Below are 461373 nucleotides of genomic sequence, written 5' to 3' on the forward strand. Positions count from 1 at the left end.
TGCCGATTTCTTTGCTGGTGAGGCGGAAAAGGCTGGTCTTACCGTGATCCGTGTGGGCAGCCAGGCGCCCGCGGATCTGTACGCCGACACTATCCGGCTACATCAGGACCGGGTGGAATTTGTCCTTCAGCCGCTGTGCGAGACGGTGACAGTGCCGCTGCCCGGCGCCCATCAGGTCAGCAATGCCTTGCTGGCCTGCGCGGCTGTGCGCGCCCTGGGCGTAAACCTGGGCGAGGTGCTGCCGCGCCTGGCGCAACTCAAGCCGGTGCCAGGCCGCATGAATCTGCATGCGGTGGGTGATGGCGTGCTGGTGGATGACACCTACAACGCCAATCCGGGTTCCGTGCGTGTCGCCATCGACTGGCTGGCCGTGCAGCCCGCTCCGCAGATGCTGGTGCTGGGCGCCATGGGCGAGCTGGGTCCGCAGGCGCAGCAGCTGATCGAAGAGCTGGGTGGCTATGCCCGCCAGGCGGGGATCAGCGATCTGGTAGTGATGACCGGCGCCAGTGCGGCCGCCGAGGGCTTTGGTGAAGGTGCCAGGACGGCAGAGAACGATCAGCAGGCGGCAACCTGGAGTGCCCCGGTTCTGCAACAGGGTGGAACCGTGTTGGTGAAAGGTTCGCGCAGCGCCGGTATGGAAGCGGTGGTGCAGCGACTGATCCTGGGCGCAGGCCCTCACAAATCGAAACAGGGGGCACTCTGATGTTGCTATGGCTGGCTGAGCTTCTGGCAGAATTTCACAGCGGTTTCCTGGTGGTGCAGTACATCACCCTGCGCGGCATTCTCAGCGTGCTGACGGCCCTTTTTATCGCCTTCTGGGTGGGCCCGATCATGATCCGCAAACTGCAGGAAAAGCAGGTGGGCCAGGCCATTCGTGACGATGGCCCCAAGAGTCACCTGAGCAAGGCCGGCACCCCCACCATGGGTGGGGCGCTGATCCTGATTGCCATCGTCATTTCCACCCTGCTGTGGGCAGACCTCAGTAACCGCTTTATCTGGATCACCCTGGGTGTGCTGTTCGTGTTCGGCGCCGTGGGCTGGGTGGATGACTGGCGCAAGGTGGTGGAAAAAAATCCCCGCGGCCTGCCGGCCCGCTGGAAATACCTGTGGTTGTCCATCGGTGCTCTCGGCGCGGCCTTTGCCCTGTTCTTTACCGCCCAGAGCCCGGTGGAAACCCAGCTGATCGTGCCCTTCTTCAAGAATGTGGTCATCAACATGGGCTGGTTCTACATCGTGCTGACCTATTTCGTGATCAATGGAACCAGCAATGCAGTGAACCTGACCGATGGCCTGGATGGCCTGGCGATCATGCCGGCGGTATTGGTGGGCGGCGCCCTGGGTATCTTTGCCTATGCCGGTGGCCATGCGGAATTTGCCCCGTACCTGCAGATTCCCTATGTGGCCGGGGCTGGCGAGCTGGTGATTATTTCGGCTGCCCTGTGTGGCGCCGGCCTCGGCTTCCTGTGGTTCAACGCTTACCCGGCACAAGTGTTCATGGGCGATGTGGGCGCGTTGGGCCTGGGCGCGGTGCTGGGTGTGATGGCGGTGATCGTCCGCCAGGAGATTGTGCTGTTCATCATGGGCGGCGTGTTCGTGATGGAAACCGTTTCGGTGATGCTGCAGGTGGGTTCGTTCAAGCTCACCGGCCGCCGTGTGTTTCGCATGGCGCCGATTCATCACCACTTTGAACTGAAAGGATGGCCGGAGCCGAAGATCATCGTGCGCTTCTGGATCATCACCGTAATTCTGGTCCTGGTGGGTCTGGCGACCCTGAAAATCCGATAGGGGATTGAGTTAACTTTATGGCGAAAGACGGGTTTGATCTGGTAATTGGCCTGGGAGTATCCGGGCGTTCCGTGATCCGTTATCTGACGGACCAGGGGATGCCTGTGCGCGCCCTGGACACCCGTGCCGAACCCGCCGGCCTGGAAGCGCTGCGCGTCGAATTCCCCAACGTGAAAATCCATACCGGCGGTTTCAAGTCCGGTTGGATGAACAACGCCCGTCGCCTGATCGTCAGCCCCGGCGTGGCTGTAGCGACTCCGGCCATCGCCGAGCAAGTCGTCGCCGGCAAGGAAGTGATCGGTGATGTGGAGCTGTTCGCCCGCGCCGCCAGTGAGCCGCTGGTGGCAATTACCGGTTCCAACGCCAAGAGCACGGTGACCACACTGCTGGGGCAGGTGGCTGAAGCCTGCGGCATGAACCCGGGGATCGGCGGCAATTTGGGCGTGCCCGCTCTGGAGCTGCTGGACGATCAGGCCCGCCTGTACGCCCTGGAGCTTTCCAGTTTCCAGCTGGAAACCACCTACAGCCTGAGTGCGGAAGTGGCGACCATTCTCAATGTGTCCCAGGACCATCTTGATCGTTACGCCAGCTTTGCCGATTACGTGGCCGCCAAGCAGCGCATCTATGATGGCTGCCAGGTAGCGGTGTGGAACCGGGATGACCTGGCGACCCGCCCCCACGCCGGGGTGCCGCGTCAGATCAGTTTCGGTGCTCATCCGGAGGCGGATTACCGTTTGGACACGGAGAACGCCCAGTTACTGTGCCGTGGCGAGCGGCTGCTGGCCCTGTCCGAATTGGCGCTCACCGGTCATCACAACGCCATGAACATCCTTTCCGTGCTGGCCATCAGTGATGCCTTGTCCCTGAACCGTGACAAGGCGCTGGCCACGGTGAAAGCCTTTACCGGCCTGCCGCACCGCTGCCAACTGGTGGCTGAAGCGGGTGGCGTGCGTTGGTTCAATGATTCCAAGGCCACCAATGTGGGTGCCACCCTGGCGGCCCTGACCGGTATCGGAGAAACCATCGACGGCAAGGTGATCCTGATTGCCGGTGGCCAGGGCAAGGGCCAGGATTTCTCGCCGCTGACGGAGCCGGCGCGTCAGTATCTGCGTGCCGGCCTGCTGATGGGTGAAGATCGCAGCACCCTGGCTGAGGGTATGTCCGCAGCGCCCTGCGAACTGGTAGCGGACATGGAAGCGGCTGTGGCCCGGGCCCATGCACTGGCACAACCCGGTGATGCGGTCTTGCTGTCGCCGGCCTGTGCGTCTTTCGATATGTATTCCAGCTTTGTTGCCCGTGGTGATGACTTCTCCGCCCGGGCCAGGGAGGTGTGCCATGACTGAGCGCATGATCCTCAAGCTGGATAACCGGGGCCTGGACAAGACGCTGATGTGGACAGCGATTCTGTTGGCTCTGGCCGGCCTGGTGATGGTCTCGTCTGCGAGCCTGCAGATTGCCGAAACCCGGCTGGGCGACCCCTTCTATTATGCCCTGCGCCACGGCATCTATCTGTCGCTGGGGCTGGCTGCCGGGGCCTTTGTGTATTTCGCAGTGCCTTTGGCGTTGCTGGAGCGGTTGCGCTTCTTGATGTTGCCGGTGGCGTTGGTGGTACTGGTGATGGTGTTCATCCCCGGTCTGGGGCGCACGGTGAACGGCTCCACTCGCTGGATTGCGCTGCCCGGCCTGACCATTCAGGCCTCGGAAATCGTCAAACTCTGTTTCGTCCTTTACCTGGCAGGGTATATCGCCGAGCGCAAGGCAGCCCTGGAAACCGAGTGGAAGGCCTTTCTGCTGCCCCTGGCGTTGCTTGGCGTGCTGACCATCTTGCTGCTGCTGGAGCCGGATTTCGGTGCCGTGGTGGTACTGGGCATCACCGCCATGGGCATGTTGTTCCTGTCCGGTGTACCGACCCTGCGTTTCTTGCTGATTGGTCTGGCGGCGGTGGCACTGGGGGCCCTGGTGGCCTTTGCCGAACCCTATCGGGTGGCGCGGCTGATGACCTTTACCGATCCCTGGGCTGATCAGTTCGGCTCCGGCTATCAGTTGACCCAGAGCCTGATCGCTTTCGGCCGTGGCCACTGGGATGGCGTAGGCCTGGGCAACAGCGTGCAGAAGCTGTTCTACCTGCCGGAAGCTCATACCGATTTTGTTTACGCGGTGATGGCCGAAGAGCTGGGCCTGCTGGGGAATCTGGCGTTGATCAGCGGCTTTGTGCTGCTGGGCTGGCGCATCTTCCGCCTGGGTCACAGCCTGGAAACCCGCGGTCTGCTGTATCACGCCTATCTGGTTTATGGCTGCGCCTTCGTCTTGTGCTCCCAGGTCTTTATCAACCTGGGTGTAAACATGGGCCTGTTGCCCACCAAGGGGCTGACCTTGCCGTTTATCAGCTATGGCGGCTCTTCACTGCTGATCTTCTCCGCCATGGTGGGGCTGATCCTGCGCGCCGGCGCTGAAGCCGAGCAGCTGAAAGCGAGAGGGAGGGCGGCACGATGAGTGGCACCATCCTGATCATGGCAGGCGGTACCGGCGGGCATGTGTTCCCGGCACTGGCAGTGGCGGATCAATTGCGTGAGCGCGGTTTCCGGATCCTCTGGCTGGGCGCGGAAAACGGGATGGAAGGCAAGCTGGTGCGTCAGTACGGCTACGAGATTGCCGAACTGGCTGTATCCCGGCTGCGTGGTGGCGGACTCAAGCGCAAGCTCACCGCCCCATTCAATCTGCTGCGTGCGGTATTGCAGGCGCGCAGCCTGATCAGCCAGCGCCAGCCGCTGCTGGCGGTGGGCTTTGGCGGTTTTGCCAGTGGCCCCGGTGGCCTGGCCGCGCGGCTTTGCAAGGTACCGGTGGTGGTCCACGAACAGAACGCGGTGCCGGGGCTGACCAACCGGTTGTTGTCCAGCATGGCTACCGTGACCCTGGAAGGTTTTCAGGGCGCTTTCGGCAAGCAGGATGCCTGCTGGGTGGGCAATCCGGTACGCGCCGAGATTGCCAGCCTGGAAGAGCCGGCCCGACGTTATGCCCAGCACCAGGGCAGTCTGCGTGTGTTGGTACTGGGCGGCAGCCAGGGTGCGCTGATATTGAATCAGGATCTGCCGGAACTGCTGCTGGCGGTACTGGGCCAGGATATCCAGGTGCGTCACCAGTGTGGTGCCGGCCGTACCGGCGAAGCGGCGCCGATTTACCAGGCGCTGGGGCTGGACGCCCAGGTCAGTGAATTTATCGACGACATGGCGGAAGCCTACGGCTGGGCAGATCTGGTGATCTGTCGGGCCGGGGCCCTGACCGTGGCGGAAGTGGCTGCCGCTGGCGTGGCGGCCCTGTTCGTGCCGCTGCCTAGCGCGGTGGACGATCACCAGACATTGAATGCCCGCTGGCTGTCAGACCGGGGCGCGGCCCTGTTGCTGCCCCAGCGGGAGATGAGTGCCGCCAGCCTGGCGGGCACATTGAAACCGGTTGCAGAACGCGGGCTGCTGGCGCAAATGGCGCAGCGTGCCCGTGAGCAGGCCGTGGCCGACAGCGCCGAGCGCGCGGCCACGCTGTGTGAGGAGGTGGCCAATGGCCGATAACGACAACATCCATATCGTGCCCGAGATGCGGCGTATCAGCGGTATCCACTTTGTGGGTATCGGTGGCGTGGGCATGTGTGGCATCGCCGAGGTGCTGGCCAACCAGGGCTATGCCATCAGCGGTAGCGACATCAAGGAATCGGCGGTGGTAGAACGCCTGCGCGGCCTGGGTGTGCGGGTGGAAATCGGCCATCGGGCGGACAATATCGACGGCGCCGACGTGGTGGTGACCTCCACGGCGGTGACCACTGAGAACGAGGAAGTGGCGGAAGCCCATGCCCGCCGGATTCCGGTGGTACCGCGGGCCCAGATGCTGGCCGAGCTGATGCGCTTCCGTCACGGCATTGCGGTGGCCGGCACCCATGGCAAGACCACTACCACCTCCATGACGGCGGCGATCATGGCGGAAGCGGGCCTGGATCCCACCTTCGTGATTGGCGGGCGGCTGAACAGTGCCGGCACCAATGCACGCCTGGGGCAGAGCCGTTATCTGGTGGCGGAAGCGGATGAGTCCGATGCCAGCTTCCTGCACCTGCAGCCGATGAGTGCCATCGTGACCAATATCGAAGCGGACCACATGCACACCTATGGCGGGGATTTTGCCCAGCTGGAGAACACCTTTATCGAATTCCTGCACAACCTGCCGTTTTACGGTGTAGCAGTGATGTGCGTGGACGACCCGGTGGTGCGCAAGCTGCTGCCACGGGTCAATCGTCAGGTGATCCGTTACGGCTTCAGCGAGGATGCGGACCTGCGCGCCGAGGACGTGCAGCAGCAGGGTATGACGACATCCTTCCGGGTAATCCGCAAGGAAGGCGAGCCGCTGGATGTGGTGTTGCACATGCCGGGCAAGCACAACGTACTCAATGCCCTGGCGGCCATTGCCGTGGCCGCCGATGAAGGCGCCAGCGATGAGGCCATTATTCGCGGCCTGAACCACTTTACCGGAGTGGGCCGGCGCTTTGATGTACAGGGCGAATATCACTTTGAAGGCGGTAGCGCGACCCTGGTGGACGATTACGGTCACCATCCCAGCGAAGTGGCCGTCACCATCGATGCGATCCGTGCCGGTTGGCCGGGCCGTCGTCTGGCCATGCTGTTCCAGCCCCACCGCTATACCCGTACCCAGGACCTCTACGAGGACTTCGTGGACGTGCTGTCCGGGGTGGATGTGCTGTTGATGCTGGAGGTCTACGGCGCCGGTGAAGACCCGATTCCCGGTGCGGATGCCCGCGCCCTGTGCCGCAGCATTCGCAAGCGTGGCCGGGTGGAACCGGTATTCGTGGATGATCCGGCCAAGCTGGCAGAGATTCTGGCTACCCAGTTGCAGGACGGCGATCTCCTGGTAACTCAGGGCGCCGGGAATGTGGGTGCTATCGCCAAAGAACTGGCTGAGCAGGGAGGCGCCAAGCGTGGATAAGGTGCTGCTGAAGAAGCAACTGGCCAGCGTGGGCCGGGTAGCGGTACTGGCCGGCGGCAAATCCGCCGAGCGTCCCGTGTCACTGAAAAGTGGTGCGGCGGTTCATCAGGCCCTGCGCAATCTGGGGCTGATCGCCGAGCTGGTAGATCCGGCTTACAAGAGCGTGGATACCCTCAAGGGTTTCGATGTGGCCTTTATCGCCCTGCATGGCCGGGGCGGCGAAGACGGTGTGATTCAGGGGGTCCTGGAGCACCTGGGCATTCCTTATACCGGCTCCGGAGTGATGGCCTCGGCTATCGGCATGGACAAGGTGCGTACCAAACAACTTTGGAAAGGCGCCGGCTTGCCGACGCCGGCGTTTTATGTGGCCGGCCGCAATGATACCGACCTGGGCTTCCCGTTGATGATCAAGCCGGCCCATGAAGGCTCCTCAATCGGCATGGCCAAGGCGGATAACGCCGAGCAACTGGCCCAGGCGCTGAAAGAAGCGGAAAAATTCGATTCCGATGTGCTGGTGGAAGCCTGGGTCAACGGCCCGGAATACACCGTGGCCATCCTTGGCGACGAGCCGTTGCCGGCGATCCGCCTGAAGACACCGAATGCGTTTTATGACTTTGAAGCCAAGTACCAGTCCAACAGCACCGAGTACCTGTGCCCGGCCGGACTGGACGAGTCTGATGAGCAGGCCCTGCGCCAACTGGCCCTGACCGCTTTCCGGGTAGCTGGCTGCCACGGCTGGGGCCGGGTGGACGTGATGCGTGACGAGCAGGGCAACTGGCAGTTGCTGGAAGTGAACACGGTACCGGGAATGACCGATCACTCCCTGGTGCCCATGGCGGCCAAGGCCGCCGGGCGGGATTTCGACACCCTGGTGGGCGAAATCCTGCTGGATGCGCTGGAAAGAGGTGATGGCTAAGCAGGCCGCGACCCCGCGCGGGGCCCGCCGCAAGCCGGTGAAAAAAGCCGGCGTACCGCTCAATGAGCGGTTGGCAGCAGCGGTGCCCTGGATGCTGGTCGGCACCGTGGCGGCGGTGTTGCTGGTCGGTGTGATCTATCTGCCGGCAGCACTGGACGGCTATCCGGTGCGCAAGGTGGGTGTGGACGGTGTCACCGATGTGCGCCGTCAACAGCAGATCCAGACCGCCCTGGCGGCGCTGGTTCGCGACGAAAATTATTTTTCCGTGCCGCTGGAAGACATCTACCAGCAGGCACAGGGCCTGAGCTGGGTGGAGCGGGTTTCCGTTCGCCGGCAGTGGCCCGACACCGTGGTGTTGACCGTGGAAGAGCGGCGCCCGGTGGCGGTGTGGAATGACACCGTGCTGATTTCAGACAGCGGTGAGCCCTTCAAGGCGCTCAAGCAGTATGACCTGAGCGGCCTGCCGCGGCTGAGTGGACCGCAACAGCGGCTGGAAGAAGTGATGGGGTTCTATCACAGCATGGGCAAGATGCTGGCAGATGTGGACCTGGGGATTCGCAGTATGGAGGTCAACGCACGACTGACCGCGCGACTGACCCTGAACAACGATATGCAGCTGGTGGTAGACCGTGAAGCGTACACCAGCAAACTGCGCCGCTTTGTGCGGCTCTATCGCGGTGTGCTGAGCACGGACAGCCGCCGGGTAACCCGGGTCGACCTGCGCTATGCCGATGGCATGGCGGTGACCTGGGGCGAGCAAAGCTAGTTTTAGGAGAATGGATGACATGGCAAACGCATCAGAAAACATGATTGTCGGACTCGACATTGGCACCTCCAAGGTGGTGGCCATCGTCGGTCAGTCATCCGCCGATGGCACCATGGAAATTGTCGGCATTGGCTCCCAGCCGTCCCGGGGGATGAAGAAGGGCGTGGTAGTGGATATCGAAGCCACTGTGCGCTCCATCCAGCGGGCAGTGGAAGAGGCCGAGCTGATGGCCGGTTGCCACATTCATACGGTGTATGCGGGCATCGCCGGTTCCCATGTGCGTAGCCTCAATTCCCACGGCATCGTCGCCATTCGCGACCGGGAAGTGGCCCAGGCGGATATCGACCGGGTGATCGACGCGGCCCAGGCAGTGGCGATCCCGGCAGATCAGAAAACCCTGCACGTGCTGCCCCAGGAATATGTGGTGGACAACCAGGAGGGTGTGCGTGAGCCCATCGGCATGAGCGGTGTGCGTCTGGAAGCCAAGGTGCATCTGGTGACCTGTGCCGTGAACGCCGCCCAGAACATCGAAAAATGTGTGCGCCGCTGCAACCTGGAGGTCGATGACATCATCCTTGAGCAGTTAGCGAGTGCTCACGCCGTGTTGACCGAGGACGAGCGCGAACTGGGTGTCTGCATCGTCGATATCGGTGGCGGTACCACGGATATCGCCATTTTCACCGAAGGCGCCATTCGTCACACCGCCAACATCCCCATTGCCGGGGACCAGGTGACCAACGATATCGCCATGGCTCTGCGGACCCCCAAGCAGCACGCAGACGAGATCAAGATCAAGTACGCCTGCGCGCTGACCCAGCTGGCCGGCGCGGACGAAACCATCAAGGTTCCCAGCGTGGGCGACCGGCCGCCACGTACCCTCAGCCGCCAGAATCTGGCCGAGGTGGTGGAGCCGCGTTACGACGAGCTGTTCACCCTGATCCAGGCCGAGCTTCGTCGCTCCGGCTTCGAGGACCTGATCCCCGGTGGCATCGTGCTCACCGGTGGCTCCTCCAAGATCGAGGGCGCGGTGGATCTGGCCGAAGAAATCTTTCACATGCCGGTGCGTCTGGGGTCCCCGCAGGGTATCTCCGGGCTCATTGATGTGGTCAAGAACCCGATCTATTCCACGGCGGTGGGCCTGCTGTTGTATGGCCAGCGCATGGAAAAGGACGGCACCAGTGCCCGCGCCCTTGCCGGTGGCGGGGAAGTGAACTGGGTAGAGCGTTTCAAAAACTGGTTCAAGGGCAACTTCTAGTTTCCTGAGCCGGTTAACAGTTTTTGCGGAAGCGGCAGTTCCGGGCCGCAGCAACATCACCGGGACAATTCGACGTTAAATGACGTTCAAAGTAGTAACAGGGAAGCAATAACGGGAGATCAACCATGCAATTCAAACTGGAAGACAGCGTACCGCATGGCGCGGTCATTAAAGTGGTAGGTGTCGGTGGTGGCGGCGGTAACGCCGTGGATCACATGGTGCGTTCCGGTGTGGAAGGGGTGGATTTTATCTGCGCCAACACCGACGCCCAGGCACTGCGAAATGCCTCCTCCAAAACCGTGATTCAGCTGGGCAGCCAGGTGACCAAGGGGTTGGGTGCAGGCGCAAACCCGGAAATCGGTCGTCAATCCGCTCAGGAAGACCGTGACCGCATCGCCGAGCTGCTGGACGGCGCTGATATGGTGTTCGTTACCGCCGGTATGGGCGGCGGCACCGGCACCGGCGCCGCCCCTGTGGTGGCTGAAATCGCCAAGGAACTGGGTATCCTGACCGTGGCGGTGGTGACCAAGCCGTTCCCCTTCGAGGGCAAGAAGCGCATGCGCTCCGCCCAGGAAGGTATCGAGGAGCTGAAGGAGCACGTTCACTCCCTGATCACTATCCCCAACGAGAAGCTGCAAGCGGTTCTCGGTGGTTCCACCAGCCTGCTGGACGCCTTCAAGGCGGCCAACGAAGTGCTGCAGGGTGCCGTAAAAGGGATTGCCGACCTGATCGTTCGCCCGGGCATGATCAACGTGGATTTCGCTGACGTGCGCACGGTGATGAGTGAAATGGGTACGGCCATGATGGGTACCGGTACTGCCAGCGGTGAAAACCGGGCGGCAGAGGCGGCCCAGGCAGCCATTTCCAGCCCGCTGCTGGAGGATGTGGACCTGCGCGGCGCCCGCGGTATCCTGATCAACATCACCGCCAACGAGTCCATCGCTCTGGACGAGTTCTCCGAAGTGGGTGACATCGTCAGCGAACTGGCCAGCGATGACGCCAACGTGATCATCGGCACCGCCATCGACCCGGACATGGGCGACAGCATCAGCGTCACCGTTGTTGCTACCGGCCTGGGCGCCGCCGCCCAGCAGGAACTAAAAGTGGTACGTGGTCGTCAGACCCCCGTCACCGCGGATGGTCGGGTGGACTACAGCGACCTGGATCGCCCGGCAGTGGAGCGCAAACGCGCGGCCCAGCAGGCGGCCAGCGGCCGTGGTCAGCAGGCGGTGAGCACCGCGGAAGATCTGGATTTCATTGATATCCCGACCTTCCTTCGTCGCCAGGCCGACTAACGGTCTGGCGCCAAGGGTGCAAAATCAGGGCATTGCAGTATAATTACGCCCTAATTTTGTGTTGAGGAAAGCGGTATCCTGCAGGATACCCGCAGCTGTGTGACAGACTGATGATCAGACAACGAACGCTGAAAAACGTGATCCGCGCCACCGGCGTGGGACTTCACACCGGCGAAAAGGTCTACATGACCGTACGCCCGGCACCGGTGGATACCGGTATCGTGTTCCGGCGTGTGGACCTGGATCCGGTGGTGGAGATCAAGGCGTCTGCCGATGCCGTCCGCGAGACCACTTTGTCGTCGACCCTGGTTCAGGATGGCGTGAAGGTGGGCACGGTGGAGCATTTCCTGTCTGCCATGGCAGGGCTGGGCATCGATAACGCCTTCGTGGAGCTGTCCGCGCCGGAAATGCCGATCATGGACGGCAGTGCCGGTCCTTTTGTGTTCCTGCTGCAGTCTGCTGGCATCAAGGAGCAGGAAGCGGCCAAGAAGTTCATCCGCATCAAGAAAGAAGTCACGGTGCGTGAGGGCGACAAGTCAGCGACTTTCGTTCCCTTTGATGGCTTCAAGGTGACCTTCTCCATCGAATTCGACCACCCGGTGTTTGAAGAGCGTAACCAGGTGTCCAGCATCGACTTCTCCACGACCTCGTTTGTGAAGGAAGTGGCGCGGGCGCGGACGTTCGGCTTCATGCGCGATATCGAGTTCCTGCGCAGCCAGAATCTGGCGCTGGGCGGCAGTGTCGATAACGCCATCGTGGTGGATGAGTATCGCATCCTCAACGAGGACGGGCTGCGTTACGAGGACGAATTCGTCAAGCACAAGATGCTGGATGCCATCGGCGACCTGTATCTGCTGGGTCACAGCCTGATCGGCGAGTTCATCGGTCACAAATCCGGCCATGCCCTCAACAATGCCCTGCTGCGCGAGATTCTCCGTCAGGAGGATTCCTACGAGGTGGTGACCTTCGAAGATGCCACCGATGCGCCAGTGTCGTACATGCGACCCGTGCTCGCGGCGGCCGAGTAATACCCGGCTGCACGCTGTAAACGTCGAAACCCTGTTGCCACCCGGCGGTTCTCCCGCCGCCGGGTGGTTTTTCGTTTCAGGGAAGACAAGATTTTTTTGTAGGAGCCATGCTCGCATGGAGAACCTCGCGCAGCGAGGAAATCGCCCGCAGGGCGATCAGGAATATCCGGGCTCGACAGGTCTCACTGGATAGATCGGGAGCAACCCGCACCGCCTTGTCCTCGCTGAGCCATGCGAGCATGGGTTATTCGCTGTGCCCACCCCTACGGGGCCGCCCTGTGGGCGTTACTTCGCTACGCTACGTTCCTACATACGCGAATTATTCTGATTCACCGCGGCTGGCCAGCCGCTGCAAGGATGCCTTGAGGCCTTTGTCCTCAATGGTGTCAGCCAGATCGGCAATTTGTCTGGCGCTTTCTCTGGCCAATCTGGGCTTGTCCTGTTGGTTGACACGGACGTTGCTTTTCTGCATCTGGCGTTTGCCGCCCACCACGATCTTGATCTGCTGGCCGGGCAGGGCCTGCTGCAGTTTGGGCAGATGAAAACGCAATAGCTGCGCAGTGGCGCTGGTTTCGGCAATGGCCAGCCAGCGCATGCTGTCTTCCACCAGGGTGACCCGCTCGCGCAGTGCCGGCGGCAGGCAGTCAAGCGGGTCGGGGGCTGCTGCGGTGTCCGGCTCCTGGCGAGCGGTCTTTTTGGCCTCCCTGGTTAGACCAGAGAGAGTAGGATGACCACTTAGCAGTGCGAGCAGGGCTTTGGGCGAAGTTGTCTTGCTCATAGGTTTTACTTAGACTAGCCTGCAAATTGTAAAAAACAATCAAGAAAACCAGTGCAACTATTTGAATTTCTTAATTTTTGGCCGGTGCGTTACACGAATTTATGAATATCTTAGTCATTAACAGCAAGCGTGGCCATTCGCGCACACTTCCGGTTCCGCGACACTGGCCCTGGTTACTGGCTGCCGTGCTGGTGGTTGTGCCGGTGCTGATGGGTGTTGGCGGCTACCTACTGGTGTCGCAACTCAGCGATCAGCCCGAGTATACGCCGGTAATGACCGAACGTTTCTCCACCCATCTGGAAGAGCAGCAAAAAGCCCTGGAATCCCTGGATCGACTCAGCCAGGAGCAGTTCCGGGCACTGACCCTGAAATTGGCCCAGGCCCAGGCTCGTCTGGTTCGGCTGGATGCGCTGGGTGAGCGGCTGGTGGAAGTGGCCGATATTGACGGCGAAGAGTTTGATTTCAGCACTGTCCCTGGCTTGGGTGGACCGGAAGGCTCGGAGGAGGGTGCCAGCTACGAATTGCCTTCCTTTATGGAAGCGGTGAACCAGATGGCGCAAACTCTGGAACGCCGCGAGCGTCAGCTGGAGATTCTGGAAAACCTGCTGGCCGGCAAGCAGATCCAAGACCAAACCTACCTGTCCGGCCGGCCGTTGGCCAAGGGTTGGATGTCCAGCCGCTTCGGGCGTCGTTCTGATCCGTTCACCGGCCGTGTGGCCTGGCATAAAGGGGTGGATTTTGCCGGCAAGGAAGGCACACCGATTATTGCCACCGGCGCCGGTGTCGTGACCTATTCCGGTGACCGCTCCGGCTATGGCCTGATGGTGGAAATCAACCACGGCAATGGTATTGCCACCCGCTATGGGCATGCCCTGGAATTACTGGTGGAGCCGGGTGAGATTGTTCGCACCGGGGACGTTATCGGCAAAGTAGGCAATTCCGGTCGCTCCACCGGCCCGCACATTCATTATGAAGTGCTTAAAAATGGCGCTCAGGTGAACCCTCAGCCCTATATTTACCGCGCCCGACGTTGAATAACAGGCGAAAAACGGCCCCTACAAGGGGCCGTTTTTGGTTAAGCACCCTTGATAACCGGGAATACCACCTTATCTCTTGATCTTATTGTGTTTAGAATGGCTCACCTTGCGGCCAGCACTTTGCCGCCAACGGGCTATTTGTCCTGACTTTTTACCGAACCGGAAGTTGTATGCTGGGTACCATCGTAAAAAAAATCATCGGCACCAAGAATGATCGTGAGCTGAAACGCATGGCCAAGTTGGTCGAAACGATCAACAGCCACGGGGAAGCGCTGGCACAGCTCAGCGAAGCGGACCTGCAGCTCAAGACCCGTGAATTCCGTCAGGCGTTCCAGGACGGCAAGACCCTGGATGAATTGCTGCCGGAAGCCTTTGCGGTGGTGCGCGAAGCCTCCACCCGGGTGATGGGTATGCGTCATTTCGACGTGCAGATGATGGGCGGTATCGCTCTGCATGAGGGTCGTATTTCCGAAATGCGCACCGGTGAGGGTAAAACCCTGACCGCGACCCTGGCGGCGTATCTGAATGCGCTGTCCGGCGAAGGCGTGCACGTGGTCACAGTGAATGACTATCTGGCCGAGCGGGACGCTAACTGGATGCGGCCCCTTTACGAATTTCTGGGCCTCAGTGTTGGTGTGATTCTTTCCCAGCAGCCCACCGATGAGAAGCGGGCGGCCTACGCGTCTGATATTACCTACGGTACCAACAACGAGTACGGGTTCGACTACCTGCGCGACAACATGGCCTTTCGCCTGGAAGACCGGGTTCAGCGTGGTCTTAACTACGCGATTGTGGATGAGGTGGATTCCATCCTCATCGACGAATCCCGCACTCCGCTTATCATTTCCGGGCCGTCAGCCGATTCCTCCGAGCTGTATGCGGCCGTCAATAAACTGATGCCAAGACTCACTGCCGAGACGGAAGAGCAGGAAGGCGATTTCTTTGTTGATGAAAAGCAGCGTCAGGTCGAGTTGACGGAAACCGGACATCAGAAGATTGAGGCGCTGCTGGTCAGTAATAGCCTGCTGGAGCAGGGCGAAAGCCTTTACGCAGCTCATAACCTGGCGCTGCTTCATCATGTTCATGCGGCGCTGAAGGCCCACGCTTTATTCCATGTGGACCGGGACTATATTGTTCAGAACAACCAGATCGTCATCGTTGACGAGCACACCGGCCGTACCATGCCCGGACGTCGCTGGTCCGAGGGCATTCACCAGGCGATCGAAGCCAAAGAAGGGGTGAATATCCAGCAGGAAAACCAGACCCTGGCATCTACCACCTTCCAGAACTATTTCCGTCTCTACAACAAGCTGGCGGGTATGACCGGTACAGCTGATACCGAGGCCCTGGAATTCCGTCAGATTTATGGCATGGACGTGGTGGTGGTGCCGACCAATCGGCCCATGGTTCGTGTGGATGCCAATGATCTGGTGTATCTGACACTGGAAGAAAAATTCGACGCCATCGCCAAGGAAATCAGCGAAGCGGTGGCCAAGGGCGCCCCGGTGCTGGTGGGTACCGCGACCATTGAATCGTCCGAGTATCTGTCCCAGCGTCTGAAAAAAGACAAGATTGCTCACGAAGTATTGAACGCCAAGTTCCACCAGCGTGAAGCACAGATTATTGCCCAGGCGGGTCGTCCCGGTGCGGTAACGATCGCCACCAACATGGCGGGTCGCGGTACCGATATCGTGCTGGGGGGCAACCCGGAAGAGCAGATCAAGCACATGGATACCCCCTCGGACAAGGAAGCGGAAAAAATTCGCTCCGAGTGGCAGGGTAACCATGACACCGTGATGGAAGCTGGCGGCCTGCATATCATCGGCACAGAGCGTCACGAGTCTCGCCGTATCGATAACCAGCTCCGCGGTCGTGCCGGTCGTCAGGGTGATCCGGGCTACACCCGCTTCTTCCTGTCAATGGAAGATGACCTGATGCGGATTTTCGCCTCGGACCGCATTCGCAACATGATGCGCTCCCTGGGGCTGGAGAACGGCGAGGCCATTGAGCACCGCTGGGTGACCCGTGCCATCGAGAATGCCCAGCGCAAGGTAGAAGGGCGTAACTTCGATATCCGCAAGAACCTGCTGGAATACGATGACGTGGCCAATGACCAGCGTCGCGTGATCTACACCCAGCGCGACCAGATTCTGGAAACCGACGACCTGCGCACCTCCGTGCAGGGCATTCGTTATGATGTGGTGACCGAGCTGGTGCACAGTTACCTGCCGCCGGGCTCCGTGGAAGACCAGTGGGATGTGCCGGGCCTGGAGAAAACCCTGGAGGCAGAATTCCAGTGCAATGCACCGGTGGGCCAGTGGCTCAACGAAGACAACCAGATGCACATCGACGGTGTCATCGAGAAGCTGGTAGAAGCCCTGGAGCAGGACTATCTGCGCAAGGAAGGGGAGATCGGCGTCGAAGACCTGCGCAAGATCGAGAAACACCTGATGCTGCAGATCCTCGACCGTCACTGGAAAGAGCACCTGGCCAGCATGGACCACCTGCGCCAGGGTATTCATCTGCGCGGCTATGCGCAGAAAAACCCCAAGCAGGAATACAAGAAAGAGTCTTTTGAGTTGTTCCAGGGGCTGCTCAACCAGATCCAGCATGAGCTGATTCGAGTGCTGCACAGCTTCCAGGTTCGACGTGACGACGAAGTGGAGCGCCTCGAGAAGCAGCGCCAGGAAGAAGCCCTTCGCCAGGCAGAAAAGATGAAGATGCAGGCGGCTCCGGAACCGGGCACTGATGGTACGGCCGGCGAGAACAATCAGGCTGATGGTACCAAGACCGTGGTTCGCGAAGGTCGAAAGGTGGGTCGTAATGAACCTTGCCCCTGTGGCTCGGGCAAGAAATACAAGCAGTGCCACGGCAAGATTGAATAACAGCAGCCTCAAGCTACAAGCTGCAAGGAAAACCAGAGCACCGGCAACGCCGGTGCTTTCTTTGTTTGGGCTTGTGGCTTGAAGCTTGTCGCTGAACGCTAAAGGATTGGTTATGACACAGACAGAATGGTTGCCCGTCCCCGGTATCCGTCTTGCCGCTGTTGAAGCTGGCATCAAGAAGGCCAACCGCAAGGATCTGGTGGTGCTGGAGCTGAGCGAAGATTCCCGTGTCAGCGGAATTTTCACCTTGAACCGTTTTTGCGCCGCGCCGGTGCAGGTGGCAAAAAGCCGTCTTGCCACAGGGGCACCCAGATACCTGATGATCAATACCGGCTATGCCAACGCGGGCACCGGCAAGAAGGGCATGGAAAACTGTCTGGCCAGCTGTCGCCTGTTGGCCGATGCGGCTGGTTGCGCCGAGGATCAGATCCTGCCGTATTCCACCGGGGTAATCGGTGAGCAGTTCCCGTTGCCGGCGTTTGCGACGGGCTTGCCCAAGGCATTGGCGGAACTGGATGAGCATCACTGGGGCCGTGCGTCAGAAGGCATCATGACCACCGATACCTACCCCAAGCTTACCAGCCGGCGGGTGGAGATTGACGGCGTGCCGATTACCGTCACCGGCATGGCCAAGGGCTCGGGCATGATCAAGCCGAACATGGCCACCATGCTGGGCTTTATCGCCACCGATGCGCCTATCGCCAAACCCCTGCTGGATCAGTGGGTGAAGGCCCTGGCGGACAAGTCCTTCAACCGGGTCACAGTGGACGGCGACACCTCCACCAACGATGCCTGCATGCTGATCAGCACCGCTGCGGCGGAGATGCCGGAGATTCAGGCGCTGGATGACCATAGCCAGGTACTGTATCAGGCTCTGGAAAGCGTGTTCGTCGAGCTGGCTCAGGCTCTGGTGCGCGATGGTGAAGGCGCCACCAAATTTGTGTCGATTACCGTGGCCGGGGCGGCCAGTGAATCCGACGCCCGTATTGTGGCGGAAACCATTGCCCATTCCCCCCTGGTGAAGACTGCGCTGTTTGCTTCCGACCCCAACTGGGGCCGTATTCTGGCTGCCATCGGCAGAGCCCCCATTGCGTCCCTGGACGTGGACAAGGTCAATGTCTGGCTGGATGACCTGTTGTTGGTGGAGCAGGGCGGTGTGGCGGATAGCTACGAAGAGGCGAAAGGTGCAGCGGTGATGGCCCAGCCGGAAATCAGCATCAGTGCGGATCTGGCCAGCGGCGATGCCGAGTGCACCGTCTGGACCTGTGATTTCAGCTACGACTACGTGAAGATCAACGCGGAATATCGCACATAATCTGAACGCCCGACGCCCGACGCCCGACGTAAAAAACCGCTGTAGGAGCTATGCTTGCATGGCGAACATACTTGCGACAGCTCATTCGCTGTTGCGCCTGCGGGCATGGCTCTCCCGACGCTCCTGAAGGAACGTTTTTATGACCGTAGCTACCCCCGCCATCACCGTCGTTGCCGCCATCATCCGCGGCAACGACGGCCGCATCTGCCTGAGCCGACGCCCGGACCACAAGCATCAAGGGGGCCGCTGGGAGTTTCCTGGCGGCAAAGTGGAGCCGGGTGAGCCCCTGTCGGCGGCCCTGGCCAGGGAGCTGGAGGAGGAGCTGGGCATGCAGGCGGCCATTTCCTCTCCGTTCATGACTATCGCCCACCAGTACCAGGATCTGCATGTCACCCTGCATTTTCGCGATGTCACCGCCTGGCAGGGCGAGCCTTCGGGTTGTGAAGGGCAGCAGGTGAACTGGTTTGAGATTCCGGAATTGCCGGCGCTGGAGTTTCCGGCGGCGAACCGGCCGGTGGTCACCGCGATCACGCTTCCCGATTATCTTGCCATCGCGCCGGATAATCTGGATCTGGAAGCCCTCAAAGCGGGTATCGGCCGTCTGGATGCTGCCCGTATTGGGCTGTATCTGCGCCAGTGGAGCGAGCATGCTGCACTGCCTGAGATTCTGGCCCTGTGCCGGGAAAAAGGCGTCAAGGTATGGTTGCGGGCCTCATCGGCAGCATGGGCGGAACAGTTGTCCTTACAGGGAGTCTTTGCGCTGCATATGCCGGGCTCGGTATTGATGGATTGTCAGGGGCGACCAGATTTTGCGGGGCTGGTTTCAGCGGCTTGTCACAGCCGTGAGGCCCTGGAAAAGGCGGCAGACCTGGGGCTGGATATGGCGCTGGTCTCCCCGGTAGAGGTCACTGCCAGTCATCCGGATCGTCCCCCCTGGGGTGGCAACAGGCGGGGGAATGGATTACCGGGTTGCCGCTGGCCTGTTATGGGCTAGGTGGTGTCTCGCCAGCGGATCTGGAAACCGCCCGCCAGTATGGCGCCATCGGCGTGGCAGGCATTCGCGCATTCTGGCCGGGCTCTGCCCCTGTACCTGTGTAGGGTGCCACTGAGTCTAAGGCGAACTCACCATCCAGCCACCGAATCGGTGCAGTTCGCCTTAGGCTCAGTGGCACCCTACGGTAGGTGTTGGTACCGCTAGCACTCGGGTGTTGTGCCCCTGTTAGAGAAAGAGGCACGGGGTTTATTCTCGCTGATGCACGAGCAGCCCAATCCGCAGCTTATCCCGTCAGACGATCAAAACTCTTCAAAATCCCCGGGGGCATTGTCATCACCGGGAATCGCATGGCGTTCCGCCGCCCAATCGCCCAGATCAATCAACTTGCAGCGCTCGGAGCAGAAAGGCCGCCAGGGATTGTTGGTCCAGCGAGTGAGGGATTTACACTGGGGGCAGGGATAGGTTTGGGTGGTGTTATTGGTATCAGACATGTTCAGAGTACGTTAGCCATTTCCAGATAGCGTTGATGCAGGCTCGCCAGTTGCTCGTGAAGTACCTGCAGCGAGCCGTGATTCTCAACCACATCGTCGGCCTGGTCCAGGCGTTTGGTTCTCTCCATCTGAACCTTGATGATAGCGGCAACCTGCTCTTCGGGAACATGGTCCCGTTCCATTGCCCGTTTTACCTGCAATTCTGCCGGCGCATCGATGACCAGAATACGGTCCACCAGCGCTTTCTGGCTGGTTTCCAGCAGCAGTGGCGATACCAGAACGGTATAGGTGGACTCACTGGCAGCAATTTGCCGTTTCAGCTCCTCGCCGATGGCGGGGTGAGTAATGCCTTCAAGCACCTTGAGGGCGTCCGCATCCGCAAACACGATCTCGCGCAAAGCGCGGCGGTCCAGGGCGCCATCCGCAGTGAGTACATGCTCACCAAAATGGTCGGCGATATGCTGGAGCGCAGGCTGGCCCGGTTCCACCACTACCCGGGACGCCAGATCTGCGTCCACAATAGTGATGCCCTGCTGGGCGAGGAAATCCGTGGCAGCGGTCTTTCCGCTGCCAATACCACCAGTCAGGCCGACTACGAACATGGGGGGCTCCTGGGCAGAATTGAACCCGTTGGAGCCTTGCTCGCAAGGCGAAAGCGTTCAAGTAATGCAGAGCCTTCGCTTTGCAAGCAAAGCTTCAACGAGACTTTTAGGGCATGTGTTCAGCGTGGATTAACTGATCTTAAACATCCCGAGATACGAGCTGACGATGGTATCGCCCCATAGCAATGCAATCCAGCCAGCGGCCGCTAGATAGGGGCCGAAAGGGATCTGGGTGCGCTTTTCGCCACCGAAGAGAGTGGCGATCAGGGTGAACACCAGGCCCACCACGGAAGACAGCAGAATAATCAGCGGCAGATACTGCCAACCCGTCCAGGCGCCCAGAGCAGCGAGAAGCTTGAAGTCACCATAGCCCATGCCTTCCTTGCCGGTGAGCAGCTTGAACAGCCAGTACACGCTCCACAGGGACAGGTAACCGGCCATGGCACCCACCACCGCATCCGGCAGAGATACCGGTGAAACGCCAAGCAGCGCCGCCAGCAGGCCGGCCCACAGTAGAGGGTAAGTCATGCTGTCCGGCAGCAGGGTGGTATCCGCATCAATCATGGCTGCCGCCAGCAGGGTCCAGGTGGCAAACAGGGTAAAGGCTAGCCAGGGTCCATAACCGAAGTGCCAGGCGCACAGGCCGGCAAGAACGCCACTTGTCAGCTCAATGACCGGGTAGCGTTTACTGATCGGCGTTGCGCAACCCTTGCATTTACCTTTCAGTGCCAGCCAGCTCACCACCGGGATGTTTTCATACCAGGCAATGCCGTGGTCGCACTTCGGGCAGCGGGAGCGTGGTGTCACCAGATTGAATATCTCGCCATCATCCTTTGCGGGTAACTCCAGAATTTCGCGGGCTTCCTGCTGCCAGCTACGTTCCATCATCACCGGTAAGCGGTAGATGACGACGTTGAGAAAGCTGCCGATCAGCAGCCCCAGAAAAACACAGAGCCCAACCAGCAGGGTTGGGCTCGCGGAAAGAACATCGAAAAGATTGTCTATCATTAATTAGCCTACAACTTGACCCAATTGGAAAATCGGCAGGTACATGGCGATGATCAAGCCGCCGATAAGAACGCCAAGTACCGACATAATGAGAGGCTCCATCATGCTGGTGAGGCCATCCACGGCATTGTCGACTTCATCCTCATAATAGATGGCGACTTTTTCCAGCATGGCATCCAGTGCCCCGGATTCTTCGCCGATAGCGGTCATTTGTAGAGCCATGGCGGGGAAGACACCTGTTGCTCGCATTGCAAATTGCAATTGCTGACCAGTTGAAACGTCTTCTTTCACTTTGTAAACGGCTTTGCGATACACCACGTTACCCGTCGCCCCGGCACAAGCATCAAGGGCCTCGATTAAGGGGACGCCAGCGGCGAAGGTGGTTGAGAGTGTTCGTGCGTACCTTGCGATGGTCGATTTAAAAGCCAGGTCACCGACAATGGGTAGTTTTAATACCAGCCTGTCCAGGGCGTCCCGGAAGGGTTCTGATTTTTTCTTGAGCGTGGAAAATCCAATTACAAATGCGACTATACAGGCGAGAATAAGCAGAAAGTTTTTTTGAAGTCCATCTGACAGATTGATAACAAAGACGGTAAAAGCCGGGAGTTCAGCACCGAAACCGGCGAAAAGATCCTGAAATACCGGGACTACTTTCAGCAAAAGAATTGCAGTTACAATGGCAGCCGCAACAACAACCGTTGCCGGGTACTTCATGGCTTTCTTGATTTTTTGTTTGAGGAGTTCGCTTTTTTCTTTATAAAGCGCGACTCGATCGAGCATTGTTTCAAGCGCGCCTGATTGCTCGCCGGCCTCAATCAAGCTGCAGTACAAATCGTCGAATTGATCTGGATGCTTTGACAGGGCCGTTGCAAAATTACTGCCTGATTCAACTTCTGTTTTCAGGCTCAGCACCAGTTGTCTCATGGTGGGGTGTTCCAGGCCGTCAGCAACGATTTCAAATGCTTGAACAAGAGGGACGCCCGCTTTCATCATGGTTGCCATCTGACGAGTAAAAATGGCGATATCCATGGGTTTGATTTTTTTCTTTCCACCAAAGCTAACTTCGCGTTTCTTGATGACTTTTTTGGCGTTAATGCCTTGTTTGCGAAGTTCTGCACGAACCAGAGCTGGACCTTTGCCAGAAGCCTCGCCTTTTACTTTCTTTCCTTGCCTGTCAACACCTTCATAAACGAAAGTGGCGTTTTTTTGTTCTGCTGATTTTGTTGCCATAATTAATGTCCGCTTGTTACACGGTTAACTTCTTCCAGGCTGGTCACGCCGTGCATGACTTTTACGAGGCCGGAGCGATGTAAGTCATTGAATCCTTCTTTGCGACACTGATCTGCAATTTGGATGGAGTTCCCTTCTTCCATAATAATCCGGGCAATACCGTCAGTGATTTTGACGACTTCATAAATCCCTACCCGACCTTTATAGCCGTTAGTGCATTTGTCGCACCCTTGTGGGCCATAAACAGTAAACCCGGTACCAATATCTTCTTCCGTGAAGCCCATCTCAAGTAGGGACTGTTGCGGTACGTCCACTACGTTTTTGCAGTGCTCGCAAAGTCGGCGTGCTAATCGCTGGGCAATAATCAGGACTACCGAGGTGGCAATATTGAAGGAGGGTACGCCCATGTTGCGTAGGCGAGTCAATGTTTCTGGTGCGCTGTTGGTGTGCAAGGTAGAAAGCACCATATGACCCGTCTGTGCCGCCTTCACGGCAATGTTGGCGGTTTCCAGATCCCGGATTTCACCAACCAGAATGACATCCGGATCTTGCCGAAGAAAGGCTCGCAGGGCCGCCGAAAAGTCCATGCCCTGTTTGGGGTTAACATTAACCTGATTGATGCCTTCCAGGTTGATTTCTACCGGGTCTTCAGCAGTAGAAATGTTGCGCTCAGGGGTGTTGAGGATATTGACGCCAGTATAGAGGGAGACCGTTTTCCCGGAACCGGTGGGGCCAGTCACCAGAATCATGCCCTGAGGCTTGTGAAGAGCATCCAGATACATCTGTTTTTGATCTTCATCATAGCCCAGCGCCTCAATACCCATTTTTGCAGATTCCGGGTCCAGAATCCGTAACACGATTTTTTCCCCGAACAACGTGGGGCAGGTGTTTACCCGGAAATCGATGGCACGGGTTTTGGAAATTTTCAGCTTGATCCGGCCATCCTGCGGGACCCGGCGTTCAGAAATGTCCAGTCGTGACATCACCTTAAGGCGAGCTGACAATTTGCTGGCAATGTTGATCGGTGGCTTGGAGACGGTTTTCAGAATGCCGTCCTGACGGAACCGCACCCGGTATGTCTTTTCATAAGGTTCAAAGTGTAAATCCGAGGCCCCCCCTTTAATCGCATCCAGCAGCAGCTTGTTCACGAAGCGTACAATGGGGGCGTCATCGGTGCCGGACTGGGTTTCGTCCTTTTTCTCTTCGGCAGGTCCAACATCAAGATCACCCATATCATCATCCAGATCATCAAAAGCGCTGCCTTCGGCTTCTGATTCCAGGTGATCAATCCAGTGAGTGAGCTTGTCCTCCTCAACGATGATGGTTTCTACATTGAGGCCGGTGTTGAAACGGATTTCTTCAAGTGCGGGCAAATTGGTCGGGTCTGACACTGCCACAAAAAGCCGGCTACCCCTGCGAAACAGGGGCAGCACATGGTGCTTGGTGATCAGTTTTGGATCGACTAGATCCTTGATCAGGCTGTCACGCTGAAAGGCGCTCAGATCCAGGATGGGGTCGCCAAACTCTTCGGCCACTGCATTTGCGACAACTCGCGCCGAGAGCTTGCCGGAGCTTACCAGCTGGTGAACGAGACTCACCCGCTCCTGGCGAGCCTGTTGTTGCGCTTGCTGTGCGTCTTCGGCGGTCAGCAATTCCTGCTTGATGAGCCTTTGCGGTAAACCGCTGAAGGAAAGGGTCTGGCTAGTCATGGCAACCTGCTTGTTTATGCTTAGTATGGTCGGTATGCCCAACACTTTCTTCGTAACATACCGGTTGTCACCGGCACAGGGAAGAGTGGATGTCGCAAAATCAGTACCTTGTCGGACCTTTCTAAAGGTATTCCCAGCTTTACGGTAGGGTTCCCTACCTCTAGCGTCGAGGGGCAGAGTTGCCCTGAGAGGCTGTTATTTATTCCCTTGTCTTGGTTAAAGTCGGATCCAGCCTCTATTGCCCACCCTATCATGGCCCTCTATGAAGCTGGGGACTCGTTTCAAGGAATGAAGGGAGGGGCGAGGTAAGTGATGGTGGCGGTCATCCGGGTGACGTTTTTTGTCGTTATTTTGCTGGCGAGTGACAAATAGTGTCGGTTATGACTGCTGACGGTAATTCCAGGAGAAACTCAATAGTCATCTCTGCAGTTGTGCGCAGTGCGATTCGGCGTTGAATTCACAGGTTTCTAATGATTTTTCCTAATAAGCAAAAAGTTGGCCCGCTCTATGCATTAGATCAACGCAGAGGCTCGCCAAGAGTGAGCTCAACAATAAGGCTTGCAAATTTTACGTTGGAGAGACGACATGAAGAAGCAAATTCAGCAGGGTTTCACCCTTATCGAACTGATGATCGTGGTTGCCATTATCGGCATTCTGGCCGCGGTCGCTATCCCGGCTTACCAGGATTATGTGGAGCAGAGCCGTATTGATTCCTGCCTGGCAGAGCTGAAAGGCCAAACTAACAACTGGCTGATCGAGTACTCTCAGGATCCGGCAGCTTTGTCTGCTCCTGTCGCTGGTGCTTGCGCCAGTGTTAACGCCGGTGCTGCTCCTGCCGGTGCTCCTGCAGCTGGTGCTAACTGGACGCAGGCAACGGCCAAAGATTCAGCTAGCACTGTTGTGACCTGTGATGGCTCTGGTACTTGCTCCAAGCCGTAACAATAAGCAGGCATTAGCCTGACTTATTTACAAAGGCCCGGTGGTTAATACCCCCGGGCCTTTGTGCTTTTTAGTGACTTCAATTAAATGGCAAGACGCTAGTTCTACCGTTTTCCCTTTTGCACTGATCCAGGGTTTTGGCAGCTGAAACCGATTACTGGGAGTAACTATCTGAATCTGTGCGGTTAGAGGCGCCATCCCATACTTGGTGTTTTATTCGTTTGAAACTTTGATAATCTACTAAATTCAAAGTGACCTTTATTGTTGGTTTCTGCCAAAAAGTATTGTGATTTCCTGTCTTTATTAGGCCTTTGTCTGCAGCCCCGCCCCGTTTTCCGAAGGATTTCTCATTTAAAAAATCTGGTCTGGTTTATGCATTGTTTTGATCAGGGGAAAGTCACGGGATCACAATAATGAGGGAGGGGCTGTGAATTATCAAAAGGGGTTTACATTGATTGAGCTGATGATCGTGGTGGCGATCATTGGCATCCTGGCGGCGGTCGCCATTCCGGCGTACAACGATTACATAAGACAGTCGGCGGATAATGCCTGCCTTGCTGAGGCAGCGGCCCATGTTCGAGTGGGGGTGACCCATGTCACCGTGACGGGGACCAGCTTTCCGGCAAATGCGGCGCCGAGTCGCTGCACTGCGTTGCCGTTAATCAGTTACCCCATTTCTGCCGGCGACACGCTCACTCTTACGCCGGTAGCACCCGGCACAGGAACGGTAACCTGTGATCTGGCGGGCGGTTTCTGTCGCCTCTGACAAAAGCCACCGGGCAAAATGCTTTTGCCGTTTGAATCTTGTCTGCAGTATATCTGGAGTCCCGCAAACAATCCGGTTTCCATTCGCTGGAACTGGCACTCAGCATCGTTACGTTATATTCCCGCGGCAGTGACAATGGCCATCATTGTAATCGCAGGGATAAATCGATTGCTTGTACATGCTTGGTCAGTGCCCCCGAGGACAGAAACCATTCGCGTCCTTTGGGCAGAGTCTTGGCATTGTTTACAGTTAAGTTGCCGGAGACTTCCAGTGCGCATTCGGTGGCGAGTGAGGCGGCCTCTGTCAGCATCTGGGAATTGAAATTATCCAGCATAATCTGATCCGGTCTCATTGCTGCGGCTTCTTTCAACTCCGCCAGTGTTTCCACTTCCACAATAATCTTCTTCTCCGGTGCCAGAGCCCGCGCGCGTTGAATGGCTGCAGTAATCCCTCCGCAGGCGGCTACATGGTTTTCCTTGATCAGAAACGCATCGTACAGCCCGATCCGGTGGTTTTGACAGCCTCCACACAGAACAGCGTATTTCTGGCCAGCGCGAACTCCAGGGAGTGTTTTGCGCGTATCCAGAATCGTCACGGTGGTTCCTTGCACAGCATCAGCATACTGGCGCGCTGTGGTGGCAGTGCCCATAAGGGTCTGCAGGAAGTTCAACGCGGTGCGTTCGCCAGTGAGAATTTGCCGGGTATTGCCGCGAAGTGTGCACAGGGTTGTCTCTGCGGGCAGTCGCTGACCGTCATGAACATGCCACTCAATCTGTACATCGCCCAGTTGCCGAAACACTTCCTCAGCCCAGGGAGTGCCGCACATGACCGCCTCTTCGCGAGTGATGATGGTGGCCGTGCTTTCGCTATCGGCATCAATGAGCTGTGCCGTGATGTCACCGTTGCGTATATCTTCTTCCAGGGCGAAGCTTACGTTGCGTTGAATATCGTCGCGCACGTAGTCGGGGAGGGCTGTGGTCATGCTGAGGTGAGTCCTACAGGTGTGTTAACGCTGTAGGAGCTTGCTTGCAAGCAAGCTCCTACCAATATTCATTCCGGGTGGCGGCCGTCAAAGAACTCTCGACTCAACCGCACCACCACGGGTGACAATAATAGCAGAGCTATCAGGTTGGGTATCGCCATCAGGATATTCATGATGTCGGCCAGCGCCCAGACCAGGTTCAGGCTGACAACGGCGCCAAACGGTACGGCCAGTACCCAGATCACGCGGAAGGGGAGGACGGCCCGGTCGCCAAACAGGAATTGGGTGCATCGTTCGCTGTACAGGCTCCAGCCCAGCAGGGTGGTGAAGGCAAAAATCGCCAGGCCGCCGGCCACAATCACATTGCCGAAGTCACCGAAAGTAGATGAGAAGGCCAGGGCGGACAGGGGGGCACCTTCGGCGCCGCTGGTCCAGGCACCGGAGGCGATAATGGCCAGACCGGTGATGGAGCAGACGATAATGGTGTCGATAAAGGTGCCCAGCATGGCGATGGAGCCCTGTCTGGCCGGGTGATCGGTATTGGCGGACGCATGGGCGATGGGTGCGCTGCCCAGTCCGGCCTCGTTTGAGAATATGCCCCGGGCAATGCCGAAACGGATTGCTTCCTTGACCAGGGCGCCGGCAAAACCGCCAGCCGCCGCGGTGCCGGTGAAAGCACTTTCGAAGCATAGGGCCAGGGCGGCGGGCAGGGCGTCAGCATGGTCTACCAGCACCACCAAACCGGCCAGCAGGTAGGCCAGCGCCATAAAGGGGACGATATAAGTCGCCACGGTGGCAATTCGCTTCATGCCGCCCAGCACCACCAGGCCCACGAGGACGGCCAGGGTGACCCCTGTTACCCATGCAGGAAGCCCGAAGCTGTCCTGCAGGCCGTGAGCGACAGAGTTGGCCTGGACGCTATTGCCAATGCCGAAGCCGGCCAACATGCCGAAGATGGCAAAAGCGATGGCCAGCCAGCGCCAATTTGGGCCGAGACCGTTCTGGATGTAGTACATGGGGCCGCCCACATACTGGCCAGCCGCATCTTTTTGCCGATATTGCACGGCCAGCACGGCTTCCGCGTATTTGGTAGCCATACCCACCAATGCGATCAGCCACATCCATACCAGCGCACCCGGCCCCCCGGAGTGGATCGCGGTGGCTACCCCAACGATGTTACCGGTGCCGATAGTGGCAGATAGCGACGTGGCCAGAGCGGCGCCAGCACCGATGGTGCCAACCCCCACCTGCGGGCCGAACATCTGCTTGAAGCCGAATCCCAACTGGCGCAGCGGCAGGAACCGCAGGATCAGGGTTAGATAGATACCGGTGCCAGCAATCAGGATCAGTGCCGGCCATCCCCATAAAAAACCACTGATCTGTTTAAGAATGGTAACCGCTTGCTCCATGGCTCTCGTCCATTGCCCCAAAAGGCCTTAGGCTATGGGAATTTAGCGGGCAGGGAAAGCTGGCGACGTGTTTGTAGTTGCTTACACACAAAGTCTCACATGCCAACTAGTTCAAAATTCGTAGACCGGCGGTGTGGTAGCTTAGTAAAGTATTAAAACTACAGTCCCACTATCATAACGGGTGAAACGTAACTCCCGGGGGTGTCATGGCCAAGGTTACCCAGCTCAAACCGGTCGCCGGCAAAGCAGCCGCTAATAGTCTGCCCAGACCGATCGAAAAAGTGCGTGACCGCTATCTGTCACTGGCGTCTTCCTATCTGGAAGATATGCTCGATGGCGCTGACGACACCCTCTACGACCTGGCAGAGAAGGAAACCGATAGCGAGCGCGAGCGTTACTTTGATGCCATGCGCCAGCTTCGCGTGCAGCGTGCCGGGTTGGTTGCCAGCCTGAAGCAGGCCATGCAGCACAAGTTTGCCACGCTCGGTCACTCTGACGAACAGGCCGCGTCGCTTGAAAATGCCAAGTTTGACCTGGACTCCCTGACCCTGGTGAATGAAGAAGATCTGGAAACGTCGGTGGCGTTGGACAACATGGCCCGTCGTGCCCGCAATGGCTGTGTCGATCAGTTGAAGGTGCTGTGCCACCGTCTGGAATACCTGTTTGAAAGCAAGGCAGAAATCACTGAACGGAATAACCCGCTGGAACCCCGTGAGCTGGTAGACGCCTTCAACGAGGGCCTGGAAAAGCTCTCTCTGGACATCAAGGCTCGCCTGATCATCCTCAAGCTGTTTGAGCGTGAAGTGATGGCGGAAACCGGTTACATGGTGTCTGAAGCCAACAAGGTGCTGGTGGACGCCGGTGTCTTGCCGGACATGAAATCTGCCCCCATTGCCCCTGCCCGCAAGCCGGGTAATCGTTCGTTGGCATCCAGCCAGACGTCCTCCTCTGGTTCAGGTACGGGCAATAACGATCAGATGTTCGGGTTGTTGCAGGAATTGCTGGTCACCATGCGCGGTATGCAGGGTGGGGCGGCGCCAGCAGGTGGCGCCGCCCTGGGTGGTGGTGATATTAATGCTGCCATGGCAGTCATGCAGAACGGTGTGCCTTATCTCAATGGCGCCCCGGTGGCCAACGCGGCTTCCGTCCACCAAGTCAGCTCTGATGACCTGATGGGCGTGCTCAATCGTTTGCAGCGTGTGGAACGCAGCCTCAGCGAAACAGATGGTGAAAAGGCCAACCTGAAGGAAGACCTGTCAGAATTGCTCGACAGTGAGCATGGCGAAGCCATTCATGCGCTGGATCAGGCCGATGACGATGTGATCAACCTGGTGTCGCTGCTGTTTGATTTCATTCTGGATGACGAGGGCCTGCCCTCCGAGATCAAGGCGCTGATAGGGCGCCTGCAGATCCCCTTGCTGAAAGTAGCAATCACCGACAAGACCTTCTTCAGTAACGACAACCACGAAGCTCGACTACTGCTGAACATGCTCGCCCGGGCCGGCAATCAGTGGGACCCGCAACAGGGCATCCAGGACGATCTGTACCAGCGTATCAACCACGCGGTACATCGCATCATTGATGACTTTGAAGACGATGCCAGTTTGTTCGCCACCCTGCTGGATGAGTTTCAGCGCTTTTTCGACAGCCAGAGCTCACGCTCCGAGCGTGTTGAGCAACGGGTGCGTGAAGCGGAGGAAGGCAAGGCTCGTGCCGAGTTGGCCCGTCAGGAAGTGGTGGCGGTGCTCGACAAGCGCATGGCCGGCCGTCAACTGCCGGATGTGGTGGTGCGGTTACTGCGCCAGGGTTGGCAGCAGGTGCTTTACCTGACCTGGTTGCGCGAAGGCGCCGATAGCGCTGCCTGGCAACAGCAGGTCAAGGTGGTTGATGGGGTGGTCTGGAGTGTCCTGCCGCACCGCGATCAGGCGGCTCTGGAAAAGCTCAAGGCGCTCAGCCCCAAACTCCTGAAGACTCTGCATAGCGGGCTTGGCCAGATCAGTTACGATGAGGCAGAAGCCAAGCAGTTACTGATCAAGTTCCAGGATGTGCACCAGCAATTGCTCAAAGGCCTGGAAACTGAGCGAGTGCCTGTGGAGCCGGAAATGCCGGTACCGCAACCGCAAGCCCAGGAAGAAGCCGTATTGCCGGAAAACCATTTCCTGGTGAAAAAAGCCGGTCAGCTTGCTCCGGGTCAGTGGATTGAGATCATGGACGGTGACGAGCCGCGTCGCGCAAAGCTGGCTGCCAATATCCGCGCAGGGGTGAAGATGGTGTTTACCAACCGGCGCGGGATCAAGGTGGAAGAGTTCTCTGCTTACACTCTGGCCGTTGCCCTGCATGAGGGGACTGTTAAACTCATTGAAGAGGGAGCCCTGTTCGACCGGGCTCTGGAAGCGGTTATTGGCGACCTGCGCCGCATGCAGGCCAACGCACAGCACTAGTCGTTGGTTTGTCCGCGCGGGCATAGAACCTGTTCATGATCCTATACGCAGCCGCGTTGCCGCTAAAAATGGTGCCAGGCAAGGCGCGGACCGCAGGGCCTGACGGGTCAAGTTCAAGGTCCGCAACACAGCATGGCGCCATTTTTAGCGGTAACCCGAAGGGCCGGGCCCCTTTTTCCGCCAGCCCGCGATTGCTCTTATTGATGTAGAATGATTACACGACACAATCGCAATCACGACCTGGCGAAAAAATTGACTCCGGCGCGGTTGCGTATAGATCATGAACAGGTTCTAAGGAGCTTGCGCGGGTGCTCACTCTCAACGAACACCGGGTCGATCAGGCACAGTGGTGTCCATCCCCCAATTTCAATCCCCGCCCCGATCCCGATGATATTTCCCTGTTGGTGATTCATAACATCAGCCTGCCGCCGGAGCAGTTCGGCGGCGATTATATCCAGGCCCTGTTCCAGAACTGCCTGAACCCGGACGACCATCCCTATTTCCGCGAAATCCACCAGCTCACCGTGTCCTCGCATTTTCTCATTCGGCGTGACGGCAGCCTGTTGCAGTTTGTTCCCTGCGATCGGCGGGCCTGGCATGCCGGCGTTTCCTGCTTTGCCGGGCGGGAAAACTGTAATGATTTTTCCATCGGCATCGAGCTGGAAGGCGCAGATACTGTTCCCTATGAAGACGTGCAGTACGCGACCCTGACGGAACTCACAGCGCTACTGCAAGTGCCACTATCCGGCGATCGACGATACCCGCATCACCGGCCACGAACATATCGCCCCGGGCCGCAAGACCGACCCGGGCCCCGCTTTCGACTGGACGACCTATAGGGCTCGCCTGGCTGGATTTAAGAGCCTATCTTGAATCTATCCGCAGCCGCGTTGCCGCTAAAAATGGCCCCAGGCAAGGCATGAACCGTAGGGCCTGACGGGTCAAGTTCAAGGTTCATAACACAGCATGGGGCTATTTTTAGCGGTAACCCGAAGGGCCGGGCCCCTTTTGCCACCAGCCCGCGATTGCGCTTGCTTATGTAGAATGACTACACAGCACAATCGCAATCACGATCTGGCGACCCTATTTACAGGGTAAGAAAGGACTCCGGCGCGGCTGCGGATAGATTCTAAATAGGCTCTCAGGAGGAAATGGCATGAAGTTTCTGGTGCTGATACTGGTCCTCGGCCTGCGCCGTCTGGATACCAGCTGGCCATTATGGCTCACCAACCCGCAACGCCATCAGGGCTGGTTGCAGCAATGGGGCAACCGCCTGGGGCAGGGACAGCGAGTCTGGTGGCTGGCCGTGCTGTTGCCGGCACTATTGATTTACGCCCTGACTTGCTGGCTGGACGGCTTCTGGGGGCAGTTGTTAGTGCTGGTTCTGGGCATGGTATTGATCTTGTGGCTGGTTGGCGGACAAAGCGAGTTCCGTCATGTGGATGAATTACTGGTGCGCGGTCGAATGAACGACCCGGAAGGCTTTGCTGCCCTGGCCACGGATGAATTCGATGTGACCGGAACACCTGGTGATCCTGCCTACCAGAGTGCCCTGACGGAAAAGATTCTGGCGCGGGAGCAGCAGCTCTTTATCGCGATCTTCTGGCTGGTGGTGCTGGGTTTCGGAGCGGCGTTTCTGGTCGTACTCAATCGAGCCTGGGTAACCCGGGCTGGCGACGAGCAGGCCAATCACTGGCAAGCTCGCCTGGATGGCTGGCTAAGCTGGCCGGCCAACAGACTGCTGGTGCTGAGCATGGCGCTGGCCGGTGATTTCACCGCGGTTATGGAAAAAATGCGTGGCCATTGGTGGCGTCAGGAACACAGTGGCCAGCCGCTGCAGCAAGTGGCTAATGTGGCCCTGGAGGACTCCCAGGCTAGCGGTGACGGCTCCCTGTCCGCGGCCCTGGATCATCTGGAATCCCTGCAAGGGGCTGTTACTGCGCTGCGTTGCCATCTGGCTGATCCTGGCGGCGCTGTGGATTATTGTGATCTAAACAATAAGCCGGCTGGGGGCGTTGGAGCTTTGCTCGCAAAGCGAAGATCTCTGAGCCAGGCCTGGGAAAACGTCAACCCTTCGCTTTGCAAGCAAAGCTCCAACGGCATTCTTGAGTGTCGAACGTCTCGGGCTCGACGTTGGTCGGGTTTTTTCACTGGGCCGCCGGTGACATGTTGTGGATAGCGAACGTCCAGTCCTTCAGTGACAGGCCAGTGGTGATTATCGTCATTTGACCGGCCAGTCATTGCGGCTAGTATGGAAAGAGCTTGTACCGGAGGTCTGGAACCTCTCGCCCAACACCCTCGGGCGCTTATTCCCGCAGCCCTGCAGGTGATCCTGCAGGGCTGCCTGGCTACGCGAAAAAGGACGCATGCCCATGCACAAAAGAAGTTTCTTTGATGATATGGACCCGGCAGAAACCCGGGAGTGGCTCGAAGCCCTGGAATCCGTGGTCGAGCGCGAAGGCCCGGAACGGGCCGCCTGGCTGCTGGACACCATCACCAATGAGGCCCAGGAACAGGGCATTCGCCGTACTGACCTCAACACCCCGTACCTCAATACCATCCCTGCCAAAGACGAAGTGCCGATTCCCAGCGATATCTTCATGGAACGCCGGGTGCGTTCCCTGGTGCGCTGGAATGCACTGGCCATGGTGATGCGGGCGAACATGGATAACGATGACGAGCTGGGTGGCCACATTGCCTCCTTTGCGTCATCCGCCACGCTTTACGATGTGGGTTTCAATCATTTCTTCCGGGCTCCCAGCGATAAAAACGAAGGGGACCTGGTGTTCTTCCAGGGCCATTCGGCCCCGGGTGTTTATGCCCGCGCTTACCTGGAAGGGCGTATCAGCGAAGAGCAGCTAGACAACTTTCGCCGGGAAGTGGATGGCAAGGGCTTGTCCTCCTATCCGCATCCCTGGCTGATGCCGGATTTCTGGCAATTTCCCACCGTGTCCATGGGGCTGGGGCCGATTCAGGCCATCTACCAGGCTCATGTGATGAAGTACCTGCAAAACCGTGAGCTGATCCAGAAGGATGACCGCAAGGTGTGGGCCTTCCTGGGCGACGGGGAAATGGACGAGCCGGAATCCCAGGGCGCCCTGGCCCTGGCCGGTCGCGAGAAACTGGATAATCTGATCTTCGTGGTTAACTGCAACCTGCAACGGCTGGATGGTCCGGTGCGTGGTAACGGCAAGATCATCCAGGAACTGGAGGGTGTGTTTCGCGGTGCCGGCTGGAATGTGATCAAGGTGGTCTGGGGGAGTCTCTGGGACCCACTGCTGGAACGGGACAGCCAGGGCCTGCTGCGCCGCCGTATGGAAGAGTGCGTGGATGGCGAATACCAGGCCTACAAGAAAAACGGAGGCGCCTACACCCGTGAGCATTTCTTCGGTGAGTACCCGGAACTGAAGAAGCTGGTGGAGCATATGTCCGACGATGAGGTGTACCGCCTCAACCGCGGTGGCCACGATCCCTTCAAGGTCTACGCGGCCTACCATGCGGCGGTTAACCATACCGGTCGGCCCACGGTGATTCTGGCCAAGACCGTAAAGGGTTACGCCACCGGCGCCGGCGAAGCGGTCAACAAGGCCCACCAGATGAAGAAGCTGGACCTGGAAAGCCTGAAGGATTTCCGCGATCGCTTCGATATGCCATTCACTGATGAACAGCTCAAGGATGTGCCTTACTACCGGCCGGATGCGAACTCCCCGGAAATGCGCTTCATGAAAGAGCAGCGCGACGAGCTGGGCGGTTATATGCCAGTGCGTCGTCAGCAGGCCAGCCAGACGCTGACCCTGCCCGGGCTGGATATCTTTGCCAACTTCCTGGAAGGCAGTGGTGACCGGGAAATTTCCACCACCATGGCCTTTGTGCGCATGATGAGCGCGCTGATCAAGGACAAGCAGATCGGCGAAAGGGTGGTGCCGATTGTGCCGGATGAAGCGCGCACCTTCGGTATGGAAGGCCTGTTTCGGCAGCTGGGCATTTACTCTTCCGGTGGCCAGAAATACGAGCCCGAGGATGCCGGTCAGGTCATGTACTACCGGGAAGACAAGAAGGGTCGCATCCTGGAGGAGGGCATCAACGAAGCAGGTGCCATGTCCGGCTGGTTGGCGGCAGCCACCAGCTACAGCGTGCACGATTTCACCCTGATTCCGTTTTATATCTATTACTCCATGTTCGGCTTTCAGCGCGTGGGCGACCTTTGCTGGGCCGCCGGCGACAGCCAGGCCCGCGGTTTCCTGCTGGGGGCCACCGCCGGTCGTACCACCCTGAACGGGGAAGGGTTGCAGCATCAGGACGGCCACAGTCATCTGCTGGCCAGCACCGTGCCCAACTGTGTCAGCTATGACCCCACCTACAGCTACGAGCTGGCGGTGATTCTCCATGATGGCCTCAAGCGCATGTACGAAGACAACGAAAAAGTCTTCTACTACCTGACGCTGATGAACGAAAACTACGTGCACGGTGCCATGCCGGAAGGGGCCGAAGAAGGCATTCGCCGGGGCATGTACTTGCTGCGCGAAGGCAAGGGCAAAACCAAGAAATCCCCCCGCGTACAGTTGCTGGGCAGCGGCACCATTCTGCGTGAAGTGGAAGCGGCGGCGGAGCTGTTGCGCGATGACTTCGGTGTGGCGGCGGATGTGTGGAGTGTCACCAGTTTTAACGAACTGCGCCGGGAAGGTCTGCGTCTGGACCGGGACGAAATTCTCCACCCGGATCAGGAACGCGAACGCAACTGGGTAGAGAGATGCCTGGATGGCCGGGACGGCCCGGTGATTGCGTCCACCGATTACATGCGTGCCTTCGCCGACCAGATCCGGCCCTGGGTGCATGCATGCTATACGGTACTGGGCACCGACGGTTTCGGCCGCAGCGATTCCCGCCAGAAACTGCGCCACTTCTTTGAAGTGGACCGCTATTTCGTCGTGCTGGCGGCACTCAGTGCCCTGCGCAAGGATGGCAAGGTGGAGGCGGCTGCCGTGAAAAAAGCCATCGAAAAATACGGCATCGACACGGATAAACCCTATCCGGTGATGCATTGATCGCACCCCTGCGTGATCTCACAAAAGGAGACTGGTGTGAGTAAGAGCATGATTCGTGTTCCCGATGTGGGCAGCAGTGATCCTGTTGACGTCATCGAGATCAGCGTGAAAGTCGGCGACACCATCGCTGCAGAAGACACCATTATTGTTTTGGAGTCGGACAAGGCCACCGTGGAAGTCCCTGCGCCCCAGGGTGGCAAGATTACTGCCATTGGCGTCAAGGTCGGCGACCGGGTCAAGGAAGGCGATGAGCTGATGGAAGTGGAGGCCGAAGGCGAGTCGGAAGAGGAATCTTCCGCGGAATCCGGGGCCGCCAGTGATGCGCCTGAAGCCTCTGAGGAAAAACCGGATACAGCCTCAAAGCCGCAGGAAGAGGATGAGTCCGGCGCGCCACAAGAGCAGCAAAGCGGTGGCAGTGAAACCGTTACCGTTCCTGACCTGGGCGATATTGATTCCGCCGAAATCATCGAAGTGAATGTGGCCGCTGGCGACAGTCTGGAGGCCGAGCAGGTCATCGTGGTGCTGGAATCGGACAAGGCGTCCCTGGAAATCCCCGCTCCCTCCGCCGGCAAGGTGGAATCGGTAGCCGTGAAGGTTGGAGATAAGGTGGGCACCGGTGATGCCCTGCTGACCCTTGCGGTGTCCGAGGGCAAGCCGGCAGCGTACAAGAACGCCGAGGCAGAAGAAAAGCCAGAAGCGAAACCGGCGACCTCGTCGGCATCGGGCCAGCCCGCACAACAGCAAAAACCGGCTCCAGCGACCTCTCCGCCGCCAGCGGCAGATTCCGGCTCTCCCTCCAAATCCGTGCACGCCGGCCCGGCGGTGCGCAAGTTGGCCCGTGAAATGGGCGTGGATCTGGCCCAGGTCAGCGGCACCGGACCCAAGGATCGTATCCTCAAGGAAGATGTACATGCCTGGGTAAAACAGAGGCTGGACGGTGCGTCTGCGGCTTCCGGTGGAGGCCTGGCGGTGGAGTTGCCTGAGATCGATTTCAGTCAGTTCGGTGAGATTGAGCGGCTGGAGCTCAACAAGCTGCGCAAGGTGTCTGCCCAGAACCTGATCCGCTCCTGGTTGACCATTCCCCATGTTACCCAGCATGAGATGGCGGATATCACTGACCTGGAAGCCTTCCGCAAACACCAGAACAAGGCCCTGGAGAAAGACGGCGTCAAACTCACCATGCTGGCGTTTCTGGTTAGCGCCTGCGCCCGGGCACTGCAGGAGTTTCCTCGCTTCAACAGCTCGCTGGAAAACAGCGGTGAGGCCCTGATCCAGAAGCACTACATCAATATCGGCATTGCCGTGGATACTCCCAATGGTCTGGTGGTACCGGTGATCAAGGAGGCGGACAAGAAGGGTCTGAAAGCCATTGCTCTGGAAATGGGTGAGCTGGCGGAAAAGGCCCGCAACCGCAAACTGACACCGGCTGACATGAAGGGGGTACTTTCAGTATTTCCTCGCTGGGGGGAATTGGTGGCACTGCCTTTACCCCCATCGTGAACTGGCCTGAGGTTGCCATTCTGGGTGTAAGCCGTTCAGACATGCAGCCGGTCTGGGACGGTGAGCAGTTTCAGCCCCGGTTGATGTTGCCGCTGAGCCTGTCCTACGATCACCGGGTGATTGATGGCGCGGATGCGGCTCGTTTCACTACCTATCTGAGTCAGTTGTTGACGGATATGCGGCGCGCCTTGTTGTAGTGGTAGCGATAAAAAAGCCGGCTTCTGCCGGCTTTTTTATCAAGGCAAGAGTGCGGGGGTTATTCGACATCACGCCCCTTTTTGTCTTTTCGGTTTTCTTTTTTCTCTGCCCTGCGCTCCATGCGCTTTTCTTTCATCTCGGCCAGTTTTTCCTGCTGTTCCTGGGTCAGTACCTTGTTCATCTTGTCCTGGGTTTCTTCGTGCAAGGCTTTCATCTTCTCGCCCTGCTCCTGAAAGATAGCTTTGAGCTGGGTACTTTGCTCCTCGCTCAGTGCCAGTTTCTTTTCCAGACGCTCCACCATGTGCTCCCCGCCTTTATGACCGGGGCCATAGGCAAAAGCGGAAGTGGTAAAGATAGCCAGTGCAACAATAGCCAATTTCTTCATGGTGATCTCCTTGTGACTCAGTGAGTCCCTGTGAATGTGTGGGATCAGTATGGGCGGGAAGCGTGCAAGGAATATGCAGGAATTGTGGAAAAGCTGGTTCGATGGCATCGGTATGGAATCAGGCTGTAGGAGCCTCTCTTGAGGGGCGAACCGGAACTGGCTGGCGAGTAGCTATCCGGAAACTGTCAAATGGTGAAATGCCTGATCGCCCTTCGGTCGACTCCGTGCTTCGCACGGTTCGCGGCTCATACCCGCGGGGCACAGAGAGCGCCGCTCCTACTGCGGCTTTGGAGGAGGAGTGTTGCCGCTACGGCTGTTCCAGCCGATACCCGACCCCATAAACACTGCCGATCCAGTCATGGGAGGCGTCATCCCCGTCGCTGAGCTTGCGGCGCAGTTTGCGGATGTGGCTGTCGATGGTGCGATCAGAGACCACCCGGTGGTCCTGGTAGATTTCATCCATCAACTGGTCTCGGGACCAGATGCGGCCAGGGTGGCGTGACAGGGTGGCGAGCAGGGCGAATTCGATGGCAGTGAGGGCGACCCGCTGTGTGCCCATGACCGCCTCATAGCGTTCGTCGTCCAGGGTCAGGGTGGGGCCGGCACTGTCCGGTTGCGGATTGGCCCGGCGCAGTACCGCCTTGACCCGGGCCACCACTTCCCGGGGGCTGAAGGGCTTGCAGATATAGTCGTCGGCGCCCAGTTCCAGACCCAGCAGGCGATCCACTTCATCCACTCGGGCAGTGACCATCAGGATCGGCACCTGGCTGTGGCGGCGGATGGCTTTGCACACTTCCATGCCGTCACCGTCCGGCAGCATCAGGTCCAGCAGGATGGCCTGGAAACGTTCCTCTTTTGCCAGTGCCATGGCGGTCCGGGCGCTGTCGGTCTGTTCGGTGTGGAAGTGGGCATGCTGGAGGTAGTCTGCCATCAGTTGTGACAAACGCGGCTCATCTTCCACAATCAGGATGCGGCTCATGAGGTCTCTCCCGGCAGGGTGATACGGATGCGCACGCCGCCCAGAGGGCTGTGCTCCGCGCCGATAGTGCCGCCATGGGCTTCAACGATACGCTGGCAAATGGCCAACCCCAGGCCGGCGCCGCCGGTGCGGCGGTTGCGGGAGCTTTCTACCCGGTACAGATGGTCGAACAAGCGGGGCAGGGCCTCGTCGGGCACGCCCGGGGCACTGTCTTCCAGCAGTAGTTCCCAGTTGTCGCCAGTGTGTGTCAGCGAGAGACTCAAGGTACCGCCGCTGGCGGTGTACTTGAGAGAGTTCTGCAGCAGGTTGTCCAGCAGCTGGCGAATGCGCACCGGATCCATATCAATAACGGCAAGGTCGGGAATACGGGTTTCCAGGCTGATGCTCTGCTGGCTAAAGCTGTTGCGATAGCTGTCGACCACCTCGCCGAGCAGGTCCGCCAGATCCTCCCGGTGGAACCGATAACGCAGATTGCCGCCATCCGCCAGTGCCAGGTCGTGCAGGTCGTTGATCAGGTGAGTGAGCTGGGCCACTTCTCCTTCCAGAGACTTGATGAACTCCGGGCTCAAGGGGCGAATGCCATCGCTGATGGCTTCCAGCTCACCCTGCAGGATTGCCACCGGGGTACGCAGCTCATGGGCAATATCCGAGAACCAGCGTTGGCGGGCCTGCTGGCCCTGATCCAGCCGCTGCGCCAGCTGATTGACCTGTTCGGTGAGGGTGCCGAGTTCGTCCCGGCGGCGGGTTTCCAGGCGGGCGCTGTAGTGGCCTTCCTGCAGGTCGCGGGTGTGGTTGGACAGGGCAAGAATGGGTGCCACCAGATGACGGGCCAGCAGCCAGGACACCAGCAGCGAGAGAACCACGCCCACAAACAGCATCCAGCCCATGAAGCGAAGTTGGCGGCCCATGAAGCGCTGGTCCAGTTTGTCGCGGATGGCTTCCTGGTCCGGGTAAGTCAGGTAGCCCACCGTCGTGTTGCCGCTGCGAACCGGAATTTCCGAGCGGAATTTTCGCGGCGCTGTTGGGCCGAACAGCCGTTGTTTTTGTGCATCCAGCAGTTGCAGGTGACGGTGATCGCCGCGGCTGTCCCGGTCGTCATCCCGGTCACCGGCCAGCCGGTAGAGGCGTTTCAGTTGACGGGGATCGTCCATCAGGAACTGCCAACCGCCGCGCTGCTGATAGAGCAACCCCAGGTGATCCGCCAGTCGTTCTACCTGCGCTTGCTGACGTTCATCCAGATAGGTTTCCAGACTGCGCAGGAACGACAGGTAATAAAAACCGCTGGCCGCCAGGGTCAGCACCAGGAAGGTAGACAGGAAAATGACAAAGAGTTTGTTGCGGATGCCCATGGCGTGAAATCGTCGGTCCGGGACCCCAGTGTAGCCCGGTCCCGCGCCGTTGCGGCAGGGTTGCACAATGTTTTCACAATGGCGGTGCCGGAGGCCTGACGCTCAAGGTTGGACGAGCCCACTTCTTCACGCTGCAAGCATCGCTTCCCGCAAAAACACCTTACTGGCCTTGAAAACCGGCACAGACTAACGGATGACGTAGGGTGCACTGAGCCTAAGCGAACTGCACCAATTTAGCGGTTGGCTGGTACGGTTACCCCTACGATTGTTGCACCGCTACGTTGCTGAAGAGGGGGGCTCCTCAATGAACTCTGTGCTCTCTGTGGTAAAAAATAGGATTTCCAAACAGCGAGATCAGCCCCTCTTTGCCTTCGGTTGCCAAAGTACTTCCGGCGATTCCTGGCGCAAGTTGATCACCCGGGCCATCACGAACAACAGGTCCGAAAGCCGGTTGACCAGGGCCAGGCTGACCGGGTTGACGGCGTCCTCGTCGGCCTCCTGCAGGGCCACGAAGTGGCGTTCCGTGCGCCGGGCCACAGTGCGGCAGTGGTGGCACCAGGCGGCGTCCGGGTGGCCGCCGGGGAGCACAAACTCTTTCAATGGCGGCAGTTCGGCGTTGAAGGTATCCGCCCGGGATTCCAGCTCCACCAGATCGTGGTCGTCGATCACGCGATGACCGGGTATGGCCAGCTCGCCGCCGATATCGAACAGCAACTGCTGGGCCAGGCCGAGCACGGTATCCAGATCTGCGTCCAGTGACCGGGCGCGCAGTACGCCCATGCCGCTGTTCAGTTCGTCCAGTTCGCCCAGTACCTGAATGCGCGGGTGCCACTTGCTGACCCGGCTGCCATCGGCCAGCCCGGTATCACCGCGGTCGCCGGTGCGGGTGATCACCCGGTTGATGCGGGTCTTGTCGTTGTCGCTCATGCTGGCTCCTGATGAAGTGGTTTTAACCGCAGCGGACTCGGAGGGAAAACGAGTCGTTGTTCTCCGGGGTGTCCGAGTCGGTCGTAGGGTGCACTGAGCCTAAGCGAACTGCACCATCAAAACGTTAGGCCGGTGCAGTTCGCCTTAGGCTCAGTACACCCTACAAAGGTTCCTAGAACTCCACGCCAAACGCGGCCCGGTAATGACGCTCCGGTAATGGATACAGCGTGGCCGTGTTGGTGGTGTTGCTGAAGTTGCCGTAGTCCACCACCTGGTGGTCTTCCAGATTGTAGACGCCTGCCTTGAGATAAAACGCCTGATAGCGGGCGGTCAATTGCAGGTCCGTGGTGCGGTAGTGGTCCAGTTTGCGGAAGCGGTTGTCCAGGTCGCCGTCGTAGCGGCGATCCCCCACGTAGCGATGGCTGATCTGGGTGGACAGCCAGGACAGGGCCTGCCAGTCGGCGATCAGTTGCAGGGTATGTTCCGGCACCAGGGGCACGTCGTTGCGGTCGAAGGGGCCGCCGTCGAAACGGACCTGCTGGGCGCTGGCGTTGATGGTCAGCATCAGGTCCTTGTCCAGCCGCCAGCGGGAATTGATGCTGACGCCCTTGTGCACGGTGCGGTCTTCCAAATTGCGATTGGTAAAGCTGACCGGATCAAAGAGGATCTCATTGTCGATCTCGGCTCGCCAGAAGGTCAGGGTGGAATGCTGGCGGCCCTGGGACCAGCTGGCTCCGGCGGTGTAGCCCTTACCGGTTTGCGGATCAATGGGGGGATTAAAGGGGCTCAGTTCATCCACGTTGGCAATGCGCACGCTGCGCTGGGCGCCAGCGAACAGGGCCAGGTTACCCGTGAAGGTATAGCGGATTCCGCCCTCATACATTTCTCCATCCTGCTCCTTGTCCGCCCCCTCGCCACTGAGAGTGCTTTCCAGTTTGCGGGCGCCGGCGCTGAGAGACAGTTTCGGTGTGAGGCTGACCAGATTGTGCAGATACCAGGCCCGCTGGCTTTGCTCCAGCTCCCGGTTACCGAAACTGGTTCGGCTGTCGTAATCGTATTCGTGAAGATCCAGGCCCAGGGTCCAGTTGTGAACGGCACTGCCGGTAGTGTGCTGGCCTTCCAGTTTGGGCGTGACGCTGTAGCTCTCCACCACGGTTTCACCGAAGCTGCCGCTGGAGACAAACGCAAAGGTCTGTTCTTGACGGCGCTTGCTGGCTTCCAAAGTCAGTGCGGTGTTGCCGCGCAGGGCAATGCGTAGGCCCGGCATCAGCCAGTAATTGTCCTGTTCGGCATCGTCGAAGGGGGTGTCGGTACCCTGCGGATTGTTGCGAAATTGCGCTTCGCTACGACCGCCGGGCAGTCCAAGTTCTTGTTTTTCGCCGTTGGCAGTGAAGTAGGCCTCAATGCCGTCCTGTTGATAACGTACATCGGCAAAAGCGCTGTGGTTACGCACCTCGTTATTATCCCGGTAGCCGTCGCTGTCCAGGGTGCTCATGGCCACAGCGCCGCTCAGGCTGCCCTGATGGCCGGTGGCGTAGCCGCTGCCGCCCAGGGAGCCATAGCTACCACCGTTCACTTCCAGACCGGCGCTGTTGTCATAGCGGCGGCGGGTGACGATATTGATCACTCCGCCCACGGCACCATTGCCGTACAAGGCCGCACCCGCGCCGGGAAGAATCTCGATACGTTCAATGGCGGCCAGCGGAATACCGCTGAGAAAGGGGCTGGCCAGATCGATATTCGAGAGGCGGCGACCATTGAGCAGGATCAGGGTGTTCTGGTTGGCGCCGGCACCGAAGCCCAATAGATCCAGGCTCGCCTCACTGCCGTTAGTGCCATAGAGCTGGCTGGCTTGCAGCCCCCCCACGGTATCCAGCACTTCCGTCAGGTTGCTGGCGGGCATGCTGGCCAGGGTCTCCCGACCCAGGGTCAGGGTGCCAGTGGGTAGTTCCCCGGCCAGGCTAGGGTGGCTGGCGCCACTGACTTTCACTGCCTTGATTTCGTTATTGGCCAGGGTCAGGCCACTGGTGGCGATCAGCCCAACGGCCAGAAAAATGCGACTGTGCATGGAGGTTCCACGAATCCGGATTAGTGCCCGCTACGATGGCGAAAAACGGCATTTAATTCCAGTGCTGGTGCGTCAAAACCTTTCCCGGCAATGTAGGAGCTTGCTGGCAAGCGAACCGGGTTGGGAGATCAGCGCCGATGTTCGCTTGCCAGCAAGCTCCTACATAGTCAGGGAACGCCGCATGGCCGTGACCACCTTCCTGTTGGCGGGGACGGCCAGCCCCAGCCGGTCCGCCTGCTGCACCAGCCAGCCATTGATGGCATCGATTTCCGTCTGTGCCCCCCGTTGCCAGTCCGCACGCATGGAAGAGGTATTGCCGGCGGTGGCCCGGGCCACGGTGAGTACATTGTCCAGGGAGTGGCCGGGCCACGCCGGGTCCAGTTGTCGCAGCACCTGATCCGCTTCTTCGCAAAGCTGTGTGGCCTGTTCGCGCAAGGCCGGGTCGGCGCTAATACGGCCATTGGGCACATCGTAAAGAGCGGTCAGCGGATTGATCACTGCATTCGCCACCAGTTTGTGCCACTGGCGTGGGCGGATGTCGTCTTCCCAGTGCAGATCCGGCCAGTGTTCGGTCAGTGCGGCAAACCAGGCAGGTGGGGCAGTGCTGCCTCCGAGCCAGGTGGCATTTTCTGCCACTACCGTGTGGTCCGGGTGCTGACCTTTGACGGCGCTGGTGGTGACAGCTTCCAACGCGGAAAACCCCGCCGGCAACAGGCCATCCAGGGCGCCCAGTCCATTCTGAAAACGCAGTACCAGAGAGTCGGTGTCAAGACGATCGGTTAGCGGCGCCATCGCCTGGTGGGTATAGGGGGTTTTGACTGCCACCAGTAAATGGTCGATGTGATCGGGTAAGGTCGCAGGGTCCAGCACCGGTAACGACAACATCTGCTGACGTCCGTCCGGCAGCCTCAGCGTCTTTTCCAGTGGCGCCGGGGAGTCATGGCGAATCACGGTAACGCCATGTCCTGCCCGGGTCAGATACCAGGCCGCCAGGGTGCCCATATTGCCGGCACCCAATAAAAACCAGTGGGGGAAAGTGTGGGGCATAAGATCGCAGGCCAAAGAACTGATTTTTACCACAGAGGATACAGAGAACACAGAGTTAACGGGGTATTCTTGTGGGCGCGTAGCAATGATCGACGGTGTCAGGGGCGAGTTGCTAGAAGCGAGTTTCGAAAAACAAAACCGGTAGGTTGGGGGAGTAAGCTTTTGCTTCTCGCGCGGCCAGCGACGAATCTGCCGAGCGCACGCTTTTCCTCAGTGAACTCTGTGTCCTCTGTGGTGAAAAATGTTTTTGTCCGCGTCACTTACACATTGGCAGTGGCCGATACGATGCGTCGCTCGCTAAAGGACTGATCCAGCTCGGCCAGGGCCTGTTCGAACATCTGCTCCGCATGGCTAGTGCCTTCAGAGGCGGCGATTGCCATGCTTACCTGCAGGCTCAGGAAGCCGGCGGCGGTCTGGTAGGCCCGGTGGTTGAGGCCTTCATAAAGGCGCCGGAAACCGGTGGGGTCGCAGTGGTCTATATGGGGTTGCCAGGTGATCAGGGCAAACTGGTCGGTTTGCAACCGGCACAGATGATCCATGGGGCGCACCGACTGGCGCAGGCGCCGGCTGAACGCCAGCACCCCTTGCTGCATCACCTTGTCGCCGCGCTGGGCACGTAGTGCCTCGAAGTCTTCCAGGCGCAACATCAACAGGCAGGCGGCGCCGCCCCGTTTTTCCGCTTGCTTCAGGGTATTCTGCAACGCACGTAGGGCATCCTGGCGATTGCCGAAACCGGTCAGTGGATCAATCAGGGCGTGGCGTTTGAGCTGACGATTCACGGTCAGCATGCGCTGATAGTCGGTCTGTACCCGGTTGTGGCGCTGGATAATCCGATCTGCGGCCATGACCCGGTGGTGAAGTTGCTCGGTCATGGAGGACTTGGAGACAAAATCGTCCACGCCCTGATCAAACGCCTGTTGCAGGGCATCGACTCCCTCGCGGGCAGTGAGAAGCAGCACGTAGGTATAGCGATTGCAGGCTTCGTCGCTTTGACGAATGCGACGGGTCAGCTCCAGGCCATCCATGCCGGGCATCAACCAGTCTGCCACCACCAGATCGGCGGGTTGCTCGGTCAGTTGACCAAGGGCGTCCTGGGCGCTGTGGGCGTGGCGAATGCGGGTGTAGCCGGCAGAGGCGAGGGTGCGATTGACCACCGCCGCCGAGAAGCGGGCATCATCCACGACCAGAATATCGAGTTCCGAGTGACTCATCCGTGTGTTCTTATTGTTGTTTTTTGTAAGTTCCCACTATAGCCGGTTTGTGAATTGATTGAAAAGTATACGGGGAGCCTGTTTCGGCGAATGAGCGGGGCTCAGTGCCGAAAGGCCTCGTGGCGCTGGATCAGATAGATCAGCCCCAACACCGGTACGCCCATCAAGCTGGCCAACAGGAAAAATCCAGGGTAGCCCAGGTTATCCACCATGCTGCCCGAGTAGCCACCAATGGTCTTGGGTAGCAGGGTCATCAGTGAGCTGAAGATGGCGTACTGGACGGCAGTGAAGGAGACATTGGTGAGCTGCGAGAGGAAGGCCACAAAGGCGGCGCTGGCGAGCCCGGCGGTCAGGTTATCGGCCGATATCACTGCATAGAGGATGCGGATGTCGTGGCCCGCATAGGCCAGCCACAGGAACAGCAGGTTGGTCGCCACGGTGAGGAAGGCGCCTAGATACAGCACCCGGATCACGCCGTGACGCATGGCCAGCAGCCCACCCAGAAAACCGCCGGCAATGGTCATGAACAGGCCGAAGGTTTTGACCACCCCGGCAATCTCGTTCTTGGTGAAGCCGATGTCCTCAAAGAAGACGTTGGAAATGACGCCAAGCACAATATCCGAGATGCGGTAAAAACCCACGAAAACCAGAAGCAGCAAGGCGAGGCGGCTACCGTAGCGCTGGAAAAAGTCCTTCACCGGGTCCAGATAACTTTCCCGAACCAGCTGTTTGTTATACAGCGGGGTTAATGAGAGCGCCTTGATCAACGCAGCAACAATGGCAATTGCCAGCGCTAGCCGCAGGCTTTCCACTACCAGGCCGGACAGGGCGCTGTTCTCAACAATTTCCGTGAGCGTTTGCCGGAGCGTGCCTGCCGAATCGGCGGTCAGGACATACACCGTCACGAAGGCAGTGATGCCTGCCACGAAGATCGCCAGAAACTTCAGATACTGCCCGCTGGTGTACTGATGGGCGGAGGGGCGAGGGTTGTCCGGTTCGCGAATGATCAGGGTGGTAATGGCGCCAACCAGCATGGTGAGCGCCATGAGCGCATAGGTGGTTTGCCAGGCGGGGTAGCTGTAGGCGTCGCTGGTGGAGCCCAGCCAGCTTGCCAATACCAGCGAGCCCGCCCCGGAGGAGAGCATGCCTATCCGGTAACCGGCAATGTAGGAAGAGGACATTAATGCCTGTAATTCGACACCCGCAGATTCAATTCGGTAGGCATCAATGACGATATCCTGAGTGGCGGCGGTAAAGCCGAGCATGACCACCGCAAAGGCCATCAGGTTCAGCGCTCCAGGCTCGCTCGGGTCGACCAGGGAAATGCTGAAAATGGAGGCGGCCACAGTGAGCTGCGCCACCAGCAGCCAGGCCCGGCGCCTGCCCAGCCAGCGTGTCAGGGCGGGAATTGGCAAGCGATCAATCAGCGGCGCCCAGAGAAACTTGAACGAATAGGCTAGTGCCGCCCAGCTGAAGTAGGTGACCGTGGAACGCTCCACTCCGGCCTCTCGTAACCATAGAGACAGCGAGGAGAAGATCAGCAGTAGCGGGATGCCTGCAGAAAACCCGTAGAAGAACATGGTCACTACACGGGGATGCAGGAAGGCTTTCAGGGATTGCTGCCAGTTGGTCGATTGTGGGGGCATAGGTCTCTTAGCGGGTATTGCCGAATGGCGAAAGGCTCATCATAGACACTTTGTCCGCAGCGAGCGATGCGGGTTCACCGCGCGCGGGGTGTGATTCAGCGAAGAGGCGTTACCATTGCTGGAAATGCTGTCTGGGCACCCGGTCACCCAGCACGGTGACGTTTTCGTCGAGTAGCCGCTGGATCTGTTGCTCCCCGGCTGGCGTGCCCGCCAGGGCAATGCGGCCGTCGCCGCGCAACACCCGATGCCAGGGCAGACGGGTATCTTTCGGTAACTGGCTCATCAGCCGGCCCACAAAACGGGCATGGCGCGGAAACCCGGCCTGCCGTGCTACGGCACCATAGCTGCTCACCGCCCCGGTCGGAATGGCGGCAACGATCTGGTAGACGGCGTCTCGGAAAGAAGGATCCATTGAAGGCAGCTTCGAGCTACTAGCTTTGAGCTGCAAGGAAAAACGAAAAAATGAGAAGGGGCAACCCTTTGGTTGCCCCTTCTCATCAGCAGAACACACTGTTAGCTAGAAGCTAGAAGCTAGAAGCTAGAAGCTAGAAGCTAGAAGCTAGAAGCTAGAAGCTAGAAGCTAGAAGCTTTTACCGCAGGCCGCCATCCATATCGATACAGCGACCGGTGAAGTAATCGGTCTCGAAGATGAAGGCCACGGAACGGGCGATGTGCTCTGCTTCGCCCAGGCGACGCAGCGGCACGGCCTGGATCAGGCGCTCGCGGGCTTCCGGCTTCATGGCGGCGAGCATGTCGGTGTTGATGGTGCCGGGAGCCACCGCGCCAGTGCGGATGTTGTAGCGAGCCAGCTCTTTGGCCCACACCTCGGCCAGGGCAACCACCCCGGTCTTGGCGGCGGCGTAGTTGCTCTGGCCGAAGCTGCCCTGGCGGGCCAGGGAAGAAATGTTGACGATCACCCCTTCCTCGACTCCCAGTTCCAACATTTTCGAAGCTGCTTCGCGGCCACACAAAAACACGCCGGTCAGGTTCACGTCGATCACCGCCTGCCATTGTTGCAGGCTCATCTTGCTGACTACCTCGCCGTCCTTGTACTTCACCAGCAGGCCATCGCGGGTGATGCCGGCGTTATTGACCAGGCCGTGCAGGCTGCCGAAGTCCGCCACCACGTCACTGAACAGCTTTTCCACTTCCTCTTCTTTGGCCACGTTGGCCAGATAGGCGCGCGCTTCACCGCCGGCCGCCTCACAGGCGGCCACGGTGGCGTTCAGGTCTTCCTGGCTCAGGTCCACGCAGGCCAGGCGGGCGCCCTTGCCGGCAAAGTAGGTGGCAATACCCCGGCCCAGGCCACGGCCGGCGCCGGTAACAACAACCACTTTCTGGTTCAGATCCATGGTGATTCCTTGCGATGTCGGTTCACGATGGCACGGATTATGGTGGGCTGACCCTGCCTGGCCAATGACCGGATTGCTCAGTGACTCGCAAAAACGGCAAACGACACGCCCGGGTTGCCCCACCCGGCAAAGGATTTTTCTTCTCACCCCCTTGAAACCTGACGCTGAGGCCCCACTCCTGTGTTCTGCAGGCGGTCGCGGGACAGGCGCTTTCAAAGGTCACTTTCCCTATTGACTGCACTGGCATCATTACTATGATTAGCACTCGACTCGTTAGAGTGCTAATTCGGACTGCCGAGCTTCGCTTCCGCGAGCTTGGATGTCATCAGAACTAAAACTGGGAGTTTAAGGAAAAATGAGCATCCGTCCTTTGCATGATCGCGTGCTGGTTCGCCGTGAAGAGGAAGAAACCAAGACCGCCGGCGGTATTGTGCTGCCCGGTTCCGCTGCCGAGAAGCCGTCCCGCGGCGAAGTGATCGCGGTGGGTAACGGCAAGATCACCGATAGCGGTGATGTCCGTCCGCTGGACGTGAAAGCCGGTGACAAGGTGATCTTCGGTCAGTACGCCGGTAACACCGTGAAGGTGGACGGCGAAGAATTGCTGATCATGAGCGAAGCCGAAATTCTGGCCGTCGTCGAAGGCTAAGTGCCGCAGGCCAAGAGCAAGAACATGAACGCCCGCAAGGGCATTCACCCCATTCCGGGGTAAAGATTTGCAGAGGTAAAGAACCATGGCGAAAGAAATTCTGTTCCGTGACGAAGCCCGTCAACGTATGGCCAAAGGCGTTAACATCTTGGCCGACGCCGTCAAGGTAACCCTGGGCCCGAAAGGCCGTAACGTGGTGCTGGAGAAATCCTTCGGTGCACCGTCCATCACCAAGGATGGCGTGTCCGTGGCTCGTGAAATCGAACTGGAAGACAAGTTCGAGAACATGGGTGCCCAGATGGTGAAAGAAGTGGCCTCCAAGGCCAACGACGAAGCTGGTGACGGCACCACCACCGCCACCGTGCTGGCTCAGGCATTCGTTAACGAAGGCCTCAAGTCTGTCACCGCCGGCATGAACCCCATGGACCTGAAGCGCGGCATCGACCAGGCCGTGGCGGCAGTAGTGGAAGAGCTGAAGAAGCTGTCCACGCCGTGCGACAACACCAAGAGCATCGAGCAGGTGGGTACCATCTCCGCCAACGCCGACAAATCCGTGGGTGAAATCATCGCCCAGGCCATGGAAAAAGTGGGCCAGGAAGGCGTTATCACCGTTGAAGAAGGCCAGTCCCTGCAGAACGAGCTGGACGTGGTTGAGGGCATGCAGTTTGACCGCGGTTACCTGAGCCCCTACTTCATCAACAACCAGGAGAAGATGCAGGTCGAGCTGGAAGACCCCTACATCCTGCTGGTGGACAAGAAGATCTCCAACATCCGCGAGCTGCTGCCGGCCCTGGAAAATGTGGCCAAAGCAGGCAAGCCGCTGTTGATCATCGCCGAAGATATCGAAGGCGAAGCGCTGGCTACCCTGGTAGTGAACAACATGCGCGGCATCATCAAGTGCGCCGCCGTGAAAGCGCCGGGCTTCGGTGACCGTCGCAAGGCCATGCTGCAGGACATCGCCATCCTCACCGGCGGTACCGTGATCAGCGAAGAAGTGGGCCTGAGCCTGGAAAATGCGTCCCTGGAAGATCTGGGTACCGCCAAGAAAGTGAACATCGACAAGGAAAACACCACCATTGTTGATGGCGCTGGTCAGCAGGTCGATATCGATTCCCGCGTGGAGCAGATCCGCAAGGAAATCGAGAACTCTTCCTCTGATTACGACAAGGAAAAACTGCAAGAGCGCGTGGCCAAGCTGGCCGGCGGTGTTGCGGTGATCAAGATCGGTGCTGCCACCGAGATTGAAATGAAAGAGAAGAAAGCCCGTGTGGACGATGCCCTGCATGCGACCCGCGCTGCCGTGGAAGAAGGCGTGGTTCCCGGTGGTGGTGTGGCACTGGTGCGTGCTCTGGCTAACGTGGGTGTCATCAAGGGTGACAACGACGAGCAGAACGCCGGTATTGCCCTGACTTTCCGCGCGCTGGAAATGCCCCTGCGTCAGATCGCCTACAACGCCGGTGCTGAAGCGTCCGTGATCGTGCAGGAAGTACGCAACGGTTCCGGTAACTACGGTTACAACGCGGCCACCGGTGAATACGGTGACATGCTGGAAATGGGTATCCTGGACCCTGCCAAGGTAACCCGTTCCGCGCTGCAGGCTGCGGCTTCCATCGCCGGCCTGATGATCACCACCGAAGCCATGGTGGCGGACAAGCCGGAAGAAAACGCCGGTGGCGGCGCCCCGGATATGGGCGGCATGGGTGGAATGGGCGGTATGGGCGGCATGATGTAAATCATGAGCTCGTAACACGCTCCAAAGAGAACCCCGCCTTGTGCGGGGTTTTCTTTTTTAAGGGCAGCTACAAGCTGCAACGCGACTTGCTGTCCTTGCCAAACTGCTAACGCGTGCGCCGCGCCGCTGACTTGGGAGCGCGGGCACTGTCTGCCAGTATCGGTACAATCCATTCCGCGCCTTGTGGCTTGCAGCTTGCAGCTTGTGGCTTAATACCCCTTCAATGTCAGCCGGTACCTCCATGCAACCCAGAGACAAAAAACTGCGCCCGCACTTTGCCCTGGTGGTAGTCACCATGGTCGTGCTGGGTCTCGCTCACTCCTGGGTGAACCCCTGGCTGGGATTTGATCGTGGGGCGATCGAACAGGGTCAGCTCTGGCGGTTGCTGACCTGCCATTTGGTGCATCTCAATCACTGGCACATGCTGCTCAATCTGGCCGGCCTGGTGCTATGCGGCTATTTCTTCACGGACCTGCTGGATCGGGTGCGCTTCTGGAGCTGGTTGCTGTTTTGTGGGGCGGTCACCGGACTGGCTTTGTATTTTCTGGATACCGGTTTGCAGCACTATGTGGGGCTGTCCGGTATCCTCCATGGCTTGCTGGTCTATTGCCTGCTGCAAGGCTGGCGGGGGAATCCCTGGCTGCATTCACTGGTGTTGCTGGTGATCGCCGGGCGAATTGCCAGTGAGCAGCAGGCAGGCTATGACGTGGAATATCTCCGTAGCTGGATCGACGGGCGGGTCTATGTGAATGCCCACCTGTACGGTGCCCTGGCCGGAGTGTTGTTGTTTGGGGGAATCACGGGTGTCGAATACGGCAGAAAACACAGAACAGGAAACACAGAAAGACGATAAAGCAGCAGGGTGCATGACCATCCTGTTTCCAGGGGTTTTCCTGGTGGCAGGCCTGGCGGTGATGTTCTTTGTGGGGCTCAAGCCCGCCTTTCAATACTGGCAGTCCGGGAGCTGGGACAGGGTGCCGGCCACCGTGCTTAGCAGTACTCTCAATCGCAGTTATTCCGACGGCTCCACCACCTACAGTGTCAGCGCCAGCTACCGTTATGACTATAACGGGCGCAGCTATTCCAGCCATACGGTGAGTCAGTACGGCGGCAGCGATAACTTTGACGATTACTGGCAGCGTCTGGCCAGCCGACTGGAGTCCGCACGCTCCCGGGGGCGCACCGTCCTGGCCTGGGTCAACCCGGCGAATCCGTCCGAGGCTTTTCTGGATCGCACTCTGCGTTGGGGCTCATTGGTGTTTGGCCTGGCCTTCGGCGGCGTCTTTGCATTGGTGGGCGGAGGCCTGATGTTTATGTTCAACCGGGGCAGCAAGGGTAAGGCCGAGCTGGCAGAAGGCGGCCAGTACCACAGCAAGGAAAAATCCGGGCACTGGTTCCTGGTGGGCTTCGGCGCCATCTTCATCCTGCTGCCGTCGCCGGCCTATCTGGCAGTCTGGGACAAGGTCAGCCGGGGGGATTATGCGATTCTGATGGTGCTGTTGTTTCCCGCTGTGGGCGCTGGCATTGCCTGGGCGGGCTGGAAAATGCGCAGCAATTATCGGTTTTTCGGTCCCTCTCCGTTGGAACTGGATCCGGAGCCGGGCCATGCCGGTGGTCAGGTAGGCGGCTCCATTCACCTGGGCAAGGCGCTATCCCGGGAGACGGACATGGACGTGTGGCTAAGTTGTATCCGTGGCCGGGAGAGCGGTAGCGGCAAGAACCGCAAGACTGTGGAAGATATCCTCTGGCAAACCGACCAGCGCGCCCTGTGCCAGCCCACCCAGCAGGGCAGCGACATCCTGTTCTGTTTCGATGTGCCTGCGGAGCAGCCGCCGTCCTCCGGTAGTGGTCGCAATTACATCTGCTGGCGAGTCGAGCTGGAGGGCATGGTGGAAGGCCGCAAGCTGAAACGGAGCTGGGATATTCCGGTGGTGGCGGGGGAGGGCGAGAGTCGTTTTCGTCTGCCGGAGTCCCATGTCATGGCCGACCAGCGCGAGCGTCAGGTGGAGGCGCTGGAATCCGCCAATGAACAGATCCGGGTGGAGCAGACCGGCCAGGGCCTGCATTTGCAAAGCCGTCCCGGTCGCCATCTGGGCATGAAGCTCGCGCTATTGGTGTTTGGTGGCATCTTTGCTGCCGTGGGAACGGGGTTGTTTATCGCCGCCGCCAGTGAAGGCTTTATGTTGTACTTCATGGGCAGCATTTTTGGGTTGATCGGTTATGCCATTGTCGGCAGTACCCTGTTCACTCTGGGACGTGGGCTGGATGTGTGGGTGCGTGGCGGTGAAGTGCGTAGCCTGCGTCGCTGGCTGGGAGTCCCGTTGTTCACCCGCAAGTGCCAACTGCTGCGGGCAGACCAAGTGGTGCTGAAGACCGGCATGAGCAGCACCAGCAATGGCCGCCAGACCGAGTACATGACGCTGATCGCCGAGGTGGACGGCAAAAAGATCCGGCTGGCCGAGGGTATCGCCGGGCGAGAGGCCGGTGAGGCCCTGCGTGAAGCCGTGCTGCGTACCCTGCGACTGGTGTAAACTGTTCGCAAACCTGAACCCGTGATGTAGGAGCGTGCTTGCACGCGAACCTTCGCCCAGACCTGGTTCGCGTGCAAGCACGCTCCTACAGTGAAAGGGGCGAGCTTGGCCCCCGGAAATTTGTGAGAGACCCCGATGAGCAAAGAGCGCCTGATTATTTTCGATACCACCCTGCGTGATGGTGAGCAGAGCCCGGGTGCCACCATGGACCAGGACGAGAAGCTGCGCATCGCCAAGGCGCTGGAACGCATGAAGGTGGACGTGATCGAGGCCGGTTTTGCTATCGCCAGCCAGGGGGATTTCCTGTCGGTGAAGGCCATTGCCGATACCGTGCGCGAATCCACCATCTGCTCTCTGGCCCGTGCCAAGGCGTCGGATATCGACCGGGCAGCGGAAGCGCTGGCCGGGGCTGAATCCGGCCGAATTCACACCTTCCTCGCCACCAGCCCGATTCATATGCAGCACAAGCTGCGGTTAGAGCCGGATCAGGTGGTCGAGCATGCAGTGGCGGCGGTGAAGCATGCCCGCAATCACATGGGTGATGTGGAATTTTCCTGCGAGGATGCCGGCCGTTCCGAGCTGGATTTTCTCTGCCGTATTATCGAGGCGGTGATCGACGCCGGTGCCACCACCATCAATATCCCCGACACCGTGGGCTATGCCATTCCGGAACAATATGGCCATACCATTGGCCAGCTGCTGGCTCGTATCCCGAATGCCGACAAGGCCGTGTTCTCGGTGCACTGCCATAACGACCTGGGGCTGGCGGTGGCCAACTCCCTGGCTGCGGTCCAGGCCGGTGCCCGGCAAGTGGAATGCACCATCAACGGCCTGGGCGAACGAGCCGGCAATGCGTCCCTGGAAGAGATTGTCATGGCGGTACGCACTCGCCAGGATCTGTTCAACGTGGACACCGGTATCAATGCCAAAGAGATCGTCCCCACCTCGAAAATGGTGTCGCAGATCACCGGCTTCCCGGTGCAACCCAACAAGGCCATCGTTGGTGCCAATGCCTTTGCCCACGAGTCAGGCATTCACCAGGACGGGGTACTCAAACACCGCGAGACCTACGAGATCATGTCCGCCGAGGATGTGGGCTGGCACACCAACCGCATGGTGCTGGGCAAGCACTCGGGTCGTGCCGCCTTCCGTGCCCGCCTGGACGAGCTGGGCATCACCTTTGCCTCGGAAGCAGCCATGAACGAGGCCTTCCAGCGCTTCAAGGATCTGGCTGACAAGAAGCACGAAGTGTTCGATGAGGACCTGCAGGCCCTGGTCAGTGACACCAAGAAAGCGGCCGAGGAAGAACGTTTCAAACTGGTGTTGCTGGAAGCCACCGCGCGCACCGGTGAAACGCCGGAAGCCCGCATCGTGCTGGCTATCGATGGTCAGGAACGGGAGGCGACCTCCACGGGTGCCGGGCCTGTGGATGCGGCCTTCAAGGCCATCGAGATGCTGGCGGAAAGCCACAGCATCCTGCAGCTGTACTCGGTGAATGCCATCACCGCCGGTACTGATAGCCAGGGTGAAGTCACGGTACGACTGGAAAAAGGCGGCCGGATCGTCAACGGCCACGGCGCCGATGTGGATATCATCACCGCCTCCGCCAAGGCCTACCTGAATGCCCTGAATCACTTCGCGGCGGGCCTGGAAAGGGCTCACCCGCAAGCGGCGGATGTATGAGTAACGCTGACACGCTAGACGCTTCACGCAACATGCAGCTGAAAGGCACAACGTGCCTGCGTGCTGGCCCGGTGCGTGCTAGCAGGTGCGGAGCGCTCCATGAATGAAGCCCAGCGACAACACTATCTGAAAGCCCTGGGGCTGACGCCCTGGGTGGCTAGGGCGCCGTTGCCCGGTGCCGCGTCCTCGCCGCTGCTGGACTGGGAGGACGAGGAAGAGCAGCAGGCAGCACCGACATCACCAGCGCCTGCCCAGGAAGCGCCCGCCCCGGCGCCGCCGCAGACAGCGGCCCCGATTGTCAGTGAGGCGCCGGTTCAGGAGGCTCCACAGAGTTCGCCGCCGGCCAAAGCCACCACCGATACTCCGGAACCCGTGCCAACCGCACCGGCAGTCGCCAGAGGCAAGGGGCTGACCTTTACCCTGGAAGCACATCTGGGTGGCGATACCTGGTTGCTATGCGCCCAGGAAGACAGCCAGGCGCCGGGGCTGGGACGTTTTGAAGCGCCGCTGATGGCCAACCTTCTGGCCCTGTTCCAGGCACGCCCCCAGCGGCCGCGACGTTTCTTTTGTCCACTGACCGAACAGCCCATGCCCGCAGAGGAAGCGGCGCAGGCGCTTTCGGCCTTTATTGCCGGCCTGTGTGAACAGGCGGGTGGCGAGCGCGTCCTGCTGTGCCTGCCGGAGCCACTTTGTAAGGCGCTGTTTGATCAGCCCCGCTATCAACCCTTCGAACTGGGGGGCGTCCGGCGCTGGTGGTCAGCAGCCTGGCAGAAATGCTGGCGGAGCCGGCGCAGCACAAGAAGGCCAGCTGGCACGCCATGCAGGCAAATGGCTTCCATGGCGAGTGAGCGGACCCGCGTGGCAGCCATCCGTGCCATGGAGCTGGAAGACGTGGACGCGGTGATGGCCATCGAAACCGCCGCCCAGCTGACTCCCTGGAACAGCGCCCACTTTCACGATTGCCTGGGCAACACCAATTATCTGTGCCAGGTGGCCACCGTGGATGATGTCCCGGCGGCTTTTCTGGTCCTGTCGCGAATCCTCGACGAAACCCATGTCCTCAACATCGCGGTGGCCCCAGCCTGGCAGCGCCATGGTATCGCCCGGCGACTACTGCAACAGGCTCTCGAGGCGGCCCGCGCCGATGCCATGACCGTGGTCTATCTGGAAGTACGGGAAAGCAATCAAAGTGCCCAGGGACTCTACCGCCAGCTGGGCTTTGAGGTCTGTGGGGTGCGCAAGAATTATTACCGCAAGGGGGACGGGCACGAGAATGCGGTATTGATGCAGTGCCTGCTTTCTGGCGGGCATAAATAATCCGCTGCCATTGCTACAAAGCCCCTGTAGGAACGGAGCGTAGCGGAGTAACGCACGTAGTTCCGTGCGGCCCGAAGGGTGAGCGAAGCGAATAACACCTCTTGAGGCGCGAACCGCGCTTGCGCGGAAATCGTCCGCAGGGCGATCAGGAATCCCAAGGCTCGACAGGTTCCAGAAAGAATGGTGGTCAGACCTTGAGCTTTGTCGCCTCGCTACGCTCGGTTCGCGGCTCGAGAGCCGCTCCTACAGCAGGCAAGGTGCGATTCGAACAGCTTCCCGTTACTCCTGAATGGGCATCCAGCCGTTCTCAGAATCCCGGAAGGTAATCACCCGCTGGCGCTGGAAGGTATCACCCTTCTTGAAGTTGCCGTGCTCCATGCGCAGGGCGCTGAGGGTCATGATCATGGCGAAGCGATCCATGCCGGACAGATCTTCATTGCCCTTGATCTTGTCGGTGTAACCACCCAGATCTTCTCTGGCTTTCAGCTGGTAATCCACTTCCAGCGTGTAGCGGCCGTCTCCGTCGTCGTAGCCATTACGCTTTTCCACATCGGTGACTGCCAACAGGCCGGACAGGTGCGCGTTGTCCAGTTCTGCTTCCAGCGCTTTACGGGCATCGCCGGCATCCGGGGTACGGCTGCAGGCCGCCAGCAGGGTGGCGAGGAAGAGGGCAGCGAAAGCGCGGAGATAAACAGGCATGGTCTGGCATCCTTGTTGTTCTGGAACCGACACTCTAGCACTGCTTTTGGTTCGCCCTGAAGTGTTAGGGAGCCTCTGAATCACTCCTTGCATGATCAGCCTGTCAGGATGACCCGCAGAGCGCGGCCTGAAGAGCACAACAGCTGCACCCTTCCGGCCACGATGAGTACGCAAGGAGTGATTCAGAGGCTGCCTTGGTGGACACGCCAGAGTAAATCCTCAAGGATACGGTGATTACGGATGACCTATTGCGAGGACTTGGCCTGTGTCAGAGAACCTGTTTCGTCGACTGTTATTGCTGGTAGCCCTGAGCTTTTGTGTGGTGTTTGCGGTGCTGATCATCCCGCCGCTGCTCGAGAACCCGGATATCCTGGCTGCCGCCGCCGGAGGCTTCGTGAATCCCTTTGCGGCCGGGTATTCCACGGATGTGATTTTGTGCTGGGTGGTACTTGCCATCTGGGTGATCTTCGAGCGTCAGCGTTACCAGGTCCGCGGCGGTTGGTTGGCGCTGCTGCTGGGGCTGGTCCCTGGTGTCGCGGTGGGATTTGCCCTCTATCTGCTAATGCGTCAGCGTCAGCTGAAAGGCTCCGGCATCGTCTGACAGGGTGGCGCTGAGAGCCTGATAAGGGCACGCAAGGCTGTTATACTCGCGCCCTCGAAAATCCTGTCAGAGTCGGAAGCCCCATGAGCCTGCAAGACCAGGTGGCCAAGCGCCGCACCTTCGCGATTATTTCGCACCCGAATGCGGGCCTGAAAGACAGCTAACGACAAGGGGCGACAAAAACCGCCCCTATTCCCTGCAATTCCTCGCTTTCCCCTTCCCAAGCTGCGACACCTCGCGCCATACTCTACCAGCCCAAGACGGAAATAGTTTGTACACAGCGGTGTACAAAATTCCGGATTCTGGAGCGGTTTTGAAATTTGTACACACGGGGGAGAGTGTGGCGTTATCTGATACCTGGCTGAAGGCCAATAGCGGCAAGCTTCGTGAGAAAACCGAAGAGCGGGCCGACCGGGATGGCCTGAGCGTGCGGCTATCGCCAAAGGGAAAGGTGACCTGGCAGATCCGGTACCGTTATGGGGGCAAGCCTCAGCGGCTGGACCTGGGTACCTATCCGCTGCTGGGGCTGAAGGATGCCCGGGAAGAAAGCCACAGGCTGCGCGCCAAGCTGGAACAGGGGTATGACCCCCGGGTGGTTCGGCAGGTGGAGCGGCAGGCCATCATCACGGCGGATTCCCTGGAGCAGCTCTTCCGGCAGTGGTACCAGGCCTACTGCGTCAAGAATAAAAAGGGGCACAGGGAGGTGCTGCGCTCGTTCGAGCTTTATGTGCTGCCTGCCATCGGTGCGCTACCTGCCAGGGATGTGACGCTGCATCAGTGGCTGGACCTCCTCGAGCAACGTGCCCAGTCCTCTCCCTCCATTGCTGAGCGGCTGCTCACCAACGCCAAGCAGATGTACAAATGGGCATTGCGCCGGCGGCTGGTGGAGCAGAGCCCCCTTTCTGATATCCAGGCTTCCCATGACCTCCAGATCAAGAAAGCGACGGGCAGCCGGACCCTGGCCCCGGAAGAGATCCGGATGATGTGGATGGCGGCGGATCAGTCGCGGATGGCGCCTAAGAACAAACTGTTTCTGAAATTGTGCCTGGTCTATGGGTGCCGGAACGGTGAGCTCCGGTTAAGTGAGAAGGCTCATTTTGATTTCGATAACAAGATCTGGACGGTGCCTCAGGAGAATCACAAGCTGGGCAAGATGACGGGCAAGCCGCTGGTGCGGCCGATTGTTCCTGATGTTGAGCCATTGCTGCGTGAGGCGTTTCAGCTGAGCGGGAGGGGAAAGTATCTGTTCAACAATGCCGGTACCAGCCAGCCCATGGGCAAGAGCTCGCCGCTGGCATTGCCGTATAACGTGATGCAGTGGCTGCGCCGACACAAAGGCTATGAGATGGCGCACTGGTCGGTGCACGATTTGCGGCGGACGGCCAGAACCAACTTCTCGGAATTAACAGAGCCCCATGTGGCGGAAATCATGCTGGGGCACAAGCTGCCTGGGCATTGGCAGGTGTACGATCACTACGACTATCTGAAGGAGCAGGGCGCGGCCTACCGCAAATGGTGGGCCAGGCTGGCGCAGATCGTCGGGCAGGATTAAGCGGCCGTTCTGGCCGCTTCCTGCTCTTCCCAGGCATCCACATCTTCAATCGCCCAGAGGTTATGGCTGCCGGACGGGCGGAGCCGTGGCTGTGGGAAGGGGTTGGCATCCTTGTTCATCCAGCGGAACAGGGTGCGGCTGGAGCAAGAGAAGCGCTCTGTGAGCTGCTTGGTGGTGTAGTAGCCCTTCGTCATGACGCACCCGCCTGGCAGCCTTCCGCCGTTGTGTTGATGGCTTCAATGCGGCTTTGGTGCTCATCCAGCGTATCCGGTACCGGGTTTGCTCGGCAGGGCGCGGCCAAGGGGCAGCAGCTGCAGCCGGCAATAGGGCCGTGCGATCGGAATTGGTGCTCGCAGATAGCTTTTGCTCTCTCGCTGAGGGTAGCCATGCCCAGCTGCTGCAGGCGTTGCTCATCGGTGACCATGGTGGCTCCTGTGTTCATGCTGCTGCCTCCATTGATTGAACCATATTTGCCTCCACCAGTGCCCGGGAGGGGTAGGGTGAGACGCTGTTGCCGCACATCTTCACCTGGTCGGCCTTGGTGAGGCGGGTGCCGTCGAAGGTGTGGGTGTGGATGTAGTCGGCTGGGAAGCCCTGGGCGGCGAACAGCTCGTGGGGCTGCAGCATGCGCATGCCGATATCAACGATCTGGTAGGGCTCGCCTTTCACCATGACCAGGCCGAGCCGGTCTTTGGTGGGGATGGTGTGCAGTGGCTCCTTCAGGGCCTGCCACTGGCCGCCCTCGCTGTAATACTTCATCAGGAAGGCCCGGACTTCCCCGTGGTGGGTGCCCTGGGCGCTGATGGTGTGCAGGGGCTCCCGGGCGTCGTGGCCGACGTTGCTGCCCCGCAGCTTCACCATGTGGCTGGTCACCAGGCTGTGGTGGTCCACGGTGGTGACGGTGCCCAGGGGGTTGCGCAGGTCGGTACCGACTACGCCGGTGTAGTGCTTGGCGAGGAAGGCCTGAACCAGTGCAAAGTGGCCGCCCTTTGGCCAGGCAGTGATCGTGCGGAGCGGTTCCCGGATGTCATGCACGGTGTCCCTGCCGTTGAAATTGGCGATAGGCACGATGAACGGGTCCGCTGATTCGACCACAAAACGCCGGATACCCTCGGCGATCCGTCGGCAGGTGGCGTCGGCCAGAGGGCGCTTGCGTTCGAAGATGCTGGGGCAGGGCTGGCTCCAGTCGATGATGTCCGCTGCGGTGCGGTAGGGCTTGAGGCCGGGGCCGTGGGTTGGCTTCGGCCAGGCAATGGGTTGGCCGTCGCAGCGGGCGACCAGAAACAGGCGCTTGCGGATGGTGGGGGCGCCGTAGTCGTGGGCGCTGAGTTCTTTCCACTCTACCTGGTACCCGTGGCTTCTGAGGGCATTCACGAAGCTGCGGAAGGTGTGCCCCTTGCGCTTCGGGCAGGGCATGAAGGCGGGCCCTTCTGGGGTATTAATCTTGACCACGGGGCCCCAGGTGACGAACTCTTCCACGTTCTCGAGCATGATCACCCGGGGTTTCACGGTACCCACCCAGCGCATCACTACCCAGGCCAGGCCGCGGACCTGTGGGGAAATCGGCTTGCTGCCCTTCGCCTTGCTGAAGTGGCGGCAGTCTGGGCTGAACCAGGCGAGGCCTACCGGCCGGCCCTGGGTAACCTTGCGCGGATCCACATCCCACACGGATTCGCAGTAGTGCTTGGTGTGGGGGTGGTTGGTCTCGTGCATGGCCAGTGCCACCGGGTTGTGGTTGATGGCGATATCAACGGGCCGGCCAATGGCCTGCTCGATGCCAGTGCTGGCACCACCGCCGCCGGCGAAGTTGTCCACGACCAGTTCATCGAAGTTGAAGCCGGCTTGGGGGCGTGTGCGGAAGTGGTTCACTGGTGCCTCTCCTCATTGGCCAGCGGGAAATGCTCAATGGCGCAAGTGGTGGTTGTGGTAATGGTCTCCGTGGCATCCTTACTTGAAATGAACAGGGGGGCTTTTCGATGGAGTGGCACTGGTGCGGATTGGATGGAGATTGCTTGGCGTCTTGGTTTTGGAGTAGCGCTACTGCAGCCTGGATTCAGGCTGTGGTGGCCATTGCAGCGATAATTTTTGCTAACAGCAGAGCAAAACAGTCCTTTAAAGCTGCTATTGAGCAGGAAGAGAAAAGAGCAGAGCTTGCCCAGCAAGAAGAGAGGAAGCGCGAACACCTCAATCACGGCAAGAACCTTGCTCGAGTCAAGGTTGTTATAAGCAACATCGTAACTTCTATGGAAATCGTCCTGAGGATAAAAGCTCAAAACGGGGGGAGTTCATAACCGCCCAGCTTCAAGGTGCCATATCCGAAATATTGGAAGGAAAGGACCAGCTCAGAGTGCTGATAATGGATGATTTTCCCCATCCGTATTTGCTGGCTTACATCAACGCTTCTGCCACTCTTACCGCGGACTTTGCCGCTTTTTGTCGCCATCAATTGGAAGGCGGAGTCCCGGCTGCAAGCACGGAAAGAGGTATCCGTGAGTTCATTAAAGATATGACGCATTACCACGACACGATTCAGGAGTTCCACGACCGGTTTGCAACAGACCCAGAAGCTGAGTTCAGGCCGCATAGTCTTCGGGAGGCGAAAAAAGGCGACAACTAGCAGCTTCACGCGTCACCTCCCGGGAACTGGTCCCAGGTGCGGCCGTCCAGCAGGCGACCGGCGGCTTTCTTGCCAAGGCGCTGCATGAAGGCTTCAGATCCTGTTCCTCCGCCGTTTTCCAGTAGGCGCCCATCCTGTCCGGAGAAGGTCAGTCGGATGCAGGGCCACTTCAGGCATTCCGGGTCAAGATCAGAGCATGAATTTCCATCAGCGAAGGTGTGGTAGCAGCTGCTGCGCGGCACCCACTCACCCCACTGTTTGAAGAGAAGCGGAACACCAGCGGCAATGCACTGATCGCGCAAATCAAGAGCCCACTCAGGGTGCATTGGCCGGGCGTCGGCACCGGACTCGCCCCCGACGATTACCCAATCAACCGCCGGCCTTACCCAGCCGGTACCATCTGCCTCAGAGGCAGACAGCATTGCTGCAGCCATCGGGTCCATTTCGGCAAGGCCATGGTCACCACGATGTACCCATTCGGAAATATTCACTGGGCCCAGCAAAGGCTCCATGCTTAGCCAGCGCAGCCGAGCAGGCGTGTCCAGCAACTTGGGAATATCTCTGTCCGCCTCCTGCTGGTTAACCACGGTGGCGCCCAGCCACACATTCGCGGGAGGTCTGCCATTCCGCCAGCGGTGAGCCATAAGGTGGCCGCTATGACTCCCCTGTCGTGGTATTTCGGCTACTTCAGTAACCATGCGAACCACATTGCCAATGCGCTTGGTCAGTAGCAGCCAATCCAGATGCGGGGTTTCGCTGATCAGCTTGAACAGATCGGCCCGCCACTCAGTCGGCACCTCGTTATCGAATACGTCTGCCAGGCTGGCGCAGAACACCCGGTACCGGACGCCTTTCTCAGCTGCCTGGGTGTTCCAGCGGCGGGGCTTGGCCCAGTTGGCCGGCGAAGTCCGGCGCCGTGGTGCACCAGGGCCCCAGTTGCCGCCATGGAATCGCTTGTTGCGGGTCTCCGCGTAGCAGTGATCGCAGCCGGGACCGATCTTGGTGCAGCCTTCCCACGGATTGAAAGTGTGGTGCGCCCACTCGATATTGGTGTTCTCTCCCACGGTTCTCTCCCTACCTCAACAAAAACACCTGAAACCCGGCATCGGTGACGGTCATGTCCAGCTCGGTGAGCATGTCGTCGATGCACTGGGTGGCGGTGTCGAGCACGTCCACCAGGTTGCAGGGGTTTTGGTTGCGGATTTCGTCTGTGCTGCGGTCGGGCCCGTTTCCCGCGTGGATCTTGATCAACCATTTCCGGCTCCCAAGGCGGCGGGCCTTGGGGCTGATCCATGGTTGTTCGTCGTGCACGGAGAAACGGGCGACCAGCATGGTTGGCTCCTGTTAGGCGCTGAAATTGCCGATGGTGACGGGCAGTTGATCACCAAACTGCTGCTGCAGCAGGGTGGCGAACTCCTCGGCCATTTCTTCTTCGTGTTGCTCCGGGCGGATGATCCGCAGGGCCAGCAGGGGCTTTTCTTCATCGAAGCGCAGGCTCAGGCGCAGGATGAAAGTGCGTTCCGTCAGGCCGGTGTAGGGTTCGCAGCTGAACAGAATGAAGCTGGGCAACGGTTCGCTGTTGCTGCTGGCTTCCACTTGCTCCATGGCAGACCGGGTGGAGCTCAGCTGGCCTTCGGTGTGGTCGCTGGAGCTGTTCGCCTTGATGGTGAGGCCCCGAATGTTGTCGCGCCAGTCTTCCAGCCACTCAGCCAGCTGCTGCTGGGTGCGAGTTTTGCCGTCCATGCTCTTAATGGCATCGAAGGCGGCGGTGGTTTTCAGCTTGATGGTGGCGGTGTTGTCCGCATGGCCGGGTTCATTCAGGTCGCCGAGGTTCAGCACGGCCTTAGCGGTCATGTCATCGGGCCAGACAAAACATTCCGCCCCGCTATCGGCTTTGCCCACGGTGTAGCTGACAAAGTCATCAATGCGACGGGTGAGGAAGTCACCCCGGAACCGGCTGCGCAGTGGTCTGAATTTCTCCAGTTCCAGCACCCGTGTGTCATCAGGGAGGGCGGCCACGTCCAGGTCGTCGCTGATTGCTGCTTTGTTGAATTCCAGGCGGACGGTGTTGTCCTGGATATATTCCAGCAGGGTCGCGGTTTTGATTGCTTCCATGAGCTTATTGCTCCTCTGTTGCGTGGGTTTTCAGGAAATCCATCTGGGCATCGGGGGCGATGGTCATCTTGCCGCCCTTGCCCACATACATCGGGGTGGTGGTGGTGTCCTCTTCGGTGGCCTTGCCCCGGAGGGTGGGGCGGGACACCTTGAGGGTGTGGCTGATTTGGACCTGGTGGGACTCGCCGATTTGCTGGATATCCAGCTCCAGAACGAGCTTCCCTTTCTTTCTGCCTTTGCCGTGGTCGATGGTGCCGGTGGCAACATCGGAGAGGGCCTGGCCGAGCTTTTTGACGAAGACGCCGCCGTCCAGCTCACTGATAAAGTCTTCTACGTTGGTACGCATGGTTCTCTCTCCCGTAAGGGTGGTTGGTGGTTAAAACTCAGGTGAGCGCCAGAGTCAGATAAAGTCCGAGGCCTGCGAGGCAGAGCACGGTGATCATTACGCGCTCGCCGCGGTGTGGTTGCCGCTCTGTCGGCAGAGGAAGCTGCACAAGCCGCTCACGGCGGCGTGTGCCAAACAGGCGGATTTTGCTGCGTCCGCTGTCGGGTAGCAGCCGATGCACTGGTGAACCGATGCCCGCCAGTTCAGCTTTTGGTAAGGCGGTTTGGGTGGCCAGGCGGTGAATACCTGGGTTTCCTCGGTGTAGCTGAGGCTGACCCGGTAGCTGCCGTTCTTCAGGCTGTATTTGCTGACGGTTTCCCATGCCATATGTCTCCCTCATTGCCTTACGCGGCGCGTCTGATGCGGGCCCAGAGCTCTGCCAGGCCGGCTTCGGTAATGTCGATGCGTGTCCGCCATTTCCAGCCCACTACGGGGTGGTGGTATTGGCGGTGGTCTTCTTTGAGCCAGCCCTCGCGCACCCAGGCCGGGTGGGCCCGTTCGTCTTCGGTGATGGCGCCCATGGCTCGCAGCTGCTCGCGGAGCTGGCCGGGCTTGGTGCCAAGGCGCTGCGCTGCTTGCTTGATGCGGTAGGTGGGCTGGCTCATGGTTAACCTCCGAATGGCTCCCTGCCGATCAGCCGGCCCGGTTTGGCCGTGTGCCACCATTCCCGGGGCTGATCAGATTGGTAAATCCGGTATTCGTAGTGGGGCCAGTGCAGGCCAAGGGCATGCAGAAACCCCCATTTATGCTTCCAGCCGGTGTGGATGAAGAGCGTCCAGGTCTCCGGCTTTACGCCTGCGATGCGGTGCAGGGTTGCCCGGGTGATGTGGTTGAACCAGCGGACTGGGCGCGTCTCCACGGTGGCCACTACCAGGTCCGGCTCAATCCACCGGGCGAAGGGCGCGTGGTGTTCGCGGTAATGGCCGGTGAGCACCAGGCTGATGGCGTGGTTCCACGGGTGGTTGTGCAGGCTGCGTTCGTGATCGTCTCGGACGAACCGGTGCAGGTAGACCGTGAGGCCCAGCAGCTGGCAGATGAAGTACCGCTCCATGTAAGGCTTGCCTTCGATCTTGATCAGCCGAGTTGGGCGGTTGGCAGTGAGCCGGTATAGGAGGCGGGCTAGCAGGTTCATGCTGTACCTCCAGCCCATTGACTTGCTGGGGCAAGCTGGAAGATGGTTATCCCTTTGATATTGGGAGGGAAACCATGTTTTGTGATTCTTGGGAATGTGTTGGTGCATGGTTTGGCAGCGGGGGTGGCGCTGCTTGGATGCAGGCTTTGCTTACCTTGTTGGTCTTCAGGTATTCCGTGCGGGAATCCAAAAGGACCTTTAAAGAGGATCAGAAAAGAACTAGAGCAATATTCCAGCATGAACGTGAGCTGGAGAGGGCGCGACAGGATAAAGAGGCTGAGCTTAGAGAGCGGGTCTCCAGAAGAATTGAGTATGGCAATCTGGTGAAAGCTAAGGCTGTATGCTTGAGGTTGAGCACAAAGCTTGGTGCTGTTAACGATACGCTCAAGCATCACGGTATGTTGGGCGAAGTTTCGAAGGTAAATGCTGTAACGGAACTGGCTCAAGACCTGGAGTACTTGAGAAGAATAATGTTTGAGGATCTCCCCGATGAAGATTGCCTTCGGAAGTTGAACATGGAGGCTGCCAATATCGCAGGAATAATAGGTATTTTTTCTTTTGAGGGAGATGGTGGGGACGATGTGACTGGTGGTGCACTTGAAGATGCTTTCCAAAAGAGCAACGAATGCTACAAATGGGTGGTATCCAAGTGCTTTGTTGTTGAAAGTCAAATCAGGAAGTAGAAGCTTCATCATGCTGCACCCTGATACTTGGCAGGGCCCGCGCAGGCCTTGGCGAAGATCCATGCCCTGGCGATCGCGCAGACGGTTTTGCTCACATCTTCCTCGGTACCGTTGTTCAGCAGGTACTGATCGCCCTGAGCAAAAGTGATTGGCTGATTGGTGCTGTGCTGGCTGTCACTTGTGCCTTCCGGGCGGCTGACGTGGATCACCAGGCCCTTCATGGCGCGAACCCAGTACGCTTCGTCTTCGGTTCGCAAGTCAGTGATGACGGCCAGTTCAGGGGTGTCTTGGCTGTCTTCCAGTTCGCGCAGGGTGTCCACCATGCGCACGATCAAGTAATCCGGTCGGATGGTCTTGCGGACCACGTCGCCCAGCTGCTCAAGCAGGGCGCGAGCGGCCTTATCACCCTGTTGTTTGAGCTGGTTGACCTCTTCCGGGGTGATGCCCAGGGCAACGGCTGCCATCTCATACAGGGGCGCGGCAAAAGCCACTTCGCTGGTCTGCCAGCGGGTGCTCAATGCCTCTGCGGCGTTGTTCTTGCCGGCGCCGCCGGGGCCGGTGAAGGCGATGATTTTCATACGATGGCTCTCTCTATGGCATCGGCGGCGGTGGCGTACACCACGGCGCCAACGCGGCTACTGAAGTTGCAGATGGATACCTGGTCGGGCCCGGTCGGGCGGACCATGCAGTTGATGTCCTTCTGGAAGCGGTAAACCGTCACGTCCAGATCCGCACCGTGCACGGTGATGCGTGTCGTCACCGGGGTGCGGCTGTGCTGGCCTGCCTTGATGGCGGAGCGCAGGCGGCGCTCTTGTTCGGTGGTGAGGTTCACGCTGCCTTCCTCCCGGCCTTGTACCGCTCGCACTTCTTCAGGTACTCATTGGCCATCTGGTTGATCTGGGCGCGTACCCGAAGGGTGGTGTTGCTGACGGGCACTTCGCTCAGGTAGTGGTCCAGAAGGCGGCCTGAATTGAGCATGGCTTTGTCCATGTCGTGGGTGATGATCAGGCGCCCAAAGGCGCGTTTGGCGTTGTGGATCAGGGCCGGGATGTTGATCTGGTTCATGGGTGCGCTTCCTTGTGCTGATTTACGCTGCAGAGGGGCCGTCGCCATCCGGTGTCGCCCAGGAACCGGGCATCGGTGTGCGGATAGTGCGGGCTGCAGGGCGAACGTGGTGATTGCTGAAACGGCTATGAGAGACCAGCTGGGCGGTTTTGCCCGTGACTACAGCCACAAGGCCGGTGTGGGCTTGCAGGGCTTTGATGCAGGCCCTGGAAGTGGCGGTGGGGTGGATGTGGATGGTCATCGCTCAGCTCCGTAATGTACTGAAAGTACATTTAAGTTACTGAACCAAAAGTACAAGGTCAAGACATAAAATGAACTAAATGTTCAATTTTGGCTTAAGGAGGGGGTGGGCTCACAGTTCTATTTAAACTGTGAGGTTTTGCTTGTTCTTGGGTGGGGTTTAATTGAAGTTGGAGATTAGCTTGTACTTGATGCGCTGATTGCTTGCCTCAAGGATCTCTAATGTGGCGCCTTTGTAGGTGATCTCTTTAGATTCACTCAAATCATAAACCGATTCAGTTTCCATTATAGGCTGGGCGTATCCCCCGGAAAATTCGCGGTATTGGAATTTCGCTTTATCGCCATTTATACCTAAGAAAATCAGTGTTTGATTTTCAGACCTGGCGGTCATGGCTCTGCCGGTCGTCCTGGTGTAATTTGCCGGAATATCTGAGCACCAGTTGGTAAGTACTGTCCCTAGATTTTGAACTGCGCAGGCCCTGCCGGTCTTTTTATCTATTCTCAGCTTTAGGTGGCCAGTATATGCGGAGTCAAGTGAGATTATCTTCCCTTGGCGGGCTTCGGTTTGAGCTCCAGAGTATGGGGCCGCATAAAACTCGTTATGTGCTTCTGCAACTATTTGATACTGGCCTGGAATGGCTTCAAATTGGCCTTTGATGGCCAGCTTGTTAGATAGGTCTATTGCTTGAAATGTCTCGTGGGTGCCTGTCGATATTACTGTGTCGCCGATGGAGGCAGATGCGATTCCGCCTGTGGCGGGCTTAGAAAAAGGTTCGACTTTTGATTCAGGCCTAGTTAGTGGATTGGCGCAAGCTGATAGAAGAAGGGCGGATATGCCGATAGTCAAAGCTTTTTTCATAATCCTTCCATGGTTGGTGGGGGCTGGCTTTAGATTAAAATTTAAGCTTGGCCTCTTTAACAACGCCAACGATCCTGCAGTTCCCGTTGATGGGTATTGTTTTATAGTCCCTATTTAAAGGCTTTAGGTACTTATGGCCGGCGTCAATTACGAGTTGTTTGAATGTGACCTCTTGGGTTTCGTCTAATTTTGCTACAACTAAGCTGCCATTGTCTGCCTGCATGTCTGGGTCTACTAGTATCAAGTGACCCTCTGGCACGCTGAGGCCGGATTGGGCAGTCATAGAATCACCGACCACTCTCAACCAAAATACGTTTGGGCCGGAAGTTGAAGGAACCGGTTCGAAATCCTCCCCGAAGCCTGGGGTGTGTAGGTCAATTGCTTCGCACCATTCCCCCGCTTGAACCCAGCTGATAACAGGTGCTACTCGGGAGCTTATCTCCTCGCCAGCGTATTGGACATTGCCTTGCTGATAAGTGGCTGTTTCCTCGTTTATGCGGAAATTATCCGGTTCGCCATATTGCAGCCACTGCTGGGAAACGCCTAGTTTTCGGGCGATGACCAGAAGCTTGTCTGGGCGCGGAATGGATTCCCCTCCAAGCCACTTGCTTGCAGCTTTGGGGGTGGTGCCTGTGATTTTCGCGAGGAAGGTTCCAAGGCCTCGTGCTTCATGCCCGGCTTCTTTTGCCGCCGCTTTCAGTCTCCGGGCGAACTCTTCCTTTGCGTTTTCTTCTGTATGAACCATCGGTTCATTATCGCGGGAGTTGATTGTACTTTCAGTTCCATTATAAGATGTACCAAAAGTACACTTCAGAGGCATGACTATGTCCTTCTTCAGATCATTTATTGGCGATATCGGCGGGGTTAAAGCTGCAAGTGAGATTTGCCGTGTATCGCCGCGGGCCCTATACAAATGGCTCGATGCTGACGCTCTGCCTCGTACCGATTACACGGGAGAGACTTGCTATGCGGAACTGCTTGCAGAGGCATCTGAAGGGCGTTTCTCTGCAGAGTATTTGCTAGAGGCTTTGCGGCCAGGTCGCGACAGCAAGGCCGCCTGATAATTCCAGAATAGGGGCGGCAGCGCCGCCTGTTGAGAGAAACCCGGGAGAGTGTTTCATCATGAATATCAAACGTATGGGCCGCGAAGCGCTGGCCGAATGCACCTTGCCAGACCTGAAAACCGCCCTTGCCATGACAGCAAAGCGGCAGGGCATCAAGAAGCTCTGCGCTACCTACGACCTGCACCCTCAGCAGCTGTACAACAACCTGAACCTGAACGACCGGGACCGAAACCCGACCCTGCAGCAGTTTGAGCTGATTACCGAGTATGCCCGTGACCATGGTGACGTGGAGCAGATTCTGGACGCGATTTCGTTGATTACCGGGTGTGTCTGGCTGCCGATGCCACAGCCTGGGGATTCTTCCCAGTCTGAGCTTTTCAGCGGCTTGGCCGATCTGGTGGGCCGGGTGGGCAAGATGACCACCGATGTGCGGGATGCGCTTGCTGATGGCGTGGTGGACCAGGATGAATTGGCTGTGCTGGAGAAGAGCCTGTATCGGCTGGTGCAGTCCGGGTTCAGCCTGGTGGAAGCGGCGAAGCAGTTTGAAGGGGGTGCGTAATGGCCCCCTTCTTTGAATCTGAAAATGCGTTGGCATTTTTGAATGAGTTAGGGGTGTCCAATCTAGAGGGCCGATTGTGGTTTGAGGTTGTAGATGGGCAGCTGGAGCTTCGTTTGGCCCATGATCGTGTCGATTCGTCAGTGGTTGTTGTGGCCTTGGCGATTGGTTTCATCGTGTTTTCCCCTATTGGCAGGGTTACGGGCCGATCAGTGTACCGAGCCACTGGAGTATTCCAGGAGCGCGCTCAACTCCCTCATTCACGATTTGTTGAGTTAACTGCTTCATCGCTTCGTTTGGCAGGTCCTTCAGGCCCTCAAGAAGGCGGTTTTTCTCATGAGTAGGCAAGTCGGAGCTCTCGATCTTTTGGCCCATGAGCGCCCGGATGGTGTTGGCTTCCAGGCGAACGGTGACTACCTCAAGGATGGCAGTAAGCCCGCCATCATCAGCAAGAAAGTCAAGCCCTTTGGCTGTGATTTTGGCGTCTGTCAGGTACATCCTTCCAGCGAGTTCTTGGCTGAAGCGCGTTTTAACAAGCCCGTGTTCCGAGAGATAGTGGGCGTTAGCGAGAACGACCTGCGGGTCCTCGTTGGTGAATTGAAGATCGGGACCGGGGACGCTTTTGGGGTAGGCCTTGGCAAGAATTGTCAGAAGCTGTTTTTGGTAGTCCCTGTCGATCTTCATGTCGTTTTCCTGCTTTATTATATTTGTGAGTTTGTAAGCCGTGGGGAGAGCTCGTTATGCGACAAGCCGAAAAAACCAGTTGAAAGGGTTTTCTTGGCATCTATGTTTCTTCACTTGTTCAGTGCTGTAGCCCATTTCTGTAAGTACGTCGTTATGGGCAACTGCGCGGAGCGATTCGAGGTCCGTAGTTGCTCCTTCGGCTCTAAGTCGGGCAATTTCATCGTCTATCTCTTCTCCTGTAAGGCGCCGGGCCTGTCTGGAAAGACTGAGATAGCTATTTCGTATCGCTGTAGCGGTTGCCGCTTTTTCGCTGGGACGAATGGTTATATCCAGTGTGGTGGCTGTTGCAATTACGAGCCCGGCCCAGCCAGCGAATTCTGGATGTTGTGTCGTGTAAGCAGTGAAGGCACTGATTGTTCCGCCGATTTGTACGAAGTAAACCAAACCGTGGATGCGCCGATAGAGCCGAGCATAGCGCTCATTAAAACGGCGCCCAAAGTTGATAAGAAACTTTTGGGTTGGGCTTGGGGTTGTTTCTTCGGTCATATCTTTATCCTTGATCTGGTGGCTCGACGGGTGGTGCTTTTGGTGGCACCTGTGTGTTGGGTTGAGGATCTCTGTTTTGATGGTTCATGGTGGCTTCCTCTTGTGTCTGTTTTTGGTGTTGGTCGCAGACCCAATGGTAGCACGGTGGAAGCCGCCGCCAATTCTCTGGAGGTGCGGCATGCCTGATCCGCTTCCACTCCAAGAGGCCGGGCAGGCCTTGCTGTATGTCGATCCCAACTGTGACCGTGATACCTGGTTTTCAATCGCTGGTGCGCTGAAAAGCGAATACGGCGATACGGGTTGGGATCTGTTCGAAAGCTGGAGCCAGCAGGGCCACAACTATGACAAGGGTGCCTGCAAGACGACCTGGCGCAGTGCCAAGCCGGGCCATTATTCCATCGGTACGCTGATCAAGCTGGCGAAGGATGGTGGTTGGGAGCGCCCGCATCGGCAGTTAACCGCTGAAGAGAAGCGGCAGCTGCAGGATGAACAGCAGGCGCGCAGAAAGGCCCGCCAAGCGGCCATAGAGGCTGACGAAGCCCGTTTGCTGGTGATGCATGAGGCGGTTGCAGGGGCCTGCCAGACGATATGGGATGACCATACCCAAGCCATGGGCAAAAGCGCTTACCTGGGCAAGAAAGGGGTAGGGGCGCATGGTGTGCGGTTTTTTCGTAATGCGGTGCTGCTGGTGATTGATGACCAGGCGCAGACCTGCGAGATCAAGCTGAAGAACGAGATCCGGGATTGGTTTGGCGCGCTGCCGAGCCCCCGGCCGGAGCATATTTCCTTTTTGATGTTGAAGAGTGGTGCCATCGCGGTGCCGATGCGTGACTGTGCCGGCTATGTTTGGGCTATTCAGACGGTGAACGAGCAAGGGACGAAGCTGTTCCCGAAGTATGCGCGCAAGAAAGGCTTGTTCCATGTGCTGGGTGAGCTGGATGGTGCGGAGCTGGTCGGCTTTGCCGAGGGTTATGCCACGGCGGCAACGGCGTATGAGCTGGGTGCCGGTTGGCCGGTGGTGACTTGCTTTGATTCCGGCAACATGTACGCGGTGGCCGCTGAAATGCAGGGTGCCGGTTTGCTGGAGGGCAAGACGCCGGTGTGGCTGGCCGATAACGACCCGCCGAATAAGCAGACCGGTAAGCGGGCGGGGCAAGAGGCGGCGAACAAGTGCCAGCAAGCCTTCGGTGGCGTGATATTGACTCCGAATTTCCCGAAGAAGGAAGCGGCCTGATGCATGGTGATTGGAATGACCTTGCGCAGGAGCATGGCAAGCGTGAGGCGAAGAAGCAGCTGCAGGCTGGCCTGCAAGAGGCGTTGGCGGCGAATGATGCCGTAGAAGAGTCCTCTCCCACGCCCACTCCTGAAGAGCGCGGTCACGCGCAAGGGGGGGTGGGGGATGGTACTCGTTGGACCAAGACGGCGCTGATCGAGCATTGCATGCTGGTTTATGGCACCGACATGGTATGGGACTCGAGGAACCGGATTTATATGCGGCTTTCGCACCTTCGGCATGCGATCGGGCGTGAGCTTTTCAAGACCTGGGAGGATAGCCCCAGCCGGAAGATTGTTTATGGGTTGAAGTTTGAGCCAGGGCAGAATCTCGGGAAGAAGTGGGTGAACCTGTGGGAAGGGTTTGGTGTGACGCCGGACCCGCGAGGGCAGGAAGGGTGCCAGCGTATTCTGGACCACTTCTACCGGCTTTGTCGGTTTCGGCAGGCCGAGTTCAATTGGCTAATGCGGTGGGTCGCGCTTCCTGTTCAGCAGCCCGGGGCCAAGATGGATAGCAGTGTTGTTATGTTTGGTGCCGAGGGCCCCGGTAAGAGTGCAGTGTGGGAAAACGTGGTGATGCCGATTTATGGTGAGGCGGCTACCACGATTGGCCAGGCGCAGCTGGAAAGCCAGTTTACTGGATGGCAGGCGGGTAAGTGCTTTGCGTTGGCGGAAGAGGTGGTAAGCCGTGCCGAAAAGAGCCACTACAAGGGCCAGCTGAAGCACCTGGTGACGGGTAAGTCAGTGCGGATCAATGAGAAGCATGCGCCCGAGCGGGTGGAAACGAACCATTTGAATGTGGTGTTTCTGTCGAACGAGACGGTGCCGCTGTTGCTGGACCAGGGTGACCGGCGTTACCTGGTGCTTTATGCCGATGATGTGCCTGATCAGGATTATTTCCACGAGCTTTTTGCTGAGATCAATAACGGTGGTGTTGAGTGCTTCATGCATTACCTGCTGAATTTGCCGCTCGGCGATTTTGGCAGCTGGACCCGACCGCCTCTGAATGAGGAGAAGGAGGGGCTTGTTGAAATGGGTATGAGCACGGCGCTGTACTTTCACAAGCAATGGCAGGATGGCGATCTGGAATTGCCGTATGGCGCTGTGGCGTCAGCGGATTTGTGGGCGGTGTTCTGCCGGTGGTGTGAACGAAACAATGAGTACAAGCGCCGGCAGCGGGACCTGGCGGCAGACCTGAAGCGGGTTATGAAGTCCGACAGGCGTGATATGCAGTTCCCCAAGGAATTGGGTACCAAAAAGACGATAAGGCTGTGGGTGCCGTCTGAGTTGTTTAAGCGGCGTGATATGCCGGGTTACCTGGATGAGGTCGGGCAGCAAGCCAGAGCGTTCCATATGGCGGCTCAAGGTAGTTGGGTGCGGCCTGATGGAGAGGGGCAATGATGATTTTCCGACACCTAGACACCTGCGCCGACACCTGCGCCGACAGCTGTAGGGCGCGTGATTACTGGGCTAGACGCCTAGACGCCTAAAACAGGCCTTCGTGCGCCTGTGTGCGCCTGCGCGTATGCGTACACCCATATTTATGTGTCTAGGTGTCTAGGTGTCGGAAAATAGTAATAGTTAAAGATAAATCAATAAGTTACGGCTAGACACATAAACCGACACCTGAAATTCAGGTGTCGGTTGCCCAAAACGATACGTTCCACGTTCAACAAATGAGAAATGGTCAGGGGAGAGTTATGCATCCGATCCGATTGCTGGGAAAGATGACGGCGAAGGGGCTGCTGATTGATGGCGCTGGTTTTGGCAGTGGCCCGGTAGCGATCCGGCCTGTTGATGTTGCTGCGGCGCTTGGCATGGGCCGGCTGCCGCTGGAGGCGGCGTTGGTGGGGCGGGCGAAGTTCTGTGACGACAACCAGGCGCAGCTGGATCTGGCTGTGTGGGTTCGCGATGAATTTCGTCGGCGCTGCCTGAAACAGGGCTGGAAGACGGATTATTGCGAAGGCCTGGCCCAGCTGTGTGTGTTTGAGCTTGTGCACCCCATGCGCTGTAGCGAATGTGTTGGCCGTGGGTCGCTGTGGCAGCAATGGCCGGTGAGGCAGGGCAGCGGAACCCTGCGGGCTGTGGAATCAAGCTGGGAGGAGTGTGGACGGTGCAAGGGTACCGGGCAGGCCAAGCTGACGGTGCGAAGCCGGGCGGCGGTAGCAGGTATCGGCAAAAGCCAGTTCTCTGATGTTTGGCAGGATAGGGCGGATAATATGATGCAGACCTTGTGGTCACTTGAGGAAAAGGTTTTACGGCACCTGCATCGCCAGTTCTCAGATGAGGCCGCATGAAAGAATTTTAAATTTTCTGCACTTGACCTCTTGACGAACCGGACAAAAACCACCACCATTTTCCCATCGTGCATAAGCCCGCCCTGAGAAATCTCGGCGGGTTTTTTTGTGCCCGATACTCTCCCCGGGCCCGCCTTTTGGCGGGCTTTTTTATTTCCGAGAAGAGTTCGAGGGCCGTTGATGACGCCAAAGACTGACAGCGTGGTTTCTGCTGGCAGCTACGCCGGTGCCGGCGTTTCAGTCCTGGCCGGGCTAACCCTGACAGAGTGGGGCGTCATCGTCGGTATCTTCACTGCGTTGCTTACCTTGCTGATCAATGCGATTTACCAGTTCCGCAAGGATCGCCGTGAGCAGCGGTTGTTCAAGCTGAAGATGGATCAGCTTCAAGAGATTGATAGCGATGGCCAGTAAAGCGCGTTTGGCAGGGATCATTGGTGCTGGTGTGCTGGCTATCGCAGGTTCTGTGATTGCGCCTTACGAGGGGCGCAGTCTGGTTGCCTACCTTGACCCGGTGGGCGTTCCCACGATCTGCGAGGGCATCACTGCTGATGTGCAGATCGGTGACGCGGCCACTGATGCTGAATGTGATGCAGCGTTGCAGCGTGAAATGCGTAAGCATCTGGCTGGTGTTGAGGCATGCATAGATGGGTACCTGACCCCAAACCAGTGGGCAGCTGTACTCAGCTGGACTTACAACGTGGGAGTTGGTGCGGCCTGCAGCAGCACGCTGGTGGCCAAGATTAACCGTGGTGAGTCATTCCGGGCCTGGTGCCCTGAGTTGAAGCGTTGGGTGTATGCCGGTGGCGAGCGGTTGGGTGGACTCGTAAAGCGCCGTGATGCCGAGTATGCCCTGTGCATGGGTGATGCATGAGCCCGGCTGTGGCCCGTGGCCTGGGTCTTCTGATTGTTATCTCGGCGATATTCTCTGCTGGCTTCCTGTTCGGCTGGAAGTGGCAGGCTGTTGAGTATGCAGAGTTCCGGGAGGACCAGGTTGCGGATGCACTGGTTGATATGGCGCATGCTCAGGTTCAGCGAGACAAACTGCAAAAACGGTTCGAGGCACTAGATGCCCGGCATACGGAGGCAAAGCGGAATGCTGAAGAGCGTGAAGAGCAGCTGCTGTCTGATATTGGCGCTGGTCGCATCAGGTTGTCAGTGCTTGCCTCAGAGTGTGGAGCCAGTGCAGAACCCGGCGCCGGCGGCCTGGATGATGGAAGAGTTCGAGCCGACCTTGACCCCGCGCATGGTGAAAGAGTTATCCGTATCACCCGAGAAGGAGACCGAGCAATCCGAGCGCTGAGTGCGCTGCAAGATTATGTTCGGCGTGTGTGTCTTGCTGATGGCTTGTGAGGGTTGCCGCCGGCGGCGTGAGTGGATCAGGAAGATGGGTAGGTTGGCTTATGAGCGAGCAAGAGGAATCGTTAATCCAGCAGCTGATCAAGAGCCAGCAACAGTTGACTCATCAGCTGGCGCAGATGGTGGAAGCCAACCAACAACTGGTGGCGGTGAATCAGGATCTGCTCGCAGCCGTGCTGGATGATGAGGAAGACGAGGATCTTGATGGACCCCGTGGTGTTGACCTGGCCGGCCGCCCGATCTGATGGCTACCCGGCCATCACGATGGTGCGGTAAGTGCCGCAAGGTGCATGCCGGTGGCTGTCCCAACCGTGTTGCCTGGCAGAAACCGGTGAAGGCCAAGTCTGGCCGTGGTGGTAGGCCGTGGCGGCGTAAGAGAGAACAGATATTCGAGCGTGATGGTTTCCTCTGCCAGGAGTGTTTGCGGCAAGGAATCGTCACGATTGTCACGTTACACGGTGCGAAAGCGGGGATTTGTGATCACATTGTCCCCATTGCAGAAGGCGGCAGTGATGCCGACACCAATTTGCAGACCCTTTGCCAGCCCTGTAGCGATGCCAAAACCCAGCTGGAATCACAGAAAGGGAGGGGTGGGGCGAAACCTTAGGCCGTCCCTCACGGACACCGCCCCCCCAATCAATTTTTTATGCGTTTGGAATTGAAAGGAGTTTCACCATTGGGCTTTTGACTGGTGGTGATGATTCGCTATGGCAGGTCGATATCCGGAATCCGCGATCACTAAGCACCCGGCATTCGAGCAAGGCCAAGCTGCGTCCGCTGAAAATGAAAAGCTGCACCAGGCGCGCGCGAAGGAACTGAAACCCCGCGGCCTGACCCGCGCTGAAAAGAAAGTGTGGGACCGAATCGCGCCCGAGCTGAGCAGGCTCGGCCGTTTGCGTCCGCACTTTGTGGACTTCATCGAGCAGTACTGCGTGGTCAAGGTCCGCATGGATGAACTCCGCTGCTTTCTGGACGGTGAAGATTGGAGCTATGTCACGTCAGGCCGCCATGGCATACAGCACAAGGCACGCCCGCAAGTTGCCCAGCTGAATGATGACTGGCGAAAGTGGAATTCCCTGGTAGCGCAGCTGGGCATTTCTCCGGCTACAGAGCTCCGATTCAACGACAAGCAGGGCAGCCTGTTTGAAGATGATGAGTTTGGGAAGTTGTGATCCCGGTTAGTGACAACCATCTGGCAGATGTAAACGCCTACTGCCAAGCGGTTATCAGTGGAGAGCGGCCAGCCTGCAAGTGGGAAAAGTTGGCAGTGCAACGTTTCCTGAATGACTTGCAGCGGCAGAACACGGATGGCTTCCCCTACCTCTTCGATGAGGCGAAAGCCTGCAAGATCATCAACTTTGGCCAGCTCTTCCCGCATGTGAAAGGGAAGTGGGCCCGGGCCAGTGGCAAGGCAAACCGGATCCGGTTTGAGGCTTGGCAGAAATTCGGGTTGGCCAACATCTTTGGCTGGGTGCATGTTGATTCCGGCCTGCGGCGGTTCCGGATCGTTTACGACTGTGAGCCCCGCAAGAATGGCAAGTCCATCAAGGCGGCGGTGATCGCGAATTACATGCTGGCCGAAGATGGCGAATACGGTGCCGAGGTCTACTGCGGTGCCACCAGCGAAAAGCAGGCGTGGGAAGTGTTCCGGCCCGCCAAGAAAATGGCGGAAAAACAGCCAGCTTTCCGCCGCTCGTATGGAGTGACCACCCACGCAAAGCGGTTGGAGCTGGACCAGGTAGGCACAAAGCCTCACCCGGATGGCTCCAAGCGATTTCCGGATGGTAGCCGGTTTGAGCCGGTGATCGGAAAGCCGGGTGATGGTGCGTCCCCTAGCTGCGCCATTCTGGATGAGGTGCACGAGCACCCGGATGACACCCTGTACGACACGATGCTCACCGGTATGGGTGCCCGTGACCAGCCGCTGCTGCTAATGATCACCACCGCTGGTTCGAACATCGCTGGGCCCTGCTATGCACAGCAAAAGGAGCTGGAGGCGGTGCTGCAGGGCAGCATTGTGAATGAAGAGCTCTTCGGTGTGATCTACACCGTGGATGACCCGGAACACGAATGGCGCACGGAAGAAGGCCTGATTAAAGCCAACCCCAATATGGGGATTTCCGTGAGCCGGGAGTTCTTGGAAGCCCGGGTGCGCGATGCAGAACAGAGCCCTCGCAAACGTAGCGTTGTGCTCACCAAGCATTTCAATGTGTGGGTCACCGGTAAGAACGCCTGGCTGAACATGCTGGACTGGAACCGGCAAGGCAACCCGGATCTGCATGTCAGCCAGTTCGAAGGCGAGCCCGCCAAACTGGGCATCGATCTTTCTGAAACCGATGACCTCACCGCCGCGGTGAAATGCTTCACCCGCCTGATTGACGGTGAGCAGCACTATTACTTCTTCGGGCGGTACTACGCCACCGAAGCCAAGGTGCAGGAAAACGACCACTACGATGAATGGGTGCAAAGCGGCCATCTGATCCAGTGCGATGGAGAGACCATCGACTATGACGATGTGGAAGAGCACATCATTCAGGATGCCGAAGTTTTCGACATGGGCCAGACCTTCTACGACCCCCACGGTGCGGCCCACCTGGCGCAGCGCCTTGAAAAGCATCACGGCCTCGAAGCGGTGAAAGTGGGACAGACCTACACCAACTTTTCCGCCCCGATGAGGGACTTCGAGCGCCTGCTGAAAGCTGGCCGGATCCACCACGATGGCAACCCGTGCCTGAGCTGGATGTTCAGCAACGTCGTCGCGAAGGAAACGGAAGACGGGAAAATGATGAGGCCCGTCAAAGACAACCGTGAAAGCAAGATTGATGGCGCCGTGGCAGCGCTGATGGCCTTCATCGCGGCCCATGAGCCAGACGATGAAGACGATATCAACGACTTCCTGATGGACCCGATACTCTGATGAAACTCAGCAACGCAGAAAAGCCTGGGCGCTTCAAAGCGGCGCTGCTGGGATGGCTGGGTGTGGATTGGCGCACGCTGGATTCTACCGTGGCGGCCAGTGTCGACACCGCCGGGCAAAACATTAACCCCAACAGCGTGTTGACGCTTTCGGCAGCATGGGCCTGCACGCGGATTATCGCGGAATCTATTGGCACCTTGCCGTTGCAGCTCTACGAACGCACCAGCTCTGGGCGCCGGCTGGCGACTGAGCACCCGTTGTATCGGATCCTGCATTCCAGTCCGAATGCTGATGCCACGGCCAGCACCTACTGGGAAGCGAAAACCGCTGCTCTGCTGAACCAGGGTAACGGTTTATCCGAGAAACAGTTTTTCAACGGTCGGCTGGTTGGGCTCAGGTTCCTGGCCCCGAACCGCTTGACGCGCCGGCGATTGGCAAGCGGTGAATTTCAGTTCTGGTACACGGAAGACACCGGTAAGCAGCGGCCTGTACTGAACAGCAACCTGTTCCATGTGCCTGGCTTTTCCCTGGATGGCCGGTGGGGTATCTCGGCGATCAGCCAAGGGGCTCGGGTGTTTGGCTCAGCGCTGGCCGCTGCACAGGCTGCCAACAGTACGTTCGAGAAAGGCTTGCAGCCTGCGGTCTATTTCAAGATGGACCGAGTGGTTAAGAAGGAGCAGCGCGAAGAGTTCAGGGAAAACCTGAAAAAGATTCGAGGCTCCATGCAGGCAGGTGAGGCTCCCTTGCTGGAAGCCGGTATGGACGCTGAAGCCATCGGCATCAACCCGAAAGATGCCCAGCTGCTGGAAAGCCGGTCTTTCTCAGTGGAAGAGGTGTGTCGCTGGTACCTGGTCGACCCCAGCATGGTTGGCCACGGCGGCAAAGACAGCAACTGGGGTACCGGGCTTGAGCAGAAAATGATCCGGTTTATCACCTTCACGCTGCGCCCCTGGCTCACCCGTATTGAACAGGCCATCAACAAAAACCTGCTGCCGCCACAGGATCAAGGCCGCTACTACGCTGAATTCAGCATCGAGGGGCTGCTGCGTGGTGATGCGGCAGCACGCGCTGCGCTGTACTCCGTCATGGTGAACAACGGCATCTGGAGCCGTGACGAAGTGCGCGTGAAAGAGAATATGCCGGCCCGTGGCGGCAATGCCGACGTGCTTACGGTGCAAAGCGCCATGGTTCCGCTGGATCTGATCGGCACCCAAAACGATGGTGATGCCGCAAGAGCGGCCCTTAAAGCCTGGCTCGATGAAGCCGACGATGCCGCAACCAAAGAGGAATCCCGGCCATGAACTTTTCTACCCGTTTCCCGCAGCTCCACGCGGGCGCCAACGTCCGTTTCGACATCTCGCCCAAGGCCCTCCAGCAGTGGAACCCGGGTGTACGGGCGGCAGCTGCCGATGACAACAACGACATCGGTATTTTTGATGTCATCGGCGAAGATTTCTGGACCGGTGAGGGTGTTACCAGCAAGCGGGTAGCTGCAGCCCTGCGGAACATTGGTCCCGAGAATGACGTCACGGTCAACATCAACTCGCCCGGGGGCGACCTGTTTGAAGGCCTGGCCATCTACAGCCTGCTCAAGGAACACAAAGGTAAGGTGACCGTGAAGGTGCTGTCGCTGGCAGCCAGTGCGGCCAGCATCATTGCCATGGCAGGCGATGAAATCCAGATCGCCCGGGCGGGCTTTTTCATGATCCATAACGCCTGGACCCTGGCTATCGGCAATCGCCATGACTTGCGTGATCTCGCCGACTTCCTGGAACCGCTTGATCGCAGCATGGCAGACGTCTACAGCGTCCGAACCGAAGAGCCCATCGAAACCATGCAGGCCATGATGGATGCCGAGTCCTGGATTGGTGGCAGCGATGCGGTCAGCGAAGGCTTTGCCGATAGCCTGCTGGCTTCTGACCAGATCGATGCAGAAGCCAATGTGTCGGGTACCAAGGTGGCCGCCAAGAAACTGGATATTGCTTTGGCGAAGGCTGGCTTGTCACGGGCCGACCGTCGCCAGCTCCTGAATGAATACAAGTCCGGCATGCGAAACGCTGCTGGCCCCGGCATGCATAACGCTGCCGATGACGACACGCATCCCGCTGTCGCGTTCGACCTGGAACCCCTGATCAAACTCCAATCCCCATTTTGAGGAAAACGCTATGAAAAGCTTTCAGCTCACGGCCACCTTTATGCTGGCCGTCATCGCCATTGCGGCGTCCATTCCCCTGGCTTTCGGTGTCACCCCGGAAACCGTTATTGCTTCCGCCGGTATCGTCTTCGCCTCTGCCTTCCTGGTAGAGCCCGGCCAGATCCAGTACCACAGTGGCCTGCGTGCTCAGCTTGGTAAGGTGGGCTCAGAAGAAGATATCGAGGCCCAGTACAAACAAACCCAGGCCGATCTGAAAACGATTGGTGATCAGCTCAAGGCCCATGCCGAACAGTCTGAAAAAGACATCAAGGCACACCGGGAAATGAGTGACGAAACCAAGGCCAAGGTGGACCAACTACTGACCGCCCAGGGTGAACTCAAGGCGCGGCAGGAAGCTGCCGAGCAGGCTCTTGCCGGCATCAAAGATACCGGTGGCGGTGGGGGCGCGGTTGACCAGACCGCTGGCCAGCTTCTCGCTGCTCATCTGGAGGAGGACGCCGACGCTCAGGCTTTCATGGCTAACCCCGTACAGGGGCAGACCATGCGAGTGGCGGTGCCGCGTAATGCCTTCCAGGCAGCGCTGACTGACACCACGGGTGGTGGCTCTTCCCTGACCTATCCGGCAGACAATCGCGGCATGGTTCAGCCCTTGCAGCGACGCCTGACCATCCGCGACCTGTTGATGCCTGGTCGTACTGACAAGCCGGCCATCTTCTTCCCGCGGGAATCTGGCTTTACCAATAACGCTGGCATTCAGTCCAGCCAAGGTGCCCTGAAAGCCAAGTCCAGCATCTCGTTTGATGATGTGACTCGTGCGGTGGCCACCATTGCGCACACTCTGGATGTCTCGACTCAGATGCTCTCAGATGTGCCGTTCCTTGCAGAGCTACCTGGATGGCCGGATGATGCACGGCCTGAAGCTCAAGGAAGAGCTCCAGCTGTTGCTGGGCTCTGGTACCGGTAACAACCTGGAAGGCCTGTACACCGCTGCTTCTGCCTACTCGCAGCCAGCGGGCGCTGTTGTTGATGGCGAAACCATGTTGGACCGCCTGCGCCTCATGCTGCTGCAGGTGGAACTGGCGGAAGCCTTCGCCACCGGCATCGTCATGAACCCGGTGAACTGGGCCAACGCGGAAATGCTGAAGGATGCCAACAAGCAGTATCTGTTCAGCAACCCGCAGGCCACCACCACCGGCCGTATCTGGGGCCGTGATGTCGTGGCCACCCAGTCCATGCCGCAAGGCGAAACCCTGGTGGGCGACTTCGCCACCCATGCCCAGCTGCTGGATCGTGAAGACGCCAGCGTGGCAATTTCCTTCGAGAACAAGGACAACTTTGAACGCAACCTGGCCACCCTGCGCGTGGAAGAGCGCGCAGTGCTGGCCATCTACCGCCCCGAAGCCTTTGTGAAAGGCTCGCTGATCGTCGGTAGCTGATCACGGTAGCGGTTGGGGCCTTCGGGCCCCTTTTTTAATTTCGGGAGTCAACCATGCCTGAAGTGGTAGCCCTGACCTATTTCGATAACCGGGTGCGCGGTGAGCGGTTCCATTGCTCGGCGTATCTGGCGGGCGAGCTTGGCCGCAAGGGCCTGGCTCGGGAGATTGAGGCGCACCCCAAGAAGGCCGCTGGCACGAAGTCGTCTGCATTGCCAGTGGCCCCAGCCTCACAGAAGCAGACGTTGAACAAGTCAAAGCCTGGAAGGAAGCCTCGCCGGAAACGCGGGGCGTCATCGTCACGAACACCACCTTCCGCATAGCGCCCTGGGCCGACATCCTCTACGCGATGGATCTGGCTTGGTGGCGTAAGCATTACGATGACACCCATGGTTTTGCTGGCGAAAAGCTCAGCATCGCCAAGGGGGCGCGGGGGGCGGCGATTGTTGATCTGCCTTACTCCGGTAATTCCGGGGCAGGCGCATTGATACTGGCGCACCACTACGGAGCCAGCCGGATCATCATGCTCGGCTACGACTGCAAATATGCACCGGACGGCAAGAGACACTGGCACGGCGACCACCCAAGAGGGTTGGGCAACGCCGTCTCGGTGAATAACTGGCCGGGTGAATTCCAGAAGGCCGCCGGTTTTCTGCATGGCGCCGAGATCCTGAATGCCAGCCGTGAAACCGCTATTCAGCTCTGGCCGCGAATTTCCCTGGAGGCAGCACTGCGTGAATAGCCGACCGTTGTTTATTACTGGGGCTTCCCGCTCTGGCACCAGCATGACGGCAGGATTGTTTGCGGCTCACGGTTTGTGGTTTGGCCCCTGCGTGGAGGCCAGCACAATTAACCCGAAAGGGTTCTTTGAATCCAGCTTTCTGAAGCTGGATTGGCATGGTGCTTCATTGCTGGCCCTGCAAGTCGGTTGGCGTGGCTGGCTTGAGGGCCATGGGGCACCCTCAAATTGGGCCGTAAAGGCTGGGCCTGAATGGTGGCCAGTATTTGAGATATTTAACCCTGTGGTGGTTTGCTGCTACCGCGACATGGCTGCCATACGCGCAAGCCGCGAGCGTGCAGGGTTTGATTTAAGCGACAGGCACACCGAGCGTGCGTGGGAGCTCATGGGGAAGATCCCTGGCGCCCATAGCGTTCGGCCTGATGAATTCGCCCAAGGGAACTTCTCTGGCCTTCAGCCGGCGCTGGATGCCCTGGGTATTGAATATTCCGCTGAGGCGGCCCTGAACTGGGTAGACCCAACGCTATGGACAAAGTAACCCGCGTCTGTGTGCTCAAGTCGGGCGGTGATTTCACGCCTCGCCATGTCCAGTGGCTGGCTCGGCAGGTGCCGGGGCTGGTTTGCCTGACTGATATGGCAGTGCCCGGCGTGCCTGTGGTTCAGATGCAAAACGCCTGGCCTGGCTGGTGGAGCAAGATGAACCTTTTTTCCAGGGCCATCCCGGGCGATCTGCTCTATCTGGATCTGGATACCCTAGTTATCGGCGATCTCACGCCCTTGGAGGGGGTAGGGGAGACCACCCTGCTGGAGGACTTCTACAAGCCGGGCTTGCTGGCCTCCGGCCTCATGTACATCCGAGAGGAAGATAAGGGCCACGTCTGGGATGCCTGGATGGCAGATCCAGATGGCCATCGCGAGCGGTGCCAGACCAGAGAGCGCTGGGGTGACCAGGGTTTCCTGCAGGACGTACTCCAGGCGCAAACCTGGCAGCAGGCGCTGCCGGGTGCCGTGGTCTCCTACAAGGTCCACTGCCAGAAACAGATTCCCCACGGGGCAAGAGTGGTGTGCTTCCACGGTAACCCGCGCCCCTGGGCAGCCAAACAATCATGGGTATTGCCGTTATGACCATCACGCTCGAGGAGGCCAAAGACTATCTGGATGTCATCCACGATGCGGATGACAGCAAGCTCCAGATGCTGCTGGATGCCGCCCATGATGAAGCCCTGCAATTCATGAACCGGGATGATTTTGGCGAACTTTGCGATTGCGACAGCTCCAGTAGCAGCAGTGAGCCTGTCATGCCAGCCAGTGTGCGGCTGGGTGTGCTGGTCTTGCTGCAAGCGGCCTACCAAGCCGGCCCGGATGATGCGGAGCAGCTGCGGCATGTGGCCGAAGTAAAGCTGATGCCTTACCGCTGTGGGCTGGGGGTCTAATGCTCGCCTATCGCCTGCGCCATCGCATTGAAATTCAGGAAACGGTGGAAATCCGCAACCCTGAAACCGGCGGCGTGAAAACCAGTTGGCAGACCCTGTTGGTAGCGGGCAAGCCGATGAATCAGGTGCCTGCGGAAGTGCTTACCGGCCCCGGCAGTGAGCGACAGGCCGCCGGGGCTGTGCAAGCGGAAACCGATGCCCGCATCAATTTTCGCTGGTTCCCGGGGCTGACCCAGAAAATGCGCATTCTCTGGGATGGCCGCGTTTATAACATCGATGGCCTGGCCGCTGATCGCACTGGCCGGCAGGAATGGCGCACCACCTGCAAAGAGGGCGTGAACGATGGCTGATGACATTCAATTCAGCCTCACTGGCCTTGATTCCCTGCTGGGCAAACTGGATGCCATCAAGCAGGAAACGAAGCGCAAAACCGGCAGAGCCGCATTGCGTAAGGCTGCCAATGTGGTGCGCGATGCCGCCAAAGCCAACGCCGAACGGATTGATGACGCGGCTACTGGTCGCTCAATTGCTGAGAACGTGGCAGTTCAGTGGAACGGTAAGCGTTTCAAGCGCACAGGTGATCTGGCGTTTCGCGTGGGTGTCCGCCATGGGTCAAAAGTAGAGAAGAAGGGTAACCCGGATGAGGGGGCCTCAGGGCCTACGCCGCATTGGCGCTTTAAAGAATTCGGCACAGAGAAAATGGCGGCGGAACCTTTCATGCGGCCGGCGCTGGAAAACAACATCAACCCGGCCACGGATACCTTCATCCGTGAATACGAAAAGGGCATTGACCGTGCCATCAAGCGTGCCCTGAAAAAAGGAACGGTTGCCTAATGTATCCGCCAGTCTTCCCCATTCTCAATGGTAATGCTGCTGTGGTGGCATTGCTGGGCTCGCCCGTTCGCGTGTATCCATTCGGGCAGGCACCGCAGGACGTCACTGGGCCTTATGCGGCTTGGCAGCTGATCACCGGTAGCCCGGAAAACTATCTGAAAGACCGGCCCGATGCCGATAACTTTGATATCCAGATGGATATCTACGCCGCCGATGAGGATGACAGCCTGGCCGTGGGTAAAGCCATTCGCAATGCCCTGGAGCCCTTTGCCTACATCACCCGCTGGGGCGGTCAGGGCATGGACCCAGACACCAAGCGGTGGCGGGTCAGTTTCGACGTGTCCTTTATTGTCCGGAGGGTTTGAGCGTGGATATTTATGAAGAAACCGATCAGCTGAAGAATGCAATCCAGAGCCTGATTGATGATTACAAGGCGCGTGTCGGTCCTTCGGTCATTCTTGATGTTGTTGTGATAAATCACGACGCATCGGTGTTTGGTGATGCTAGACCCAAGTTCGTAGCTTCAGTGAATGTAGACGCATCTATTCCTTCAGTTCGCTAAGCCGCTGCAGTCCATCGCCGTGAGGCGAGGGGCTGTGGCGCACTATTTCTGCAAAAGCACCGCTGTGAAGCGGGGCCAATCCCAACGATGGAGAGATCATCATGAGTATTTTGACTCAAGGCAGTCAGGTGTTTTTCGTTGACACGGCTGGCAGCTCCCCGAGCATCATGGAGGTGCAGTGTGCCACGGCGATTAACCCGGGGAGCGCTCCTGCCGATCAGATCGAAGATAACTGCCTGAAGCACCGCGAGCGCAGCTACAAGCCTGGAATGAGAACGCCGGGCCAAGGCACCCTTACGCTCAATGCGGACCCCCAGTACGACAGCCATGTCCGTATGCACCAGCTTTACGAAGAAGACCCGCAGCCCAGCGTGATCTGGGTTATTGGCTGGTCCGATGGCCCTCTGGATAGTCAGGGTGAGCCTAACTCGCTGCCGACGCTGGATAGCAGCGGTGAGCTTCAGCTGCCAAATGATCGTACCTGGTATGTATTCCGCGGCTATGTGGCTGACTTCCCCTTCGAATTCCAGGGCAATTCCCTGGTTGCGACTCAGGTTTCAATTCAACGAACCCGGAGCCTTCCGGGTGATGGATGGCGCCGTAAGGCGGCCTGAACAAACCCCTAAGGAACCATTATGGACCTGAAAGAGCTGCAATCGCTCGGCGGCATTGTGCCTGTCGAGCCCGTGCTGTGTGACATCGAATGGGATGACCGCATTAAGGTCGTCGATGCCAAGGGAAACCTGCCGACCATTAAACAGCTGGATGGTGACGGTAACCCTGTCTCTGTGGACAACCCCAAGTGGGAGCCCACCTACAAAGGTGAAGTGCGTAGCTTCAAGGCGTGGGTGAAGCAATTGTGCTTCGGTGATGTGGATCGCATTCGCTCCCAGCCGGTGGACCCTGACGATCCCGATCGCAGTGCTCAGGCCTTGATGATTTCTGAATCCATCCGCTTGGGTAAAAAGGGCGAAGAACAGCTCAGCTATGAAGATGCCTATCAGCTGAAGCCGTCACTGGCGGGTGCCTTCCTGAAGGCCATTGGGGACGCTGTCTCGGTAAAGAAATAACGCCCGCCGACGAGTTCTGGCACGAACTCGTGCTGGCCGGTGTGGGTGGGCGCACCATCGCTGAGGCCAAGCAGGCGCTCAGCTACCGGGAAGTGCAGCAGTGGCTGGCCTACACCCGCAAGCGCGGTCCGCTGGCCATGCATCGCCGGCTGGAGTGGCCTATAGCGCTTATCGCCATGCAGCTGAACAGGCTGGGTGGTGGCCAAGCGGAAATGGCCGATTTCATGCCCTATTCAAACCCTGACGAACGCGAATTGAGCCTCGATGAGGCCATGGAAAGGTGGCAATAAATGGCAAGCCGTAGCCTGGGTGTCCTGACGCTGGATCTGATCGCTCGAGTGGGCGGTTTTGAAAAGGGCATGGACAGCGCCGCTCGCCTGTCGAAAAAGCGGATGGGGGAGATCCGCAAAGAAATCAAGATGGCGGGCACCGTCATTGCGGGCTTTGCGGCTGGGGCCGGCGCCAGTCTGGTTTTGCTGACACAGGATACCCTGCAGCTATCCAATGAAGTGGTCCGTTTAAGCCAGGTGTCCAATACCGGCTACAAGGATTTTCAGCGTTATGCCGCCGGTGCGAAGTTCCTGGGTGTTGAGCAAGATAAGCTGGCCGATATCTTCAAGGACACTGGCGACAAGGTTGGGGACTTTCTGGAAACTGGCGGCGGGCCGCTTGTTGACTTCTTCGACAATATCGCGCCTAAGGCTGGTATTACGGCAAAGCAATTCCGGGATCTTTCCGGGCCCCAGGCGCTTGAGCTTTATGTAAAAGGGCTTGAGGCGGCAAACCTCAGCCAGAGCCAGATGACCTTCTACATGGAGGCCATCGCCAGTGATGCGACTCAGTTGCTACCTTTGCTGCGTAACAATGCGGAAGGGTTCAGGCTCTTTGGTGATCAGGCTGAGAAGGCCGGGGCCATCCTTAGTGACGATACGCTTCAGGCCGCCCAGGAGCTTGAGGCTACGCTGTATTTGCTTGAGCAATCCAGCCAGGGCTTTAAGAACCAGGTCTCGCAGGCCACTTTGCCTGTCCTGCAGTCGCTCGCTGAAGAGTTCAGTAATGTAACTGAAACCGGTCTGCTTGCTGAGCAAGTCGGCTCTACTCTTGCGGGTGTAATGAAAGGCCTGGCTGCAACAGCGGTGGGTGCGTTTGCAGCGGTTCAATTGCTTGGTAAGGGTATTGCGACACTTGCGGCAGCGGGTAATACAGCATTTGAAGATGCTGCGTGGTATGAAAAAGTCATCCCTGTTCTTGCTGCTAAGCGTATTTCTGACCGTTTTTCTGAGGTTAAAGGCACCTTCGATATGGGTGCCGAAGACCTGCGGGGCGATTTGGAGGAGTACGCCCGGCTGCTTGATGGTATCTGGAGTGGTGGATCTGGTGGCTCAGGAAGCAACGAGCGCATAGAAGAAATCAAGCGGTTTCTGGAACAGCGTGATGCTTTGCTAAGTGGTGCCGGCAGTGTCGCAGGCGGCGAAGGTTCAGCGGGCGCTGCGGCGGCGCTAGAAGAGCAGCAAAAGGCCCTGGACAAGCTTATCGATAGTGCCTCGGCTTATACCAAGCAATGGCGATCCGCACGTGATGCTGACTCAGCAGCGTTGGATCAGGTAGCTAAATCGCTGATGACTGAAGAGGAGTTAATCCTCTCCAGCTATGAAAAAAGAAAAGATGAGATTCTTGCAAAAACGGAAGAGACATCCTTTGAAAGAAGGGAGCTTCTTGCGCGGCTTGAGCAGCAAACCAACGATCAGCTTGCCGAGATTAACCAGGGCTTTTGGGCAAACTGGTTGGATGCGGCAGAGGAATCCTTAACGAGCCTGAATGACTTGGCTGATTCCACCATCAGCACCTTCTCACAGGGTGTCGGTAGCGCCTTCGAAAGCATGATTTTCGATGCACAAACTGCCCGTGAAGCATTCCAGCAATTGGGTGAAGGTATGGCCCGCTCTATTGTTCGGGCTTTGGGTGAGATGGCGGCTCAGTGGTTGGCTTATCAGGCGGTGCAGCTTCTGGTTGGTAAGACTACTGCAGCAGCTGGTGCGGCGGCGATGATTGGCCAAGCTCAAGCTTCAAGTGCTTTGGCGGCCATTAATTCTTTTGCGAGCACTGCTGCTATACCCGTTGTCGGTCCTGCTGCTGCGCCTGCCGCGGCGGCAGCGGCAACAGCCGCTACGGCGCCATTTGTTGCGACAGTGGCGGCCGCTTCCTTTGCGGGTATGTTTGATGAGGGTGGTGTCATTCCTGCTGGTAAGTGGGGTATTGCGGGTGAGATCGGCCCGGAGATTGTACGGGGCCCTGCTCACGTCACCAGCCGTGCAGACACCGCCAAGATGCTCGGTGGGAATGGGGTTACCGTCAACGTAAATAACGCGCCGCCTGGCACTTCGGTTCAGCGGCGGCAGATGGGTGGCCGAGAAGTTGTTGATGTAATGGTGGCCGATGTCAACAGTGACGGGCCCTTCTTCAGGGCTTTGCAGTCGAAAAGCAATGTGCGAAGGGTGGGTAGCTGATGGCGACTGATATCGATTTTCCGGCAGATCTGCCTTGTGGTCAGCGTGAGGGTTATTCCCTTGAGCTGGTGCAGCCTTTTGCGCGGACGCAGATGGCCGGAGGACGTGCTAAGCAGCGGCAGACGTTCGACAATGTCCCCGAGCTTGCGACCGTATCATGGATTTTCACGCCGCAAGAGGCGATGTTTTTTGAGGCCTGGTTCCGATACAAGATTCGCAACGGAACGGACTGGTTCAATGTTGACCTTCGCACGCCGCTAGATGGCCGCTCAAACCCCGGCGTAAGCTCTTATGAGTGCCGCTTCACAGAAGTTTATAGCAAGGCAATGGAAGGCGCGCACGACTGGCGTTTTACCGGGTCGCTTGAATTGCTTGAGCGGCAGACGCTGGCGGAATCCTGGCTTGAATTTCCTGAGTTTGTCTTGCAGGCCGAGATTATTGACCTTGCCGCGAATGTGGAGTGGCCTAGCTGATGCCGACCCTGCTGAACAAGGTTTACGCCAGTGCGCCAACGGACGCAGTGCTAATCCAGACTCTGGACATACGTGTCACTGGTGAAGCCCCTGTGCTGCTATGCAACGGCTTCAATGAAGTGACGGCAACGCTAGAAACGGAAGAACAAGTCACCTTCGAGCCGGGCAACCTTGTTGTGAGCCTGCCCGACAAGAACGACACCGGGCAGCAGTCGCTCAATTTTGGCATCTGGAATGCAACCGGAAGGGCGCAGCAGGTTGTGGCCGCCGCCCTTAATTCCGGCGAGCAGGTTCCTGTCGTCTATCGGGAATACTTGAGCAATGACCTTTCTGCGCCTCAATCCTCTCCTTTGCCTTTCATCATGGTTGGCGGTGAATTTCGCGGGATTGAGCTTCAAATAGAGGCCAGCTATTACGACATCCTGAATAGCCGGTGGCCGCGCCAGATTTACGACAGCAACAACGCCCCTGGTCTCAAGTACCTATGATAGAGAGATACCAGGCCGTGCCGTATGTATCTGGTGGGCGCACCATGTGTGGCCTTGATTGCTGGGGCCTAACCAGGCTAGTGCGCGAGGAAATGACTGGGCAGCTCCTGCCTGAGTTTGGGGGTGTGGTTGACCGGCGGCGTATGACAAAGCTCGCGCCTGACGTGAAGGACGGTCTTTCTCCCAGCGAGCCAAAAGATGGCGCCATTGCTTTCGCGTATCGCGGTCGGCTGTGCATCCATGTCGGCATAATCGTGAAGGCGGACGGCAGGCTGTGGGTTCTGGAGACTGACGAAAAGACCGGCGTTACGATTTCCAGTATTCGCCGCTTTGAATCGCGCTTTGTGAGAGTGGAATTTTATGATTAGGGTTTTCGCCAGCATCACAGACAAAGACCCGTCAGAAGTCCACGAATGGACAGGAAGTGTGCGGGGCTGGCTTTGCGCGAACATTGATGAATTTGACCAGCATGCCGTGGCGCCCTTTGCTGTCCAGGTTAACGGCGCAATCCTGCCTCGCGAACATTGGGGCCGTGATATTGAGCCTGATGACGTAGTTGATATTACGGTTCAGCCGCAGGGCGTTAGCCTTCTTGTTGCCGCTGTCACGTTGCGCGAGACGTTGCGGCCTGTAATTAACGCCATCATTCCAGACGTGCCGAATAGGGCTACAGGTGGCGGCGCAGCGGGGCGGGGTGTTGATCTTTCTGAGGTTAAGGCAAACACCGCACGCCTTGGCGGAACAGTGCCTGAGATATTCGGGGAGTTTAGACGCTTTCCTGATTACCTGGTTCCGCCACATCGGTTCTTTTCAGACAAAAAGAAACTGTCTCAGCGTTTTTTCCTTTGCGTAGGAGCTGGAGAATACAACGTGCCACTGGCGGGCCGAAAGATTGGCGAAAGCCAAATGACGGCCCTGCCAGGCGTGTCTCACACAGTCTATGACCCTGACGAAGATGTCTCTGCGGACGTTAATGCGGAATGGTGGCACAGCAGCACCGAAGTCGGCGCGACGTCTGCCGGCAATTCTGGCATCCCCCTGACACGTATCAGCGGCATTGACGACTCTCCCGACGCCTCCATTTTTACCGTAGATGGCACCGATATTACCATCCCGGATGGCGCCGGGACTTTTCCCGCAGCATGGAATAGCACGCTGAATGTCAGGATCGAAAGCTATCAGGACTACGAAATAATAACTGGCGGTACACGCGACATTATCAGAGGCCCTGTTGACCAGCTCGGGCCGTTCGTAGGCATGAAAATTGAAGTAGCCGGCGACAATGCTGGACTGTATGAGATTAACAGCTACACGGCGGGCGCTGTTGTAGATGCCGGATCTGTTTCCAGCTACACCGGAAGTGCCGCCCCAAGCACCCTTGATTTTGCTTCTTCCGTTGCTGTTTTTGGCATTGACCAGCTGGTTAACGCTGCATTTTTCGGCGGCAATATCACCATCGATGAGGCTTTTGCTAACTTGGCCGGTTTGATTGATTTCATTAACGGCAAGTTTGCTGAAAAAAACCTGCCGTTTACAGCGCAAGACAATGGCAGCGGGTATGTGGAAATACTTGGCGCTGGGCCGCCTTACCCTGGAACGGCGCTCAATGTGTCTGGGTCCCCGGCAGAACTTGAGCAAATATTTGGAGCTTCGCCTGTTTCTGTAACCGGCGATGAGACAGAAGTTACTGATGGCGAAATAACGCTATCGTACCCTGATGGCGACCCTGTATTTGGCCTCACTGAGAACGCGGCCCGCATGGCTATCGGCTATGAGAACATGGATTACAGCATTGACTCAGCTTCCACTAGCTCTATCACCGTATCCAGGCTGACAGACACAGGGGCGGTAGACGGGTCATGGCCTGGGTTTGATTTCCTCACAAGCAGCTCGGTGGTTATTTATATCTCCAGCACTGATGCGGCCATCGGATGGGCGGGACCGTTTACGGCTTGCCCTGCTGGTGAAGTCACAGAAAAAATTGAATACGATTTATTTTTCCCTAATGGGCTTTGGGAGACTTTCGGGCAAGGCGGGTCTTTCCCTGAAAGCCAGACTATAGAAATCCAGTGGCGCGAGGCGGGATCTTCCGATGCATGGGAGTCCGAGGTCAAGACAGTAAAAACAAGGTCCAGAGATCAAATAGGCTACACGTTTAGCATTGACCTTGCGTCTGCTATGCGCCCTGAAGTGCGCATGAGGCGTGCCGGGGCTGCAAGCACGGCTTTTAAATTCAGAGACGTGGAGTGGTATGGCCTGAGGGCCAAGCTTGATGCGCCATCCTCTTATCCGTGGACGACTATTTCTGTCGAGGTAGAGGATGCAGAGGAAATTGCCGGGGCGTCAGAGAACCAGATCAACGTCATAGCAAAACGGAAAATCCCCGTATTGTCTGGTGGCGAATGGACAGCGGGCAATGTAGAGACGGCTGACATTATCCCGGCCTTGCGTTACATGGCAGAGTCTATATCTATGCCATACGATGATGACGCCATGGTATCACTTGATAGTTTATATAAATCAAGAGGGGACACATTCAACTATGTGTTTCAAGAGTCCACCCTCCGCGAGGCAATGAAGACAGCACTAGGTGCCGGTATGGCAGAACTTACCCTGGATGACGGAGCTATCAAGCCAATAAGAGACGGGGTAAGAACAACCTTTGAGCAAGCATTCAGCCCTCAAAACATGACCGGTGACGGCCTTTCCAGGTCGTTCACTAGCGTCCGCCCAGATGAGCCGGATGGCGTTGATGTTGAGTATACGGACAGCCAGACATGGGCGCAGCAGACTGTAGAGTGTCGATTGCCTGGGGATTTTGGGGACAAGGTAGAAACCCTAAAGCTGTCTGGCGTTACAAACAGAACACAGGCGTGGCGCATCGGGATGCGATACCGGCGCCAGCAGAAATATAGGCGCTGGGACTACAGTTTTAATACCGAGCTTGAGGGTTTGAACGCAGGCTACATGAGCTATGTGCCGCTTCTGGATGACATTCCAGGCTATGGCCAGTCAAGCATTATGCGCAACATTGCCGCTATCGGTGACGATGCCAGGATCACCGTTACGGAAGATATGGACTGGTCAGGCACAGGCCATGTGGTGGCATTCCGTAACGAATACGGGGAGCTTGTTGGCCCTTATTCTGCCTCAATGGGCAACAACAATCGGGAGATAGTCGCCGATATACCCGTTGATGTTTGGCCCGACCTGACAGAAAGACAAGAGCCGCCGCATGTCTACTTCGGCACCAGCGACAAATGGACCTTCCCTGCCCTTATCCAATCCATAGAGCCATCCGGGGGCCTGCAGGTTGGCATCCGGGCCGTTAATTACGACGAGCGGGTTTACGCAGATGACGACAACGCGCCGCCAGAGTGAGGCTAGAGCATGACGACATACAACACCGGCAACCCCGTACCATCCGCAGACGCACGCGATCTTTACGATAATGCAGAGAATCTGGACGCGGCGGTAAACTCTTCCAATGCCGAGTGGGAAGACCGAACTGGCACTGTTCGGCCAACTCTCAAGAAGCTAGAGGAAGATTACCCCAATGCTGCCGCTGATGCCGACCGAGCCGAAGCTGCGGAAGCTGCTGCAGCTGGCCATGAATCGGCAGCTGAAGGTTATGCATCCGATGCACAGGGTTACGCCAATACCGCCGCTACCAACGCTGACATCTATGATGATACAGCTGCCGGTCTTGCGGGCACTGCAGAGGGCGAACAGTTTCAAGTGGAATCAGCAGACGGCCTAGAGTTTATCCGCTATCTGCACGACACTGGCGGGGTGGCTACGGAGGTGGGGCGCTTCCCGAGTAGCGAAGGCGTTGCTGATGCGAGAAATACCGCGAACACTGCCCTTGACCGAGTGTGGAAGCTGGAGAAGCGCCTTGATGGCGACTGGTGGACGAAGATTGCCACTCCTCCGCTGGCTTTGTACGACCTCAGCTACGGCGCCGGAGAGGGTTACACAGTATCCGGTTCCGATGTGACCGCAATCCGCGACCTTTCCGGCAATGGCGATGATCTTGTCAGCGAGATTACTAACAGGCCTGTTGGCTCTGTTGGGGGGCATCCTGGGATCACGTTTGATGGCAGTGAGCCTTACTCGGGCGAAAATGATGCTATCTCGGCCCTTATTTCTACGCCGCTTGATAGCTTCTCCCTGCATGAGGTGTCAAAGATCACGGATGTATCTCAGAGCCAAACGGTTCTAGGGATGCAGACGGCGGCTGATCCCGACAGCTTAGACCCTTCAATCAGGCTAAACCATAATTCAAGTGGCACGCATTCCGCGTCAGTTTTTCAGGGCGGCAGCGCTATTTTAGATATGGGTAGTGGCCCAGTTTACACTTACTCCGACAACGACGTACTCATCAGAACCAGCTACTACAGCGGGGCCGATCAAGTTTCGTACTGTTTTTTAAACGGCTGGATAAACAATTACAGGGAGGGCGCGGCTCCAGAGACTTACACAGATTTTAATCTTGGTCATGTGACGGTGGGCAATTACCGGCAGGGGCAAGGCGCTGGTGGTTTGCTGGGGGATTTTGGGGCAGCGGCGGCATTTTCAGGCCCAGCGCACACAGTAGAAGAGGCGGCAGCAGCGCACAAGGCAATGATGGAGCGATGGGCGCCAAGCGAGATGCAGGATACGTTTGCAGTGCATGGTTATGGTCAGTCAAACCTGGGAGCGGCATACACAAACGCGAGCCCTGTGACTTTCGCGGACGGCGAGGCTTATCAGCATTCAATCTCTAACGATGAGCTGACCCGTGGAGCCATTACACAAGGCACTGACAATCAAAGCCCTGTTTGGTGGTTTGCTAAAGAAATCTCGAATATAACCGGCAAAGTCCCCGTGATTATGGTGCGCGCCGCTGGTGGCATTGGGCTTGTGGGCGGCGGCTACAATGGGGACTCTGCATACCTGGAGCCGGAAACAGAGGCGGCGATTAATGCTGGAGCCCCCGGCAGCGGCTACACAAGCAATATTGATCTTTATAAAAGATGGGCCAAGCTCAACGACCTTACTCCTCGATTCAGAACGCAAGATTACAGGATATTGTTTTGGGTTGGCTGTGAGACTGATGTATCCAATATCAACAGTCTCAAGGTTGGCGGCGTGGTTCCCGAAGAGGTGCTGCTGGATCAGCAGCAGCAAGTGGCCGCTGCCCTTGATAACCTCATCACCCGGTGCAAGATAGACCTTGGCTACACGCATTTCGCACTATGCCTTACGGGCCGGAGAGGTGAGACTCTCGCCGCTGTTGAGGAAAATATGCCTGCTGTGAATGCAGTGAATGCGGCTTACAGGCAGGTGGCAGCATCACGGGACGATGTGCATATCGTTTACGAGCACACAACGAACTACGACCCTGATAATTTCTCTCAAGATGACCTTGTTGTTGATGGTGACGGGGCGTGGGTTTCTGGCCACGGCACAAGGGATGGCACGCATTACACCGAGGCTGCATTCAAGGCCATTGGCGTTACAGGTGCACGCAACTTCTTGCGACAGATCGGCGAGTACAACTGATGCCCGCCGCGTAACGCTGACACGATAGTCGCTGGCCTTGAATGGAGATCAATGGCCGGCGGCGGGCAGGGTCAGAATGGCAAATGCCAGGGAGGGCGTCTGTAGGCGATGGCTGAAGGTGGTGTGAGTCATTTTGGTATCGCCCGGTAGTATTTAAAATGCCTCAGATCGCGTACCCTTTGCGCTTTAATGTGCCCGTCAGCCAAAGGGTTTGGTTGTTTCAGTAATGGGTACAAAGCTGTGTACAAAATCTGAATTCGAGAAAATGACTAACTCCACTATAGCCGATCAAGTAAAGCGGCGGCGCACTTTTGCTATTATTTCGCACCCGGACGCCGGTAAAACCACCATTACCGAAAAACTGTTGTTGTACGGCAACCTGATCCAGAGCGCAGGTACCGTGAAAGGCAAGAAGTCCGGCAAGCACGCCACCTCTGACTGGATGGAGATGGAGAAGGAGCGGGGCATTTCGGTGACCACCTCGGTGATGCAGTTCCCCTACAAGGATGCCACCGTCAACCTGCTGGATACCCCCGGCCACGCCGACTTCTCTGAAGACACCTACCGCACCCTCACTGCGGTGGATTCGGCGCTGATGGTGATCGATGCCGCCAAGGGTGTGGAGCAGCGGACCGTCAAGCTGATGGAAGTGTGTCGCTTGCGCGACACGCCGATCCTTACCTTTATCAACAAGCTGGACCGGGACGTCCGTGACGGCATCGACGTGCTGGATGAAATCGAGGACGTGCTCAATATCGAGTGCGCGCCGATTACCTGGCCCATCGGTATGGGCAAGAGCTTCAAGGGTGTCTACAACCTGCTCACCGACACCACCGTGCTGTACAAGACCGGCCAGGGCCACACTGTGCAGGACGTGCGCGAAGTGAAAGGGCTCGATAATCCGGAGCTGGATCAGGCGGTGGGAGCCGACTACGCCGAGGAGTTGCGCGAGACTCTGGAACTGGTTCAGGGCGCCAGCCACGAATTCGATCTGGAACGCTTCCTGGCCGGCAAGTTGACCCCGGTGTTCTTCGGTACCGCCTTGGGCAACTTCGGCGTCGATCACATGCTCGATGGCCTGGTGAAGTGGGCTCCGCCGCCCCAGCCCCGCGATGCCACCGCGCGTACCGTAGTCGCCGACGAGCCCAAGATGACCGGCTTCGTGTTCAAGATTCAGGCGAACATGGACCCCCGCCACCGGGACCGCATCGCCTTCATGCGCATCTGTTCCGGCAAATACCACAAGGGTATCAAGCTCAAGCAGGTGCGTACCGGCAAGGACGTGCGTATTCCTGATGCGTTGACCTTCCTGGCCGGTGAGCGTGACAACGTGGAAGAGGCTTTTTCCGGCGATATCATTGGCCTGCACAACCACGGCACCATCCAGATCGGTGACACCTTCACTGAAGGGGAAGAGTTGGCCTTCACCGGCATTCCCCACTTCGCCCCGGAATTGTTCCAGCGTGTGGTGCTCAACGACCCGCTGAAGAGCAAGCAGCTGCACAAGGGGCTGACTCAGCTGGCGGAAGAGGGCGCCACCCAGGTGTTCTTCCCGTTGCGCAACAATGACGTGATTCTGGGCGCCGTGGGCACCCTGCAGTTCGATGTGGTGGCCGCTCGCCTGAAAGGGGAATACGGCGTGGATTGCCGCTATGAACCGGTCAGTGTGGCCACGGCGCGCTGGATTGAAGCCGGCAGTGACAAAGAGCTGACGGCCTTTGAGCGTAAAGCCCACGATAACCTGTCCCGCGACGGCGCTGGTCACCTGACCTATCTGGCTCCGACCCGTGTGAACCTGCAACTGGCACAGGAGCGTCACCCGGAGATCCGCTTCCGCGAAACCCGCGAAATTTCATAGCAACGTAACAGGCGCACGCAACAATGTGGGTAGGACGAGCCCCGCGTTGTTGTGTCGAGCGTTGCCGCATTGTTTCCCGTCAGCGGTTTTCGTGCATGCTGGTTATCAGCTAAACCGTCCTCAGCGGTCGCGATCCTTTTCACAAGCGGGTAAACTTCCTGACTTGTTTCGGCCCCGCCTCACAAGGGTACTGTCGAGACACAAGACCCCGGCTATCCGCCGGGGTTTTTTATTGGGCGCGAAAATGCCAGCCCGCTCCGTCGGCGTGTACCAGCAATCACTTCCTCATATCCGCTGTGTGCCGGCTTCTCCTCGCTGGTAGTCCCTTTGCTGCGGCGGGTATCATGAGGTCGCTGAGGCCGTCGACCCAATCGGCCAATGTCTGCATAGCGGGTCAATAAGGGATGCCTTGATCATGGATGCCAAAGCCGCGCAAGCGTACCTGTTGAGCAAGCCGGAAGCGCGAGAGGATTTCCCCTTCGGCCCGGATGTGGCAGTGATGAAAGTGCGGGACAAGATGTTCGCGACACTGGGGGAAGAGCAGGGCGAAGGGCGCATGAATCTCAAGTGCGACCCGGACCAGGCGCTGGCACTGCGGGATATCTTCGAAGCTGTGATTCCCGGCTACCACATGAACAAGAAACACTGGAATACCGTCAAGCTGGACGGCTCCATCCCGGTGGGGGAAATCCAGCGCATGATTGACCATTCCTATGCGCTGGTAGTGGGTGGTTTGCCGAAAAAAATCCGCGAAGGCATGGCGGTCCGGCACGGCCGTGAGGCACTCTACGGACAACAGCAACAGGAGCGTTAACGGTGGCAGTGATTATTGGTGGTCTGATTGTTATCTGGCTTGGCCTTGGCATGGGCGGTGCCGCTCTGCGCTGGTTGGGCATTGAGCTGCATTACCCGGCTCGATTGGCGGCGCCCATGTTGCTGGCGGTGCTGGAAACCGTGCTGTTCCTGGTGTTTGTTCCCGGTACCGAGCTGCTGCCGGAAACTTGGGGCTGGCCCATGGCCGGCGGCCTGGTCGCCGCCGCCTGGTTGATCAACGGCGCGGTCAGTGGTCTGGATTGGTATCGCAACCGGTTGGTGAAAGAACCCCCGGTGACGGAATAACCCCCGGGGATTCATGGGCCCGTAGGAGCGTGCTTGCACGCGAATTGCTTGCGGCAAGTCACGGGTTCGCGTGCAAGCACGCTCCTACAGGGGCCTTTGCGCTTACAAAGGACGCGTGTTGTTTTTACTCAGTGGCCTCTGTGCCCTCTGTGGTAAAAAAATCGCCTTTATCCTAAAAACTGCTCCACCCGGTAAATTCCATTACCCGATACACCCAGTACTTCCAGGTCGCTTCATCCGCGTAGACCCCGTAATCGGTACTGTGTTTCTCCCCGTCACGATTGTCCCAGCGTCTGGCAAAGGCGGATCGGGCATCGACCATAAGGGCGTGATCCGTTTTTGCCAGCACTCGCACGCTGCTTTCCAGGTTCAGGTTGTCCAGATTGCGGCGGGTGAAGTTAGCGGAGCCGATAATCACTTCCGAGCGTTCTGCTCCCCGTCGCAGCAGCATCTTGGTATGGCATTGCTCACCCTGGGTATTACACCAGCGCACCTCAATGCCCGCGGTCCGCAGCTCCGCCCCCACCTGGCGATTGGGGATGCCGTTTTTCTGGCGGCCGAAGGCATCCTTGTTGGGGTCCAGCAGCACGCGCACGGTTACGCCCCGCTCATGGGCCGCCAACAGCGCCTTCACCAGGGGGCGGTGGGACAGGTAGAACACAGAGATATCCAGTGCCTCTCCGCTGCGGCTGCGCTCAACGGCGGCCAGCAGGGCATCGCGGATGGCGCCTTCGGTGAGTACCTGAAGCTGGGCCGGGGCCGTGTCGGCAGGGGTCCCGGTCGAGAGTGTCGGCAGATCGGGCAGGCTGACGCCCGCCATTCGCGCCACGGCCAACTCGCTCTCCAGCATGTCCGCCACGGCCGGGCCCTGGAACGTGAGGCCCAGATTGCTGTGGGCGCTGCTGGCATCGTGGGGATTGGCCGTGGTGACCAGCGCGGTCCACCGGTCGCCTTCATCCACCACCAGGGTCTTGCGGTGGTTGGCCTTGAAGTTGAGCAGGGTCAGGTAGCTGCGCAGGGTGACCTTGCCAGGCCCCATGGGGTTGGGCAGCCAGCCACCCTCGTTGCTGTTGCCCAGCCACTGACAGCAGATCCGCCAGATCCCTGACCAGCTCGGGTTGGAGTCACGCAGGCGTGTCAGCGGGGTGGTGATCACCACCACCCCCGCGTCTTCCAGGCGCTCCAGGTGCTTGCTGTGTAGGCCACCGTAGAGGGTGTTGATAGGGTCACTGATCAGAATCACCGGCAAGTCAGGCTGCTGCTGTTTTTTGTCCAGCAGTGCTTGGGTCAACTGCGCTGACAAGGGGCGGTAGCTGGCATCGTCGGTGCCCTGAAAGGCATTGAACAGAAACATGTCCACCACCACCAGTTGCCGGGCCTGGCCGATCAGGCGCAGGGTCTCGTCGAAAATGCGCTGGCGCATCGCGCGCTTGCCATCGGTGGTTTCCCAGGTGTCATCCACCAGCAGGGTCAGGCCCTGGGCAGGCAGTAACGGCGACTCATGGGCCAGGCCGTCCGGCAGCGGTTTGTATCGATGCCAGAGGGCGATGCAGGCGATCAGCGCCAGTAGCATGAGCAGGGCAAGTTTCAGTCGGATCATGGGCAGTCCATCCAGTGATTGCGGCTACCTTAACAGGGTGGGTCGTGAGCCTGAACCAAGTTGAATAATGGGTGGTACATACGTGCAACATTCTGCAAAGAATGTCGCCTCCCGGTAACTATCCTGCTACCGCACATCAACAGTAAGTCGGCACGCTGTCCATGAGAATGGGTTAACACTGATGTTAACAACAATAAGCCGGCCAGCGCGCCGGCCTGGAGTGTCCCATGAAAGCCCTTTCTCGTTTGCTGGCTACCGGCCTGGTAGCCCTGCTGGCCGCCTGTGGTGGTGGCGGTTCTTCATCGTCGCCGGCTGCCAGTAATCCGGTCCCGAACACTCCCGATCCGGATATTCCCGATGCCCCGCGGGCCGGGGAAGGAAGCATCAGCGTGCTGTCCAACCGTGCGGACCTGATCAGTGGTGGTGATGCGCTGGTGGAAATTACCGCTGACGATAGCGCCTTGTTGAATGGTGCAACAGTGATGCTGGGGGATCGGGAGGTGACCCAGCAACTGACTGCCACCAGCGATGGGGGCCTCAAAGGGCTGTTGCAGGGTATGGGCCTGGGTGCCAATACCCTGACCGTAGTGTTGGCGGATGAGTCGGTGCTGGAGCAACAGATCATCAACCATCCCAACGGCGGCCCGGTGTTTTCCGGCCCCCAGTTGCAGCCCTGGCAGTGCACCAATGCTCAGGCGGTAGATGCCCAGTGCAATCAGCCAGCGGAGTACCGCTTTCAATATGTGCCGGCCAACAAACTGGAAAGCCTGCTGACCGGTTTCGACCCGGAAAACCCCGGATTGCCGGAAGCCTTCCAGCCTTATGATCCGGCGAATCCGCCTGCGGACGACAGTATTGCCCGAATAACCACTGATAAAGGGGTAGAACTGCCCTTTATCGTGCGCATGGAGGAAGGGGTTCAGAATCGTGACCGTTACCTGATCATGACCCTCTATCAGCCGGATCAGCCCTGGACCGCCCTGGCACCGCAACCGCAATGGAACGGCAAGCTGCTGATTCATCATGGCGGTAACGTGGGAGTCAGTTATGGCATGGGTGAAGTGCCCCGCGGCGATATCGCCGGCACCGCGCCGGCGGGCGCCGAGCTGTTACTGGGTGACAGCATTACCACCGCTCTGGCGCGGGGGTTCATGACCCTGTCTACCGCCCAGGCCAACCTGGGCCATAACGCCAATCTGGTGACGGCGGCGGAATCGCTGATGATGGGGAAAGAGCGCATCATCGAGCAGTACGGGGAAATCCGTTACACCATCGGCACCGGTTGCTCCGGTGGCTCCATCACTCAGCACCACGTGGCCAATGCCTATCCGGGCATTTATCAGGGGTTGATCGTGCAATGTTCCTACCCGGATGTCTGGACCACCGCCACCCAGTTCGCGGACTACAACCTGCTCAGCAACTACTTCGGCAACCAGCTGCCCACGGACCCTCAGGGTTTTCAGGAGGTGGTCACCTCGCTACTGACTTCCGGGGTGATTCCGGCCGCGCAGTGGTCCGCCTTCTATGGCCACTTGCCATTGAACCCGGTGTTCTCCGACCTGGCCTTCTTCCCGGCTGCCTACCCGAACCAGGAAGATTGCCCCGGTCTGCAGGAAGGGGTGGAAGTCTATGACGCCGAGTCGCAGCCGGACGGACTGCGTTGTGGATTGCTGGATTACATGATCAATCAGTTCGGCCCCCGAGACCCGTCGGTATGGTCCAGCAACGAGCAGTTGCTCGGTCGCGGTTTTGGCGGTATTCCGCTGGATAATGTGGGTGTCCAGTATGGTTTGAAAGCATTGCAAAACGGGGTAATCAGCGGCGAGCAGTTTCTCAAGGTAAATCGCGAAATCGGTGGGTTGAGCGTGGATATCGACTACCAGGCCGAGCGCACCGTGGCCGACCCGCAAGCCCTGCGTAATGCCTATCGCACCGGCGCCATCAACACCGCCGAGCATCTGGCCAAGGTGCCGATCATTGATCTGCGTGGGCCGGACCCGGGCATTGCCCACGATGCCTACCATTCCTGGCAGATGCGTGCGCGACTGGAGCAGAGCCAGGGCCATGCTGACAACCATGTGATCTGGTATGGACCGGCGCCGCTGTTTGGCGATACGGTTTTCACCACGGAAGCCCTGTTGGTCATGGACCTTTGGTTATCGGGCATCGAGCAGGACGACACTGCCACGCCGGTGGCCGAGAAAGTGGTGGCCAACAAGCCGGTCTATGCCCGTGACCGTTGTCTGTCGGTGTCGTCCCTGTTCGGCCCGGAGGGGCCCATCGTACCGTTGACCGGCAACCTGCTGTACCCGGAGCCGATCCTGCCGGGGCTGGATCTGTCCTTGTTGCCGCCGGCGCCGGCGGAAGCCGGGGTGGTGGTGGATGCGCTGACCGGCCAGGTATGTGGCCTGGATATCAGCGAGCTACCGGTAGTGGCCGAGCTGCCGGTGCTGGGGGACTTGCTGGGTACGCTGGGTGATTTGCTGGCGCCGCTTACCGATCCGATTCTGAACCTGCAACAGACCGTGGTGCAGACCCGTTTCGGCACCCCACGCACCGTGGCCGGTGACAGCATTGAAACCCTGACCAACAAGTGCCAGCTGAAACCGGTGGACCCGGCCGATTATCCTCTGGCCCTGGACCCGGACGCTTTTGCGGCTCAGGTAGCGGAAATTTTCCCGCAGGGCGTCTGCGATTACAGCAAGCCTGGCGAGGGGGTAATGCCCACGCAGACCTGGCTGCAGTACGGTGATTCACAGCAGGTGATTTACGGTGGTGAGCCGTTAGCCAGCGATGGGCAGAGCGCTCCCCGGGGCTGGGCGTCGCCGGCCTTCCAGGTGGAGATTCGCTGAACCCGGAAACCCGGATGTTAGAGTCCTGCTTGCAAGGCGAAGGGTGGGGACGACCTTCGCTTTGCAAGCAAAGCTCCAACGGCATTCTTGAGTGCCAGTAGTGGCTTGCAAGGGATCTCTAGCGATCCAGTTGGTAAGCCGTCAGCTCGCTGTCGTCATCAAAGCCCATGACGGTGCCGCCATTGAGCTGCACGGCTTTCCCGCTCAAGGTAACCGCTTCATCCCCCAGCACCCCGTCGTTAAACCGATATACCGGTTTGGGCGCCTCGTTCAGGCAGTGGTCGCGGAAACGGGCCTTGGCCTGCAGCACACTGTCCCGGGCGGTTTGCCAATGAGTGATGGCCTTCTCTCCATGGCGCTGCTGCAACATGGCTTCGGTGACTGTGGCTGACAGGGCCACGGCGGTGGCATTGTTGCCGCCAAAGCCTTTCGAATTGATCAGGCTGGCCTGCAAATCATCACGCTGCACATGCTCCATGGCGAAATCCAGATGCTGGCGGTGCACATCGCCGGCGATATGGTCGATGGTGCGGATGCCCGGCAAGACGCCCTGGGCAAAGCTGCCCAGGGCCGCCGCCAGCTGATCGCCCCCGGCGCTGCCCAGCGAGTGTCCCACATAGGCCTTGATAGCAGTGACCGGCCAATGGCGGATGCCGAAGGCGTCTGCCACCCGGTCCAGAATTACCGATTCGGTGACCCGGTTCTGGGGCGTGCCGGTGCCGTGGGCATGGACAAAGCTGTGCTCGCGCAGGCCCTTTTCGCCGATCAGCTGGCGGGTCAGGGCGGCGGCCTTGCCCACGGTCAGGTAGTTGCCGACCCCGGGAGCAGAAATGGATTTCTTGGCGCCGTCGGCGTGGATAAACACGTCCGGTACCGCACCAAGAATGTCGGCACCCAGCTCCAGTGCCAGGGCATCATCCATCAGCACGGTAAACTGGGCAGACTCGGCCATAGTGAAGCCGCAGTTGTCGGAAAACGGTCGGCAGGCACGACGCACATCGGCCTGAGTCGCCCCATCCAGTGCCGCCAGATCCTGGTCTTCCGCCAGCGCGCCCATGGCCCGGTAACCTTCCATGATTTCTGGCATCAGCGGTGCCTCGCTGGTGCCGACGATGGCCACCCGGACCTTGCCACTGCGAATGGCCTGCACCCCTTTTTCCAGGTTGTAGAGGAAGGTGGCGCAGGCGCCGAGCATGCCGCCGGTAGTCCCCACCGAGTGCAGCACATAGGCGTTGAGGAAATCCGCGGTCATTTCGCCCAGCCCCAACGGTACCTGTTTTGAGGTGATGCGCTGGCCGTTGGGGGAAGCGCATGACGCCGCCCAGGCCGTTGTCGTCCATCTGTGACATGGCGTTGCTGGCGTAAACCGCCACCTGGTCCGGGCGTACCTTGCCGGCCACGGTGGCCCAGTCGATACCCAGATCCCCCAGCGCATCGCTGATGCCGAAGATCGCCATCTGCAGGGCGCGGGGGTGATTGCGCGAGGCATACAGAGCGCCGGGGTCGAAGCCGTCCGGCAGTTGCCCGGCGGCGCTGACGCGGCGCGGGGCGTCATGGGGCACACGCAGGTCCAGCCCCGCAGGCAGGGTGACCCGGCTGCGGCGCTTGTCGATAGGAGAGACCTGCCAGCCAGCGGGTAGCGGGTCAGGCAGGTCCATGTTGCGCATTTCCAGGGTAACGGGAATGTCGCTGGTGCCGCTGATGGCGGCGTGGAGACGGTGTGAGTCGGGCAGGGCACGGATCAGCGTGGCCGCCAGCTGATCGTCCGGGGCGCGGCCGGTCAATTGGCCCAGCGAACGCAGAGTGTCCTGGCGGGTGATATCCGGCAGGGCATCAAAAATCAATCGCTGAAAGCCGAAATGCAAGGCGCTACGGCCGGCTGCATTGATGCCGCCCATGGCGGTGATCACAGGTAATGCTGTCATGGTGCTCCCGGGCTCATGCCCAACCGAAAACGGTGACTAGCCGGTCAGGGTACAGGTGAAATCCGGTTTTGCGTATACGACGGAGGGCGAATCCGGTCAGGAAAGTGCAACAGAGTTTGAAAGTGAAAGCGGATGTTTCGGAAATGAATTGTTGGAGGGGTGGCTTTGTCATCTCTACGAAGCCGCTGTAGGAGCGGCGCTCGAGCCGCGAACCGCGCTTGCGCGGGAATCGCCCGCAGGGGGATCAGGCATTCCAGGGCCTGACAGGTCTTTCTAAATGATCACTCCCTATCGCCTCGCTCCGCCTGATTCGCACCTCAAGAGGTGCTCCTACAGAGGGCAGGGAATGAGGACGCCGCCAACAAAAAACGGGGCCCGAAGGCCCCGTCTGGTCTGGCATTAAGCGTTGAGCGTATTACAGCAGCTCGATGGCTACCGCCGTCGCTTCACCACCGCCGATGCACAGGCTGGCCACACCGCGCTTGCCGCCGGTGCGCTTGAGCGCGTGGATCAGGGTGAGAATGATGCGTGAGCCAGTGGAGCCCACCGGGTGACCCAGGGCACAGGCGCCGCCGTGGATGTTCACCTTCTCGTGAGGAATGCCCAGGTCGATCATCGGCATCATCGCCACCATGGCGAAGGCTTCGTTGATCTCGAACAGATCCACGTCGTCCACGGTCCAGCCGGCTTTCTTCATCACCGCTTCGGTGGCACCGATGGGGGCAATGGTGAACTCGCTGGGGTGTTTGCTGTTGGTCGCGTGAGCCAGGATACGGGCCAGCGGCTTGAGGCCACGCTCATTGGCCAAGGATTCGCGGGCCAGTACCAGCGCAGAGCCGCCATCGGAGATGGAGCTGGCGTTGGCGGCGGTGACGGTGCCGTCTTTGGCGAAGGCCGGACGCAGGGTGGGTATCTTGTCGATGTTGGCGTTGCCGGGTTGCTCGTCGGTGTCGACAACCACTTCACCCTTACGGGTCTTCACGGTCACCGGCACGATTTCGTCCTTGAACCAGCCGTTGTCGATGGCGGCATTGGCGCGGTTCAGGGATTCGATGGCGTAGTTGTCCATGTCTTCGCGGGTAATGGAGCGTTTGTCAGCCACTTCCTGGGCGAAGGAGCCCATCAGGCGGCCGGTTTCCGCATCTTCCAGGCCATCCAGGAACATGTGGTCAAACACCTGGCCGTGGCCCATGCGCATGCCGCTGCGTGCCTTGTCCAGCACATAGGGAGCATTGGTCATGGATTCCATACCACCGGAAACGACGATGTCGTTGGTGCCGGCCTTGATGGAATCATAGGCGAACATAGTGGCCTTCATGCCGGAGCCGCACAGCTTGTTGATGGTGGTGGCACCGGTGTTGTCCGGCAGGCCGGCCAGACGCATGGCCTGGCGGGCCGGGCCCTGCTTGAGGCCGGCGGGCAGTACACAGCCCATGATGACTTCCTGCACGTCTTCCGGCTTCAGGCCGGCACGAGACACGGCTTCACGGATAGAGGCGGCGCCCAGTTCGGGAGCGGAAACCGCAGACAGGGAACCCTGGAAGCCACCCATGGCGGTACGGGCACCATTTACAATTACTACAGCATCATCAGACATCGTTTTCTCCTGCCAGCAAAATAGTACCTGAATCCGTGACTTCATCGCGGCGCCTGACGCAAGCCTTTGCAGCCACAGAAAATTTGTCTTCAGTCGATCGTATTCCCTGATACGACGCTTCTTCAGAAAATCCCCCGTGACAACAAATTCTTACGCCATGCATCCACGCTGAAGTCACGGATTCAGGTAGCAGTTATCAAAATTTGGGGCGCATTGTACTTGAAACAAGGGGGATACACCCCATCTCACAGGGACCTGCCGGTCACGGACCAGGCATTGGCGATAGGATTCGTCTATTGCAGCCAAAGGCAATCATGGTAAACCCCCGGTCCGTGGTGGAGATTGCCGCCGGTAGCTTGTTATTATCATTCAGCCGCTGAGGGCAGGCATGCCCTCAGCGGGGAATTTCTTTCTGTTGCCGAGCCGCAACAGAACAACATGATGTCAGGGGAAATGACTATGGCTTTTGAATTACCGCCGCTTCCGTTCGAGAAAAATGCACTGGAACCGCATATTTCTGCAGAAACTCTCGAGTATCATCACGGCAAGCACCACAATGCCTACGTGACCAAGCTGAACGACATGGTTGCCGGCACCGACAACGAAGGCAAATCCCTGGAAGAGATCATCAAGAGCGCCCAAGGCGGTCTGTTCAACCAGGCCGCCCAGGTCTGGAACCACACCTTCTACTGGAACAGCCTGAGCCCCAACGGCGGTGGCGCTCCCACCGGTGATCTGGCTGCGGCCATCGACACCGCTTTCGGCTCCTTCGACGAGTTCAAGTCCCAGTTCAATGCCAAAGCGACCGGCAACTTCGGTTCTGGCTGGACCTGGCTGGTGAAGAACACCGATGGCAGCCTGGAAATCGTCAATACCGATGATGCGGATACCCCGATCGCCCACGACAAGGGCCAGACGCCGCTGTTCACCGTGGACGTGTGGGAACACGCCTACTACGTGGATTACCGCAATGCCCGTCCCAAGTATCTGGAATCCATCTGGAACCTGATCAACTGGGACTTTGCCGCCAGCAACTTTGCCGGTTAAGACGGCATATCCCATATAGGGGTACCGTTCAGGTAGTGAAAAAGGCCGCTTTTGCGGCCTTTTTCGTGTCTGTCTGGCGGTGGTGGGGGAAGTTTGCTAGCGTCCGTCCCGGGATATTGTCGGGGTTTGTGTGGTCCAACCCGCAGGTTCATGAAAATAACAGGTGTGATATGCGTTTTTTGGGAATCTTTTTTCTTGTGATGGGGTTGTCAGCCACCGCTGCCATGGCAGAAGGGCCGACGCCAGCCTCCGCCGAGCAAAAACAGAAAAGCCCCGAGCAGCAGGCCATGGATCAGTTGGCAGAAGCCGGCCTGCGCCAGGCACTGAAGGCCATCCAGAGCTCCGGTGGACTCTATCCTTTCGGCATGATTCAGTCCGGAGATACGGTGAGGGCGGTTGGCTATTCCGGCGACAGGGCCGACGCTCCAAGTGCAGAAGAGTGGGCCCAAGGCCTGTTTCGGCAGCTGCGTAAGATCGGCATGGAGCAACCGGATATCGAGCTGATGGCTCTGTTTCGCCTACACGAAGTCACCGCCGAAAATGGTGAAAAAGTCACGGGGGTATGGGCCCAGGTAGATCACCGCGATGTTCGCCCCTGGGTGATTTTCCTGCCGTTGCTCAAGAACGAAGAAGGCAAGCACGAGCTGGGCGATATGGTCTACTACGCCACCGAACAGCCGTTGTTCGAGAAAAGCGGCGAATAAATTTTTCAGATACAGGCAGGACTAAATGGGCGCTGTTCGGCAGCGCCGCAGTGCCCCCTGTGGCACTATCTGTCAATCGGCCCATGAACCGGACTATCCGGTATGCAGGACACAGGAATGACGCGAGATCGTGAAGTAAATCTGGGTAATCTGAATGATGTCACCGTGGATGATCATGGTGATGCCGGTCGCCGACCTTCTTCTGCCGGCAGCAACAAGCCCACGGAGAAGGGGGCGGGCAAGCCTCCCAAGGCCCCGAAAAAGCCGGTGCCGCCCTCCAGTGGTGGTGGCGGCGGTGGCTGGATGATTGCCTGTCTGGTGCTGGTGGTGCTGATCGCCGTGATGGGGGTCTGGTTCCAGAAACAGATGACCGTGCTGCAGTCACAGATGGACGAGCGCATTTCGGAATCCAGCCAGAAGCTGGGCAACCTCCAGTCCCGGTTATCTGCCACCGACGAGAGCCTGAACCAGTCGTCCGGGCAATTGCAGGATACGGTCCGCGCTCACGGCAAGAGGCTGGAAGAAAACAACACCGAAATCCGCAAGCTCTGGGATCTGAGCAACAAGCGTAACCGAGCGGATATCGCCGAGCAGAGCAAGAAATTGACCGCCTTGTCTGCCACCCTCAATGAGGTAAAAAAGGCCCAGGCCGGAGTGGATGGCAAACTGCAGGGGATCAGCAAGGACACCGCTGCCCTGAAAAAGCAGGTGGACAGCGCGGTGGCTGCTGTCAACAAGAGCAGTGAACAGTGGCAGACCCGCATCAGTCAGATGCAGACCCAGGTGGATGTGCTGGCGGAAAATATCAATCAACTGGAAAGCCAGCAGCAAAATCTGAAAAGCGGTCTGGCCAAGGTGGAAAAAAACCAGGCCGGGCTGGCAGCGTTGAAAGATCGGCTGGATGAGACAGAGGCGGCGATCGCGGCTTTTGATTCTTACCGGCTGCTGGTCAATAGTCGTTTGGACAAACTGGAAGGGCGCTGATCGGCCACGGGGGGTGGTGATCAGCTAAAAACAACAAGTAAAAGAGCGTCTTGCCATGGCCAAGTTGCCGGAAAGTAAAGAGCGGCGTTTACAGGGGTTGAATCAGGATGTACTGGCGGTAGCTACCCCGGTACCTGGGCCGGATCTGGAACCGATCAATCTGCGCACGCCCAAAAAAACCAAACCCATCTCGGTCAGCGAGGGTGGCCACTCCGGCTTGTTGTGGTTGTCCCTGGTGCTGGCGGTGATCGCCGTGCTGTTGGCCGCCAGCCAGTGGCTGGCCCACGCTGAAACCAGTCGTGAACTCAGTGAATTGCGAGAGCAGTACTATCAGCTGGCATCGCAGCGTCAGGGTGAGGCAAGAGAAGGCGCGCGCAGTCCGGCAAAAGCGCCTGCCACTTCTGACGTGTCTCCTGGTGATGTGGTGGTCAACAGCCTGCGTGACGATTTTCGCGAACTGAATGCGAAGGTACGCGGGATCACCGTTACCATGGCAAAACAGCGTAACAGCAACAACGAAAGCGCCGAGCTGGCCACGCGCCTGAACGAGATGGACAGCAAGTTGAATGGCCTGTCCTCACGGATCAGTCGTCTGGCCGAGCGTCCGAAAGCGGCGGCGATCCCGGTGGCACAACAGGCTCCGGACAACAGCGCCCAGCTATCCGCCCTGGCGGGCAAGGTGACCAAGATCGATAAAGACCTGCAGGCGCTTTACCGGATTCTTCAGGGGGGCTGATCCTGCTGGTAATTAACGATTAGCCTGCTAGAATACCCGCCCATTGCGCCAGTGGTGGAATTGGTAGACACGCCAGATTTAGGTTCTGGTGCCGAGAGGTGTGGGGGTTCAACTCCCTCCTGGCGCACCATCTCAAAGAAAGGCCGTAACAGCATTGCTGTTACGGCCTTTTGTTTTTTGGGCAAGCTTAAGCCGGTTCAGTTGCGCCTACTGTAAAGATAGTTGCTCGCCCCTGAGATCGTCGGTCTGTAAAGGCCTCGAGGAAACGGCCCCGGGTTCTCCATAAACATTACCGGTTGGTTTATCCAGGTTTGGCAATAGGTTGCCCAGGTTTCTTATACCGCCACACTCTGGCCAGGGTCACTATCAAGTTAATTTCATTTGCCGCTAGTTTTTACCTTCTTTTCATACCGTTCAACTCTCATAGCCCTAACATGCGCCCTGTCGAATCCGCGAATCGGGGAAGGGTATGCGGTATTACCTCAGCAAGATAAAGGCCGACGAAGATACCTGGGAAATTCACACGGTGAATTGCCGGCATCTGCCAAATGGCAACGACCAGCGCATTTATCTGGGTGATTTCACCCACTGTATCCACGCCTTGCCAGTGGCCAAGCTCTACTTCCGCACCTTGCGGTTTTGCCCGGAATGCTCTCTGATCGCCTAGGTAGCTACTTGCGAGTTTGTCTCGCCCCGCGTAAAACAAAAGGGGAGGTGTCATTATGCGAGTACATACGCAAGGCAGAGAGCAAAAGACCGAACACTTTCCGCCGGGTAAAAAGCTTGAGGGGGATCGTGTGCGCCTTCTGGCGTTGGTCGCGTTGGCGGTGGGGGCGATGGTGTTAGGCGGGTTAATCTATGCAGAAGGCCAGGCCGCACACAGTTCATTGCATGGTATCAAGGCATCGCTGATGGAGGCGGTGGACTCACTCTAGACCATTTGGGGAAGCCGCCCGGCGAACCTCCCCGTGTTACCAGCCTAAAACGCGTTCTGTACGGTAACGGCCGTAGTCATTAGTGCCGTGTCCAGCACCTGGCGCCGCCGTGTCGGGTCCATCATGTTGAAACCAAAAGCCTGCAGGTCGTCTGCGTTGGGCTCCAAACGAATTACCCGCTTGCCCGCTTTTTCCAGTTTACTCACCTCCTGATCCACGATACCGGTCATGTAGCGGCGTACCCGACGCTCGATGGCGGCCAGGGGTGAGCGAGGCTTGTCCGGCTGCCGTGAGGCCATGGGCGCGAGAATGATTACCTCGTCTACGGCGCTGTCCACCAGTAGGTCCGCCGAGGTGGGAGAGGCGACACCGCCGTCAATGTAGCTGCGGTTGCCCAGGCTGACCGGTGGGCACCAGAAGGGGACCCCATAGGACGCGCAGACCGCATCGGCAATGGAGGCCTGCGGGGTGCCACCTTTGCCGAAGGGCACCCGTTTGCCGGTGGTGGTATCCACGGCCATGATCCAAGTGGCGGGGTGGGCTACCCAGTCTGCCCCTGCGGTAGCGTCGTTGATCAGTCGCCGGAAGGGCGCCATGTTGAACTGGCCCCGCGGCAGCAGGCCGCAGAAGGCAGTCAGCGGCGAGACTTCACCACGCAAGCCTTTCAGTACCAGCCGGGCACCGGTAAGGCTGGCGCCGGGCAGGGGGGGCAGGGCGCCGCCAGTGTCATGGTCATGATCCCAGCGGCACTGTTGGCTGGTGCCCTGCTGGCAGGCCAGCAACTGGGCCACGCTGACGCCGCTGCCCAGCAGGGTGGCCAGTACCGCGCCTGCTGAGGTGCCGATGAGAATATCGGCGTCGCGGGCATCCCAGTTCAGTTGCTGTTCCAGATGATGCAGGGCGGCGATGCTCCAGGCGCCGCCGGCGACGCCGCCGCAGCCCAGAACCAGGGCGCGACGTGGGGGCGTTTGGGTCGTGTTTGTCATAATCAGGACCTGTTCATATTAAAAGACGGGTTGGCTGGCAGGAGTCAGTGAGTAGCTGCCGGCATCAAAGTCCTTGAGCAGACGCTGCATTTCCAGCGTGCTCCAGGGGAAACCCACGCTGTTGAAACCGTTCTTGTCCAGGTAGTAGCTGGAGCAGCCGCCGGTGTTCCAGACCGTACCCTGCAGGTCTTTCTGCACCTTGCGGTTATAGGCTCTCTGGCTGTCGGCTTTCACTTCTACTCGGCTCAGTTGCTGCTCGCGCATGGTGTGCAGGGTGCTGAGGATATAGTTGATCTGCGCCTCGATGACGATAAAGGCGGAGTTGTGGCCGATGCCCAGGTTGGGCCCCAGCACCATGAAGGCGTTCGGCAAGCCGGCGATGGTGGTGCCGCGATAGGCCTGCATGCCGTCTTGCCACATGTCACTGAGTGACTCACCGGTATCGTTGAAGATGTGATCAGCAATGGGCGGTTCGGTGACGAAGAAACCGGTACCCAGAATGATCGTGTCCACCTCGCACTCGCTGCCGTCCTGACCCACCAGGGTGTTGCCGCGAACTTCCTGCAGGCCGGTAGCGAACACATCCACATTGCCCTGATTGAGCGCCGGGTAATACTGGTTGCTCATCAGTACCCGTTTGCAGCCCAAGGTGTAATCCGGGGTGAGCTTGTCACGCAGGGCCGGGTCCTTGATGGCCAGCCGGATATGCGCCTCGCCCAGTTTCTGGATCTGCCGAAGCAGGGCGGGTTTGCGAAAGCCGATGCCGAAGGTTTCAAAGCCACCGTAGAGGGTCTTGCGCCAGGCGTTCAGGGTGAACGGCAGGCGGAAGAAGTTTTCCTCGAGTTTGGGGATGGGGTGGTCTGGCTTGGGCAGCACCCATTGCGGGGTGCGCTGGAACAGGGTCAGGTGCTTTACCTTCGGCTGGATTTCCGGCACAAACTGGATCGCCGAGGCGCCGGTGCCGATTACCGCTACCCGTTCGCCGCCCAGGTCGTGGTCATGGTCCCAGCGGGAGGAATGAAACAGCTTGCCCTGAAAATCCTTCAGGCCGGGAATGTTGGGAATGATTGGTTCGTGCAGGTAGCCGGAGCAGGCCACGATAGTGCGGGCCAGGTAGAGCCGATCGCCGGTCTGCACTTCCCAGAGGTTTTTGCTTTCCCGCCATTGGGCTCGTTCCACCGCCTGATTGAAGCGGATGTAATCGGGAATGGTGTGGCGCTGGGCGGTGTCGCGCACATAGTCGAGGATTTCCGCCTGCCCGGCGAAGGCCCGGCTCCAGTCCGGTTTTTGGGCGAAGGAATAGGAATACAACGCCGAGGGCACATCGCAGGCGCAGCCCGGGTAGGTATTGTCCCGCCAGGTGCCGCCCAGATCTGCGGCCTTTTCCAGGATCACAAAGTTACCGAAGCCGGCTTCCCTGAGGCGAATGCCCAGGCCAATGCCGCTGATGCCGGCGCCCACGATCAGGACGTCATAAATCGGAGTATTGGCTTGCTGTGTCATGGCTTGTCCGGGGTCACTGGTTGGGTTGCGGGCTGAAGAAATCCATGGCCCGGTTAGTCAGATTCAGGTTGGCTACCTGCTTGGCGAGGGCGTAGATATCCGGATAGATCACCCGGGCTCCGCCCTTGCCGAAGGTGCGGTAAATGCGTTCGGCCAGTACCTCCGGTTTGCCGGTGGGGATATAACGTGACACCGGACCTTTTTTCACCTGGCTGCGCGCATGACTTTCCAGGCCGGAATGGATCGGTCCCGGATAGACGGTGATCACATTGACGCCCTGTTTTTTCAGGTCCAGCCGGGCAATTTCCGAGGCCAGGCCGATGCCGGCCTTGGCGCCGCCGTAGTAACTGCAGCCACGGATCGGCACGCGCCCGGCCATGCTGGCCACATTGATCACGCATCCGTTCCGGGCCTCCATCATGGCCGGCAGCGCCAGGTCCATGAGTCGCATGGGGGCGGTGAAGTTGATATCCAGCAGGCGCTTGCCTTGTTCCCAGCCGGTGCCGGTGATGCTGATGATGTCCATGATGCCGGCACAGTTGATCAGCACATCCACTGGCCCGCGGCGGTCCACCAGCGATTGCCACCAGGCGGGTAGAGCATCAATAGCGGTCAGGTCGCAGACTTCGGCCTGGGCATCATGGGTATTGGCGGCATGCTCGAGCGCCTCCGTATTCAGATCCACCAGGGTGATGCGGGCGTCAGGATGATGTCGGCGAAACTGCCCGGCGAGCTGGCCGCCGATGGCGCCGGCGCCGCCGGTAATCAGGATATGCGTTGGGGTCATGATTATTTGCTCTTGTTGTCGTGATTGGCGATGGCGAGCCAGCAGGCATCCCTGGCCCGTTTCAGGTCGTCGTCATCCAGGGTCAGGTAGCCCAGCCGTTCCGCCTTGAACACGCCCACAAAGGCCCCCCAGAACAGGGCGATGGCCAGGTCCGGTTTCATGATGTCGTTGAGCAATCCGGTGCGCTGACCGATCACGACCATGATGCCCAGGGGAATCAGCAGGCCCTGTTCCTGATGACGGCTTTCCGCGTCCAGGTAGTTGTGGTGATCCTGCATTTCCAGAAAACGAAAGGCATCCGGCTCCTCGCGGGCAAAGGCGGTGAGCCGGGCCCACAAGTTGTCGAACAGGCTGCGTGACGGGTGCATCAGATCCAGGTCGCTCAGCAACCGTTCCTGAAGACGACGTTTGCTGTCGCGGAACACGGCATTGATCAATGCTTCCTTGCTATCGAAATAGCGATACAAGGTGCCGACACCGACACCGGCTTCAGCGGCAATCGGTGGTACCGGTGTGCCGTGCAGGCCGTGCTCGGCAAACACCCGTAGAGCGGCACGAATGATCTGTTCGTGCTTGCGAGCTTCCTTGTTGTCGACCGGGGTCGTCCGGGCAGGGGTGGCCATGGCAGGTCTCACTCGACAGATGAATGAATGTTCATTCCGGAACTGTGCCATTGATTGATGTTTTTGTGGAAGGGTCATTTGGGGACAAATGAGAGAGGCAAGCCGTATGAGCGGCGATAGCCCAACAAAATCAAAAGCCTTTTCACCACAGACCACACAGAGCACACAGAGCAAAAGCCGCCTTTTGCTCAGTGATTTCTGTGCCTTCTGTGGTAAATCAGTCTTTTCAGAGGTTCGGCTACCGCGCCGCCAGCGACGCTCCTAGGGATGGGGGTAGGGGTCAGATCAACCCCTTCTCCCGGGCGGCAAGCTCGGTGAGTTCGGCGGCGAGGGTGACCGGGCGAGCGTAGGAGCGGTCATAGTGGGCCCGGGCCAGGGCGTGGCATTCGGCACTGATCTGATCGTAGAGTTCTCGCGGCAACAGCCCCCGGGATGGGGGCAGGGCGCGCAGGCCGAAGCGGTCATAGGGGATCTGTTGTTTGCCGGCGGCCTTGAGCAGCTCCGGTACCCAGCCCTGGGGGGAAAGCTGGGTCTGGTAGCGCAGGTTCTGAAAGTCCATCTCTGCCGCCAGCCGGGCCGCATCGGTGACCACGAAATAGTTGTCCACCACCTGGCAGAGCAGCAGATTCAGCCGTTTCCAGACGATTTGCTTCTCTTCGTTAGTGTAACCATTCCAGTGCACCACCTCGTGACTGAAGCGGCAACAGCCACGACAGACCGTATCACCGAAGACGGTGGAACAGACGCCGATACAGGGGGTGTGGATACGATTAACTGCCATGGCGGAAGATTAGCAGAAAAGGCGGGGCAGGGTAGAGGAGGGACGAATCACTTGGCGGGAATTTGAGCACCTACCTTCATCTTGAGCAATACTCGCAAATCGGCCATAGTTAGCACCTTCATAAGCATTATCTTGCGCGGAATAATAAACAGGGTCGCCCCTGATCAACGGGAAGCGGCATCACTGGAGAATAATAATGCGATTGGCTGTGTTGCTGGCAGCTTGCCTGTGGACGCTTTCGGGATGCTCCAGCCTCGGTGTGGGAGTCCCCTCGACCCCCGGTGCCTTCATCCATGCCCCCCAGGGCAAGACCTTTAAACCCATGGATACGCTGGACCCGCGTAATGCCATGGTCTACATCTATCGTCCGATTACCCGTTGGGGCTATGAAGAGGTTCAGGCGCCGGTGTTTTTCCTGGACGCTTCCCAGCTGTTCGGTCTCAAGGCCGGGGCCTATAGCTGGCTGGAATTGCCCGCCGGCACCCATGACTTCTACGCTCGCCGCCCGCTCAGTGTGCTCTATCTGAAAATGGTGTTCGAGATGCCTCTGGAAGTGGAGGGCGGCAAGGACTACTACTTCCGCTACTCGGAAACCCGCCCGCTGGATATGGAAGAGCTGGTTGCCAATCCCCAGGATTACCAGCAAGCCGGGCCGTTACAGCAGGTACCCCGTGCCGTGGCCCTGCGCGAAATCGCTGACCTACGTCTGGATGAGCCGGGCGTCTACTATGCCGGCAAGGACAGTCAGGTGCCGCGCTGGGCGCCGTTCTATACGTATACGGCGGAAAAATGATAGCTACGAGTGGCTAGCCACTCGCTTCCAGCAAGAACAAAAAAGCCCCGGCATGCCGGGGCTTTTTGTTTTCTGGAGAGGAATAACCTTTCTACGAAGCCGCTGTAGGAGCGGCGCTTGAGCCGCGAACCTCGCGTAGCGAGGAAATCGACCGCAGAGCCTGCCCCGGACTTGATCCGGGGGCGATCAGGCATTTGCCGAACTCAACAGGTCTATACGTGTTCGCGATCTTCCGGGGCCGCGGTTCGCGGCTCAAGCGCCGCTCCTACAGCAGATTTTTCTGTTAGCTCGTAGCTCGTAGCTCGTAGCTACTAGCAGCTAGTCACTCTCCGTCAGCCGCCGTTTGGTCTGCAACAACCGCTTCCACTGTTCCACATACTCCGGCAGGGCCGGGGAGGTCTGGTTGAAGCCGGTGATTTCCTGCAGGGTCTGGGGGCTGATGGATTTGCCGCCATAAACGTTGGCCACCCGCAGCAGGGCATGGGTGTGTAGTTTGCGCTGGGACTCGAAGCGCTGATCGTAGTACACGTATTTGTCGTCCCAGCCGAGAATGCGGGTGTGGACCTGGAACTGCTGGTAGGGGCGCAGTTCGCGGATATAGGAAATCTCGGTATTGGCCACCACGCCATTACAGCGCGCCTCGATCATGCGGTTGAGCAACCCGGTGACCACCGCATGTTCCAGTCGGCAGCGATCCATGAACTTCAGGTATTTGGCATTGTTCAGATGCATGTTCAGGTCAATATCCAGCAACCCCACCCGGTATTCCTGGGTGACAACATCAAACAGCTGGTGTGTGGGCGGCCGTTTACGACGGCGAGCCGCGCTGATCAGTTCGAGCATCCGATCTCCCTATGCCACGGTAGCCCGTGACCCCTTTTATTCTTTCGAAGACTGAATCGGCAAAAAAACGGGGTTCAGTATAACGGTACCAGTGCCAGTTCACACTATTCACTGATGTCAAAGTGGTCAGTTTTACAGTCTTTGCAGTCTTGGCCAACGTATGGCGTGCATTGCGGGTCGCTATGGACTGTGATTCAGAGGTAAGAGGTAGTGCTGATGGTCAGGCACAGGCCAGATGCAGACTGAACAGGCTGTCACTATCAGTCCAACAGGCGGAGGGTGTGAAACCGGCGGCGACCAGTTCGGCGGAAAATCCTTCGACGGTGAATTTGTAGGAATTTTCCGTATGAATACGGGTGCCGGCGGAGAGTGTCAGGCTATTTTTGCCGAGCTGGATGTGCTGGTCCTGCAGGCATTCCAGGTGCATTTCGATACGATTCTGCGTGCTGTTGTAGAACGCCAGATGGCGCATGGTGTCGGTATCGAAACCACAATCCAGTTCCCGGTTCAGATGATGCAGTGCATTCAGATTGAAGGCAGCAGTGAGTCCCCCGGCATCATTGTAGGCGGCATGGAGTTGTTCGCAGGGTTTCTGCAGATCCGCTCCGATCAGCAGGGAACCGCCGGGGCCGGCCAGTTCGCGCAGGCCGCGCAGGAAAGCCGCTCGCTGTGTCGGTTCAAAATTGCCGATGGTGGAGCCAGGAAAAAAAACCAGACGCCCCGGCTGTTGTAACCCCTCCGGCATGGCCATGGCCTGGCAATAATCCGCGCAAACGGCGCTGATATGTATCCGGGGGAAGTCGTCGGCCAGGCGCCGTGACGCGCCAAGCAGGCATTCCCGGGAAATTTCCAGTGGCATGTAGTGAGTCGGTTGCCAGGCATCGAGTAATACCCGCACCTTTTCACAACTGCCGGCACCGGGTTCGGCGATGGTGTGGATGCCGTCCAGCCGTGAATGAATCTCCCCGGCGTAGCGATGCAGCAAACTCGCTTCGGTGCGGGTGGGGTAGTACTCCGGGGTGCGGGTAATCCGGTCGAACAGGCTGGAGCCGGTTTCGTCATAGAAAAACTTGGGATGCAGCGTCGGTGTCGGTGCCCGCAGGGATTCACTGACTTCGGCCAGCATGTCGGTGGTGGGTGGCTGCAGGTCGAAGAAAGTCAGGTTGGGGCCGAGCTGTTGCTGGTTCACGACGGGTCTCCCGCAAGCCGGATGCCACTGAACTGCCAGCGGTGATGAGGGTAGAAAAAATTACGATAGCTGGCCCGCAAATGCTCCCGACTGCTGGCGCAGGAGCCGCCGCGCAGCACCATCTGGTTGCACATGAACTTGCCGTTGTATTCCCCCACGGCCCCCACCGCTGCTTGAAATCCCGGGTAGGGCAGGTAGGCACTGGCGGTCCATTCCCAGACATCACCGAACAGGTGAACCATGGCGGTATCGCGGGCCTGACCGGGTTGGTAGCTACCGTTTTCCACAAAATGTCCTTGCAGGGGTTGCGCTGCCGCCGCGTGCTCCCATTCCTGTTCCGTGGGCAGCCGCTTGCCGGCCCAGCGGGCATAGGCATCTGCTTCGTAGTAATTCACATGGGCAATAATCTGCCCAGCGTGTAGCGGTTGTAGTCCTGCCAGAGTGAAGTGCCGGTCAAGATCCTCGTGCCAGTAAAGCGGCCGCTGGCTATGTTGCGCCTGTACCCAGGCCCAGCCGTCAGACAGCCATAACTCCGGTCGTCGATAACCGCCATCCTCGATAAATGCGCGAAATTCGCCGTTACTGACCGGACGGTTTGCCAGCGTAAAAGGCTCCAGCCAGACCCGGTGGCGGGGTGTTTCGTTATCGAAAGCAAACCCCTGGCCGCTGGCACCGATTTCCACCAAACCGCCACTGAAAGATTGAAAACTCAGCGGTGCAGGGCTGTCTGCTTTGGCAAGAGGCTGGCCGAGAGTTGGCGCCAGCGGGTTGAAGGAGAGGCTGTATTTCAAATCTGTCAGCAGCAACTCCTGATGTTGCTGCTCATGATTGAGTCCCAGTGTCACAAGACCCGTCAGGCCCGGTTGTTGTTCGATAAGGCGGACCATGGCGTCGTCTACCTGCTGTCGCCAGGCATAGACGTCTTTATCGGTGGGGCGTGACAACAGATGGCGTTGAGGGCGGGCGAACTGTTCGCCAATGCCGTTGTAGTAGCTGTTGAACAGGTACTCGAATTGCGGGTGGAATACCCGGTAGCCGGCGAGGTGGGGCTTGAGAAGGAAGGTCTCGAAAAACCAGGTGGTGTGGGCCAGATGCCAGCGGGGCGGGCTCACGTCGGCGCAGGCCTGCAGCCCCATGTCCTCGGTGAGCAAAGGGTCACAGAACTGTTCGCTGAAGGCCCGGATACGCTGGTAGCGCGCCATCAGTGTGGCGCTGGCGTCTTGTCTGGCGGTATCTGGCAAGGTTTTCCCTCCCAATCCGGTTGTCAAAGAGTGGCATCCACTTTGAGCGAAAGCAACAATGTGACGCGTGAACGGGGTGGGTATACTGCGGGGCAGCATTTGTAATGGGTTGCTGCTGTTGGCGCAGCAACAGCCCATGCCCTTTCACCACAAGGAGAGCATATGAATATTACCGATAAAGTTGCCGTGATCACCGGCGCCGCGTCCGGTCTGGGCCAGGCCACTGCTGAAGCGATTATTGCCAAGGGCGGCAAGGTCATGATTCTGGACCGTGACGACAAGCGTGGCCCGGAAGTGGCGGTGGAGCTGGGTGCCAATGCAGCGTTTGTGCAGACCGATGTGACCGACGAGGAATCCGTGAAGGCGGCCATCGACGCCACCGTGGAAAAATTCGGTGCCATCCATGTGTGTGTGAACTGTGCCGGTGTGGGTTCCGCCATGAAGACCGTGGGTCGTGAGAACAAGCCCCATGATCTGGGCGTGTTCAACATGGTGGTAAAGATCAACCTGATCGGTACCTTCAACGTGGCCCGTCTGGCCGCTGCTGCCATGGCCGAGAACGAGCCGGGTGAAGATAACGAGCGTGGCTTGATCGTGAACACCGCTTCCGTGGCGGCCTTTGATGGTCAGGTTGGCCAGGTGGCTTACGCGGCTACCAAAGGTGGTGTGGTCGGCATGACCCTGCCCATCGCTCGCGACCTGGCGCCGCTGGGCATCCGCTGCAACACAATCGCCCCAGGCATCTTCAACACCCCGCTGATGAACGCTGCCCCGGACAAGGTGAAGCAGCCGCTGATCGAAATGACCCAGTTCCCCAAGCGTCTGGGTAACCCGGCGGAATACGCTCAGCTGGTCTGCCACATGATCGAGAACAGCTTCCTCAACGGCGAGACCATCCGTATTGATGGCGGTATCCGTATGCAGCCTCGGTAAGGCAGCTGCGAGCGACTAGCTGCTAGCTACGAGTGAAAAGAAAAAGCCCCGGATGTCCGGGGCTTTTTTCGTTCTACGAAGCTGCTACAGGATGGGGTCACCCCTCCAACGCATAACACGGCACGTAATGACTTCCCGGCAGCTTCATGCGGTGTTGCTCCACAAAGGCCTGCAGCAACTCATCAAGGTGCTGCATTAGCTCGCCCGGGGCGTGAAGGCGGTAGGGGCCGTGTTGTTCGATGGCGTGGATGCCCTGTTCCTTCACGTTGCCGGCGACGATACCGGAGAAGGCACGGCGCAGGTTGGCGGCCAGCAGGTGGACCGGCTGGTTGGGACTGAGATCCAGGCTGGCCATGGCCTCGTGGGTGGGCTCGAACGGTTGCTGGAATTCCAGGGGGATTTTCAGCCGCCAGTTGAAGTAGAAGGCGTCGTCGTTATCCCGGCGGAACAGGGTGAGGCGATCAATGCCTGCACACATGGCCAGGGCCACGGCTTCCGGATCATCAATGATGATCTGGTAGCGCTCGGCAGCTTTCTCTCCCAGGGTGTAGCGGATAAAGGCATCCACCTGGCGAAAATACTCCGCGCTGCTGGCTGGTCCGGTCAGCACCATGGGCAGCGGCATATCGGCGTTGTCCGGATGCAGTAGCACGCCGAGCAGATAAAGAATTTCCTCGGTGGTGCCTACCCCGCCAGGGAAGACAATAATGCCGTGACCCACCCGCAGAAACGCCTCCAGTCGTTTCTCGATATCCGGCATGATCACCAGTTCGTTGACGATAGGGTTGGGGGCCTCGGCGGCGATAATGCCTGGCTCGGAGATTCCCAGGTAGCGTCCGCCTTCAAAGCGTTGTTTGGCATGGGCCACGTGGGCGCCCTTCATGGGGCCTTTCATAGCGCCGGGACCGCAGCCGGTGCAGATGTCCTTGTGGCGCAGGCCAAGCTGGTAGCCCACGCTCTTGCTGTAGTCATATTCGACCCGGGAAATACTGTGGCCCCCCCAGCACACCACCATATTGGGCGAGGCCCCGGCTCGAAGCGCCCCGGCATTGCGAAGGATATGGAACACCGCATTGGTGATGCCCTGGCTGCTGCTCAGGTTGAAGCTGTCGTTATTCTGGATTTCGTTGGCCACATAGACCAGATCGCGCAGCACCGCTGACAGGTGCTCGCGAATCCCGCGAATCATGCGTCCGTCCACGAAGGCACCAGCAGGGGCATTGTCCACTTTGAGCCGCAGCCCGCGATCTTCCTGGATCACCTCAATATCAAAATCCTTGTAGGTCTCCAGCACCTGGCGGCTGTCATCGGTGGGCGTGCCGCAGTTCAGTACCGCCAGGGCGCAACGGCGCAGTAACTCATGCAGGCCGCTGCCGGAGGTGTCCCGCAGGCGTTCGACTTCGTGCTGGCTAAGCACTTCCAGGCTGCCTTCCGGGGCAACAATAGTGGATACCGTTTCGGTCATAGGGTCGGGTCCGTCGCAAAATAAACGTTATTCAGGGGCTGCCTGGCAACACCTGCGGCTATAGAAGCCGCTGTAGGAGCGCCGCTTGAGGCGCGAACCTTGCTCTAGCAAGGAAACCGCCCGACAGCAGGGCAAACCGTCAAAGCAGCTACAATCCCCAAGAGTACCTCAGATGACAATCCCTGTGAGTGAAGAGTTGCAAGCTCCTGATCCTTAGGGTGACGACAGACTCTTTTACAATTCACCGGGAACGCCAAGCCGGCGCAGGCGTCGGAATCTTTATCAAGTCTGGCACACTGACTGCATGGTTGATCTGTGTCATCTGGCTGTCTTCAAGGGGCGCCATACTTGGTCGATTGGGAACCGGCAGAAAGCCGGCCCGTTAATGAGGTTATATCTGGAGCAAAGCATGTTGCTCAAATATCTGAATCAGCTGGAACAGGCGGTGAAGGCCGCGGCCGAACACCCGGATACGGATTCCATGAACCGCTGCGCCGATTGTGTGGCCACCCTGGATGCCTATCTGGATGCCCAGATGGAACCGGTACAGCGCCGGGGCCGGGAATTGATGGACGGGCTAATCCCTTCGGATTTGCAGAGTCGCGTTTGTCAGCGGGTACATTGAACCCTCCACGCTTCCCGTAGGAACGTCGCTGGCGGCGCGATTGCAAGGCCACGTCAAAAGCACTTTCGCCACAGAGGGCACAGAGCACACAGAGAAAAAATCTCTTTCTTCAGTGCTCTCTGTGTCCTCTGTGGTAAATATCGTTTCTCAGGTTTTGGGATGCACTTCGATAACCCTTCGGGCGCCCTGCGGGCGTTGTTCCGCTATGCGCCTGCAATGGTGCTAGAGCCGATTACGCTGATGCCGCAGCGCTTTTTCCCTTTCTTCCGGAAACAGGTCCGGCTGCTGCGGGGCTTTCAGGTCGCGCAGGCGAGCGCCGATACCGATCAGGCGGGCAGGGCCCTGGCGCCGTTCCCATAGCTGTCGAAGAAGCGCCTCGAAATGGGCCGGGTCCAGATCGTCACCCACCTTGTCGCAGCTCAGGCTGACAAAATCCTGGTATTTCACCTTGGCGGTCAGCCCACTGATCAGGTAATGCTGGTCCAGTTTGGCGAAGCGGGCCTTGAGCTTTTCCAGCAGGCCGTCCAGTTCTCGCAGCCACGCATTCAGATCCACCTGGTCCTTGTCGTAGGTGCGCTCCACGGACACGGACTTGCGCCGCCGCCCGGTTTGCACGGGCCGATTATCTTCGCCACGACACAGGTGATAAAGCCGCTCACCGAAACTGCCGAAGTGCTGTGACAGTTCCAGCCGACTCATGCTCTGCAGGTCGCCGCAGGTATGCAGGTTGAGCCCGGCCATGCGCTCGCCGGTCACCCGACCCACCCCGGAAATTTTTTTGACCGGCAGGGCAGCCACAAAGGCGTCTACCTGAGCGGGGGGAATCACAAAGAGCCCGTCCGGCTTGCGCCAGTCACTGGCCACCTTGGCAAGGAACTTGTTGGGGGCCACGCCGGCGGACACGGTAATGCCCAGTTCCCGACGAATGTCCTGCCTTAACGCCTCGGCAATGCGGGTTGCGCTATTATCGAACTGGTCGCTGGCGCTCACGTCCAGAAACGCCTCGTCCAGCGACAAGGGCTCGATCAGGCTGGTGTAACGGCGGAAGATGTCATGGATCTGTGTAGAGACCTTGCGATACTTGTCGAAGTTGGGGGGTACAATCACCAGTTCCGGGCAGAGTCGCAGAGCCTGGGACGAGGCCATGGCAGAATGCACCCCGAAATGGCGGGCCGGGTAATTGCACGTGGCGATAACACCGCGCCGGTGAGGGTCGCCCCCTACGGCCACGGGCCGATGACGCAAGGTCGGGTCATCACGCATTTCCACAGCGGCATAGAAGCAGTCGCAGTCAACGTGGATAATCTTGCGTGAGGCCTGTGCCATGAATGAACTCTGGGATGTGGCAGGATTGAAAATCGGGTGGCCTGTGTCGCATGGGCTGCCCTGAGGAGAGTGTAACATCGGCATTACCGGTAACCGCACACCACAGGTCCTGATTGTTGGCGCTGGCCCCACTGGCCTGGCGTTGGGGATCGGCCTGCGTCGACACGGCATTGATTGCTGCATTATTGATCGGCTCGTTGAGCCGTCACCCTGGTCCCGGGCGCTGGGGCTGCATGCCCGCACCCTGGAAATTTTTGCAGCCCTGGAAGTGTTGGCACCGATTCACAAGGCCTCGCGCACCATGCGCGCAGTGTCTGTCTATGGTGACAAGGGCTTCCTGTTCGAGCTGGATCTGACCAGCCTGGATGCCCCGTACCCCTGGGTGCTGAGTTGCCCCCAGTCCGATGTGGAAAAAGCCCTGACTGAACGCTATCGGAGTCTTGGCGGCGAGCTGGTCCGTGGTACAGAGCTGCTCGATTTTACTCAGGATGGTGCAGGCGTCCGCGCCCGGATACGGCAGGGTACCGAGGTGGAAACGGTCGCCTGTGATCTGCTTGTAGGGGCAGATGGTGTCGGTTCCACCGTGCGTCAGCAGTTGGGGATCGGCTTCAATGGCGTCGATTACGCGGAACATTTCCTGCTCGCCGATGTGGACTGGCAGGGCCCCTGGCGCAGTGATAGCTCCCATGGCTTCCTGCAAGAGGACGGTCTACTTATCGCCTTGCCGTTACCAAAAGGCTGGCGGTTGATCATGGCCCGGGATGAAGCCTGGGAAGGTGACCTGAGCCTGCAGCCCTTTACTGACCGGCTGACTTCCATGCTTGGCGAAACGCCAGATCTGGGGGAGCCTCGCTGGATCAGCCGCTTTTCCGTGCAGCGGCGGCTGGCGCATCATTACCGGCGCAACCGGGTGTTCCTGGCCGGCGATGCTGCCCATGTACAGAGTCCGCTGGGTGCCCAGGGTATGAACACCGGCTTGGCCGATGCCTTCAATCTGAGCTGGAAACTGGCGTTCTACCTTAAGGGTTATGGCAACGGAGCCTTGCTCGATAGTTACGAGCAGGAACGCAAACCGGTGGCAGATAAAATGCTGCACGGGGTGGACATGTTATCGCGGGCCTCGTTGGTGAAGCTGCCCATGCTGCGACGCACCCGCGACTCCCTGTTGAAAATGGCGGGAGGGCGGACCGGTCTGTCCAGGCGCTTGCTACGCAGGGCCAGCCAGCTGGATGTGCATTATCGCTCCTCGCCGCTGGTGGGCTGTGGCCCGGAAGCAGAGCTGGGCTGGCGCAACCGGGGGCCGTTGCCCGGTGACCGGCTTCCCGATGCGGCGCTTCGCTCTGTGCGCACTGGCCACCTTCACCAGCTCCATGATCTGTTGCGAAAACCGGTTCATCACCTGTTGCTGCAACTGGGCGAGAACCCCGAGCACAATGAACGGCTGGTGCTGTATGCACTGAGCGATCGTCTTGGCCAGGAATATCGTGAGCGTGTTCACCTGACGGTTATCGTGGCCCCTAATACTCCGAGTGAAGAGATCCCCCGGGAGGGCACCACCCGTATTTGGCAGGATCATCAAGGAGAGTTTGGCAAGGCCTTCGGCGAGGGCCCGAGAATGTGGCTGATGCGCCCTGACGGGCACCTGGCCTACCGGGCGCCAGTGAGCAATGCTAACCATCTTCTGGAGTATCTGGATACGGTGTTGGGGCGAAAGGGCCAGTAGCGCGTAGCGTCGCCGTGAGTCTGGGCGAGCCGTGCCAGTTGAAAAGCAATTGATAATTGAGAATGGATAATTGATAGCTCGCGTGAAAGAGCATCAAGTCCTGAAACGCAAGAGGCCGCGCCTAAACCCATGGGTGCGGCCTCTTGCATTCAAAGACAACGGCAACACCAATTCGCGCCTTTATCAATTATCAATTAAATCCGCCGCCACCGTTGAATCACAAAGTGCGCATTCATGGCTTTACCGGCGAGCTTGCCGATACCGGCTTTGGCCTCGGGTTTGGCGCGCCAGTGGTGTGGGGTCATGGCCAGCAGGTTCTGTAATTCCTGTTCGTCGTCGGGAATCCATTCCAGGTGGATATCCTGGCTATCGATCTGCGTAAATCGCGCATCCAGAAACTTGCCCGCATCGAAACCCGATTGGCGAACCTCTTCATAGAGGGCCTCACGCAGGGGTAGCAGATGCTGCTCGCCGGTCCCAACCACAATCAGTTCGCCGCCGGGTTTCAGCACCCGGGCAATATCATCGGTGAATAGCCGGGTGAACAGCACAAATATCCGTTGCTGACTGTCATTAAACAACGGTAGCCGGGCGCCACTGGCCACCAACCAGGTCAGTGCCCTGTCCCGTTTCGCCGCTGCATCCACCGCAAACTTGGAAATATCCACGCCGACCCCGTTATCGCTCCCCAGCCGCTGGGCGAACTGGCAGGTATACCAGCCTTCGCCGCAACCGATATCCAGCCAGGGCTGATCATCGTCGCCCAGCCCGGCCAGCAAGGCATCCGCCAGCGGCTGATAACGGCCCAGTTCCAGAAATGCCGTACGCGCCTGCACCATGGCCTTGTCATCACCGGGCGCGCGCGAGCGGCGGTGCTGGGCCAACAGCAGATTGGTGTAACCACGCTTGGCACGGTCGAAGCGGTGACCGTTGTCGCAGTGCCAGCTATTGCCGGTGAGTTGCAGGGGATGGTCGCAGCTGGGGCATTTGAGGTTGGGCATAGGAAAAGGCTGAGTATTGGCGAAGAAGGGCAGTGAAGCATAAGCGGCGGTGTGCGGATAGTGTAGGTCGTCGCTGATTTTGTGACTTATGGCGAATGCATTTTTTCGCCAATCAAGGCGCTTTTCTGCAGGCATAGTGGGCCTAAGTCAAAGAAAAGCAACACAGAGTGTTGGAAAAAGGGGCCGTCATAAGTTGCAATATTAGTGGCGGCCTAGACTAGGGTTGGTATGTTGCCTGGCGTTCAGCATGCTGCAATTTGGCTTCTGCGGCCAGATTTCTCAATTCTCTGTAATAGGCCCGGTAACTGCTTTCCAGTACGGCTTTAACTGCCTGGTTGCTGCTTTTCAACTGTGCCATGGCTTGCTGATGCAGTTGCTGTATCTCGGCGTTGAGATTATCGACCATGGCCGGCAATTGCTGGCGAGTGCGATCAATGAAAGCGATCTGGTTGTCCATGCGAATGGTCTGGTTACGAAGCTGGCCAAGCTGCCGGCGAATCCGTACCTGATCATCATCCAGATTGTTCGGAATCAATTGTGATTCCAGTGAGCGTTGCTGTGCGGCAATACTGTCCAACTGGTTCTGTAAACTCTGCCGCTGGCGTTGATAGTCCTGCAGCTGGCTTTGCAGTAATTCAAGTTTTTGCCCCAGGGTTTGCCGCTGCTTTTGCAGGTATAGCAGGCTGCTTACCGCTTCCTGCAGGCGGCTGGATTCGCTTAGCAGATCCTCATCCGGGTTGTGAAGGCAGCGCAGCAAGAAGGCCTGGCGGACCTGCTCATCCAGCTTCGAGGGAAAAATAACGGCAAGCGGGTCAATAAACTGGCTGCTTTTCAGTTGCTGTAATTGCGCCAGGGCAAAGTCCGCCTGCTCCCCCGCTTTATTGTAAAGAGCCAGTGCCAGGCCAGTTTGATCGACAGGCTGGTCATTGGCGGCGCTGATCAATCCTGAAAGAGTCTGGGTGCGGTAGGGATAATGATGGGCTGTGCGTAAAAACCAGTCCTTGGCCTGCTCGGGTTGCTGTTCCAGGCGGTAGCTTTCCGCGATCAGCAGGCTGGCCTGTACGGCAGAAGGGCTGTCGGTTTCCACCTGCGTAAGTAATTGCCGACTTTGGGAGTAATCTTTTGCCGCCAGTTTTTGTGCGCCTTGGCGAAGTAATAGATGGTTACTCAGCACAAAACGGGCAGCGGGCTCCAGCTTATTGGCATCACGCAACGCGGTATTGTAGTTCGGCGTTTTGCTTGGCGTTTCTTCCGTCAGCGGAGCCATGGCCCTTTCCAGGCTTGCCTGTACTGGCTTTGTCAATAAAAGGAACAAAAGTACCAGAAAAACAACAGCTTCCTGCTGTATAAGGGATGTGATCCGGTTCACGTTAGTGTTTTCTCCAGGCGCCATTAACAGACATAAAAGTGTAGAATCCCGCTTTCTTTTTAACCAGCGCAGCACATTACACAAATAAACGGTGGCGATGAAGCCGCACTGTTTTGCTGGATGGATGATCGGCAAGGAAAGCCATGTTAGGGGAACGTTTCGTTTTACGCTGTGGCGCTATGGTGCTGGGCTTGGTGGCGAGTGCTGCCTGGGCGGCACCGGATGCACAGCAGCGCATGTTCGATCGCCTGCAGGAGCAGGAACGCGAGCGTCAGCAGCAACAACTGGAAGAGATGCAGTTACCCGGTGACCAGCCCGGGTTGCGCTTGCCCGTGCCTGACACCTCCACACCTTCGGTCCGTTGTTTCCAGATCGACACTATTGCTCTGAAAACCCTCAATGATGCGCCTGTCCTTTTTGGCCGCTGGTTCCAAAAACCGGTGCGCGAGGCGGAAGGTACCTGCCTGGATATGACAGGCATCAAGGCCTTGCAGGCACAGCTCTCCAATCGATTGATCGACAAAGGCTATGTGACCAGCCGGGTGCTGATTCCCGAGCAGGATGTGTCCTCCGGCAAGCTTCTTCTGCTGGTGGTTGCCGGGCAGGTGGAAGGCTTCGAGGCTGTTGGCATGCCGCTGCGCGTGCTGGAATGGGCCGTGCCGGCGCAGCCCGGTGATCTGGTCAACCTGCGCGATCTGGAGCACGCGGTGGAAACCCTGGCCCGGCTACCCCACCTGGATGCCAAGATGGATCTGGCACCGGGAGAAGAGCAGGGCGGCACCGTCGTGCTCGGCCAGGCCGACTGGCCGCGCCGTTATCGTGGCACTCTGGTGGTGGATCAGGAGCATTACGGAGATACCAACCACGGTACGGCCCAGGCGGGGCTGGACTGGGGCAGCCCTTTCGGGCTCACAGACCGGCTGTCCCTGTCGCTCAACAGCGATCTGGATACCGAGTTCACCGACCGTGCCTGGGGGGCGGGGCTGAGCTATGACATCAGCCTGGGGTACTGGAATCTGGCCCTGAGTTACAACCGCCAGGAATATGAAAACGAAATTCAGGGCATCTTCCAGACATTCGACTCTACTGGCGCCACGGATACCTCCCGGCTGGAGCTGACGCGCACCCTCTACCGTAGCAATCGCTCCCGGCTATCCTTGTCCCTTCTGGGCACCTATACGGATGCAGAAAATTTACTGGAAGACGCGGTTATCCGGGTCAGTTCCTACCACTTGCACACCCTGGGCGGGCGCCTCAATGCCAAGCACCTGTGGGGGCGTACTCAGCTGGCCGGCACGCTCACCATCGAGGAAGGCCATGGCGCCGGCCCGGCCACCAACCTCCCTGGCGGACAGTCAATTGCAGACATCACGCACACGCGCTATCAGACATTTCTTACAGCCAACCGTTTCATAAAACCGTTATATGGCACTCTCGCGCTGCGTATTAATGCCCAGTACGCCGATGAGACCCTGTTTCCGTCCGAGAGATTCTCTCTGGCATCCCGGTCTGTGGTGCGGGGGTATCAGGATATTTCCGTCAGCGGTAACACCGCGGCGGCAGGCAGCTTGCAGTTTGATTTCTTTCCACCGATTCCCAGTCCGGTATCGGTGACGCCCTTTGCGGCCTATGACATGGGGGTGATCCCCGGTAACAGCAATGAGCCCCATTTTACCCGGCTGGATTCCGCCACGGCAGGCGTACGGCTGGGTTACCGCTCACTGCGTTTCACCACCGAGATTTCCTGGCCCTTTGAACAACATTCAACGGAACTGACTGACAGCGAGTACACCGTTCATGCCTCACTTTATGCCGAATTCTGAACCGTCATCTGGCCCGGTGTCGCGGGTGAAAAGTGGCCTGGTTTACGGCCTGTCGCTGCTGCTGATCTGGCAGCCCATGCTGTTGTCCGCCCAGCCCATCACGCCAATCCATGGCACCAATGGTCGGCCCACCCTGGATCAGGCGGCCAATGGCGTGCCGGTGGTCAATATCAAAAACCCCAACGGCAAGGGCGTCTCGCAGAATTTCTACAACGACCTCAACGTCAGCGATAAAGGCCTGGTCCTCAACAACAGCCAGAAGCTCACCCAGACCCAGCTGGGCGGTTACATCGAAGGTAACCCCAACCTGAAAAACGGCTCCGCCAGCCTGATCCTCAACGAAGTGATCGGTCAGAACCCCTCCAACCTGGCCGGTTATATCGAAGTTGGCGGTGCCCGCGCCGATGTGGTGGTGGCCAACCCTAACGGCATCAGCTGTAACGGTTGTGGCTTTATCAATACCAACCACGCCACCCTGACCACCGGGCAATCCATCATGGAAGACGGGGAATTGCGCGGCTTTGATGTGCAGGGCGGTGCCGTGTCCATTCTCGGTAATGGTCTGAATGCTTCCAACACCGAACGCTTTGATGTGATCGCTCGCTCCGTGACCCTGGCGGGTGAACTGCATGCGGACCGCCTTAACATCGTCACCGGCCAGCAACAGGTAGACCGGGATACTCTGATCACCAGCAACGCCACCACCGATGGCGACAAACCCGAGTTCGCCATCGACTCCTCGGCCCTGGGCGGCATGTACGCAGGCCGCATCCGCCTGATTGCTAACGAAGACGGTGTTGGGGTGAAGCTGGATGCGCCGGTGGCGGCGCAGAATGGGGATTTGCAGTTGTCGGCCAATGGCGACCTCAGATTTAGCAATGCCAGTGCGCAAGGGGATATTCAACTGGCATCTGCAGGGGATGTGATTTCGACAGGCAATGTGGCGGCTGGTGGTGCGTTGGCAATCACGGCCGATAGTGTGGCGTTTAAGGGGCAGCAAGCGGGAGCGAAATTCGTAACGATTACTGCCGACCACACCCGTGTGGGTCAGGATGCTGCCGTATTGGGCACCGATAGCGTGCAGGTGACCGGGGATAGTTTGCGCAACGAGGGCGAACTGGCCGGTAAGCAGGTTGAGATTGCCCTGGATCAGGGTGTGGTTAACGATGGCCAGATCCTGGCCGGTGAGGCGATCCACCTGACCTCCTCGACACTGAACAACAATGGCACCGTACAGGCGGTCGATGATGTGTCTGTAGAAGCGGTAACTGGCGTGACCAATGAGGGCACTATGGTTGCGGGTAATGCCATATCCGTGCAATCGGACGGGGATGTGGGCAATACGGGCACGATTCTGGGCGGGGATTCCCTGGAGGTTTCGGCACGGGGCCTCAACAACCACGGCCAGCTCCATAGTGGTAACAAGGCTGCCCTGAAGGCTGATGAGTTGTCCAACACGGGCAGTATTGTGGTGGCGGAAACGCTGCAGGCTACAGCTCGAGTGATTGATAACCAGGCAGAGTCTGCGCCTGAAGCCGGCGAAGAGGGCAGCGAAGAAAGTGGCAGTGAAGACGGCGGTCTGATCCAGAGTGGTGGTGTGCTGTCACTGAAGGCTGACAATACACTGACCAACCATGCCCGCATTGTCAGTGGTGGCGATGCCACCCTTGAAGCCGGAGAGCAATTAGACAATCACGGTGAGATAACCAGTCAGCGCAATATGACGCTGTCCGCCTCACAAAAGCTCCATAACACCGGTGATGTCTTGGCGCTGGGGTCGTTGATCGCGCAGAGCGAAACCGTGCTGGAAAATCACGGCACCCTGCAAGCCATGGAGCACCTGTCGGTGAGTGGCGATGCCTTGACCAATGACGGCGCGATCCGGGCCAACGGCATTGTGACCCTGTCTGCCGTCGCGGGGGAGTTGCTCAATCGTAGTGAGGTGACTGCAGGCCAGCATGTGGTTATCGAGGCAAACCGCTTCACTAATCAGAGTGCGGGTAAGGTAAAAGCTGAAGGGCAACTGGCGGTAACGGCGGATCAGGCTGTCATCAATCAGGGCGTGCTGCGAGCCGAGAGCGCCCTTTCCCTCGCCGGTGACACCCTGACAAACCACGGCGAAATCAGCAGTGGTGGTGGTTTGAGCATCGGCCAGCAGGACGATCCGGCAAGCACCTTGCTGAACATGGGCCTGATAGCCAGTGATGGGCCAGCATTGCTAAGCGTGGAGAAGGTGGAGAATGCGCAGGGCGCCGCGCTGCAGTCTCAGGGCGACATGACGTTGATCAACGCGGATTCTCTGGTGAACCAGGGCAAGGTTATCGGCCATGGTGTCTTGAGTCTGGAAGCGCATACGTTGCTCAATGAGCGACTGGCGGATGCGCCGGCAGGAAGCCACGATGGCACCTTGGGTGGTGGCGAAGCTCTGTTTGTTCAGGGGAATGAACTGGTTAACCGCGGTGGGGCATTACTGGGGTCGGCCGGTGATATGACCCTTCTCATTCGCGACAGAGTGGAAAATAACCGCTCGGATATCGTGGCGCACCGGAATCTTTTTATCGGCGCCCAATTACCGCAAGCGCCACAAGAGGGCGAGGAACTTACGGAACAAGAAGCCCTGGATGCGCTGAAAACCGGCGAAGTGATCAACCATTCCGGTCAAATCATTACCAATACGGGTGAAATCACCATTTTTACCCGGCATCTGGATAACAGCCGGCAGGTGGAATTGGGCAAGGAATACGGTATTACCGGGGCCGACCTGAAGGAGGCTGTGTTGGCTGCCCTGCGGGAAGATCCTGACAATGCCTTGCTTAAATTGATTGCTGATAACGGGGAGGTTAACGAAGAAGACTGGGCGTTCATCATGGACCCGGGGGTGTATACCTTGCGGCTTTATACCGCCGCCAGCAGTAGCCGCTACGACTGGGTCAATCACTGGGTGGATGTCTATAGCGCTTACCTGAACCGCCAGGTGTCAGGCACGCTAAGCCACAATGATATTGAAGCGATCCGTTCTCGTTTACTGAAGGAAGCGGGTGCTATCAATGTACAGGGAGCGAGAAATCCACTGGCTGAGAACTTTTATCTGTTTGCCAGAGTGTCACAGCTGATCAAGCAGCGCTCTCCGGAAAAATATGACCGCTTGCTTGCGCGCATGGAATCCAAGCTGGAAAACAAGGATGGTGTCCTGAATGTATGGCAAGTGGCCTGTGGTGGGGGGCGAGCGGACTGGATTGGTAGTAGCAGCAAGTCCTGCGACAATGGCTATGTGCGTTACTACCAGTTTGGTAAGGAGCGCTACGATGATGTAATCGATCCGGACTCTGAAGCGGTGGCCTCGGTCATTTCTTCTGCTGGGGACATGCGAATTCATGCGGATGCGCTGGATAACCGTTTCAGTACGCTGTCCTCTGGCGGCAACATGCACCTGAGCGGCGACACGCTTACCAACGAAGCGCTGGAGCTCAAACGCCACTACGAAGCGCGTTGGGGGGCGATTACCTGGCACAATTTAAAACATGAGCCGGACCCCGGCTGGCGCCCCTGGAATTACACCCATAAAAAAGTCGTTCATGCGCCCCTGCTGGATGAAAACGGTAATCGGCAAGTGGTCTCCAGTGTGATTGCAGCCGGTGGTGACCAGGGTGTCGTGCTGGATTTCAGTGATGAGGTGGGGAATTACACCAAAGAGCGTGCTGATCAGACTGTCGAGTTTGATACCCGCGAGTACGAAGAAACCCCCGCTGACGATGGTGGAGAGGGAGAGCTCCCAGGCGAAGACCCCAGCTACACCGATTGGGGCGGCAGTGATGTGGCCCGCGCGATTGACACCATCAACGCGCGCACTCTGGCCTTGCTGGATCGCCATGGCAGCCTGTTTACCGTTAACCAGGATGCCAACCACCCCTACCTGATTGAAACCAATCCTCTGTTCAACACCCTGGATGGTTTCCTGGGCTCGGAATACCTGATTGACCGGCTCGGCCTGAACCCCAACGGCGTCAGCCGACGTCTGGGAGACAGCTATTATGAAACCCAGCTGATCCGCGATGCCATCCTTGCTGCCACCGGCACCCGCTTCCTGGACCCGGATTTCAACAGCGACAAGGATCAGTTCCAGTGGCTGATGGACAACGCCCTGGTGGCGGCGGAATCCATGGAACTGGCCGTGGGCGTCAGTCTGAGCCCAGAGCAGATCAACGCCCTGCAGGAAGATATGGTGTGGATGGAAGAGCAAACCGTGGCCGGGCACCAGGTGCTGGTGCCGGTACTCTATCTGGCCCCCGGCAGCCAGCATCTCACCAATGAAGGCGCGGTTATTGCCGGTAATCAGGTTCACATCACCACCGATGGCCTGGGTAACAGCGGCATGATTGCGTCGAATCAGGGCATGGTGGTCAACGCCGGCGATAAGGGCGTGGTCAACCTGGAAGGCACCCTGCAATCCGGAGGCCAACTGCTGGTGGACAGCCTTGGTGATATCAAGAACCAGAGCGGCACCCTGCGAGGCAATGGGGTGGTGCTGCAAAGCCAGGGCGACATCATCCACGAGGCCTGGTCGGAGAGAGTGGAAGAGCAATGGCACAACGGCAACCACTGGCGTATCGACCATCGCGATGCCGGGGTGATCGACTCCACCGGCGACGTGGTCATGAATGCCGGCGAGCATATCCGGATCACGGGTAGCCGTGTCAGCGGCGAGACCGTGGGCATGCAGGCCGGCGGTAACATCGAGATTGGCAGTCTGACCACGGGTAGCGGCTTCAAGGGAGAGGCCAACGGTGGCAACTACCAGTACCGGCAAGTGCGCCAACTGGGCAGTGAAATCGAAGCCACCCTGAATGTGCTGGCCACGGCGGGCAATAGCATCGGCATCACCGCGTCCACCCTCAATGCCGGTGGCAATATCGGCTTGACCGCGATGCAAGGGGATATCCTCATCCAGGCAGCGGCGAACGAAGACTATGATCACTACCACGCCAAAAGCAGTGATGAGGAGCGCACCCGCACCAACCACACTGTGCGCCAACAACAAAGCGCCCTGAATGCCGGGGGGGCCTGAGCCTGGACGCGGGCAACAACCTGATCGCCATTGCCGCCAAGCTGCAAAGCGGTGGCGACATGCACCTGAAAGCCGGCAATGACATTGCGCTGCTGGCCGCACAAAACAGCGATTACCACTTCGCGGAAACCGACAAGGACGGCGACTACGGCGCCAAAAGCCACCGCAAGGATGAAGTCCAGAAAATCACCAACCTCACCACCGAGCTGAACGCAGGTGGCAATTTGATCATCGACAGTGAAGGCGATCAGCACTACCAGGCGGCCCGACTGGAAAGCGGCGGTGACATCACCCTCAAAAGCGGTGGTCACATCACCTTCGAAGCCGTGAAAGACCTGGTGCGAGAGACACACGAAAAGAGCCAGGGAGATTTGGCCTGGCAAAAGATGGAAGGCGAGGGCTTTACCGACGAAACCCTGCTGCAAACGGCCATCGTGGCCCAGGGCAACCTGGCCATTGATGCCGCTGAAGGGCTCTCCATCGACGTGAAACAGATCGACCAGGCGTCGGTAAGTAGCATGATCGACGGCATGGTAGCCAACAACCCGGACCTGGCCTGGCTGAAAGAAGCTGAAGCCCGCGGTGATGTGAACTGGAAACAAGTCAAGGAAATCCATGATAGCTGGGACTACGAGAGCCAGAGCATGGGCGCGGCCAGTGCCTTGGTGGTGGCGATTGTGGTGACGGTGATGACGGCGGGGGCTGGTGGTGCCATCGCCGGCACCGTTGGTGCCGGAACTACGGGCGTTACAGCTACTGTAGCGGGCGCGGTGGCCACCAGCGCGGCCACCACCGGTGCCTCCGCCCTGATCAACAACCAGGGTGATTTGGGCGCCACACTGGACAGCCTTGACCACTCCGAAACCTATCAGGGTCTGGCCGTATCCGGTATCACAGCGGGTCTGATGTATGGCCTGGACGGCATGTTCAGCCAGTGGGACTACGGCAAGGTCGAGACAAACAGCATCAACAACATCACCAAGGGCTTTGACCTCGGCAGCGCCAAGGGTATTGCCGGGTTCACCCTGCACAACACTGCCCAGGCAGGCATTCAGGCGGGTGTAAGCAGCAGTATTTATGGCACCAGCTTCAATGATGCATTCAAAACCAGCCTGGAAAGCCAGGGAAACAATGTGTTGTCGGCGGTGGTGTTTAATCAGGTGGGTAATCTGGGTGATTACCTGGCTGATAGTTCTGGCCAAAACGGCAACACTGCCGGGTTTAATCTTTTTGTAGAAGGGGGGCTGGGCCGTACTACTCTACATGCCTTGGCGGGTGGTGCGGTCACTGAGATCACCAGCGGCGATTTCGCAAGCGGGGCGGCGGGCGCGGGATTGAACCAACTCCTGTCAGATTCGCTGGGAAGTGTTGCCGACGGCTTGGGTAACGGAGACCCGAGCAAAGCCAATGCCTGGCGCGTGGCTGGTTCGCAGCTTGCAGGCTTGGCCGGGGCAGCAGCGGTTGATGGTGATGTCAATGAGGGTGCCTGGATCGCCAAGCAGGCAGATACCTATAACCGGCAGCTTCACAAGCAGGAGCTGAAACTGATTGCCGATAATTACAAGGAATATGCGGAAGAGCAGCGAGCTCTGGGGCGTGAGCTGACGGATGGTCAGGCGTTGAAAGAGCTTTTATATCAAGCGCATTCTCAAGTCGATGCTGCCTATGCAAACGATGAAGACCAAAAAACGTGGGCTTTCCTCTCTAATGTGGATGAGCAGGCAGCAGGTGACTTTCTGGGAAAAATCTCTGAAGGAACGGCAGTCACACATGATGATGGTGTGACAACAACCGCTTTTAAGGCCACGGATGATCAAAGAAACAATAGTTTTATTAATCACACACACTTGCTAGATACAGAAAGTGGCTCATATGGTGAGCTGTTGTTCGGTTACCGGCGTCCAATTTTGACCAATATGAGTATGGATATTGGGGCTGGGAATTACCAAGAAGTGTTGGCATTTGCGAATACGAATGCGGCGGATCAGCAGCGTGAAGTTAACCTTATTATCCCGAAAGCAATAGCTGGTGGGCCAGTGCTTAGGATTCTTGAGACCGGTTCCAAGCTATTTATGCTGGGTGGTGCTGCTTCGGCGGCGGCGGGTTACTACAATGATGGCGCTAATGGAGCATTGACGGCAACATCAGGATACATGCAGATGGTAGGGGGTAGTACTTATTGTGCATCATCTCCGGTTTCATGTTGGGCAACTGCACCTGTGGCTTTTGATGGCGCTAATAATATTTACAAGGGTGTCTGGGCCACTGCTAGCATGAACGATAGTCGTAGTAGCTTATATGCATGGGGTTCGGATGAAATTTTTGGTACGCCGAAACCAGGAATGGTAATTGATTACACTACGGATTTTATGTCTCTGATGAATGCTCCTCGCCATCTCGTGAACCCGGATAACCTGGATAGCTTTTCGGATAGCATTTTTATGATTAACAGCTCAACTGGAGTTTGGGGGCAGTTAAATAATGGGGGTTTGAGTATTTCAAGGGAGATAGATAATGACTGATAAAAAAGTGACTGCTTTGACGGGGGCGCGTGAACTGGTTAGCCAGTTTCGTTGGTGGGAGTTGATGTTGGCGGTTTCTGTTTTTTTACTCTTGTTTTTCCGGTCATTGGCTAATGTTCCATCCTTAGAAGATGAAGGTGTGTATTCTGCGGATGATATTGTTGTTTCTTGGTATTGCACTGGTGGTGGAAAAAATGAGTTCCAGAATATGGTTGGTGCATCGGGGAGAAATTACAGGATGGGCGGGGCTCGAGACACTTGCTCTAAATCTCAAGGGGAAGAGTTCTATGTTGGACGCAGGCTTGTTGCCTACTATAAAGATGGTAGAGAGTCTCCGATCCAAATCGACTTTGAGGGTGGTGGCGGATATAAAGCGGGCATACAAGGGGCCGATATCTTTGCGGCTTTAGCAATTTATGGGTTCCCAATTTTTATGTTGCTTCTTATCGTCGCCAAGAAAAGGCGAGGAGACTATGAAAAGAATCGGTAATGGATGAAAAATAGGACACACAGCTGTTAGTTCAGTTGACATACCGGACAATCATCGTATCCACAATTGGGGTCACGAACAATGGGGGTCAGGGTCACGCAATGGGGGTCACTCCGCACTCCGCAATGGGGGTCACACTCCGAACTCCGCACTCCGCAATGCTCCGCACGCAATGGGGGTCAGGTCTCCCATTTCCCACGAAAGGCTTTAACCGCCCGGTTTACGGTTGATCGTCCGCACCCGAAGTGCTCTCCAATTTGGGATAGCGAGTAATGCCCATCAAGCCAAGCGCGAGCCATGGCTTGGTTCCGATTTTTGTATGTTTCCTGTTGGGCTCAAGGTGGCGCTGTGCCGTTTCAATAAACTGGTCTGAGCCAAGATAAATTTGGTTGCGCAGTTTCTCCCAGAGAGATGGCTGGTTGCTGCCTTCGGCAACAAACTGCCTGTAGCCTGTGCGAGAGCTCTTCAGAGTGTCGCTGAAAGCTTGCAATATCCATTCGGTTGTCAGGCAGGGAGGGGTTTCAGCCAACCCTGCAGTAGGGCGATAGCTGCTCCAGGGCCACTCAGCAGCAGAGTGAAGCATGCGTGCGCGTACGGGATTCAAGACAATATAACGCGCCAGTTCGAGCAGGTAACTTTCCTTCTCTACCAAAATTGCCTTGAATCGACCTCGTAGCAGATGACCTACACGCCTATGGCGTTTGTTGAAATATTGAGCATAGACACCGTTTAAATGTCGCATTCCTTTTGACAAAGTGGTATCGCCGGTTTCGATAAGAAGATGGTAGTGGTTACTCATCAGGCAATAGGCATGACATTGCCAGTGATAGGTTTTGGTGCAGTAGGAAAGGATGTCGAGAAAATCACGTCGATCCTTGTCATCGATATAAATGTCCTGTCTCGCATTGCCGCGGGCGGTTACATGATATAAAGCACTAGAGAATTCGAGACGTACCGGCCGAGCCATTCCTATCTCCCAAGGTTTTTAGGTGATAGTGCGGTCTAGTCAGGATAAGGAATATCAGCCAATGTTGACTATTGCTTGGAGATATCTCGGATAACCTGTGTGGGAAATGGGAGACCTGACCCCCATGTGCTTTTGTTGTCGTGGCGGTTACCGCGCCGACTCGTACTCCCCTCCAGGTCATGCGCCTTCAGAAACGAGTCCCAGTCGTGGCTGGTGTATTGGCTGCCTTGGTCGGAGTGAACAACCACCTTACCCTCAGGCTTGCGACGCCAGACCGCCATCAGCAGCGCATCCAGCGCCAGTTCCTTGGTTGTCGTGGATTGCATTGACCAACCGATTACCCGTCTTGAGAACAGATCCAGAACAACCGCCAGATACAACCAGCCTTCATATGTGCGGATATAGGTAATATCCGTTTCCCAGCTCTCGTTTGGTGCTTGCGGATTGAACTGCCGCTGCAGGATATTCGGTGCTTAAGTTTGTGCGTGTCCCCTTTTGTGCTCGCCCTTTTGTGCTCCGTCGCTCCATTTTTTTCCGCTATCTCCCGCCCCTTTGTAAGCAATCTCTTGTGGTGCTGTAGTCTATTTCTTAAATTTTCACTGTAACCAACTTTCATGAATCGAATCACTATATTTCCACCTTTTCATCAGTACCCTCCCGCGGTTGCCTGCCATAAAGAACGGCAGTGTAGTGATCTATCTGAAGATTAAAAATCAACTGATGGTGGTATATGAAACAGGATTTCAAATATTTTCTGGTTACTTGTATGGGAGCACTTCTTGTTTCTTGTGGCGGTGGAGGAGGTAGCGATAATCCGCCAGCCTCACCAGGTGGAGGCAGTAACGGCGGGTCAGAAGGAGGGCCAGGTACCGCGCTGACTGAAACCGTAACGATCTCTCCATCGCTGGGCAGGATCTCTGATGCGACGGTCAAGATTTACGATGCCAACTATGAGGAGGTTATTGGCGAAGGAAGCCTCGACGAAACCGGAAAGGCGCAGATTTCGGTAACCTACAGCAAGCTAGAACCTGCGATTGTTGAAGTCACTGCCGGAGCCAATAGCAGTTATTTCGATGAATCGGCCGGTGAGGTGGCTCTTCCCGAGGGCACCAAATTACATGCTATAACGGAGGACCCAGCTTCCACAGCGGTGACGCCGCTAACCGAACTGGCCTGGCAGTTGGCGCTCAATCAGGGATCGTTCCCGCTCGATGCCGAGCGTGTCGAGATGATGAATGATGCAGTGGCCAAATTATTTAGTGGAGGCTTGCGTTCAATCACCTATGCACCAGAAGTTCTTTCTGAAATGCCGGCACCCAACAGTCAGACTATTGCGTTTGATGACCTCTATGCGGCTCTTCTGGGCGCATTTGCAATGGTGGGAAGTGCGGAAGCCAGCCCTGCGCTGGCAGTTCTTGATGACCTTTCTCAGGATATTACCGATGGCTTTCTCAATAACACATTTTTTACCCCGGAAGACGTCAATTATGTTTACGGCGATTTTGGTGCAGAGTTGCGCACTAAACTAGAAAGCTGGGTTGCTACTTACGGCAATGACGCTGCTCAGCAGGCAATCTTCGCCATGCCGCTACCAGACATGACTATCGATTACCGCGCTAGTATTCCGGTTCGGGACCGCATTCTTGCCATGGAATATGGCGTTAGTTCGGAGATTGCTTATTCCAGGGATGGTGGATCGGAATGGACCTTGTTCCCTACAGGCTAGGTTGTGAGTTATCACCGTGAAGGTACGGTTATCGGTATTGCCGCGGGAGATACCGGTGCTGACCCGGATTCCGGCGTCTTTATTGATGGTTGGTCGGTAGACATGGCAATAGCCAATTATGACGTCGGGCTTGATGATCCAAGCATTAATGGCGTTCGTGTTGAGATTCCGACGGGGGATCCGCTGATTAAGCGGCAGATAGTTTTTGTTACCCGTGATGGTCTGGATATGGATGACATCATCCTGATAGAGAAAAACCTGTCAGGGCCAGACAAGCTGGCGCATGTACTGGCTTATGAAACTCTGGACTTTATGGAGCCCGGGGTTAAAGACTTTTTCAACGATGTTCAGATCATGGCTGATAACGGAGATAGTCTGACGGTGGTGATGAGTGATGTGGCCAGCCGGGTATGTTCTGAGGCATTGATCGGTACCAATAATGCGAACCGTTACCCCAAGGTTGTGGGGGTGATTCATGACGATGATAGCGATACCGAGTCTCTTGAGCCGCAAAGAATGCGTTATGCAGAGGCCGGTGTGCAACGGGAAATCCTGTTCGAAAACGATACCTTGTTTCGTATCAATGATAATACCGACCGGATCGACTATATCTCGATCTCAAACGGCGGCGCTATCACCCAGTGGGCAACCAATGACAGCGATCTGATCGCTGAATATTGTCCATAGTTTCGAATATCGATTGATTAGCCTCGTTTCTGTCAGGAATGCTGTTCCCTTAAGTGGCTTGATTCTGACTCAACCCTTTCTGGCTGGACCCCTCTCCTGCAAGGGGAGAGGGGTTTAAAATTTGAGCCAGCGCTGAACTGTATTGAGACTATTGCTGGGCTTTCTTTTTTTCGTCTCCACCAAGCGGATTCCCAAACCGCTCGAGATATACCTTCCCGATTTCAATCGCCCCCACATTGTTCAGGTGACTTTCATCCCGATACAGCGGAATGCCATTGAGTACGGTCTGGCAGCGTTGGGCGTCGCAGAGCACCTTGCGCGGGTTGATCCATTTCACGTCCGGGAAGCGCTGTTTTGCGGCAGCTCTGAAGCGATAGAAATTCTCAAGGTTCTGTTCCGCCTTTGTAGCACTGATGGAGCAGTCGTCCATGTTTTTCAGCAGGCATTCGGCAAAGTCCGAAGAAGGCAGTTCTGGGACATCTTCAAGGATGATGACGGTGTGGCCCTGGTCCTTCAGCCAGCCGATGGTATCCAGGAAATATCCCTGGAAGGCGTTATTCTTCAGATAGGCGCTCCACCAGGCACCCATGAAAACGGTCATAGGGCGTTGGCCGAGATAGTCGCTGAGCGCCTGATTGCGGGCCACCTGGGTAGGGTCCGCAGCCTGAACCTTTACGGCGATATGTGTTGGGAGAAACGGGGTTGAGGCCCGGGTGACCATCAGCAGGGAATGGTCGGTGCCCTTGATCAGCTGTTCAACAAAGCCGATCTGGGCAATAGCGTGGGAATCGCCAATGAGCATGCTATTGGGCTGACCGTTTTCCGATTCGGCACCAAACAGGCAGGCCTTGCCCTGGTTGAATTCCACCGGGTCGCCCTTGAAGCAGCGCTTGTACAAATCTGCCGGGTTGTTGTTGGCAATGACTTGGTAAAGCGCGCGGCGTTCTTCCGGGATGCGGAAGCTCAGGTCATCGGCGATCCGGATGGTGGATTGGATCGCCCAGATGATCAGCAAAGGCACGAAGATGAACACCATGAAGGATTTTTTGAAGCTCCAGGGGCGGTTCCGGTAGTGGTTTTCCACGAATCGATAGCTCAGCCACGACAGCACTACGACGCCGACCATCAGCAGGAGGCGATTGGTCCAGGTCAGTTCGATCAGTTGGTAGTGCAGAAGCGCCACCGGTGGCCAGTGCCACAGGTACAGGGAGTAGGAAATTCCGCCCAGAAACACCATCACCGGCAGACTGAGCAGGCGGGCGGTGAGTGTGCCGGTCTGGTGCAGGCCGGCATAGATCACCATGGCAGTGCCCAGGGTGGGCCACAGGGCGTTATAGCCGGGGAAGTGGTCGTGTTTGGTCAGCAGCAGGCCGGTGGCGATGATCATGGCCAGGCCCAGAGCTGCGAGAATTTCTGCACAGGGCCGGTTCAGGGCAGGAAGCTGACGGCTGAACAGGGCCACGCCGGTGCCCAGCATGAACTCGAACAGACGGGCGGGCAGCAGGTAATAGGCGGCAGAGGGATAGGCACCGGCCAGGTATACCGATAGCGCAAAGGTAGCTACAAGGGTGATCCGGAAAGGCCAGTGGCCGTCACGCCCCTTGCCGAAACGATAGGCCAGGTACAGGGCCAGGGGCCAGATCAGGTAGAACTGTTCTTCTACCGCCAGCGACCAGGTGTGCAGCAGCGACAGGGAGCGGGTTTCCGGGGCGAAGTACTGGGCCAACTCCTGGAAATAATAGATGTTGCTCAGGCCGACCAGGGAGGAAAGCCAGCTCTTGGCGAAGATGTAGTAGGCATCGCCGATATAGAAGGGCGAGATCATCAGGAAGGTGACGGTGGACACCAGCAGGAACAGAGGGACCAGTCGGCGGATACGACGGGCGTAGAAATCGCGGAACTGGAAAGTGCCTTTTTCGAACGCCCGCTGCAGAAGCTGGGTGATCACGAACCCGGAAATGACGAAGAACACATCGACGCCGATGAAGCCGCCGGTGATGCCTGGGACGTCGTAGTGGTAGAGAATCACCAGCACAACGGCCAGCGCGCGCAGCCCTTCGATATCGGCACGGTAGCTCGGTGTGGTCTTCAAGGTGTTCTCCCTAGAATGATCAGCAAAGCGGGGAGAATATAGGGCGGTGGCAGGGCAAACAAGACTGGGCTGGTTTGCCGTCGCAGGGATAACGCTCTTAACGCGTTTGTCGGTTGGGCATTAACCAGAATGCCCCGAACGTGATTCAGAGTGGCGTTGATGCATGGTAATGTGAGCGCCGAGCCAATCCCTCCGGCTGTCATCAAGGAGCATTCTGTGACGACATCCCTGCCGTTTTCCCTGCTGGAACTGGCCTCGGTCCGTGAAGGCGACACCATCGGCCAGACCCTGGCCAATAGCGTGGCCTACGCCCGCCATGCGGAGTCCCTCGGCTTCAGCCGGTTCTGGCTGGCCGAGCATCACAACATGGAGGGCATCAGCAGTGCCGCCACCTCGGTGCTGATTGGTCACATCGCCAATGCCACGGAGACCATCCGGGTCGGCTCGGGTGGGGTGATGTTGCCGAACCATCCGCCCCTGGTGATCGCCGAGCAGTTCGGCACTCTGGAAATCCTGCATCCTGGTCGCATTGATCTGGGGCTGGGCCGGGCCCCGGGCACCGACCCGATGACCAGCCGCGCCCTGCGCCGCGAAGGCCTGGGCGCCGAGCAGTTCCCCCATGACGTGGCCGAATTGCAGAGGCTGCTGGGTCCGCTGGATCGTTCCCGCCCGGTCAACGCCATTCCCGGCGCCGATACAAACGTGCCGATCTGGTTGCTGGGCTCCAGCCTGTACAGTGCGCAGCTGGCGGCCCAGCAGGGGTTGCCCTATGCCTTTGCCGGGCATTTTGCGCCGCGTCTGTATCGCGAAGCGCTGCGTCTCTACCGGGAGCAGTTTCAGCCGTCGGCTAAGCTGGACAAGCCCTACGCCATGCTGGCGGTACCGGCGGTGGCAGCGGATACCGATGAGGAAGCCCGCTTTCTCACCACCACCAGCTATCGGCGGATTCTGTCCCTGTTCCGGGGCCAGCCGCTGTGGATGCGCCCGCCGGTGGAAAGTATGGACGGGTACTGGAATCCGGAAGAAGAGGCTGGAGTCAGAGGGTTTCTTGCCCTGCAGTTGCTAGGGACCGCCAACACTGTCCAGGGGCAACTGGATCAGTTGCTCGATAGCGTGGAAATTGATGAATTGATGGTGACTGTCGATCTTTACGACCCGGAAAAGCGTCGCCACGCCCTGGATATTCTGGCGTCGCTGCCGCAGTTTCGTCGTTAGCGACTAGCACCAGACCCCGTTGGAGCCTTGTTCACAAGGCGAAGGGCCATTCGCTTTGCGAGCAAAGCTCCAACGGGATAAAGAGGGGCTAGCGGAGCTGTGCTTTTGCGGGAAAGCCGCGCAATACCAGCAGTAATCCGGCCAGCAGGGTGACGATGGTGGGTGCTCCACCGCCTCCGCTGCTGCCTCCTCCGACAGGGGGCGGGGAGGGATAGCGCAGGGTCAGCATGGCGTTATCGTTGTTATCGTTTGGCAGATCGCCATTACTGGAGAAACTGGTAAAGGTAATAGCTTGGTTTGCCCCGGTATCCGAGGCGAAAGTGAGATTCAACGTCTGGCTGGTGGTGGCAGGCACATTGCCCACCGGGCAGCGTAGCGGATTGGACAGGGTACAGCCCAGTTCGTCGGCGTTTGCCAGGGTGGTATTGAGTGGCAGGGAAAAACGGATTTCCCCATTGGTAGCGTCATTGATCGTGGATCGATTGCTGAGCGTTACCGCTACCCTGGCTTCATTGGTGTTGCCGCTCTTCTGGACGGCGGACAGAGTCAGATCCGGCTGGTCGGAGAACACTACTTTCTGCGCAATGCGGTTATTGCGGCGTCGGTAATCATCCTGGTTGGCGGTGGCGGAGATGGCTACAGTGACCACCTGATCGGCGCCGCCATTGCCATCAATCACCAGATCCTGGGGAACACTGCCGCTGGCTGCGAGGCTGCCAGCGGGCCGACAGCGGTTGCCGGAAAGCAGACCGCTACACCCGGACCAGCGGCCGCTGGCGAAGGTGTTGCCAGTGAGACTAAAGGTCAGAATCGGATTGGTGACGGTGTTTTCCTTGCTGTCGTTTTTCAGGGCCAGGCTCAGCGTTTGGCTGCCGCCCGGGGGCTGGTAGTAATACTGCGGTGGGGGTGTAGGCCATTGGGGGAGTAGGTCGACCAGAGGAATACCGCCGGAAGCGGTCAATACCTCCAGTTCCCGAGTTTCCGCAGACAGATGCGTATAGCCGGATGGAGCCCCGGTGGCGCAGTTGCGCAGGCCGAAGCTGGTCAGGCCGACCAGCCAGGGTTGTCGGTCCCGGTCCAGGAAAAGGGGGCCGCCGCTATCCCCAAAGCAGGAGTCTTGCTGGACACTGTTGACCGGGTTCAGCTCCGCAGCGCACACCGCAAAGTTGGTGATGGTAAGGCTGGATAACTGCCGACAGCGTTGCTGGGGGATGTAGTCCAGCTGCACTTCACGCAACACATTGCTGAGGTTGCCATTACCGGTATTACCCCAGCCCAGGGCGGTGACTGATTCATCCAGCGCTGTGGTACTACGACCTTCTAAATCATTAAAGCTACTTTCGCTGATGATGTTGGGCCAGAGGGTATTGCTACGGGTGTCGATACGCAGCATGGCCAGATCCCGGTTCAGGTTTTGATACTGGCGGTGCAAGAGTATTTGCCTGACGGGGATGCCGTTTTGGGGAACATTGTTGCGATCATCGTCGCCGATAAAGACGAAGGTCTGGTCGGCTTGAGCGGGTGAGCCGTCCAGATATTCCATGCAATGGGCAGCGGTAACCAGCCATTCCGGGCTGAGGTGGCTGGCACCACAAAGCAAATAACCGCTCACGCTGGGATCATCCACGGCCACTTGGGCCATCCACGGCCAGCGATCAACCGGTGCTGGCTCGCCACCCACAATGCGGCCGGTGGCGGTGTCTGCGAGGGTGCTGGATAAGGGGAGTGTGGCTAACCCTGCCAGCAGAGCGATACGACGGAACATGGCAACTGCCTTACACATTTTTCACTATTTTACCGGTTTTCATGGCAAGACAGTGTGAGCTTATGTAGCTGAAAAAAATGCACCAAATCGAGGCAGTCTCTCAGTTTATCGGCGGGGCGTGTGCCAGCCAGTGGTCGTTGTCGTTCCGGGTGCGGGCCATGGAGCTCTGCAGGTGGGCCAACGCCTGTTCCAGAGCCGCATCGCCATCACTCAAGGTCATGATCGCAGCACGCAGGCCGGGGTGGCGGTCGCGCAGATCGTTAAGCAGTTGTTCGGCGGCGGCGGTGGCTGTGCAGGGCAGCAGCAAGGCCAGATGTTGTTTGTCATAGCGTGCCGCCACATCGCTGCGGCGGATGCGGTGGGCCACCCGGTTGGCCAACTGGGGTAACTCATCGTGATGCACCAGCGCCAGGGTCATGGGTGATGAAATGCGGTCGTGCAGCGGCACCAGCCAGCCGGCGGTACTGATCAGTGCCTCGCGGCTGATGAAATCCGTATCCGGGTCCCGCCAGGTGGCTTCCAGGGCCGCCCGGGCCAGGGCCTGGTTGCGCCAGATCATCAGCCCGAAATAGAGCATGCAGGCACTCAGGGCGATGACCAGAAACAGGCTCGCCGAGGCAGACGGCGTTGTCACATAGCTCAGCCGGATCGGCAGCACAAAGGCCAGCACGATTTCCGCGCCAGCCAGCATGATCAGAAAGCGTTTGATGCCGTGGAGCAGGCCGTTGCTGAGCACGGCGATAAACAACAGCGCCATGGTGGGCGGCGGGTTGCCCGGGTCCAGTAGCAGCACGATGCCCAGGGTCAGCAAATCCAGACCGGAAGCAAACGCATCGCCATTGGCCGGGCGCCAGAACAACAGCAATAATTGCAGCCCCACATAAGCGGCAAACAATAGCCAGGGTGTCGCTTTGGGCAGAGCAAAGAAGAAACTGTCTGCATGATGGAAATAGATCACGGCCAGGGCGGCGAACAGGGCCCGGGCCAGGTACTGCATGATCACCACACCCTGATCCGAGGTGATACGGCTGGAAGTCGTCATGATTCATCGATCCCCGGTGACTTATGGAGCCTCTGAATAACCCCTTGCGTGCTCAGTCTTTCAGGCTGGCTCGCAATCTAGGCGCGATTTTGAAGGTGTATGTCCATCCATCGAAAAAGCGCAACAACGAGTGCGAGTCAGCCTGGAAGACCCGGAGGGCGCGGCCTGAAGGGCCCATCTGCTGCGCTTTGTCGCTAGGAAAGGGAACCACCCTGTCCGTCGCGACAAAACACAACAGCTACACCCTTCAGGCCACGCTGAGCACGCAAGGAGTTATCCAGAGGCTCCCAAGCCGCCTATGTTGCGTCAGGGCCCTCCGGGAATAAAGATGTGATGCACGCTAATCTTGTTAAAAATGCGTTTTTTTGCGGTTGTCATGGCCAACGCGAATGTGCTCAGGCATAAAAGGCGATACCGTTCGGCAGTTATGAAGGAGCCACAGTGGATAACAGTGTCAATACGCCCCTGAGAGATGATGTGCGTTTACTGGGGGACTTGCTGGGCCAGTGTCTGCGTCAGCAAGCCGGTGACGATCTCTATCAGACCATCGAAACCATCCGCAAAGCCTCGGTGGCTACCCGCGGCGAGCAGGGAACTGCATTGTCTTCCCTGCGTGATCTGCTCTCGCCTCTGGATGACGCCACCCTGCTGGAAGTGGCGCGGGCCTTCAGCCAGTTTCTCAATTTGAGCAACATTGCCGAACAGCATCACCGTGAACGTCTGCACCGTCAGCATCAGCGTTACCCCGGAGATCCCGGTGGTGATCAGGGTATCGCCAATGTGCTGCAGCGCCTGCAGGAGGAGCAGATCAGCGCTGACGTGATCGACGGCACTCTGCAAGACCTGTCCGTGGAGCTGGTGCTCACTGCCCACCCCACCGAAGTGACCCGCCGCACCCTGATCCGCAAATACGACCAGATGGCGGACCTGCTCGGCGAACTGGACCGGCCGGATCTGACCGATGACGAACTGGCCTTTCGTCGCGAGAAGCTCTACCGCCTGATCCTGGCCGCGTGGAGCACCGATGAGATTCGCCGCGAACGGCCCACCCCGGTAGACGAAGCCAAGTGGGGCTTCGCCACCATCGAGCAGTCCCTGTGGCAGGCGGTACCGGAAATGGTGCGGCAACTGGAGCGGGAGCTGGCCGAGCAGGGCCTGCCCCAGCCGCCGGCGGACTGGGCGCCGGTGAAGCTGGCCTCCTGGATGGGCGGCGACCGGGACGGCAACCCCAATGTGACCGCGCCGGTGACCCGGGAAGTGTTGCTGCTGGCCCGCTGGATGGCCGCGGACCTGTACCTGCGTGACGTGGAAAACCTGCTGGCGGACCTGTCCATGGAAGCGGCCAGTGAGGAATTGCTGGCGGCAACCGGCCCCAGCCATGAGCCTTACCGGGTGATTCTCCGCCAGGTGCGCCAGAGACTGAAGCTCACCCGACGGCAGATGGAAGCTCAGGTAGAAAATCAGCCGGTGCCTGAAGGCGAGGGGTTCCTGCGCCGTGAGCAATTACTGGCGCCCCTGCAACTGATCGACCGCTCCCTGCGCGATGTCGGCCTGGGCGATATCGCCGATGGCGACCTGAAAAACACCCTGCGCCGCCTCAATTGCTTCGGCATTACCCTGTTGCGGCTGGATATCCGCCAGGAATCCACTCGCCATCGCGATGCCGTGGATGCGGTCACCCGTTATCTGGAACTGGGCAGCTATGCGGACTGGCCGGAGGCGCGCAAGCAGGCGTTTCTGGTGGAGGAGCTCCAGGCTCGCCGTCCACTGATTGATGACAGCTTCCACGCCAGTGAGGCATGCAGCGACGAGGTGGCAGAAGTGCTGGCCACCTGCCGAGTGATTGCCGAGCAGGGCAGTGAAGGGCTGGGCGCCTATGTGATCTCCATGGCCCGTGCCCCCTCGGATGTGCTGGCAGTGATGCTGCTGCAGAAGATCGCCGGGGTCAGCGAGCCCATGCGTGTGGTGCCGTTGTTTGAAACCCTGGATGACCTGGACAACGCCGAGGACACCATGTCGGCCCTGCTGGCGGTGCCGTTTTACCGGCAGCGGGTGGCCGGGGGCCAGGAAGTGATGATTGGCTATTCCGACTCCGCCAAGGATGCCGGTTTTCTTGGTGCCGCCTGGGCCCAGTATCGGTCCCAGGAAAAGCTCACCGCCCTGTTTGCCGAACATGACATTCCGCTGACTCTGTTCCATGGCCGTGGTGGTTCTATCTCCCGGGGTGGCTCGCCCACCCGCATGGCGCTGCTGTCCCAGCCACCGGGCTCCGTGGCCGGGCGCATTCGCGTCACTGAACAGGGCGAGGTGATCCGCTTCAAGTACGGCCGCCCGGCGGTGGCCGTGTTCAACCTGGCGCAATATGTGGCTGCCACCCTGGAAGCGACCCTGTTGCCACCCCGGGCGGCCAAGCCGCAATGGCGGGAACAGATGCAGACCCTGACGGATGTCTCCGTGGCCGGGTATCGCAGCGTGGTCCAGGAAGAACCGGAACTGGTGCGCTACCTGCGCACGGTGACCCCGGAAACCGAGCTGTCCCGGCTGTCCCTGGGCAGTCGCCCGGCCCGCCGCAAGCAGGATGCCGGCATCAGCTCCCTGCGGGCCATCCCCTGGGTGTTCGCCTGGACCCAGATTCGGCTGATGCTTCCTGCCTGGCTGGGTACGGGTGCTGCACTGGAGGCTGCCCAAGCGGACCCGGCGCAAAACGGCACCGTGCAGGAAATGGTGGGCGAGTGGCCGTTCTTTCAGGGCGTGGTGGATATGCTCGAGATGGTGTTAGCCAAGGCGGACCTGCGCGTGGCGGCCTGGTACGAGCAACGGCTGGCCGGGGATGACGTTGATCTGGCCCGGTTGGGTGAAGTGTTACGCGAGCGGCTCACTGGCACGGTGAATGCCCTGTCTGCCCTCACCGGACGTGAAGACCTGCTGGATAACAATCCGGTGATGCGCTGGTCCATCCGGGTCCGCGACCCTTACACGGATCCCCTGCACCTTCTCCAGGCGGAGCTGATGGCGCGCCTGCGCCAGCAGGACGGCGATAAAGTCCTGGAGAGTGCCTTGATGGTGACCATCGCCGGTATTGCAGCGGGGCTTCGCAACACGGGGTAAACGCCTGGCTACGAAGCCGCCGTAGGAGCGGCGCTCTCTGTGCCCTGCGGGTATGAGCCGCGAAACCGAGCCTGGGCGAGGAAAAGGGCTTGCGTATTGCTCCGGTCTCTCTAGAGAGATCTGTCGAGCGTGGAAATGCCTGATCGCCCTTCGGCCGATTTCCTCGCTACGCGAGGTTCGCGGCTCATACCCGCAGGGCACAGAGAGCGCCGCTCCTACGGGAGCTTTCCCTCTTTCACTTGCACATGGCTGCCATCACAAACCGGCCCCTTGCCGCTGTGTTTGCAGCCGCAGAAGAACACGATCTTGTCCCGTGGGGCGGTGTAGGCCACCGGGGTGATGTCGGTGCCTTTGTGGCTGCCATCACAGTAAGGCTGGTTTTTGCTGCGGCCGCAGGCACACCAGAACACCTTTTCCCCTTTCTTGACCGGCAGAGGGTAGGGCTGCCGGGAAACAGTGACAGGCTTGTCCATAGGGCCTCTCCTTTTCACAAACGGCCGGAGTGTTGGGCGGTGGCGACGTGCTACCTGCATTGCTGCGCAATCGCCTCTCTATATTCAACTCGGAATTTCACTCCTCACTTTTGCTCGTGGCTTCTTGCGTTTCAGCAACCACAGCGCCACTTCCGCGCAACTATTAACTATTAACTGCTTTTACCCCTTGTCGCACAACTGTCACTCAAGCGTCACTACTGTGCCACGTCCACTGGCGAAACTGCCCGAAACTGCCAGTGGAGTACACTATGCTTGCGCAAGCCGCAGGAAAGATCAAAGCCCTTAGCCCCCACCTAAGAGGGGCCCTGGCCAAGCCGTTTACGGCCACTGCCGATATTCTCCGTTTCCCGCGGGACATGGCGGCGGATGTGGAAAGTGCCGGGCGCTTCAGTGCCTACTTCACCCGTTCCCGGCGGGAAATCATCAAGGTCCAGCGTCTACGCTACCGTATTTTCTCCCAGGAATACGGCGCCAGTTTCAGCGCTCCCTTCGGGCTGGATCGGGACCGCTTTGATAAGCACTGTCTGCACCTGGTGGTGCGCGATAACCAGAGCGGCGAGATCGTCGGGTACACCCGGGTGTTGCCCGGCGAACGTCTGCATCGCACCGGCGGTTTCTACTCCAGCGGCGAATTCGATCTGTCCATGCTGCGCCATCTGGATGGCCGGGTGGCAGAGATCGGCCGCACCTGCATTCATCCCGCCCACCGCAGCGGTGCCGTGATCACCGTGCTGTGGGCGCGGTTGGCCCAATACATGCTCGAAAACGATGTGCGCTACCTGCTGGGCTGCGCCAGCATTGCCCTGAGCGAGGGCTACAACGTGGCCGCTATTCAGCAGCGCATCAACCAGCGTCACCTGAGCGAGCCGGCAATGCGGGTGCAGCCGCATCTGCGTCTGGAGCGCCTGCCGGGCCAGGCCGCCGACGACAACGTGAAAATGCCGCCGCTGCTCAAGGCCTACCTGCGCATGGGGGCCCGGGTGTGTGGCGAGCCCTGCTGGGACCCGGATTTCAACTGCCTGGATTTCTTCGTGCTGATGGCGGTGGATGACCTGCCGGCCCGCTATGTGCAGCACTTCCTGCAGCCGGCCCAGGCGGTTTAGGAACGGGGAACGGTGGGTGGCTCGAGGAGCGGCGCTTGAGCCGCGAAGATGGCAGGTGTGTCGCAAGTACATTCGCGGCTCATACCCGCAGGGCACAGAGAGCGCCGCTCCTACGGGGTCTATACGATTCGGCCCAGGCTCTGAACTATGAGTGAAATGAATGATAGCGTCAGCGTCAGTCCTGATATGCAAAGCGGCCTCTGGCCGCAATTGCGCCGGATATTGAGGGTTGCCCGCATCGTGCTCTATCTGCTGTGGGGCTTTGTGCTGGCATTTCTGCTGGGGGCGTTCTGGTCACCGTATCGGCCCGTGGTGCTGGCGGCCAAGCAGCGCTGGTGCCGGCACTTTCTGCGTATCCTCGGGGTGGAGCTGACAGTCACGGGTACTGCGGTCGAGACTCCGGTGTTTCTGGTCAGCAACCATGTTTCCTGGCTGGATATCCCGTTGATCGCCAGCCAACGCCACCTGTATTTCTTGTCCAAGGCGGAAGTGGGTGATTGGCCGTTAATCGGCACCCTGGCCCGGGCCATGGGTACCCTGTTCATCAAGCGAGGCAGCGGCGAGTCCAGTCGCAAGGCCCGGGAAATTGGTGATCGACTGAAGCAGGGTCACACGGTGCTGGTGTTCCCGGAGGGCACCACCACCGACGGCACCGGCCTGCGCCGTTTCTTTCCGCAGCTGTTCGATGCGCCGCTGATGGCCAATGTGCCAGTACAACCCCTGGCGGTGCGCTACCTGGACGACAGAGGCGCCCCGGATGCCGCCATGGCCTTTATCGGCGACGACGAATTCCACCACCACCTGTGGGCCATGCTACTGCGCAACCGCATCCGCGTGCGACTGCATTTCTGCGAACCGGTATCGGCACAAGGTACGGATCGGAAGGGGCTGTGTGAGGGGGCGTGGGGGAAGGTGGCGGAGCAGTTGACAGTTGATAGTGGACAGTTGACAGCTCGCGGTTGATTCTTGTCCTTGTTTGCAATGCTTGAGGCCGCGCTCAGTATTTAGGTGCGGCCTCCTGGCTTTTCAAGCTGGGGAAGGTTTTCGCGTTTTTCGCTATCAACTATCAACTGTCCACTGTCAACTGTATTCCTCCTCCCTGTTATCTGGCGCCAGACCTTTAAGCTCGGATACCATGTCCTTTTACTCACAAGGACCTCCCCCAGCCATGACCCGCGCCAGCGATCTGAAAAAATCCGATGTTATCGAAGCCAACGGTACTCTTTACGCGATCCGTCAGATCGAGGTGCAGTCCCCCTCGGCCCGGGGGGCGGCGACGCTGTATCGGGTGAAGGCCAGTGCGGTAGGGGGTGGGCCCAAGTTCGAGGAGCGTTACAAGGGGGATGACGACGTGACCACGGTGGAGTTGCTGCGCCGGCCGGTGCAGTTCTCTTACCTGGATGGTGACGATTACATCTTCATGGATAACGAGGATTTCTCCCAGTACCTGCTCAAGGCCGTGGACATTGCTGACGAGCTGGCCTTTATCACTGAGGACACCGAAGGGTTGCTGGCGTTGCGGGTGGACGATGCCGTGATCGGCCTGGAGCTGCCTGCATCCGTGGTGCTGGAAGTCACCGAAACCGCCCCGGCCATGAAAGCCGCCTCTGCCTCCGCACGCACCAAGCCGGCCACCCTGAATACCGGGCTGGTGGTGCAGGTGCCGGAATATATCGTGGAAGGCGAAAAAGTGCGGGTGAACACCGCCGAACGTAAATTCATGTCGCGGGCCTGATCCCTGATCATGATGTTATTGCGGGTTGTCACGCTGGCAGGCATGACGCTGCTTGCCGGCTGCCAGTTGGGCTACTACAGCCAGGCTGCCAAGGGCCACCTGTCGCTGATGGGGCAGCGTGAACCGCTGGAGGCGGTGCTGGCGGACCCGCAGATACCGCCGCAGATTGCCGATTCCCTGCAGTTCAGCCAGCAGGTCGTCCGCTTTGCCGGTGACGCACTGGCGCTGCCTGCCGAGGATGTCTATCACCAGTATGTGGCGCTGGAGCAGGACGCAGTGGTGTGGAATGTGCTGGCGGCCCCGGCCTGGTCACTCACCCCGAAAACCTGGTGTTACCCACTGATAGGCTGCGTCAGCTACCGGGGGTATTTTCAGCGACCGGCGGCGGAAAAGGCTGCCGCCAAATTGGCTGAGCAGGGCCTGGATACCTATGTGGGCGGCGCCATTGCCTATTCTACTCTTGGCTGGTTTGCCGATCCGCTGACTACGCCCATGCTGCAACGCTCCGAGCCGGCACTGGCGGAACTGTTGATCCACGAGCTGGCTCACCGGCGTCTGTATATCAAGAATGACACCCGCTTCAATGAATCTCTGGCCACCCTGGTGGGTCGCGAAGGCGCGGAGGATTTCTTTGCCGCCAGTGGCGAGCCGTTGCCGACGGATTTCTGGCAGCGCCGTGAGCAGGTCCGACAGGCCTTTATGGCCATCGTCACCGATACCCGTGAGGCCCTGAAACAGCTCTATGCCGCTGAGCAGGATGAGGCGCTGCTGGCCCGGGAAAAAGCCCGCATCCAGCAGCAGGCTCGGGAGCGCTTCGCCCGGGAGCAACAAACCCTGCCGGCCCTGGCCGGTTACCGGGGCTTCTTTGACGGGCCGTTGAACAATGCTCAGTTAAACGGTGTCAGTGACTACAATGATCATGTGCCGGCCTTTGCCCGCCTGCTGGAACAATGCCGGCGGCACTGGGGCTGTTTCTGGCAGCAGGTGGAAAACCTGGCCGAGCTGGATACCCTGCAACGTACCGAGGCCCTGAAGGAGCTCTCATGGAACTGATCCGCACCCCGCAACCGGAACTGGCCGAACTGTTTGAGCATACCCTCAAGCGCAATGGCTTTGCGGTGGCACGCCGTGAGGAGGGCAATGAACAGATCATCGATCTGCAGGACCCGGCGCAGTACAAACATGCCAAGGCCCTGCTGGAAGAGCTGATCACCGATCTCAAACACCAGCAGGGTCGCCAGCCGGTGGAGCCCCTCACCGGGCGGCCCCAGCCACTGATGTCCGGGGGATGGTTCGCCAGCCTCGGCTGGGTGACCCGCATCGTGTTGATTGTCAGCGTGCTGGTGTATCTGACGCCGTATCTGATGGGCGATGGCGTCTACCGGGCGCTGCTGTTCCCGGCAGCGCTGGACGGGCTGGCCAGCCAGCCCTGGCGGCTTGTGACCCCCATGCTGCTGCACTTTTCCCTGCTGCACCTGCTGTTCAACCTGCTCTGGTGGTCGGACCTGGGTCGCCTGATCGAGCGGTTCCAGTCCAGCGGGCAGCTGGTGCTGGTCACTCTGGTCACCGGCATTACCGCCAATGTGGCCCAGTTCTTCCATACCGGGCCCATGTTCGGTGGTCTGTCCGGGGTGGTCTACGGGCTGCTCGGTTACCTGTGGATCTATGGCAAGGTGAATCCCCAATCCGGTTACCCCCTGCGCCGAGAGATTGTCATCTTCATGCTGGCCTGGATGGTGATCTGCTTTGTGGGGCTGTCCAGTGTGGTGGCCAACGCTGCGCATCTGGCGGGGCTGGTCAGCGGCTGTCTGCTGGGGGCCGGTTTCGGGCTCTGGCGCCGGGCACAGGGGGCCGGCGCCGTTTGAGTTAGCCCGGTCGTACTGCTATAAAGACTCCCAAACAAATGGTCACAATAATGAAAGGATACCGGCGACCTATGCAGTGGCGCTTCCTACCCGGGTTTGTCCCCTCTCTCCTCGTTGCAGCGGTGGTTTCCTTGCAGGGCTGTTCCCTGGCCAGCATCGACGACAACCTGCCCTATGGCGTACTCAACAACAATGACCTTGAGCTGGTGGCTGAGGGCCTGCCCACCTATCTGTTGATGGTGGACGGCCTGATCGAAAACTGGCCTGACAGCGCTTCCATGCTGGCCAGCGGGGCGGATCTATACGGCGCCTACGCGGGACTGTTTGTGGAAGACCCGAAACGGGCCCGCAAGCTCAGCGACAAGGCCCTGGGCTATGCCTTCCGCTCCGCCTGTGCCCACGATAGCGATTACTGCAATCTGCGTGACCTGTCGGTTCCCGAGTTCGAGGAACTGCTGGAAGATGCGGACGAGGGCGATGTGCCCATGCTGTTCACCCTGGGCAGCGCCTGGGCCGGTTATATTCAGCAGAACACCAGCGACTGGAATGCGGTGGCCGAACTGGGCCGTGTGGAAGCAACCATGGAGCGTGTGGTGGTTCTGGATGAAGGTTATCAGTATGGCCAAGCGCATATGTACCTGGGTGTGCTGAGCAGCATCCTGCCCGCGTCCCTGGGTGGCAAGCCGGATCAGGCGAAGGCCCATTTCGAGCAGGCGATGACCCTGTCAGAGGGCAAGAACCTGTTGGCGCCGGTGCTTTATGCGGAAAAATATGCCCGTTTGGTGTTTGACCGTGAACTGCATGATAGCCTGCTGGAAGATGTCCTTACCGCTGATCCGCAGGTGCACGGTCTGACCCTGCAGAATACCTATGCGCAGGAGCAGGCTGAAGCCCTGCTCGCCGACGCTGACGATTATTTCTAGGAGTTCTTATGCTGCGTCTTGCCACGATTCTGGTCGCACTGTTGCCGGTCTGGGCTTCGGCCGCCAACACCCTGAAAATTTCCACCCTGTATCCGGATGGCACCACCATCGTCACCGGCCTGAAAGAGGCGGGTAAGGAGATTGCCGAAAAGACCGAAGGGCGAGTCAAGCTCAAGGTGTACCCCGGCGGGGTGATGGGCGATGACCGGGCGGTACAGCGCAAGATCCGCATCGGTCAGCTCCACGGTCAGGTGGCCCAGGGTGGTGCTTTTGCTTCTGCCTACAAGGACAGCCAGATTCTCAACGTGCCGTTGGCGTTCAACAATTATGACGAAGTGGATGCGGTGCGCGCCGAGCTGGATCCGGTGATTCAGCAGGGCCTGGAAGAAGGCGGCTGGGTTAGCTTTGGTCTGATTGATGGTGGCTTCGCCTACGTGATGTCAGAAAACCCGGTGAAAAGCATCACCGATCTACGCAACCAGAAGCTGTGGCTGCCGGCCAATGATGAAGGCTCCGCCAAGGCGGCCAAGGCATTTGAGTTGTCGCCCATACTGCTCAATATCGGCTCGGTGCTGACCTCCCTGCAGACTGGCGCGGTCAATGCCTTTGCGGCTCCGCCGGTGGCGGCCCTGACGCTGGCAGTGGTACTCGCGGGTGAACTACCTCACCGATATGCCGCTGCTGTATACCTTCGGCACCCTGGGTATCCATGAGAAATTCTTCAAGCGACTTAGCGCCGAGGATCAGCAGGTAGTGCGTCAGGTGCTGGAAAGCACCTTTGCCAAGCTGGATGCGGAAAGCCGCCAGGAAAACCTGAGTGCTTTCCAGGCGGTGAAACAGCAGGGCCTGGAAGTGGTTGAGCCCTCCCCGGAGCAGCTGGCCGAATGGCGCGACTATGCCAAGCGGGCCACCGCAGAGCTGGTGGAAGAGGGTGAAATTTCCCAGGAGATGCTGGACCGGCTTAACGCCATTCTGGCCCAGCAGCGCGAAGGGCAGTGATGGCAGCCTTGTTACACAGGCTCCACCGTACCCTTCACCAAATCGAGGACGGCCTGATCGTGGCCGTCCTTTTGTTTATGGTGCTGCTGGCGGTGGCGCAGATCGTATTGCGTAACTTCTTCGGCACCAGCCTGGTATGGATCGAGCCGCTGCTGCAGAACGCGGTGCTGTGGATCGGCCTGCTCGGCGCCATGATCGCTTCGCGCAATGATGAACATATCCGTATCGATGTGGCCTCGTCACTGCTGCCGGAAAAATACCACCCTTTCCTGACCACCGTTGTGGACTTGTTCACCGCCTTTATCTGTGTGCTGGTCGCCTGGTACAGCGTGGGCTTCGTCATCGAGGAATATGAATACGCCGGCACTGCTTTTTCCAAGGTGCCGAGCTGGGTGCTGCAGAGCATTATTCCGGTGGGTTTCTCGGTGATGGCAGTGCGTTACGTGGTGTTGTTTGTGTTGGGGTTGCTGGGTAAGCGGCCGAAGATGCAGGAGCCGGTGCCATGATACCCATTGCCATTGTCCTGCTGGTATTGCTGGCGCTGATGGGCGCCCCCCTGTTTGCGATTATTCTCGGCGCCGCGGCACTGGGCTTTTATACCCTTGGCATCGAAATGTCGGTGCTGCATATCGACATTTATCAGCTCAGCAATTCCGTGGTGCTGATGGCGCTGCCGCTATTTACCTTTGCCGGTTTCCTGCTCAGCGAATCGAAAACTGCCGACCGCATGCTGCGCCTCAGCCAGGCGGCCTTTGGCTGGATGCCAGGCGGCATGGCCTTTGTGTCGCTGATTGCCTGTGCGTTTTTTACGGCTCTTACCGGTGGTTCCGGTGTCACCATTGTGGCGCTGGGCGCGCTGTTGTTGCCGGCGCTGGTAAAAGGCAATTATCCGGAAAAATTCAGCCTGGGTCTGGTGACGTCATCCGGTAGCCTGGGGCTGCTGCTGGTGCCCTCCGTGCCGCTGCTGATCTACGGCATTATTGCCCAGCAGATGTCACAGCAGCTGGACATGCCGTCGGTGGAAATCGTCGATTTGTATCTGGCCGGTCTGGTACCGGCGCTGCTGATGGTCGTGCTGATGTACGGCTATTGTGTGTGGGCGACGCGCGGCACCGAGGTGCCACGTCAGAGTTTCGATTTCCGTGAACTGGTGGATGCGCTCTGGGAAGCTCGCTGGGAGCTACCGCTGCCGCTGGTGGTGCTGGGCGGGATCTTCTCCGGCTTCCTGGTGATCAGTGAAGCGGCAGCAGTGACCGCGCTTTATGTGCTGGTGGCGGAAGTGTTCCTGTACCGGGAAATTTCCCTGCGCAGATTGCCCGGTATCATGCGTGACTCCATGATCATGGTGGGGGGCATTCTGCTGATTCTGGCGGTGGCGCTGGCCTTTACTGATTACCTGGTTTACGCCGGAGTGCCGGAGAAGTTGTTTACCCTGATTCAGACCCACGTGGAGAGCAAGATCACCTTCCTGATTCTGCTCAACATCCTGCTGCTGTTGCTGGGGGCGGTGCTGGATATCTTTGCGGCGCTGGTGATCATGGTGCCGCTGATTCTGCCGGTGGCACTGCGCTACGGCATCGATCCGGTGCACCTGGGTATTATCTTCGTGGCCAACATGCAGATCGGCTATATCACTCCGCCGGTGGGTATGAACCTGTTCATCGCCAGCTATCGTTTCAAGAAGAAAGTTACCGAGCTGTTCGCGGCCACGCTTCCCTTCATGATGGTGCTGATCATCGCCTTGCTGATGATTACCTATATCCCGCAGCTCAGCCTCTGGCTGGTGCGCTAGCCTATCGACGAAGCCGCTGTAGGAGCGCCTCTTGAGGCGCGAAGCGGCTTTCCGTTAACCAAAGAGAGCACAGTGCGTAGGGTGCACTGAGCCTAAGCGAACTGCACCGTTTCGGCGTTTGATGGTGCAGTTCGCCTGAGGCTCAGTGCACCCTACGGTAGGTGTAGCCAGCGTGGGTGTCTCCGTGAAGGGAGCTGCTATCACTTCCGTAGCGTTTTTACCTGAATGCTTTTGCCTTGCCCTTTCTGGATCTGGAACCACTTGGGGTAGGCGCGGATCATGTCGCTGAGTTTCTTGTGGCCGAACAGGCGGGTATCAAAATCGGGTTTGCGCTTGCTCAGGTGCTGGCCCACGGTGCCCAGGTTGGCCCAGTCGTCTTCGTCGGAAATATCATCAATCACATTGGCAATCAGCTGCAGCGGTGGCGGTTCCTTGCTGACCGGTTCGCTGGGAGCAGGCTCATCGGCTTTGCCGGTGGTGTCTTGCGGGGTGTGGTCCGAGCGCAGTACTTCGGTATAGATGAACTTGTCACAGGCAGCCACAAAGGGCCCCGGAGTCTTGCGTTCCCCGAAACCGTAAACGGTCTGCCCTTCCTCGCGCAATCTGGCCGCCAGACGGGTGAAATCGCTGTCGCTGGATACCAGGCAGAACCCGGACAGTTGTTTCGTATACAGCAGATCCATGGCATCGATGATCATGCTGCAGTCCGTGGCGTTCTTGCCCTGGGTGTAGGCGAATTGCTGGATCGGTTGTACGGAGTGCTTCAGCAGCACGTTTTTCCAGCCGCCCAGATTGGGCTTGGTCCAGTCGCCGTAGATACGCTTGACGCTGGCTGTGCCGAATTTGGCAATTTCCTCGAACAGACCATCGACGATTTTCGGCGGGGTATTGTCCGCATCAATAAGCACCGCCAGCGATGTGCTGCTGACCGGTGAAGCGTCGTTGCCAATATTGCTGCCTGCCATGATGCATTCCTTTTGCGTGGGATACCGCCAACATAACGGATTCGGCGGGGAGTGGACAGGCGCGGATGGGGCGGCTGTAGGAGCTATGCTTGCATGGCGAACCGAGCGTCGCGAGGCGGCAGAGATGTCTGCGTCTCGTGACCTTTCTGGATAGATGGGACTTGAACTGAATCGCCTGATCGCCCGCTGGGCGATTCCTCCCCTTGAAGGGGAGGTTCGCGGCTCAAGCGCCGCTCTTACAGCGGCTTCGTAGATTATCTTTCCATTTCTTTTATCGATTGCTTGTACACAAAATTCGCCATGGCGCGCAGGGGCATGATGCGAATCCAGATGCTTTGCAGGGTCACGGAGAGGCCGGGCAGGGCGTAGCGCTTGCCCTTGTTGAGGGCCTGGTAGCCAGCTTTTGCCACCGCTTCCGGGGTGGCGATTTGTGCGGAGACGAATTCTCTGATGCCGCTGGACGATTTATGGTTGCTCTCGGCGGTATCCAGAAAGGCGGTTTTGGTAGTGCTGGGGCAGAAGCAGGTGACCTGCACGCCATAGGGTTTCAGCTCTTCGTGCAGGGAGGCGCTGAAGTTGATCACGAAGGCCTTGCTGGCGCTGTAGGCGGCGAAGAAGGGCATAGGGCAGAAGCCGGCCAGGGAACCGATGTTCATGATCTTGCCTTCACCGCGGGCTTTCATGCGCGCGCCCACCAACATGCATAATTTGCTGAGCAGGATGTTGTTGAGGGTGAGCATGCGCTCCAGCGTCTGGCTGTCCTGTTCTACATGTTCGCCCATCATGCCGAAGCCCACGTTATTGACCAGTACGTCCACGTCCAGCTGTTGCTGGTCCAGCCACTGCATGATCGCTTCGGCGGCACCGGGTTGGGACAGGTCCATCTGAACGGCATGGTATTCCACATCAGGGCGTTGCGCCTTCAGATCGTTGCCAAGCGCGTCCAGTTCCTCCTGCAGCAGGCTGAACACAATGATGCGATAGTCATCTGCGTTGAACAGCTTGCAGAACTCCCTACCAATGCCGCCGGCGCCGCCGGTGATCAGAACGGTTTTTGTCATTGAGGTTCTCCTGTCAGGCATTACCGGGTTTGTCATCAGGCCCAAGCTGGAACGGGCGGATGATCATGCTGCCGGAGTGCTCGCGGTGGTATTGCTCGCGGGCCTTCCAGGCCTTGCCGTAGCGATAGAAAGGAATGGTGGGGTAGAGGTGATGGATCAGGTGATAGTTCTGATACATCAGTACCGGGGTCAGCAGCCACTCCTTGCCCATGCGCATCAGCGCGGTGGTATTCGGGTCCACGTCCTGGCGGCCGGTGTGTGGATAGTGGGGCAATACCATGAACACCAGGCACATCAGGTAGAAGGAGAAATAGGAGGGGATCAGCCACAGCATCAGGGCTTCATAGGGGCGCCAGAGAAACAGGGCGGTGAGTGCCACGCCGGCCACGGCCAGTTCTCGCCAGATCTCCGCGGGTTTCACATTGGGCAGCACATCAGGGTTGCGCAGAAAATTGATCAGATAAAGGAACGGCCAGAAGCCCCACAGGGGCATGGTCCACAGGCTGCTGGCCATCCAGTGATCCGGGTCTTTCTGCGGATCGTTGGCAAAGCGGTGATGGCGCATGTGCATCAGCCGGAACATCTTGCCCTTGCCGAAGGGTACCGCCACAAAGGTGGCAATGGCGAGGATCAGGTCGTTGTGCTCCGGTTTGCGGGCGGCGCAGCGGTGGATGGCTTCATGGGCTGGCGTGAACATCGCGTAGCCGGCGATGCTGTTGATGATCAGGCCTACCCAGGCGGGCCAGAGTCCGCTGAGCACCATCACCCAGCTGAGAATATTGGCGCCGTGGGAGACGATCATGATGGCAGCGGTAGGCCAGGCAAGGGTGGGGGATACCTTTAGCCGGGCCAGGGTTTTAAGTTCGTCTTGATGCGCGGCGGTTGTCGTTGTCATGGGCGCTCTCCTGCAAGGTCCAAACAGAGTGTTTACCTTTTGTGGGAAGAAGATAAGCGCGGAAACTGCCAATAGAGGGATAAAAAGTGACAATCAGACTGTCTGCCAGTCTCAGGGCTGTTTGACTAGTTATTCCCTTGCCGGAAGCGGCCTGGGCTGGTGCCAAACCAGCGCTGGAAGGCCCGGCGGAAGCTGGCTACGTCGGTGTAGCCCAACTCCTCGGCCACCATGCTGACAGTGTAGTGAGGCAGGCTGAGTAACTGAGTGGCCCGCCGGCTGAGGGTCTGGTCCCGTAATTGCTGGAAACGGGTGTCCTCCCGTTTCAGTTTGCGAATCAGGGTGCGAGGGCTCAGGTGTAGACGCTCAGCCATGGTTTCCAGGCTCGACTGGCCGCGGCATTGGTGTAGCAGAGCAAGCACCTGATCGCTGACGGTGCCTTGTCGTCGGAGGCTTTCCTGGCGGGCCTCACATTGCTGAACGGCCATCCACATCAGATCACGGTCGTGCCCGGGCAGTGGCTCATCGCCATAACGAGAGGGCAGGCAGAGGGCCACGGTGGGCGCTTCAAAGACGATGCGGGTGCCCTTGAAGGTTTGTCGGTAAGCATCGGCGTGGGGCGGTGGCGGGTAATTAAAGTGGGCTTCCCCCTCCTCAATCGGCTTGCCACGCAATACCAGATGACAAGCGTAGGCGGATGCCATGGCGGATTCGGTGAGAAAGCGCACCACTTCATCCTGCGGGTAGGCGAATGACAGCACCAGTTTGAGGCGGTCATCGGATTCCTGCATCTCGGTATTGAACACTCTGGTGCGGGTGTTGTTGAAGCGGGCAAACAGCTGCATGGCATCACGCAGGGTGGGGCTGGCCATGGCGGCAATACCCATGGGCCCGTGCATGGCGGGCAGGGCGCGCAGGCCGGTTTGCAGGGCGATATCCGGGTGCTCGGTGAGCTGCAGGGCGTTACGGATCAACTGACGGGCACCGGGCCAGTCGATAAAGCCGTCGCTGTGCTGCAGGGTATCCACATCCACCCCGGTGCCCGCTACCAGTGTCTGCAGCCCGACCTGATCCAGCCCCAGGGTCTGGGCGATCATGCGGCAGTAGGTCATTGCCAGGTCCGGAGTCATGGTCGAGCGGGTCCTGTGCGGCGGTGGCGATGCGGAACGGAGGAGAAATAGATAGTCGCACCTGGGTTTCGGGCAGGCAATGACAGAACCGCGCGGCTCATTGAGCGGCAGATCAAGGCAGACAAAAAAACGGCCGTCAGGGGTGACGGCCTAAGGGGGGAAGCATGAACCCTCACGGGTTCCGGGTATCACAGAATCAACGCATGGATGTATATCTGGAGGCGGAGACAGTGGTTCTGCCGCCATCCGATGAGTAAAGAATAGCGACAGCCCCGAGGGGAACCCAGAAGGCTGGGTTGAGGGGTGTTATCAGATTTTTCGATCAATCCCGCATGATGCGGTTGGGTTCAGATCAGCGATTTTCGCATGGCGTGGCGGGTAAGCGGGATGCCATCCCGTTCCGCCTGTTCCTGGCCTTCGCTGGTATAGCCCATGTAGGCAAAGAAATCGTGGGCAGTAAGGCTGGCGTGGGTGGTCAGCTCAGTGAGGCCTTCGATGCGAGCGCCGTCTTCCAGATGCTGGTAAAGCAGGGTGGCAATACCGACCCGGGAGGCCTCAGGGTGGACAAAGACCATATTGATGTAATCCCGAATCCGGTGGGCAAAGCCCACCAGCTTGTCGTCCCATTCCGCCACTACCGTGTCGCCTTCGCTGAGCACAGAGATCAGGCTGTCGTAGCTCTGTCCCCGGCTCCAGGCATCCCGTTGTTGCTGATCGTAGTCCGCCGCCGCACTGATCTGGATGGCCTCACGAAACACGCCGAGGAGCTCTGACATATCGCCGCTGTGCAAGGGGCGAATCTGGAAGGGCATCAGCGCGGCAATCGGGTCTGCCTCTGAAACGGGGGCGGGCGTGCTGACGGTTTCAGGCTTCTGCCGGGGTTCCGGTTTATGGGGGGCCGGCTTCGAGGGTGTCCGGCGGTGGAAGAGCTGGCGTAACCATTGCAGCATCACTGATCTGCCCGGGCAGTGTTATCTGCCTCTTCTGAGAGTTTTTTGAGTGCCTGGATTTCTTGCTGTAGCGCGTCCAGGTACTGGTCCTGTTGGCGGAGAAGTTGTTGCGCTGTGTCCTGTCGATCCTGCAATTCTGCCGCCCGCTCTGACAATTCCTGCTGCTCACGCAGGCGAGCGTCGCGCTCCTCTTCCGTGAGCAGACGGGCGTTGCTGTCCTGTTGGGCAAGCAAAGTGCCGGACAGGATCAGCGCGGTAGCAGCAAACAGGTAACGCACGGACTTCCCCCAAACTGGCCGTGAAGGGAATCAGCATAGCAAAAACGGGGCGCCAAGGGGGAGGGCTAGCTACGCTCGGCTGGATAGGGAAAGGGTGGAGGGTTGCCCGGATCCCGTCATTTCTACGAAGCCGCTGTAGAAACGGAGCGTAGCGGAGTAACGCACGCAGTTCCGTGCGGCCCGGAGGGTGAGCGTAGCGAATAACCTATGCTTGTCCCCCAGGGGATCTGCGACATGCGAACCGCGCTTGCGCGGAAATCGACCGCAGGGCGATCAGGAATCTCAGCGCTCGACAGGTTCCAGAAAGAACGGCGGACAGACCTTTGCCTCTGTCGCCTCGCGACGCTCGGTTCGCACCTCAAGCGGTGCTCCTACGGGGCGGGTTAGAGCGGTGCAGTTCGCCTGAGGCTCAGTGCACCCTACGGTGGCGTCCCAAATGCAGGAGGCCGCGCCCGATGTTCGGGCGCGGCCTCCTGGGTCAGAGCAAGCAACACGGCTTCCCGCGTTACTGCCCGTAGCTAGCAGCTCGAAGCTGGTAGCGTCTCCTACATCATCTGCCGCAGCACATAGTGCAGGATGCCGCCGTTTTTGTAGTATTCCACTTCGGCAGCGGTATCCAGCCGTGACAGGGCCTCGACTTTCTGTTCCTTGCCGTCCTTGCGGAATACCACGGTGACGGTGTCACTGGGCTTCAGGCCATTGGTCAGGTCCGGAATATCCACTTCCTCGCTGCCGTCCAGGTTCAACGTCTTGCGGTCGGTGCCTTCCGGGAACTGCAGTGGCAGTACGCCCATGCCGATCAGGTTGGAGCGGTGAATGCGCTCGTAGCTTTCGGCGATTACCGCTTTCACACCCAGCAGGTTGGTGCCCTTGGCGGCCCAGTCGCGGCTGGAGCCGGTGCCGTATTCCTTGCCGGCCACAACTACCGTGGGCACGCCATCCTTCTGGTAGCGCATGGCGGCGCCGTAGATGGAAATCTCCTCGCCACCGGGCAGGTGCCGGGTGAAGCCACCCTCGATATCCGGCGTCATCTCGTTGCGGATGCGGATATTGGCGAAGGTGCCGCGCATCATCACTTCGTGGTTACCCCGGCGTGAGCCGTAGGAGTTGAAGTCGAGGGGCTCCACGTCATGCCCCTGCAGGTAATGGCCGGCGGGGGAGTCCGCCTTGATGGCCCCGGCGGGGGAGATGTGGTCGGTGGTGATGGAGTCGCCCAGCAGTGCCAGGATGCGGGCATCCTTCACTGGCTGCACATCGTCCACCTCCTTGGTCAGCCCGTCGAAGAAGGGCGGGTTCTGGATGTAGGTGGAGCTGCTGTCCCAGTCATAGGTTTCGGAGTCCGGGATTGGCAGGCTCTGCCAGACCTCGTCGCCTTCAAAGACACTGGCGTACTGGGTGCGGAACATGCTGTTGTTGATCTTCACCAGCTCATTCTGGATTTCCTCGGAGCTGGGCCAGAGATCTTTCAGGTAGACCGGCTTGCCGTCCTTGTCCTTGCCGAGGGGATCCTTGTCCAGATCGATCTTAACCGTGCCGGCCAGGGCATAGGCCACTACCAGTGGCGGAGAGGCCAGCCAGTTGGTGCGCACGCTCTGATGTACCCGGCCTTCGAAGTTACGGTTACCGGAGAGCACCGAGGCCACCACCAGATCGCCTTCGGCAATCGCCTTGTCGATTTCCTCGGGCAGCGGGCCGGAGTTGCCGATACAGGTGGTGCAGCCATAGCCCACCAGATCGAAACCGATATCGTTGAGCGGTTTCTGCAGGCCGGTCACGTCCAGGTAATCGGTAACCACCTTGGAGCCCGGCGCCAGCGAGGTTTTTACCCAGGGCTTGCGGTTCATGCCTTTCTCGGCAGCCTTTTTCGCCACCAGGCCGGCGGCCAGCATCACGCTGGGGTTGGAGGTGTTGGTACAGGAGGTGATGGCAGCGATCACCACGTCACCGTGGCTCATGAAGTGTTTCTGGCCGTCGATCACCACCGGTACCTGGCCGCCACTGGGTTCATGGTTGCCCACGGCGGTCTGGCCGCCTTCGCCTTCCAGCTTGCTGATTTCGTCGTCGTTGAGTTTGAGGGTCTCGGTGACCACATCAATGAAGGTGCGTTTCACCGCGGTGAGTGGCACCCGGTCCTGGGGCCGTTTGGGGCCGGCCAGGCTGGGCACCACATCGCCCAGATCCAGTTCCAGCACGTCGGTGAATTCCGGGTCCGGATCCGCACTGGAGCGCCACAGGCCCTGGGCCTTGCAGTAGGCCTCGACCAGGGCAATGGTGTCCGCGTCGCGACCGGACAGCTCCATATACTCGGTGGTGCGCTCATCGATGGGGAAGAAGCCACAGGTGGCGCCGTATTCCGGCGCCATGTTGGCGATGGTGGCCCGGTCGGCCAGGGTCAGGTCGGCCAGACCGTCGCCGAAGAATTCCACGAACTTGCCCACCACACCGCGGCGACGCAGCATCTCGGTGACGGTGAGTACCAGGTCGGTGGCGGTAATACCTTCACGCAGCTTGCCGCTGATCTTGAAGCCGATCACCTCGGGAATCAGCATGGCGATGGGCTGGCCAAGCATGGCGGCCTCAGCCTCGATACCGCCCACACCCCAGCCGAGTACGCCCAGGCCGTTGATCATGGTGGTATGGGAGTCGGTGCCTACCAGTGTATCCGGGTAGGCGTAGGTGTTGCCGTCGTCACTCTCGGAGGACCACACACCCTTGGCCAGGTATTCCAGATTCACCTGGTGGCAGATGCCGGTGCCCGGTGGGACTACCCGGAAGTTGTTGAACGCTTTCTGGCCCCAGCGAAGGAACTGGTAACGCTCCCGGTTGCGCTGGTATTCGATGTCCACGTTCTCGGAGAACGCCTGGGGATTACCAAACTTGTCCACCATTACCGAGTGGTCGATCACCAGATCCACCGGCGTTAGCGGGTTAATGCGGGAGGGATCGCCACCGGCCTTCTTGATGGCATCGCGCATGGCGGCCAGGTCGACCACGCCGGGAACACCGGTGAAATCCTGCATCAGTACCCGGGCCGGGCGATAGTTGATCTCTTTGTCAGAGCGCTTGTTTTCCAGCCAGCGCACCACGGCTTCCACGTCAGCGCCGGTGACGCTGTCGCCGTCTTCAAAACGGAGCAGGTTTTCTAGAAGGACTTTGAGGGAGAAAGGGAGCTTGCTGAGATCACCCCAGCCCTTGTCGGCGACCGTATTGATATCGAAGTAATGATAGGTCTTGCCGTTGGCTTCCAGCGTTTTCTTGCTGTTCAGGGTGTCCTGGCCAATCCGTGTCACTACACACCTCCTGGGCTCTGATTGGAGTCCCGCGCAGGCGGATAGAGCGGCCGCCAGCGGGAACACTGGCGCAGGATCAGTACAGCATTGCCACAAACCGAGGCACTGATGACCCTGCGTTATGACGTTAAGTCATTTCATACTACGCCCTTATGGCGGAGACATGAAACTGGCCGGCATGCTCTCTGGCAATATGAGTGGCCGGAAATGTAAGTGATTGTTGAATAGAGAGGTTTTGATGTTATGTGGCTGTTGGCCGGGCCCGGATAAGGGATGGGAAAGGGAACCTGCAGATGCTGATAAGAGCAGGGTTGTCAGCCGCTTGTGGTGTCCTGCCAGAGTAGCCAGAGCCGGGTATCCAGCTCCAGCTGGTGGTAGTCCGGCGCCATATGCGAGCAGAGCTGATAAAACGCCTTGTTGTGGTCGGTTTCTTTGAAGTGGGCCAGTTCGTGGACCACGATCATGCGCAGAAAGGCCTCTGGCGCCGCCTTGAACTGGCTGGCGATGCGCAGGCTGTTATGGCTGCGCAGTTTGCTGCCGTGAATACGGGTTTGCCGGGTGTGCATACCCAATGCCTGGCTGAGTGTTTTCAGCTTGGCGTCGTAATGGGCCTTGCTCAGCGGTGGCGCCTTGCGCAGGTATTGCTGTTTCAGGCTGTTGGCGTACTGGAACAGGGCCTTGTCGCCCTGAATATCATGCTTGTCGGGGTAGCGCTGTTGCAGATAATCACCCAGCTGCCCCCGGTCCACCAGGGTTTGAGCTTGCTGCTGGATCTGGGTGGGGTAGCCGGTCAGGTAATGCAGGGGATTCATGGGCCGGTTATCGCTTCCTGGATGCGTTGGGCGTTAGTGCCAATGTGATCATTGGGCCGCGTGGGTATGATCGCCGCTCTCTTTGCAATGGACAATCCCATGTCGTCACCCCAGGACTCTGATTATCCCCGTCGCGGCAATGCCTTTTCCCGGTGGCTGGCCAGTGGTTTTTTGCGCCTGGCAGGCTGGCGGGTGACCAATCCTATGCCGGCAGTGCCCAAGGCAGTCATCATCGGCGGGCCGCATACGTCCAACTGGGATGGTATCTATACCCTGGCGGCGATGATGCAGCTGGGGCTGGATGCTCATGTGATGATCAAGGATAGCGCCTTCAAGGGGCCGTTTGGGGCAATGCTGCGCTGGATGGGAGCGTTGCCCATTGCCCGCCACAAGGCGGGTGGGGTCGTCGAGCAGACCGTGGCGCAGTTCAACAGCCGCGACAAGCTGGTCATGGTGGTGGCGCCGGAAGGCACCCGGGGTGGGGCCACACAATGGAAAACCGGCTTTTACCGTATCGCCGAGCAGGCCGGTGTGCCCATTGTGTTGGCCACAGCGGACTACCGGAAAAAAGAAATTACCTTTGCCCGGGTGATTGAACCCTGTGGCGATATGGAAAAGGATCTGGCTGAAATTTTTGAATGCTATGCGTCCATTCACCCGCGTCATCCGGATAAATTGTCGGCACCATTGAAAGCCCTCCGCGAGCGTCGTTAATAGCTGTCAGAGCATGAGGGGCAGATCTGCCCCCATTGTTCGGCTCTGCCCCTCATCGCTCTTATGCAACTTCGATCTAGAAACCGCCTTCCGGTACCGGAAAGGGTTGGGTTGCGCAGCTGAAGAAGTAAGGGAGCTCATCGACGGCGGCCAGGATAAATTTTGTCTGTGGTCCAACAACGGTCTCTTTCGTTTCCGGGTGCTGCCAGCAACCGCTCGGAAAATAGACGTCGCGTCCGTCAGTGTTTGCGGATACCACTGGTGCCACGAGTACATTCGGCCCCAGCATGAACTGCTGGTCCTGACGGCCGGCCTCAGGGTCGTTCGGGTATTCAAGCCAAAGTGGCCGGGTTATCGGAATGCCGGTGGCCAGGGCCTCCTGCCAGAGACGATAAATGAGCGGTTGCGCAGCGATGTGCCTGTTCATCGCTGCGCGGTAGTGCTCGACAACCTCGGGATCGTCGAATCGCCAGGGCATGGGAGTGCCATTGACAGGGCCTCCATGTTGGCGGAATACGGGCATCAGGGACGCATGATTGGCCCAGCGAATCAATAACTCCGAATCGATGGAACCGAAGATATCAATGTAGCCGCCAATCTCGGTGACAAAGCCATAGGCTCCGCCAACACTGCGATTCAGCATGTCAGGAATGACCGAGCCAAGGCCCGAGGCACGGCTCCAGTCGGCGGTGTTGTCGCCAGGCCAGCTCGCGGATTCGTAGTGTGCTGAGCCTCTACGCCCGGAGTTGCCAAAACGCACGAAGAACCACGGTTCCCTGTCCGGATTATCGGCAACAAATTCATCAAAGGCCTCCCGGGTTGCCTGATGGAATAGTGCAGCATTGCGGTTGTGCATGGCGATCCCTGAGCTGCCGTCATGAAAAACCATATCAACCTGAACCTGCTCGCCGAAGTCTTGCATAAAGCCTTCGCTGCCTTCTTCGAGGCCTTTCTTGATCCGCTCTTTCCACCACTCGACTGCTTGCGGATTTGTGAAATCAATCAGAGCGGCGATGCCCCCCATCAGTGGAGAGCCAAAAATGTAAGGCACTCCTGATGCCCGCTTTGTGACATACCCACGGGATACTGCCTCTTGATATACCTCCGGTTCTTCAAGCTCGTCCTCTGTCTGCCCCACAAAGCCCCGATAATAGGTCACAGGCTTGATGTTTTGTGCGCGCAGCCGCTGGATAATCTCATCGAAGGCGCCTGTTTTTTTGGTGCCGACCCACCCTTCAAAAGCAAATGCGGTGACAGGGAGTTCCAGTGCTTCGATTTGATCCAATGACTCCTTCACTTTTTCGGTGTAATTCTCTGGAGAATCGGTGAACTCCTGAATGGTTTCAGACAGCATTGGGCCCAGTGACCAGCGTGGTGGCACCCGATGCCGACCGTTTATGCCGGAGAGACGGCTCACGACTTGCTTTTGATTGCCGGGGACGACAAGGAAATCCAGTTCGCCGCCTGCTACTTCGACACGCCAGGCATCGTTACGGTCTGATGCCATTCGCCAATGAGAAAGCTCATCGCGATCCAGCATAAAACCGTAACCTTGATCTGAAATGAACAGTGACTGGATGTAATAAGCCCCCTGGGGGCCGGTGGGGAACTGGTACTGTTCGCCGAACGTATCGCCAATCAGAGGCTCAAGTTGCTCAGGGGTTTGTGAAAACTCTTCCGCCCAATTCAAGAACGCTTCATGGCGTTGATCGATTTTGTTGCGTCTGCCGCCAAACCCCCTGAACGCCTCACTGGACGTTGAATCGAAACTGGCTGAGATAAGCGGGACTTCCCGGAGGACGTGATTCACCTTGACGGAGACATGGAAGCTGCTGTTTTCATCGGCCTTGACGGTGACCCGTGCCTCCCGCCCGCTGGGGTCGGAGGTGTCTACCCGCAATAACAGCTGATTGCCGTCAACAGAAACGTCTTTCACATTGGTCAGACGAAACTCGATACCGGTGGATGCCGAGGCCAGCATATTTCCAACCCAGAAGGTTGCCGGGAATTGAAGGTTTATCTGGTCGCCAACAACAAATGAGAAGGGCGCATACAGGGCGGGTGCTTCCGGCATGATCTCGGTCCAGCCACCCAAAAGCCGGCTTGGTAACGGTGTTCTTAACAGCAGCGGGACCGGCGGTTGCTGCCTGTCGCTGCTCAATACCTTGTTGCCATTCTCGTCGTAAAAGCTCATGGATAATGGCGCGCGTTTTATTTCCACGTGCCCATAGTCTGTTCTCAATGTAATGAGCTCAGGACCATCTTCTATCTGGATATTGTCAGGTGGCGTTGTGGCGGGTGTTTCATTTTTTGCTTGCGGGGGTGCGCCTGGTTCAGAGGCCGTGATGTCGGGAGACAGGGTAGAGGGTGACGGTGGGGGTGACATTGACGTTGAAGAAGACGAGTCGTCTCCACTGCCGCATCCCCACAATAGACCAGAGAGAAGAAGGATGAATTGGATATTTTTAGTCATGTTAAGGGCTCCATTCAAGAAACATAGCCCTGCCCTGGTGCTCTGAGAGCTGCTGTTCGGATAGTTAGAAAATAAAAACCCTCCCCTTGCGGGGAGGGGCCAAACGCTCCTCCCGGAGACAGGTGGGAGGAGGGAGGGGGAACAGTGCAGCGCTAGTTGCAGGCGCTGCCGTTGGTGTAGCTGCTATCCACCACCTGATTGATCCACTGATCCAGCAGGGTGGTGGCTTCATCGTGGGCCACGCTGCGGGCGATGGGGGGCATCATCCGTTGCGGGTCGTTTTCCGCGGCCAGGCGGCAGGAGACGATGGAGTTGTTAGCGCTTCCCGGGACTACCACATGCTGGCGACCGCAGGAGCCGCCGCCGGTGGCGGTGGGTTTCTTGCAGATGCCGTAGCTGGCGTCCACTTCACGGAAATGATCCAGGTAGTAACCCGTGTTGGAGGCGGCGCCCTTGTCGTTGTGACAGTGCTGGCAGTTCACTTCCAGGTAGGCCTTTACCCGACTTTCAATATCCGCATCGGAGTTGGCAGTGTTGCCGCTGTCACCGGGCACGTTCCAGTGCGGCAGGCGCTCGATGTTGCTGGCAACGCCGTTGCTGATCTGCAGCTCCGGGGTGCCGCTGAGGATGCCTACGTCAGTCCAGTACTGCAGCTGGTTGAGGCGTGGGAAGCCCGCCTGGCCGGTGTTGCCCATAAAGGCAGATTCCGGTTTGTAGGCACGGTTCAGGTTGCGTGGCTTGGGACCGATAGGGGCGCTGCCGCCGGCCTGGTCGTCGTTGCCATGACAGGTGATGCACTGGTTGGCGTTGGGCACCGAGTAGCTGTCGGTGCTGCCGGTGAGCAGTGCACCTGAGTCGCTGTCGCGGTAATGCCAGCTGGCGGGTGTGCTGCCGCCGCCCATGCTCAGACGGGCCACCGGTTTGCCATCCTGTTCGCCCCAGATATAGGGCAGGCCTTCCCAGAAAGGTTTGCCGCTACTGCTGGTGCGTTTGATCAGCAGGCGCGTCTCCACCAGCGTTTCATTGCTGTTGGCTTCATCGGTGAAGGCGAAGGTCTTGGCCAGTACGGTACCGGTGGGGAAGTGAATCCCTCCATTGGGGTTGCTGCCGTCCTGTCCGTCCCGGTATACCGCCTTGGTGCCGGGAGGAACGAAGGCTACCCGGTATTTAGTGGCGTAGTCGGAGAACAGTTTGGTGTTCAGCACATAGGGCACGCCGCCTTCGTTGGGCAAGCTGCGTGGGTCGCTGGCATCGGCAAACAGGTTGTACTGTTCCAGGCGTGGGCAGTTTACTGCCAGCGCGTCGCGATTGATTTCACCGCTGGCCACTTCGGTGTTGCAGAGTGCTTCTACCACTTCCGGTGACGGCGCAGGATCGAAATCACCGCTGGGTTCGAAGGGAGGAATTTCTACTCTTGGCAGCGAGGGCAGCAGTTTGCCGAAACGGGCCTGACAGTCGTGGTCGGACAGGTTGGTATCCGAAGGCATGTTGAGCAGGCCTTCCAGTGCATCAAGCAGACCACCGGGCGAGAGGATTGAGAAATCCTGTTCTGCCAGAGCCAGCACCAACTCAAGCCCATCGGTACCGTGGAAGTTCAGGTAGGGTTCGCTGTCCTCGGAAAAGTCGTTGTCGTGGAAACAGGAGCCCCAGGTGGGCTGGATACGTTCGTTGTTTTCATCGAACTTGTAGGCGTTGTAGTGACAGGCCGGGTTGGGGTGCTCATTGGTGTGTAGCGGCTTGCCGTTGCTGTCCATGGGCACCGGCTCGCCATTGCTATCCACCGGGTAGGGGCACTCCGCATCCAGGTCATCACGGAGGCCGTCCCAGACAATGTGGGCGCCTTTACCCAGGTTGAGGATGTTGTCCAGGCTGCCCAGTAGTTGGGTGGGATCATTGATGATGGGCAGGTTCTTCAGGCCGATCAGGGTGGGCAGCACGCTTTCCACTTCACCGTTGGCCAGTTTTTCCAGGTCGGGTGGTGGCAGGTCGTAACCGGAGTTTTTCATCACGTTGTTGTGGATGTGCAGCCCTTCGGTATAGGGGTCCAGTTTTTTGTCTGCGGTCTTGTCTTTGCCATCAATCAGTTCATAGCTGGTATAGATGACGGCGGCGGTGCTGTGGTCTTCAAATGTGTTGTTGAAGACCTCGATGTTGTCGTAGCCCAGGGTGATAAAACCGGTGCCGCGCGGCACCGCAGAGACCAGCCCGCTCTGGGCGAAGTTGTAGGTGTTGTTGTTGCGGGCCAGGTTGTTGAGCATCACCGAGGTATCGCCGTACTGGGTGATATTTTCCAGATCGTAGATCAGGAAGCCGCCGGTATTACACTCGGCCACGTTGTTGTCGTATTCGCCGCCTTGCACATTTTCGATTTCGAAACCCATGACGTTATAGATGGCACGGCTGTCACGAATAATGGCGGTGTTGGTCTGGCCCACGTAGATGCCGGCATCGGAGGCGCCCACGGATTCACTGCCTTCCACCAGGATGTTTTCCGATTCCACCGGGTAGATGCCGTAGCGGCCGCTGGTGGCACTGGGTACGTAATCGGGGGTAGGGTCACCTTCGTTGAAGGGCGGCTTGGTACAGGCCACATGCAGCCGGTCGCCGTAGTTGTCGGCGGTGATCGGCTCACCGCCACCAGACCACATGGCGCGCACATTGCGCAGGGTGCCCCATTTGACGCCCTTGAGTTTGAAGGCGTCGCCGGGGGAATCCAGGATGGTCAGGTCTTCCACGGTAATGCCGCGAATGTTGAGCGCTTCCAGGCCGGTGACGTTGGCGCTGTCTTTGAACGACAACACCGTTTCGTCCTTGCCGCAGCCTTTGATCAGCACGTCCTCGGTGGCCTGGATCAGCAGCCCCTGATCCAGATCGAAGTAGCCGCAGTCGAACTGCAGCGTGTCGCCAGGGCGCAGCTGAATCATGGCGTTGACCATGTCTTCGGTGGCGTTGTCGCCGGGGGAAATCATAAAGGTGCGGCCTTCCCCGGTGGGCGGGGTAACCGGATCGTCACCGTCACCACCGCCATCACTACTCCCTCCGCCATCATCGCCGCTATTGGCGGTGGGGGTGTTGGCCGGGTCGCTGCTACCCCCGCCACCACAGCCGGTGACGATGAAGGCGGTGAGTAACAGCAGAAACAGAGAACGGGCTGTTAGTGTTTTCATGGTATTCCCCAAAGGTTTCTAGTTTTTGGCTCTCTTCTCTCTTGGTGAGAGAAGAGTTGGAGGAAGCTGGGGTATTACGCCAGATCATCAAGCAAGTCTTGGCGCCTCTCACCCTCTCCCTGTCCCTCTCCCCTCAAGGGAGAGGGGACCTTTCTGGAAATGCTCTGGAATAGGTGCTTCCTTGATAGTTAATCATTGCGCCGCCTGTTCAAGCCGTTCCCACATGCGCAGGTAGGCTTCCGCCGAGGTGAATAACTGGTTGATGGCATCGTCAATTTGTTCCGGCGGGCGATCGCTATGGGCAATCATGTCGGCGATCTGGTCCGGGTAGAGGCCGTAGTGGGCTACACCCCGACCTTCGTACAGGCTGAAGGCGTGGTCACCGGTGACCTGCTTGTCGAACACCACGCGACCATCCACGGAAGTAAACGGATAGAGGCTGTCTTCCTGATCCGGCGTCCCAGGGTTGCCGGCCAGGGCGGCGATACCATTCACATCGGAGGCAAAGGGAGCACCGCCGAAGGGGCCTACCTTGTAGCTGTCGGGGCGCGGGCGGTTGCCATCGCGGGTGAGCTGGTCGACCCAGTCGTCACGGACACTGCCGAAGGAGGCGCTTATGCCGCCCTGAGCAGCGACACGGTCACGCAGGGTCTCGGTGCCGCCCCAGTTGCCGTGGCTGTTGATGATCGGGTAGCCACGCGGGGCGGTCAGATCGAGAATCTGGTCGGCGGCCTTGCGGCTGATGTGGTCGGTTTCAATCATCATGCCGCGTTTGGCCAGTTCTTCGATCAGGAAGAAGCCAAGGTCGGTGAGACCGCGGGTGTTGCAAAGGTGGTCGGTGCCCCGGCGCGGGTCGAGTTCGGCCAGCTCTTCCGGGCTGGCCGGGAAGCGCTCGCCCACGTAATCCAGCTGGAACAGCAACTGCTCGAAGATGCCATAGGGTTGTAGTGGGTCGGCCAGTGGGCTGTCATTCACCGCGTGGTCGTGATCCGGGCACTCTTCAAATTCCACGGTGTGACCGGTTTCCAGCAGGTTGCCGCCATACAGCACGGCACCAATGCCGATACCGTCGGAGAGATCCGGCAGGTGGCCACCAAAGGCGTTATCGAATTTATGCACCGGGAACAGGCTGCGCACATCCATGGCGTAAAGACGGTCTAGCCGTTCGACGATTACTTCGCGGCTGCATTCGGCTACGCCCAGAAATTCCCCACAGTTGAGGGCCTTGGAGGCTTCCACGCCGAGGATGACAGCCATCTTGCCTTCACCGATCACCTGGCGGGCCTGACTGGGACTGGTGACGATACGGAACCAGCCTTCGCCGGGGCCACCGTTCTGTGCATCCACGTAATCCTCCATGCGGTGCATCAGTTCTGCCTGCTGTTCGATGGCGGCCACGGTGTCGCAGTCGTTCTGCTTCTGTGGATTGATCTGGCAGAGGATTTCGTTATGCACCAGGTGGTTGACCAGAATCTTCAGGCCGGACAGGTGGGCCCGTTCGATCCATTTGTAATAGCTCTGGTGGTGTTGCAGTGAATCGTTGCGCGGCCAGAAGGGAAAGTCAGGCCAGCCGCGGGTCTCGTGGGGTCCCGGGTTGCTGGTGACTTGTTCCACCAGGCCAGTCAGGCCCTGGGGACCATGGTTTTCCGCGCAATCGTGGAGAGCGTGGTCGACGCCGAATTTGTGAAAGGGATCGCCATAATTGACCCGGCCGCCGATGAATTCGTAGGCAGAGATATGACTGTGGGCATCCACGTAGCCGAACACATCGTCGTTATCGATGCCGGGGGTGCCACGGAAGCGATCGACCTCTTGCAGGTAAATGGCCGGGCCGCTGTCGACCACGGTGGCGTTCAGCTCGGCTTCAGGGTAACCGTTGCAGCCTTCAGCATCGGTGAGGACAAAACGGGTGTCGGCATTCTCCAGGCTGGGCGAGGTCAGAGTCAGCCCGTCATCGCCGGCGGTGAGTAGCAGGCCGGTGACCTGGGAGGCCAGGGTGAAGCTGTCGCCCTCGCTGGGGTTGAGATTCCATACCGCCAGATCATTGGCATCGGCGACCATGGCCAGAGACGGGCGCAGGGTGGTGTCGCCCAGGTTGTTACCGATGCCTTCCAGATTTTCTCCCAGCTCCCGCAGCAGGCCGCCCAGGGGGGCCACCGGATCCAGTACCAGGTTGAGGGTGTCGCCCAGGCCTGCCACCAGATAACTGAGTTCCCCGACGAAATTACCGCCCTGATCCAGCAGCTCCCCGGCAGGGTCGCTGATGCCCAACAGTTGTTTCTGACCGATGCTGCCGGTGGTGCGCTGGTAATCAGACACCAGCAGATAGCGGCCCAGATCGGTGGGTTTCAGGGTAAAGGTGGTGGCCTGGGAGGCGTCCGCGGTCAGGCCATAGGCGCTGCTGGCGGTGTTCGCCTGCAGGAAGCGTCCGTCGCTATTCAGGGTGTAGCAGCCATTGGCGAACTGGAAGCGATTGAGCGGTTGTGGCTCTGGCGCCGGTTCCGGGCCGGGTTCCGGCGTCGGGGCCGGGTTCTCGGTATCGGGCTGGCGCGGCTGCTCGCCGGCAGGGCTGGCGGAGGAGCCGCCACTACCACCGCCACAGCCGGCCAGAAGGCTGACGGCCAGTAGCAGCGAGCAGGGCAATACAGAAGTGTTCAGGGCCGGAGCCCGGGTCAGTTGTAGCATGGCTAACCCCTTAAGGGAGTCCTCGCGATGCGGGGCGCCCGTTGTTGTTATGGGTACGTACGTTCTTATTGGTACGTTTGTACAACTAAAGGACTGGGAGAGGCTGTAGCGTTATTGTCAAAAAGGGGGAGGGGTTTGTTACAGGGGGGCATCAAGCGAGGCCGGGTGATAACTGTGTAGGGTGCACTGAGCCTAAGGCGAACTGCACCGATCCGCCGCCGGGGTGGTGCAGTTCGCCTTAGGCTCAGTGCACCCTACGAAGAGGAGGGAGTTGGGAGAGCGGTCGAGCCAACCGGACATGGCAAACGACCGCTCAACAGAACACGGAAAAGGCAGTTTACGCCACCAGCCGGTTATCCAGCGGGCGGGTCAGGTACCCCAGCACCAGGGCGGCGATATCCACCTTGGGTTGGTAATGCAGGAAGAACCCGCCCAGGGTGCCGAACACCCGCGCGAGCATGATGAAGTCGCCGGGCATTTTTTCCACCGGGTCATGCTCCAGGTGATCCAGCAGATGGCTGACCTGTTGCATCATTTCCTCGGCGCTGGGCCAGCCCTTGTCCGGGTCAGGATAAATAATGGCGTTGCGTACCTGATCCAGAATGGCAGCGACGAACGCCAGCAGGGTGTCTGGATTACCGCTGCGGGTGCTGAAGCCCATGGCAGTAAGGGTGTCGGCAATGACTTTCTGATCGTTCACCACGCAGGCCTGCAAGACCCGGAAATAGCCGTGCCGTGCCGCATCGCTGAGGCTCTGGGCACAACCGAAATCCAGCAGTACCAGGGTGTCGTGGTCAGTGATCATGATGTTGCCCGGGTGCGGGTCGGCATGGAATACGCCGCCGTGCAGCACCTGGGAGAACCAGGCATCCAGCAGCCGATGCAGGACCACACCCAGGCGCTCCGGGTCGGTGTGGTGCAGTTCATCCAGCACGGTGGTGAGTTTGCGGCCATGCACGAATTCGGTGGTCAGCACGTGGCGGCTGCTATGTTCTGCCACCAGGGCCGGGGTGGTGATGCCGTTGACGCCTGCCAGTTGCGCGCCGATCTGCGTCATCACCCGGGCTTCGCGCTCATAGTCCAGTTCTTCGCGCACGGTGCGCTGGATTTCACTGACGATGGTATCCATGTCCATGGGTGGCAGGGCGGATTTCACCGCATCCATGAACACCTTTAGCAGGGTCATATCCAGCTCCACCACTTCGTCCAGGCCCGGGCGTTGTACCTTGACGGCGACCTCGCGACCATTGTGCAGCCGTGCCCGGTGTACCTGCCCGATGCTGGCAGCGGCCAGCGGTTCCGGGTCGAAATCGGCAAACAGTTCGTTCAGGGGCTGACCGAACTCCTGTTCCAGCACCACGGCAATGTCCTCGAAGGGCACCGGGGTAGCCTGATCCTGCAGAATGGTCAGCTCATCGACCCAGGCCTGGGGGAGCAGGTCCGGGCGGCTGGACAGCAGCTGACCGATCTTCAGGAAGGCGCCGCCCTGTTCCAGGGAGGTATCGCGGAAGCGGCGGGCATTGCGCTGGTGCAGGTTGGCCAGGGCGGCTTCGCGCATGCTGGTTGGCAGAAAGGCGGAGCGGGTACCCCACAGGCGGTAGCTTGCCACCACCTTGGTCAGCATCCAGCCGGTTTTGCTCAGGCGCTTGAGGCGGGTTGGCCAGCGGCGCGCCTCGTCGGCCAGGATCTGCATTTCCTCGTTCACGGCGTTGGCGCCACGGCCCACCGCTTTACAGGCCTTGATGGCCTGGTCGGCAATCTCGCGACCCTGCCAGGCGGTCTTCTCAATGGCTCTGATACAGCCTTCCACCACGGCCAGCCAGGCCTTCAGGCCGCTGTCTTTCTGTTTGCGCTCGGCAAAGTCGTTGAGCGGCTGCCAGTTGGGCTCTGCCGGGGTGTTCGGAGTCTGATTCAATGACGTGTCACGCATTAGGCACGCCTCCACTTTGTGAATAGGTGTTCACAAAATAGGGGTGAAGAGAGGATTTGGCAAGCAAAAGGGTTTACGACTGTTCACTTTGTAGGGCAATTCATGCCGGGGCGCTGATGGAATGGGGGGGCTGCGCGTGGGGAAATGATGGCTTGGTGCTACCACGGGTAACCTTTCTTTGGTTCTTTCGTACTAAATTCAAAGGGTTACGTGCTCTGGTGTGATGGGCGGTAGTGCCGTGTGGATAACCGGCACTGCAGGCGACGTTTCCCTCACCCACAGTGGACAGACTCCGATACCGTTTGGGAACGGCGGGTCGGTGCCTTTAACAATAATAACAACGTAATCAGAGGAACCTGATGACAACCACTACCAGGATGTTGGTACCAGCCGTGTTGTTGCTGGCGCCGGTGGTCCAGGCGCAATCTCCTGCGTCGCTGGAAGACATGGAGCGGCGTCTTGAGCAACTGGAAATGCAGCAATACGAAAAGCAGAACAACTGGAGCGATCGCCTCTCCGTTAACGGCTTCATGACCTATGGCGTTACCCGTCACGATGTTCATGTTCGCGCCAATAATGGTGACCCGATCGATTACATCGATCGTACTACCGACGAGATTTCCCACCGGGAGCTGTCACGTGCGGGGATCCAGTTCAATGCAACCATCAGCGATGAGACCAGTGCTACGGTACAGGTGCTGGCCCGGGGGCGGGATGATTACGATGCACAAGTGCAGTGGGCTTACCTGAGCCATGATCTGTCGCCGTCGGTGACGGTTCGGGCCGGCCGTATGGTGTTGCCGTTTTTCATGCACACCCAGTACAACAATGTGGGTTACACCTACCACTGGGCGACCTTGCCCGGTGAAGCCTACGACGTGGTGCCGTTTGACACCATGGAAGGGGTGGACCTGAGCTGGAATCTGAACACTGGTCCGGTCTCCCATCGTCTCAATGTATATGGCGGTGCCACCGATGTGCCCAGTTTTTCGCTGCCCGCACCGGTGGTGTATGAAGTCAGCGAGTTGACCGGCATCAATCTCACCAGCCAATGGCGGGACTGGACCAGCTGGCTCAGTTACAGCCATGCGGAAGTGACCCTGGATCTGACCGACCTTGCCGGCCCTACCGGTCTGCCGGTGGCGGCACTGGAAGCGCCCGTCAGCCTGGACGAGGCCCAGACCTATATCAGCAGTGTGGGCCTGCAGTATGACAACGGCGCCATGGTGCTGATGGCAGAGCGTACCCAGCTGGGTATCGAAGGCTGGTTCCCCACCAAGTGGGGCGGTTATGTCAGCGCAGGGTATCGTTTCGGGCCATGGATGCCGCATGTGACCTGGGGTGCTGCCAATGCCCACGGCGTCAGTGAAGCACAGAGCGAAGGACCGGTCGCCGCCAACTTCTCTGCAGCCAATCAGGTGCGCAGTAAAAGCTGGACGCTGGGTTTGCGTTACGAGCTGGAAGTGGGCGTTGCCGTGAAACTGGAAGCACAGCGCTTTTATGACATGAGCAACGACAAGATCATGACCAACGGTCTGTTCACTCCCCAGGGGTCGGCACCTTCCATCGAAGAGGAAGAACCGACGGTATTCCGGCTCACCGTAGATGCGGCCTTTTAAGGGAGAATGATCATGTTGAAGAAAGTGTGTGCTGTCTTCCTTGTCCTGTGCTGCCCCGCGTTATCATCCGCCGGCATGCTGGTGATAGTGGCGGAGTCTTCGCCATTGGCGCAGATGGATCGTCATGAAGTCCGTCAGCTTTACATGGATAATGCGTCCCGCTTTGGCGGTTATACCGTGACCGTGTTGGATATGCCGGAGGGCAGCCAGCAGCGCGAACGCTTCTATGAGGGCGCCACGGGCAAGTCCGCGTCGCAATTGAAAAGCTACTGGGCCAGAATGATTTTCACCGGCCAGGGTATGCCGCCACGGCAGGTGAAGAATGCCCGGGACATGGTTCAGCAGGTAAAACAAAACCCGGGTGCCGTGGGTTATGTGCAGGAGTCGGATCTGCAGGAGGGATTACGGGTGTTGTTGCGTTTGCCATGATGGTCAGTGGCAAGTTGCAACGCGCGACCAGTGTGCCAATCGATAACCACGACCGCCGCGTTCCAGCGGCGGTTTTTTAATGATGTGATAACTCGCGCTGAAGCGCGGTCACTGTCGGTGCTGCATCGACTATAGCTATCGCGCGTTGCAACTTTCTACTTGTAACTTGCTACTGCCTTACCCTCCCAGCAAGCGGTTTTCCGCAGCTTCCACTGCTTCCAGCGGACCGTAAAGAATCACCGTATCTCCCGGCTCGAGAACCAGCTCTGGGTCAGGGCTTTCCAGTGTCTGGTCATCCCGTTTTACCGCCCGGATTTCCACATCCCGTAATGCACAGCGTGCAATGCTCCGGCCGATGCCCCGGGCCTTGTCGGATAATGTCACCGCATGCAACAGGCGGTACGGGTTGCCGGCACTGTCGGTAGTGGGCAGGGTGTCGCCGTGATAATAGCCCTGCAACATGCGGTAGCGTTCCCGGCGGGTCTTGCGCAGCGTGGCCATGACCCGGTCGAAGGGCACATCCAGCATCATCAGGGCATGGGCAACCAGCATCAGCGAAGCTTCCAGTACTTCGGGGACCACTTCTTCCGCACCGGCATCGATCAGCGCATCAAGGTAAGTGTCGTCCCGGGTACGTACCAGGATACGGATATTGGGATTGAGCTCCCGAGCGGTATGCAGGATGCGCTCTGCCAGACGTGGGTCGTCAAAGGTCACCACCAGCAGGCGAGCGTGCTGAATACCGGCATTGACCAGGATTTCCTTGCGGCTGGAATCACCAAACAGGATGTGTTCACCGGCGGCGCTGGCTTCCTGTAGTCGTACCAGATCCCGGTCCACCGCCACGGCTTTCATGTGGAAGCTGTTCAGGTAGCGCATCAGGTTCTGACCCACCCGGCCATAGCCGCAGAGGATCACGTGGTTGCGGGTTTCATCGGAGATCGGGGTGTCTTCAGGAATTCTTTGCCAGCGTTGTAGCAGCCGGCGGGTAAGACGACCGCTGTTATCCAGCAATGCGGGCGTGAACACCATGGTCAGCACCACGATGGAGACCAGCAAGCCAGCCTTGTCCGGCGTAATCAGCTGATGAGAGACCCCCAGTGCAACCAGCACAAAACCGAACTCCCCCGCCTGGGAGAGAATCAGCCCGCTTCGCATTGCGGTATCGCTGCGCTCTTTCAACAAGCGCAGCAGCGTAAATATCAGCAGCCCCTTGAACAGCATCAATGCCGCAGCGGCGAGTATGATCCAGTGCCACTGATCGGCGAACAGGTTCGGATCCACCAGCATGCCGACACTGATAAAGAAAAGCCCCAGTAGCAGATCCCGGAAGGGGCGCAGGTCGGCTTCGATCTGATGGCGGAAGTGGCTCTCGCCCAGCATCATGCCGGCCAGAAAAGCGCCCAGGGCCATGGACAGGCCCAGCCAGTGAGTTACCCAGGCCGCCAGCAATGCCAGTAGCAGGGCGGTCATGACAAAGACCTCATCGGAACGGGCGCGGCCGGTTTCTTCCAGCATGCGTGGCAGCACCCAACGGCCGATCACATAGATACCGGCAAACAACAGCAGGGATTTGCCCAGCGTCAGTGACGCCACGGACCACATGGGGCCGCTGTTTTCCTGAGTGAGGATCGGCAACATCACCAGCATGATCACGGCGGCCAGATCCTGGAACAGCAGTATGCCAGTGGAGGTTCTGCCGTAGCCGGTATTGACCGATCCCCGGGATATCAGATCGCGGATCACAATGGCGGTTGAGGAGAGGGAGAGAGCACAGGCGGTAATCAGAGAGGGTGTGTAGTCAAACCCGAGCAACCGCATGATAGCGAACACTGCCAGGCCGGTGAGGGCGACTTGCAGCGGGCCGGCGCCGAAGACGATACGGCGCAGGGTCATCAACCGTGGGATGGAAAATTCCAGGCCCAGCGTAAACAACAGAAAAACGATGCCAAACTCGGCCAGGTGTTGAATGCCGTCGGTATTGCTGACCCAGCCAAAGCCGAAGGGTCCGGCAGCAAGGCCGCAGAGCAGGTAGGCCAGAATGGGTGGCATACCAAGCCGCCGAAACAGCACCACGGCAGCCACGGCGGTGCCGAGCAGAACAACAATGAGTGTGAGGGCATCATGCATAGAAAAACCGGGTTCCTGAAGAGCCAGGTTCCCAGTGTAGCAGCCCGCCCATGACAGGACAGACCAGGATGTTGATCCTGATCAATGGGGCCGGAAATGGCTTAGAAGCAACTGAAGCGGAAGCTGTCGTCCAGCGCCAGGGGAAGGGTCATTGAGCGGAAGCCCAGAATCTCCATATGTTCGCAGTGGAAGGTTCTCTCCCCTGCATCCTGGCTGAACCGATAGTCAATATGCAGTACCGGTTTGCCGGCATCGATGAAGGGTTGCAGCAGGTGACACTCGCGCCATTCATGGCAGGATTCGTTGATGGCAAAATCCGCATAATCCACCAGTTCCCTGACCTGTTGCAGGTCATTTTTCAGGGATACGGCGAGGCTGTACTGATGGGCGGTGCGAAACAGAAAACGGTTATAAGAGAGCTGCTGCCTGCTATTCAGAGGGAAGCCGGTTTCATTGGTATAGCCATCCACATTGTCCGGATCGACCCCATCGCAGCCTTTTTGCGCGGCCAGTTCAATACGATCTGCCATGCGCTTGCGAACATTGAGGGAGCGGATATCCAGCCAGCGCTCGCCCGGCCAGTTACCCAGGCGTCGGCCCTTGTCAGTGGGCAGGAAACGGTAGCGGTCCGGGCGCCAGTTTTCGTAGGTCCCGGCGGAAAAATAGCAGATCACCTTTTTGCCAGCGGCCTGCAGGTCCTGAATAACACTCTCTTCGGTATCGAACAGATCCACCACATAGAGATCTACGTCATAGCCGATGTTGACCTCACCCTGTAGCTGGATCTGCCACTGCACGTCCACGTGCGGCTGGTACCACTCGGGCGCCAGGTTGCCGCCATCGGTGGGTAGAGGCAGTAATAGTGCGGCAAGCAGGTTTAACGGAAGATCCATTGGGCACCGAAAAATGGCAGGTGTTAGTTAACCGATTTTTCATTGATGTGTGACAGATTACTGTTCAATTCCACGGTAAAAATGTAGATGTAGCGTGTCCACAATGACATTCTGTTACCTGACAGGGCGGCATGTTCGGCGGGGTGCTGCAGTCTGCCGGAGAGTGGAGGTGATGCTGTCGCCCGAACGTTCCGGCCAGTGGACGCCGGCAAATCTGATTCACGGGCAGGGGCAAGAATGATGGCTAAGGATAATGAACCGGCTATTACGGTAACGTCTCATGGGGCGGCAGGAGAGGTGACCGGCTCTTGTCACCGGCTAACCGTGCAGGGCAAGTCCGTGTTGCTAGACTGCGGTATGCATCAGGGTGGTGATGTGGTGAAACGTCTGCAGGAGGAGCGTTTCGACTTCAATCCCCGGGATATTGATGCGGTGGTGCTGTCCCATGCTCACCTGGACCATAGTGGTCTGTTGCCCCTGCTGGTGGCAGAAGGCTTTGGCGGGCCGATTTACTGCACCCATGCCACCCGAAACCTGCTGGCGATTATGCTCGAGGACGCTGCCAGTATTTACCAGCGTGATCTGGACAATGGTAACTTGCGTCGCCGTCGTGCCGGCCGCCGCCAGTTGAGTCCCCGTTATACCCTCGATCATGTGCGCCAGGTGCTGGAACAGTGCCAGCCACTGAGTTATCGCCAGGATGAAACGATTCTGTCTGGCCTGGATTTGAGCCTGCTGGATGCCGGGCACATTCTCGGCTCCGCGGTGGTTGTGTTGACCGTGGCCGGGGAGCTTCCTCGGACGCTGGTCTTTTCCGGTGACCTGGGGGCCAGCCAGCGCGTGCTGATGCGGCCACCTGAAGTGCCCGAACGTGCAGACCTGGTGTTGATGGAAAGTACCTACGGCGACCGTGATCACCGTAGCCAGGAAGACACCATGACAGAGCTGGAACAGATCATCGCCGAGGCGCGCAATGATGGTGTGATCATGATGCCGGCCTTTGCGGTTGGTCGAACTCAGGAATTACTGTTCCACTTGGGCTGTCTGTATCACCGGGGTCTGCTGTCCGGTTGGCAGGTGTTTCTGGACAGCCCCATGGCGCTGGAAGTCACACGACTCTATGACCAGTGGCTGGATGCCATGGATAAAGATGATCAGCGAGTGATGGCCCATTTCGGGGCCCGTTCACTGCAAGAGTTTTTGCCGGTGCTCTCTCCCACTCCCGACGTGGAGCAGTCCATGCGCATCAACCGCATTGAGCGTGGCGCCATTATCATTGCTGGCAGTGGCATGTGTAACGGAGGCCGTATCCGTCATCACCTCAAGCACCGTCTGTGGCAGGAACGTAATCATCTGGTGTTCACTGGCTACCAGGCACGCGGCACTCTGGGGCGGCAGATAGTGGATGGGGCCAGCCATATCCGCATGTTCGGGCAGCGTTTTGTGGTGCGTGCCCAGTGCCATACGCTGGGCGGTTTCTCTGCCCATGCCGGTCGTAATGAGCTGTTGGCCTGGGCAAAGGGCATTGGTGGAGAGCCCCGGTTTCGTCTGGTCCATGGCGAGCCGGAGGCGCTGGAAAGTCTGGCCGGTGCCTTGAGTGAGATGGGGATTCCGGTGTCTGTGGCCGAGCCCCAGGTAGCGTTCTCGCCAGATTTTTCCTGAGGCCCACAATGGATGCTTCCGCGCACCCGCAATGGCATAACGACAGCGGGGTTGCCGCTCTCGATGCCCTGGAGAGTCAGGCTGAGGGGCTAACCAGTGAGCAGGTGGCTGCTCGTCGTGGCCGCTTCGGCGAAAACCGTTTGCTGGAGCAGAAGCCTCGCAGTGTCTGGCGGCGCCTGGCCAGCCAGTTTCATAACGTACTGCTGTATATCCTGCTGGCTGCGGCGCTGTTGGCGTTGCTGCTGGGCTATTACAGTGATGCCACGGTAATCCTGCTGGTGGTGGTGATCAATGCCCTGGTGGGCTTCGTTCAGGAAGGCAAGGCTGAGGCCGCCCTGCGCTCGATCCAATGCATGCTGGTTTCCCATTGCCAAGTACTTCGTGATGGTCGGCCGCATACCCTGGAAGCCAGTGAGCTGGTGCCGGGGGATGTGGTGATACTGGCCGCCGGGGACCGGGTGCCGGCAGATCTGCGCCTGCTGCAGGTGCGTGAGCTTCACTGTGACGAAGCCATGCTCACCGGCGAATCGGTACCGGTTGCCAAACAGCAGGATTCGTTACCCGGCGATTTTCCCCTGGCGGAAAGGCGCAATATGGCCTGGATGGGGTCCCTGGTGACCACAGGCAGCGCCCAGGGCGTCGTGGTGGCCACCGGCATGGCAACCCAGCTGGGGCACATCGGGAACCTGGTGGCCACGGTCAGTGCGCCGGTGACCCCGTTGACCCGGGCGCTGACTCGTTTCGGTCACCAACTGGCGTTGCTGATCATTGTGGTGAGCGGTATAGGGCTGGCCTGGGGGGCCGGCATCATGGGGCTGGCGCCCGGCGAATTGTTACGGGTTGCCGTGGGGGTGGTGGTAGCGGCGATTCCGGAAGGGTTGCCGGCGGTGGTCACCATTACCCTGGCCATAGGCGTGCAACGGATGGCCAGGAACCATGCGGTGATTCGCAAGTTGCCGGCGGTGGAAGTGCTCGGTTCGGTGACGGTGATCTGCTCCGACAAGACCGGCACCCTGACCCGCAATGAAATGACCACCCGCACTTTTGTCACCGCTGCTGGTCAGGTGCAGTTGTCCGGCGAGGGGTATGCGCCGCAAGGCCTGGTTGAGAGCAACAGCCCGGCGGCATTGGAGATTTTTGCCCGCGCCGCCCAGGTGGCCATGCTGTGCAACGACTCCCACCTGAACCAGCGTGATGGGCAATGGGTGATGCAGGGTGATCCCACCGAGGGGGCCTTGTATGTGCTGGCGCGCAAGGCTGGACTGACGGAAGCGTTTCGCCAGCAGTGTCCGCGCAGGGATGAATTGCCCTTTGCCGCCGAGCGGCTCTACATGGCCACTCTCAACGAAGTGGCGGGTCAGCCCATGCTGATGGTCAAGGGCGCGCCGGAGCGCTTGCTGGCGCTGTGCGATCAGCAACAGAGCGGCGACGGCGCCGAACCATTGAATAGCGACTATTGGCAACAGCAATTGGAGAGGTTGGCCGGGGAGGGCATGCGGGTGCTGGGACTGGCCTGCAAGGTCATGCCCTCGATGGACCGTCCTATTGGCCATCCGGATCTGGAGCAGGGGCTGGTGTTCCTCGGCTTGACCGGCACCACGGATCCGCCCCGTCAGGAAGCGGTCACTGCGGTGGCGCAGTGCCAGCAGGCCGGTATTCGCGTCAAGATGATTACCGGTGATAACCCCCGTACCGCATCGGTCATCGCCGCCCAGTTGGGGCTGCGCGGCCAGCGTGTAATCACCGGCCAGGAATTGTCTGCACTGGATGACGGACAACTGGATCAGGTGCTGGCCGAGGTAGATGTGTTTGCCCGCACCTCGCCGGCGGACAAGCTGCGTCTGGTGGAGCGGTTGCAGGCCGGGGGGCAGGTAGTGGCGATGACCGGAGATGGTGTCAATGATGCGCCGGCGCTGCAGCGCGCCGACATCGGCGTCGCCATGGGCGGCAAAGGCACCGATGCGGCCCGTGATGCGTCGGCCATGGTGCTCACCGATGACAATTTTGCCACCATTGCGGCGGCGGTGCGCGAAGGGCGCACGGTCTACGACAACATCGTCAAGGCACTGCTGTTTCTGTTGCCTACTGGTCTTATCGAGGCGTCGGTATTACTGGTGGCGGTGGTGCTCGGTACGCCGCTGCCGATTACCCCGGTGCAGATACTCTGGGTAAACATGATCACGGCAGTCACCCTGGCGTTGGCGTTAGGGTTTGAACACGGCGAACCGGATCTGATGCGCCGCCCCCCACGGCCACCCAGCCAGGGATTGGTATCGCCATTGTTGCTGGGGCGCCTGCTGTGGGTGGGTGCCCTGGGCACCGCGCTGGTGTTCTGGCAATTCAGCCGTTTCGCCGAGACGGATCTGGATCTGGCGCGAAATATGGCGGTGCTCACCCTGGTATGGATTGAGATTACCTACCTGTTTGCCTGCCGCCGGCTACTGGCCCCTGCCTGGTCCGATCTGTCGCTGACGAGACTGTTGCCAACCCTGATGGCGGTGCTGGCCGTGTTGCTGCTGCAGTGGCTGTTTTTCGTGGTGCCCTTCATGCAAACCCTGTTCGCTTCCCGCCCCCTGTCCCCGGCTTTCTGGGGGCAGGCAGCGGCGGTGGCGCTGTTATTGTTGCTGGCAGTGGAAATGGAAAAATGGCTGATCCGCCGCCTGCGTTCTCGCCGCCATCAGCGAAGGGCATCCGGGTCGCCGAGCCCCTGAGCCGCGGCATTTTCATCAGTGGTCAGCCAGGGCGTGGCCGGCTGGCCCAGTAGCTCCGCTACCTGCTGCAAGACATGGGCCCAGGTGCTGTGGTTGGCGTAGAGCATGCCGAAGGTGTCCAGTGTACCGCCGCGATTGCGATAGCCCAGGAAGCGGCTGCGTTCACCGGTATCCAGCGGGCGCATCACACCGCTGAACACTTCCGGGTGACCGTGGACCAGGAATACCCGTTCCGCCACGGTTGGCAACAGCTGTGTCATGGCGGAGAGGGAATGCAGGCTTTGCGCTTCCTCGGAATCGCGCGGGAGCCGAAAACGTCCGGGCTCCTGTATCACCGACAGGCAATGGGGCATGCCATGCTCTTTCAGGCGCTGGCTGGCCCGTTGCATTTCCACCAGCTGGTAGGCGCCGATGGCTACCAGCTGTACCCGGGGCGACGGGTCCTGATGCAGGCACAGGGCGCCCTGGTCCGTCAGTTCCCGGGCCTGCTCTTCACTGAGTTGCGCGGGCTGGGGATTTTTCGGCACCACCAGAACGGCGACCTGCCCCCGGCTGCGGTAGATTTTCAGGAGTGCCTGCACTGCGCTGCGCGCGTCCACCGGAAACAGCACCGGCGCCACATCCTGCATTTCCGCCAGCCAGGCTTCGCACAGGGTTGGGTCCTGGTGGGATTGCTCATTCTTGCCGTTTTCCCAGGTGTGAGAACTCAGCAGAATCGGCACGCTGATCCAGTGGGGGCCTCGGTCGGCATGGCGGCGCTGTCTCGAGAAGAGAATTTCCTGGCGCATGGCGCCGAGCATTTTCACCGCAAAGGCCTCGTAGCTGGCAACCAGATTGAGTCCCTGCTTGTTGGCCAGGGCGGCACATACCACCGCTTCTTCATTGAGGGCGGTGATCACCGAACCATGCAGGGATTCGGCAATGCCTTGCTCCGGATCGGTGACCCGATGCTGCAACAGGTCCAGGCTTTCATTGAGACGGTTGCTGCGCATCTCGTCCGGGTTGCCAACCCGCACCCGTAATGCCGGGTTCGCTTTCACCAGTGCCACAAAGGCCTGGTCGATGGCCGCCATGGGAGCGGCGGGTAGTGTTAGGCCTGCCAGGTCGGGGAACTGTAATGGGGAAACCGGCGCCGGTTCTGCCAGGGGATGGTCCCGCTCCAGTGGGCGCTGGCTGTAACCATGATTGTTCAGTAATGCGACTGCTGCCTGCAGTTCTTCCGGCGGCACAAAAAGCGCGCCGGCGCCGTCGTTGAATCGCTGGCGGGTTTTCGCATCACTGGCCGGGTTATCAACCAGTGGCAGGTTGTGCGCAGCATTGGTGCCGGCACCGGGAAAGCCGAACCCCTTTGTCGTCTCGGCGATGATGTAGGGCAGCGGGGCTGGGTAATCAGCTTGCCGACGCAGGTTGCCCAGACGTTGTTCCGCTTCCAGCAAGGCCCAGGCAAAGGCTGCCGGATCGCGCCCGTCGATGGTGATCGGATCAAAGCCGTTGAGGGTCAGGTGGCCGGCGAACCAGCTGCTGCCACCGGACTGGCTGAGACTGGTACGCTGGTCAATACGGCGGCCGTTGGCAATCATCACCGGCAACAGGTCGCCGCAGTCCTGGCCCCGCCACCAGCGAGGCGTCCAGTCACTGCCACGTTGTTCTTCGAAGGCGCCATCACTGAGAAATGCCACCAGTGATTGGTCGGGTAATGGCATGTGGGCGTACTGCAGTTCTGCAAATCCCAGGTAGCCTCCCTCCATGATGCCGCCGGCAGTGTAGGCGTTGACGTGGCTGCCCAGTGGCGATTGCGGATAACCGTCTGCCTTGACGCCGTAATGATAAAAATCTGCCACAAAACGGGCGAGCCCGGCCTCGTCGAGACGGTAACGTTGCGCATGGGCCGGAGACAGATTGCCGGTGAGCAGATTCACCGCATCAATGGCCGCCACGCAATGCCCTTGTCCCATGAGCCAGCTGCGGGTCTTGCCGCTCAGACTGTTGGCGAGCAGATAGCCGACATAGGCCGGCACCATGTTGAGGGCACCGCCAGTATGACCTTCCGGTGTCTGCTTGAAATCGTCGGCAGTCAGCGGTTGGCCATCCAGCCGCGGGCGCTGCACGTAGGTCATGTTGGCTACCAGCCACATACCCATACAGGTGAGGCGATCCGCTGCTGCCAGCAGTGCCAGCCAGCGTCCGCGGGTGACCGGGTCGCCGGCCTTATCCAGCAGCGTCTTCAGGCGCGACAGGGTAGAGTCATTGTGTTGAATAACACCATAACCGGCAGACCAGGGTTGCATGTCATCGGGCAGGGAAGGGGCGTCTTGCATGATCATTGCTCTCCGTGTCTGTCTGATCGTCGTGGTTCATCATGGCTGAAGCGATAGTGATGACGCCAGGGAGTGAAACGCAGATAGTATGACAGCAGTCCGTCACTGATTTGTTGACAAGGAGCAGAGACGTAGCAATGGAGTATGTAACAACGGTACTGGGTGGTGTGGGCCTTTTTCTGCTGGGCATGTGGTTGATCACCGAAGGGCTGAAAGTGGCTGCCGGTGCGTCACTGGAAAAGCTGCTGGCCAGTTGGACTCGCAATCGCCTGCGTGGTCTGTTGTCCGGCACCTTGTTGACGGCGCTGGTGCAGTCATCCAGCGCCATAACGGTGGCGGCACTGGGTTTCGTCAATACCGGCCTGTTGCGATTCGAACGGGCGGTGTGGGTGATCTTTGGCAGCAATCTGGGTACCACGCTGACGGCCTGGGTGGTGGCGCTGGTAGGGGTCAAGTTTCAGATCAATGCCATCGCCCTGCCATTGGTGGGTATCGGTGCCCTGATGCGGGTGTTTGCGCCGGCGGACCGTTATCGCAATCTGGGTATGGCGCTGGCGGGGTTTGGCGTGTTGTTTCTGGGCATCGAGGTACTGTCCAGCGGGTTCCAGCACATGGGAGAGAGTTTCCCGTTACCCGATGCCGGCACACCGTTGGTGTGGCTGATTCTGGTGGGTATTATTCTGACCACCCTGATGCAGTCCTCCAGTGCCGCTGTAGCGTTGGTGCTCACGGCTCTGGCTGGCGGGTTGTTGGGTTTTCGCGAGGCGGCGGCAGTGGTGATCGGCGCGAATGTGGGCACTACCTCCACAGCGTTGTTGGCTACGCTTGGGGCGACGGCCAATGCGCGACGTCTGGCGGTGGCCCATGTTCTGTTCAATATTCTCACTGGTGTGATGGCGCTGTTATTACTGAGCCCCTTGTTGGACCTGGTGGGCTACCTGGCCGGGCTGTGGCAGCTGGATGGTGATCCCGCAGCGCAACTGGCGCTGTTCCATACCTGCTTCAACCTGTTGGGCATTGCACTGATGTGGCCGCTGGAACCGCCTCTGAGCCGCTTCCTCTTGCGCCGTTTTGGTGAGCGTCAGAAGAGCACCGTACAGCTACAATTTCTCGACAGAAACCTGGTGACATTACCGGATGCGGCGAGAGTGGCGCTGAGTCAGGAAATGCAGCGTTTGCTGGCGCAGTATCCGCAGGCGCTGGCCACCTTACCGGCACCTGATTCTGATCGTCTGGAGCAAATCGCGGATCGAACCCGGTTGCATGCCGGTGTGGGGGATTTCCTTGCCGATGTGGCTCGACAACAACTGGTGGATGAGCAGGTGGCAGCCTTTCAGATGGGGTGGCGGCTGCAGGGAAACCTGGTGAACATGGATGAAACCCTGCAACGGCTCAATGGTTTCGGCCTGGCCATGCAGCGCCACTCTGACTGGCCTGTTATTCAGGCGTTACTGTCACACTGGTTTGCCAATGCCAGCAGAGTGATGGAACAGGACTGGCAGCGTGGCGGTGAACGGGGAGCGGATGCGTCTCTGCTTGGGCAATATGAAAGTACCAAGAGTGCACTGCTGGCGAATGCCATGGCTGGCAAACTGTCCCGCCAATCCCTGGATCTGGCGTTGCAAAGTCTGAGTCAGGGACGCTGGTTTCTGGAGCAATGGCAGCGGGCGCTGGAATATCATCATCAATTGTCTGCTCGTGACCCTGTCGATGGCTCATTGGTTCCAGCAGCAGAAATGGTATCGATTGGGGAACAGGGAAAAGCAACAGTTTCACGCGAGCGCGATACAGAAAACGCTTATTGAGTGACCGTTACTACCGCAATGGCCGAGGAACAACCATTGCCTGTTTTTGCCAAGCGCTCAATAACATCAGGGCCTTTGCCGTCAGGAGGAGACGGGTTTCTTGTGTCGGCCTAAAACGTAACTTCAACCGTGACGGTATCGGAGTAACTGCCCGCCTCGGCGGTGGGGTTGGCGAAAACGCGCCCGTAAACTGTGAGGTTTATTGCTGAGCCAGTGCCCAGCCCGATACCCGTCTGGAGGGTGCCTGGCGTGTTACCCCAGTCTACGGAGCGGGCCGCATCCTGATAAAGCTCGTAGGCCACCTGATCGGTGCCATTGGTCATCTCCCGAGTACCGGTAAGCCCTCCGTTGAGGCCGACCTCGAAGTCGGTACTGTTTGTACAGCGCACGGTCACGGTGGAGGTGCTATCCACTTGAGCGAGGGGAGTATTACGGGTACCAAAATCCAGATCGGTGGCTGCCACCTGGCATTGATCCGGGATGGTTACCTGGGCGGTCAGGGTGTAGTTGTCGGTAATGGCGCCGGCCCCTGCACTGCAGCTCTGGTTGAAGCCGCCCGTGCGCACGCGTACCTGGGAGCCGGTCATCAGTGCTTGATGAAACTCTGCTCGAGTGGTGCCCGGCAGCGGGCCAGGAAGCAACCCATATAGGGTAACGGTACCGCTGTCATTGAAGGTGAAGAACGGCATGTTCACATTGACGGGTATGCCGGAGTTTGTAGCTCCGCCCGGTTGCCCGACTACCTCTACTCTGGCTGCAGAGGTATAGACATTAAAGGGGATAGACGGGGGCTGATTGCTATTGGCTACCAGTCGTCTCGGTAGCATGCCTCCGCTGTTGTCATTGGCGACGTGGACGCACATGGTGTTCTGGTTCGAATCAAAGAAACCACGGGTACAAGACCAGTTCACCGTAACCTGTGTTAGTACATTACCGCCGGTAAAGGGATCCACGTTGCCGAAGTCTAGGGTTGGACTGCCCTGTAAGCTGCAATTTACAGCACCCCATGCACAGGGCGTTAGAAAGAGTACGGCACCGCCCAGCAGCACGTTTCCCCTTTTCATTTTTCCTCCTCAACGGGCAACGTCAGGCTCTTGCCGTTGGCGGTAAAGGTCACAGCAACAGGCTGGCCGCTAAAGTCATCGGTGTCCAGCCTCAGCTCGCTACCGGGAAGCGCGTAACCTGCCAGGCCTTTGTGAATAATGTGGCGTTGTTGTTGATTATCCAGCCAATAGGCGTCGACAAGACGGGCATGGCCATTGCCACCGTTATGAATGACAAAGCGACCCTGTTGTCGCGTGACTGACAGCGCATGGGTCTGGCTCTTGTCTCCGACAAATACCGGTACTGAAAGCCTGAGTAGTACTTTCAGTTGGGCGCCGCGTTCCGATTCGGTGTCCGGGACTTCGCTGATGATCAGGCGATAGCTTTTTTCCTTTTCAGAGTCCGTAGGCCGTTGCCTCACTACTCGTACTATCTGATCGCTGTTGCCTGGGATCATGGTCACCGGGGGGGTGATTACCAGATCCTGTTGTCTTTTGAGCTGAGTTTCACCGCCTTCCTGTTCCCAGGCAAAAAGCTGTAGCTGGTAGAAGCCATCTTCATTGGAGCCATTGGTAAGGGTGAAGGTGGCGTTGGGCTGCGTCGGGCTCATGGTGAGCCGGATGGGAGCCACGGTTAGCTGTCCGGCCATTAATGAGGGTGCCAGGGTTAGCAGCACGGGGACGATGAGGACAGCAAAGCGTTTGATCATGATGCACATTACTCTTTATGGATTGCTGGTTTCAGACGTTGGATGACAAGTATAGGGACCAATCCGTGGCAAGGTTCCTGGCGCGGGTGTGAAATTGAAATCGGCGGTACACCGTTTGCCATTGTCAATAATATCCAGCGTATTCTCGCCCGCCTCCAGGCCCTGAATAAATACTTCTCCATCGTAGCCCACTACAGTGACATCGTCGTCACTGAAGAGTGCTCGGCTTCCGGCAGGGAGCGGTTTGCCTTGGGGATCATGTATCACAACAACCGCACTGTGTATTTGTTCCACCGAGAAGCGTGCGGTGATGCCGGTAAGGTCTGCGGGTTTGATCAGTAATTCCGTGTCACCGATCCGGGCATCCACCGGCAGATCGTTGACATCAATGTTCAGCTTGTTTTCCGTGAAAGGAATCATGTCGGGCAACAACAATGTACCGTTGCGATTGGTATGGCCGATTACCCGGTTAGCACGGCGAACCGGGACATTGGTGAAGTCACCGGCGTCGACAATGGCAAAGCTGTCGTTCATGGTGTTGGCGGCAAACACGTCTTCGTAATTGGTCACCAGGGAACCGCTCAGGTTGGCAAAGGTATTGGTGCTATCCTGCTGACGGAACACGCCGGCTTGCACATCCAGATAAGGCGTCCACCAGCGACCGCTGGCCCGCCGGATGCCGTCTGAATCTGGGCTATAGGCCAGATCCCAGCCCAGGTCCCAGAACTGTTCCACCTGGCGCTGCAGGGTCAGAACGGTGCTGGTATCGTCGGTTTTTTCATCATGGCTGATACGCGCGCCTGCTTGCACAGGGCGATCCTGGGAGCGATCGAGATAGTAATTGAACGAGGCCAGCCAGGTGCGATCCTCACTATCATCCAGGTTCTGGTTAACACTCAGGGTCAGCGATAGTTGCCGCCAAAGTGTACGGTTGTGGCCAATCACCAGAAAGCGGTTTTCATCGCCATTAAATAGCTTTGTGTCCAGATAGCTGGCATTGAGGCTGCCCTGGCGGCGGCCCAGGTTCAGGCTGCCATTGATCTGCAGGCTGCTTTCGATGGCCGGGCGAATATCCAGGCTGTTGCCCAGATCTCTGTACCCCTCGGTGCGGCGTGTGTATTGACCGCTGAGACCAAAACGGCGGGTGCGGAATTCATGCCCGGCCGCCCACTGCGTCCCCTGGCTGATGTCATCCTCGCCGTGCGCCAGAGACACATTGCTGACCCCCAGTAATCCGGGGCGGAACACTACGCCGGCGCCGGCATTGGTGAGGGATTCACTGGCATTTGCGGTGGCTTCCAGAGTGACGCCGTCGTTGAGGCCATAACGTGCTACCCCGGTGGCGACCGGGTCGTTGTCGTAATCATTGGAGCGCACGCTATAGAAGCGCCGGGGGGCGCCCACCGTGGCGGAATAGTCCCAATAACCCTCTCGCAGCAATTGTGGGCTGACATAAAAGGGAACGGTCTGGCTGACTTGCCGCCCCAGGGTGTCAGTGGTGACGACCTGGACTTCCCCTAGCCCGGTAAGGCGGGGTGAGGTTTCCAGCAGGAAAGGACCCGGCTGAACATCCTGTTCTGTGAGCCGCAAGTCGTTGACGAAGACTTCCAGAGCAGACGGAAGTGTTGCGGAGCCACTGATTTCAGGAAGCGGGAAGGTAATCAGATCCGGGCGAGAGGCAAAATTGCGTGACACCTGGACACCGGCGAGCCGTACCGTCGGGGTCCAGCTCAATGCCCCATTCAGTGTGTCGCCAACCACATAGGTGCGCATTTGGTCCGGGTTGGTATAGCGCCAGAAACTGTCCAGCCGCACATAGTCCCCGGAGGTCTCCGGGTCCGAATCGTTCCAACGCACCACCCCACTGCTGCTGAAAGCGCCCCAGTCTCCGAAAAAGCGGGCCTCATGACTGGCAGAGGTGGTTTGGTCACCGTTTTCCTGTCGAGTGCTGAACGCATCATAATTCAGCAGTGCACCCTGGCCCCGCTGCACCGGAGTGTTGCTCTGGAAGGTACCAGCCGTGAACGACTGGTTAGGCAGCCACTCTGCAGGTACAACCAGATTGATCTGTTGGGCATTGTTATCGTACCGACCGGCAATGCCCATCTCATCAAGGCTCTGCCATTGGGCCTGTGGCGGTGTCGGAAATTTAACGCCGATTTTTTGTAATTCCCGGGTTTCTACGGCCAGCTCTTGGCCATAGACCTGAGTGGGCAGCATGTGAGCAGTAGCTGCGCCGTTGAGGATAAGTTGCGGATACGCAATATAGGCAGCGTTACTGTTGCCACGGGCCTGGGCGCGAAGGCGGGCAACATCTGACTGCGAGAAGGTTTGATTCAGAGATACCTGGCTCTGCTGTGCCTCACCGGCATCTGCAAGCCGTGAATCTTGCCCCCAGGCAGGTCCGGACCAGCACAAAAACGCCGCGAGCAGGCAGGCAGGGGCGGCGAGCACCTGACTCTCTGGCAAGCGGCGAATTGACGTGGGTAATATTTTCACGCAAATGCATCCCCGAATGTGTCCGCCCCACAGTGGGGGCGGTAAACGTCGGCTATGCGGATCAGAATGTGACGGTCACGGTGACGGTATCACTCAGGTCGATACCGGTGTCGCCATCGATGTTGTCAGCAGCATCAATGGTCGCTGTCTGGGCGGGAATCAGGCCGTATACGGTGAAATCCTGCTGGGCACTGTTACCCGTGTCGGAGACCACGCTGGTATTGTCCCAGTCGGTGCTGTTACCGGCATCTTGGTACAACTCATACGCTACCGATGATCCTGCAGCGGTGGTCATGGCGCGGCTGCCATTGGTGCCACTCAGGCCGATATCGTAGGCCGTGCCAGTAGAGCAGGTAACACCGACGGTGCTGGTGGAGGTGACGCCCCCGGCGTTCACATCGGCTTCGGTCTGTGTGCCGAAATCCAGATCCGTGGCCTGATCAATAGTGCATGAGGCAAGCAGAGTGAGCAGTACCTCGAAGGTGTCGGTTTCAGTGGCTGCCTGGCTAGCCAGGGGGGCACAGAGTAGGGCCGCAGTCAGTGCAGAAGCCGTATAGAGTTTCTTCATTGGGTTCTCCTGGCCGGTCTCAGACCGGATGTTGGTATGAAAATATGTGAAGTAAGTCACACTTCTGGTGTGACGCAAATATGCCTAGGACAATTTTCTTAGTAAACAAGAAACCTGTAATAGGACGTAAAATGCGGATGGATGGTAGTAATTGGAGTGCTATTGGTAGCAAATAAACGGTGAGCGCTTGGTGAAGCAGCCATGTGTCTAATGCAGGGCAGTTCCAGGGGCCTGGTTTTTTTGGCTAATTATTCAACGTGATCGAGAAACGGGCCCGCTACCTTGCGATAACGGGCCCGTACTCCCTGGTCCAGAGGAAGGTAACTGATCAGGACTGCGGGGTGCGGATCACCAGCAGTCGTTCTTCTGTCATGTCGTTGATGGCCCAGCGAATGCCTTCTCGGCCCAGGCCGGAATCCTTCACGCCGCCGTAGGGCATGTTGTCTACCCGCCAGCTGGGTACGTCGCCGATCACCACGCCGCCCACTTCCAGTTCGTCCCAGGCTTTGTGGGCCTTGTACAGGTCGCGGGTGAAGATGCCGGCCTGCAGGCCGAACTTGGATTCGTTGACGGTGTTCAACGCGTCGTCGAAATCGCTGAAACGGCTGACCACCGCCACCGGGCCGAAGGCTTCCTCTTCCACGATGTTGGTGCCCTTGGGGGCATTTTCCAGCAGTGTGGCTTGCAGCATGGCGCCATCGCGCTTGCCGCCCACCAGCAGGGTGGCGCCGGCATCCACCGCTTCATTGATCCAGTTTTCCAGACGTTTCGCTTCGCCTTCGGAAATCACCGGGCCGATAAAGGTGTCTTCGTCTTTCGGGTCGCCCATTTTCAGGGCGGCGGTTTTTTCCACCAGTTTGGCTTTCAGTTCGTCGTAGATGGCATCGTGGATCAGGATGCGCTGTACGCCGATGCAGCTCTGGCCAGACTGGTAAAAGGCGCCGAAGACGATACGTTCCATGGCATCGTTCAGGTCCGCATCTTCATCGACGATCACGGCTGCATTGCCGCCCAGCTCCAGGATCACCGGTTTTTTGCCGGCGCGGGCTTTCAGGTCCCAGCCCACATCCGGGCTGCCGGTAAAGCTGAGCAGTTTGAAGCGCTCGTCGGTGGTGAACAGGTCGGCGCCTTCGCGATGACAGGGCAAAATGGAAAACGCGCCTTTGGGCAGATCGGTCTCCGCCAGCACTTCACCGATGATGATGGCGCCGATGGGCGTACGGCTGGCCGGCTTGAGCACAAAGGGGCAACCGGCAGCGATGGCCGGCGCCACTTTGTGGGCGGCCAGGTTCAACGGGAAGTTGAACGGGGAAATAAATGAGCAGGGGCCGATGGGCACGCGCTTGACCATGCCGCGATAGCCTTTGGCGCGGGCGGAGATTTCCAGGTTGGGCATTTCGCCATCAATGCGCACGGCTTCTTCGGCAGCTACCCGGAAGGTGTCGATCAGGCGGCCCACTTCGCCACGGGCATCCTTGATGGGTTTGCCGGCTTCAATGCACAGGGCCAGGGCCAGTTCGTCGTAGCGCTCTTCAAAGCGTTTCACGCAATGGTAGAGAATCGCTTGGCGTTCGTAGGGGGCCAGTTTGGCCATGGCGCCAGCGGCCTTGTCGGCGGCGTCGATGGCTTTATCAATGGTGGCCGCATCGGCCATGGCCACCCGGGTGGCCACTTCACCGCTGTATTTGTCGGTGACATCCAGGTCCTGGTTGGCGAAGACGGCTTCGTTGGCGAGGTAGTAGGGGTAGGCGTCTTTTAGCATGTCGGTTCCTTAATGGAAGAGGTTGTCGCTGGCTAAGCACTCTCAGAGAGTCGCGGATTGGTGCCCCGACCCTTCGCGATGCAAGCATCGCTTCCCACAGGGTTCTGTCTTTGTGGGAAGTCATGCTTGCATGAGGAAGGGCGAGGCACTGGCCGTCACAACTTGCTGCTCAACTCGCGAATTTCCCGGTTGAGGATGCGACTGTTGTCGCCGTAAGCCACCATGCAGTCGATCACATGCACCCCGCCGGTCTGGTAGCACTCTTCCACCAGGGGGCCCAGGCCGGCGGTGGATTCCACCCGGTGGCCATAGGCGCCATAGGAACGGGCATAGTCGACGAAATCCGGGTTACCGAAATCCAGACCGAAGTCCTGGAAATCCATGTCGTTCTGTTTCCACTTGATCATGCCGTAGCCGTCATCGCGCAAAATCAGTACCACGATGTCGAGCTTCAGGCGCACTGCGGTTTCCAGTTCCTGGCTGTTCATCATGAAGCCGCCGTCGCCGACGATGGCCATCACGCGCCGGTCCGGGTGCACCATCTTGGCGGCCATGCCGGAGGGCAGGCCGGCACCCATGGTGGCCAGGGCGTTATCCAGCAACACGGTGTTGGGCTTGGTGGCCGGGTAGTTACGGGCAAACCAGATCTTGTACATGCCGTTATCCAGGGTGAGGATGCCATCCTCGGGCATGATCTTGCGGATCTCGTCCACCAGCCGTTGCGGGCGGATCGGGAAGCTGTCGTCCACGATGCCTTCACGGATGTGTTTCTGCAGCGCATCGCGGATACGGTGAAAGTCGGAGAAACCCCAATGCTCCTGTGGCTCCAGGCGTTCCTTGAGCTGCCAGAGGCTGTTGGCGATGTCGCCCACCACTTCGATCTGCGGGAAGTACACCGGGTCCACCTGGGCGGAGTTGAAGTTGATGTGGACCACTTCGGCACCACCGGGGCGCATGAAGAACGGCGGCTTTTCCACCACGTCGTGGCCCACGTTGATGATCAGGTCGGCCTGGTCGATGGCGCGGTGTACGAAGTCGCCGTCGGACAGGGCGGTGTTGCCCAGGAAGTGCGGACCGGTTTCGTCAACGACCCCTTTACCCATCTGGGTGGTGATCACCGGGATCCCCAATTTTTCCACGAACTGGCGCAGCATCTTGCTGGTCAGCTTGCGGTTGGCGCCGGCACCGGCCAGCAACAACGGCTTGCGGGCGCCCTGGATGGCCTCGATGGCCCTGCAGATGGCCTTGTCTTCGGCAATCGGGCGGCGGGTTGAGCTGGGCTCGGTCACCGGCATGGTGGAATGTTCGCGGGCGATATCTTCCGGCAATTCCAGGTGGGTGGCGCCGGGGCGCTCTTCCTGGGCCAGGCGAAAGGCCTCGCGGATGCGGGTGGGAATGCTGTCACCGCTGACCACCTGCTTGGTGAATTTGGTGAGCGGGCGCATCATGTCGACCACATCAATGATCTGGAACTGGCCCTGCTTGCTGGTCTTGATCGGCTTCTGGCCGGTGATCATCACCATGGGCATGGCGCCCAGCTGGGCATAGGCGGCGGCGGTCACGAAGTTGGTGGCGCCGGGGCCCAGGGTGGACATGCAGACACCGGCTTTGCCGGTGAGTCGACCATAGGTGGACGCCATAAAGCCGGCGGCCTGCTCGTGGCGGGTAATCACCAGTTTGATTTTCGAGCCGCGCAGGGACTCCAACAGGTCCAGGTTTTCTTCCCCGGGGATGGCGAAGACGTGTTCAACCCCTTCGGCTTCCAGGGCGCGAACGAACAAATCTGATGCTTTCATGGTGCGTTGTCTCCAGTTGATCCCGCTATCGGTTTTGCCTGTCAGCGGGAGTCCACGATGCGTGGCTGTCAAAATTCACCGCGGTTAATGCAAGGATGGTGCCGCATTTTCCTCATGCTGGTGCAGGAAAGTTGCTTTAAGTTGGTGCGCCACCTGCACGTCGGGCTTCACTATAGCGCGCCGGGGCCGGGAACAGGTATGGGGTAATCTGATCTGTTTCATTAACAAATGTGATATTGCCGCTTGAGGCCGCAGGCGGGTCACGGCAGAGTCAGCGCTAGCACGCTGCCAAGGAGCGATCACTATGAAAAAAGTCTGGTTTATCGGGGCCGTATCGCTACTGGCGTTGCTGGCGGCGGGCGTGGCCGGAGTGCACCGCTGGTTTAATCCGCCACCTCCCCCTGTGCAGCTGTTTACCAACGGTACCATTCTGACCATGGATCCGGGCAATCCCCAGGTGGATGCCATGCTGGTCAAGCGCGGCGAGATCGTGGCGCTGGGTGACAGCGATGCATTGCGTGATCAGGTGAGTCGCGATGTGCGGGTGGTGGATCTGCAGGGCGGGGTGTTGATGCCCGGCTTTATCGAGGCCCATGGCCATTTCCCCGGTGAGGGACTGTCGGCGGTGGCGGTGGATGCCAACAGTCCGCCGATTGGTGACCTGGACAGTATTGATACCCTGCTCGAGCGGTTGCGTACCCTGGCTCAGCGGCGCCCGGACGGGGCGCTGATGGCCTACGGGTTCGACGACACCACCGTGAGTGACCAGCGTTATCCTACCCGGGCGGAGCTGGATGCAGTCAGTGAAACCAGACCGATCATGGTGTTGCACATCTCTGGCCATCTGGGGGTGGTGAATTCGGCGGCCCTGAAGGCCATGTCCATCAACGAGAACGCGCCGGATCCGCCTGGTGGTTATTATGGTCGCGATGACGACGGCCGTCTCAATGGCTTGCTGGCAGAGACCGCGTTCAACCCGGTGCGTGCCAACCTGTTGAAACTGTCGGCCATGGATGGCTACCGTGTCATGCGCCGGGCCTCACGGTTGTACCTGTCACGGGGTATTACCTTCGCCCAGAACGGCCTGGCCGATACCACCACCATCAAGGCGTTGGTGCCGGCGTTGCGGTTCGGACTGATCCCGCTGCGGTTCAGTATCTGGCCGGATGCGGCGGCCGAGCAGGCGCGGCAGGATGGCCAGTGGACCCTGCCAGAGGGTGAGCGAGTTCACCTGGGGTCGGTGAAGCTGGTCAGTGATGGTTCCTTGCAAGGCTATACCGGTTTTCTCAACGACCCTTATTTTGCCGTCCCCGAGGATCACCCGCCGGAATATCTGGGCTTTCCCAACCAGTCGCCGCAGCAGCTCTCCGAGCAGGTGGTGGAATTCCACTGTGCTGGTCGGCAGACCGCGATCCATGCCAATGGCGATGCGGCCATCACCATGAGCCTGGATGCGGTGGCCGCGGCTCGGCAGCAGTGCCCGGACGTGACCGTACAACCGGTACTGATCCATGCCCAGATGGCCACCGGTGAGCAACTGACGCGGATGCAGGGGCTGGATGTGATTCCCTCTTTCTTCAACAACCATGTGTACTACTGGGGTGATCGCCACCGGGATATTTTCCTGGGCCCGGAACGGGCTGCACGCATCAGCCCGCTGGCGGAAGCGGCTGATGCCGGGCTGCGCTTCACCCTGCATGCGGATTCACCGGTGGTGCCGTTTCAGCCGTTGCAACTGGCATGGAATGCGGTCCAGCGCCGTACCGCATCTGGCGCCATGCTGGGGCCGGAGCAGGCGATCCCGTTGGAGCGGGCCCTGCAGGCAGTGACCGTGGATGCTGCAAGGCAGCTGGGCGTAGCAGATCGGGTAGGGCAGTTGCGTATCGGCATGCGCGCGGATCTGGTCTGGCTGGATCGCGATCCGCGGGAATTTATCGGTGACTGGTCGTCTATCCAGGTGCGAGGGACCTGGGTCGATGGGGTACGCCGTTATCCGGAACGGATCGCGGAGTAAGTTAAAATGGGTCCGTCCATGCGGACCCTGTCAGGTCAGGCGAAGGGGCCTGAAGCGATCAGTGCCAGGTGCCTTCCAGGTTCTCGCACTGCTCCAGGAATTCCTCGGCGCTCATTTCAACCGTGTACGGGTCAAGGTGTGAGGCCACCTGTTCCTTTAGCTGCCCGACTACTTTGGACATGACTGTCAGGGTTTCTTCTACCTGCTCAATCGTTTCCAACAGGTCTTCGGCTTCTTGCTGGTAATCATCTCTGTCGTCGTAATCGCTCATGGGAAGCCTCCTGCGGTAGGGATGAGCCCTGTAGTATTGGGCCCAGCTCAATGTTGCCAACGATGGCGACGTAAAACAAACGGGAAATCCTCGTTCTGATGAAACTTTCACCAGTCAAGACAAACGGTTGTAGCTGCTTGTTGTGCGGACTGGTGTTGCAGAGTGTTCGGTGTGGCTGCTGATAAAAACCATCCAGGCCTGGCTGGAGTATGGTTTGGAGGAGCGCCCAGAGTCAGAGAGATTGCCTGAATGCCTCCGGCGTGACATTAAACCAGCCTTTGAAAGCACGCCGAAAGTTGGAGCTGTCGTGGTAGTTCAAGAGGGCGGCAATAGCGTCGACGGTAAGTTTGCTGTCACGCAGATAGTTGGCAGCTTGCTGCGAGAGGATATCTTTCTGAATATGTCGAAATCCTGTGTTCTCGGTTTTTAGTTTACGCGCAAGGGTTCGCTTGCTCATGAATAATGCGGCGGCGGTTTCCTCTTCTGTTAACGTTCCTGGTGGAAATGACAGCATCATTTTTTCTACTCGGTAGCGAAAGCTATGAGTACTGGATCGCAGTTGAGAAAGCATGGTTTCGCATTGCTGCAGCGCTAACTGGTAGTTTTCATGGTTGGCCGAAATATTGGGATAGAAGCACAGGGCTTTAGGTATTTTCGCCATTAACTGTGCTGCAGAGAATCCGTAGGGGCCGGGTATATGCTTGTTGTATAAAGCGGCATGTGGTGGGGCGGAATGATTAAAGAAGGTCTCCACTTCGTGGGGCTCTCGCCCCAGAATAGACCCCGCTATCTCGAAAAACATCATGATAAAGGCTTCAGATAAACACCGCCGCATTTTATCCGTTAACGCTACATCGAAATGCACATAGCACTCCAACCATTCTCCCCGATCAAATAATTCTACACGCACAAAACTCATTCGTGTTGGTGCGTAGAGATGTATGGCTTGCAGTGCCTCAAATAAATTCGCGCTGCTTAGTGCCAGAAATCCCATGGCGCCGTGGGTCGCTGGAGTCAGGCGTTGTCCCAAACGAAAACCAAAGGCTGGGTCGTTACTGATATCAAGTGCATTGCTAAGCAATTGGATCTGCTGGTGGGCGCTGAGCAGGGTATCTTCGTCAAGCAGCTGTTCAACCTTGAGCCCTGTATTGGGTAACAGTCGACCCAGGTCGGGCGCCTGAAGGCCGAGCTCGCGAGCAATGAGGCGTGCGTAATGTGACGGGTTAGAGGCCAGGCTGTTGGCTGAGACGGTTGGCATTGTCATGGATTGCTCTACGCAATAGATCAGCCTGATTGTCTTTAAATGACCCCCTGTTGTCAAAAAATGACCTGCTGTTGCGTTTTGCCTTGGCGCACTGTTGTGGGTAACACAATAACAAAGTGAGGCAATGTGATGGCCAGTGTGACCATTATTGAGTTTGGTGGTACCGAGCATGAGGTAGAGATTGAACCAGGCAAATCCCTGATGCAGATCGCCGTGGATAACAGTATTCCCGGTATTGATGCAGACTGTGGTGGTGCTTGCGCCTGTGGCACCTGTCACGTGATTGTGGCTGATGCATGGTTTGCCAAAACCGGACAGACCAGCGATGAAGAAACCATGATGCTGGGGATGACGCCGGAGCGCGCAGAGACGTCGAGACTGGCATGTCAGATTGAAACCAGCGATGCGCTCGACGGCATGGTGGTGCAATTGCCCGAATTCCAGATGTAAATCTGGTCACGACAATGCAGGTCCCAGGGAGTAAAAAATCATGTCCATGAAATCCACAGCAATGAATTTGACCTCGACAGTGGTGCCTCCACACTGGCAAATTCGTGCGGTACATCGTTTTGTGAAGATGAAGAACCGTATTTTCAAAGGGCCCTTCATCCCCACCTTTGTTGAAACCCCAATTCCTGATGTGAATACCCTTCCTCTGGAAGAGATTGATGTCAGTAACCCGTTCCTGTTCCGCCAGAACAAGTGGCAATCCTACTTCAAGCGATTGCGTGATGAATGTCCGGTGCATTATCAGAAGAACAGCCCTTTTGGTCCGTTTTGGTCGATTACCCGCTATGACGATATCGTCTTCGTGGATAAGCACCATGACCTGTTTTCTGCCGAGCCAATCATCACGTTGGGGCGCACTCCGGAAGGCCTGGAAATTGAAACCTTCATCGCTATGGACCCGCCGAAGCATGATGAGCAGCGTAAAGCGGTACAGAATGTGGTGGCCCCTAAAAACCTGAAAGAGATGGAAGGGCTGATCCGTCAGCGTACCCGGGAAGTGCTGGATGGCTTGCCGCTAGATCAACCTTTTGACTGGGTGAAAACGGTATCCATTGAGCTGACGGCGCGGATGCTGGCAACGTTGCTGGATTTTCCCTACGAGCAGCGCCAAAAGCTGGTGTACTGGTCCGATGTGTCCACGGCAAGCCCGGAAACCAGTGGCGGCACGGTCGACTCAGATGAGATTTTTGCGGCGGCCGCGGATGCAGGTAAGCACTTCGTCAAGCTCTGGCACGAAAAAGCCGCGCAAAAAGCGGCGGGGCATGAACCCGGCTTTGATCTCATTAGCCTGATGCAGGCGAATGAAGAAACCAAGGATATGGTGAAGCGGCCCATGGAGTTTATGGGTAATCTGATCCTGCTCATCGTTGGCGGGAACGATACAACCCGGAACTCCATGACAGGTGGTGTATTTGCGTTGAATCAATTTCCGGATGAGTTTGAAAAACTCAAGGCGAATCCCTCACTGATTCCAAATATGGTTTCCGAAATTATTCGCTGGCAAACGCCGCTGGCCTACATGCGCCGCATTGCCAAACAGGATGTTGAGCTAAACGGAAAAGTCATCAAGAAAGGCGACAAGGTGGTGATGTGGTATGCCTCCGGAAATCGTGACGAACGCAATATCGATCAGCCCGATACCTTCATGATTGATCGCAAGGGAGCGCGTAACCATCTTTCTTTCGGATTCGGGGTGCACCGCTGCATGGGAAACCGCCTTGCGGAATTACAGTTGCGCATTCTTTGGGAAGAGTTGCTGGAACGGTTTGATAATATTGAAGTGCTCAGTGAGCCTGAATGCGTGCAATCCAATTTTGTTCGCGGTTATAGCAAGATGATGGTGCAGCTGTCAGCAAAATAATAGCAGGTTTTCTTGGTGCCTTTTGTTTAGGCTGTGGCGGATTGTTTGCTGCGTTGAGTGGAAAATCACAAGGGCGCCGAAGCGCCCTTTTTGTGCTGTTGTGAGTTGCCATTAGAGGCATCACTCCACCTCTAGTAAAAACAATTACTTAGCGATTTCTTGCCATGGGTAAATCGCAGTTCTTGCCATAATAAAAAGCACAGATCGCGCAACTAATTGAATTAGATGGCATAATTAAGAACTTTCAAAACGCTGAATAGCTGCGCAATAGCACGCTTTGCTGGCGTATAAATATATAATTTTCAGTATATTTATGGACTATACCGCGCTTATCTGAGCCTATGGAAGAGTCGAAAAGTGTATTCAGAAATGGGCCCTAGTGAGTAAATTGGGAAATGCTCTGGCCTTGGATAAAGTGTAGCCTTGATCCAGAATTAGGTTGGTGGCTTGCTGCTTGCACTTAGAGGCAAAGGCTAGTACCCCGCTTGGGGTGGTAAATTTACCGCCTACGTTGGTGTGCAGATTCATTCGACCAGTACACATGGCTTTGGCCAGCTTCTCGTTCACCCAGGCAATCTCCTTGTCCAGGAATTTTATCATCGCCGCATGGGTGCGTTGGGCAACCTTGGAGGCTTTATGCTGGCGATTGAGCTCTTGCGTGCGCGCCTCATTGAGTTGCCGTTTTCTGGCCAGTAACTCTTTGAAAGCCCTTATGTTCTTACTGGTTAGAGGACGAACCTCTGGCTTCATGGTGACGGCAAACTCGGCAATCACCTGGGCATCGATCTTGTCCGTTTTCGCGATGACGCCTTTGATTTTGGCGAAGTTTCGGATTCTCATGGGTTGGACAACAACGACGGGCAGGCCTCGCTCGGCACAGGCTTCAACAAGATCCCGTTCATAGCCGCCAGTGGCTTCAACGCCAATGCGGGCCAGCTTAAAACGAGAGAGCTTGCTGGCGAGAGTCCAGATATCGGTAGGATTGTTCCCGGTATCCCAATGCTCATTCCGTTCGTGAATGCAGATATCGAGCTGCAATTTGCCGACATCGACACCGATGTTCTTACCTTCGGGATCACTGTAGACTTGGTACATTGTGCTCATAACTCACCCTTGCTACATTCGAGCTCGAGGCTCATTCGACTGTTCGAGTTAAACCAACGAATTCAGTGTGGCGCCCTTGCTTGTTAACGGACTCACGCAAGTGGCACCAGAGCTGCACCGGGCTGCCACATTGAAAGCCTGCGGCTACAGGCTTGAGCCTCAGCTTATTACTATCGGAAAGGCAGGGGGAATAGAGTCTTTTCGATCATACAAGAAGCACCAGCCGACCGCTGACGCGCCGGCTGAGCATGGCGTTATTACTTAATAACCGCGTATTCTGTCCGGTTTCCAAAAAAAAGGAATTCACATGTCTTTAGATATAGTTGTAGGTAGATCGAAAAAAATTGAGTCATTACTGGTTCGCGCAGGTGCAGAGGGAAGAGGCTTACACGAAAAAGTTACAAGCATTGAGAGTAAATTAGAAATCCAAGAGGTCAAAAGAATTCGTTTCATTGCATCTATTCGCAATAAATCGCTACATGATGATAGCTTCGAGCTGACAAAGGATATTCTTAGTAATTTCATAAGTGCTTGCGATGCTGCTGACTTATATCTTTCTGGTATTGTTGAACCTAGTTCAAGTGGCTCAAATTCGGATGAAGGCCGCTTTGAAAAATTTAGCAACGCCAGCACCTTAGGAAAGGTGGCGGGGATAGTGGCAAGTCTTGGCGTTATAGCCTTTTTAAATCGCTAAGGACGGGTCGGGTTCTACCCCGTTTCCACGGACGGTTTTAAAAAGACGGTAAACTTGCGATCTTGAGCTGCAACCTTACGCCGCCTTCTTGGGTTGTGGAACCGCTCGATGTAATTAAATACGTCAGCCCTTGCCTCATTCAGGGTTCGATAATCACGGTGATTTGTCCGCTCCCGCTTCATCATGCCGAAGAACCCTTCGCAGGCTGCATTATCGGCGCAGTGGCCAACCGCACTCATACTGCACACCAGACCCTGCTTTTTTAAATATCGCTGGTAATCACCGCTTGTGAACTGGCTGCCTCGATCCGAGTGGAGAATGATCTTCCCCTCTCCCTCGCGTTGCCATACCGCCATCTCAACAGCTCGAAGCACCATGTGCCGATCCTGGCGATGGTGCATCGACCAGCCCGCAATGATGTTGCTGTACAGATCCATCACTACACAGAGGAATAGCTTGCCTTCCTTGGTCTTGATCTCCGTGATGTCGGTCACCCACTTGGTATCCGGCTCGAGTGCAGAAAAATCCCGCCTTAGATGGTTCTTCACCCCATCCGGACGAACTGACGGGGCCTTGCGGCCCCGACCCTTACGGCGAGGCCAACCCTGCAACCCAGATGTCGCCATCAAGCGCGCCACACGATTGAGGCTGGCTGTTTCTCCTTCCTCCACCAGATCATCATGCATGCGAGGCGCCCCGATGGCGCCATCACTGTCTGCGTGTATCTCGTGGATTCGCTTGAGGAGCCGCTCATTATCCTGTGCCCGGCTCGAAGGCACCCGGCCAGACCAAGAGTAGTAGCCGCTGGGTGAAACCTTAAGGCAGCGACACATGAGCAGAACAGGGAGGTCTTGGCGGCAACGCTCAATCGCCTGATATCTCAGGACGATTCCTTTGCGAAGAACGTCGCCGCTTCGCGCAAAAAATCCCGTTCCTTCTTCACTCGCGCCAGCTCTCGCTTCAGTCGGGCCATCTCCGCGTCACGGGGGGAGCCTGAGCCCTGGAAGCTAGGGGTTGAGGCATCATCCGCCTCTCTGCGCCAACGAGAGAGAAGGTTGGCATTAATGCCCAGCTCAAGCGCCACCTGGCGGCAACTCACACCGGGGTGGCGAGTCTGCTCTACCGCTTCACGCTTGAATTCGGGGCTGTACTTCTTTCGCTTGCTCATAAACACTCCTTGGGCACAGTGTGCCTCTTTTTAGAAGTGTCCGCAGTAACGGGGTAGAACCCTACTAATCTCAGTTACTGTATAAAACGTTAGTTCAAGATTGGAGGGCTGCTCTATTGTTTTCGATCAGTATTCTAACTTTTTCCAGCAACGGAATTTTTTGTGCATCAATCGTTTCAGGGTTAACCTTGCTGGAAAGCTGATCTCGCGGTTTTTCACCCAGGAAGTACTTTATTCTTTCTGCATTTGCACCTGAGGCATGGGGCAGTCCAAAGAGCACTTTGTCCTCCCCGAGAACTCCCTCGGATATTAGCTTCTCGAAAACCGCCACTACAGATTTCCCAAGAGGCACCCATAGTGCTTCTGGCAAAGTGGCGATTTCCTCCTGGAGGCCCTGTTTAGCCTGATTCCAAAGGTATGGGTTGGAAACCATCTGTTTGTCGCCACTATAGTTGGCTTTATCCTTGAAAACCGGATACCTCAGCGCCGATGTGTAGTGCACCAGATCCTGCCGGTCTGTAAATAGCTGCCCGCAGCTGTTGATATCGAGAAGCTCATTAAGCCTGATATGATCCAGCATCTTCGAAATGTTGTTGCGCATTGCTCCTGCGAAACTACCTGTGTTTTTGGCCATTTTAAGTGAGGCGTCGAGATCCATACCCATATCTCTGGCTGAAATTGCAGCTGAAAGAGCCTTGTTAGCCTGTTGCAAGCCAGGAGTAATCCCGCAGATTACGAGCTTTGCTTCTTTGTTGATCCAGTCGAAGGGGGCATAGAACGTTTCAAGCCCGCTATTACCCGAGGAGATGCGAAGACTCTCAGGTAATAAATCCTTGGGGGTGAAACCGGATACTGCTTCCAAGTAACTAATGATCTTGTGATTGTCCATACTGATTCCTGTATCCATGCTTTAATCTTCTTTGATCAAACATTCGCCACGAATGGCCTTTAATGTAGCTGCAACGGTGACGCCCTTGACCGCTCCAGAATCATGATCAACACCAAACACGGCATGACCCGGTTTGATCGACTTCTTCAGCTTTCTCAGTTCTTTCCTTGATCGTCGTACTTTGTGGATCTCGCTGTCTAAGTGGTTCATTGCCTCACAGCTGGCCTCACCAAGACCTACACGTGCTTGTCTTTTTTGTCGGGTGAGCATTTTTTCTCTGTGCAAGAGCTCATCTTCCTCAGAGGCAAGTTTCGTGAATGCTTCCTGGGCCTGGTTTTGGGTAAGGCGGAGTACATAGCTTCGTCCTTTCTGCTCTATGTAGTCCGCGTAACGCAGCAGAATCTCTAAGTAGCGTTCACGAAACCCTCTATTGGCCATTCTGCGTTGGTAATGCAGGCTCATTTCCATATCGCATACCTCAGAAGTGTTCACTGGCAATTTTCAGGAATTGATCGATTGCCGGTTTGGTTCTTAGCAATTGTGAAGGTTTAAACTTCCGGCGACCCTCAAGCCATTTGCTGGCGTTTGTTGTGCTGATGAGTGTCAATTTGCGATCAGGGTTGAATTTTGCACCGAGTTCTTTTGCTGCTAAGTTCCGAACGCTCTTTTCTTTCATGCCTGCTAGTAGGGCTACCTCAGCAATTGATAGGTAGTCTTCTTTTCCGCTATAGGCTGCCCAATCAAGCTTCATGCGTGCTGCAAATTGGTTGAGAACTACCAGCATTGATATTGCTGGCCTGCCTCCCCATGATTCTTGAAGGCAATCAAACAACGCGTTGTAAGAGAGGAAGGCATTCAAATCCAGGCCGAAGTCGAAAAACTCGAGCTCTTCTGCATTAAGCTCTCTCAGATCCCCATTCTCTGAGCGCATCAGAAAGCGAGGGATTCCCTCGATTGCATATAGGTAGAACATCTCTGCCGTATATGTATCGAGTTGGAGGTCAGCCATAACGGCTTTGCCGCTCCTGCGGTCAACCAGCTTTAATACGAAAGGAATGGCTTCCATAAAATCAGACGAGGCATCTTTTATGTCGTCCAAGTAGGTATCAGGGGCTAAATTGCCAACGAAGCCCTCATACTCTTCTCGTATATCTGCTGAAACAGTGTGGTAAGTGTGTCCTGATTCTTTATGATAGTCCATAAATATTCCACCAATCATTCTTTTTGATGTCCGATTTGTGGTTATTATGAGGGCTCGGTTATTTCTGTCAATGAATATTCTATAAAAATGGACAAAAAAGGCAAAAAGCTCATTCTGGCGCCAAAATATGCCTTCAAGGTGCTATCAAGAGGCATAAATGGGCATCCTGTGAGACTGGTTGTTTGGCGGCAATTCGCGGCATTCTTCCTGCAAACTGCTCTCATCATGTATGTGCCGAGTTTGCTCCTGCCAAATCGGTGACCCCAAGAGTTGTCATCGCTAACTCTAGGCAATCTAGGTGTTGATTGGTCTGTATGAATCGCCTCCATTTCTCTAGACGCCTTCCGGGTCAGCAAAATTCCAACGGTAACCTGCGTTGTGATGTGGTTGTTCGCCCTCTAAAGTATGTTTGGTTGAGAAAAAGTCTTAAATCGCCCTAAGTCGCGCCTACTTAGTATTGGTGCGAGGGGCTAAACTTTGATCATAACTGTTTGGGGTTGAGCTGGGGCAGTAACGAGATGAGCCTTTGGAAGTGTCCGCAGAAATTGAGTAGAGCCCCAAGGAAAGGAAGATGATGGCAGTAAGTAATCAGGATGAGTACGCTCCGTTGAGAGAGGTAATGGAACGAGTGGTGGGTGAATATGAATACATCCACAATGAGTGCTGGTTCATGTTGGAGCCTTTTTGTGTTTACTTGGTCAATGCGATGCTGGCGGACGGCATCCCCAGAGATCAGTTGCCCGACCCCCTTTCTGTTTTTCAGCTCTTTTATTCCCTTCACGATGAGCAAAGCAAAATCATTGGTCGAACTACACAAGTAATCCAGGATGTGGTTGATATCCCGGATAGCGAGTACACCGAAACCTTGCAGGATATTTTTCCCTACCAGGTTCAGACCTACGTTCATTGCACTTCCTTTACTTTTCTGGGGGGCGATTGGATTTGGCGAATAGCAGAGGAATTTCTCCCTAGCCTGCATGAGAAGGCGAACGAAGATCTGGCCACTGCTGAGTTCAAGCCTGGTATTGCTTACGGCCGGTGGGCCAAAGACCTCCCCTTAACGAGAAGGTTGATTGAGGGGTACTTTGAAATGATCTCCCACTTTATGCGCTATATTGAGGGCCGTGCTGTTGCTGAAAAGGGGTATGGCAATGCAGAAATGCTGATTGCTACTTGGGGCGGAGAGAATGGGCGGGAGCTGGTAAATCGTGGCGCCGCGGTGAATGCATCAATCGACAAAGCCCAAAATGCTTTCAAGAAAGGCTTTTATATCGAGTGCACGGTGCTTTGTGAGTGCATCATTACCCGGATCATCAATGAAATAATTGTTTCAGTAGGAGGAAAGCCCAAGAGTAAGCTCTACAAGCTGGTTAAAATGTTTGGTCAGAACTTTGCTGGAAACGATGAGGAAAAGAAAGTTGTTCTGGAGACTGACTTTTGGAGAGCGAGGCGGAATCAGGCTGTCCACAACTATGTTACCAGTCAGATCAGCTCGGGGCCGGAGAGCGTTTCAGAGCTGGACAAAGAAACCCGGATGACAGCTGAAAAGGGGCTGGAACTTGCCCTGTGGTATGTGAAGTGGCGTGGTCAGTGGGCTCTAAAGCACATTCTGCCTATTATTTAATGCTCATGTCAGACTGTGTGTGACACCATCGGAGGTAGCCGCATTGATTGCGGGGCCTTGTAATTGACTATTGAACCCCGTTCTATATTGTTCATGCTAAGAACAATGAGACACCCGCAATGGGTGCAAATGGAACGGAGGGGGCATGGCTAGGAAGCCGAGTGGCCTGAGGGCGGCTATTAAAGTCGCCAAGGCTATAGATAGACCATCAAAGAATGCCGAGAGAGACCGGCAAAGACGCATCAAAGCCCGCGAACGTGAGGAACGGGCTGCCATCCTCAGGGCCGAACAGGCCGAACGAGCCAGAATCCGAGGCGTGAAGCAAGCTATCAAAGACGAGGTAGGGTACGCCAAAGAACTCTACCGGGATCGCATGGAAGAGCGCCGGATCACCAAAGAAGAAATTATCGACGAATATATGAGGTAGCACATGACCATCGAGATCATGGGTGTGCTCGCGAGCGTCTATCTAGCATCTATCCTCGTTACCTTTTTTGTGACCAAGAAGTCAGGCGACAGCCAAATCAAGCAATTCAACTCCCTTGGGGCTGCTGTTAAGGCTGCGAATGGGAGATCCAGGCAGGCAGAGTCCGATATCGAGGACATAAGCACCAAGGTTCAGGCTTCGCAGGCCCAATTCAATAGATTCAGCATTTCTGTGATTGGTGCGGTTGGGTCAGTCTCTCGGCTGTAGGAATTTTAACGTATTGATTTTATGGGTTTTTATGGTTTTCGTAGGTGCGAAAAAATTGCTGAGGCATTGGCTGTAGGCGATGCCAGAAAGGGTTTTTTAATAAAAATATGCATCAGGTGCATATTTGAAGTTGACATATCCGGATCGATTGCTGATATTAGTGTCCACATCAATACAAACGGCTGTGCTTACTGGTGGAAGGTGAAAATATGAATCTGGAGCAGATGCGTGAAGAGGCCGGGATTTCTCAAGTTGATATGGCTAAGCAGCTTGGTGTCTCACAAAGCCAGGTTTCACGATACGAAAAAAATCCTGATGATATGCCTCTTCGTGTCTATAAGGAGTGGTGTTCTTACTGTGGTGATATAAGTACCAAAAAACCTCTGGATGTTGGCTCCCCGATGAAAGAGATCACGTCTAGAGTCGCTTTGATCAAAAGCTACATTGATACATCTCCTTCTGTGCCTGAATCTATTTCGGGAGATGAGTTAAAAAAGGCTGGCGCCATCTCCTCTCTTGATGCCTTGGTGGCGTCTTTTGAACGGGTCGCACGAAAGCCTAGAGTGGGCTTGTTTGGTCGTTTTGATATGGGCAAGTCTAGACTTGCTAATACTCTGATGGGTAGCGATAGCCTCCCTTCAAGTTATCAGCCAGCCACTAGTGTCGCTTGCTTGATTCGCCATGTTGACGATAAGCCCCATTGGCAGACCGAAAATGTATGGGTTATGGATCCGGGGTTTGATCTTGATCAGCCAAACAATGAAGAGCATTGCAAGAAGCACAAGTTGATTGGCGGTGGATATGAGACCTTGAGGGAGCATGGAACTCATTCAATGAGTATCAAGAAAAATGCACTTGATGGGGCTTCATCAGCTATTGTTTATGTTGATTCAGACTTTTTGAAGGGCTGTGACCTCATTGATTTGCCTGGTTATGGCCATGGAAAGGGCGATGATCAGCGTGCTGAAATGGCAAAAAATATCGTTGATGTCGTGATCTATGCATCAAATGTGACTAACTTCATGAACGAGTCTGATTGTGCATATCTGGGGCAGCTTATCGAGCATCTACCTATAAATGTAGATCGAGAGGATTCGGAGGGGGGGCTCAGTAACCTATTTATCGTTGCTACTCGTGCCGACACCGCCAATGGGGAGTATGAGTCAATTTTGGATATTGCAGCTCATCGAGCTTACGACAGCATTGGCCCTCGTCTAGAGAGTAGGGGTAAGGATGCTGGAGGGCTTGTGGGTGAGAACGAATTCAGATCCCGCTTTTTCACTTATTCAGTTGAAGATCAGGGGTTGAGAAAAAATTTCGAGAAAAGCCTTTCGGGCCTTCTTTGTTCAGTTGAGCCCAAGAGGCAGCTTCTTCGGGTTGAGCGGGTGATTAAAAATGCGAAATCTTCCAATGTGAGTGGCTGTGAGAAGCTGATCAACAGTATCGAGGTGGCACTAAAAGACCGAAAGCTTGCTCAAAAAGAGGTTGGCAAGGTTCTTGAGAAAGAAAGTGAACGAATTGAGAAAAAGAACAGTCATGTGAATAAAATTCGCTCATTGATATCGGAACTTGAAAAAGAATCTTTGGATGAGGCTGCTAACGTTGTTTCTAGGTGGTCTGATGTTGACCGGCTTGAGACGGTGATAAAAAACCGTTACATGGATAAAAAATCGGGAAAAAAACTAGCGCCATCTTTTGTGGCTGAGTCAATGAAAATTGATATTAATGATGTTCTCCAGGCTAAAAGCCAAACCCTATCTGATGAAGTTGATGCTTGGCTGGAAAGCTATGACGTTAATGTGGAGGCGAGTTCTTCATTGAGTGATCAGTGGTCATTTAATGCAAGGGGGGCTTTTATTGGATCTCTAGCCAGTCTCGGCACTTTTGGTGCGCTGGCTGTGTGGGCCAGTGCTGCTGCTGCAGGGAGCAATCTTGGTGCATATATCCTGATTGGCCAGATCGTTTCTGCGCTTTCTTCTATTGGTATATCCCTTGGGGGAACTGGTGCTGTTTTCTCGGTCATCGCCGCTCTCGGTGGCCCCATTACTGTTGGGTTGGGCCTGGCGGTTGCAGTGGGGGTTATTGCCGCAGCTTTGTTGGGTGATTCTTGGCAGCGATCACTCGCCAAGCAGATAAGAAAGGGGATGACCAAGAATAATGCGCAAGGTGAAGTGCGGACTGCATTGAGCAATTTTTGGTTTGATACTCTCAGAGGCTTTAACTACGCAGTGATTGAGACCGAGAATGACTACTTGGAAAAGCTTGACTCTCTGAGAACGATTGCATTCTCAACTGACGCTCTTGAGCTTGAAAGTAAACTTCAATACTTAAAGGAACTACGTGATTTTTTCGCCGGAATTCCCTGGAAAGCGATAAGTTGAGGCTGTAGTCTCACTCATCAGGCTCTATGAGAAGCTCTAAGAAGCCCTTCACGGGGTGAGATTGGGGTCTGTGAAATCGCAGGAAGATTAAAATTCAATATGGAGAACTTTATGACACAGGTTCGTGTAGAAGAAAAATCAAAATCCAGTGAAATGGATAAAATCTTTATCGCTGAAAGTCGTCCTCGTTTTGAGGAGGCCCTAGCAAGAATGTCTAAGGCAGATAATGCAAAAATAGATAAAGGTGAAATTGATGATTCTGTTATGCAAGACAGTTTTGGCTCATGGTACGAGTGGGACTGATTCTGGCTTTTTCCTTTGATAATGGAAATCTAAAATAATGACTAAAAATGGTGTTGGTGAAGTTGTTGAAATGGCTTGTGAAGAGCATCCAAGGGGGTTCCGACTAAAGCAGGCTTATCTTCTGCTGACTAGGCAGTGCAACCTCTCGTGTAGCCACTGTATTCGATCATCAACACCATTTAACACTGAATTCATGGATTACCAGCTTGCGCTACATGTTATTCGTGAGCTGGTTACCATTAGTGAGGACTCCGTGCTGTTGATTAGTGGCGGGGAACCAACTTTGCATAGGGATTTTCAGTCAATAGTTTCTTTTGCTTCTGAAAAATTCAAACAGGTGGTAATCAACAGCAATGGATTGCGATTACGCCCATTGCGCGAAGTTGCAATTTTTCCCACTGTTAGTGTGCAAATATCGATCGATGGTGGAAAGGCTGAGCACGATGCTATACGCGGAGAGGGGACGTTTGAGCGTACGATTCGAAATATTAACGAGCTCGCAGAAAGTGGGCTGAGCGTTACTGTAGCTACAACAGTGACCAACTCGAATATTGAGTCTATTCATGATCTTGATTCCGTGCTTGAAAATATTGCGTTCGAACGCTGGAATATCAAGCGAGTTGTTGGGTCGGGTCGAGCCAATGATGCGGACGATATTAGCACAGGTAAGTGGAACGAATTTGTCGGGTGTATAAAGGTTAGCAGCAAGAATAAGAAGCGGTTAAGAGTTTCTTATATGTTCTCAGATGAGAGCATACGTTCTGCCGGCAGTGTTGAAGAAAGTACTCCCAGTTACTCTTCAAACTGCGGAACAGGTAGATCCAAGTTCTACATCAATCCAAATGGTACTGTATATCCTTGTGCGTGTATGGAAGATCGAATTGTCGCCAGTTTCAAAGAACAAAATATTAGAGAGATTGTAGGGGTGTTATCCCAGCAGGAGATTGAGCCTCATAAATCATCTGTTTGCCGCGTATGTCCGGCATGGCAAGCTTGTCGTGGGGGGTGTCCTGGTGCAGCCATGCGTACCTTTTCTCCATCACTTGGCGATCCCCGCTGCCCATTGGCAAGTGCTGGTCGTGAAGATGCAGGATTGCTAAATGTTACTTGAAGATTTTTTTCGAGAGAGCAATGTTGCTGACTTCTTTTCTGAATCCTGGGGGAGAAAACCATTGCTTCTCCCAGCTCCAAAATTGAATGTCTCCAATCCCGAAGGGTTGCTTGAACGTTTGCTAAATCTTCGTCGGCTTAGATATCCGCAAGTTCGTGTTCTTAACGGAGGTGGGGCGCTCAATCCTTTGCTTTATACCGCGTCGACTAGATATGGCTTTAATGAGGATATTATTGGTGAAAAAGTGTCATCGCTCGCTGTTGCACCAAACACTATTAAGATAGAAGACTTGGAAAGTCTCGATGAAGAGTTTGGCGAATGGGGAAAGGCATTGAGAGAAGTGTTTAATTCAAAAATTACGCTGAATGGATACTTTTCTTTTGGCCCTAGTGAAGGTATTCCTGTTCACTATGACCCGCATCATATATTCGCCGTGCAACTCTTTGGAGCTAAAGATTGGATGCTTGGGAAAGAGCAGGCAGAGCAGTATCCTCATCAAGCATTCACAATGGAGGGCGGGGAGGTAATTCCTCCTAGCATTCCGATCAAACTTGGGGAGGGAAAAATGCTCTATCTACCACCCGGGAGAATGCATTCTGTCCGCACCAATGATGTTTCTGTTCATGTCGCAATCGGCGTTCATACTCCTCGGTGTTTTCAAGGTGTTTCTTCATTGTTAGAAAAAGCAACTGCTCTTCATCCTGAGTTGCGCTCAGAAATGCCATTCGTTGTTAGCCAGAGCGGTCTTCAGTTTAAAGATCTAAGAAGGGAGGAGTTAGAGGCTATTTTCGAGATTGTAAAGTCTGGTTTGAATGAATAGTTCAAGTTTACCTGACATAGAGGGTTTTCCCCCAAGTCTGATAAGCTCTCTCAGAAGCCTTTGGTTTTCTGTCGATTCTCCGTTGGCTCTGTATCTAAGAGGTAGCGCAATTGATCCTGGTGAAACTAATCCTTGGGATGTTGATTTTGTTCTCATTGTTGGGGGGGATAAAGAGAGAGCATGTAAGGTGGCTGATTTTACGTCGCTAACTATCATGGAGCGTTTTCCTGATTTTCCTCCCGTTGATATTAGTGTCTTGTGCGAGAGTGAAGGCAGTGACAGTTTTATTTCTGGTATTTTGCTTTTGTCTCATAGTAGTAAACTTATTTTTGGAAAGGATTTTCGTAGATCGATTAATGATTTCTGTAACTTAAAGGATAGGGTTGTTAATTATGCGCTTTTATCAGCCTCAATTAGGCTGGAGTCATTTGATGATTGCAAAGACCAGGTAGAGAAGAATAAAAGAGCTCCGCACTTGGCTAAATCAGTTCTTAGGTTGGGAGGGGTGATGAGAATTGATGAGGCTCTATTCTCAAGGTTCCCTGTTGAGTGTTCAGAGTGGCTCCTTGCCAGGCACCCCAATTTGATTAATGACGTTTCTGTTCTTATGGAATCTGTTGAAAAGAAAAAAGAAATCACGGGGATGGGGCGCTCCTGCCTGTCAATTATAAAATCTGTTTCTGAAGCCATATAAATGAATGATAAAGGTGTTGAGGTTTTCGGCGGTGAGCGGTGCGGGAGAGTCGCCACTGTTTTGATTTCTAAAGGCTTCCGGCCGTGGGTTTTTTCAATATGCTCAGATTCGAGGCTCCAGCAAGGTTTGGAGTCCCGTTTGTTAAGTCTTCACCGGGACGATGCTCCTCGCCAGATTGTTATACTTGGTGATTTTAGGACTCTTCCTCCTGAAAAATGTCCCGCCTCATTCGAGGCAATAAGACTAATTGCTAAGGCTTGCGGTTACTTCGGTTGGGTTGAAGTTTGCTGGGTTAATGGCGAGAGTATTGATCCTGAAAATAATTTTGCGATGGATCTCGATTGGCATAGATATAATTTCGATAATTTCATGGAGCCCGCCGTTAATCCAATTGATTTTAATGTCTTATTTCCAGAGGAGCGATCGGTTATAGAAGAAATCGTTTCATTGGTGGGGGCGTATCCCGCATTAAAAGTAACGGAAGGTGGTCGAGTTCGATTGCTGGATTTCTCGGACGGAAAAGAATACCGTCGTAGCTTGATCTATGCTCTAGATCGCTGCAAATTGAAGATTTTAGGTTCTCTGCTTCTAAAATTTAAATTTCTAGACTCTTTAAGGTTTGGCTTTTCTGGTTTAAAAGATTTGTCGTTTTTGTCGGGTTTAAGAGGCCTGAAGTTCCTTGATGTAAGAGGGAATCCAAAAATAGACATGTCGTCTATCTTGGAAATGCAGTGTTTGGAGAAGCTTAACGCGGCTGCCTGCGAAATTGAATTGGTTCCTGATTTTATTGAGAAAATGTCTTCCCTTAAGACGCTGTTGTTACACAAAAACTTCATTGGTGACGTTTCAAATATTAGCTTTCCTCCTGGTCTTGAGAGGCTTTCTTTATACAGAAATAGTGTTAAATCTGAATCGCTTGATTTGTCTCGCTGCATGAATATTGAAGAAGTCAATATTGGAGCTAATCCATATCGGCGAATGGCGATCAGCCTGAAAAGCGGAGCAATAAAGATGGACTTGATTATTCGTAACTCCAGTAAGCATGTGACTATCAATGGTGTCGATTTGAGCGATATGCACTCCGTAAACGTCATTTATAAGTGATCGCTAAAAAGCTCCACATAAAATTTCTTGGATTTATTAGAGAAAGGAAAGTCAAGGAAAAGCACCCGGATGGGTGCTTTTTGCCGCATTAATCTGACTCCTACGCGTAATGGCGAATTGGTCGATATCCGGGCGACAAGAATATAATACTAGCCGACTATAGCTTTGACATGATCATTTCTACTCGATCACTGTAAGAACGTAGCTTTCATATTTGTGAGCGAAATCTTACGTTCTTTCATGCTCCTTGCACCTCGTGACGTAATATCCATCAATACAAACCATGCTCCCAAGCCCCCCGCAAACATCGCAAATTCGTGCGGAATATGCCTCTGCCAATTTGATGAGCCCTCCGTGATAACTTGAGCAAGCCACCGCGTAGAAGCGTAACTTCCCGAATTTCTCCTTCACCTGGAGTGCCTTAACTTCCGATCCGCCTTGCTCTGTGCTTTCTACGAGCAGGCGGCATAGGGTGTCAACGAGTGGAATCCAGCCCGGGCCCACGGCAACCGGGTAAATGAACTGGTCATGATCGAACAGGCTCGGATATTTCTCTTCTAGGGACTCTTTGGGAGCTTCTGACATAGCTATTTCCTCTCGCCTGGCTCTGGATATGGCGTCCACGTGGCTGCTGCATGGTTGATCAGTTGTCGGGAGATACCGGGTAACAGCTTTGCGATGTTACGAACGTCATCGATGCCTCGGTGATGTGTTCCCTCTGGCTGGATCCCTGCATATTCCAAAGCCCGGGTCATTCCTCTCGGAGGGATACCTTGGGATCTGGCCCAGAGCCGCTTCAGGTTGATGTGGGGTACACCCAGGAATGTAGGAGCAGCGCAATGTCTAGTCTTCTCCTCAAGCAACTGATTTCGGTCGTAGTTGCCCCAAGATCCCCAAACTAGCGCTCTGACCCGTTGGCCAAGCCATTCATCCACGAGCTGGCATGCTTCCGGGTAACCCGGGGCGGTATCTACGTCTGATTGGGTGATGGTTGTCAGTTCTGTGCAGAATGCAGTGAGGTTTGGATAGAGGAGTGGTTTCACGAAAGTGCTGAAATCATCCACTACCGTGCCATCCGACGCGACAAGAGCACATCCGATCTCAATGACTTCCTTCTCAGCAGGCGCAGTATGCTTGTCCCTCCAGCATGTTGCCTCCAGGTCTACAATCAGAATGGGCCGGCTCATTTGGCTTTAACCTCTTTCAGATCGATAATCAGGCTAGGGTTAAAGCCTGTTTCCTGGCCGGGATAACCTGCGGGGTTGGTCACAAGGCGGGTTTGCTCGACACGCGTGTCCAAGGCCGCGTGTGTATGCCCGTAAAACCAGTAGTCCGCTTGTGCCACCAAGTGGTCTAAGTGTGAGCAGTAAGCATTACTAACGATGCTGCCTTTCCATTTCGGATGTACGGATCGCAGCGATGGGCCATGATGGCTTACGACAACGGTAGTTTCGTAGTCGCCTCGTTTTTGTAGGCTTTCTTCAAGCCACTCAATAGCATTGCCGTGCAGCATTTGCGCATGGCCGGGGGAAAATAGTGCCTCTCCGTACCTGATCAGGTGGTGATCAGACATAACGCGGCGGATCTGGTGCTCAACAAAATACGGGTGTTCCCCCGTTAGCTGGAAGTCAGTCCAGAGGGTGGTACCGAGGAATAGAACCCCATCAAGTACCAGGGCTTCATTGTTCAGGTAGTGCACCCCGAGCTTCGTCGACAGGATACGCATTGCTATATCGTGACTCAGTAGCTCGCTGCCGTAGTACTCATGATTGCCTGGAACGTAGATGACGGGTACTCCAAGCCGTTGTGACTCCTCCGCCGCCCATCTGATCCCGGCCAAGTCAGTATCAATGTCTCCCGCAAGGATCAGGATGTCGAAATCAAGATCCTTCACCCGGTACGGAGCATCCCTATGCTCATTGTGAATGTCCGTTAACAAATGAGCCTTCATATGGAATCTTGAATCCTTGCGGCATGATCCAGGGTCATTCGCATGCGGTACCCCTTTCCCCAAAGCACATAGAGTGTATTCCCGGTTTCAATGATCCCGTTTCCGATATCTTTCGTGACAGGAGTGCTAAACACGTGGCTACCCAGTGGCCAGCGCTCCCGGAAGTCATCAATCAAAAACTGTGAGTACAAAAGTGTGGGGTTAATCCCATTCGCTTCTAGCTGGGCCGCCTGTCTTTCATCCAGGTCGAGGTCGATGATGACCCAGGCTCCCACGATGCAAGGCGGCTTGCTGGAAACGGACTGAGCCTCAGCGATAACCGTCTCGACATCCTTGCCTTCGTAGTTGGAAAACAGAATCTCTTCCGCCGAGCCATTGAGATCAAACTGTGATCTGAAGTGCTGGAGGTCAAAGATGGGAATGAATGGCAGCATGGTCAATCCTTAATCGGTGAGTGCCTTTTGACGCTATTCTTCGGTTTTGAAAAAGTCAAATAATTCAATTAAAACAATGGCTTAATAAACCTAAAAGTAATTGGCTCGCTTGTTAGTCTTTGATTCAGAAGGGAGTTTCTAGCGACGATTTATCAGCTTCTCGACACCCTCAATCAGCATTTCTGAAAGCTCGTCACCCCCGTCGTAGTAAATACAAAGCAGACCTCGTTTATCTTTGAAGTCTCTAAAGATGGGCGGGTCAATCAGGTTCATTGAGTCAAGCGCAGCGAGGTTCTCAAGCATTTTCCAGACAGGGGGGAACCACCAAGGATCAATCGTGAAACTGGCATAGAATCGCAGGTTGAAAACCCCGCTTTCCCAGCTGAGTAGCGTCGGGAACTCCCTGTATAAATGGGCCACGATCTCCTCGTATTGCTCCAGGGTGGTGGGTACCTTTCTCATCCCGGCCTCCTGAATGTCTTGATTTGCTCGCAATCGAACAGGACGCGATTCTCAAAGAAGCCAGGGTGTCCTTCAGGTAGAGGGGTAAGGTGGCCTAGTCGTTTCCAGTTATGGATGTCCGCTGCGGTAGCCCCCAGAAATGCGGCGGCCTGTTGATCGTCCCAGTACCGGGAGAAATGCTTCTCCAGGATTGCGGCTTCCTTATGGTCGATACAGGCCGCCCCCTGGTAATTTAATGGCTTGGTTTTGAGCAATCGCCAAAGACGGCCCAAGACTCTTCTGGGGGTAACCCCGCATTTAACTGCGAGGTCATCCACCGTCACCATGCGAGCCAGCTTCCCCTTCATCTTGTTGACCTGCTTGCGAAGGAAGTAGTTACTTACTTTCGAGGAGGCATGCTCTGGACGTGTTGCCACGAGGTCTTGCTTATCTACCAGCTGATAGAGCTGCTGGGCAGTGAGTCCTAGTGCTTCTGCGGCCTCAGCGCCAGTCATCCAAAGGCTGCTATCCACTCTGGGAGCGGACTTGGGTCTGCGGCCCGAGGTGGAATAGCCCTCCTTGATGGAGAGCACTGCACTGAGGTCTTCGTTTTCGATGACCTGTCGAAGGAATAGGAAAACCGGACTGGAGTCGATCCCGGGCCCACTGACCGGCTGAATGCCGGCAAAGCGCAGCTTGTCGGTGATAACGGTCACCGAACTGCTGGTCAGAGAAGCAATGTCTCCGGCTGAGATGTATTTTTCCCGGAATGCATGCAGCTCCGCAGTCTTGTACAAGTACCGATTGTTTTTATTCCGCTGATGGTGGCCTGTGAGCAAGCCTGATCGCCTGAATCCAGCGATATACTGGCTGTTCACACCCAAAATGGATTGCGCCATAGCCAGTGTGGAGTCCCCCTCCGGGACATCATCGGTATACCCATCAGGTGCCACAACACGCCAGTCCTCAAGCCTCCAGGAATCGGCGGGTGCTGCCGTGAGGTCACCGGCCAGCAGGTCTGAGATCAGCTCATGGGTCTTGCGCTTGGTGCTTGCTGCGAGCTGAGTCAGTGTGAGGCTATGTGCCTTTGGGCTCGTTTGGGGGGCATAGCAGCTATACAGTCGTTTCAGCTCAGGAAGAAAAACCTGCCGCTGCGTTAGTGACCTTTTAGCCAAGGTGTTATCGAGCACCTGATTCTTGAGCAGCATCTCTACGGTGAGGGCTTTGCAACCAAGTGCGAAGCGCAGTTCCGTGTGGCCAAGATGGAAGCTATTTGGCAGGGATTCCGAGTGATGGGTATCAGGCAGGCTGTCGAGCATCTCGTGCAGTTCGGGTAAGGCCTGCTGAAGTAGCGGAGAAGAAGCTGAAGAGAGGGCTGCAACAAGCGCTCGTGACCCTAATGGGGCCGCTCCAGTTAGGTATGCGTTGAGCCTTTTGGCTGCCGGCAGGGGATCTCCCAGGATCCAGCTAATGGCAGGCTCTGCCCAACATTCTTCAGCAGAAATGCGTTCCTTCAGGAGTGCTTCCAGTTCCTGGTAGGCTGCCAGCGCGTCTGTTTTTCCGCTTCTGATCCATTCCTCGAGCTGGCGAGTAACCGCGAGTTCGGCCGGGCTCGCCTCTTCGGTATCACCAAACTCTTTGGTGCAGTGGCACCGGTTCAACCCAAAGCGGTTCCACCGCACGGGGTCTCCGCAGTGATTACAGTGCGTGCGGAGCTGCTTGCCGTGCCTGGTACAGCAAGTAATAAGGTGAAAATCATGGGTATCCGGAAGCCAGCCTTCTTGTGCGCAATCCGGGCATAGCGATGGATGCAGATACTCCAGCCACTTCTTGGCGTTTCGCGCCTTCGCGAGGGCGGTCGTGGACTTGGACGGAGCCCAATTCTGGGTATCCACCAGCGATAAGACAGGTGTAGGGAGGCCACTGTACAGCTTGTGGATACTCCCTTGAATGGAGCAGTTGCTATGGCCAAGCGCCATAAGGAGCGCGGAAGGTCGCTCCGTATGGGCTTGGCTCAGGCGGAGCAGCAAGCTGCCGGCGCTCTCACCCGGCAGCGCTTTGGGGAGAAAGGCGAGATTGGTCATGGTCAGGCGGCCTTCTTCTTGGCTAGGGTTTTAGCCATTAGGGCTACCAGGGCTTTTCGGTCAGCGGTAAATGGCTGCTCGTTACTGTCAAGTTTCAGGGTGCGACAGATAGCGTGAAAATCGCTTAGTGCAAGGGTGGTTTTACCTTTCCTCATGCCGTACTTGGCGCTTTCAATGATGATCTGATGGATTTCCCGCATCATGCCCTTTGAGGCAAGATAGAGCCGCTGTGAGAACTCAATCCTTTTGACATCATCCGCAAGGCTGATCCCGCAGTCGTCCTTGAGATATTGAAGGTACCTTTCAGCGGTTTTGTGCATTGGCGAATCAGTGGAATTAGGTGGGTGAAATTCCTGCAGAGAGATGTTCTTCACAATGCGAGATGCAGTTTGGGAGTCATTGTTAAAGAACTCATTGCAGTCAGCAGGTAGACCGAAGAAGACAACAGGGATTTGGGCTTCATCGATAATCTGTTTGATAAAGTTCCTGATGTGGATAATCTCCTTCTGACTCGCGCTTTCAAGAATGATGTTGGTCTCATCGGTGACTAGCATCCGAGTTTCAGCGTTCTTCAGGCCGTCAATTGCTTTACGCGTCAGGAGGCTTGTGGTGTTCTCCCGAGTGGTTGCTACCTTAAGGATGTGGCAGATCTCGAAGATGTACCCCTTTAGGGTGCATGCAGGGGGAACTCTGATTAAGGCGACAGGAACTCTCCACTGCGTGCCCATTTCCGTTTCAATTGCATGAGCGGGATGGTCGGCAACAAAATCCGTAAGAAGGGTGGTCTTTCCAACGCCCGTTTCGGCAGTAACCACATACGTTGAGCCCTCAGGAGGAGTTCGCTGAGGAGTTTCTGCAAGAACATCAGCTTCTTCATAAAGCTCTTCGAGGAGTGATAGGCATTTTCTGTAATCGCGATGTTTGATGCGACGTCCAGACAGGGTGTTAACGGCGGTAAAGTTGATCTTTCTCATGGATAAGTTCCCTCAGTAGTTTTCATATGAATCAAGTGGATCGTCGAAGACGTCGAGAGCAGGATTGTCTTCAGAGTTCGAGTGATCAATAAAGTCGGTGTAGTCAGTATCAGATTGAAAATTGGCTTTTGATGAGCGCTCAGCGGAATCACGCATCTGAGACTTCTTGCGGTTGGTGTATCTTCCCGCTCGAGCATCACCCTCAATATCCGTTTCTAGCTGGTATCTAAGACCTACCAAATCTGCATGATCTACGAGGGATCGGCGTTTCGCTCTTTTGCAGTCCTGCACCTTGGAATGGACATCCATTGTCAATCCATTTTGGTAAGCCGGATATAAGGGGTCACAGATAATGAACGAATGAGGATCCTTAGGGTCTGAGACGAAAACATGAGTAAGATCATGCTCGTTGTAGCGGAGAAGAACTTTAGGTGAGTGTCCGTTAGAGTCTGCTCTAACGGAAGCTCTTCTTCGCATCATCATGTCGAGTTCAGGAAGGCTTGGAGATGTCCAGAAAAGGTTGTCCAGGCGAACTCGGCTACCGTTAATTCGAACCATTTTTGATTTGGTTCCAAATTTTTGTGCTTCTTCGTATGGAAGCGTACGGGGCTCGAATTCTGGTGTGCTCACTTCTTCCTGCCAGAACCGATCAGGAATATCTTCAAGGCCACTATGATATTCATTGTGGTAGACCTTAAGGGCCTGCTCCCAACGTTTATTTAGTGTTTCGATTGTGTAAATCGCTTTTTTCGCGGAATCATAGTCGCCTCGATCCTTGGGGTTGGATTTTGTGGTGCCTGCCAGTAAATGGAAGAAATACTCATTGAATGTTCCAAAATGGCGCTCACAGAACGCTTTGATCGTTGGCGATCGTGGGGCTGCATATTCGACTCGAGTGCCAAATGTCTGGATCTCTGTCTTGACGCTTTTGTTAACAAACTCGGCGCCATTGTCGACCACAAGCATTGAAGGGACGCAGCGATATGGGTAACCGTCAGCGCCAATGGCTTGTCTGAAGACTCTCGTAAACTTTGCCGCGCTAGGGGCCGTAGAGGATAAATCCCAGCCAATGATGCAGCGGGTGCGGATGTCGATCATGATCATCAGCCAAGGGCGGTAGCAGAGTTTGAGCCTGTCGTCCTTTACCATTACATCTGCCTGGGTACAGTCCATCTCGACTCGACCACCAATAAAATCTGGTGAGCCAATATGCTTTCCATATCCGGCTAGCTTTCTAAGTTGATGTTTGCCGATGCGTTTGGTCATGACTGCATAATGATCTGCCTCCTCAATCCTTCGTACGAATGTTCGGTATGACGGGATCAAGGCTTTTGCCTCGACGACTCCAACATTGAATTCTGCTTGAGCTTCGGCTAGAAGAGTTCGATAGGCTTTTGTCATGCGTGGCCTGCGATCGCAGCTGTAGCTATTTAAAATCACTTTGGTGACTAGATTTTCGATGTGCTTAGGGTATTGTCTTGCTCGATAGTTTTTCCGGCTATCTCTCCGGATAAAGCAGCTGAAATCGCCGCATTGAATGAATTGACGTCGCCACTTTTCAACCGTGGCAAGCTTTTGGGGTGGCTTCGGATCCAGCTTGTGCTTACGTAAGAATTTTTTGTTCTGGCGCTTGCAGAATTTAAGGAATTCCTTGTAGGCCATCTGCTTGCTACAGCCACTATGTGCGATTGAGATTTTTACACCTGCGCAGCACCGTTCGAAATCTCGCCTTTCAGATGGTGAAAGATCATGGGCATCCATCAGTGTTTGCTTATGCGGTACCACATGGCGAGTCAGGGTTGCTCGGCCTTCTTCTCGTAGTTCAGCCAAGTGCGAAAGTGGAATGCTCCTCGTTTGATTGCCATTGACCTGACGAAGGCGCACAGCATCCACGCCGCCCACATTCAGGTAGGTGCACTCCCAGTCGATACCATCAATGTTCACTCGAGAGCCAACTCTGATATCGGTAATCTTGGCTTTGGTGCTTTCCATTGCAATTCTCCTTAAATCAAGCGAGGGCAATTTCGAAATTGGGGCCATAAGTGGTTGAAAATGAGGCCACGATTGAACCTGCAACGAGGCCGCAGGCCATGCCGTGACGGACAGTGTCCTGCCCTAGGTGTCTTAGTTCCTTCATTTGTGCTGTGCCGCCTAGGAACTTGAGTTCACGCTCTAGGGTGTATTTTGATTTGGTTAGGTCATGCTCTGGGGCGGAGAGGTATCCGTAGAGAAAGCGGTAGGCGTCCAGTCGTGGCTGAATGCGAATAACCTCATCGGTGACGACACGGAATTCGACCCCTTGCGCTGCTAGTGCCTGCCGCAGAACTGCATGGCGGTCGCGGTGAACTCTGGCTTCTGCGACTTGTTTGGGTTTGCAGTCCACCACGTAGGCAGGAGCGCTGTGTGGAAAAACGATGTGATCGGGGGTAAATGAGGTGAACCCATGCTCTAAGCCCCCTAGCAGTTTGCAGGGCTGGCAGACATATACTTCGACTTCGGGGTCAAACTCCAGTGTCAGGCAGTAGTCGGCTTCGAGTCGACCTTCCAGGATGTTTAGGTAGTCCTTCTCGTCCCCTAGCATCTTCCTGGCTTTTTGAGAGGAGTGGAGGACTTTGGCTGGGCCACCTTGGCGGCCATGGGGAATGCGAAACTGCGGGGAGTGCCTGGCGGCTTCAATCGCCGTATGGATGTCTTCGATGGAGAAGACGCTTTGGTGGCTGGTGTTTCTTTTGGGCGCACGGGTGCGCTTCGCTGACGATAAAGTCATCGACGGGGCTCCAAGTCATTTACATGCCAGAGTGAGCGCCGCCGATGTACGACGGCGTTTTAGTTAACGCGTATTCGTATTCGTATCTTCATCGTCTTTAAGTTCTCTAATATGCCGAGGGATAGTTGCCTCAGTTTTCCCACCCTATCACTTGCGATTTTGGTTGTCAAGACAAACTTCTTCTAAAGTTCAATATCGTGTGGATAAATGGCAGATAAAAATATATATTTTCTGGTATATAAAATATGAGTTGTGCGATATGAACCAAAAACTGGGCGATCTTGCTGAGATCTCGCTGGGATTTGCCGTGCAGGGTTCAGTGAAGCCGGATCCTGATGGAAATGTCCGAATAGTGCGCCCTGCCAATGGGAATGAGCGGCTGTCCATTGATTGGGAGGGTGTGGTGCGTACGTCTTTGCCGCCAAAGCGAAAGCTGCGCCACCTGCAGGATGGGGATGTGCTGTTCCAGGCGATAGGCAAGGAGCACCCGGCCTATCTGGTAGAGGGGCTACCTGAAGGCCCGCCAGCTATCGCCCATCAGCATTTTATACTGATCAGGTCGCATGCTGAGTGGCTGGATCCAGGGTTTCTGGTGCTGGTGCTGAACTCTGATTTGGCCCAGGGTTTTTTTCGAGAGAGGGCATCTGGGGCGAGTAGCAAGGTGATCAATCAGGGGGTTCTGAAGGAGTTTGAGCTGCCATGCCTGTCTCTTCCGGAACAGCTGCAGTGGGTTCAGCGCTGGCGGCAAAGGTGTAAAGAAATAGAGGTCTTGAGGGCTGAAATTGAGATGATCGATTCTCGGTTTCGTACGGATATTGGAAGCTCTCTTTATGGTTGATTAGGCAAGGGAGGGAGTGCAGCCAGGCTGGCTGCACTCTTTGCCTATGCGATGGGTAAATCTGACAGTTTGGTAGTTGCGGTTGGCGATATCAGATTGATGATGTTGTCTGGTTCGGTGGATAGCCATGCATATGAGTCCCAAGCTAAATCTGCAATTAGCTTCTTGAACGGGGGGGCACTTCGATCGAGAAAGGCCGTCATGAAGGCTAGTTGGGAAGGGTCAAAACCTGCTTGTGTGGCGACATCTGTTAGCGCTTCCTTTCTCATTTGGTTGATTGGGCCGTCAGAGGCTACAACTTCAACGAATAAAAAAAGCATGTCCTCGCCGTTTGCTTTGACTCCCAAGTCGACCAAGATTAGGTCTGGAAGAGCGCGTGATGGGTCGATGTTAAGTCCAAGGGACTGGGCGAGAGCATCATCCTTGATGCCAACCTTGTTTCCTGATTCAGACAGCCAAAGAACCTGAGGGTTCTTTAGAAAGCGTGGGGCGAAATGCTCGATAACAGCTTTTGAAATCTTGCTTGAAGGCCCGGGCTCCAGCGTCCTGATGCTACCATCGGGTAGGTTTATCGTGACGAATTGAGTATTGCCTGAATTGTAGTTTTTCATCAATTGGAGGCGGGTCATAGCGGCTTTTGACAAATGATTAGCCTGCCAGTCCTGAATGGCATTATTTAATGCTTTCCCAGTAAGCCTAGGTGAAAAGAGCTCAGAGAATGCCTTTTGTAGCGCATAAGTTGGTTTTGATGATGTGGTTGGGATCCCTTGCCTGACTACAACTGCTTGAACGGGGATTAGGCCTGTCCTGATGGTTTCATCCCTGACGGGTTCTCGACTGTTTGCGGCGTACCATGGTTTTGCAGGCTTCATTTTCTTATTTGAAAGCATCATCGCGACCCATGACTCTCTACTTTGCTCATCAGTCCGGTTTGCTTGCTCATCGGTCATGTCGGTGATTTGGCTTGGTCTAACCCATCGATCAGTACCTTCAATCGCTCCAGCATAAAAGAATACAAAAATAGTCTTGGCTGCCATTTCGCGAATTAGATAATTTCGGTGGCTTGTTCCGTCTGGGAAGATGGCCGGTAGGCGTTCAGTTATAATATCTAAAGAGGGGACTTCTGGTAGTGGCACTGCATTATTCTCCATAAAAGCAGGAAATCTTATAGTCCAGCTTGTCCTGGCTGGAGCCGTCATTGATTAATTTTTGCAGTTCAGTTATCTGTTCTTTGGTTGGTAAGGGCATGGCGTTCAGCTCATAAGCGGATACTGCAACGCTTCCGCTTATGGCTCGAAATGCTCTATCGACAGTAGGTGAGTTTAATAGTGTGCATATCGTTTCGGGTTTGATCTCGCTCGAGAGGTCTGCGTTTTTGTGAACTATATTAAGGTGATTTTCGATAACTGCACCCCCGCTTTGATCAAGATAGTCTTGCGGAATAAGGGCGGCAATAATTCTTCTTCGTTGCTCTTTTGCTGTTGTGCGCTGCAGTAATACGCATGAAGTTTCTGTTATTAGGTGTGCCTGCTTCTTGTCTACGGCAATAAAGGGGGCGTGCCCTCGTCGTTTGGGTTGAGGGTTAAAGCCGTCAGATGTAACGGATTCTGCCCACACTAGAGGCAGGGTGTCTTTGGCTGGCTTTTTCCGTAGCTGCTCTTTGTGCCGATTCCACACAAGCTGACCTGTTGATACTGAATAACCAATATCTCGAAGCCGTGTGGGCATAAGAGATAGATTCGATACAAAACCTACATCCTTGGCTGTTCTCGGTAAAACCCACGGATCATCGGTTTTGGGGGATTTGATACTTCCTATGGGTTCGGATGTTGCTGAGTTTAATCCCTTTGGCACTAATAATGAGATCTTTGTTTTCGCGCTTGATTTTTTCTTTTTATAAGTTGTCAGCAATGTTTCCTGTAGAACCCCATCAAAAACACCATGCCTGTCAGATACAAAATCAATGGCGCTAACGGAGCACTCGGAGGAAAGAACTTCTCGGAGAGATTTGAAATATTGTCCGCCAAGAAATGATGTTGGAGTCAAATATGCGATAACGGAGCCTGGCTTGGAAAGCCTAAGGGATAGGTCAGTAAATAACCCATATAAGTTGGCATGGCCATAGAGGGATCGGCTGTACGTTTCGCGCATGTCTTTGCTTAGTTTTACTTTCCCGTACGGGGGGTTTCCGATAACTAGGTCAAATTCTCCAAAGCCAGTTTCGCGAAGAGCATCGTTTACAGTTATTAACGAAGGTAGCCGTTTCTTGGCATTAACGCACAGGGGCATTATCGATGCCTCTAAGATGGCTTTGCTCATCCATGCTGCAAATGGATCTAATTCAATGCCTCGCAGCCTTGACGAAATGCTATCCAGCACTTCTCTTGGCGATGCTTTGTCCATGCTCCTAGCCATTCTTGTCGCAATTGGAGCCAGGAATGCTCCGCCGCCGCAGGCTGGGTCGATCGCTGTTCCTTTGCTGAAATCAAAGCCAGCAGCCTCTGCCATATCAAGCAATCGAGATACTAAGGGGGGTGGGGTGTAGTATGCACCGAGACTAGCTCTGAATATGCTTGGGAGCATCACCGTATAAACTGATCCAATGAGGTAGCCCGCGTCTTCTACAGGGAAGTCTGCTATTAAAGCTCCGATTTCATTTGCTAGTAGAGCTGCTCCAGATGGTATTTTCTCAGAAGCTTCAGGTGAGTGCTTGAGTTTTATTTTAGTATTATTGGTTTTACAGAGTTGCAGCCAATAGCTTTCAATAATTTTCGAACAGAATGATCGGGCGTAACTGATTCTTGTGTCATCGCCAGAGACGGATTCTGCAAGTTTTCTTGCGTCAACTTTGTGTGCATGATAACGGGCCAGCTCGGGGCTTTGTTTAGCCCCCTTTCTCTTGTTTGGCGCCATTCTCATCTGTGGTTTTCCTTGTTTGTCGGGTGTTGGGGCAAGCAGTGAGGCTGGATTTTTAAATAAGCAGAATCCTATACCCAATATGACGATCTGTAAATGTTAGTCCGCCATGCTTTGGAGGACGTGCCGGGAAATAGATATGGTTAAAATTTACAGATTTTTTATGTCTGTTATATAGATAATAATCCATAAATTATTACTCCTATCCCGAAAAGGCATTGGCATATTTGCAGGGTTCTAAACGCGAAGGTGTACCTTACTAATTTTCCTTGTTTTTCTGAATCTAGCCTGAATAGCTGACTTTTTTCTGAGAAGCCGCTTTCGATCTCTTTTATTGCGGGAATTGTTAAGTGCAGGAGGTTTTGGCTTCTCTGGTCTACGAGATAAAAAATTATCGCCATAATGACAATGAATGAGCCAAGCAGGCATAGCAGCCATGGGTTTAGTGATTTTTGGAGTGCAGTAAATACGCCGCCGTCGGCAAAGATTGATAGCAGAACAAAAAAATTAAACCCTTTTAATCGCTGTTCGGCGTTAAACTTGAAATGATCCCAGACAAATTGTGTTTCATCCATTTTTGGCCTCCATGCCGGTTTCGATTTTAATGCTGGGTTGTGTTGTGTATTTGGCTATTTCTTTGTGTAGTGCTTGTCAAACTCTTTTTGGATGTTTGTATTGTATAGTATCTTTTTTCCTCCTTTGGGGTTATTGGGGTTTAGGAATCTGGTGTGCGCCATTTTTTTATCACTCTCTAATGATTTTCTTATTTTATGGTATCTGCTGTTTACTTTAAAATCGCTATATCTTTTCCCTAGTCTTGTCGTAAGGATCTGATAGTCCCAGGGGTATTTGTCGGTGATGTCCTCCTCGGTTAAGTGAACTGCTGGTGCTCCAGGGTCGTTAGTTATTTTGACTGGAAGGCTGTCATCACTTCTGACTTTTTGAAATTTAACATCAATTTTTAGCGTGAGATTGTAGTCCTGGTTTTGCTCCTTGTCGTCGTACTCCTTTTCTTTGTTTTTGATGTACTCAAGAAGTCTCTTTTCGCTGGCGTTTAACGAAATCCCTTTTGCTGTGTCGAAGTCCCTAAAAAACGATAGAGGCATGAGATAGAAGTTGTAGCGTCCCAATACATTTCCAAACCAATCGGTGGCTAAGTGAAAGTAGTTCTGTAATGAAGCAGTTCCGAGTTCTTGTATTTTAATCGCTAAAACCAGATCGTCATTAATGAAGTGGATGGCGTTATCCCTAATCTCCGTTAATGCAACGAGGTTGTCGTTTACGGCAGGACTGATTTTGACGCCGTACTCATTTGTTATCACTCTGAGCGCTTCGAATAGGCTTATGGATAGTGGATTTCCTGATCTATTTAGCTTTCTGTGTTTGTTTTTTGATTTTTCACCGCTCTTTAGGGTTTTGTATTCCATTGCTATCAATGATGCGACTTTGTTCCCTGAAAGATTTAGAACCTTGGCTTTAAGTAGAAGCTCCCAAGCATTTATGCAGAGAACAGAGAAGGTTTCTTCCCTGTACTTGAAGTCAGGTTTGTTGTAGATCTCGACTGCTGAAAGCATTGCGGAGATTGATTTTTCTAGCATTAGTTTTGATCGTGACTTCATTTTATATCTTAATCTTCAGGGGGGAAATTGAAGTGCATGAGCCATACTTCATGAAAATTTGTGGTTTCTAATCCGTTATTAATCATCGTTCTAAGTAGGCCGAGTCGGCGGTGGCCTTCGATAAGCTGGTATGGCTCTTCCATATACTCACCAGGATGACTCCTCGGGTGTTCAAGGTCGCCTGCGTCAATAGCAACAATTATTGGTTGTGGGAATGTCCCGTTTTCGAGCATGTAGTCAGCTAGATACCCTCGTTTATAGGGTTGCTTGATAAACTCTTCGCCTACATAGTCGTACTGCTCTAGTTCTCCTTCTAGATGCATGATCTCGAAAACTTCATCGTTGTCGAATTGAACCAGTTCAAAGCCCCAGTTTTCTGGTTCATACCCTGACCATAAATCTATAAAAGTGTCATTGTGTCTATAGATCCATTGCTCAATTACGCATTCAGGTATGTTTTTTAGATGTTCTGGCCAGTTCGCCAAGTAGTCTTCAAGACCTTCTTGATCACCAATATCAGAAGCTTCTTTAAATGGGATCATAATTGCTTTCCATGGAGTGATTTATTCCTTGCCTGTTTTGATCTTAATGAATGCGCAAGGGTGTGCATACATGCTTCAGTGCGAATTCGGCGAGTTTGCACAATGACGAGTGGCTATGAGTTTGATGCGAAGGGAGGGCAGGGGCTAAGCAGGTTCTTGGAAGGACTGAAATGAAAGCCCGATATTCACGGGCTTTCAGGTGAGGGGTTGGAAATGGCAGGAATTTTGTAAGTCGTTGATCCATAAAGAGGGCACGCGATCCTCTAATGGCAAACGTGCCCTCTCTAATGGCAACTCACAGCTGTTATTCCCTATTCCCAGGACAGGGCGCCGCCCACCTGGTATTCGGTCACCCGGGTTTCGAAGAAGTTCTTCTCTTTGCGAAGGTCCATGATTTCGCTCATCCACGGGAAGGGGTTGTTCACGCCTTTGAACTGCTCCGGCAGGCCCAGCTGGACCAGACGGCGGTTGGCGATGAACTGCAGGTACTCTTCCATCATGGCGGCATTCATGCCGAGCACGCCGCGGGGCATGGTGTCACGGGCGTATTGAATTTCCAGCTCGGTACCTTCCAGGATCATCTGGGTGGCCTTGTCGCGCATCTGGGAATCCCACAGGTGCGGGTTTTCCAGTTTGATCTGGTTGATCACGTCGACACCGAAGTTCACATGCATGGATTCGTCACGCAGGATGTACTGGAACTGCTCGGCCACGCCGGTCATCTTGTTGCGGCGACCCATGGACAGGATCTGAGTGAAGCCGCAGTAGAAGAAGATGCCCTCCAGTACGCAGTAGAACGCGATCAGGTTTTCCAGCAGGGCCTTGTCGGTTTCCACGGTGCCGGTCTTGAATTCCGGATCGGACAGGTCGCGGGTGTATTGGATGCCCCATTGCGCTTTCTTGGCGACGGAGGGAATCTCTTGATACATGTTGAAGATTTCGCCTTCATCCATGCCCAGTGATTCGATGCAGTACTGGTAGGCGTGGGTGTGAATGGCTTCTTCAAAGGACTGACGCAGGATGTACTGGCGGCACTCCGGGTTGGTGATCAGGCGGTAGATGGCCAGCACCAGATTGTTGGCGACCAGGGAATCGGCGGTGGAGAAGAAACCCAGGTTGCGCTTGACGATACGACGCTCGTCGTCGGTCAGGCCATCGGTTTTCTTCCACAGCGCCAGGTCGGCGTTCATGTTCACTTCCTGGGGCATCCAGTGGTTGGCGCAGCCATCCAGGTATTTCTGCCAGGCCCAGTCGTACTTGAACGGTACCAGCTGGTTCAGGTCGGCACGGCAGTTGATCATGCGCTTGTCGTCGACTTCCACACGGCCGGCGGTGCCTTCGAGCTCGGCGACGCCTTCACTGGCATCCATTTGCGACACGGTGGCGCGGGCGCGGGCTACGGCGTCGGTGGTGTCTCGTTCTGTTCGTCCTTGTCGCTGTTCGTCGGCTCCGCCTGTAATCGGCGCACTTCCCGCTCCCGGTGCTTTAGCTTCAGGTGCCGCTTGGTCAGATACCGTCTCAGGTTGCGGCGGCGTTGCGGGGCTTGGCTGCGGTTTGGCGACAGGCGTCTCTTGCGCATTAAATTCGTCCCAGTTCAGCATGTGCTCTCTCCATATTCTTTCAGGGATGACGCCGTGGCGTCATCGATGGTGCATTGTTTTAAGTGGCTTGGGGTCGGCAGCTGGACGCCTGGCGCTCGAAGAATGGCAAGCGTCGAGCGTCCGGCAGCTGGCACCTTACTGACAAGCCTCGCAATCCGGGTCATCAATGGAGCAGGCCTGCGGTACGTCAGCGGCCTGGTTGAATTCGGCAGGGGCTTGTGGGGCTGCGGAGACCCGGTTGAGCTTGCCGTCATTGATGGTGGATTTTTCCGTTTGGGTTGCCCCGATGGCACGCAGGTAATAGGTGGTTTTCAAACCCAGTAACCAGGCCATCTTGTAAGTCACGTCCAGCTTCTTGCCGTTGGCTTCGGCAATGTACAGGTTCAGCGACTGAGCCTGATCGATCCACTTCTGGCGACGGCTTGCCGCTTCCACCAGCCAGCGCGGTTCCACTTCAAAGGCGGTGCGGAACTGCTCTTTCAGATCGGCTGGAATCCGTTCGATGGGCTGTGCGGAACCATCGTAGTATTTCAGGTCGTTAACCATCACGTTGTCCCACAGGCCGCGATCTTTCAGTGCCTTCACCAGGTAAGGATTGACCACGGTGAACTCGCCGGACAGGTTCGATTTCACATACAGGTTCTGGTATGTGGGCTCGATGGACTGTGAAACCCCGGTGATGTTGGCGATGGTGGCGGTGGGGGCGATGGCCATGACGTTGGAGTTACGCATGCCTTTCTTTGCCATTTCCCGCACGTTGTTCCAGTCCAGGGACTGGCTGCGATCCACCTTGCAGTATTCCTCGCCACGTTGCTTGACCAGAATGTCGATGGAGTCGATGGGCAGTATGCCCTGGCTCCACAGGGACCCTTCGAAGGTCTGGTAGGCGCCACGCTCTTCGGCCAGTTTGGCGGAGGCCTGGATGGCGTAGTAGCTCACTGCTTCCATGGAATTGTCGGCGAATTTCACCGCGCCTTCGGAGGCGTAGCTGATGCCCTGCTTATACAGCGCGTCCTGGAAGCCCATGATGCCCAGCCCGACCGGGCGGTGCTTCATGTTGGAACGTTCTGCCTGGGGCACGCTGTAGTAGTTGATGTCGATCACGTTATCGAGCATGCGCACGGCGGTGTTGATGGTGCCTTGCAGCTTCTCGATATCCAGGCCGTTTTCGTCCACGTGCTGGGCCAGGTTCACGGAACCCAGGTTACACACGGCGATTTCTTCCTGGTTGGTGTTCAGGGTGATCTCGGTGCACAGGTTGGAGGAGTGCACCACGCCTACGTGCTGCTGCGGGCTGCGCAGGTTGCACGGATCCTTGAAGGTGAACCAGGGGTGGCCTGTTTCAAACAGCATGGAGAGCATCTTGCGCCACAGGTTGATGGCGGGGACGCGCTTGAACAGCTTCATTTCGCCGCTGCGGGTTTTCGCTTCGTATTCCAGGTACGCCTTCTCGAACGCTTCGCCGTACAGATCGTGCAGGTCCGGGGCGTCGTTGGGGCTGAACAGGGTCCACTCTTCTTCGTTGATCACGCGCTTCATGAACAGATCGGGAATCCAGTTGGCGCTGTTCATGTCGTGGGTGCGACGGCGGTCGTCACCGGTGTTCTTGCGCAGCTCCAGGAATTCTTCGATATCCATGTGCCAGGTTTCCAGGTAGGCACAAACGGCGCCTTTACGCTTGCCACCCTGGTTAACAGCAACGGCGGTATCGTTGACCACTTTCAGGAACGGCACCACACCCTGGGAGCGACCATTGGTGCCCTTGATGTAGGCGCCCAGTGCACGCACCGGGGTCCAGTCGTTCCCCAGGCCGCCGGCAAATTTGGACAACATGGCGTTGTCCTGAATGGCGCCATAAATGCCGTGCAGGTCGTCGGGCACGGTGGTCAGGTAGCAACTGGACAGCTGCGGGCGCAGGGTGCCGGCGTTGAACAGGGTCGGCGTGGAGCTCATGTAGTCGAAGCTGGACAGCAGGTTGTAGAACTCGATGGCACGGGCTTCGCGGTTGTCTTCTTCTACCGCCAGGCCCATGGCCACACGCATGAAGAAGCACTGGGGCAGCTCGATGCGGGTGTCGTTGTGGTGGATGAAGTAGCGGTCGTACAGGGTCTGCAGGCCCAGGTATGAGAACTAGCAGGTCGCGGTTGCCATCCAGAGCGGCGCCCAGCTTGTCCAGGTCAAACTCGGCCAGTTTCGGTGACAGCAGTTCCAGCTCGATGCCTTTGCCGATGTAGGCTTTCAGGGCCTCGCCGTAGAGCGCATTCATCTCGTCATGGCTGGCACGCTCGGCCACGTTCAGGAACTGCAGGGCTTCGGCGCGGATCTTGTCCATCAGCAGGCGCGCAGTGACCTGGGAGTAGTTGGGCTCCACTTCGATCATGGTGCGGGCGGTGATCACCATAGAGGTGTTCACGTCATGGATAGACACACCGTCGTACAGGTTCTTCACCGTTTCGGTGATGATCTTGTCGGCGTTCACGTCTTCCAGGCCGGAGCAGGCAGCGCGAATCAGGTGCTCCAGGCGTGCCATGTCCAGCGGTGCCTTGCTGCCGTCTTCCATGGTGACGGACATGTCTACCTGGTGAGTGGGCTCGGGCAGGTCGTGGCTTTGTTCGGCGCGCTTGGCGGCCTGGCGTTCACGATACAGCACGTAGTCACGGGCGACTTTCTGCTCGCCGTTACGCATCAGGGCCAATTCTACCTGGTCCTGAATTTCCTCAATGTGGATGGTGCCGCCGGAGGGCATGCGACGCTTGAAGGTGGCGCTGACCTGCTCGGTGAGGCGCGCCACGGTTTCATGGATACGTGAAGAGGCGGCAGCGGTGCCACCCTCTACCGCCAGAAACGCCTTGCTGATGGCCACGGTGATCTTGTCGTCATCGTAGCCGACCACTTTGCCATTGCGTTTGATAACGCGAAGCTGGCCCGGGGCGGTGCTGGCAATGGACTGGTCCTGGCCGCTGTCGTCGCCTGCCGGGGAGCCCGTGTGGTTGGGGTTTTGGCTCATATCCGTCTGCATGGTGCGCTCTCCGTTGTTTGTGCTGTTCTGTCTGTTGTCGGGTTTGTGTGGTGGTGCCGGCGTGGTCTGATGCCGCGTATGGCACACCACGCAAAACGCCACAGCCGTCAGGCCATGGCGCAGTGAAATCTGTGTTGGATGGTGCCTGGTGGTCGAATTTGGATGTGGACCACTATATCTTGTGTCTTGTCCATGACGATGATCTTGCCCCTGGTAGCCCGAAAAGCTCTAAATGGCTGATGTGGCTATATTTTTCGGTACGCTGGATAGTGTTATCCCGGGGTGGCGGCAATTTTACAAAAACCCAATATGTTGGGGTCGCCGCCTGACTTCAGTACAAGTTATAGTTGCGCTCCCGGATTTGCAAGCACTTCGCCTGGGGAAATTTTGTGGATAAGTTGTGGACCAATGTGGGTGCATTTGGGGCGCGCTTTTCCGGGGCATGCCAGTACTAGATATTGTGTTTGTCAACTGTAAAAACTCTGCCGTGAAGCGGCTTCAGTGTACCTTTGGTATCAGCAAGGTTGCCGTGGACAGTGTCTATGCGTATAAACACCTGATAGGGATACGTTTGTTACAGTTTGCCGCCTTGTGCACTGTGTACGACGACAATAATGATACGAAGTGAAAAAGGATAAGGACGGGATGACAACGGTGCAGGATAACCCGCCAGCAATCATGATCGTGGAAGACGACGAACGACTTGCCGATCTTACCTGTGAATATCTGCAAACCAATGGTCTCAATGTGACGGTGGTCAGCGATGGCGAAGAAGCCATTCGTCGCATTCGTGCCGAGCAACCGGATCTGGTGGTACTGGATTTGATGTTGCCCGGAGCCGACGGCTTGACCGTCTGCCGCGAGGTTCGCAGCGCCTACAAAAATCCCATTCTCATGCTCACCGCCCGTACCGATGATATGGATCAGGTACTCGGCCTGGAGATGGGGGCCGATGATTATGTGGCCAAACCGGTAAAACCCCGGGTACTGCTGGCGCGCATTCGTGCCCTGCTGCGCCGGGTGGAAACCGACAACGAACGTGACAGCTCACCGGCGCGGCTGGAATTTGGCGCCCTGGTGATCGATAACTCCGCCCGGGAAGTGACCCTGGCCGGGGAATCGGTGGACCTGACCAGTGCCGAGTACGATCTGCTCTGGCTGCTGGCCTCCAACGCGGGCACGGTGCTGTCCCGGGAAACCATCTTCGAGAAGCTGCGTGGCATTCAGTATGACGGTCAGGATCGCTCCATCGATGTGCGTATTTCCCGTATCCGCCCGAAGGTAGGGGATGACCCGGAAAACCCCAAGCGTATCAAGACGGTACGATCCAAGGGCTATCTGTTCGTCAAGGAAATCGGCGCGGCCTGAGCGTTTCTGTGCCGTGGCGTGATGCTGGGTGACGCTTGAATAGTATTTTCCTGAGGCTCTACGGTGGCTTGCTGCTGGCGCTGTGTTTTATCGGCGCCATCACCTATGCCGCCGTACAGCTGGTTAACAGCTACCGCTCGGATATCTACCGGGAAGAAATGGCGCGGGGTACCTTCTACCTGATGGCGGAAGGGTACCAGCGCTATGAACCCGGTGAGCGTGACCGCTGGAGCCAGGTGCTCAGCAAGCTGTTCAATGCGGATATCCAGCTGCAGTCTGCCGCAGAGCTGGAGTTGGGCTACCGGGAAACCCTGCACCTGGAAGACGGCCTGGTCGTCATGCGCCTCAATGAGCAAAAAGGGTATGCCGATATCCTTTTTCAGCTGCCTGGTGAGCCGGAGTACATCACCACCCGTATGACCAAGGTGTCAGAGCAGCAGGCCCGGGCCACTGCAGTGCTGGTGCTCAACCACCTTTCCCTCTTCCCCGAAGACGAATGGGAGCTGGCCCTGGGGCGGCTCCAGCAGCACTTCGGTTACCCCCTCAGTCTGGTGTCCCGGGACCATGTACCCCTGGATCCGGAGCAGGAACAGCGCCTTAACCGCCGCGAAGTGGTGATCGGCCTGGATGACAGCACCCGCAGCGACTCCAGCATCCGCATTTATGCGCCGGTGGCAGACACTGGCAAATTGCTGGTGATTGGGCCTCTTAGTCTGTTCGACCAGTTTCCTATCGAGCTGCTGCTGGTGGCCGGTATTCTCAGCCTGTTGGCGGTGGCATTGGCAACCTACCTGCAGGTGAGCCCCCTGCAACGCCGCCTCAAGCAGCTTGACCAGGCGGTGAGTCAGCTGGGCAGCGGTGACTTGGGGGCCTATGCCAATATTGAAGGTAACGATGCCATTGGCCAGGTGGCGGCCACCTTTAATGGGATGACAGCGCATATACGTCGCCTCATTGAATCCCAGCGGGAAATGACCCGGGCGGTGAGCCATGAACTGCGTACCCCGGTGGCGCGGTTGCGTTTTGGTTTGGAGATGCTGGCGGATATTGAGTCGGCGGAATTACGCCGGGAAAAACTCAATGCCCTGGATCATGACATTGAGCAGCTGGATCAGTTGATCGACGAAATCCTTACCTATGCCCGCCTGGAACAGGGCACCCCCAATATCGAATTCAAACCGGTGCTTCTGGGCGAGCTGTGCGAACAGTTACGCGAAGAGCTGGAAACCATTCGCGGCGACACCGTGATCACCGTGGACTGTGATCAGCCCACCCTGGAAGTGGAAGCGGAAGAGCGCTACCTGCACCGGGTATTGCAGAACCTGGTCACCAATGCCCTGCGTTACGCCGGTTCACAGATCGTCATGGTGGTTGATGGCGACGAAGACCAGGTCATTATTCATGTTGATGATAACGGCCCGGGCATTCCCGAGCATGAGCGGGAGCGAGTGTTCAAGCCCTTCGCCCGGCTGGACAAGAGCCGCCACCGCGCCAGCGGGGGTTATGGCCTCGGCTTGTCCATCGTCAAACGGATTGTGGATTGGCATGGTGGTGACATCCGTGTGGACGAGAGCCCCATGGGCGGTGCCCGGTTTACCATCATCCTGCCGCGTAGCCAGCAAGGCCAGCATGTGCTGGGGCGTGTGAACTGAGCTACGAGCTACGAGCTACGAGCTACGAGCTACGAGCTACGAGCTACGAGCTACGAGCTACGAGCTACGAGCTACGAGCTACGAGCTACGAGCTACGAGCTACGAGCTACGAGCTACGAGCTACGAGCTACGAGCTACGAGCTACGAGCTACGAGCTACGAGCTACGCTCGTAGGATAGGGAAAGGGTGGAAAGTTCCCGGTGTCTCTTCATTTCTACGAAGCCGCTGTAGGAACGGAGCGTAGCGGAGTAACGCACGTAGTTCCGTGCGGCCCGAAGGGTGAGCGAAGCGAATAAACTGCTTGCATGGCGAACCGCGCTTGCGCGGAAATCGACCGAAGGGCGATCAGGGCTTTCAAAGCGCAACAGATGTCGACAACCAGCATCGTAGGGTGGATTACGCCTTCGGCTAATCCACCCTCCGTTCAAGTGCTCCTAAATAGCCGATAAGGTCTATCCGGTTGTCCGTTATCGTTCAATCTGTCATCAGGGCTTCATGTAAAATACGGTTCTCGACGCACCCAAGAGGCGTCTGTCTATCCAGCCACCAATACTGATAACAGGGTTAGCTGAGCCATGTCATATATCCTTTCCATTGACCAGGGCACCACTAGTTCCCGCGCCATTGTGTTCGACAGCAGTGGCCGGGCCTGTGGGCAGGCGCAGAAAGAGTTCCGCCAGCATTTTCCCCATGATGGCTGGGTGGAACACGATGCTATGGAGATCTGGAACGATACCCTGGCCCTGTGTCAGCAGGCTCTGCGTAACGCCCGGGTAGAGGCCCGGCAGCTGGCTGCCATCGGTATTACCAACCAGCGGGAAACCACCGTGCTGTGGGACCGCAGGACCGGGGATCCACTTGCCAAGGCCATTGTCTGGCAGGACCGGCGCACCGCCTCTGCATGTCAGAGTCTGCGGGATGCTGGCCATGAAGACATGGTGCGGAACAAGACCGGCCTGTTGCTGGATCCGTATTTTTCCGCCACCAAACTGGCCTGGCTGCTGGATAATGTGCCCGGCGCCCGTCCGCGCGCCGAGTCGGGGGAACTGGCGTTCGGCACCATCGACTGCTGGCTGCTCTGGCAGCTGACCCGTGGCAAGGTGCATGCCACCGACGCCACCAATGCTTCACGTACCCTGTTGTTCAATATCCATGAGCAGGTCTGGGATACGGCACTGCTGGAGCTCTTTGATATTCCCGCAGCGGTGTTGCCGGAGGTGCGTGACAGCGCCGGGGAATTCGGGTCCACCTGCCCCGAGCTGTTGGGCGCAGCAGTGCCAGTGGCCGGCATTGCCGGGGACCAGCAGGCGGCGCTGGTAGGGCAGGCCTGTTTTCAGCCGGGCATGGTAAAAAGCACCTATGGCACCGGCTGCTTCATGGTGATGAATACCGGTGAGGCAGTGGAATCTCATAATCGCCTGCTCACGACCGTGGGTTACCGGCTCAACGGCAAAACCACCTATGCCCTGGAGGGCTCCATCTTCGTGGCCGGTGCAGCCATCCAATGGCTGCGCGACGGCCTTAATCTGATCCGTGATGCCAGCGAAACCGAAGCGCTGGCACGCCGTGCCGGTTCCGCCGGTGGCGTCTATCTGGTGCCGGCCTTTACCGGCCTCGGTGCTCCCTGGTGGGACCCCCACGCTCGTGGCGCCTTGTTGGGATTGACCCGCGATACCGGTATTGCCGAGGTGGTAACGGCGGGGCTGGAAGCGGTGTGTTATCAGTCCCGGGACTTGCTGGATGCCATGGCAGCGGACTGCGGTACCCGGCCCACTACCTTGCGGGTGGATGGTGGAATGGTGGTCAATAACTGGCTCAGCCAGACCCTGGCGGATGTGCTGGGTGTTTGCGTGGACCGGCCCATGGTCACCGAGACCACGGCGCTGGGGGCGGCCTATCTGGCGGGTCTGGGCGTGGGTCTGTACGACTCTCTGGATGCCGTGGCTGAGCAGTGGCGCTGCGAGCGGGAGTTTACGCCGCTACTGGAAGAAGGGGAGCGCCAACGTCGCTACCAGGGATGGCGTGAGGCGGTGGCACGGGTCTGCCAGAGCCCGGCTGGTGAATAAGGTCCTGAGGTAAGTGCCGGAAAAATCAGGGACTTTTGTGCCACTTTTTTCATTGGCATGGCGATGGACGGTCCGGTTTCAGGGATGAAAACTGTGACGCGGTAGACATTTAGGGTTAGAGTTCATCAAACAATAATACTAAATTGCTACCAACGGGTGCGACTGATAGTGGGGATGGTCGCACCGGATCGGGAATCCGGCATGGATCAATCGTTAACGCTTAACCCTTGCAGCCTTGCAGTTCCAGCGACTGCGCCGGGTACTGTTCGCCATACTGGCAGGCGGCAGTGCTCACACCCTGTTGTGCTGGATTTCCCTTGCAGCTGGATTTCTTCCGCGGCGGCTCCCCCCTGTTCTATGCCTTGTTCGGTGTCATCTGGGTGGGGCATCTGGGCTTTATCCTATTTATGCTTCTGGGACTCAACCGTCGCCTTTCCGAACCGTCCATGATCATGCCGTTAATGGTCTGGTCCACTACGGGAATCCTGTTGACTGCCCTGGTGGTGGACCAGGTGCGCCTGTGCGTGATGATGATTTTCTTTGCCATTGTCCAGATGGGCGTACTGCAGGCCTCATTCCGGCAATTTGCCTGGCTGGCAGGCTACTGCGTATTCGGTTATGCGGTGATACTCGGTGTGGTCTCCGGGTACTGGCCGGAGGTGGTGGACCTGCGCGGTGAATGGATTCAGTGGGGTCTGTTTTCGGCCATGGTATTGGCGGTGATTTTGCTGGCATCGGAAATTTCCTCCATCCGGTCCCAGTTGAGCCGGCGTAACCTGCAACTGGCCGACATTGTCGAGCGCATCCACGACATGGCGGTGAAGGACGAGATGACCGGTTTTTATCGCCGCCGTCACGCCATGGAGCTGCTGGGCAAAGCCTGTGGACAGGCAGCCCGGGGCGCCTACAAGCTGGGCGTGGTGTACCTGGACCTGGATCACTTCAAGCGCATCAACGACCAGTATGGCCATCGGGTGGGGGATCTGGTGCTGGAGCGGTTTGCCGAAGTGTCACGCCGTCATTTGAGTGGCCAGGATTTTGCTGCTCGCCTGGGCGGGGAAGAATTCATGCTGGTGCTGCCGGTCAGTGACCCGGAAGAGGCCAGTAATCTGGCCGAGGGGATCTTGCTGGGCATGCGCAGCCAGCGCTTCAAGGAAGCGCCGGGGCTCATTGTCACGGTGTCGGCGGGCTTGGCCATGTACCATCGCGAGGAAACGCCGGAGCAGGTGGTTATGCGTGCGGACCGGGCTCTCTATCAGGCAAAGGAATCCGGTCGCGACAAACTGGTGGTGGAGCAGGGCGCATGAATCAGGATCTGCGGCAGGCGGAAAAGCTGACCCTCAGCGAAAAGCGGCTGCTAAAAAGACACAGTCGTTCGGCCATGGCGATCATGGCCATGCATACCCTGCTGTGTGTGGTGTATTTCCAGTTCGGTTATTTTGCGGTGGAACTGGAGCAGGGGCTACTGATGCTGTTTGTGGTCTGGGTATCGTTGTTTTCCTACCAGTTACTGCTTGCCACGGGGTGGACCCTGCGTTTCCGTGAGCCCAGCCTGTCGCTGCCCATGGTGCTGCATTTCATGGTGGTATTCATGGTCTCCGGCTACTACGTGGATGAGTTTCGTCTCAGTGTGGTGACCCTGTTCTTTGCCGGTTTGTTGCTGGCGTCGTTCCGGCTTTCCGGCAAGGTGATGATCGGCGTGGCGATGCTGGCCAGTGTCGCCTACGCGATGATGTTGTGGCTGGCCATGAATGATCGCTGGGTGGAGCTGAGCTTTTCCGTGGAGGCTTTGCAGTGGCTGGTGTTCTCCATGATTTCGGTAAGCTTTGCGATCACCGGTGGTGGCATTAACCGTCTGCGTGATGCCCTGGCCGACAAGAATCATCAGCTGGCCCGTGCGGTGGAGCAGGTCCGCGAAATGGCGATCCGTGATGACCTGACCGGCCTGTTCAATCGTCGCCACCTGTTGGAAGTTCTGGAGCGCCAGCGGGCCCTGTTCGCCCGTAAGGGTCTGTCCTTTGCAATCTGCTATGTGGATCTGGATCACTTCAAGCAGATCAATGACCGTCATGGTCATGATTGGGGGGATCGGGTATTGCGTCGCTTTTCTGCGCTGGCGCTGGCGGGGATGCGTGACGGGGATTATTTCGGCCGTCTCGGTGGCGAGGAATTCCTGCTGATCCTGCCGCAGAGCAATGAACAGGGTGCCTTGCGGGTCGCCGAGCGCCTGCGTGAGCGCTGGCGCGAGGAAAGCTTCGGCCAGGAAGGCGGCCCCAACGCCGTGAGCCTCTCCGTCGGCGTGGCCGCCTGCCAGGAAGACGAAACCGTGGACGAACTACTCAACCGGGCGGATCAGGGACTGTACAGGGCGAAGTCCGGGGGGCGGAATCAGAGCAGGGTGGCGTGAGGAATTGATAATTGAGAATGGATAATTGATAACTCGCGGGGAAAGCCTGCTGGTTCTGAAACGCAAGAGGCCGCGCCCAAACTTGGAACGCGGCCTCTTGCGTTTAATGATTGAACTACGCCATTTCGCGCAGTTATCAATTATCCATTCTCAATTAGCTTCAAACGCTACCAGGTGCTTGGTCGCCAGTCGCACATGCAGCGCGTCGCCTTCCACCACATTGGTGTGGCTGTCGGTCTGGCAGAGCAGGGTTTCTGCGGCGCCGACGCGCAGGTGGTAGAGAATGGTGGCGCCGGTGAACTGGCGGCGGGTGACGGGCAGAGCCAGGTGTGCGCTTTCGTCGGCGATCACATCTTCCGGCCGTAACAGGACATCGACGTTGCCTCCGGGTGTCAGGGTCGTATTGCTGCGTCCGGTGAGTTCGCCCAGGCTGGTTCTGACTGTGTTGTCATCCACTACCTCACCACGGAGAAAAGAACCGTAGCCGGCGAATTCCGCCACGAAGCGGTTGGCCGGTGCGTGGTAAATGTTATACGGCGTGTCCCATTGTTCCAGTTGGCCCTGGCGCATCACGCCTACCCGGTCTGCCAGGGCAAAGGCTTCTTCCTGATCGTGGGTGACCAGAAGGGCGGTGACGTTTTCCTGGCGGAGAATGTCGCCCAGCTCGCGAGCCAGTGCCCGGCGAAGATCCAGGTCCAGGCTGGCAAAGGGTTCATCCAGCAACAGCAAGGCGGGGCGGGGTGCCAGTGCCCGGGCCAGTGCGACCCGCTGTTGTTGGCCGCCGGACAATTCATGGGGGTAACGGTCTTCCATGCCAGACAGGCGCACCCGGTCCAGGCATTCGCTGACCCGCTGGCGCTGTTGCTCGCGGGGTTGTTTGCGCAGCCCGAAGGCCACGTTGTCGGCCACAGTCAGATGAGGGAAAAGGGCGTGTTCCTGGAACACCATACCCAGTCCGCGTTTTTCCGGTGGCAGCTGGCGGCTGCGGCTGGAGACCTGACGACCCTGGATATGAATGCTGCCGCCAGTGACCGGTTCCAGCCCGGCAATGGCGCGCAATGTGGTGGTTTTGCCGCAGCCGCTGGGGCCTAGCAAGCAGGCGATTTCACCGGCGGCCAGTTCCAGGCTCAGATCCTTCACCACGGCCTGCTGATGGTAGCCGCAGGCCAGGTTGTCGAGGGTAAGCAGCGGCGGGTTCATAGCGTTGGCGCCTTCTGGGGATGTTGGAGTCTGGCTCGCTGGACTAAAGCCTGAAAGCATTCGCCTTGGGAGCAAGGCTCCAACGGTTTACGGGTGAGTATCAGTGCTGACCTGTCAGCAGGAACTCCAGCAGGGCCTTCTGGGCATGCAGGCGGTTTTCCGCTTCATCCCACACCACTGAGCGCGGGTCGTCCATCATCTCATGGCTGACTTCCTCGCCGCGGTGGGCGGGCAGGCAGTGCATGAAGAGGGCGTCCGGATCGGCCAGGTCCATCAGTTCCGGGGTGACCTGATAGCCTTCAAACGCATTGAGACGGGTCTGCTGTTCGTCTTCCTGGCCCATGGATGCCCACACGTCGGTGACCACCAGATGCGCCCCTTTCACGGCTTCGTTCACATCTACTTCCAGACGAACCCGTTCCGGGTAACGGTTGAGCAGTTCTCCGTCTGGTTCAAAGCTGGTGGGGCTGCTGATCACCAGCTCGAAGTCGAACTGGTTGGCGGCATTGATATAGCTGGCACACATGTTGTTGCCGTCGCCGACCCAGACCACTTTCTTGCCCTGGATGCTGCCGCGATGCTCCACAAAGGTCTGCATGTCGGCCAGCAACTGGCAGGGGTGGAAATCGTCGGTGAGCGCATTGATCACCGGCACTGCCGAATGCTCGGCAAAGGTTTCCACGGTGGCATGATCGAAGGTGCGGATCATGACCGCGTCCACCATGCGTGACAGCACGCGGGCGGAGTCCTCGATGGGCTCACCACGACCGAGCTGGGTATCCCGGGGCGACAGGAAGATGCTGGAGCCGCCGAAGTGAGTCATCGCCACTTCAAAGGACACCCGTGTACGGGTGGAGGATTTCTCGAAGATCATGCCCAGGGTCTTGCCTTGCAGTGGCGTATGGCTTTGGCCATTGCGCAGCATGGTTTTCAGTTCAATGGCGCGCTGGATCAGATAGCCCAGCTCGTCCCGGCTCAGATCGGTGAGCGTCAGGAAGTGGCGGGTCATGCGACCTCCTGTTCATTGGCGAAGTCATGAATGACCTGGGAGAGGGTATCTACCAGGTGCTGCATTTCTGTCTGGCTGATCACCAGGGGCGGCAACAGACGTACCACGGACGCCGCGGTGACATTGATCAGCAATCCGGCTTCCCGGGCCCGGCTGACCAGCTCGGCGCAAGGGCGATCCAATTGGATTCCCATCATCAGGCCGCGCTGACGGATTTCGGTAATCATAGGCAGATCGGCAAAAGACCGGGTGAAGGCCTCTTTGAGCCAGGCACCCTTGTCGGCCACGCCATCCACCACGTCATCGGTGAGCGTGTTGACCACGGTCAGGGCGGTGGCGCAGCCCAGCGGGTTGCCGCCGTAGGTGCTACCGTGGTTGCCGGGGCCGAACACGCCGTCGGCCTTGCCGGCCACCAGGCAGGCACCGATGGGGAAGCCGTTGCCCAGGCCCTTGGCGGTGGTCAGCACGTCCGGGGTGACCTTGTCGCCCAGGCAGGCGAAGTAATCGCCGGTGCGGCCATTACCGGACTGGATCTCGTCCAGCATCAGCAGCCAGTCCTGTTCATCACACAGGGTCCGCAGGCCAGGCAGGTAATCGCTGGTGGGAATATTGATACCGCCTTCGCCCTGTACCGGTTCCACCAGTACGGCGACCACATCCGGGTTGTCGGCCAGGGCGCGTACTGCGTCCAGGTCGTTAAAGGGCACTCGCACAAAGCCGTCCAGCAGTGGGCCAAAGCCCTCCTGCACCTTGGCATTGGCGGTGGCGGACAGGGTGGCCATGGTGCGGCCATGGAAACTGCCTTCCATTACCACCACGGTGGGGCGGCTGACGCCCTTTCGCTGACCGAACAAGCGGGCAATCTTGATGGCCGCTTCATTGGCTTCGGCGCCGGAATTGGAGAAGAACGCACTCTGCATGCCGCTCAGTTCGCACAGTCGCTCGGCCAGCGCTTCCTGGGTCGGGATCCGGTAGAGGTTGGAGGTATGCATGAGCTGCCCGGCCTGATCGGCCAGGGTGCGGGTCACCGCCGGATGGCAGTGGCCCAGGTTGCAGACCCCGATCCCGGAGATGGCATCCATGTATTTGTGGCCGGCTTCATCAAAGAGCCATACCCCTTCACCGCGCACAAACGCCAGAGGCTGCCGTGCATAGGTGGGAATCAGATATTGCGACATAACAGGCAATTGATAATTGATAATGGAGAATTGATAACGGGCACCGGACCGTTGATCACAGCACCGTCTGTACGCGTCCCAAACAAAAAACGGCAGCCCAAGGCTGCCGGAACCGACGATAATAGCGTAGTTATTGGCCAATAGTTAATAGTTGATGCAACACAATGAACAAGGGCAGACTGCCCGTGCACCAGGTTTTAGCTGCCAACTATCAATTATCAACTGTCAATTGCCGTTATGAATCCTGTCCAGCTCAGTATTTTTGCCAATCGCCTGTCAGGGGTCTGTGATGAGATGGGCGCGGTACTGCGTCTGAGCGCTCTGTCTCCCAATATCAAGGATCGCCTGGATTTCTCCTGCGCCATTTTCGATGCACAGGGCAGGCTGTGTGCCCAGGCGGCCCATATCCCGGTGCATCTGGGGTCCATGGCCTACGCCATGGCGGATCTGGTCAGTGATCGGGACTGGCAGCCGGGCGACCTGCTGGTGGTTAATGATCCGTATATGGGGGGCACCCACTTGCCGGATGTGACCGTCGTGGCCCCGGTATTCGGAGCTGCCAGCCTGATCGGTTTTGCCGTGACCCGGGCCCACCATGCCAATATCGGCGCTCACAGCCCGGGCTCCATGCCGGTGTCCACCCGTCTGGACCAGGAAGGGATAGTTATTGCCCCCAGTTGGCTGAAACGGGGCGGGCAGTGGCAGGTGCCCTTGTGCCGGGAGCTGGCCGGGCTGGAGGAGAGCGGGGCACTGCCGGTGGAGAGTCGCCGCTTCGCCGACTTTGTCGCCCAGGCCAGTGCCTGCGAGGCCGGCGCCCGGCGCCTGGCGGAACTGGCCGATCAGCAAGCGGATCTGGTCGCCGCCTTTGATGCTCTCAACCGCTATGGCGAAAAGCGCGCCCGGGCTCGTATCGCGGCGTTGCCGGATGGCTGTTACCGGTTCCAGGATTACATGGATGACGATGGCCAGGGCCAGCAGGACATCGTCATTGCCGTCACCCTGACCATCGCCGGGGAGCTGGCCCGCCTGGATTTCTCCGGCACCGCCGACCAGGTGGCAGGGAACATCAATTGCCCGCTGTCGGTGGCGGCGGCCGCGGCCTATTACTGCTTTCGCTGTCTGATGGACGATGATGTGCCCGCCTGCGATGGCCTGTTCCGGCCCATCAGTTTGTCCGCCCCGCAAGGTTCTTTGCTGAATGCCAATCGCCCGGCGGCGGTGGCTGCCGGCAATGTGGAAACCAGCTCGCGGGTGGTGGATGTGGTGCTGGGGGCTTTGGCCCAGGCGGCGCCAGAGGCGATTCCCGCTGCCAGCCAGGGCACCATGAACAATGTGGCCATGGGCGCGGCTGGTGAGAATGGCTGGGACTATTACGAAACCATGGCCGGCGGCACCGGTGCCCATGCCCGTGGTCCGGGGCTGTCGGCGGTTCACAGTCATATGACCAACACCCTCAATACTCCCATCGAAAGCCTGGAATCCCACTATCCACTGCGGGTACACCGTTACCAGGTGCGCCGGGGCAGCGGCGGCGACGGCCAGTTTGTGGGCGGTGATGGCCTGGTCCGTGAGCTGGAGTTTCTGGGCGATGCCCAGGTAACGCTGCTCACCGAGCGTCGTCGCCATGCTCCCTGGGGGCTGGCAGGCGGGCAGCTTGGGGCGGTCGGGGAAAATCGTCATAACGGGGAGTTATTGCCACCGAAAACCAGCTTTACCGCCCGTGCCGGTGATCGTTTGCTCGTAGCGTCACCTGGTGGAGGAGGTTATTGCGATACGAAGTGTAAATGAGAATGATATTTGATTGATGTTGATTCTTTTTCGCTGTATCTTTCCTTCGCTTACGGTCTTTACAATTTTTGCACTTGCGTTGGGAAGGAGAAAACCATGCATTTACAACGCCGCTTGCTTTGCTGTGCCATCGCCTCCGCCATGGCCACCGGGGCCGCTCCGGCTCTTGCTGACCAAGCCAATGAGCTGAAACCGGTACAGATTCTGGGGGATCGCCAGAATACCTTTAGTGTTAGTGGCTCTGCCCACGTGCTCACCAACGAAGACCTGGAAGAAAAAGAAAACACCGATGTGCACCGCATGCTACGCGACGTGCCCGGCGTTTATTTCCAGGAAGAGGAAGGTTATGGCCTGCGCCCGAACATCGGTATCCGTGGTTCCGGTCGTGATCGTTCCAGCAAGGTTTCCCTGATGGAAGACGGGGTGCTGATTGCCCCGGCGCCTTATGCTGCCCCGGCTGCCTATTACTTCCCCAGCGCCGGCCGTTTCTACGGTGTTGAAGTGCTGAAAGGCCCCGATACCCTGCGTTATGGTCCCTTTACCGTGGGTGGTGCGATCAACTTCCTGTCCACCCCGATTCCTGCCCGTGCTTCGGGCATGGTGAATGTGGAAGGTGGTGAAGATGGCGCCCAGCGGGCTCACGCCTACTACGGCGCTACCGAAGGCCAGTTCGGCTTCATGCTGGAAGCGCACCAGCAACGCACTCAGGGCTTCAAGGACATCGACCGTTCCAACCGCGACGCAGGTTTCGATAAGCGTGATTATGTCGCCAAGCTGCGTTGGCAGGCGCCGGAAACCGCTGATATCCAGCAGTCGCTCGAATTGAAACTGGAGCACTCCACGGAAGTGTCCGACGAAACCTATCTGGGCCTGACCGACCGGGATTTCGAACGGGATGCCAACCGTCGTTACGGCATGAGTGACATTGACCAGATGGACAATGATCGGGATGCGGTATCCCTGCGTCATACCCTGGTGTTTGACGAGAGCACCCAGTTGAACTCTGTGGTGTACCGCAACGAGTTCAACCGTAACTGGTACAAGCTGGCCAGCATCGGTGGCCAGGGCATTGGCGGTTTTGTGGCGGATGCCAACGCGAATGGTGGCGCCAAGCAGGCGGTGCTGCGCGGTACTGCTGATGCCACAGATCTGGTGTTCAAGAACAACAATCGTGAGTACGTTTCTGAGGGCGTGCAGACCGAACTGAGCCATCGCTTCCAGACCGGCTCTGTGGACAATGATCTGATTATCGGGGCCCGTTACCACCAGGATGAAGTGGACCGCTACCAGCCCACTGATACCTTTGATCAGACCAATGGCAGCCTGGTGTACCAGACGTCCACCTTGCCCACCGGCGGTGATAACCGTCTGGAAAATGCCGATGCTATGTCTGCCTGGATCATCGACCATGCTTATGTAGGTGATTTTATCGTCACCGGCTCTCTGCGTTACGAGAATGTGGAGAGCAAGAGCAAGCGCTGGGGTGATCCGGCTCGTAACACTGTCAGTGCCCGCACTGAAAACCGTAACGAAGAACTGATGGCGGGTCTGGGTGCTACCTGGTTGCTCAATGACAACTGGTCGGTACTGGCCGGTGTCCATCAGGGCTTTGCGCCGGCAGGTGCTTCTTCCCAGAAAGGCACCGATGCGGAAAAGAGCGTCAACTATGAAACCGGTTTCCGCTACTGGAACGAGAATTTCAGTGCGGATGTGATCGCGTTCTACAGTGATTATGAAAACACCATTCAGAACTGCTCTATCGCTAACCCATGCCCGAATGGTAACGATTCCGGCACCCAGAGCTTTGGTGAATCCGAAGTGCGAGGTCTGGAAGTGGGCCTGAACAGCGTGGTCTGGAAAGGTGACAGCGGTTTGCAGGCACCGGTACGACTGACCTATACCTACACCGATGGCGAAATCACCAAGGATGCGGATGATCTGTCCGTACTGGATGGCGATGTACTGCCTTACCTGCCTGAGCATCTGGCCAGCTTGACCTTCGGCCTGGAAAAACCGGCAGCCTGGTCTGCGCTGATGTCCGTCAGCCACACCGAGGGTATGTGTATCGACAATAGCTGTGATCGTCCTGGTCAGGTAACGACATTCAAGCGCACCAGCGATTATGTGGTCGCGGATGTAGTGGCCACCTACCACGTGAACAGCGATATGGAAGTGTATGCCAAGGTGGATAACGTGTTTGACGATCAGGAAATCGTCTCCCGCGATCCCGCCGGCGCCCGCCCGAACAAGCCGCGTACCGGCTATCTGGGTATGAAAGTGCGCTTCTGAGGCATTTGCCTGTCGCAGCAAGAGGAAAAGGGGGCTTCGGCCCCCTTTTCTGTTATGGAAGACCCTTGAAGCCGCATTGTTCCGGCCCCATCTGGGAGGGGCAGGGCCATCAGTGGTAGAATAGTGGCCAACCACAGCCAATACACCCCAAACCGCCAGGTAGTCAGTATGGATGTTATCCAGGTCATCAAAGACCAGATCGAAAAGAACCCGGTGATCCTCTACATGAAGGGCACCCCGCAGTTCCCCCAGTGCGGTTTCTCCGCCCAGGTGGTGGAAGCCATGACCGCTGTTGGCAAGCCGTTTGCCTACGTGAACATTCTGGAGGCGCCGGAAATCCGTCAGAGCCTGAAGGAATACGCCAACTGGCCGACCTATCCGCAGCTGTGGGTGGGCGGTGAGCTGGTCGGCGGCTGCGACATCATTATGGACATGTACCGTTCCGGGCAGCTCAAGGAGCTGGTTGAAGATGCCGCAGTGGATGCCGACGCCGGCGATAACGCCTGATAGCGTCGTCCTCCCGCGTACAAAAGACCCGGCCTCGCGCCGGGTTTTTTTGTGTCCGCCGTTTGTGTGCTCTTGACGGTTTTGTTCATCGGTCTGGTTGTCCCGGTGTTGGCTCCGGTGTCATAGCGCCTACAATCGAAGCGGATTGTTCACAGTATTGAGGAAGCCCGGTGAAACAACGCAAACCCACAGGCCATTGGCGTCGCTGGCATCGCTGGTTGGGCCTGCTGGTCGCTCTGCCGGTGCTGGTGCTGTCGGTCACCGGGGTGTTGCTGAATCATATTGAGTCCCTGGACTGGGCCGATGACCCCTTGCCGTCCTGGTTGGCGCGTAGCTATGGCGTGCCGCTATCGGAGCAGATTCATGGCAGTCAGGTGGACGGGCACTGGTATGCCCAGACGGGTGAGCGACTGTTTATGGATGGCAGTGCCGTGGCGTCTTGTTTGGCTCCGTTTCAGGGGGCGGTAGCGGCGCAGGGTCTGACCGTGGCCGGTTGTGGTGGCGATCTACTGTTGTTGCAGGGCAGCGAACAGGTGGAACGGCTGCGGCCAGGCCAGGGTGTCCCCGCGTTTACCCGCCTCGGAGTGGCCGGGGAAGCGTTGGTCCTGGAGACAGAAAGTCGGCTGCTGCGGTTCGGTCTGGAAAATCTGAACAGCGTGGTGCTGGCAGTGTCTGACTGGCAGCCTGCTGTGATCGAGCCGTTGCCGGCGGTGCTGCAACCCCGTTTGCAGGCCGCCAGTGTGCCGGCATCGCTGAACTGGCAACGGCTGCTACAGGATCTGCATGCCGGGCGTGTATTCGGCTGGGCAGGACAACTGGTGATGGACCTGGCAGCCTTGTTACTGGTGATACTGGCGCTGACCGGGGTGATCATATGGTCGCGCAGCCGGTGATTATTTGAGCAGGTATGGTCGATTCCGGCCTCAAAAGCCACCGGACCATTGAAAGCAGGGCCATAATCCCCATGATAGTGCCATGCAGCGTGGCGGCAGCCGTTGTATTATCGCTGCTCAGATTCAATGTTGGTTCCGGCATCCTCAATTGCCGGATAGTCAATTTAGTCATAATGGAGAGAAACAATGGGCGTTCTGGTAGGTAAACCTGCACCTGATTTTACGGTTCCCGCAGTACTGGGCGATGGCAGCATCGTTGATGAATTCACCCTGTCCGAAGCCATCAAGGGCAAGTATGGTCTGGTGTTCTTCTACCCGCTGGACTTCACCTTTGTCTGCCCCTCCGAGCTGATCGCTCTGGATCACCGCATGGACGCGTTCAAAGAGCGCAACGTGGAAGTGATCGGTGTGTCCATCGATAGCCACTTTACCCACAACGCATGGCGTAACACTCCGGTCAACGAAGGCGGTATCGGCCCGGTGAAATACACCCTGGCCGCCGACATGAACCATGGCATTGCCCAGTCCTACGACGTTGAGTCCGAAGGCGGCATGGCATTCCGCGGTGTGTTCCTTATCGACCAGAACGGCGTGGTGCGCAGCCAGATCGTTAACGATCTGCCCCTGGGCCGTAACATGGACGAGCTGATTCGTCTGGTCGACGCCCTGCAGTTCCACGAAGAGCACGGTGAAGTGTGCCCGGCGGGTTGGCAGAAAGGTGATTCCGGCATGAAGGACACCCCGGACGGCGTGGCCGAGTACCTGTCTGGTAACGCAGACAAGCTGTAAAAAGAAAGCAGCACAAAAAAGGGCGGCCCTAGGGTCGCCCTTTTTTTGGCCGCAAACTTTTGCGGTTTTCAAACGTAGGGTGCACTGAGCCTCAGGCGAACTGCACCATCAAACGCCGGATCGGTGCAGTTCGCCTGAGGCTCAGTGCACCCTACGCAATCAAAGGTGGCGTTCCGGGATTCAGAGGTGAGACCCAGTCTTTTCTCGGTGTCCTGAGAGTCCTCTGTGGTAAAAAAACCAGTTCAATCCAGCTGCTTCGCCAGCGTCGGCGGCATATCCTTTGGTGGAGGGGGTGGCCAGCCGCCCAGGTCCTTGAAGCGGTTTACCATGGAGCAGAACAGCTCGGCGGTACGGGTGGCATCGTAGAGCGCCGAGTGAGCCTCGCGCTGGTTGAAGCGGATGCCGGCGGCTTCGCAGGCCTTGGCCAGTACGGTCTGGCCATACACCAGCCCGGCCAGGGCAGCGGTGTCAAAGCTGGAGAACGGGTGGAAAGGGTTGCGCTTGATGTCGGCTCGTTCCGACGCCGAATTCAGGAAGCCCTGATCGAAGAAGCTGTTATGCCCCACCAGCACGGCGCGGGTGCAGCCATGGTGCTTGATGGCCTTGCGGACCGGCTCGAACACGCCTTTCAGGGCGGTTTCCTCGGGCACAGCCCCCCGTAGCGGGTTGTCCGGATCAATGCCGGTAAAATCCAGCGCAGCTTGCTCGATGTTGGCTCCCGGGAAGGGGTCCACATGAAACTGGATGCGGGTGGATGGACGCAGGTAGCCCTGGGCGTCCATATCAATCAGGACGGCGGCGATTTCCAGCAGCGCGTCGGTCTGGGCATTAAAGCCCCCGGTTTCCACATCTATCACTACTGGCAAAAAGCCCCGAAACCGCAGCGCCAGGCTGGGGTGCTGATCATTCATGATCACTCCATCAGACACACAAATCCCGTCTGACTGCCCTGGGCAGCCGCGAGAGGGGGCTATGCTACCGGAAAGCCAGCAGGGGCAACAGGCGCGAAAGCGGATCAGAGATGACGCCAGCCGGGCAGGGCGGGTACAATACGCGGCCTCGATTCACCGGGGGGCGCCTGATCCGGGGCCTCTCACATGCGGAGTCTTTCAATGTCCAAGATCAACAAGGTGGTACTGGCCTATTCCGGCGGCCTGGATACCTCGGTTATCGTCAAATGGCTGCAGGATACCTATGACTGTGAGGTGGTGACCTTTACCGCCGATATCGGTCAGGGCGAAGAAGTGGAGCCGGCCCGCGCCAAGGCAGAAGCCATGGGCGTGAAGGAAATCTACATTGAAGACCTGCGCGAAGAATTCGTGCGCGATTACGTATTCCCCATGTTCCGCGCCAATACCATTTATGAAGGTGAGTATCTGCTGGGCACCTCCATTGCCCGTCCGCTGATTGCCAAGCGTTTGGTGGAAATTGCCGAAGAAACCGGTGCTGATGCCATTTCCCACGGCGCCACCGGCAAGGGCAACGACCAGGTGCGTTTCGAGCTGGGTGCCTACGCCCTGGCCCCGGGCATTCAGGTGATCGCTCCTTGGCGGGAGTGGGATTTGAACTCCCGCGAGAAGCTGATGGCGTACTGCGAAGAGCGCAATATCCCGGTGGATTTCTCCACCAAGAAAAAGAAATCCCCGTACTCCATGGACGCCAACCTGCTGCACATCTCCTACGAGGGCGGCAACCTGGAAGATCCCTGGTGGGAAGCGGAAGAAGACATGTGGCGCTGGAGCGTGAGCCCGGAAGCGGCCCCGGACCAGCCCACCTATATCACTCTCACCTATGAGAAGGGTGATATTGTGGCCATCGACGGCGAGAGCCTGAGCCCTGCCGAAGTGCTTGCCAAGCTCAACAAACTGGGTGGCGACAACGGTATCGGCCGTCTCGACATCGTCGAGAACCGCTATGTGGGCATGAAGTCCCGTGGCTGTTACGAAACCCCGGGCGGCACCATCATGATGCCGGCCCACCGCGCCATCGAGTCCCTGACTCTGGATCGCGAGTCTGCCCACCTGAAAGACTCGGTGATGCCCAAGTACGCTGAGCTGCTCTACAACGGCTATTGGTGGAGCCCAGAGCGTCTGGCCCTGCAGAAGCTGATCGATGCGACCCAGGAGCATGTTAACGGAGAAGTGCGCATGAAACTGTACAAGGGTAACGCCATTGTGGTCGGTCGTCGCTCTGACAATGACAGCTTGTTCGATGCCTCTATCGCCACGTTCGAAGACGATGCCGGTGCTTACGACCAGAAAGACGCGGAAGGCTTTATCAAGCTGAACGCCCTGCGTCTGCGTATTGCTGCCAAGAACGGCCGCAAGCTGAGTTAAAGAAACGCGGCACGCTTCACGCTGCATGCAATACGGAAAACCGCCGTAGCCGAGAGGCTGCGGCGGTTTTTTTGTGCCCGGTGTTCGGTCTTTGCGGTTACATAACGACAAGGAAAATGCATTTAATTTGCACGGTAGTCTCAATTAGCCTGAGTGCAGCAACATACTCACAACAACAGGCTGATCGAGGACCTTGCCATGACTATCGGGCAAAACCGCTTTTCCATTGTTCGCTTGGGGATACTGACTCTGCTGGCCGCGTCGCTACTGGGTGGCTGTGGCGGGGGCGGCAGTGATTCCGCAACGCCTGCTGCTACCGATGTCGATGAGGCCCAGCGTGAGGCGCCACCACAGGAGGACACCCCGGATGAGGTGGCCGAGGAGGTGCCGGAAGAGACTGAAGATGGCCCGCGGCGGGTAATCTTTGTGGGCAACAACTGGGAAGGCGTGATCGATGTCATCGATGCCCAGACCTATCAGCGCCTTGGCCGTATCAGCGGTATCCCGGATCAGGCGGCACGAGAGAAGGAAATTGCCCTCAATCCGCTGGATCTGTTGTTTTTCCAGGGCATTCGCGTACTGATCGGCGAAGGCAATCACCAGTATGTGGACGATATGTACAGTTCGCCGGACGGTCGTCTGCTGATCGTTTCCCGGCCCAGCTATGCTGATGTGGTGGCCATCGACGTGGTCAGCGGTGAGATCGCCTGGCAATTCCTGGTGGATGGCTATCGCTCTGACCATATGGCCCTGTCTCCGGATGGCACCCAGGTAGCGGTGTCCGCTTCCACCGGCAATGTGGTGCACATTCTGGATGTGGAAACCGGCGAAGAGCTGGGCCGTTTCCCCTCCGGGGACTCTCCCCACGAGAATATCTATTCCGAGGACGGTGAGCGTATCTACCACGCGAGCATCGGCACCGTTTACACGCCGCTGGATAATCAACTGGTCGGTGATCTCACTGATGGCCTGTTGGGGCAGAACCTGCTGGATGCCACCAAGGGCGAGCGGGTGTTCCAGGTGGTGGACGCCAACAGCCTGGAAATCATCAAGCAGCTGGATCTGGAAGCGGATCTTGCAGAGGCCGGTTACGACAACCTCAGTACGGCGGTGCGACCCATGGCGCACACTGCCGACGAGCGCTATTTCTACTTTCAGCTGTCGTTCCTGCACGGTTTTATCGAGTACGACATGCAGGAAGAAAAAGTCCTGCGCCTGGCCGAGTTGCCGGATTTGACCAACGGGTTGCCACGGGAATTCTACGTCAATGATTCCGCTCACCACGGCATTGCCATGAGCGCGGACGATTCCACCTTGTGTGTGGCTGGCACCATGAGCGACTACGTGGCGCTGGTGGATCGCGAGAATTTCTCCCACCAGCTGAAAACCGGTATCGGCGAAAAGCCCTACTGGGTGACCACCAGTGCCGACGGCAACCATTGTTATGTGTCCTGGAGCGGTACCGATCAGATGTCCGTGTTCAACTACCAGACCGGCCAAGAAGTGGCCCGCGTAGATGTGGGCGATCATCCTCAGCGCATCCGCGAGGGCAGTGTGCCGGAGGCGTGGGTAGAGGCACAGGGCAGCCTGTTCCTGCCCTGAGTCTCGATGCACAAGGCGCTGCCCGTAGGAGCGTCGCTGGGGGCTAGAACCGTGACATAGAAAAAGCCACTGTAGGAGTTCCTCTTGAGGGACGAATCCGAGCCTTGGCAAGGAAACGGGTGTTGAGGGCGCCGCTGGATCACTCTGCAGAGCCCGAGTCCTCTGCTGCGCTGTACCGAGTCCGGGTTCAGCGCGTCGGGCTTATTTCCACGCTGACGCATGGATCGTCCGTCGAGAGGAATTATTCGCTACGCTCACCCTTCGGGCAGCACGGAACTACGTGCGTTACTCCGCTACGCTCCTGCAGCGGCTTCGTTTTAGACGGACGTGCTTGCGGTAATCGCGCTGCCAGCAACGTTGCTGCGGCGGGATAACGCCCAGACTGACTGCCATGAGCGGCAATTACCTGGATGTTTTACAGTGATCCCCTCCGCAAACCCCACTTTTTCATTGTCAATCCTGTCCTCTGCCACCACTATTCGCCCTGTAACAAGTCAGGGCTCCCGTGCCCGCTGAAATTGCTGATATCAGGAGCGAATGACGCATGCGAATCCTGCATACCATGCTGCGCGTAGGTAATCTGGATCGATCCGTGGCCTTTTATACCGAAGTGCTCGGCATGAAGGAGCTGCGCCGCAAGGATTACCCGGAAGGCCGCTTTACCAATGCTTTTGTCGGCTACCAGCCGGAATCGGAAGGAGCGGTACTGGAGCTGACCTGGAACTGGGATCAGACCCGCTATGACCTGGGGGATGGCTACGGCCATGTGGCCCTGGCGGTGGACGACGTGTACGCTGCTTGTGAGCGTATTCGCGACCGGGGCGGGCGCATTAGCCGCGAACCTGGCCCCATGAAACACGGCAGTACCATCCTGGCATTTGCAGAAGATCCGGATGGCTACAAGATCGAATTGCTGGAAAGGGACTGAGGGGTTCTCGATTGGTAAATAAGGTCACCGTCGGTTGGCGGGAATGGGTAGCGTTACCCGAACTGGACATTGAAGCGATCAAGGCCAAGGTGGATACCGGGGCCCGTACTTCTGCGTTGCATGCCTTCCAGGTAGAAAGTTTTCAGCGCGATAACCAGGAATGGGTCCGTTTTTCCATCCACCCGATCCAGGGCCAGGACCAGGTCAGCCATTGCGAGGCCGTGGTGCTGGACCGCCGGGTCGTCACTGATTCCGGTGGCCACAAGGAAGAGCGCCCGGTGATCCTCACCCATATCGAGTTAGGGGGCGCCGTTGGCCCATCGAAATCACCCTGACTGATCGTGAAAACATGAAATTCCGTATGCTGTTGGGACGAACCGCCATGGGCGAGATTGCTGTCGATCCCACGGCATCTTTTCTTCTAGGTGGAAATAAAGACCAACCATGAAAATTGCCATTCTTTCGAGAAACAAGCGACTGTACTCCACCCGCCGACTGGTGGAGGCGGGCGAGGCGGCCGGCCACGAAATGCATGTGATTGATACCTTGCGTTGCTATATGAGCATGGTGTCTCACAAGCCGGAAATTCACTTCAAGGGTGAAGTGCTGGAAGGCTTTGATGCGGTGATTCCGCGGATTGGTGCCTCCATCACTCATTACGGTACGGCAGTCCTGCGCCAGTTCGAGATGATGGGTGTGTTTCCCGTCAATGAATCGGTCGCCATCTCCCGCTCGCGAGACAAGTTGCGTTCGTCGCAGCTGTTGTCGCGCAAGGGGGTTGGCTTGCCGATTACCGGTTTTGCCCACTCCCCGGATGATATTCCCGACCTGATCAACATGGTTCGCGGTGCCCCCCTGGTGATCAAGATGCTGGAAGGTACCCAGGGCATCGGCGTGGTGCTGGCGGAAACCCGCAAGGCGGCGGAATCGGTGATCGAGGCCTTTATGGGCCTGAACGTATCGGTGATGGTGCAGGAATACATCAAGGAAGCTGGCGGTGCTGATATTCGCTGTTTCGTGGTGGGTGGCAAGGTGATCGCCGCCATGAAGCGCCAGGCTCTGCCCGGCGAGTTTCGTTCCAACCTGCACCGCGGCGGCAGCGCCAGCCTGATCCGTATTACCCCGGAAGAGCGCGCCACCGCTGTACGTGCCGCCCGAATCATGGGGCTGAATGTGGCGGGTGTAGACATCCTGCGTTCCAACCATGGTCCGCTAGTCATGGAGGTGAATTCCTCCCCGGGGCTGGAGGGTATCGAAACCTCCACCAACAAGGACGTGGCGAGCATGGTCATCAATTTCATCGAAAAGGATGCGCGTCCCTACCGGACTCAGACAAAAGGCTCCAAGGGCTGATCCTCGCTCCCGTAGGAGCGCCGCTTGAGGCGCGAAGGTTTTGCATCGTAGAGTTCGCCTCTCAAGCGAGGCTCCTACAGTGGATGTAATGTAGTGGCTGTTTCGGGTGAAAAATGAAAAATACCAAAGAACCGAAAGTATTGCCGTTTGAACTGGATGGCGTCAGCGTCAAGCCTGGGACCCGGGCCAAGGTGGAGCTGCCGTTGGCGCAGCTCTATACCCAGACGCCCCTGAATGTCCCCATTCATGTGATCCACGGGCGCAAGCCCGGGCCGGTGCTGATGGTCAGTGCGGCAATCCACGGTGACGAACTCAACGGGGTGGAAATCATCCGCCGCCTGTTGCGCCATTCCGCCCTGAAAAGCCTCAGCGGTACGCTGCTGGCGGTGCCGGTGGTCAACGTATTCGGGTTCATTCACAAGACCCGCTACCTGCCGGACCGCCGTGACCTGAATCGCTGCTTCCCTGGCTCCGAAACCGGCAGCCTGGGCGCGCGTATGGCCTGGCAGTTCAAAAGCCAGGTGCTGGATCGGGCTACCCATGCCGTGGACCTGCATACCGGTGCCGTGCACCGTGCCAACCTGCCGCAGATCCGCGCTGACCTGTCCAACGAGGGCACTGCCGCCATGGCCAACGCCTTTGGCGTACCGGTGGTGATCAACTCGGTACTGGGCGAGGGTACGCTGCGGGAAGTGGCTGAAGCCCAGGGCATCCCGGTGATTACCTATGAGGCGGGCGAGGCCCTGCGTTTCGACGAGTCCTGCATCCGCGCTGGGGTTAAAGGCGTTCTCAACATTCTTCAGCACCTGGGCATGACTGGCGCTCGTCGCGCCAAGGTGCCCAGCGAACCCTATATCGCCCGCTCTTCGAGCTGGGTGCGTGCCGAGCGCGATGGCGTTTTTCTGCCACTGGTGGCACTGGGGGCCTGGATCAAGAAAGACGACCTGATCGGCCGTATCTCCAGCCCCTTCGGTGGCGATGACGTCAACATCCACTCTCCGGCCGCCGGCATCCTGGTGGGGCGCAACAACATGCCGCTGGTGAACGAAGGCGAAGCCCTCTACCACATTGCCCGCTTCGAGGAAGTCAGTGAAGTGGCGCAGTCGCTGGAAGTGTTCACCAACGATATCGAAGAGGGGCCGACCCTTTCCGGTGAGCCGCCGATTGTATAACCCGGTATTGTTTGGCTGAATCCGGGGCCATTCTGCTCATAGGCTGTTGGCTAGGAGTTGTGATTTGGCGGAAAGAGGGTAATACAAAAGGTTGAGTTGACAGTGGCCATGCTTGCTATGCCGATAAATGAGTGAAAAAAGTGGGCCGCTGAATCTCGCTAGTGTTATTTTAACCATTTGATTTTATTGGTTTTGTTCTTGCTTTTCCGCTTTTCCCGCTGTTGTCACTCTCTCCGGGCCGACCTGTTGCCTATCCTTTGCTATACTGCGCCGCGATATGGATACCCCGTTGATTGAGCATTTGGAGTAAATAGATGGTCGCTTTGGTCAAGCCGCATGGTGCGGACGCATTGAATCCCTTGTACGTCGCCGATGAAGCTGCGCGCGTTGCCTTGCAGCATGAAGCGGAATCACTGCCTTCAGTAGTGATCAGCTCGGCAGCTGCCGCCAATGCGGTGATGATGGGGGCCGGTTATTTCACCCCGTTGTCTGGCTATATGAACAAGGCCGACATGCTGTCAGTGGCGGAAAACCTGACCACCGCCGATGGCCTGTTCTGGCCCGTGCCGATCGTCAATATGTTGCAGGATGTCAGCGCCATTGAAGGCGCCAAGCGCATCGCCCTGCGCGATCCCAATGTGGACGGCCAGCCGGTGATTGCGGTGATGGATGTAGCCGCCATCGAAGAAGCGTCTGACGCCGAACTGGAAGCCGTGGCCGAGCAGGTTTTTGCCACCAACGACAAGCAGCACCCGGGTGTGGCCAATTTCCTGGCCGCAGGCAACTTTATCGTTTCCGGCGATATCCAGGTGTTGAACTACTCCTACTTTGCTGACGACTTCCCCGATACCTTCCGCACCGCGGTGTCCATCCGCAACGAGTTCGTGGAGCGTGGCTGGAATAATGTGGTCGCTTTCCAGACCCGTAACCCGATGCACCGCGCCCACGAAGAACTGTGCCGTATGGCCCAGGAAGCGCTGAACGCTGACGGTATCCTGATTCATATGCTGCTGGGCAAATTGAAAGCGGGTGATATTCCGGCCGACGTGCGTGATGCCTCCATTCGCAAAATGGTGGAAGTGTATTTCCCGCCCAACACCGTGATGATTACCGGTTACGGTTTTGACATGTTGTACGCCGGTCCCCGTGAAGCCGTTCTGCATGCGGTATTTCGCCAGAACTGCGGTTGCAGCCATTTGATTGTTGGCCGTGACCATGCCGGTGTCGGTGATTATTACGGCGCCTTCGACGCACAAACCATCTTCCAGGAGAAAGTGCCAGCGGGTGCTCTGGAAATTAAAATCTTCGAGGCCGATCACACCGCCTATTCGAAGAAACTCGGACGCGTGGTGATGATGCGCGACGTGCCTGATCACACCAAGGACGACTTTGTTCTGCTGTCAGGCACCAAGGTGCGTGAGATGCTGGGTCAGGGCATTGCCCCCCCGCAGGAGTTCTCCCGCCCGGAAGTAGCACAGATTCTGATGGATTATTACCAGACGCTGGACGCTGGCAAGTAATCTTTCCTGAGCGTTTCTGCGCTCAATTTGCATCGGGAAAAGCCTCTTTTTAGAGGCTTTTTTCGTCTCGGGCCTGTGCCTGTCCTCGATGTCTCTGGTCAAGGTGCGTCTGCAGGTGGGGTTGTCCCGGTTCGAGGAAGTGTTGCCTGATTCATAACTCCCTGACCCCCTCAAAACGGGCTGGTGGTGTCGAGCAGCGGCAGCAAATTACCGATGTGCCTCCGGTTTTACCGGCTGAATTGAGGTAAAATCCCGCCCATTCATTTTCCGGGTGGCCCGTTTCGGGCAGTTAAAGCCCCGTTGGCAGAATAAAGGTACAGATTATGGCCGTTATTGTGGTCTGTGTGCTGCTCTATGTGGGCTGCATTGTGTTTATCCGGGTGCGCAATCGCAAGCCGCTCGGGCTCAAGCGGCAGCTGTCGGATTTTTCCACTTTCATGGTGCCGTTCAATATCCCGGCCTACCTGTTGTCGAAGGTGCCTACCACGCCGCGCATCGGTGTGAACCATTTTCCCGAGCTGCAGCTGATCGAGGACAACTGGGAAACCATTCGCGACGAGGCGCTGGCGCTTTATGAAGGAGGCAAGATCGCCGCCAAGGATGATTTGCCAGCCAGTAGTTTCTACAAGGATGGTCGTTGGACCAGTTTTTACCTGAAGGTGTACGACAACAAGTTGCCCTCTGCCTACGATCTGGCGCCGAAAACCATGGCCCTGCTGGATCAGCTGCCGTCTATGAACATTGCCCTGTTTGCGGTACTGATGCCGGGCAAGAAGCTCAATCGTCACCATGATCCGTTCGCCTACACCCTGCGTTATTCCATGGGGCTGAGCACGCCCAATGATGAAGGCTGTGGCCTGACGGTCAATGAGGATGACTACATCTGGCGTGATGGCGACAGCATCATTTTTGATGAAACCTACATCCACTCCGCCTGGAACCGCACCGAGACGCCGCGGATTATCCTGATGACTGACGTGGACCGACCGATGAAATGGAAGTGGGTGCAGAAGGTGTACTGGTACTTCGGCTGGTTCTTCAACCGCTTGTTTTTCATCGATAATCTGGATAGCAGCCACACCGGTGTGGGTAACAAGTTGGGCAAAGGGGTGATTGCCTACAAGGGCTTCCTGAAATCGGTAAAGCGGAAGAACAAGACCTTCTACGTGACAGCCAAGTGGGCCGTGGTGCTGGCGGTGCTGGGGAGTATCGGTTACCAGCTGTTGTAGCCTGGCGTTAAGGAGTTATTCAGAGGCTCCTTAAGAAAAACTGCCGAGCGGTCGTGGTTTTGCGTCCGGCTGGCTTGGGGCGTCTCTCTCCATCATGCCACCATGCCGGTGAACACATCGCTAGGGAATAACAATAATGATAAGGAACATCATTGCCGGGGCGGTTATGGCCTGGGCGTGTGCCGGGGTGGCCAGTGCAGACGTGACGGTGGCTCCGGCGGGGGCGTTTTCTGCCAGCGGTAAACTGGCCATGAAGAAAGGCGCTATCCCGGTCAGTTGCCATACCACTTTCAACGGCCAGGTCAGTGAGCAGGGCGCCATTCGGGTTACCGAGGTCATCTTCGGTGGCATGAATCCGTTGTGCAAAAGTATCAAGGCGCTGGCGCTGCCTTGGCAGGGGCAGGTGGATCATCCGGGGCGCCTCACGGTGGACGATATGCAGGTCAAGGTCAGGGTGCCACTGTTGGGGGGGGTCTGTGGTCCGGGGCCAGTATCACTGGTGTGGGGAAACACGGATGGCTCGGCCACGTTTGACGCGGTCACGCTGGGCCCGGACTGTGCCATGGACGGCACCATGGTTACCTCGCCCCAGGTGGATATCCGCGCAGCAGGCCGTTCTGCGGAAACGGTTCGCCACCCCGGTGCCAGCCAGGACGCCAGTTAACCCGGCAATTAAATACCAAAGACTGATTTACCACCGAGGGCACAGAGATCACTGAGGGAAAACCGGTTTTTCTCTGTGTGCTCTGTGCCCTCTGTGGTGAAAATGCTTTTGATTCAGGCTTGGTACGCGGCGCTACTGCGGCCTCTTTCATTGCCGGGTTCATGATCGCCATCGTATAGGCTTTGTTATTCCGGCCCGATCGGCGTTTCCCCTCGGGCCAACGCCCAGCTATCATGAGTTTTTTCAGTGACAGCAACTGTTTGCAAGGCAAGGATATAACAATGCAGAACGTGGTGGCGATTCCCGCTAACCCGGCGCTGGTAAACAGCACCGAAGATTTCCTTCATGCCGTCGAGCACGATCGTAAAGACAGTGCCGAGAAGTTCATTCACATGGTGGATCATCTTACCGACCGGATTCTCAGCCTGTTCCTGGTGGAGCCGGCCAACATGACCGAGCTGTCCGGGGGCCAGAAGAAGGTGATCGACTTTGCCGTGTCCACCGCCGGCAAGGCATCCAGCATGCTCACCCGCCAAATTTTCAAGAAGGTGTCTAACGCGGAATTCGCCCCGGTGGTGAAGAACGTGAAGGCCATGTACTGGCAGGCTGGCGACGACAACGATAATCACGCCAGTATCGCTTTCCCGGTGGAAGACAGCTTTGCCGCTGATTTCCGCAAGGCCACCGAGCTGTGTGCGGCAGGCAAGGGCACCGAAGACGTGGCCCTGGTTACCCGGGTGATGAGCGCCATGTCGGACAAAATTATCGATGAAGTCTTTGTCGCCAACACCAAGGAAGTCAAAATCGGCTTTGTGACCCAGAAAGCCCTGAATGTGGGGATTGATGGTAGCCGCAAGGCCGTGCATGCGGTGAACAACAAGGTGCTCAAGGATCTGAGCAATGACGAGCTGAAAGGGTATATGGCCCACTATCAGGGCCTGCTGCGGCAGCGATAAATCAATCAGCTGCGAGCTTTTAGCTAGAAGCTAAAGAAAAGGCGCCTATTGGCGCCTTTTCTTGTTCAGGACTGCTGGGTCTGTGGTCGGCGATTGCCTGAGGGGCGGCGTCGCCGTTGGCTGTTACCTGGACGATTGCTGTCGTTCCCCGGTCTTGCCTGACGTTGCTGGCCGCCGTTGTTGTTGCGGGCCTGGGCATTTCCGCCGCCAGCGTTTCCTCCACCCGGTTTGGCTTTCTTCGGACGTTTTCGCTTCGGCGGCTGCAGAGCACCGGCTGCTGGAAGTGATTCGCCAGGCTCAAAGCCGGCGACAATCTTGCGCTCCAGCTGCTGCTGGGTAAGCCGCTCAATATCTTTCAGCTGCTGGGCTTCATCGGCACTGACCAGGGAAATGGCCTGGCCGGTGGCGCCGGCACGCCCGGTGCGACCGATACGGTGTACGTAATCTTCGGGCACATTGGGCAGATCCACGTTGACGACCTGGGGCAGTTGTTCGATGTCCAGGCCGCGGGCGGCGATGTCGGTGGCGACCAGCGCGCGTATCTTGCCGTTCTTGAAGTCTGCCAGTGCGCGGGTGCGGGCATTCTGGCTCTTGTTACCGTGGATCGCGGCGGCTTCGATGCCGTTGCTTTCCAGCTGCTTGGCCAGCTTGTTGGCGCCGTGCTTGGTACGGCTGAAGACCAGCACCTGGAACCAGTTGTTGTCCTGGATCAGGTGGGTGAGCAGGGCAGCCTTACGCTGTTTGTCCACCGGCGCGATCCATTGGGTGACCAGCTCGGTGGTGGTATTGCGCGGGCTCACATCGATTTCCACGGGATCGTTCACCAGGCCCTTGGCCAGGGCGCGGATCTCCGGGGAGAAGGTGGCCGAAAACATCAGGTTCTGCCGTTTCGGTGGCAGCTTGGAGAGGATCTTGCGGATGTCATGGATGAAGCCCATGTCGAGCATGCGGTCCGCTTCATCCAGCACCAGTATTTCCAGGTGATCGAATTTCACCGCGTTCTGCTGATAGAGATCCAGCAAGCGCCCGGGGGTGGCTACCAGGATATCGGCGCCGCCGCGCAGGCGCTGCATCTGTGGGTTCACCTTCACACCACCGAATACCACGGTGGAGGTGAGCGGCAGATTCTTGCCGTAGGTGGCCACACTTTCGGCGACCTGGGCGGCCAGCTCCCGGGTGGGGGTCAGTACCAGGGCACGTACCTGGTTATTGCTGGCGGCCTTGCCGGCGCGCAGGCGCTCCAGCAGGGGCAGGGTAAACCCGGCAGTTTTGCCGGTGCCGGTCTGGGCAGCGGCCATCACATCACGGCCGCTGAGTACGGCGGGGATGGCCTGGGCCTGGATCGGTGACGGGGTGTGATAACCCTGATCGGCAACAGCGGCCAACAGGTCATCCCCCAGTCCAAGGGAAGTAAAAGGCATGAAATTGGGTCTAACTTAAGAAGGGGCGGCAAGCCTACCCGATCCGGGGCAGGAACACGAGCCCGGCGGTCTGGTTGCCGATAGCGTTGCTGAGTGGCGAAATAAAGGTGATCAGCCGAGTGGCGGTGTGTTGCTGAGCACCTCATCAACCCCGGAGCGGAGCGCCTGGCGCTGCTGCTCTTGTCCCTCTGGCAGGAATGCCAGCACCCGGCCGCCAAGGTGGTGGTAGGCATCCACCAGGGAGCGACGGAACAGGGGGAGACCATGGAAGACCGGCGGCAGGGAATAGGTGCGCCCGTTGCGGATGGCTGCCAGCGGCCTGAGGCCCATCAACAGGGACAGGCCGGCCCGCCGGCATTCGTTCTGGGGGGCCATGGTAATGGCCGCGGGGAAGAGCTCGCGTAACCGTCGTGTGTGATCGGGATGCCAGAGCAGAAAGCGTGCCTGGCGGCAGAGCCAATCGCCTTTTTGTTGTTGATCCGCCCAGTTGCGCAGGGCGCCCAGAGTGCGTTCAGCGCTCTCGGGTTTGATATCAAGCACCCAGCGTTGCTCGGTAAAAGTGCGGGCAAAGTCATCGAAGGTCAGTAGTGGCTGGCCGTCGTTGAGGCGGTGGCTCATACAACGATCCGAATCCATCTCTTCGATGATGGCATCACTGCTGGCGGTGCGAATCAAAGCGGGATCGTGATGCAGGACGATAAGCCCGTCACGAGTAGTGCGCAGGTCGGTTTCCAGGGTGTGAAAGCCGGCTTCGGCGGCGGCCTCGAACGCGTGCAGGCTGTTTTCCACATGGCGCTGGTGCAGGCCGCGATGGCTGATCCAGATTACGTCCATGGGGGTATTGTCTCCCGGAAACTGGCCAGGTTAAAGCGCCATAAGTCGGGAACGTGGTCGGAGGTGACGCTCAGGCGGCGTGGGCGCTGGCCATGTCGGCGTCAAAAGATTCCCACTGGCCGGGATGATCCGCATGGGCATCTTCGAAAATACCCTCTACGGCCTCGGGTACCCATTCCAGATCCAGCTGCTCTTCGTATTCCATGAATCACCCCGTTGCTTGTTTTTTAAACAAGGTCAAGATTAGCTTGCCGGGCCGGAATGCTCTGTTGTTGCGCTGTAAGCTTTTGCTTACAGGGTGTGACAAAAAGGATTGCAATGATTGGCGTAGCCAGGGTCACAATGGCAATACTGACTGAGAGGGAGGAGGCTTGATGCAAGAGCTGGACTGGAATCAAGTCGTTACCCACCTGTACCAACTGGGCATCGCCTTTTTGTTGGCACTGCCGGTGGCCTGGAACCGGGAGCAGCGAGCCCGTGGTGCGGGTCTGCGCACTTTTCCGCTGGTCTCTGTGGCGGCCTGTGGCTATATGCTGGTGGGTATGCAGGTATACACGGGCTCGGATGCGGAAGCCCGGGTCATGTACGGCATCATCACCGGTATGGGCTTTATCGGTGGCGGTGCGATTTTAAAGGATGGTGCCAATGTGAGTGGTACTGCCACGGCGGCTAGTCTGTGGAATACCGGCGCCATCGGCATCTCGGTGGCTTACAGCCGGTATGAGATTGCCCTGGTGCTGTCGTTGATCAATTTCCTGATCCTGCAGTTTTCCCGTTCTTTAAAGCGGTTGCCGGTGGATGACTGACCTCCGGCTTATGGGTACATGAAGGCTTATACAGTGGCGAGAATGGCCTGCCGCACGCAATGCAGCACCCCGGTGGGCCAGTCGTCGGCCAGTTGCTCTTTCAATTGCCGGTAGCTGAAGGTGTCTTCGGCCAGATTGGACTGGCTGAGCAGGGCGTCCTGGATAATGCCGATTTCCGTTTCGCTGATGCCCAGAGCCTGTTCCAGGCTGAGTTGATTCGCGGTGACCAGTTTCGCTAGTTCCCGGTACACGGTTTGTTCATTCAGGTTCTGCTGGCGGGCAATGGCGGCCGGGCTCATGTTGGCCATGGCCAGGGCAAGGATCTCGTTGCCATCAGGGCCGGCGGGCTCGGCGACACCGGTGGCATCATCGTTACCGTTGAGAATGGCCAGAAACTCATCCCCGTAGCGTTCCAGCTTGCGGTCGCCGACACCGCTGACGGCGGCCATTTCCATGCGATTGCGCGGGCGGATGGCGAGCATGTCCATCAGGGTGGCGTCGTGGAAGACCACGTAGGGGGGCACGCCTTCTTCGTCCGCCAACCGTTTACGGCAGGCGCGCAGGGTTTCCCATAGCTCCCGGTCGGCGTCGGCGATGCTGGAGTGGGTGCGTCGTGTGGTGGCTTTTTTGGCCTTGGCCAGTTCCTTGCGCAGGTGCAGGGGCTGCTCGCCGCGCAGGTAGGGACGGCACAGGTCGGTGAGCTGCAAGGCGCCGAAGCCGTTCATGTCCACGGTCAGCAAGCCGCGGGCCACCAGTTGCCGGTAGATGCTTTTCCACTGGTTGGCGCTGAATTCATTGCCGATGTTCCAGGTGGACACATGGTCGTGACCGGCACTGGCCACTTTGTCGGAACGGTTGCCGGTGAGCACATCGATCAGGTGATTGGCGCCGAAGCGCTGGCCGGTGCGGTAGACACAACTCAGGGCTTTCTGCGCCGCTTCGGTGGCATCGAAGGTCTGTGGCGGGTTCAGGCAGGTGTCGCAGTTGCCGCAGGGCTTTTCCAGCGTTTCAGCGAAATAGTGCAACAGCGCCTGACGACGGCACTGGGTGATTTCGCACAGCCCGAGCATGGATTCCAGTCGCTGGTTTTCGTTGCGCTTGTGCTGCTCGTTGCCGCTGCTTTGGGCCAGCATCTGCTTGAGTTTGATGGCGTCTTCCAGACCATAGGCCATCCAGGCAGTAGCGGGCTCGCCATCGCGCCCGGCGCGGCCGGTTTCCTGATAGTAGGACTCGATGCTTTTCGGTAGGTCCAGGTGAGCCACGAAGCGCACATCCGGTTTGTCGATGCCCATGCCGAAGGCAATGGTGGCCACCATCACCAGGCCATCTTCACGCAGGAAACGCTGCTGATGGGTTTCCCGGGTTTGTGCGGGCAGGCCGGCGTGGTAGGGCAGGGCTTTGACGCCCTGCTGGCACAGCCATTCTGCAACCCGCTCCACCTTGTTGCGCGACAGGCAGTAAACGATGCCGGCGTCGCCGTCGTGCTCGGCACGAATCAGGCGCAGTAATTGGTTGCGGGCACCGTCCTTGCGTTCGATACGGTACTGGATATTGGGGCGGTCGAAGCTGGAGACAAAATGGCGAGCCCGGGTCAGGTCCAGCCGCTCGGCGATTTCCGTGCGGGTGCGTTGATCCGCCGTGGCGGTCAGGGCAATGCGCGGCACATTGGGGAATTCCCGGTGCAGCAGGGACAGTTGCAGGTAATCGTTGCGGAAGTCATGGCCCCATTGGGAGACGCAGTGAGCTTCGTCGATGGCAAACAGGGCAATCTGTGCCTGGTGCAGCAGCGACAGGGTACGCGGCTGTATCAGCCGTTCCGGGGCGATGTACAGCATGTCCAGCTCGCCCTTGAGCAGGGCGTCTTCCAGGGCCCGCTGCTGCTCCATGTTCAGGGTGGAATTGAGAAAGCCGGCTTTGACGCCCAGTGCCTTGAGCGCATCCACCTGGTCCTGCATCAGCGCGATCAACGGGCTGATCACCACCCCGATGCCGGGGCGCACCAGGGCCGGAATCTGGTAGCACAGGGATTTGCCGCCGCCAGTGGGCATCAACACCAGAGCATCGTCGCCCTGGATCAGGCTATCGATAATGGTCTGCTGCTCACCGCGGAACTGGTGATAGCCAAAGACGTGCTGGAGAACGGAGTGGGCATCGGATTGCATCGGGCGAGTATACCTGCCGGCGCCGGGCACTGACATCCGCCTGCCGGCAAACTGTGCTAGGTTCTGGTGAAATTTCAGTGGGAATTCTTGTACGTGATAACCGATATCTTTCGTCAGTTTCTGGTGCTGGGTCTGATCAGCTTTGGCGGGCCTGCCGCCCATGTGGGCTACTTTCATCGTCGCTTCGTGGAGGAATTGCAGTGGCTGGATGAGGCGGAGTTTGCTCGCCTGCTGGCACTGACCCAGTTTCTGCCCGGGCCGGCGTCCAGTCAGTTGGGCTTTGCCATCGGCCGGGTGCGCGGCGGCGTAACTGGGGCTTTCGCGGCGTTCGTTGCCTTTACCCTGCCGTCTTTTTTGTTGATGGCCCTGTTGGGCATCTACGCCACCTCTCTGCCGGACTGGCTGCAGGGTGGGGCGATCACCGGGCTGAAGTGGCTGGCGGTTATCGTGGTGGCCGATGCGGTGTGGAATATGGGGCAGCGTTTCTGTGCCGGGGGGCTGACCCGCACCATCGCCGCGCTGGTGGCCATGCAGCTGGTGCTGTGGCCGGCGCTGGCCGGGCAGATGCTGGCCTTGTTGGTGGCCGCCGCCATTGGCTGGCGGTGGTTGCGTCCGGATCAGGCGACACCGTTCACGGGTAAACTGGTGTGGCGCCGCTGGCCGCTGATGGCGTTTGCGCTGCTCGCCATTGTTGCCCTGTTGCCGTCCGGACGGGTGTTGGGTCTGTGGAACGATTTCTTCGCCGCTGGCTCCCTGGTATTTGGTGGCGGCCATGTGGTGTTACCCCTGCTACAGGAACTGGTAGGGCCGCAGATGTCGCCGGATCAGTTCCTTACCGGCTATGCCGCTGCCCAGGCGGTGCCCGGCCCCATGTTCTCGCTGGCCTCCTACCTGGGGGCGGTGCTGCTGCCGGCCAGTCCCTGGTGGGGCGCGCTGCTTGCCACCCTGGCGATTTTCCTGCCCGGTTTCCTGCTGGTGTTGGGCCTGATGGAGGGCTGGCAATGGCTCTCTTCCCGACCGGCCCTGGCCGGCGCGGTAGCGGGGATCAATGCGGCGGTGGTGGGGCTGTTGCTGGCGGCGCTGTATCAGCCGGTGTTTGTCTCTGCCGTGCATGATCTGTGGGATTTGTTGATCGTGGTGGCGGGGTTTGCGGTGCTGCGCAGCAAGGCGGTGCCGCTGTGGGGAATGGTGTTGGGCATGGCGGCGTTGGGGGTGGTGACGGGGTTTCTGTAGGAGCGGCGCTTGAGCCGCGAACCGCGCCTAAGCGCGGGATCGTTCAAAGGGGGCAGGTATCGTATTGCAACAGGCTTTCTTTTTGCGTTCTGGTGAAAGCTGACACGCTATTTCCTCGCCAAGGCTCGGATTCGCGGCTCAAGCGCCGCTCCTACAACGGCTTCGTAGACGGTGAGGGAGGGTTTTTACGCTATGGCGAACGCCTAACCGCACGACCGGCGGCTCTTGCCTGAAGATCGGAACCATGGTTCACTTTTTAATAAGAAGTGAATATGGATTCCGACTATGGCTTACCGGGAAACCGCCAACGTCAAGGCCCGCAAGGCGGCCCAGCGTGACCATCTGCTGCACAGCGCTGAGCAACTGGTGCGTGAGGGGGCTTTGCCAATCTCACCATGCAGACCCTGGCTGTGGCAGCCGGGGTGGGGGTGGGCACCCTGTACCGCTATTTCGACAACAAGGCGGTGCTGGCGGCGGAAGTCTTTCGCGTGGCCACCGAGCGGGAGGTCGCGGCAGTGGCACAGGCCATGGAGCACGCCGGCAGTTTTCCCGAACGGCTCAGCCATGTGTTGCAGGTGTTCGTGCAGCGGGCCCAGGCGGCCCCCCGGCTGGCCTGGTCGCTAATCGCCGAGCCGGTGGATCCGGCCGTGGATGCCGAGCGTCTCACCTATCGCCAGCGCTACGCGGCACTTTATCAGCAGTTGCTGAGTGACGGTGTTAGCCAAGGGGAGTTACCGATTCAGGATACTGCGATCAGCGCGGCGGCCCTGGTGGGTGCCATTGCCGAAGCCCTGGTGGGTCCATTATCCGACCCTCTGCCAAAAGCCAATCTGGCGGAATCCCTGACCCAATTCTGTCTGCGTGCCGTGGGTGCTTCACCGGCGCAGGCCGACGTTATTGAGCAGCCACAGACTGCGTAATTTTTTCGGGAGAGCTCACATGAATGCCAAGCACGACACTCCGCACAGAGAGGAACAACAGGGGAAAGCGGATCCGCTGGCCCAGACCCATGAGGTCTTCAACCAGGCCCGGACGTTGGAGGATTACAACGCCTATGACAATGACACCGCCCTGCGCGAGGCAGTGTGCCGCCATGGGGCCGGCTGGGCGGAGGACGCGCTGTCCGCCCATGGCGCCAAAACCGGCAGTGCCGAGGTCATTGAGTGGGGCTTTCTGGCCAATGAGCACAAGCCGCAGTTTTTCTCCCACGACCGCCAGGGTTATCGGGTGGACTACGTGAAATACCACGAGGCCTACCACCGTCTGATGATGCTGGGGCTGGAGTCCGGCATTCACTCGGCCCCCTGGGCGAACCCCAAGCCGGGCGCCCATGTGGCCCGGGCGGCGCAGAGCTATCTGCAGGGCCAGGTGGAAGCCGGGCATGGCTGCCCGCTGACCATGACCTTTGCCTCGGTGCCTTCCATCAAGCTGACTCCCTCGCTGGCAAATGAGTGGCTGCCGAAGATCCTCAACAATGCCTACGATCCACGTAATGTGCCCCACACGGAAAAGCAGGCACTGACCATCGGTATGGGCATGACCGAAAAGCAGGGTGGCTCCGATGTGCGCGCCAACACCACCCGCGCGTATCCGATTGCTGCCGAAGGCTCCGGTGAAGCCTATGAACTGGTGGGCCACAAGTGGTTCACCTCTGCGCCCATGTGCGATGCCTTTCTGGTGCTGGCCCAGACAGACAATGGTCTGAGCTGTTTCCTGGTGCCGCGCTGGCGCCCGGACGGCAGCAAGAACCCGATCCAGGTCCAGCGCCTGAAAAACAAGATGGGCAACGTCTCCAATGCCTCCTCCGAGATTGAACTGCGCGGCGCTCTGGGCTGGATGGTCGGTGACGAGGGCCGCGGGGTGCCGGCCATTATCGAGATGGTGGCCATGACCCGCTTCGACTGCATGGTGGGCTCCACCTCCGGCCAGCGCCAGGCGGTGGCGCAGGCGGTGAACCATGCCATGGGCCGTGCCGCTTTCGGCAAGACCCTGATCGATCAGCCGTTGATGCGTAACGTGCTGGCGGACCTGCAATTGGAGGTGGAGGGCTCCCTGGCCATTACCATGCGTATGGGCGAGGCGCTGGATAACACGACCCTGGATCCGACCAACGAGCACGAGAAACTGCTGCTGCGACTGGGCTTGCCGGCGGGCAAGTACTGGATTTGCAAGCGCACCCCCTTCCATGCCTACGAGGCCATGGAATGCCTGGGTGGCAATGGCGTCACCGAAGATTTCATCATGGCCCGCCTGTACCGCGAGGCGCCCATCAATGCCATCTGGGAAGGCTCCGGTAATGTGCAGGCCCTGGACATGCTGCGGGCCTTGGCCAAGACCCCGGCGGTGCTGGAGGTGTGGTTCGCCGAGCTGGCGAAAACCGCCGGCAGTGATCCCCGCCTGGACAAGGCGGTGACTTCGCTCAAGCGGGAATTTGCTGATATGGATGAAGCCGAATACCGGGCCCGGGACATCGTCGACCGGTTGTCCCTGACCCTGCAGGCCAGCCAGCTGGTTGCCGCCGGTAACGGGTCGGTCGCCGAGGCCTTTATCGCCTCCCGCCTGGGTGAGCACGGTGACCGTAACTACGGGACCCTGCCGCGGGGACTGGATCTGGATACGATTTTACGGCGGGCGAACCCGTGGGAAGGCAATTGATAGTTGAGAATGGATAATTGATAACGGCGCGAATGGGCCGTTGACGATTCTCAAAGCAAATAGGCCGCGTCCATACGAAGGACGCGGCCTCTTGCGTTTCAGGGCATGACTCGCTGTCTCGCAACAGTTATCAATTATCCATTCTCAATTACAGTTTGAGTTTACCTGCGATCTCGAACCACATGGCCCGGAAGGCCTGGGCGGAGGGGGTGTAGGGGGCGAATTCGCCGACCGGGGCGCGGTGATCGCCCATCTGCTCCACATGGGTGGAGTAGGGAATCCAGGTCTTCAGGCCGCCTTTCATGCTCTTGGGGCGTTTGACCAGCATTTCCACATGCAGGTCCCGGTGGCGGTCCACCATGTTGAAAAAGGGCACCACGGTCAGGTTCTTGTAATTCTTGCTCTCCAGCCACTCCAGCACTTGCTCGTAGGCACGTAATGACAGGTGAGTAGGGATCACCGGCACAAACAGGTAGTCCACCGCCGCAAAGATGCTTTCCGCTACCGGGCTCAGGGTGGGCGGGCAATCCAGAATCACCAGCTCGTAGCTTTCCCCCAGCGGGGCAATAAGCTGTTTCAGGCGGTTCTTGGCGCCGCCGTTTTCCAGCAGTTTGATGTCCGCATTTCGCATGGAGATGTCGGCAGGGATGGCATCCAGATTGGCCCAGCGGGTTTCCCGCTTGAGTCGACCGATGGGCTGTTTGCCCTTGATCAGGTTGCCGGCCTTGTAGCCGTCGCCGTCATCCACCCCCAGATAGAAACTGGCGGCTCCCTGGGGATCCAGATCCCAGAGCAGGGTACGGTGCTTCCAGCGTGCGGCATGCCAGGCCACATTCACGGCCGAGGCGGTTTTACCCACGCCACCTTTCAGGTTGTAAAAGGCTATGGTTTGCATGACGTCCCATTCCTGTAAGCTTGCAAAAAGCGCTACGATATTGGTTATTGGCTCTGGCGCCGCCGGGTAACCGGCACAAAGGCTGAACTCAGGCTAGCATGAACAGGATCGATGTCCCACGGCCGGACTGCCTTCAGCGGCCCCCGGGTTGTGATGAGGGCCAACAGACTGTTTAATAGCCAGCCAAAAACGTGCCCGCGAGGGCCAAAACTTGATCCTGAGTCCGTAAATTTATCGCGGCGCCTGACGCAAGCCTTTGCCGCCACAGAAAATTTTCTTCAGTCGACCGCATTCCCGATGCGACGCTTCTTCAGAAAATCTCCTGTGACAACAAATTCTTGCGCCATGCATCCACGCTGAAGTTACGGACTCAGGCTGACGCTACAGGTATCCAGGGTGACAGCGACGAAACGCTACCAGGTCTTTATCAGTGCCACCTTTCCCGATATGCAGGGCGCGCGCCAGGCATTGATGTTGCCGATGATTGAGCACGGCATGATACCCACCGGCCTGGACAGTTCCGCTGCAGATGGCAATACCCTGCTGCCGGTGATCCAGAAGCTGATCGAAACCAGCGATTATTTTGTCCTGATCGTGGGGGGGCGCTACGGCACCCTGTCTCCCATGGGGCTCAGCGAGCTGCACCGCGAATACATTTTTGCTGCCACCAAGCGCAAACCCATTGTTGCCTTTATTCATGATAATCCGGCCATGTTGCCTTCCGATCAGCAGGAGCCGACCCGTGATGGTCAGGTACGCCGCGATGATTTTGTCCGCCTGCTGGAAGAAAAGGTGGCGTGTTTCCGCTGGACCACGGAAAACGGCCTGGCGGAACTGGCAAACAAGGTGATTCCCAACCTGATGCGTGAGCATCGTGCCGCGGGCTGGGTGCGGGCGGACCAGGCCGGTCTTAGCGGTGGAGGGGCCGAAGTGGAAGCGCTCAAGGCCCGCATCGAGCTGCTGGAGAAAGAGCGGGAAGAGAGCATGAGCCAGGCTCGACCGCCGTTGAAAACCCTGTCCCGGGGTGGCGATCTGGTGGCGCTGGATTACTCCTGTAACGTCTACGAAGGCGGCGACTGTAAACTGGCCATGGTCACCACCCGGATCAGCTGGGATCAGGCCTTTTCCTGCATGGCCCCATTGATGCTGAATCCGGCGTCGGAGCCGGTGATGCAAAAGACCCTGGAAGATTTCATCGGCCGCAAAGCCCTGGGGGATGTACAACAGGATTTCCCCCGCGCCCACGCGGTACGCAACGTGGTGCTGGCGGCTCATTCCTTCAATCAGATCAAGATTCACCTGCGTGCCCTGGGGCTGATCACAAGGTCCCCGGAGAAGGATAACCGCGGCCTGCCGTTGTGGCAGTTGACCGCCCATGGGGACAACACCATGAGTCAGGTGATGGCGGTGAAGCGGAGCGTGAAACTTTGATTCTGTCTACGAAGCCTCTGTAGGAGCGCCGCTTGAGGCGCGAACAGGCCTTTCCGATTGGTAAGACCTGTCGAGAATGCAGCAATGACTGATCGCCCCGGATCGAGCTCGGGGCAGGCTCTGCGAGCGGTTTCCTCGCTTCGCGAGGTTCGCGCCTCAAGCGGCGCTCCTACAGGTAGGTTTAGGAAAGTTTTTCCGTCAGGAAGGCCACAACGTCATCCATGGCCACCTCGGTATTCTCCGCATCCCCACGCCCTTTATATTCAAGCACCCCATTGTCCATGCCGCGTTCGGCGATGACGATGCGGTGGGGGATGCCGAGCAGTTCGCTGTCGGCGAGTTTCACGCCCAGGCGTTCCTTTTCGCGGTCGTCGAACAGTACTTCAATGCCGGCTTCGGTCAGTTCTGCGTACAGTTTTTCGGCCAGCTCCCGTTCGCGGGGGCTTTTCTTGATGTTCACCGGTACCAGGGACACCTGGAAGGGAGCGATGGATTCCGGCCAGATAATGCCGCGGTCGTCGTAGTTCTGTTCGATGGCAGCGGCCACCACCCGGGTGACGCCGATACCGTAGCAGCCCATGGGCATGACCACGGATTTGCCGTTCTCATCCAGGACTTTGGCACCCAGTGCTTCGGAGTACTTGGTGCCCAGCTGGAAGATGTGGCCCACTTCGATGCCGCGCTTGATGGTCAGGGTGCCCGTGCCGTCCGGGCTGGGGTCGCCTTCCACCACATTGCGAAGGTCAGCCACTTGGGGCAGCGTCACGTCGCGCTCCCAGTTGATGTTGAAGTAGTGCTTGCCGTCTTCGTTGGCGCCGGCGCCGAAGTCACTCATCACTGCCACACTGCGGTCGATGACAACCGGAATCGGCAGACCCACCGGGCCCAGGGAACCCGGGCCTGCGCCGATGGCCTGGCGGATTTCCTCTTCGCTGGCGAACTCCATGGGCGTGGCCACTGATTCCAGTTTTTCCGCCTTGATATCGTTCAGCTCGTGATCACCGCGTACCAGAAGGGCGACCAGCTGACCCTTTTCAGCGCCTTTCACCACCAGGGTCTTGACCGTTTTCTCCATGGGTAGATCGAATTGCGCGACCAGCTCTTCGATGGTTTTGGCGTTGGGGGTATCCACCTTTTCCATGGCCGCAACCGGGGCCGGGCGCTCGATAGTGGGGGCCAGGGCTTCGGCCAGTTCCACGTTGGCGGCGTAATCGGAGCTGTCCGAGAAGGCGATGTCATCTTCACCGGAATCGGCCAGCACATGGAATTCGTGGCTGGCGGCGCCGCCGATGGCGCCGGTATCCGCTTCCACCGGGCGGTAGTCCAGACCCAGGCGATCAAAGATGGCGCAGTAGGCCTGGTGCATGATCTGGTAGGTGGCAGCCAGTGATGCCATGTCGGTGTGGAAGGAGTAGGCATCCTTCATGATGAATTCCCGCGAGCGCATGATGCCGAAGCGCGGGCGGATCTCGTCACGGAACTTGGTCTGGATCTGGTAGAAGTTGGCCGGCAACTGCTTGTAGCTATGCAGCTCGTTACGAACCAGATCGGTAATCACTTCCTCATGGGTGGGGCCCAGGCAGAAAGCATTGTTGTGGCGATCAGTGATGCGCAGCAGCTCCGGGCCATAAGCTGGGGCCCGGCCGGACTCTTCCCACAGCTCCATGGGCTGTACCACCGGCATCAACACTTCCTGGGCGCCGGCCCGGTCCATCTCCTCACGGACAATGTTCTCCACCTTGCGCAGCACGCGCAGGCCGGTGGGCAGCCAGTTATACAGGCCGGAGGCCAGCTTGCGGACCATGCCGGCCCGCAGCATGAGCTGATGGCTGATGACAACGGCATCCGCTGGGGTTTCTTTCACGGTGGCAAGCAGGTACTGGGAAGTGCGCATAGGAGACAGTCTTTGACCGGTTATTGCTGAAGCCGGTCATTTTAGGGGCAAAGGCGCTTCGTCACCAGCCATCATGATTGCAGCTGGGATTGTTGCGTCGGCTTTCGTATCCTGCGTGCTATCCAGAATCAGATGGCGAGCCATATGTTGAATGCACAAGAAGTACAGGACGTGATCTATCAGGGGCTGCCGGCGGCATCCGAGGAAGGGTTGCGGGTCGAAGCGGTGGGTGAGCGGCGTGCCCGGGTGCGTAGTCCGTTCCGGCCGTCCACCCTTCGTCCGGGGGGCACCTTGTCCGGGCCCACCATGATGGGGTTGGCAGATGCAGCCATGTATGCGGCGATTCTCGGCGAGCTGGGTCGTGTGGAAATGGCGGTGACGCAGAATCTCAATATCAATTTCCTGTCGCGCCCAGCCCAGAAGGATCTGATAGCCGAGGCGATCATTTTGCGACTGGGCCGACGCTCAGCGGTGCTGGAAGTGCAGCTGTTCAGCGAGGGTAGTGACGAGATGGTGGCCCATGTGACCGGAACCTATGCGCTGCCGATTTCTTCGTAGCCGCGTAGGAGCGTCGCTGGCGGCGCGATAACCCAAAACCTGAAAAGACGGATTTACCACAGAGGGCACAGAGATCGCTGAGGAAAAGACTGTTTTTTCTCTGTGCCCTCTGTGGTGAAACGCTTTTGATCCTGGTTTGGGTTTATGCACTTCGTTCCAGTTCGCGCCGCCAGCGACGCTCTTGCAATAACGGGCCCCTCATCACTGCAACTCCCTCTCCCAGATCAGATCCAGGCTGTTGGCGCGGGTGCTGGAGCGGGCTTCCAGGTGGAGTTGCCGGGTCAGCGTATAGCGGAGCATGACGGTGGAGACCGCATCGAACAGGCCTACTGCGTAGGTCAGGTACAGCCGGTCGGAAAGCTGTTTGCCCAGCATCAGGGCGGCATCGTCGGTTTCCCAGTCGCTGCCCACGGTGATTTCATCCACACCCAGTTTGTCGCCGAGTTTTTCGGTGACGCCGCTGCCTTTTTCCAGTCCGTATAAGGCCAGCGCCTGAGCAATCCGGTTGTTGTCGCCTTTCGATCCCCGTTCCAGTGGCCGACCGGTGAGCAGATAGGACATGGCCTGGCTCTGCTCCATGCTGGGCTCGGAGAACAGGCTGGCTTCCGGTTCCTGCAGGGTGCCGCTAAGCTGCACCCCGACCACAATGTTTTCACTGGGAATCTTGCGGATGGCACGGATATCCAGCCCGGGATTGTCCGGCGGTCCCTGGAAAATCAGCTGGCCATCACGGATTGCCAGGTTCTGGCCGTAGGCTCGATAGCGGCCTTCTCGGATGACCAGTTCGCCGTTGAGTTGCGGGGGGCGTTGCGGTTGTTGTTCTACCTGCAAGGTGCCGCCGAGCATGGCGTCCAGGCCAAAGCCCTGGAAATGCACCTTGTCTCCCAGGTTGACGGCGACATCGATACCCAGTGGTAGCCCACTGCTTTGTTCGCCCTCCTGGTGCACCAGTACCTGATCCTGGCTGACAGTGACGGCGCCCTCGGGAAGTTGCGTCGGGCGGATTTCCGCTTCCGGGATGGACAGTCTGCCGCCCAGTTGCAGGTCACTCAGGTCCCCCTTGAGGCTAAGGGCGGGGTTCAGCAGAACGCGGGCATCGGGCCGGTCTGCCACCAGTAACCGTTCACCCTGCAAAGACAGATTTATTCTGGCCGGCCAATCACTGGGGTCCAGTATGCCGGTCAGGGCGACGGTGCCCTCGCCCAGGGTGGCTGATCCGTTGACATCCAGCTGTCCGCGGGGCGAACCCTGTACGCTCATCTGCAGATCGGTAACGGCTACCCCCAGAATGGGGATCAGGGCGCGACCGTTATCCAGCCGGATGCTGCCGTTCATCAGAGGTTGGCGAAGGGTGCCGTCCAGCGCAAAGTCGCCACGAATCTCGCCGCTGATCTCGCGCAGATCGGTAGTGAACAGCGCTAATGGAGCGAGACTGGATATCCGCAATGCCACCTCACCCGCCAGTGAAGTGTCAGCGTCCATGCCATGCTCCAGGGTAGCGTCGACGGTGGCCAGGTCGGACATCAGTGTCAGCGTGCTGGTCAGACGCCGGTTTTGTAGTGTCCCCTCTACGGATAGCTGCTCAATCACAAGCTCTTGGGGGGCATCGGGGGTGCGCACGGCGATCTGTGCTTCCCGGGTTTGCAATCGGTATTGGCCATCGGGGTTGTCCAGCGAGCCTTGCAGAGTGGCCTCGCCGTCCAGTCGGCCCTGCACTGCAAGCTCTGGCCCCAACAGGGCGCCTGCCAACGCCAGCGGCAGGGCGTTGAGTGAGGCGCTGGCGTCGACCTGATCGTTGCTGTCGCGGTTACCCGCCAGACAAATCCGACTTGGTGTCTGTTCAAGACAGAAAGGGCTAATGGACTGGGCCGTGGCGGAGAGCTGCACCGCCGTGTCCTCGGCCTGTTGCCAACGGCCCAGTTGCTGATGAATCAGGCCGGTATCGGACAGGCTGCCCTGCCACTGGGGCGAGCTGTTGAGCGCTTTAAACGAGCCTTGCAGGCTTGTCTCCATGCTGAGTTCGTCGCGCCGGAAACTTGCCGTGGCCGTATGGCTGTTAAGGGTGCCCTTGGCGCTGATGCGTGCGGCGGCGAGCTGTTCGGCGTTGCCTTGCTGTAATGCCTCGCTGTTGAGTTCAAAGGACATGGGCTGCTCGCCCAGACCGAGTGCTTGGAAACGGGTTTGCAGGGAGGTAAGCGACCAGTCCTGCCAGCCGAGCTGCTGCCCGTTCAGGTTGCCGCTCAGAGTGGGCGTGGCCAGGGAACCGCGTACTTGCAGCTGGCCGCTGATCTGGCCCTGCAGATCCGGATAAAGCTGGTCCAGCTGTTTCAGATCCACGCTGGCATCCAGCGACCAGTCGGGCAGGATAGCCCCGCGTGCGCTGAGCCGGTTGTCACCCCAGCGGATGTTACTGTCTAGTTGCAGGCGTTGCTGGTGGCTTTCCACCGTTGTGGTGGCGGTCAGGGGCTGTTGGCGAACCCGGCCTTCCAGCCGCAACTGGCTGGGGGACAGGGACCATTGTTCACCCTGGTAGCTGCCGCGGCTGTTGCCTTGCACGCCGAGCAGGCCCGGGAACAACGGATGTAGCAGGCCGGTGTCCAGTTTGCCCGCTACGGTCAGATCCCATGTCAGGGGGCTGAACAGTAGCTCACCATGACCCTCCAGCTGCTGCTCGCCATCATCAAGTTGCAGTTGCTGCAGTGCCAGGCCGCCGTCGATCAACTGGCTATCCAGGGACAGGTTTACGGTTCTGTCGCCGCTGGTCAGGCTGCTTTGCCCGGCTATTTTCAGCGTTGCCAGTGGGCCCCGTGTTGTCAGCTTGCCGTGGCCCAGCGATAGCGGCTGTGGCAACGCCAGCGGTAATGGCTGGGCCGGCCACAGGTGTTCCAGGGCCAGTGGTTGTTCGGGGTCGCCTAGTCGCCATTGACCCTGGCTGTGAATTTCCAGGGGGCTCTGCAGTTGGTGGCGCAGTTGCAGGGCTGCGAGGGAGCCGCTGATATCAAGCTGGCCAGCCAGCTGATCGGCGTTGACGGTATCGCTCTGCGGTAACTGCATGTGCCAGCGGGCCTGCCCCTGAATCTCCATGGGGGCGGCCAGGCTGCCCTGGGCGGTGGCGTCCACACTGATATCAGCCACCGTACGGGTGGTCAGGCTGGCCAGTTGGAAACGGCGCCAGGCTGCCAGTTGCCGGGCTTCCAGTTTGCTGACCAGCAGGGTGTCGTTGAGATGCAGGGAAGCCAGGCTCAGGGTGTCGATGCGTACCCCCAGGGGGAGTGCCAGGCTGTCTGGCAGACTGCTCGCCGGTAAATCATCGGACTCCTGGCTGGGCGGCAGAGACAGTTTCAGGTTACCCAACGACAGGGAGGTGAACTCCAGCCAGCCGCGGGCGAGGGAAGCGGGCACCAGCTCTGCTTCCAGACGATCCACACTGACGGACAGATCGTCCAACTGATAGCGCACCCCGGTGACGGTAACCCGGTCCAGCAGACTCCCCTGCCAGTCATCCACCTGCAGTTCACCGGGGATCAGCCCACTGACCTGATCAAACAGCCAGCGGTTGCCGGTGGCGGTGCCGAGCAGCAGCCAGGAGGCGACAGCCACAATCAGTATCACGCTGAATAGCAACCCGAGCAGGCCGATGCTGAAACGCTTGAGGGCTCGCTTGATCACAGGTCCGGCCCCATGCTCAGGTGCAAACGCCATTCTCGTTGCTCATCCACGGCCCGTGCCAGATCCAGCCGGATTGGCCCCAGCGGGGAGCGCCAGCGGATGCCGAAACCGGCGCTGCGGCGGATTTCGAAATCATCGAAGTCATTGAACGCATTGCCTCCATCGGTGAATACCGCCAGGTGCCATTTCTCGGTGATCGGGTGGTCGTATTCCAGGCTACCAGTGGCCAGATGCCGGCCACCAATCACTTCTCCATTGTCTGCCCGTGGGCCCAGGGATTCATAGGCGAAACCGCGCACGCTGGAGTCACCGCCGGCAAAGAAGCGGATAGAGGCGGGCAGTTCGCGCACATCGGTCACTTCTGTATAGCCCAGATCGCCGCGCACCAGCACTCGTCCGCCGAGTAACGGGAAAAGAATCTTGCCGTTGCCGGTGAGCTGCACAAAGGATGCAGTGGAAGACAAGTTGCGGTTGGCGAAACGGATCTTGCTGCTCAAGCGCCAGCCGAACGACGGGTAGATGGGGTCGTTGGCCTTGACGCGGCTGAGCTGGAAACCGGGGATGATCAGCTCCGCCTGATCCACTTCCTCGGCGATCTCATAGGTTTCGCGCAAGTAGGTCAGGGAGGTGGTGGTGACCCATCGATTTTGCAGCTCGACAATATAATCGGCACCGGTGGTCCAGCGTTCGTTGTCCTTGCTGTCGGTCACCTCATTTACATAACTGGTGTGAAAATCCAGCCTCTCGCGCTGGGGATCTTTCAGTGGGATCTGGTAGCTGGCACCGGCACCTTGCTGCACCTGGGATACCTCTGTTTCCGCCCGGAAGCGATGACCGGCCCGGTTAACCCGGCGATTTTCCACCCCCAGGCGTACCCGTGGCCCGGTATCGGTACTGGCGCCGACACCGGCGAGCAGTGACCAGCGATTGTTGTCTGTGAGAGTGATGCTGACGGGAATGGTGCGGGTGCTGTCATCCGGTGTGCCTTTCTGTACCCGCACGGCGCTGAAATAGCCGGCGCCAAGAAAGGCCTGCTGGGTTTCCAGCAGCTGCTTGCTGTTGAAGGGCTCACCTTGAGTAAAGCCGAGATAGGCATTGACCAGCTTGTCTTTCAATTCGCTGCCGGTAACGGTGATAGCGCCGAAGTCGTAGCGGGGGCCGCTGTCCACATGCAATGTCATGGTGGCCAGGCGTTTGCGGGTGTCTACGCTGAGCCGGTGTCGGGTCAACGTCCCCTGTACATAGCCACGGCTGATCAGATGCTGCTGCAGATTTTTTTTCAGGGCCGTGTACTGGTCGTGTTGCAGGCGCTGGCCGATGGCCAGTTGTGCATTGGCGACCAGCTGGTTGAAGACGGGGTCGTTGGCGGCATCGCCGCCGATGCGAATGTCCGCCCGCTGCAGGATCACCGCAGGCCCGGTATCCACATCCAGCGTTACCCGTACACAGCCGTCTTCCCGGTCGGTACTCAGGGACAGGGTGCTTTCGTAGTAGCCCATGGCCTGCAACGCTTGCTGGCTGTTGGCGAGAATCTGTCGGCGGATCAGGCCATATTGGGCTGTGGGCGGCTCGCAGGGGTATCGAGAAAGGTCCACCAGGGCGCGGATATTATCGCTGACCGCATCGCTGGCATTGCCGGTGATACGCAGTTGCGGGGCGTCATCAGCAAAAGCCGGCATGGCGAGCAGCATCAGCAGTAGGGTGGCTAACCAGGTTGTCTGCTGCGGTGCCCTCAAGTCCTGCATCCCTGTGCGCTGTTTCCCGGCAGCGGGTCAATTCGTTGCTGCCGTAGTGGGGAAGGTAAGTTGTCACTTGTACAACAGTGTAAGGCAAGTTGCGACAGTCAGTCTTCGCGAAAGTGCTTGTCGCGTTGGTAGTCACTGGCGCTGGGACGTTTTTTCAGCCGTCGTTGCAAGGTGCGGCGGTGAATGCCCAGCGCGTCGGCGGCACGGGAGATGTTGCCATCATGGGCATCCAGGGTGCGCTGGATATGCTCCCACTCCAGCCGTTGCAAGGAAGGCGGCGTGGCGGGTAGAGGCAGGGTCGGATTGGTCGGATCTGCATCCAGCGCCAGCAAGATGTCAGCGGGGCTGGCGGGTTTGGTGAGATAGTTGCGGGCACCACGGTGTGTGGCTGCCACTGCTGCAGTAATACTGCCATAGCCGGTGAGCAGGATGACCCGGCAAGCCGGGAAATGTTCAAGGACAGGTTCGATCAGGTCCAGGCCGTTGTCGTTGCCCAGGTTCTGGTCAAGGATGGCGCCATCAAGATGTTGCAGGCCGGCCAGCTGCGCCAGCGCCTGTTCGGCATTATGGGCCACGGTTACCCGGTTGCCCCGGAGTTCCAGGGCGCGGGCGGTCTGTTTGGCCAAAGGTTCGTCGTCCTCCACCAGCAGCAGTTGGCGCTCGCTCATGCCGTTGGCTCCGTTAGCTTTGGCCAGTCCATGCGTGCCTGGGTCCAGCGCGGGCCGAATTCCATCTCCAGGCTGGCGCCCAACTGTTGCAGCGTGGTGCTGACCAGGGTCAGGCCGATCCCCATGCCTTCCCGTTCCGATGCGGCATGGCCGGGACCGTCATCGCTGACCTGTAGCCGGTAATGCTGTCCCTGAGCCTGCAGGGTGATGGCCAGCCGGGTGGCGCCAGCGTCCATGGCGTTGTAACCGAGATTACACAGCACCCGAAACCAGCCCTCCGTGTCGGCGACGCAGGGGTCGCTATCCAATTGCTGGCTGAACGACAGGGTGGGCGCCAGATGACGAAGTTGCTGTTGTAGCTTTTCCAGCAACTCACTGATGGGCAGGTATTCCGGCAGCTGAGCTTCATTGCCCTGTTTCAGTCGCTGGGCCACATTACGGGCCAGTTGTTCCATCTGGGAGACGTCATCGCGGAGGGCGTCTGGCAGCTGTGGTGCATGCAGCAGGTTGTCGGCCAGCATCACCAGGGTGCCCAGTGGCGTATTCAGTTCGTGGGCCTGGTCGGCCAGGGTGGCGGCAATCTGATACATGTGCTCACGGCGACCGGCCAGATCAATGGCCTGTTCCTGCTGGCGCTGCTGTTGGCGCATCAGGCGCTGAATCACCTGGCCCAGCAGGGTCAGCATGACCAGAAGGGCAATGAAAACGGCAGCCATGCCGATGCCATGCAAGCCGCTGAGCTGGTGGCTGAGAGCATGGAGAGGACTATCCATGGCCGGCATCTGATACCAGCTCATGGAGATCATGTAGCCGCCCAGCGCCAGTGCCGCCACCAGCATGCCGTTTTTCAGTGGCAGGGTCAGTGAAGCCAGCAGGGCAGGCACCAGCAGATAGAACGACAACGGGTTGCCGGCACCGCCGAAGCCTTGGATCAGGCCGGTGAACAGGATCGTGTCCAGGGCCAGTTCCAGCGTCAGTAGTGGTGCGTGGCGCTGATGGTTCACGCGGTGAGACAACAGCGTGAGAAGGCTGGGCAATAAGAGCGCCGCCAGCCAGCCCAGTTCATTGAGACGATAGCCGCTATGCCCCTGGCTTTGCAGCACCATTAGGGCAAGGGTAATGATTAGCACCAGCAGGCTGCGTAGCCAGATTAGCCGCAGGCGCCAGTTCAGTAAGGGGGGGCGGGTATCCATGGGGGTATTGTAAAGGGAAAGCGGCGCGGGTGGGTGTGGCAGTTTGTCCCAGTTGGGTAGCTACAAGCTACAAGCTACAACGCGAGATGGCAGAGAGCACATAGGTAAACGTTTGCCTTCGCGCTCCACCCATCGCAAAAGCAACATATGCAAGAGTGCCGTCCGGCGCGGCGCAGACACACTTCAGTTTTCACTGCCCTGATTCGTTTTGTAGCTTGAGGCTTGCCGTTGATTTTTTTAAGGTCGTAATAAGGCCCCATCCAGCAATTCTCCGGCAAAGGCTGGCAGCTTGGAGTGGCGGCGGTGTGAGGCCTTGTTTAAGCGAAAGCCTGCCTCGCGGAAGATGCTGGCGGTGTCGCGGGTGAGTTGGCAGCCACAGGCCAGGTGTTTCCAGACCGGGTTCATGCCCTTTTGCACGCGCTGTACCCAGCGTCGGTCGCTGAGGACATGCTCAAGCGCCAACAGGGTGCCTCCGGGTTTAAGTACCCTAAAGGCTTCTGCTGCGGCTTGTCGGGGATCAGGAATGGTGCAGAACACCAAGCAGGCTATCACCGTATCAAAATGGTGGTCGGGGTAGGGCAGTTGCTGGGCATCGCCGGTGCGCAGGACAAAACGGTCCGGGTGAGGGCACTGGTCGGCGGCTTCCCGAGCAATATCCAGCATTGCTTCGACCGGTTCGATACCGTGGATTTCGGTGGCGGAATCGCCATAAAAGGCAAAGTTGCTGCCGGTACCCACACCCAGCTCCAGAATGCGTCCCTGCGCCTGGCCGACTATCCGGGCGCGGTCCCGGTAAACCGGACGGGTTGCCCAATCCAGTAATACCGGGAACAGCTTATCCTCATAGAGTGACATCAGCCGCGCTCAGGGAGGACATATTTTTCCGGGTTATTCAGCATGTCCATGCTCAGCGGGTCGCTGATGATGCTGGTCAGGTTGCGGTCAGTCTGCTTGCTGAACTTGCGGCGCAGCTTTTCAAACTTGCGGAAGCTGCGGAAGTTGAGGGCATAAAGTCGTACTTCCTGCAGGCGTTTGTAGGAATACATCACGTCCAGGGCATCCATGGAGAACTCGGGACGGATCTTCATGGCCTTTTCCAGGTAGCTGATTGCCTCGTTGAGGTCGCGCTTGCGGTTCATGTAGATCAACGCATTGGCGTACTCATAGTTAACAATCGGAATGTCGCCGGCCATTTCCAGTGCTTCGGCGAAGGAGTCTTCCACCGTGGTGGTGCGGGCACCGTAGGTCATGCGGCCGGTGAATTTCCCGACTCGACGCATGATGCCGGCATCGACGCCAGCGCGGAAGGCGTGTGCCAGAGGCTGTTCCGGCATCACTTCCACCACTTCTTCGGCGCTGTTCTTGATCTTGCCGATATAGCGGCGAGCCACTACGACTGGCACCGGGGATTCTTCGGCGATACGGGCGATGGCGTAGGCGTAACCCAGTTTTACAGTAGCCACTATCGGGGCCACTTCTGCATCACCCTCGGCTGCTTTCATCTCATCGAAGTATTCCTCCGCCTGGTTAGCCACGTCCTGCAACATCATGTATTTGGTGCTTTGACGGTCCGCCAGATAGATCGCATACATCAGCTGGGAGAACAGGGAAGGAATCTTGCCGATTGCTCCCAGTTTCAGCCCTTCTTCGCGAGCTTGCTGGAAATCACCGGAAAAGAACATCCTGTATACGGCCAGGTAGCGGCGCTCAAGTTCTTCATAGTCCTTGCCATCCCAGTTCTGGATGTCTTCAGACATGAACGGGTATTTCTTGAACTGGGCACGCATGTAGTCTGCGGAGGGGTAGGGCACCTTGAGTCCACGCATCAGGTAGTCCCATTTCTCGCGGATCTGCGCGTCAGTGTAGGTGAAGTAGCTCTTCTTGTAGGGAACCTCGTTCCATTTTTCCTGGAAGATGCGTTCGTCCACCGGAATCTCCTGCATTTGCAGTTCTTCCGCGGTGACTTCATCCATTTCATCGTCATAGTCGTCATCGCGTGCCGCATGAAGTTGCAAGCTCATTGCGCAAAGCGCGACCAGACACAGGGAATGCCAGAATCGTTGAGGATATGCTGTCATGATGGTTTACAGCTCTTGTTGTTGTTGTGTGTTTTATCAGGGTCTGGAATACAACCTGTGATCGTCTTTGTCGCGATATGCCAGTGGAGGCAGTTGCCACAAAACCAAACAGGAAAGCCGTCTCCGGCTCTCTCAATACCCTGTTATTAGAGGCGACATGGTCGCCGGGCCCCGATAGCCCTTGTAATGGCTTAACAATGCCATGGGCTTGGGCGGTGAACAAGTTCCTGAGGGTATGTATTTTTCCTGGAAAATGTATCTGGCTGGTTGCCGCCCGACAGAAGGTCAGGCGGCGGGGTAGAGGCTCTTAATCCGGACCTGTGCCGCCGGCATCACGCAGCAACTGAGCATAGTCACTGCACTTCGGGTGATCGTCGATATGGGTCAGCAGGGTACGGCCCTGGGGATCGCGGGCATTGATATCCCGGCCCTGTGTCTGGAAGAACCCGATGAAACGCCCGAAATCTTCGGCCCGCAAGGCCCGGTAGGCCTTCTCAAGGACGTGGAAGTCGGCGTCCACACCCTCCTCGCTGGAGAAATCCAGGAAAACCTTGATCTGTTCGTCGGTCATCGGCTCGCCGATTACCTTCTTCTTGTCTTTACGCTCTGCCATGGGCGCGCTCCTTGAATTCCGGTACAGAAGAACGGGGCTGATGCTGGCGCCTAGGGTGGCTGCGGTTGGCCAGAAAACAACCAGGGTCAGTCAGCGAGATATCAATGGGCGCGGATTATAGAGGCTGGGGTGGCCAGGGGCCAGAGGAGGAGAGAGAAGGTCAACCGCCGGGCAGGAGCCCGGCGGTGGCAAGCGGCATCAGGATGCCATGTCCTTGAGCTTCTTCAGCGGACGCACTTTTACCATGGTGCGGGCCGGCTTGGCGGCGAAAGTGGTTTCTTCGCCGGTGAATGGATTGATGCCCTTGCGTGCCTTGGTGGCGGGTTTCTTCTGGGTCACGATTTTCATCAGGCCCGGCAGGGTGAACTGACCAGCACCGCGTTTCTTCAGATGACCTTCCATGATGTCTGCCAGCTCATCGAATACGGCGTTGACGTCTTTCTTGGTCAGGCCGGTGGTATCGCTGATCTGGTTGACGATCTGGGTTTTGTTCATCGGTTCGGTGATGGTTTTAACCTTGCGAGCCGCAGTAGCGCTGGTGGCTTTGGCAGCTGTCTTTTTCTTTGCAGCCATGGATTACTTACCCCTTTTTGGTGTCTTCCTGAGAATGTGTGTCTCCGCCGAAAGGCGGGGAACCGGTCTTGCTTCCCTGATCAGGTACGCCCCTGGACTGCGCAAACTCAGGGGGCCACTGATTTGGTTCGCATCTGTTATATGCCATGAATTTTCACTGCACAAGCCGTCAAACCACTATTTTTTACGGAGTTTCAACAAAAAAGAGGCGGATGTGGCCTGTTTGGCAGGGAATCGCCCCCCGGCATGGCTCGCGGGCGGTGGAATCGCTATACTGTGGCGCCTTTTTCAGCGGTCCGGGGCAGGAGCTGCCGACAGATGCGGTCGGCCCCGGGCGGCGCCCTCAGAAATACAAGCGGATGTTAAGCATGCGAAGCCATTATTGCGGTGATTTGCGAGCCTCCCACGACGGAGAAACAGTTGAGCTTTGCGGTTGGGTCAGTCGCCGCCGTGACCACGGCGGGGTGATTTTCCTCGACTTGCGAGACCGTAATGGTCTGGTGCAGGTGGTGTTCGATCCGGATACCGTGGAAGCCTTCGCGCTGGCCGACAAGGTTCGCAGCGAGTACGTGGTGCGCCTGACCGGCCGGGTGCGCATGCGCGATGAAGCGGTGCGTAACAGCAAGATGTCCACTGGCGATATCGAAGTGCTGGGCAAGGAACTGACCATCCTCAACGAGGCAGAAACGCCGCCGTTCGAGCTCGATGCCCACTCCGCTGCCGGTGAAGAGGTGCGCCTCAAGTACCGCTACATGGACCTGCGTCGCCCGGAAGTGCTGCGCAACTTCCAGTTCCGTTCGCGTCTGACCCATGTGGTTCGCGCCTTCCTGGAAGGCGAAGGTTTCATGGATGTGGAAACCCCGATCCTCACTCGTGCTACCCCCGAAGGCGCCCGTGATTACCTGGTGCCGAGCCGCACCCATCCCGGCAGCTTCTTCGCGTTGCCGCAGTCCCCGCAGTTGTTCAAACAGCTGCTGATGGTGGCGGGCTTCGACCGTTACTACCAGATCGCCAAGTGCTTCCGCGATGAGGACCTGCGGGCTGATCGTCAGCCGGAATTCACCCAGATCGATCTGGAAGCCTCCTTTGTGGAGGAAGAAGACATCATGGGCATCACCGAACGAATGGTGCGCTCGGTGTTCAAGGAGCTGCTCAATGTGGAGCTGCCGGACTTCCCGCGCATGCCGTTCTCGGAAGCCATGCAGCGTTTTGGTTCCGACAAGCCGGATCTGCGTATCCCGCTGGAACTGATCGACATCGCCGACCTGCTGGCCGGTGTGGATTTCAAGGTGTTCTCCGGCCCGGCCAACGATCCGAAAGGGCGTGTGGCGGCCATGAGAGTCCCTGGCGGGTGCAGCCTGTCGCGCAAGGATATCGACGGCTATACCAAGTTCGTCAGCATCTACGGCGCCAAGGGGCTGGCCTATATCAAGGTCAACGACCTGGCTGCGGGGGCGGAAGGCCTGCAGTCGCCGATCCTCAAATTCCTGACCGAAGAGGCAATCCAGGGCATTCTCGAGCGCACCGGTGCCGAGACCGGCGACTTGATCTTCTTTGGCGCCGACAAGGCCAAGATTGTCAACGAAGCCCTGGGGGCGCTGCGCGTCAAGGTCGGCCACGACCTGAACCTGGTACAGGGTGACTGGGCGCCGTTGTGGGTGGTGGATTTCCCCATGTTTGAAGAGGATGACGGCCAGTACTACGCGCTGCATCACCCCTTCACCATGCCCAGCTGCAGCCCGGAAGAGCTGAAAAGCAACCCGGAAGGGGCGCTGTCCCGTGCCTATGACATGGTGCTGAACGGCACCGAGCTGGGTGGCGGTTCCATCCGTATCCACAACCCGGCCATGCAGCGTACCGTGTTCGAAGCGCTGGGCATTTCCGATGAAGAGGCGGACGAAAAATTCGGCTTCCTGCTCGACGGCCTGAAATACGGCGCGCCGCCACATGGTGGCCTGGCCTTCGGCTTGGATCGCATGGTCATGCTGATGACCGGCAGCGAGTCTATCCGGGATGTGATTGCCTTCCCGAAAACCCAGACCGCAGCCTGCACCATGACCAATGCGCCGTCCCCGGTGGACAACAAGCAGCTGCGTGAAGTGGGTGTGCAGGTTCGCAAGGACGATAACTGATTCGATAGCAACCGGCGGCGCGACCTGCTCGCGCCGGTCTGTTCGTAGCAATTACGGGAGACACCATGGCAGGACACAGTAAATGGGCCAATATCAAGCACCGCAAGGCGGCCCAGGATGCCAAACGCGGCAAGATCTTTACCAAGCTGATTCGTGAAATCACCGTGGCGGCCAGAATGGGCGGCGGCGAGCCGGCCGATAACCCACGCCTGCGTGCAGCGGTGGACAAGGCGCTGGGTCAGAACATGACCCGTGACACCATCGACCGGGCGATCAAGCGCGGTGCCGGTGGTGATGATGATGCCAACATGGAAGAGATCACCTACGAAGGCTATGGCAAGGGTGGCGTGGCGGTACTGGTGGAAACCATGACCGACAACGTGAACCGTACTGTGGCCGAGGTGCGCCATGCGTTCTCCAAGTTTGCCGGTAATCTGGGCACCAGTGGTTCTGTGGCTTTCCTGTTCACCAAGCGCGGCGAGATCTTTTTTGAGCCCGGCGGCGTGGACGAAGACAAGCTGATGGAAGTGGCCCTGGAAGCCGGTGCCGAGGACGTGGAAGAAAACGACGACGGCAGCTTCCTGGTGATCACCACCCCGGATAGGCAGTTCGGTGACGTGGTTGATGCCCTGCGCGAAGCCGGGCTGGAGTTCGCCGATGCGGAAGTGACCATGCACCCCTCCACGGAAGCGGAGATGGATGCGGACACCGCCGAAACCGTTCAGAAGATGATCGACATGCTGGAAGATCTGGACGACGTGCAGAACGTCTACACCAACGCCAGCTGGCCGGCGGAAGAAGAGGAGTAGCTACTAGCTGCTAGCTACCAGAAAAACAAAAACCCCGCAGCGTCGGGGTTTTTTGTTATCAGGCTTGTGCATCTTTCGGTCCGGGCCACAATCCTGCTAGAAGCTAGAAGCTAGAAGCTAGAAGCTAGAAGCTAGAAGCTAGAAGCTAGAAGCTGCTTCAACTGGACATATGGACAGCTGTCAGGTAAAACTGGGCCAGCTTTTTATTATCGGGTCAGCGGCTTATGGCATTACTACTGGGGATCGACCCGGGCTCCCGGCGCACCGGTTACGGTCTGGTGGAGCAGGTGGGTAACCGCAGTCGGGCGGTGGCCTTCGGGACCATCGCCACGACCCACAAGGAGATTCCTCCTCGCCTGGGCGAGATCTTCACCGGCATCCATCAGGTGGTGATGGAATACGGCCCGGCGGAAGTGAGTATTGAAAAGGTGTTCATGGCCCGCAACGCGGATTCTGCCCTGAAGCTGGGGCAGGCCCGGGGAGCTGCCATTGCGGCGGTGATGCAGGCCTCACTACCAGTGTTTGAATATTCTGCCCGTCAGGTGAAGCAGGCGGTGGTAGGGCGCGGTGGCGCGGAAAAAGGGCAGGTGGCGGAAATGGTCAAATACCTGCTCGGCCTGGAAAAACGCCCCCAGGAAGATGCGGCCGACGCGCTGGCCATTGCCCTTTGTCATGCCCACATGCGCGTGTCCCTGGCGCGTATGGGCGGCGCTACCGCGGTAAGAAACGGACGAATACGGTGAAAAGTACGGTGATGATTCAGCCATGATAGGACAATTGCGCGGAACCCTGCTCGAGAAACGCCCGCCAGTGCTGCTGCTGGATGTGAACGGGGTGGGCTACGAAGTGGAAGCCCCCATGACCGTCTTCTACGGTCTACCGGACACTGGTGAGCCTTTGACCCTGTATACCCATTTCGTGGTGCGCGAAGATGCCCAGTTACTCTATGGTTTTGCCGATCGTTATGAGCGCGAGCTGTTTCGGGCGCTGATCAAGGTCAACGGCGTGGGGCCGAAAATGGCCCTGGCCATTCTCTCCGGCATCGAGGCGGATCGCCTGGCACAGTGCATCCACGATCAGGACACCACCTCACTGGTGAAGGTGCCCGGTATCGGCAAGAAAACCGCTGAACGACTGGTTATCGAAATGCGTGACCGCCTCGACAAGATTGATGGTGGCCCCACCTCCCTGTCAGGCCAGGTGTCGTTGGCACAGCCCGACGATGCCCGTTCCGACGCCATTGCCGCCCTGGAGGCGCTGGGTTATCGCAACAAGGATGCCGCCGCTGCTGTTGGCAAGGTGGCGGAAGAGGGCGCCAGCAGTGAGCAACTGATCCGGCAGGCGCTGAAAAGCTTGGCGCGGTGAAGGCAAGTTGAAAGTTCAAAGTTTAAAGGCGCGGGACGACACTTGAGATGCTGCTATGTCGTGCCCGCGCACCAAATCGGGTTAAACGCGAAGGGGGCCTGATTCGTGAGGCAGCAGCTTCGAGCGCGTTTCAACTTTCAACTGTTCGCATCCACCGGGTGACTGCCGGGAACAATCCGTCTACGCTAGCTCAAAATCATTCTCATAACGCTGGGTTTCTCTACTGCAAGCATGGAAAACGACCGTCTGATTTCAGCTGCCGCTGTCGGCACCGGTGAAGAGCAGCAGGACCGGGCTATCCGCCCGGCTAGTCTGGCTGATTACAAAGGCCAGCCAAAAGTCCGCGAGCGCATGGAAATCTTCATTGATGCCGCCCGTGGCCGTCATGAAGCCCTGGACCATACCCTGATTTTTGGCCCCCCCGGCCTGGGCAAGACTACCCTGGCGCACATCATCGCCCGTGAAATGGGCTGCGAACTCAAGTCTACTTCCGGCCCTGTGCTGGAAAAAGCCGGTGATCTGGCCGCCATCCTCACCAACCTGGAAGAAGGTGATGTGCTGTTCGTGGATGAAATCCACCGCCTGTCACCGGTGGTGGAGGAAATCCTCTATCCGGCCATGGAGGACTACCAGCTCGATATCATGATCGGCGAGGGGCCGGCGGCCCGTTCCATCAAACTGGATTTGCCGCCCTTCACTCTGGTGGGTGCCACCACCCGGGCCGGCCTGCTTACCGCGCCCTTGCGCGATCGCTTCGGCATTGTTCAGCGGCTGGAATTCTATTCGGTGGAGGATCTCTCCGGGATTGTGATTCGTGCCTGCGACATTCTCTCCATTCCCATTGATGATGCCGGCGCTCTGGAAGTGGCGCGCCGCGCCCGGGGCACTCCCCGTATCGCCAACCGGCTGTTGCGACGGGTGCGTGATTACGCGGAAGTAAAAGGCGACGGACGTATCACCGAAGCCATGGCCCAGCGGGCGCTGGATATGCTGGAGGTCGATAGTTGTGGCCTGGACGGCACCGACCGGCGTCTGCTCGACATGATCATGCACAAATTTGATGGTGGTCCGGTGGGCCTGGAGTCACTGGCGGCGGCTCTTAATGAAGATGCCGGCACCCTGGAAGAGGTGGTGGAGCCCTATTTGATCCAGCAGGGCTTTATTCAACGTACCCCTCGTGGACGCGCCACCACCAACCATGCCTGGCGTCATTTCGGCTTACAGCGTCCTCGAAAAGACGGTGATTTGTTTAATGATTGAAAAAAAGCCGCGAAATGGGGAATTTACCCTGCCGGTACGCGTCTACATCGAAGACACTGATGCCGGTGGCATCGTTTATTACGTGAATTACCTGAAATTCATGGAAAGGGCGCGCACTGAGTTTTTGCGCACTCTGGGCTATCAGCACTATGTGCTGGCCGATGAAAATTTCCAGTTCGTGGTCCATTCGGCCAATGTGGAATACCGTCAGCCGGCCCGCATCGATGATGCACTGGCAGTGACCGCCCGGCTCAAGCAGCTGGGCAAGGCAACGTTGTTTTTCGATCAGCAGGTATGCCGAGGCGATACGCTGCTGTGTCAGGCTGAGATCAAGGTGGCCTGCGTCAGTGCTGATACTCTCAGGCCCACCGGGATACCGGCGGGTCTGTACAACAAGTTCAAAGCCGCCAGCGAAGGAGAAGGGCTCAATGGTTGAGGCATCGAGTATGTCTGTCGTCAGTCTGATCAGTAATGCCACCATTGTGGTGCAGCTGGTCATGGTGCTTTTGATACTGGCGTCGTTGACGTCCTGGTACATGATTGTCAGCCGTTTCCGGGTAATGGGGCGGGCTCATAAGGCAGGACGTGCTTTCGAAGAGAAATTCTGGTCCAGCGACGATTTGGCTTCACTCTACAACCAGAGTCGAAAGGATCCGGACGTGGATGCGGGCCCGGAGTCTATCTTTCGCGCCGGCTTCCAGGAGTTTGTGCGGCTGTCCAAGAGCACCCGTGGCGCCGAAGCCGTGATGGATGGCAGTCAGCGTGCCATGCGGGTGGCTCTGCAGCGTGAGCAGACCCGCTTGACCAAGCATCTTCCTTTTCTGGCGACGGTGGGTTCCACCAGTCCTTATGTGGGTCTGTTCGGCACGGTGTGGGGCATCATGAATTCCTTCATGGCCCTGGCCAACGTCAAGCAGGCGACTCTCAGCGTAGTGGCGCCAGGCATTGCGGAGGCGTTGATTGCCACGGCCATTGGCTTGTTTGCGGCGATTCCGGCAGTGATGGCCTACAACCGTTTTTCTGCGCAGAGCGATGCCCTGCTCACTGAAAACGAAATGTTCGCCGAGGAGTTTTCCTCGGTGCTGCACCGTCAGGTTCACGGACGCGAGGGATAAGCCATGAGCGGCGTGAAGATCAGGGTGCCGCGCAAGCTCGTTGCCGAGATGAACGTGGTGCCCTACATCGATGTGATGCTGGTGTTGCTGGTGATTTTCATGGCCACGGCGCCGATGATGACCCAGGGCATCAATGTGGATCTGCCTGACAGCAACAGCGAGCCCATTGATACCAACAAGGATGAGCCGGTGATCATTTCGGTGACCGCCGACGGCAGCTATTACATTGATGTGGGTAGCGACAGCCGCAAGTCTGCCAGCCTGGAAACCGTGCAAGGTCATGCGCTGCGCATCCACAAGCAGAAACCGTCCACTCTGTTTCTGGTGGAAGGGGATAGCCAGGTGGCCTACGCCAAGGTGGTCCAGTTGATGGGGGCCTTGCAGGAAGCCGGCATTACTCAGCTGGGTCTGGTGACTGAACCGCAGGGCAGCAATGAGTGATCGTGGCGCCGCGCTGCTTTTTACCCTGCTCATTCACCTGCTGGTGTTTGGGCTATTGGTGTTCAGCTGGAGCACGGACCCGTCTCTGCACAAGGCGCCGGTGATTCCTCCCCATGTGAAAGCCACAATGGTGGAGACGTCGAAACAGAAGACGGCGCCGGTGAGCAAACCGAAGCCGGAGCAAAAGCCAGCGCCGAAACCGGAACCGAAACCCAAGCCAAAGCCGAAACCCAAACCGGAGCCCAAGCCAGAACCCAAAAAGCCTGAGCCCAAACCCAAGCCGAAACCGGAGCCGACCAAAAAGCCGACACCTAAGCCAGAACCGAAACCGGAACCCAAGCCCGATCCCAAACCGGCTATCCCCGATATTGAGGAGCCGAGTCTGGAGGAAATGCTGGCCGAGGAAGAGCTGGAGATGGCAACGCCGACGGAGCCATCACCCCAGGAGTCGCAGGAAGCAGCCAGCAACGCGGATCAGTCGGATGTGGAAGTGGCCAGTTTTACCGATGCCATTTCCGCTCAGGTGGGACAGCGCTGGCGTATTCCCGGGAATTACCGGAACCGGGATGACATCAAGACGCAGGTTCGTATACAGATGATTCCTGGCGGTGAAGTCATTAACGTGTCGGTGGTAAAAAGCAGCGGCTACCCGGATTTTGATGAATCGGTAATGAATGCGGTCAAGCTGGCAAGCCCCTTGCCGGTGCCTGATGGCCCCCTGTTTGATAAACAGTTTCGCTCACTGGTGATCGAATTTGATCCTGGAGTTGCACAATGAAGTTGGAATGTAGGGCACAGAAAATGTGGCGGATCGGTCTGGCGGCCATCCTGGTGTTTGGCGCTGCGATGGCCCGGGCAGAATTGTTGATACGGGTCACCGAAGGGCGTGTTGATGCGGTCCCCATCGCCGTCGTGCCCTTTGAGGGGGCACAGAATGCGCCCGAGGACGTGTCACAGATTGTGCAGGCAGATCTCCATCGCAGTGGCCAGTTCAAGCCGCTACCGGCGGAAGATATGCTCAGCAGGCCGCGTAATGAAAGCGAAGTCATCTACCGGGATTTCCGGGTGCTGGGGGTGGAGTACATCATCACCGGCAGCATGAAAGCCCAGGAAACCGGTGGTTACGAGGTCAGCTATGCCCTGTTCGACGTAAACCGCCAGGTGAAGCTGATGTCGGAAACCTATCGGCCCCCCGTGTCCCAGCTGCGCGATGTGGCCCATGCCATCAGTGACCGGATCTATGAACAGCTCACCGGTATCCCCGGCGCGTTTTCCACCAAGATTCTCTATGTCACGCATAATCGTAATGACAAAAACCCTTATCAGTTGCAATATGCGGACGCTGACGGGCACCGTGTAACGACTATCCTGCGCAGTAAAGAGCCAATCATGAGCCCGACCTGGGCGCCGGATGGCAGGAAAGTTGCTTATGTCTCTTTCGAGGATGATGGCATGCCGGGGGTCTATACCCATGACCTGGCGACCACCAACCGGGAAAAGGTGTCCAGTTTCAGAGGTATCAATGGTGCCCCGGACTGGTCACCGGACGGCCAAAAGCTGGCCCTGACCTTGTCGCGGGACGGAAACCCGGAAATTTACATGCTGGATATCGCCACTAAAAAGTTAACACGGCTGACCCAGCATTATGGTATCGATACGGAGCCGCGCTGGCTGCCGGATGGGGAGCACCTGGTGTTCACCTCCAGCCGTTCCGGCGGGCCACAGATCTACAAACTGAACATAAATGATAAGTCGGTCCGGCGAGTGTCGTTCCAGGGTGCGTATAATGCGCGCCCGGATGTCACACCCGACGGCCGTTATCTTGTTTATGTACACCGACGAAACGGAAATTTTAACGTCGGGGTGCAGGACCTCCAGCGGGGCACATTCAATATTGTGACCCGTACAGACATGGATGAATCGCCCAGTGTTGCGCCCAATGGAAGTATGGTAATTTACGGGACGCAAGATCGGGGGACGGGGGTTCTGGAAGCCGTATCCATCGATGGCAGAGTCAAAGTGAAGCTGCCGTCGAAGGAAGGGGAAGTCAGAGAACCGGCCTGGTCGCCGTTCCTCTGAGTCATTCTCGGAGTCCAATACTAGGAAATTATAGGAGCTTTACGCATGCGTTCATTTCTTAACCCGCTGTTTGCCCTGATGTTGGCAGCTGCCCTGGCAGCCTGTTCCAGCACCCCGACTGAAGACGACAGCTCTGCCACCGACGATATGTCCCAGCAGACTGATACCTCTCCGGTAACTCCGGTTGAGCCGTCTACTCCGTCCAAGCCGGACACCAGCAGCATCCCGCTGACAGCTGACAACTTCTACAACCATCCGTCCAACTACGATGGCACCACCGACAGCCGGGTGATCTACTTCGCATTCGACAGCAACACCGTTCCGGCGGCGGCTTTCGAAACTCTGCGTGCCCACGCTACCTACCTGAAGAACAACTCCAACGCCAAACTGCGTCTGGAAGGTCACGCTGACGAGCGCGGTACCCGTGAGTACAACGTGGCTCTGTCCGAGCGTCGTTCCAAGGCGGTAGAGAAGTTCCTGCGAGTTCAGGGCGTGTCTTCTTCCCAGCTGGAAATCGTTTCCTACGGTGAAGAGAAGCCTGCAGCCTTTGGTCACAGCGAAATGGACTGGGCCAAGAACCGTCGCGTAGAAATCAACTACACTGCCGGCCGTCCGTAAGGCATGAAAGCAGTGAAGCGAACGCGCCTGCTTGCAGGCGTAGTGCTCGGCTCCCTGGTGTTCTGTGCGCAAGCACAGAACACCGGGCCGCTGGCCGTTGAAGAGAGAAGTCTGGCCCAGGCACGATCCGGTGGTAGCAGCAATGCCGCAGCCCCGATGAGCCAGGATGGTTTGTTGCTACTGATGCAGCAGCAACAACAGTTTGAAGAGCAGATCCAGGATTTACAGGGTCAGCTTGAAGAGTTGCGCCATGAACTACAGGTCATGAAGGACGCCGAGCGTGAGCGTTATCTGGACCTGGATACCCGAATCAATACGCTGGCTGAGCAAGGCAAGACCGAGCAGCCAGATGATAGCGCCGATAGTGCGGCGCCCAATGACCCCGAAGCAGACCGTGACGCCTACAGTGCCGCCAAGGACAAGCTGATAAAGCGAGACTTTGATGCGGCGGCAGAAGCCTTCGAGGGTTACCTGAACGATTTCCCCAACGGGCAGTTTCGTGCCCACGCCCACTTCTGGCTTGGCAAGGTTTACAGCAACCTGAAAACCCCGAAGCCGGACAAGGCCCAGGCCCAGTTCCAGTCGGTAGTGGATGACTATCCGGATCACAGCAAGGCGCCCACCAGCCTCTATACCTTGGCGGTGATGCAGGCCCGTGACGAGCAGGTGTCCCAGGCCAAGGTCAATCTGCACAAGCTGATAAAACAGTATCCGGACAGCTCTGAAGCCAGCCAGGCGAAGACGCTGCTGGAACAGCTGAATAAGTAATCCCCCTCTATCCGTCTTTTGCCGGCGGCACAGACGCCGGCAAAAGTGATAGAATCCGCCGCATTTCCCCCTCCCGGGTACTCAGGAGATGTTGTGGACCTCCGTCTGACCGAAATTTTTTATTCCCTTCAAGGCGAAGCTCGAACTGTGGGTCGTCCCACGGTATTCGTTCGCCTGACCGGCTGCCCGCAGCGTTGCGTGTGGTGCGATACCGAGTACGCTTTTTCCGGTGGGGAAAAATGGTCGCTTGAGGCGGTTCTGGAAAGGGTAGCCAGCCACGGGGCTCACTATGTGACGGTTACCGGTGGCGAACCTCTGGCTCAGCCCAATTGCTTGCCGCTGCTGACTGCCCTGTGTGATCGAGGCCTTGATGTGAGCCTGGAAACCGGTGGCGCCATGGATATAGCGGGTGTCGATCCGAGAGTCTCCGTGGTCATGGACCTGAAAGCCCCGGGCTCCGGGGAACAGCACAACAACCGGCTGGAGAATATTCCTCTGCTTCAGCCTCATCACCAGGTCAAATTTGTGCTGGCGGACCGCAAGGATTACGACTGGGCCCGTTTTATGCTGGATCAGCACCAATTGCACCAGCGGGTCAGCGATGTGTTGTTTTCCCCGGTGCAGGGGGAGCTGCCACCGGGTGAGCTGGCTGACTGGATCGTGGCAGACCGCCTGCCGGTTCGGTTCCAGCTACAGCTGCACAAACTACTCTGGAATGACGCCCGCGGGCGCTAGTTGACCGGTTGAAGGAGAGCCATCAATGAAAAAAGCCGTGGTATTGCTGTCCGGCGGCCTGGACTCGGCCACCTGCCTGGCTATCGCCCGGGATCAGGGCTACGAGTGCCACACCATTGCCTTTGACTACGGTCAGCGGACTCGGTCCGAGCTGGATGCCGCCGAGCGGGTCTCCGCTGCCCTGGGGGCGCTCAGCCATCGGGTGATCGAGCTGGGCATGGGCAATATCGGTGGCTCAGCGCTCACAGACCACTCCATTGACGTGCCGGAAGAGGGTGGTGACGGGATTCCGGTGACTTACGTGCCGGCCCGTAACACCGTCTTTCTTTCCCTGGCTCTGGGGCTGGCGGAAGTAGTGGAAGCCGAAGCGATCTACATCGGCGTTAATGCGGTGGACTATTCCGGGTATCCGGACTGCCGCCCAGCCTTCATTGAAGCCTTCCAGGCCATGGCCAGCCTGGCCACCAAGGCTGGCGTGGAAGGGTCTCCGATCAGCGTGGAGACCCCGCTGATGCATTTGAGCAAGGCACAGATAATCCAGCAGGGCACGGCCCTGGGGCTGGATTATGGGCTCACGGTGTCCTGCTACCAGGCTGACGAGAATGGCAATGCCTGTGGCAAATGCGACAGTTGCCGCCTTCGCAAGCAAGGCTTTGATGAGGCATTGGTCAAAGATCCAACAAACTATCAGTAAAGGGGAAAAAAAATCGGTTTTCCCCTTGTCTCCCGGAAATAAATCCGTATTATTTGCGCCTCCTTCGGGAGCGGGTCGTTAGCTCAGTTGGTAGAGCAGTTGGCTTTTAACCAATTGGTCGCTGGTTCGAATCCAGCACGACCCACCAAATTTAAAAGGGCTCGCCTACGGCGGGCCCTTTTTCGTTTCAGCCCTGTCCCGATTCCCTTCTTTTGTTCTCCCGTCGACACATCTTGGTCTCGGCAAAACCCGATTTTCACCACAGAGGCCACAGAGGTCATGCACTTTCCTCAGTGAGCTCCGTGCCCTCTGTGGTGAAACCGGCTTTCTTCAGCGTGCGACCAGCCCTTGGGGCGTGGGCAGGCCATCCTCGCCGTCCAGGGCCGGCTGCCAGACCGGCAGGCCGGCGTCTTCGGCCAGTTGAATCATATTGGCGGTGCCACGGCCGCCGGGAAAAGCCACTATCGCCTGGGGGCGGCCATGGTGGAGCATGCGCCGGTTACGCATGGGGCCGGCGGCGCGACCATGGGCTACCCAGTTGGCCGGGTAGCTGACCTGGTCTACACCGCTGTCATGGGCCCACTGGCTGGCTAGTCGATCCGCGCCAGAGGCGTTGCCGTGGATCAGCAGACTGAAGGTGTTGTCACGTAGCAGCCGGGCCAGGCTGCGGGCCAGTAATGCCTGATCGGAAAAATCCCGCCCGCCGCACACAAGAATACGCATTGCACTGTCCATATGGTCAGTTTTTTGAGAAGTATAAGGATAGCTGCCCGAGATTGCACCTTCAGGATCCGATGCAGGAAAATGGCGACAATGGGAGTTTCACGGGTTGTTGACTGTACATCGGCCTAAACTTGTACAAACATCATTTCTTGTACAGGTATGGGGTGACACATGAACAGCTCCGCAACAATCCCGGTCGGTATCAGCGCCTGTTTGCTGGGCTTGGAAGTGCGTCACGACAAGGGGCACAAGCATTCCCGCTATTGCACTGGCGTTTTGTCCCGCTATTTCCAGTTTCGTTCCCTGTGCCCGGAAATGGGGGCGGGCCTCAGTGCGCCGCGCAAGGCCATGCATCTTGCCGAGCAAGGCGGAGAGCTGCGGATGATCACCACCGATGGGCGTCGCGACTATACCGACCTGATGCAGGATTTCATCACCCGCACCATGCCCTCTCTGGCGCCGTTGCGGGGCTATATCCTGATGGCCAAATCCCCCAGTTGCGGCATGGAGCGCATTCGCGTCTATAACGACGATGGCAATGTGCAGCACCGTGATGCCAGTGGCCTGTTTGCCGCAGCCCTGCAGACCCACTATCCGCTCATGCCCCTGGAAGAAGAGGGCAGGCTCAACGACGACACCCTGCGGGAAAACTTTATCGAGCGGGTGTTCCTCTACGACGACTGGTGCCAGCTCCGCGAGCAGGGGCTCACCGCCCGGCGTTTGATCGACTTCCACAGTCGGCACAAATTCCAGCTGTTAGCCCACTGCCAGAAAACGTACCGCCAGCTTGGGCCTCTGCTCAGCGACCTGAAAAGTCGTCCGCTGGAGGATATCGCCGAGGAATACATCCACGCCCTGATGGTCGCCATGAAGAAGCGGGTATCGCGAGGTGCACATGTGAATACCTTGCAACACCTGGCGGGTTTTTTGCGTGAGGGTCTCAGCGATACTGACAGGGCGTTGATCAACGAACAGATTGAGGCCTACCTGCGCGAGGAAGTGCCGCTGATTGTGCCCATGACCTTGCTGCGTGGCGGCATGCGCAAGGTGCCGCAGCCGTATCTGGAAAAGCAGGGTTATCTGTCGCCTTATCCGGATGACCTGGGGCTGAGAAACCGGGTATGAGCGACGTGCTGACCATCCAGCAGGCCAGTGAGCAGTGTGGCGTCAACCCGGTCACCCTGCGTGCCTGGGAACGTCGCTATGGCCTGCTGAAGCCGGAGCGGACCGCCAAGGGTCATCGCCGTTACCGATCCGCCGAAGTGGACCAGATCCGGCGCATTGTTCATTGGGTGGAAAAGGGCGTGCCCATCAGCCAGGTGGCGTCCTTGCTGTCAGGGGAGCAGGAGCCGCTGCTGTCAGCGGATAACGGTGTGCCCTGGGCCCAGGCACGCCAGGATGCGTTACTGGCGCTGGAGACCATGAATGGGCGGCGTCTGGAGCAACTGCTCAACAGCCTCCTGGCCGATTACAGCCATGCTCAGGTCATTCGCGAACTCAGCGACCCCCTGCGCGAGCAGCTCGCCGGCAGTCCCTCCCTGTCTGCTCATCTGGCTTTGCTGGAAGCGGTTCTGACCCAGAAGTGGGCCGCCCGTTCCCTGTCTCTGTCACCCAAGCGCCGGGAATTTGGCTGGCTACTGGTGCCAGTGGGGGATGTATTGCCGGCTCTGGAGCTGGCCATGGTGCTGCAGCGACCGTTGTGGTGCTTGCAGCGGGATGTGGACGTGGATGCCTTGAGTGCGCTTCTGGCCGACCGTCAGCCCTGCGGAGTGCTCTGGGTGATTGATCGCTGGCCTACTGCCGGCCAGCGCCAGCGGCTCTGGCCGCAACAGAACCAGCCCTGGCCCGTGGCCTGCTGGGGCAGATTGCTGGAAGCGCCGCCGGCCTCTGTGACCCGGCTCACCGGGGATCGTCAGGCGGTGGCGGAACAATTGTTGGCCCTGGAAGGGGATAGAGACGTTTTATGAATCTGCTCTGGTATCGCAACGATCTACGTATCCACTCACACCGTGCCTTGCAGCAGGCGCTGGAACGGGATGAACCGGTTATTGCCGTCTATTTTCTCTGTGAGCAGCAATGGGACAGCCACGATGTGGCGCCGCTACGCCGCTGGTATGTGCTGCAAAGCCTGCTTGAATTGGGCGAGGCCCTGGCAGAGCGGGGTGTGGATCTGCATGTGCTGGACGCCGGCGACTTTGCCGCCGTGCCCGGGCTCCTGGCGGACTTTGTGCGGGAGCACGGCATTGAACGTCTGTTATGTAGCCGCGAGTACCCACTTAACGAACTGAACCGTGACCGGGCGGTGGCCCAGGCCATGGAGCCGCTGGGGGTGCAGATAACCGGCTTTGATGACAGCGTGCTGGTGCCTCCGCGCACCCTGAACACCGGCAAGGGAACGCCTTACACGGTTTTCAGCGCCTTCAAAAAACGCTGGGATGTATGGCTCGAGAGCCACTTCGAACCGGTGGCCACATTGTCTGCAGCTCGCGCCGGTAACGGCTGCTTTGTCGGCAAGGGCGTGGTGGAACGTGCCCTCAAAAAGCTGACAGTGCCTGATTCTCTGACCCGTCACTGGCAACCGGGCGAGGCGGCGGCACTGAAACAACTGGATGATTTTACCGAGCATCATCTGGCCGGTTATCGCAAGCATCGGGATTTTCCGTCGCAACCGGCCACCAGTGCCCTGTCCGCCGCTCTTTCTGCGGGCACGCTGTCGCCGGCCAGTTGCTACCGGGCGGCGACTCTGGCCATGGCCGATGCGGGCGCCCGGGACGGGGCTGCCTGCTGGATTGGTGAGCTGGCCTGGCGAGACTTCTATCGCCAGATCATGGCCCGTTTCCCCCGGGTCAGTCGCGGTGGCGCGTTTCGGCCGGAAACCGAGTTGCTGCAGTGGTCCCGAGACCCTGACCTGTTCCAGGCCTGGTGCGAGGGTCGCACCGGCTACCCGCTGGTGGACGCGGCCATGCGGCAATTGGTGGCCACTGGCTGGATGCATAATCGCCTGCGCATGGTCACGGCCATGTTCCTCAGCAAGCATCTGTGGCTGGACTGGCGGATGGGCGAGCGTTTTTTCATGCAACACCTGATCGACGGAGATTTTGCCGCCAACAATGGCGGCTGGCAGTGGAGTGCGTCCTCCGGTACCGACGCGGTGCCGTATTTCCGCGTCTTCAACCCTGTCCGCCAGAGCCAGCGTTTCGATGCGCAGGGCGAGTTTGTCGCCCGCTGGGTGCCGGAATTACGCGAGCTGGATAACAAGACCGTCCACGAGCCCTGGAAACAGCCTTTACTGGCGCCCGACTATCCGCCGCCGGTGGTGCCCCATGCCGGTGTGCGCGAGCGGGTCACCGAGGCTTTCAAGGCCGCCAAGGCCCAGTACGACGACAGTAATCACAGTCCCACTAGCAGAAAGGAACAGGCATGAGTCAGCGTATTGCCATCGTCGGTGCCGGTATCAGCGGCCTCACCGCCGCCTGGTATCTGTCCAGAGATCATCAGGTGGACGTCTTCGAGGCCAACGACTACCTCGGTGGCCACACCTGTACCGTGCCGGTGAGCCGGGAGCACGGTGACTACGCCATTGATGTGGGCTTCATTGTGTTCAATGACCGCACCTACCCCAACTATCTGCGCCTGCTGGATGAGCTGGGTTTGCAGGGCCAGCCCACGGCGATGGGGTTTGCCGTCAGTGATAAGCGCAACGGACTGGAATATTCCGGCGATGGCCTCGGCGGGATTTTTGCCCAGAAGCGCAATCTGCTGAGCCCATCCCACTGGCGCTTTATCGGCGACATCCTGCGTTTTAATCGCAATGCGCCCGGGTTGCTGGACACTGAGGCGGGGGAAATGCCGCTGGGTGAATACCTGCGCCGGCATGGTTACGGGGAGCGTTTCTGTCGGGATTATATTCTCGCCATGGGGGGTGCCATCTGGTCCTGCTCCCTGGAACAGATGGAAGTGTTCCCGGCAAAGTTCTTTATCCGCTTTTTCCAGAATCACGGCCTGCTTTCGCTCACCAACCGGCCCCAGTGGTATGTGGTGCCGGGGGGCTCCAATCAGTATGTGAAACCCTTGGTGGAGCAATGTTCAGCCCGTTTTCACACCCGTTCAGCGGTGAGTGCGGTACGCCGCCATGAGCAGGGTGTCACTCTCACGGTGAATGGTGAACAGCGAGAGTTTGATCAGCTGATTCTTGCCTGCCACAGCGATCAGGCCATGGCGCTGCTCGACGACCCGGATAGTCGCGAGACAGAGTGCTTGTCACGGCTCGGTTATCAGGATAATGAGGTGGTGTTGCACACGGATATTCGCTTGCTGCCACGGCGTCAGCGGGTCTGGTCAAGCTGGAATGCCCTGCTTTTCGATGACGATCAAGAGCGTGTACAGGTCACCTATGACATGAATATTCTGCAGGGCATCCAGGCACCGGAAACTTTCTGCGTGACGCTGAATGCGACGGACAAAATTGATCCGGAAAAAATCATTGCCCGCTATCATTTTGCCCATCCCCTGTTTACACCGGATACAGTGGCAGCCTGTGAAACGCTACTGGCGGACAATGGCGAAAGGCGCACCTGGTATGCCGGCGCCTGGTGCCGTAATGGTTTCCATGAAGACGGCGTGGTGTCGGCCTTGAACGTGGTGCGGGCATTGTCCCCGGAGTCTGCCCCGTGATTACCCAGGCGATAGCAAGGGGCAAGGTATGGCACCAGCGCCTGGTGCCGTTCCGTCATGGGTTTCGTTACCCATTGTGGATGGTCTGGTGTGATCTGGCGGAAGTAGACGCCATGCTGGCCCGGCATCCGGCCTGGGGCCGGCGCTGGCGGCCGGTGGTGTTTCGCGATAGCGACTTTGTGGATGCGCGCCCGGATAGCCTGAATGACAAGGTGCGTGAAAAAGCCGTCGAGCTGGGCCTGGATTGGCAGGCGGGCAGGGTAGTGATGCTGGGCCAGTGGCGCACCCTGGGCACGCTGTTCAATCCTCTGGTGCTTTACCTGCATTTCTCCGGGGACAGCGAACAGCCGGACAGTATGCTGGCGGAAGTGCAGAACACCCCTTGGCGGGAGCGGCATTTCTATCCGCTGAACCTGCAAAAAAACGAACAGGGTGGCTGGGTGGTGAGCCACCCCAAGGCCTTCCATGTGTCGCCCTTTCTGCCTATGGCGCTGGATTACCACTGGGATCTTCACGTGGCCTTACCCGGTTTGCGCCTAATGTTGGAAGACAGAAAGGAAGATCAGGTCGTGTTTGTGGCTGGGCTGCAGCTGGACCTGAAAGACGCCGGCAAAGGTAACATGGGGTCGGTGATCTTCCGCTTCGGTGCCCAAGGCGTGGCGACAATGCGTGCCATTTACTGGCAGGCATTCCGGCTCTGGCGCAAGGGGGCGAGATTTCATTCTCACCCCGGCAAAAACAGTAACAATCGGTACGGAGATTGACCGCATGCTGTCTGGCGAAAAAGCCACAACAAACCAACTACAACACAGTGTGACAATCAGCTGGCCACAGTCCGTGGCTCGCAAGTTGGTGCTGGCTCGGCTCAATGCCCTGCCCAACGGCGCTCTCCGTATTCAAGAACCCGATGGCAATCAGGTCATTCTCGGCAGCAATTCTCACAGCGAAGCGGCCACTATTCGTCTGCGTGACTGGCGCACCTATACCATGATGATGAGTGGCGGTGCCCTGGGCGCGGCAGAAGCTTACATGGAAAAAGGCTGGGATAGCCCGGACCTGGTGGCAGTCATTCGTTACTTTGCTGCCAACGTAGATGCCATGAAAGCCCTGGAAGGTGGCATGGCATTGTTGTCCAGGCCGGCCCTGAAAATGCTGCACCGCTATAACCGTAATTCCTTGCAGGGCTCACGCCGCAATATCTCTGCGCACTATGACTTGGGCAACGATTTCTTCAGCCTGTTTCTCGATCGCAGCATGATGTACTCCAGCGCGGTGTTTCCCCGTCCGGATGCCCCGCTGGAAGAAGCTTCCGACTACAAGCTGGAAAAAATCTGCCAGTACCTGTCACTGGCACCAGGTATGACCTTGCTGGAAATCGGCACTGGCTGGGGCGGTCTCGCCATTCATGCGGCCAAGCATCATGGTGTTCAGGTCACCACCACCACCATCTCCCGGGAGCAGGCTCGCCATGCCCGTGAAAGGGTTCAGGCTGAGGGGCTTGAGGGCAGAGTGACGGTGCTGGAAGAGGATTATCGGGAGCTCACCGGTCAGTATGATCGGGTGGTCTCCGTGGAAATGATCGAAGCGGTGGGGGCGGAGTTTCTGCCGAGCTATTTTCAGGTGCTCGGAGAAAGGCTAAAACCGGATGGCAAACTGGTATTGCAGGCCATCACGGTGCCGGATCAGCGCTACGAGCATGCCCGCAATCAGGTCGATTTCATCAAACGCTATATCTTCCCTGGCGGTTTCCTGCCCAGCGTGTCGGTGATGTGCCAGCATCTGACTGAGCATACCAGCATGGTCGCCACGGAGCTTCATGATATCGGCCATGACTACGCCCTGACCCTGAATCACTGGCGTCAGCGTTTTCTGGCGAACTTGCCGAAAGTCCGTGAGTTGGGTTTTGACGAGCGCTTTATCCGTATGTGGGATTACTACCTGTGTTACTGCGAGGGCGCGTTCCTGGAGCGAGCCATCAGTACTGTGCATCTGGTGGCTGCCGGCCCGGACTATCGTCCGGCATCTTGAAAAGCCGCCCGTCCGGGCGCATTTTAACGCTTAAGGGTATCTACGCGGCGCCGCCCCGGCGCCACGTTGTGGTATTATGCCCGCCCTGATTTTCTGGTTATTACCTAAGTTATTGATATCAGGGGGAAACCCCAGGCGGTGAAGCCAATGACTGCAGAGGCACAAGCACTGGTACAGGCCCATCTGGCCAAGGTGGTACACGAAGACTCGCTCAGCGAGGAACAGCGTGCATCCTACCGTCAGCGCATTAAGGAATTGTTACGCCAGCGCGACGCGGTTCTGGTGGCCCACTACTATACCGATCCCGAAATTCAGTCCCTGGCGGAAGAAACCGGTGGCTGCGTGTCCGATTCCCTGGAAATGGCCCGCTTCGGCAAGGAGCACCCGGGGTCCACTCTGATCGTGGCCGGGGTCAAGTTCATGGGCGAGACCGCCAAGATTCTCAGCCCGGAAAAACGCGTTTTCATGCCAACCCTGGAAGCGACCTGTTCACTGGATATCGGCTGTCCTGAGGACGAATTTGCCGATTTCTGTGATCAGCATCCGGATCGCACCGTGGTGGTGTACGCCAATACCTCGGCGGCGGTGAAAGCCCGCGCCGATTGGGTGGTCACCTCCTCTATTGCGGTGGAGCTGATTGAGCATCTGGACCGCAACGGTGAAAAAATCCTCTGGGCCCCGGACAAGCACCTGGGCAGCTATGTGCGCGACAAGTCCGGTGCCGATGTACTGTGCTGGGACGGCGCCTGTATCGTGCACGAGGAATTCAAGGCCAAAGGCCTGCAGGATCTGAAAGCGGCCTACCCGGACGCTGCCATTCTGGTACACCCGGAGTCACCGGCGCCGGTGGTGGCAATGGCGGATGTGGTGGGCTCCACCTCGCAGCTGATCAAGGCTGCCTGCGAGATGGATAACGACACCTTCATTGTCGCCACGGATAAAGGCATCTTCTACAAGATGCAGCAGCTTGCTCCTGGCAAAACCTTCCTGGAAGCGCCCACTGCCGGCTCTGGTGCCACTTGCCGCAGCTGTGCCCATTGCCCGTGGATGGCCATGAACGGCCTGCAGAACATGTTGGCGGTGCTGGAAGACGACAATGGCATGGGCCAGGAAATTTTCGTGGATCCGGACCTGGCAGATAAAGCCATGGTGCCGCTCAATCGCATGCTGGATTTCGGCAAGTCGCTGAAGTCGTAAGGAGACGACAATTGAAAAAGGCGGCACACGGTGCCGCCTTTTTCATAGGACCTGCCCTGTGTTTGTCTCGTTGGAACTTTGCAAGCAAGGCTCCAACGGGTCGGCCTAATGCCCCGAAGTCTCAGAACCTCTCTTCCGATAATCTCTTCATGGTTTGCAGCCGGCCATTGAGTTTGCTGTACAGCGCAAAGTCATTTTCCGCATCCCGCAAGGCGTATTCCATCTGTTGCATCGCCTGTTGGTCCCTGCCACGCAGGAACTGGCTTTCAGCCCGTGCGTGAAGGGCACGAATCTTGTCACCGCTGTTGCCATAGGCATCGGCGGCCAGATCCCAGATATACGGGTTGTTGGGGCGGTCTCCCAATAGCGGCTTGAGTAGCGGCAATGCCCTGGCCGGTTGCTCACTGCGCAGTAGTGCCTTGCTCAGCAAAATGGATGCCGGGTAATTGTTCGGTGACAGATCCAGTACCCGCTCCGCCTGGCTGATGGCCACGTCGTAGTTGCCTTCGTCCATTGCCACTTCCACCAGACCCAGCCGGAACCACAGCTGGTCCGGGTGTTCTTCGGCGAGTGCCTTCATGATTTCCCTGGCCTGGTCATAGTGGTCAGCACGCAGATAACTCAGCGCCAGTCCATAGCGGGCGGCCTGCAGGCCCAGAGCATTGCGTTCGTTGCTGTATTGGCGGAAATGGTCGATGGCATGGTCTTCGCCTTGAATGAAGGCCGCCTGTAGTCGTGCCTGTACCAGCAGGAAATGGACGGATGGAGCGAGCCTTGGGGTAGGTAGGGAGCGCGCCCTGGATCGGCTGTCGGCAATACGGCTTTCGGTGACCGGGTGGGTGAGCAGAAACTCGGGCGGATCCCCGGAAAAACGCTGGCTGTTGTGCATGCGTTCGAAGAAGCGGGGCATGGCATCCGGGTCCATGCCGGCGGCGACCAGAGTCTGCATGCCCACCCGGTCCGCTTCCCGTTCGTTCTGGCGGGAGTAGGCCAACTGCGCCTGGATAGCGCCGGCTTGGGTGGCAGCGATACCTGCCATGCCGGCTTCACCATCACCGGCAATGGCGACTGCCAGACTGGCCAGCATGGCGGCCAGCACGGCGGTGTTCATCTTTTTCGAGTCCAGATAGCGGCGGGCAAAATGCCGCTGGCTGACGTGGGCAATTTCGTGGGCCACCACGCCGCCAACTTCTCCTTCGTCGCGGGCATTGAGGAATAGTCCGGCGTTGAGCCCGATGACCCCGCCGGGTACCGCAAAGGCGTTGATCTGGCGGCTGTTGATGACCACGATGTCGAGATTGGGTTCTTTCAGGTCGCTGTAGGACGCGAGCCGGTAGACAAGGCTTTCCACATACTCCTGCACCAGGGGGTCGGACATGATCGAGGTCTGCCCGCGCAGGCCGCGCAGCCAGCCGCGACCCAGCCGGTACTCTTGGTCGGCGGACATCAGTGCGGCGGTGGGATCACCCAGAACCGGAAGATCGTCATTGGCGCTGGTCGCTGCCAGCGTGCAGCAAGTCAACAACAAGACGGTGCGTAACAAAAACTTCAAGTAAGATGCTCCCGTAAGTATTCGTGCAAGTCGGCACAACCCCACCCTTATTCCGTTGCCGGGTTGTGACTATAATGCAGCTAGAGCCGCAACGAATGAAGCCGCCTGTATGAGCGACCAGCCTATCGACCTGCAGATTGATGCCTCCAGCCTGCAATGTCCCATGCCGCTGTTGAAGACCCGGCAGGCGCTGAGACATCTCAAACCGGGGCAGCTGCTGGAGGTGATCGCCACCGATGCGGCTTCCGCCGATGACATTCCTGCCTATTTGAGACAATCCTGCCACGAGCTGGTTCGCATGGGCGAAAATAAGGGCCACTATGCCTTTGTGATTCGCCGTGGCGAACAGGAGAGCTGATGTTACGTATTCTCAAAAACTGGTCCGAACGGTACTTCTCCGACGAGGAGGCAGTATATCTTCTTGTGGTATTGCTGACCGCCGGGCTGGTGATTCTGTTTTTCGGTGGCATGTTGGCGCCGGTGCTAGCCTCGATCGTGATCGCCTACCTGATGCAGGGGCTGGTTTCCGGGCTGGAGCGTCACGGCATGCGTCGCTTGCTGGCGGTGAATCTGGTTTTTACCCTGTTCCTGGGCCTGCTGATCGCTACCCTGGTGGTGCTGTTGCCCATGGTCTGGCGACAGACCTTGCTGTTGGTGCAGGACCAGTTGCCGCATCTGCTCAAGAATGGGGAAACCTGGCTCAGGCAGTTGCCGGAACATTATCCGGAAGTGATCTCCATGGAGCAGGTCAATTCCATTGTGGCGGTAATTCAGCGCCAGGTGGCGGAAGCAGGGCAGGGGGTATTGACCCTGTCGCTGGCGTCCATTCCCAACCTGGTGGAGGTGATGGTCTTCCTGGTGTTGCTGCCCTTGCTGGTGTTCTTTTTCCTCAAGGATCGGCAAACCATCATCAACTGGCTGATGCGTTTCCTACCCCGCCGGCGCCGGATTCTGGACCATGTCTGGCATGAGATGGATGATCAGATTGCCAACTATGTGCGCGGCAAGGCCATCGAGATCCTGCTGGTAGGCAGTGCCACCTTTATCGCTTTCCTGCTACTGGGCATGCATTACACCGTGTTGCTGGCGGTGCTGGTAGGGTTGTCTGTGGTAGTGCCCTATATTGGCGCCACTGTGGTAACACTGCCGGTGGCAGCAGCAGCCTATGTGCAGTTTGGCTGGAGCGGGGATTTTGCCTTGGTGATGGTGATTTACGGCGTCATCCAGTTTATCGATGGCAATATTCTGGTGCCGTTGCTGTTCTCGGAAGCGGTAAATCTTCACCCCGTGGCGATCATTACCGCTATCCTGCTTTTCGGCGGGATGTGGGGACTATGGGGTGTGTTCTTTGCCATCCCCCTGGCCACGTTGATCAAGGCGGTGATCAATGCCTGGCCCAGTCAGGCTGACTATCCGGACACCGCAGAGCAGAAGGGGCAGGCGGACTGATAGCGGTCAAGGGGCGCGGTTGCGCCCCTTGTTATGCAGAGGCTCCCTAGATTCCCAGTTCGTCCAGCTCTGCCAGCAGATCCTGGTGATGGCTCTTGGTTTTGAACTTGTCCATTACCTTCAGCAGCTTGCCGTCCTTGCCGACGATAAAGGTAGTACGGATGAGCCCCATGAATTCCTTGCCCATGAACTTCTTCATTCCCCAGCAACCATATTTCTCCGCGGTGGCGTGGTCCTCATCGGACAATAGGGTGAAGTTCAGATCATGCTTGTCGATAAACTTGGGCAAACGGGCAACCGGGTCCGGGCTGATGCCAAACACGACCACGCCACGTTTTTCCAGCTCAGCCCTGGTATCGCGAATGCCGCAGGCCTGGGTGGTACAACCCGGGGTGAGCGCTCTGGGGTAGAAGAAAATCACCACCGGGTTCTTGCCCTTGAAGGATTTCAGTTCAACCGGATTGCCGTCCTGATCGGGCAGTTTGAAGTTGGGTGCCAGATTACCAATCTTGGGATGTGCCATATCGAGTCCGTTTCTCTTTCATGCTGTTGATGGTTTTACCGTGCGGCGGTGCTTAGCGTTTCGGTGTCATGGTGGCGTCCAGATTGCGCGCCTCGCAGAAGTCCAGGAAGGCCTCGCGTAATTCGGCCACTGATTGTTCCGCGTTCATGCTCAGCACCAGGTGAAGGCTGAACATGCGGGTGCCGGTGTGGGGAGCGGCATAGGTGCCGGTATGCAGATCATCGATGTTGATGCTGCGCCGGGAAAAGAAATTGGCAATTTCATGGACGATGCCCGGATTGTCCATGGCGACCACTTCCACCTCGTAGGGCAGGGCTCGGGCCTGCAGATCACGTGGGCGGGTACGTTTCAGGGTGATCAGCAGGTCCAGTTCGCTGGCCAGGTTGTCCCGCTCCGCTTCCAGTCGGTCCAGGGTGGCGTCACTGCCGGACACCAGCATCAGTACGGCAAACTCGCCGCCCAGCACGGTCATGCGAGAGTCGAGGATGTTGCCGTTGTGTTCCAGTACTGCCCGGGAAAGGGACTCCACGATGCCCGGGCGGTCTGAACCCAGGGCCGAGATAACGATGAGTTGTTCCATGATGCGCTCCGCAGGCATTGTCGTCTTGTTTGGTGAGAGTTTAGAGGTTGCAGGTTTTTTCTGCACGGGTGCAGGAGTCAGGCATCTGGCGTCCAGCGTTTTCGAGGTTTACCATAGCGCCCTTCGGTCCGGTGCACCGGAATAATCGCGATTGCGCCCCATTGGCGTAAAACAGGAGACAGGCATGATCCGTGGCAGCATTGTAGCGCTGGTAACCCCCATGCGCGCAGACGGAGCAGTGGACTGGGAGCGTTTGCGCGCCCTGGTGGACTGGCATGTGGAGCAGGGCACCCACGCTATTGTGGCGGTGGGCACCACGGGCGAATCCGCCACCCTGGGTTTTGAAGAGCACGACAGTGTAATTCGTGAGGTGGTGGCCGCGGCCAAGGGCCGCATCCCGGTGATCGCCGGTACCGGGGCCAACAACACCGAAGAAGCCATTCGTCTGACCCGTGACGCCAAGCGTGACGGCGCCGATGCCTGCCTGTTGGTAACTCCTTACTACAACAAGCCGCCCCAGGAAGGCCTCTACCAGCATTATCTGGCGGTGGCCCGGGCAGTGGATATTCCGCAGATTCTCTACAATGTGCCGGGCCGTACGGCCTGTGATCTGTTGCCGGAAACCGTGGAGCGGCTGAGCAAGGTGCCCAATATCATTGGCATCAAGGAAGCCACCGGTAACCTGGAGCGGGCCCGTGAAATTCGCGAGCGTTGCGGTGACGATTTTATGCTCTATTCCGGCGATGACGCGACCGCCATGGATTTCATCCTGGCGGGCGGTCATGGCGATATCTCGGTGACCGCCAATGTGGCCCCGGCCAAGATGGCGGCTATGTGTGAAGCGGCCCTGGCAGGCGACGCGGATAAGGCCCGTACATTAAATGCGGAACTTGAGCCCCTGCACCGTGATCTGTTTATTGAAGCCAGTCCGATCCCGGTGAAATGGGCACTGTATGAAATGGGCCTGATTGACCTTGGTATCCGCCTGCCGTTGGTGTCGCTGTCAGAAGCGGCCCAGCCGCGATTGCGTGAGACCATGCGTCAATGCGGCCTGCTGGAGGTTAAATGAAGAAAGCGGCGTTAACGCTCGCCCTGGTGGTATCCGCAGCATCCGGCTGTAGCTGGTTGCCGGACAGCAGCCTGAATTATCGCAATGCGCAAATGCTGGAGCCTATCCAGGTTCCTGAAGACGGCGTATTCATCGGCGAGCAGCCGCTTTATGCGGTCCCGCGTCAGGAAGAGCGTCTGGTGGGCCGTGGTGAAGATGAGAAGCGCTTTGAGGTGCCCAAACCGCCACAGCTGGTGGTTCTGGGTGGCGCTGATGAGGACGAGTCACAGCAACCCGCCCCCAAGGATGCGTCCTCGAAGGCGATTCTGGCCCGTGATGGTAACGGCTACCCGATTATCATGATGTCCACCCGCTTTGCCTGGGCCTGGGAGTATGTGGGTGACGCCCTGGGTAACACCGACCTGAAGATCAGCGACCGGGACCGTGAAGTGGGTATTTATTACCTGAAGGTGCCTGAGCGCTATACCCTGGGTGCCAAGACCGCGCAATTGAAGCTGAGTCATACCACTAATGGTATTCAGGTGGCGGTATTGAATGAAGAAGGCACCGCGCTGGTGGAAAAGACCCCGGGCCAGGCCATTCTTGAACGCATTTTTGAAGAACTGAATTAAGTATCATGAAGCTGGCATCACTGGGCAGTGGCAGTAAGGGTAACGCCACCCTGGTGGAAGCGGACGACACCCTGGTGTTGATCGACTGCGGGTTTACCGTCAAGGAAACCGAGCAGCGACTGGCAAGACTGGGGCTGGCTGCGGATCAGCTCAGTGCCATTCTGGTAACCCATGAGCACGGCGACCATATCCGCAGTGCCGGGGCGCTGGGCCGCAAGACCGGTTGCCCGGTCTACAGTTCCTTTGGCACCGCCAGCGCGGTGCAGGGCAAACGCACCAGTCTCAGCGGTGCAAACTGGCAGGAAGTACGGCCGGGGCGTGCCTTTACTGTAGGGGCGTTGCAGATTCTTCCGGTCCTGGTGCCCCATGATGCCCGCGAGCCGTGCCAGTACCGCTTTACCTGGCAGGGCCGTACCCTGGGCGTGCTCACTGATCTGGGGGCCATTACTCCCCATGTGGTAGAGGCCTATCAGGATTGTGATGCGCTGGTGCTGGAATGCAATCATGACGCGCAGATGCTGGTCCACGGTCCCTATCCGCCGTCGTTGAAACGGCGCGTCGGTGGTATGTTGGGGCATCTGAGCAATGATCAGGCTGCAGCGCTGCTGCGCCAGGCCAATGTGGATCGCCTGCAGCATCTGGTGTTGTCGCACCTGAGTGAACAGAACAACACGTCCCGGCATGCACTGGATGCCATTGAGCGGGTAGTGACCCGCGGGCGTGAACGAATTGGCGTTGCCAGTCAGACGGAAGGGTTTGGCTGGCTGCAAGTACATTAATACTGACCCGAGTAAAGGCCTTTCCATGGAAAAACGCGACGAGTTGTATGCCGGCAAAGCCAAGTCTGTGTACACCACCGATGACGCGGACAAACTGATCATGCTGTTCCGCGACGACACCTCGGCCTTTGACGGCAAGAAGAAAGAGGCGCTGGCGCGTAAGGGAGCGGTGAACAATCAGTTCAATGCTGCCATCATGGAAAAGCTCAAGGCGGCGGGCATTCCCTGTCACTTCGAGCAGATGCTGTCGCCGGTGGAATCGCTGGTGAAAAAGCTGGAAATGATTCCGGTGGAGTGCGTGGTGCGTAACATTGCCGCCGGCTCTATCTGCCGCCGCCTGGGTGTGGAAGAAGGTCTGGAACTGAATCCGCCCACGTTCGAATTCTTTCTCAAGAATGATGATCTGGGTGACCCCATGGTCAACGACTTCCATATCCGCAGTTTCGGCTGGGCCACCGATGAGCAGGTGGCACAGATGAAAACCCTGACTTTCCAGGTTAACAAGGTGCTTAAGCAGCTGTTCCTGGACGGTGGCATGTTGCTGGTGGATTATAAACTGGAATTCGGCGTGTTTAATGGTGAAGTGCTGCTGGGCGATGAATTCAGCCCCGACGGTTGCCGGCTGTGGGATAAGAACACCCGCGAAAAGCTGGACAAGGATCGTTTCCGCCAGGGCCTTGGTGGCGTGGTGGAAGCCTATGAAGAAGTGGGGCGTCGATTGGGGATGCAGTTTCAATACTGATTCACGGCGTCTCGTACACGTTCGAACAACACCCTGAAGAATAATAAGGAGCAACTATGAAATCGGTAATGCGTCTGGCGGCGGTGGGCCTGCTGGCAGCCACCCTGAGCGGCTGTTTCCTCACTAAACTGGCAACGACTCCCATGCGACTGGTGGGTGCCGCTGGCTCCGTGGTGGGCGCCGTGCTGTCGATTATTCCGGTAGCCGGCAACGCCGCGGATGAAGCGCTGGAAAAAGTGGATGGGGCCATCGATTCCACCGCTGACAGCATCGACAAAATTCCGCTGTAATACTGGCCCCAGGCCCCCGCGAACGACGGGCCTGGGGTTTGCGTGCTTGTAATCCGCGGGGGGGTTGTGAAAAATACAATCTCCCTGGCCCGCTTGCGGCCTGACCAGGCGTAAACAGCCCTGGCTCAATAACAACAATAACCGGAGTTCGCCATGCACCGCTGGCTACTATCCTTCCTCATGCTCATGCCTGTGCCGGCTGTGGCAGATGACCTGCTTATCGGCCTGGGCTACCTCAATGGTCTCGCCGGGTTGAACCTGGAGTGGGCCACCGAACACAACAGTTTCTACGCCATGCCGTCCGTATACCTGGATTCTGGTGGTTTGGACACTGATGAGCCTCGCTGGGTGGCGGGCTGGCGCCATAAGATGGAGCGCGGCCTGATGTCCGAGAACGGTTTCTACACCGGCCTGATGGCGGGGGACCTGGGTGGCGAGAGCCACTATGAGCGCCTCGGTGTCGGAGTGGAACTGGGCCACCAGTGGGTCAAACCCTATTCTCGCTGGACCGTCAGTGCGGCGGTAGGAGCCATTGAAGCTTTGGATTGTGACGAATACGAAGTGGCGTTTCGCTGCGACACCGAAGAAGAGCGTGACAATAACGACCTGGATGTAGAGCCGGTCGTCGTGCTGGGTATCAGCTTCAGTCTGCGGCGCTGATCCTCAAACCTTCCTGCGTTTCCCTTTGCAAGTGGCTGTGATGGCTCAATAAAGCCGCGCGGGCGCTTGCATTTTTCTGTTTGCTCCGATTCAGGGCAAGAGTTTTGCACAGCGTTTAACCGTTTTTCAGGCCTTGAGTGAATGTTCTTGTCTAACTTGTTGATTTGCGGTGAGTGATTGATAAGTTGCTGTTTCTAAAGGCTTTAACAAAACGGCCATTTTTTCATCATTCTGGGGAAAGGGTAGGAAAAATCGGCGCTGGCGGAAGTTCCTGACAGTCTATGCACAAAGTTATCCACAGATGTTGTGAGTAACTTTTTTGCTCAACACAGTGGCGGCAAACCGTGTTGACATGGCGCTTGTCGCGCATTCACATTGCCGCGTATGCGGCAAACAAGACACCGCTGCTCAGCGCCTCAGCATGGGAAGGGGTCGCCAGGGTTGGCTGAGCAATTGCTGGCCGCTGAGCTTGAGTAGCAGGCGATGAAAACCCACGTTGGGGAAGGCCCGTTTGATCAGCCGAACCCGGGCCATGGGTACGCCGAAGCGCATCAGGCCCAGACTCACATCGATCCAGTCTGCGCGTCGAAACACTTCAGGCAGGTTTGTCGGGTCATCGTGATAGCGGCTGATCTTATGATGATTCAGGATCATGGCGCGCACCATGGCACGGTGGTGACCCAGTTTCTGCTCTTCCAGATAATGTTCCGCCAGGCGGGCAGAGGGCTGTAGATAATCGAACGTCCCGGCCAGCCAAATGCCGGCATCGTGGAAGAAAGCGGCAACTTCCAGGGCTTCCTGTTCCTGGTCGTCCAGTGTCTTCTGTGCGGCCACCAGATTGACAAGACGGTAGACATGGTTGCGGTAAGGAGTCTGCTGCTTTCCGAAGCGTTCCGTGTACTGATCAAAGAGTGAGTCCACACGGGGTAATTGCGTAATCAGGTCTGGGGACATCCTGTGTACCTGGTGATTCTTTATTGTTGTGCCCGGAGGCAGCCTTTCTCTTTCATAGTGGCCAGTAATACCGCTGAAATCCAGAGGAGTAGGGAAAAATTGCGAGCGTGGACACATCTTGTTGCTGGTGATTGTAGGCAATTGGTTTCCCGCTATTGGAGCTCGGGCACCCTTGTTCTATAGTCAGACAAGAATTTTGGGATTGTTCAACAAGCAATGGGGCTGTAGCTGTACCGGCGGCGATTGCGGTGCGGAAACAGAGCATGCTGTTGAACGCTGCAAGAGATCCCTCTAAGGAGTACCCGTGAGCTTCAAAGCCAAAGAAAGCCTTTCCGAGCAGATTGCCCAGCACCTGGCCAAGCAGATTATCCATGGTGACATGCTGGCCGGTGATCGTATCCAGGAGCTGCGTGTGGCCGGCGAGCTGGATGTGAGCCGTGGCTCCGTTCGTGAGGCACTGCTGATCCTGCAGCGTCGCCAACTGATCGATATCCTGCCGCGACGCGGTGCGGTGGTGAAGGAAATGTCCGAAGCCCATGTGCGTAGCCTCTACGAGGTGATGCAGGTGTTGCTGGGCCTGGTGATCCGCAAGGCCATCAAGGTGGTGCGTGAAGAGGATCTGGATGCCTTTATCGAGCTGGTTCATGGTCTGCAGGTGGCGGCGGAAGAACGGGATCTGGATGCTTTCTTTGTGCTCAGTTTCCAGTTTCTTGAGCATGCCTACCCGTTTGCCCGCAATGTGTTCGTGGAAGACATCCTTATCAACATGCAGCCGGCCATGCAGCGGGCCTATTTCATGGCCCTGCACCTGGAAGCCGATGAAGTGAAGGAATGTCTGTCGTTCTTCAAGGCCCTGGTGGAAACCATCTTCCGCCGCGATGTGCGCTCGGCGCTGGAAATCATCCGGGAGTTCGCCGAGCACCAGTCCGAGCTGGTGGAGGAATCCATCACCCGCGCCCGCCAGATCGAAACCGCTTGGGGATCTCGCCGCCGCAAATAAATTGACCCTTGCCCTGCGCGGCCAAGCTGCATAGAATTGCCACCCTCTTCAGGTACATGGCACTGGACATTGCCCTGGAGGTTGCCATAGAACCGTAGCTCAGTTGGTTAGAGCGCCGCCTTGACATGGCGGAGGTCGGCGGTTCGAATCCGCCCGGTTCTACCAAGATTCAGGAAAAAGGGTTTGTCGCAGCGATGTGGCAAACCCTTTTTTCGTTTAGCCCCTTTTTCACGCCGCCCTGTAGAATACCGACATCCTGGAGCCGACGAGAACGTTGGGATGCCTGACGCCGACTATCTTGGGGCTGCTCGCCCGACACTGATTCTGTATCTGCCTCACCGGCCGAACGGCCTTGAACGGTTACAGCAATATCCTGACGCTGCCGAATTGGTGGCGGCGAACTCCAATCACTGGCGCAAGATCGTGAACTTGCTTGCAAAGGTGGCCTGCCCGGTGGCGCAGGAATGGCGGCATTACCGGGATACGTCCCTGTTTCAGAAAAGCGCACTCTGCTTTGCGCCGGCGCTGGCGATCGGTGAATGCTGGCACTGGATCGGCGGCAAGGACAATCTGCTGCGTTTTAACGGGTTACCGCACAGGGCCCGGCCGCTGGATCGTGCTCCCGGTGTTTCCGTAGACGCAGAGCGTCGCTTGTTGCTGACTCCTTATCCGGATTATCGCCAGCTCAGTAATGCGTTGGTGTCGCAATTGCGTCTTTCCCTTGAGGAGCAGGGGTTCTATGACGGGGCTCGTTCGTGAGGCAGCCATATTTTCTCGGGTGCCCGCAATGGCAGCACCCGGACTGGAATGGCCGTCTGCCTGCCGGCGGCAGTCCTCTGAGCCGTTATAGCCGGGTGTTCAATAGTGTCGAGGGCAATACCTCCTTTTACGCCATGCCGTCATACAGGCAATGTGAACAATGGCGGGCCCAGGTGCCGGAGGATTTCCGGTTCCTGTTCAAGTTTCCCCGACAGATTACTCACGATGGCCTGTTGAGGGGTGTAGGTGGGCAGGCGAAAGGGTTTCTGGATCTGCTGGCACCGCTGGCGGATGTGCTCGGGCCCATGTTGCTGCAGCTTCCTGCTGCCTTCGGACCGGAACGGCTGGGGGACTTGTGGCGTTTTGTGGAGGCGCTACCGGCACCGTTTGAATGCACGGTGGAAGTGCGTCACCCGGATTTCTTCGCCAAGGGGGAAGCTGAAGTGGCCCTCAATCGCGGCCTGCGTGAGCGCCATATAGCGCGGGTCTGCTTTGACAGCCGGGCGTTGTTTGCCGCCAGCGCCGACGATGCGGCCACCCGTGAAGCCCAACGCAAGAAGCCCCGGCTGCCGGTGCATGTGCTGCCGGTGGAGGCGGCGCCGTTGGTGCGTTATGTGGGGCATCCGGACCTGCAGGCCAACCGGCCGTTTCTGGCGCCCTGGGTGGAGCGGGTAGCGAACTGGATAACGGCGGGAGAGCGTCCTTACCTGTTTATTCACATGCCGGACAATGGCGATGCCTTGTCACTGGCATTGCTGTGGCATGAGTTATTGCAGGTTCGAGTGGAGGGGCTGCCTGATCTGCCCATCGATACGATGCAGGCCCAGCCGGGTTTGTTCTAAACGTCGTTGTGCTGTGCGCTGTGGGAAATCCGGTGTTTGACTCCGGAGGATGGAGTAGGAGGTTGCTTGCAGCGAACCGTTCGCGTGCAAGTACGCTCCTACAGTTTCAACGAAGCACCTGTAGGAGCGCCGCTTGAGGCGCGAACGAAAAAGCGCTTAATTCAACGCGATCAGGGTGTCGTCACGACGACGGCTGTTTTCTGCCCACACCAGCAGGTCGTAGTAGCGGCGGATGTGGCGGACGTAGATCACTGCCTGGCCGCCGCGGGCATTGCCGTAGCGCAGCTGGCCGGCGTAGGCCGGGTTGGCCAGCATTGGCAGACGTTGTTTCACATCCTGCCAGTTGTCCGGGTTGCCACCCTGGCTCTGGGTCAGCACGCGGGCGTCTTCCAGGTGACCGAAGCCCACGTTGTAGGCGGCCAGCGCCATCCAGGTGCGGCTCGGCTCGGGGATCCGCGCCGGGATGCGATCGTGGGTGTGGCGCAGGTAGTCGGCGCCAGCCAAGATGCTCTGGGCCGGGTCGGTGCGATCACTGATACCCATCTGGCGAGCGGTGTCGTTGGTGAGCATCATCAGACCCTTCACCCCGGTGGGGGAGATGGCACCCGGATCCCACAAGGATTCCTGGTAGGCCAGGGCAGCCAGCAGGCGCCAGTCAAAGCCGCTGTTGCCTTCCGCCTTGCGGAACAGTTCCTCATAGCGGGGCAGACGATCTTCCAAGTGACGCATGAAGCTGCGTGCTGCATACAGGTTGAACTGTTCCACATGGCCGTAGAAACGGTCTTCCAGCTTGGCGGTAGTGCCGTTGGCCTTGGCCTGAGTCAGGTAGCGCTGGGCAGCCAGGTACAGGCTCTGGTCATCCTTGGGGTTGAACGCCCAAGCCAGCGGCATGTCAGTGGCGGCGGTGTAATCGGCGATTAGCTCGGGCCACAGGGCACGCTGCAGGGAATAGTTGTTGGAATGGATCAGGGTGTAATCCACCTGGCCGTCTTCCACCAGAGCCAGCAGCTGTTCCGGGCTGGCTTCTTCCACTTCCTGGAATTCCAGGCCCGGATTTTCCAGCTGCGCCTTTACCAGCAGTTCCGCGTGGCTGGAGCCGGCGGCCACAGCTACCCGTTTGCCTGTCAGGTCTTCCATACCACGGATGCGCGGGGTGTCCAGACGGCGCACCACCAGGGAATCCACTTTCTGATAGTCGGTGGTGAAGTGCAGGCTCTCGCTGCGTTCTGCGGTGGCCACCAGGCCGGCCGCTGCCATATCGGCAGTGCCTTTACGAATGGCATAACGGATATAGGAAGGATCGTCGGATTCCAGCATGCGCAGCTCGACGCCCAGGCTGTCGGCAAAGCCCTTGGCCAGCTCGTATTCCATGCCGGTGTAACCATGCTGGTCCTGATAGTAGGTGGTATTGGATGGACGGGTCATGACCACCAGCTCACCGCGGGTCATTACCCGTTCCATGGCGGTGGGAGTGGGGCGCATGGCGAGCATCATGCCCAGTACGCTGAACAGTGCCAGCGAGGCGAGTAGATGCTTACTGTGTCGAAAGAAAACCGTCATCCTTGGTGTACCTCTGTCAGGTTGTCCAGACAGGTCGATACTGCTACCGCCGACCGGTTAGGGATTGTTTCATCCCCTGCCTGTGATCTATATCACGTAAAAGTGGCGCAACTCTATCAGTGGCAAATGGCTGTTATGTAAAGCTTTGTCGAACAATTGAGCGTTTTATGCACAAATGCGACAAGTCCGGAAGAGAGCATTAAATTGCTTATAAGGCGCGTGGCGTAGGTGATTAACCCACGTCGTAGGACAGGGCTGACAAGGATGAAATTGGCCGTCGCAGGAGGCTGCGAGCGGCGGGCAAATCCCGTATCATTGCGACCCTGAATTAAACCTAAACCGAGACTTCATCGCGGCGCCTGACATAAGCCTTTGCCGCCACAGACAATTTTCTTCAGTCGATCGCATTCCCTGATGCGATACTTCTTCAGAAAATTCCCTGTGACAACAAATTCTTAGGCCATGCATCCACGATGAAGTCACGGATTTAGGTTAAGCACCACCTCGACCCCCACTGGTAATCATATAAGGCGCACTATGCTGATCCTCTCCGGAAGCCCGGCCCTGTCCGCATTTCGTAAGGAAAAACTGCTGGAGTCCCTGACGGGCATTTCTGCGATCTCTGCCCGTTACGTGCATTTTGTGGCGCTCAAGTCGCCCCTCAGCAATGAGCAGCAACAGGTGCTGGAAGGGCTGTTGCATTACGGCCCCAGCCTGGAAGAGGACGACGTGGATGGGCAGCGCTTTGTGGTGGTGCCGCGCCCGGGCACCATTTCGCCCTGGTCGTCCAAGGCCACGGATATCTGCCACAACGCCGGCCTGACTCAGGTAGAGCGGGTGGAGCGGGGCATCGAATACCGGCTCGCCGGTGCAGGGGAGCGATCCGCCCTGGCGTCAGCCCTGCACGATCGCATGGTGGAAGTGGTGCTGGCAGAGCTGGAAGACGCCGAGGCCCTGTTCTCTCATCACGCCCCCCGCGAGCTGACTACGGTGGATGTGATCGGTGGTGGCCGCGACGCGCTGGAAACGGCCAACAGCGAACTGGGCCTGGCCCTTGCTGATGATGAAATCGACTATCTGGTAGAGCGTTTCACCGCCCTGGGTCGTAACCCATCCGATGCGGAGCTGATGATGTTCGCCCAGGCGAACTCCGAGCATTGTCGCCACAAGATTTTCAACGCGGACTGGACCATTGATGGTGAAGATCAGGAACTCAGCCTGTTCGGCATGATCCGCAACACCTACAACAATGCCCCCGAGGGCGTGCTGAGTGCCTACAAGGACAACTCCTCGGTGGTAGCCGGACCAGTGGCTGACCGGTTCTTCCCCGTCGCCGGTAGTGAAGAGTACCAGTTCGTCAACGAACCGGTGCACCTGCTAATGAAGGTGGAAACCCACAACCATCCCACCGCTATTGCTCCCCATCCGGGTGCGGCCACCGGCTCTGGCGGCGAGATCCGTGATGAGGGCGCCACCGGCCGTGGTTCCAAGCCCAAGGCCGGCCTGAACGGTTTCTCCGTGTCCAACCTGAATATCCCCGGTTTCGAACAACCCTGGGAAAAGCCCTACGGCAAGCCCGGTCGTATTGCGTCGGCACTGGATATCATGATCGAAGGCCCCATTGGCGCGGCGGCGTTCAATAACGAATTTGGTCGTCCTAACCTGTGTGGTTACTTCCGGACCCTGGAAATCCAGGCGCCGGGTGTGAATGGCGATGAACTGCGTGGTTATCACAAGCCGATCATGATTGCCGGTGGCCTGGGCAATATTCGTGACGGCCATGTAGAAAAGAACCCGATCCCTGCCGGTGCCAAGATCATCGTGCTGGGCGGTCCGGCCATGCTTATTGGTCTGGGCGGTGGGGCGGCAAGCTCCATGGCCTCCGGCGAGTCCGACGAGACCCTGGATTTTGCCTCCGTGCAACGGGACAACCCGGAAATCGAACGCCGGGTGCAGGAGGTCATCGACCGCTGCTGGGCCCAGGGTGATAACAACCCCATTGTGTCCATCCACGATGTGGGCGCGGGGGGCTTGTCCAATGCCTTGCCGGAACTGGTCCACGACCACGACATGGGTGCCAGGCTGGAACTGCGTGAGATTCCCAGCTCCGAGCCCGGTATGAGCCCGGTGGAGATCTGGTGTAACGAAGCTCAGGAGCGCTATGTACTGGCGGTGATGCCGGAAGACGTGGATCGCTTCGATGCCATCTGCCAGCGCGAGCGCACTCCCTATGCGGTGCTGGGTGAAGCCACCAGTGAAGAACATCTGACGGTCAGTGACGAGCACTTCGGCAAGGCGCCGGTGGATCTGCCCATGGATTTGCTGTTCGGCAAGCCGCCAAAAATGCAGCGTAGTTTCGACCGGGAAGATTTCCAGCGGCAGACGTTCACCACTGACGGCATTGATCTGAAAGAAGCCGGCGAGCGGGTGCTGCGTCTGCCCACGGTGGCATCAAAAAGTTTCCTGATCACCATTGGTGACCGTTCCATCACCGGTCTGGTTCATCGTGACCAGATGGTTGGCCCCTGGCAGGTGCCGGTAGCCGATTGTGCGGTGACCGCTACCGGCTTTAACCAGAACACCGGCGAAGCCATGGCCATGGGCGAGCGTACCCCGGTGGCTCTGGTGGACGCGGCAGCATCCGGCCGTATGGCCGTGGCCGAATCCATCACCAATATTGCCAGCGCCCATATCGGTGATCTGGGGCAGATTCGTCTGTCCGCCAACTGGATGGCCGCCGCCGGCCACCCGGGCGAGGATCAGGCCCTGTTCGATACCGTGAAAACCGTGGGCATGGAACTGTGTCCGCAACTGGGTATCGCCATCCCGGTGGGCAAGGATTCCCTGTCCATGCGCACCGTGTGGAATGATAAGGGTATCGACAAGAGCGTCACTGCCCCGCTGTCTCTGGTTATCTCCGCGTTTTCCACGGTCACCGATATCGACCTGACCGTTACCCCGGAACTGAAAACCGGCGTTGACAGCGAACTGCTGCTGGTGGACCTGGGTCGTGGTCGGAATCGTATGGCGGGCTCCGCCCTGGCTCAGGTATTCGGCAAGGTCGGCGATGTGCCGCCGGACCTGGACGACGCCAAGGACCTGATCGCCTTCTTCGAGGTGACCCAGCAACTGCTGGCCGAGCGCAAGCTGCTGGCCTATCACGATCGCTCCGACGGTGGCCTGTTTACCACCCTGGTGGAAATGGCCTTTGCCGGTCGCACCGGCCTGGATATCAGCCTGGATCATATTGCCGGTGACAATCCGGAAGCGGTGGCGGCGCTGTTTGCCGAGGAACTGGGTGCGGTGCTGCAGATCAGCCCAGCCCACAAGGAGGAAATCCTGGCCCGCTACGCTAAAGCTGGCCTCAGCCAGTGTGTTTACAGCCTGGGCCAGCCTGACGGTGACGATGTGATTCGCCTGCGTCTGGGTGGCGGTATTCTGCTGGAAACCCCGCGCCGTGAACTACAGCGTATCTGGGCGGAAACCAGCTACCAGATCCAGTCCCTGCGCGATAACCCGGATTGTGCCCGCCAGGAATTCGAGGCCATCCCGGACAACAACAATCCGGGCCTGAATGTGCGCTTGACCTTCGACATGACCGAGAACCCGGCGGCGCCCTATATCAATAGTGGAGCCAAGCCGAAGATGGCGATCCTGCGCGAGCAGGGCGTTAACGGCCAGACCGAAATGGCGGCGGCGTTCGACCGGGTAGGTTTCTCTGCCATCGACGTTCACATGAGCGATCTGTTGGCAGGGCGAGTGCAACTGGATGACTTCAAGGGCCTGGTGGCCTGTGGCGGTTTCTCCTACGGGGATGTGCTGGGTGCTGGCGGAGGCTGGGCCAAGACGGTGCTCTACAACCCGGAGCTGCGCGAAGCCTTCAATCGCTTCTTCTTCCGCGAAGACACTTTTGCGTTGGGCGTGTGTAACGGCTGTCAGATGCTGTCCCACCTGAAGGACCTGATTCCCGGTGCCGAGCACTGGCCGCGCTTCGTGCGCAATCTGTCCGAGCAGTTTGAGGCGCGGACTTCCCTGGTGGAAATCCAGGATTCCCCCTCCATCCTGCTCAAGGACATGGCCGGTACCCGTATCCCTATCGCCGTGGCCCACGGTGAAGGCCGTGTGGAACTGGGGGATGAAGCCCTGAATCGCAATATTGAGCAGCGTCTGGTGGCTCTGCGCTATGTAAATGGTCAGGGCAATCCGGCGGAACAGTACCCGGCGAACCCCAACGGCTCGCCCCAGGGCGTTACCGGTTTCACCACCACCGACGGCCGCGTCACCATCATGATGCCGCATCCGGAGCGGGTATTCCGGGTACTGCAGAACAGCTGGATCCCGGACGACTGGCGCGGCCATGAAAACGGCCCCTGGCTGCGGATGTTTGCCAATGCGCGGAAGTGGGTCGGTTAAGAGCAATTGACAGTTGATAGTGGACAGTTGACAGCTGGAAACTGAAAAAGGCGGAAATGGCGTGGCCATGTCCGCCTTTTTTATGTCCTGTTCGGGCCTTGAGCTGTCCTGATCCTACCCTCAGAATCAAACGATTGTTTGAAAGCTTTTCGCTGTCAACTGTCAACTGTCCACTATCAACTGTCAACTGAGACATTTATGTCTAATAAAACCTTCGGCCCTTTCGAGTTGCAAAAGGCCTACAACAATGAGCCTGTGCCTGCGGATTTTGTTGAGCGTCGGCGTATCAGTGCGGCCATGCAGACCCTGGCGGAGCGGTTGATCCGGGCCGAGGGGGATATTGATACTCTGAGTGGCTGGGCCGATCAGCTGGAAGCGCTGGTGGCAACGGTGGGGGAGCCGGATCGTCGTGATACCCGGGCGGCCAATCGCAAGCTGTTCACCGGCTCGGCCACCGCCGAGGATATCTTCCACATGATGGATTACGACCCGGTGGGTGGACCGTCCAATCCCATTGCCCCCCAGGTGGAGTGGCTGCAGGAAGACCAGAACGGCATTGAAGGGGCGCTGCGCCTGGGGCTGCAATACCAGGGACCACCGGGGCGGGTGCACGGCGGCGTGATCGCCTGGCTGCTGGACGCGGCGCTGTCCCGGGCCTTGCATGCGGCCTTCCGGTTGGGCGTCACCGGTACCCTGAATATTCGTTATCTGGCAGCCACTCCCATCGAAGACACCATCCACTGCCGGGCCCGTATTACCGGCCAGGAAGGGCGCAAGATCTTTGTGGAAGGCGGCATCTGGCACGGCGATACTCAGACGGTCAGTGCGGAAGGCATCTGGCTGACACCGAAGAGTCTGGGGTAACCATGAGTGACCAGCGCTATCACTTCCGTGACATTCTTGTGGGGGAAACCCCGACGCCTTCACCTCGCGCTCAGCTGCACCGGGAGCTGGGCCAGGAACTGGTCGGGCTGACCGAGCAGGTGCTGCGCCTGGATGCCCCGGACGACAAACTGCACGAGTACATCGAACACATCCGTCAGCTGCGTGCAGATCTGGCCCAGTATGGCCAGCGGGACTATAACGGCATTCTTCAGCGGCTGCTGGCGGGGGAAGGCTCCGCCGATGATGTGACCGATCTGGTGGATTTCGAAATCCTCACCGGCAAGGCCTCCGCCATGTCACCCCCGCTGGAGTTGTGGCTGGACGGGGATCGGGTCCGTGGCCGCGCCACCTTCGGCCTGGCCTTTCAGGGGCCGCCGGGGCGGGTACATGGTGGTGTCCTGTCTCTGGCGTTGGATATGCTGATGGCGAAAACGCAGGATTTCGTGCGCCAGATCGGCATGACCGGTACCCTCAATATTCGCTATCTGGCCGGTACACCCATCAATACGCCGGTGGAGTTCGAGGCCCGGCTGGTCACTCTGGAGCGACGTAAGCTGCGTTGCGAAGGTAGCGTCTGGGTCAATGGCCAACAGACCGTCGCCGCCGAAGGCATCTGGATTTCTGCCCACGGCGATTACGCTCTGAAGCCGGAGTTTGCCGAGTTGGCAGACCACCTGTAGGAGCTTGCTCGCAAGCGAACATCGGCCTTGATCTGCCAACCCGGTTCGCCTGCAAGCAGCCTCCTACAAAAAAATCGCTAATGACAGAGGCAAGCCTTTTCTCAGTGAACTCTGTGCCCTCTGTGGTAAAAAACCGCTTTACTGAACCGCGAGCGACAATAACAAGGAGGCCAGCCCCATGGACGAGCTGTATTACAAACTGTGCTTTTACGTGCCCACCAGCCATGTGGAGCAGGTAAAGAACGCTATCTTTGAAGCCGGTGCCGGGCATATCGGCGATTATGATTGCTGCTGCTTCCAGACTCTGGGGCAGGGACAGTTCCGTCCCTTGGAGGGCAGTAACCCTTATATCGGTGAGACCGGCGGCGACGTGGAAGTGGTGGAAGAGTATCGGGTGGAGACAATCTGCCCGGCATTGCGGGTGCAGACCGTGATCAGCTCTCTGCGGTTGGCGCATCCCTACGAAGAGCCCGCCATTGACCTGTGGCGGCTGGAGCCGTTGCCGGGCTGACCTGGCGAGGGAGCCTCGAAGGCGCCCGTAGGAGCTATGCTTGCATGGCGAACCGAGCGTAGCGAGGAAACCGCCCGCTGGGGATCAGGAATGCTCGGACGCTATAGCCTCTTCAGTGCGGACAGGCGGACAGCGGCAAGCTGTATCGCCTTCCTCCTCGCTGAGGCTCGCGGTTCGCCATGCGAGCATGGCTCCTACAGAAGCATTATGCGTCCTTGGTCAGGTGCTTCTTCCCTATCGGCGGTACTTCCTGAATGCGTACCGGGTACTCATCACGCTTGAGATCATCGATATAGAACTTGAGGGTTCGGCCCACTACCGGGAAGGCCAGTTCATCCCAGGGGATTTCATCCAGGCCGAACAGGCCCGCATCGCTGCTTTCCTCGCCCACGCCGTACTTGCCGTCCTCCACCCTGCCGAGAAAGAACACATAAACCTGGTTGATATGGGGTAGGTTGAATACCGTGTACAGATCGGTGATGTCCACCGTGGCACAGGCTTCTTCCCAGGTTTCCCGGGCGGCGCCTTCCTGCAGGGTTTCACCGTTTTCCATATAGCCGGCGGGCAGGGTCCAGTAACCCTTGCGCGGTTCGATGGAGCGCTTGCACAGCAGCACCTTGCCTTCCCACATGGGAACTGCGCCGACCACGATCTTGGGGTTCTGGTAGTGGATGGTCTGGCAATCGGGGCACCAGTAGCGGGGCCGGTTGTCTCCTTCCGGAATGCTGAAACCGATCTGGTCGCTACCGCAGTGACTGCAGAATTTCATGAAACCTCTCGCTCCGGACACGGCAAAAACCTGATGATACAGGAGAATCTCCGGCGGCCCCATCTGCCCGGTGATGATGTTACTGTCATCACAGGCTTGCCGCCGACGGCCCGGCTGTTCAAACTACCGTTTGAATTGAATGCACTGTTGAATGCACTACAGGAGAAGGCTGTGCTCGATCAGCTCAGGCAGCGATTGCCGGACTACAAACGCACGGAGCTGCCGCTGGCACTGCCAGAGGCGGCGGTGCTGATGCCGCTGATTGATGATCCGGAGCCGCGCCTGATCCTGACTGTGCGCTCCAGCACCATGCCTACCCATGCCGGTGAGGTGGCGTTTCCCGGGGGCAAGCGGGACCCGGGGGACAAAAGCTTGTTGATGACCGCCCTGCGCGAGAGCCAGGAAGAGGTGGGCCTGGATCCTGGCTACGTGGACGTGCTCGGCCAGCTATCGCCGCTGGCATCCCGCTATGGCATGAAGGTAACGCCCTTCGTGGGTATCGTCCGGCCCGAGGCGCCGCTGGTGGCGGAGCCCGGTGAAATCGAGACGATTTTCCAGGTGCCGCTACAGTTTTTCCTGGATGAAGTCCCGGAATTATCCAGCCCCATCGATTTTTTTGGCCGGCGTTTCCGCATTCCCAGTTATTACTACGAAGACAAGCGCATCTGGGGGCTGACCGCCTTCATGATTCTGGATCTGATCAACCATGTTTATGATGCGAACATCGAGTTTGAAGTGACGGACTGACAACGAAGGAAAGCACTGATGATTTATAAAATTGGCAGTCGGCAACTGGAACAACGGGGTGCCGGCCACTGGATCGCTGACAATGCCACCGTGATCGGCTCGGTGATCATGGAAGCCAACACCAGCATCTGGTTCAACGCGGTACTGCGCGCCGACAATGATGTGATCGAGATTGGCGAAAACACCAATATTCAGGACAGCTCCGTCCTGCATGTGGACCCGGGCGTGCCCATGAAAATTGGCCGTGATGTGACCGTGGGCCACAAGGTCATGCTGCACGGTTGCACCATTGGCGATAACAGCCTGATCGGTATTAACGCGGTGGTTCTGAACAAGGCGGTGGTGGGCAAGAATTGCATCATCGGTGCCAACTCCCTGGTGCCGGAAGGTATGAAGATTCCCGACAATTCCCTGGTGATGGGCTCCCCGGCCAAGGTGGTCAAGGAAATCACCGATGGCCACAAGGCCATGCTGACCATGAGCAGCATGCACTATGTGGCCCACGCCAAGGAATTCGCTGAGCATCTGGAAGTGGACGAACGGTTTCAGTCATGAGCCAGTTGATTTCCCCCTGCGTTTCCATCTGCGCCCTGGATGAAAATGATATCTGCGTGGGGTGTTTCCGTAGTGGCGGAGAGATTTCCATCTGGGGACTGCTTTCCGATGAGGAAAAGCGGGAAGTGTTCCGTCGTATTGAACAACGCATGAAGGGCGAACCGGCGCCCTGTGTGGTCCGCAAGGAGAAAAATCCATCATGACCGATATCGGTGATCAGGCCCCTCACAAACCCGTGGTCGGTCTGGCCCTTGGCAGTGGCTCTGCCCGCGGCTGGGCGCACATTGGCATCATTCAGGGGCTGGAAGAAATCGGTGTGCAGCCGCAGGTGGTTGCGGGTACCTCCATCGGTGCCTTGGTGGGCGGGGCCTACGTGACAGACACCCTCAACGAGTTTGCCGACTGGGTGCAGTCGCTGACGGTCAAGGATGTGTTCGGCTTGCTGGATATCAGCCTGTCCGGGGGCATGGTGAAGGGGGAGAAGTTGTTCAATTTCTTCCGCGAACATCATGAAAATCCGGATATTGAAACCCTGGAAAAGAAACTGGTTACCGTGGCCACAGATATGAAAAGTGGCCGTGAAGTCTGGATTACCAAAGGCACCATGCTGGATGCTGCTCGCGCCTCCTGTGCATTGCCGGGCCTGTTTTCGCCGGTGAAGATGCAGGGTCGCTGGATGCTGGACGGGGGGCTGGTCAACCCGGTGCCGGTGTCTGCAGCCCGCGCCATGGGGGCCGATGTGGTCATCGCCGTTAACCTCAACGCCCAACTGGTCGGCGCCCACCTGTCCCGTGACACTCGCAGTCAGGCCCAGGGAGAAGAGGGCAGCGACGAAGAGCGCAGTATCTGGCACAAGATGATGGGTTACTTCATTTCCGAAGATGGTGACGATCCGGGCTTTTTCGATGTGGTGGCATCCAGCATCAACATCATGCAGGACCGCATCACGCGTTCCCGCATGGCAGGCGACCCGCCGGAGGTGACTCTGGTGCCCATGCTGGAAGATTTCGCCCTGATGGATTTTCACCGCGCGAAGGAAGCCATCGAAGAGGGGCGCGCGCTGGTCCAACGCTATGAAGCCGACATTCGCGCCTGGGTGGGGTCGCCGTTGGCGGAGAGAGTTTGAGAGGCAATTGATAATTGAGAATGGATAATTGATAACTCGCGTTCTCATTCCATCTGTTCTCTAACGCAAGAGGCCGCGCCCAAACCTTGAGCGCGGCCTCTTGCGTTTATATTTCACCTGCGCTTATCGCGCAGTTATCAATTATCCATTCTCAATTATCAATTAACCCCTGCCCTTCTGGCCTTCACCGCTTTCACCATATTGTCTTTCACCTGCAGGATCTCGATCTGGTATTGATCGATCTTTATCGAGATATTGGCGTCGGGGATGTCTTGCAGGTATTCCAGGATCAGGCCGTTGAGGGTTTTGGGGCCGTCGGTAGGCAGTTCCCAGTCCAGGCTGCGGTTGATTTCGCGCAGGGTGGCGGAACCGTCGATGACATAGCTGTCGTCTTCCTGGGGATGAATGTCCTGACTGCTGGCGGCCAGGTCGGTGGTGAATTCACCGACGATCTCTTCGAGAATGTCCTCTAGTGTCACCAGTCCCAGCACATCGCCGTATTCGTCCACCACGATGCCGATGCGGCGTTTGGCATTCTGGAAGTTGATCAGTTGCTGGTGCAAGGAGGTGCCCTCTGGGACAAAGTAGGGCTCCACCGTGTGCTGCATCAGCTCCGCCTTGTTGATGTCTTCCTTGAGCAGCAAACGGCTCAGTTTGCGCAGGTGCAGCAGGCCGATCATGTTGTTCGGGTCGCCGTTGAATACTGGCAGGCGAGTGTGCTGGCTGGAACGCAGAGTGGTGAGGATTTCATGCATGTCATCCTCGAGATCAATGCCCACCATTTCGTTACGGGGCACCATGATGTCTTCCACGGTCACCGTTTCCAGATCGAGGATGTTGAGCAGCATCTTCTGGTGGTTTTCCGGGATCAGGCCGCCGGCCTCGTTGACGACTGTGCGCAGCTCTTCCGGACTCAGGTGATCGTCGTCCTGATCGTTGGGACGAATTCCGCCCAGCCGCAACAACATCATGCTGACACCGTTGACCATCCACACCAGGGGTGCGAGCAGGACCTGCAAGGGTTTCAGCAGCACACTGGCCGGGAAGGCGACCCGTTCCGGTTTCATGGCCGCATAGGTCTTCGGGGTGATTTCGGCAAACACCAGCATGATGATGGTGATTACCACCGGCGCCACGGCGGCACCGCTGTCGCCGAGCCAGCGGATCGCCAGAATGGCGGCCACGGTGGCGGCGAAGTTGTTGACGAAATTGTTGCCGATCAGGATGACGGACAGCAGTCGGTCAGTCCGCTTGAGCAGACCCTCCACCCGGGAGGCGGCCTTGTGGCCCTGACGGGCCAAGTGGCGCAGACGATAGCGGTTGATCGCCACCATGCCGGTTTCACTGCTGGAAAAGAAGGCAGAGCCAAGAATCAGGGCAATCAGGGCGCCTATCAGCCACCCGTCAGAATAGGTATCCAAAGGAAAAGTCGTTTATCCGCCAGTCGGCCCGCTATTGTTCGGGCTGGGGGTTGGGGGTGTCAAGCAACGAGCTGCGCTTGTTGGGGCAGGAAAGAGTGGGGAATATCACCAACCTCGCCCGCCATTTCTACGAAGCCGTACCTCTTGAGGTGCGAACCGCGCTTGCGCGGAAATCGCCCGCAGGGCGATCAGGAATATCAGAGCTCGACAGGTTTCCCAGCAATGCGTTGCCACAATAAACGACCGAATCTCGCCGCGAGCGACGCTCCTACGGTTCGCCTGCAAGCTGCCTCCTACAAAAAACGCGGGCAGGGTGCTATCCGATTAGCACGGCCCAGCCCGCGTTGCAGCGTGTTACTGCCTCACCGCTTGAGAATAAATTCCAGCACCAACTGACTGCCGAAGAAAGCCACCAGTAACACGGCAAAACCACTGAGGGTAAAGCGAATGGCGGTGCGTCCCCGCCAGCCACGCAGATAGCGGCCGGTCAGCAATACCGAGAACACCACCCAGGACACCAGCGTGAGGACGCTTTTGTGCGCCAAATTTTGCGCGAACAGGTTGTCCACATAGAGGAAGCCGCTGAGGATCGCCACGGTGAGCAGTATCTGACCCAGCCAGATCGCTTCGAACAGCATGGATTCCATTACCTGAATGGGTGGAAAAACCCGCATCACGCCTCGAATATGGCCACTTTTCAGCTGGCGGTCCTGTACCCACAGCAGCACGGCCTGGCAGGCGGCGATTGCCAGCACCGCGTAGGCAAGGATCGAGAACAACACATGCATGCCCAAGCCATGGGCCAGCGGATGAGCAATATAGCCGGTATTGACCCAGAGCATGGCGGGAATGGTCAGTGCCGCAAAGGGATAGACCAGCGCAGAAATCCATTCGAAAGGACGGTAGAGGCTGGAAAGCAACACCACGATAGCGCCGGTAAAGGCCACCGTGGACGCCACCGGGAACACGCCCAGTTGCAGCCCATGGGAAGTGAGAATGATCTGCCACAGGCAGAGGCCATGGGCCAGCACAGCCAGACTCCCGGGTATCAGCACGGAGGCCCGCGACGGGCGCTGTTGTCCGCGGTACTGCCGGTAAAGGATCAGGCAAGCAACCAGATACAGGGCAAAGGCGGCAAAACCACTGATCACGGAAAGGTTCATAGGTCGTTGTTATCCGTCGTCATTACCCGAATAAAGTGGCGGGCTGCTGAAGTCTGGCATAGGCATATCTGCACTATCAACAATCATTCTCATTTTCTGTGGGTGTCTGCCCCATGACGTTGGCCGCCAAGGAAGGCTATAATCGCGCCCCTGTCCCTGCGGCGGCTGAAGCTGACCGCAGACACGGTGTATTTGGAGGTAACCCCATGTTCGAGAATCTCACCGACCGGTTGGGATCGTCGCTTAAAAGCCTGGCAGGTCAGGGTGCCCTGACCGAAGACAATATCCGCGACACCCTGCGCGAAGTGCGCAAGGCACTGCTGGAGGCCGATGTGGCCCTGCCGGTAGTGAAAGAGTTTGTCGAACAGGTGAAGGAAAAAGCCCTGGGCCAGGAAGTCCTGAAGAGCCTGAACCCCGGCCAGGCGTTCGTGAAGATCGTCAACGACGAGCTGGTCCATACCATGGGCGACGCCAACGACGGCCTCAATTTGGCTACCAAGCCCCCGGCCATCATTCTGATGGCGGGTTTGCAGGGTGCCGGTAAAACCACCTCCGTGGCCAAGCTCGCCCGCTTCCTGCAGGAGCGCGAGAAGAAAAAGGTCATGGTGGTGTCCGCCGACGTCTATCGCCCGGCGGCGATTGAGCAGCTGAAAACCCTGGCCGGCGAGGTGGAGACCAACTTCTTCCCCTCCACCGGCGACCAGGACCCGGTGGATATCGCCAACGGCGCCCTGGAAGAAGCGCGCCGCCGCTACATGGATGTGCTGATCGTCGATACCGCCGGTCGCCTGCACATTGATGAAGACATGATGGGCGAGATCAAGCGCCTGCATGGGGCAATCAATCCGGTGGAAACCCTGTTCGTGGTGGATGCCATGACCGGTCAGGATGCCGCCAATACCGCCCAGGCCTTTAATGAGGCGCTGCCGCTCACTGGTGTCATCCTCACCAAGGCAGACGGTGATTCCCGTGGTGGTGCCGCCCTGTCGGTTCGTCACCTCACCGGCAAGCCGATCAAGTTCATCGGTATGGGCGAGAAGACCGATGCCCTGGAGCCCTTCCACCCGGATCGTATCGCCAGCCGGATTTTGGGTATGGGCGACGTGCTGTCCCTGGTGGAAGAAGCCGAGCGCAAGCTGGACAAGACCAAAGCCGAGAAAATTGCCAAGAAGTTCAAGAAAGGCAAGGCGATGGACTTCGAGGATCTCAAGGACCAGTTCCAGCAGATGCGCAATATGGGTGGCATGGCCGGCCTGCTCGACAAGTTGCCCGGCATGGGCGGCATGATGCAGGCAGCCCAGGACCCGGCGTCCATGAAGCAGATGAAGCACATGGAAGCGCTGATCGACTCCATGACCCCGAAAGAGCGTCGTAATCCGGACCTCATCAAGGGCTCGCGCAAGAAACGCATCGCTGCCGGTGCCGGTCTGGATATCCCGGCCCTGAATCGTCTGATGAAGCAACAGAAGATGATGGCCAAGATGATGAAGAAGATGCGCACCAAGGGTGGCATGAAGAACATGATGCGAGGCATGGAAGGGATGATGGGCGGCAATGGCGGTCCCGGTGGCGGAATGGGTGGCATGGGCGGCCCGGGCGGCATGCCACCGATGTAAAAAGCGGCGAGCTTCAAGCCACAAGCTGCAACGCGGGCAGAGTGGGTGGTTAAGCCGCCTCTCTGCCCGCGTTACGTTTTGGAAGGGGTTGTAGGAGCGGAGCTTGAGCCGCGAATGCGAGCGCAGCGAGGAAATTGCCCGCAGGGCAATCAGGGATTGCCGGGCTGACAGGCCTATCGGTGGACCAAGGAAGCTCGCTCAGGCTCGCATTCGCGGCCCATACCCGCGGGGCACAGAGAGCGCCGCTCCTACAGGTGCTCCGCAGGAAATATGGCGGTTTAGGAGGCTTGTTGCCTGCCGCGTCTCTCTGTATAATTCGCGCCCTTCGCGGCCTTCCCTTCGTTTTTTCCAATTTCGGGGGGCTGGCTTTCAAGCGGATACGATGGCTTATCACGAGATAAGCCGGGAAACCGGATTGATAAAAGGTAAATGAACCATGGTAATTATTCGTCTTGCCCGTGGCGGTTCCAAGAAACGCCCGTTCTACAGCATTGTTGTTGCCGATAGCCGTAACGCCCGTGACGGCCGTTTCATCGAGCAGCTGGGTTTCTACAACCCCATCGCCCGTGGCGGTGAAATCCCTCTCAAGCTGAACCTGGAAAGCCTGGACGCCTGGGTTGCCAAGGGCGCGCAGCTGTCTGACCGTGTCAAAACCCTGGCTAAGCAGGCCCGTAAGGAAGCCTGATGGTGAGGGGAGGGCAAGTGTCCTCTGAGCTGGAGGTGGTCGGGCGCATCCTCGGGGTGCACGGCGTCCAGGGATGGGTAAAGGTGTATTCCTATACTGACCCCATGGACAACCTCCAGCTCTACCAGCCCTGGCACCTGAAACAGGGTGGCCACTGGAAGCCGGTGAAACTGACCGGCTTTCGCCCCCAGGGCAAGGGGCTTATCGCACAGATCGACGGCATTACGGATCGAGAAGCGGCGGCAAGCCTGGTGGGGCAGGAAATCGGGATTCCCGGTGATCTGCTGCCCACGTCCGGGGCGGGCGAGTACTACTGGCGCGATCTGGTCGGCCTGCGCGTTCATCACGTGGACGGCATGGACCTGGGCAAGGTGGTGCGAATGCTGGAAACCGGTGCCAACGATGTGCTGGCGGTACGCGGCGACAGCAACAGCCTGGATCGGCGCGAGCGCCTGATTCCCTGGCTACCGGACGATGTCATCACCGAGGTGAATCTGGCCGAAGGGCGGATGACGGTGGACTGGGATCCGGAGTTTTAAATGCCTTTTTCGGTGACGTTAGTAACTCTGTTCCCGGAAATGGCAAAAGCGATTACGGACTTCGGTGTGACCCGGCGTGCGGTGGAAAACGGCCAACTGCAGTTGGAAACCGTGAATCCCCGGGATTTCACCGAAGATCGTCACCGCACCGTGGATGATCGCCCCTTTGGTGGCGGCCCCGGGATGGTGATGAAGGTGGAGCCTCTGGCGAAAGCCCTGCAGGCTGCCCGCGCTGCCAATCCGGCAGCCACAGTGATCTACCTGTCCCCTCAGGGGCAGCCGCTGACTCAGGTGAAAGCCGAGGAGCTGGCGGAAAAGCCCGGCCTGATATTATTGGCGGGGCGCTATGAAGGCGTGGACGAGCGGTTGCTCGAAGCCGAAGTGGATGAACAGATCTCCATCGGCGACTACGTGCTCAGCGGCGGTGAACTGCCGGCGCTGGTGCTGACCGATGCGGTCAGCCGATTGTTACCCGGAGTGCTGGGACACCAGGATTCCGCCGAGCAGGATTCGTTTTCCGGTGAATTCGAACATCTGCTTGATTGCCCCCACTACACCCGCCCGGAGGTGTACAACGGGCATGCAGTACCGACGGTACTGCTGAGCGGCAATCACGAGTTGATTCGCCGCTGGCGCCTGAAACAGGCGCTGGGACGGACCTGGCAACAGCGTCCCGACCTGCTGGAACGTCGCCGGGCGCGGGGTTTGAGCAACGAAGAGCAGCAACTGCTGGATGAGTACATCGCCGAGCAGTCGCCGCATACAGCAAAAACGAGAGACTAGGAGCACTGCCATGAGTGGCAAGAACCTGATTATCCAGGGCATCGAAAACGCCCAGCTGAAATCCGAAGTTCCGGAATTCGGCGCCGGTGACACCGTTACCGTGCAAGTGAAAGTAAAGGAAGGCACCCGTGAGCGTCTGCAGGCGTTCCAGGGCGTTGTGATTGCACGTCGCAACCGTGGCCTGAACTCTGCATTTACCGTTCGCAAGATCTCCCACGGTGTGGGCGTTGAGCGTGTATTCCAGCTGCATAGCCCGCTGATCGATTCCATCGAAGTGAATCGTCGTGGTGACGTGAGCCGCGCCAAGCTTTACTACCTGCGCGACCGCTCTGGCAAGTCTGCCCGGATCAAAGAAAAAATCCGGTAAGACGCCGCGCTTATCTTCTGTCGCGAGCGAACGTCGGTTTAGCCTTTGCTGTAGGGCATGCGAAATCGACCTCTGGCCAGACAGAATGCTCCACACAAAAAAGCCGCTCCCGAAAGGGTGCGGCTTTTTTGTGTCTGGTACTGGCAGTCTGTTGATTATCGCTTGACGTCACTCCGGTCGTGAATAGATCACCACCCTGTCTCGTCCTTGGTGTTTGGCGGTGTACATGGCCCGGTCTGCCTCCTCTATCAGGGTATGGGCGTCGACAGTAGCTAACGCGGACGTGCTGCTGACACCAAAGCTGGCGGTGAGTTTGATGGCTGGTGAGCCCGGAATGGACATGGCGCTTCCGCGTAGCGCTTCGGCACAGCGCTCAGCGACGTTGTGGGCCTGCGCCAGAGTGGCTCCGGGCAGCAGCATCAGGAACTCTTCCCCGCCGTAACGGCCCAGCAGATCATTATCGCGCAGATTCTGCTGCAGAGTAGACGCTACATGGATGAGTGCCTGGTCCCCTATGGCGTGCCCATAACGGTCATTGATCTGTTTGAAAAAATCGACATCCATCAGTACCACGGCGATGGCCTTGCGGCTGCGTGTTGGCATAGTCAGCTGTTGGGTGAGGGTCTGCAGTAGATGTCCGCGATTGGCGACACCGGTGAGCGGGTCGCGAATGGAGCGGTCAAAGGTGGAGGCCTCCCGATGTCGCCAGGTCGACGTCAGGGCGGCAACGGTAAAAGAGTCTTTGGTGATGATCAGGCCCGCCGCGATGATCGTAATAATGTCATACCAGACCTGTGCGGGCCGGTAATCTACCGGAGCCAATAACGGGCGATATAGGGTGGTATCCAGACTGACCACGATGGCATAGGCCAGAATGGCGGCCATGGAAAGTATAAAGACCAGGGTTATCTGGGTTGCCGGGAAAAGAAGCAGGCCGATCAGTACGCAGCCGGTGAGAACGATACCTGTGACCAGGTTAAAAGGGCCGACCAGTAACAGTGAGACAATGCCGGTTACCCCGAAAAACAGAATGGTGAAGTTGGCGAAACGGTTTTCCTGAGCCTCGGACATTGGCTGCCGGCTGCCGAACCGGGCAATAGCGAACCACAAAAGGCTGGCGATCAGGCCCCAGGCCAACCCAGCCCACAGCAAAGGGTTGTAGACCCCTTTCACAAAATGGGAAATAACCAGTCCTGATGCGCATCCCAGAAAGATAATCCAGTAGATTGGTTGCCCGATCAAGGATATGAAAATGCCTTTTTCCCGAGGGCTGCCATTAATTTGCTGACCGATGAGCCGATAGAGTTCTTCTAATGGTTTTATCATGGCTGTCGTGGTTAAGGTGCGGCTTCGCCGAGGGCGAAGCCGCACGGATTCAGGCTTTGTTAAGCATTCGGTAAAGCGCCAGCAGTACCAGAGCGCCGGCGATGGCGGTGACAAAGCTGCCCAGGCTGAAACTGCCCATAGACCCCAGGCCCACCAGTGAGCCCAGCCAGCCGCCAACAAAGGCGCCAGCAATACCGAGCAGGATGGTGATGATGAAGCCGCCCGGATCCTTGCCTGGCATGATCCATTTGGCAATGATGCCGGCGATCAGACCAAACACAATCCACGATAGAATGCCCATAGTTCCTCTCCTTGGTAGCCGTTTGTAAGTTGTTAGGCGGCCCCATTGTTGCCGCAAAAGGGCGGCCCTGTCGTTAACTGTGCCCGCTTTGGGACGTAATTTTTGGTAAAAGACGGTCGTTCCACCGCGTGACATTGGTTTTTAACCCATTGTTTTTTATTGCTGTTTAGGGCCTTATTCAGAAATGAACGAGCTAACCGATGACCATGGGCGCCTGATTGACAGCTGGCTTGATCAGCAGTGGCTGGAAAAGGGGCTCAGCGAGCACAGCCTGGAGAGTTACCGGCGCGACATACGCCAATTGGCGGTGTGGTTGCAGGGTCAGCAAGGCACCTTGCTGCAATGTGAGCGTTACCAGCTGCTGGAATTCCTGGCAAATCGCCATCAGCAGGGCGTGGGGGCTCGCTCGGTGGCCCGGCAATTGTCAGCGATAAAGAGTTTCTATCGCTGGTTGAAGCGGGAAGGGCGGATTGAAGAAGACCCGGCGCTGTTGATTGAGCGACCCAAAACCGGTCGTCCTCTACCGAAAACCCTTACTGAGGCGGATGTGGAGGCGCTGTTAGCGGCGCCGGATGTGTCCACCCCCTTGGGGTTGCGTGACAGGGCCATGCTCGAGCTGATCTATGCCACCGGGTTACGGGTTACCGAGCTGGTCACCCTGACCCAGAGCCAGATCAACCCTCGCCAGGGGCTGGTGCGCGTGATCGGCAAGGGCGACAAGGAGCGGCTGGTGCCTCTGGGTGAGGAGTCACTCCACTGGCTGGCGCGTTATCTGCGTGAGGCGCGGCCGTTGCTGTTGGGTGACAATCAGGAGCTGCTGTTTCCCAGCAGACGCGGTACCTGCATGACACGGCAGACCTTCTGGCATCGTATCAAGCAGATGGCTATGGTCGCCGGGGTGGAAAAAAACTCTCACCCCATACACTGCGTCATGCGTTTGCCACCCACTTGCTGAATCACGGGGCAGACCTGCGGGTGGTGCAGTTGTTGCTTGGGCATAGTGATTTGTCTACCACCCAGATTTATACCCATGTGGCCCAGCAGCGGTTACAGGATCTGTACCAGAAACATCACCCCCGATCGGGAACCTGATGCAGACAATCCGGTTCCAAGAGGGTAAATGAGGAGTAACGACAGAATGAATAAATGGTTTTTGGTGGTACTGACGGGGCTGATGGCCGCTTGCGGGGCGGATTCGAATTCTGCGCCGAAGAGCAATGACACCGTTAACGGTGACAAGGCCAAGGCGGCTTTCGAGAAAGCTTTCGATGGAATGGAAGTGACCGAGGTAAGCGCTGCGCCGATACCCGGAATGGTCGAACTGAATGTTAACGGCCGCGAAAGTGTCTACATGACCGAGGATGGCCGCCACCTCCTGATCGGCAAGCTGCTGGAGATTAAGGACGGGGAAGTGGTCAACCCTGCGGAAAAGCGCTTTGAGAAAGTCCGCAAAGAGGGCATCAAGACGCTGGATCCGGCGGACATGATCACCTACGCGGCGGAAGACGAAAAAGCCGAAGTGTATGTGTTCACCGATATTAGCTGTGGTTTCTGTCGCAAGCTGCATCGCCACATCGACGAATACAACGCTGCGGGCGTCACCGTCCATTATCTGGCTTTCCCTCGCGGCGGCCCGACCACCGAGGCCGCAGCGGCCATGCGCCACATCTGGTGTGCGCAAGATCGTGCCCAGGCGCTCACCGATGCCAAGATTAAGGACGAGGTGACCCAGGTCGAGCTAACCGAGTGCGCCAAACCGGTGGATGAACAGTACCAGCTGGGCAATACCTTCGGCGTACGGGGTACCCCGGCTATTTATTCCACTGAGGGCGAGCAACTGGGCGGCTATGTGACTCCGGAGCAGCTGCTTGAGCGGCTCGAGTGACAGGCTGAACCCCGCGTAATCCGGCGCTTTCGGGCCGGGAATACAGCGTGAATACATTGACGGCGCAGGGATGCGCCGTTAATGTGTCCGCCTTCATTTTTCCCTCACCCAAGGTGTTGTCGTGGAAACAGATTTCCAGCGAATTCGTCGTCTGCCGCCCTATGTCTTCAATATCGTTGGCGATTTGAAGAAGGCAGCGCGGGCGCGGGGTGAGGACATCATCGATTTCGGCATGGGTAATCCGGATCAGCCCACGCCAAAGCACATCATCGACAAGCTCACCGAGACGGTGCAGCGGGGAGATACCCACCGCTATTCCCAGTCACGTGGCATCCCGCGCTTGCGCAAGGCGATTACCGACTGGTATCAGCGTCGCTATAACGTGGACCTGGATCCGGACGACGAGGCCATTGTCACCATCGGGTCCAAGGAAGGGTTGGCACACCTGGCGCTGGCCACCATGGGGCCCGGAGATACGGTACTGGTGCCCAACCCCAGTTACCCGATCCACCCCTATGGTTTCGTGATTTCCAACGCCGATATCCGCCATGTGCCCATGGTGAAAGGGGTGGATTTCTTCGTGGAGCTGGAGCGAGCGATCAAGGAATCCTGGCCCAAGCCGAAAATGCTGGTGCTCAATTTCCCCGGCAACCCCACCGGCCAATGCGTTGACCTGGAATTCTTTGAGAAGGTGGTCGCCATTGCCCGTGAACACCAGATCTGGGTGGTTCACGATCTGGCCTATGCGGATATTGTCTTTGACGGCTACAAGGCGCCTTCCATTCTGGAAGTGGAAGGGGCAAAAGAGGTGGCAGTAGAGTTCTTCTCCCTGTCCAAGAGCTATAACATGCCCGGCTGGCGCGTGGGCTTCTGTTGTGGCAACAAGGACTTGATCCATGCTCTGGCACGCATCAAGTCCTATATGGATTACGGCACCTTTACACCGATTCAGGTGGCGGCCATCGCTGCCCTGGAAGGTGACCAGACTTGCGTGGCCGAGATATGTGAAATGTACCGTAAGCGCCGGGATGTACTGGTGGATGGCCTGGCGGAGATCGGCTGGCAGGTGGAAAGACCCCGTGCCACCATGTTTGTCTGGGCGGAAATTCCCGAGCATTACCGGGATATGGGCTCGCTGGAATTTTCCAAGAAACTGCTCACCGATGCCGGTGTGGCGGTGTCCCCGGGCATCGGTTTTGGGGATTACGGTGACGATCATGTGCGCTTCGGGCTGATCGAAAACGAACAACGGACCCGGCAGGCTATCCGCGGCATCAAGAAGATGTTCCGCCAGGACGGCCTGCTGGACTGACTTTTGCCTTTGCGGCAGGCCGCAGGGGTAGCGTGAGAAGTTGCGACAGGGCTTTTCAACACACTGATAAATGAAACGAGGATAGGCTGTGGATTCGGTGAAGGTGGGTATTGCTGGTCTGGGCACTGTGGGCTCAGGCACCGTCAACGTTCTTAAGCGCAATGCGCGGGATATTGCCCGTCGCGTGGGACGTCCGATTGAAATTACCCACATTGGTGCGCGCCGGGACAATCCCGCCTGCGATACCCAGGGTATTCGCCTGTCCCGGGATATCTTCGCCGTGGCCACAGACCCGGATATCGATATCCTGGTGGAGCTGATCGGTGGCATCGATACTGCCCGTGAGCTGGTGCTCACTGCCATCAAGAACGGCAAGCATATTGTCACCGCTAACAAGGCGCTGATCGCCGAGCACGGCAACGAGATCTTCCAGGCGGCTCAGGATAACGGCGTGGATGTGGCTTTCGAGGCCTCCGTGGCCGGGGGTATTCCCATCCTCAAGTCCCTGGGTGAAGGGCTGGCAGCCAACCATATCAACTGGCTGGCGGGCATCATCAACGGCACCGGCAACTTTATCCTCACCGAGATGGAAGAGGGCGGCCGTGCCTTCAAGGACGTGCTGGACGAAGCCCAGCAGCTGGGTTATGCGGAAGCGGATCCCACCTTCGATGTGGAAGGCATTGATGCGGCCCACAAGCTCACCATTCTGGCGTCCATCGCCTTCGGTATTCCGCTGCAGTTCTCCCAGGTCTATACCGAGGGGATCAGCCGCATCACCACCGAAGACGTGGCCAGCGCCGCTCACTTCGGTTACCGCATCAAGCATCTTGGTATCGCCAAGGACACCGGCAAGGGCATCGAACTGCGTGTGCATCCGACCCTGGTGCCCAAGGAAACCATGTTGTCGGCGGTCAACGGGGTCATGAATGCGGTGATGATCCACGGTGATGCCGTGGGCCCGACCATGTTCTACGGCGCCGGCGCCGGCGCCGAGCCCACCGCCTCTGCGGTGGTGGCCGATATCATCGAACTGGGCCGCGCCCTGACCGTGGACCACGACGAGCGGGTGCCCTACCTGGGCTTTCACACTGACCACATGTCCGATGAGCCGATCCTGACCATCGACGATGTGTCCTGTTGTTTCTACCTGCGCCTGCATGTGCAGGACAAGAAAGGGGTGCTGGCCGACGTGACCCGCATCCTCAGTGACAACAATGTCAGCATTGATGCCATGATACAGCGGGAAGTGGACCAGGGGCTGGTGCCCATCGTGATGATGACCCACGAAGTCCGCGAGGGTGACATGAACCTGGCGTTGGCCAAGATCGGTGCCCTTGATACCGTGGATAGCGATATAATGCGCATCCGGGTGGAAACGCTGGACGCTTGATGCACAGCGTCGGACGCCCGGTTTTCAGTGTCCGGCGACAAGCATCTGGCGATTTTACGCGCTGATTAAAGCGACCAAATTCAAGAACAGCAGAGCCTGCCTCAATGGCTTTGCACTAGCAGCAGAGACCAACACCATGCCTTTTCGTGACCGTTACACCGGCTTGATCAACCGTTACCGCGACCACCTGCCGGTGAATGATGACACGCCCATCATCAGCCTGGGTGAAGGGAATACGCCCCTGATTCGCCTGAAGAACATTCCCAAGATGCTGGGCAAGGACGTGGATATCTACGTCAAATACGAAGGCCTGAACCCCACCGGTTCCTTCAAGGACCGTGGCATGACCATGGCGGTGACCAAGGCGGTGGAAGAGGGTAGCAATGCCATCATCTGCGCCTCCACCGGCAATACCTCTGCGGCTGCCGCGGCCTACGCGGCCCGTGCCGGCATTACCGCTTTTGTGCTGATTCCGGAAGGCAAGATTGCCATGGGCAAGCTGGCCCAGGCGATGATGTATGGTGCGGTGATTATGCAGATCCGTGGCAACTTCGATCAGGGCATGGAGCTGGTCAAGCAGGTGGCGGAGAAAGCCCCGGTGACCATCGTGAACTCCGTGAATCCCTATCGTCTGCAGGGCCAGAAATCTGCTGCATTTGAGATTGTCGAAGAACTGGGCCGTGCCCCGGACTTCCACTGTTTGCCAGTGGGGAACGCAGGCAATATCTCCGCCCACTGGATGGGCTACAGCGAATACAAAAAAGCCGGTGTGGTAAACAGTGCACCGAAGATGGTGGGTTATCAGGCCGAAGGGGCGGCGCCCTTCATGCGTGGCGGACCGGTGAAAGACCCGGAAACGGTGGCCACGGCCATCCGTATCGGTAATCCGCAATCCTGGGACAAGGCCTGGGCCCTGCAGGAAGAGTCTGGCGGCTGGTTCGACGAACTGACCGATCAGGAGATTCTGGCTGCCCAGAAGATGCTGGCTGAGAAAGAAGGCATCTTCTGTGAGCCGGCGTCTGCGGCTTCTCTGGGGGGCGCCATGCGCGACATCAAGGCCGGCAAGATTCCGGAAGGCTCTACCATCGTCTGCACCCTCACCGGTAACGGCCTGAAAGACCCGGACACCGCTATCGCCCAGTGCCAGGATAGCCGCATGGTGACTATTGATGCGGATCTGGATGCGGTGAAAGGCGCCATCCTGTCCAATATGTCCTGACCTGTTAAACAGGTCGAAAAAAAACGGAGCGCTATGCGCTCCGTTTTTTTATCTCTCTCTGTTGCGCAATCAGAGCCTTGTTTGCAAGGCTGAATCACATCAGCCGCTTTTCATTTATTCGCTTTGTGAAAAAACGGCAACAAAGCAATCACCCTGTAATTTTGCATTTGTTTTGGTCGCAGGAAAAAATCCTTGCACAAAATATGTTAGGGTACTTTTTCTTTATGGGAAGAAAGGGAACCACGACTCCGTGTCGAGATTACTGAAACCGCCTACCCTTATCGTGTCTTTTTCGGGCTGATTACTCGCCCATCCCCCGGTCCTGCGCGGCCACTCCTCTCCTTGTATTGTCATTACAGCATCTGCAAATACCTGTGTGCCAACACCAACAGGTGTCACGCTGTGATTTGACTTTACTTGGTCAATATTTAGTCTGTAAAGAAAATCAGAGAAGGGAGCATTAGATGAATAAGCGTGCTTTTGCAAAGCGCACTGGCTATTTGAGTTGTTTGCTTGCTGCGTCCATTCCCCTAAACGCCCACGCCGGTGCCGAACTGAGTGCCGGTGTCTGGTGGGTCTATCAATATGTCACTGATTCCGATTTTACCGGTGCATCGTCCGCCTTTGATGAGGACCTGGACAACACCACTGGTGGCAACTTTGCCGACCCGGCATTGATCCTCTATGCCGACGATGATGGCTCCCATGGGCCCTGGCGTTTCAGTGCAGAGGGGCGTCTCGGTACTGGCGGGTTCACCGATACCTCTAATAATAATTCCGGCGATACTTTCACCATGCACAAGGCATGGATCGGTTACGAATTTGATGACGACACCCTGCTGACCGTGGGGAAAAGCCAAGTGCCTTTTGGCTGGAAAACCGTCAATTTCTGGCCCGGTGAAGGGGTGTTGGGTGGTTATGGCGATCAGATGGATGTGGGCTTCAAGCTTAGCTCTTCATTGAATGCCTTTAACTACGATGTGGCCTATTACCACCAGGATGACTGGGGTGAAACCAGTACTGACACGGTCGATGACAACGGTCACTGGGGTAGCGCAACGACCTATCGGAAGATCAAGACCGGGGTCATCAATGGCGACTGGAACTTTATGGAAGGTCATACTGTAGGAGCCTCTTATCAGAAGGGGCGTCTCCAGGACCTGACGGCTGCCGTTGCCAAGGCACGGGATGATGAGGGTGATCATCAATCAGTAAATTTGCATTACACCTTCAACATGAATGACTTCACTGCCCGCTATCAGTTTATTGATGCAGAACGGGACTTTGGCGGTATGGATGCGTTTTTGCTCGGTGGCACGGCACCCGCCGATGAAGAAGTGAAAACCCAGGTGCACATGGCTCAGCTGATCTACAACCAGAATCGCTGGAGCTATTACCTGGATGCAGGGGTGGCGAGTACTGATACCCGCGGTAACGACGCCGATGATGTGGAATTCTATGCGCCCGGCGTCAGCTACAAGTACGGACCTGGCTGGCTGTACCTGGAGTACCTGTGGTCTGATGGTGACGTGGATCGTAACGGTGATATTTACGAAGCAGACTTCCGTGCGGTCTACGCGTCGTTTGATTTTTATTTCTGATTGCCGGTAGCGGCCCTGCAGGGCCGCCTACTCGGGTTTAGATGATGAAGTGCGTTTTGAGGAGTGCATGTTTCGGGGAAGCGATCCCGACATCGTCCGGACCGACTGGCTGTAAGTTGCGGCATCCACTGCGCACCCTAAAGCAAGACGGATAACGGAGCTAAGATGAGTATTGATTACGAGACCGACTATGATGTCGGCCAGGATAATGTGCAGGTCATGGGGATGGATCTGCACAATCCTGTTTTCTTTATCAGTGCCTTACTGATTATTACTTTTGTGGTTGGCACTCTGGCATTCCCGGAAGCGGCCAACGGCATGCTCAATGGCGCCAAGGCGTGGGCCATTGAACATTTCGACTGGTTGTTCATGGTCAGCGGCAATATTTTTGTATTGTTTTGCATTGCCCTGGCCGTGATGCCCACCGGTAAAATTCGGTTGGGCGGGCAGAAAGCCAAGCCGGAATTTTCCACCCTTTCCTGGTTCGCGATGTTGTTTGCTGCGGGCATGGGGATTGGCTTGATGTTCTGGAGTGTGGCGGAGCCGGTGGCTTACTACACCGATTGGTATGGCACACCGCTGAGTGTGGCGCCCAATACAGAGGAAGCCAAGCATCTGGCTATGGGCGCAACCATGTATCACTGGGGGCTTCACCCATGGTCTATTTATGCAGTGGTAGCGCTTTCATTGGCCTTTTTCGCCTACAACAAGGGTATGCCGCTGACGATCCGCTCCGCCTTCTATCCTATTCTGGGTGAGCGTTGCTGGGGCTGGCCAGGTCATATCATTGATACGCTTGCAGTTGTCGCCACCATTTTTGGTCTGGCCACGTCCCTTGGCTTGGGTGCCCAACAGGCTTCCGGTGGTTTGCACTTCCTGTTCGATACGCCTAACGCGATCAATATGCAGCTGGCGGTTATCTTCGGCGTGACCTCCATTGCGGTGATATCAGTGATGCGAGGGCTAGATGGGGGTGTCAAACTCCTCAGTAACATCAATATGATGTTGGCGTTGTTCCTGTTGCTATTCGTGATTGTTGCGGGCCCAACATTGCTGATCATTACCGGGTTTGCCACAACAGCGGTGGATTACGTGTCGAATATTATTCCGCTGAGTAACTGGATTGGTCGTGAGGATGACACCTGGTTCCACGGCTGGACGGTATTTTACTGGGCGTGGTGGATTTCCTGGTCACCGTTTGTCGGCATGTTCATTGCGCGTATTTCCAAAGGCCGCACTGTACGGGAGTTCATTACCGCTGTTCTGCTGGTGCCTACCATCATCACTATTATCTGGATGTCGACCTTTGGTGGCACCGGTCTGGATCAAGCGGTGAATGGCGTCGGTGAATTGTCCAATGGCATTGGTGATGTGTCCCTGGCATTTTTCCAGATGCTGGAGAACCTGCCGTGGTCCGGTATTATTTCCTTCATGGCAATCACGTTGGTGCTGGTCTTCTTTGTGACCTCTTCGGATTCCGGTTCATTGGTGATTGACTCCATTACCGCTGGCGGCAAGCTGGATGCACCGGTACCCCAGCGTGTATTTTGGGCAGTGATGGAAGGCGTGATTGCCGGCGCTCTGCTTTACGGCGGTGGCAAGGAAGCGCTGAAAGCCTTGCAGTCTGGCTCCGTGGCTACGGGCTTGCCGTTCACATTTGTGCTATTGCTGATGTGCGTCAGCCTCTACATGGGGCTCTCCGCAGAGAGTAAGCGGCTCAAGTCCCTCAAGGCGACTTGATTGTCACAGCAAGGAAAGAAAAAATGCCCGCATCAGCGGGCATTTTTTTGGGTGATATAATGACCTGGCAGGCCACGGTTACCGGTTTTACTCAGGATCAGCAGCTGGATTGGGTGATGCTGTTGTCATGCGGTCATCGCCAGCATGTCCGCCATCAGCCACCGTTCATAAACCGTCCCTGGGTGACCAGTGAGGCTGGGCGGGACCGGCACTTGGGTATGGCGGTTACCTGTACCCAGTGCCAGCGGGGCATGCCGGTTCCTTCAGACAATGACCGGTGAGCTACCCTCGCGCAGCCGGGTGTGGCGGTTGATGGTGTGCTGCAGGCCGAACAGGGACGGCAGATGCGGACCGATCACCCCTTTGCCGGTGGTCAGCAGGGCACCGCTCAACGCCCGCTGGGGATCCGCCCAGCAATAGATGCTGATAAAGCCAAGGTGACCGAATGCACGGGGAGCGCCGGGGCCGAACATGCCCATGCCCCGATTTCCCAGCATGAAGCCGCTGGAGAAATTCAGGGGGATAAACAGGCTTCGGTCGAAGCGCGGGCGGTGATAGGCCGGCTGCAAGGCGCGAGCAACGGTCTCCGCCTTGAAGATCTGCTGGCCGTTGTAGTGGCCACCGTTGAGCAGCATCTGGAAGAAGCGACTGGCTTCCTCGGCAGTGGCGTAGAGGTTGCCCGCTGGCACAATGATGTCCTGAAAGCGGTCATCATTGGTTACTTCTACTACCTCATCGATGCTGCCGCCCACCGCGTAGGTGAGGAACAGGTCGACCAGTTTCATGGGGACGCCAGTGGAGACATCCCGGGCGCGCTCAGCGCCGGTCTGTCCAAAGGTGAAGTACTTCATGCCCATGGGCTGGCGGATCACCCGGTCCAGGGTGGCATTCAGATCTTCGCCGGTAACCGCCTCGACAATGGCGCCGAGGATAAAACCGGCGGTGATGGCGTGGTAGGCCTGGGTGTTGAGGCCGCTCGGTTTGGCCTCGCACAGCAGATCAATGATCTCCTGGGGGCGGTACAGGATATCCGGCTCTACCTGTGCGGGCGGGCGGGGTATGCCGGCCTGATGGGTCAGCAGGTGGCGAATGGTAGTGCGTCCCTTGCCGTTCTGGCCGTATTTGGGCAGGTAGCGGGTGACCGGGTCATCCAGGTCCAATTGCCCGGTTTCCACCAGATGATGGACCATCATGGCGGCCACCACCTTGGAGGCGGAAAAAAGGCAGACCGGGGTGTCCGGGGTCATGATCCGCTGACTCTCCGGGTCCGCATAGCCGATGCTGCGGTCCAGCATGATTTCGCCGTGGCGACGCAGGCACAGGCTGATGGCCGGGCTCATGCCGCCCCGGTAAAGCTTGCGGGTGGCACGCCAGATGGCGTCCACCTGTTCAGATCCCATACCGGTTTTTTCCGGCGGCGCTTCCTGCCCCTGGCGAACAAGGCCGTCCAAGCTGCGAGGAATGGGGGTGCCGTGTTTGCTGAGCAGGCGGTTGATGCGCGGACGTAAAGCCATAAAAGTCTCTGGTAACAAGTCGTGCCGGACCCGAAATGACGGGATAAGTATCAATATAGTGTTTATTGTGAAAGGACGACATTGTCCACGGAGACGGCTCCCCTGCAATGGTCGCCCGTGCCATCATGATGGCGCCAAATCACAATATTTTGGCCGTACCGGCCGGTGGGGCTGCGGTACACTGTCAGATAACCGCGTATGACAGCCGCAGGTTACAAGACTTTGTGTCCCGCGCCTTGGAAGATCAAGGTGCACCCATATTCAGAATAACAGCGGCATTTTTCAGGAGGTTACGTGAATACCATCAAGCAGTCCGATTTTCAGAGTTTCGCCGAATTCTATCCCTATTACTTGCAAGAGCACGGTAACCCCACCTGCCGCCGACTGCATGTGGTCGGGACCACGTTACTGCTGCTCTTGCTGGGGGCCATCATTGCCGGGGCGTTGAGTGCCTGGTGGCTGTTTGCGTTGCCGGTGGTGGGGTACGGTTTTGCCTGGGTAGGCCACTACTTTTTCGAAAAGAACCGTCCCGCTACCTTCCAGCATCCCTGGTACAGCCTGATGGGTGACTTTGTCATGTACAAAGACATCCTCACCCGCCGTATTGATTGGTAAATAACCGCATCAGGTACCAGACTTCGCGCGCTTAACGAGCGTGTTGCCTGGTGCCTGTCAGCACGCAGCGTTGCCATGACCGCAGTTGAGTATTTTCAGCCTGGTAATCACAGACAGGATGACGGCGAGCTTCCCGATCTGGATTGCCGGGAACATATCGATGCCATGGTGCATGGCTTCTATCGCCGGTTGCTGGATGACCCGGTGATGGCGCCCATGTTCCTGGACGTGGCCGCTATCGATTTGCAGCAGCACCTGCCGACTATCTGTCAGTACTGGTACAAGATGCTGCTGGGCGAGAATGACTACCGGCGCCACATGATGGCAAAACACCGGGCCCTGGATGACAAGCAGCCCCTGACCGGCGAACACCATGAGCGCTGGCTGCAGCATTTCATGAACAATCTCGACGGCCGTTTTGCCGGTCCTTACACCGATCGGGCAAGGCATATTGCCTTTCGGGTGATGGATAATCTGTACGCGCAGCTGAGTGCCCGGCGCTGACACGCCGCTCGTCTCGACAAGATTGTTTGTACGTGAGGACGTCGATACTGGACTTGTTGGTGGCTCTTTATCCGCACACACCTTTGTATTAACGGTTTTGGTGCGATCTGCGCAGGGGGTAACTTTGCGGAAAATCTCATACATCTCTACTAAGTGGTCTCAGTTTGGAAAGTAAGGTCGTTTTTCTGTTGTCGCATTTTCACGTAAAGAAATGCTGGTTGGCGCTTGACGGCCCTTCTCACGGATGCCGCTCTCTTTGGAACCCGTGAGGTAATGCGAGGACATTAGTTGATTTGCAACACTCCAGACTCGGGAAGCCGCGTCACTAGATCTGCTCCTGTCAACTTGGAAGGCGTGTAGGCGCCGCCGACAGGCTGCGCGTCCATCAAATGTTCAATAACAGCCAGAGAGCCGGTGATGGTCAGGCTGTAGGCGTTGTCAGTGTGGATGCGGGCGGTTTTCTTTTCGCCACGGGAATTAGTGGCTTCGCCCCATACAAAGGTCGGCATTTGGGTGCGTGTAGCTTCGTCGGGTCCCTTCACGGTTTTGGCGATGCGTGCCTTGATTAGTTTCTGCACCAACTTGATTCCCAGCAGCGGTCGGACATAAGAGGCGTACTTGGCGCTTTTGATCATGCGAGGTGAACCGGGAATAAACACCTTAATATTGGGAATGCCAGTGGAATGATAGGCGGTGGACACGTCTCCCCAAGGAATGGTCATGGCCTCTTTTTCTCCATCACCGAAGTCGATAAGGCGTACTTCATAGGCCATTGGCACGGTCACTATCTTACCATGGCGGCGTATTTTTCCGCCTTGAGCCAGAGCTTCCACGGAAGTTTTCGCGGTGCCAGGCGAAAAACCGGAGCGTGAATCAAAACCCAGCGCTAGGTGGGTCGCATTGGGTAGGGCAGCTTTCAGTGAGGCCGCGACGCAGTCGGTCGGAATTACATCGAAGCCCACTCCCGGACAGATAACGATACCAGCGGAGCGGGCCTTTTCGCTCAGGGACTGGGCCAGTTCGAACACGGAGATTTCACCGGTGATATCCAGGTAGTGCGTCCGAGCTGCAACGCAGGCCTTCATCAGGGGTTCGGCGGTGGCGGAAAATGGCCCGGCACAATTCAGTACCAACGAGATGCCCTTGAGCTTTTGGTAGGCCGGTTCATGGCTGTCCAAGCTGAATGAGGCGGCGTCGAGTTTCAGTTCGTCTGCAAGCTTCTGAATCTTTGCCTGGCTACGCCCGGCGAGAACGGGCTTTTGCCCACGGCGCACTGCTTCCCGAGCAATCAATTCACCAGTGTAGCCGTTGGCGCCATAAATCATCCATTTCATCTCTTCGCTCCTTTTGATTCGATACTGCAGGGGTATGTGTTCTAGCGGGAAGTCATGTCAAACGCCGTGCCTTCAATCATATCTTGAAAGTCTTCGATGGTAGGTTGTTGGCCCTTCTGGATCATGTCGCGTACCCGGGTGATGTATTGTGTTGACGCGTGCCGGGTGTTTGCTTGGGTTGCCATGGAAAGAAAGGCGCTCTTTTCTTCCTGCATGCCTTGGTCGAAACGATGCGAAGCGGACTGATACACCGCATGCTTGATAGCTGCAACGGCCTGCGGAGAGCGGCGCGCCATCCGTTCGGCAAGGCTGTTGGCAGCGTCCATCAGTTGATCTGCCTGCACCACCTGATTGACCATGCCCAGCTCCAGTGCCTGTTGCGGCGACAACGGGCGGCCTTCCAGGCAGTGCTCTAACGCTTTCGCTACCCCCAAGGAGCGGGTCAGGAATTGGGTGCCGCCGCCACCGGGAATTAGGCCCAGCAAGATTTCCGGCTGGCCGATCATCACCCCGTCCTGTTCGCTGCCTGCCACCATGATGCGCAAATCACAGGCCAGAGCCAGCTCGCAGCCGCCGCCCATGGCGCGGCCGTTGATTGCGGCGATCAGGACCTTGTCGAGCCGGCGCATGCGGGCGGTAACCTCGTGGTACAGGTTCATGTCGGCGACCCCGGCCATGGGGGTGCTGCGGATCAGCCGGCGGCCATTCGGCATCGCACTGATTGCCTTGGCGGTGCGCGTCAGCAAACTAGCCTGGTCAGTGGATACCGCGAACGGCACCGCCTCAGCGGCCTGTTCGATTTCGTCGACATCAAAATGGGTCAGGAAGATGCCCTCCACGCCGCTGGTAAGGATCACCGCACCAATCTCGCGATCCTGTTCCAGGGCTTTGAGGGTATCGTTGAGCTCTTCCATCATCGGTGAGGTGAGGAAGTTCATCGGTGGGTTGTTGAGGGTCAGGGTCAGCACCCGGCCGGAACGGCGGGACTGAACCAGAGAGTGTTTTGTCATGGTTGATCTCCTTGAATTCAGGATGTCATCGGGATTGCAGATGCGTACTCAGCCACCGGTCATGTTCATAAAGCGCACAAGGGTGGTGTCACTCGGTTGATAAAAATGGTGCTGCTGCGGTTTGCGCTTCATGGCATCGTGAAGCACTTCGTCCAGAGGCTTACCGGCCTGCAGGTGCGGTCTCAGCTCGACACCATGCTCGTTGCCGAGACAGAGCAGCAGACGACCACTGGCGGTGACACGTATCCGGTTGCAACTTGCACAGAAATTATTACTGTGCGGTGAAATTACGCCGATGCGAATGGCGCTGTTGGCCATCCGGTAATAACGTGCAGGGCCTCCGGTATTTTCAACACTGCGTTGCAACGCAAAGTGCTCCTCAATACGGCCGAGTACCTCATCGCTGGGCATAAAGCTCAACCTCCGGTCGTGCTCTACAATGTCGCCCAGCGGCATCTCCTCAATAAAGGCCAGATCAAGTTTCCTGGCGCGGGCAAAGCGCACCAGATCGATGATCTCGTCGTCATTGCGGCCGCGCAGGATGACGGCATTGAGCTTGATGCGGGCAAAGCCGGCCGCGTGAGCCGCTTCGATGCCGGCCAGTACCCGCTCCAATTTTCCCACCCGCGTGAGGCGGCGAAAGCGGTCTGGGTCGAGGCTGTCCAGGCTGATGTTGAGGCGATCCAGCCCGGCGCGTTTCAGCGGCCCCGCCAGTGCTGCCAGGCGTGAGCCGTTGGTGGTCAGCGCAAGCTCCTGCAGCCCAGGCAGCGCCTTGATACGCGCCACCAGAGTCAGTAGGTCCGGGTGGATCAGCGGTTCACCGCCGGTCAGACGGATTCTGGTTACGCCCTGTCGCACACAGGCCGCGGCGACTGCGACGATTTCGTCCACATCCATGACCTGGCTGCGCGGCAGGAAGGTCATGTCCTCGGACATGCAATAAACACAGCGAAAGTCACAACGGTCGGTAATCGATAGGCGCAGATAGGTAATGCTACGTCCGTGACTATCCACCAGCGGTGTTTGCAGGCTATCGCTCATACCGCCTCTACGGCTGCAATTTTCTCGATCTGCACCGGCACATGCTTGTGATACGGGGTTTTGGAGAGCGGGTCGCAGTGATGCCCGTCGGTGAGCCGGTTCAGCTCCGGGCCGATCGGTGCACTGTCCTGATAGCGCATGCCATAGCCGTGGGGCAGGGTGACCATGCCGGTGCGCACACTGTCATCGACCTCGATCACCACCTCGATGGTGCCATGCTCGGAACGACACTGTGCCCGGTCGCCGTCGGTCAGCGCCAACGTCTCGGCATCCTGGGGGTGCATACGCATGGAGCCGTGGGGGTCCATCTTGCGCCATGCCGGATCACGATAGATCTGGTTGGCGTTGTAGCTGCGCCGTTCTCCGGCCATCAGTACGAAGGGGTAGTCTTCGCTGCGGGTTCGCGGTGTCAGGCTGGTCAATTCGTTCAGCATCTCCGGGATAGCCAGGTGAATGCGGCGATCCTTGTGGGCAATAAAATCCCACAGATCCCTGAACTGGTGTTCGCTGATGATGACGCCGGAGCGGCCAGCCAGAATGGCCTTGAACAGGTTACTGCCCAGGGTCAGTCGGTTGCCTGCGTGGCCGGCCCGTTTCACCGCCTTGTAGTGCTTCTGGGCGTAGATAATCGACAGTGCCAACATTGGCGCGGCAGCGGCGGCATCGTTGGGCAGCGCCTTGCCCAGGGTGCGATAGAGAATGGAGGCGGCGAACGGCGCCAGCTTGGGGTTGCGCGCTATAGTGGCGGCAAAGCCGGCCAGATAGGCACCGTAATGGGTGAACTCAGGTTCCAGTCGAGCGATGCGTTCCAGTTTCGGGAAACGATCGGGGATGGCACCCATTTTTTCCAGTAGGCGGGTGTAGATCTCTGGCTCTGGCAGGGTGCCTTCCTTGACCGGGAACAGGGGATGGCGCAGGTGGAAACCGTTGACTGGGAATTCGAGGTTGAAGCCGGTGGCTTCCCATTTTTCGAACTGGGAGGCCGCTGGCAACACATAGTGTGCCAGGCGAGCGGTTTCGGTCATGGCCACATCGACCACTACCAGTAGTTCCAGAGACGAGAAGGCCCTTTCATAGGCATCACTGTTAGTCCAGGTCACTGCCGGGTTCGAGCTGTCCACGAATACCGCCCGAACCCGGTCTTCGCCTTCGTGCAGGATTTCGTCCGGCAGAATATTGGGCGGGTAGATGCCGGCGATGGGGAACATGCCGTGATGGACGGTGCGTCGGTACTTGGGATTACGCTCGTCGGTGTGACCAATCACCGGGATGATGAAGCTGTGCAGGTTGTTGCCGCCCTTGATGCCGAAGTTTCCGGTGACCAGATAGAGCAGTTTTTCCAGATAGCCATTCAGGGTGGTGTTCAGGGTCTGCTGGATACCCAGATCGATACGCAGGCAGGCACGCTTGGCGGAGGCATAGCCATCGGCGACCTGCTCCAGCACTTCCAGCGGGACGTCCGCCTGGACGGCGTAGTCAGCGATGGGGATGTTGCGCAGTACCTGCTCTACCTGATCGAAGTCGCGGCAGTGTTTGGCCAGGAAATTCCGGTCGTGCAGGTTGTCGCGCACGATGATGGCCAGCAGGGCACTCATCAGCCAGGAATCGCTGCCCGGGCGCAACTGCAGGTGGATGTCAGCCATCTTGGCGGTTTCGGTGACGCGTGGGTCCACCACCACCATGGTGCGCTCTGGATCTTTCTTGATGTGCTTCAGGGTATCGCGGGCGTTGGGAATGCCGTGGGCCTGGAACGGATTGGTACCGATAAACAGGACGTAATCGGCGTGCTCCACATCCTCGGTGGTGTGGCATGTCTGGCTGCCGAACAGTCGGCCGTTGATCCAGAAGTCCCCGGTCTTTTCCTGGCCCAGGGCGTTATAGCTGAAGAAGCTTTTCATGACAGCCAGCAGTTGCTGGCTGTAGGCGCCGCCAAGGTGATTGCCCTGGCCGCCACCGCCGGCAAAAGCGAAGGCATTACCGCCGTGTTGGTCACGGATCTCCACCAGCCGTTGGGCGATATCGTCTAGCGCTTTATCCCAGCTCACTTCCTTGAAGGTGCCATCTGCCTGCCGTTGCAGGGGGGAGGTCAGGCGGTCGCCATTGTTCTGGTAGTGTTCCAGCCGCGCCGCCTTCTGGCAGATGTAGCCGTGCGTTAAAGGGTGATTCTTGTCGCCCTTGATCTTCTTGAACTGGTTGTCCTCAAGCTCAACGCTAAGGCCGCAGTTGCGGGAGCAGAGGATGCAGGCGGTAGTATCGACGGTAGTCATGGCGGCCTCGTCAGCTGTTGTTCGTTAGTGCTAGTCGCAGGCTAGGCCAATTTTTTGGCTGCAGTATATTTCTGGGCATGAGCGGACACCGCCTGCGCCAGTTCCGTCGCCCGGCTTAGCGGCGCCCAGTGGGAGGCGTCCAATTCCGAGCTGCTGTAGGTTGTTGTGCCCGCTGCACATTGTTCGAATACGGAGGGCGGCAGAAAAGGATCGTTAACGGCTAGCAGTGCATGTACCGGGACTGTGCTGACTACGCGACGGGGGCGAAACACGCGCTGTAGCAGATTGGCACGGTAGATGCCCAGATAACGAATAGCGTCGCCTTCCATACCCGGATTATTTTGATAGGTAATGCGTGGCTCGAAATGGTTCACCGTTCGACGCATCATGGCCGCCCCGAGGCCGCAGCGCCAAAGCAGTTCCGGTAGTAAAGGCAGGGTAAAGAATGTCATCAAGGAGTTGCGGCCCAGTTGAGCAAACAGTTGCAGTAGGTTGCGCGGCGTTGGCCGTAAAAGGCGCTTGCGCAGAAACAATCCGACATGTTCCAGGCTGGGCGACAGGGTGGTGAAAGAGGCGATACGTTTTTCCCCTTCCGGCCCGGCGATGGCTTCCCAGCCGTACAGACCACCCCAGTCGTGACCGACCAGGTGCACCTTCTGTCCGTGACCCATCGAATCGATCACCGCAAAAAGGTCTTCGACCAGGGCTGCGTATTTGTAATGCCGGGTACCACGAATGGGAGTGGAGTTTCCGCAGCCGCGCATATCAAAGGCTACCACGTAGTAATCTTTTTCCAGCTCTCGGGCGACTTTCTGCCAGAGGGCGGCACGATCGGGAAAGCCGTGTGCGAGCACGATCACTTCTTTGGGGTGATTTGGGCTGGGCGCCCGGCCCCAGGTGTAGACCGCCAGTTGAATATCGCCAGCCTGAATCATTGTCTTATTCATCTCTGTGTCTCCTGATCTAGCCGTGCTCACGGGTAGCCTGTCCGTAGATCACATAAAACATGGCAACAAAGAAGAGGCCCAGGCTGCCCCCCGCGGCCAGCACATAGCCCTGGCCGGCGGCCAGGTAGTCCGCTGGTAGTCCGATCCAATGAACGACCCAGAGCACTGCCCACAGTAGAGCAGGGAAGGGCAACAGGGTGAGCAGGAATACCAGGCTTTCCTTCATCAGTGCACGTTGCCCGGCACGCCATGTGCCCAAGAAAAACAGCAGAAAGGCTGCTAACAAGACGCCCACCAATGTGTAGAGCGTGCCGCCGGACAGTAACGCTTGGTTCGGCTTTAGGCCGATATGGTGCCCAATGGCCAAGCTAACCAGCAACATTAACCCGGTGGCGGATGTGAAAGTGGCGACTATCGCGGCGGGAGCGGGCTTAGCGGGGGAATTAAACAAGTGCCGCATTAGCCACAAGCCACTGAACAGGGCGACTCCATTAGCGAGGGTAAACATGGGACCAAGCCAGCCGTGGAGGCCGAGCATGCTGCTTTCCAGATCTATCAAGGCCTGGGGCATCAGGCCGCCTGGTGCCAGCGACAAGATGCCGTCACCAATCACGTAGGCCGCCACGTTCACTGTTACGGCCAGCGCGGCCAACCCTTGCCAGAGCGGCATGGCAGCGAAGAAGGCGCGGCTGATCGCAGGTACCAGGGGGGCAGACTTGCGACGAACCAGTGCACGTTGGTACTGACGGTTCACCAGCGACAGGCCATACCCGATCAGTAAGACCTCGGGCAGCATGATGCCCATGGTCACCAGGTTGAGGGTTTCCTGGTCGATGGCGGGAAAGGCCCAGGCTAGCAGTACCCAATTCCAGCGCAGCATTGGCGCCACCACCAGGCAGCCGAACGACAGTGCCATCCAGGACTGGTGCTCATGGATGCGCCTTGCCCGCAGTGCTCGCATAGCCATGACAATGGCGACGATGGACAACGGGCCGAAAATCCACAACGAGAACCAGGCTATCAGGTGTGCATAGATGTTGTGTGGGGGGGTATAGGCCATATAGATCAGCGCCAGCACCACGGAGACCGGGGCGGTCACCACATAGAGGGCGCCAAAGGCACGATGTGCCTTCATGAATCGCTTGCGGAACTGAGGCCAGAACTGGACGCCGCCCACTACCAGACAGAACACCCCAAGCAATACATGGCTTACCAGTAGCAGCTGATTGCGCTGCGGCATGGTGACGTAGTAGGCACCCTGGTCCGGAATCTTGGATTCGGTGAACCGTTCCAGCGAGGTGGCCCTTCCTAATAGTGCGAGTTCGCTACTCAGCGCTTCGAGGGATTCCTTGCTCGGTGCGGCGCGGGCTTGTTCTATGAGTTGCTGGGTATAACTGCTGCTGTCATCAATGATAAAGGGCAGCATGAAACGGGTAGCGCCCTCGTGCAGGGCAATCAACCCGGTACCGATCATCACCAGCGTGATCAGCAGTACATAGGACAGCGCCGCCTTGCGGCCCAGCCATGTCATTTGTGTCGATAAACGTTGTTGCATAATAAGCACTCTTATTCTCGGTTCCATTATGGAACCTTGTTGGATGCTAGGTTCCTTTTTGGTACCATGTCAAGGGCTCGTATTGGCCGCAGAGACCAAAGAGGAGGTTCCTGATGAAGTGGGAAGATGTTGGAGAGATGAACTGTTCGGTGGCGCGGACCCTGTCGGTCATTGGAGACCGCTGGACCATGCTGATTATCCGTAATGCCTTCATGGGAACTCGCCGCTTTGCCGATTTCCAGGCACAACTGGGCATGACAAAGCACCTGCTTTCCGACCGCCTCAAACGGTTGGTGGAGATGCGGGTTTTCAAGAAGGTGGCCTACCAGCATGGGCGCTATGAGTACCGATTCACCCCCATGGGCCGAGCCTTGTACCCGATCCTCCTAGCAATGACGGCCTGGGGTGATGCTTGGCTTGATGAAGGCAACGGGGCCCCTTTGCTCTATGTTCACAAAGGTTGTGGCCAGCAGATGACCCCGACCATGAGCTGTTCGGAATGTGGCGAACCAGTGACTGTGCATGATGTAATTCCTACTCCAGGACCGGGACTAATAACCAGCAAGCAAGCCTGATGACGGTTTCCGTTGGGCGCAATCCCATACCCGCTGGACCGCCCTCACGACACTATGCTACCTGCTTTTGCATCGCTGACACCCTCATGGTGATGGCCATACAGGTCACTGCCTGACCATTTTGATCAGAGCGAAAATTACTGCCTGGCCTAGCTTGGCTCTGGTGAGTGAAGGGAATGCCGACAGGCTATGCAGGGGCTTTTGCAGAAGCGGCATGGTGCTTGGTGGCGTGCTCTTTTTAGAAGCTTTTAAACATGGAAAAAAGAAAGTCGGAAAACAATCGAATAATCGGGGAAGCGCATCAACAGGGGGGCATACACGTTGCGTTGCCGCTAGCTAATGTGGGTTTTTCACTTGGCCAGTATTGCTGTGTCATGGAAAAGCAAGGGGGCTGACCATTACCGGGCCCGTTCTTCCCGAGTATTTAGTGGATTCTACGTTTTACTATCACTATATCTGTCGCTGTGTGTGGTGAGCTTTTCTTGTGTCCACATCAGTCCAGCTTCGTCCGCAACAATCTACAACTCTGGTGTAGGTTTTGGTATAGCAATCCAGTAATGCCATCTTCAATAGTATTAAAAGCAGACTAAACACACCTGTGCATCAGCGGTGTTTGCATAAGCACTTCAACCAATAACGCCCTGTTGTTTCAGCGCGACAAACTCCTCCTCACTCAAACCCAGTTCCTCCCGCAGTACCGTCTCGTTGTGACTGCCGACTTCGCCACCGGGCCAGCGGGTTTCGCCGGGGGTGTCGGCCAGGCGAGGAGTGATGGCGGGCACCTTGAGCGGTTTGCCGTTGATTTCCACCTGCTGGAACAGACCCCGGGCCTGGAAATGGGGGTCGTTGAACATGTCGGCCACGGAGTAGATGGGACCGGCGGGGACCCGGGCCTCTCCCAGCAGAGTCAGTACTTGCTCGCTGGGCAGGCTGCGGCACCAGCTGTCCAGGGCGCTGTCGATCTCTGTCTCGTGTTCCACCCGACCGGCGTTACTGGCCATGGCCGGGTTGTCTGCCATATCCGGCCGGCCGGCGGTGGTCATCAGGCGTTTGAAGATGGAATCGCCATTGCCGCCGATCACCACGAACTTGCCGTCGGCACAGCGGTAGGTATTGGTGGGGACGATGCCGGTGACGGTGGAACCCGCTGGTTCGCGAATCACTCCGGCGCCATCAAATTCGGGGATCACGCCCTCCAGCAGGTTGAAGACGGATTCATAGAGGGCCACATCCACCACCTGGCCCTTGTCGCTCTTTTGCCGCTCAAACAGGGCCAGCAGAATCCCCAGGGCCGCGTGCAGGCCGGCGATGGTGTCGCCCAGGGACAGGTTGGGGCGTACCGGACGTTCGCCGGGGAACCCATTCACGTACCGCAGCCCGCCGATGCCCTCGCAAACCGACGCATAGCCGGGCTTGCTGGCATAGGGGCCGGTCTGGCCATAGCCGGAGATGCGGGTGTAGATCAGCCCCGGGTTGTCCTCGGCGAAGCTGTCTGGTCCCAGGCCCCAGTTTTCCATGGTGCCGGGGCGGAAGTTCTCGATCACCACATCGGCGTTGCTCATCAGCTTGCGTACCAGCGCCTTGCCTTGATCGGATTTCAGATCCAGGGTCACGGATTTCTTGTTGCGCCCCAGGCTGCGCCACCAGTAGGAGGTGCCATCTTCATCCAGTTTGCGCCAGCCGCGTATGGGGTCGCCGCCGGGCGGTTCCACCTTCACCACATCGGCGCCGAAATAGGCCAGCAGGGTGCCGGTAAAGGGGCCAGCCAGCAGCTGGCCCAGTTCGATAACACGGACACCGTCCAACGGCAGGCGGCGGGATGAGAGTTCGGGCATGGGGTCTCCGCGGTGGTTCATTCAGTGAGTCGAAAGCCTAACGGATTCGGTCTGCCAGGGGCAGGGGGCTGGGTGACGCCTGCGGGTTGTCGAGCGGTGAATTTTGTCATCCGGGCTCGGGCCTATACAATCCGCGGCCAGCCATGAGGAAAGCCCATGACCCCGGAACGTTATCATCGTATCTGCGACACCCTGGATCGCCGCCAGCCTGATCTCACTGTGATCATGGATGGAGTCCACAAGCCCCACAATATCGCTGCCATTGTGCGCACCTGCGATGCGGTGGGCATTCTTGATGTGCACGCCATTCTGCCCAATAACCGGGCCCGCATGGCCGCTGGTACTGCCATGGGCTCCCAGCGCTGGGTGCAGGTGCACAAGCGTGACGAGAGCAGCAGTGTGATTCGTGAATTGCAGGGGCAGGGCGTTCAGGTGCTGGCGGCCCATTTGTCCGATACCGCAGTGCCCTATCGGGAAGTGGATTACACCCGGCCCACCGCCTTGCTGCTAGGCACTGAAAAGTTTGGTGTCAGCGATGAAGCGGCGGCGGCGGTGGACCAGCACGTGGTCATTCCGATGATGGGCATGGTGGAATCGTTCAACGTGAGCGTGGCAGCGGCCATTATTCTGGCGGAAGCCTGTGAGCAACGTCGCGCCAAAGGCTTCTATGACCAGCCGCGTATTGAGGCGGCCCGCTATAGCGAGCTGCTGTTCCGCTGGGGCCACCAGAAAATTGCCCGTCTCTGTGATGCCGAGGGTATTCCCTATCCGGCGCTGGACGACGAGGGGCAGGTGAAGGACAGTGCCGCGCTCACGGCACTGTTGCGACAGAGGCACTCACCGGACCCAGAGGTATAGCCTTGGGCGCGTGACTGACCTGCCAGTGGAAGTCGGCGGCGCCGCCTTCGCCCACCCAGGCCGGGAACCACAGGGTGTTATCCATGGTGGCGTAGCGTAGCCGGCGGATATCAATGTCCCGTTCCTCGGCCAGTTCCACCATGCGTTGCAGCACTTTGCCGTGGTGCACCTGATCCACCTGCTTGGTGGTATCCAGTATGGCCTGGCGCATCAGGCTATTGAAATCATCGCGAGCGATACCGGAAAAATTCATCCGGTTAAGGTCGGCCAGGAACGCGTCAGCCAGAGCCGCTACCGAGGGAAAACGACCTTCCTTTTTTAGTTCCCTCAAGCGCTGGTTGACCACCTCGTCGTACTTGTCAAAGGCACCGTCTTCCTCCGCATCCGCCAATGCCAGAATGGCTTCGCCAAGGCTGTCCATGTCCAGATAATCCAGTTTGGGGATGCCACCAAGCAGATCAATGACCGTGCGCGGCATGCCCTCACTCTCAAAGCCCAGTCGCGGGGTGGCACCCGGGTGGCGCTCGTACTTGGTGGTGCTTGCCTTGTCGTCCTCGTAGAACATGTTCATGGACATGCCATCGAGAAAGGCATCGAACAACCCATCAGGCACTACTGGCATATGGTTGCTGAAAAACATTTCCCAGCCCTGATTGGAATCCATATGCAGCCAGTCCCCGGGTAGTCGGGTCGCGCCGAGAGTATGCTCGAAATCGTTCATCTCACCATCGACGATACCGTATTGGCCCTTGCCATAGACGGAATCATAGGTGATCCGCGCACCCTCCAGGTTGTGGAAGTCGATGGCAAAGTGGATGCGGGGTTCGCGCAGGAACATCAGGAAAAATTTCAGTACCTTGACGCTGCCAATGGCAAAGCGGGAAGGAATAGTCACTGACTGTTCGTAGAAATCCACCTGGAATTTCTGGCTGAAAAACGTTGGCATGAAGGCGTACCAGATGCGCGCCTTGACCAGGATCGAGGCCCTGACTGGGCCGTCCCTGACGGCAACGGGGGTGGCCTTGATGTTTTTGCGGGTATCCAGGTCCACTCTCAGGTTCTGGTTGAAAATCCCGGTGCTGATGTTCACGTAAATGTTGTCGATAACATTTACGTCCTTATGTGGGCCAAGCCGGGGGGACATGCCCTGGATCTGGGTGAAATCCTTGGCGTCGTAGTCCATCTGCATCAGCGTGGTTTCGATGCGACCGTTTTCCAGATCCACCTGCACATAGTCTGCCCGCGAGCGTTCGCTGTTATTGCGCACCAGGTAAATATAGCGGGGCTGGTTTCGTGGGGAGTCCAGGCGGATTTCTTCCAGCATGCTGCCTGCCTTCAGCTCATGTTGCTGCGGATCAAAACGGTCCCAGCCGCCGTCACGGAACATGAAGGCCAGCTCGTCGAAATCATCAAAAATACCCGGCTCGCCTTCCGGTTCGTGATCATTGTGGCCATCGATCCAGATCAGGCCGGTCTTGTCGAACTCGTCAATCTGGAAGGGAATCGGAATCAGCTTGCCCGCGCGCACGGCCATCAGTGACAGCTCTTCGGTAGGGATGCCGTTATGTTCTGCCAGCTCGAAGCCCTTCATCTCCATGGGGTAGAGGTAGGTGAACTGGGTGGTATCCAGAGCCTTGAGAGTACGATCAAGCTGGTCGGTGGAAATATTGCGCAGTCCTGAGGCCCAGCGGCCCATGGCGCTGGGGTCCGCCTTGTAGAAATCCAGGAAATGCTCAAAGTAGGGATCGGGGACGCCCTCGGTCCAGATTTCCCGTGCCTGTAATGGGCTCACCAGGGTGAGAAGTAGGGCGGTGAGACCGATCCATGCCTGTCTGCCGGTCATTTTGTTATTCTCTTGGACGATTTTGGATTGGCGAAACAAGGCCCTAGGGTATGACAAGCAATCAGGAAAGAGTAGGCCTTGCCGCCTTACATGAACGGCTCCACCGCGTATTACCGGCGGTATCCCTGGTCTGCCAGGCTTTACCTAAGACACCACAGATCCGTTTATGGCTACTGGATGAGCTGTTTCCCGAAAAGGCCCTGGACCCGCACATCGTCAATGCGATTATGGAAGAACCGCCTTACTGGTCGTTTTGCTGGGCGTCTGGCCAAGTGCTGGCAGAGTTTCTGTTCGCGAACCCTGAGTGGGTAAAGGGGCGCTGTGTGGTGGATGTGGGGCCCGGCTCCGGGGTGGTGGCGATTGCCGCGGCTATGGCCGGAGCGGGTCGGGTGATTGCCTGCGATCTGGATCAGGATGCACTCAATGCCACCGCCCTCAATGCAGCGGAAAACCGGGTGAATGTCGAGCTAAGCCAGGATCTGGATAGTGCCCTGGCGGTGGCAGATCTGGTGACCGCGGCGGATATCCTCTACGACCGGGAAAACCTGCCACTGCTGGCCCGCTTCCAACAGGCGGCCCAGGTGCTGCTGGCCGATTCCCGGGTGCCGGACCTGAACCCGCCCGGCTACCAATTGCTGGGGCAGTGGCAGTCCTGCACCTGGCCGGATCTGGGGGAATCCAGCGAGTACAACGGGGTGAGAGTGTTTGCCTCGGAACCGTCGCTCTGAAGCAATGTCAGAAAAGCAGTACGGCGTTGCTATCCGCCCCGAGCGGCCACTGCATTCGCTGTATGGTGGTGGGAAGGTCTCCACTGGCGATATCCTTTTTTATTGTTTTCTCAGCACAGGAGGAACGACGTTGTTGAATACCAAAAAACCGCTGCAACCCGTTGTCTGGGTACTGGCACTGTGTGCCATCGTTTTTTCGCCAGCACAGGCGGCATTGCCATCCGCCACTAGTGACGGCCAGGCGTTGCCATCGCTGGCGCCCATGCTGGAGGAGACCTCTCCGGCGGTGGTCAATATTGCTATCGAAACGCGGATTCGCACTGCCCGAAATCCACTGATGGAAGATCCCTTTTTCCGCCGTTTCTTCAACATTCCCGAGCATCAACAACGAGAGCGCCGTGCCGCCAGTGCCGGTTCGGGCGTGATTGTGGATGCCGAGGCGGGGTATGTGCTGACCAATGCCCATGTGGTGAAGAACGCGGATTCCATTGAAGTCACTCTTACCGACGGCCGCGAGTTGTCAGCAGAATTGGTCGGTACCGATGAGGAAGTGGATCTGGCGGTACTCAAACTGGAGTCGGCCAATGATCTGACGCAAATCGCTATTGCTGATTCCACCGGCTTGCGAGTGGGCGACTTCGTTGTGGCGATCGGGAACCCCTTCGGGCTGGGGCAGACGGTTACCAGTGGTATTGTCTCTGCGCTGGGTCGAACCGGTCTGGGGATTGAAGGCTACGAAAGCTTTATCCAGACCGATGCGTCCATCAATCCGGGCAACTCCGGTGGCGCTTTGGTGAACCTGCGCGGCGAATTGGTGGGCATCAACACTGCCATCATCGCTCCCGCCGGCGGCAATGTAGGTATCGGTTTTGCCATCCCCACGGAAATGGCCGAGAACGTGATGCACCAGCTCATCGAGCATGGTGAAGTTCGCCGCGGCGTGCTGGGTGTTACCGTTCAGGATCTCACTGCCGAGCTTGCCGAGGCCTTTGGGGTTGATCGCCAGCGCGGTGTGGTCATCACTCAGGTGCTAGAGGATGGTGCTGCGGAGAAGGCCGGCATCAAGAGTGGAGATGTGGTGATTGCCGTAGACGGCCGCCCGGTGAAGCGGGCGGCGGATCTGCGTAACAAGGTCGGCATGGCGCCGGTGGGTGAGAAGGTGACGCTGACCGTCCTGCGTGATAGCAGAAAGCGGGAGATGACAGCGGTTATCAGCGAGTCATCCCAGCAGGCCTCCAGCGGGGAGTCTGTTTCCAAGTACCTGCAAGGCGCCAGCCTGCGGGACCTTCGCAAAGGGGAACTGCAGCACGCGGACAGCGGCGTACTGGTGGACGATGTGAAACAGGGCTCTCCCGCCTGGCGGGCCGGGTTGCGCCGTGGCGATGTGATCATCAACGCCAACCGTCAGGATGTGGTGAACACGGCGGAACTGCGTAATGCTATCAGTGACAAGGATGGCACCCTGCTGTTGCGGGTGAATCGTAACGGCGGTGTGTTCTTTGTAGTGATCCGCTGATTGGTTGAGTTGAAAGTGCAAAGTTGAAAGTGAAAAAGCGCGGGCGGGTCTGGTGTGTAAACCTGCCAGGCTGTGCCCGCGTTTCATTTCTGCAAAAGCGCTGATGGCGCTGTAGGAGCTATGCTTGCATGGCGAACCTTGGCCAGAGAAACCGGATCGGCTGCTAGTATTTCACTGCCAGGCTGGTCATTCCACAAAACTCACTCTTCAAATTTCCCATGCCGTCCGGCGCCTTGCCGGAAACGTTCGGCGCCACCAATCGCTTCTTCGAATACCACCGGGTAGCCGCCGGCGCCTTCCTGGCGCAGGGCTTCCTCCTGCGCCAGGTCCCATTGTCGATAGGCTGAAAGCCGGTCGGCCTGCAGGCAGCGTTGCGGGAAGGCGGCGATTTGCCGGGCCAGGGTGATGGCTTCATCCAGTGCTGTGCCGTCGGCCACCACCCGGTTGGCCAGGCCGATCTGCAGGGCTTCATCGGCCGCCACCGGCCTGCCGGTCAGAATCATATCCATGGCCCGGCTGTGGCCAATCAGGCGAGGCAGACGCACGGTACCACCATCGATCAGGGGCACGCCCCAGCGCCGGCAGAACACACCGAACGTGGCCGACGTTTCTGCCACTCTCAAGTCACACAGCAATGCCAATTCCAGTCCGCCTGCCACCGCAAAGCCGCTTACGGCTGCAATCACCGGTTTGCTCAGCAGCATACGGGTAGGGCCCATGGGCCCGGGGCCGCTGCCGGCCTCGTCAATCTCATTGCGTCGTTGCGGATCAGACAAGGCGGACAGATCGGCGCCGGCGCAGAAGTTGCCGCCAGCGCCGGTGAGGATGGCCACCTTGAGATCGGTGTTCTGCTCAAAGGCGTCGAAAGCGGTACGTAACGCATCCGCGGTGGGGCGATCCACCGCGTTACGCTTGTCGGGGCGGTTCAGGGTGATAATGAAAAGGTCGTCGCGGGTTTCGGTGATTACCGGTTGTTCAGTCACAGGGCTATCCGTTATCTGCCGTTTCCCGCATCTAACCATAAAAGAAACCCAAAAGGGGAGCGGCGGTAGTCACTGCTCCGGTTTTCAGTAGGCCAGAGTGAAGCGCTCACGTTCGTGTTGCGGGTGATCCTCTTCACCCAGCAGTGCTACGGCCTAACCAACCCTGTACGGAACGGCTGTTGCTCTAGTCGTCCACCAGCAGGTCGTCATTGCCCGATCAGCACTGGCGGGAGTGTCGATCAAAAGCGTATCTGCCGCCACCCGCAGAGCTCCGGCGCGGCCGACAATCGCCAGGCGAGGATCTCTGTGATGGCGGATTCCATTGCCGCCGAAGCGCTGGAGCGAGGCGATCAAAAGAGAGTTCTGTCAGACTGGTCGGCGACCTGCAGGGCAAGTATGCGGTCTACCCGCCGGGGCGCGAGGCTCCGACCAAGATGCGGGCTTTTGTGGAATGTCTGATCGAGCGGATATGAAATGAATTATGTGAAGAGTTATGAAGAAGAAACCCTCAATCGCGAGGAGGTTGAACAACGGCCGGGCACCTGGGTACTGGAATTCGGCGCCAACTGGTGCGGCTATTGCATCGCCGCTCAGAAAGACATCGAAACGGTGCTGTCACCGATGACCGAGGTGCACCACGAAAAAATTGCCGATGGCCCTGGCCGCCCTCTGGGTCGCAGCTACCGGATCAAACTGTGGCCTACGCTGATCCTGATCCATGATGGCAAGGAAATAGACCGGGTAGTACGGCCCACCAGCGCCGAACAAATCCGCCAGCTTTTCTCGTAGGAGCCTCGCTGGCGGCGCGATAAAAAAGACCAGAATCAAAAAAATATTTACCACAGAGGGCACAGAGAACACAGAGAAAAACCTGTCTTTTCCTCAGTGTTCTCTGTGCCCTCTGTGGTAAATACCGCTTTTCAGGTTTTGGATTTATGCACTTCGTGCACCCTACGGGCCGCCCTAGCGGTCGTTACCTGCACTTCGTTCCGGTTCGCGCCGCCAGCGACGCTCCTACGCTGGGTCAGGTGCCGCGTCCAGCACCACCTTGCCCACAGACTGTCCTGAGCGCAGTAGTGCTAAAGCCGTATGGGCATCGTCAAAGGCAAAGCGATGGCCTACATGGGGCGGGGGCAGGGGAATGGTTTTCAGCTCTTCCAGCAGCGCCTGCATTTTCCCTTTCTGTTCCCATAACCAGATCAAGTTGAAGGCCAATACGGAACGGTTGCTGCTGATCATCGCCATCACGTCGTAGCGGGGGCGGCGCAGGTAGCGCCAGGCGGCTTTCAGGTAGTTGGGGCGGTTTTGGCTGGGGGTGAATTCGGCGGCGCCGAAGACCACCAGGCGGCCCATGGGGTTGAGCGCGTTGAAGCTGGCGGTCTGAACCTGGCCGCCGATGGCATCCAGTACCAGGTCGAAGTGTCGATTATGTCGTTGCAGTTGCCGGGCGAAGTCCGGCGCCCGAACCAGCACATCCTCGAATCCTTGTTGCCCTAGCCAGGTGGCTTTTTCTTCACTGCCTACCGTGCCGGTGGCGCGACCGCCCAGCGCTTGTACCAGTTTCATGGCTTGCAGGCCCACGCCGCCAGCGGCGCTGTGTATCAGCACCTGTTGGTCCGCTTGCAGGGCGCCGAGATGGGTGAGGGCGTACCAAGCGGTCAGGGTCTGTGCCGGCCAGGCGGCGCCCTGGGCGTAGTCCCAGTCTGCGGGTAGCGGGATCAGGTACTCCGGCTCGCTGTCGATAACGCTGGTGTAGCCACCGAAACGGGTGACGCCCATGACCCGATCGCCCACCCCAAACCTTTCCGCCTCTGGGCTGACTTCCTCTACCTCGCCGGCAAACTCCAGGCCGGGGATAAAGGCGCCCTGCGGGGTGGCGGAATACAGGCCGGTGAGGGCAAAAATATCGGCAAAATTCAGGCCGACAGCATGCACCGTGATGCGGACATGGTTGTTCGCAAGGGTGGGCAGCATGCCTGTATGCAGGGTCAGCCGCGCCATATTGCCGGCGCGGGCTGTCTGCCAGTAACGAAAAGTGCTCATCCCAGACTCCGACCTGAATCCATGGCTTCATCGCGGCGCCTGACGCAACCCTTTGTCGCCACAGGGGGTTTTTCTCAGTCGATCGTATTCCCTGATACGATACTTCTTCAAAAAATCCCCTGTGACAACAAATTTTTACGCCATGCATCCACGCTGAAGTCACGGATTCAGGTCCGACGCAAAAGCGGGAGTATGGGGTGGGGCAGGACAGAGCTCAACGGGCTTATTGCAGGGCCTTGTTGAGCGGCTGGTCGGCGCTGAAACGGCCACCACCGGAAATGGCCAGTGACACGCTGGCGGCCAGCAGGGCCAGACCGAACTCGTAGCCGTTGTTGCTCATGAACAGGCCGTTGTCGAGGTGTACGGTGACGATGGCCACGATCATGGTAAAAGCCAGGGCCACTGCTGCCGGGCGGGTGAGCAGGCCGATCAGCAGGGCCAGGCCACCAAGGAATTCGGCGCTACCGGCGCCCAGAGCCATCAGGTAGCCGGGTTCCAGACCAATGGACGCCATCCATTGACCGGTGCTTTCCAGGCCATGGCCACCGAACCAGCCAAACAGTTTCTGGGCACCGTGAGCCATGAATATGATGGCCACTGGCAGGCGCAGGGCCAGAGGAGCGAAGCTGTTGTCGGTATCGGTCAGGGAGGCAAGCAGGTTTTTCATGGGGAACTCCTTTTCAATTAAATGTTGCTAGTGACGCGATGGGAGTATTTAAGCATCAAAAGAAAAGTAAGAAAGTGCGTTATTAAGTTGTTTTTGTTCTGATAATTAGATGTATTTTTCTGTGGTGGCGCTTTTCTTATTCCGGGCTAAACGGTTGAATGGCGGACAACAATATTTATTCACTGGGAGTAGAGATGGTCAACAATCCGGATATCGGCAAGCTGGTACTGCGTCTGACGTTGGGGTTACTGATGCTGTTGCACGGTATCAGCAAGTTGCAACACGGGGTGGGCTGGATTTCAGGAGAGCTGGCGTCTCATAACCTGCCTGGTTTTCTGGCTTACGGGGTATTTATTGGCGAAATCATTGCGCCGTTGATGGTGATACTGGGAGTCCATACCCGTATTGGTGCGGTGCTGATCGCGGGCAATATGCTGGTTGCCATTGTGCTGGTGCACATGGGCGAGGTATTTGCATTGAGCAAGACAGGTGGCTGGGCATTGGAGTTGCAGGGGTTTTTCCTGTTCTCTGCCGTTGCCGTCTTCTTCCTGGGGGCAGGCAAATATGCCATCAGAAAGTGATCGGCGGTAAGTCGGGCTCTTTTCCCTTCAGTATTGTTCAAGGCCGCACCGATCAGGAGACGGCCTTTTTCTTTCAGGCTTGCCGTTTAGGTGCAGTAGCGACCGTACTGGCTTAGCGCCTTGCTGCTGTGCGGATCTACCAGATCCACCCACACCTGCATGGAAGCCTGATCCCGGGTGTTCTGCAGATTGGTGAAATCGCCGGCAACAATATCGCCTTTCAGGGTGTCGCCCGCCTGGGGAGTGGTGCCGTCCAGTTGCTTCACTAGTACCATGCCGCCTCGGGTGTTGAGTAGCATGTATTCGCAACTCTGACTGAGGATGACGGTGGCCTGTTGCTGATTGGCGTGCGCGGTCTGTCCGAGCAACATACAGCCCGCCAGACCGGCACCGAGCAAATGCAGTTTGAGTGCTGACATGGTGATCCCTTCCTTTTTTATTGTTACACCTACACCTTACGTCGGCGTACCGGCCCGGCCTGTTGTGCAATGTCGGTAAAGCTGTAACCGGGGTGTAGTGTTTTTTTACATTCCATCGTCTTTTGATGGTGGCACAGGCGATGTCACCGCAACATCATCGTTATGTCTCTTTATGCAGTAGGGAATTCGGGCGATGAAAGCCGGTGTGAGTAATAGGAAAGGCAGGGTTGATTGGGAAGCGTCGAGCAAGGATCAGAGACAAAAAAGCCGCACCCGAAGGTGCGGCTTTTAGGTTGGCAAGGCTGCCGGGAGAGAGGTTATTTCAGCTCCTTGGAGCTTAGCCCCAGTACCCGACGGGCGATGACCAGTTGCTGAATTTGCTGGGTGCCTTCGAAGATATCCAGAATCTTCGAGTCGCGGGCCCATTTTTCCAGCAGTTCGTCTTCGGTGTAGCCGATGCTGCCGGCCAGTTCCACGCAGCGCAGAGTGATCTGATTCCCCACGCGTCCGGCCTTGGCCTTGCAGATGGAGGCTTCCAGGGTATTGGCCTTCTTGTTGTCAGCCATCCAGGCGGCTTTCACCGCCAGCCAGTAAGCCGCTTCCCAGTCCGCTTCCATCCGGTAGATTTCGGCTTCCACCGCGGAGCAGTTGTCTACTGGCTTGCCGTAATCATAGGTCATGCTGTCCTTCAGCAATTCCTTGATGCGCTCCAGTGACGCCTTGGCACAGCCGATGGCCATGGCAGCGACCAATGGACGGGTGTTGTCGAACGTCTCCATGACCCCGGCAAAGCCCTTCTTGGTATCCACTTCCGGGCTGCCTAGCAGGTTTTCCGCCGGTACACGACAGTCGATGAAGTTGATGGCGGCGGTGTCGGAAGCGCGAATGCCGAGCTTTTTCTCCAGACGCGCCAGCTCCATGCCCGGGGTGCCCCAGTCCACCACAAAGGATTTGATGGCTGCACGGCCCAGTTTTGGATCCAGCGACGCCCACACCACCACACAGTCGGCGCGGGACCCGGAGGTCACATAGATCTTCTCGCCGTTCAGCACATAGTGATCACCGTCTTTTTTGGCGGTGGCACGAATGGCCGCAGAATCGGAGCCGCAGCTGGGTTCGGTGATGGCCATGGCGGCCCACTTGCCCTTGAAGCGCTCCAGCTGCTCGTCGTTGGCCACCGCAGCGATAGCCGCATTGCCCAGGCCCTGGCGGGGCATGGCCAACAGGAAGCCGGTATCGCCGTAGCACATTTCCATGGCACCCAGGCAAACGCCCATATTGGCGCCATTTTTTATGCTGCCGTCGTCCTGCACCTTGCCGCTACCGGTGGTGGCAGCGCCGGCGGAGTTGGCCGGATCACCTTCGTTGAAACCATCCAGTACCGACGCCAGCATATCCAGCTCTTTCGGATATTCGTGCTCGCCACGGTCATACTTGCGCGAGATCGGGCGGAGGGTGCTCTGGGCCACCTGATAAGCGTTGTTGATCAGGGGTTTGAACTTCTTGGGAATTTCGATATTCATGGTTGTCTCCCTCCTTACAGGTGCAGGCCGCCAAAGGCGACACCGATGGCACGCAGATCCCGGTACCAGCGCTCCACCGGGTATTCATGGGTGAAGCCGTGACCGCCCAGCAATTGCACGCCGTCGGTGCCGATCTTCATGGCCTTGTCCTTTACCAGGGTGCGCGCCAAATGCGCTTCACGCTGGAAGGACTTGCCCTGCTCGGCACGGCTGGCCGCGCGGTAGGTGAGCATGCGCATGGAATCCAGCTCGATGGCGATATCGGCAATCATGAACGCCACTGCCTGGCGGTAACTGATCGGCTCGCCAAAGGCGGTGCGCTCGTTGCAGTAAGGCACCACATAGTCGAGCACGGATTGGCAGGTACCGATGGCCAGGGCACACCAGGCCAGGGTGCCCAGGTCCACAAAGGCGCGGTAATCGAAATCACCGTTACCCAGGCGGTTTTCCACCGGCACGCGCACATTGTCCAGTTTCAATGGACGCTGGCCGCTGGCGCGGATACCCATGGAGGGATCATCGCCTGCTACCAGGCCGTCGCTGCCACCTTCGACGATGAACACGGCCGGGCCGTCATCGGCCTGGGCGGCCACCAGAAAAATTTCTGCTTCGGCGGCCAGCGGTACCAGGGATTTTTCCCCGTTGAGGACATAGCTTTCACCGTCCTTGCGGGCGGTAGTCTTGAGTGCCATGGGGTCGAACAGCGGATAGGGTTCGCACACAGCGATGGTGGCCTTGGGCGGGCTTTCTTCCGCGAAGGTGCTCAGGTACTTGTCCTGCTGTTGCGCGGTGCCCCACTGGGTGAGGGCATTGGCAACGCCCATGGGGGCAAGGATGGCTACCGCCTGCCCCATGTCACCGTGGGCCAGATCTTCGGCAACCAGCATGCTGGTTACGGTGGAACGTTCGCTGGCAGCGCCGCCGAGAGCTTCCGGCACGGCAAAATAGTTGAGCCCCAGTTCCAGCGCCTGGGCAATCACCTCGTCGCTGGTCTTCTGGGTGGCATCCGCTTCTTCGGCCTGATCACGCAACACATCGCGGGCAAAAGACTGCACGCTGTCACGGATCATCTGCTGCTCGTCGGTGACGCTCAGATCGAAAAGGTCGCGGGTGTGGCCCGGTGCGTTCAGCCGTTCCGGTTTGTTGCCGGGGTTGCTTGACTTGAAAGTGCGGGCAGTGGTGGTAAGCACCTGAAAGCCGCTTTTGGTGAGCGTGTAGGCAAGCCGTTCCACGGTCTTGCGCATGCCGATCTTGTCCAGCACTTCCGAGCTGGCCAGACGGTTAAGCGCGGTCAGCGCATAACCAACTGCATCTTTTGCCATGAGAGTTCGCCTCGTTGTTGTGTCTATTTGCACTCGATTATGGACCGGAGAGGCTCAGTCACATTGACCAGTGTGACCGATGGGTCGGGCCAAGTGGCAACCGGGAGGCGCTGTAGACCTAGCCACAGCGGGCAGGAAAGGGTAGAGGCGGGCGGCTACGAGCTACGTAGCTACGCTGGTTGGATAGGGAAAGGTTAGAAAGTTCCCAAGAGCTCGGCATTTCTACGAAGCCGCTGTAGGAACGTAGCGCAGCGGAGTAACGCACGTAGTTCCGTGCGGCCCGAAGGGTGAGCGAAGCGAATAATACCTCTCGAGGTGCGAACCGCGCTTGCGCGGAAATCGACTGCAGGGCGATCAGGACTGTCAGTGCTCGACAGGTCTTGCCAGAAAGAATGGCGCACAGACCTTCGCTCTCCTCCGCCTCGCGACGCTCGGTTCGCACCTCAAGCGGTGCTCCTACACCTGCCTTCGCGGGCAGGGCGCTATTCGATTAGCACGGCCCAGCCCGCATTGCAGCTTGTAGCGTGAGGCTTGCCGCTGCCCTCAAAGATTCTCGTAACGATTCATATCCAGAACCGCTGCCTCGCTGGGCTCGTGCTCTTCCAGATAGCGGGTCAGGTCGTGGAAGTAGGTCCAGAACTGCGGATGGGTACGGCGGATGCCGAAGCGGGAAGCCAGTGCAGTGAAATCCTTTTCTTTCTTCACCGCCTGCATGGCAGCCACGAAGTCATCCACCTCATCGGCCTGCACGTTGAACATGAAGTTGGGGTAGCTGGCCAGTACGCCGGGGTAGATCGTCAGGGTATCCAGCGGTGGCTGGTAGCGCAGGGATTCCCCCAACATGAAGGCCACATTGGTGTGGGCCCGATTGCGAATCAGGGTATAGATTTCCCGCTCGCCGTTTTCATTTTCCACCCGCAGCATGGTGACCTCGGGCATGAAGTGTACGGCTTGCAGATCCTGCGCCTGGGTAGAGGCAATACCGACCAGAGTGGTTTCCGGCTCTTTTAACCAGTCCGCAATATCATTGCGGTGACAGTCTTCCCCATCGCAACGATTGATCGGGTCCGGGCGGGCGTTGATGGCGGCAAAACGTTTCAGTAGACCATCGTTGAATTCATTGACCGGGGTATTGGTTTGATACTGGATGCCGGTGGGGTGTGTGGTATCCACCGACGCATAGCTCACATACAGGCGCAGTTTGCCGGTGTTCTGGTACCAGTTTTCCACCACTGGCTTGCGAAGCTCGCGGGGGAAGTAACGCAGGGTGTTCTGCTCCGCTCCATTACGAATCAGGTCGAAGTAGAGACGGGTCTGGGCCTGGTGAGAGACGGAACCAAACACATTGAAGTTTACCACCAGGTTGTAATAGCTACGCTCAAACAACGGATAATCCATGACCCAGGTGGTCAGTGGCAGGTCGCCGATCAAGCCTTTTCGTACCGATGAATTATCATGGTGACGGAAGATGGTCAGCAGGGCGTTGCGGTTTTTGCCGTCGCCGTCCCAGAGACTTTCCCAGGCGGGGCCCTGTGGGGCTTTTTCCCCGTAGGCCTGGTGCCGGGCTTTGAGATATTTATTGCGATTGCCGCTGTATTTGAGCCACTGGGGACCAAGTGCCAGAAGCTCCTCATCCTGGCCGGGAAGACCGAGTAATCCACTGACCTTGGCGCGGTAATTATCATCGGTGATATAGAGGTCATGGTCCGGGTCCTGGAACACCGCCCAGAAGTGATCGCGTATCACATCGGTGGCTATCTGGCCCCGACAAACCGGCCCGCGGATAAAGGTGCGGACAAAGTATTCCGCCTCATCCAGCATAAACTGGTATCGGGCTCGAGCCGGAATGTCCGAAAAGGTCTGAAAGGGGTTGGCGCGTTGTTCGTAACTGTACCCCGGTAGTGTTTCCACTTCCCAGTCGCCGGCAAAAAACTGCTCCCGGGTACGGGCCAGCTTTTTGTCGTTCAGCGCAAAGGTGATGTGGGTTTTGTGTGCCAGGCTGCCGCGAACCGGCACCAGCCGGTACCAGAAGTGCTCGGGAGGCATGTCGTTGGGGCGCACGCTGTCCAGCGGTTTCAGGGGCTCGCCCGGCGGAGTGCTGGAGCGATACAAGGTGAAGAAATGATCCGGTTTGTCTCCACTGTTATCGTCGAAATACAGGTGGGCGAGAAACAGGTGTTCGAACAGCCAGCGGGCCACCAGTTGGTGGCGATTGTCTGGCTGGTTAAGCATTTTTTCCCAGGCCTGGATTTGTCGTTGCTCGTCTTCCGACAGATCAAAGGTCTGGTAAGACAGCGGGGCGCCCTGCTTGAGCCACTGGCTTACGGTGGTGAATTCCTGATCGGTGAGGCCGGTGACGGCCAGGGGCATGCCGCCCATGGGATGCTTGTCGGCGTAGTCGGCAAATTCCTCTGGTTTGGGGCAGGCATTGACTCGCTGCAATCCCAGAGTGATGTCATCCGGTAATTTTTCGTTGTCGGCAAAACGATGTTTCCTGCCCAGCTCAAGCATGTTGTAGAGCAGTGATGATTGCATGCCGTCGGTGCTGTCGATGACGGAAAAGAAATCCTTTTCTCGCCATTGGGCGGTGGTCAGCGCGTCCTGAAACAGCCGGGTAGGCGCCACGGATTCGGTGCGGGCACCGTTGTAGACCTTATCTTTACTGGCGCCACGATCCAGTCCCTCGGGCGCTTCCAGTTTCAGCTGGCAGGGGGCGTCGTAGCAGCCGTGGCAGGCCAGGCATTTGTTTTCAAAAATGGGCTGGACGTCGGTCTGATAACTGAGGGAACGCTCGGCAGCGACAACAACAGGGAGGAACAGGAACAAAACACTGAGCAGGGGCAATTGGACACGATATTGTTGCAGCAAGAACATTTCACTGTCTCCCTGTGAATTTGAATCAGTCTAGCTGTGCCTGCCTGGAGTGGCTACGGTTGTGTCTCCGGGTGGGGGTAAACCTTGTAAAAGGAGGGGTGTCGCGCGCTCTCAGAACATGGGGACCATGGTGGCGGCCCAGCCAATCAACACAGCGATCACGGCGGCGGCGGTGAGTTGATGCCGCAACTGGCGGTACCAGCCAGGCAAGGCTTCGGTAAAAACCATCTGCTCTGTGCCCCAGACAAACACCAATCCCGCCGCCAGCATAGGCAGGGAGAATTCCAGCGGTAACAGCAGCGCAAACCAGCCCAGCACCGCCGGCATGATGCCAAACAACAGGGTGGGGAACTGGTTACCACGATCAAACTGGTTTAGTGCTCGCCCCCAGTGAACTGCACCCAGGAAGGCAATAATGATGGCGGCATAGGCGGCCACACCTTGCAAGGCCCACTCTCGACAGGTATCCAGCCAGGCCAGCAGCGCCAGGCCGTAAAAGGGAATCAGTCCGCCATAGGCAAGCCAGCGAGCGCGGCGGATATTGTTGTCGGTATGAGAGCCCAAGGCGGTCATCCATGACGTGAGGAATTGATACCATTATCTTGCTGCTGGAGTGAAGGTCAGGACAAGGTTATTCAGAAGCTCCCTGATCCCAGGGGCGGGCAGTCAGGTGTTTGGGCAGGTACAGGGGATGAGCGGGCTCCCCGGAACCGTTGAGGCGAATGCAATGCATGGCCGGCAATTGGGCCGATACGGCACTGGCTCGCTCCATGTAGCGACCATGGTTGCCCCAGGCGGCAACGACCCGATCTGCCTGTCGTGCCAGTTTGCGCAGCCATTGGTCGTTTTTCGGGCCCACCGGATCATCTGCGGCAAATAAATCGCTGGGATAAGTGGCCCGGTAGGCAAACAGGTTGGCCACGCACAGGCCGGAGTAGCCCCAGTCCCGGGCGAAGCCCATGCAGCGGCGAATGGTGGGGTCATCCTGGCGATGATCGGCGGTGGACGGGTTCAGCCCGATCAACAGCAGAAAGTCATCGCCCGGCCCCCAGTGCCGCCACAGGGCATAGCGGTATTGGCGGCAACGGGAGAAATTGGCGCTGCGTAGCAGGGAGGGGGCGGACTTTGTCATGGCTGGGTATTGTAGGCATCTGCCATGATATGGCCAGCGTCCAATGGGAGTGGATAATGGAATTTCGTGATGTGATTCGGGCACGCCATAGTGTGCGTGCCTTTACCGATCAGCCGGTCAGTAATGATCAGTTGCAAGCGTTGCTTGAGGCTGCCACGACGGCACCGAGCTGGTCTAACACCCAGCCCTATCAGATCGCCATTGCCCGCGGCGGAGTACTGGAAAGCCTGCGTGAGGAGTTGCCGCCTCGCTTTGACAAACTGGCGGCGCTGCAGAAGGCACCAATGTTGAAAAAGGCCCTGGCCTGGCTGCGCAAGGACGGCATCCCCGATGGTGACTTCCGTCCGGTGGTTAACTACCCGGAGGATCTGCAGCCGCGCCGGGTTGCCACCGGCCATGGTCTGTATCAACTGCTGGATATTGGCCGTCAGGATAAACAGGCTCGTCATGAGCAGATGCGCGATAACTTCCGTTTCTTTAACGCTCCGGCGGCCCTGTTTGTGTTCATTCACGAAGGGCTGGGTATTTACAGCGCGCTGGATGCGGGGATTTTTCTGCAGAACTTTATGCTGGCGGCAACCGATGCCGGCCTCGGCACCTGTGCCCAGGGGGCGTTGGGCCTGTGGCGTTCGCCGCTGGAGCAGCATTTTCACCTGCCGAACCAATACAAGCTGCTGTGCGGGGTGTCGCTGGGTTATGAAGCTGACACCCGGGTCAATCAGTTTCGCCCTGAGCGTCAACCGCTCAGCGAGTTGCTGATCAAGGAAAAGTAGCGGTCAGCGCGCGGTGAAAATGCGCAGGATGGGAAAGCGGTGATAGCCGAAAAAAACCATCTTGCGCTGCTGCTCGCCGGCGGCGAAGGAGCCCTCCAGGCCGGTAGGATGGCGCCGTTCGCCATTGGCGAATTCTGCCACCAGGTAATTATCCTGCAGGATGCGTTTGCCGCCGTCGCTGTTCTCCAGAGTCACCAGGGCCCAGCGTTCACCACTGTCGCTGCTGAGCGTGTTGGCTTCCCGTATTCGAAAGCTGCTGGCACTGGGCTGCAGCGGGCTGTTCCGGTCAAAGCGGGCGTCACCATCGATCTGCACCGGTGTGTCGAAACGCAGCACGGTGTTGTTGTCGGCCCGCGCAACCGTGCTGGCGGCGGTGAGCAAAAGGCCCAGTAACACTGCCTTACTGATCTGCAACACCCTGCCGGGCCAGATCGCGTGTATGGGTAAGCAGGCTGGCATCGCCAATATCTCCATGGCCGGGTACTACAATGCTGGCAGCGCCATAGCGGGCCAGTACGTTTTCCATGGCAACGGGCCAATGGTTGGCGTCTGAGCCTTCCACATAGCCGATAGCCGTGGCCGAGCCTCCCTTCACTGCACACCCTCCGATCAATACCTCATCGCGGGCATACCAGACCAGGATGTTGTCAGGGCTGTGCGCCGGGCCCGGGTAATAGAGTTCCAGATTAGCGAACTTGATCCGTGATTGCTCCGTGAAAGCCTCGAGGGTCCGGGGTAGGGGAATGTCCGGATCGTAGAAGGTGTCGGGATCGTTGCGGGCAATGGTCAGGGTGGCCGGGTGGGCCCAGGCGGGAATGCCGCGGTCCGCCAGCGTCTGGGCGCCGCCCATGCGATCGTCATGGGAGTGAGTGAGGATGGCCAGATCCGGTGCCTTGCCAAACTGCTGTTCCATCCAGTCCAGTAACCGCGCTGTGGGTGCCTCGCCCCAGGCGGTATCGATCAGGGTGAGGGTGTCGTCTTCGATGATGATCAGCCCGTTGGAGGGGTAGCGCTTACCCTGAATCACTTCCCAGGAGCGATGTACCCAGGTGTGTTCGGTCAGTGGGTAAACCTGCAGATCATCGCTGAGACGGATTTCATCTGCCTGCAGAGGCAGGCTGATAAATAGTAACAGGGCAAGGACTATACGCATCATGGATCTCCTGATCAGGAAACCCATGGTACGACGGTTTGCGATCGACCGTGTGACACGCTTGGCACCGGGAAAGAATTTCACTTTCCCGTAGGGTGCACTGAGCCTAAGGCGAACTGCACCATCAAACGCCGGATCGGTGCAGTTCGCCTTAGGCTCAGTGCACCCTACGGGGAGTCAAGGTTGCCCTGCCTTAATGAATCTCGATGGTCTTGCTGCCTTGCCCATGGTGTTCGTGGCGAGGAATGGTCAGAGACAGTACCCCGTTGTGAAATACCGCCTCCATGGCCTCGCCGTCCGCGTCTACAGGCAGATTGAGTATGCGCCGGAATTGTCCGAAGCGCCGCTCACTGTAATGATAGCCATCCCGCTCGGAGCTCTGCGCCTCTTGCTTCTGGCCTGCGATGGTCAGGGCGTCATGGTTCAGGGTGATGTGCAGATCCTGTTTTTCCACACCGGGGAGTTCGGCGGTGATCAGGTAGTGATCATCGCGCTCAAGAATATCCAGGTTAGGGCGGAACGGGATGCTGGGCTCCGCGTGTGGTGCCGGGGTAGTCCAGGCCATATCGCCCAGCATCTGCTCAAACCAGTTATCGAACTCTCGCTCCCAGCGCAGTAGCGGATGCCGTGGTTGTCGCTGGGGCAGGGGGCGTTCGCGGCTGCTTTCCTGGCTCAGCCAGTTCCAGGGAGTCATTTTGTGCATATCCATGGCTTTCTCTCCTTTGATACCGGAAATTGCCTTTCCCCTTCTTTGTGAGGCAAGCGAACGCCGCTTTCAATGGTTTATTGATGAATATTTGAGCGACTTCATGCGGGCTGCCCTTGTAATGCCTGGCCGTTGGTGCCACAGATAAGGTGACTGAAGACAAAAAAGGAGAGCGAAATGTCCGATCATCATGTCTACAAGAAAGTGGAACTGGTGGGCTCATCCAAGACCAGTATTGAGGACGCCATCAATAACGCCCTGGCCACCGCCAGTGAAAGCCTGAAAATGATGGAATGGTTTGAAGTCACTGAAACCCGCGGCCATATCGTGGATGGCAAAGTGGGGCACTACCAGGTGGGTGTGAAGGTGGGCTTCCGGATTTCCGGGTCTTGATCAACTGAAAGCTACAAGCAGATAGCTACGAGCTACAAAAAAAACCGCACCCTTTCGGGCGCGGTTTTTTTGTTTTTCAGCTAGAAGCTAGCGCTAGCGGCTAGTCGCTTATACCGCTTCCAGATCCAGGGAACGCTGGCAGACCCGCGCGGTGCGGATCACGTGAAGCTGACGGGGAGACAGGTCTTCCGGCAGATCTACGGTGCTGTGGTCCTGGTGAATCTTGATCGGTCCGATCAGACGGCTGGGCAGTTTGGCTTCGTTGGCGATGGCACCGACGATGTTGCCCGGCTTGACGCCATGGTCATGACCGACCTGGATGCGGTAGCTGCGCATGACCTTGTCGCTCTTGCCCTTGTTGCCACGGGAAGGACGATCGTCACGACGGCCGCCTGCCGCGTGGGCCGGTTCACGACGAGAACGTGTTTCCTTGACCATTTTCGGTTCTTTCAGGATCAGCGGTTCACGTTTGAACATCATCACGGCAAGGGCCGTCGCCATGTCGTTATCGCTGACTTCCATGCTGTCGCGCAGCTGGTTGACCAGTGCGCGGGTTTCGTCCTGGCTGTTGCCTTCCAACAAGGCTGTCAGTTGCTCCTGGAAGCGGGCAATGCGCTTGGCGTTCAGGTCGTCCACGGACGGCAGGGTCATCTTTTCGATGGCCTGGCGAGTGGTGCGTTCGATCTGACGCAGTACGTGCTGCTCACGGCGGGAAACGAACAGAATCGCGTCGCCTTCGCGGCCAGCACGACCGGTACGGCCGATACGGTGTACGTAGGCTTCCGGGTCGCCGGGCATGTCGTAGTTGATCACGTGGGTGATGCGAGCCACGTCCAGACCACGAGCCACCACATCGGTGGCGATCAGCAGATCGAAGCGCTTGTCCTTGAGGCGCTGGACGGTTTTTTCACGCTGTTGCTGCGGGATGTCGCCATTCAGGGCTTCAGCACGCAGGTTACGGCGGTTCAACTGTTCAGCCAGTTCCAGGGTGGCCTGCTTGGTGCGCACGAAGACGATGATGGCATCGTGTTCTTCGGCTTCCAGAATACGGCACAGGGCATCCAGTTTATTCAGCCCGGCCACCGGCCAGTAGCGCTGACGGATGCTGGTGCCGGCGGTGGCGCCGACGCCATTGTCGATGCGTACCAGCTTGGGGTTCTTCAGGTGCTGATCGGCAACCTTGCGAATCACCGGTGGCATGGTGGCCGAGAACAGGGCCAGCTGGCAGTCGTCCGGAGTACGTTCGAGTACCCATTTGACGTCATCAATGAAGCCCATGCGAAGCATTTCATCGGCTTCGTCGAGCACCATTGCCTGCAGGTTGTTCAGGTTCAGGGAGCCACGTTCGATGTGGTCCATGACGCGTCCAGGGGTACCTACAATCACCTGGGCGCCGTCACGCAGGCCTTTCAGCTGCGTACGATATTCACCGCCGCCATAAATCGGCAGTACCTTGAGTCCTTTGATGCCCTGGGCAAACTCTTCACAGGCTTTGGCCACCTGGATAGCGAGTTCACGAGTGGGGGCAAGAATCAGCATTTGTGGTTGACGCAGGGATGCATCCAGCCGTGCCAGCAGTGGCAGGGCGAAAGCGGCGGTTTTACCTGTGCCAGTTTGTGCCTGGCCCAGCAGGTCGTGACCATCGAGCAACAGCGGGATGGCTTGCGCCTGAATCGGCGACGGCTCCTGGAAGCCCTGACGGGCAATCGCAGCGAGCAGAACCTCGGGCAGGCCTAAATCGGCGAACCCGGAACGGGAATCTGACATGTGTTACCTATGAATTGGGAGGAGGGGCCGAGCGAGCGTCGGCGAGGACGCGAAAGTATACGCGTGTTACGCGACTATTGCACGTTTTTTCGCCAATGTGGTAGATGTGCCGCCGCTCCGTCTCCCTGTAGGAGCCATGCTCGCATGGCGAACATCCTCGATGTTGCTGAGGCATTTCGCCATGGCAAGCATGGTTCCTGCGAACTTTTCAGAGGCTTCCTAGTTCAACGGATAAGCCGTCCAGCCGTCGGTCCAGTTCTGTACGCTGCCGGGGCGCACTGCACCGAGATAGGTGGCGGCTTCGTCCCAGAATTCGCCTTGGGGAATGGGGCTGGCGCCATTACGGGCCGGTGAGCGTGAGGTGGGGGCGAAGTCCGGGTGGGAGGCGCTGGTGGCGTCCCGGGTCAGCAGTGGGTCTGTGCCAAACTGGGCGGCCACGGAGCTGCTCTGGAAGTAACGGCGTTCGTCGAAATCCCCGTCGTCATTGTTGTCACCGGTTTCAGGGTCAAAGAAGGTCAGCCCGCGGCTGCCGATCCGGTTCACCATCATGCTTTGAAAACTGAGCTCGCCTTGCTGGATGCGCGCCACCGTTTCTGTGCCTTTCAGGTCAATGGTTTCTCCGGAGAAGCCGTCGATGATGATGTTGTGGAAGTGGCCACCGGAGCCGGCCTTGAGGGTCATGGCACGGTGATACTTGTCGTGACTGCGCGGGCTGATCAGCGTCACGTTGTACATGGTCGGTGCGGATAGAGGCCTGGCGTCAGGGTTGCCGGCCTGGTTGTCACCCTCAAAGGCATTGTCACCGGCATCGGCATGCTGCTGAACGGCAAGGAACTGGACCCGACCTCGCCAGCCCATATCCCAGTCCAGGGAATCGTCGCCGGCGCCGGTGATGACGATATGCTGCAAATCCACAGTGCCGCCAAACACTTCGATGCCGTCGTCCAGGGCGCGATGTACCTGCACATGGCGGACAATGGTGCCGTCACCGCAGCCCCCCAGGGTCAGGCCGTTGAGTTCGTTGTTGGCATAGACTTCGAAGCCGGCGAATTCGATGCGGGTGTATTCCATCATGCCGCAGGAGGAGCCTGGATCACTGCCGCCGAAGGCGCCCCGGGCATCGCCATGGGGAACCCCTTCGATCTGGGCGTCAGCCTTGTTGACCGGGGCGCTACCCAGCATCACCACACCGCCCCAGTCACCGGTGGCGCGGGTGCCTTCGGGCTGATGACTGGTAAAGACGATGGGGGCGCTTTCCTGGCCACGGGAAAACAGGATGGCATCGCGGGTAACCACCAGCGCAGAACCGGGGCGGCCTTCAATGCGGGTGCCCGGTTCTATGGTCAGGTTGGCATCGGCTTCCAGGTAGACGATGCCGTCGAGGATCCAGGTGGTGCCGGCATGCCAGGTCTGGTTGCCAAACAGAGAGCCTTTGACCACCTGTTTGCCCGCCACCAGTTGGTGAAGAGGTTGATACGCAAAGTAGCCAATCACGCCGAGCATCATCGCGGCCAGCCCCAGCCAGGCGTACATCCATTGTGACCTTGCGTTTTGCCCGCTACCGGCGGATGCGCTGCCCAGGGTTTCGGTGATATCGGGATTGGTGAGCGGCAGTGAAGCACCGTTTGCTGGCGGGCGTTTGTGCAGCAGCATGCCGTCTCGATTGGCATCCTGCAGTTTCAGGCCCAGGGCGCGGATTTTCCGGTTGTCGCTGTTAACCGCCCGGCTAATGACCTCGGCCCGATAGACCGGATCGTTGAGCAGTGTATTGAAATGTACAAAGCGCAGGCTGCTGTCATTTTCCTGGTCAAAGTTCTGCTTCAATTGCCACAGCAATTCCACCAGCTGCGCGCGCGGAGACGATACTGCATCCACCATAAATCCCCCCAATCGGATCAGGCGATATTCGAAAGAGGCAGTGTGTAAAAGAAAGATGACAGGAAGGTGAAAAGAGACGCTACAAGCTATGCCCGTTGGATGAGGAAAGATTGGGAAGTTCCTTGTACTTCGTCATTTCTACGAAGCCGCTGTAGGAGTACCTCTTGAGGTGCGAACCTTGCGGAGCAAGGAAATCGACCGCAGGGCGATCAGGAATGGCAAAGCTCGACAGGTCTCTCCAGACAAAATAGTGTTTTGACGTTGGCCTCTGTTGCCTCGCTACGCTCGGTTCGCACCTCATACTCGCAGAGCACAGAGAGAGGTGCTCCTAGATCAACGACCTTCGCCAAGGTCGGAATCGCGCCGCGAGCGACGCTCCTGCAGAACCTCCCATAAAAAACGCGGGCAGGGCGCTATGTGATTAGCACGGCCCGGCCCGCGTCGCAGCTTGTCGTTTGAGGCTTGCAGCGATTACTCGCCGAGGATCGAGTCAGCCCCTTTCTCGGCAATCATCACTGTCGGCGCATTGGTGTTGCCGCCGATCAGGGTGGGCATGATGGAGGCGTCGATGACGCGCAGGCCTTCCAGGCCGTGGACGCGCAGCTGGCTGTCGACGACTGCCATGTCGTCGCTGCCCATCTTGCAGGTGCCCACCGGGTGGTAGATGTTGTCGCACTTCTGACGCAGGAAGTTACGGATGTCTTCGTCGCTTTCCACATCATTGCCTGGGAAGATTTCATCACCCCGCCAGTCGGTGAGGGCATCCTGGGACATGATCTTGCGCATGGCCTTGACGCCACGGACCATCCCTTCCATGTCATCCGGGTGCTCCAGGAAGCGCGGATCGATCAGCGCCGGGGAGCGTGGGTTGGCATCACGCAGGGTGATGTTGCCCCGGCTCTTGGGACGCAGAATGCAGACGTGACCTGAGTAGCCGTAGCCCATGCTGAACAGCAGGTTGAGGCCGTGGTTATCCAGTTTGGCGGCGGTCAGATGCAACTGCAGATCGGGAATCTCTTGCTCTGGCCCGGATTTGATAAAGCCCCCGGCTTCCGCCACGTTGGAGGTCAGCTGACCGGTGCGACGGTAGAAGAAGTCGATAAAGCCTTTCAGGCCGGTAGTGAGCAGGGCGCCCGGCGCCAGGCTCAGGGTGTCCTTGCGCAGGCTCTTGTGTACCACCAGGGCATCCGGGTGGTCCTGCAGGTTCTCGCCCACGCCGGGAAGGTCGTGGACCAGCGGGATGTTGTGCTCGGCCAGTTCCGCTGCCGGGCCCACGCCAGAAAGCTTGAGAATCTGCGGAGAGTTGATAGCGCCGCCGGAGAGGATGACTTCGTTGTCGGCCTTCAGGGTGCGGATCTGACCCTTGTGCTCCACTTCCACGCCGATGGCTCGTTTGCCCTCGAACAGTACCCGATTCACCAAAGCGTCGGTCATGATGGTCAGGTTGGGCCGGTCCATGACCGGGTGCAGATAGGCACGGGAAACACCGCAGCGCTCACCGTCCTTCTGGTTCACCTTGTACATGCCCACGCCTTCCTGGACATCGTTGTTGAAGTCGTCGGTAGCGGGGTGCCCGGCCTGAACGCCGGCTTTGATAAAGGCACTGCTGACAGGGTGGGTGAAACGCAGGTCGGCAATGTTGAGCTTGCCATGGGTGCCATGGAATTCACTTTCCCCGGGCTCATAGTGCTCGCAGCGTTTGAATACCGGCAGCACATCGTCGAAGCTCCAACCGTCGTTGCCCAGTGACGCCCAGTGATCATAGTCCCACTTGTGACCGCGGGTATAACACATGGCATTCACTGCCGAGGAACCCCCCAGGGTCTTGCCCCGGGGGATGTAAATCTGGCGATTGTTCAGGGCTTTTTGCGGTACGGTGTAATAACGCCAGTTTCGCGCATTGGAGCGCATCATCAGAATGATGCCGGCGGGAATGCGGATAAACAGGCTGTTGTCTGCCGGGCCAGCTTCAAGCAGGCAGACACGGTTATTGGGGTTTTCGGAAAGACGATTGGCAAGTACGCAGCCAGCAGAACCGGCGCCGACAATAATGTAATCAAACTGCATGATGTCTGCCTTGAGCTTGGTTGAGACAGGAAAATCCGGTGAAAGCTCCCCCTCAACAGGAGGAGTAAATATCCGTAAACAGGATGTCTATTCTAGGAAACGCGGCCATGAAAACGAGACCTGTTTGTGACCCGTTGGTCCAATGTATACCAGTGCTGCTGTTTTTGTCTTTGGCTCTGTTGCCTGTCAGGGCGGTTTCGGCGGTGCCGGAAGGCTGGCGGGAAGTGGTTTTCGAGGGCAGGACCGACTATCGCCTGGAAGCCGGTTGCTGGCAAAGCCGAGCCCTGGGTTCGGCGTCCGGCCTGGCCAGGGAAAGCACGGTGAATATAACGCGCACGCCCTATCTGCATTGGCAGTGGCGTGCTGACCAGATCGCGGACTGGCCAGAGGTCGATGAGCAGATCAAGGCCGGGGACGATTTCCAGGCCCGGGTCTATGTGGTGAAGAAGGGCTGGCTGCCCTGGCAGACCCGGGCGATCAACTATGTCTGGTCCCGGCAAGCGGCGCCGGGCACGTACTGGCCCAACCCTTTTGCCTCCCAGGCGGTGATGGTGGTGGTGCAGGGGCCGGGCGGTGCCGGCCCCTGGCAATCGTTTGCTCGCAATGTACGCGAGGATTTCCGTCGCTTTCATGACCTGGACGTGGACAGCGTGGATGCGGTGGCGATCATGACCGACGGAGATAACACGGGAGCAACGGTGACCAGTTGCTACCGATTGCCTGAATTTCGCGCCACCCCTTAATAGTGGCAGTTGCAGTGCGGATGCTGCCCTGTTTACTATTTATTCAATCCGGTGTTTGTGATCAGGCGGTTGTGGCCGCTTGATCAGAGATAACCGGGCAAAGGCACCACTGTTGTGTGGACCCTATCCAGGAGACAGTCGTTACGCCTGCTTCAGACACCACCGTCTGTTTGCACCTCTGTCTTCTTTTCCCGCTGTCGCAGAATCGTCACTGGTTTACGAGATCCTGTTCCGCGCCTCGGCATTGAGCCGTACCAGGAAGGTTGTGCCTATTGGGGGCGCAGCAATGATCGTGAGGTAGCCCATGAGTGAACGCATTCTGCGTCTCGACAAAACCGGCACTCCCGTGGAATGGCTGGACTGGCAGGTAGCTGCCACTCTCTACGCGCGCGGGCTGGTCACCTGGACGCTGGGGGATGTGATCTACCGTCTGCGGGGTGGCACCTGTCGGTTTTCCGGGGAGCGTTCCAGTCTGTCCCTGCATTCCATCATTGCCTGCGATGGTGTGGCCAACCCTCACAAGCGCGCGGCACCGCCATTGACCAATCGGGCTCTTTTCCGCCGTGACCAGCATATGTGTCTCTATTGTGGCAGGCCTTTCCCGGAACACGTCCTGACCCGTGACCATATTGTCCCCACCTCGAAAGGGGGCCGGGATCGCTGGTCCAATGTGGTATCTGCCTGCCGACGCTGCAACCAGCGCAAAGGCAACCGGCGCCTGGAAGAGATCGAGATGGATCTACTGGCGCTGCCCTATGTGCCAAACATGGCCGAATACCTGGCCTTGATAAACAGCCATCGTATTCGCGGGGACCAGATGGCGTTTCTGCGCAGCCAGTTTGGCAAGAACAGTCGGCTTTTGTGAGGTGGGGGGATTTTACACAAATGCCCTTTTGTTGTATTTGAGTTGCATGATGTTTCTCTCATTATTCACGCTGCCTTGAATGGGTATATAAGAGAATTTGGTTTTATGTAAGTTGGGGAATTCATTGATTCGTTCTTGTCTGGCGATTCTGTTTGTATTGATAGGGGCATCCGCTGGCGCAGAGCCACGCTCTGAGCAAGCCACCGCGTTTTATTACGGCCCTGACATCCCTTGGCACACCCTCTCTATCTATGATTTTCCTGTTGTTGAGCCGGATCAAGCCAGTGGCGTGCCCGATGAGCTTCGCGAGCAGCGCTTCTATGCCTATGTCAGCTTGGGTGAAGTCCTGGCATCTCGCCCGTATTTTGCAAACCTGAAACCTGAGTGGCTTCTGGGGGAAAATCCGGATTGGGGCTCCCACATTTTCGACCTGTCTTCCCCGGGGTTGCGAAATTTTCTCCTCAAGCAGGTCATTGCGCCGCTCTGGCAGCAAGGGTACCGGGGCTTTTTCTTCGATACCCTGGATAGCTACCAGCTAGTCGCCAAGACACCTGAGCAGCGGGAGCAACAGCGGCAAGGGTTAGCGACGTTGATCAACCAGATCTCCCAGCGTTACCCCCAGGCACGTTTTATTTTCAATCGCGGCTTTGAACTGATGCCGCTGGTTGAGGCGCCGGTGGATGCCATCGCGGCGGAGTCACTTTACCAGCGCTGGGAGGCAGGCAAGCAGCGTTATGCGCCGGTTCCCGAGGAAGACCGCCAGTGGTTGCTCAATCAGTTTGCCACTATGCGTGACCAGTACCAGGTCGATACCATTGCCATTGACTACGCGCCGCCTGCTGAGCGTGAGCAAGCCCGAGAGCTTGCCAGGAAAATTGCGGGTCACGGTGTGATTCCCTGGATCACCAATCCGGAGCTGGACATGCTCGGGCTGGGCGTGCGCGAGGTGCTGCCCCGGCAAGTGTTATTGGTTCATGGTGGCAGCAATGAGCGATTCTGGGAGCTTTCCGATGCGGTGCGTTATGGGCTGATGCCACTGCAGTTCCAGGGGCTGGTTCCTGATATCCGTGCCATCAATTCCACCATGCCAGCTGGCACACTGCAGGGACGATACGCCGGTATTGTGGTCTGGCTGGAAGAAGAAGATCTGGCCGATGCCGATTTTGAGGCCTGGCTGGTGGAGCAAAAAGACGCGGGTATTCCCATTGCCATGCTCGGTTATCCGGCGGTGGATCCGGTGGGGCCCAATGCGCAGACTTTCGGTTTCGAGGGTCGGCCTACACCCTTGTCACCGCCGACGGTTACCCGTCAGCATGAGGCCATGGGGTTTGAGCTGGCACTGCCCAAACTGATAGAGCTGTCGTCGCCATTGCACAATTCGTCCGCCCAGCCCTGGCTGGAATTGCGCGCCGGGGAACATACCTACACGCCAGCGGCGACGACCCCTTGGGGCGGTTATGTCTTCCAGCCCTTCATGATCCGTTCGATATTGCCCGGTGAGAAAGGTGAAGGACTGGATCGCTGGGTGGTCAATCCGCTCACCTTCATTCGCGAGGCATTACAGCTACCGGTCATGCCGATTCCGGATGTGACGACAGAAAATGGTCGGCGCTTGCTCTTCGCGCATATGGATGGTGATGGTTTTCCCAGCCTGGCCGAGGTGAAGGGTTATCAGGGGCAAACCGATGCCCGGGTATTGCTGGAGGAAGTGCTTAAACGTTTTGATGTGCCCACTACCATCTCGGTGATCGAGGGCGAAGTGGCGCCTCATGGCCTCTACCCGAAAATGTCCGCCGAGCTGGAGCAGATCGCCCGGGAAATGTTCGCCTTGCCTCAAGTGGAAGCGGCTACCCACACCTATTCGCATCCTTTTTTCTGGTACGACGCCCAGCAAATGCCAGGGGAGCTGTATGGCCCCGAAGGGCAATTGCGCCTGCCTATCCCCGATTACCAGATGGACCCGGTGCGCGAAGTGGTCGGTTCGGCACAGTACATCAACAACAACCTGCTGGCCGACGGCAAGCGTACAAAAATGGTGCTGTGGAGCGGGGATACCCTTCCCTCTCCTGAAGCGCTGGCTGCGGCACGCCGGGGCAACCTGCTGAACATGAACGGTAGCGATACCATCATCACCCACAGTGCACCCACCTGGACCCTGATCAAGGGAATCGGTTTGCCCAAGGGGGACGAATACCAGGTTTATGCACCCAACCAGAACGAAAATATTTATACCAATGAGTGGAGTGGCCCTTTCTACGGTTTTGAGCGGGTACTCGAGACTTTCGAACTGACGGAAAGCCCCCATCGCTTCAAGCCGGTGAACATCTATTACCACACCTACATTGCCAGCAAGACGGCAGCTCTGGAATCCTTGCTAAGGGTCTATCGCTGGGCGCAGTCGCAACCGCTTCATCCGGTATTTGCGTCTGACTATGCCCGCAAGGTGCTGGATTTCAACACTATGGTGATCGCCCGGGATAATGATGGTTGGAGGGTAAAAGGCAATGGCGAACTGCGCACCCTGCGATTACCTGAGGCGCTGCCGCTACCGGCCCTGACCAATAATACCCATGGGGTCGCCGGCTACCGGGAAGACGGTCCCGGCCGCTACCTGCATTTGTCCGGCGCTGACGCTCACTGGCAGCCCGGTTCGGACTCGTTGCCTTACCTGCAACAGGCCAATGGCCGCCTGACCACATTTGCTCGCAATGACGACGGCATGCAATTTTCTCTGGCAGGACACACCAACCTGGAATTTGCCATCGGCAATGCCAATGGTTGCTCGCTCAACCATAACGATGAACCACTGAAACCAGTGCGTCGGGACGGAACCCTCTATCACTACAGGAGTGCGAAGCATGAGCTCGAAGAGCTACGGCTACACTGTTCGCACTGAGCGATTACGGGTTCTCGGCCCCACAGAGTTGTTCGCTTGTCTGTTGTTGATCCTGGTGGTCTGTTGGCTGGCATTTCCCCGGGACTTGGCCGTCACGTTGCGCAATGCGCGCCTGGATGCGGTGACCTTGAGTTATATGCAGGCCTGGCTGAAAGCTAAGCCGGATGATCATGAGCTGCGTTTGTTGATGGCCCGGGAATTGATTGTTCTGGGGCGATTTGACGAAGCTGATGTGCAACTGGACCGGGTAGAAGCCGCCGATGCGGGTTACCAGTCGGAGGTTCGCTGGCTGAGATTGCAGTGGGATTTCAAGCGGCTGATGGCCATGGATCCGGAGCTGCGTGGGTCTTCCCGATTGCAGGCTGAGACCCTGGCAAGTGTGCGCAGCCAGGACTGGTCGACATTGACTACTGACCAGCGCCGGGAACTGGCGGAAATGGCGCTGGTGCTGGGTGAGGTGCAACAAACCGTGCGCTATTACCGGCTGCTTGCCACTGAGGCCGAGCGGCCCGGCGAATGGTATGAAAAAGCCGGACGGGTTCTGTTAGGGCAGGGTAATTACCTGGCGTCGGGGCTTGCTTATGAGCAAGCCATGGAAGCGTCTGCTGACGCGGCCGTGCGAAAACAGTATTTTCTAGAGACGCTGGCGGCCCTGGAAGCCGGTAGCTTGCATGACGTTGCCTTGCGTTTTGCGTCCCGCCACGAACACCTTTATTACCAGGACAAGGCTGTGTTGTACCGCCTTATGCGCCTGGCCCAGGCCGGCGGCAACCTGGCCCAGGCCCAGCGCTATGCAGTGCGGTTGTTGCGTCTCAATGGCCGCGAGGAGCAGCGATGAAGCGGCTGCTGCTGACTCTGGTATTACCTTTGCCTTTCCTGTCTGGCGTTGTTCTGGCCCAGGCGCCGGAGCCCTATGTGGAGAGCTACTACGACCATAGCTATGAGGTTTTTGTGGCGGCGGGCAATCTGGGACGGGCTCGTCAAGTGGTGGACAATGCTCTCTACTGGCGCCCCGAAGATATTCGCTGGTTGCTGAGGCTGGCGCAGATCGCCGACTGGCAGGGAGATAGCAGTACTGCCCTGAAAGCCTGGTGGGAAGTAGCGGAAAACACTGACGATCCGCAGGCCTGGCAGCAGGTTCGGCAGCGGGCGCCGCTGGCCTACGACCACCAATTGACGTTGCGGGTTTACAAGGAATTGCTGGAAGTGTCCCCCCGGGACCGTGATCTGCTGGCTACCATCGCCAGCCAATATGAGTTGCTCGGCACACCGGATGAAGGCCTGGTGTTCCTGGCTGACTGGCATCGGCGCTATCCGGGCCAGGCTGTGCTGTGGGAAATGCAGCGTCTGGCCTGGAATCAAAGCGATAGAAAGCAAGCCGCTCGCTATTCGCGGCAGTACATGAATCGCTATGGCCCGGAGCGGGATATGGCATTGCAAGTCTCCCGCTACCATTGGCTTGAGGGTCAGCGTGAGACGGCTTATTCCGATTTGCGCAGTGATGCCGAAAACCTGCCCTATGATCCTGACCTGACACGCCGTTTGGCGGTTATGGCCAGTGAGCTGGGACAGTGGCAGCCGGCCATGAGTCATTACGAGACATTGCTGGAGCAGGGTGACGACACCCTGCCGGATCTGTACCAGTACATTACCCTGGCCCGTTATTACGATCGCGACAGAGTCGTGGCGCTGATGGAGCGGGCCTGGCAGCGCAATGGGGATCAGGCTTTTGCCATGGGCGCCCTCTATCAGATGCAGGATGCCGGTCGCTGGCAGGCCATCGATGATTTTCTGCACCAGCTTAGTGACGCCCAGCGCGCGCAATTGCATCAGGATCCGGCGTTTCTGCGTTTTTACGCCAACCTGCTTTTACGCAAGGGCGAGATGGAAAGGGCGGCGCAGTGGTTACAGCGGGCGCTGGAATTGGCTCCCGGTGACCGGGAAACCCGTATCGCCTGGTTATGGCTGCTGGTCGCCAGTGGTGATGATGTTCAGCTGGCCCAGACCCTTGCCGCCTGGGAAGCCGGCATCCGTCTGGATCGGCGTTACTGGGAAGTGCTGGCCGCCGCTCATATGGCGCTGGGTCATGCCGAGCAGGCGGTCCGTTACGAGAGCCGTCTGCTGCAAACCGCCCCCGACGACTGGGAGCGACAATGGCAGTATGCCCAGGCGCTGATTGCGGCAGGGCGTGATGGTCAGGCCTGGCCGGTGCTGCGCAGTTTGCATCAACGATTGCCGTTCCCGGTCAGTAACGACAAGCAGACCCTGTATCGCGATATGCGCCTGGCGCTCAGCCAGCGTTTTGAGGGCGGTGACGCTTCCCTGCAACTGGCGCAACAGATTCGCCAGCAGCAGGGTGTAGACGAAGCCCGTGCCGAATGGCTTGCCCAGTGGGCGCTGGGCCATAGCGAGCCGGAGCTGGCACGCGCCTGGTACCTGCGTAAGCAGCAGGCCGCCGGTAGGCTGCATGCCGGGTCGGCGCTGGCCTATGCCATGCTTAATAACGACCGTGATGCCGTGGCGCAGATTCGTGAACGTTATGCCGGCCAATTGACGCTGTCTGAGCAATTAGGAAGCCAGTTGGAACTGGGCGAAGAACGACGCGCCACCGCGACGCTAATGGCCATGCAGGCTGGCTCTCCGGAACTGGCTGGCGCCAACAATCAGCAGGAATCCCTGTTGTTGCCCAGTGCTCGCTCCAGCGCTCTGGCGGTGGAACAGCGCCGCCTGGGTGCCTTGCAAATGACAGACTGGGCCTTTACCCAGAGCCAGCCATTCAGTGACCACAGCACCTTGTCGGCGCGCTACCGGCAACGGCAGTTCGCCAGTAACGATCGTGCCCAGCTGGATGTGGATGAAGCGGAACAGTGGCTGACCCTGGAGTGGCACTATCAGCGCGAACGCTATCGTCACCGTTTTTCACTGGGCCAGCGCCAGCTGTTGGATAACAGCGAAACCACCGCGGATCTGGAAGTGGGGGGCAACTGGCACTCCGACTGGTCTGCGAGCTGGCGTTACCAGTGGCGGATGCCGGCGGATGAAACCTCATTGTTGCTGTTGGGCGGGTCGCGCACCGGCAGCCAGTTCCAGCTCAATTGGTCGCCCCAGTCTACCTGGCAGAGCAGTGTGGATTGGGCGGATTATCAGTATCGGGATCTCAACGACCAGACCCTGGGGGATGGCAGTATCGTCAATCTGCAAAGCACTTGGCGTCCCTGGTTGTCCCGTTTCTCGCCGGGGTTGCGCCTGCGACATACCCGCGCAGACTTTACCGAAACGGGTAACAGCATGGCGGAGGTTCGGACCTTGCTGCCGCCCGGGTCAGACACTGGTCCCTTGCCGCAGGATTACAATGAATCCGGAGTGTCCTTGTTACTCGGCATGCCGGATGTGCATATCCGGCCGCATCGCCTGCAGGGATGGGGTGAGGTGGGATATGTGAATAACAGCATTTCCGGTGACGGTTTTATCGGCCGGTTAGGTCTGGCCGGCCCGCTGCTTGGTCGGGATGCCTGGCAGCTGTCACTGGAGCGGCAACTGAACACCGGTGGTAACGATGAAGACAGCTACCGGGCTGAACTGCAATACAGGATTTACTACTAGGAGCATGAGATGAAACAGGTTGTTGTTTTGTTGCTGGCGCTGATGCTGGCCAGTTGCACCCATGTACGCAGTAGTCAGGGAGTTTCCCTGAACGCGGAAGGTACCTGGCTGGTGTTGCCGCTGGTAAATCGCACCGGAACCCCCCAGGCCGGGCTGCGGGCAGCGGCCATCGTGGAATCCGTGCTTTACCGGCAGGGTGTGACCGCGGTGGAAAATTATCCGGAAACCGGTAATGACGGGCTGTTGTTCGAAGCGTCTTCCTCTGCCAACAGGGAAAAGATGGATCGCTGGGTGCAGTCGCAATCGGCCCAGTATGTGGTCAGCGGCGTAGTGCATGAATGGCGTTACAAGACTGGCGTAGATGGCGAACCGGCGGTGGGCGTGATGCTGGAAATTCGCGAACTGCCTTCCGGCAAAATCGTCTACAGCGGCACCGGTGCTCGCGCCGGTTGGGCAAGAACGTCACTCAGCCAGACCGGGCAAAAAGTCATCGACAAGCTGCTGGCTCCGGTCATTCGCTGATGCGAAAGTGGCTGGCTAACACCGTCATCCCTGCTCTGGTGGCACCGCCGGCAAGACCCTTGTGGGTGGTGCTGGAGGCGGTACTGCTGACTGTGGCGGCAGTTTCAATGGGGCTATGGTTACGTTCCGAAGATCCCCTGGCGCTGGATGCCAACTTCCGCTGGGGCTTGTTCGTGCCCATTCTGGTGTCGCTGCGTTACGGTAGCCTTGCCGGTGTGTTTGGCATGCTGTGTCTGCTGGCCAGCTGGTTTGTGCTCCGCAATATGGATTTCTATGGGGACTGGGATTTCCCCGAGGGCACCATGTTGGGCGGTTTTATTCTCAGCCTGGTCTGCGGTGAATTCGCTGACCTGTGGCGGGTTCGCTTGCAGCGGGCGGAAAGCGCTGCCAGTTATGCCCTGGAGCGTCTACAAAACCTGACTCAGCGTCATGTGCTATTACGCCTTTCCCATGACCGTCTGGAAGAGAATCTGCTGGTCAGGCCCTACACCGTGCGTGATGCCCTGTTCCGTCTGCGCGATCTGACCCTGGATGAAAGCGACAGCACAATCCTGCCGGCGGCGGATGATCTGATCAATTTGCTGGCGGAGTACTGTCAATTGCAGCGCGCCGCTCTCTATCCGGTATTGGACGGCAAGATCAGTGACCAGGCCGCCGCCCTGCTGGGGGAGAACAAACCCCTGGATCAGCACGATGCTCTGCTTAACCACGCCCTGGACATCGGCATGCTCGCCCATGTACAGCAGAATACCCAGGATGATGCCTATGTGGGCCGCTATCTGGTGGCGGCACCGGTGACCAACAGTGCCGGGGAAATGATCGGTGTGCTGGTGGTGGAACGGTTGCCGTTCCTGTCCATGAATTATGAAAACCTGCAGTTGCTTTCTGTGCTACTGAACTTCTATGCGGATGTGGCGCACTACGGAGAAGAGGTGGACAGCCTGCTGGATACCTGGCCGAACCTGCCGACCCGCTTTGCCAGTGAAATGACGGCGCTTTCCCGGTTGCGCGGTGAAGCGCGGGTTGACACCGCCCTGACCCTGTTTGTGGCCGATGACAGCGAACAGGCCGCGCAGATTCTGGAAGCGCTGGCGCGGGGCCTACGTAGTCTGGATCTGGCCTGGTGGGTCCATGACAACGTGCTGATGATTATGATGCCGATGACTGGTGATTCCAGTCTGGAAGGTTTTGTACTGCGCACGGAAAAATGGCTACAGGAGGACTATGCCTTCTTCAGCCTCCGCCAGGCCGGGGTGAAGTACTACCATCGGTTACTGGGTGAGCGTGACCCTGGCGATCAGCTCCGCGAGTTGCTGGAGGTGGCCGGTGTCTAGCTGGAAGCTGCTTATCTATGCGATCAGTGCCGAGCTGGGCTCGCTGCTGCTGTTGCTCAGCCAGAACAGCTCGCTGTCCTATTTTCTGCTTTACCTGATCGCCCATGGCTTGGCGTCGGCCTTGTTGTCCGCTGTGGCGTGGACCTTTCTTCCGGCCCGTTTTCGAGAGCCGAAAGTCTTTTCGCTGGCACTAATTTTTTCCTTTGCCTTTTTTATCCCTGCAATCGGGCTACTGACCATTATCGGTGGCATTGCCCTGGGTGTGATGTTGCCGGCACTGTTCATGCCGCTGCCTTTTTCCCAGGTGGCAAAGCCCTATTTTACACCGGTCAACAATCAACAAAGCGCCGGTTTCCGGCAGATTGATCTGAAAAGTTTGCTTACCAGTGAGACTGCGCCCAACGCCTTGCGGATTCAGGGAATGCTGGTACTCAAGGACATGCCCGGGCGCATTACCGGCCGACTGCTGCGTGATTCTTTGGGAGATTCCTATGAGGATTTGCGCCTGCTTGCCTACGGTATTCTCGACCAGAAGGAAAAAGACATCACCCGCGATATTGACCGTGTCCTGCATTTGCTGGAGCGGGCCAAGGAGTCTCGTCGCTACCGGCTTGCCCGTCGTCTTGCAGAGTTGTATTGGGAGCTGAGTTATCAGGATCTGGTACGCGGTGACATCATGACCTTGACCCTGGAGCGGGCGAGCTTCTATGCCGATATGGGGCTGATGGAATCCCCCGAAGACGCCGGGCTATGGTTATTACGCGGGCGCATCAAGATGAGTCAGGGAAACCTGGGGGAATCCCAGGAATCCCTGGTATTCGCCCGCCGACTGGGGTTGTCTCCGGCCCAGGTCAATCCCTGGCTGGCAGAAATCGCCCTGCAACGTCGGCAACTACCCATGGTGCGCTTATTGATGGAACAGATTCCCGATGGCAGTCAGTTTACTGCCCTGAATAAATCCGTGGAGTACTGGAGGGGCTATGGCGCTGCCCAGAGCGGATAAGGCGGACATCTGTCTGTTGCTGGAGGGGACTTTTCCCTATGTCAGCGGCGGGGTGTCTAGCTGGGTAAACCAGATCATCCGGGGGTTTCCGGAATATACCTTTGCCTGCTGTTTTATCGGCAGTCGCCCGGAAGACTATGGCGACATGAAATACACCCTGCCGGACAATGTGGTTCATCTGGAGGTGCATTACCTGCATGACTTCCAGCGTGGCGCGCAAAAAAACCGAAAAAAGGTGATCCCGAAGCCTATCATCGCTTGAGCCGTTTACACGATCTGATGCGTTCCGGCGAACATTCTCCGGAGCGGGAAGCTCTGCTTGGCGAGACGTTGGATGGCCTGGGGGATGGCTGCTGTTACTCAGAGGAGTCATTTTTGCATAGCCGGGCAAGCTGGGATTTCATTTCTGATGCCTATCGGGAATACAGCCGGGACCCTTCATTTGTCGATTATTTCTGGACCGTCCGCATCATGCATGCACCGCTCTGGGTGCTGAATGACATTGCCTCCAATCTGATCCCGGCGCGCATGTATCACACCATCTCCACCGGTTATGCCGGTTTTCTGGGCGCCATGCTGAAACGGCGCACGGGCAAGCCGCTGCTGCTGTCCGAACACGGCATCTACACCAAGGAACGCAAGATTGATCTGTTCCAGAGTGAATGGATCAGCGATAACCGCGGGCTGGTGGAAAAGAACAACGCAGAAATGGCTTACTTTCGCGAAAAGTGGGTGAATTTCTTTACCGAGCTGGGACGCGAGTGTTACCAGTCATCGAACCGCATCGTGGCGCTTTACGAGCGTAACCGGCAACGGCAGGTGGAAGACGGCGCCCCCGCCGAGCGCACGCTCAATATTCCCAATGGCATCGACCTGCCACGCATGGAAAAGGTGCGTGCTGCCCGGAGTGAAGAGATACCCCAGACCGCCTGCCTGATCGGCCGGGTAGTCCCCATCAAGGACGTCAAAACCTTCCTGCGCGCCATGCGCACCCTGGTTAACGAGATACCGGACGCCAAGGGATGGATTGCCGGCCCCGAGGATGAAGACAAGGAATACGCTGCAGAGTGCCGTTCTCTGGTGACCAGCCTGGGTTTGGAAAAGAATGTAGAGTTTCTTGGCTTTCAGAAGATCGACGAGCTGCTGCCAAAAGTGGGTGTGGTGGTGCTCAGCTCCATCAGTGAAGCACTGCCGCTGGTATTGCTGGAAGGCTTTGCCGCTGGCGTGCCGGCGGTGTCAACGGATGTGGGCTCCTGCCGCCAACTGATCGAAGGGCTGGATGAAGACGATCGGGCGTTTGGCACGGCCGGTTCCGTGGTGGGTATTGCTGACCCGGAAGCCCTGGGTAAGGCGGTGGCCAACCTACTCAGTAATCCGCAGGCCTGGCACGAGGCACAGCAGGCCGGCATCCGCCGAGTGGAAACCCTGTACACCCAGCAGCAGATGTTCGGCTCCTACCGTGAGCTGTATCAGGGTTTGCTGGAAGGGGAGCGCTGATGGCAGGTATCGGCTTCGAACTGCGAAAACTGCTGCGCAAGGATACCTTGCTGGGCCTGATCCGTGCCTACGCCTATGCTGGCGTGATCAGCTCCGGGCCTTGGGTGCTGTCGATTATCGGCATCCTGATTATCGGTATTTTCAGCCTGGGGGCGGTGGTACCGGATATCGCAGTGTCCCAGTTTCAGGTCACCGTCACCTATCTGATCGCGATCAGCCTGGTGCTCACCGGTACCGTGCAACTGGCCTTTACCCGTTTCTGTGCTGACCGCGCCTTTGAGCAGCGCGAAGATTTGATTCTGCCGAACTATGGCGGCGTTACCCTGCTGGTCACGGTCATTGCCGGGGTCCTGTCGCTAGCTGCCGCAGTGTTTCTGTTCCCGGAACAGAGCATCCTGTTCCGGGTGTTGATGGCGGCCAGCTTTGTGGTGCTGTGCAATATCTGGATCGCCACCGTGTTCCTGTCGGGGATGAAACAGTACAAGGCGATACTGGTGCTGTACGCCCTGGGTTACGGGATCACCGTGGTAGGTGCCTTGTTGCTGCGCTTTCTCGATCTGGAAGGACTGTTGCTCGGGTTTCTGCTGGGTCAGGTGACCTTGCTCGCCGGCATGCTGGTGCTGATCGTGCGCGGCTATCCGGCGCTCAGCATGGTGTCCTTCGACATGTTTCGCCCCCGTTACCTGTATCCCAGCCTGATGCTGGTGGGGTTTTTCTACAACGCCGGGGTATGGGCCGACAAGGCCATGTTCTGGTTTTACAGCGGCACCGGGAGCGAGGTGATTGGTCCGCTGCACGCCTCGCTGATCTATGATATTCCGGTGTTCCTGTCCTACCTGTCGCTGATTCCCGGCATGGCCGTGTTTCTGGTGCGCATGGAAACCGACTTTGTGGAGTACTACAGCAATTTCTACGATGCGGTGCGTGAAGGGGGGTCGTTGTCCTATATCGAGGAGATGCGCAACCAGATGGTGTTCGTGATTCGTCAGGGCATCTTCCAGATCCTCAAGATCCAGGCCATCTCGGCCCTGGTGATCATGGTGGCTGGCGCCCAGATTTTCGCGGCCCTGGGGATTACCGACTTGTACCTGCCGTTGCTCAAAGTCCAGCTGGTGGCCACGGCGTTACAGGTGGTGTTCCTGGCCATCATCAACGTGTTCTGCTACCTGGACCAGCGCCGCATGCTGGTACTGCTCACCGGCCTGTTCTTCGTGTTGAACGTGATCTTTACCGGCATAAGCTTGTACCTGGGTCCGCAATTCTTCGGCTTCGGTTTCCTGCTGTCGTTGGCTGTGTGTGTGATGCTGGGGTTGTGGCTGGTGAACCGGAAGATGGGAGAACTGGAGTATTCGACGTTTATGTTGAATTGAGCTACGAGGCAACCTTTCTGATAACCGCTGTAGGAACGGAGCGTAGCGGAGTAACGCACGCAGTTCCGTGCGGCCCGAAGTGTGAGCGTGCGAATAACGCCGCTTGAGGCGCGAACCGAGCCTCAGCGAGGACATTGCCCGCAGGGCAATCAGGAATATCAAGGCTCGACAGGTTTCAGAAAGAATGACCGACAGCTCTATACCTCTGTCGTGTCCCCTCGCTCGCGCTCGGTTCGCGCCTCAAGCGGCGCTCCTACAGCGGCTTCGTAGCTACCCGGTACATCCCCCCCAAAAAAAACGGCGCCAAAAGGCGCCGTGAATAGTTTGGCTCGGGAGAGCTATCACGGAGTAAAACTCCGGAGTCGATGGATGGGACCTCATCGACGCTTGGCATTATGTGGACAGTTGTTCGCCGAAACATTCGCTTTGTAGACTTTCTGTTTAGCCCGCCAGGTCAATTTTTGCACGAAAGTGCATATAAGCTCCGAGTCAGGGTTTCCCCGGCATCAGTCCGCAGGCGCCCAGGTGTTCCTGCCACAGGGTCACATGGCGCTCCAGCGCACGCTCCATGCGGCTTTCCACCCCGTTCGGGCCGAAGTAATGGTGCCGCCAGCGGGTGAAAGGGGCAGGGGGTGAATCCAGCAGACCGTTCATCTGTTCCAGGCTGTCAGCCAGTGTTTGGCGCTGGCGGCGACTTTCCGCCAGCGATTTTTGCACACTGGGGCCCCAGACATTGTCCAGCACATTGCGCAACCGCCGGGCCCGGGTGCTGGCCTGATTGCGGGGGCAGAGGCGCTGCGGATCAATGCCTTCGAGCAGCTGGTTGCCCCGCTCCAGTTCCCGCAGTGAAAGCGCCATGCGCCGCAGTAGATGACCGCCGGCCTGGTTACGGGCCAGGGTTTCCAGCAAGGGTTCCAGATTCAGTGGTGTCACGGCGCCACTTTGTTTGTGGGCGATCAGGGTGTGACTCAGCTGTTGCAGGCTCTGCAAGGCAGCACTGGTGTCGCCGACACTGGCGGAAGGGGACTGGCTGAAAAAGCGCCGTATTTCCTCGCTGGCGGTAAGTACATTCCAGTACAGGGCCGGCAGCGCGGCTTCCTTTTCGGCCACCACCTGCGACATGACGTTGACCAGCTCCGGGTCATCCAGGGTTTGTTCCTCCAGGCAGGTGCGCGCCTGGTGAATAAACGCCAGTTCATGACTGAGCCGTAAGGAATCCGCCTGCAGCTTACCCAGCGAGCTGTTGCGCTGGCTGATCAGTTCCATCAGGCCGCAGTGTCGTAGTTCCAGATAGTCGAGCATATCCACCCGGTGTTCCGGCAGCGGCAGCCGTTGTTCCCGGGCACCGGGATAGGCCAGTACGGGAAGCGGGTCTCGCGCGGGAATATCCTGTCGAGTCAGCCGGGCAATCCGGCTCAGGTAGTCCTCCCAGAGCGCCTCATCGGGATCGCCCGGGGTCAGCCACCAGGTGGTCAGTAGCGACGCCATGGCCAGGGCTGCCAGCCCCCAGCCGGTTTTTTTCTGCATCACGACAGGACCCCGCTCAATCCGCTGTTTCTCTTTTGCCAAACCGTTGACACTGCGGTGGATCTGCCCACGCATTGCAGAACGGTTGTGCTATGTTTGGCCTGATCATCAATTTGCATTGGAAGCGTATTATGTCAACGAGGGGATTGCCGTTTTTTCGGTTACTGATGCTGTGCTTGGCATTGTCACTGGGCGCCTGTGATACCGGAGAGAAGGGGGACAGTGACTCTCCTCCTAAACAGGATAAAGCCGACAGGCAAATCGCGCAGCCTGCGCCGACACAGCTGGATCAGCGCTGGCAGGCTCACCTGGCGGCATCTCCCCCTTCGATCATCAGTTCCCGGGCGCCGCTGGTGGTGCGCTTTAATCATCCGGTAGCGTCTGCAGAAAAGCTTGATCAACCGGTCTCCGGCGTTGCCCGTCTGGTGCCGGACATGCCGGCAGAAATACGCTTCACCGCCGAAGACAGACTGGAAATCCGCCCCTCGGAACCGCTGGCCGCCGGTGAGACGCTGACTCTGATGCTCTATGCCCAGGGCCTGGACGGTGTGGATGAAACGCTGCCTCCGGCAGAATTCCCCCTGCAGGTGATGCGTCAGCAACTGAGCCTGACGGTGCAGTCCCTGTTGCCGGCCGAGGCCGGCGAACAAATGGTGCTCACCGGTAGCCTGGAAACCCGGGATCTGGCCGAGGCCGAAGCGGTGGAGAAAAGCCTGCGTGCCAGCCAGGACAATCAGACGCTACCGGTACGCTGGGAACACGACAAGGCCGGTTTCCGCCATGGATTTACCGTTGCCGGCATCCGCCGGGGTGACCAGGCCAGCCAGGTGACCTTGAGCTGGGATGGCTCCCCCCTGGGTGTAGAGAACCAGGGTGAACGCCATTACAACGTCCCGGCGGTGGCGGTCTTCGAAGTCACCAATGTGCGGGCAGTGAACTACCCCAAACCTCATGTGGAAGTGAATTTTTCCGAGGCGTTGCAAGGCTCCCAGAACCTCAACGGCCTGGTCACCCTGAACGGCAAGGCGCCACGCCTGGAAGTGGACGGCAGCCGCCTGCGGGTCTATCCGCAGGACGACAAGGAAGAAAATGTGGCGCTGGTGATCGATGCCGGCCTGCGCTCCGCCCGCCATGGCCGGCTGGCGGAAAAACTGGAAAAAACCGTCACCCTGATGATGAGCAAGCCCGGCGTGCGCTTTGCCGGCAAGGGCACCATCCTGCCGGATGGCAAGCAACTCAGCGTGCCCTTTGAAGCGGTGGGGATCCGCTCGGTGAAGGTGCAGGCCTTCCGGGTGTTTGACGACAATATTGGCAATTATCTGCAGGGTAGTGAGCTGGATGAAGGGGACATGGACACCCGCACCGGTCGCTACCTGTGGCAGAAAACCCTTGAGTTGCCCGCCAACGGCGACGGCTGGCAGCGCTATCATCTGGACCTGACCGAGCTGATGGCCAAACACCTCAATGGTCTGGTGCATCTCACCCTGACCATTGATGGCGATGACATTACCTACACCTGCCCGGATGCCTCCCTGACCCGCAACACAACCCTGCCGGACAACTACGAGGGCCCGGGCCAGGAACAGCAGCAGCCGGACCGGCTGGCCGACTATTACCGCGATGCCGGCTACCTGAGCTGGTATGAACAGGACAACCCCTGCTCCGACAGTTACTACCGCTATAACGACCTGGCCAGCAGCACTCGCGCTTTCCTGGCCTCCAACCTGGGGCTGATCGCCAAGCGCGGTCAGGACGATACCCTGCACGTGGTAGCTACCACCCTGGACACTAACCAGCCCGCCGCCGAGGTGGTGGTGAAGGCCTACAACTACCAGCAGCAACAGGTGGGCATGGGTCTTACCGATAAAGAAGGGATGGCCAGCATCCAGCTGGATGGCACACCTTTTTATCTGCAGGCGGTGAAAGACCGCGACACCGGTTTCCTGAAAGTGGCCCGCAACCGGGCGCTGCCCACCAACCAGTTCAACACCAGCGGCCAGACCGTGCGAGACGGCCTGAAAGGGTTCTTCTACGGAGAGCGTGATGTGTGGCGCCCGGGCGATGACATCCACCTGACCTTTATTCTCGAAGACAAGAACGCTGTGCTGCCCGACGATCACCCGCTGACTCTGAACTGGTTCGACCCCCGTGGAAACAAGGTGAAAAGCTACACCCTGGATCAGCCGGTGGGAGACTTCTATGCCTTCACCCTGAGCACCAGTGAAGACGCGCCCACTGGCAACTGGCGTGCTGTAGCCCGGCTGGGCCAGCGCTACTTCGATACCCCGGTGCGGGTGGAAGCGATCAAGCCCAACCGCCTGAAGATCGACCTGGAATTGCCCGAGCAACTGCCCGCCATCGAGGCGGCGCAGGTGGGCCTGTTTACTCAATGGCTCAACGGCGCTACCGCCGCCAACCTGAAAGCGGATGTAAAAGTACGAGTGGCGGCGACCACCACCCGCTTCGATGGCCTCAATGCCTATCATTTCGATGACAGCACCCGCGCGCTCAGTAGCGAGCCCTTTACTGCCTTCGAGGCCCATGTGGACGGGCAGGGCAAGGCCAGCTTTCCGCTCACCATCCCGGTGGAGCAGACCCCTGGCCTGCTGCGTGCCACCCTGACAACCCGGGTGTTTGAGAACAGCGGTGACTACAGCACCCAGATCCGCAGTGTGCCGGTCTATCCCTTCAAACATTGGGTAGGCATGCAGGTGCCGCAGGGCAGTGGTTGGGGCGGTGCGTTGTCCCGCGAGGGCAAGCACGCCATCGACCTGATCAGCGTCAGCAGTGAGGGCAAGGCCGTATCCGGTCGGCCCCTGGATATCACTGTTTATGAAATTGACTGGCGCTGGTGGTGGGACCGTTCCGGCGAGGACCTGAGCAACTTTATCAGCGACCCCAACACCCGATCTGTCACCCAGGCCCAGATCACCACCGATGCAGAGGGGCGCGGCCAGTGGACGCTGGACGGTGCCGCCTATGACTGGGGCCGCCACCTGATCCGCGTCTGTGATCGACAAAGTGATCACTGCACCTCGCAGACGGTGTATCTGGGCTGGAGCAGCGACCAGGCCAGTGGCAGCCAGGATGCCGCCACCCGCTTGTCCCTGTCCGCAGATAAAGAAAGTTACCAGGTGGGAGACACCGCCCGGGTGGAACTGCCCGCCGTCAGCGAAGGCCGCCTGCTGGTAAGTCTGGAGAACGGCTCCCGGGTGCTGGATCACTACTGGCTACCGGCCAGTGGCCAGGCCCAGACGCTGGATATCCCGGTCACTGCCGAGATGGCGCCCAACGTGTATGTGCATGTGGCCCTGTTGCAGCCACACCAGCGGGACAACGATCGTCCCATCCGCTTGTACGGCATCGTGCCGTTGCTGGTGGAAGACCCGGCCACCCGTCTGCAGCCGCAGATCAAGGCTCCGAAAAAAGTGAAGCCGGAAGAAAGCTTCATCGTGCAAGTCAGCGAAAAGCAGGGCAAGGCCATGACCTATACCCTGGCGCTGGTGGACGAGGGCCTACTGGGCCTGACTAACTACCGCACCCCGGATCCCCATGGCGCCTTCTACCGTCGTGAGGCCCTGGGTGTACTGACCTGGGACCTGTTCGATATGGTGGTCGGCGCCTACGGGGCCGAGCTGGACCGGTTGCTGGCCCTGGGCGGCTCCGATGGTGCCGATGACGGCCGCGAGAAACAGCGCCGCCGTTTCCCGCCGGTGGTGAAATTCCTCGGTCCCTTCACCCTGGACGCGGGCGACAGCGCCAGTCACGAGATCACCCTGCCGTCCTACATGGGGCAGGTCAGGGCCATGGTGGTGGCCGGTGACAACGGTGCTTATGGCAAGGCCGATCAGGACATCACCGTCACCCAGCCGCTGGCCGTGCTGAGTACCCTGCCACGGGTGATGGGCCCCGGCGAAACCGTGGACCTGCCGGTGACGGTGTTCGTGACCGACGACGCGGTGAAACAGGTCAAGCTGTCCGTGCAGGCGGATGATGACCTGTTCAGTGTGGAAACCGGCGAGGCGGAAATGACCTTTACCGGGCCGTCGGACCAGATCGCCATGCTGCGTCTGCGCGCCAACGACCGGGTGGGTACCGGCTCTGTCACGGTGACGGCCACGGGCGGCAAGCATCGCGCCAGCGAAACCGTGCACCTGCCGGTACGGGCGGCCAACCCGCCTACTACCCGCGATACCTTCAAGATGCTGGAGAAAGGGGAAAGCTGGGCGCTGGATTACCAGCACCACGGTATGACCGGTACCAACAGTGCTACCCTGACAGTCAGTGCCCTGCCGGCCATGGGCCTGGAGCGACGCCTGAATTACCTGCTGCGCTATCCCCATGGTTGCGTCGAGCAAACCACCTCGTCGGTGCTGCCGCAGTTGTACCTGAAACAGCTGGTGCAACTGGATGAGCAGCAGCAACAGGAGATCCAGACCAACATTACCGCCGGCATCGAACGGCTCAAGCGTTTCCAGCTGGCCAATGGCGGCTTCGGTTACTGGCCCGGCCAGGCCCAGGCCAATGACTGGGGCTCCACCTATGCCGGCCACTTCCTGCTGGAAGCCAGACGGCTGGGGTATGCGGTGCCCGCCGGCATGATCGATGACTGGGTCGACTATCAGTCGCGGCGCAGTCAGACCCTGGGAGATCGACCCTGGGAATGGAGCGCCGAAGCCTATCGCCAGTACACCCTGGCCCTGGCCGGCAAGCCCCAGGTGGGGGCCATGAACCGCCTGCGCGAGCGTCTGCAGATGGCGAAGCAGGATTATCCTCGCAGCGCCAGTTACCACAGCGGTCGCTGGTTGCTGGCGGCGGCCTATCAGCAGATGGGGCTCAGCGATGTGGCGGCGGAGCTGACCGCCCTGGACGTTGAGAATCTGGAGTATGACGGTGCCAGCTACACCTATGGCTCCTCCCTGCGTGATCAGGCCATTCGCCTGACTGTGGCTGAGGCGCAGAACCGGGAGCAGGAGGCCTGGACCCTGGCCCGTGACATTGCCGATCAGCTATCCGGGCAGAGCTGGTACAGCACCCAGACCACCGCCTGGTCACTGATGGCCATGGCCCGCTATGCGGGCAGTCAGGGGGGCGATCATGGTTACCGCTTTGCGTGGCAGGAAGGCAAACAGGGCTGGCAGGATATTGCCGCCACCTCGCCGGTCACCCGCCAGCCACTCAATGCCGGCAGCAGGGAAGGGGATGACACGCAGTCGCTGAGCGTGAGTAACGACAGCGACCGCAAGCTGTTCGTTACCCTAAGCCAGACCGGCACCCCGTTGCCGGGCAACGAAGCGCCGGTGAGCGAAGGCCTGAGTCTGGCAGTGCGGTTCCTTGCCAATGACAAGCCGATCAACCCGGCTAGCCTGGACCAGGGGCAGGACTTCACTGCCGAAGTCACGGTGACCAACACCGGGTCGCGCACTCTGGACGATGTGGCGCTGACTCAAATCCTGCCTTCCGGCTGGCAGCTCACCAGCAGTCGCCTGGATGGCAGCGCGGACAACAACGAGAAGGTGACCTATCAGGATCTGCGCGATGACCGGGTAATGCATTACTTCGACCTGAAACCCGGCAGCAAGAATGCTCTGACCTTGAGCGTGGACCTGAACGCCTCCTTCGCCGGCCGTTTCTACCTGCCCGCCTGGACCGTGGAAGCCATGTACGACGGTCGCCGTCAGGCGCGGAGTAAGGGCCAGTGGGTCGAGGTGAAACGGGAATAAACACGTGACGGTGGCGGCGATCGCATAGCCAGGTTTTGTGGGAGCGGTGGTTTCACCCCGCTCCCTCCGCTCAGCCGAAACCACTGGAGCGAATTGAAAAGGCCCTGGAATTCTCCGGTCATATCGTTCACTTGAGGTCTGTGCCAGTGCACACCCTTCGCGATGTAAACATCGCTTCCCACAAACCCCAACTTCGGGATGTGTGGGAAGTCATGCTCGCATGACGAAGACGTTGGCACAGTCTGCTTTTTCAAGAATCCCCTTAAGCAAAAAGCCCCGGAACTTTCCGGGGCTTTTTGTGCATGCCTTGTCGCTTTGGATCAGGCTGCTTCGTTTTTCTGATAGCCGTCTGCGTCGCCGATCAGGTTATCCATTTCCGCCAGGAACTCCCGGTTGTCATGGTCCCAGGGGTGGAACTTGGGTTTGAACCAGTCCAGCCAAGGAATCACCACCCGGCGCAGGCCGCCCGGTTTCAGCCACTGGAACTTGAACGATAGCCACCAGCCTTTCAGATTGAACAGCTGGCCTACCTTCCAGGTGTTGATCAGGTAGAAAGGATAGAACAGCGAGAAGAAAATGGTGGTGGCGAGGATCAGGCCCACACTGCGCAAAGCCCACGCCTTGATGCCGCTACCGAATACGGTCTGGTAAACATCAAACGCTACCGCCTTGTGTTCGGTCTCTTCCAGGGCATGCCAGTGCCACAGACGCTGGTATGACTCATCCGAATCATCAATCAGGTCCGGTTCACGCAGCAGGATATCCGCAAGAATGGCGGTCAGGTGTTCCAGTGCCACGGTGGCGGAGAGTTGCAGGGCATTGGGGGTGTATTTGGAAATCACATCCAGCAGTTTGGAAACAATGGCTTCCTGGGTATCCACCGGCAGACCGGCCTCCACCATCTTCTGGTTGTAATCCTCGTGCTCGCGCCCGTGCATGGCCTCCTGGCCGATAAAGGCCCGCACCGCTTCCTGCAGTTCCGGGTCCTCAATGCGGTCGCGATACTTGCGTACACTGTTGATGAAGAAACGCTCGCCTTCCGGGAAAAACAGCGACAGGGTGTTGAAGAACTGGGTGACCGTGGGACCCCAACTGTGCCAGTTGAGTACCTTGTCATCCGGAACGTGAAACTTGAGATTCCGGCGAATTGGCATGATGTGCATTTTCATTGTTATACCACCTCTTCTCCAATGATCCTGTCATCCACTTAACGCCTGTTGGCCAAAAAATACAATTCCACTGTGAGAGTAGGGGGCCTCTGCGTAAGTCCTTGTATACTCAGGCTTTCAGGCTGGTTCACAATCTAGGCGCACTTTTAAAGGCATGCTGGTTGCCTGTCGAGAAAGTGCAACAACGAGTGTGGGCCAGCCTGAAAGCCCCGGAGGGCGAGATCTGAAGCGCACATCTGCTGCGCTTTGTCGCTAGGAAAGGGAACCACCCTGTCCGTCGCGACAAAACACAACAGCTGCACACTTCAGGTCTCGCTGAGCATGCAAGGAGTTACGCAGAGGCCCCCCGGAAACGGAATTGAAACAATGGGCTTTGGATAACTGATAGGGGTCGGCAATGACGGGAAAATGGCGTCTGTTGGCAAGCGCGGTGGTGTGTCTGGTGGCGATTGTCAGTGCTTTCCACTTTCTGGTGATGGAGCGCCATGGCGTACCTGACAGCGGTATCCGGGTGGTGGAGCAGGGCAATGAAGAGGGCGGTCGCGACTGGGTGATTCGGCTCTATCAGAGTGACAGTCGTCACCATTGGCAAGTCAGTGGTAGTGGTTATGACGTGGCAATTGACCGCCTGGCCAAGGACAGCTTTTCTCTCGACATCGCCTATGGCGTCAGTGGTGACGGTCGCCACAGAATCCGTCAGCAGGTGCGCCTGCACGAAGGCCCCACCTTGGTGGCGGCCTTCGGCGCCGGCCCGACAGAGGCCGGTGACACCCGGGTTATTGTTGATCGGGTGAAGTAGGCGGTGCCGGCTCGGCGTTTGCGGCATCGTCCGGAGTGCGGTTGTGCAGCATCACGGCCACCAATACGGCGGTCATCGCCAGAATCCCTGCACCAATGGCGGAGTTGGTATGCAGTGCCAGGCTGAAGCCCTCTCGGGCGGCGGCCATCACCGGCGCGCCCAGTTCCGGGCCCAACTGCGCGGCGGCACCGATGGCCCCGCCCAGGGTATCCCCGGCAGCCAGTGACAGCTCGTCAGGCAATCCCGCAGGGAGCTGCTCCAGCATATGTTGCCGGTACACGGCCGCGCCAATACTGCCGATCACTGCGATACCCAGCGCCATACCCAGTTCCGTGGCGGTTTCCGAGGTGGCCGATGCCGCGCCGGCTTTGCGTGCCGGTGCGGCGCTGACCACCATGTCGGTACCCAGAATCATCATCGGCATGACGCCCACGCCCATCACTGTCATTCCCACGATCAACAAGGGGATCTGGGCCGGACTGTGCACCAGCAGCAGGATCAGCAAACCGAAGGTTGCCATTACCAGCCCGGCGCTGACCAGTTGCCAGTGGGGCAGGTAACGGGTAAGCCGGGGAACCAGCAAAGAGGCTACGGTTTGCACCAGGGCAGGCGGCAGCATCACCAGCCCGGCCTCCAGCGGCGACAGGTCGAGGACCCCCTGCAGGTACTGGAATACCATCAGCCAGGCGCCGGACAGGGCCAGAATGGTCAGCATCATGGCCGCCACCGAGGTGCTGAAGGTGCGGATGGCAAACAGCGACAGATCAAACATGGGCTCGGCCAGCCGCCGCTGGCGACGGACAAACAGCATCCCGATAGCGAGGCCCAGAGCAATGGACAGCAGCGGCATCAGTGACACCCCGTTGCGTGCCATGTCTTTCAGACCGTAGATGACCGCCAGAACCATGGCCACCGATAGCAGGGCGCTGGTCCAGTCCTGGGCGCCGGCTTCCTCATCACGAAATTCCGGTAACAGCAGCGGGCCGCACACCAGTAGCAACAGCATAACCGGTACCCCCAGCAGGAACACCGAGCCCCACCAGAAGAATTCCAGCAACGCACCGCCCACCAGCGGACCAATGGCACTACCGACGATGAAACCGGTCATCCACACGGTAATCGCCACGGTGCGCTCCTGCTCCACCTGAAACATATTCCGCAGCAGCGACAGGGTAGAGGGCATCAGAGTGGCCCCGGCAATGCCCAGTAACGCGCGGGTGGCAATCAGCATTTCCGCACTGGTGGCAAAGGCCGCCATGGCTGAAGCAATACCGAAGGCGGTGGCCCCGGTAAGCAACAGACGCCGCCGACCAATGCGATCGCCCAGAGTCCCCATGGTCACCAGGAAGCCGGCGATCATGAAGCCATAGATATCCAGGATCCACAGCAGCTCGGCGCTGGTGGGCTTCAGATCGGCACTGAGATGGGGAGCGGCCAGATGCAGCACCGTCATATCCAGGGCCAGCAACACGGTGGGCAGCATCAGCACCGTCAGTCCCAGCCACTCACGGCGTGTGGCGGGTTGGGGGGTGGGCATAGCGTTTTCCTCGCAACAGGGCATCTTACGTCGTCGTTCCTGGTGCATCTCTTTCGACACAGGAACGGATTGAATCAACCCTAAAGTCTCAACCTGACTTGAGGTCAAGCTGGCTACGCAAGAAAGGCAGCCGGCCAGTATCGTTGCTGACAATTGGCAAAGCCAGTGTCGATTGCATGACAGTGTGGCGCCTGTCCGGGAAATAGCGGTGAGGATGACAGAATCTTGAATCTGAATGACCAACGATGCAGATCGCGTAGGGTGCACTGAGCCTCAGGCGAACTGCACCATCAAACGTCGGATCGGTGCAGTTCGCCTGAGGCTCAGTGCACCCTACGTTTTTGATATCGCATATGTCTGCAGGCCCATCGCAGTATTTCTTCACTCTACCTGCGAAGAAGAAAAGAAAAGGGCGCCTTGCGGCGCCCTCAAAGAAATTGCTCTCCCGTTATTTTTATTGTTTTGCCAGATTCAGAGTCCGCGGTTTTTCAGCCGATTGGCATGCTGGCGGAATACTGCTGTGGGGTTGGTCTCGAAGGGGCTGACCAGGCCAGCGATCTGATTCACTTCGTCCAGATGATTCATGCGGTAGTCATTGCGGATCACCAGCCCCAGGTGGCTGGAGCAACTGGACACCAGGCCATCGTTCTTCTCGCCAAGGTAAAGCAGGGCGAGCAGGCCCATACCGGCATCGCTGATATCCAGCACATTGGTCAAAGGCTTGGCGCCGGACCAGGAGTAGTAGCGCACGCCGTTATCGGCCATTTCCGGGGCATGGCCGCAGGTGTCGTCCGGGAGGCCTTCGGGATAGTGGCTGTTGAACGCCGTGCTGCCGGCGGTGGACAGGGAATAGAGGGCAGCCAAGGAATCCTGCTCATAGCCACCACCGGAAATCAGATCCAGAAATCCGGTTGCGGCGTTGACGATGCTGCCGAGAAGGTCGCCAGCCAGTGGCAAGGTTTCCTGTACGCCCAGCAGTACATCCGCCATGCGGGCGCCGGTATGCGGGCCAGCCACGGAGGTGGCAGACGCCACATAGTCCGGGTATACCGAGGCCACATAGCGAACGGTGGGGCCACCATGGCTGTGGCCGAGCAGGTTGACCTTTTCTGCACCGGTCGCAGCGAGGATCGCCTCCACCTGGCGAGCCAGTTGTTCGCCGCGCACTTCGGTACTGTTGGCGGCGGCCACCTGGGTCACATACACCTCGGCACCGCTACGGCGTAACTCCTCGGGAATCCGGTACCAGTAGTTATAGCCGGCAATATCATCGAAGCCGAACAGCCCGTGGCTGAGCACGATGGGGTAACGGGTTTCGGTATAGGTATCCTTGAACAGCCAGTCGAACCATCCGGCATGCGCGGGCACGCAGAGGGCTGACAGCAGCAGACAAAGGGGTAGACTTAGCGCCCGTAGCGGCGCTCTTCGGGATGAAATCATTGGCATCACCTTGTTGTTTATTGTTATCGGCGTACTGCCGGGTCTTCGCCGAGCGCTCCTTGATTCAGGAGTGGGTTTACCTTAAAGGATGCCAGGCCATTAATTAACAGCAATGTTAATATTTGTTTGTTATAAGCAGCCTATATTCTGCTGTTAACTGTGCACGGCATTAAGAATAAAGTATCAGTTCCAATGGTTTCGGGTGTTTTCCGGGTTGTGTCTGGTCAGCCTGGAAAATTGGGGTAAAGTAACATCAGTGTTAAGGGTGGGAAGAATGCAGTCTGATTCAGGACAAAAGCGGCGGCGGGGACGGCCGGTCGGAAAAACCGGGGACACCCGCGAGCGGATTCTTGAGGCGGCCCGGGAGGTGTATGGAGAGCATGGCACCTATGGCACCACAGTGGCGTTGATTCTCAAGCAGGCGGATGTGTCACGCCCCACCTTCTATAAATATTTCTCCTCCGCCGTGGATGTGATTGATGAGATCATTCGCGACTGTAACGAGGACGTGGAGCGGTTGTTTGTCAAAGTGTTCGAACAGCCGCAGAAAGAGTTTTATGACTATCTGCCCATGGCCTTGAGCGGTTACCTGAACTGGGGACGCTCCAAGGGACTCTTGATGGAGGCTCGGTTTCGCGAGTTGCATGATCGCTCATCACCGGTGTCGCGGTATCGCGATGAACATAACCGGCGCATCGTTGCCATCTTGCATGACAGCATGGTGAAACACGGTCGAACCCCGCCGGGAGATCTGGCGCTAACGTCTCTGGTGCAGGGCATTGAGCATCTTGGTTATCAGTTTTGCATGCAGGCCGAACATACCGAGATGCCCCACTATATTCAGGTCATGGGGCGTTTGTGTATCGCCATGCTGGGTAACCGGCACGATTGGCAGGAGATGATGGCGTCACCCTTCTTCAGTCGGCTGCTGGGGCTGGAGGAAAGTTAACCGGGCGACAGAATCAGGGCGAACAGCACAACCAAAAGAATAACAACAAAAAGGGAATCACCATGGAAAAACGCTACCTTGTGGGTGTTCTGTTGCTTTTGTCGATGGCGGCAGTGCTGATCTGGGGTATACCGGGCGCTTCCGATCGCAACAGTCCGCCGGATTCCACCGCCGATACCGACCGCACTCGCCTGGAGGAACCCGTCGAAGCGGAGCTGACCGGTTCGACCCGCTACGACTACTACCGCCAGCGTGCGCAGGCTCTGGGGCCCGCACCGGCTTCCCTGGTTGGTACCCAGGTGGATGGCAATCTGCGGGTCACTGCCGATGGCGATCTGCTGATCAATCCTGCCATTCGCCAGGTGTTTGATTATTTTCTGACGGCGCTGGGGGAAGAGTCCCTGGACGATATTCAGGCGCGCCTGGCGGGACACTTGGCAGAACAGTTGCCACCGCAAGCCGCGCAGCAGGCCTGGGCGCTCTATGAGCAATACATGGGGTTGCGGCAAGCCATGGAGCAATTACCGGAACACGATGGCAGTGTGACGGCCATGCGCGCGGCCATCCGCCAGCGCCATGATATGCAGCAGGCCTATCTGGGCCCGGAAGTCGCCGATGCCTTTTATGGCCTGGATATGACCTACGACCGGTACATGATCGAACGGCAGGCACTGCTTGAAGAGGAAGGGCTGTCGGCAGCGCAACGCGACCGGCAGTTGAGCAACCTTGAGCAGAACCTGCCGCCGGGCATGCAGCAGATGCTTTATGACACCCGCGCACCGGTATGGCTGGAGCAACGCACCCAGACGTTACGGGAGCAGGGTGCCAGCGACGCGGAAATCCGGGCGCTGCGGGAGCAGACTTTCGGGACCCAGGCCGTGGCGCGTTTCGAGGCACTGGAACAACAGCGACAAGACTGGCAGACGCGCTATGAGGACTACCGTGAGCAACGCCAGCAATTGATCAGCAGTGGCCTGTCACACACCGATCAGCAGGTGGCCCTGGCACGGCTGCAGCAGCAGCTATTTGAAGATAAGGAATTGACCCGGGTGCAGGCCCTGGATCGGATCAACACCCAGACACGTTGAAGACGTTACCTGTAGGAGCTTGCCTGCAAGCAGGCTCCTACAGGCTATTTGATGGCTGTGCTTATCATCAAAAGTGGTAACGCAGACCGGCGCCGATCATATCGACCCCGGCATCATTATCGAAGTGCACGAACTCGCCATACAGGTATAGCTTGTCGAGCAGATCCACGGTGGCACCGACCCCGCCGAAGGCATCCGTGGATGAATCATCATCCTTGCTGGCGCCATTGCTGATATCAAAATCCGTATCCGCCACACCGGCCTTGCCGTACAGACCCACCGGGCCCAATTCGAAACTCAGCAGCCCGGCCAGGGTAAGGGCTCCGCCTTCAATTTTGGTGCCGTTGTCAGCTTCCTGCTTGCCGAAATCGTAATAGCCCACTTCCGCGCCGATCAGTTCGATGGGGCGCCAACCAAGGAAGAGGGCGCCGGTAGTATCGCTATCGTCAAAGTTCAGACTGTCGACTTTTTCATCTACGGAGGCGTTGTAGAGCCCGCCGCCGATATAGACGCCGCCCGCGCTGGCCAGAGGGGCCAGCGACAACAGGGCCAATCCGCTGAGTGCTTTTGCAAAGCGTTTCATGAGCATCACTCCCTAATAACGCGAGGGTCAGTATCTCCCAGTTTGATCGTTGTGAATAGCAGGCTTGTTGCTGCTTTCACGTTGGCTCGGGGTACACTGCAATGATGAAAATACCTGACCTTGATATCCTGTCCTCGATCCAGGGAGTGATCTTCGATCTGGACGGTACTCTGGCGGATTCGCGTCTCGACTTTACCGCCATTCGTAGCGAACTGGCGTGCCCGGAGGGGGTAGGGGTACTGGAATATATTCAGTTGCTCCCTGGGAGTGAGCGACGTGCTGCCGAGCAGATTGTTCTCGATCATGAGCGCCGCGGTGCCGAGCGTGCCGAATGGATACCCGGTGCTCGCGAATGCCTGCAGTTTTGTGCCCGCCGTAACCTGCCTACCGCCATTCTCACCCGCAATGCCCGGGAAGTCGCCGACCTGACTATGTCCCGTCTGGGTATACAGGTAGATATGCTGCTGGCGCGGGAAGACTGCCCGCCAAAACCCGCACCAGACGGCCTGTTACAGATCGCGGCTGCCTGGAGCCTCAGCCCGAAGCGCCTTGTCTACGTGGGCGATTTTCTTTATGACCTGCAGGCGGCGCGTCGCGCCAATATGATCAGCTGTTTCTATGATCCTGCACTAACCGGCCTCTACCCTGACGAAACCGATTGGCACCTTGGCGATTTTGAGCAATTCACCGAGATGCTTGCGACGGCTTGAGATATCGCTTAGCCGCCTGATTGACCTTCGGCGCCAGCAGTAGGGCAGAGGTCATGGTCGGAATCGCCATCAGGGCGTACATGGAATCGATCAGACTCACCACCAGCTTCAGTGATGCCACCGCGCCCAGCACGACCAGTACCAGATACCACCAGATGTAATGGTGCTGGTATTTTGCCCCGATCAAAAAGCCCAGGCACTTGCTGCCGTAATACCAGAAGGTAAAAACCGTACTCAGGCTGAGCAGGGACACCAGCACTGCCAGAATGACGGCGCCGCCATGGGGGAACAGGTTGCCAAAGGCGTTGGCGGTAAGCGTGACCCCGTCGCTTTCCCCGCTTTGCCAGACGCCGCTGATCAGAATGACCAGAGCCGTGCAGGTGCAGACGATGAGTGTATCGATCACCGGCCCGAGCATGGCGACCATGCCTTCACGCACCGGCTCCCTGGTCTGGGCGGCACCATGGGCCATGGCTTCGGTACCGATGCCGGCTTCATTGGAAAACGCGGCTCGGCGAATGCCGGTGATTATCACGGCCCCGACCACGCCGCCGGCAACGGCATTGCCGCTGAAGGCATCCTCGAAAATCATCGCAAAGGCGGCAGGGATCTCGCTGGCATGGCTTGCCAGCACCACGGCGGTAAGCAGCAGATATCCCACTACCATGGTCGGTACCAGCATGCCGGTGACCTTGCCCAGCCGGGGCAACTTACCCAGAGCCACCACCATCACCAGTAGGGCCAGCACCAGGCCCAGCATCAGGTCGAAGGTGAAATGAGCATCGGCGCTGGCCAGCCCGGCAGGGATGGCCAGGGTGTCGCGCAGCACCTGGACCAGTTGATTGATCTGAAAGATCGGCATGGTGCCCAGCAATCCGGCTACGGCAAAGAAATAGGCCAGCGGCAGCCATTTCTTGCCCAGCCCTTCGCGCACCACATACATGGGGCCGCCTTGCCACTGGCCTTCGCTGTCCTGGCCGCGAAACATCACCGCCAGGGTGCAGGTATAGAATTTGGTGGCGATACCCACAAGGGCACTGACCCACATCCAGAAAATCGCCCCGGGGCCGCCTACCGCGATGGCAATAGCCACACCGGACACATTGCCCATGCCCAGGGTGCCGGACAGCGCAGTGCTTAACGCCTGAAAATGAGAGAGCTGACCTGGATCATCGCGGTCCGGTTTGCGCCACAGCAGGCGCACGCTTTGCGGCAGGTAGCGGTAGGGCAGCAGGCGGGAATAGAGCAGGAAGAACAGACCGCCGCCCACCAGCAGGACGACCAGCGGTGGTCCCCAGAGAAAGCCGACAATCTGACCCATGGCTGTTTCGAGTTGTTTAATCGTATCCATGGGGCCTAACCCTAGCATGGCGGTGCTGCGGGGTCAGTGTGAGCTGGGGTGGTTCCATGTTGGACACTGGTTATTACGGCAGGCAGTCCGTAAGCTCGGGCTGAACCGGCAACAGAATAATAACCATGCGATTCCTGCTGATTGCCATGGCCGTTGTGGCCGCTGTAATGGCATACCATCTACCAGCTGACTCCAAAACCGGAGCTGGGTTGGCCCTGTTTGTGCTGATCGGGCTGCTGTGGCTCAGCGAAGCCATTCCGCTCACGTTTACCGCGCTGCTGGTACCGGTGCTTGGCGTCGGTCTGGGGCTGGCGAATCTGGATAGCGCGCTTGCCGGCTTTGCCCATCCTGTCGTGGCCCTGTTTCTGGGAGGCTTTGCCCTGGCGGCGGCGCTGGGCGAACACGGTATCGACCGCTGGCTGGCGCAGCGGCTGTTGACCCTGGCCGGTGGCAGAGCGTTACCGGCGGCGTTACTGCTTGCAGTCACCACAGCACTGCTGTCCATGTGGATCAGCAACACGGCGACCACCGCCATGATGCTGCCCATTGCCCTGGGGCTATCCGCCCCCTTGGCTGACAGTCATCCCCGTTATCGGGTATTTCTGCTGCTGGCCCTGGCCTGGTCCGCCAATATCGGCGGCATGGCTACCCTGGTGGGCAGTCCCCCCAATGCCATCGCGGCAGCGGCGTTGGGCTGGTCATTCAACGACTGGCTGGCCATTGGTATCCCGGCGTTTGTGTTGCTGTTTCCGCTGGCCCTGCTGGTACTGTTTTACACCACTCGCCCGGAAGCCAATCTGCCAACAGTGGATGTGAAAACCATCCTGCCTTTTCCGACCAGCCCCGGCGCGATAATGACGCTGGCGATTTTTCTGCTGACGGTGGGGTTGTGGGTTTTCGGTGCCCCCCTGGGGGACAGGTTGGGTATCGAGACATCCTTTGATAGCTGGGTGGCCTGCATGGCCATTGTCCTGCTGGGGATCAGCCGTTGCGTGAGCTGGCAGCATATTGAAGCGCACGCGAACTGGGGCGTGCTTCTGTTGTTCGGTGGCGGTATTACGCTGTCCATGTTGCTGCAGAGTTCCGGTACCAGCGCCTGGCTGGCAGACGGTATCAGTCAGGCGCTACCGGCAGGGGAAACCTGGCTGGTCTATCTGATCATCGCGAGCTTCGTGATTTTTCTCACCGAGCTGGCCAGCAATACCGCCAGTGCTGCCTTGCTGATACCGCTGCTGATGCCAGTGGCCTCTTCGGTGGGCGCCGACCCGGTCACCGTGGCCCTGCTGGTGGCCTTTGCCGCCAGCTGTGCGTTCATGTTGCCGGTGGCCACGCCGCCCAATGCCATGGTCTACGGCAGCGGCCATGTGCCACAGAGAACCATGATCCGCGCCGGTATCGTACTCAATCTGATCGCCGCCGGTGTGCTCGGTGGGTTGCTACCTTTGCTGCAATAACGGTTCTGCCAGCTCAGAGGCGCCGGTTTTTACAGGAGTCATGTTGGCGGGCTAACCGTTGATCAATCACGCCAGTAACCTGAGTGGAATCCATCTTTCTTTTTCACCGCAAGCTGACACACTGGAAAAAAATAACGGGGGGTTGTCATGGGGTTATCGATTATTCGACGGTTTGCGGTGCTGGTGGTGTTGCTGTCTGTGGCGCCCTGGCTTCAGGCGGATCCGGTCTGGGAAGTCAGCAAGGATGGCAAACGTATCCGGCTGGGGGCTACCGTGCATTTCCTGCGTCAGGCGGATCTGCCACCACCGGCAGCCATGCAGCAGGCCTATGAACAGGCGCAGCAGGTGTATCTGGAATCCAACCTGGCCGACTCTGCCTCGCCGGCCTTTTCCCGGCGACTGACGCAGATGATGATGCAGCCAGCTGGTCGTTCCCTTGAAGACGATTTGTCCGATCCGGTCTGGCGGCAATTCCAGGACTATGCTGCCCAGGCCAACTTTCCGCTGGCCACCTACCAGGGGTTCAAGCCGGCCATGGTCTCCATGGCCATGACCGTTCATGAACTGGGGCGTCAGGGGTTTGGCCGGGGCGTGGACGAATTTTATTTTACCCGGGCCAATCAGCAAGGAAAGACGCTGGGTTTCCTGGAATCCAGCGATACCCTGCTGTCGTTCATGGCGCAGCTCAATGAAGAGAGTAGTGATGTCCTGATCGAGTCTTCCCTGGAAGGCATTGAGCACATGGACGGCATGATGGAGGAGGCCGTTGATGCCTGGCGCAAAGGCGACATGGATGGTCTCTACGCCTTGCTGGGTGCCGATGAAATGCAGACCGAATACCCAAGTATCTACCAGAATCTTATCATCGAGCGTAATCGCCAGTGGTATCCGAAAATCCAGCAGGCCATGACGGAAGGTACGCCGAATCTGGTGCTGGTGGGCGCCTTGCACCTTGGTGGGCCGGATAGCCTGCGGGTGATGTTTGAGGAGGCGGGGTATCAGGTTGTGCCCTTCATGGCGGGTGCAGAGTAGAAGGGTAGTCAGTCCGATAAGGGCCCGGCTTTGTTGCCTGTGGGGCAGCGCGATGAATGTCCGGGTCGTCGTTTTTTTGAATTTTCCAGCGCCGCCAGGCGCTGGTGTATCAAGGCTTTCCTCGGCGTCAGCGCGTAAACCCAGGTAATACAGTTTCGTCATTTCTTTGAGAGGGAATCATCGGTAGGGCCATGGGGCTTTTTCCGTGCAACGGATTGCCGTCAGTTATTGTTATGTTATAACATAACTTTAAAAGGAGGCGATCATGCCGGACGTTCCCAGTGAAAAGGCCCTGCTCGCCATGTCGGAGTGGGACTACATGGATGCTGCTCAGCAGGCATTCTTCCGTGACCGTTTGCTGGCACTGGCCAAGGACTGTGAACAGGAACTGGCCGACGCTCGACAGGCATTACAAACCCCGCCCCAGTCGGACCCATTGGATGCCGCTGCGGATGAGGAAGCCTGCCGGCACCAGCTGCGCTTCCTGGCTCGTCGTCAGGCGTTGCTGGGAAAAATCCGTCAGGCCCTGCGTCGTCTTAACCAGGGTGACTATGGCTATTGCCAGATCAGTGGCGAACCCATCGGATTACGCCGGCTGCTGGCCCGGCCCACCACGGAGTATTGCGCCGAAGTGAAAACCCGGCTGGAAGCCAACGAAAGACATTATGTCCATTCACGAACCGGATAATCCCATGACTACTCAGCAAGCGACGCCCGTGCGCCAGCTACCCGTTACCGTGCTATCGGGCTTTCTCGGTGCCGGCAAAACCACCGTCCTCAATCACATTCTCAATAACCGTGCCGGCCTGCGCGTGGCGGTGATCGTCAACGACATGAGCGAGATCAATATCGACGCGGCGTTGGTCAGCAACCAGGTGTCGTTGAACCGCGCCGAGGAAAAGCTGGTAGAGATGAGCAACGGATGTATCTGCTGCACCCTTCGCGAAGACCTGCTGCTGGAAGTAACCCGGCTGTCCCGGGAAGGGCGCTTTGACTATCTGGTGATCGAGTCCACCGGCATTTCCGAGCCGCTACCGGTGGCGGAAACCTTTACCTTCGAAGACGAAAACGGTGACAGCCTTTCTTCGGTGGCGCGGCTGGATACCATGGTCACGGTGGTGGATGCGGTAAATTTCCTGCGCGACTATCGCAGTGCCCGCACCCTGCAGGAAGGCGGTGAAAGTCTGGGCGAAGACGATCAGCGAAACGTGGTGGACCTGCTGGTGGAGCAGGTGGAATTCTGCGATGTGCTGCTGATCAGCAAGACCGACCTGGTCAGCGAGACAGATCTGGAGATGCTCTGCGCCACGCTGCGGCTGCTTAATCCGGACGCTCGCATAATACCGATCAAGCACGGCATGGTGCCTCTGGATGCGGTGCTGGATACCGGCCTGTTCGATTTTGAAAAAGCCCAGCAGGCGCCGGGCTGGCTCAAGGAAATGCGCGGCGAGCACTTGCCGGAAACCGAGGAATACGGCATCAGCAGTTTCAGTTATGAAGCCCGTCGCCCTTTCCACCCGCAACGGTTCTGGGACTTTCTGCAGCAGCCCTGGCCCTACGGCACCTTGCTGCGTTCCAAGGGGTTCTTCTGGCTGGCCAGCCGCCCGCAATTTGCCGGCAACTGGAGCCAGGCCGGCGAGATCGCCCACCACGGCCCGGCGGGCCTGTTCTGGAAAACCGTGCCGAACCACAACTGGCCCACAGACCCGGAATACCGCGCCATGATCATGGAGAAATGGCAGGAACCCTTCGGCGACATGCGCCAGGAACTGGTCTTCATTGGTCACAACCTGCAACCGGAGACGACTCGCCGGGCGCTGGATGCCTGTCTGCTCACGGAAGAAGAAATGCTCGCCGGCAAGGCATTGTGGCAGCAGCTGGAAGATCCGTTCCCGCAGTGGGAGATGGCCGGATGATTGACGCAAGGACGTTGCCCAGGGCCTATGCCGCACCGGGACTGGTCATGCGCGATGATGCCGGGGTGCTCGCCGATGTGATGATGGACCCGGTACAGGTGGCAGTCTGGGATCGGCGCAGCCCGATCGATCAGCAGCTTGTACAGCAGGCATGCCGGAAGAAGCTGGCGGCAAAAAGCTGGCTGGATGTTAAAGACCTGGCGGGTTCCATCGAGCGCTCGCTGCCCGGTGAGGATTTTGCACCACTGCGTGAGGACCTGATGTTGCTGGCGGGCATGATGGCCTGCCTGTTCGGTGTGAGTGGCGTGGGAGTGCGCGTCACTGCTTTGGAAAAGCCCATGTGCCCGCGTTTCCATGTGGATCGCATCCCCGTGCGCTTGCTGTGTACCTACGGTGGCCCGGGCAGCCAGTGGCTGCCGGCTCCGTCGGTGCCTGCCGGTCTGCTGGTGCCGGGCGTAGAGCAGGAGGGCCGCTTTGCCGCCGACAGCGTGCAACAGTTGTCGGCCGGGCAGGTAGCCCTGTTCAAAGGCGACACCTGGCGGGATAATCCGGGCTCGGGCGTGGTTCACCGATCCCCGCCCGTGTCTCCCGGTCAGCAACGCCTGCTGGTCACACTGGATATATAGGACTGTCATGAGCCGCACCGACCGTATTCTCGCCAGCGCCGAACAGCATTGCCGCGAGCAGGGCGTGCGCATGACTCCCCAGCGGCGTCAGGTCATGGCGTTGTTGCTGGCCCAGTCGGGCCCTCAGAGTGCCTACCAGTTGCTGGACCAGTTCAAGGCGCAATACCAGGACAATGCCCAGCCGCCCACCATCTACCGGGCGCTGGATTTTCTGGTGCAACAGGGGCTAGCCCACCGGCTCAGTTCCACCAACCAATACCTGGCCTGCGATCACATCACCTGCCATCACGGTCACCAGGGCACGGTGTTCCTGCTCTGTGACGACTGTGGTGCCGTGCAGGAAACCCCCATGGCGGGGGCGGCCATCAGCGAGTTGCAGCAGAGCATCAACAGCCTGGGGTTCGTGACCCAGCAGAACCCCTTGCTGGAAGTGCATGGCCGCTGCGCGAGTTGTGTTGCGCTGTAATCCTCGCGGACTGCGGGGGTTGTTGGAGTCTTGCTTGCAAGGCGAATAGCCAAACGGCGCGAGTTCGCCTTGTGAACAAGGCTCCAACGATTCAGAAACCCGTTGAAGATTCTGGAGACAACCATGTCACGTTTACGTCTGGACCAGGCGGCCATCGCCCTGTCTGGTTTGTGTATGATTCATTGTGTGGCCAGCGTCGCCGGCCTCTTTGCGATTGGCTTGCTGTCGGTGGTTGGCGGCGTGGATGAACTGTTTCATCAGGCGTTGCTGGCACTGATCGTGCCGGTCAGTGTGCTCGCCATGGTGGCCGGTTACCGCAGGCATCGGCGGCGCAAGGTATTGTTGCCAGGTCTGTTGGCGCTGATCGCGTTGTGTCTGCTCACTGCGTTCGAAGCAGCGTTGCATGACACCCTGTGGGAACCGCTGCTCACCAGCCTGGTCGGAATCTGTCTGGTTGCCACCCATGTGGGCAACATCCGCGCCTGCAAGGAATGTGAGAGTCATCATGAAGAGATTCGTACGGCTTGAATGCCTGGCCGGGTTAGGGTTCGGGTTATTGATGTTGCTCAGCAATCTGGCTAACGCCGCCGGGGTCCATCAGCATGGTCTGGCCGACGCGGCGGTAGTGGTGGAAGGGCAGAGCCTGACTGTCAGTTTCCGGGCGCCGCTGATGGATATTCTCGGCACCGAGCAACCGCCGGCGGATGCCGCCGCCCGGGTTCGCTATGCGGATCGCCTGAAACAGGTGAGTGAGCCGCTGCCGTCCCCTGTCGCAGGCTGCAGGCTCAGCCATGAAACCCGTAGCGGAGTCGAGGCACTGTTTCCGGAGAGTCAGCAGCACGACCCCGATCATGCTCACCATGAGCATAGCCATCACGCGGACGTGGAAGCGGAATGGACCTTTCAGTGTCAGTCCCCGGACAAGCTGAGCGAGGTCACACTGCCGTTCCTGGCGATTTTTTCCGGTCTGGCTACCGAGGTCATCCTGTTATTGCCTGACGGGCAGAGCGCTTTGCGTCTGGCGCCCGGTAACACCCGCATTCCCCTGGAGTAACTGTGGTACTTGAACTGGATAGCTTGCGTTATCAGCACCCGGGGCAAGCCCGGCCTTTCATTCATATCGATCGCTTTGTGCTGCAGGCCGGTGAGCGGGTGCTGCTGCATGGCCCCAGTGGTTGCGGGAAAAGCACCTTGTTGTCGTTGATTACCGGCATCAGGCCGGCTCAGCAGGGTGACATCCGGGTGGCAGGACAATTGTTTTCCTCTCTGTCGCAACGGCGCCGGGACGCTTTTCGGGCGGACCATATCGGTGTCATCTTCCAGGCCTTCAACCTGCTGCCGTACCTGACTGCGGTGGATAACGTCTGTCTCAGTGCCGGGTTCTCCCGGCGACGCTGTGAACGGGAAGCGGCCGGCAATAACAAGCAGCGAAGGGTCGCGGCACAGGATCTGCTGACCCGTCTGGGGTTGGATGCAGCCACCTCAGCTTTGCCCGCCTGGCAGCTGTCATTCGGCCAGCAACAGCGGGTGGCTGCCGCCCGGGCCCTGTTCGGTAAACCGGATCTGATCATCGCCGACGAACCCACTTCGGCCCTGGATAGCCACAGCCGCGATACCCTGCTGGCATTGCTCTGCGAGCACTGTGAAAACGCCGGCAGTGCCTTGCTGATGGTCAGCCACGACAACCAGGTGGCGGACCATTTCCACCGCAGCATCGCGTTCTCGGCACTGAACGGGGGGGAGCACCATGCTGCCTAGAATTGTGCTTGCCTCCCTGCGCACGCGTAAAACCTCTGCCACCCTGATCGTGGTGGCCATCGCTCTGAGTCTGGTGATGATCGTGGGCATCGAGCGGCTGCGTCACCAGGTGCGCGCCAATTTTGCCAGCACCGTTTCCGGCATTGATCTGATTGTCAGCGCTCGGGGCGGTCCCATGAATATCCTGCTGTACAGCGTGTTCCGGCTCAGTGATCCCACCGCCGGCATTCGCTGGGACACGGTGGAGCATCTGGCCGACCACCCGGACGTGAAGTGGTGGATTCCCATCGCCCTCGGAGACTCCCATCGAGGCTTCCCGGTGGTGGCCACCAACGACAGCTATCTGGCCCATTATCGCTATGGACAGGACCAGGCGCTGTCCCTGGCTGACGGGCAATGGTTTGCCGGCGAGGATCATGTGGTGCTCGGTAGTGCGGTGGCCCAGCGGCTGGGCTATCAGCTGGGAGACGATATGGTGCTGGCCCATGGTGCCAGCGGCCCGGCCATTATCGAGCACGATAACCACCCGTTTACTGTGGTGGGCGTGCTGTCCGCTACCGGCACCCCGGTGGATCAGAGCGTGCATGTTTCCCTGGCCGGCATGGCCGCCATTCACAGCGGCGGCCAGTTTCGTTCCGGGCTACCGCCCCGGCCCGGTCAACGGGCCGACACTCCGGATTCGGTCAATGCAGTGATGCTGGGTCTGGAGCGACGCACCGCCGTACTCAGCCTGCAACGGGAATTGTCCCGCTATAAGGCAGAACCGCTAAGCGCCATTATTCCCGGTGTCCAGCTGCAGCGACTATGGCGCATGACAGCGGTGGGGGAAAACGCCCTGCGGGCCACCTCCATGGCGGTATTGCTGGTGGCGTTACTGGTGCTGGTGTCCACCATTCTGGCTGCCCTGGAAGGGCGCCGCCACGAACTGGCGGTGCTGCGCGCCGCTGGCGCCGGTCGGCTTGCCGTCTATGGCGTGATCGTGGGCGAGAGTCTGCTTGTCACGGTGATCGGCAGCCTGCTGGGGCTGACGCTGCTGTTTGTGGCACAGTGGGCACTGGCGCCGCTGGCACTGGCGGAATGGTCCCTGCGCCTGCCGGACACCTTCCTGTCGGTGCGGGAATTGCCTACCCTTGCGGCGATCCTGCTGGCCGGTTCCCTGGCCGGCCTGATTCCAGCGGAAAAAGCCTTCCGCAACAGCCTGGCCGATGGCCTGACCCCGAGGAACTGATATGCGTAGTCTGATCATCTTTCTGTGTCTGTTGATCAGCTTGCCGGGCTGGGCGGCCCGCGAACTGGAATGGGATGATCTAGTCCCTGCGGACTACGACGTCAATGCGGTCTATGAGGGGTTATTCAGCGAAATTTACGGTGATCAGCCACCGGAAGATATCGATGACGGTGATGCCCGTGGCGAGCAAATGATGGATGCCATCGACAAGGCCTGGCGGGAAGCGCCGCTGAAGGCCGAGCTGTTCACCGGCTACTAGCACCGTTCCTCCGCCCTGATCTCCCCGTAGGGTGCACTGAGCCTAAGGCGAACTGCACCATTCCGGCGCGGCAGGGGTAGGGTGGATTAGGCCGAAGGCCGTAATCCACCATCATAGGGTCCGACGTGCGGGTGGTGGCTTTGGTGGATTACGCCTTCGGCTAATCCACCCTACGGTGTCTGAGCCAATCCAACGCCGGGTGGTGCAGTTCGCCTTAGGCTCAGTGCACCCTACACTCGCTTCTGGCTCTGTCCCGGAGGCGACCGCTGTGCGACAATGCGCGCGCTTCGCGCACTCCTACGCCGCTGGCCCTCTTGATTTCGACGGTCGTCAGCCGCGCTTTTCGCTTTTCCAACCGGTACAAAACATTGCTCACAACCGCCAACCTCACCATGCAGTTCGGTGCCAAGCCGCTGTTTGAAAACGTGTCCGTTAAATTCGGCAACGGCAACCGCTACGGCCTGATCGGCGCCAACGGCTGCGGCAAATCCACCTTTATGAAGATTCTCGGGGGTGACCTGGAGCCGTCCGCCGGCAATGTGTCCAAGGACCCGGACGAGCGCATCGGCAAGCTGCGCCAGGATCAGTTCGCCTACGAGCAATACTCGGTGGTGGATACCGTGATCATGGGCAACGAGGAGTTGTGGAAGATCAAGGAAGAGCGCGACGGCATCTACGCCAAGGCGGAAATGAGCGAGGAAGACGGCATCCGCGCCGGTGAGCTGGAAGCGGAATTCGCCGAGCTGGACGGCTACACCGCCGAATCGCGCGCCGGTGAACTGTTGCTGGGTCTGGATATTCCGGTGGAGCAGCACTTCGGCCCAATGAGCGAAATCGCCCCCGGCTGGAAGCTGCGTGTGCTGTTGGCCCAGGCCCTGTTCGCCGACCCGGAAATCATGTTGCTGGATGAGCCCACCAACAACCTGGACATCAATACCATCCGCTGGCTGGAAGAGGTTCTCAACCAGCGCCAGTGCACCATGGTCATCATTTCCCACGATCGCCACTTCCTCAACAGCGTCTGCACCCATATGGCAGATCTGGATTACGGCGAGGTGCGCCTCTACCCGGGCAACTATGATGAATACATGACCGCGGCCACCCAGGCCCGCGAGCGCCTGCATTCGGACAATGCCAAGAAGAAACAGCAGATCGCCGAGCTGAAAACCTTCGTCAGCCGCTTTAGCGCCAACGCCTCCAAGTCCAAGCAGGCCACCAGCCGCGCCAAGCAGATCGACAAGATCAAGCTGGATGAAGTGAAACCCTCCAGCCGTCAGAACCCTTACATCATTTTCGAGCAGGACAAGAAGTTGTTCCGCAACGCGCTGGAAGTGAAAGGCCTGGCCAAGACTTTTGACCAGGAACTGTTTTCCGGCCTGGACCTGCGTGTGGAAGTGGGCGAGCGCATCGCCATTATCGGCCCCAACGGTATCGGCAAATCCACCCTGCTGCGCTGTCTGGTGGGGGAGCTGGATCCTACCGCCGGGGAAGTGAAATGGTCCGAGAACAGTGAGCGGGGCTATTACGCTCAGGATCACGCCCGCGACTTTGCCGACGATATGGACCTGTTTGCCTGGATGAACCAGTGGGGTCAGGAAAAGGATGATGAACAGGTCATCCGGGGCACCTTGGGGCGGCTGCTGTTTTCCCAGAAAGATATCGGTAAATCCGTGAAGGTGATCTCCGGGGGCGAGCAGGGGCGTATGTTGTTCGGCAAGATCATGCTGCAACGGCCCAACATTCTGCTGCTGGATGAGCCCACCAACCACATGGACATGGAATGCATCGAGTCCTTGAACCTGGCGCTGGAAAACTACCCGGGTACCTTGCTGTTCGTCAGCCACGACCGGGAATTCGTGTCCTCCCTGGCCACCCGGATCATTGAAATCACTCCCACCGGTATCGTCGACTTCCACGGTAGCTACGACGATTACCTGAAAAGTCAGGGCGTAGGCTGAACCCGGCTTTCCCTCCGTTGGAGCCATGCTCGCATGGCGAATCAGGCAGGCCGGTTCGCTTTGTGAACAAAGCTCCAACGGCGAGGGACGTTCCTCGCTAGCGGTTTCCCCGCACCATCGCCCAGTGCCGCACCTCCGTTCCCGGCATCAGCGCCTCATGCACCACCTCAAACCCGAAGCGCCGGTACAGAGACACATTGTCCGGGTTATGGGTATCCAGATAGGCAGACAGTCCTTCCCGATCCAGCCGGTCCAGCGTTGGCTGCAACAGCCGTGTGGCCAGCCCCTGGCCCTGCTTCTGCGGGTCAATCCCCAGCAATAACAGGTAGGCGTGAGGCTTTTGCATCAGCGCGTCATGCACCTTTTGCATGGCATCACCGGCATCCAGCTGCCGTTTCACCGCCGCCGGTCCCTGGCGCAACATGGGCAGGGCACCAAAGCGCACCATATCCAGCACACTGCGATGCAATGCCTGGGATGGCAGCCACACGGCAGCCCCGTCCACGGATCCCGGCGTGGTGCAGATTTCTCCCCGGTGGTGCGCATGGAGGGCCAGGAAGCGAAAGGTATGATGCGACAACGCCTGGCGGCGCTGGTCATCCGGAAAGAAATAAGTGAAAAGCGGATCCTGATAAAACGCCCGACCGAGAACCCGGGCAATGTCATCAATGCGATGGCGATCATTTACATTCATGGTGTACTGAGGTCTGCTGGATGACAGCCAAGCATACCGGAAGTGGCGGAGAATGCAGGAGCAGGAAGTCCCTTCAATCTCATTCTGATCCTGTTACATTTTACATACTGGTGAGAATGTCGGACTTCCGCTAGGCTCGGGTCGATTGAATAAAAAAGCAACAGAATAATAACCCCCCGGGAGAGAGGGACCATGGATATACTCCAGCTGCTGGTCAGCGGGATTGCCAATGGCTGTATTTACGGGCTGTTGGCACTGGGTTTTGTATTGATCTACAAGGCATCCGAAGCGGTCAACTTCGCCCAGGGCGACATGATGATGCTGGGGGCCTTTCTCGGCGTTACCTTCATCAACACCAGCTATGCGGATCTGCCTTTTCTGGTCGGCATTACGCTGGCGGCGTTGATCCTCGGCCTGTTCGGCTACCTCCTCGATCGTTTCGTGTTGCGCGCCATCTTCGGGCAGCCGCAATTCGCCATGGTGATTCTTACCATCGCGCTGGGCTTTCTGATCCGCTTCGTGGCCGGGGTGATCTGGGGCCATGATCCTACCTCCCTGGAAACGCCCTTTATCGGCCTGGTCTGGACGGTGGGAGAACTGATGATCCCGGTGGTGGATGCGGTGATCATCATTACCACCGTGGCGCTTACCGCCATTCTCTACTTCTTCTTTGCCCGCACCCGGCTTGGCGTGGCCATGCAGGCCAGCAGCCAGAACCAGATGGCAGCCTACTACATGGGCATCCCGGTGAAGCGTATCAACGCCATTGTATGGGCCCTGTCCGGGGTGGTGGCGGCGATTGCCGGGGTCATGTTTGCCGCCAAGGGCGCCGTGGAGCCTTCTGTGGGGCTGCTGTTCGGCATCAAGGCGTTTGCCGCAGCGGTCATCGGCGGGCTGGGTTCCTTGCCCGGGGCGCTGCTGGGCGGCCTGCTGGTGGGCATCGTGGAGCCTTTCGCCGGTCGCTATCTGCCTTCCGGCGTCGGCCAGATTGCCCCCTATGTGTTGATGTTGCTGGTGCTGATCCTGCGCCCCGGCGGCCTGTTCGCGCAGATCAGCCAGAAGAAGGTGTAGGCCATGAGCAACCGATTCAAAAGCCGTTACGACGACGATATCAATCTGTTTGAAGGGCGCTGGCACCTGGCTCAGTACGCCATCCTCATGGCATTGCTGGTGGCCGCCCCCTGGCTGCTTGGCACCTATTATCTGGGCGAGCTCACTGCTGTGCTGGTGTGGTCCCTGGCGGGGTTGGGGCTGATGCTGATCAGCGGCCATACCGGCCAGGTCAGCCTGGGGCATGCGGCCTTTATGGCCATTGGTGCCTTTACCAATCTGGCGCTGATGTTACGCGGTTGGCATTTTATTCCTGCCTTGCTGGCCAGCGCGGTCACCTCCGGTGTGATCGGCGCCATCATCTCCCGGCCGATCCTGCGCATGAGTGGTATCTACCTGGCCATCGCCACCCTGGCGTTGAGTATTATTATCGAGGACGTGGCGATTATCGCCGAGCCGATTACCGGCGGGGTCGCCGGGGTATTTGCCCCGCCCATTGCCTTGTTCGGCATGGAGATCGACCGCTATGCCACTCCGGAAGCCTTCTACTATCTGTGCCTGGCAGTGCTGGTGCTGGTCACCCTGGGTTATCTGAACCTGCTGCGCAGTGCCTCCGGCCGTTCCTTCCTGGCCGTGCGTGACAGTGAAGTGTCCGCCCGGGCGCTGGGGGTCAATGTGGCCCGCGCCAAGACCCTGTCATTCAGCCTGTCCTGCGCCATCACCGGTTTGGCCGGGGCGCTCTATGCCCATCTGGCCCAGGCGGTGAATTACGAAAGCTTCCTGGTGCTGATTTCCATCACTCTGTTGCTGCAGGTGGTGATCGGCGGGCTGGGCTCGGTGCACGGCGCCTTCTTCGGCGCCATTGTGGTGGTGCTGCTGCCCCAGCTGATCGCCATCGCCCGGGATTTTCTCGATAACGCCGCCGGCATCAAGATCGCCGCCTACCCGGGCATGGACACCGCCCTGTTTGCACTGCTGATTCTGCTCATGGTGATTTACGAACCGCGCGGGCTCTACGGCGTCTGGTTCAAGGTGCGCACCTGGCTGCAGCTGTTTCCGCTGTATCGCAAGGGCATGTTCCGCCGCACCCGTACTTACCTGAAAACGGAGCGCCAACGATGAGTCTGTTACAGGTAAAGGATCTCTCCATTTCCTTCGGCGGCGTGAAAGCGGTGGATGGCGTCAGCTTCACCGTGGAGCCCGGCGAAGTGTTCACCCTGGTTGGCCCCAACGGGGCAGGCAAATCCACCATCTTCAATCTGATCAGTCGCCTCTACGAACCGAGCGCCGGACAGATTGTATTCGATGGTCAGGACATTACCGGCCTGCCGGCTCACAAGGTGGCGGGGCTGGGTATCGCTCGTACCTTCCAGAATATCGAGCTGTTCGATCACTCCTCGGTACTGCAGAACCTGTTGATCGGTCGTCATTGCCGCCGCAATACCCGCTGGTTCGAGGAGCTGTTGTTCCTGCCCAAGGTAAGGCGCAGTGAACGGCAGCATCGTCTGTTGGTGGAAGAGGTGATCGACTTCCTCGACCTGGCCGCCTACCGGGACAAGCTGATTGCCGGACTGCCTTACGGGGTGCGCAAGGTAGTGGAAATCGCCCGGGCCCTGTCCAGCGAGCCGACGCTGATCCTGCTCGATGAGCCGGCCTCCGGCCTGAGCGTGGAAGAAACCCAGAACATGGCCTGGTGGATTGAGGACATGCAGAAAGATCTGGGCCTGACGGTACTGATGGTCGAGCACGACATGAGCCTGGTATCGCGGGTGTCCAACCGGGTGCTGGCGGTCTCGGAAGGCCGACCACTGGCTATGGGCACGGCCGCCGAAGTGCAGGCGGATCCCAAGGTGATCGAAGCCTATCTGGGCACGGAGGCAACCTCATGAGTGCACTGCAGAAAGAAACCATGAATGATGCCCAGCCGCTGCTGCAGGTGAAAAACCTGGAAGCTTTCTACGGCCCGGTGATGGCCCTGCGCGGGGTGTCCATCGATGTATTCGAGGGCAAGGTGGTTGCCATTCTCGGCGCCAACGGCGCCGGCAAGACCACCCTGATGAAAACCATTTCCGGGGCACTGGCTCCGCGAAAGGGCAGCATTACCCTGGCCGGAGAAGCGATCCAGGGCCGCGAGCCGGATGCCCTGGTGCGCCAAGGCATTGCCCACGTACCGGAAGGCCGGGAAGTGTTTCCGTTTCTGACCGTGGAAGAAAACCTGGCCATGGGCGCCTACATCCGCCGCGACAAGGCGGGCATCCGCCAGGACATGGAAATGGTGTATGACTATTTCCCGATCCTGCTGGAGTGCCGCAACCAGCCTGCCGGTACCCTGTCTGGTGGCCAACAACAGATGCTGGCTATCGGTCGCGGGCTCATGTCTCGACCGTCGCTGATGTTGCTGGATGAGCCGTCCCTGGGGCTGTCGCCGCTGCTGGTGCAGGAAATCTTCGCCATCGTTCGTCGGCTCAACAAGGAGCAGGGCGTGACCCTGCTGCTGGTGGAACAGAACGCCCAGGTGGCGCTGAACACGGCGGACCATGGCTATGTGCTGGAAACCGGCCGTATCGTCATGGACGGTAGCGCCGAGGAGTTGCTCGCCAGCGACGATATTCGCGAGTTCTATCTGGGCCAGTCGGCGGGGGATGACCGACCGGAAAAACGCTGGAAACGAAAGAAGACCTGGCGCTGATGATGACAACAACCAACAACGCACCGACCCTTCTCCACGGTTGCGACACCGTGGTCAAACTGTGGCGCCAGCAATGCCTGGAACGGGGAGCGCAAATCGCGCACCGTGAAAAGGACCTGGGCATCTGGCAGAGCTACAGCTGGCAGGACTATTACGAAAAGGCCCGCGCCATCGGCGTGGCGCTGTTGTCTCTGGGCCTGGAACGGGGTCAGCCGGTCTCCATTCTCAGTGAAGACAACAAGGAGTGGATCTACTGCGATCTGGGTATTGCCGGGGCTGGCGGCATCAGCAATGGCGTCTATACCACTGACAGCGCCGAGCAGCTGGCCTACCTGGTTAACGACAGTGGTTCCGCTTTTCTGTTTGTGGAAAACGACGAACAGCTGGACAAGTACCTGACCGTGCGTGACCAGGTGCCCACCCTGAAAAAAGTCATCGTGTTCGATCGCAAGGGCCTGCGGGATTTCAACGATCCCATGGTCATGTTTCTGGATGAACTGTACGCCCTGGGCGAACAGATCCCCGATGCGGAAGCCCAGTTTAGCGCCAGCATTGCGCAAAGTGAGCCCGATGATATCCGCATGCTGATCTACACCTCCGGCACCACCGGTGCCCCCAAGGGTGCCATGATCAGTCACCGCAATGTGCTGTTCCAGCTGGCCGCCGGCGAGCAAGTGCTGGAGGCCCATGAAGACGACGACCAGCTCTGCTTCCTGCCCCTGTGTCATATTCTGGAACGGCTGGTGTCGGTGGAGGTGCCCATCTACAAGGGCTGTACCGTGAACTTTGCGGAAAGCCCGGAAACCGTATTCGAGAACCTGCGCGAAGTGTCGCCCAATACTTTCGCCGCCGTGCCGCGACTCTGGGAAAAAATCTATAGCTCCATGATGACCCTGCGAGATGAAGCCACCGGTTTCGGCCGCTGGTGTTTCGACCGGGCTCTTGCCGCCGGGGATTGCTGGCACTGTGAGCGCAAACGCTCACCGTTTTCCTGGCTGCATTACCAGTTCTGGAATCTGCTGGTGCTGCGCAATGTACGCGACCTGATCGGCATGGCCCGTCTGCGTCGGGGCACTACCGGCGCGGCGCCGATCTCGCCAGACCTGATTCGCTGGTTCCAGGCCCTGGGCGTGCCGCTCTATGAAGGCTACGGCATGACCGAAACCACCGGGGTGGTATCGCTCAACAGCAAGGACCGGTCCCAGGTCGGTTCCGTGGGCGAGCCGCTACCGGGTACCGAGGTACGGATTGCCGACAACGGCGAAGTGCTGGTGCGTGGCGACCATGTGTTTGCCGGTTACTGGCGCAAGCCGGAAAAAACCGCCGAGGACATCCGCGACGGCTGGCTGCACACCGGCGATGTAGGGCGTCTGGAAGACGGCATGCTCACCATCACCGGCCGTTTGAAAGACATCATCATCACTGCCGGCGGCAAGAATATCACGCCGGCGGAAATCGAAAGTCGGATGAAGTTTTCCCCGTATATTTCTGATGCCGTGGTGATTGGTGATCAGCGCAAGTATCTCACCTGCCTGATCATGATCGATCAGGAAAACGTGGAGAAATATGCCCAGGACCGCCAGGTGCCGTTTTCCAACTTCGCCTCCCTGTGTCGTGCCAAAGAGGTTGTGGACCTGATCGACAGCATCATTACCGATGTGAACAAACAGTTCGCCCAGGTGGAACAGATCAAGTATTTCCGCCTGATCGACGTGCTGCTCACCGCCGAAGATGAGGAGTTGACTGCCACCATGAAGCTGAAGCGTTCCTTCGTGGAGAAAAAACACAAGCACCTGATTGATTCCATGTACTGACAATGAACTCGAGAGGAGAGTGCATCATGAAGAAGCTTTGCCTGGCGGCTCTCGCCGCAGCCACCCTGATCGGGTGCAGTGATAACAAGGAAGAAGAGAGCGCCGCCGCCGAGTCGGTGCGTGGCGTCAGTGATACCGAAATCAAACTGGGTGGCATGCACGATTTGTCCGGCGTGTTTGCGGCGTTTTCGTCACCGGCGGTGCAGGTGGCCAACGACATGTTTGCCGAAGTGAATGCCGAAGGCGGTATTCATGGGCGCAAGATTCGTTACATCGTCGAGGATCATGCCTACCAGGTGCCCAAGGCCACCCAGGCCACCAACAAGCTGATTAGCCGCGATGAAATCTTCGCCATGGTGATGAGCCTGGGCACCCCCCATAACCTGGCTGCTTTCCCTCTGATGGACCGCAATAACGTGCCCAGCATTCTTCCCCTGGCCCTGTCCCGGCAGATGGAAGAAGAGGGCGACTTTTCCCATCGTTTCGTTTTCGGTCCCAGCTACCACGAAGGGGTACTGAAAGGTGTTAACTGGATGACCGATGAGTACGGCATCGAGAAAATCTGTGTGATGTACATCCCCTCGGATTTCGGCGAGGAAGTGAACCAGGCCATCACCGATGCTGCCGCCGGCAAAGATACCCTGACCCTGGCGGAAAGCACCTCTCACCGTCCGGACGAGAGCGATTTCACCGGCACCCTGGCGCGCCTGAAGGATGCCGGCTGTCAGCTGGTCGCAGTGGCCCTGCCGGTTAGGCCTATCATTTCCGTGGTGGCTACCGCCAAGGAAATGGGTTGGGATGATGTGAAATTCGTGGTCTCCCAGGCCGGCTTCCATTCCGCAGTGGCGGCGGCGCCCGGCGGTGTCACAGAAGGACTCTACGGTGTCTCCCCCTGGCAGGATATTGTCAGCCGCATGAAGGATGTGCCGGAAGCGAAACAATGGGCAGATGAGTACCAGGCGCAGTATGGCTCGGTACCCAGCGGTGGTGCGGTGCTGGGTCGTGTCGGTGCCATGGTAACCATCGAGGCGCTGCGCAAGGCCGGTCCGGACCTGACTACCGATTCTTTCCTGGCAGCCATGGAGTCCCTGGACTTCAGCGACCCGGTCACCGGGGTGGATATCAAGATGAGCGCCACCAATCACCGTGCCGGTAACGATATGATTCTCTCCAAAGTCACCGACGGTGTCTGGGAGCCTGTGGTGACCCTGGAAGACTGACCGGGCACCTTCCCGTTGGAGCTTTGCTCGCAAAGCGAAAGGCCCGGGGTCTGATCCCGGCTTTTCGCCATGCAAGCATGGCTCCAACGGACTCTATCAACCCTCCCTGCCGTATCAGGTATACTCGCGCCTCCTGGATTATTCGGTGATTGTCCATGCAGGCCTCTTCAACGTCCGTATCCCCCGATGGCTGGCGACAGCGCTTGGCCTCCTGGCTCAATACCTCAATGTTTGGTAACACCATTACCGCGTTGATCCTTCTCAATGCGATTATTCTGGGTGTGGAGACCTCCGCGGTGGCACAGGAGCGGGCAGGGCAGTGGTTAAACCTGCTTAACCAGATAGTGCTGGCGGTCTTCGTTCTGGAAATCGTGCTCAAGCTGGTCGCCTTCGGGCCGCGCTTTTTCCGCTCCGGCTGGAATGTGTTCGACTTTCTTATCGTCGCCATTTCCCTGGCGCCGGCGTCCGGGCCCCTGGCGATCCTGCGGAGCCTGCGTATCTTGCGGGTGCTGCGGTTGCTGTCATCGGTAAAACGGCTACGCATGCTGGTGGAATCCCTGATGCAGGCGTTGCCCGGCATCGGCTGGACCGCTGCGCTGTTGCTGATGATGTTCTACATCTTTGCGGTAATGGGTACCGAGCTGTTTGGTGAGGCCTTCCCGCAGTGGTTCGGCACCCTGGGGGCGAGTATTTACAGTCTGTTCCAGATCATGACCCTGGAAAGCTGGTCCATGGGTATTGCCCGGCCGGTGATGGCCGTCTATCCCATGGCCTGGATCTTCTTCGTACCGTTCATCCTGATTTCCAGCTTCATGGTGCTGAACCTGTTCATCGCCATCATCGTCAGCGCCACCCAGGAAGTGCACGAGAGCGAACAGCGCGCCGAACGGGACGCCAACAACCAGATCGCCCACGACGAGCGCCAGGAAATGCTCTACCTGATGCGCACCATGCATGAAAAGATTGCTTCACTGGAAACAGCGCTGCAGAAAAAGCCGGATCAGTAATGGAATGAGCTAGCCACTGGCTGACTTTGTTGGAGCCTTGCTTGCAAGGCGAAAGGCCCGGAAACGCTCCGGGCCTTTTTGTGGGCAGGTAGGGTGGATTAGCCGCAGGCGTTATCCACCCTGTCGTTTGGCAGAGTTGGGTGACAACAAGGAAGGTGGATTACGCTTGAGGCTAATCCACCCTACGCATCGATTACCTCCTCCCTAGACGGTTTCCACCAGCACGATCTCGCTGTCCGCTTCTGCCACCACAGACAGCCGGGCTTCGTCACTGATGGCCAGGCCATCGCCGGTTTCGGCCAGCACCCCATTCACCCGTACCCGTCCCTTGGCAGGCACCAGGTAGACCTTGCGAGCCGGGTCGAGCACATACTCGATGTCCTGACCATGGCTCAGCGTGGCCGCGACCACCCGTGCATCCGCCTGAATCGGCAGGGCGTCCGTGTCTTGCGGGTAACCACTGGCCAGCACCTCGAAGTGGCCGTCGCGAGAGGCCTTCGGGAACGGCTTACTGCCCCAGGTGGGCGGCAGCCCGGTGGCGTTGGGAATGATCCAGATCTGGAAGATCTGTGTCTCCGTGTCTTCCCGGTTGTACTCGCTGTGGGTGATCCCGGTACCGGCTGACATCACCTGCACATCCCCGGCTTCGGTGCGGCCACTGTTACCCAGGCTGTCCTGGTGAGTGATCGCTCCCTTGCGCACATAGGTGATGATTTCCATCTCACGGTGGGAATGCGGTGGGAAGCCGGTGTGCGGCGCGATGGTGTCATCGTTCCACACCCGCAGATCACCCCAATGCACCCTTGCCGGGTCATGGTAGTTGGCAAAGGAAAAGTGATGTCGAGTGTCCAGCCAGCCGTACCGGGCATGGCCCAGTTCGTTACGTGTGCGAAGCTCGATCATGGCGTCCTCCTGTAACAGGCTCCATTGCCTGTCCGTCGATGGAGTGACTATATGATCAGAGTGGCTGATTAAAAACGGGTTATTTTTGTGTAATATAATCAATTTAATTGATGTTATGGGCGATTTCAGGATGGCATTCCCGGCAAACGATAAACCGGCACTTGCTGTCGAATGATGGCTGCCACATTCGATAAGAGGGTGCCTCCTCCAAGAACGCAGGCATCGCAGCCAACCAGGAGAATCACCATGTCTGGAAATACCGTCCTCCTTCATCGCGTCCTGCGCGCCAGCCCTGATCGTGTCTACCGTGCCTTTCTCGATGCCGATGCCATGGTCAAATGGCTGCCGCCCATGGTTTTACCGGCAAGATCCATGAAATGGACGCCCGCGAAGGAGGCGGTTATCGCATGTCATTCACCAACTTCACCACCGGCAAAAGCCATTCCTTCAGCGTCCGTTACCTGCAGCTGAAACCCAACGAACTGATTCGTCACACCGACCAGTTTGATGACCCAAACCTGCCCGGTGAAATGCAGGTAACCATCACGTTGAAAGAGGTGCTGTGTGGTACCGAGCTGACCATCAACCAGGAAGGGGTGCCGGAGGTGATACCGGTGGAATTCTGCTATCAGGGCTGGCAGGAATCCCTGCAGATGCTGGCGCAACTGGTGACACCGGAAATAACGGACGAGGGATGATGGATCCTGCCACTGGTCTGTTCACGCGCGGAGGAGGGTGATGGTGTAGAGTTGCCGGACCAACACGTTTCAACGTCGGAGTGACCATGTCCAATTCGCCACAACAATGGTTGCAGGCCTTCACCGGGGGCTTCATTGCCACCCTGCTGTTTCATCAAGGGGTACTCGGATTGTTTTGGCTGGCGGGGATGATTCCTGCTGCGCCCTGGAACATGACACCGGTGCCGCCGCTGGGTATTCCCCAGGTACTGTCGCTGGCCTTCTGGGGCGGTGTCTGGGGGCTCCCGTCTGGTGGCTGATCCGCCGCTGGCAGGGTATACGGCACTGGCTCGGTGCGCTGATCATCGGCGCCATCGGCCCGACACTGGTGGCCATGCTGCTGGTGTTTCCTCTGAAAGGGCTGGATGTGAACGCCACCAAGGTAGTCGGTGGCCTGATCGTCAATGGCGCCTGGGGGCTGGGACTCGCCGCCTGGATGTGGCTCAACCGGTCGCGCTGGCAGAATTGATCCTCTTTCCTCAGAACAGGCGCCAACGGCGCCTGTTTTCGTTGTGATTGCCTGTTGGCCGTGCCGCCAGGGAATGGCACGAACAGCCCTAGTCTTGTGTTGCCATCGTGGTAGCGTTGGCCTTCTTTTTATCGGCGGGAGCCAAGCATGCCCAGTAACACTCATACCGTGATGGTCACCGGCGCTTCCGGCTACATTGCCGGCTGGATCGTCAAATATCTGCTGGAAGCAGGCCATACCGTGCACGCTACGGTGCGTGATCCCAACAAGGCGAAGAGCGTTGATCACCTCAAGCGCATCGCCGACGCTGCCCCGGGCACCCTGAAACTGTTCAAGGCCGACCTGTTGGATGCCGAGAGCTTCGACGCGCCCATGCAGGGCTGCGACATCCTCATGCACACCGCTTCGCCGTTCGTGCTGGACGGCTTCACCGATGCCAACGAGGCGCTGGTGCGCCCGGCGGTGGAGGGCACTCGCAATGTGCTCAATGCGGCCAACCGCTGCGACACCCTCAAGCGTGTGGTGCTCACCAGCAGCGTGGCCTCGGTGTACGGGGATGCCACCGACATGAAAGGCAAAAGCGCCTTCACCGAAGCGGACTGGAATACCACCAGCAGCGTCGACCACAACCCCTACCAGTATTCCAAGGTGGCCGCTGAACGCGAAGCCTGGAAGATCCACGATGGCCAGGGTGGCAGTGTAGAAAGCCGCTGGGACCTGGTGACCATCAACCCGGGCATGGTCTATGGCCCCTCACTGACCAACGCCAGCAACTCCGCCAGCATTGGCACCCTGCTGGACATGGGGCGCGGCAAACTGAAAACCGGCGTGCCGGCGCTGGAGTACGGCATGGTGGATGTCCGTGAAGTGGCCCAGGCTCACCTGTTGGGTGCATTCAATCCGGAAGCAGAAGGGCGTTACATCCTGGTCAGCCAGTCCGTCTCCATGCTCGACATTGCTGGCATGCTGCGTAAGCAATTCGGCAAGCAATACCCCTTCCCGATGATGAAAGTACCGAAACCAGTGGTGTGGGCTGTCGGCCCGTTCATGGGCCCGGTCACCCGCAAGTTCATCAGCCGCAACGTGGGCTACCCGCTGCGCTTCGACAACAGCCGCAGCAAAGCGCTGGGCGTTAACTACCGCCCGGCGGCCGACACCCTGAAAGATCACTTCGATCAAGTGTTGGAAGACGGGCTGGTAAGACGGCGCTAAAAGCGGTGGCTTGCTGAAAGAACCTTGGCCTTGCGAGCAAGGCTCCAATAGCTCCTCTTGTCCGTTGGAGCTTTGCTCGCAAAGCGAAGGGTTGGATTCGGAAAAGCCTACTCCGATCACCAAAACGTAGGGTGGATTAGCCGAATGGCGTAATCCACCTTTTGAAGCGTTGGAGGGGAGGGGTGGATTACGCCTTCGGCTAATCCACCCTACGGTCTACCTCAGGACTGGCTGGCTTCCTCGCGGCGCGGCTCGTAGGGTTCGCCGCCGCCGGGGAAGGCCAGGCGCAGGTTGTTCAGCCAGGTGGTGCCGAACTGGCGGAACAGGGAGGCGCTGTTGTACGGAATGCCGTAGCGGTCAGCCAGCGCCCGTACCCGCGGTGCCACTTCCTTGTAGCGGTTGCTGCACATATCCGGGAACAGGTGATGCTCAATCTGGTGTGACAGGTTGCCGGACAGGATGTGGAACAGCTCGCTGCCCTCGATGTTGCAAGAGCCCAGCATCTGGCGCAGATACCAGCGACCACGGGTTTCGCCTTCCACCTGTTCCAGGGTGAAGTTGTGGGCCCCGGCGGGGAAGTGCCCGCAGAAGATAATGGTGAATGCCCAGATGTTGCGGATCAGGTTGGCCACCGCATTGGCACCGGCCACCATGCCGAACACCAGCAGGGGCGAGAAGGGCACAAAGAAGGAAATCGGAATTGCCACCAGCGCTGCCGCCAGCGGCCAGGCGATGTAATCCTTGGCCACTTGCCGCCATACCTTGTAGCCGATACGTTTTAACAGCGGCGTGAAGTCCTTCAGCTTGTTCTTGCCTTTCAGGTGGTCATCAATGGCCTGCTCATGAATGGCCACGCCTTCCTCAAATAACAGCATCAGCAGAATGAAATAGATCGGCTGCAACAGAAACGCCGGCTTCCACTTCTGCATGGGAGTCACCCGCATGATGCCGTAGCCCACATCCAGATCCTTTTCCAGCACATTGGTCCAGGTGTGGTGCACCACATTGTGCGAATGCATCCAGCGGTCCGACGGGCTCATAGTGTCCCATTCCCAGGTGTTGGACTGGATCTCCGGGTCCTTCATCCAGTCCCACTGGGCGTGCAGCACGTTATGGGCGATCTCCATGTTTTCCAGAATCTTGGCGATGCCGAGCGCGAATACGCCCAGGCCCATGATGGTGAGCGCCACCGGCCAGGTCGCCAGCGCGTGTCCCCAGGCGGGAATAAAAAACAGTGACAGGTAAATCACAAAGCGGGAGCTCACCGCCATGGTGCGCTGGGTCTTGATCACCTTGAGGATGTAGGCGCGATCCCGGTCGCCCCGGGAATCAAACACCTCGTTGCGAATGGCTTCCAGCTCGCGGCCGAATTCTTCGATCTGTTCATCGGTCAGGTCGACCGGGTATTGATGGGTTTTCATTATTCTTCCCTCACAAATCCAGTTCGCAGTCGCCGGCGGCGGCGCAGATGCAGGTCTGTACAATGCTGCCTGCCTCGTTCAGTACCTCACCGGTACGCAGGTCTCGCACACACCCGGATACCAGGGTGGTGTTGCAGGTATGGCAGATGCCCATGCGGCAGCCGTGGGGCGGGTTCATGCCTGCCTCTTCGGCCACTTTCAGCAGGGGCGTCTCGCTGTCGCCGTCCGCTTCTACATCGCTCTGGGCAAAGCGCACTCTGCCACCCACCGCATCGTCGGGAATGTCGGTAAAGGGTGCACGGAAGCGCTCCACATGGAGCTGGCGGCTACAGCCGGCGTCTTCCATGCATTGCTCAATGGCTTCCAGCAGGGAAGGGGGGCCGCAGGCATACACATCCCGTTCTTTCCAGTCCGGGCAGAGCGCATCCAGCTGGGCCGCCGAAAAGCGGTTGCGGTTGGGGTCGTCGCCCTCGCGGCTATACATCAGGTGCAAGTGATAGCGATCGTTGTAGCGATCCATCGCCTTCAATTCCTTGCCCAGCACCACATCAAACTCATGGGGTGCATAGTGAATATGGCAGGTGTCCGGTAGGCGACCCTGGGCAATCAGGCTGTTGATCATGCTGAACGCAGGCGTGATGCCGCTGCCCGCAGTAATGAACAGCGGCTGAATCGGCTGGGCATCCGGCAGATAGAAATCCCCCTGTGGCAGGCCGATGGGCAGGTAATCGCCCACCTTGATATTGCGCACGATGTGATGAGAGATGGTGCCCTTGTCGATGGCCTTTACGGTGATGGTAAAGCAGTCGTCTTCCCGCTCCGGCGGGGAGGAGATGGTGTAGGTGCGGGTGTAATGCTTGCCGTTGGCGGGAATCCCCACGCGCACATGCTGGCCTGCACGGTGGCCGCGCCAGTTCAAGCCGGGGCGTAGGGTAAGGGTGCGTGCATCCTTGGTTTCATCCCAGACTTTGACGACGCGGGCCTGCATCTTGTGAGTGGTCCACAGCGGGTTCACCAGCTCCAGGTAATGAGAGGTGCGCAAGGGCCAGGCGAAATAATCGGTGATAGTACTCAGGCGAGACCAGATGGAGGGTGATGCACCTGGCTCAGGCTGGGCGGGTTGACGCATAACGGTTCCTCGGTCGTTGTCATTATTTGAGGTGAAGCTCGCCTGGCGTGCCAGGCTGGCGGCGGGCAGCCGGGGCGGCTCGCCATAATCCGTTTTGTCACTGTTTTTGTAGCTGTCTCATGTCAGGTTCGGATTTCAGTATCCGCTTGTGCGGGGCGCTGTGACCAACCCCTTTTACCGAATCCCTACGCAATACCCATGCAGACACACAATCGAGGATAGCGCAGCAAGTGCACACCTTTATGTGTACAAGTGTTTACAAGACTAGAATGACATCGCCCTGCTTGTCTACCCTGTTTTTAATACCGGTACAGACCCGCCCCGTGGCGCCTTGCCAGCAACGCGAATAGCCGCCGTCCAGGCAGGTAAAAGTCAGCTCCCTCTGAAATCCATCGCCCCCGGCTCAACAGTTGGTACACTGCACGCCTGATTTCCTGCCACCCGGGCCCGTTACGTGACTGATACCCTGTTTTCTTCCTTGCCTCTCAGCGGCGACATGCTCGCCAACCTGGACACCCTGGGCTACACCGCCATGACGCCGGTGCAGGCGGCCAGCCTGCCGCCCCTGTTGCAGGGCCGGGATGTGATCGCCCAGGCCAGCACCGGTAGCGGCAAGACCGCCGCCTTCGGCATCGGCCTGCTGCACCCGTTGAACCTGCGCTATTACGGCTGCCAGGCACTGGTGCTGTGTCCCACCCGGGAGCTGGCAGATCAGGTGGCGGCGGAGATTCGGCGCCTGGCTCGCGGCGCCGGCAATATCAAGGTGCTCACCCTCTGTGGTGGCCAGCCCATTGGCCCGCAGATCGGCTCCCTGGAGCATGGCGCCCAGGTGGTGGTGGGCACCCCGGGGCGGATACTCAAGCATCTGAGCAAGGGCACACTCAGCCTCGAGGGCCTCAACACCCTGGTGCTGGATGAAGCGGACCGCATGCTCGACATGGGCTTCTTCGACGATATTGCCGAAGTGATTCGCCAGACCCCGGAACGCCGTCAGACCCTGCTGTTCTCCGCCACCTACCCGGCGGGCATCAAGCAACTGGCCGAAACCTTCATGCGCAACCCGGAACACGTTGAAGTGGAGGCGATGCACGACAACACCCGCATCGAGCAACGCTTCTATGAAGTGGAGCCCCTGCAACGCTACGAAGCCGTGGCCGACGCCATCGCTTGTTTCCGGCCCACCAGTTGCGTGGTGTTCTGCGTCACCAAGCAGCAGTGCCAGGACGTGGTCAGCCAGCTATGTCGGCAGCGATTGTCCGCCAGAGCGTTGAACAGCGACCTGGAACAGCGCGAACGCGACGAAGTGCTCACCCTGTTCGCCAACCGTAGTCTGTCAGTACTGGTGGCCACGGACGTGGCCGCACGGGGGCTGGATATCGACAGCCTGGACATGGTGATCAACGCGGAACTGTCCCACGATCCGCAGACCCACATTCACCGGGTCGGCCGCACCGGCCGGGCCGGGGAGAAGGGTCTTGCCATCAACCTGGTGGCCTCCCGCGAAAGCCGTCGGGCCATGGCCATCGAAGAACTGCAGGGCGAAAAACTCAACTGGCACCCGGTCTCCAGCCTCAAGCCCCGCGCCGGTGACACCATGCTGCCGCCCACGGTGACCCTGTGCATCGGTGCCGGCCGCAAGGACAAACTGCGACCCGGCGATATCCTGGGTGCCCTCACCGGCGACGCGGGTATCCCCGGCAACCAGGTGGGAAAGATTACTGTGACCGATTACCAGGCCTATGTGGCCATTGAACGGGATAGTGCCGACTTGGCGCTGCAGAGATTGATGAGCGGCAAGATCAAGGGCAAGAGCCGTCGGGTGAAGAAGCTTTAATCCGTTCGCCCTGTAGGAGCCCCACTCCATGGGCGAATCCACCCTCCCAGGCATCGGAAAGCAAGTCGCGAAACGTAGAGTTCATCGAGCCCCGGTGACGCTAGTGGTCACTGGAATCCGTTGTCCGCCAGGGCGCTTTACCCGCCCAGATGGGTTTTTCGGCAAGGCCCATTCGGGGGCGGTCATGGCTCGCCAGGCGCCGGCTTCCTGCAAATAAATCTGTATTTGCTTCTGTAGCCAGGCTGCTCGCAGTGTCCCAGAGGGATGCGTTGGCAGTGCCCCAGCTTATTCGAATCACTTTGAACGGACGCCTCGCTCCAGAGATAACGTGACTTTGCCGTATCCGGGAAACTGCGTTAACCACGCCTGGTTATCACGCCTGCGCGGGATTCAGGCTTGCCCGCATCATTCGCGGAGCTGTTCTTGACCCAGGTGGTGCCCATCATCCTCCTTTCTTATGTGAACATTGAACTGTGTCACACTTTAAGGGTATTGTTCGCTAATCTTATATTCTTATTTGGGCGCGAATGTCTTCGCGGGGTTACAGACAGGTGTAAAAGCCCGTCTGTGTAATGGGGTCGGGAGACCAAAATGAATAATAAATGGATGCTGTCAGGGCTGTTGCTGCTGTTGGCTGGATGTGGCGGAGATGATAACCGCGAGCCAGGTACGGAGCCGGATAACCTGGCCGAACAAGGCGGCTATGCCGCTGACGGCTACCTGGTGGGGGCCAAAGTCTGCCTTGATACCAATAAGGATTTGTCCTGTACCGATGAGCAGACTACCGCCACCACCGATGAAAACGGTCAGTTCTCCCTATACGCGAGTGCCTCGCTGTTCGAGGAGTATGAAGTCATCGTTGAGGCCATTGCTGGCGTCACCGTGGATCTCGACAATCCTGGCACCCCCATCTCCAAAGGCTACACCCTCCGGGCCCCCGCAGGTCTGAAGGATAGTGAAGAAAAAATTCCGGTGACGCCGATCAGCACGGTGCTGGCGGTTGAAAAAGAAGCTGCGCCAGACAAGACCGTACTGGAGGTCGTCAATGACTCCAGCTTTGCCGAGCAGTTGTGTCCGCTGGCCACTACCGAGGCAGAGAAGAAAGACTGTATCACCAAAGACTATGTCAAGGACGCGGACAGCACGGATGACACCACCCGGGTGCTTGCACAGCGCAAACAGCTGACGGCACGAGTGCTGGCTTCAATGCTTGCCGATGCCCAGGAAAAGGCTGGCGACAGCAACGGCAAGAAGGCGGCGGGTAATACCCTGTCGGCGAAAAGCAATCAGGTGGTTAACCAGCTGGATGAGGCCATAGGTAAAAATGGCGGTGACTTTGACGGGGTGGATACCGGCAAGTTGGCAGAGAAAAATAGCATCGTCGGAGGTGAGGGCAGTAACGCCCTGATCAATGCCAGCGAAGTGCCGTCTGAAAAGACCACCGTCATCGATGCATTCAAGGCCTCTGCCGCTACGTTTAATCTCAATGACACGGCTATTACTGCAGACCGGCTTGATGTAGGAAGTCTGCGTTGCGGTTTTGGGGGATGTTCGACGACCCACGGACAGCACAGACTGAGAAAGGGAGTCCCGATCAGCGACTGGGATGCGTACAGTAGCCAGGACTACGCACGCCTCCAGGAGGGCGGCGGGGCGGTCCAGCTGATCGAATATGGCTTTGTCATTGATGAGGTACATGCGGAGTTTGCTCTGGCCGCGCAAAAGCTCAGCTTGCAGGGTCGCAGTATAGGCCAGCTGATGGATACGTTTTCAGCTTCCGCAAACCGCAAATGGCGGCATGTCTTGAACCAGTGCTCGGTCTTTGAGGCGGGTGCCATAGGACACATTGTTTCAGAGCCAACCAGATACCAGGTCAATAACCCGGCCTATGCATTCTACGGCGTGATTCCCGCGACGGTGATTCCGACCTTTGGTGACACACCGCCTGATTTTTACGAAGAGCATGATATTGCGACGATCATCAGCACGTTTACAGGTTCTGTAGGCGCGTTTTCTGTATACGTGGGTCCGGATGTATACGTCACCCTTGCGGATGGCTCGGCAGAGTTCTTCAAGGCATCGACAAGCACCAGCCTGGGAACGGTCAGCTATAGGATTGAAGCCATCAATTTATTTCTTGGCGCGGCACGGGTGGTGGTAATCAATAACCTGGATATCCCGGCGGAAGAGGCGCTTTACATTGATCAGACCCGTGAGAACCTGGGTATAGCCGTGAGCCGGGATTCATGGCTCAAGAAATACCAACCGAAGGGCTCGCTCGGGACGGTTGCTGAGAACGCATATGGCGTGGGCGTTTTCGGAACCAATGCCCCAAGTGCCCCGCGCTTTTACCTGAATACTGCCGCAGCGGAACAGCTCAAGGCCGCTGTCGATGTATCTGCGCTCGCTAGCCCAGCTCGCGACCTGGATGTGGCCACTGACTGCAGTTACACCGTCAAGACCGGGGTGGATTCGGATGGTGACGGCGTTGACGACGGCGAAGATGCATTTCCTGACGATGCCAGTGAAAGTGGTGACATCGATGGCGACGGCACTGGTGACAACGCGGATAGCGACCGTGACGGCGATGGCGTCGACAACGACAACGATGCGTTCCCGAATGACCCCACTGAAACCTCGGACCTTGATGGTGATGGTGTTGGTGACAATGCGGATACTGACCGCGATGGCGATGGCGTTATCAACGACGATGATGCGTTCGCGGATGACAGCAGCGAATCCGGTGATCTGGATGGTGACGGCGTTGGCGATAACAGTGATGAGGACCGTGATGGAGATACCGTCTGGAATGATCAGGACGCTTTCCCGGATGATCCCAACGAGTTCAGCGATATTGACGGTGACGGGATCGGCGATAACAGTGACCTGGATCGTGATGGTGATGGCGTCAACAATGTCGTCGACGCGTTCCCGAATGATCCCACAGAAACGTTAGACAGTGACGGCGACGGTGTTGGCGATAATAGTGATCCAACTCCCAATGGTGGTGGTGCCGACTCCGACGGTGACGGCTTCGAGGATAGCGTTGATGCCTTCCCTGATAACCCCGCTGAGTGGGAGGATGCGGACGGTGATGGTGTAGGTGACAATAGCGATCCGGACCCATCTGATCCGCTGATTCCCGGCGACGACTTCTGTGATCCAGTGATTGATCCGTTCTGTGATCCATTCGGGTTCTAAGCAAAGCAGGAACAACGGATATATTGCCGTCAGACTTTACATTAAGTAATGCGGCAGTATCAGCAGCCTGAACAATCCGGCTCTCATATAATGGGAGCCGGATTTTTTGGTTCTTTAATGGCGCTTTTCATATCGACATCCCTGGGCCCGGTTGTTGTCACGACTTTCCGGCAATAGGGTGGACAAGAATCGCCGAGTGAAAAACCCTAATTCGGCAGGTCACTGTAGCAGTCCCTCTCGAAAGGCTAACCCTTGCCTCCCTATTTCCGTAGGAACGGCCCTCGAGCCGCGAATCCCACCGCCATCCCCGCGATCCCTAGAAACAGATCCAGGAAGCCTGTTCATTCCTTTACATCCCACGATTATGTAAATTCGAACGGGATCGCAACGCGCACCAACCACTAACAACGGCTGGCCCATGCTCGGATCGCAAGGCAGCTAGCCACGACACCGTCTTGCTCGCCAGCTTGAGCCAGACGACGCAATAACCAATGCCATCCGGCAGACGCAGGACGTCAGGTTGCTCCATCAGCAGCCGGCCTGGCGGGGTAGGATTGGGCAGAGCAACGGAGGCAAATATGCCGGTGAAAAAAGTTGGCTGGAGGGACCTGGCCAAAGGGGTGCGCTACATGGTGCCGCCGCTGCTGGATATTCAGCGCGGCAACCTGTTGCGCCTGGCCGGGTTGCGGCCTGCCAGCAAGCAGTCCATTGGCAAGGTCATCGAATACTGGGCCCGTCGTACTCCGCATAACATCGCCTTGCGGTTCGAGGATCAGCAGTGGACCTACGCGCAATTCAACGCCTGGGCAAACCGCCTGGCCGCCTGCTGGGCGGAGCAGGGCGTGGGCCCCGGTGACACCGTCGCCATCATGATGGAAAACCGGCCCGAAGCGCTGGCCTGTGTGGCGGCCACGGTCAAACTGGGTGCCATCGCCGGCATGCTCAACCACAACCAGAGTGGCGAGGTGCTGGAACACAGTATCCAGTTGGTGACGCCGCGGCTGCTGGTGGTCAGTGCGGAATGTGCAGCGGCCCTGGCCACCACCTGTTTTACCCCAGTGGCAAGCGCCCCGAACACCGCGCAGCCAGCCCCGTCGATCTGTTACCTGTGGCACGGCGGCGACCAGGGTGAGCCTGCGCCCCCGGGCTGGCTGGATCTGGACGAATACGCCGCCCGGCAATCGCAAGCCAACCCGCCCGGCACCGGTCGAGTGCGTGCCGAGCAGCCGTGCTTTTCCATCTTTACCTCCGGCACCACCGGGCTGCCCAAGGCCTCGGTGATGACCCACTATCGCTGGCTGGCCGCCATGGCCGGAGTGGGCGGCATGACCCTGGGCATACGCCGCAAAGACGTGTTCTATTGCTGCCTGCCCCTGTACCACAACAATGCCCTTACCGTGGCCTGGGGTTCGGTGTTATCCATGGGCGCGAGCCTAGCACTGGATCGCAAGTTCAGTGCGTCCCAGTTCTGGGAGAGGGTGCGCCACTACGACGCCACCGTGTTCTGCTATATCGGTGAGCTGCTCCGTTACCTGCTCAATGTGAAGCCCTGTCCCACGGATCGTCAGCACCGTATTCGGTTAATCACCGGCAATGGCCTGCGCCCGGAAATCTGGGACCAGTTCGAGCAGCGGTTTGGCATTCATCGTATCTACGAGTTTTACGGTGCCAGTGAATCCAATATCGGCTTTATCAATCTTTTTGGCGTGTCGCAGACCGCCGGCTTTACGCCGCTGCCTTTCGCCATCGTCGAGTTCGACAACGACACCGAAACCCCGCGCCGTAACCACAACGGCTTTATGCAGCGCATTCCCAGGGGTGGGATCGGCCTGCTGATCAGCGAAGTGACCCCGCGCCGCCCCTTCGATGGCTACACCGACCCCGCTGCCGGCGAGAAAAAGCTGCTGCGCGATGTCTTCAAGAAAGGCGACTGCTGGTTCAACTCCGGCGATCTGGTGCGTGACCAGGGCCTGCACCACATTCAATTCGTCGACAGGGTCGGCGATACCTTCCGCTGGAAAGGGGAAAACGTGGCCGCCGGCGAAGTGGAAGGGGCCATGGCGCAGCACCCGGATATCGATCACGGCGTGGTGTACGGGGTCAGCATTCCCGGCTGCGATGGCCGCGCGGGAATGGCGGCGGTCACGCTCAGCCCGGGTGTCACCCTCAACGGCCCAGGCCTGGCACAACATCTGAACCGTTTGTTGCCGGCCTATGCAGTGCCCCTGTTCCTGCGCATCCGCGACCACCAGGAAACCACCGGCACTTTCAAATACCGCAAGGTAGAGCTGAAACAACAAGGCTTCGCGCCTGATCAGGTGGCCGAACCGGTGTACGTACTGCTGGATAGCCAGCGCGGTTACCAGCCTCTGACGGCGGAGCTGGCCCGGCAGATACAGCAAGGAGAAATACGCCTTTGACCCGGGCGCGAGCGAGTTGCACCTTCTCGTTACAGGGGCGCGCTGGGCGGCCACGATTCAACAATGGCTTTAAGCAGAGAGTAGGAGAAAGGACGCCGGGCGGCGGAATTTGACGGTAATCAGGAATGGCGCATATTCCGCAGGAATGTCACTGAAATAGCAGTATGGTAGGAATGGGGCATCTGACCCCGGAGAGGTGAAATGGACTTTAAGGACTACTACGCCCTGCTCGGAGTGGAGCCAGACGCCGACGCGGCCGCCATCAAGACGGCCTACCGCCGTCTGGCCCGCAAATATCACCCGGATATCAGCAAGGAAGACGACGCCGAAGCCAGGTTCAAGGACGTGGCCGAAGCCTGGCAGGTGCTGAAAGACCCGGACAAGCGCGCCGACTACGACCAGCTCCGCGCCCTGCGCAACCAGCAAGGCGACCATGGCTCGTTCCAGCAGCCCCCCGGCTGGCAGCCGTCAGGCGGCGGGTTTGATCCTGCCGATGCGGGCTTTTCCGACTTCTTCGAATCCCAGTTCACCGGCGCCCGCCAGGCCCGCGGTGGCCATGCCCCGTCGCGGCGCGGCCAGGATGTGGAAATCGAGCTGCCCATCTTTCTGGAAGACACGGTCAGCAGCGAATCCAAGTCGGTTTCCTACCGGTTGCCGGAATACGACCAGTACGGTCAGGTGCTCGGCGAGAAGAGCAAAACCCTGAACGTGAAAATTCCGGCCGGTGTGACCGGTGGTGAGCGTATCCGGCTGAAAGGGCAGGGGATTGCCGGTATCGGCAATGCCCCCGCTGGCGACGTATACCTGCGCATCCGCCTGGTGCCGCATCCCTTGTTCGATGTGGAAGGCCACAACCTGATCGTCACCGTGCCGGTGGCGCCCTGGGAAGTGGCGCTGGGGGCGAAAATTGAAGTGCCCACTCTCACCGGCGCGGTTCAAATGACTATCCCGGCACACAGCCAGAACGGCAAGAAGCTGCGCATTCCCGGCAAAGGGTTGCCCGGCAAGACCGGCAAGGGTGACCTGATTGCCGTGCTGAAAGTAGTCATGCCAGATGCCACCGGCGAAGACATTGAACAGTTGTGGCAACAACTCGCCGACAAGGCGAGCTTCGATCCGCGCGCACAATGGAGACGGTAATCATGGCCTCTCAACTAAGAATCACCGTATGCAGTAGCGACATTTACCAATTGGTGCAGATATCAGAGCAGGACCTGATCGACATCGTCAGCCTTGGCATTATCGAGCCCCACGACAGGCAGGCCAGCGAATGGCAATTCGACGATGCCGTCGTCGCTGACATTGCCCGCGCCACCCGCCTGCGGCGTGACCTGGAAATCAACTGGGCAGGCGTGGCACTGGCCATGGAGTTGCTGGATGAAGTGGAGGCGCTACGCCGGGAAAACCACGAGCTACTACGGCGGCTAAAACGGTTCGAGACGTGATGATTCCCGATGGCGCCCATCAGCTACCACGGGCGCCCCTTTCCTTTTCCCTCTTTGTTGGAGCCATGCTCGCATGGCGAACCCCTGACTTTTTTCTGACTACAGCCGTGCAATATCGAACGGGATCACGAAGAGAAAAATACCGATAAAAACAACTCTGCGGGATCGAATGCCATCGGTCCTCAGCGTCCAGCCGCCGAACGTTCTGTTAAGCAACCACAAGAGATGAAATGTCGACGGCTGCCCAGTCTCAAACCGCCAGTAACAGCGCCCGTTCCCACATCCAGAAAACCGCCATGCTGCCGATGCTGTAAACAGCAATGCTCTGCAGGCGCTGGATATGGTGCTTCATGCCAAATATCACCAGCAGCACCGCCGCCACACACAGCAATTGCCCCAGCTCCAGACCGAGATTGAAACCCAGCAGGGTAATGATCAAATCGTTACCGCTGAGCCCCTGGGTATTGAGCACATTGGCAAACCCGAGGCCATGCAACAAACCAAACCCCAGCGGCAGAAGGAGCACGGTGGCCCTGCTGGGCTGCTTGAGGGTGCCCCGGTTCAGCTGGAACGCCATGGCCAGCAAACTGGCGGCAATGGCGATCTCGGCCAGGGTAACGGGAAAGCGGATGATACCGCTGGCAGCCAAGGCCAGGGTCAGGCTGTGGCCCAGAGTGAAGCTGGTAATCGCAAGCACCAGAGGTTTGCCCCGGCGCAGCCACAGGGTCAGGCCGATAACGAAAAGAAGGTGATCCCAGCCGGCGAGCAAATGAATGATGCCGGAGTGAGCGGTACGGATCAGTGTGCCCAGCCAGTCCCCGGATGCCTTGAACTGGAAGACGGGGGAGTGGGCATCCAGCAAGCTGCTGTGAGTAGGCTCGCCAGGCGAATGGTATTGAGCCACGGCCTGGTACTCGCCCAGACCAGGCAGGCTGATGCTGTAGGGTGGTTCGTCGCAGCGAAGCTGCCAGATCGTCCAGTGCGCCTCCTTTGCCATGGTGCGTTGCGGCGCGGACGGCGTGCATGTTTCGGGGAAGACCGGTGTCGGCGTCTGCGCGACGGTAACGCCGGACTTGAGGCTGACACGCAGATGCAGGTCGTCGATCTGTTCCAGCTTCAACAGCATCGGTACCAGCCCATGGCCGTGGGCCGTATTGGCGAGGGTGACGAGGATCAAAGCGGCCACACAGTGGCGTAACAGATGGCTCATTCTTCCCAACTCACTGTGTATTGCTGACGCAGCTGCGACATACCCTCTCGCAGTGCCTGGTTTTCCTGGTCGGCTTTCCAGGCCAGATACACCTTGGCCGGGTTAATCGGTACCGGCTGACGGGTTGTTCCCTCAATCCAGACAAGATGCTGCCCGAAAACACTCTCCACCGGGCCGGCCCACTGGCGGGTAGGCAGGGCTTCCAGTTGTGCGGCAAATCCGGGGCCAAAGGTCTTGGCGAGAGTCCTGTCGCTGATATCCGCCAATACATTGCCGGCGAGAAAAGGCTCGGAATAGCGGGTCGCGTCCTGAGGAGAAAACGACGGCAGTGAAAGCAGCTCTGCCCTGGCGTCCGGGCCGGTGCGCAGTACATGGGACACATGCCAACGCCGTGCCAGGGTCGTGGCCGAGTCAGCATAGCGGGCCAGTTCGGCACTCTCCGCTTCCAGGTCCGCCTGGCTGCGCAGTTCGGCCTGCATACGAAGCAGAAGGCGCTTGCGCACCACCGGGTCCTGCAGGGGCATCCCCAATTCATAGGCGTTAGCCAGCGCATCGGACGGGTGGCTGGCGGGCTGTTCGGTAAAGGCCAGGTTCTCGCGCAGGCGGCGGCGAACGATGGGGTCCGTGCGATCCCAGCCACGCAACCGGGCCTCGTTAATCAGAATCTCTTCATCCACCCGGGCCTGCAGCGACGCCTGCAGTTCATCGGGGGTCAGTTCACGCCCCAGCTGTTGTCGCCACTGCGCCTTTAACGCCTCCACCTCTGAGGCACCCAAATGGATTTCCGTGGCGGCGGGGTGATCGGCGCTGGGATCTGTGAACAACGACTGCGCCAGGAAGGCGCCACTGCCCAAGAGCAGGCAGTGGAGTAAGGGGTGACGAAGCCAGCCGATCGTGTTCACTGCTTGTACCAGATCGGTGAGGCCCAGGCCCGTTCCTGAATGCGGGAGGGGGCATTGCCGTTCTCGATTTCGCAGCAGGCCGCCCACTCTTCTTGTGGATTGTTGCTGCAATCCAGATCCGCCGGTGCATTCATGCACTGGCGGGTCAGCCAGCGGCAGGTGGGGGCTTCCACCACACGGGCGTAGTAGAAGGCATTCTGATCGGCCTGGAATTGCGGGTCGTCCCACACCGCACACAGTTGTTGCGGGCCGCTACCGGACACCTGGCAGGTGTCATCGTCCAGGGACCAGTCGCTGTTTCCGGTGGCAATATCAAACACCTGCTCGCGGGCCAGGGACTGGCCATTGGCATCTTTTTCCACCCAGCCTTTGACGATTTGCACACGCTGCAGGGGCACATTGACGCTGCGCTCGTTCTCACGGGGGAAGGTATCCGCGGTGGCCCACACGGCGAAGCGTGGGGTGCCCTGGCCGGCGTGCAGTTCGCCGCCCATGGGCACGCCGGCCGCGTAGCCGGTTTCCACAAACGCCTGGCCGCCACGCTCACACATGTTGTCCGGCATTTGCTCGGTGCTGCCACCAAATACCCGCAGCTGCATGCGCGGGCCACTGGTGCCATAGGTTTCCTTGCGCTGCATGGCATCAAACAGGGACGCGCGGGTATTCTCTTCAGCCCAGACAACGGCAAGGCCACCGGGGTTATTGAAGTAATCGTCTTTCACCCCGTCCACCGGAGGCACATCCCGGTGGCCGACAAAGTTGTCTTCATCCACCGCACCGGGCAGGCCGAAGTGGCTGTCGGTGCTGGCAATGAAACCGTACTGGAACGGGTTGGCACCCTTGGCTTCCTCGATCAATAGCCCTTCCTTCAGACCATGGCGCACATAGTTCTGAAATGCGGGGGCCGGGGGAATCGGATTGATGCCCAGGAAGAACTCGAAGAAATTAGTGGCTGGCAGTTTTTCAAAATCACACAGGGGATCATCCGGGCTGCCATTTTCCACCCGCGCACATTCGGAATCCCCCTTCACCTGGAAGATCTCGATCAGCGGTTCGGCTCG

At 58.1% G+C, this 461373-nt stretch carries 409 protein-coding genes, 3 tRNA genes and 9 pseudogenes (2 of these 421 running past the window's edge); 252 read left to right on the top strand and 169 right to left on the bottom strand.

What is annotated here, in order from left to right:
* The 11 genes from ACMG4M_RS04865 to lpxC form a co-directional block, all read left to right on the top strand.
* Nucleotides 1-703, top strand: partial view of a UDP-N-acetylmuramoyl-tripeptide--D-alanyl-D-alanine ligase gene (locus tag ACMG4M_RS04865; protein WP_414430797.1) — the 3' portion only. The gene continues 656 nt to the left of window position 1, outside the view; only the last 703 of its 1359 coding nucleotides appear in the window; the start codon falls outside the window, past its left edge; the stop codon is at nt 701-703.
* Nucleotides 703-1785, top strand: coding sequence for a phospho-N-acetylmuramoyl-pentapeptide-transferase (mraY, locus tag ACMG4M_RS04870; RefSeq protein WP_035248018.1), 1083 nt, complete (start codon nt 703-705; stop codon nt 1783-1785). Before ACMG4M_RS04865 ends, mraY begins: the two co-directional genes overlap by 1 nt.
* A gap of 17 nt (nt 1786-1802) precedes the next feature.
* The gene (gene murD / locus ACMG4M_RS04875) at nt 1803-3128 is read left to right on the top strand and encodes a UDP-N-acetylmuramoyl-L-alanine--D-glutamate ligase (RefSeq protein WP_272963349.1); all 1326 of its coding nucleotides are present in this window, start codon (nt 1803-1805) and stop codon (nt 3126-3128) included.
* A complete protein-coding gene (gene ftsW / locus ACMG4M_RS04880; RefSeq protein WP_052042798.1) occupies nt 3121-4278 on the top strand; it encodes a putative lipid II flippase FtsW in 1158 nt (385 codons plus the stop codon). Before murD ends, ftsW begins: the two co-directional genes overlap by 8 nt.
* Nucleotides 4275-5348: an undecaprenyldiphospho-muramoylpentapeptide beta-N-acetylglucosaminyltransferase gene (murG, locus tag ACMG4M_RS04885; RefSeq protein ID WP_272963348.1), complete on the top strand. Its 1074-nt coding sequence runs from the start codon at nt 4275-4277 to the stop codon at nt 5346-5348. The genes ftsW and murG overlap by 4 nt, the downstream gene beginning before the upstream one ends.
* Nucleotides 5338-6768, top strand: coding sequence for a UDP-N-acetylmuramate--L-alanine ligase (gene murC / locus ACMG4M_RS04890; RefSeq protein WP_035248011.1), 1431 nt, complete (start codon nt 5338-5340; stop codon nt 6766-6768). Before murG ends, murC begins: the two co-directional genes overlap by 11 nt.
* Nucleotides 6761-7684, top strand: a complete 924-nt coding sequence (locus ACMG4M_RS04895) for a D-alanine--D-alanine ligase (RefSeq protein ID WP_035248009.1) — start codon at nt 6761-6763, stop codon at nt 7682-7684. Before murC ends, ACMG4M_RS04895 begins: the two co-directional genes overlap by 8 nt.
* Complete coding sequence (locus ACMG4M_RS04900; protein ID WP_035248007.1) at nt 7677-8450, top strand: cell division protein FtsQ/DivIB; 774 nt, start codon at nt 7677-7679, stop codon at nt 8448-8450. Before ACMG4M_RS04895 ends, ACMG4M_RS04900 begins: the two co-directional genes overlap by 8 nt.
* Before the next feature lie 19 nt (nt 8451-8469).
* A complete protein-coding gene (ftsA, locus tag ACMG4M_RS04905) occupies nt 8470-9705 on the top strand; it encodes a cell division protein FtsA (RefSeq protein WP_035248224.1) in 1236 nt (411 codons plus the stop codon).
* A gap of 125 nt (nt 9706-9830) precedes the next feature.
* Nucleotides 9831-11000, top strand: a complete 1170-nt coding sequence (gene ftsZ / locus ACMG4M_RS04910; RefSeq protein ID WP_035248004.1) for a cell division protein FtsZ — start codon at nt 9831-9833, stop codon at nt 10998-11000.
* A gap of 110 nt (nt 11001-11110) precedes the next feature.
* Nucleotides 11111-12028 carry a UDP-3-O-acyl-N-acetylglucosamine deacetylase gene (lpxC, locus tag ACMG4M_RS04915; RefSeq protein WP_035248002.1) on the top strand — a complete coding sequence of 306 codons (918 nt, stop codon included), beginning with the start codon at nt 11111-11113 and terminating at the stop codon, nt 12026-12028.
* A gap of 319 nt (nt 12029-12347) precedes the next feature.
* Here the strand turns inward: lpxC and ACMG4M_RS04920 are convergent, their stop codons facing one another.
* Nucleotides 12348-12806 (bottom strand): hypothetical protein, encoded by a 459-nt coding sequence (locus ACMG4M_RS04920; protein WP_414430798.1) that lies wholly within the window; start codon nt 12804-12806, stop codon nt 12348-12350.
* A gap of 101 nt (nt 12807-12907) precedes the next feature.
* On the opposite strand from ACMG4M_RS04920, the gene ACMG4M_RS04925 reads away from it, so the two are divergent.
* The 4 genes from ACMG4M_RS04925 to ACMG4M_RS04940 all read left to right on the top strand — a co-directional run bounded on the left by ACMG4M_RS04925 (nt 12908) and on the right by ACMG4M_RS04940 (nt 19037).
* Nucleotides 12908-13840, top strand: a complete 933-nt coding sequence (locus ACMG4M_RS04925) for a M23 family metallopeptidase (RefSeq protein WP_035247997.1) — start codon at nt 12908-12910, stop codon at nt 13838-13840.
* A gap of 173 nt (nt 13841-14013) precedes the next feature.
* The gene (secA, locus tag ACMG4M_RS04930) at nt 14014-16728 is read left to right on the top strand and encodes a preprotein translocase subunit SecA (RefSeq protein ID WP_272963347.1); all 2715 of its coding nucleotides are present in this window, start codon (nt 14014-14016) and stop codon (nt 16726-16728) included.
* A gap of 112 nt (nt 16729-16840) precedes the next feature.
* The gene (gene argJ, locus ACMG4M_RS04935; protein WP_035247993.1) at nt 16841-18043 is read left to right on the top strand and encodes a bifunctional glutamate N-acetyltransferase/amino-acid acetyltransferase ArgJ; all 1203 of its coding nucleotides are present in this window, start codon (nt 16841-16843) and stop codon (nt 18041-18043) included.
* 139 nt (nt 18044-18182) lie between these two features.
* Entirely contained in the window at nt 18183-19037 is an 855-nt protein-coding gene (locus tag ACMG4M_RS04940) for a Nudix family hydrolase (protein ID WP_414430799.1), read from the top strand.
* A gap of 299 nt (nt 19038-19336) precedes the next feature.
* Here the strand turns inward: ACMG4M_RS04940 and ACMG4M_RS04945 are convergent, their stop codons facing one another.
* From ACMG4M_RS04945 to pilB, 5 genes are all read right to left on the bottom strand, one after another.
* Nucleotides 19337-19528, bottom strand: a complete 192-nt coding sequence (locus ACMG4M_RS04945) for a DNA gyrase inhibitor YacG (protein ID WP_035249304.1) — start codon at nt 19526-19528, stop codon at nt 19337-19339.
* Nucleotides 19529-19530: 2 nt separating this feature from the next.
* Nucleotides 19531-20130 (bottom strand): dephospho-CoA kinase, encoded by a 600-nt coding sequence (gene coaE / locus ACMG4M_RS04950; protein WP_272963346.1) that lies wholly within the window; start codon nt 20128-20130, stop codon nt 19531-19533.
* 129 nt (nt 20131-20259) lie between these two features.
* Complete coding sequence (locus tag ACMG4M_RS04955; protein WP_035249306.1) at nt 20260-21138, bottom strand: prepilin peptidase; 879 nt, start codon at nt 21136-21138, stop codon at nt 20260-20262.
* A 3-nt stretch (nt 21139-21141) separates the two neighbouring features.
* Entirely contained in the window at nt 21142-22368 is a 1227-nt protein-coding gene (locus ACMG4M_RS04960; protein WP_035249307.1) for a type II secretion system F family protein, read from the bottom strand.
* A gap of 2 nt (nt 22369-22370) precedes the next feature.
* Entirely contained in the window at nt 22371-24077 is a 1707-nt protein-coding gene (gene pilB / locus ACMG4M_RS04965; protein WP_035249308.1) for a type IV-A pilus assembly ATPase PilB, read from the bottom strand.
* 585 nt (nt 24078-24662) lie between these two features.
* Between pilB and ACMG4M_RS04970 the strand changes: the two genes are divergently transcribed.
* Nucleotides 24663-25016 (top strand): prepilin-type N-terminal cleavage/methylation domain-containing protein, encoded by a 354-nt coding sequence (locus tag ACMG4M_RS04970; protein WP_272963345.1) that lies wholly within the window; start codon nt 24663-24665, stop codon nt 25014-25016.
* 463 nt (nt 25017-25479) lie between these two features.
* Nucleotides 25480-25543 (top strand): annotated as a pseudogene (locus ACMG4M_RS04975) (pilus assembly protein PilE); the annotation flags it as partial.
* A gap of 381 nt (nt 25544-25924) precedes the next feature.
* On the opposite strand, the gene nadC reads toward ACMG4M_RS04975, so the two are convergent.
* Nucleotides 25925-26764: a carboxylating nicotinate-nucleotide diphosphorylase gene (gene nadC, locus ACMG4M_RS04980; protein WP_272963344.1), complete on the bottom strand. Its 840-nt coding sequence runs from the start codon at nt 26762-26764 to the stop codon at nt 25925-25927.
* A gap of 68 nt (nt 26765-26832) precedes the next feature.
* Nucleotides 26833-28173 carry an alanine/glycine:cation symporter family protein gene (locus ACMG4M_RS04985; RefSeq protein WP_414430800.1) on the bottom strand — a complete coding sequence of 447 codons (1341 nt, stop codon included), beginning with the start codon at nt 28171-28173 and terminating at the stop codon, nt 26833-26835.
* Between the two features lie 206 nt (nt 28174-28379).
* On the opposite strand from ACMG4M_RS04985, the gene ACMG4M_RS04990 reads away from it, so the two are divergent.
* From ACMG4M_RS04990 to aceF, 5 genes and pseudogenes are all read left to right on the top strand, one after another.
* On the top strand, nt 28380-30614 hold the full coding sequence (locus ACMG4M_RS04990; RefSeq protein WP_414430801.1) for a DUF1631 domain-containing protein: 2235 nt from the start codon (nt 28380-28382) through the stop codon (nt 30612-30614).
* Between the two features lie 308 nt (nt 30615-30922).
* Nucleotides 30923-31487: pseudogene (gene ampD / locus ACMG4M_RS04995) on the top strand (1,6-anhydro-N-acetylmuramyl-L-alanine amidase AmpD).
* Between the two features lie 283 nt (nt 31488-31770).
* Nucleotides 31771-32793, top strand: a complete 1023-nt coding sequence (locus tag ACMG4M_RS05000) for a hypothetical protein (protein ID WP_414430802.1) — start codon at nt 31771-31773, stop codon at nt 32791-32793.
* 193 nt (nt 32794-32986) lie between these two features.
* Nucleotides 32987-35659: a pyruvate dehydrogenase (acetyl-transferring), homodimeric type gene (gene aceE / locus ACMG4M_RS05005; RefSeq protein ID WP_035249317.1), complete on the top strand. Its 2673-nt coding sequence runs from the start codon at nt 32987-32989 to the stop codon at nt 35657-35659.
* Between the two features lie 36 nt (nt 35660-35695).
* A pseudogene (gene aceF, locus ACMG4M_RS05010) lies at nt 35696-37356 on the top strand (dihydrolipoyllysine-residue acetyltransferase).
* Between the two features lie 59 nt (nt 37357-37415).
* On the opposite strand, the gene ACMG4M_RS05015 reads toward aceF, so the two are convergent.
* The 10 genes from ACMG4M_RS05015 to ACMG4M_RS05060 all read right to left on the bottom strand — a co-directional run bounded on the left by ACMG4M_RS05015 (nt 37416) and on the right by ACMG4M_RS05060 (nt 48321).
* Nucleotides 37416-37742 (bottom strand): Spy/CpxP family protein refolding chaperone, encoded by a 327-nt coding sequence (locus ACMG4M_RS05015; RefSeq protein WP_035249320.1) that lies wholly within the window; start codon nt 37740-37742, stop codon nt 37416-37418.
* Between the two features lie 307 nt (nt 37743-38049).
* A complete protein-coding gene (locus ACMG4M_RS05020) occupies nt 38050-38721 on the bottom strand; it encodes a response regulator (protein ID WP_035249321.1) in 672 nt (223 codons plus the stop codon).
* Nucleotides 38718-40070 carry an ATP-binding protein gene (locus ACMG4M_RS05025; RefSeq protein ID WP_414430803.1) on the bottom strand — a complete coding sequence of 451 codons (1353 nt, stop codon included), beginning with the start codon at nt 40068-40070 and terminating at the stop codon, nt 38718-38720. Before ACMG4M_RS05025 ends, ACMG4M_RS05020 begins: the two co-directional genes overlap by 4 nt.
* A 354-nt stretch (nt 40071-40424) precedes the next feature.
* On the bottom strand, nt 40425-40997 hold the full coding sequence (locus ACMG4M_RS05030) for a cob(I)yrinic acid a,c-diamide adenosyltransferase (protein ID WP_035249337.1): 573 nt from the start codon (nt 40995-40997) through the stop codon (nt 40425-40427).
* A gap of 172 nt (nt 40998-41169) precedes the next feature.
* Nucleotides 41170-43065: a TonB-dependent receptor domain-containing protein gene (locus tag ACMG4M_RS05035; protein ID WP_272997197.1), complete on the bottom strand. Its 1896-nt coding sequence runs from the start codon at nt 43063-43065 to the stop codon at nt 41170-41172.
* 159 nt (nt 43066-43224) lie between these two features.
* Nucleotides 43225-44112: a ketopantoate reductase family protein gene (locus ACMG4M_RS05040; protein ID WP_035249356.1), complete on the bottom strand. Its 888-nt coding sequence runs from the start codon at nt 44110-44112 to the stop codon at nt 43225-43227.
* Between the two features lie 260 nt (nt 44113-44372).
* Entirely contained in the window at nt 44373-45323 is a 951-nt protein-coding gene (locus ACMG4M_RS05045; RefSeq protein WP_035249358.1) for a response regulator, read from the bottom strand.
* 101 nt (nt 45324-45424) lie between these two features.
* Nucleotides 45425-46969: an AmpG family muropeptide MFS transporter gene (locus ACMG4M_RS05050; protein WP_414430804.1), complete on the bottom strand. Its 1545-nt coding sequence runs from the start codon at nt 46967-46969 to the stop codon at nt 45425-45427.
* A 109-nt stretch (nt 46970-47078) separates the two neighbouring features.
* The gene (locus tag ACMG4M_RS05055; protein ID WP_414430805.1) at nt 47079-47381 is read right to left on the bottom strand and encodes an MGMT family protein; all 303 of its coding nucleotides are present in this window, start codon (nt 47379-47381) and stop codon (nt 47079-47081) included.
* 178 nt (nt 47382-47559) lie between these two features.
* Nucleotides 47560-48321: an SDR family oxidoreductase gene (locus ACMG4M_RS05060; RefSeq protein ID WP_035249361.1), complete on the bottom strand. Its 762-nt coding sequence runs from the start codon at nt 48319-48321 to the stop codon at nt 47560-47562.
* Nucleotides 48322-48676: 355 nt separating this feature from the next.
* Here ACMG4M_RS05060 and groES point away from each other — a divergent pair, with 355 nt between their 5' ends.
* The 6 genes from groES (at nt 48677) to rimI (ending at nt 56230) form a co-directional block, all read left to right on the top strand.
* Nucleotides 48677-48967, top strand: a complete 291-nt coding sequence (gene groES, locus ACMG4M_RS05065) for a co-chaperone GroES (protein WP_035249363.1) — start codon at nt 48677-48679, stop codon at nt 48965-48967.
* An 85-nt stretch (nt 48968-49052) separates the two neighbouring features.
* Nucleotides 49053-50699 (top strand): chaperonin GroEL, encoded by a 1647-nt coding sequence (gene groL / locus ACMG4M_RS05070; protein ID WP_035249364.1) that lies wholly within the window; start codon nt 49053-49055, stop codon nt 50697-50699.
* A 241-nt stretch (nt 50700-50940) separates the two neighbouring features.
* On the top strand, nt 50941-51552 hold the full coding sequence (rrtA, locus tag ACMG4M_RS05075; RefSeq protein ID WP_052043018.1) for a rhombosortase: 612 nt from the start codon (nt 50941-50943) through the stop codon (nt 51550-51552).
* Between the two features lie 13 nt (nt 51553-51565).
* Nucleotides 51566-53230 (top strand): DUF3592 domain-containing protein, encoded by a 1665-nt coding sequence (locus tag ACMG4M_RS05080; RefSeq protein WP_035249366.1) that lies wholly within the window; start codon nt 51566-51568, stop codon nt 53228-53230.
* 135 nt (nt 53231-53365) lie between these two features.
* On the top strand, nt 53366-54913 hold the full coding sequence (locus tag ACMG4M_RS05085) for a 2-isopropylmalate synthase (RefSeq protein WP_035249367.1): 1548 nt from the start codon (nt 53366-53368) through the stop codon (nt 54911-54913).
* 99 nt (nt 54914-55012) lie between these two features.
* Complete coding sequence (gene rimI / locus ACMG4M_RS05090; RefSeq protein ID WP_414430806.1) at nt 55013-56230, top strand: ribosomal protein S18-alanine N-acetyltransferase; 1218 nt, start codon at nt 55013-55015, stop codon at nt 56228-56230.
* A 279-nt stretch (nt 56231-56509) separates the two neighbouring features.
* On the opposite strand, the gene ACMG4M_RS05095 is transcribed toward rimI, so the two are convergent.
* Nucleotides 56510-56929 carry a hypothetical protein gene (locus ACMG4M_RS05095; RefSeq protein ID WP_297767058.1) on the bottom strand — a complete coding sequence of 140 codons (420 nt, stop codon included), beginning with the start codon at nt 56927-56929 and terminating at the stop codon, nt 56510-56512.
* 265 nt (nt 56930-57194) lie between these two features.
* On the opposite strand from ACMG4M_RS05095, the gene ACMG4M_RS05100 reads away from it, so the two are divergent.
* Nucleotides 57195-57530 (top strand): DUF2834 domain-containing protein, encoded by a 336-nt coding sequence (locus ACMG4M_RS05100; protein WP_297767057.1) that lies wholly within the window; start codon nt 57195-57197, stop codon nt 57528-57530.
* A gap of 313 nt (nt 57531-57843) precedes the next feature.
* The gene (locus tag ACMG4M_RS05105; RefSeq protein ID WP_414430807.1) at nt 57844-59082 is read left to right on the top strand and encodes a tyrosine-type recombinase/integrase; all 1239 of its coding nucleotides are present in this window, start codon (nt 57844-57846) and stop codon (nt 59080-59082) included.
* Here ACMG4M_RS05105 and ACMG4M_RS05110 read toward each other — a convergent pair.
* From ACMG4M_RS05110 to ACMG4M_RS05120, 3 genes are read right to left on the bottom strand one after another with little or no spacing between them, the layout of a single operon-like run.
* Complete coding sequence (locus ACMG4M_RS05110; protein WP_414430808.1) at nt 59079-59276, bottom strand: helix-turn-helix transcriptional regulator; 198 nt, start codon at nt 59274-59276, stop codon at nt 59079-59081. The two genes, ACMG4M_RS05105 and ACMG4M_RS05110, sit on opposite strands and share 4 nt — an antisense overlap.
* A complete protein-coding gene (locus ACMG4M_RS05115; RefSeq protein WP_414430809.1) occupies nt 59273-59524 on the bottom strand; it encodes a hypothetical protein in 252 nt (83 codons plus the stop codon). Before ACMG4M_RS05115 ends, ACMG4M_RS05110 begins: the two co-directional genes overlap by 4 nt.
* Entirely contained in the window at nt 59521-60951 is a 1431-nt protein-coding gene (locus tag ACMG4M_RS05120) for a DNA cytosine methyltransferase (RefSeq protein ID WP_414430810.1), read from the bottom strand. Before ACMG4M_RS05120 ends, ACMG4M_RS05115 begins: the two co-directional genes overlap by 4 nt.
* Before the next feature lie 143 nt (nt 60952-61094).
* Between ACMG4M_RS05120 and ACMG4M_RS05125 the strand changes: the two genes are divergently transcribed.
* Both ACMG4M_RS05125 and ACMG4M_RS05130 read left to right on the top strand, forming a co-directional pair.
* Nucleotides 61095-61373, top strand: coding sequence for a hypothetical protein (locus ACMG4M_RS05125; RefSeq protein WP_414430811.1), 279 nt, complete (start codon nt 61095-61097; stop codon nt 61371-61373).
* A 65-nt stretch (nt 61374-61438) separates the two neighbouring features.
* Nucleotides 61439-61699, top strand: coding sequence for a hypothetical protein (locus ACMG4M_RS05130; protein ID WP_414430812.1), 261 nt, complete (start codon nt 61439-61441; stop codon nt 61697-61699).
* Nucleotides 61700-61704: 5 nt separating this feature from the next.
* Here the strand turns inward: ACMG4M_RS05130 and ACMG4M_RS05135 are convergent, their stop codons facing one another.
* The 11 genes from ACMG4M_RS05135 to ACMG4M_RS05185 form a co-directional block, all read right to left on the bottom strand.
* Nucleotides 61705-62763 carry a phage Gp37/Gp68 family protein gene (locus ACMG4M_RS05135; RefSeq protein WP_414430813.1) on the bottom strand — a complete coding sequence of 353 codons (1059 nt, stop codon included), beginning with the start codon at nt 62761-62763 and terminating at the stop codon, nt 61705-61707.
* A gap of 10 nt (nt 62764-62773) precedes the next feature.
* Nucleotides 62774-63031 (bottom strand): hypothetical protein, encoded by a 258-nt coding sequence (locus ACMG4M_RS05140; RefSeq protein ID WP_414430814.1) that lies wholly within the window; start codon nt 63029-63031, stop codon nt 62774-62776.
* A gap of 12 nt (nt 63032-63043) precedes the next feature.
* On the bottom strand, nt 63044-63814 hold the full coding sequence (locus ACMG4M_RS05145; RefSeq protein ID WP_414430815.1) for a DUF2303 family protein: 771 nt from the start codon (nt 63812-63814) through the stop codon (nt 63044-63046).
* A gap of 4 nt (nt 63815-63818) precedes the next feature.
* Complete coding sequence (locus tag ACMG4M_RS05150; protein WP_414430816.1) at nt 63819-64160, bottom strand: hypothetical protein; 342 nt, start codon at nt 64158-64160, stop codon at nt 63819-63821.
* A gap of 96 nt (nt 64161-64256) precedes the next feature.
* Nucleotides 64257-64526 (bottom strand): hypothetical protein, encoded by a 270-nt coding sequence (locus tag ACMG4M_RS05155; protein ID WP_414430817.1) that lies wholly within the window; start codon nt 64524-64526, stop codon nt 64257-64259.
* 17 nt (nt 64527-64543) lie between these two features.
* Nucleotides 64544-64804 carry a hypothetical protein gene (locus ACMG4M_RS05160; protein ID WP_414430818.1) on the bottom strand — a complete coding sequence of 87 codons (261 nt, stop codon included), beginning with the start codon at nt 64802-64804 and terminating at the stop codon, nt 64544-64546.
* A gap of 2 nt (nt 64805-64806) precedes the next feature.
* Nucleotides 64807-65331: a hypothetical protein gene (locus ACMG4M_RS05165; RefSeq protein ID WP_414430819.1), complete on the bottom strand. Its 525-nt coding sequence runs from the start codon at nt 65329-65331 to the stop codon at nt 64807-64809.
* Complete coding sequence (locus ACMG4M_RS05170) at nt 65328-66026, bottom strand: hypothetical protein (RefSeq protein ID WP_414430820.1); 699 nt, start codon at nt 66024-66026, stop codon at nt 65328-65330. Before ACMG4M_RS05170 ends, ACMG4M_RS05165 begins: the two co-directional genes overlap by 4 nt.
* Nucleotides 66023-66592: a hypothetical protein gene (locus ACMG4M_RS05175; protein WP_414430821.1), complete on the bottom strand. Its 570-nt coding sequence runs from the start codon at nt 66590-66592 to the stop codon at nt 66023-66025. The genes ACMG4M_RS05170 and ACMG4M_RS05175 overlap by 4 nt, the downstream gene beginning before the upstream one ends.
* Nucleotides 66589-66846 carry a hypothetical protein gene (locus ACMG4M_RS05180; RefSeq protein WP_414430822.1) on the bottom strand — a complete coding sequence of 86 codons (258 nt, stop codon included), beginning with the start codon at nt 66844-66846 and terminating at the stop codon, nt 66589-66591. The genes ACMG4M_RS05175 and ACMG4M_RS05180 overlap by 4 nt, the downstream gene beginning before the upstream one ends.
* Nucleotides 66843-67079: a hypothetical protein gene (locus ACMG4M_RS05185; RefSeq protein ID WP_414430823.1), complete on the bottom strand. Its 237-nt coding sequence runs from the start codon at nt 67077-67079 to the stop codon at nt 66843-66845. Before ACMG4M_RS05185 ends, ACMG4M_RS05180 begins: the two co-directional genes overlap by 4 nt.
* Before the next feature lie 127 nt (nt 67080-67206).
* Between ACMG4M_RS05185 and ACMG4M_RS05190 the strand changes: the two genes are divergently transcribed.
* Nucleotides 67207-67335, top strand: a complete 129-nt coding sequence (locus ACMG4M_RS05190; protein ID WP_414430824.1) for a hypothetical protein — start codon at nt 67207-67209, stop codon at nt 67333-67335.
* Nucleotides 67336-67479: 144 nt separating this feature from the next.
* Here ACMG4M_RS05190 and ACMG4M_RS05195 read toward each other — a convergent pair whose 3' ends face one another.
* Together ACMG4M_RS05195 and ACMG4M_RS05200 are read right to left on the bottom strand one after the other, a co-directional pair.
* Nucleotides 67480-68178 (bottom strand): hypothetical protein, encoded by a 699-nt coding sequence (locus ACMG4M_RS05195; RefSeq protein WP_414430825.1) that lies wholly within the window; start codon nt 68176-68178, stop codon nt 67480-67482.
* Between the two features lie 34 nt (nt 68179-68212).
* Nucleotides 68213-68998, bottom strand: coding sequence for a helix-turn-helix domain-containing protein (locus ACMG4M_RS05200; protein ID WP_414430826.1), 786 nt, complete (start codon nt 68996-68998; stop codon nt 68213-68215).
* A gap of 302 nt (nt 68999-69300) precedes the next feature.
* On the opposite strand from ACMG4M_RS05200, the gene ACMG4M_RS05205 reads away from it, so the two are divergent.
* On the top strand, nt 69301-69801 hold the full coding sequence (locus ACMG4M_RS05205) for a phage regulatory CII family protein (protein ID WP_414430827.1): 501 nt from the start codon (nt 69301-69303) through the stop codon (nt 69799-69801).
* 195 nt (nt 69802-69996) lie between these two features.
* Here the strand turns inward: ACMG4M_RS05205 and ACMG4M_RS05210 are convergent, their stop codons facing one another.
* Nucleotides 69997-70482, bottom strand: coding sequence for a hypothetical protein (locus tag ACMG4M_RS05210; protein WP_414430828.1), 486 nt, complete (start codon nt 70480-70482; stop codon nt 69997-69999).
* A 54-nt stretch (nt 70483-70536) separates the two neighbouring features.
* Entirely contained in the window at nt 70537-71028 is a 492-nt protein-coding gene (locus ACMG4M_RS05215; protein ID WP_414430829.1) for a hypothetical protein, read from the bottom strand.
* A 178-nt stretch (nt 71029-71206) separates the two neighbouring features.
* On the opposite strand from ACMG4M_RS05215, the gene ACMG4M_RS05220 reads away from it, so the two are divergent.
* From ACMG4M_RS05220 to ACMG4M_RS05385, 34 genes are all read left to right on the top strand, one after another.
* A complete protein-coding gene (locus tag ACMG4M_RS05220) occupies nt 71207-72262 on the top strand; it encodes a PriCT-2 domain-containing protein (RefSeq protein WP_414430830.1) in 1056 nt (351 codons plus the stop codon).
* On the top strand, nt 72262-73701 hold the full coding sequence (locus ACMG4M_RS05225) for a primase-helicase family protein (protein WP_414430831.1): 1440 nt from the start codon (nt 72262-72264) through the stop codon (nt 73699-73701). Before ACMG4M_RS05220 ends, ACMG4M_RS05225 begins: the two co-directional genes overlap by 1 nt.
* 299 nt (nt 73702-74000) lie before the next feature.
* Entirely contained in the window at nt 74001-74597 is a 597-nt protein-coding gene (locus tag ACMG4M_RS05230; RefSeq protein ID WP_414430832.1) for a hypothetical protein, read from the top strand.
* Nucleotides 74598-74777: 180 nt separating this feature from the next.
* Nucleotides 74778-75008 (top strand): HP1 family phage holin, encoded by a 231-nt coding sequence (locus tag ACMG4M_RS05235; protein WP_414430833.1) that lies wholly within the window; start codon nt 74778-74780, stop codon nt 75006-75008.
* Entirely contained in the window at nt 74998-75468 is a 471-nt protein-coding gene (locus ACMG4M_RS05240; protein ID WP_414430834.1) for a lysozyme, read from the top strand. Before ACMG4M_RS05235 ends, ACMG4M_RS05240 begins: the two co-directional genes overlap by 11 nt.
* The gene (locus ACMG4M_RS05245) at nt 75465-75947 is read left to right on the top strand and encodes a lysis system i-spanin subunit Rz (protein WP_414430835.1); all 483 of its coding nucleotides are present in this window, start codon (nt 75465-75467) and stop codon (nt 75945-75947) included. The genes ACMG4M_RS05240 and ACMG4M_RS05245 overlap by 4 nt, the downstream gene beginning before the upstream one ends.
* Nucleotides 75948-75997: 50 nt before the next feature.
* Nucleotides 75998-76198, top strand: coding sequence for a hypothetical protein (locus ACMG4M_RS05250; RefSeq protein ID WP_414430836.1), 201 nt, complete (start codon nt 75998-76000; stop codon nt 76196-76198).
* Nucleotides 76198-76560: an HNH endonuclease gene (locus ACMG4M_RS05255; RefSeq protein WP_414430837.1), complete on the top strand. Its 363-nt coding sequence runs from the start codon at nt 76198-76200 to the stop codon at nt 76558-76560. The genes ACMG4M_RS05250 and ACMG4M_RS05255 overlap by 1 nt, the downstream gene beginning before the upstream one ends.
* Nucleotides 76561-76660: 100 nt before the next feature.
* Complete coding sequence (locus ACMG4M_RS05260) at nt 76661-77125, top strand: P27 family phage terminase small subunit (RefSeq protein WP_414430838.1); 465 nt, start codon at nt 76661-76663, stop codon at nt 77123-77125.
* Between the two features lie 95 nt (nt 77126-77220).
* A complete protein-coding gene (locus ACMG4M_RS05265; RefSeq protein ID WP_414430839.1) occupies nt 77221-78870 on the top strand; it encodes a terminase large subunit in 1650 nt (549 codons plus the stop codon).
* Nucleotides 78870-80171: a phage portal protein gene (locus ACMG4M_RS05270; protein ID WP_414430840.1), complete on the top strand. Its 1302-nt coding sequence runs from the start codon at nt 78870-78872 to the stop codon at nt 80169-80171. Before ACMG4M_RS05265 ends, ACMG4M_RS05270 begins: the two co-directional genes overlap by 1 nt.
* Nucleotides 80168-81025: a head maturation protease, ClpP-related gene (locus ACMG4M_RS05275; protein WP_414430841.1), complete on the top strand. Its 858-nt coding sequence runs from the start codon at nt 80168-80170 to the stop codon at nt 81023-81025. The genes ACMG4M_RS05270 and ACMG4M_RS05275 overlap by 4 nt, the downstream gene beginning before the upstream one ends.
* Nucleotides 81026-81035: 10 nt before the next feature.
* The gene (locus tag ACMG4M_RS05280; RefSeq protein ID WP_414430842.1) at nt 81036-81989 is read left to right on the top strand and encodes a phage major capsid protein; all 954 of its coding nucleotides are present in this window, start codon (nt 81036-81038) and stop codon (nt 81987-81989) included.
* Complete coding sequence (locus ACMG4M_RS05285; RefSeq protein ID WP_414430843.1) at nt 81928-82461, top strand: phage major capsid protein; 534 nt, start codon at nt 81928-81930, stop codon at nt 82459-82461. The genes ACMG4M_RS05280 and ACMG4M_RS05285 overlap by 62 nt, the downstream gene beginning before the upstream one ends.
* Nucleotides 82462-82807: 346 nt before the next feature.
* A complete protein-coding gene (locus ACMG4M_RS05290) occupies nt 82808-83200 on the top strand; it encodes a hypothetical protein (RefSeq protein WP_414430844.1) in 393 nt (130 codons plus the stop codon).
* A 43-nt stretch (nt 83201-83243) separates the two neighbouring features.
* Nucleotides 83244-83735 carry a hypothetical protein gene (locus ACMG4M_RS05295; protein WP_414430845.1) on the top strand — a complete coding sequence of 164 codons (492 nt, stop codon included), beginning with the start codon at nt 83244-83246 and terminating at the stop codon, nt 83733-83735.
* Complete coding sequence (locus ACMG4M_RS05300) at nt 83723-84322, top strand: hypothetical protein (RefSeq protein WP_414430846.1); 600 nt, start codon at nt 83723-83725, stop codon at nt 84320-84322. Before ACMG4M_RS05295 ends, ACMG4M_RS05300 begins: the two co-directional genes overlap by 13 nt.
* A complete protein-coding gene (locus tag ACMG4M_RS05305) occupies nt 84319-84630 on the top strand; it encodes a head-tail connector protein (protein WP_414430847.1) in 312 nt (103 codons plus the stop codon). The genes ACMG4M_RS05300 and ACMG4M_RS05305 overlap by 4 nt, the downstream gene beginning before the upstream one ends.
* On the top strand, nt 84630-84980 hold the full coding sequence (locus ACMG4M_RS05310) for a phage head closure protein (protein WP_414430848.1): 351 nt from the start codon (nt 84630-84632) through the stop codon (nt 84978-84980). Before ACMG4M_RS05305 ends, ACMG4M_RS05310 begins: the two co-directional genes overlap by 1 nt.
* Nucleotides 84973-85464, top strand: a complete 492-nt coding sequence (locus ACMG4M_RS05315) for an HK97-gp10 family putative phage morphogenesis protein (protein WP_414430849.1) — start codon at nt 84973-84975, stop codon at nt 85462-85464. Before ACMG4M_RS05310 ends, ACMG4M_RS05315 begins: the two co-directional genes overlap by 8 nt.
* Nucleotides 85464-85829, top strand: a complete 366-nt coding sequence (locus ACMG4M_RS05320; RefSeq protein ID WP_414430850.1) for a DUF3168 domain-containing protein — start codon at nt 85464-85466, stop codon at nt 85827-85829. Before ACMG4M_RS05315 ends, ACMG4M_RS05320 begins: the two co-directional genes overlap by 1 nt.
* 2 nt (nt 85830-85831) lie before the next feature.
* A complete protein-coding gene (locus ACMG4M_RS05325; RefSeq protein ID WP_414430851.1) occupies nt 85832-86026 on the top strand; it encodes a hypothetical protein in 195 nt (64 codons plus the stop codon).
* 101 nt (nt 86027-86127) lie between these two features.
* Nucleotides 86128-86640, top strand: a complete 513-nt coding sequence (locus ACMG4M_RS05330) for a phage tail tube protein (RefSeq protein ID WP_414430852.1) — start codon at nt 86128-86130, stop codon at nt 86638-86640.
* 21 nt (nt 86641-86661) lie between these two features.
* On the top strand, nt 86662-87096 hold the full coding sequence (locus ACMG4M_RS05335) for a phage tail assembly chaperone family protein, TAC (RefSeq protein ID WP_414430853.1): 435 nt from the start codon (nt 86662-86664) through the stop codon (nt 87094-87096).
* A gap of 29 nt (nt 87097-87125) precedes the next feature.
* Nucleotides 87126-87386, top strand: a complete 261-nt coding sequence (locus ACMG4M_RS05340; RefSeq protein WP_414430854.1) for a hypothetical protein — start codon at nt 87126-87128, stop codon at nt 87384-87386.
* Nucleotides 87387-89603: a hypothetical protein gene (locus ACMG4M_RS05345; RefSeq protein WP_414430855.1), complete on the top strand. Its 2217-nt coding sequence runs from the start codon at nt 87387-87389 to the stop codon at nt 89601-89603.
* Complete coding sequence (locus ACMG4M_RS05350; protein ID WP_414430856.1) at nt 89603-90076, top strand: hypothetical protein; 474 nt, start codon at nt 89603-89605, stop codon at nt 90074-90076. The genes ACMG4M_RS05345 and ACMG4M_RS05350 overlap by 1 nt, the downstream gene beginning before the upstream one ends.
* The gene (locus tag ACMG4M_RS05355) at nt 90076-90564 is read left to right on the top strand and encodes a DUF1833 family protein (protein ID WP_414430857.1); all 489 of its coding nucleotides are present in this window, start codon (nt 90076-90078) and stop codon (nt 90562-90564) included. Before ACMG4M_RS05350 ends, ACMG4M_RS05355 begins: the two co-directional genes overlap by 1 nt.
* Before the next feature lie 44 nt (nt 90565-90608).
* Nucleotides 90609-90932, top strand: a complete 324-nt coding sequence (locus tag ACMG4M_RS05360; RefSeq protein ID WP_414430858.1) for a hypothetical protein — start codon at nt 90609-90611, stop codon at nt 90930-90932.
* Nucleotides 90925-93945 carry a host specificity factor TipJ family phage tail protein gene (locus tag ACMG4M_RS05365; RefSeq protein WP_414430859.1) on the top strand — a complete coding sequence of 1007 codons (3021 nt, stop codon included), beginning with the start codon at nt 90925-90927 and terminating at the stop codon, nt 93943-93945. Before ACMG4M_RS05360 ends, ACMG4M_RS05365 begins: the two co-directional genes overlap by 8 nt.
* A gap of 9 nt (nt 93946-93954) precedes the next feature.
* The gene (locus ACMG4M_RS05370) at nt 93955-96108 is read left to right on the top strand and encodes a hypothetical protein (RefSeq protein ID WP_414430860.1); all 2154 of its coding nucleotides are present in this window, start codon (nt 93955-93957) and stop codon (nt 96106-96108) included.
* 265 nt (nt 96109-96373) lie between these two features.
* Nucleotides 96374-97966: a peptide chain release factor 3 gene (prfC, locus tag ACMG4M_RS05375; protein WP_414430861.1), complete on the top strand. Its 1593-nt coding sequence runs from the start codon at nt 96374-96376 to the stop codon at nt 97964-97966.
* 415 nt (nt 97967-98381) lie between these two features.
* Nucleotides 98382-98780 carry an MmcQ/YjbR family DNA-binding protein gene (locus ACMG4M_RS05380; RefSeq protein WP_414430862.1) on the top strand — a complete coding sequence of 133 codons (399 nt, stop codon included), beginning with the start codon at nt 98382-98384 and terminating at the stop codon, nt 98778-98780.
* A 2-nt stretch (nt 98781-98782) separates the two neighbouring features.
* The gene (locus tag ACMG4M_RS05385; RefSeq protein ID WP_035249380.1) at nt 98783-99085 is read left to right on the top strand and encodes a hypothetical protein; all 303 of its coding nucleotides are present in this window, start codon (nt 98783-98785) and stop codon (nt 99083-99085) included.
* 172 nt (nt 99086-99257) lie between these two features.
* On the opposite strand, the gene ACMG4M_RS05390 is transcribed toward ACMG4M_RS05385, so the two are convergent.
* Nucleotides 99258-100685, bottom strand: coding sequence for a phospholipase D family protein (locus ACMG4M_RS05390; protein WP_414430863.1), 1428 nt, complete (start codon nt 100683-100685; stop codon nt 99258-99260).
* Between the two features lie 227 nt (nt 100686-100912).
* Between ACMG4M_RS05390 and ACMG4M_RS05395 the strand changes: the two genes are divergently transcribed.
* Complete coding sequence (locus tag ACMG4M_RS05395; RefSeq protein ID WP_414430864.1) at nt 100913-103537, top strand: DUF6351 family protein; 2625 nt, start codon at nt 100913-100915, stop codon at nt 103535-103537.
* 118 nt (nt 103538-103655) lie between these two features.
* Here the strand turns inward: ACMG4M_RS05395 and ACMG4M_RS05400 are convergent, their stop codons facing one another.
* Nucleotides 103656-104789 (bottom strand): beta-ketoacyl synthase, encoded by a 1134-nt coding sequence (locus ACMG4M_RS05400; RefSeq protein ID WP_414430865.1) that lies wholly within the window; start codon nt 104787-104789, stop codon nt 103656-103658.
* 1088 nt (nt 104790-105877) lie between these two features.
* Entirely contained in the window at nt 105878-107059 is a 1182-nt protein-coding gene (locus ACMG4M_RS05405) for an acetyl-CoA C-acyltransferase (RefSeq protein WP_035249389.1), read from the bottom strand.
* Between the two features lie 459 nt (nt 107060-107518).
* Between ACMG4M_RS05405 and ACMG4M_RS05410 the strand changes: the two genes are divergently transcribed.
* The 7 genes from ACMG4M_RS05410 (at nt 107519) to ACMG4M_RS05440 (ending at nt 111465) form a co-directional block, all read left to right on the top strand.
* Complete coding sequence (locus tag ACMG4M_RS05410) at nt 107519-108106, top strand: superoxide dismutase (RefSeq protein WP_035249390.1); 588 nt, start codon at nt 107519-107521, stop codon at nt 108104-108106.
* Nucleotides 108107-108276: 170 nt separating this feature from the next.
* The gene (locus ACMG4M_RS05415) at nt 108277-108810 is read left to right on the top strand and encodes a hypothetical protein (RefSeq protein WP_035249392.1); all 534 of its coding nucleotides are present in this window, start codon (nt 108277-108279) and stop codon (nt 108808-108810) included.
* A gap of 117 nt (nt 108811-108927) precedes the next feature.
* Nucleotides 108928-109794 (top strand): hypothetical protein, encoded by an 867-nt coding sequence (locus tag ACMG4M_RS05420; RefSeq protein WP_414430866.1) that lies wholly within the window; start codon nt 108928-108930, stop codon nt 109792-109794.
* Nucleotides 109795-109849: 55 nt separating this feature from the next.
* The gene (locus ACMG4M_RS05425; RefSeq protein ID WP_349380216.1) at nt 109850-110530 is read left to right on the top strand and encodes a hypothetical protein; all 681 of its coding nucleotides are present in this window, start codon (nt 109850-109852) and stop codon (nt 110528-110530) included.
* Between the two features lie 45 nt (nt 110531-110575).
* Nucleotides 110576-110660: transfer RNA gene (locus ACMG4M_RS05430), tRNA-Leu, on the top strand.
* Between the two features lie 339 nt (nt 110661-110999).
* On the top strand, nt 111000-111197 hold the full coding sequence (locus ACMG4M_RS05435; RefSeq protein ID WP_035249399.1) for a hypothetical protein: 198 nt from the start codon (nt 111000-111002) through the stop codon (nt 111195-111197).
* 55 nt (nt 111198-111252) lie between these two features.
* The gene (locus tag ACMG4M_RS05440; protein WP_035249401.1) at nt 111253-111465 is read left to right on the top strand and encodes a hypothetical protein; all 213 of its coding nucleotides are present in this window, start codon (nt 111253-111255) and stop codon (nt 111463-111465) included.
* A gap of 44 nt (nt 111466-111509) precedes the next feature.
* Here the strand turns inward: ACMG4M_RS05440 and ACMG4M_RS05445 are convergent, their stop codons facing one another.
* From ACMG4M_RS05445 to ACMG4M_RS05465, 5 genes are all read right to left on the bottom strand, one after another.
* Nucleotides 111510-112451 carry a patatin-like phospholipase family protein gene (locus ACMG4M_RS05445; RefSeq protein WP_035249403.1) on the bottom strand — a complete coding sequence of 314 codons (942 nt, stop codon included), beginning with the start codon at nt 112449-112451 and terminating at the stop codon, nt 111510-111512.
* A gap of 18 nt (nt 112452-112469) precedes the next feature.
* Nucleotides 112470-113954: a flavin-containing monooxygenase gene (locus tag ACMG4M_RS05450; RefSeq protein WP_035249405.1), complete on the bottom strand. Its 1485-nt coding sequence runs from the start codon at nt 113952-113954 to the stop codon at nt 112470-112472.
* A gap of 13 nt (nt 113955-113967) precedes the next feature.
* Entirely contained in the window at nt 113968-114741 is a 774-nt protein-coding gene (locus ACMG4M_RS05455) for an SDR family NAD(P)-dependent oxidoreductase (RefSeq protein WP_414430867.1), read from the bottom strand.
* Between the two features lie 2 nt (nt 114742-114743).
* Complete coding sequence (locus tag ACMG4M_RS05460; RefSeq protein ID WP_035249408.1) at nt 114744-115364, bottom strand: TetR/AcrR family transcriptional regulator; 621 nt, start codon at nt 115362-115364, stop codon at nt 114744-114746.
* A 280-nt stretch (nt 115365-115644) separates the two neighbouring features.
* Nucleotides 115645-116145, bottom strand: a complete 501-nt coding sequence (locus tag ACMG4M_RS05465) for a DUF1289 domain-containing protein (RefSeq protein WP_035249410.1) — start codon at nt 116143-116145, stop codon at nt 115645-115647.
* Between the two features lie 196 nt (nt 116146-116341).
* Between ACMG4M_RS05465 and ACMG4M_RS05470 the strand changes: the two genes are divergently transcribed.
* On the top strand, nt 116342-116938 hold the full coding sequence (locus tag ACMG4M_RS05470) for a DUF2846 domain-containing protein (RefSeq protein WP_414430868.1): 597 nt from the start codon (nt 116342-116344) through the stop codon (nt 116936-116938).
* 318 nt (nt 116939-117256) lie between these two features.
* On the opposite strand, the gene ACMG4M_RS05475 is transcribed toward ACMG4M_RS05470, so the two are convergent.
* From ACMG4M_RS05475 to egtB, 3 genes are all read right to left on the bottom strand, one after another.
* Nucleotides 117257-117781: an acyl-CoA thioesterase gene (locus ACMG4M_RS05475; RefSeq protein WP_035249412.1), complete on the bottom strand. Its 525-nt coding sequence runs from the start codon at nt 117779-117781 to the stop codon at nt 117257-117259.
* A 220-nt stretch (nt 117782-118001) separates the two neighbouring features.
* Nucleotides 118002-118970: an L-histidine N(alpha)-methyltransferase gene (egtD, locus tag ACMG4M_RS05480; RefSeq protein WP_414430869.1), complete on the bottom strand. Its 969-nt coding sequence runs from the start codon at nt 118968-118970 to the stop codon at nt 118002-118004.
* Nucleotides 118967-120172, bottom strand: a complete 1206-nt coding sequence (egtB, locus tag ACMG4M_RS05485; RefSeq protein ID WP_414431118.1) for an ergothioneine biosynthesis protein EgtB — start codon at nt 120170-120172, stop codon at nt 118967-118969. The genes egtD and egtB overlap by 4 nt, the downstream gene beginning before the upstream one ends.
* Nucleotides 120173-120373: 201 nt before the next feature.
* Here egtB and ACMG4M_RS05490 point away from each other — a divergent pair, with 201 nt between their 5' ends.
* A complete protein-coding gene (locus tag ACMG4M_RS05490; RefSeq protein WP_414430870.1) occupies nt 120374-121144 on the top strand; it encodes a 3-hydroxyacyl-CoA dehydrogenase in 771 nt (256 codons plus the stop codon).
* Between the two features lie 97 nt (nt 121145-121241).
* Here the strand turns inward: ACMG4M_RS05490 and ppnN are convergent, their stop codons facing one another.
* Nucleotides 121242-122609: a nucleotide 5'-monophosphate nucleosidase PpnN gene (gene ppnN / locus ACMG4M_RS05495; RefSeq protein WP_272962689.1), complete on the bottom strand. Its 1368-nt coding sequence runs from the start codon at nt 122607-122609 to the stop codon at nt 121242-121244.
* 409 nt (nt 122610-123018) lie between these two features.
* On the opposite strand from ppnN, the gene ACMG4M_RS05500 reads away from it, so the two are divergent.
* Nucleotides 123019-123234, top strand: coding sequence for a hypothetical protein (locus ACMG4M_RS05500; RefSeq protein WP_035249423.1), 216 nt, complete (start codon nt 123019-123021; stop codon nt 123232-123234).
* A gap of 222 nt (nt 123235-123456) precedes the next feature.
* Here the strand turns inward: ACMG4M_RS05500 and dinB are convergent, their stop codons facing one another.
* Complete coding sequence (gene dinB, locus ACMG4M_RS05505; protein WP_414430871.1) at nt 123457-124560, bottom strand: DNA polymerase IV; 1104 nt, start codon at nt 124558-124560, stop codon at nt 123457-123459.
* Between the two features lie 142 nt (nt 124561-124702).
* On the opposite strand from dinB, the gene ACMG4M_RS05510 reads away from it, so the two are divergent.
* Nucleotides 124703-126283 (top strand): FAD-dependent monooxygenase, encoded by a 1581-nt coding sequence (locus ACMG4M_RS05510; protein WP_414430872.1) that lies wholly within the window; start codon nt 124703-124705, stop codon nt 126281-126283.
* 194 nt (nt 126284-126477) lie between these two features.
* Here ACMG4M_RS05510 and ACMG4M_RS05515 read toward each other — a convergent pair whose 3' ends face one another.
* Nucleotides 126478-127284, bottom strand: coding sequence for a putative RNA methyltransferase (locus tag ACMG4M_RS05515; RefSeq protein ID WP_414430873.1), 807 nt, complete (start codon nt 127282-127284; stop codon nt 126478-126480).
* Nucleotides 127285-127501: 217 nt separating this feature from the next.
* Nucleotides 127502-128551: a hypothetical protein gene (locus ACMG4M_RS05520; RefSeq protein ID WP_272962686.1), complete on the bottom strand. Its 1050-nt coding sequence runs from the start codon at nt 128549-128551 to the stop codon at nt 127502-127504.
* Between the two features lie 245 nt (nt 128552-128796).
* On the opposite strand from ACMG4M_RS05520, the gene ACMG4M_RS05525 reads away from it, so the two are divergent.
* The 4 genes from ACMG4M_RS05525 to ACMG4M_RS05540 are packed head-to-tail and all read left to right on the top strand — an operon-like array spanning nt 128797 to nt 138553.
* On the top strand, nt 128797-130476 hold the full coding sequence (locus tag ACMG4M_RS05525; RefSeq protein WP_414430874.1) for a ShlB/FhaC/HecB family hemolysin secretion/activation protein: 1680 nt from the start codon (nt 128797-128799) through the stop codon (nt 130474-130476).
* Nucleotides 130463-135541, top strand: coding sequence for a filamentous hemagglutinin N-terminal domain-containing protein (locus tag ACMG4M_RS05530; RefSeq protein WP_414430875.1), 5079 nt, complete (start codon nt 130463-130465; stop codon nt 135539-135541). The genes ACMG4M_RS05525 and ACMG4M_RS05530 overlap by 14 nt, the downstream gene beginning before the upstream one ends.
* A gap of 41 nt (nt 135542-135582) precedes the next feature.
* Complete coding sequence (locus ACMG4M_RS05535; protein WP_414431119.1) at nt 135583-138063, top strand: DUF637 domain-containing protein; 2481 nt, start codon at nt 135583-135585, stop codon at nt 138061-138063.
* Nucleotides 138056-138553, top strand: coding sequence for a hypothetical protein (locus ACMG4M_RS05540; protein WP_414430876.1), 498 nt, complete (start codon nt 138056-138058; stop codon nt 138551-138553). Before ACMG4M_RS05535 ends, ACMG4M_RS05540 begins: the two co-directional genes overlap by 8 nt.
* A gap of 179 nt (nt 138554-138732) precedes the next feature.
* Here ACMG4M_RS05540 and ACMG4M_RS05545 read toward each other — a convergent pair.
* From ACMG4M_RS05545 to ACMG4M_RS05555, 3 genes and pseudogenes are all read right to left on the bottom strand, one after another.
* Nucleotides 138733-138807, bottom strand: a pseudogene (locus ACMG4M_RS05545) (hypothetical protein); the annotation flags it as partial.
* Nucleotides 138774-139520, bottom strand: coding sequence for a transposase (locus ACMG4M_RS05550; RefSeq protein WP_414430877.1), 747 nt, complete (start codon nt 139518-139520; stop codon nt 138774-138776). The pseudogene ACMG4M_RS05545 and the gene ACMG4M_RS05550, both read right to left, overlap by 34 nt.
* A 134-nt stretch (nt 139521-139654) precedes the next feature.
* Nucleotides 139655-139993 (bottom strand): annotated as a pseudogene (locus ACMG4M_RS05555) (DDE-type integrase/transposase/recombinase); the annotation flags it as partial.
* A 257-nt stretch (nt 139994-140250) separates the two neighbouring features.
* Here ACMG4M_RS05555 and ACMG4M_RS05560 point away from each other — a divergent pair.
* The gene (locus ACMG4M_RS05560) at nt 140251-141246 is read left to right on the top strand and encodes a hypothetical protein (protein ID WP_414430878.1); all 996 of its coding nucleotides are present in this window, start codon (nt 140251-140253) and stop codon (nt 141244-141246) included.
* 3 nt (nt 141247-141249) lie between these two features.
* On the top strand, nt 141250-141933 hold the full coding sequence (locus ACMG4M_RS05565; protein WP_035249443.1) for a hypothetical protein: 684 nt from the start codon (nt 141250-141252) through the stop codon (nt 141931-141933).
* Between the two features lie 148 nt (nt 141934-142081).
* On the opposite strand, the gene ACMG4M_RS05570 is transcribed toward ACMG4M_RS05565, so the two are convergent.
* Complete coding sequence (locus ACMG4M_RS05570; RefSeq protein WP_414430879.1) at nt 142082-144025, bottom strand: acyltransferase family protein; 1944 nt, start codon at nt 144023-144025, stop codon at nt 142082-142084.
* Nucleotides 144026-144184: 159 nt separating this feature from the next.
* On the opposite strand from ACMG4M_RS05570, the gene ACMG4M_RS05575 reads away from it, so the two are divergent.
* Entirely contained in the window at nt 144185-145240 is a 1056-nt protein-coding gene (locus tag ACMG4M_RS05575; protein ID WP_084573510.1) for an LLM class flavin-dependent oxidoreductase, read from the top strand.
* Between the two features lie 88 nt (nt 145241-145328).
* On the opposite strand, the gene ACMG4M_RS05580 is transcribed toward ACMG4M_RS05575, so the two are convergent.
* Together ACMG4M_RS05580 and ACMG4M_RS05585 are read right to left on the bottom strand one after the other, a co-directional pair.
* Nucleotides 145329-147005: a S1 family peptidase gene (locus ACMG4M_RS05580; RefSeq protein WP_414430880.1), complete on the bottom strand. Its 1677-nt coding sequence runs from the start codon at nt 147003-147005 to the stop codon at nt 145329-145331.
* 100 nt (nt 147006-147105) lie between these two features.
* Entirely contained in the window at nt 147106-148047 is a 942-nt protein-coding gene (locus ACMG4M_RS05585; RefSeq protein ID WP_272963089.1) for a GGDEF domain-containing protein, read from the bottom strand.
* Between the two features lie 441 nt (nt 148048-148488).
* On the opposite strand from ACMG4M_RS05585, the gene ppc reads away from it, so the two are divergent.
* A complete protein-coding gene (gene ppc / locus ACMG4M_RS05590) occupies nt 148489-151155 on the top strand; it encodes a phosphoenolpyruvate carboxylase (RefSeq protein ID WP_414430881.1) in 2667 nt (888 codons plus the stop codon).
* 215 nt (nt 151156-151370) lie between these two features.
* Here the strand turns inward: ppc and ACMG4M_RS05595 are convergent, their stop codons facing one another.
* The gene (locus ACMG4M_RS05595; RefSeq protein ID WP_035249452.1) at nt 151371-151628 is read right to left on the bottom strand and encodes a CDGSH iron-sulfur domain-containing protein; all 258 of its coding nucleotides are present in this window, start codon (nt 151626-151628) and stop codon (nt 151371-151373) included.
* 269 nt (nt 151629-151897) lie between these two features.
* On the opposite strand from ACMG4M_RS05595, the gene ACMG4M_RS05600 reads away from it, so the two are divergent.
* From ACMG4M_RS05600 to ACMG4M_RS05645, 10 genes are all read left to right on the top strand, one after another.
* Nucleotides 151898-152752 carry a GNAT family N-acetyltransferase gene (locus ACMG4M_RS05600; RefSeq protein WP_052043024.1) on the top strand — a complete coding sequence of 285 codons (855 nt, stop codon included), beginning with the start codon at nt 151898-151900 and terminating at the stop codon, nt 152750-152752.
* Between the two features lie 147 nt (nt 152753-152899).
* Nucleotides 152900-153715, top strand: coding sequence for a lysophospholipid acyltransferase family protein (locus ACMG4M_RS05605; RefSeq protein WP_414430882.1), 816 nt, complete (start codon nt 152900-152902; stop codon nt 153713-153715).
* A gap of 205 nt (nt 153716-153920) precedes the next feature.
* Nucleotides 153921-154487 (top strand): elongation factor P-like protein YeiP, encoded by a 567-nt coding sequence (gene yeiP / locus ACMG4M_RS05610; RefSeq protein ID WP_414430883.1) that lies wholly within the window; start codon nt 153921-153923, stop codon nt 154485-154487.
* Between the two features lie 9 nt (nt 154488-154496).
* Nucleotides 154497-155540, top strand: coding sequence for an aminopeptidase (locus tag ACMG4M_RS05615; RefSeq protein ID WP_414430884.1), 1044 nt, complete (start codon nt 154497-154499; stop codon nt 155538-155540).
* Nucleotides 155531-156352: a rhomboid family intramembrane serine protease gene (locus ACMG4M_RS05620; protein ID WP_414430885.1), complete on the top strand. Its 822-nt coding sequence runs from the start codon at nt 155531-155533 to the stop codon at nt 156350-156352. The genes ACMG4M_RS05615 and ACMG4M_RS05620 overlap by 10 nt, the downstream gene beginning before the upstream one ends.
* A gap of 71 nt (nt 156353-156423) precedes the next feature.
* Nucleotides 156424-157275 (top strand): TRAP transporter TatT component family protein, encoded by an 852-nt coding sequence (locus ACMG4M_RS05625; RefSeq protein ID WP_414430886.1) that lies wholly within the window; start codon nt 156424-156426, stop codon nt 157273-157275.
* Between the two features lie 8 nt (nt 157276-157283).
* Entirely contained in the window at nt 157284-157988 is a 705-nt protein-coding gene (gene dctP, locus ACMG4M_RS05630) for a TRAP transporter substrate-binding protein DctP (protein ID WP_414430887.1), read from the top strand.
* Nucleotides 157930-158274: a TRAP transporter substrate-binding protein DctP gene (dctP, locus tag ACMG4M_RS05635; RefSeq protein ID WP_414430888.1), complete on the top strand. Its 345-nt coding sequence runs from the start codon at nt 157930-157932 to the stop codon at nt 158272-158274. The genes dctP (ACMG4M_RS05630) and dctP (ACMG4M_RS05635) overlap by 59 nt, the downstream gene beginning before the upstream one ends.
* A 59-nt stretch (nt 158275-158333) precedes the next feature.
* The gene (locus ACMG4M_RS05640; RefSeq protein ID WP_232222118.1) at nt 158334-158780 is read left to right on the top strand and encodes a TRAP transporter small permease; all 447 of its coding nucleotides are present in this window, start codon (nt 158334-158336) and stop codon (nt 158778-158780) included.
* On the top strand, nt 158777-160066 hold the full coding sequence (locus ACMG4M_RS05645) for a TRAP transporter large permease (RefSeq protein WP_035249467.1): 1290 nt from the start codon (nt 158777-158779) through the stop codon (nt 160064-160066). The genes ACMG4M_RS05640 and ACMG4M_RS05645 overlap by 4 nt, the downstream gene beginning before the upstream one ends.
* A gap of 200 nt (nt 160067-160266) precedes the next feature.
* Here ACMG4M_RS05645 and ACMG4M_RS05650 read toward each other — a convergent pair whose 3' ends face one another.
* From ACMG4M_RS05650 to ACMG4M_RS05685, 8 genes are all read right to left on the bottom strand, one after another.
* Nucleotides 160267-161031, bottom strand: a complete 765-nt coding sequence (locus ACMG4M_RS05650) for an NYN domain-containing protein (protein ID WP_035249468.1) — start codon at nt 161029-161031, stop codon at nt 160267-160269.
* A gap of 254 nt (nt 161032-161285) precedes the next feature.
* Complete coding sequence (locus ACMG4M_RS05655; protein ID WP_035249471.1) at nt 161286-162092, bottom strand: SDR family NAD(P)-dependent oxidoreductase; 807 nt, start codon at nt 162090-162092, stop codon at nt 161286-161288.
* Between the two features lie 13 nt (nt 162093-162105).
* Nucleotides 162106-162987: a fatty acid desaturase gene (locus ACMG4M_RS05660; protein WP_272997843.1), complete on the bottom strand. Its 882-nt coding sequence runs from the start codon at nt 162985-162987 to the stop codon at nt 162106-162108.
* A gap of 125 nt (nt 162988-163112) precedes the next feature.
* The gene (locus ACMG4M_RS05665) at nt 163113-164114 is read right to left on the bottom strand and encodes an AraC family transcriptional regulator (protein WP_272997847.1); all 1002 of its coding nucleotides are present in this window, start codon (nt 164112-164114) and stop codon (nt 163113-163115) included.
* Nucleotides 164115-164461: 347 nt separating this feature from the next.
* Complete coding sequence (locus ACMG4M_RS05670) at nt 164462-165064, bottom strand: GNAT family N-acetyltransferase (RefSeq protein ID WP_349380223.1); 603 nt, start codon at nt 165062-165064, stop codon at nt 164462-164464.
* Entirely contained in the window at nt 165064-165342 is a 279-nt protein-coding gene (locus ACMG4M_RS05675; protein WP_272997853.1) for a hypothetical protein, read from the bottom strand. The genes ACMG4M_RS05670 and ACMG4M_RS05675 overlap by 1 nt, the downstream gene beginning before the upstream one ends.
* Nucleotides 165343-165887: 545 nt before the next feature.
* Nucleotides 165888-168632: an aconitate hydratase AcnA gene (acnA, locus tag ACMG4M_RS05680; protein ID WP_035248998.1), complete on the bottom strand. Its 2745-nt coding sequence runs from the start codon at nt 168630-168632 to the stop codon at nt 165888-165890.
* A gap of 314 nt (nt 168633-168946) precedes the next feature.
* A complete protein-coding gene (locus ACMG4M_RS05685) occupies nt 168947-169444 on the bottom strand; it encodes a M48 family metallopeptidase (RefSeq protein WP_414430889.1) in 498 nt (165 codons plus the stop codon).
* Nucleotides 169445-169543: 99 nt separating this feature from the next.
* Here ACMG4M_RS05685 and ACMG4M_RS05690 point away from each other — a divergent pair, with 99 nt between their 5' ends.
* Nucleotides 169544-170158 carry a lysophospholipid acyltransferase family protein gene (locus ACMG4M_RS05690; protein WP_035248994.1) on the top strand — a complete coding sequence of 205 codons (615 nt, stop codon included), beginning with the start codon at nt 169544-169546 and terminating at the stop codon, nt 170156-170158.
* A gap of 76 nt (nt 170159-170234) precedes the next feature.
* Here ACMG4M_RS05690 and ACMG4M_RS05695 read toward each other — a convergent pair whose 3' ends face one another.
* The 4 genes from ACMG4M_RS05695 to ACMG4M_RS05710 all read right to left on the bottom strand — a co-directional run bounded on the left by ACMG4M_RS05695 (nt 170235) and on the right by ACMG4M_RS05710 (nt 180413).
* The gene (locus tag ACMG4M_RS05695) at nt 170235-172631 is read right to left on the bottom strand and encodes a TIM-barrel domain-containing protein (RefSeq protein ID WP_414430890.1); all 2397 of its coding nucleotides are present in this window, start codon (nt 172629-172631) and stop codon (nt 170235-170237) included.
* Between the two features lie 152 nt (nt 172632-172783).
* On the bottom strand, nt 172784-175798 hold the full coding sequence (locus tag ACMG4M_RS05700) for a parallel beta-helix domain-containing protein (protein WP_035248989.1): 3015 nt from the start codon (nt 175796-175798) through the stop codon (nt 172784-172786).
* Between the two features lie 192 nt (nt 175799-175990).
* Entirely contained in the window at nt 175991-178483 is a 2493-nt protein-coding gene (locus ACMG4M_RS05705) for a hypothetical protein (protein WP_414430891.1), read from the bottom strand.
* 337 nt (nt 178484-178820) lie between these two features.
* Nucleotides 178821-180413: an ABC1 kinase family protein gene (locus tag ACMG4M_RS05710; RefSeq protein WP_414430892.1), complete on the bottom strand. Its 1593-nt coding sequence runs from the start codon at nt 180411-180413 to the stop codon at nt 178821-178823.
* A gap of 359 nt (nt 180414-180772) precedes the next feature.
* On the opposite strand from ACMG4M_RS05710, the gene ACMG4M_RS05715 reads away from it, so the two are divergent.
* Both ACMG4M_RS05715 and ACMG4M_RS05720 read left to right on the top strand, forming a co-directional pair.
* Nucleotides 180773-182032, top strand: a complete 1260-nt coding sequence (locus tag ACMG4M_RS05715; protein ID WP_272974882.1) for a hypothetical protein — start codon at nt 180773-180775, stop codon at nt 182030-182032.
* Between the two features lie 12 nt (nt 182033-182044).
* Complete coding sequence (locus ACMG4M_RS05720; RefSeq protein WP_272974883.1) at nt 182045-182461, top strand: hypothetical protein; 417 nt, start codon at nt 182045-182047, stop codon at nt 182459-182461.
* Between the two features lie 177 nt (nt 182462-182638).
* Here ACMG4M_RS05720 and ACMG4M_RS05725 read toward each other — a convergent pair whose 3' ends face one another.
* Together ACMG4M_RS05725 and ACMG4M_RS05730 are read right to left on the bottom strand one after the other, a co-directional pair.
* Complete coding sequence (locus ACMG4M_RS05725; protein ID WP_035248976.1) at nt 182639-184591, bottom strand: monovalent cation:proton antiporter family protein; 1953 nt, start codon at nt 184589-184591, stop codon at nt 182639-182641.
* A 101-nt stretch (nt 184592-184692) separates the two neighbouring features.
* The gene (locus tag ACMG4M_RS05730) at nt 184693-185484 is read right to left on the bottom strand and encodes an endo alpha-1,4 polygalactosaminidase (protein ID WP_414430893.1); all 792 of its coding nucleotides are present in this window, start codon (nt 185482-185484) and stop codon (nt 184693-184695) included.
* Nucleotides 185485-185721: 237 nt separating this feature from the next.
* Between ACMG4M_RS05730 and ACMG4M_RS05735 the strand changes: the two genes are divergently transcribed.
* Nucleotides 185722-187146: an MBL fold metallo-hydrolase RNA specificity domain-containing protein gene (locus ACMG4M_RS05735; RefSeq protein ID WP_414430894.1), complete on the top strand. Its 1425-nt coding sequence runs from the start codon at nt 185722-185724 to the stop codon at nt 187144-187146.
* Nucleotides 187147-187154: 8 nt separating this feature from the next.
* Nucleotides 187155-189857, top strand: a complete 2703-nt coding sequence (locus ACMG4M_RS05740) for a cation-translocating P-type ATPase (RefSeq protein WP_414430895.1) — start codon at nt 187155-187157, stop codon at nt 189855-189857.
* Here the strand turns inward: ACMG4M_RS05740 and ACMG4M_RS05745 are convergent.
* A complete protein-coding gene (locus ACMG4M_RS05745) occupies nt 189824-192175 on the bottom strand; it encodes a xylulose 5-phosphate 3-epimerase (protein WP_035249029.1) in 2352 nt (783 codons plus the stop codon). The genes ACMG4M_RS05740 and ACMG4M_RS05745 overlap by 34 nt on opposite strands.
* Nucleotides 192176-192312: 137 nt before the next feature.
* On the opposite strand from ACMG4M_RS05745, the gene ACMG4M_RS05750 reads away from it, so the two are divergent.
* Nucleotides 192313-193980 (top strand): Na/Pi cotransporter family protein, encoded by a 1668-nt coding sequence (locus ACMG4M_RS05750; RefSeq protein WP_052042969.1) that lies wholly within the window; start codon nt 192313-192315, stop codon nt 193978-193980.
* 110 nt (nt 193981-194090) lie between these two features.
* On the opposite strand, the gene ACMG4M_RS05755 is transcribed toward ACMG4M_RS05750, so the two are convergent.
* The 6 genes from ACMG4M_RS05755 to ACMG4M_RS05780 form a co-directional block, all read right to left on the bottom strand.
* Nucleotides 194091-195044 carry a spore coat U domain-containing protein gene (locus ACMG4M_RS05755; RefSeq protein WP_414430896.1) on the bottom strand — a complete coding sequence of 318 codons (954 nt, stop codon included), beginning with the start codon at nt 195042-195044 and terminating at the stop codon, nt 194091-194093.
* Nucleotides 195041-195733: a molecular chaperone gene (locus ACMG4M_RS05760; RefSeq protein ID WP_414430897.1), complete on the bottom strand. Its 693-nt coding sequence runs from the start codon at nt 195731-195733 to the stop codon at nt 195041-195043. The genes ACMG4M_RS05755 and ACMG4M_RS05760 overlap by 4 nt, the downstream gene beginning before the upstream one ends.
* 15 nt (nt 195734-195748) lie before the next feature.
* Nucleotides 195749-198232 carry a fimbria/pilus outer membrane usher protein gene (locus tag ACMG4M_RS05765; RefSeq protein WP_414430898.1) on the bottom strand — a complete coding sequence of 828 codons (2484 nt, stop codon included), beginning with the start codon at nt 198230-198232 and terminating at the stop codon, nt 195749-195751.
* A 61-nt stretch (nt 198233-198293) separates the two neighbouring features.
* Nucleotides 198294-198800: a spore coat U domain-containing protein gene (locus tag ACMG4M_RS05770; RefSeq protein ID WP_272974892.1), complete on the bottom strand. Its 507-nt coding sequence runs from the start codon at nt 198798-198800 to the stop codon at nt 198294-198296.
* Nucleotides 198801-199128: 328 nt separating this feature from the next.
* Nucleotides 199129-200562, bottom strand: a complete 1434-nt coding sequence (locus ACMG4M_RS05775) for an aldehyde dehydrogenase family protein (protein ID WP_414430899.1) — start codon at nt 200560-200562, stop codon at nt 199129-199131.
* A gap of 155 nt (nt 200563-200717) precedes the next feature.
* Nucleotides 200718-202358 carry an acetolactate synthase large subunit gene (locus tag ACMG4M_RS05780; protein WP_035248964.1) on the bottom strand — a complete coding sequence of 547 codons (1641 nt, stop codon included), beginning with the start codon at nt 202356-202358 and terminating at the stop codon, nt 200718-200720.
* Nucleotides 202359-202662: 304 nt separating this feature from the next.
* Here ACMG4M_RS05780 and ACMG4M_RS05785 point away from each other — a divergent pair, with 304 nt between their 5' ends.
* Nucleotides 202663-204372 carry an amidohydrolase gene (locus ACMG4M_RS05785; protein WP_414430900.1) on the top strand — a complete coding sequence of 570 codons (1710 nt, stop codon included), beginning with the start codon at nt 202663-202665 and terminating at the stop codon, nt 204370-204372.
* Nucleotides 204373-204430: 58 nt separating this feature from the next.
* Here the strand turns inward: ACMG4M_RS05785 and ACMG4M_RS05790 are convergent, their stop codons facing one another.
* Together ACMG4M_RS05790 and ACMG4M_RS05795 are read right to left on the bottom strand one after the other, a co-directional pair.
* Complete coding sequence (locus tag ACMG4M_RS05790) at nt 204431-204643, bottom strand: hypothetical protein (protein ID WP_035248960.1); 213 nt, start codon at nt 204641-204643, stop codon at nt 204431-204433.
* Nucleotides 204644-204875: 232 nt separating this feature from the next.
* Nucleotides 204876-205907, bottom strand: a complete 1032-nt coding sequence (locus ACMG4M_RS05795) for an AraC family transcriptional regulator ligand-binding domain-containing protein (protein ID WP_414430901.1) — start codon at nt 205905-205907, stop codon at nt 204876-204878.
* Between the two features lie 129 nt (nt 205908-206036).
* Here ACMG4M_RS05795 and ACMG4M_RS05800 point away from each other — a divergent pair, with 129 nt between their 5' ends.
* Nucleotides 206037-206357 carry a 2Fe-2S iron-sulfur cluster-binding protein gene (locus ACMG4M_RS05800; protein WP_035248954.1) on the top strand — a complete coding sequence of 107 codons (321 nt, stop codon included), beginning with the start codon at nt 206037-206039 and terminating at the stop codon, nt 206355-206357.
* A gap of 40 nt (nt 206358-206397) precedes the next feature.
* The gene (locus ACMG4M_RS05805) at nt 206398-207777 is read left to right on the top strand and encodes a cytochrome P450 (protein ID WP_414430902.1); all 1380 of its coding nucleotides are present in this window, start codon (nt 206398-206400) and stop codon (nt 207775-207777) included.
* A 363-nt stretch (nt 207778-208140) separates the two neighbouring features.
* Here ACMG4M_RS05805 and ACMG4M_RS05810 read toward each other — a convergent pair whose 3' ends face one another.
* Nucleotides 208141-208881, bottom strand: coding sequence for an IS110 family transposase (locus ACMG4M_RS05810; protein WP_414430903.1), 741 nt, complete (start codon nt 208879-208881; stop codon nt 208141-208143).
* 307 nt (nt 208882-209188) lie between these two features.
* Between ACMG4M_RS05810 and ACMG4M_RS05815 the strand changes: the two genes are divergently transcribed.
* Nucleotides 209189-209575: a hypothetical protein gene (locus tag ACMG4M_RS05815; RefSeq protein WP_414430904.1), complete on the top strand. Its 387-nt coding sequence runs from the start codon at nt 209189-209191 to the stop codon at nt 209573-209575.
* A 14-nt stretch (nt 209576-209589) separates the two neighbouring features.
* On the opposite strand, the gene ACMG4M_RS05820 is transcribed toward ACMG4M_RS05815, so the two are convergent.
* The 4 genes from ACMG4M_RS05820 to ACMG4M_RS05835 form a co-directional block, all read right to left on the bottom strand.
* Nucleotides 209590-210743 (bottom strand): IS3 family transposase gene (locus ACMG4M_RS05820; protein ID WP_414430905.1). Its coding sequence is split into 2 segments (ribosomal slippage): nt 209590-210503 and nt 210503-210743, totalling 1155 coding nucleotides; the frame shifts between segments, so codons are not numbered across the junction.
* A gap of 94 nt (nt 210744-210837) precedes the next feature.
* Nucleotides 210838-211650: a hypothetical protein gene (locus ACMG4M_RS05825; protein ID WP_414430906.1), complete on the bottom strand. Its 813-nt coding sequence runs from the start codon at nt 211648-211650 to the stop codon at nt 210838-210840.
* A 3-nt stretch (nt 211651-211653) separates the two neighbouring features.
* The gene (locus ACMG4M_RS05830) at nt 211654-212100 is read right to left on the bottom strand and encodes a hypothetical protein (RefSeq protein ID WP_414430907.1); all 447 of its coding nucleotides are present in this window, start codon (nt 212098-212100) and stop codon (nt 211654-211656) included.
* A gap of 10 nt (nt 212101-212110) precedes the next feature.
* Nucleotides 212111-212833 (bottom strand): hypothetical protein, encoded by a 723-nt coding sequence (locus tag ACMG4M_RS05835; protein WP_414430908.1) that lies wholly within the window; start codon nt 212831-212833, stop codon nt 212111-212113.
* A 571-nt stretch (nt 212834-213404) separates the two neighbouring features.
* On the opposite strand from ACMG4M_RS05835, the gene ACMG4M_RS05840 reads away from it, so the two are divergent.
* From ACMG4M_RS05840 to ACMG4M_RS05880, 9 genes are all read left to right on the top strand, one after another.
* A complete protein-coding gene (locus tag ACMG4M_RS05840; RefSeq protein ID WP_414430909.1) occupies nt 213405-214457 on the top strand; it encodes a hypothetical protein in 1053 nt (350 codons plus the stop codon).
* 145 nt (nt 214458-214602) lie between these two features.
* Nucleotides 214603-214884, top strand: coding sequence for a hypothetical protein (locus ACMG4M_RS05845; RefSeq protein ID WP_414430910.1), 282 nt, complete (start codon nt 214603-214605; stop codon nt 214882-214884).
* 3 nt (nt 214885-214887) lie between these two features.
* A complete protein-coding gene (locus ACMG4M_RS05850; RefSeq protein ID WP_414430911.1) occupies nt 214888-215151 on the top strand; it encodes a hypothetical protein in 264 nt (87 codons plus the stop codon).
* 209 nt (nt 215152-215360) lie between these two features.
* The gene (locus ACMG4M_RS05855) at nt 215361-217532 is read left to right on the top strand and encodes a dynamin family protein (RefSeq protein WP_414430912.1); all 2172 of its coding nucleotides are present in this window, start codon (nt 215361-215363) and stop codon (nt 217530-217532) included.
* Nucleotides 217533-217643: 111 nt separating this feature from the next.
* Nucleotides 217644-217835: a hypothetical protein gene (locus ACMG4M_RS05860; protein WP_414430913.1), complete on the top strand. Its 192-nt coding sequence runs from the start codon at nt 217644-217646 to the stop codon at nt 217833-217835.
* A gap of 37 nt (nt 217836-217872) precedes the next feature.
* Entirely contained in the window at nt 217873-218946 is a 1074-nt protein-coding gene (locus ACMG4M_RS05865; RefSeq protein ID WP_414430914.1) for a radical SAM protein, read from the top strand.
* On the top strand, nt 218936-219766 hold the full coding sequence (locus tag ACMG4M_RS05870) for a JmjC domain-containing protein (RefSeq protein WP_414430915.1): 831 nt from the start codon (nt 218936-218938) through the stop codon (nt 219764-219766). Before ACMG4M_RS05865 ends, ACMG4M_RS05870 begins: the two co-directional genes overlap by 11 nt.
* The gene (locus ACMG4M_RS05875) at nt 219759-220460 is read left to right on the top strand and encodes a hypothetical protein (RefSeq protein ID WP_414430916.1); all 702 of its coding nucleotides are present in this window, start codon (nt 219759-219761) and stop codon (nt 220458-220460) included. Before ACMG4M_RS05870 ends, ACMG4M_RS05875 begins: the two co-directional genes overlap by 8 nt.
* Nucleotides 220461-221564, top strand: coding sequence for a leucine-rich repeat domain-containing protein (locus tag ACMG4M_RS05880; protein ID WP_414430917.1), 1104 nt, complete (start codon nt 220461-220463; stop codon nt 221562-221564). It abuts the gene before it with no gap.
* Nucleotides 221565-221792: 228 nt separating this feature from the next.
* Here the strand turns inward: ACMG4M_RS05880 and ACMG4M_RS05885 are convergent, their stop codons facing one another.
* The 9 genes from ACMG4M_RS05885 to ACMG4M_RS05925 form a co-directional block, all read right to left on the bottom strand.
* Nucleotides 221793-222149: a hypothetical protein gene (locus ACMG4M_RS05885; RefSeq protein WP_414430918.1), complete on the bottom strand. Its 357-nt coding sequence runs from the start codon at nt 222147-222149 to the stop codon at nt 221793-221795.
* A 2-nt stretch (nt 222150-222151) separates the two neighbouring features.
* On the bottom strand, nt 222152-222751 hold the full coding sequence (locus ACMG4M_RS05890; protein WP_414430919.1) for an exonuclease domain-containing protein: 600 nt from the start codon (nt 222749-222751) through the stop codon (nt 222152-222154).
* Nucleotides 222748-223515, bottom strand: a complete 768-nt coding sequence (locus ACMG4M_RS05895; RefSeq protein ID WP_414430920.1) for a metallophosphoesterase — start codon at nt 223513-223515, stop codon at nt 222748-222750. The genes ACMG4M_RS05890 and ACMG4M_RS05895 overlap by 4 nt, the downstream gene beginning before the upstream one ends.
* Nucleotides 223512-223949 (bottom strand): DUF6957 family protein, encoded by a 438-nt coding sequence (locus tag ACMG4M_RS05900; protein WP_414430921.1) that lies wholly within the window; start codon nt 223947-223949, stop codon nt 223512-223514. The genes ACMG4M_RS05895 and ACMG4M_RS05900 overlap by 4 nt, the downstream gene beginning before the upstream one ends.
* A gap of 138 nt (nt 223950-224087) precedes the next feature.
* Nucleotides 224088-224411, bottom strand: a complete 324-nt coding sequence (locus ACMG4M_RS05905) for a hypothetical protein (protein ID WP_414430922.1) — start codon at nt 224409-224411, stop codon at nt 224088-224090.
* Nucleotides 224408-226474, bottom strand: a complete 2067-nt coding sequence (locus tag ACMG4M_RS05910) for a TniQ family protein (protein ID WP_414430923.1) — start codon at nt 226472-226474, stop codon at nt 224408-224410. The genes ACMG4M_RS05905 and ACMG4M_RS05910 overlap by 4 nt, the downstream gene beginning before the upstream one ends.
* Before the next feature lie 2 nt (nt 226475-226476).
* Nucleotides 226477-227448 (bottom strand): TniB family NTP-binding protein, encoded by a 972-nt coding sequence (locus tag ACMG4M_RS05915; RefSeq protein ID WP_414430924.1) that lies wholly within the window; start codon nt 227446-227448, stop codon nt 226477-226479.
* Between the two features lie 12 nt (nt 227449-227460).
* Entirely contained in the window at nt 227461-229440 is a 1980-nt protein-coding gene (locus ACMG4M_RS05920) for an integrase catalytic domain-containing protein (RefSeq protein WP_414430925.1), read from the bottom strand.
* 16 nt (nt 229441-229456) lie between these two features.
* Nucleotides 229457-230215, bottom strand: coding sequence for a hypothetical protein (locus ACMG4M_RS05925; RefSeq protein WP_414430926.1), 759 nt, complete (start codon nt 230213-230215; stop codon nt 229457-229459).
* A 259-nt stretch (nt 230216-230474) separates the two neighbouring features.
* Here ACMG4M_RS05925 and ACMG4M_RS05930 point away from each other — a divergent pair, with 259 nt between their 5' ends.
* Nucleotides 230475-231053, top strand: coding sequence for a hypothetical protein (locus tag ACMG4M_RS05930; protein ID WP_414430927.1), 579 nt, complete (start codon nt 230475-230477; stop codon nt 231051-231053).
* 44 nt (nt 231054-231097) lie between these two features.
* Here the strand turns inward: ACMG4M_RS05930 and ACMG4M_RS05935 are convergent, their stop codons facing one another.
* The 7 genes and pseudogenes from ACMG4M_RS05935 to ACMG4M_RS05965 form a co-directional block, all read right to left on the bottom strand.
* A complete protein-coding gene (locus ACMG4M_RS05935; protein WP_414430928.1) occupies nt 231098-232204 on the bottom strand; it encodes a BsuBI/PstI family type II restriction endonuclease in 1107 nt (368 codons plus the stop codon).
* A complete protein-coding gene (locus ACMG4M_RS05940; protein WP_414430929.1) occupies nt 232194-233972 on the bottom strand; it encodes an HsdM family class I SAM-dependent methyltransferase in 1779 nt (592 codons plus the stop codon). Before ACMG4M_RS05940 ends, ACMG4M_RS05935 begins: the two co-directional genes overlap by 11 nt.
* A gap of 167 nt (nt 233973-234139) precedes the next feature.
* Nucleotides 234140-234544: a hypothetical protein gene (locus ACMG4M_RS05945; protein WP_414430930.1), complete on the bottom strand. Its 405-nt coding sequence runs from the start codon at nt 234542-234544 to the stop codon at nt 234140-234142.
* A 54-nt stretch (nt 234545-234598) separates the two neighbouring features.
* Nucleotides 234599-235588 carry a DUF3644 domain-containing protein gene (locus ACMG4M_RS05950; protein WP_414430931.1) on the bottom strand — a complete coding sequence of 330 codons (990 nt, stop codon included), beginning with the start codon at nt 235586-235588 and terminating at the stop codon, nt 234599-234601.
* Between the two features lie 8 nt (nt 235589-235596).
* Nucleotides 235597-236130, bottom strand: a complete 534-nt coding sequence (locus ACMG4M_RS05955) for a hypothetical protein (RefSeq protein ID WP_414430932.1) — start codon at nt 236128-236130, stop codon at nt 235597-235599.
* A 311-nt stretch (nt 236131-236441) separates the two neighbouring features.
* On the bottom strand, nt 236442-237731 hold the full coding sequence (locus ACMG4M_RS05960) for a ribonucleotide-diphosphate reductase subunit beta (RefSeq protein WP_035248944.1): 1290 nt from the start codon (nt 237729-237731) through the stop codon (nt 236442-236444).
* 135 nt (nt 237732-237866) lie between these two features.
* Nucleotides 237867-240750, bottom strand: a pseudogene (locus ACMG4M_RS05965) (ribonucleoside-diphosphate reductase subunit alpha).
* Between the two features lie 645 nt (nt 240751-241395).
* Between ACMG4M_RS05965 and ACMG4M_RS05970 the strand changes: the two are divergent.
* The 5 genes from ACMG4M_RS05970 to ACMG4M_RS05990 all read left to right on the top strand — a co-directional run bounded on the left by ACMG4M_RS05970 (nt 241396) and on the right by ACMG4M_RS05990 (nt 248243).
* Nucleotides 241396-242118: a response regulator gene (locus ACMG4M_RS05970; protein WP_035249018.1), complete on the top strand. Its 723-nt coding sequence runs from the start codon at nt 241396-241398 to the stop codon at nt 242116-242118.
* 35 nt (nt 242119-242153) lie between these two features.
* Nucleotides 242154-243770, top strand: a complete 1617-nt coding sequence (locus ACMG4M_RS05975) for an ATP-binding protein (protein ID WP_414430933.1) — start codon at nt 242154-242156, stop codon at nt 243768-243770.
* A gap of 575 nt (nt 243771-244345) precedes the next feature.
* A complete protein-coding gene (gene glpK / locus ACMG4M_RS05980; protein WP_035248935.1) occupies nt 244346-245836 on the top strand; it encodes a glycerol kinase GlpK in 1491 nt (496 codons plus the stop codon).
* Nucleotides 245837-246153: 317 nt separating this feature from the next.
* Nucleotides 246154-247143 carry a GGDEF domain-containing protein gene (locus ACMG4M_RS05985; RefSeq protein ID WP_414430934.1) on the top strand — a complete coding sequence of 330 codons (990 nt, stop codon included), beginning with the start codon at nt 246154-246156 and terminating at the stop codon, nt 247141-247143.
* Nucleotides 247140-248243, top strand: coding sequence for a GGDEF domain-containing protein (locus tag ACMG4M_RS05990; protein ID WP_272962416.1), 1104 nt, complete (start codon nt 247140-247142; stop codon nt 248241-248243). The genes ACMG4M_RS05985 and ACMG4M_RS05990 overlap by 4 nt, the downstream gene beginning before the upstream one ends.
* A gap of 150 nt (nt 248244-248393) precedes the next feature.
* On the opposite strand, the gene ACMG4M_RS05995 is transcribed toward ACMG4M_RS05990, so the two are convergent.
* From ACMG4M_RS05995 to ACMG4M_RS06005, 3 genes are all read right to left on the bottom strand, one after another.
* Entirely contained in the window at nt 248394-249443 is a 1050-nt protein-coding gene (locus tag ACMG4M_RS05995) for an ABC transporter ATP-binding protein (protein WP_035248931.1), read from the bottom strand.
* Nucleotides 249444-249543: 100 nt separating this feature from the next.
* Entirely contained in the window at nt 249544-250452 is a 909-nt protein-coding gene (gene argF / locus ACMG4M_RS06000) for an ornithine carbamoyltransferase (RefSeq protein ID WP_035248929.1), read from the bottom strand.
* Nucleotides 250449-251630, bottom strand: a complete 1182-nt coding sequence (locus ACMG4M_RS06005) for an aspartate aminotransferase family protein (RefSeq protein ID WP_272962417.1) — start codon at nt 251628-251630, stop codon at nt 250449-250451. The genes argF and ACMG4M_RS06005 overlap by 4 nt, the downstream gene beginning before the upstream one ends.
* A gap of 237 nt (nt 251631-251867) precedes the next feature.
* On the opposite strand from ACMG4M_RS06005, the gene ACMG4M_RS06010 reads away from it, so the two are divergent.
* The 5 genes from ACMG4M_RS06010 (at nt 251868) to ACMG4M_RS06030 (ending at nt 257896) form a co-directional block, all read left to right on the top strand.
* Complete coding sequence (locus tag ACMG4M_RS06010; RefSeq protein WP_035248925.1) at nt 251868-253418, top strand: hydantoinase B/oxoprolinase family protein; 1551 nt, start codon at nt 251868-251870, stop codon at nt 253416-253418.
* Between the two features lie 96 nt (nt 253419-253514).
* Nucleotides 253515-255707, top strand: a complete 2193-nt coding sequence (locus ACMG4M_RS06015; RefSeq protein ID WP_035248922.1) for a TonB-dependent receptor family protein — start codon at nt 253515-253517, stop codon at nt 255705-255707.
* A 168-nt stretch (nt 255708-255875) separates the two neighbouring features.
* Nucleotides 255876-256214 (top strand): Grx4 family monothiol glutaredoxin, encoded by a 339-nt coding sequence (grxD, locus tag ACMG4M_RS06020; RefSeq protein WP_035248920.1) that lies wholly within the window; start codon nt 255876-255878, stop codon nt 256212-256214.
* 170 nt (nt 256215-256384) lie between these two features.
* Entirely contained in the window at nt 256385-257107 is a 723-nt protein-coding gene (locus ACMG4M_RS06025; RefSeq protein ID WP_035248917.1) for a PepSY-associated TM helix domain-containing protein, read from the top strand.
* A 186-nt stretch (nt 257108-257293) separates the two neighbouring features.
* Complete coding sequence (locus ACMG4M_RS06030; RefSeq protein WP_035248916.1) at nt 257294-257896, top strand: peroxiredoxin; 603 nt, start codon at nt 257294-257296, stop codon at nt 257894-257896.
* A 242-nt stretch (nt 257897-258138) separates the two neighbouring features.
* Here ACMG4M_RS06030 and rnt read toward each other — a convergent pair whose 3' ends face one another.
* On the bottom strand, nt 258139-258807 hold the full coding sequence (gene rnt / locus ACMG4M_RS06035) for a ribonuclease T (RefSeq protein ID WP_052042962.1): 669 nt from the start codon (nt 258805-258807) through the stop codon (nt 258139-258141).
* A gap of 201 nt (nt 258808-259008) precedes the next feature.
* Here rnt and ACMG4M_RS06040 point away from each other — a divergent pair, with 201 nt between their 5' ends.
* The 10 genes and pseudogenes from ACMG4M_RS06040 to ACMG4M_RS06085 all read left to right on the top strand — a co-directional run bounded on the left by ACMG4M_RS06040 (nt 259009) and on the right by ACMG4M_RS06085 (nt 269656).
* Complete coding sequence (locus ACMG4M_RS06040; protein ID WP_035248911.1) at nt 259009-260232, top strand: argininosuccinate synthase; 1224 nt, start codon at nt 259009-259011, stop codon at nt 260230-260232.
* A 198-nt stretch (nt 260233-260430) separates the two neighbouring features.
* Entirely contained in the window at nt 260431-261834 is a 1404-nt protein-coding gene (locus ACMG4M_RS06045; protein WP_414430935.1) for a YncE family protein, read from the top strand.
* Nucleotides 261835-262378: 544 nt separating this feature from the next.
* Complete coding sequence (gene gloA / locus ACMG4M_RS06050) at nt 262379-262762, top strand: lactoylglutathione lyase (protein ID WP_035248906.1); 384 nt, start codon at nt 262379-262381, stop codon at nt 262760-262762.
* Nucleotides 262759-263210 (top strand): annotated as a pseudogene (locus ACMG4M_RS06055) (ATP-dependent zinc protease). The gene gloA and the pseudogene ACMG4M_RS06055 overlap by 4 nt, the downstream one beginning before the upstream one ends.
* Nucleotides 263207-264115, top strand: coding sequence for a 30S ribosomal protein S6--L-glutamate ligase (rimK, locus tag ACMG4M_RS06060; RefSeq protein ID WP_035248902.1), 909 nt, complete (start codon nt 263207-263209; stop codon nt 264113-264115). Before ACMG4M_RS06055 ends, rimK begins: the two are co-directional and overlap by 4 nt.
* Nucleotides 264116-264228: 113 nt before the next feature.
* Nucleotides 264229-265287, top strand: a complete 1059-nt coding sequence (locus ACMG4M_RS06065) for a succinylglutamate desuccinylase/aspartoacylase family protein (protein WP_035248900.1) — start codon at nt 264229-264231, stop codon at nt 265285-265287.
* Between the two features lie 314 nt (nt 265288-265601).
* Nucleotides 265602-266807, top strand: coding sequence for a sulfate adenylyltransferase (gene sat / locus ACMG4M_RS06070; RefSeq protein ID WP_035248899.1), 1206 nt, complete (start codon nt 265602-265604; stop codon nt 266805-266807).
* 323 nt (nt 266808-267130) lie between these two features.
* Complete coding sequence (locus ACMG4M_RS06075; RefSeq protein WP_035248897.1) at nt 267131-268036, top strand: aspartyl/asparaginyl beta-hydroxylase domain-containing protein; 906 nt, start codon at nt 267131-267133, stop codon at nt 268034-268036.
* A 136-nt stretch (nt 268037-268172) separates the two neighbouring features.
* Complete coding sequence (locus tag ACMG4M_RS06080; RefSeq protein WP_272962422.1) at nt 268173-268700, top strand: activator protein; 528 nt, start codon at nt 268173-268175, stop codon at nt 268698-268700.
* Nucleotides 268701-268981: 281 nt separating this feature from the next.
* Nucleotides 268982-269656 carry a hypothetical protein gene (locus ACMG4M_RS06085; protein ID WP_035248893.1) on the top strand — a complete coding sequence of 225 codons (675 nt, stop codon included), beginning with the start codon at nt 268982-268984 and terminating at the stop codon, nt 269654-269656.
* 65 nt (nt 269657-269721) lie between these two features.
* Here ACMG4M_RS06085 and ACMG4M_RS06090 read toward each other — a convergent pair whose 3' ends face one another.
* From ACMG4M_RS06090 to ACMG4M_RS06100, 3 genes are all read right to left on the bottom strand, one after another.
* Nucleotides 269722-271077, bottom strand: a complete 1356-nt coding sequence (locus tag ACMG4M_RS06090) for a DEAD/DEAH box helicase (RefSeq protein ID WP_272975454.1) — start codon at nt 271075-271077, stop codon at nt 269722-269724.
* A 111-nt stretch (nt 271078-271188) separates the two neighbouring features.
* A complete protein-coding gene (locus ACMG4M_RS06095; protein WP_035248888.1) occupies nt 271189-271911 on the bottom strand; it encodes a glycerophosphodiester phosphodiesterase in 723 nt (240 codons plus the stop codon).
* Between the two features lie 70 nt (nt 271912-271981).
* Nucleotides 271982-272116, bottom strand: coding sequence for a hypothetical protein (locus ACMG4M_RS06100; protein WP_269530077.1), 135 nt, complete (start codon nt 272114-272116; stop codon nt 271982-271984).
* Between the two features lie 169 nt (nt 272117-272285).
* Here ACMG4M_RS06100 and ACMG4M_RS06105 point away from each other — a divergent pair, with 169 nt between their 5' ends.
* Nucleotides 272286-272717: an MgtC/SapB family protein gene (locus tag ACMG4M_RS06105; protein ID WP_035248885.1), complete on the top strand. Its 432-nt coding sequence runs from the start codon at nt 272286-272288 to the stop codon at nt 272715-272717.
* A gap of 26 nt (nt 272718-272743) precedes the next feature.
* On the opposite strand, the gene recQ is transcribed toward ACMG4M_RS06105, so the two are convergent.
* Nucleotides 272744-274879, bottom strand: coding sequence for a DNA helicase RecQ (recQ, locus tag ACMG4M_RS06110; RefSeq protein WP_414430936.1), 2136 nt, complete (start codon nt 274877-274879; stop codon nt 272744-272746).
* 96 nt (nt 274880-274975) lie between these two features.
* Between recQ and chrA the strand changes: the two genes are divergently transcribed.
* The 3 genes from chrA (at nt 274976) to ACMG4M_RS06125 (ending at nt 278767) form a co-directional block, all read left to right on the top strand.
* Complete coding sequence (gene chrA / locus ACMG4M_RS06115) at nt 274976-276112, top strand: chromate efflux transporter (protein WP_035249012.1); 1137 nt, start codon at nt 274976-274978, stop codon at nt 276110-276112.
* 395 nt (nt 276113-276507) lie between these two features.
* Complete coding sequence (locus ACMG4M_RS06120; RefSeq protein WP_414430937.1) at nt 276508-277032, top strand: TetR/AcrR family transcriptional regulator; 525 nt, start codon at nt 276508-276510, stop codon at nt 277030-277032.
* A 19-nt stretch (nt 277033-277051) separates the two neighbouring features.
* Nucleotides 277052-278767, top strand: coding sequence for an acyl-CoA dehydrogenase family protein (locus ACMG4M_RS06125; protein ID WP_414430938.1), 1716 nt, complete (start codon nt 277052-277054; stop codon nt 278765-278767).
* Nucleotides 278768-278915: 148 nt separating this feature from the next.
* Here the strand turns inward: ACMG4M_RS06125 and ACMG4M_RS06130 are convergent, their stop codons facing one another.
* The gene (locus tag ACMG4M_RS06130; protein WP_035248875.1) at nt 278916-279662 is read right to left on the bottom strand and encodes a ParA family protein; all 747 of its coding nucleotides are present in this window, start codon (nt 279660-279662) and stop codon (nt 278916-278918) included.
* Nucleotides 279663-280058: 396 nt separating this feature from the next.
* Between ACMG4M_RS06130 and ACMG4M_RS06135 the strand changes: the two genes are divergently transcribed.
* Complete coding sequence (locus tag ACMG4M_RS06135) at nt 280059-281093, top strand: DUF4062 domain-containing protein (RefSeq protein ID WP_232222105.1); 1035 nt, start codon at nt 280059-280061, stop codon at nt 281091-281093.
* 181 nt (nt 281094-281274) lie between these two features.
* Here the strand turns inward: ACMG4M_RS06135 and ACMG4M_RS06140 are convergent, their stop codons facing one another.
* Nucleotides 281275-282987 carry a proline--tRNA ligase gene (locus ACMG4M_RS06140; protein WP_414430939.1) on the bottom strand — a complete coding sequence of 571 codons (1713 nt, stop codon included), beginning with the start codon at nt 282985-282987 and terminating at the stop codon, nt 281275-281277.
* Nucleotides 282988-283131: 144 nt separating this feature from the next.
* On the opposite strand from ACMG4M_RS06140, the gene ACMG4M_RS06145 reads away from it, so the two are divergent.
* A complete protein-coding gene (locus tag ACMG4M_RS06145) occupies nt 283132-283545 on the top strand; it encodes a PaaI family thioesterase (protein ID WP_035248868.1) in 414 nt (137 codons plus the stop codon).
* Between the two features lie 201 nt (nt 283546-283746).
* Here the strand turns inward: ACMG4M_RS06145 and ACMG4M_RS06150 are convergent, their stop codons facing one another.
* The 8 genes from ACMG4M_RS06150 to ACMG4M_RS06185 all read right to left on the bottom strand — a co-directional run bounded on the left by ACMG4M_RS06150 (nt 283747) and on the right by ACMG4M_RS06185 (nt 294084).
* A complete protein-coding gene (locus tag ACMG4M_RS06150) occupies nt 283747-287247 on the bottom strand; it encodes a translocation/assembly module TamB domain-containing protein (protein WP_414430940.1) in 3501 nt (1166 codons plus the stop codon).
* Nucleotides 287211-288959, bottom strand: a complete 1749-nt coding sequence (locus tag ACMG4M_RS06155; RefSeq protein WP_414430941.1) for an autotransporter assembly complex protein TamA — start codon at nt 288957-288959, stop codon at nt 287211-287213. The genes ACMG4M_RS06150 and ACMG4M_RS06155 overlap by 37 nt, the downstream gene beginning before the upstream one ends.
* A gap of 98 nt (nt 288960-289057) precedes the next feature.
* On the bottom strand, nt 289058-289627 hold the full coding sequence (locus ACMG4M_RS06160) for a response regulator transcription factor (RefSeq protein WP_035248863.1): 570 nt from the start codon (nt 289625-289627) through the stop codon (nt 289058-289060).
* The gene (locus ACMG4M_RS06165; protein WP_414430942.1) at nt 289624-290820 is read right to left on the bottom strand and encodes an ATP-binding protein; all 1197 of its coding nucleotides are present in this window, start codon (nt 290818-290820) and stop codon (nt 289624-289626) included. Before ACMG4M_RS06165 ends, ACMG4M_RS06160 begins: the two co-directional genes overlap by 4 nt.
* 237 nt (nt 290821-291057) lie before the next feature.
* Complete coding sequence (locus ACMG4M_RS06170; protein WP_414430943.1) at nt 291058-291675, bottom strand: class I SAM-dependent methyltransferase; 618 nt, start codon at nt 291673-291675, stop codon at nt 291058-291060.
* A complete protein-coding gene (locus tag ACMG4M_RS06175; protein ID WP_035248855.1) occupies nt 291675-292898 on the bottom strand; it encodes a hypothetical protein in 1224 nt (407 codons plus the stop codon). The genes ACMG4M_RS06170 and ACMG4M_RS06175 overlap by 1 nt, the downstream gene beginning before the upstream one ends.
* A gap of 307 nt (nt 292899-293205) precedes the next feature.
* On the bottom strand, nt 293206-293511 hold the full coding sequence (locus ACMG4M_RS06180; RefSeq protein ID WP_035248853.1) for a PA4642 family protein: 306 nt from the start codon (nt 293509-293511) through the stop codon (nt 293206-293208).
* Nucleotides 293512-293709: 198 nt separating this feature from the next.
* Complete coding sequence (locus ACMG4M_RS06185) at nt 293710-294084, bottom strand: HU family DNA-binding protein (RefSeq protein WP_035248851.1); 375 nt, start codon at nt 294082-294084, stop codon at nt 293710-293712.
* 368 nt (nt 294085-294452) lie between these two features.
* Here ACMG4M_RS06185 and aspS point away from each other — a divergent pair, with 368 nt between their 5' ends.
* From aspS to ACMG4M_RS06260, 15 genes are all read left to right on the top strand, one after another.
* Nucleotides 294453-296216, top strand: a complete 1764-nt coding sequence (gene aspS, locus ACMG4M_RS06190; RefSeq protein ID WP_272962430.1) for an aspartate--tRNA ligase — start codon at nt 294453-294455, stop codon at nt 296214-296216.
* Between the two features lie 65 nt (nt 296217-296281).
* On the top strand, nt 296282-297025 hold the full coding sequence (locus tag ACMG4M_RS06195) for a YebC/PmpR family DNA-binding transcriptional regulator (RefSeq protein ID WP_349380069.1): 744 nt from the start codon (nt 296282-296284) through the stop codon (nt 297023-297025).
* Between the two features lie 224 nt (nt 297026-297249).
* The gene (gene ruvC, locus ACMG4M_RS06200; RefSeq protein ID WP_035249006.1) at nt 297250-297768 is read left to right on the top strand and encodes a crossover junction endodeoxyribonuclease RuvC; all 519 of its coding nucleotides are present in this window, start codon (nt 297250-297252) and stop codon (nt 297766-297768) included.
* A 22-nt stretch (nt 297769-297790) separates the two neighbouring features.
* Entirely contained in the window at nt 297791-298390 is a 600-nt protein-coding gene (gene ruvA / locus ACMG4M_RS06205; protein WP_414430944.1) for a Holliday junction branch migration protein RuvA, read from the top strand.
* A 231-nt stretch (nt 298391-298621) separates the two neighbouring features.
* Nucleotides 298622-299650, top strand: a complete 1029-nt coding sequence (gene ruvB, locus ACMG4M_RS06210; protein WP_297768402.1) for a Holliday junction branch migration DNA helicase RuvB — start codon at nt 298622-298624, stop codon at nt 299648-299650.
* Nucleotides 299643-300086: a tol-pal system-associated acyl-CoA thioesterase gene (gene ybgC, locus ACMG4M_RS06215; protein WP_035248841.1), complete on the top strand. Its 444-nt coding sequence runs from the start codon at nt 299643-299645 to the stop codon at nt 300084-300086. Before ruvB ends, ybgC begins: the two co-directional genes overlap by 8 nt.
* Nucleotides 300079-300765, top strand: coding sequence for a protein TolQ (gene tolQ, locus ACMG4M_RS06220; protein WP_035248839.1), 687 nt, complete (start codon nt 300079-300081; stop codon nt 300763-300765). The genes ybgC and tolQ overlap by 8 nt, the downstream gene beginning before the upstream one ends.
* Nucleotides 300766-300768: 3 nt before the next feature.
* Nucleotides 300769-301206: a protein TolR gene (gene tolR, locus ACMG4M_RS06225; protein WP_035248838.1), complete on the top strand. Its 438-nt coding sequence runs from the start codon at nt 300769-300771 to the stop codon at nt 301204-301206.
* Nucleotides 301199-301984, top strand: coding sequence for a cell envelope integrity protein TolA (locus tag ACMG4M_RS06230; RefSeq protein WP_414430945.1), 786 nt, complete (start codon nt 301199-301201; stop codon nt 301982-301984). The genes tolR and ACMG4M_RS06230 overlap by 8 nt, the downstream gene beginning before the upstream one ends.
* Nucleotides 301985-302007: 23 nt before the next feature.
* Complete coding sequence (gene tolB / locus ACMG4M_RS06235) at nt 302008-303285, top strand: Tol-Pal system beta propeller repeat protein TolB (RefSeq protein WP_414431120.1); 1278 nt, start codon at nt 302008-302010, stop codon at nt 303283-303285.
* A gap of 45 nt (nt 303286-303330) precedes the next feature.
* Entirely contained in the window at nt 303331-303903 is a 573-nt protein-coding gene (pal, locus tag ACMG4M_RS06240; RefSeq protein WP_035248831.1) for a peptidoglycan-associated lipoprotein Pal, read from the top strand.
* A gap of 3 nt (nt 303904-303906) precedes the next feature.
* On the top strand, nt 303907-304671 hold the full coding sequence (ybgF, locus tag ACMG4M_RS06245) for a tol-pal system protein YbgF (protein WP_414430946.1): 765 nt from the start codon (nt 303907-303909) through the stop codon (nt 304669-304671).
* A 93-nt stretch (nt 304672-304764) separates the two neighbouring features.
* Nucleotides 304765-305406, top strand: coding sequence for a 7-carboxy-7-deazaguanine synthase QueE (gene queE / locus ACMG4M_RS06250; RefSeq protein WP_414430947.1), 642 nt, complete (start codon nt 304765-304767; stop codon nt 305404-305406).
* A gap of 25 nt (nt 305407-305431) precedes the next feature.
* Nucleotides 305432-306100: a 7-cyano-7-deazaguanine synthase QueC gene (gene queC, locus ACMG4M_RS06255; RefSeq protein ID WP_035248824.1), complete on the top strand. Its 669-nt coding sequence runs from the start codon at nt 305432-305434 to the stop codon at nt 306098-306100.
* Between the two features lie 72 nt (nt 306101-306172).
* A tRNA-Lys gene (locus tag ACMG4M_RS06260) sits at nt 306173-306248 on the top strand.
* Between the two features lie 182 nt (nt 306249-306430).
* Here ACMG4M_RS06260 and ACMG4M_RS06265 read toward each other — a convergent pair.
* Nucleotides 306431-306823, bottom strand: a complete 393-nt coding sequence (locus ACMG4M_RS06265) for a DUF2493 domain-containing protein (RefSeq protein WP_272962436.1) — start codon at nt 306821-306823, stop codon at nt 306431-306433.
* Between the two features lie 171 nt (nt 306824-306994).
* On the opposite strand from ACMG4M_RS06265, the gene ACMG4M_RS06270 reads away from it, so the two are divergent.
* The 7 genes from ACMG4M_RS06270 to nadA all read left to right on the top strand — a co-directional run bounded on the left by ACMG4M_RS06270 (nt 306995) and on the right by nadA (nt 314722).
* Nucleotides 306995-307948 carry a YbgA family protein gene (locus tag ACMG4M_RS06270; RefSeq protein WP_414430948.1) on the top strand — a complete coding sequence of 318 codons (954 nt, stop codon included), beginning with the start codon at nt 306995-306997 and terminating at the stop codon, nt 307946-307948.
* Nucleotides 307945-308790: a MerR family transcriptional regulator gene (locus ACMG4M_RS06275; protein WP_272962438.1), complete on the top strand. Its 846-nt coding sequence runs from the start codon at nt 307945-307947 to the stop codon at nt 308788-308790. The genes ACMG4M_RS06270 and ACMG4M_RS06275 overlap by 4 nt, the downstream gene beginning before the upstream one ends.
* Nucleotides 308787-310247 carry a cryptochrome/photolyase family protein gene (locus ACMG4M_RS06280; RefSeq protein ID WP_414430949.1) on the top strand — a complete coding sequence of 487 codons (1461 nt, stop codon included), beginning with the start codon at nt 308787-308789 and terminating at the stop codon, nt 310245-310247. Before ACMG4M_RS06275 ends, ACMG4M_RS06280 begins: the two co-directional genes overlap by 4 nt.
* Nucleotides 310244-311497, top strand: a complete 1254-nt coding sequence (locus tag ACMG4M_RS06285) for an NAD(P)/FAD-dependent oxidoreductase (RefSeq protein ID WP_414430950.1) — start codon at nt 310244-310246, stop codon at nt 311495-311497. Before ACMG4M_RS06280 ends, ACMG4M_RS06285 begins: the two co-directional genes overlap by 4 nt.
* The gene (locus ACMG4M_RS06290; RefSeq protein WP_414430951.1) at nt 311494-312261 is read left to right on the top strand and encodes a DUF1365 domain-containing protein; all 768 of its coding nucleotides are present in this window, start codon (nt 311494-311496) and stop codon (nt 312259-312261) included. The genes ACMG4M_RS06285 and ACMG4M_RS06290 overlap by 4 nt, the downstream gene beginning before the upstream one ends.
* Before the next feature lie 73 nt (nt 312262-312334).
* Nucleotides 312335-313525 carry a class I SAM-dependent methyltransferase gene (locus tag ACMG4M_RS06295; protein ID WP_414430952.1) on the top strand — a complete coding sequence of 397 codons (1191 nt, stop codon included), beginning with the start codon at nt 312335-312337 and terminating at the stop codon, nt 313523-313525.
* A 147-nt stretch (nt 313526-313672) separates the two neighbouring features.
* Nucleotides 313673-314722, top strand: coding sequence for a quinolinate synthase NadA (nadA, locus tag ACMG4M_RS06300; protein ID WP_414430953.1), 1050 nt, complete (start codon nt 313673-313675; stop codon nt 314720-314722).
* Between the two features lie 121 nt (nt 314723-314843).
* Here the strand turns inward: nadA and ACMG4M_RS06305 are convergent, their stop codons facing one another.
* The gene (locus tag ACMG4M_RS06305; RefSeq protein WP_335626536.1) at nt 314844-316274 is read right to left on the bottom strand and encodes a M48 family metalloprotease; all 1431 of its coding nucleotides are present in this window, start codon (nt 316272-316274) and stop codon (nt 314844-314846) included.
* Nucleotides 316275-316383: 109 nt separating this feature from the next.
* Between ACMG4M_RS06305 and ACMG4M_RS06310 the strand changes: the two genes are divergently transcribed.
* Together ACMG4M_RS06310 and ACMG4M_RS06315 are read left to right on the top strand one after the other, a co-directional pair.
* Entirely contained in the window at nt 316384-316632 is a 249-nt protein-coding gene (locus ACMG4M_RS06310) for a sulfurtransferase TusA family protein (RefSeq protein ID WP_035248807.1), read from the top strand.
* Nucleotides 316632-317723, top strand: coding sequence for an AI-2E family transporter (locus tag ACMG4M_RS06315; RefSeq protein ID WP_035248804.1), 1092 nt, complete (start codon nt 316632-316634; stop codon nt 317721-317723). The genes ACMG4M_RS06310 and ACMG4M_RS06315 overlap by 1 nt, the downstream gene beginning before the upstream one ends.
* A gap of 46 nt (nt 317724-317769) precedes the next feature.
* On the opposite strand, the gene bcp is transcribed toward ACMG4M_RS06315, so the two are convergent.
* Nucleotides 317770-318246: a thioredoxin-dependent thiol peroxidase gene (gene bcp, locus ACMG4M_RS06320; RefSeq protein ID WP_035247891.1), complete on the bottom strand. Its 477-nt coding sequence runs from the start codon at nt 318244-318246 to the stop codon at nt 317770-317772.
* A 52-nt stretch (nt 318247-318298) separates the two neighbouring features.
* Entirely contained in the window at nt 318299-318826 is a 528-nt protein-coding gene (locus tag ACMG4M_RS06325) for a glycine cleavage system protein R (protein ID WP_035247889.1), read from the bottom strand.
* Nucleotides 318827-319010: 184 nt separating this feature from the next.
* Here ACMG4M_RS06325 and dapA point away from each other — a divergent pair, with 184 nt between their 5' ends.
* The 6 genes from dapA (at nt 319011) to ACMG4M_RS06355 (ending at nt 322977) form a co-directional block, all read left to right on the top strand.
* Complete coding sequence (dapA, locus tag ACMG4M_RS06330) at nt 319011-319895, top strand: 4-hydroxy-tetrahydrodipicolinate synthase (RefSeq protein WP_035247887.1); 885 nt, start codon at nt 319011-319013, stop codon at nt 319893-319895.
* Entirely contained in the window at nt 319892-320506 is a 615-nt protein-coding gene (gene bamC / locus ACMG4M_RS06335) for an outer membrane protein assembly factor BamC (protein WP_035247884.1), read from the top strand. The genes dapA and bamC overlap by 4 nt, the downstream gene beginning before the upstream one ends.
* A 5-nt stretch (nt 320507-320511) precedes the next feature.
* Nucleotides 320512-321285 carry an MBL fold metallo-hydrolase gene (locus ACMG4M_RS06340; RefSeq protein WP_035247881.1) on the top strand — a complete coding sequence of 258 codons (774 nt, stop codon included), beginning with the start codon at nt 320512-320514 and terminating at the stop codon, nt 321283-321285.
* A 25-nt stretch (nt 321286-321310) separates the two neighbouring features.
* Nucleotides 321311-322027: a phosphoribosylaminoimidazolesuccinocarboxamide synthase gene (purC, locus tag ACMG4M_RS06345; RefSeq protein ID WP_414430954.1), complete on the top strand. Its 717-nt coding sequence runs from the start codon at nt 321311-321313 to the stop codon at nt 322025-322027.
* A 56-nt stretch (nt 322028-322083) separates the two neighbouring features.
* On the top strand, nt 322084-322317 hold the full coding sequence (locus ACMG4M_RS06350) for a DUF6726 family protein (protein ID WP_035247875.1): 234 nt from the start codon (nt 322084-322086) through the stop codon (nt 322315-322317).
* Between the two features lie 153 nt (nt 322318-322470).
* Nucleotides 322471-322977, top strand: a complete 507-nt coding sequence (locus ACMG4M_RS06355; protein ID WP_035247872.1) for a hypothetical protein — start codon at nt 322471-322473, stop codon at nt 322975-322977.
* A 408-nt stretch (nt 322978-323385) separates the two neighbouring features.
* On the opposite strand, the gene ACMG4M_RS06360 is transcribed toward ACMG4M_RS06355, so the two are convergent.
* Nucleotides 323386-323931, bottom strand: a complete 546-nt coding sequence (locus ACMG4M_RS06360) for a hypothetical protein (RefSeq protein WP_414430955.1) — start codon at nt 323929-323931, stop codon at nt 323386-323388.
* Nucleotides 323932-324235: 304 nt separating this feature from the next.
* On the opposite strand from ACMG4M_RS06360, the gene ACMG4M_RS06365 reads away from it, so the two are divergent.
* The 4 genes from ACMG4M_RS06365 to ACMG4M_RS06380 all read left to right on the top strand — a co-directional run bounded on the left by ACMG4M_RS06365 (nt 324236) and on the right by ACMG4M_RS06380 (nt 326532).
* Nucleotides 324236-324931, top strand: coding sequence for a GntR family transcriptional regulator (locus ACMG4M_RS06365; protein ID WP_035247869.1), 696 nt, complete (start codon nt 324236-324238; stop codon nt 324929-324931).
* Between the two features lie 88 nt (nt 324932-325019).
* Nucleotides 325020-325096: transfer RNA gene (locus ACMG4M_RS06370), tRNA-Val, on the top strand.
* Nucleotides 325097-325210: 114 nt separating this feature from the next.
* Nucleotides 325211-325690: a DUF6942 family protein gene (locus tag ACMG4M_RS06375; RefSeq protein WP_414430956.1), complete on the top strand. Its 480-nt coding sequence runs from the start codon at nt 325211-325213 to the stop codon at nt 325688-325690.
* Nucleotides 325687-326532: a DUF72 domain-containing protein gene (locus ACMG4M_RS06380; protein ID WP_414430957.1), complete on the top strand. Its 846-nt coding sequence runs from the start codon at nt 325687-325689 to the stop codon at nt 326530-326532. The genes ACMG4M_RS06375 and ACMG4M_RS06380 overlap by 4 nt, the downstream gene beginning before the upstream one ends.
* A 156-nt stretch (nt 326533-326688) precedes the next feature.
* Here the strand turns inward: ACMG4M_RS06380 and mltF are convergent, their stop codons facing one another.
* The gene (gene mltF / locus ACMG4M_RS06385; protein ID WP_335626544.1) at nt 326689-328092 is read right to left on the bottom strand and encodes a membrane-bound lytic murein transglycosylase MltF; all 1404 of its coding nucleotides are present in this window, start codon (nt 328090-328092) and stop codon (nt 326689-326691) included.
* A 537-nt stretch (nt 328093-328629) separates the two neighbouring features.
* On the opposite strand from mltF, the gene purL reads away from it, so the two are divergent.
* From purL to ACMG4M_RS06405, 4 genes are all read left to right on the top strand, one after another.
* Nucleotides 328630-332505, top strand: a complete 3876-nt coding sequence (gene purL, locus ACMG4M_RS06390) for a phosphoribosylformylglycinamidine synthase (RefSeq protein WP_414430958.1) — start codon at nt 328630-328632, stop codon at nt 332503-332505.
* Nucleotides 332506-332703: 198 nt separating this feature from the next.
* Entirely contained in the window at nt 332704-333369 is a 666-nt protein-coding gene (locus ACMG4M_RS06395) for a PaaI family thioesterase (protein ID WP_035247860.1), read from the top strand.
* Nucleotides 333370-333371: 2 nt separating this feature from the next.
* Nucleotides 333372-334070, top strand: a complete 699-nt coding sequence (locus tag ACMG4M_RS06400) for a PaaI family thioesterase (RefSeq protein ID WP_035247858.1) — start codon at nt 333372-333374, stop codon at nt 334068-334070.
* Between the two features lie 178 nt (nt 334071-334248).
* Nucleotides 334249-334581 (top strand): NGG1p interacting factor 3 protein, NIF3, encoded by a 333-nt coding sequence (locus ACMG4M_RS06405; protein ID WP_035247856.1) that lies wholly within the window; start codon nt 334249-334251, stop codon nt 334579-334581.
* 205 nt (nt 334582-334786) lie between these two features.
* On the opposite strand, the gene ACMG4M_RS06410 is transcribed toward ACMG4M_RS06405, so the two are convergent.
* Nucleotides 334787-335350, bottom strand: coding sequence for an NUDIX hydrolase (locus ACMG4M_RS06410; RefSeq protein WP_035247854.1), 564 nt, complete (start codon nt 335348-335350; stop codon nt 334787-334789).
* 171 nt (nt 335351-335521) lie between these two features.
* Between ACMG4M_RS06410 and ACMG4M_RS06415 the strand changes: the two genes are divergently transcribed.
* The 4 genes from ACMG4M_RS06415 to rssA are packed head-to-tail and all read left to right on the top strand — an operon-like array spanning nt 335522 to nt 337778.
* Entirely contained in the window at nt 335522-336097 is a 576-nt protein-coding gene (locus ACMG4M_RS06415; RefSeq protein ID WP_035247978.1) for a CoA pyrophosphatase, read from the top strand.
* Between the two features lie 18 nt (nt 336098-336115).
* The gene (locus ACMG4M_RS06420; RefSeq protein WP_414430959.1) at nt 336116-336652 is read left to right on the top strand and encodes a gamma carbonic anhydrase family protein; all 537 of its coding nucleotides are present in this window, start codon (nt 336116-336118) and stop codon (nt 336650-336652) included.
* Nucleotides 336649-336855: a DUF1289 domain-containing protein gene (locus tag ACMG4M_RS06425; protein WP_035247849.1), complete on the top strand. Its 207-nt coding sequence runs from the start codon at nt 336649-336651 to the stop codon at nt 336853-336855. Before ACMG4M_RS06420 ends, ACMG4M_RS06425 begins: the two co-directional genes overlap by 4 nt.
* Nucleotides 336852-337778 (top strand): patatin-like phospholipase RssA, encoded by a 927-nt coding sequence (gene rssA / locus ACMG4M_RS06430; protein WP_414430960.1) that lies wholly within the window; start codon nt 336852-336854, stop codon nt 337776-337778. Before ACMG4M_RS06425 ends, rssA begins: the two co-directional genes overlap by 4 nt.
* Nucleotides 337779-337936: 158 nt before the next feature.
* Here rssA and ACMG4M_RS06435 read toward each other — a convergent pair whose 3' ends face one another.
* Together ACMG4M_RS06435 and ACMG4M_RS06440 are read right to left on the bottom strand one after the other, a co-directional pair.
* On the bottom strand, nt 337937-339199 hold the full coding sequence (locus tag ACMG4M_RS06435) for an HlyC/CorC family transporter (protein WP_272974598.1): 1263 nt from the start codon (nt 339197-339199) through the stop codon (nt 337937-337939).
* Nucleotides 339200-339561: 362 nt separating this feature from the next.
* Nucleotides 339562-340362, bottom strand: coding sequence for an inner membrane protein YpjD (locus ACMG4M_RS06440; RefSeq protein ID WP_035247844.1), 801 nt, complete (start codon nt 340360-340362; stop codon nt 339562-339564).
* A 206-nt stretch (nt 340363-340568) separates the two neighbouring features.
* Between ACMG4M_RS06440 and ffh the strand changes: the two genes are divergently transcribed.
* The 5 genes from ffh (at nt 340569) to rplS (ending at nt 344352) form a co-directional block, all read left to right on the top strand.
* Entirely contained in the window at nt 340569-341978 is a 1410-nt protein-coding gene (gene ffh, locus ACMG4M_RS06445; protein WP_335626552.1) for a signal recognition particle protein, read from the top strand.
* A 436-nt stretch (nt 341979-342414) separates the two neighbouring features.
* Nucleotides 342415-342663: a 30S ribosomal protein S16 gene (gene rpsP, locus ACMG4M_RS06450; RefSeq protein ID WP_035247836.1), complete on the top strand. Its 249-nt coding sequence runs from the start codon at nt 342415-342417 to the stop codon at nt 342661-342663.
* Nucleotides 342663-343202 carry a ribosome maturation factor RimM gene (gene rimM, locus ACMG4M_RS06455; protein WP_414430961.1) on the top strand — a complete coding sequence of 180 codons (540 nt, stop codon included), beginning with the start codon at nt 342663-342665 and terminating at the stop codon, nt 343200-343202. Before rpsP ends, rimM begins: the two co-directional genes overlap by 1 nt.
* On the top strand, nt 343203-343985 hold the full coding sequence (gene trmD, locus ACMG4M_RS06460; protein ID WP_414430962.1) for a tRNA (guanosine(37)-N1)-methyltransferase TrmD: 783 nt from the start codon (nt 343203-343205) through the stop codon (nt 343983-343985).
* A 10-nt stretch (nt 343986-343995) separates the two neighbouring features.
* The gene (gene rplS / locus ACMG4M_RS06465; RefSeq protein WP_272963181.1) at nt 343996-344352 is read left to right on the top strand and encodes a 50S ribosomal protein L19; all 357 of its coding nucleotides are present in this window, start codon (nt 343996-343998) and stop codon (nt 344350-344352) included.
* 168 nt (nt 344353-344520) lie between these two features.
* Here rplS and ACMG4M_RS06470 read toward each other — a convergent pair whose 3' ends face one another.
* A complete protein-coding gene (locus ACMG4M_RS06470) occupies nt 344521-345678 on the bottom strand; it encodes a GGDEF domain-containing protein (protein WP_272974600.1) in 1158 nt (385 codons plus the stop codon).
* A 49-nt stretch (nt 345679-345727) separates the two neighbouring features.
* A complete protein-coding gene (locus ACMG4M_RS06475; protein WP_035247820.1) occupies nt 345728-345979 on the bottom strand; it encodes a GlsB/YeaQ/YmgE family stress response membrane protein in 252 nt (83 codons plus the stop codon).
* Nucleotides 345980-346163: 184 nt separating this feature from the next.
* Here ACMG4M_RS06475 and xerD point away from each other — a divergent pair.
* The 8 genes and pseudogenes from xerD to ACMG4M_RS06515 all read left to right on the top strand — a co-directional run bounded on the left by xerD (nt 346164) and on the right by ACMG4M_RS06515 (nt 355407).
* A pseudogene (xerD, locus tag ACMG4M_RS06480) lies at nt 346164-347071 on the top strand (site-specific tyrosine recombinase XerD).
* A gap of 46 nt (nt 347072-347117) precedes the next feature.
* Nucleotides 347118-347864 (top strand): DsbC family protein, encoded by a 747-nt coding sequence (locus ACMG4M_RS06485; RefSeq protein ID WP_035247816.1) that lies wholly within the window; start codon nt 347118-347120, stop codon nt 347862-347864.
* Nucleotides 347865-347985: 121 nt separating this feature from the next.
* Nucleotides 347986-349176, top strand: a complete 1191-nt coding sequence (alaC, locus tag ACMG4M_RS06490) for an alanine transaminase (protein WP_035247814.1) — start codon at nt 347986-347988, stop codon at nt 349174-349176.
* Nucleotides 349177-349264: 88 nt separating this feature from the next.
* Complete coding sequence (locus tag ACMG4M_RS06495; RefSeq protein WP_035247812.1) at nt 349265-350566, top strand: homoserine dehydrogenase; 1302 nt, start codon at nt 349265-349267, stop codon at nt 350564-350566.
* 136 nt (nt 350567-350702) lie between these two features.
* Nucleotides 350703-351785, top strand: a complete 1083-nt coding sequence (thrC, locus tag ACMG4M_RS06500) for a threonine synthase (RefSeq protein WP_035247810.1) — start codon at nt 350703-350705, stop codon at nt 351783-351785.
* A 464-nt stretch (nt 351786-352249) separates the two neighbouring features.
* On the top strand, nt 352250-353386 hold the full coding sequence (locus tag ACMG4M_RS06505) for a hypothetical protein (protein WP_035247808.1): 1137 nt from the start codon (nt 352250-352252) through the stop codon (nt 353384-353386).
* 165 nt (nt 353387-353551) lie between these two features.
* Complete coding sequence (locus ACMG4M_RS06510; protein ID WP_035247806.1) at nt 353552-355126, top strand: BCCT family transporter; 1575 nt, start codon at nt 353552-353554, stop codon at nt 355124-355126.
* 23 nt (nt 355127-355149) lie between these two features.
* Complete coding sequence (locus ACMG4M_RS06515) at nt 355150-355407, top strand: DUF3565 domain-containing protein (RefSeq protein ID WP_332248866.1); 258 nt, start codon at nt 355150-355152, stop codon at nt 355405-355407.
* On the opposite strand, the gene ACMG4M_RS06520 is transcribed toward ACMG4M_RS06515, so the two are convergent.
* Nucleotides 355390-356640 (bottom strand): EstA family serine hydrolase, encoded by a 1251-nt coding sequence (locus tag ACMG4M_RS06520; RefSeq protein WP_035247805.1) that lies wholly within the window; start codon nt 356638-356640, stop codon nt 355390-355392. The two genes, ACMG4M_RS06515 and ACMG4M_RS06520, sit on opposite strands and share 18 nt — an antisense overlap.
* 294 nt (nt 356641-356934) lie before the next feature.
* On the opposite strand from ACMG4M_RS06520, the gene ACMG4M_RS06525 reads away from it, so the two are divergent.
* Together ACMG4M_RS06525 and ACMG4M_RS06530 are read left to right on the top strand one after the other, a co-directional pair.
* Complete coding sequence (locus ACMG4M_RS06525) at nt 356935-357255, top strand: DUF962 domain-containing protein (RefSeq protein ID WP_035247803.1); 321 nt, start codon at nt 356935-356937, stop codon at nt 357253-357255.
* A gap of 75 nt (nt 357256-357330) precedes the next feature.
* Nucleotides 357331-357759, top strand: coding sequence for a group III truncated hemoglobin (locus tag ACMG4M_RS06530; protein WP_414430963.1), 429 nt, complete (start codon nt 357331-357333; stop codon nt 357757-357759).
* A 284-nt stretch (nt 357760-358043) separates the two neighbouring features.
* Here ACMG4M_RS06530 and ACMG4M_RS06535 read toward each other — a convergent pair whose 3' ends face one another.
* Genes ACMG4M_RS06535 through ACMG4M_RS06560 form a run of 6 tightly spaced genes read right to left on the bottom strand, consistent with a single transcriptional unit; the run spans nt 358044 to nt 365913 of the window.
* On the bottom strand, nt 358044-359093 hold the full coding sequence (locus ACMG4M_RS06535) for a saccharopine dehydrogenase family protein (protein WP_414430964.1): 1050 nt from the start codon (nt 359091-359093) through the stop codon (nt 358044-358046).
* Nucleotides 359094-359134: 41 nt separating this feature from the next.
* Nucleotides 359135-360103 carry an enoyl-CoA hydratase/isomerase family protein gene (locus tag ACMG4M_RS06540; protein ID WP_414430965.1) on the bottom strand — a complete coding sequence of 323 codons (969 nt, stop codon included), beginning with the start codon at nt 360101-360103 and terminating at the stop codon, nt 359135-359137.
* Between the two features lie 48 nt (nt 360104-360151).
* Nucleotides 360152-361144 (bottom strand): GTP 3',8-cyclase MoaA, encoded by a 993-nt coding sequence (moaA, locus tag ACMG4M_RS06545; protein ID WP_414430966.1) that lies wholly within the window; start codon nt 361142-361144, stop codon nt 360152-360154.
* The gene (locus tag ACMG4M_RS06550; protein WP_414430967.1) at nt 361141-363411 is read right to left on the bottom strand and encodes a molybdopterin-dependent oxidoreductase; all 2271 of its coding nucleotides are present in this window, start codon (nt 363409-363411) and stop codon (nt 361141-361143) included. The genes moaA and ACMG4M_RS06550 overlap by 4 nt, the downstream gene beginning before the upstream one ends.
* A gap of 41 nt (nt 363412-363452) precedes the next feature.
* On the bottom strand, nt 363453-364358 hold the full coding sequence (locus ACMG4M_RS06555; protein WP_414430968.1) for an alpha/beta fold hydrolase: 906 nt from the start codon (nt 364356-364358) through the stop codon (nt 363453-363455).
* 16 nt (nt 364359-364374) lie between these two features.
* Entirely contained in the window at nt 364375-365913 is a 1539-nt protein-coding gene (locus tag ACMG4M_RS06560; protein WP_414430969.1) for a DUF2306 domain-containing protein, read from the bottom strand.
* Nucleotides 365914-366026: 113 nt separating this feature from the next.
* Between ACMG4M_RS06560 and ACMG4M_RS06565 the strand changes: the two genes are divergently transcribed.
* Complete coding sequence (locus ACMG4M_RS06565; RefSeq protein ID WP_414430970.1) at nt 366027-366488, top strand: winged helix-turn-helix transcriptional regulator; 462 nt, start codon at nt 366027-366029, stop codon at nt 366486-366488.
* A 626-nt stretch (nt 366489-367114) separates the two neighbouring features.
* Here the strand turns inward: ACMG4M_RS06565 and ACMG4M_RS06570 are convergent.
* On the bottom strand, nt 367115-368323 hold the full coding sequence (locus ACMG4M_RS06570) for a CaiB/BaiF CoA transferase family protein (protein WP_414430971.1): 1209 nt from the start codon (nt 368321-368323) through the stop codon (nt 367115-367117).
* Between the two features lie 156 nt (nt 368324-368479).
* Here ACMG4M_RS06570 and trmH point away from each other — a divergent pair, with 156 nt between their 5' ends.
* Nucleotides 368480-369181 (top strand): tRNA (guanosine(18)-2'-O)-methyltransferase TrmH, encoded by a 702-nt coding sequence (trmH, locus tag ACMG4M_RS06575; RefSeq protein ID WP_035247792.1) that lies wholly within the window; start codon nt 368480-368482, stop codon nt 369179-369181.
* Here trmH and ACMG4M_RS06580 read toward each other — a convergent pair.
* Nucleotides 369135-371024 carry a hypothetical protein gene (locus tag ACMG4M_RS06580; protein ID WP_349380384.1) on the bottom strand — a complete coding sequence of 630 codons (1890 nt, stop codon included), beginning with the start codon at nt 371022-371024 and terminating at the stop codon, nt 369135-369137. The two genes, trmH and ACMG4M_RS06580, sit on opposite strands and share 47 nt — an antisense overlap.
* A 50-nt stretch (nt 371025-371074) precedes the next feature.
* On the opposite strand from ACMG4M_RS06580, the gene ACMG4M_RS06585 reads away from it, so the two are divergent.
* A complete protein-coding gene (locus ACMG4M_RS06585; protein WP_035247786.1) occupies nt 371075-371752 on the top strand; it encodes a 50S ribosomal protein L11 methyltransferase in 678 nt (225 codons plus the stop codon).
* Between the two features lie 133 nt (nt 371753-371885).
* Nucleotides 371886-373268: a DegQ family serine endoprotease gene (locus ACMG4M_RS06590; RefSeq protein ID WP_035247970.1), complete on the top strand. Its 1383-nt coding sequence runs from the start codon at nt 371886-371888 to the stop codon at nt 373266-373268.
* 200 nt (nt 373269-373468) lie between these two features.
* Here ACMG4M_RS06590 and ACMG4M_RS06595 read toward each other — a convergent pair whose 3' ends face one another.
* Nucleotides 373469-374251, bottom strand: coding sequence for a crotonase/enoyl-CoA hydratase family protein (locus ACMG4M_RS06595; protein WP_035247783.1), 783 nt, complete (start codon nt 374249-374251; stop codon nt 373469-373471).
* Between the two features lie 474 nt (nt 374252-374725).
* On the opposite strand from ACMG4M_RS06595, the gene ACMG4M_RS06600 reads away from it, so the two are divergent.
* Entirely contained in the window at nt 374726-375040 is a 315-nt protein-coding gene (locus ACMG4M_RS06600; protein ID WP_035247780.1) for a thioredoxin family protein, read from the top strand.
* A 225-nt stretch (nt 375041-375265) separates the two neighbouring features.
* Here ACMG4M_RS06600 and ACMG4M_RS06605 read toward each other — a convergent pair whose 3' ends face one another.
* Nucleotides 375266-376294, bottom strand: coding sequence for a zinc-binding dehydrogenase (locus ACMG4M_RS06605; RefSeq protein ID WP_035247778.1), 1029 nt, complete (start codon nt 376292-376294; stop codon nt 375266-375268).
* Between the two features lie 223 nt (nt 376295-376517).
* Nucleotides 376518-376961, bottom strand: a complete 444-nt coding sequence (locus ACMG4M_RS06610; protein WP_035247776.1) for a DoxX family protein — start codon at nt 376959-376961, stop codon at nt 376518-376520.
* Between the two features lie 158 nt (nt 376962-377119).
* Here ACMG4M_RS06610 and ACMG4M_RS06615 point away from each other — a divergent pair, with 158 nt between their 5' ends.
* Nucleotides 377120-377542 (top strand): DoxX family protein, encoded by a 423-nt coding sequence (locus ACMG4M_RS06615; protein WP_232222069.1) that lies wholly within the window; start codon nt 377120-377122, stop codon nt 377540-377542.
* A gap of 86 nt (nt 377543-377628) precedes the next feature.
* Here ACMG4M_RS06615 and ACMG4M_RS06620 read toward each other — a convergent pair whose 3' ends face one another.
* From ACMG4M_RS06620 to ACMG4M_RS06645, 6 genes are all read right to left on the bottom strand, one after another.
* Nucleotides 377629-377961 (bottom strand): hypothetical protein, encoded by a 333-nt coding sequence (locus ACMG4M_RS06620; protein ID WP_035247774.1) that lies wholly within the window; start codon nt 377959-377961, stop codon nt 377629-377631.
* A 317-nt stretch (nt 377962-378278) separates the two neighbouring features.
* Nucleotides 378279-379484: an acyl-CoA dehydrogenase family protein gene (locus tag ACMG4M_RS06625; RefSeq protein ID WP_035247762.1), complete on the bottom strand. Its 1206-nt coding sequence runs from the start codon at nt 379482-379484 to the stop codon at nt 378279-378281.
* A 14-nt stretch (nt 379485-379498) separates the two neighbouring features.
* Nucleotides 379499-380806, bottom strand: coding sequence for an acyl-CoA dehydrogenase family protein (locus ACMG4M_RS06630; protein ID WP_035247760.1), 1308 nt, complete (start codon nt 380804-380806; stop codon nt 379499-379501).
* 543 nt (nt 380807-381349) lie between these two features.
* On the bottom strand, nt 381350-383680 hold the full coding sequence (locus tag ACMG4M_RS06635) for a fatty acid cis/trans isomerase (protein ID WP_414430972.1): 2331 nt from the start codon (nt 383678-383680) through the stop codon (nt 381350-381352).
* A 111-nt stretch (nt 383681-383791) separates the two neighbouring features.
* Entirely contained in the window at nt 383792-384244 is a 453-nt protein-coding gene (locus tag ACMG4M_RS06640; RefSeq protein ID WP_272962364.1) for a DUF3429 domain-containing protein, read from the bottom strand.
* Between the two features lie 67 nt (nt 384245-384311).
* The gene (locus tag ACMG4M_RS06645; RefSeq protein ID WP_272962365.1) at nt 384312-384812 is read right to left on the bottom strand and encodes a DUF1643 domain-containing protein; all 501 of its coding nucleotides are present in this window, start codon (nt 384810-384812) and stop codon (nt 384312-384314) included.
* 56 nt (nt 384813-384868) lie between these two features.
* On the opposite strand from ACMG4M_RS06645, the gene ACMG4M_RS06650 reads away from it, so the two are divergent.
* Nucleotides 384869-385585, top strand: coding sequence for a nitroreductase (locus ACMG4M_RS06650; RefSeq protein WP_349380058.1), 717 nt, complete (start codon nt 384869-384871; stop codon nt 385583-385585).
* A gap of 3 nt (nt 385586-385588) precedes the next feature.
* On the opposite strand, the gene ACMG4M_RS06655 is transcribed toward ACMG4M_RS06650, so the two are convergent.
* The 3 genes from ACMG4M_RS06655 to ACMG4M_RS06665 form a co-directional block, all read right to left on the bottom strand.
* The gene (locus ACMG4M_RS06655) at nt 385589-386002 is read right to left on the bottom strand and encodes a hypothetical protein (protein WP_272962366.1); all 414 of its coding nucleotides are present in this window, start codon (nt 386000-386002) and stop codon (nt 385589-385591) included.
* A complete protein-coding gene (bla, locus tag ACMG4M_RS06660) occupies nt 385986-386741 on the bottom strand; it encodes a subclass B1 metallo-beta-lactamase (protein WP_414430973.1) in 756 nt (251 codons plus the stop codon). Before bla ends, ACMG4M_RS06655 begins: the two co-directional genes overlap by 17 nt.
* A 190-nt stretch (nt 386742-386931) precedes the next feature.
* A complete protein-coding gene (locus ACMG4M_RS06665) occupies nt 386932-387447 on the bottom strand; it encodes an Hsp20/alpha crystallin family protein (protein ID WP_272962368.1) in 516 nt (171 codons plus the stop codon).
* 174 nt (nt 387448-387621) lie between these two features.
* On the opposite strand from ACMG4M_RS06665, the gene ACMG4M_RS06670 reads away from it, so the two are divergent.
* Nucleotides 387622-387837 (top strand): dodecin, encoded by a 216-nt coding sequence (locus ACMG4M_RS06670; protein ID WP_035247750.1) that lies wholly within the window; start codon nt 387622-387624, stop codon nt 387835-387837.
* A gap of 108 nt (nt 387838-387945) precedes the next feature.
* Here the strand turns inward: ACMG4M_RS06670 and ACMG4M_RS06675 are convergent, their stop codons facing one another.
* The 3 genes from ACMG4M_RS06675 to ACMG4M_RS06685 all read right to left on the bottom strand — a co-directional run bounded on the left by ACMG4M_RS06675 (nt 387946) and on the right by ACMG4M_RS06685 (nt 393549).
* Nucleotides 387946-389604 (bottom strand): DEAD/DEAH box helicase, encoded by a 1659-nt coding sequence (locus ACMG4M_RS06675; RefSeq protein ID WP_035247748.1) that lies wholly within the window; start codon nt 389602-389604, stop codon nt 387946-387948.
* Between the two features lie 219 nt (nt 389605-389823).
* A complete protein-coding gene (locus ACMG4M_RS06680) occupies nt 389824-391482 on the bottom strand; it encodes a hypothetical protein (protein WP_414430974.1) in 1659 nt (552 codons plus the stop codon).
* Nucleotides 391483-391953: 471 nt separating this feature from the next.
* Nucleotides 391954-393549 carry a GMC family oxidoreductase gene (locus ACMG4M_RS06685; RefSeq protein WP_414430975.1) on the bottom strand — a complete coding sequence of 532 codons (1596 nt, stop codon included), beginning with the start codon at nt 393547-393549 and terminating at the stop codon, nt 391954-391956.
* Nucleotides 393550-393656: 107 nt separating this feature from the next.
* Between ACMG4M_RS06685 and ACMG4M_RS06690 the strand changes: the two genes are divergently transcribed.
* From ACMG4M_RS06690 to pelG, 10 genes and pseudogenes are all read left to right on the top strand, one after another.
* On the top strand, nt 393657-394292 hold the full coding sequence (locus tag ACMG4M_RS06690) for a DUF3047 domain-containing protein (protein WP_414430976.1): 636 nt from the start codon (nt 393657-393659) through the stop codon (nt 394290-394292).
* A gap of 304 nt (nt 394293-394596) precedes the next feature.
* Nucleotides 394597-395157, top strand: a complete 561-nt coding sequence (locus ACMG4M_RS06695) for an HNH endonuclease (protein WP_414430977.1) — start codon at nt 394597-394599, stop codon at nt 395155-395157.
* Between the two features lie 124 nt (nt 395158-395281).
* Nucleotides 395282-398053 carry a bifunctional glycoside hydrolase 114/ polysaccharide deacetylase family protein gene (locus tag ACMG4M_RS06700; RefSeq protein WP_414430978.1) on the top strand — a complete coding sequence of 924 codons (2772 nt, stop codon included), beginning with the start codon at nt 395282-395284 and terminating at the stop codon, nt 398051-398053.
* Nucleotides 398016-398891, top strand: coding sequence for a hypothetical protein (locus ACMG4M_RS06705; RefSeq protein WP_414430979.1), 876 nt, complete (start codon nt 398016-398018; stop codon nt 398889-398891). Before ACMG4M_RS06700 ends, ACMG4M_RS06705 begins: the two co-directional genes overlap by 38 nt.
* Complete coding sequence (locus tag ACMG4M_RS06710; RefSeq protein WP_414430980.1) at nt 398888-401656, top strand: tetratricopeptide repeat protein; 2769 nt, start codon at nt 398888-398890, stop codon at nt 401654-401656. Before ACMG4M_RS06705 ends, ACMG4M_RS06710 begins: the two co-directional genes overlap by 4 nt.
* 9 nt (nt 401657-401665) lie before the next feature.
* Nucleotides 401666-402178: a hypothetical protein gene (locus ACMG4M_RS06715; protein ID WP_272962375.1), complete on the top strand. Its 513-nt coding sequence runs from the start codon at nt 401666-401668 to the stop codon at nt 402176-402178.
* Entirely contained in the window at nt 402178-403512 is a 1335-nt protein-coding gene (locus ACMG4M_RS06720; RefSeq protein WP_272962376.1) for a PelD GGDEF domain-containing protein, read from the top strand. The genes ACMG4M_RS06715 and ACMG4M_RS06720 overlap by 1 nt, the downstream gene beginning before the upstream one ends.
* A complete protein-coding gene (locus tag ACMG4M_RS06725; RefSeq protein WP_272962377.1) occupies nt 403505-404515 on the top strand; it encodes a hypothetical protein in 1011 nt (336 codons plus the stop codon). Before ACMG4M_RS06720 ends, ACMG4M_RS06725 begins: the two co-directional genes overlap by 8 nt.
* Nucleotides 404493-406012 (top strand): annotated as a pseudogene (gene pelF / locus ACMG4M_RS06730) (GT4 family glycosyltransferase PelF). The gene ACMG4M_RS06725 and the pseudogene pelF overlap by 23 nt, the downstream one beginning before the upstream one ends.
* Nucleotides 406012-407382, top strand: coding sequence for an exopolysaccharide Pel transporter PelG (pelG, locus tag ACMG4M_RS06735; RefSeq protein WP_272962379.1), 1371 nt, complete (start codon nt 406012-406014; stop codon nt 407380-407382). The pseudogene pelF and the gene pelG overlap by 1 nt, the downstream one beginning before the upstream one ends.
* A 489-nt stretch (nt 407383-407871) precedes the next feature.
* Here pelG and ACMG4M_RS06740 read toward each other — a convergent pair whose 3' ends face one another.
* Entirely contained in the window at nt 407872-408909 is a 1038-nt protein-coding gene (locus tag ACMG4M_RS06740; protein ID WP_414431121.1) for a DUF3080 family protein, read from the bottom strand.
* A 131-nt stretch (nt 408910-409040) separates the two neighbouring features.
* Between ACMG4M_RS06740 and ACMG4M_RS06745 the strand changes: the two genes are divergently transcribed.
* Nucleotides 409041-414632 (top strand): alpha-2-macroglobulin family protein, encoded by a 5592-nt coding sequence (locus ACMG4M_RS06745; protein ID WP_414430981.1) that lies wholly within the window; start codon nt 409041-409043, stop codon nt 414630-414632.
* A gap of 320 nt (nt 414633-414952) precedes the next feature.
* Here ACMG4M_RS06745 and ACMG4M_RS06750 read toward each other — a convergent pair whose 3' ends face one another.
* Nucleotides 414953-415801, bottom strand: a complete 849-nt coding sequence (locus tag ACMG4M_RS06750) for a metal-dependent hydrolase (protein WP_414430982.1) — start codon at nt 415799-415801, stop codon at nt 414953-414955.
* Between the two features lie 397 nt (nt 415802-416198).
* Between ACMG4M_RS06750 and ACMG4M_RS06755 the strand changes: the two genes are divergently transcribed.
* Nucleotides 416199-416600: a hypothetical protein gene (locus ACMG4M_RS06755; protein ID WP_414430983.1), complete on the top strand. Its 402-nt coding sequence runs from the start codon at nt 416199-416201 to the stop codon at nt 416598-416600.
* Here the strand turns inward: ACMG4M_RS06755 and ACMG4M_RS06760 are convergent.
* Both ACMG4M_RS06760 and ACMG4M_RS06765 read right to left on the bottom strand, forming a co-directional pair.
* A complete protein-coding gene (locus tag ACMG4M_RS06760) occupies nt 416578-418137 on the bottom strand; it encodes an MFS transporter (RefSeq protein ID WP_272975041.1) in 1560 nt (519 codons plus the stop codon). The genes ACMG4M_RS06755 and ACMG4M_RS06760 overlap by 23 nt on opposite strands.
* Nucleotides 418138-418608: 471 nt before the next feature.
* Nucleotides 418609-419577, bottom strand: coding sequence for an esterase/lipase family protein (locus ACMG4M_RS06765; protein WP_414430984.1), 969 nt, complete (start codon nt 419575-419577; stop codon nt 418609-418611).
* A gap of 274 nt (nt 419578-419851) precedes the next feature.
* Between ACMG4M_RS06765 and ACMG4M_RS06770 the strand changes: the two genes are divergently transcribed.
* Together ACMG4M_RS06770 and ACMG4M_RS06775 are read left to right on the top strand one after the other, a co-directional pair.
* Nucleotides 419852-420526, top strand: coding sequence for a TetR/AcrR family transcriptional regulator (locus tag ACMG4M_RS06770; RefSeq protein WP_052042763.1), 675 nt, complete (start codon nt 419852-419854; stop codon nt 420524-420526).
* Between the two features lie 62 nt (nt 420527-420588).
* Nucleotides 420589-421614, top strand: a complete 1026-nt coding sequence (locus ACMG4M_RS06775) for a lipase secretion chaperone (RefSeq protein ID WP_414430985.1) — start codon at nt 420589-420591, stop codon at nt 421612-421614.
* A 67-nt stretch (nt 421615-421681) separates the two neighbouring features.
* Here ACMG4M_RS06775 and ACMG4M_RS06780 read toward each other — a convergent pair whose 3' ends face one another.
* A complete protein-coding gene (locus ACMG4M_RS06780; RefSeq protein ID WP_414430986.1) occupies nt 421682-422197 on the bottom strand; it encodes an outer membrane beta-barrel protein in 516 nt (171 codons plus the stop codon).
* 101 nt (nt 422198-422298) lie between these two features.
* Between ACMG4M_RS06780 and ACMG4M_RS06785 the strand changes: the two genes are divergently transcribed.
* Nucleotides 422299-422907, top strand: a complete 609-nt coding sequence (locus ACMG4M_RS06785; protein WP_414430987.1) for an HAD family hydrolase — start codon at nt 422299-422301, stop codon at nt 422905-422907.
* Here ACMG4M_RS06785 and ACMG4M_RS06790 read toward each other — a convergent pair.
* Nucleotides 422882-424258 (bottom strand): alanine/glycine:cation symporter family protein, encoded by a 1377-nt coding sequence (locus ACMG4M_RS06790; protein WP_414430988.1) that lies wholly within the window; start codon nt 424256-424258, stop codon nt 422882-422884. The two genes, ACMG4M_RS06785 and ACMG4M_RS06790, sit on opposite strands and share 26 nt — an antisense overlap.
* Before the next feature lie 125 nt (nt 424259-424383).
* On the opposite strand from ACMG4M_RS06790, the gene ACMG4M_RS06795 reads away from it, so the two are divergent.
* The 12 genes from ACMG4M_RS06795 to ACMG4M_RS06850 all read left to right on the top strand — a co-directional run bounded on the left by ACMG4M_RS06795 (nt 424384) and on the right by ACMG4M_RS06850 (nt 434955).
* The gene (locus ACMG4M_RS06795; RefSeq protein WP_414430989.1) at nt 424384-425712 is read left to right on the top strand and encodes an SLC13 family permease; all 1329 of its coding nucleotides are present in this window, start codon (nt 424384-424386) and stop codon (nt 425710-425712) included.
* 147 nt (nt 425713-425859) lie between these two features.
* Nucleotides 425860-426744, top strand: a complete 885-nt coding sequence (locus tag ACMG4M_RS06800; protein WP_414430990.1) for a TraB/GumN family protein — start codon at nt 425860-425862, stop codon at nt 426742-426744.
* 265 nt (nt 426745-427009) lie between these two features.
* Entirely contained in the window at nt 427010-427432 is a 423-nt protein-coding gene (locus tag ACMG4M_RS06805; RefSeq protein ID WP_272962391.1) for a TraR/DksA family transcriptional regulator, read from the top strand.
* Between the two features lie 4 nt (nt 427433-427436).
* On the top strand, nt 427437-428660 hold the full coding sequence (zigA, locus tag ACMG4M_RS06810) for a zinc metallochaperone GTPase ZigA (protein ID WP_414430991.1): 1224 nt from the start codon (nt 427437-427439) through the stop codon (nt 428658-428660).
* Nucleotides 428657-429286 (top strand): DUF1826 domain-containing protein, encoded by a 630-nt coding sequence (locus ACMG4M_RS06815; RefSeq protein ID WP_232222063.1) that lies wholly within the window; start codon nt 428657-428659, stop codon nt 429284-429286. The genes zigA and ACMG4M_RS06815 overlap by 4 nt, the downstream gene beginning before the upstream one ends.
* A gap of 7 nt (nt 429287-429293) precedes the next feature.
* Nucleotides 429294-429752 (top strand): transcriptional repressor, encoded by a 459-nt coding sequence (locus ACMG4M_RS06820; protein ID WP_035247687.1) that lies wholly within the window; start codon nt 429294-429296, stop codon nt 429750-429752.
* A gap of 123 nt (nt 429753-429875) precedes the next feature.
* Nucleotides 429876-430280 (top strand): MerC domain-containing protein, encoded by a 405-nt coding sequence (locus ACMG4M_RS06825; RefSeq protein ID WP_272998335.1) that lies wholly within the window; start codon nt 429876-429878, stop codon nt 430278-430280.
* Nucleotides 430258-430806 carry a ZrgA family zinc uptake protein gene (locus tag ACMG4M_RS06830; protein ID WP_414430992.1) on the top strand — a complete coding sequence of 183 codons (549 nt, stop codon included), beginning with the start codon at nt 430258-430260 and terminating at the stop codon, nt 430804-430806. The genes ACMG4M_RS06825 and ACMG4M_RS06830 overlap by 23 nt, the downstream gene beginning before the upstream one ends.
* Nucleotides 430807-430808: 2 nt before the next feature.
* Nucleotides 430809-431510: an ABC transporter ATP-binding protein gene (locus ACMG4M_RS06835; protein ID WP_414430993.1), complete on the top strand. Its 702-nt coding sequence runs from the start codon at nt 430809-430811 to the stop codon at nt 431508-431510.
* Nucleotides 431500-432738 (top strand): ABC transporter permease, encoded by a 1239-nt coding sequence (locus ACMG4M_RS06840; protein WP_414430994.1) that lies wholly within the window; start codon nt 431500-431502, stop codon nt 432736-432738. The genes ACMG4M_RS06835 and ACMG4M_RS06840 overlap by 11 nt, the downstream gene beginning before the upstream one ends.
* A 1-nt stretch (nt 432739) precedes the next feature.
* Complete coding sequence (locus tag ACMG4M_RS06845; protein WP_414430995.1) at nt 432740-432997, top strand: hypothetical protein; 258 nt, start codon at nt 432740-432742, stop codon at nt 432995-432997.
* A 368-nt stretch (nt 432998-433365) separates the two neighbouring features.
* Nucleotides 433366-434955, top strand: a complete 1590-nt coding sequence (locus tag ACMG4M_RS06850; protein WP_414430996.1) for an ABC-F family ATPase — start codon at nt 433366-433368, stop codon at nt 434953-434955.
* A 97-nt stretch (nt 434956-435052) separates the two neighbouring features.
* Here the strand turns inward: ACMG4M_RS06850 and ACMG4M_RS06855 are convergent, their stop codons facing one another.
* The gene (locus ACMG4M_RS06855; protein WP_272962399.1) at nt 435053-435649 is read right to left on the bottom strand and encodes a GNAT family N-acetyltransferase; all 597 of its coding nucleotides are present in this window, start codon (nt 435647-435649) and stop codon (nt 435053-435055) included.
* Between the two features lie 192 nt (nt 435650-435841).
* Here ACMG4M_RS06855 and ACMG4M_RS06860 point away from each other — a divergent pair, with 192 nt between their 5' ends.
* The 7 genes from ACMG4M_RS06860 (at nt 435842) to ACMG4M_RS06890 (ending at nt 443429) form a co-directional block, all read left to right on the top strand.
* Complete coding sequence (locus ACMG4M_RS06860) at nt 435842-436720, top strand: branched-chain amino acid ABC transporter permease (protein ID WP_272962400.1); 879 nt, start codon at nt 435842-435844, stop codon at nt 436718-436720.
* Nucleotides 436721-436723: 3 nt separating this feature from the next.
* Complete coding sequence (locus ACMG4M_RS06865; RefSeq protein WP_272962401.1) at nt 436724-437821, top strand: branched-chain amino acid ABC transporter permease; 1098 nt, start codon at nt 436724-436726, stop codon at nt 437819-437821.
* Nucleotides 437818-438588, top strand: coding sequence for an ABC transporter ATP-binding protein (locus ACMG4M_RS06870; protein WP_414430997.1), 771 nt, complete (start codon nt 437818-437820; stop codon nt 438586-438588). The genes ACMG4M_RS06865 and ACMG4M_RS06870 overlap by 4 nt, the downstream gene beginning before the upstream one ends.
* Nucleotides 438585-439388 (top strand): ABC transporter ATP-binding protein, encoded by an 804-nt coding sequence (locus ACMG4M_RS06875; RefSeq protein ID WP_414430998.1) that lies wholly within the window; start codon nt 438585-438587, stop codon nt 439386-439388. The genes ACMG4M_RS06870 and ACMG4M_RS06875 overlap by 4 nt, the downstream gene beginning before the upstream one ends.
* Complete coding sequence (locus ACMG4M_RS06880) at nt 439388-441202, top strand: AMP-dependent synthetase/ligase (RefSeq protein WP_414430999.1); 1815 nt, start codon at nt 439388-439390, stop codon at nt 441200-441202. The genes ACMG4M_RS06875 and ACMG4M_RS06880 overlap by 1 nt, the downstream gene beginning before the upstream one ends.
* 26 nt (nt 441203-441228) lie before the next feature.
* Nucleotides 441229-442422 (top strand): ABC transporter substrate-binding protein, encoded by a 1194-nt coding sequence (locus ACMG4M_RS06885; RefSeq protein WP_414431000.1) that lies wholly within the window; start codon nt 441229-441231, stop codon nt 442420-442422.
* Nucleotides 442423-442577: 155 nt separating this feature from the next.
* Complete coding sequence (locus ACMG4M_RS06890; protein ID WP_414431001.1) at nt 442578-443429, top strand: ion transporter; 852 nt, start codon at nt 442578-442580, stop codon at nt 443427-443429.
* A 204-nt stretch (nt 443430-443633) separates the two neighbouring features.
* Here ACMG4M_RS06890 and ACMG4M_RS06895 read toward each other — a convergent pair whose 3' ends face one another.
* The gene (locus ACMG4M_RS06895) at nt 443634-444332 is read right to left on the bottom strand and encodes a pirin family protein (protein WP_414431002.1); all 699 of its coding nucleotides are present in this window, start codon (nt 444330-444332) and stop codon (nt 443634-443636) included.
* Nucleotides 444333-444670: 338 nt separating this feature from the next.
* Here ACMG4M_RS06895 and ACMG4M_RS06900 point away from each other — a divergent pair, with 338 nt between their 5' ends.
* The 4 genes from ACMG4M_RS06900 to ACMG4M_RS06915 all read left to right on the top strand — a co-directional run bounded on the left by ACMG4M_RS06900 (nt 444671) and on the right by ACMG4M_RS06915 (nt 446750).
* Nucleotides 444671-445030, top strand: coding sequence for an SRPBCC domain-containing protein (locus ACMG4M_RS06900; protein WP_414431003.1), 360 nt, complete (start codon nt 444671-444673; stop codon nt 445028-445030).
* Nucleotides 445031-445116: 86 nt separating this feature from the next.
* Nucleotides 445117-445329: a hypothetical protein gene (locus ACMG4M_RS06905; RefSeq protein WP_414431004.1), complete on the top strand. Its 213-nt coding sequence runs from the start codon at nt 445117-445119 to the stop codon at nt 445327-445329.
* A 74-nt stretch (nt 445330-445403) separates the two neighbouring features.
* Nucleotides 445404-445538: a hypothetical protein gene (locus ACMG4M_RS06910; protein WP_414431005.1), complete on the top strand. Its 135-nt coding sequence runs from the start codon at nt 445404-445406 to the stop codon at nt 445536-445538.
* Between the two features lie 147 nt (nt 445539-445685).
* Nucleotides 445686-446750, top strand: a complete 1065-nt coding sequence (locus ACMG4M_RS06915; protein WP_414431006.1) for an NAD-dependent epimerase/dehydratase family protein — start codon at nt 445686-445688, stop codon at nt 446748-446750.
* 221 nt (nt 446751-446971) lie between these two features.
* Here ACMG4M_RS06915 and ACMG4M_RS06920 read toward each other — a convergent pair whose 3' ends face one another.
* Complete coding sequence (locus ACMG4M_RS06920) at nt 446972-448171, bottom strand: fatty acid desaturase family protein (RefSeq protein ID WP_414431007.1); 1200 nt, start codon at nt 448169-448171, stop codon at nt 446972-446974.
* A gap of 10 nt (nt 448172-448181) precedes the next feature.
* A complete protein-coding gene (locus ACMG4M_RS06925) occupies nt 448182-449300 on the bottom strand; it encodes a ferredoxin reductase (protein ID WP_414431008.1) in 1119 nt (372 codons plus the stop codon).
* 454 nt (nt 449301-449754) lie between these two features.
* Between ACMG4M_RS06925 and dbpA the strand changes: the two genes are divergently transcribed.
* From dbpA to ACMG4M_RS06950, 5 genes are all read left to right on the top strand, one after another.
* Nucleotides 449755-451134 carry an ATP-dependent RNA helicase DbpA gene (gene dbpA / locus ACMG4M_RS06930; RefSeq protein WP_414431009.1) on the top strand — a complete coding sequence of 460 codons (1380 nt, stop codon included), beginning with the start codon at nt 449755-449757 and terminating at the stop codon, nt 451132-451134.
* A gap of 591 nt (nt 451135-451725) precedes the next feature.
* A complete protein-coding gene (locus ACMG4M_RS06935; protein ID WP_414431010.1) occupies nt 451726-454335 on the top strand; it encodes a thrombospondin type 3 repeat-containing protein in 2610 nt (869 codons plus the stop codon).
* A gap of 578 nt (nt 454336-454913) precedes the next feature.
* On the top strand, nt 454914-456755 hold the full coding sequence (locus tag ACMG4M_RS06940) for a long-chain-acyl-CoA synthetase (RefSeq protein ID WP_414431011.1): 1842 nt from the start codon (nt 454914-454916) through the stop codon (nt 456753-456755).
* 201 nt (nt 456756-456956) lie between these two features.
* Complete coding sequence (gene cbpA / locus ACMG4M_RS06945; protein ID WP_414431012.1) at nt 456957-457895, top strand: curved DNA-binding protein; 939 nt, start codon at nt 456957-456959, stop codon at nt 457893-457895.
* A gap of 2 nt (nt 457896-457897) precedes the next feature.
* Nucleotides 457898-458200 (top strand): chaperone modulator CbpM, encoded by a 303-nt coding sequence (locus ACMG4M_RS06950; RefSeq protein WP_035247628.1) that lies wholly within the window; start codon nt 457898-457900, stop codon nt 458198-458200.
* A 250-nt stretch (nt 458201-458450) separates the two neighbouring features.
* On the opposite strand, the gene ACMG4M_RS06955 is transcribed toward ACMG4M_RS06950, so the two are convergent.
* The 3 genes in view from ACMG4M_RS06955 to ACMG4M_RS06965 are tightly spaced (each overlapping or abutting the next) and all read right to left on the bottom strand, a layout consistent with a single transcriptional unit that may run on beyond the window.
* Nucleotides 458451-459410 (bottom strand): HupE/UreJ family protein, encoded by a 960-nt coding sequence (locus tag ACMG4M_RS06955; protein ID WP_052042749.1) that lies wholly within the window; start codon nt 459408-459410, stop codon nt 458451-458453.
* Nucleotides 459407-460312: a hypothetical protein gene (locus ACMG4M_RS06960; protein WP_414431013.1), complete on the bottom strand. Its 906-nt coding sequence runs from the start codon at nt 460310-460312 to the stop codon at nt 459407-459409. The genes ACMG4M_RS06955 and ACMG4M_RS06960 overlap by 4 nt, the downstream gene beginning before the upstream one ends.
* Nucleotides 460309-461373, bottom strand: the 3' portion of a protein-coding gene (locus ACMG4M_RS06965) for a DUF3604 domain-containing protein (protein WP_052042746.1). It continues 960 nt past the right edge of the window; the window shows 1065 of its 2025 coding nt (coding positions 961-2025); the start codon falls outside the window, past its right edge — the gene reads right to left on this strand; it ends in the stop codon at nt 460309-460311. The genes ACMG4M_RS06960 and ACMG4M_RS06965 overlap by 4 nt, the downstream gene beginning before the upstream one ends.

The organism is Alcanivorax sp. IL3 (genome assembly GCF_047495465.1).
In the GTDB taxonomy this organism is placed as follows: Bacteria; Pseudomonadota; Gammaproteobacteria; order Pseudomonadales; family Alcanivoracaceae; genus Alcanivorax; species Alcanivorax jadensis.

Coding starts and splice junctions, on each gene's coding strand:
- ACMG4M_RS06180 (WP_035248853.1), bottom strand. CDS start 293,511: ATGGCAGAGCGTAAAGACAAGAAGAAGGTAATCGGCGAGCCGATGACC.
- ACMG4M_RS06710 (WP_414430980.1), top strand. CDS start 398,888: ATGAAGCGGCTGCTGCTGACTCTGGTATTACCTTTGCCTTTCCTGTCT.
- ACMG4M_RS06540 (WP_414430965.1), bottom strand. CDS start 360,103: ATGACAAAACACTCTCTGGTTCAGTCCCGCCGTTCCGGCCGGGTGCTG.
- purL (WP_414430958.1), top strand. CDS start 328,630: ATGCTGATCCTCTCCGGAAGCCCGGCCCTGTCCGCATTTCGTAAGGAA.
- ACMG4M_RS06805 (WP_272962391.1), top strand. CDS start 427,010: ATGCCGGACGTTCCCAGTGAAAAGGCCCTGCTCGCCATGTCGGAGTGG.
- ACMG4M_RS05645 (WP_035249467.1), top strand. CDS start 158,777: ATGATACCCATTGCCATTGTCCTGCTGGTATTGCTGGCGCTGATGGGC.
- ACMG4M_RS06065 (WP_035248900.1), top strand. CDS start 264,229: ATGAAAAATACCAAAGAACCGAAAGTATTGCCGTTTGAACTGGATGGC.
- ACMG4M_RS05415 (WP_035249392.1), top strand. CDS start 108,277: ATGCGTTTTTTGGGAATCTTTTTTCTTGTGATGGGGTTGTCAGCCACC.
- ACMG4M_RS06645 (WP_272962365.1), bottom strand. CDS start 384,812: ATGACAAAGTCCGCCCCCTCCCTGCTACGCAGCGCCAATTTCTCCCGT.
- grxD (WP_035248920.1), top strand. CDS start 255,876: ATGGATGTTATCCAGGTCATCAAAGACCAGATCGAAAAGAACCCGGTG.
- ACMG4M_RS05920 (WP_414430925.1), bottom strand. CDS start 229,440: ATGGAAAGCACCAAAGCCAAGATTACCGATATCAGAGTTGGCTCTCGA.
- ACMG4M_RS05335 (WP_414430853.1), top strand. CDS start 86,662: ATGGACCTGAAAGAGCTGCAATCGCTCGGCGGCATTGTGCCTGTCGAG.
- ACMG4M_RS06860 (WP_272962400.1), top strand. CDS start 435,842: ATGGATATACTCCAGCTGCTGGTCAGCGGGATTGCCAATGGCTGTATT.
- ACMG4M_RS06750 (WP_414430982.1), bottom strand. CDS start 415,801: ATGAAAATGCACATCATGCCAATTCGCCGGAATCTCAAGTTTCACGTT.
- pal (WP_035248831.1), top strand. CDS start 303,331: ATGCGTTCATTTCTTAACCCGCTGTTTGCCCTGATGTTGGCAGCTGCC.
- recQ (WP_414430936.1), bottom strand. CDS start 274,879: ATGCAATCCGATGCCCACTCCGTTCTCCAGCACGTCTTTGGCTATCAC.
- ACMG4M_RS06555 (WP_414430968.1), bottom strand. CDS start 364,358: ATGAATAAGACAATGATTCAGGCTGGCGATATTCAACTGGCGGTCTAC.
- ACMG4M_RS05355 (WP_414430857.1), top strand. CDS start 90,076: ATGCCGACCCTGCTGAACAAGGTTTACGCCAGTGCGCCAACGGACGCA.
- ACMG4M_RS05140 (WP_414430814.1), bottom strand. CDS start 63,031: ATGCTGGTCGCCCGTTTCTCCGTGCACGACGAACAACCATGGATCAGC.
- ACMG4M_RS06130 (WP_035248875.1), bottom strand. CDS start 279,662: ATGCAAACCATAGCCTTTTACAACCTGAAAGGTGGCGTGGGTAAAACC.
- ACMG4M_RS05760 (WP_414430897.1), bottom strand. CDS start 195,733: ATGATCAAACGCTTTGCTGTCCTCATCGTCCCCGTGCTGCTAACCCTG.
- ACMG4M_RS05595 (WP_035249452.1), bottom strand. CDS start 151,628: ATGGACAAGCCTGTCACTGTTTCCCGGCAGCCCTACCCTCTGCCGGTC.
- ACMG4M_RS05260 (WP_414430838.1), top strand. CDS start 76,661: ATGGCAGGTCGATATCCGGAATCCGCGATCACTAAGCACCCGGCATTC.
- ACMG4M_RS06405 (WP_035247856.1), top strand. CDS start 334,249: ATGGACGAGCTGTATTACAAACTGTGCTTTTACGTGCCCACCAGCCAT.
- ACMG4M_RS06745 (WP_414430981.1), top strand. CDS start 409,041: ATGTCAACGAGGGGATTGCCGTTTTTTCGGTTACTGATGCTGTGCTTG.
- ACMG4M_RS05270 (WP_414430840.1), top strand. CDS start 78,870: ATGAAACTCAGCAACGCAGAAAAGCCTGGGCGCTTCAAAGCGGCGCTG.
- ACMG4M_RS06010 (WP_035248925.1), top strand. CDS start 251,868: ATGAATCCTGTCCAGCTCAGTATTTTTGCCAATCGCCTGTCAGGGGTC.
- ACMG4M_RS05440 (WP_035249401.1), top strand. CDS start 111,253: ATGCGAGTACATACGCAAGGCAGAGAGCAAAAGACCGAACACTTTCCG.
- ACMG4M_RS05745 (WP_035249029.1), bottom strand. CDS start 192,175: ATGCAAGACGCCCCTTCCCTGCCCGATGACATGCAACCCTGGTCTGCC.
- ACMG4M_RS05490 (WP_414430870.1), top strand. CDS start 120,374: ATGAATATTACCGATAAAGTTGCCGTGATCACCGGCGCCGCGTCCGGT.
- ACMG4M_RS04960 (WP_035249307.1), bottom strand. CDS start 22,368: ATGGCAACAAAATCAGCAGAACAAAAAAACGCCACTTTCGTTTATGAA.
- ACMG4M_RS06620 (WP_035247774.1), bottom strand. CDS start 377,961: ATGTCAGCACTCAAACTGCATTTGCTCGGTGCCGGTCTGGCGGGCTGT.
- ACMG4M_RS05890 (WP_414430919.1), bottom strand. CDS start 222,751: ATGAGCCGGCCCATTCTGATTGTAGACCTGGAGGCAACATGCTGGAGG.
- ACMG4M_RS05395 (WP_414430864.1), top strand. CDS start 100,913: ATGAAAGCCCTTTCTCGTTTGCTGGCTACCGGCCTGGTAGCCCTGCTG.
- ACMG4M_RS05405 (WP_035249389.1), bottom strand. CDS start 107,059: ATGTCTGATGATGCTGTAGTAATTGTAAATGGTGCCCGTACCGCCATG.
- ACMG4M_RS04925 (WP_035247997.1), top strand. CDS start 12,908: ATGAATATCTTAGTCATTAACAGCAAGCGTGGCCATTCGCGCACACTT.
- ACMG4M_RS05365 (WP_414430859.1), top strand. CDS start 90,925: ATGATTAGGGTTTTCGCCAGCATCACAGACAAAGACCCGTCAGAAGTC.
- ACMG4M_RS05050 (WP_414430804.1), bottom strand. CDS start 46,969: ATGCCCCCACAATCGACCAACTGGCAGCAATCCCTGAAAGCCTTCCTG.
- ACMG4M_RS06040 (WP_035248911.1), top strand. CDS start 259,009: ATGTCCAAGATCAACAAGGTGGTACTGGCCTATTCCGGCGGCCTGGAT.
- ACMG4M_RS06785 (WP_414430987.1), top strand. CDS start 422,299: ATGATGAAAATACCTGACCTTGATATCCTGTCCTCGATCCAGGGAGTG.
- ACMG4M_RS06635 (WP_414430972.1), bottom strand. CDS start 383,680: ATGTTCTTGCTGCAACAATATCGTGTCCAATTGCCCCTGCTCAGTGTT.
- ACMG4M_RS04945 (WP_035249304.1), bottom strand. CDS start 19,528: ATGTCTGATACCAATAACACCACCCAAACCTATCCCTGCCCCCAGTGT.
- ACMG4M_RS05830 (WP_414430907.1), bottom strand. CDS start 212,100: ATGGAAATGAGCCTGCATTACCAACGCAGAATGGCCAATAGAGGGTTT.
- ACMG4M_RS05905 (WP_414430922.1), bottom strand. CDS start 224,411: ATGAGAAAGGTACCCACCACCCTGGAGCAATACGAGGAGATCGTGGCC.
- ACMG4M_RS05205 (WP_414430827.1), top strand. CDS start 69,301: ATGAATATCAAACGTATGGGCCGCGAAGCGCTGGCCGAATGCACCTTG.
- ACMG4M_RS06830 (WP_414430992.1), top strand. CDS start 430,258: ATGAAGAGATTCGTACGGCTTGAATGCCTGGCCGGGTTAGGGTTCGGG.
- aceE (WP_035249317.1), top strand. CDS start 32,987: ATGCACAAAAGAAGTTTCTTTGATGATATGGACCCGGCAGAAACCCGG.
- nadC (WP_272963344.1), bottom strand. CDS start 26,764: ATGACCACAGCCCTCCCCGACTACGTGCGCGACGATATTCAACGCAAC.
- ACMG4M_RS05115 (WP_414430809.1), bottom strand. CDS start 59,524: ATGAACACAGGAGCCACCATGGTCACCGATGAGCAACGCCTGCAGCAG.
- ACMG4M_RS06280 (WP_414430949.1), top strand. CDS start 308,787: ATGAATCTGCTCTGGTATCGCAACGATCTACGTATCCACTCACACCGT.
- ACMG4M_RS06920 (WP_414431007.1), bottom strand. CDS start 448,171: ATGAAAACCCATCAATACCCGGTCGACCTGACCGATGAACAGATCGAA.
- ACMG4M_RS06285 (WP_414430950.1), top strand. CDS start 310,244: ATGAGTCAGCGTATTGCCATCGTCGGTGCCGGTATCAGCGGCCTCACC.
- ACMG4M_RS04940 (WP_414430799.1), top strand. CDS start 18,183: ATGACCGTAGCTACCCCCGCCATCACCGTCGTTGCCGCCATCATCCGC.
- ACMG4M_RS05970 (WP_035249018.1), top strand. CDS start 241,396: ATGACAACGGTGCAGGATAACCCGCCAGCAATCATGATCGTGGAAGAC.
- ACMG4M_RS05360 (WP_414430858.1), top strand. CDS start 90,609: ATGTGTGGCCTTGATTGCTGGGGCCTAACCAGGCTAGTGCGCGAGGAA.
- ACMG4M_RS05925 (WP_414430926.1), bottom strand. CDS start 230,215: ATGACTTTATCGTCAGCGAAGCGCACCCGTGCGCCCAAAAGAAACACC.
- ACMG4M_RS06855 (WP_272962399.1), bottom strand. CDS start 435,649: ATGAATGTAAATGATCGCCATCGCATTGATGACATTGCCCGGGTTCTC.
- ACMG4M_RS05220 (WP_414430830.1), top strand. CDS start 71,207: ATGCCTGATCCGCTTCCACTCCAAGAGGCCGGGCAGGCCTTGCTGTAT.
- purC (WP_414430954.1), top strand. CDS start 321,311: ATGGAAAAACGCGACGAGTTGTATGCCGGCAAAGCCAAGTCTGTGTAC.
- ACMG4M_RS05785 (WP_414430900.1), top strand. CDS start 202,663: ATGAAAAAAGTCTGGTTTATCGGGGCCGTATCGCTACTGGCGTTGCTG.
- ACMG4M_RS06265 (WP_272962436.1), bottom strand. CDS start 306,823: ATGCGTATTCTTGTGTGCGGCGGGCGGGATTTTTCCGATCAGGCATTA.
- ACMG4M_RS06400 (WP_035247858.1), top strand. CDS start 333,372: ATGAGTGACCAGCGCTATCACTTCCGTGACATTCTTGTGGGGGAAACC.
- murC (WP_035248011.1), top strand. CDS start 5,338: ATGGCCGATAACGACAACATCCATATCGTGCCCGAGATGCGGCGTATC.
- ACMG4M_RS05420 (WP_414430866.1), top strand. CDS start 108,928: ATGACGCGAGATCGTGAAGTAAATCTGGGTAATCTGAATGATGTCACC.
- ACMG4M_RS06120 (WP_414430937.1), top strand. CDS start 276,508: ATGCAGACCCTGGCTGTGGCAGCCGGGGTGGGGGTGGGCACCCTGTAC.
- ACMG4M_RS06815 (WP_232222063.1), top strand. CDS start 428,657: ATGATTGACGCAAGGACGTTGCCCAGGGCCTATGCCGCACCGGGACTG.
- ACMG4M_RS05470 (WP_414430868.1), top strand. CDS start 116,342: ATGCGATTGGCTGTGTTGCTGGCAGCTTGCCTGTGGACGCTTTCGGGA.
- ACMG4M_RS06315 (WP_035248804.1), top strand. CDS start 316,632: ATGTTACGTATTCTCAAAAACTGGTCCGAACGGTACTTCTCCGACGAG.
- ACMG4M_RS05285 (WP_414430843.1), top strand. CDS start 81,928: ATGATGCACGGCCTGAAGCTCAAGGAAGAGCTCCAGCTGTTGCTGGGC.
- ACMG4M_RS05695 (WP_414430890.1), bottom strand. CDS start 172,631: ATGACTAAAAATATCCAATTCATCCTTCTTCTCTCTGGTCTATTGTGG.
- ftsA (WP_035248224.1), top strand. CDS start 8,470: ATGGCAAACGCATCAGAAAACATGATTGTCGGACTCGACATTGGCACC.
- ACMG4M_RS05560 (WP_414430878.1), top strand. CDS start 140,251: ATGAAACAGGATTTCAAATATTTTCTGGTTACTTGTATGGGAGCACTT.
- ACMG4M_RS05155 (WP_414430817.1), bottom strand. CDS start 64,526: ATGGCATGGGAAACCGTCAGCAAATACAGCCTGAAGAACGGCAGCTAC.
- mltF (WP_335626544.1), bottom strand. CDS start 328,092: ATGACGGTTTTCTTTCGACACAGTAAGCATCTACTCGCCTCGCTGGCA.
- ACMG4M_RS05990 (WP_272962416.1), top strand. CDS start 247,140: ATGAATCAGGATCTGCGGCAGGCGGAAAAGCTGACCCTCAGCGAAAAG.
- ACMG4M_RS06195 (WP_349380069.1), top strand. CDS start 296,282: ATGGCAGGACACAGTAAATGGGCCAATATCAAGCACCGCAAGGCGGCC.
- yeiP (WP_414430883.1), top strand. CDS start 153,921: ATGACCCGCGCCAGCGATCTGAAAAAATCCGATGTTATCGAAGCCAAC.
- ACMG4M_RS06030 (WP_035248916.1), top strand. CDS start 257,294: ATGGGCGTTCTGGTAGGTAAACCTGCACCTGATTTTACGGTTCCCGCA.
- ACMG4M_RS05240 (WP_414430834.1), top strand. CDS start 74,998: ATGGCCAGTAAAGCGCGTTTGGCAGGGATCATTGGTGCTGGTGTGCTG.
- ACMG4M_RS06150 (WP_414430940.1), bottom strand. CDS start 287,247: ATGGCGTTTGCACCTGAGCATGGGGCCGGACCTGTGATCAAGCGAGCC.
- ACMG4M_RS06410 (WP_035247854.1), bottom strand. CDS start 335,350: ATGAAATTCTGCAGTCACTGCGGTAGCGACCAGATCGGTTTCAGCATT.
- tolR (WP_035248838.1), top strand. CDS start 300,769: ATGAGCGGCGTGAAGATCAGGGTGCCGCGCAAGCTCGTTGCCGAGATG.
- egtB (WP_414431118.1), bottom strand. CDS start 120,172: ATGGCGCGCTACCAGCGTATCCGGGCCTTCAGCGAACAGTTCTGTGAC.
- rssA (WP_414430960.1), top strand. CDS start 336,852: ATGACCGATATCGGTGATCAGGCCCCTCACAAACCCGTGGTCGGTCTG.
- ACMG4M_RS05500 (WP_035249423.1), top strand. CDS start 123,019: ATGTTGCTCAAATATCTGAATCAGCTGGAACAGGCGGTGAAGGCCGCG.
- ACMG4M_RS06175 (WP_035248855.1), bottom strand. CDS start 292,898: ATGACAGCATATCCTCAACGATTCTGGCATTCCCTGTGTCTGGTCGCG.
- ACMG4M_RS06100 (WP_269530077.1), bottom strand. CDS start 272,116: ATGGAATACGAAGAGCAGCTGGATCTGGAATGGGTACCCGAGGCCGTA.
- ACMG4M_RS06790 (WP_414430988.1), bottom strand. CDS start 424,258: ATGGATACGATTAAACAACTCGAAACAGCCATGGGTCAGATTGTCGGC.
- rimM (WP_414430961.1), top strand. CDS start 342,663: ATGGTGAGGGGAGGGCAAGTGTCCTCTGAGCTGGAGGTGGTCGGGCGC.
- ACMG4M_RS05040 (WP_035249356.1), bottom strand. CDS start 44,112: ATGCCCCACACTTTCCCCCACTGGTTTTTATTGGGTGCCGGCAATATG.
- ACMG4M_RS05670 (WP_349380223.1), bottom strand. CDS start 165,064: ATGCTGCAATGGTTACGCCAGCTCTTCCACCGCCGGACACCCTCGAAG.
- bamC (WP_035247884.1), top strand. CDS start 319,892: ATGAAGAAAGCGGCGTTAACGCTCGCCCTGGTGGTATCCGCAGCATCC.
- ACMG4M_RS06005 (WP_272962417.1), bottom strand. CDS start 251,630: ATGTCGCAATATCTGATTCCCACCTATGCACGGCAGCCTCTGGCGTTT.
- ACMG4M_RS06605 (WP_035247778.1), bottom strand. CDS start 376,294: ATGAGCACTTTTCGTTACTGGCAGACAGCCCGCGCCGGCAATATGGCG.
- ACMG4M_RS06665 (WP_272962368.1), bottom strand. CDS start 387,447: ATGGATATGCACAAAATGACTCCCTGGAACTGGCTGAGCCAGGAAAGC.
- ACMG4M_RS05750 (WP_052042969.1), top strand. CDS start 192,313: ATGGAGTATGTAACAACGGTACTGGGTGGTGTGGGCCTTTTTCTGCTG.
- ACMG4M_RS06610 (WP_035247776.1), bottom strand. CDS start 376,961: ATGAAAAACCTGCTTGCCTCCCTGACCGATACCGACAACAGCTTCGCT.
- ruvC (WP_035249006.1), top strand. CDS start 297,250: ATGGCATTACTACTGGGGATCGACCCGGGCTCCCGGCGCACCGGTTAC.
- ACMG4M_RS05295 (WP_414430845.1), top strand. CDS start 83,244: ATGACGGCAGGATTGTTTGCGGCTCACGGTTTGTGGTTTGGCCCCTGC.
- ACMG4M_RS05835 (WP_414430908.1), bottom strand. CDS start 212,833: ATGGACTATCATAAAGAATCAGGACACACTTACCACACTGTTTCAGCA.
- ACMG4M_RS06535 (WP_414430964.1), bottom strand. CDS start 359,093: ATGAAATGGATGATTTATGGCGCCAACGGCTACACTGGTGAATTGATT.
- ACMG4M_RS06125 (WP_414430938.1), top strand. CDS start 277,052: ATGAATGCCAAGCACGACACTCCGCACAGAGAGGAACAACAGGGGAAA.
- ACMG4M_RS06360 (WP_414430955.1), bottom strand. CDS start 323,931: ATGTCCCCAGACCTGATTACGCAATTACCCCGTGTGGACTCACTCTTT.
- ACMG4M_RS06780 (WP_414430986.1), bottom strand. CDS start 422,197: ATGAAACGCTTTGCAAAAGCACTCAGCGGATTGGCCCTGTTGTCGCTG.
- ACMG4M_RS06895 (WP_414431002.1), bottom strand. CDS start 444,332: ATGATCGAGCTTCGCACACGTAACGAACTGGGCCATGCCCGGTACGGC.
- ACMG4M_RS06090 (WP_272975454.1), bottom strand. CDS start 271,077: ATGCCTTTTACTTCCCTTGGACTGGGGGATGACCTGTTGGCCGCTGTT.
- ACMG4M_RS05605 (WP_414430882.1), top strand. CDS start 152,900: ATGAGTGAAATGAATGATAGCGTCAGCGTCAGTCCTGATATGCAAAGC.
- ACMG4M_RS04970 (WP_272963345.1), top strand. CDS start 24,663: ATGAAGAAGCAAATTCAGCAGGGTTTCACCCTTATCGAACTGATGATC.
- ACMG4M_RS06820 (WP_035247687.1), top strand. CDS start 429,294: ATGAGCCGCACCGACCGTATTCTCGCCAGCGCCGAACAGCATTGCCGC.
- ACMG4M_RS05755 (WP_414430896.1), bottom strand. CDS start 195,044: ATGAAAAGGGGAAACGTGCTGCTGGGCGGTGCCGTACTCTTTCTAACG.
- ACMG4M_RS05350 (WP_414430856.1), top strand. CDS start 89,603: ATGGCGACTGATATCGATTTTCCGGCAGATCTGCCTTGTGGTCAGCGT.
- dctP (WP_414430887.1), top strand. CDS start 157,284: ATGCTGCGTCTTGCCACGATTCTGGTCGCACTGTTGCCGGTCTGGGCT.
- ACMG4M_RS05320 (WP_414430850.1), top strand. CDS start 85,464: ATGTATCCGCCAGTCTTCCCCATTCTCAATGGTAATGCTGCTGTGGTG.
- ACMG4M_RS06650 (WP_349380058.1), top strand. CDS start 384,869: ATGGAATTTCGTGATGTGATTCGGGCACGCCATAGTGTGCGTGCCTTT.
- ftsZ (WP_035248004.1), top strand. CDS start 9,831: ATGCAATTCAAACTGGAAGACAGCGTACCGCATGGCGCGGTCATTAAA.
- ACMG4M_RS06950 (WP_035247628.1), top strand. CDS start 457,898: ATGGCCTCTCAACTAAGAATCACCGTATGCAGTAGCGACATTTACCAA.
- ACMG4M_RS06505 (WP_035247808.1), top strand. CDS start 352,250: ATGAATAAGCGTGCTTTTGCAAAGCGCACTGGCTATTTGAGTTGTTTG.
- ACMG4M_RS06935 (WP_414431010.1), top strand. CDS start 451,726: ATGAATAATAAATGGATGCTGTCAGGGCTGTTGCTGCTGTTGGCTGGA.
- ACMG4M_RS05550 (WP_414430877.1), bottom strand. CDS start 139,520: ATGGCTCGGCCGGTACGTCTCGAATTCTCTAGTGCTTTATATCATGTA.
- ACMG4M_RS05435 (WP_035249399.1), top strand. CDS start 111,000: ATGCGGTATTACCTCAGCAAGATAAAGGCCGACGAAGATACCTGGGAA.
- ACMG4M_RS05800 (WP_035248954.1), top strand. CDS start 206,037: ATGGCCAGTGTGACCATTATTGAGTTTGGTGGTACCGAGCATGAGGTA.
- ACMG4M_RS06800 (WP_414430990.1), top strand. CDS start 425,860: ATGGGGTTATCGATTATTCGACGGTTTGCGGTGCTGGTGGTGTTGCTG.
- rpsP (WP_035247836.1), top strand. CDS start 342,415: ATGGTAATTATTCGTCTTGCCCGTGGCGGTTCCAAGAAACGCCCGTTC.
- ACMG4M_RS04985 (WP_414430800.1), bottom strand. CDS start 28,173: ATGGAGCAAGCGGTTACCATTCTTAAACAGATCAGTGGTTTTTTATGG.
- ACMG4M_RS05900 (WP_414430921.1), bottom strand. CDS start 223,949: ATGCTGCCATTCATTCCCATCTTTGACCTCCAGCACTTCAGATCACAG.
- ACMG4M_RS05960 (WP_035248944.1), bottom strand. CDS start 237,731: ATGCTGAACTGGGACGAATTTAATGCGCAAGAGACGCCTGTCGCCAAA.
- ACMG4M_RS05815 (WP_414430904.1), top strand. CDS start 209,189: ATGTCTTTAGATATAGTTGTAGGTAGATCGAAAAAAATTGAGTCATTA.
- ACMG4M_RS05860 (WP_414430913.1), top strand. CDS start 217,644: ATGACACAGGTTCGTGTAGAAGAAAAATCAAAATCCAGTGAAATGGAT.
- ACMG4M_RS06485 (WP_035247816.1), top strand. CDS start 347,118: ATGAATAAATGGTTTTTGGTGGTACTGACGGGGCTGATGGCCGCTTGC.
- ACMG4M_RS05300 (WP_414430846.1), top strand. CDS start 83,723: ATGGACAAAGTAACCCGCGTCTGTGTGCTCAAGTCGGGCGGTGATTTC.
- ACMG4M_RS06350 (WP_035247875.1), top strand. CDS start 322,084: ATGAAATCGGTAATGCGTCTGGCGGCGGTGGGCCTGCTGGCAGCCACC.
- ACMG4M_RS06325 (WP_035247889.1), bottom strand. CDS start 318,826: ATGGAACAACTCATCGTTATCTCGGCCCTGGGTTCAGACCGCCCGGGC.
- ACMG4M_RS06870 (WP_414430997.1), top strand. CDS start 437,818: ATGAGTCTGTTACAGGTAAAGGATCTCTCCATTTCCTTCGGCGGCGTG.
- ACMG4M_RS05770 (WP_272974892.1), bottom strand. CDS start 198,800: ATGAAGAAACTCTATACGGCTTCTGCACTGACTGCGGCCCTACTCTGT.
- ACMG4M_RS05515 (WP_414430873.1), bottom strand. CDS start 127,284: ATGCCCAACCTCAAATGCCCCAGCTGCGACCATCCCCTGCAACTCACC.
- ACMG4M_RS05930 (WP_414430927.1), top strand. CDS start 230,475: ATGAACCAAAAACTGGGCGATCTTGCTGAGATCTCGCTGGGATTTGCC.
- ACMG4M_RS06910 (WP_414431005.1), top strand. CDS start 445,404: ATGCTGCTGGTGTTTCCTCTGAAAGGGCTGGATGTGAACGCCACCAAG.
- ACMG4M_RS06890 (WP_414431001.1), top strand. CDS start 442,578: ATGCAGGCCTCTTCAACGTCCGTATCCCCCGATGGCTGGCGACAGCGC.
- ACMG4M_RS06570 (WP_414430971.1), bottom strand. CDS start 368,323: ATGCCCGAACTCTCATCCCGCCGCCTGCCGTTGGACGGTGTCCGTGTT.
- ACMG4M_RS06720 (WP_272962376.1), top strand. CDS start 402,178: ATGCGAAAGTGGCTGGCTAACACCGTCATCCCTGCTCTGGTGGCACCG.
- ybgF (WP_414430946.1), top strand. CDS start 303,907: ATGAAAGCAGTGAAGCGAACGCGCCTGCTTGCAGGCGTAGTGCTCGGC.
- ACMG4M_RS05345 (WP_414430855.1), top strand. CDS start 87,387: ATGGCAAGCCGTAGCCTGGGTGTCCTGACGCTGGATCTGATCGCTCGA.
- ACMG4M_RS05620 (WP_414430885.1), top strand. CDS start 155,531: ATGGAACTGATCCGCACCCCGCAACCGGAACTGGCCGAACTGTTTGAG.
- ACMG4M_RS05315 (WP_414430849.1), top strand. CDS start 84,973: ATGGCTGATGACATTCAATTCAGCCTCACTGGCCTTGATTCCCTGCTG.
- ACMG4M_RS05060 (WP_035249361.1), bottom strand. CDS start 48,321: ATGGATCTGAACCAGAAAGTGGTTGTTGTTACCGGCGCCGGCCGTGGC.
- ACMG4M_RS06940 (WP_414431011.1), top strand. CDS start 454,914: ATGCCGGTGAAAAAAGTTGGCTGGAGGGACCTGGCCAAAGGGGTGCGC.
- ACMG4M_RS05195 (WP_414430825.1), bottom strand. CDS start 68,178: ATGAAAAAAGCTTTGACTATCGGCATATCCGCCCTTCTTCTATCAGCT.
- ACMG4M_RS06565 (WP_414430970.1), top strand. CDS start 366,027: ATGAAGTGGGAAGATGTTGGAGAGATGAACTGTTCGGTGGCGCGGACC.
- ACMG4M_RS05245 (WP_414430835.1), top strand. CDS start 75,465: ATGAGCCCGGCTGTGGCCCGTGGCCTGGGTCTTCTGATTGTTATCTCG.
- ACMG4M_RS05380 (WP_414430862.1), top strand. CDS start 98,382: ATGGATGCCAAAGCCGCGCAAGCGTACCTGTTGAGCAAGCCGGAAGCG.
- ACMG4M_RS06440 (WP_035247844.1), bottom strand. CDS start 340,362: ATGAACCTTTCCGTGATCAGTGGTTTTGCCGCCTTTGCCCTGTATCTG.
- ACMG4M_RS05805 (WP_414430902.1), top strand. CDS start 206,398: ATGTCCATGAAATCCACAGCAATGAATTTGACCTCGACAGTGGTGCCT.
- ACMG4M_RS05085 (WP_035249367.1), top strand. CDS start 53,366: ATGAGCAAAGAGCGCCTGATTATTTTCGATACCACCCTGCGTGATGGT.
- ACMG4M_RS06775 (WP_414430985.1), top strand. CDS start 420,589: ATGGAAAAACGCTACCTTGTGGGTGTTCTGTTGCTTTTGTCGATGGCG.
- ACMG4M_RS06310 (WP_035248807.1), top strand. CDS start 316,384: ATGAGCGACCAGCCTATCGACCTGCAGATTGATGCCTCCAGCCTGCAA.
- ACMG4M_RS05520 (WP_272962686.1), bottom strand. CDS start 128,551: ATGGCTCCGCTGACGGAAGAAACGCCAAGCAAAACGCCGAACTACAAT.
- ACMG4M_RS06755 (WP_414430983.1), top strand. CDS start 416,199: ATGACGGGAAAATGGCGTCTGTTGGCAAGCGCGGTGGTGTGTCTGGTG.
- ACMG4M_RS05650 (WP_035249468.1), bottom strand. CDS start 161,031: ATGGCAGGCAGCAATATTGGCAACGACGCTTCACCGGTCAGCAGCACA.
- ACMG4M_RS06560 (WP_414430969.1), bottom strand. CDS start 365,913: ATGCAACAACGTTTATCGACACAAATGACATGGCTGGGCCGCAAGGCG.
- ACMG4M_RS05310 (WP_414430848.1), top strand. CDS start 84,630: ATGCTCGCCTATCGCCTGCGCCATCGCATTGAAATTCAGGAAACGGTG.
- ACMG4M_RS05850 (WP_414430911.1), top strand. CDS start 214,888: ATGACCATCGAGATCATGGGTGTGCTCGCGAGCGTCTATCTAGCATCT.
- ACMG4M_RS06770 (WP_052042763.1), top strand. CDS start 419,852: ATGCAGTCTGATTCAGGACAAAAGCGGCGGCGGGGACGGCCGGTCGGA.
- ACMG4M_RS06160 (WP_035248863.1), bottom strand. CDS start 289,627: ATGAGCGAGCGCCAACTGCTGCTGGTGGAGGACGACGAACCTTTGGCC.
- ACMG4M_RS06740 (WP_414431121.1), bottom strand. CDS start 408,909: ATGCAGAAAAAAACCGGCTGGGGGCTGGCAGCCCTGGCCATGGCGTCG.
- ACMG4M_RS05795 (WP_414430901.1), bottom strand. CDS start 205,907: ATGACAATGCCAACCGTCTCAGCCAACAGCCTGGCCTCTAACCCGTCA.
- ACMG4M_RS05190 (WP_414430824.1), top strand. CDS start 67,207: ATGAGAGACCAGCTGGGCGGTTTTGCCCGTGACTACAGCCACAAGGCC.
- dapA (WP_035247887.1), top strand. CDS start 319,011: ATGATCCGTGGCAGCATTGTAGCGCTGGTAACCCCCATGCGCGCAGAC.
- ACMG4M_RS05020 (WP_035249321.1), bottom strand. CDS start 38,721: ATGAGCCGCATCCTGATTGTGGAAGATGAGCCGCGTTTGTCACAACTG.
- ACMG4M_RS05130 (WP_414430812.1), top strand. CDS start 61,439: ATGGATGATTTTCCCCATCCGTATTTGCTGGCTTACATCAACGCTTCT.
- ACMG4M_RS06395 (WP_035247860.1), top strand. CDS start 332,704: ATGTCTAATAAAACCTTCGGCCCTTTCGAGTTGCAAAAGGCCTACAAC.
- secA (WP_272963347.1), top strand. CDS start 14,014: ATGCTGGGTACCATCGTAAAAAAAATCATCGGCACCAAGAATGATCGT.
- ACMG4M_RS05255 (WP_414430837.1), top strand. CDS start 76,198: ATGGCTACCCGGCCATCACGATGGTGCGGTAAGTGCCGCAAGGTGCAT.
- ACMG4M_RS05715 (WP_272974882.1), top strand. CDS start 180,773: ATGACAACCACTACCAGGATGTTGGTACCAGCCGTGTTGTTGCTGGCG.
- ACMG4M_RS06475 (WP_035247820.1), bottom strand. CDS start 345,979: ATGGGCATTCTATCGTGGATTGTGTTTGGTCTGATCGCCGGCATCATT.
- ACMG4M_RS06170 (WP_414430943.1), bottom strand. CDS start 291,675: ATGTCACTCTATGAGGATAAGCTGTTCCCGGTATTACTGGATTGGGCA.
- ACMG4M_RS05450 (WP_035249405.1), bottom strand. CDS start 113,954: ATGACACAGCAAGCCAATACTCCGATTTATGACGTCCTGATCGTGGGC.
- ACMG4M_RS06270 (WP_414430948.1), top strand. CDS start 306,995: ATGAACAGCTCCGCAACAATCCCGGTCGGTATCAGCGCCTGTTTGCTG.
- ACMG4M_RS05740 (WP_414430895.1), top strand. CDS start 187,155: ATGGATGCTTCCGCGCACCCGCAATGGCATAACGACAGCGGGGTTGCC.
- ACMG4M_RS05210 (WP_414430828.1), bottom strand. CDS start 70,482: ATGAAGATCGACAGGGACTACCAAAAACAGCTTCTGACAATTCTTGCC.
- ACMG4M_RS06145 (WP_035248868.1), top strand. CDS start 283,132: ATGTTGAATGCACAAGAAGTACAGGACGTGATCTATCAGGGGCTGCCG.
- ACMG4M_RS06690 (WP_414430976.1), top strand. CDS start 393,657: ATGAAAACGAGACCTGTTTGTGACCCGTTGGTCCAATGTATACCAGTG.
- ACMG4M_RS06685 (WP_414430975.1), bottom strand. CDS start 393,549: ATGCAGTTTGATTACATTATTGTCGGCGCCGGTTCTGCTGGCTGCGTA.
- lpxC (WP_035248002.1), top strand. CDS start 11,111: ATGATCAGACAACGAACGCTGAAAAACGTGATCCGCGCCACCGGCGTG.
- ACMG4M_RS06925 (WP_414431008.1), bottom strand. CDS start 449,300: ATGCGTCAACCCGCCCAGCCTGAGCCAGGTGCATCACCCTCCATCTGG.
- ACMG4M_RS04990 (WP_414430801.1), top strand. CDS start 28,380: ATGGCCAAGGTTACCCAGCTCAAACCGGTCGCCGGCAAAGCAGCCGCT.
- ACMG4M_RS05015 (WP_035249320.1), bottom strand. CDS start 37,742: ATGAAGAAATTGGCTATTGTTGCACTGGCTATCTTTACCACTTCCGCT.
- ACMG4M_RS04920 (WP_414430798.1), bottom strand. CDS start 12,806: ATGAGCAAGACAACTTCGCCCAAAGCCCTGCTCGCACTGCTAAGTGGT.
- dinB (WP_414430871.1), bottom strand. CDS start 124,560: ATGGCACAGGCCTCACGCAAGATTATCCACGTTGACTGCGACTGCTTC.
- ACMG4M_RS05280 (WP_414430842.1), top strand. CDS start 81,036: ATGAAAAGCTTTCAGCTCACGGCCACCTTTATGCTGGCCGTCATCGCC.
- ACMG4M_RS05730 (WP_414430893.1), bottom strand. CDS start 185,484: ATGGATCTTCCGTTAAACCTGCTTGCCGCACTATTACTGCCTCTACCC.
- rimK (WP_035248902.1), top strand. CDS start 263,207: ATGAAAATTGCCATTCTTTCGAGAAACAAGCGACTGTACTCCACCCGC.
- ACMG4M_RS05275 (WP_414430841.1), top strand. CDS start 80,168: ATGAACTTTTCTACCCGTTTCCCGCAGCTCCACGCGGGCGCCAACGTC.
- ACMG4M_RS05950 (WP_414430931.1), bottom strand. CDS start 235,588: ATGAAGTCACGATCAAAACTAATGCTAGAAAAATCAATCTCCGCAATG.
- argJ (WP_035247993.1), top strand. CDS start 16,841: ATGACACAGACAGAATGGTTGCCCGTCCCCGGTATCCGTCTTGCCGCT.
- ACMG4M_RS05825 (WP_414430906.1), bottom strand. CDS start 211,650: ATGGATACAGGAATCAGTATGGACAATCACAAGATCATTAGTTACTTG.
- ACMG4M_RS05665 (WP_272997847.1), bottom strand. CDS start 164,114: ATGACTCCGGACCTGGCAATGACCTACTGCCGCATGATCGCCCAGACC.
- trmH (WP_035247792.1), top strand. CDS start 368,480: ATGACCCCGGAACGTTATCATCGTATCTGCGACACCCTGGATCGCCGC.
- ruvB (WP_297768402.1), top strand. CDS start 298,622: ATGGAAAACGACCGTCTGATTTCAGCTGCCGCTGTCGGCACCGGTGAA.
- ACMG4M_RS06185 (WP_035248851.1), bottom strand. CDS start 294,084: ATGGCTGCAAAGAAAAAGACAGCTGCCAAAGCCACCAGCGCTACTGCG.
- cbpA (WP_414431012.1), top strand. CDS start 456,957: ATGGACTTTAAGGACTACTACGCCCTGCTCGGAGTGGAGCCAGACGCC.
- ACMG4M_RS05915 (WP_414430924.1), bottom strand. CDS start 227,448: ATGAGAAAGATCAACTTTACCGCCGTTAACACCCTGTCTGGACGTCGC.
- ACMG4M_RS06795 (WP_414430989.1), top strand. CDS start 424,384: ATGCGATTCCTGCTGATTGCCATGGCCGTTGTGGCCGCTGTAATGGCA.
- ACMG4M_RS06085 (WP_035248893.1), top strand. CDS start 268,982: ATGCAGAACGTGGTGGCGATTCCCGCTAACCCGGCGCTGGTAAACAGC.
- tolQ (WP_035248839.1), top strand. CDS start 300,079: ATGGTTGAGGCATCGAGTATGTCTGTCGTCAGTCTGATCAGTAATGCC.
- ACMG4M_RS06615 (WP_232222069.1), top strand. CDS start 377,120: ATGGCGGACAACAATATTTATTCACTGGGAGTAGAGATGGTCAACAAT.
- ACMG4M_RS05445 (WP_035249403.1), bottom strand. CDS start 112,451: ATGACAAACACGACCCAAACGCCCCCACGTCGCGCCCTGGTTCTGGGC.
- ACMG4M_RS05475 (WP_035249412.1), bottom strand. CDS start 117,781: ATGCTCGAACTGATCAGCGCGGCTCGCCGTCGTAAACGGCCGCCCACA.
- argF (WP_035248929.1), bottom strand. CDS start 250,452: ATGACCCGCCACTTCCTGACGCTCACCGATCTGAGCCGGGACGAGCTG.
- ACMG4M_RS06530 (WP_414430963.1), top strand. CDS start 357,331: ATGACCGCAGTTGAGTATTTTCAGCCTGGTAATCACAGACAGGATGAC.
- ACMG4M_RS05185 (WP_414430823.1), bottom strand. CDS start 67,079: ATGAACCAGATCAACATCCCGGCCCTGATCCACAACGCCAAACGCGCC.
- ACMG4M_RS06165 (WP_414430942.1), bottom strand. CDS start 290,820: ATGGATACCCGCCCCCCCTTACTGAACTGGCGCCTGCGGCTAATCTGG.
- ACMG4M_RS05655 (WP_035249471.1), bottom strand. CDS start 162,092: ATGACAAAAACCGTTCTGATCACCGGCGGCGCCGGCGGCATTGGTAGG.
- ACMG4M_RS06695 (WP_414430977.1), top strand. CDS start 394,597: ATGAGTGAACGCATTCTGCGTCTCGACAAAACCGGCACTCCCGTGGAA.
- ACMG4M_RS04955 (WP_035249306.1), bottom strand. CDS start 21,138: ATGATAGACAATCTTTTCGATGTTCTTTCCGCGAGCCCAACCCTGCTG.
- ACMG4M_RS05840 (WP_414430909.1), top strand. CDS start 213,405: ATGATGGCAGTAAGTAATCAGGATGAGTACGCTCCGTTGAGAGAGGTA.
- ACMG4M_RS05875 (WP_414430916.1), top strand. CDS start 219,759: ATGAATAGTTCAAGTTTACCTGACATAGAGGGTTTTCCCCCAAGTCTG.
- ACMG4M_RS05145 (WP_414430815.1), bottom strand. CDS start 63,814: ATGGAAGCAATCAAAACCGCGACCCTGCTGGAATATATCCAGGACAAC.
- ACMG4M_RS05855 (WP_414430912.1), top strand. CDS start 215,361: ATGAATCTGGAGCAGATGCGTGAAGAGGCCGGGATTTCTCAAGTTGAT.
- ACMG4M_RS06625 (WP_035247762.1), bottom strand. CDS start 379,484: ATGAATATCGAAATTCCCAAGAAGTTCAAACCCCTGATCAACAACGCT.
- groL (WP_035249364.1), top strand. CDS start 49,053: ATGGCGAAAGAAATTCTGTTCCGTGACGAAGCCCGTCAACGTATGGCC.
- ACMG4M_RS05955 (WP_414430932.1), bottom strand. CDS start 236,130: ATGATCCCATTTAAAGAAGCTTCTGATATTGGTGATCAAGAAGGTCTT.
- ACMG4M_RS05865 (WP_414430914.1), top strand. CDS start 217,873: ATGACTAAAAATGGTGTTGGTGAAGTTGTTGAAATGGCTTGTGAAGAG.
- ftsW (WP_052042798.1), top strand. CDS start 3,121: ATGACTGAGCGCATGATCCTCAAGCTGGATAACCGGGGCCTGGACAAG.
- ACMG4M_RS05705 (WP_414430891.1), bottom strand. CDS start 178,483: ATGCTACAACTGACCCGGGCTCCGGCCCTGAACACTTCTGTATTGCCC.
- ACMG4M_RS06230 (WP_414430945.1), top strand. CDS start 301,199: ATGAGTGATCGTGGCGCCGCGCTGCTTTTTACCCTGCTCATTCACCTG.
- ACMG4M_RS05200 (WP_414430826.1), bottom strand. CDS start 68,998: ATGCCTCTGAAGTGTACTTTTGGTACATCTTATAATGGAACTGAAAGT.
- ACMG4M_RS06630 (WP_035247760.1), bottom strand. CDS start 380,806: ATGGCAAAAGATGCAGTTGGTTATGCGCTGACCGCGCTTAACCGTCTG.
- ACMG4M_RS06340 (WP_035247881.1), top strand. CDS start 320,512: ATGAAGCTGGCATCACTGGGCAGTGGCAGTAAGGGTAACGCCACCCTG.
- ACMG4M_RS05885 (WP_414430918.1), bottom strand. CDS start 222,149: ATGTCAGAAGCTCCCAAAGAGTCCCTAGAAGAGAAATATCCGAGCCTG.
- ACMG4M_RS05870 (WP_414430915.1), top strand. CDS start 218,936: ATGTTACTTGAAGATTTTTTTCGAGAGAGCAATGTTGCTGACTTCTTT.
- ACMG4M_RS05250 (WP_414430836.1), top strand. CDS start 75,998: ATGAGCGAGCAAGAGGAATCGTTAATCCAGCAGCTGATCAAGAGCCAG.
- ACMG4M_RS06140 (WP_414430939.1), bottom strand. CDS start 282,987: ATGCGCACTTCCCAGTACCTGCTTGCCACCGTGAAAGAAACCCCAGCG.
- ACMG4M_RS05940 (WP_414430929.1), bottom strand. CDS start 233,972: ATGAGAATGGCGCCAAACAAGAGAAAGGGGGCTAAACAAAGCCCCGAG.
- ybgC (WP_035248841.1), top strand. CDS start 299,643: ATGATTGAAAAAAAGCCGCGAAATGGGGAATTTACCCTGCCGGTACGC.
- ACMG4M_RS05720 (WP_272974883.1), top strand. CDS start 182,045: ATGTTGAAGAAAGTGTGTGCTGTCTTCCTTGTCCTGTGCTGCCCCGCG.
- ACMG4M_RS05685 (WP_414430889.1), bottom strand. CDS start 169,444: ATGAATCCCCTGCATTACCTGACCGGCTACCCCACCCAGATCCAGCAG.
- ACMG4M_RS05945 (WP_414430930.1), bottom strand. CDS start 234,544: ATGGATGAAACACAATTTGTCTGGGATCATTTCAAGTTTAACGCCGAA.
- ACMG4M_RS06425 (WP_035247849.1), top strand. CDS start 336,649: ATGAGCCAGTTGATTTCCCCCTGCGTTTCCATCTGCGCCCTGGATGAA.
- ACMG4M_RS05170 (WP_414430820.1), bottom strand. CDS start 66,026: ATGATGAAGCTTCTACTTCCTGATTTGACTTTCAACAACAAAGCACTT.
- zigA (WP_414430991.1), top strand. CDS start 427,437: ATGACTACTCAGCAAGCGACGCCCGTGCGCCAGCTACCCGTTACCGTG.
- ACMG4M_RS05045 (WP_035249358.1), bottom strand. CDS start 45,323: ATGAGTCACTCGGAACTCGATATTCTGGTCGTGGATGATGCCCGCTTC.
- ACMG4M_RS05585 (WP_272963089.1), bottom strand. CDS start 148,047: ATGACGACTTCCAGCCGTATCACCTCGGATCAGGGTGTGGTGATCATG.
- ACMG4M_RS06520 (WP_035247805.1), bottom strand. CDS start 356,640: ATGGCTTTACGTCCGCGCATCAACCGCCTGCTCAGCAAACACGGCACC.
- ACMG4M_RS05700 (WP_035248989.1), bottom strand. CDS start 175,798: ATGAAAACACTAACAGCCCGTTCTCTGTTTCTGCTGTTACTCACCGCC.
- ACMG4M_RS05615 (WP_414430884.1), top strand. CDS start 154,497: ATGATGTTATTGCGGGTTGTCACGCTGGCAGGCATGACGCTGCTTGCC.
- rnt (WP_052042962.1), bottom strand. CDS start 258,807: ATGAATGATCAGCACCCCAGCCTGGCGCTGCGGTTTCGGGGCTTTTTG.
- ACMG4M_RS06375 (WP_414430956.1), top strand. CDS start 325,211: ATGCCTGACGCCGACTATCTTGGGGCTGCTCGCCCGACACTGATTCTG.
- ACMG4M_RS05530 (WP_414430875.1), top strand. CDS start 130,463: ATGCCGAATTCTGAACCGTCATCTGGCCCGGTGTCGCGGGTGAAAAGT.
- bla (WP_414430973.1), bottom strand. CDS start 386,741: ATGATGCGTATAGTCCTTGCCCTGTTACTATTTATCAGCCTGCCTCTG.
- rimI (WP_414430806.1), top strand. CDS start 55,013: ATGAATGAAGCCCAGCGACAACACTATCTGAAAGCCCTGGGGCTGACG.
- mraY (WP_035248018.1), top strand. CDS start 703: ATGTTGCTATGGCTGGCTGAGCTTCTGGCAGAATTTCACAGCGGTTTC.
- ACMG4M_RS05000 (WP_414430802.1), top strand. CDS start 31,771: ATGAAGTTTCTGGTGCTGATACTGGTCCTCGGCCTGCGCCGTCTGGAT.
- ACMG4M_RS06600 (WP_035247780.1), top strand. CDS start 374,726: ATGAATTATGTGAAGAGTTATGAAGAAGAAACCCTCAATCGCGAGGAG.
- ACMG4M_RS05400 (WP_414430865.1), bottom strand. CDS start 104,789: ATGACCGCGGATTTCCTCAACGCCTATGTGCTGCACTCGGTGGGGACT.
- ACMG4M_RS06550 (WP_414430967.1), bottom strand. CDS start 363,411: ATGACTACCGTCGATACTACCGCCTGCATCCTCTGCTCCCGCAACTGC.
- ACMG4M_RS06875 (WP_414430998.1), top strand. CDS start 438,585: ATGAGTGCACTGCAGAAAGAAACCATGAATGATGCCCAGCCGCTGCTG.
- ACMG4M_RS05035 (WP_272997197.1), bottom strand. CDS start 43,065: ATGCACAGTCGCATTTTTCTGGCCGTTGGGCTGATCGCCACCAGTGGC.
- ACMG4M_RS06080 (WP_272962422.1), top strand. CDS start 268,173: ATGATAAGGAACATCATTGCCGGGGCGGTTATGGCCTGGGCGTGTGCC.
- ACMG4M_RS06585 (WP_035247786.1), top strand. CDS start 371,075: ATGACAAGCAATCAGGAAAGAGTAGGCCTTGCCGCCTTACATGAACGG.
- queC (WP_035248824.1), top strand. CDS start 305,432: ATGAAAAAAGCCGTGGTATTGCTGTCCGGCGGCCTGGACTCGGCCACC.
- ACMG4M_RS04900 (WP_035248007.1), top strand. CDS start 7,677: ATGGCTAAGCAGGCCGCGACCCCGCGCGGGGCCCGCCGCAAGCCGGTG.
- ACMG4M_RS06840 (WP_414430994.1), top strand. CDS start 431,500: ATGCTGCCTAGAATTGTGCTTGCCTCCCTGCGCACGCGTAAAACCTCT.
- trmD (WP_414430962.1), top strand. CDS start 343,203: ATGCCTTTTTCGGTGACGTTAGTAACTCTGTTCCCGGAAATGGCAAAA.
- ACMG4M_RS06105 (WP_035248885.1), top strand. CDS start 272,286: ATGCAAGAGCTGGACTGGAATCAAGTCGTTACCCACCTGTACCAACTG.
- murG (WP_272963348.1), top strand. CDS start 4,275: ATGAGTGGCACCATCCTGATCATGGCAGGCGGTACCGGCGGGCATGTG.
- ACMG4M_RS05895 (WP_414430920.1), bottom strand. CDS start 223,515: ATGAAGGCTCATTTGTTAACGGACATTCACAATGAGCATAGGGATGCT.
- ACMG4M_RS06880 (WP_414430999.1), top strand. CDS start 439,388: ATGATGACAACAACCAACAACGCACCGACCCTTCTCCACGGTTGCGAC.
- ACMG4M_RS05575 (WP_084573510.1), top strand. CDS start 144,185: ATGCATGGTAATGTGAGCGCCGAGCCAATCCCTCCGGCTGTCATCAAG.
- rplS (WP_272963181.1), top strand. CDS start 343,996: ATGAGTGGCAAGAACCTGATTATCCAGGGCATCGAAAACGCCCAGCTG.
- ACMG4M_RS05625 (WP_414430886.1), top strand. CDS start 156,424: ATGCAGTGGCGCTTCCTACCCGGGTTTGTCCCCTCTCTCCTCGTTGCA.
- ACMG4M_RS05735 (WP_414430894.1), top strand. CDS start 185,722: ATGATGGCTAAGGATAATGAACCGGCTATTACGGTAACGTCTCATGGG.
- ACMG4M_RS05160 (WP_414430818.1), bottom strand. CDS start 64,804: ATGAGCCAGCCCACCTACCGCATCAAGCAAGCAGCGCAGCGCCTTGGC.
- ACMG4M_RS05215 (WP_414430829.1), bottom strand. CDS start 71,028: ATGACCGAAGAAACAACCCCAAGCCCAACCCAAAAGTTTCTTATCAAC.
- pilB (WP_035249308.1), bottom strand. CDS start 24,077: ATGACTAGCCAGACCCTTTCCTTCAGCGGTTTACCGCAAAGGCTCATC.
- ACMG4M_RS06510 (WP_035247806.1), top strand. CDS start 353,552: ATGAGTATTGATTACGAGACCGACTATGATGTCGGCCAGGATAATGTG.
- prfC (WP_414430861.1), top strand. CDS start 96,374: ATGACTAACTCCACTATAGCCGATCAAGTAAAGCGGCGGCGCACTTTT.
- ACMG4M_RS05725 (WP_035248976.1), bottom strand. CDS start 184,591: ATGCATGATGCCCTCACACTCATTGTTGTTCTGCTCGGCACCGCCGTG.
- ACMG4M_RS06825 (WP_272998335.1), top strand. CDS start 429,876: ATGTCACGTTTACGTCTGGACCAGGCGGCCATCGCCCTGTCTGGTTTG.
- aspS (WP_272962430.1), top strand. CDS start 294,453: ATGCGAAGCCATTATTGCGGTGATTTGCGAGCCTCCCACGACGGAGAA.
- ACMG4M_RS05810 (WP_414430903.1), bottom strand. CDS start 208,881: ATGAGCACAATGTACCAAGTCTACAGTGATCCCGAAGGTAAGAACATC.
- ruvA (WP_414430944.1), top strand. CDS start 297,791: ATGATAGGACAATTGCGCGGAACCCTGCTCGAGAAACGCCCGCCAGTG.
- thrC (WP_035247810.1), top strand. CDS start 350,703: ATGCCTTTTCGTGACCGTTACACCGGCTTGATCAACCGTTACCGCGAC.
- ACMG4M_RS05995 (WP_035248931.1), bottom strand. CDS start 249,443: ATGAACCCGCCGCTGCTTACCCTCGACAACCTGGCCTGCGGCTACCAT.
- ACMG4M_RS05660 (WP_272997843.1), bottom strand. CDS start 162,987: ATGACAACGACAACCGCCGCGCATCAAGACGAACTTAAAACCCTGGCC.
- ACMG4M_RS06760 (WP_272975041.1), bottom strand. CDS start 418,137: ATGCCCACCCCCCAACCCGCCACACGCCGTGAGTGGCTGGGACTGACG.
- ACMG4M_RS05175 (WP_414430821.1), bottom strand. CDS start 66,592: ATGAAAATCATCGCCTTCACCGGCCCCGGCGGCGCCGGCAAGAACAAC.
- ffh (WP_335626552.1), top strand. CDS start 340,569: ATGTTCGAGAATCTCACCGACCGGTTGGGATCGTCGCTTAAAAGCCTG.
- pelG (WP_272962379.1), top strand. CDS start 406,012: ATGGCAGGTATCGGCTTCGAACTGCGAAAACTGCTGCGCAAGGATACC.
- ppnN (WP_272962689.1), bottom strand. CDS start 122,609: ATGACCGAAACGGTATCCACTATTGTTGCCCCGGAAGGCAGCCTGGAA.
- tolB (WP_414431120.1), top strand. CDS start 302,008: ATGTGGCGGATCGGTCTGGCGGCCATCCTGGTGTTTGGCGCTGCGATG.
- ACMG4M_RS05600 (WP_052043024.1), top strand. CDS start 151,898: ATGCTTGCGCAAGCCGCAGGAAAGATCAAAGCCCTTAGCCCCCACCTA.
- coaE (WP_272963346.1), bottom strand. CDS start 20,130: ATGTTCGTAGTCGGCCTGACTGGTGGTATTGGCAGCGGAAAGACCGCT.
- ACMG4M_RS05690 (WP_035248994.1), top strand. CDS start 169,544: ATGTCGTCACCCCAGGACTCTGATTATCCCCGTCGCGGCAATGCCTTT.
- ACMG4M_RS05080 (WP_035249366.1), top strand. CDS start 51,566: ATGACCATCCTGTTTCCAGGGGTTTTCCTGGTGGCAGGCCTGGCGGTG.
- ACMG4M_RS05370 (WP_414430860.1), top strand. CDS start 93,955: ATGACGACATACAACACCGGCAACCCCGTACCATCCGCAGACGCACGC.
- ACMG4M_RS06905 (WP_414431004.1), top strand. CDS start 445,117: ATGTCCAATTCGCCACAACAATGGTTGCAGGCCTTCACCGGGGGCTTC.
- ACMG4M_RS05165 (WP_414430819.1), bottom strand. CDS start 65,331: ATGAACCTGCTAGCCCGCCTCCTATACCGGCTCACTGCCAACCGCCCA.
- ACMG4M_RS05330 (WP_414430852.1), top strand. CDS start 86,128: ATGAGTATTTTGACTCAAGGCAGTCAGGTGTTTTTCGTTGACACGGCT.
- ACMG4M_RS06075 (WP_035248897.1), top strand. CDS start 267,131: ATGGCCGTTATTGTGGTCTGTGTGCTGCTCTATGTGGGCTGCATTGTG.
- ACMG4M_RS05095 (WP_297767058.1), bottom strand. CDS start 56,929: ATGCCTGTTTATCTCCGCGCTTTCGCTGCCCTCTTCCTCGCCACCCTG.
- sat (WP_035248899.1), top strand. CDS start 265,602: ATGGTCGCTTTGGTCAAGCCGCATGGTGCGGACGCATTGAATCCCTTG.
- bcp (WP_035247891.1), bottom strand. CDS start 318,246: ATGGCACATCCCAAGATTGGTAATCTGGCACCCAACTTCAAACTGCCC.
- ACMG4M_RS06095 (WP_035248888.1), bottom strand. CDS start 271,911: ATGGACGTAATCTGGATCAGCCATCGCGGCCTGCACCAGCGCCATGTG.
- ACMG4M_RS06515 (WP_332248866.1), top strand. CDS start 355,150: ATGCCCGCATCAGCGGGCATTTTTTTGGGTGATATAATGACCTGGCAG.
- ACMG4M_RS05775 (WP_414430899.1), bottom strand. CDS start 200,562: ATGCTAAAAGACGCCTACCCCTACTACCTCGCCAACGAAGCCGTCTTC.
- ACMG4M_RS06275 (WP_272962438.1), top strand. CDS start 307,945: ATGAGCGACGTGCTGACCATCCAGCAGGCCAGTGAGCAGTGTGGCGTC.
- ACMG4M_RS05455 (WP_414430867.1), bottom strand. CDS start 114,741: ATGACCCCAACGCATATCCTGATTACCGGCGGCGCCGGCGCCATCGGC.
- ACMG4M_RS06675 (WP_035247748.1), bottom strand. CDS start 389,604: ATGTCAGATTCCCGTTCCGGGTTCGCCGATTTAGGCCTGCCCGAGGTT.
- nadA (WP_414430953.1), top strand. CDS start 313,673: ATGACTGCAGAGGCACAAGCACTGGTACAGGCCCATCTGGCCAAGGTG.
- ACMG4M_RS06580 (WP_349380384.1), bottom strand. CDS start 371,024: ATGACCGGCAGACAGGCATGGATCGGTCTCACCGCCCTACTTCTCACC.
- ACMG4M_RS06015 (WP_035248922.1), top strand. CDS start 253,515: ATGCATTTACAACGCCGCTTGCTTTGCTGTGCCATCGCCTCCGCCATG.
- ACMG4M_RS06155 (WP_414430941.1), bottom strand. CDS start 288,959: ATGCAGGACTTGAGGGCACCGCAGCAGACAACCTGGTTAGCCACCCTA.
- ACMG4M_RS05390 (WP_414430863.1), bottom strand. CDS start 100,685: ATGATCCGACTGAAACTTGCCCTGCTCATGCTACTGGCGCTGATCGCC.
- ACMG4M_RS06680 (WP_414430974.1), bottom strand. CDS start 391,482: ATGGTGGATGCAGTATCGTCTCCGCGCGCGCAGCTGGTGGAATTGCTG.
- ACMG4M_RS05935 (WP_414430928.1), bottom strand. CDS start 232,204: ATGGAGAATAATGCAGTGCCACTACCAGAAGTCCCCTCTTTAGATATT.
- ACMG4M_RS06900 (WP_414431003.1), top strand. CDS start 444,671: ATGGCTGCCGCCCATGGTTTTACCGGCAAGATCCATGAAATGGACGCC.
- ACMG4M_RS05880 (WP_414430917.1), top strand. CDS start 220,461: ATGAATGATAAAGGTGTTGAGGTTTTCGGCGGTGAGCGGTGCGGGAGA.
- ACMG4M_RS06765 (WP_414430984.1), bottom strand. CDS start 419,577: ATGATTTCATCCCGAAGAGCGCCGCTACGGGCGCTAAGTCTACCCCTT.
- ACMG4M_RS05465 (WP_035249410.1), bottom strand. CDS start 116,145: ATGGCAGTTAATCGTATCCACACCCCCTGTATCGGCGTCTGTTCCACC.
- ACMG4M_RS05845 (WP_414430910.1), top strand. CDS start 214,603: ATGGCTAGGAAGCCGAGTGGCCTGAGGGCGGCTATTAAAGTCGCCAAG.
- ACMG4M_RS05910 (WP_414430923.1), bottom strand. CDS start 226,474: ATGACCAATCTCGCCTTTCTCCCCAAAGCGCTGCCGGGTGAGAGCGCC.
- ACMG4M_RS05150 (WP_414430816.1), bottom strand. CDS start 64,160: ATGCGTACCAACGTAGAAGACTTTATCAGTGAGCTGGACGGCGGCGTC.
- rrtA (WP_052043018.1), top strand. CDS start 50,941: ATGCAACCCAGAGACAAAAAACTGCGCCCGCACTTTGCCCTGGTGGTA.
- ACMG4M_RS05235 (WP_414430833.1), top strand. CDS start 74,778: ATGACGCCAAAGACTGACAGCGTGGTTTCTGCTGGCAGCTACGCCGGT.
- ACMG4M_RS06355 (WP_035247872.1), top strand. CDS start 322,471: ATGCACCGCTGGCTACTATCCTTCCTCATGCTCATGCCTGTGCCGGCT.
- ACMG4M_RS05305 (WP_414430847.1), top strand. CDS start 84,319: ATGACCATCACGCTCGAGGAGGCCAAAGACTATCTGGATGTCATCCAC.
- ACMG4M_RS06915 (WP_414431006.1), top strand. CDS start 445,686: ATGCCCAGTAACACTCATACCGTGATGGTCACCGGCGCTTCCGGCTAC.
- ACMG4M_RS05030 (WP_035249337.1), bottom strand. CDS start 40,997: ATGAGCGACAACGACAAGACCCGCATCAACCGGGTGATCACCCGCACC.
- ACMG4M_RS05410 (WP_035249390.1), top strand. CDS start 107,519: ATGGCTTTTGAATTACCGCCGCTTCCGTTCGAGAAAAATGCACTGGAA.
- ACMG4M_RS05055 (WP_414430805.1), bottom strand. CDS start 47,381: ATGGATCCTTCTTTCCGAGACGCCGTCTACCAGATCGTTGCCGCCATT.
- ACMG4M_RS06470 (WP_272974600.1), bottom strand. CDS start 345,678: ATGATAAAACCATTAGAAGAACTCTATCGGCTCATCGGTCAGCAAATT.
- gloA (WP_035248906.1), top strand. CDS start 262,379: ATGCGAATCCTGCATACCATGCTGCGCGTAGGTAATCTGGATCGATCC.
- ACMG4M_RS06045 (WP_414430935.1), top strand. CDS start 260,431: ATGACTATCGGGCAAAACCGCTTTTCCATTGTTCGCTTGGGGATACTG.
- ACMG4M_RS06845 (WP_414430995.1), top strand. CDS start 432,740: ATGCGTAGTCTGATCATCTTTCTGTGTCTGTTGATCAGCTTGCCGGGC.
- groES (WP_035249363.1), top strand. CDS start 48,677: ATGAGCATCCGTCCTTTGCATGATCGCGTGCTGGTTCGCCGTGAAGAG.
- glpK (WP_035248935.1), top strand. CDS start 244,346: ATGTCATATATCCTTTCCATTGACCAGGGCACCACTAGTTCCCGCGCC.
- ACMG4M_RS05540 (WP_414430876.1), top strand. CDS start 138,056: ATGACTGATAAAAAAGTGACTGCTTTGACGGGGGCGCGTGAACTGGTT.
- ACMG4M_RS05790 (WP_035248960.1), bottom strand. CDS start 204,643: ATGAGCGATTACGACGACAGAGATGATTACCAGCAAGAAGCCGAAGAC.
- ACMG4M_RS05425 (WP_349380216.1), top strand. CDS start 109,850: ATGGCCAAGTTGCCGGAAAGTAAAGAGCGGCGTTTACAGGGGTTGAAT.
- ACMG4M_RS05780 (WP_035248964.1), bottom strand. CDS start 202,358: ATGAAAGCATCAGATTTGTTCGTTCGCGCCCTGGAAGCCGAAGGGGTT.
- ACMG4M_RS05290 (WP_414430844.1), top strand. CDS start 82,808: ATGGATCTGGCTTGGTGGCGTAAGCATTACGATGACACCCATGGTTTT.
- moaA (WP_414430966.1), bottom strand. CDS start 361,144: ATGAGCGATAGCCTGCAAACACCGCTGGTGGATAGTCACGGACGTAGC.
- ACMG4M_RS06705 (WP_414430979.1), top strand. CDS start 398,016: ATGAGCTCGAAGAGCTACGGCTACACTGTTCGCACTGAGCGATTACGG.
- ACMG4M_RS05225 (WP_414430831.1), top strand. CDS start 72,262: ATGCATGGTGATTGGAATGACCTTGCGCAGGAGCATGGCAAGCGTGAG.
- ACMG4M_RS06865 (WP_272962401.1), top strand. CDS start 436,724: ATGAGCAACCGATTCAAAAGCCGTTACGACGACGATATCAATCTGTTT.
- ACMG4M_RS06885 (WP_414431000.1), top strand. CDS start 441,229: ATGAAGAAGCTTTGCCTGGCGGCTCTCGCCGCAGCCACCCTGATCGGG.
- ACMG4M_RS06670 (WP_035247750.1), top strand. CDS start 387,622: ATGTCCGATCATCATGTCTACAAGAAAGTGGAACTGGTGGGCTCATCC.
- ACMG4M_RS05025 (WP_414430803.1), bottom strand. CDS start 40,070: ATGGGCATCCGCAACAAACTCTTTGTCATTTTCCTGTCTACCTTCCTG.
- ACMG4M_RS05230 (WP_414430832.1), top strand. CDS start 74,001: ATGCATCCGATCCGATTGCTGGGAAAGATGACGGCGAAGGGGCTGCTG.
- ACMG4M_RS05110 (WP_414430808.1), bottom strand. CDS start 59,276: ATGACGAAGGGCTACTACACCACCAAGCAGCTCACAGAGCGCTTCTCT.
- ACMG4M_RS05710 (WP_414430892.1), bottom strand. CDS start 180,413: ATGCGTGACACGTCATTGAATCAGACTCCGAACACCCCGGCAGAGCCC.
- ACMG4M_RS06420 (WP_414430959.1), top strand. CDS start 336,116: ATGATTTATAAAATTGGCAGTCGGCAACTGGAACAACGGGGTGCCGGC.
- ACMG4M_RS06715 (WP_272962375.1), top strand. CDS start 401,666: ATGAAACAGGTTGTTGTTTTGTTGCTGGCGCTGATGCTGGCCAGTTGC.
- ACMG4M_RS05580 (WP_414430880.1), bottom strand. CDS start 147,005: ATGTTCCGTCGTATCGCTCTGCTGGCAGGGTTAGCCACACTCCCCTTA.
- ACMG4M_RS05525 (WP_414430874.1), top strand. CDS start 128,797: ATGTTAGGGGAACGTTTCGTTTTACGCTGTGGCGCTATGGTGCTGGGC.
- ACMG4M_RS06955 (WP_052042749.1), bottom strand. CDS start 459,410: ATGAGCCATCTGTTACGCCACTGTGTGGCCGCTTTGATCCTCGTCACC.
- ACMG4M_RS05460 (WP_035249408.1), bottom strand. CDS start 115,364: ATGGCCACCCCTGCCCGGACGACCCCGGTCGACAACAAGGAAGCTCGC.
- murD (WP_272963349.1), top strand. CDS start 1,803: ATGGCGAAAGACGGGTTTGATCTGGTAATTGGCCTGGGAGTATCCGGG.